The organism is Luteibacter mycovicinus (assembly GCF_000745235.1).
Lineage (GTDB): Bacteria > Pseudomonadota > Gammaproteobacteria > Xanthomonadales > Rhodanobacteraceae > Luteibacter > Luteibacter mycovicinus.
This window is the reverse complement of the sequence record NZ_JQNL01000001.1, coordinates 1,362,937-1,822,367: the sequence shown is the minus strand read 5'-3', so window position 1 is coordinate 1,822,367 and position 459,431 is coordinate 1,362,937. Positions and strand designations below refer to the sequence as shown.

The 459,431-nt window shown below is 65.2% G+C and carries 400 protein-coding genes, 3 tRNA genes, 1 other RNA gene, 2 pseudogenes and 3 riboswitches (1 of these 409 running past the window's edge); of the genes and pseudogenes, 242 read left to right on the top strand and 164 right to left on the bottom strand.

Going from position 1 to position 459,431, the window contains the following annotated elements; genetic code table 11:
- Positions 1–337 precede the first annotated feature (337 nt).
- A complete protein-coding gene (locus tag FA85_RS08215) occupies positions 338–622 on the top strand; it encodes a hypothetical protein (protein WP_036109827.1) in 285 nt (94 codons plus the stop codon).
- Positions 623–806: 184 nt separating this feature from the next.
- Entirely contained in the window at positions 807–1,403 is a 597-nt protein-coding gene (locus FA85_RS08210; RefSeq protein ID WP_156108673.1) for a hypothetical protein, read from the top strand.
- A gap of 136 nt (positions 1,404–1,539) precedes the next feature.
- Here FA85_RS08210 and FA85_RS08205 read toward each other — a convergent pair whose 3' ends face one another.
- Both FA85_RS08205 and FA85_RS08200 read right to left on the bottom strand, forming a co-directional pair.
- The gene (locus FA85_RS08205; protein ID WP_036109835.1) at positions 1,540–4,653 is read right to left on the bottom strand and encodes a TonB-dependent receptor; all 3,114 of its coding nucleotides are present in this window, start codon (positions 4,651–4,653) and stop codon (positions 1,540–1,542) included.
- 510 nt (positions 4,654–5,163) lie between these two features.
- Positions 5,164–8,220, bottom strand: a complete 3,057-nt coding sequence (locus FA85_RS08200) for a TonB-dependent receptor (protein ID WP_036109836.1) — start codon at positions 8,218–8,220, stop codon at positions 5,164–5,166.
- A 539-nt stretch (positions 8,221–8,759) separates the two neighbouring features.
- On the opposite strand from FA85_RS08200, the gene FA85_RS08195 reads away from it, so the two are divergent.
- Positions 8,760–10,418, top strand: coding sequence for a Na+/H+ antiporter (locus tag FA85_RS08195; RefSeq protein WP_036109839.1), 1,659 nt, complete (start codon positions 8,760–8,762; stop codon positions 10,416–10,418).
- A gap of 19 nt (positions 10,419–10,437) precedes the next feature.
- Here the strand turns inward: FA85_RS08195 and FA85_RS08190 are convergent, their stop codons facing one another.
- Complete coding sequence (locus FA85_RS08190; protein WP_036109840.1) at positions 10,438–11,223, bottom strand: TatD family hydrolase; 786 nt, start codon at positions 11,221–11,223, stop codon at positions 10,438–10,440.
- Positions 11,224–11,558: 335 nt separating this feature from the next.
- Here FA85_RS08190 and FA85_RS08185 point away from each other — a divergent pair, with 335 nt between their 5' ends.
- The 20 genes from FA85_RS08185 to FA85_RS08090 all read left to right on the top strand — a co-directional run bounded on the left by FA85_RS08185 (position 11,559) and on the right by FA85_RS08090 (position 40,866).
- Positions 11,559–13,523: a S8 family serine peptidase gene (locus FA85_RS08185; RefSeq protein WP_036109842.1), complete on the top strand. Its 1,965-nt coding sequence runs from the start codon at positions 11,559–11,561 to the stop codon at positions 13,521–13,523.
- 149 nt (positions 13,524–13,672) lie between these two features.
- Positions 13,673–14,116: a post-PEP-CTERM-1 domain-containing protein gene (locus FA85_RS20850; protein WP_051943233.1), complete on the top strand. Its 444-nt coding sequence runs from the start codon at positions 13,673–13,675 to the stop codon at positions 14,114–14,116.
- Positions 14,113–16,092: a PA domain-containing protein gene (locus FA85_RS08175; RefSeq protein WP_051943235.1), complete on the top strand. Its 1,980-nt coding sequence runs from the start codon at positions 14,113–14,115 to the stop codon at positions 16,090–16,092. The genes FA85_RS20850 and FA85_RS08175 overlap by 4 nt, the downstream gene beginning before the upstream one ends.
- Positions 16,093–16,289: 197 nt before the next feature.
- Complete coding sequence (locus FA85_RS08170) at positions 16,290–23,222, top strand: ESPR-type extended signal peptide-containing protein (RefSeq protein ID WP_036117020.1); 6,933 nt, start codon at positions 16,290–16,292, stop codon at positions 23,220–23,222.
- 207 nt (positions 23,223–23,429) lie between these two features.
- A complete protein-coding gene (gene gspE / locus FA85_RS08165) occupies positions 23,430–25,145 on the top strand; it encodes a type II secretion system ATPase GspE (protein WP_239709181.1) in 1,716 nt (571 codons plus the stop codon).
- 10 nt (positions 25,146–25,155) lie between these two features.
- Entirely contained in the window at positions 25,156–26,373 is a 1,218-nt protein-coding gene (gspF, locus tag FA85_RS08160; protein WP_036109846.1) for a type II secretion system inner membrane protein GspF, read from the top strand.
- 27 nt (positions 26,374–26,400) lie between these two features.
- Positions 26,401–26,826 (top strand): type II secretion system major pseudopilin GspG, encoded by a 426-nt coding sequence (gene gspG / locus FA85_RS08155; protein WP_081907331.1) that lies wholly within the window; start codon positions 26,401–26,403, stop codon positions 26,824–26,826.
- A gap of 26 nt (positions 26,827–26,852) precedes the next feature.
- Entirely contained in the window at positions 26,853–27,293 is a 441-nt protein-coding gene (locus FA85_RS08150) for a GspH/FimT family pseudopilin (RefSeq protein ID WP_036109849.1), read from the top strand.
- Positions 27,290–27,712, top strand: a complete 423-nt coding sequence (locus FA85_RS08145; RefSeq protein ID WP_036109851.1) for a prepilin-type N-terminal cleavage/methylation domain-containing protein — start codon at positions 27,290–27,292, stop codon at positions 27,710–27,712. Before FA85_RS08150 ends, FA85_RS08145 begins: the two co-directional genes overlap by 4 nt.
- Positions 27,709–28,374 carry a type II secretion system protein GspJ gene (locus tag FA85_RS08140; protein WP_036109853.1) on the top strand — a complete coding sequence of 222 codons (666 nt, stop codon included), beginning with the start codon at positions 27,709–27,711 and terminating at the stop codon, positions 28,372–28,374. Before FA85_RS08145 ends, FA85_RS08140 begins: the two co-directional genes overlap by 4 nt.
- The gene (locus FA85_RS08135; RefSeq protein WP_139382828.1) at positions 28,371–29,225 is read left to right on the top strand and encodes a type II secretion system minor pseudopilin; all 855 of its coding nucleotides are present in this window, start codon (positions 28,371–28,373) and stop codon (positions 29,223–29,225) included. Before FA85_RS08140 ends, FA85_RS08135 begins: the two co-directional genes overlap by 4 nt.
- Entirely contained in the window at positions 29,222–30,466 is a 1,245-nt protein-coding gene (locus FA85_RS08130; protein WP_051943240.1) for a PilN domain-containing protein, read from the top strand. The genes FA85_RS08135 and FA85_RS08130 overlap by 4 nt, the downstream gene beginning before the upstream one ends.
- Positions 30,453–31,049, top strand: a complete 597-nt coding sequence (gene gspM, locus FA85_RS08125) for a type II secretion system protein GspM (protein WP_036117026.1) — start codon at positions 30,453–30,455, stop codon at positions 31,047–31,049. Before FA85_RS08130 ends, gspM begins: the two co-directional genes overlap by 14 nt.
- A complete protein-coding gene (locus tag FA85_RS20845) occupies positions 31,046–31,816 on the top strand; it encodes a hypothetical protein (protein WP_051943241.1) in 771 nt (256 codons plus the stop codon). The genes gspM and FA85_RS20845 overlap by 4 nt, the downstream gene beginning before the upstream one ends.
- A gap of 39 nt (positions 31,817–31,855) precedes the next feature.
- Positions 31,856–34,027, top strand: a complete 2,172-nt coding sequence (gene gspD / locus FA85_RS08115; RefSeq protein WP_051943243.1) for a type II secretion system secretin GspD — start codon at positions 31,856–31,858, stop codon at positions 34,025–34,027.
- Between the two features lie 44 nt (positions 34,028–34,071).
- A complete protein-coding gene (gene hrpB / locus FA85_RS08110) occupies positions 34,072–36,582 on the top strand; it encodes an ATP-dependent helicase HrpB (RefSeq protein WP_036109857.1) in 2,511 nt (836 codons plus the stop codon).
- Between the two features lie 111 nt (positions 36,583–36,693).
- Positions 36,694–38,001, top strand: coding sequence for a hypothetical protein (locus FA85_RS08105; protein WP_036109859.1), 1,308 nt, complete (start codon positions 36,694–36,696; stop codon positions 37,999–38,001).
- Positions 37,998–38,792: a hypothetical protein gene (locus FA85_RS08100; protein ID WP_036109861.1), complete on the top strand. Its 795-nt coding sequence runs from the start codon at positions 37,998–38,000 to the stop codon at positions 38,790–38,792. Before FA85_RS08105 ends, FA85_RS08100 begins: the two co-directional genes overlap by 4 nt.
- A complete protein-coding gene (locus FA85_RS08095) occupies positions 38,789–40,018 on the top strand; it encodes a hypothetical protein (RefSeq protein ID WP_156108675.1) in 1,230 nt (409 codons plus the stop codon). Before FA85_RS08100 ends, FA85_RS08095 begins: the two co-directional genes overlap by 4 nt.
- Complete coding sequence (locus tag FA85_RS08090; RefSeq protein ID WP_156108676.1) at positions 40,015–40,866, top strand: hypothetical protein; 852 nt, start codon at positions 40,015–40,017, stop codon at positions 40,864–40,866. Before FA85_RS08095 ends, FA85_RS08090 begins: the two co-directional genes overlap by 4 nt.
- A gap of 8 nt (positions 40,867–40,874) precedes the next feature.
- Here FA85_RS08090 and dbpA read toward each other — a convergent pair whose 3' ends face one another.
- The 5 genes from dbpA to FA85_RS08065 all read right to left on the bottom strand — a co-directional run bounded on the left by dbpA (position 40,875) and on the right by FA85_RS08065 (position 45,112).
- Positions 40,875–42,251, bottom strand: coding sequence for an ATP-dependent RNA helicase DbpA (dbpA, locus tag FA85_RS08085; RefSeq protein ID WP_036117031.1), 1,377 nt, complete (start codon positions 42,249–42,251; stop codon positions 40,875–40,877).
- A 40-nt stretch (positions 42,252–42,291) separates the two neighbouring features.
- Positions 42,292–42,573 carry a hypothetical protein gene (locus tag FA85_RS08080; RefSeq protein WP_036109870.1) on the bottom strand — a complete coding sequence of 94 codons (282 nt, stop codon included), beginning with the start codon at positions 42,571–42,573 and terminating at the stop codon, positions 42,292–42,294.
- A 112-nt stretch (positions 42,574–42,685) separates the two neighbouring features.
- A complete protein-coding gene (locus FA85_RS08075; protein ID WP_036109873.1) occupies positions 42,686–43,405 on the bottom strand; it encodes a pseudouridine synthase in 720 nt (239 codons plus the stop codon).
- Positions 43,406–43,409: 4 nt separating this feature from the next.
- Entirely contained in the window at positions 43,410–44,183 is a 774-nt protein-coding gene (locus tag FA85_RS08070; protein WP_036109874.1) for an ABC transporter permease, read from the bottom strand.
- Positions 44,180–45,112: an ABC transporter ATP-binding protein gene (locus tag FA85_RS08065; RefSeq protein ID WP_036109875.1), complete on the bottom strand. Its 933-nt coding sequence runs from the start codon at positions 45,110–45,112 to the stop codon at positions 44,180–44,182. The genes FA85_RS08070 and FA85_RS08065 overlap by 4 nt, the downstream gene beginning before the upstream one ends.
- A gap of 82 nt (positions 45,113–45,194) precedes the next feature.
- Here FA85_RS08065 and FA85_RS08060 point away from each other — a divergent pair, with 82 nt between their 5' ends.
- Together FA85_RS08060 and FA85_RS08055 are read left to right on the top strand one after the other, a co-directional pair.
- The gene (locus tag FA85_RS08060; protein WP_036109877.1) at positions 45,195–45,941 is read left to right on the top strand and encodes an FAD-binding oxidoreductase; all 747 of its coding nucleotides are present in this window, start codon (positions 45,195–45,197) and stop codon (positions 45,939–45,941) included.
- Positions 45,942–46,006: 65 nt separating this feature from the next.
- Positions 46,007–47,233 carry a peptidase MATCAP family protein gene (locus FA85_RS08055; protein WP_239709117.1) on the top strand — a complete coding sequence of 409 codons (1,227 nt, stop codon included), beginning with the start codon at positions 46,007–46,009 and terminating at the stop codon, positions 47,231–47,233.
- A 10-nt stretch (positions 47,234–47,243) separates the two neighbouring features.
- Here FA85_RS08055 and FA85_RS08050 read toward each other — a convergent pair whose 3' ends face one another.
- Together FA85_RS08050 and FA85_RS08045 are read right to left on the bottom strand one after the other, a co-directional pair.
- Positions 47,244–49,340, bottom strand: coding sequence for a reprolysin-like metallopeptidase (locus FA85_RS08050; protein WP_036109883.1), 2,097 nt, complete (start codon positions 49,338–49,340; stop codon positions 47,244–47,246).
- 123 nt (positions 49,341–49,463) lie between these two features.
- Positions 49,464–51,350, bottom strand: coding sequence for a reprolysin-like metallopeptidase (locus FA85_RS08045; RefSeq protein WP_036109886.1), 1,887 nt, complete (start codon positions 51,348–51,350; stop codon positions 49,464–49,466).
- Positions 51,351–51,546: 196 nt separating this feature from the next.
- Between FA85_RS08045 and FA85_RS08040 the strand changes: the two genes are divergently transcribed.
- The 3 genes from FA85_RS08040 (at position 51,547) to FA85_RS08030 (ending at position 57,144) form a co-directional block, all read left to right on the top strand.
- Positions 51,547–53,847 (top strand): NADP-dependent malic enzyme, encoded by a 2,301-nt coding sequence (locus FA85_RS08040; RefSeq protein WP_036109889.1) that lies wholly within the window; start codon positions 51,547–51,549, stop codon positions 53,845–53,847.
- 136 nt (positions 53,848–53,983) lie between these two features.
- Positions 53,984–56,677 (top strand): pyruvate dehydrogenase (acetyl-transferring), homodimeric type, encoded by a 2,694-nt coding sequence (gene aceE / locus FA85_RS08035; protein WP_036109892.1) that lies wholly within the window; start codon positions 53,984–53,986, stop codon positions 56,675–56,677.
- A gap of 122 nt (positions 56,678–56,799) precedes the next feature.
- On the top strand, positions 56,800–57,144 hold the full coding sequence (locus FA85_RS08030; protein WP_051943245.1) for a DUF4377 domain-containing protein: 345 nt from the start codon (positions 56,800–56,802) through the stop codon (positions 57,142–57,144).
- 96 nt (positions 57,145–57,240) lie between these two features.
- Here FA85_RS08030 and FA85_RS08025 read toward each other — a convergent pair whose 3' ends face one another.
- Both FA85_RS08025 and FA85_RS08020 read right to left on the bottom strand, forming a co-directional pair.
- Positions 57,241–57,564: a hypothetical protein gene (locus tag FA85_RS08025; protein ID WP_036109896.1), complete on the bottom strand. Its 324-nt coding sequence runs from the start codon at positions 57,562–57,564 to the stop codon at positions 57,241–57,243.
- Between the two features lie 95 nt (positions 57,565–57,659).
- Positions 57,660–58,343, bottom strand: coding sequence for a glutathione S-transferase (locus FA85_RS08020; RefSeq protein WP_036109899.1), 684 nt, complete (start codon positions 58,341–58,343; stop codon positions 57,660–57,662).
- A 107-nt stretch (positions 58,344–58,450) separates the two neighbouring features.
- Between FA85_RS08020 and FA85_RS08015 the strand changes: the two genes are divergently transcribed.
- Positions 58,451–58,759, top strand: a complete 309-nt coding sequence (locus FA85_RS08015) for a DUF3247 family protein (RefSeq protein ID WP_036109904.1) — start codon at positions 58,451–58,453, stop codon at positions 58,757–58,759.
- A gap of 58 nt (positions 58,760–58,817) precedes the next feature.
- Here the strand turns inward: FA85_RS08015 and FA85_RS08010 are convergent, their stop codons facing one another.
- Entirely contained in the window at positions 58,818–60,122 is a 1,305-nt protein-coding gene (locus FA85_RS08010; protein WP_036109907.1) for a thioredoxin fold domain-containing protein, read from the bottom strand.
- Positions 60,123–60,184: 62 nt separating this feature from the next.
- Entirely contained in the window at positions 60,185–61,444 is a 1,260-nt protein-coding gene (locus FA85_RS08005; protein ID WP_036109910.1) for an MFS transporter, read from the bottom strand.
- Between the two features lie 100 nt (positions 61,445–61,544).
- Between FA85_RS08005 and FA85_RS08000 the strand changes: the two genes are divergently transcribed.
- Entirely contained in the window at positions 61,545–62,252 is a 708-nt protein-coding gene (locus tag FA85_RS08000; RefSeq protein WP_036109912.1) for a hypothetical protein, read from the top strand.
- Here the strand turns inward: FA85_RS08000 and FA85_RS07995 are convergent, their stop codons facing one another.
- Positions 62,253–63,074, bottom strand: a complete 822-nt coding sequence (locus FA85_RS07995; protein ID WP_036109915.1) for a ferritin-like domain-containing protein — start codon at positions 63,072–63,074, stop codon at positions 62,253–62,255.
- Between the two features lie 71 nt (positions 63,075–63,145).
- Entirely contained in the window at positions 63,146–63,559 is a 414-nt protein-coding gene (locus tag FA85_RS07990; protein WP_036109918.1) for a universal stress protein, read from the bottom strand.
- A 199-nt stretch (positions 63,560–63,758) separates the two neighbouring features.
- On the opposite strand from FA85_RS07990, the gene FA85_RS07985 reads away from it, so the two are divergent.
- From FA85_RS07985 to FA85_RS07965, 5 genes are all read left to right on the top strand, one after another.
- Entirely contained in the window at positions 63,759–64,220 is a 462-nt protein-coding gene (locus FA85_RS07985) for a hypothetical protein (RefSeq protein WP_036109922.1), read from the top strand.
- Positions 64,221–64,353: 133 nt separating this feature from the next.
- Positions 64,354–64,878, top strand: a complete 525-nt coding sequence (locus tag FA85_RS07980) for a peroxiredoxin (protein ID WP_036109926.1) — start codon at positions 64,354–64,356, stop codon at positions 64,876–64,878.
- A gap of 2 nt (positions 64,879–64,880) precedes the next feature.
- Positions 64,881–65,411 carry a hypothetical protein gene (locus FA85_RS07975; RefSeq protein WP_036109929.1) on the top strand — a complete coding sequence of 177 codons (531 nt, stop codon included), beginning with the start codon at positions 64,881–64,883 and terminating at the stop codon, positions 65,409–65,411.
- A 61-nt stretch (positions 65,412–65,472) separates the two neighbouring features.
- Positions 65,473–66,225, top strand: coding sequence for a DUF2884 family protein (locus tag FA85_RS07970; RefSeq protein WP_036109932.1), 753 nt, complete (start codon positions 65,473–65,475; stop codon positions 66,223–66,225).
- Positions 66,226–66,291: 66 nt separating this feature from the next.
- A complete protein-coding gene (locus FA85_RS07965; RefSeq protein ID WP_036109934.1) occupies positions 66,292–66,726 on the top strand; it encodes a PA2169 family four-helix-bundle protein in 435 nt (144 codons plus the stop codon).
- Positions 66,727–66,729: 3 nt separating this feature from the next.
- Here the strand turns inward: FA85_RS07965 and FA85_RS07960 are convergent, their stop codons facing one another.
- The gene (locus tag FA85_RS07960) at positions 66,730–66,951 is read right to left on the bottom strand and encodes a hypothetical protein (RefSeq protein WP_036109937.1); all 222 of its coding nucleotides are present in this window, start codon (positions 66,949–66,951) and stop codon (positions 66,730–66,732) included.
- Positions 66,952–67,059: 108 nt separating this feature from the next.
- Positions 67,060–69,951, bottom strand: coding sequence for an ATP-binding protein (locus tag FA85_RS07955; RefSeq protein ID WP_081907335.1), 2,892 nt, complete (start codon positions 69,949–69,951; stop codon positions 67,060–67,062).
- Between the two features lie 107 nt (positions 69,952–70,058).
- Here FA85_RS07955 and FA85_RS07950 point away from each other — a divergent pair, with 107 nt between their 5' ends.
- Both FA85_RS07950 and FA85_RS07945 read left to right on the top strand, forming a co-directional pair.
- Positions 70,059–70,697: a response regulator gene (locus FA85_RS07950; RefSeq protein WP_036109944.1), complete on the top strand. Its 639-nt coding sequence runs from the start codon at positions 70,059–70,061 to the stop codon at positions 70,695–70,697.
- Positions 70,698–70,813: 116 nt separating this feature from the next.
- The gene (locus FA85_RS07945) at positions 70,814–71,650 is read left to right on the top strand and encodes a DUF2884 family protein (protein WP_036109947.1); all 837 of its coding nucleotides are present in this window, start codon (positions 70,814–70,816) and stop codon (positions 71,648–71,650) included.
- A 7-nt stretch (positions 71,651–71,657) separates the two neighbouring features.
- Here the strand turns inward: FA85_RS07945 and FA85_RS07940 are convergent, their stop codons facing one another.
- Complete coding sequence (locus FA85_RS07940; protein ID WP_197056504.1) at positions 71,658–72,602, bottom strand: D-2-hydroxyacid dehydrogenase family protein; 945 nt, start codon at positions 72,600–72,602, stop codon at positions 71,658–71,660.
- Between the two features lie 12 nt (positions 72,603–72,614).
- Positions 72,615–73,004, bottom strand: coding sequence for a VOC family protein (locus tag FA85_RS07935; RefSeq protein ID WP_036109952.1), 390 nt, complete (start codon positions 73,002–73,004; stop codon positions 72,615–72,617).
- A gap of 147 nt (positions 73,005–73,151) precedes the next feature.
- On the opposite strand from FA85_RS07935, the gene FA85_RS07930 reads away from it, so the two are divergent.
- Both FA85_RS07930 and FA85_RS07925 read left to right on the top strand, forming a co-directional pair.
- Positions 73,152–73,613 carry a MarR family winged helix-turn-helix transcriptional regulator gene (locus FA85_RS07930; RefSeq protein WP_036109955.1) on the top strand — a complete coding sequence of 154 codons (462 nt, stop codon included), beginning with the start codon at positions 73,152–73,154 and terminating at the stop codon, positions 73,611–73,613.
- 115 nt (positions 73,614–73,728) lie between these two features.
- Positions 73,729–74,280 carry an isochorismatase family protein gene (locus FA85_RS07925; RefSeq protein WP_036109958.1) on the top strand — a complete coding sequence of 184 codons (552 nt, stop codon included), beginning with the start codon at positions 73,729–73,731 and terminating at the stop codon, positions 74,278–74,280.
- 3 nt (positions 74,281–74,283) lie between these two features.
- On the opposite strand, the gene FA85_RS07920 is transcribed toward FA85_RS07925, so the two are convergent.
- The 4 genes from FA85_RS07920 to FA85_RS21415 all read right to left on the bottom strand — a co-directional run bounded on the left by FA85_RS07920 (position 74,284) and on the right by FA85_RS21415 (position 78,003).
- On the bottom strand, positions 74,284–74,814 hold the full coding sequence (locus FA85_RS07920) for a cupin (protein ID WP_051943247.1): 531 nt from the start codon (positions 74,812–74,814) through the stop codon (positions 74,284–74,286).
- Between the two features lie 17 nt (positions 74,815–74,831).
- Positions 74,832–75,539, bottom strand: a complete 708-nt coding sequence (locus FA85_RS07915) for a hypothetical protein (RefSeq protein ID WP_036109961.1) — start codon at positions 75,537–75,539, stop codon at positions 74,832–74,834.
- A 488-nt stretch (positions 75,540–76,027) separates the two neighbouring features.
- The gene (locus FA85_RS07910) at positions 76,028–77,092 is read right to left on the bottom strand and encodes a DUF262 domain-containing protein (RefSeq protein WP_036109963.1); all 1,065 of its coding nucleotides are present in this window, start codon (positions 77,090–77,092) and stop codon (positions 76,028–76,030) included.
- Positions 77,093–77,094: 2 nt separating this feature from the next.
- Complete coding sequence (locus FA85_RS21415) at positions 77,095–78,003, bottom strand: FRG domain-containing protein (RefSeq protein ID WP_081907339.1); 909 nt, start codon at positions 78,001–78,003, stop codon at positions 77,095–77,097.
- A gap of 276 nt (positions 78,004–78,279) precedes the next feature.
- Between FA85_RS21415 and FA85_RS07905 the strand changes: the two genes are divergently transcribed.
- From FA85_RS07905 to FA85_RS07890, 4 genes are read left to right on the top strand one after another with little or no spacing between them, the layout of a single operon-like run.
- Entirely contained in the window at positions 78,280–78,876 is a 597-nt protein-coding gene (locus tag FA85_RS07905) for an anthranilate synthase component II (protein WP_036109965.1), read from the top strand.
- A 23-nt stretch (positions 78,877–78,899) separates the two neighbouring features.
- Complete coding sequence (gene trpD / locus FA85_RS07900; protein WP_036109968.1) at positions 78,900–79,931, top strand: anthranilate phosphoribosyltransferase; 1,032 nt, start codon at positions 78,900–78,902, stop codon at positions 79,929–79,931.
- Between the two features lie 48 nt (positions 79,932–79,979).
- The gene (gene trpC, locus FA85_RS07895; RefSeq protein ID WP_036109972.1) at positions 79,980–80,819 is read left to right on the top strand and encodes an indole-3-glycerol phosphate synthase TrpC; all 840 of its coding nucleotides are present in this window, start codon (positions 79,980–79,982) and stop codon (positions 80,817–80,819) included.
- Positions 80,820–80,826: 7 nt separating this feature from the next.
- Positions 80,827–81,537, top strand: coding sequence for a haloacid dehalogenase-like hydrolase (locus tag FA85_RS07890; RefSeq protein ID WP_081907341.1), 711 nt, complete (start codon positions 80,827–80,829; stop codon positions 81,535–81,537).
- A 9-nt stretch (positions 81,538–81,546) separates the two neighbouring features.
- Here the strand turns inward: FA85_RS07890 and FA85_RS07885 are convergent, their stop codons facing one another.
- Entirely contained in the window at positions 81,547–82,293 is a 747-nt protein-coding gene (locus tag FA85_RS07885) for a sulfite exporter TauE/SafE family protein (protein WP_036109979.1), read from the bottom strand.
- 135 nt (positions 82,294–82,428) lie between these two features.
- Between FA85_RS07885 and FA85_RS07880 the strand changes: the two genes are divergently transcribed.
- On the top strand, positions 82,429–83,376 hold the full coding sequence (locus tag FA85_RS07880) for a bifunctional helix-turn-helix transcriptional regulator/GNAT family N-acetyltransferase (RefSeq protein ID WP_036109983.1): 948 nt from the start codon (positions 82,429–82,431) through the stop codon (positions 83,374–83,376).
- Between the two features lie 45 nt (positions 83,377–83,421).
- On the opposite strand, the gene crp is transcribed toward FA85_RS07880, so the two are convergent.
- A complete protein-coding gene (crp, locus tag FA85_RS07875) occupies positions 83,422–84,117 on the bottom strand; it encodes a cAMP-activated global transcriptional regulator CRP (protein ID WP_036109985.1) in 696 nt (231 codons plus the stop codon).
- A 336-nt stretch (positions 84,118–84,453) separates the two neighbouring features.
- Here crp and speD point away from each other — a divergent pair, with 336 nt between their 5' ends.
- Positions 84,454–85,239 (top strand): adenosylmethionine decarboxylase, encoded by a 786-nt coding sequence (gene speD / locus FA85_RS07870; protein ID WP_036109987.1) that lies wholly within the window; start codon positions 84,454–84,456, stop codon positions 85,237–85,239.
- A 40-nt stretch (positions 85,240–85,279) separates the two neighbouring features.
- Here speD and FA85_RS07865 read toward each other — a convergent pair whose 3' ends face one another.
- Entirely contained in the window at positions 85,280–86,164 is an 885-nt protein-coding gene (locus tag FA85_RS07865; protein ID WP_197056647.1) for a LysR family transcriptional regulator, read from the bottom strand.
- A 141-nt stretch (positions 86,165–86,305) separates the two neighbouring features.
- Between FA85_RS07865 and FA85_RS07860 the strand changes: the two genes are divergently transcribed.
- Positions 86,306–87,178 (top strand): aldo/keto reductase family oxidoreductase, encoded by an 873-nt coding sequence (locus FA85_RS07860; RefSeq protein ID WP_036109990.1) that lies wholly within the window; start codon positions 86,306–86,308, stop codon positions 87,176–87,178.
- Positions 87,179–87,256: 78 nt separating this feature from the next.
- Here the strand turns inward: FA85_RS07860 and coq7 are convergent, their stop codons facing one another.
- On the bottom strand, positions 87,257–87,898 hold the full coding sequence (gene coq7, locus FA85_RS07855; RefSeq protein WP_036109993.1) for a 2-polyprenyl-3-methyl-6-methoxy-1,4-benzoquinone monooxygenase: 642 nt from the start codon (positions 87,896–87,898) through the stop codon (positions 87,257–87,259).
- 269 nt (positions 87,899–88,167) lie between these two features.
- Here coq7 and rplM point away from each other — a divergent pair, with 269 nt between their 5' ends.
- The 4 genes from rplM to FA85_RS07835 all read left to right on the top strand — a co-directional run bounded on the left by rplM (position 88,168) and on the right by FA85_RS07835 (position 90,617).
- The gene (gene rplM / locus FA85_RS07850; RefSeq protein ID WP_036109995.1) at positions 88,168–88,596 is read left to right on the top strand and encodes a 50S ribosomal protein L13; all 429 of its coding nucleotides are present in this window, start codon (positions 88,168–88,170) and stop codon (positions 88,594–88,596) included.
- Between the two features lie 9 nt (positions 88,597–88,605).
- Positions 88,606–88,998 carry a 30S ribosomal protein S9 gene (gene rpsI, locus FA85_RS07845; protein ID WP_036109997.1) on the top strand — a complete coding sequence of 131 codons (393 nt, stop codon included), beginning with the start codon at positions 88,606–88,608 and terminating at the stop codon, positions 88,996–88,998.
- A 60-nt stretch (positions 88,999–89,058) separates the two neighbouring features.
- Positions 89,059–89,132, top strand: a tRNA-Gln gene (locus tag FA85_RS07840).
- Between the two features lie 84 nt (positions 89,133–89,216).
- A complete protein-coding gene (locus FA85_RS07835; RefSeq protein WP_036110000.1) occupies positions 89,217–90,617 on the top strand; it encodes a site-specific integrase in 1,401 nt (466 codons plus the stop codon).
- A gap of 624 nt (positions 90,618–91,241) precedes the next feature.
- On the opposite strand, the gene FA85_RS07830 is transcribed toward FA85_RS07835, so the two are convergent.
- Complete coding sequence (locus FA85_RS07830; protein ID WP_036110002.1) at positions 91,242–91,502, bottom strand: hypothetical protein; 261 nt, start codon at positions 91,500–91,502, stop codon at positions 91,242–91,244.
- 456 nt (positions 91,503–91,958) lie between these two features.
- Between FA85_RS07830 and FA85_RS07825 the strand changes: the two genes are divergently transcribed.
- The 3 genes from FA85_RS07825 (at position 91,959) to FA85_RS07815 (ending at position 96,025) form a co-directional block, all read left to right on the top strand.
- Positions 91,959–93,611 (top strand): MobA/MobL family protein, encoded by a 1,653-nt coding sequence (locus tag FA85_RS07825; protein WP_036110005.1) that lies wholly within the window; start codon positions 91,959–91,961, stop codon positions 93,609–93,611.
- A gap of 101 nt (positions 93,612–93,712) precedes the next feature.
- Positions 93,713–95,044, top strand: a complete 1,332-nt coding sequence (locus tag FA85_RS20840) for a hypothetical protein (RefSeq protein WP_051943250.1) — start codon at positions 93,713–93,715, stop codon at positions 95,042–95,044.
- 99 nt (positions 95,045–95,143) lie between these two features.
- The gene (locus FA85_RS07815) at positions 95,144–96,025 is read left to right on the top strand and encodes a hypothetical protein (protein ID WP_197056503.1); all 882 of its coding nucleotides are present in this window, start codon (positions 95,144–95,146) and stop codon (positions 96,023–96,025) included.
- 452 nt (positions 96,026–96,477) lie between these two features.
- Here FA85_RS07815 and FA85_RS07810 read toward each other — a convergent pair whose 3' ends face one another.
- Together FA85_RS07810 and istA are read right to left on the bottom strand one after the other, a co-directional pair.
- Positions 96,478–97,221 carry an ATP-binding protein gene (locus FA85_RS07810; RefSeq protein WP_036110008.1) on the bottom strand — a complete coding sequence of 248 codons (744 nt, stop codon included), beginning with the start codon at positions 97,219–97,221 and terminating at the stop codon, positions 96,478–96,480.
- Positions 97,215–98,717 carry an IS21 family transposase gene (gene istA / locus FA85_RS07805; RefSeq protein WP_051943255.1) on the bottom strand — a complete coding sequence of 501 codons (1,503 nt, stop codon included), beginning with the start codon at positions 98,715–98,717 and terminating at the stop codon, positions 97,215–97,217. Before istA ends, FA85_RS07810 begins: the two co-directional genes overlap by 7 nt.
- A 783-nt stretch (positions 98,718–99,500) precedes the next feature.
- On the opposite strand from istA, the gene FA85_RS21830 reads away from it, so the two are divergent.
- From FA85_RS21830 to FA85_RS20835, 3 genes are read left to right on the top strand one after another with little or no spacing between them, the layout of a single operon-like run.
- A complete protein-coding gene (locus FA85_RS21830; protein ID WP_156110288.1) occupies positions 99,501–99,641 on the top strand; it encodes a hypothetical protein in 141 nt (46 codons plus the stop codon).
- A complete protein-coding gene (locus FA85_RS07800; RefSeq protein ID WP_239739758.1) occupies positions 99,641–100,036 on the top strand; it encodes a helix-turn-helix domain-containing protein in 396 nt (131 codons plus the stop codon). Before FA85_RS21830 ends, FA85_RS07800 begins: the two co-directional genes overlap by 1 nt.
- Positions 99,972–100,934, top strand: a complete 963-nt coding sequence (locus tag FA85_RS20835; RefSeq protein ID WP_081907345.1) for a reverse transcriptase family protein — start codon at positions 99,972–99,974, stop codon at positions 100,932–100,934. The genes FA85_RS07800 and FA85_RS20835 overlap by 65 nt, the downstream gene beginning before the upstream one ends.
- 27 nt (positions 100,935–100,961) lie before the next feature.
- Here the strand turns inward: FA85_RS20835 and FA85_RS07790 are convergent, their stop codons facing one another.
- The 3 genes from FA85_RS07790 to FA85_RS07785 all read right to left on the bottom strand — a co-directional run bounded on the left by FA85_RS07790 (position 100,962) and on the right by FA85_RS07785 (position 102,883).
- Entirely contained in the window at positions 100,962–102,041 is a 1,080-nt protein-coding gene (locus FA85_RS07790) for a hypothetical protein (RefSeq protein ID WP_051943259.1), read from the bottom strand.
- A gap of 61 nt (positions 102,042–102,102) precedes the next feature.
- Positions 102,103–102,270, bottom strand: coding sequence for a DUF2256 domain-containing protein (locus FA85_RS21410; protein WP_197056502.1), 168 nt, complete (start codon positions 102,268–102,270; stop codon positions 102,103–102,105).
- 379 nt (positions 102,271–102,649) lie between these two features.
- Positions 102,650–102,883 carry a hypothetical protein gene (locus FA85_RS07785; protein WP_156108677.1) on the bottom strand — a complete coding sequence of 78 codons (234 nt, stop codon included), beginning with the start codon at positions 102,881–102,883 and terminating at the stop codon, positions 102,650–102,652.
- 469 nt (positions 102,884–103,352) lie between these two features.
- Between FA85_RS07785 and FA85_RS20830 the strand changes: the two genes are divergently transcribed.
- Both FA85_RS20830 and FA85_RS07775 read left to right on the top strand, forming a co-directional pair.
- Positions 103,353–104,270: an RHS repeat-associated core domain-containing protein gene (locus FA85_RS20830; RefSeq protein ID WP_051943263.1), complete on the top strand. Its 918-nt coding sequence runs from the start codon at positions 103,353–103,355 to the stop codon at positions 104,268–104,270.
- Positions 104,267–104,614: a hypothetical protein gene (locus FA85_RS07775; RefSeq protein WP_036110016.1), complete on the top strand. Its 348-nt coding sequence runs from the start codon at positions 104,267–104,269 to the stop codon at positions 104,612–104,614. The genes FA85_RS20830 and FA85_RS07775 overlap by 4 nt, the downstream gene beginning before the upstream one ends.
- Before the next feature lie 110 nt (positions 104,615–104,724).
- Here the strand turns inward: FA85_RS07775 and FA85_RS07770 are convergent, their stop codons facing one another.
- Genes FA85_RS07770 through FA85_RS07760 form a run of 3 tightly spaced genes read right to left on the bottom strand, consistent with a single transcriptional unit; the run spans position 104,725 to position 106,465 of the window.
- A complete protein-coding gene (locus FA85_RS07770; RefSeq protein WP_036110018.1) occupies positions 104,725–105,465 on the bottom strand; it encodes a hypothetical protein in 741 nt (246 codons plus the stop codon).
- A 25-nt stretch (positions 105,466–105,490) separates the two neighbouring features.
- Positions 105,491–106,039 carry a hypothetical protein gene (locus tag FA85_RS07765; protein WP_036110020.1) on the bottom strand — a complete coding sequence of 183 codons (549 nt, stop codon included), beginning with the start codon at positions 106,037–106,039 and terminating at the stop codon, positions 105,491–105,493.
- 27 nt (positions 106,040–106,066) lie between these two features.
- Positions 106,067–106,465: a hypothetical protein gene (locus FA85_RS07760; RefSeq protein ID WP_036110021.1), complete on the bottom strand. Its 399-nt coding sequence runs from the start codon at positions 106,463–106,465 to the stop codon at positions 106,067–106,069.
- Positions 106,466–106,595: 130 nt separating this feature from the next.
- Between FA85_RS07760 and FA85_RS07755 the strand changes: the two genes are divergently transcribed.
- The 5 genes from FA85_RS07755 (at position 106,596) to FA85_RS07735 (ending at position 109,822) form a co-directional block, all read left to right on the top strand.
- Entirely contained in the window at positions 106,596–106,895 is a 300-nt protein-coding gene (locus tag FA85_RS07755) for a helix-turn-helix domain-containing protein (RefSeq protein WP_036110023.1), read from the top strand.
- A 148-nt stretch (positions 106,896–107,043) separates the two neighbouring features.
- Positions 107,044–107,757 carry a CC0125/CC1285 family lipoprotein gene (locus FA85_RS20825; RefSeq protein WP_051943265.1) on the top strand — a complete coding sequence of 238 codons (714 nt, stop codon included), beginning with the start codon at positions 107,044–107,046 and terminating at the stop codon, positions 107,755–107,757.
- 71 nt (positions 107,758–107,828) lie between these two features.
- On the top strand, positions 107,829–108,674 hold the full coding sequence (locus FA85_RS07745) for a hypothetical protein (protein ID WP_051943267.1): 846 nt from the start codon (positions 107,829–107,831) through the stop codon (positions 108,672–108,674).
- A 99-nt stretch (positions 108,675–108,773) separates the two neighbouring features.
- Positions 108,774–108,980: a hypothetical protein gene (locus tag FA85_RS07740; protein WP_036110026.1), complete on the top strand. Its 207-nt coding sequence runs from the start codon at positions 108,774–108,776 to the stop codon at positions 108,978–108,980.
- Between the two features lie 392 nt (positions 108,981–109,372).
- On the top strand, positions 109,373–109,822 hold the full coding sequence (locus FA85_RS07735) for a hypothetical protein (RefSeq protein WP_036110029.1): 450 nt from the start codon (positions 109,373–109,375) through the stop codon (positions 109,820–109,822).
- A 49-nt stretch (positions 109,823–109,871) separates the two neighbouring features.
- On the opposite strand, the gene FA85_RS07730 is transcribed toward FA85_RS07735, so the two are convergent.
- Positions 109,872–110,825, bottom strand: a complete 954-nt coding sequence (locus FA85_RS07730; protein ID WP_036110032.1) for an MASE1 domain-containing protein — start codon at positions 110,823–110,825, stop codon at positions 109,872–109,874.
- Between the two features lie 182 nt (positions 110,826–111,007).
- Between FA85_RS07730 and FA85_RS07725 the strand changes: the two genes are divergently transcribed.
- The 3 genes from FA85_RS07725 (at position 111,008) to pnuC (ending at position 115,067) form a co-directional block, all read left to right on the top strand.
- Positions 111,008–112,141 (top strand): phosphotransferase enzyme family protein, encoded by a 1,134-nt coding sequence (locus FA85_RS07725; protein WP_036110033.1) that lies wholly within the window; start codon positions 111,008–111,010, stop codon positions 112,139–112,141.
- 21 nt (positions 112,142–112,162) lie between these two features.
- A riboswitch (TPP riboswitch) is annotated at positions 112,163–112,259 on the top strand.
- 56 nt (positions 112,260–112,315) lie between these two features.
- Complete coding sequence (locus FA85_RS07720; RefSeq protein WP_036110036.1) at positions 112,316–114,496, top strand: TonB-dependent siderophore receptor; 2,181 nt, start codon at positions 112,316–112,318, stop codon at positions 114,494–114,496.
- Positions 114,486–115,067: a nicotinamide riboside transporter PnuC gene (gene pnuC, locus FA85_RS07715; protein ID WP_428977039.1), complete on the top strand. Its 582-nt coding sequence runs from the start codon at positions 114,486–114,488 to the stop codon at positions 115,065–115,067. Before FA85_RS07720 ends, pnuC begins: the two co-directional genes overlap by 11 nt.
- A 21-nt stretch (positions 115,068–115,088) precedes the next feature.
- Here pnuC and pssA read toward each other — a convergent pair whose 3' ends face one another.
- The 7 genes from pssA to FA85_RS07680 all read right to left on the bottom strand — a co-directional run bounded on the left by pssA (position 115,089) and on the right by FA85_RS07680 (position 121,124).
- Positions 115,089–115,709, bottom strand: a complete 621-nt coding sequence (gene pssA, locus FA85_RS07710) for a CDP-diacylglycerol--serine O-phosphatidyltransferase (protein ID WP_036110038.1) — start codon at positions 115,707–115,709, stop codon at positions 115,089–115,091.
- A 239-nt stretch (positions 115,710–115,948) separates the two neighbouring features.
- Positions 115,949–116,869 (bottom strand): hypothetical protein, encoded by a 921-nt coding sequence (locus tag FA85_RS07705; protein WP_036110041.1) that lies wholly within the window; start codon positions 116,867–116,869, stop codon positions 115,949–115,951.
- Between the two features lie 65 nt (positions 116,870–116,934).
- Positions 116,935–118,017: a DNA topoisomerase IB gene (locus FA85_RS07700; protein ID WP_051943269.1), complete on the bottom strand. Its 1,083-nt coding sequence runs from the start codon at positions 118,015–118,017 to the stop codon at positions 116,935–116,937.
- A gap of 48 nt (positions 118,018–118,065) precedes the next feature.
- A complete protein-coding gene (locus tag FA85_RS07695) occupies positions 118,066–119,235 on the bottom strand; it encodes a class I SAM-dependent rRNA methyltransferase (protein ID WP_036110044.1) in 1,170 nt (389 codons plus the stop codon).
- 19 nt (positions 119,236–119,254) lie between these two features.
- Complete coding sequence (locus FA85_RS07690; RefSeq protein ID WP_036110047.1) at positions 119,255–119,698, bottom strand: hypothetical protein; 444 nt, start codon at positions 119,696–119,698, stop codon at positions 119,255–119,257.
- A gap of 32 nt (positions 119,699–119,730) precedes the next feature.
- A complete protein-coding gene (locus tag FA85_RS07685; RefSeq protein ID WP_036110050.1) occupies positions 119,731–120,675 on the bottom strand; it encodes a serine/threonine protein kinase in 945 nt (314 codons plus the stop codon).
- Positions 120,672–121,124 carry a hotdog fold thioesterase gene (locus FA85_RS07680; protein WP_036110052.1) on the bottom strand — a complete coding sequence of 151 codons (453 nt, stop codon included), beginning with the start codon at positions 121,122–121,124 and terminating at the stop codon, positions 120,672–120,674. The genes FA85_RS07685 and FA85_RS07680 overlap by 4 nt, the downstream gene beginning before the upstream one ends.
- A gap of 15 nt (positions 121,125–121,139) precedes the next feature.
- Here FA85_RS07680 and FA85_RS07675 point away from each other — a divergent pair, with 15 nt between their 5' ends.
- Entirely contained in the window at positions 121,140–122,228 is a 1,089-nt protein-coding gene (locus tag FA85_RS07675) for a 2Fe-2S iron-sulfur cluster-binding protein (protein WP_036110056.1), read from the top strand.
- An 88-nt stretch (positions 122,229–122,316) separates the two neighbouring features.
- Here the strand turns inward: FA85_RS07675 and FA85_RS07670 are convergent, their stop codons facing one another.
- The 3 genes from FA85_RS07670 to FA85_RS07660 are packed head-to-tail and all read right to left on the bottom strand — an operon-like array spanning position 122,317 to position 123,718.
- A complete protein-coding gene (locus tag FA85_RS07670; RefSeq protein ID WP_036110059.1) occupies positions 122,317–122,763 on the bottom strand; it encodes a rhodanese-like domain-containing protein in 447 nt (148 codons plus the stop codon).
- A gap of 47 nt (positions 122,764–122,810) precedes the next feature.
- Positions 122,811–123,224 carry a hypothetical protein gene (locus FA85_RS07665; RefSeq protein WP_036110062.1) on the bottom strand — a complete coding sequence of 138 codons (414 nt, stop codon included), beginning with the start codon at positions 123,222–123,224 and terminating at the stop codon, positions 122,811–122,813.
- A gap of 29 nt (positions 123,225–123,253) precedes the next feature.
- A complete protein-coding gene (locus FA85_RS07660; RefSeq protein ID WP_036110065.1) occupies positions 123,254–123,718 on the bottom strand; it encodes a YiiD C-terminal domain-containing protein in 465 nt (154 codons plus the stop codon).
- A 121-nt stretch (positions 123,719–123,839) separates the two neighbouring features.
- Here FA85_RS07660 and FA85_RS07655 point away from each other — a divergent pair, with 121 nt between their 5' ends.
- The 3 genes from FA85_RS07655 to FA85_RS07645 are packed head-to-tail and all read left to right on the top strand — an operon-like array spanning position 123,840 to position 127,079.
- Positions 123,840–124,610, top strand: a complete 771-nt coding sequence (locus FA85_RS07655; protein ID WP_036110068.1) for a uroporphyrinogen-III synthase — start codon at positions 123,840–123,842, stop codon at positions 124,608–124,610.
- A gap of 46 nt (positions 124,611–124,656) precedes the next feature.
- The gene (locus FA85_RS07650; protein ID WP_081907635.1) at positions 124,657–125,829 is read left to right on the top strand and encodes a uroporphyrinogen-III C-methyltransferase; all 1,173 of its coding nucleotides are present in this window, start codon (positions 124,657–124,659) and stop codon (positions 125,827–125,829) included.
- The gene (locus tag FA85_RS07645; RefSeq protein ID WP_036110071.1) at positions 125,826–127,079 is read left to right on the top strand and encodes a heme biosynthesis HemY N-terminal domain-containing protein; all 1,254 of its coding nucleotides are present in this window, start codon (positions 125,826–125,828) and stop codon (positions 127,077–127,079) included. The genes FA85_RS07650 and FA85_RS07645 overlap by 4 nt, the downstream gene beginning before the upstream one ends.
- Here FA85_RS07645 and FA85_RS07640 read toward each other — a convergent pair whose 3' ends face one another.
- From FA85_RS07640 to polA, 6 genes are all read right to left on the bottom strand, one after another.
- Entirely contained in the window at positions 127,080–128,225 is a 1,146-nt protein-coding gene (locus FA85_RS07640) for a hypothetical protein (protein ID WP_036110074.1), read from the bottom strand. It lies immediately after the preceding gene.
- The gene (locus tag FA85_RS07635; RefSeq protein WP_036110078.1) at positions 128,222–129,139 is read right to left on the bottom strand and encodes a J domain-containing protein; all 918 of its coding nucleotides are present in this window, start codon (positions 129,137–129,139) and stop codon (positions 128,222–128,224) included. Before FA85_RS07635 ends, FA85_RS07640 begins: the two co-directional genes overlap by 4 nt.
- A 5-nt stretch (positions 129,140–129,144) precedes the next feature.
- Positions 129,145–130,860, bottom strand: coding sequence for a molecular chaperone HscC (locus tag FA85_RS07630; protein ID WP_036110080.1), 1,716 nt, complete (start codon positions 130,858–130,860; stop codon positions 129,145–129,147).
- Between the two features lie 66 nt (positions 130,861–130,926).
- Positions 130,927–133,134 (bottom strand): DNA helicase II, encoded by a 2,208-nt coding sequence (gene uvrD / locus FA85_RS07625; RefSeq protein ID WP_036110082.1) that lies wholly within the window; start codon positions 133,132–133,134, stop codon positions 130,927–130,929.
- Positions 133,135–133,180: 46 nt separating this feature from the next.
- Positions 133,181–133,399 (bottom strand): hypothetical protein, encoded by a 219-nt coding sequence (locus FA85_RS07620; RefSeq protein ID WP_036110084.1) that lies wholly within the window; start codon positions 133,397–133,399, stop codon positions 133,181–133,183.
- A 400-nt stretch (positions 133,400–133,799) separates the two neighbouring features.
- Positions 133,800–136,550, bottom strand: coding sequence for a DNA polymerase I (gene polA / locus FA85_RS07615; RefSeq protein ID WP_036110086.1), 2,751 nt, complete (start codon positions 136,548–136,550; stop codon positions 133,800–133,802).
- Positions 136,551–136,659: 109 nt separating this feature from the next.
- On the opposite strand from polA, the gene FA85_RS07610 reads away from it, so the two are divergent.
- Complete coding sequence (locus FA85_RS07610; RefSeq protein WP_036110089.1) at positions 136,660–137,193, top strand: DUF2782 domain-containing protein; 534 nt, start codon at positions 136,660–136,662, stop codon at positions 137,191–137,193.
- A gap of 47 nt (positions 137,194–137,240) precedes the next feature.
- Here the strand turns inward: FA85_RS07610 and FA85_RS07605 are convergent, their stop codons facing one another.
- Entirely contained in the window at positions 137,241–137,939 is a 699-nt protein-coding gene (locus FA85_RS07605; protein WP_036110093.1) for a glutathione S-transferase, read from the bottom strand.
- Between the two features lie 45 nt (positions 137,940–137,984).
- Positions 137,985–138,875 carry a LysR family transcriptional regulator gene (locus FA85_RS07600; protein WP_036110094.1) on the bottom strand — a complete coding sequence of 297 codons (891 nt, stop codon included), beginning with the start codon at positions 138,873–138,875 and terminating at the stop codon, positions 137,985–137,987.
- 96 nt (positions 138,876–138,971) lie between these two features.
- On the opposite strand from FA85_RS07600, the gene FA85_RS07595 reads away from it, so the two are divergent.
- Positions 138,972–139,961, top strand: coding sequence for a bile acid:sodium symporter family protein (locus FA85_RS07595; RefSeq protein ID WP_036110096.1), 990 nt, complete (start codon positions 138,972–138,974; stop codon positions 139,959–139,961).
- A 45-nt stretch (positions 139,962–140,006) separates the two neighbouring features.
- Here FA85_RS07595 and purH read toward each other — a convergent pair whose 3' ends face one another.
- From purH to FA85_RS07580, 3 genes are all read right to left on the bottom strand, one after another.
- Positions 140,007–141,596 (bottom strand): bifunctional phosphoribosylaminoimidazolecarboxamide formyltransferase/IMP cyclohydrolase, encoded by a 1,590-nt coding sequence (gene purH / locus FA85_RS07590; protein WP_036110097.1) that lies wholly within the window; start codon positions 141,594–141,596, stop codon positions 140,007–140,009.
- Between the two features lie 71 nt (positions 141,597–141,667).
- Positions 141,668–141,901: a helix-turn-helix domain-containing protein gene (locus tag FA85_RS07585; RefSeq protein WP_051943271.1), complete on the bottom strand. Its 234-nt coding sequence runs from the start codon at positions 141,899–141,901 to the stop codon at positions 141,668–141,670.
- Between the two features lie 223 nt (positions 141,902–142,124).
- Positions 142,125–142,931: a zinc-ribbon and DUF3426 domain-containing protein gene (locus FA85_RS07580; RefSeq protein WP_036110101.1), complete on the bottom strand. Its 807-nt coding sequence runs from the start codon at positions 142,929–142,931 to the stop codon at positions 142,125–142,127.
- Positions 142,932–142,993: 62 nt separating this feature from the next.
- Here FA85_RS07580 and prmA point away from each other — a divergent pair, with 62 nt between their 5' ends.
- Entirely contained in the window at positions 142,994–143,893 is a 900-nt protein-coding gene (gene prmA, locus FA85_RS07575) for a 50S ribosomal protein L11 methyltransferase (RefSeq protein ID WP_036110103.1), read from the top strand.
- Between the two features lie 95 nt (positions 143,894–143,988).
- Here the strand turns inward: prmA and accC are convergent, their stop codons facing one another.
- From accC to FA85_RS07545, 6 genes are all read right to left on the bottom strand, one after another.
- Positions 143,989–145,353, bottom strand: a complete 1,365-nt coding sequence (accC, locus tag FA85_RS07570) for an acetyl-CoA carboxylase biotin carboxylase subunit (RefSeq protein ID WP_036110106.1) — start codon at positions 145,351–145,353, stop codon at positions 143,989–143,991.
- Between the two features lie 10 nt (positions 145,354–145,363).
- Positions 145,364–145,834, bottom strand: coding sequence for an acetyl-CoA carboxylase biotin carboxyl carrier protein (gene accB / locus FA85_RS07565; protein ID WP_036110111.1), 471 nt, complete (start codon positions 145,832–145,834; stop codon positions 145,364–145,366).
- A gap of 61 nt (positions 145,835–145,895) precedes the next feature.
- Positions 145,896–146,345: a type II 3-dehydroquinate dehydratase gene (gene aroQ / locus FA85_RS07560; RefSeq protein ID WP_036110114.1), complete on the bottom strand. Its 450-nt coding sequence runs from the start codon at positions 146,343–146,345 to the stop codon at positions 145,896–145,898.
- A 137-nt stretch (positions 146,346–146,482) separates the two neighbouring features.
- On the bottom strand, positions 146,483–147,037 hold the full coding sequence (locus tag FA85_RS07555; protein WP_036110117.1) for a DUF1415 domain-containing protein: 555 nt from the start codon (positions 147,035–147,037) through the stop codon (positions 146,483–146,485).
- Between the two features lie 20 nt (positions 147,038–147,057).
- Positions 147,058–147,591 (bottom strand): TlpA family protein disulfide reductase, encoded by a 534-nt coding sequence (locus tag FA85_RS07550; protein WP_036110120.1) that lies wholly within the window; start codon positions 147,589–147,591, stop codon positions 147,058–147,060.
- Complete coding sequence (locus FA85_RS07545; protein WP_036110123.1) at positions 147,588–149,825, bottom strand: protein-disulfide reductase DsbD family protein; 2,238 nt, start codon at positions 149,823–149,825, stop codon at positions 147,588–147,590. Before FA85_RS07545 ends, FA85_RS07550 begins: the two co-directional genes overlap by 4 nt.
- 242 nt (positions 149,826–150,067) lie before the next feature.
- Here FA85_RS07545 and FA85_RS07540 point away from each other — a divergent pair, with 242 nt between their 5' ends.
- Entirely contained in the window at positions 150,068–150,361 is a 294-nt protein-coding gene (locus FA85_RS07540; protein ID WP_036110126.1) for a co-chaperone GroES, read from the top strand.
- 60 nt (positions 150,362–150,421) lie between these two features.
- Positions 150,422–152,065, top strand: coding sequence for a chaperonin GroEL (groL, locus tag FA85_RS07535; RefSeq protein ID WP_036110129.1), 1,644 nt, complete (start codon positions 150,422–150,424; stop codon positions 152,063–152,065).
- A gap of 88 nt (positions 152,066–152,153) precedes the next feature.
- Here the strand turns inward: groL and FA85_RS22370 are convergent, their stop codons facing one another.
- Both FA85_RS22370 and FA85_RS07525 read right to left on the bottom strand, forming a co-directional pair.
- The gene (locus tag FA85_RS22370; RefSeq protein WP_036110132.1) at positions 152,154–153,161 is read right to left on the bottom strand and encodes a hypothetical protein; all 1,008 of its coding nucleotides are present in this window, start codon (positions 153,159–153,161) and stop codon (positions 152,154–152,156) included.
- A gap of 201 nt (positions 153,162–153,362) precedes the next feature.
- Positions 153,363–155,255 carry an LTA synthase family protein gene (locus tag FA85_RS07525; RefSeq protein ID WP_051943272.1) on the bottom strand — a complete coding sequence of 631 codons (1,893 nt, stop codon included), beginning with the start codon at positions 155,253–155,255 and terminating at the stop codon, positions 153,363–153,365.
- A gap of 178 nt (positions 155,256–155,433) precedes the next feature.
- On the opposite strand from FA85_RS07525, the gene glnE reads away from it, so the two are divergent.
- The 4 genes from glnE (at position 155,434) to FA85_RS07505 (ending at position 161,197) form a co-directional block, all read left to right on the top strand.
- Entirely contained in the window at positions 155,434–158,319 is a 2,886-nt protein-coding gene (gene glnE / locus FA85_RS07520; protein WP_036110135.1) for a bifunctional [glutamate--ammonia ligase]-adenylyl-L-tyrosine phosphorylase/[glutamate--ammonia-ligase] adenylyltransferase, read from the top strand.
- Positions 158,320–158,368: 49 nt separating this feature from the next.
- Complete coding sequence (locus tag FA85_RS07515) at positions 158,369–159,301, top strand: nucleoside hydrolase (protein ID WP_036110139.1); 933 nt, start codon at positions 158,369–158,371, stop codon at positions 159,299–159,301.
- 88 nt (positions 159,302–159,389) lie between these two features.
- Complete coding sequence (locus FA85_RS07510) at positions 159,390–159,635, top strand: type B 50S ribosomal protein L31 (RefSeq protein WP_036110142.1); 246 nt, start codon at positions 159,390–159,392, stop codon at positions 159,633–159,635.
- A 266-nt stretch (positions 159,636–159,901) separates the two neighbouring features.
- On the top strand, positions 159,902–161,197 hold the full coding sequence (locus FA85_RS07505; protein ID WP_036110144.1) for a citrate synthase: 1,296 nt from the start codon (positions 159,902–159,904) through the stop codon (positions 161,195–161,197).
- 129 nt (positions 161,198–161,326) lie between these two features.
- Here the strand turns inward: FA85_RS07505 and FA85_RS07500 are convergent, their stop codons facing one another.
- Positions 161,327–161,983, bottom strand: a complete 657-nt coding sequence (locus FA85_RS07500) for a hypothetical protein (protein WP_036110146.1) — start codon at positions 161,981–161,983, stop codon at positions 161,327–161,329.
- Positions 161,984–162,017: 34 nt separating this feature from the next.
- The gene (locus FA85_RS07495; protein WP_036110149.1) at positions 162,018–164,594 is read right to left on the bottom strand and encodes a penicillin-binding protein 1A; all 2,577 of its coding nucleotides are present in this window, start codon (positions 164,592–164,594) and stop codon (positions 162,018–162,020) included.
- 236 nt (positions 164,595–164,830) lie between these two features.
- On the opposite strand from FA85_RS07495, the gene FA85_RS07490 reads away from it, so the two are divergent.
- The 11 genes from FA85_RS07490 to FA85_RS07440 all read left to right on the top strand — a co-directional run bounded on the left by FA85_RS07490 (position 164,831) and on the right by FA85_RS07440 (position 177,238).
- A complete protein-coding gene (locus FA85_RS07490) occupies positions 164,831–165,889 on the top strand; it encodes a pilus assembly protein PilM (protein ID WP_036110152.1) in 1,059 nt (352 codons plus the stop codon).
- On the top strand, positions 165,889–166,635 hold the full coding sequence (locus tag FA85_RS07485; RefSeq protein ID WP_036110156.1) for a PilN domain-containing protein: 747 nt from the start codon (positions 165,889–165,891) through the stop codon (positions 166,633–166,635). The genes FA85_RS07490 and FA85_RS07485 overlap by 1 nt, the downstream gene beginning before the upstream one ends.
- Positions 166,632–167,282, top strand: coding sequence for a type IV pilus inner membrane component PilO (locus FA85_RS07480; RefSeq protein WP_036110159.1), 651 nt, complete (start codon positions 166,632–166,634; stop codon positions 167,280–167,282). Before FA85_RS07485 ends, FA85_RS07480 begins: the two co-directional genes overlap by 4 nt.
- Complete coding sequence (locus FA85_RS07475) at positions 167,282–167,809, top strand: pilus assembly protein PilP (RefSeq protein WP_036110163.1); 528 nt, start codon at positions 167,282–167,284, stop codon at positions 167,807–167,809. Before FA85_RS07480 ends, FA85_RS07475 begins: the two co-directional genes overlap by 1 nt.
- 19 nt (positions 167,810–167,828) lie before the next feature.
- Positions 167,829–170,108, top strand: a complete 2,280-nt coding sequence (locus tag FA85_RS07470; protein WP_051944171.1) for a type IV pilus secretin PilQ — start codon at positions 167,829–167,831, stop codon at positions 170,106–170,108.
- A 137-nt stretch (positions 170,109–170,245) separates the two neighbouring features.
- Entirely contained in the window at positions 170,246–171,238 is a 993-nt protein-coding gene (locus FA85_RS07465) for an AAA family ATPase (protein ID WP_036110165.1), read from the top strand.
- On the top strand, positions 171,235–172,155 hold the full coding sequence (locus FA85_RS07460) for a DUF58 domain-containing protein (RefSeq protein WP_036110168.1): 921 nt from the start codon (positions 171,235–171,237) through the stop codon (positions 172,153–172,155). Before FA85_RS07465 ends, FA85_RS07460 begins: the two co-directional genes overlap by 4 nt.
- Before the next feature lie 20 nt (positions 172,156–172,175).
- Positions 172,176–172,664, top strand: coding sequence for a DUF4381 domain-containing protein (locus FA85_RS20815; RefSeq protein WP_197056501.1), 489 nt, complete (start codon positions 172,176–172,178; stop codon positions 172,662–172,664).
- Positions 172,657–173,637 carry a VWA domain-containing protein gene (locus FA85_RS07450; RefSeq protein ID WP_036117063.1) on the top strand — a complete coding sequence of 327 codons (981 nt, stop codon included), beginning with the start codon at positions 172,657–172,659 and terminating at the stop codon, positions 173,635–173,637. The genes FA85_RS20815 and FA85_RS07450 overlap by 8 nt, the downstream gene beginning before the upstream one ends.
- The gene (locus FA85_RS07445; protein WP_036110172.1) at positions 173,634–175,556 is read left to right on the top strand and encodes a tetratricopeptide repeat protein; all 1,923 of its coding nucleotides are present in this window, start codon (positions 173,634–173,636) and stop codon (positions 175,554–175,556) included. Before FA85_RS07450 ends, FA85_RS07445 begins: the two co-directional genes overlap by 4 nt.
- Positions 175,553–177,238 (top strand): BatD family protein, encoded by a 1,686-nt coding sequence (locus tag FA85_RS07440; RefSeq protein WP_036110175.1) that lies wholly within the window; start codon positions 175,553–175,555, stop codon positions 177,236–177,238. The genes FA85_RS07445 and FA85_RS07440 overlap by 4 nt, the downstream gene beginning before the upstream one ends.
- Here FA85_RS07440 and FA85_RS07435 read toward each other — a convergent pair.
- Positions 177,235–177,747: an O-acetyl-ADP-ribose deacetylase gene (locus tag FA85_RS07435; RefSeq protein WP_036110177.1), complete on the bottom strand. Its 513-nt coding sequence runs from the start codon at positions 177,745–177,747 to the stop codon at positions 177,235–177,237. The genes FA85_RS07440 and FA85_RS07435 overlap by 4 nt on opposite strands.
- Before the next feature lie 77 nt (positions 177,748–177,824).
- Here FA85_RS07435 and FA85_RS07430 point away from each other — a divergent pair, with 77 nt between their 5' ends.
- The 3 genes from FA85_RS07430 (at position 177,825) to FA85_RS07420 (ending at position 182,634) form a co-directional block, all read left to right on the top strand.
- On the top strand, positions 177,825–178,286 hold the full coding sequence (locus FA85_RS07430; RefSeq protein ID WP_036110181.1) for a MarR family winged helix-turn-helix transcriptional regulator: 462 nt from the start codon (positions 177,825–177,827) through the stop codon (positions 178,284–178,286).
- Between the two features lie 122 nt (positions 178,287–178,408).
- The gene (locus FA85_RS07425; protein ID WP_036110183.1) at positions 178,409–179,536 is read left to right on the top strand and encodes an efflux RND transporter periplasmic adaptor subunit; all 1,128 of its coding nucleotides are present in this window, start codon (positions 178,409–178,411) and stop codon (positions 179,534–179,536) included.
- On the top strand, positions 179,533–182,634 hold the full coding sequence (locus FA85_RS07420) for an efflux RND transporter permease subunit (RefSeq protein ID WP_036110185.1): 3,102 nt from the start codon (positions 179,533–179,535) through the stop codon (positions 182,632–182,634). Before FA85_RS07425 ends, FA85_RS07420 begins: the two co-directional genes overlap by 4 nt.
- Positions 182,635–182,667: 33 nt before the next feature.
- On the opposite strand, the gene FA85_RS07415 is transcribed toward FA85_RS07420, so the two are convergent.
- The 3 genes from FA85_RS07415 to FA85_RS07405 all read right to left on the bottom strand — a co-directional run bounded on the left by FA85_RS07415 (position 182,668) and on the right by FA85_RS07405 (position 186,346).
- Entirely contained in the window at positions 182,668–184,110 is a 1,443-nt protein-coding gene (locus FA85_RS07415; protein WP_036110187.1) for a M20/M25/M40 family metallo-hydrolase, read from the bottom strand.
- Between the two features lie 107 nt (positions 184,111–184,217).
- Positions 184,218–185,636, bottom strand: a complete 1,419-nt coding sequence (locus tag FA85_RS07410) for an ATP-binding protein (RefSeq protein WP_036110190.1) — start codon at positions 185,634–185,636, stop codon at positions 184,218–184,220.
- Positions 185,633–186,346 carry a response regulator gene (locus FA85_RS07405; protein ID WP_036117065.1) on the bottom strand — a complete coding sequence of 238 codons (714 nt, stop codon included), beginning with the start codon at positions 186,344–186,346 and terminating at the stop codon, positions 185,633–185,635. The genes FA85_RS07410 and FA85_RS07405 overlap by 4 nt, the downstream gene beginning before the upstream one ends.
- A gap of 146 nt (positions 186,347–186,492) precedes the next feature.
- Between FA85_RS07405 and FA85_RS07400 the strand changes: the two genes are divergently transcribed.
- The 3 genes from FA85_RS07400 to FA85_RS07390 all read left to right on the top strand — a co-directional run bounded on the left by FA85_RS07400 (position 186,493) and on the right by FA85_RS07390 (position 190,986).
- A complete protein-coding gene (locus tag FA85_RS07400) occupies positions 186,493–186,792 on the top strand; it encodes a hypothetical protein (protein WP_051943277.1) in 300 nt (99 codons plus the stop codon).
- Between the two features lie 23 nt (positions 186,793–186,815).
- Complete coding sequence (locus tag FA85_RS07395) at positions 186,816–187,802, top strand: helix-turn-helix domain-containing protein (RefSeq protein ID WP_036110192.1); 987 nt, start codon at positions 186,816–186,818, stop codon at positions 187,800–187,802.
- Between the two features lie 187 nt (positions 187,803–187,989).
- On the top strand, positions 187,990–190,986 hold the full coding sequence (locus FA85_RS07390; RefSeq protein ID WP_036110196.1) for an outer membrane beta-barrel protein: 2,997 nt from the start codon (positions 187,990–187,992) through the stop codon (positions 190,984–190,986).
- A gap of 186 nt (positions 190,987–191,172) precedes the next feature.
- On the opposite strand, the gene mscL is transcribed toward FA85_RS07390, so the two are convergent.
- Entirely contained in the window at positions 191,173–191,583 is a 411-nt protein-coding gene (gene mscL, locus FA85_RS07385; protein ID WP_036110199.1) for a large-conductance mechanosensitive channel protein MscL, read from the bottom strand.
- A gap of 73 nt (positions 191,584–191,656) precedes the next feature.
- Positions 191,657–192,343 (bottom strand): fumarylacetoacetate hydrolase family protein, encoded by a 687-nt coding sequence (locus FA85_RS07380; RefSeq protein WP_036110202.1) that lies wholly within the window; start codon positions 192,341–192,343, stop codon positions 191,657–191,659.
- Positions 192,344–192,465: 122 nt separating this feature from the next.
- Between FA85_RS07380 and FA85_RS07375 the strand changes: the two genes are divergently transcribed.
- Genes FA85_RS07375 through FA85_RS07360 form a run of 4 tightly spaced genes read left to right on the top strand, consistent with a single transcriptional unit; the run spans position 192,466 to position 196,944 of the window.
- The gene (locus tag FA85_RS07375) at positions 192,466–193,722 is read left to right on the top strand and encodes an efflux RND transporter periplasmic adaptor subunit (RefSeq protein ID WP_036110205.1); all 1,257 of its coding nucleotides are present in this window, start codon (positions 192,466–192,468) and stop codon (positions 193,720–193,722) included.
- A gap of 20 nt (positions 193,723–193,742) precedes the next feature.
- A complete protein-coding gene (locus tag FA85_RS07370; RefSeq protein ID WP_036110207.1) occupies positions 193,743–194,429 on the top strand; it encodes an ABC transporter ATP-binding protein in 687 nt (228 codons plus the stop codon).
- A 14-nt stretch (positions 194,430–194,443) separates the two neighbouring features.
- Positions 194,444–195,610, top strand: coding sequence for an ABC transporter permease (locus tag FA85_RS07365; protein ID WP_036110210.1), 1,167 nt, complete (start codon positions 194,444–194,446; stop codon positions 195,608–195,610).
- Positions 195,611–195,621: 11 nt separating this feature from the next.
- The gene (locus FA85_RS07360) at positions 195,622–196,944 is read left to right on the top strand and encodes an ABC transporter permease (protein ID WP_197056500.1); all 1,323 of its coding nucleotides are present in this window, start codon (positions 195,622–195,624) and stop codon (positions 196,942–196,944) included.
- Positions 196,945–196,948: 4 nt separating this feature from the next.
- On the opposite strand, the gene FA85_RS07355 is transcribed toward FA85_RS07360, so the two are convergent.
- The 4 genes from FA85_RS07355 to FA85_RS07340 form a co-directional block, all read right to left on the bottom strand.
- Positions 196,949–197,218 (bottom strand): hypothetical protein, encoded by a 270-nt coding sequence (locus tag FA85_RS07355; protein WP_143025862.1) that lies wholly within the window; start codon positions 197,216–197,218, stop codon positions 196,949–196,951.
- 122 nt (positions 197,219–197,340) lie between these two features.
- Positions 197,341–198,255: a drug/metabolite exporter YedA gene (gene yedA, locus FA85_RS07350; RefSeq protein ID WP_036110218.1), complete on the bottom strand. Its 915-nt coding sequence runs from the start codon at positions 198,253–198,255 to the stop codon at positions 197,341–197,343.
- A 93-nt stretch (positions 198,256–198,348) separates the two neighbouring features.
- A complete protein-coding gene (locus tag FA85_RS07345) occupies positions 198,349–199,227 on the bottom strand; it encodes a methylated-DNA--[protein]-cysteine S-methyltransferase (protein ID WP_036110221.1) in 879 nt (292 codons plus the stop codon).
- Between the two features lie 73 nt (positions 199,228–199,300).
- On the bottom strand, positions 199,301–199,588 hold the full coding sequence (locus tag FA85_RS07340; RefSeq protein ID WP_036110224.1) for a hypothetical protein: 288 nt from the start codon (positions 199,586–199,588) through the stop codon (positions 199,301–199,303).
- Between the two features lie 79 nt (positions 199,589–199,667).
- Between FA85_RS07340 and FA85_RS07335 the strand changes: the two genes are divergently transcribed.
- Positions 199,668–200,009 (top strand): Rieske (2Fe-2S) protein, encoded by a 342-nt coding sequence (locus FA85_RS07335; protein ID WP_036110227.1) that lies wholly within the window; start codon positions 199,668–199,670, stop codon positions 200,007–200,009.
- Positions 200,010–200,035: 26 nt separating this feature from the next.
- Here the strand turns inward: FA85_RS07335 and FA85_RS07330 are convergent, their stop codons facing one another.
- The 6 genes from FA85_RS07330 to FA85_RS07305 form a co-directional block, all read right to left on the bottom strand.
- Positions 200,036–201,853, bottom strand: coding sequence for an SLC13 family permease (locus FA85_RS07330; RefSeq protein WP_036110230.1), 1,818 nt, complete (start codon positions 201,851–201,853; stop codon positions 200,036–200,038).
- 196 nt (positions 201,854–202,049) lie between these two features.
- Positions 202,050–203,783 carry a ubiquinone-dependent pyruvate dehydrogenase gene (gene poxB / locus FA85_RS07325; protein WP_081907356.1) on the bottom strand — a complete coding sequence of 578 codons (1,734 nt, stop codon included), beginning with the start codon at positions 203,781–203,783 and terminating at the stop codon, positions 202,050–202,052.
- Positions 203,784–203,843: 60 nt separating this feature from the next.
- Entirely contained in the window at positions 203,844–204,560 is a 717-nt protein-coding gene (gene trmB, locus FA85_RS07320) for a tRNA (guanosine(46)-N7)-methyltransferase TrmB (RefSeq protein WP_036110232.1), read from the bottom strand.
- A gap of 2 nt (positions 204,561–204,562) precedes the next feature.
- A complete protein-coding gene (locus FA85_RS07315) occupies positions 204,563–205,363 on the bottom strand; it encodes a thiazole synthase (protein WP_036110236.1) in 801 nt (266 codons plus the stop codon).
- Between the two features lie 27 nt (positions 205,364–205,390).
- The gene (thiS, locus tag FA85_RS07310) at positions 205,391–205,591 is read right to left on the bottom strand and encodes a sulfur carrier protein ThiS (protein ID WP_036110239.1); all 201 of its coding nucleotides are present in this window, start codon (positions 205,589–205,591) and stop codon (positions 205,391–205,393) included.
- 19 nt (positions 205,592–205,610) lie between these two features.
- Complete coding sequence (locus FA85_RS07305) at positions 205,611–206,306, bottom strand: hypothetical protein (protein WP_036110242.1); 696 nt, start codon at positions 206,304–206,306, stop codon at positions 205,611–205,613.
- 135 nt (positions 206,307–206,441) lie between these two features.
- Between FA85_RS07305 and FA85_RS07300 the strand changes: the two genes are divergently transcribed.
- From FA85_RS07300 to FA85_RS07290, 3 genes and pseudogenes are all read left to right on the top strand, one after another.
- Positions 206,442–206,515: transfer RNA gene (locus FA85_RS07300), tRNA-Gly, on the top strand.
- A 1,064-nt stretch (positions 206,516–207,579) separates the two neighbouring features.
- Positions 207,580–207,636 (top strand): annotated as a pseudogene (locus FA85_RS22695) (hypothetical protein); the annotation flags it as partial.
- A complete protein-coding gene (locus FA85_RS07290; RefSeq protein ID WP_036117074.1) occupies positions 207,629–208,069 on the top strand; it encodes a DUF4265 domain-containing protein in 441 nt (146 codons plus the stop codon). The pseudogene FA85_RS22695 and the gene FA85_RS07290, both read left to right, overlap by 8 nt.
- 70 nt (positions 208,070–208,139) lie before the next feature.
- On the opposite strand, the gene FA85_RS07285 is transcribed toward FA85_RS07290, so the two are convergent.
- Complete coding sequence (locus tag FA85_RS07285) at positions 208,140–208,370, bottom strand: AMP-binding enzyme (RefSeq protein WP_036110247.1); 231 nt, start codon at positions 208,368–208,370, stop codon at positions 208,140–208,142.
- A gap of 98 nt (positions 208,371–208,468) precedes the next feature.
- Between FA85_RS07285 and FA85_RS07280 the strand changes: the two genes are divergently transcribed.
- The 10 genes from FA85_RS07280 (at position 208,469) to FA85_RS07235 (ending at position 221,213) form a co-directional block, all read left to right on the top strand.
- Positions 208,469–208,672, top strand: coding sequence for a hypothetical protein (locus tag FA85_RS07280; RefSeq protein WP_156108678.1), 204 nt, complete (start codon positions 208,469–208,471; stop codon positions 208,670–208,672).
- A gap of 221 nt (positions 208,673–208,893) precedes the next feature.
- A complete protein-coding gene (locus tag FA85_RS07275; RefSeq protein WP_036110253.1) occupies positions 208,894–209,559 on the top strand; it encodes a response regulator in 666 nt (221 codons plus the stop codon).
- Positions 209,556–210,968: an ATP-binding protein gene (locus FA85_RS07270; RefSeq protein WP_036110256.1), complete on the top strand. Its 1,413-nt coding sequence runs from the start codon at positions 209,556–209,558 to the stop codon at positions 210,966–210,968. The genes FA85_RS07275 and FA85_RS07270 overlap by 4 nt, the downstream gene beginning before the upstream one ends.
- Positions 210,969–211,156: 188 nt before the next feature.
- Positions 211,157–214,396, top strand: coding sequence for an efflux RND transporter permease subunit (locus FA85_RS07265; protein WP_036110259.1), 3,240 nt, complete (start codon positions 211,157–211,159; stop codon positions 214,394–214,396).
- Entirely contained in the window at positions 214,386–215,573 is a 1,188-nt protein-coding gene (locus FA85_RS07260; RefSeq protein WP_036110262.1) for an efflux RND transporter periplasmic adaptor subunit, read from the top strand. The genes FA85_RS07265 and FA85_RS07260 overlap by 11 nt, the downstream gene beginning before the upstream one ends.
- A gap of 34 nt (positions 215,574–215,607) precedes the next feature.
- On the top strand, positions 215,608–217,020 hold the full coding sequence (locus FA85_RS07255; RefSeq protein ID WP_239709180.1) for an efflux transporter outer membrane subunit: 1,413 nt from the start codon (positions 215,608–215,610) through the stop codon (positions 217,018–217,020).
- 77 nt (positions 217,021–217,097) lie between these two features.
- Positions 217,098–217,607 (top strand): hypothetical protein, encoded by a 510-nt coding sequence (locus FA85_RS07250; RefSeq protein ID WP_156108679.1) that lies wholly within the window; start codon positions 217,098–217,100, stop codon positions 217,605–217,607.
- Between the two features lie 227 nt (positions 217,608–217,834).
- Positions 217,835–219,280, top strand: coding sequence for a beta/gamma crystallin-related protein (locus tag FA85_RS20810; protein WP_051943283.1), 1,446 nt, complete (start codon positions 217,835–217,837; stop codon positions 219,278–219,280).
- 314 nt (positions 219,281–219,594) lie between these two features.
- Positions 219,595–220,797, top strand: a complete 1,203-nt coding sequence (locus tag FA85_RS07240; protein ID WP_051943285.1) for a zinc-dependent alcohol dehydrogenase — start codon at positions 219,595–219,597, stop codon at positions 220,795–220,797.
- The gene (locus tag FA85_RS07235) at positions 220,794–221,213 is read left to right on the top strand and encodes a hypothetical protein (RefSeq protein WP_036110272.1); all 420 of its coding nucleotides are present in this window, start codon (positions 220,794–220,796) and stop codon (positions 221,211–221,213) included. The genes FA85_RS07240 and FA85_RS07235 overlap by 4 nt, the downstream gene beginning before the upstream one ends.
- A gap of 80 nt (positions 221,214–221,293) precedes the next feature.
- Here the strand turns inward: FA85_RS07235 and FA85_RS07230 are convergent, their stop codons facing one another.
- The 9 genes from FA85_RS07230 to FA85_RS07195 form a co-directional block, all read right to left on the bottom strand.
- Positions 221,294–223,366, bottom strand: coding sequence for a peptidase domain-containing ABC transporter (locus FA85_RS07230; protein WP_197056499.1), 2,073 nt, complete (start codon positions 223,364–223,366; stop codon positions 221,294–221,296).
- A gap of 17 nt (positions 223,367–223,383) precedes the next feature.
- Positions 223,384–224,499, bottom strand: a complete 1,116-nt coding sequence (locus tag FA85_RS07225; RefSeq protein ID WP_036110275.1) for a hypothetical protein — start codon at positions 224,497–224,499, stop codon at positions 223,384–223,386.
- A gap of 5 nt (positions 224,500–224,504) precedes the next feature.
- Positions 224,505–225,695 (bottom strand): ABC transporter permease, encoded by a 1,191-nt coding sequence (locus FA85_RS07220; RefSeq protein WP_197056498.1) that lies wholly within the window; start codon positions 225,693–225,695, stop codon positions 224,505–224,507.
- A 14-nt stretch (positions 225,696–225,709) separates the two neighbouring features.
- The gene (locus FA85_RS07215; protein ID WP_051943290.1) at positions 225,710–226,963 is read right to left on the bottom strand and encodes an ABC transporter permease; all 1,254 of its coding nucleotides are present in this window, start codon (positions 226,961–226,963) and stop codon (positions 225,710–225,712) included.
- Between the two features lie 134 nt (positions 226,964–227,097).
- On the bottom strand, positions 227,098–227,262 hold the full coding sequence (locus FA85_RS21820; protein ID WP_156108680.1) for a hypothetical protein: 165 nt from the start codon (positions 227,260–227,262) through the stop codon (positions 227,098–227,100).
- A 9-nt stretch (positions 227,263–227,271) separates the two neighbouring features.
- Positions 227,272–227,454: a hypothetical protein gene (locus FA85_RS07210; RefSeq protein WP_036110281.1), complete on the bottom strand. Its 183-nt coding sequence runs from the start codon at positions 227,452–227,454 to the stop codon at positions 227,272–227,274.
- 78 nt (positions 227,455–227,532) lie between these two features.
- Positions 227,533–228,594, bottom strand: a complete 1,062-nt coding sequence (locus FA85_RS07205; protein WP_051943291.1) for a radical SAM protein — start codon at positions 228,592–228,594, stop codon at positions 227,533–227,535.
- A 498-nt stretch (positions 228,595–229,092) separates the two neighbouring features.
- Positions 229,093–230,214, bottom strand: coding sequence for a fatty acid desaturase family protein (locus tag FA85_RS07200; RefSeq protein WP_036110286.1), 1,122 nt, complete (start codon positions 230,212–230,214; stop codon positions 229,093–229,095).
- Between the two features lie 9 nt (positions 230,215–230,223).
- Positions 230,224–231,294 (bottom strand): ferredoxin reductase, encoded by a 1,071-nt coding sequence (locus FA85_RS07195; RefSeq protein ID WP_036110289.1) that lies wholly within the window; start codon positions 231,292–231,294, stop codon positions 230,224–230,226.
- A 93-nt stretch (positions 231,295–231,387) separates the two neighbouring features.
- Between FA85_RS07195 and fabR the strand changes: the two genes are divergently transcribed.
- The 5 genes from fabR to FA85_RS07170 all read left to right on the top strand — a co-directional run bounded on the left by fabR (position 231,388) and on the right by FA85_RS07170 (position 235,541).
- Positions 231,388–232,041, top strand: a complete 654-nt coding sequence (gene fabR, locus FA85_RS07190; RefSeq protein WP_036110292.1) for an HTH-type transcriptional repressor FabR — start codon at positions 231,388–231,390, stop codon at positions 232,039–232,041.
- Between the two features lie 39 nt (positions 232,042–232,080).
- A complete protein-coding gene (locus FA85_RS21815; RefSeq protein WP_156108681.1) occupies positions 232,081–232,887 on the top strand; it encodes a hypothetical protein in 807 nt (268 codons plus the stop codon).
- A 46-nt stretch (positions 232,888–232,933) separates the two neighbouring features.
- Positions 232,934–233,389 carry a hemerythrin domain-containing protein gene (locus FA85_RS07180; protein WP_036110294.1) on the top strand — a complete coding sequence of 152 codons (456 nt, stop codon included), beginning with the start codon at positions 232,934–232,936 and terminating at the stop codon, positions 233,387–233,389.
- 111 nt (positions 233,390–233,500) lie between these two features.
- Positions 233,501–234,697 carry a Na+/H+ antiporter NhaA gene (gene nhaA / locus FA85_RS07175; RefSeq protein ID WP_239709110.1) on the top strand — a complete coding sequence of 399 codons (1,197 nt, stop codon included), beginning with the start codon at positions 233,501–233,503 and terminating at the stop codon, positions 234,695–234,697.
- Between the two features lie 67 nt (positions 234,698–234,764).
- Positions 234,765–235,541, top strand: a complete 777-nt coding sequence (locus FA85_RS07170) for an HAD-IIA family hydrolase (RefSeq protein ID WP_036110295.1) — start codon at positions 234,765–234,767, stop codon at positions 235,539–235,541.
- A 5-nt stretch (positions 235,542–235,546) separates the two neighbouring features.
- Here the strand turns inward: FA85_RS07170 and FA85_RS07165 are convergent, their stop codons facing one another.
- A complete protein-coding gene (locus FA85_RS07165) occupies positions 235,547–236,671 on the bottom strand; it encodes a Gfo/Idh/MocA family protein (RefSeq protein WP_036110297.1) in 1,125 nt (374 codons plus the stop codon).
- Positions 236,672–236,833: 162 nt separating this feature from the next.
- Here FA85_RS07165 and FA85_RS07160 point away from each other — a divergent pair, with 162 nt between their 5' ends.
- The 5 genes and pseudogenes from FA85_RS07160 to FA85_RS07140 all read left to right on the top strand — a co-directional run bounded on the left by FA85_RS07160 (position 236,834) and on the right by FA85_RS07140 (position 240,266).
- A complete protein-coding gene (locus tag FA85_RS07160) occupies positions 236,834–238,012 on the top strand; it encodes a sensor histidine kinase (RefSeq protein WP_051943293.1) in 1,179 nt (392 codons plus the stop codon).
- Positions 238,013–238,126: 114 nt separating this feature from the next.
- Positions 238,127–238,330: pseudogene (locus FA85_RS07155) on the top strand (PhnA domain-containing protein); the annotation flags it as partial.
- 96 nt (positions 238,331–238,426) lie between these two features.
- Complete coding sequence (locus FA85_RS20805; RefSeq protein ID WP_051943295.1) at positions 238,427–239,209, top strand: CPBP family intramembrane glutamic endopeptidase; 783 nt, start codon at positions 238,427–238,429, stop codon at positions 239,207–239,209.
- Positions 239,210–239,385: 176 nt separating this feature from the next.
- Positions 239,386–239,667, top strand: a complete 282-nt coding sequence (locus tag FA85_RS07145) for a hypothetical protein (RefSeq protein WP_139382627.1) — start codon at positions 239,386–239,388, stop codon at positions 239,665–239,667.
- Positions 239,664–240,266: a hypothetical protein gene (locus tag FA85_RS07140; protein ID WP_036110307.1), complete on the top strand. Its 603-nt coding sequence runs from the start codon at positions 239,664–239,666 to the stop codon at positions 240,264–240,266. Before FA85_RS07145 ends, FA85_RS07140 begins: the two co-directional genes overlap by 4 nt.
- Before the next feature lie 21 nt (positions 240,267–240,287).
- Here the strand turns inward: FA85_RS07140 and FA85_RS07135 are convergent, their stop codons facing one another.
- Positions 240,288–242,156 (bottom strand): DUF1302 domain-containing protein, encoded by a 1,869-nt coding sequence (locus FA85_RS07135; protein ID WP_036110309.1) that lies wholly within the window; start codon positions 242,154–242,156, stop codon positions 240,288–240,290.
- Between the two features lie 134 nt (positions 242,157–242,290).
- On the opposite strand from FA85_RS07135, the gene FA85_RS07130 reads away from it, so the two are divergent.
- From FA85_RS07130 to FA85_RS07095, 8 genes are all read left to right on the top strand, one after another.
- Positions 242,291–243,598 carry an MFS transporter gene (locus FA85_RS07130; RefSeq protein ID WP_036110311.1) on the top strand — a complete coding sequence of 436 codons (1,308 nt, stop codon included), beginning with the start codon at positions 242,291–242,293 and terminating at the stop codon, positions 243,596–243,598.
- A gap of 186 nt (positions 243,599–243,784) precedes the next feature.
- Positions 243,785–244,234 carry an ATP-dependent zinc protease family protein gene (locus tag FA85_RS07125; RefSeq protein ID WP_036110314.1) on the top strand — a complete coding sequence of 150 codons (450 nt, stop codon included), beginning with the start codon at positions 243,785–243,787 and terminating at the stop codon, positions 244,232–244,234.
- Positions 244,231–245,166, top strand: a complete 936-nt coding sequence (rimK, locus tag FA85_RS07120) for a 30S ribosomal protein S6--L-glutamate ligase (RefSeq protein ID WP_051943297.1) — start codon at positions 244,231–244,233, stop codon at positions 245,164–245,166. The genes FA85_RS07125 and rimK overlap by 4 nt, the downstream gene beginning before the upstream one ends.
- 195 nt (positions 245,167–245,361) lie before the next feature.
- Complete coding sequence (locus FA85_RS07115; protein ID WP_036110317.1) at positions 245,362–246,048, top strand: response regulator transcription factor; 687 nt, start codon at positions 245,362–245,364, stop codon at positions 246,046–246,048.
- Complete coding sequence (locus FA85_RS07110; RefSeq protein ID WP_036110319.1) at positions 246,032–247,315, top strand: sensor histidine kinase; 1,284 nt, start codon at positions 246,032–246,034, stop codon at positions 247,313–247,315. Before FA85_RS07115 ends, FA85_RS07110 begins: the two co-directional genes overlap by 17 nt.
- Before the next feature lie 233 nt (positions 247,316–247,548).
- Positions 247,549–249,861, top strand: coding sequence for a TonB-dependent receptor (locus tag FA85_RS07105; protein ID WP_051944180.1), 2,313 nt, complete (start codon positions 247,549–247,551; stop codon positions 249,859–249,861).
- Complete coding sequence (locus FA85_RS07100; RefSeq protein ID WP_156108682.1) at positions 249,861–251,381, top strand: esterase-like activity of phytase family protein; 1,521 nt, start codon at positions 249,861–249,863, stop codon at positions 251,379–251,381. The genes FA85_RS07105 and FA85_RS07100 overlap by 1 nt, the downstream gene beginning before the upstream one ends.
- Before the next feature lie 11 nt (positions 251,382–251,392).
- The gene (locus FA85_RS07095; protein ID WP_036110324.1) at positions 251,393–252,268 is read left to right on the top strand and encodes a hypothetical protein; all 876 of its coding nucleotides are present in this window, start codon (positions 251,393–251,395) and stop codon (positions 252,266–252,268) included.
- 60 nt (positions 252,269–252,328) lie between these two features.
- Here the strand turns inward: FA85_RS07095 and FA85_RS07090 are convergent, their stop codons facing one another.
- Positions 252,329–253,246 (bottom strand): branched-chain amino acid transaminase, encoded by a 918-nt coding sequence (locus FA85_RS07090; protein ID WP_036110328.1) that lies wholly within the window; start codon positions 253,244–253,246, stop codon positions 252,329–252,331.
- Between the two features lie 85 nt (positions 253,247–253,331).
- Positions 253,332–253,859, bottom strand: coding sequence for a DUF4124 domain-containing protein (locus FA85_RS22120; RefSeq protein ID WP_197056497.1), 528 nt, complete (start codon positions 253,857–253,859; stop codon positions 253,332–253,334).
- Positions 253,860–253,982: 123 nt separating this feature from the next.
- On the opposite strand from FA85_RS22120, the gene FA85_RS07080 reads away from it, so the two are divergent.
- Entirely contained in the window at positions 253,983–254,771 is a 789-nt protein-coding gene (locus FA85_RS07080) for a glycosyltransferase family 2 protein (RefSeq protein ID WP_156108683.1), read from the top strand.
- Between the two features lie 3 nt (positions 254,772–254,774).
- Here the strand turns inward: FA85_RS07080 and FA85_RS07075 are convergent, their stop codons facing one another.
- Both FA85_RS07075 and metF read right to left on the bottom strand, forming a co-directional pair.
- A complete protein-coding gene (locus tag FA85_RS07075; protein WP_036110331.1) occupies positions 254,775–255,812 on the bottom strand; it encodes a CDP-glycerol glycerophosphotransferase family protein in 1,038 nt (345 codons plus the stop codon).
- A gap of 59 nt (positions 255,813–255,871) precedes the next feature.
- On the bottom strand, positions 255,872–256,693 hold the full coding sequence (gene metF, locus FA85_RS07070; protein ID WP_036110335.1) for a methylenetetrahydrofolate reductase [NAD(P)H]: 822 nt from the start codon (positions 256,691–256,693) through the stop codon (positions 255,872–255,874).
- A gap of 129 nt (positions 256,694–256,822) precedes the next feature.
- On the opposite strand from metF, the gene FA85_RS07065 reads away from it, so the two are divergent.
- On the top strand, positions 256,823–257,314 hold the full coding sequence (locus FA85_RS07065; protein ID WP_051943301.1) for a DUF4232 domain-containing protein: 492 nt from the start codon (positions 256,823–256,825) through the stop codon (positions 257,312–257,314).
- A 50-nt stretch (positions 257,315–257,364) separates the two neighbouring features.
- On the opposite strand, the gene ahcY is transcribed toward FA85_RS07065, so the two are convergent.
- Positions 257,365–258,795 carry an adenosylhomocysteinase gene (ahcY, locus tag FA85_RS07060; RefSeq protein WP_036110338.1) on the bottom strand — a complete coding sequence of 477 codons (1,431 nt, stop codon included), beginning with the start codon at positions 258,793–258,795 and terminating at the stop codon, positions 257,365–257,367.
- A 19-nt stretch (positions 258,796–258,814) separates the two neighbouring features.
- Positions 258,815–258,896, bottom strand: a riboswitch (S-adenosyl-L-homocysteine riboswitch).
- 95 nt (positions 258,897–258,991) lie between these two features.
- Here ahcY and ppc point away from each other — a divergent pair.
- Positions 258,992–261,697: a phosphoenolpyruvate carboxylase gene (gene ppc / locus FA85_RS07055; RefSeq protein WP_036110341.1), complete on the top strand. Its 2,706-nt coding sequence runs from the start codon at positions 258,992–258,994 to the stop codon at positions 261,695–261,697.
- 63 nt (positions 261,698–261,760) lie between these two features.
- Here ppc and FA85_RS07050 read toward each other — a convergent pair whose 3' ends face one another.
- The 3 genes from FA85_RS07050 to FA85_RS07040 are packed head-to-tail and all read right to left on the bottom strand — an operon-like array spanning position 261,761 to position 265,923.
- The gene (locus FA85_RS07050; protein ID WP_036110344.1) at positions 261,761–263,641 is read right to left on the bottom strand and encodes an ATP-binding cassette domain-containing protein; all 1,881 of its coding nucleotides are present in this window, start codon (positions 263,639–263,641) and stop codon (positions 261,761–261,763) included.
- Between the two features lie 35 nt (positions 263,642–263,676).
- Positions 263,677–264,720: an aldose epimerase family protein gene (locus FA85_RS07045; RefSeq protein ID WP_036110346.1), complete on the bottom strand. Its 1,044-nt coding sequence runs from the start codon at positions 264,718–264,720 to the stop codon at positions 263,677–263,679.
- Positions 264,721–264,747: 27 nt separating this feature from the next.
- Positions 264,748–265,923: a XylR family transcriptional regulator gene (locus tag FA85_RS07040; RefSeq protein ID WP_036110347.1), complete on the bottom strand. Its 1,176-nt coding sequence runs from the start codon at positions 265,921–265,923 to the stop codon at positions 264,748–264,750.
- A gap of 153 nt (positions 265,924–266,076) precedes the next feature.
- On the opposite strand from FA85_RS07040, the gene xylA reads away from it, so the two are divergent.
- From xylA to FA85_RS07010, 6 genes are read left to right on the top strand one after another with little or no spacing between them, the layout of a single operon-like run.
- Entirely contained in the window at positions 266,077–267,393 is a 1,317-nt protein-coding gene (xylA, locus tag FA85_RS07035; RefSeq protein WP_036110348.1) for a xylose isomerase, read from the top strand.
- A 16-nt stretch (positions 267,394–267,409) separates the two neighbouring features.
- On the top strand, positions 267,410–268,891 hold the full coding sequence (xylB, locus tag FA85_RS07030; protein ID WP_343122849.1) for a xylulokinase: 1,482 nt from the start codon (positions 267,410–267,412) through the stop codon (positions 268,889–268,891).
- A 52-nt stretch (positions 268,892–268,943) separates the two neighbouring features.
- Entirely contained in the window at positions 268,944–269,957 is a 1,014-nt protein-coding gene (xylF, locus tag FA85_RS07025) for a D-xylose ABC transporter substrate-binding protein (RefSeq protein WP_239739759.1), read from the top strand.
- A 51-nt stretch (positions 269,958–270,008) separates the two neighbouring features.
- Complete coding sequence (locus FA85_RS07020) at positions 270,009–271,556, top strand: xylose ABC transporter ATP-binding protein (RefSeq protein ID WP_036110353.1); 1,548 nt, start codon at positions 270,009–270,011, stop codon at positions 271,554–271,556.
- 40 nt (positions 271,557–271,596) lie between these two features.
- Positions 271,597–272,742: a sugar ABC transporter permease gene (locus FA85_RS07015; RefSeq protein WP_051943303.1), complete on the top strand. Its 1,146-nt coding sequence runs from the start codon at positions 271,597–271,599 to the stop codon at positions 272,740–272,742.
- An 11-nt stretch (positions 272,743–272,753) separates the two neighbouring features.
- Positions 272,754–273,128 (top strand): TIGR03067 domain-containing protein, encoded by a 375-nt coding sequence (locus FA85_RS07010; RefSeq protein ID WP_036110356.1) that lies wholly within the window; start codon positions 272,754–272,756, stop codon positions 273,126–273,128.
- 94 nt (positions 273,129–273,222) lie between these two features.
- Here the strand turns inward: FA85_RS07010 and FA85_RS07005 are convergent, their stop codons facing one another.
- From FA85_RS07005 to metE, 3 genes are all read right to left on the bottom strand, one after another.
- On the bottom strand, positions 273,223–273,765 hold the full coding sequence (locus FA85_RS07005; RefSeq protein WP_051943305.1) for a DUF4142 domain-containing protein: 543 nt from the start codon (positions 273,763–273,765) through the stop codon (positions 273,223–273,225).
- A gap of 165 nt (positions 273,766–273,930) precedes the next feature.
- Entirely contained in the window at positions 273,931–275,151 is a 1,221-nt protein-coding gene (gene metK, locus FA85_RS07000; protein WP_036110358.1) for a methionine adenosyltransferase, read from the bottom strand.
- A gap of 274 nt (positions 275,152–275,425) precedes the next feature.
- On the bottom strand, positions 275,426–277,717 hold the full coding sequence (gene metE / locus FA85_RS06995) for a 5-methyltetrahydropteroyltriglutamate--homocysteine S-methyltransferase (protein ID WP_036110361.1): 2,292 nt from the start codon (positions 277,715–277,717) through the stop codon (positions 275,426–275,428).
- Between the two features lie 195 nt (positions 277,718–277,912).
- Positions 277,913–278,129: riboswitch (cobalamin riboswitch) on the bottom strand.
- A gap of 90 nt (positions 278,130–278,219) precedes the next feature.
- Here metE and FA85_RS06990 point away from each other — a divergent pair.
- The gene (locus tag FA85_RS06990) at positions 278,220–279,521 is read left to right on the top strand and encodes a glycosyltransferase (RefSeq protein ID WP_081907360.1); all 1,302 of its coding nucleotides are present in this window, start codon (positions 278,220–278,222) and stop codon (positions 279,519–279,521) included.
- Positions 279,522–279,542: 21 nt separating this feature from the next.
- On the opposite strand, the gene FA85_RS06985 is transcribed toward FA85_RS06990, so the two are convergent.
- A complete protein-coding gene (locus tag FA85_RS06985; protein WP_036110367.1) occupies positions 279,543–280,523 on the bottom strand; it encodes an aldo/keto reductase in 981 nt (326 codons plus the stop codon).
- A gap of 137 nt (positions 280,524–280,660) precedes the next feature.
- Between FA85_RS06985 and FA85_RS06980 the strand changes: the two genes are divergently transcribed.
- The 5 genes from FA85_RS06980 to FA85_RS06960 all read left to right on the top strand — a co-directional run bounded on the left by FA85_RS06980 (position 280,661) and on the right by FA85_RS06960 (position 287,885).
- The gene (locus FA85_RS06980; protein ID WP_036110370.1) at positions 280,661–283,048 is read left to right on the top strand and encodes a membrane-bound PQQ-dependent dehydrogenase, glucose/quinate/shikimate family; all 2,388 of its coding nucleotides are present in this window, start codon (positions 280,661–280,663) and stop codon (positions 283,046–283,048) included.
- A gap of 544 nt (positions 283,049–283,592) precedes the next feature.
- Positions 283,593–285,668 carry an elongation factor G gene (gene fusA, locus FA85_RS06975; RefSeq protein WP_036110372.1) on the top strand — a complete coding sequence of 692 codons (2,076 nt, stop codon included), beginning with the start codon at positions 283,593–283,595 and terminating at the stop codon, positions 285,666–285,668.
- Between the two features lie 155 nt (positions 285,669–285,823).
- On the top strand, positions 285,824–287,020 hold the full coding sequence (locus tag FA85_RS06970) for a molybdopterin molybdotransferase MoeA (RefSeq protein WP_051943309.1): 1,197 nt from the start codon (positions 285,824–285,826) through the stop codon (positions 287,018–287,020).
- Entirely contained in the window at positions 287,017–287,550 is a 534-nt protein-coding gene (mobA, locus tag FA85_RS06965) for a molybdenum cofactor guanylyltransferase (protein ID WP_036110376.1), read from the top strand. Before FA85_RS06970 ends, mobA begins: the two co-directional genes overlap by 4 nt.
- Positions 287,547–287,885, top strand: coding sequence for a hypothetical protein (locus FA85_RS06960; RefSeq protein WP_139382633.1), 339 nt, complete (start codon positions 287,547–287,549; stop codon positions 287,883–287,885). The genes mobA and FA85_RS06960 overlap by 4 nt, the downstream gene beginning before the upstream one ends.
- A gap of 28 nt (positions 287,886–287,913) precedes the next feature.
- Here the strand turns inward: FA85_RS06960 and fdhD are convergent, their stop codons facing one another.
- Entirely contained in the window at positions 287,914–288,678 is a 765-nt protein-coding gene (gene fdhD, locus FA85_RS06955; RefSeq protein WP_343122850.1) for a formate dehydrogenase accessory sulfurtransferase FdhD, read from the bottom strand.
- 34 nt (positions 288,679–288,712) lie between these two features.
- Positions 288,713–291,052, bottom strand: coding sequence for an FdhF/YdeP family oxidoreductase (locus FA85_RS06950; protein ID WP_051943311.1), 2,340 nt, complete (start codon positions 291,050–291,052; stop codon positions 288,713–288,715).
- 159 nt (positions 291,053–291,211) lie between these two features.
- On the opposite strand from FA85_RS06950, the gene FA85_RS06945 reads away from it, so the two are divergent.
- The 8 genes from FA85_RS06945 (at position 291,212) to FA85_RS06910 (ending at position 299,545) form a co-directional block, all read left to right on the top strand.
- Complete coding sequence (locus FA85_RS06945) at positions 291,212–292,216, top strand: glycoside hydrolase family 15 protein (protein WP_156108684.1); 1,005 nt, start codon at positions 291,212–291,214, stop codon at positions 292,214–292,216.
- A 165-nt stretch (positions 292,217–292,381) separates the two neighbouring features.
- Positions 292,382–293,734, top strand: coding sequence for a carbohydrate porin (locus FA85_RS06940; RefSeq protein WP_036110383.1), 1,353 nt, complete (start codon positions 292,382–292,384; stop codon positions 293,732–293,734).
- Positions 293,735–293,780: 46 nt separating this feature from the next.
- Positions 293,781–294,707, top strand: coding sequence for a LysR substrate-binding domain-containing protein (locus FA85_RS06935; protein ID WP_197056496.1), 927 nt, complete (start codon positions 293,781–293,783; stop codon positions 294,705–294,707).
- A gap of 137 nt (positions 294,708–294,844) precedes the next feature.
- On the top strand, positions 294,845–295,927 hold the full coding sequence (locus FA85_RS06930) for a 4-oxalomesaconate tautomerase (RefSeq protein WP_036110386.1): 1,083 nt from the start codon (positions 294,845–294,847) through the stop codon (positions 295,925–295,927).
- A 21-nt stretch (positions 295,928–295,948) separates the two neighbouring features.
- Positions 295,949–296,671 (top strand): PIG-L deacetylase family protein, encoded by a 723-nt coding sequence (locus tag FA85_RS06925; RefSeq protein ID WP_275451268.1) that lies wholly within the window; start codon positions 295,949–295,951, stop codon positions 296,669–296,671.
- The gene (locus FA85_RS06920) at positions 296,668–297,360 is read left to right on the top strand and encodes a 4-carboxy-4-hydroxy-2-oxoadipate aldolase/oxaloacetate decarboxylase (protein ID WP_036110391.1); all 693 of its coding nucleotides are present in this window, start codon (positions 296,668–296,670) and stop codon (positions 297,358–297,360) included. Before FA85_RS06925 ends, FA85_RS06920 begins: the two co-directional genes overlap by 4 nt.
- Positions 297,353–298,234 carry an amidohydrolase family protein gene (locus tag FA85_RS06915; protein WP_197056495.1) on the top strand — a complete coding sequence of 294 codons (882 nt, stop codon included), beginning with the start codon at positions 297,353–297,355 and terminating at the stop codon, positions 298,232–298,234. Before FA85_RS06920 ends, FA85_RS06915 begins: the two co-directional genes overlap by 8 nt.
- Positions 298,235–298,252: 18 nt before the next feature.
- A complete protein-coding gene (locus FA85_RS06910; RefSeq protein WP_051943313.1) occupies positions 298,253–299,545 on the top strand; it encodes a dicarboxylate/amino acid:cation symporter in 1,293 nt (430 codons plus the stop codon).
- Between the two features lie 94 nt (positions 299,546–299,639).
- On the opposite strand, the gene dusB is transcribed toward FA85_RS06910, so the two are convergent.
- Positions 299,640–300,626, bottom strand: coding sequence for a tRNA dihydrouridine synthase DusB (gene dusB, locus FA85_RS06905; protein ID WP_036110392.1), 987 nt, complete (start codon positions 300,624–300,626; stop codon positions 299,640–299,642).
- A gap of 151 nt (positions 300,627–300,777) precedes the next feature.
- Here dusB and FA85_RS06900 point away from each other — a divergent pair, with 151 nt between their 5' ends.
- Positions 300,778–300,978 carry a hypothetical protein gene (locus FA85_RS06900; RefSeq protein ID WP_036110401.1) on the top strand — a complete coding sequence of 67 codons (201 nt, stop codon included), beginning with the start codon at positions 300,778–300,780 and terminating at the stop codon, positions 300,976–300,978.
- Positions 300,979–301,096: 118 nt separating this feature from the next.
- A complete protein-coding gene (locus FA85_RS20800) occupies positions 301,097–302,323 on the top strand; it encodes a GGDEF domain-containing protein (RefSeq protein WP_051974345.1) in 1,227 nt (408 codons plus the stop codon).
- Positions 302,324–302,330: 7 nt separating this feature from the next.
- On the opposite strand, the gene FA85_RS06890 is transcribed toward FA85_RS20800, so the two are convergent.
- The gene (locus FA85_RS06890; RefSeq protein ID WP_036110404.1) at positions 302,331–302,585 is read right to left on the bottom strand and encodes a CsbD family protein; all 255 of its coding nucleotides are present in this window, start codon (positions 302,583–302,585) and stop codon (positions 302,331–302,333) included.
- Between the two features lie 155 nt (positions 302,586–302,740).
- Here FA85_RS06890 and FA85_RS06885 point away from each other — a divergent pair, with 155 nt between their 5' ends.
- Genes FA85_RS06885 through FA85_RS06865 form a run of 5 tightly spaced genes read left to right on the top strand, consistent with a single transcriptional unit; the run spans position 302,741 to position 309,055 of the window.
- On the top strand, positions 302,741–305,344 hold the full coding sequence (locus FA85_RS06885; RefSeq protein WP_051943317.1) for a glycoside hydrolase family 31 protein: 2,604 nt from the start codon (positions 302,741–302,743) through the stop codon (positions 305,342–305,344).
- Between the two features lie 3 nt (positions 305,345–305,347).
- Entirely contained in the window at positions 305,348–306,259 is a 912-nt protein-coding gene (locus tag FA85_RS06880; protein ID WP_036110407.1) for a glycine betaine ABC transporter substrate-binding protein, read from the top strand.
- Positions 306,256–307,419 carry an ABC transporter permease gene (locus tag FA85_RS06875; protein ID WP_036110410.1) on the top strand — a complete coding sequence of 388 codons (1,164 nt, stop codon included), beginning with the start codon at positions 306,256–306,258 and terminating at the stop codon, positions 307,417–307,419. The genes FA85_RS06880 and FA85_RS06875 overlap by 4 nt, the downstream gene beginning before the upstream one ends.
- On the top strand, positions 307,416–308,345 hold the full coding sequence (locus FA85_RS06870; RefSeq protein ID WP_036110412.1) for an ABC transporter ATP-binding protein: 930 nt from the start codon (positions 307,416–307,418) through the stop codon (positions 308,343–308,345). The genes FA85_RS06875 and FA85_RS06870 overlap by 4 nt, the downstream gene beginning before the upstream one ends.
- Positions 308,342–309,055 (top strand): ABC transporter permease, encoded by a 714-nt coding sequence (locus FA85_RS06865; RefSeq protein WP_036110421.1) that lies wholly within the window; start codon positions 308,342–308,344, stop codon positions 309,053–309,055. The genes FA85_RS06870 and FA85_RS06865 overlap by 4 nt, the downstream gene beginning before the upstream one ends.
- A gap of 23 nt (positions 309,056–309,078) precedes the next feature.
- Here the strand turns inward: FA85_RS06865 and FA85_RS06860 are convergent, their stop codons facing one another.
- Positions 309,079–311,130, bottom strand: a complete 2,052-nt coding sequence (locus FA85_RS06860; protein WP_036110423.1) for a M13 family metallopeptidase — start codon at positions 311,128–311,130, stop codon at positions 309,079–309,081.
- A 180-nt stretch (positions 311,131–311,310) separates the two neighbouring features.
- Here FA85_RS06860 and FA85_RS06855 point away from each other — a divergent pair, with 180 nt between their 5' ends.
- From FA85_RS06855 to FA85_RS06845, 3 genes are all read left to right on the top strand, one after another.
- On the top strand, positions 311,311–312,087 hold the full coding sequence (locus tag FA85_RS06855) for an iron-containing redox enzyme family protein (RefSeq protein WP_036110428.1): 777 nt from the start codon (positions 311,311–311,313) through the stop codon (positions 312,085–312,087).
- Positions 312,088–312,145: 58 nt separating this feature from the next.
- Positions 312,146–314,887 carry a putative bifunctional diguanylate cyclase/phosphodiesterase gene (locus tag FA85_RS06850; protein ID WP_036110432.1) on the top strand — a complete coding sequence of 914 codons (2,742 nt, stop codon included), beginning with the start codon at positions 312,146–312,148 and terminating at the stop codon, positions 314,885–314,887.
- Between the two features lie 118 nt (positions 314,888–315,005).
- Positions 315,006–315,680 carry an HAD family hydrolase gene (locus FA85_RS06845; protein WP_036110435.1) on the top strand — a complete coding sequence of 225 codons (675 nt, stop codon included), beginning with the start codon at positions 315,006–315,008 and terminating at the stop codon, positions 315,678–315,680.
- A gap of 22 nt (positions 315,681–315,702) precedes the next feature.
- Here the strand turns inward: FA85_RS06845 and FA85_RS06840 are convergent, their stop codons facing one another.
- The 3 genes from FA85_RS06840 to rsmI form a co-directional block, all read right to left on the bottom strand.
- Positions 315,703–316,071 (bottom strand): YraN family protein, encoded by a 369-nt coding sequence (locus tag FA85_RS06840; RefSeq protein WP_036110437.1) that lies wholly within the window; start codon positions 316,069–316,071, stop codon positions 315,703–315,705.
- Between the two features lie 29 nt (positions 316,072–316,100).
- On the bottom strand, positions 316,101–317,903 hold the full coding sequence (locus FA85_RS06835) for a penicillin-binding protein activator (RefSeq protein WP_036110440.1): 1,803 nt from the start codon (positions 317,901–317,903) through the stop codon (positions 316,101–316,103).
- Between the two features lie 98 nt (positions 317,904–318,001).
- Positions 318,002–318,829, bottom strand: coding sequence for a 16S rRNA (cytidine(1402)-2'-O)-methyltransferase (rsmI, locus tag FA85_RS06830; RefSeq protein ID WP_036110443.1), 828 nt, complete (start codon positions 318,827–318,829; stop codon positions 318,002–318,004).
- Positions 318,830–318,891: 62 nt separating this feature from the next.
- Between rsmI and rnpB the strand changes: the two genes are divergently transcribed.
- The 16 genes from rnpB (at position 318,892) to lpxC (ending at position 336,274) form a co-directional block, all read left to right on the top strand.
- Positions 318,892–319,258, top strand: an RNA gene (rnpB, locus tag FA85_RS21265) — RNase P RNA component class A.
- A 326-nt stretch (positions 319,259–319,584) separates the two neighbouring features.
- A complete protein-coding gene (gene mraZ, locus FA85_RS06825) occupies positions 319,585–320,031 on the top strand; it encodes a division/cell wall cluster transcriptional repressor MraZ (protein WP_036110446.1) in 447 nt (148 codons plus the stop codon).
- A gap of 47 nt (positions 320,032–320,078) precedes the next feature.
- On the top strand, positions 320,079–321,002 hold the full coding sequence (rsmH, locus tag FA85_RS06820) for a 16S rRNA (cytosine(1402)-N(4))-methyltransferase RsmH (protein ID WP_036110448.1): 924 nt from the start codon (positions 320,079–320,081) through the stop codon (positions 321,000–321,002).
- Positions 320,999–321,271, top strand: a complete 273-nt coding sequence (gene ftsL, locus FA85_RS06815) for a cell division protein FtsL (RefSeq protein ID WP_036110449.1) — start codon at positions 320,999–321,001, stop codon at positions 321,269–321,271. Before rsmH ends, ftsL begins: the two co-directional genes overlap by 4 nt.
- The gene (locus FA85_RS06810) at positions 321,268–323,076 is read left to right on the top strand and encodes a peptidoglycan D,D-transpeptidase FtsI family protein (RefSeq protein WP_036110451.1); all 1,809 of its coding nucleotides are present in this window, start codon (positions 321,268–321,270) and stop codon (positions 323,074–323,076) included. The genes ftsL and FA85_RS06810 overlap by 4 nt, the downstream gene beginning before the upstream one ends.
- The gene (locus FA85_RS06805; protein WP_036110455.1) at positions 323,073–324,566 is read left to right on the top strand and encodes a UDP-N-acetylmuramoyl-L-alanyl-D-glutamate--2,6-diaminopimelate ligase; all 1,494 of its coding nucleotides are present in this window, start codon (positions 323,073–323,075) and stop codon (positions 324,564–324,566) included. The genes FA85_RS06810 and FA85_RS06805 overlap by 4 nt, the downstream gene beginning before the upstream one ends.
- Positions 324,563–325,927, top strand: coding sequence for a UDP-N-acetylmuramoyl-tripeptide--D-alanyl-D-alanine ligase (locus tag FA85_RS06800; protein WP_036110457.1), 1,365 nt, complete (start codon positions 324,563–324,565; stop codon positions 325,925–325,927). The genes FA85_RS06805 and FA85_RS06800 overlap by 4 nt, the downstream gene beginning before the upstream one ends.
- The gene (gene mraY / locus FA85_RS06795) at positions 325,917–326,999 is read left to right on the top strand and encodes a phospho-N-acetylmuramoyl-pentapeptide-transferase (RefSeq protein WP_036110460.1); all 1,083 of its coding nucleotides are present in this window, start codon (positions 325,917–325,919) and stop codon (positions 326,997–326,999) included. Before FA85_RS06800 ends, mraY begins: the two co-directional genes overlap by 11 nt.
- A gap of 6 nt (positions 327,000–327,005) precedes the next feature.
- Positions 327,006–328,226 carry a putative lipid II flippase FtsW gene (gene ftsW / locus FA85_RS06790; protein WP_036110462.1) on the top strand — a complete coding sequence of 407 codons (1,221 nt, stop codon included), beginning with the start codon at positions 327,006–327,008 and terminating at the stop codon, positions 328,224–328,226.
- Positions 328,223–329,317 carry an undecaprenyldiphospho-muramoylpentapeptide beta-N-acetylglucosaminyltransferase gene (gene murG / locus FA85_RS06785; RefSeq protein WP_036110464.1) on the top strand — a complete coding sequence of 365 codons (1,095 nt, stop codon included), beginning with the start codon at positions 328,223–328,225 and terminating at the stop codon, positions 329,315–329,317. Before ftsW ends, murG begins: the two co-directional genes overlap by 4 nt.
- Positions 329,314–330,753, top strand: a complete 1,440-nt coding sequence (murC, locus tag FA85_RS06780) for a UDP-N-acetylmuramate--L-alanine ligase (RefSeq protein ID WP_036110466.1) — start codon at positions 329,314–329,316, stop codon at positions 330,751–330,753. Before murG ends, murC begins: the two co-directional genes overlap by 4 nt.
- A complete protein-coding gene (locus FA85_RS06775) occupies positions 330,753–331,727 on the top strand; it encodes a D-alanine--D-alanine ligase (protein WP_036110468.1) in 975 nt (324 codons plus the stop codon). The genes murC and FA85_RS06775 overlap by 1 nt, the downstream gene beginning before the upstream one ends.
- Positions 331,724–332,464: a cell division protein FtsQ/DivIB gene (locus FA85_RS06770; RefSeq protein WP_036110469.1), complete on the top strand. Its 741-nt coding sequence runs from the start codon at positions 331,724–331,726 to the stop codon at positions 332,462–332,464. The genes FA85_RS06775 and FA85_RS06770 overlap by 4 nt, the downstream gene beginning before the upstream one ends.
- A gap of 8 nt (positions 332,465–332,472) precedes the next feature.
- Entirely contained in the window at positions 332,473–333,708 is a 1,236-nt protein-coding gene (gene ftsA / locus FA85_RS06765; RefSeq protein WP_036110472.1) for a cell division protein FtsA, read from the top strand.
- Between the two features lie 136 nt (positions 333,709–333,844).
- Complete coding sequence (gene ftsZ / locus FA85_RS06760; protein ID WP_036110474.1) at positions 333,845–335,035, top strand: cell division protein FtsZ; 1,191 nt, start codon at positions 333,845–333,847, stop codon at positions 335,033–335,035.
- A gap of 327 nt (positions 335,036–335,362) precedes the next feature.
- Positions 335,363–336,274, top strand: a complete 912-nt coding sequence (gene lpxC / locus FA85_RS06755; protein ID WP_036110475.1) for a UDP-3-O-acyl-N-acetylglucosamine deacetylase — start codon at positions 335,363–335,365, stop codon at positions 336,272–336,274.
- 1,205 nt (positions 336,275–337,479) lie between these two features.
- On the opposite strand, the gene FA85_RS06750 is transcribed toward lpxC, so the two are convergent.
- Positions 337,480–337,938, bottom strand: a complete 459-nt coding sequence (locus FA85_RS06750; protein WP_051943319.1) for a DciA family protein — start codon at positions 337,936–337,938, stop codon at positions 337,480–337,482.
- A 30-nt stretch (positions 337,939–337,968) separates the two neighbouring features.
- Here FA85_RS06750 and FA85_RS06745 point away from each other — a divergent pair, with 30 nt between their 5' ends.
- Together FA85_RS06745 and secA are read left to right on the top strand one after the other, a co-directional pair.
- Positions 337,969–338,907 (top strand): M23 family metallopeptidase, encoded by a 939-nt coding sequence (locus tag FA85_RS06745; RefSeq protein ID WP_036110481.1) that lies wholly within the window; start codon positions 337,969–337,971, stop codon positions 338,905–338,907.
- Positions 338,908–339,038: 131 nt separating this feature from the next.
- Entirely contained in the window at positions 339,039–341,756 is a 2,718-nt protein-coding gene (gene secA, locus FA85_RS06740; RefSeq protein WP_036110484.1) for a preprotein translocase subunit SecA, read from the top strand.
- A gap of 102 nt (positions 341,757–341,858) precedes the next feature.
- Here the strand turns inward: secA and FA85_RS06735 are convergent, their stop codons facing one another.
- The 7 genes from FA85_RS06735 to FA85_RS06705 form a co-directional block, all read right to left on the bottom strand.
- The gene (locus tag FA85_RS06735; protein WP_036110488.1) at positions 341,859–342,710 is read right to left on the bottom strand and encodes a symmetrical bis(5'-nucleosyl)-tetraphosphatase; all 852 of its coding nucleotides are present in this window, start codon (positions 342,708–342,710) and stop codon (positions 341,859–341,861) included.
- A gap of 56 nt (positions 342,711–342,766) precedes the next feature.
- Positions 342,767–343,150, bottom strand: coding sequence for a Co2+/Mg2+ efflux protein ApaG (gene apaG / locus FA85_RS06730; protein ID WP_036110491.1), 384 nt, complete (start codon positions 343,148–343,150; stop codon positions 342,767–342,769).
- A gap of 52 nt (positions 343,151–343,202) precedes the next feature.
- Entirely contained in the window at positions 343,203–343,982 is a 780-nt protein-coding gene (rsmA, locus tag FA85_RS06725) for a 16S rRNA (adenine(1518)-N(6)/adenine(1519)-N(6))-dimethyltransferase RsmA (protein WP_036110494.1), read from the bottom strand.
- Positions 343,979–344,974, bottom strand: a complete 996-nt coding sequence (gene pdxA / locus FA85_RS06720; protein WP_036110496.1) for a 4-hydroxythreonine-4-phosphate dehydrogenase PdxA — start codon at positions 344,972–344,974, stop codon at positions 343,979–343,981. The genes rsmA and pdxA overlap by 4 nt, the downstream gene beginning before the upstream one ends.
- A 7-nt stretch (positions 344,975–344,981) precedes the next feature.
- Positions 344,982–346,355: a peptidylprolyl isomerase gene (locus FA85_RS06715; RefSeq protein WP_036110498.1), complete on the bottom strand. Its 1,374-nt coding sequence runs from the start codon at positions 346,353–346,355 to the stop codon at positions 344,982–344,984.
- Positions 346,356–346,385: 30 nt separating this feature from the next.
- Positions 346,386–348,929: an LPS-assembly protein LptD gene (locus FA85_RS06710; protein WP_081907364.1), complete on the bottom strand. Its 2,544-nt coding sequence runs from the start codon at positions 348,927–348,929 to the stop codon at positions 346,386–346,388.
- 160 nt (positions 348,930–349,089) lie between these two features.
- A complete protein-coding gene (locus tag FA85_RS06705) occupies positions 349,090–349,650 on the bottom strand; it encodes a cob(I)yrinic acid a,c-diamide adenosyltransferase (RefSeq protein ID WP_036110500.1) in 561 nt (186 codons plus the stop codon).
- A gap of 85 nt (positions 349,651–349,735) precedes the next feature.
- On the opposite strand from FA85_RS06705, the gene ubiH reads away from it, so the two are divergent.
- The 3 genes from ubiH to FA85_RS06690 all read left to right on the top strand — a co-directional run bounded on the left by ubiH (position 349,736) and on the right by FA85_RS06690 (position 353,015).
- Positions 349,736–350,947: a 2-octaprenyl-6-methoxyphenyl hydroxylase gene (ubiH, locus tag FA85_RS06700; protein ID WP_239739760.1), complete on the top strand. Its 1,212-nt coding sequence runs from the start codon at positions 349,736–349,738 to the stop codon at positions 350,945–350,947.
- A complete protein-coding gene (locus tag FA85_RS06695) occupies positions 350,944–352,155 on the top strand; it encodes a UbiH/UbiF/VisC/COQ6 family ubiquinone biosynthesis hydroxylase (RefSeq protein WP_036110503.1) in 1,212 nt (403 codons plus the stop codon). The genes ubiH and FA85_RS06695 overlap by 4 nt, the downstream gene beginning before the upstream one ends.
- Positions 352,156–352,217: 62 nt before the next feature.
- Positions 352,218–353,015, top strand: a complete 798-nt coding sequence (locus FA85_RS06690; protein ID WP_036110504.1) for a dienelactone hydrolase family protein — start codon at positions 352,218–352,220, stop codon at positions 353,013–353,015.
- Between the two features lie 4 nt (positions 353,016–353,019).
- Here the strand turns inward: FA85_RS06690 and FA85_RS06685 are convergent, their stop codons facing one another.
- Positions 353,020–354,018, bottom strand: a complete 999-nt coding sequence (locus FA85_RS06685; protein WP_036110505.1) for a polyprenyl synthetase family protein — start codon at positions 354,016–354,018, stop codon at positions 353,020–353,022.
- 130 nt (positions 354,019–354,148) lie between these two features.
- Here FA85_RS06685 and FA85_RS06680 point away from each other — a divergent pair, with 130 nt between their 5' ends.
- From FA85_RS06680 to FA85_RS06650, 7 genes are all read left to right on the top strand, one after another.
- Positions 354,149–355,345 (top strand): MFS transporter, encoded by a 1,197-nt coding sequence (locus FA85_RS06680; protein ID WP_036110506.1) that lies wholly within the window; start codon positions 354,149–354,151, stop codon positions 355,343–355,345.
- Between the two features lie 206 nt (positions 355,346–355,551).
- Positions 355,552–356,106, top strand: coding sequence for a fimbrial protein (locus FA85_RS06675; protein ID WP_036110507.1), 555 nt, complete (start codon positions 355,552–355,554; stop codon positions 356,104–356,106).
- Between the two features lie 74 nt (positions 356,107–356,180).
- Positions 356,181–356,918, top strand: coding sequence for a fimbria/pilus periplasmic chaperone (locus tag FA85_RS06670; protein WP_051943321.1), 738 nt, complete (start codon positions 356,181–356,183; stop codon positions 356,916–356,918).
- Between the two features lie 105 nt (positions 356,919–357,023).
- Complete coding sequence (locus FA85_RS06665; protein WP_197056494.1) at positions 357,024–359,381, top strand: fimbria/pilus outer membrane usher protein; 2,358 nt, start codon at positions 357,024–357,026, stop codon at positions 359,379–359,381.
- Positions 359,378–359,893: a fimbrial protein gene (locus FA85_RS06660; protein WP_036110511.1), complete on the top strand. Its 516-nt coding sequence runs from the start codon at positions 359,378–359,380 to the stop codon at positions 359,891–359,893. Before FA85_RS06665 ends, FA85_RS06660 begins: the two co-directional genes overlap by 4 nt.
- 184 nt (positions 359,894–360,077) lie before the next feature.
- Positions 360,078–360,692 carry a single-stranded DNA-binding protein gene (gene ssb / locus FA85_RS06655; protein ID WP_036110513.1) on the top strand — a complete coding sequence of 205 codons (615 nt, stop codon included), beginning with the start codon at positions 360,078–360,080 and terminating at the stop codon, positions 360,690–360,692.
- Positions 360,693–360,764: 72 nt separating this feature from the next.
- Positions 360,765–361,181, top strand: coding sequence for an Sbal_3080 family lipoprotein (locus FA85_RS06650; protein ID WP_036110516.1), 417 nt, complete (start codon positions 360,765–360,767; stop codon positions 361,179–361,181).
- A 5-nt stretch (positions 361,182–361,186) separates the two neighbouring features.
- On the opposite strand, the gene FA85_RS06645 is transcribed toward FA85_RS06650, so the two are convergent.
- Positions 361,187–362,320: an aminotransferase class I/II-fold pyridoxal phosphate-dependent enzyme gene (locus tag FA85_RS06645; protein ID WP_036110518.1), complete on the bottom strand. Its 1,134-nt coding sequence runs from the start codon at positions 362,318–362,320 to the stop codon at positions 361,187–361,189.
- A gap of 145 nt (positions 362,321–362,465) precedes the next feature.
- Here FA85_RS06645 and FA85_RS06640 point away from each other — a divergent pair, with 145 nt between their 5' ends.
- Positions 362,466–363,344, top strand: coding sequence for an EamA family transporter (locus FA85_RS06640; protein WP_081907638.1), 879 nt, complete (start codon positions 362,466–362,468; stop codon positions 363,342–363,344).
- A 55-nt stretch (positions 363,345–363,399) separates the two neighbouring features.
- Here FA85_RS06640 and FA85_RS06635 read toward each other — a convergent pair whose 3' ends face one another.
- The gene (locus FA85_RS06635; protein WP_036110521.1) at positions 363,400–366,387 is read right to left on the bottom strand and encodes an autotransporter family protein; all 2,988 of its coding nucleotides are present in this window, start codon (positions 366,385–366,387) and stop codon (positions 363,400–363,402) included.
- A 314-nt stretch (positions 366,388–366,701) separates the two neighbouring features.
- On the opposite strand from FA85_RS06635, the gene FA85_RS21395 reads away from it, so the two are divergent.
- From FA85_RS21395 to ligD, 4 genes are all read left to right on the top strand, one after another.
- Positions 366,702–366,935, top strand: coding sequence for a hypothetical protein (locus FA85_RS21395; protein WP_036110522.1), 234 nt, complete (start codon positions 366,702–366,704; stop codon positions 366,933–366,935).
- Between the two features lie 205 nt (positions 366,936–367,140).
- Positions 367,141–369,024: a CocE/NonD family hydrolase gene (locus FA85_RS06625; RefSeq protein ID WP_428977060.1), complete on the top strand. Its 1,884-nt coding sequence runs from the start codon at positions 367,141–367,143 to the stop codon at positions 369,022–369,024.
- Positions 369,025–369,108: 84 nt separating this feature from the next.
- The gene (gene ku / locus FA85_RS06620) at positions 369,109–370,062 is read left to right on the top strand and encodes a non-homologous end joining protein Ku (protein WP_036110526.1); all 954 of its coding nucleotides are present in this window, start codon (positions 369,109–369,111) and stop codon (positions 370,060–370,062) included.
- A gap of 4 nt (positions 370,063–370,066) precedes the next feature.
- Complete coding sequence (ligD, locus tag FA85_RS06615) at positions 370,067–370,948, top strand: non-homologous end-joining DNA ligase (RefSeq protein WP_036110529.1); 882 nt, start codon at positions 370,067–370,069, stop codon at positions 370,946–370,948.
- A 50-nt stretch (positions 370,949–370,998) separates the two neighbouring features.
- On the opposite strand, the gene FA85_RS06610 is transcribed toward ligD, so the two are convergent.
- From FA85_RS06610 to FA85_RS06595, 4 genes are all read right to left on the bottom strand, one after another.
- Positions 370,999–372,216 carry an AGE family epimerase/isomerase gene (locus FA85_RS06610; RefSeq protein ID WP_036110532.1) on the bottom strand — a complete coding sequence of 406 codons (1,218 nt, stop codon included), beginning with the start codon at positions 372,214–372,216 and terminating at the stop codon, positions 370,999–371,001.
- Positions 372,213–373,193, bottom strand: coding sequence for a carbohydrate kinase family protein (locus FA85_RS06605; RefSeq protein ID WP_036110536.1), 981 nt, complete (start codon positions 373,191–373,193; stop codon positions 372,213–372,215). Before FA85_RS06605 ends, FA85_RS06610 begins: the two co-directional genes overlap by 4 nt.
- A gap of 75 nt (positions 373,194–373,268) precedes the next feature.
- The gene (gene fucP, locus FA85_RS06600; protein WP_428977059.1) at positions 373,269–374,579 is read right to left on the bottom strand and encodes an L-fucose:H+ symporter permease; all 1,311 of its coding nucleotides are present in this window, start codon (positions 374,577–374,579) and stop codon (positions 373,269–373,271) included.
- Between the two features lie 41 nt (positions 374,580–374,620).
- The gene (locus FA85_RS06595; RefSeq protein WP_036110551.1) at positions 374,621–375,670 is read right to left on the bottom strand and encodes a LacI family DNA-binding transcriptional regulator; all 1,050 of its coding nucleotides are present in this window, start codon (positions 375,668–375,670) and stop codon (positions 374,621–374,623) included.
- Between the two features lie 145 nt (positions 375,671–375,815).
- On the opposite strand from FA85_RS06595, the gene FA85_RS06590 reads away from it, so the two are divergent.
- The 4 genes from FA85_RS06590 (at position 375,816) to FA85_RS06575 (ending at position 382,229) form a co-directional block, all read left to right on the top strand.
- Entirely contained in the window at positions 375,816–378,164 is a 2,349-nt protein-coding gene (locus FA85_RS06590; RefSeq protein WP_036110553.1) for a GH92 family glycosyl hydrolase, read from the top strand.
- Positions 378,165–378,399: 235 nt separating this feature from the next.
- The gene (locus tag FA85_RS06585) at positions 378,400–380,196 is read left to right on the top strand and encodes an ATP-binding protein (RefSeq protein WP_036110556.1); all 1,797 of its coding nucleotides are present in this window, start codon (positions 378,400–378,402) and stop codon (positions 380,194–380,196) included.
- Positions 380,193–380,639 (top strand): response regulator, encoded by a 447-nt coding sequence (locus FA85_RS06580; protein WP_036110558.1) that lies wholly within the window; start codon positions 380,193–380,195, stop codon positions 380,637–380,639. The genes FA85_RS06585 and FA85_RS06580 overlap by 4 nt, the downstream gene beginning before the upstream one ends.
- Positions 380,640–380,666: 27 nt before the next feature.
- A complete protein-coding gene (locus FA85_RS06575; protein ID WP_036110560.1) occupies positions 380,667–382,229 on the top strand; it encodes an ATP-binding response regulator in 1,563 nt (520 codons plus the stop codon).
- Positions 382,230–382,720: 491 nt separating this feature from the next.
- On the opposite strand, the gene FA85_RS06565 is transcribed toward FA85_RS06575, so the two are convergent.
- Positions 382,721–384,127 carry a sigma-54-dependent transcriptional regulator gene (locus FA85_RS06565; protein WP_036110564.1) on the bottom strand — a complete coding sequence of 469 codons (1,407 nt, stop codon included), beginning with the start codon at positions 384,125–384,127 and terminating at the stop codon, positions 382,721–382,723.
- 67 nt (positions 384,128–384,194) lie between these two features.
- Positions 384,195–385,838: a sensor histidine kinase gene (locus tag FA85_RS06560; protein WP_036110567.1), complete on the bottom strand. Its 1,644-nt coding sequence runs from the start codon at positions 385,836–385,838 to the stop codon at positions 384,195–384,197.
- Between the two features lie 273 nt (positions 385,839–386,111).
- Between FA85_RS06560 and sucC the strand changes: the two genes are divergently transcribed.
- Positions 386,112–387,272 (top strand): ADP-forming succinate--CoA ligase subunit beta, encoded by a 1,161-nt coding sequence (gene sucC / locus FA85_RS06555; RefSeq protein WP_036110570.1) that lies wholly within the window; start codon positions 386,112–386,114, stop codon positions 387,270–387,272.
- 13 nt (positions 387,273–387,285) lie between these two features.
- A complete protein-coding gene (sucD, locus tag FA85_RS06550) occupies positions 387,286–388,158 on the top strand; it encodes a succinate--CoA ligase subunit alpha (RefSeq protein ID WP_036110573.1) in 873 nt (290 codons plus the stop codon).
- A gap of 177 nt (positions 388,159–388,335) precedes the next feature.
- Here the strand turns inward: sucD and FA85_RS20795 are convergent, their stop codons facing one another.
- From FA85_RS20795 to FA85_RS06525, 5 genes are all read right to left on the bottom strand, one after another.
- A complete protein-coding gene (locus FA85_RS20795; RefSeq protein ID WP_051943323.1) occupies positions 388,336–389,034 on the bottom strand; it encodes a zinc metalloprotease in 699 nt (232 codons plus the stop codon).
- Positions 389,035–389,411: 377 nt separating this feature from the next.
- The gene (locus tag FA85_RS06540) at positions 389,412–390,167 is read right to left on the bottom strand and encodes a L,D-transpeptidase family protein (RefSeq protein ID WP_036117129.1); all 756 of its coding nucleotides are present in this window, start codon (positions 390,165–390,167) and stop codon (positions 389,412–389,414) included.
- Positions 390,168–390,179: 12 nt separating this feature from the next.
- Positions 390,180–391,271 (bottom strand): dipeptide epimerase, encoded by a 1,092-nt coding sequence (locus FA85_RS06535; RefSeq protein WP_036110576.1) that lies wholly within the window; start codon positions 391,269–391,271, stop codon positions 390,180–390,182.
- 9 nt (positions 391,272–391,280) lie between these two features.
- A complete protein-coding gene (locus FA85_RS06530) occupies positions 391,281–392,675 on the bottom strand; it encodes an SH3 domain-containing protein (protein WP_036110579.1) in 1,395 nt (464 codons plus the stop codon).
- Between the two features lie 13 nt (positions 392,676–392,688).
- Positions 392,689–393,837: a DUF819 family protein gene (locus tag FA85_RS06525; RefSeq protein WP_036110581.1), complete on the bottom strand. Its 1,149-nt coding sequence runs from the start codon at positions 393,835–393,837 to the stop codon at positions 392,689–392,691.
- 69 nt (positions 393,838–393,906) lie between these two features.
- On the opposite strand from FA85_RS06525, the gene FA85_RS06520 reads away from it, so the two are divergent.
- Both FA85_RS06520 and FA85_RS06515 read left to right on the top strand, forming a co-directional pair.
- On the top strand, positions 393,907–394,620 hold the full coding sequence (locus tag FA85_RS06520; RefSeq protein ID WP_036110586.1) for a M15 family metallopeptidase: 714 nt from the start codon (positions 393,907–393,909) through the stop codon (positions 394,618–394,620).
- A 60-nt stretch (positions 394,621–394,680) separates the two neighbouring features.
- Positions 394,681–396,297: an NAD+ synthase gene (locus FA85_RS06515; protein WP_036110598.1), complete on the top strand. Its 1,617-nt coding sequence runs from the start codon at positions 394,681–394,683 to the stop codon at positions 396,295–396,297.
- 1,017 nt (positions 396,298–397,314) lie between these two features.
- On the opposite strand, the gene FA85_RS06510 is transcribed toward FA85_RS06515, so the two are convergent.
- Positions 397,315–398,142 (bottom strand): outer membrane protein assembly factor BamD, encoded by an 828-nt coding sequence (locus FA85_RS06510; protein WP_036110601.1) that lies wholly within the window; start codon positions 398,140–398,142, stop codon positions 397,315–397,317.
- A 69-nt stretch (positions 398,143–398,211) separates the two neighbouring features.
- Between FA85_RS06510 and rluD the strand changes: the two genes are divergently transcribed.
- Positions 398,212–399,186: a 23S rRNA pseudouridine(1911/1915/1917) synthase RluD gene (rluD, locus tag FA85_RS06505; protein WP_036110604.1), complete on the top strand. Its 975-nt coding sequence runs from the start codon at positions 398,212–398,214 to the stop codon at positions 399,184–399,186.
- A 2-nt stretch (positions 399,187–399,188) separates the two neighbouring features.
- Complete coding sequence (pgeF, locus tag FA85_RS06500; RefSeq protein WP_036110607.1) at positions 399,189–399,923, top strand: peptidoglycan editing factor PgeF; 735 nt, start codon at positions 399,189–399,191, stop codon at positions 399,921–399,923.
- A 10-nt stretch (positions 399,924–399,933) separates the two neighbouring features.
- Here the strand turns inward: pgeF and otsA are convergent, their stop codons facing one another.
- Both otsA and otsB read right to left on the bottom strand, forming a co-directional pair.
- Positions 399,934–401,349: an alpha,alpha-trehalose-phosphate synthase (UDP-forming) gene (gene otsA, locus FA85_RS06495; protein ID WP_051943325.1), complete on the bottom strand. Its 1,416-nt coding sequence runs from the start codon at positions 401,347–401,349 to the stop codon at positions 399,934–399,936.
- Positions 401,346–402,131, bottom strand: a complete 786-nt coding sequence (gene otsB, locus FA85_RS06490; RefSeq protein WP_051943327.1) for a trehalose-phosphatase — start codon at positions 402,129–402,131, stop codon at positions 401,346–401,348. The genes otsA and otsB overlap by 4 nt, the downstream gene beginning before the upstream one ends.
- A 165-nt stretch (positions 402,132–402,296) precedes the next feature.
- On the opposite strand from otsB, the gene clpB reads away from it, so the two are divergent.
- Complete coding sequence (gene clpB, locus FA85_RS06485) at positions 402,297–404,879, top strand: ATP-dependent chaperone ClpB (protein ID WP_197056493.1); 2,583 nt, start codon at positions 402,297–402,299, stop codon at positions 404,877–404,879.
- A 77-nt stretch (positions 404,880–404,956) separates the two neighbouring features.
- Here clpB and FA85_RS06480 read toward each other — a convergent pair whose 3' ends face one another.
- Positions 404,957–407,383 (bottom strand): TonB-dependent receptor plug domain-containing protein, encoded by a 2,427-nt coding sequence (locus tag FA85_RS06480; protein ID WP_081907639.1) that lies wholly within the window; start codon positions 407,381–407,383, stop codon positions 404,957–404,959.
- A gap of 380 nt (positions 407,384–407,763) precedes the next feature.
- On the opposite strand from FA85_RS06480, the gene FA85_RS06475 reads away from it, so the two are divergent.
- From FA85_RS06475 to queC, 18 genes are all read left to right on the top strand, one after another.
- Positions 407,764–408,075, top strand: a complete 312-nt coding sequence (locus tag FA85_RS06475) for an FmdB family zinc ribbon protein (RefSeq protein WP_036110620.1) — start codon at positions 407,764–407,766, stop codon at positions 408,073–408,075.
- Between the two features lie 99 nt (positions 408,076–408,174).
- Positions 408,175–408,735, top strand: a complete 561-nt coding sequence (locus FA85_RS06470; protein WP_051943329.1) for a DUF3011 domain-containing protein — start codon at positions 408,175–408,177, stop codon at positions 408,733–408,735.
- 73 nt (positions 408,736–408,808) lie between these two features.
- Positions 408,809–410,581: an aspartate--tRNA ligase gene (gene aspS / locus FA85_RS06465; RefSeq protein WP_036110622.1), complete on the top strand. Its 1,773-nt coding sequence runs from the start codon at positions 408,809–408,811 to the stop codon at positions 410,579–410,581.
- Between the two features lie 20 nt (positions 410,582–410,601).
- On the top strand, positions 410,602–411,246 hold the full coding sequence (locus tag FA85_RS06460; protein ID WP_036110624.1) for an esterase/lipase family protein: 645 nt from the start codon (positions 410,602–410,604) through the stop codon (positions 411,244–411,246).
- A gap of 50 nt (positions 411,247–411,296) precedes the next feature.
- On the top strand, positions 411,297–412,046 hold the full coding sequence (locus tag FA85_RS06455) for a YebC/PmpR family DNA-binding transcriptional regulator (protein WP_036110626.1): 750 nt from the start codon (positions 411,297–411,299) through the stop codon (positions 412,044–412,046).
- 41 nt (positions 412,047–412,087) lie between these two features.
- Positions 412,088–412,609: a crossover junction endodeoxyribonuclease RuvC gene (gene ruvC / locus FA85_RS06450; protein ID WP_036110629.1), complete on the top strand. Its 522-nt coding sequence runs from the start codon at positions 412,088–412,090 to the stop codon at positions 412,607–412,609.
- Entirely contained in the window at positions 412,606–413,205 is a 600-nt protein-coding gene (gene ruvA / locus FA85_RS06445) for a Holliday junction branch migration protein RuvA (protein WP_036110633.1), read from the top strand. Before ruvC ends, ruvA begins: the two co-directional genes overlap by 4 nt.
- A gap of 3 nt (positions 413,206–413,208) precedes the next feature.
- On the top strand, positions 413,209–415,110 hold the full coding sequence (locus FA85_RS06440; RefSeq protein ID WP_036110636.1) for a potassium transporter Kup: 1,902 nt from the start codon (positions 413,209–413,211) through the stop codon (positions 415,108–415,110).
- A 22-nt stretch (positions 415,111–415,132) separates the two neighbouring features.
- A complete protein-coding gene (gene ruvB / locus FA85_RS06435; RefSeq protein ID WP_036110638.1) occupies positions 415,133–416,173 on the top strand; it encodes a Holliday junction branch migration DNA helicase RuvB in 1,041 nt (346 codons plus the stop codon).
- Positions 416,170–416,574, top strand: coding sequence for a tol-pal system-associated acyl-CoA thioesterase (gene ybgC / locus FA85_RS06430; RefSeq protein ID WP_036110640.1), 405 nt, complete (start codon positions 416,170–416,172; stop codon positions 416,572–416,574). The genes ruvB and ybgC overlap by 4 nt, the downstream gene beginning before the upstream one ends.
- 32 nt (positions 416,575–416,606) lie before the next feature.
- Positions 416,607–417,290 (top strand): protein TolQ, encoded by a 684-nt coding sequence (gene tolQ / locus FA85_RS06425; protein WP_036110643.1) that lies wholly within the window; start codon positions 416,607–416,609, stop codon positions 417,288–417,290.
- Between the two features lie 12 nt (positions 417,291–417,302).
- Positions 417,303–417,755, top strand: a complete 453-nt coding sequence (tolR, locus tag FA85_RS06420; protein ID WP_036110646.1) for a protein TolR — start codon at positions 417,303–417,305, stop codon at positions 417,753–417,755.
- A complete protein-coding gene (locus FA85_RS06415; protein WP_036110649.1) occupies positions 417,742–418,683 on the top strand; it encodes a cell envelope integrity TolA family protein in 942 nt (313 codons plus the stop codon). The genes tolR and FA85_RS06415 overlap by 14 nt, the downstream gene beginning before the upstream one ends.
- A 122-nt stretch (positions 418,684–418,805) precedes the next feature.
- A complete protein-coding gene (gene tolB / locus FA85_RS06410) occupies positions 418,806–420,122 on the top strand; it encodes a Tol-Pal system beta propeller repeat protein TolB (protein ID WP_036110652.1) in 1,317 nt (438 codons plus the stop codon).
- Between the two features lie 245 nt (positions 420,123–420,367).
- The gene (gene pal, locus FA85_RS06405) at positions 420,368–420,877 is read left to right on the top strand and encodes a peptidoglycan-associated lipoprotein Pal (protein WP_036110655.1); all 510 of its coding nucleotides are present in this window, start codon (positions 420,368–420,370) and stop codon (positions 420,875–420,877) included.
- Positions 420,878–420,880: 3 nt separating this feature from the next.
- Positions 420,881–421,738 (top strand): tol-pal system protein YbgF, encoded by an 858-nt coding sequence (gene ybgF / locus FA85_RS06400; RefSeq protein ID WP_197056492.1) that lies wholly within the window; start codon positions 420,881–420,883, stop codon positions 421,736–421,738.
- 4 nt (positions 421,739–421,742) lie between these two features.
- Complete coding sequence (queE, locus tag FA85_RS06395; protein WP_036110660.1) at positions 421,743–422,435, top strand: 7-carboxy-7-deazaguanine synthase QueE; 693 nt, start codon at positions 421,743–421,745, stop codon at positions 422,433–422,435.
- A gap of 23 nt (positions 422,436–422,458) precedes the next feature.
- The gene (queC, locus tag FA85_RS06390) at positions 422,459–423,142 is read left to right on the top strand and encodes a 7-cyano-7-deazaguanine synthase QueC (RefSeq protein WP_036110663.1); all 684 of its coding nucleotides are present in this window, start codon (positions 422,459–422,461) and stop codon (positions 423,140–423,142) included.
- A 21-nt stretch (positions 423,143–423,163) separates the two neighbouring features.
- Here queC and FA85_RS06385 read toward each other — a convergent pair.
- The 9 genes from FA85_RS06385 to FA85_RS06345 all read right to left on the bottom strand — a co-directional run bounded on the left by FA85_RS06385 (position 423,164) and on the right by FA85_RS06345 (position 432,746).
- A tRNA-Lys gene (locus FA85_RS06385) sits at positions 423,164–423,239 on the bottom strand.
- A gap of 66 nt (positions 423,240–423,305) precedes the next feature.
- Entirely contained in the window at positions 423,306–424,250 is a 945-nt protein-coding gene (locus tag FA85_RS06380; protein WP_197056491.1) for a DedA family protein/thiosulfate sulfurtransferase GlpE, read from the bottom strand.
- A gap of 77 nt (positions 424,251–424,327) precedes the next feature.
- Positions 424,328–425,716: a sensor histidine kinase gene (locus FA85_RS20790; protein ID WP_051943330.1), complete on the bottom strand. Its 1,389-nt coding sequence runs from the start codon at positions 425,714–425,716 to the stop codon at positions 424,328–424,330.
- Positions 425,717–425,820: 104 nt separating this feature from the next.
- A complete protein-coding gene (phnD, locus tag FA85_RS06370; RefSeq protein WP_051943332.1) occupies positions 425,821–426,810 on the bottom strand; it encodes a phosphate/phosphite/phosphonate ABC transporter substrate-binding protein in 990 nt (329 codons plus the stop codon).
- A 116-nt stretch (positions 426,811–426,926) separates the two neighbouring features.
- Positions 426,927–427,691 carry a LuxR C-terminal-related transcriptional regulator gene (locus tag FA85_RS06365; protein ID WP_036110667.1) on the bottom strand — a complete coding sequence of 255 codons (765 nt, stop codon included), beginning with the start codon at positions 427,689–427,691 and terminating at the stop codon, positions 426,927–426,929.
- An 87-nt stretch (positions 427,692–427,778) separates the two neighbouring features.
- A complete protein-coding gene (locus tag FA85_RS06360; RefSeq protein ID WP_036110672.1) occupies positions 427,779–429,689 on the bottom strand; it encodes an ATP-binding response regulator in 1,911 nt (636 codons plus the stop codon).
- A 63-nt stretch (positions 429,690–429,752) separates the two neighbouring features.
- A complete protein-coding gene (locus FA85_RS06355) occupies positions 429,753–430,445 on the bottom strand; it encodes a TVP38/TMEM64 family protein (RefSeq protein WP_036110675.1) in 693 nt (230 codons plus the stop codon).
- A 16-nt stretch (positions 430,446–430,461) separates the two neighbouring features.
- Complete coding sequence (locus tag FA85_RS06350) at positions 430,462–431,019, bottom strand: nucleoside deaminase (protein ID WP_036117141.1); 558 nt, start codon at positions 431,017–431,019, stop codon at positions 430,462–430,464.
- Positions 431,019–432,746: a glutamine--tRNA ligase/YqeY domain fusion protein gene (locus tag FA85_RS06345; RefSeq protein ID WP_036110679.1), complete on the bottom strand. Its 1,728-nt coding sequence runs from the start codon at positions 432,744–432,746 to the stop codon at positions 431,019–431,021. The genes FA85_RS06350 and FA85_RS06345 overlap by 1 nt, the downstream gene beginning before the upstream one ends.
- Positions 432,747–432,846: 100 nt before the next feature.
- Here FA85_RS06345 and FA85_RS06340 point away from each other — a divergent pair, with 100 nt between their 5' ends.
- Together FA85_RS06340 and FA85_RS06335 are read left to right on the top strand one after the other, a co-directional pair.
- Positions 432,847–433,122: a putative signal transducing protein gene (locus FA85_RS06340; protein WP_036110680.1), complete on the top strand. Its 276-nt coding sequence runs from the start codon at positions 432,847–432,849 to the stop codon at positions 433,120–433,122.
- A gap of 30 nt (positions 433,123–433,152) precedes the next feature.
- Positions 433,153–433,671: an adenine phosphoribosyltransferase gene (locus FA85_RS06335; RefSeq protein ID WP_036110682.1), complete on the top strand. Its 519-nt coding sequence runs from the start codon at positions 433,153–433,155 to the stop codon at positions 433,669–433,671.
- A 9-nt stretch (positions 433,672–433,680) separates the two neighbouring features.
- Here FA85_RS06335 and FA85_RS06330 read toward each other — a convergent pair whose 3' ends face one another.
- Positions 433,681–434,286: a hypothetical protein gene (locus tag FA85_RS06330; RefSeq protein WP_036110684.1), complete on the bottom strand. Its 606-nt coding sequence runs from the start codon at positions 434,284–434,286 to the stop codon at positions 433,681–433,683.
- A gap of 12 nt (positions 434,287–434,298) precedes the next feature.
- Positions 434,299–435,258 (bottom strand): DNA-binding transcriptional regulator OxyR, encoded by a 960-nt coding sequence (gene oxyR / locus FA85_RS06325; RefSeq protein WP_036110687.1) that lies wholly within the window; start codon positions 435,256–435,258, stop codon positions 434,299–434,301.
- Between the two features lie 153 nt (positions 435,259–435,411).
- On the opposite strand from oxyR, the gene FA85_RS06320 reads away from it, so the two are divergent.
- The 3 genes from FA85_RS06320 (at position 435,412) to FA85_RS06310 (ending at position 439,627) form a co-directional block, all read left to right on the top strand.
- Positions 435,412–435,960 (top strand): peroxiredoxin, encoded by a 549-nt coding sequence (locus FA85_RS06320; protein ID WP_036110690.1) that lies wholly within the window; start codon positions 435,412–435,414, stop codon positions 435,958–435,960.
- Positions 435,961–436,220: 260 nt separating this feature from the next.
- Complete coding sequence (locus FA85_RS06315) at positions 436,221–436,763, top strand: carboxymuconolactone decarboxylase family protein (RefSeq protein WP_036110693.1); 543 nt, start codon at positions 436,221–436,223, stop codon at positions 436,761–436,763.
- 179 nt (positions 436,764–436,942) lie between these two features.
- Positions 436,943–439,627, top strand: coding sequence for a M1 family metallopeptidase (locus tag FA85_RS06310; RefSeq protein ID WP_036110696.1), 2,685 nt, complete (start codon positions 436,943–436,945; stop codon positions 439,625–439,627).
- 70 nt (positions 439,628–439,697) lie between these two features.
- Here the strand turns inward: FA85_RS06310 and FA85_RS21390 are convergent, their stop codons facing one another.
- Entirely contained in the window at positions 439,698–440,123 is a 426-nt protein-coding gene (locus FA85_RS21390) for a DUF4879 domain-containing protein (protein WP_079522636.1), read from the bottom strand.
- Between the two features lie 175 nt (positions 440,124–440,298).
- On the opposite strand from FA85_RS21390, the gene FA85_RS06300 reads away from it, so the two are divergent.
- Together FA85_RS06300 and FA85_RS06295 are read left to right on the top strand one after the other, a co-directional pair.
- Positions 440,299–440,778: a hypothetical protein gene (locus tag FA85_RS06300; protein WP_156108686.1), complete on the top strand. Its 480-nt coding sequence runs from the start codon at positions 440,299–440,301 to the stop codon at positions 440,776–440,778.
- Positions 440,779–440,821: 43 nt separating this feature from the next.
- The gene (locus tag FA85_RS06295) at positions 440,822–441,853 is read left to right on the top strand and encodes a LacI family DNA-binding transcriptional regulator (RefSeq protein WP_197056490.1); all 1,032 of its coding nucleotides are present in this window, start codon (positions 440,822–440,824) and stop codon (positions 441,851–441,853) included.
- A 35-nt stretch (positions 441,854–441,888) separates the two neighbouring features.
- Here the strand turns inward: FA85_RS06295 and FA85_RS06290 are convergent, their stop codons facing one another.
- Positions 441,889–443,007, bottom strand: coding sequence for a Gfo/Idh/MocA family protein (locus FA85_RS06290; RefSeq protein ID WP_036110704.1), 1,119 nt, complete (start codon positions 443,005–443,007; stop codon positions 441,889–441,891).
- Between the two features lie 141 nt (positions 443,008–443,148).
- Between FA85_RS06290 and FA85_RS06285 the strand changes: the two genes are divergently transcribed.
- Complete coding sequence (locus tag FA85_RS06285) at positions 443,149–444,051, top strand: phytanoyl-CoA dioxygenase family protein (RefSeq protein ID WP_051943334.1); 903 nt, start codon at positions 443,149–443,151, stop codon at positions 444,049–444,051.
- A gap of 65 nt (positions 444,052–444,116) precedes the next feature.
- Here the strand turns inward: FA85_RS06285 and FA85_RS06280 are convergent, their stop codons facing one another.
- Positions 444,117–445,013, bottom strand: coding sequence for an alpha/beta hydrolase (locus FA85_RS06280; protein ID WP_051943335.1), 897 nt, complete (start codon positions 445,011–445,013; stop codon positions 444,117–444,119).
- Between the two features lie 142 nt (positions 445,014–445,155).
- Entirely contained in the window at positions 445,156–446,013 is an 858-nt protein-coding gene (locus FA85_RS06275) for an alpha/beta hydrolase (protein ID WP_036117148.1), read from the bottom strand.
- A gap of 66 nt (positions 446,014–446,079) precedes the next feature.
- Between FA85_RS06275 and prmC the strand changes: the two genes are divergently transcribed.
- Both prmC and FA85_RS22115 read left to right on the top strand, forming a co-directional pair.
- Positions 446,080–446,904, top strand: coding sequence for a peptide chain release factor N(5)-glutamine methyltransferase (prmC, locus tag FA85_RS06270; RefSeq protein ID WP_036110707.1), 825 nt, complete (start codon positions 446,080–446,082; stop codon positions 446,902–446,904).
- Entirely contained in the window at positions 446,901–448,037 is a 1,137-nt protein-coding gene (locus FA85_RS22115) for a DUF6984 family protein (protein ID WP_036110710.1), read from the top strand. Before prmC ends, FA85_RS22115 begins: the two co-directional genes overlap by 4 nt.
- A gap of 26 nt (positions 448,038–448,063) precedes the next feature.
- Here the strand turns inward: FA85_RS22115 and dxs are convergent, their stop codons facing one another.
- Both dxs and FA85_RS06255 read right to left on the bottom strand, forming a co-directional pair.
- Entirely contained in the window at positions 448,064–449,959 is a 1,896-nt protein-coding gene (dxs, locus tag FA85_RS06260; RefSeq protein ID WP_036110713.1) for a 1-deoxy-D-xylulose-5-phosphate synthase, read from the bottom strand.
- A 76-nt stretch (positions 449,960–450,035) separates the two neighbouring features.
- Complete coding sequence (locus tag FA85_RS06255; protein WP_139382817.1) at positions 450,036–450,638, bottom strand: HNH endonuclease; 603 nt, start codon at positions 450,636–450,638, stop codon at positions 450,036–450,038.
- 269 nt (positions 450,639–450,907) lie between these two features.
- On the opposite strand from FA85_RS06255, the gene FA85_RS06250 reads away from it, so the two are divergent.
- Positions 450,908–451,666: a SapC family protein gene (locus tag FA85_RS06250; RefSeq protein ID WP_036110718.1), complete on the top strand. Its 759-nt coding sequence runs from the start codon at positions 450,908–450,910 to the stop codon at positions 451,664–451,666.
- 63 nt (positions 451,667–451,729) lie between these two features.
- Here the strand turns inward: FA85_RS06250 and FA85_RS06245 are convergent, their stop codons facing one another.
- The 3 genes from FA85_RS06245 to FA85_RS06235 all read right to left on the bottom strand — a co-directional run bounded on the left by FA85_RS06245 (position 451,730) and on the right by FA85_RS06235 (position 454,613).
- Positions 451,730–452,206 (bottom strand): GNAT family N-acetyltransferase, encoded by a 477-nt coding sequence (locus FA85_RS06245; RefSeq protein WP_036110721.1) that lies wholly within the window; start codon positions 452,204–452,206, stop codon positions 451,730–451,732.
- 91 nt (positions 452,207–452,297) lie between these two features.
- The gene (locus FA85_RS06240) at positions 452,298–454,073 is read right to left on the bottom strand and encodes an acyl-CoA dehydrogenase C-terminal domain-containing protein (protein ID WP_036110724.1); all 1,776 of its coding nucleotides are present in this window, start codon (positions 454,071–454,073) and stop codon (positions 452,298–452,300) included.
- Positions 454,074–454,112: 39 nt separating this feature from the next.
- Positions 454,113–454,613 carry a hypothetical protein gene (locus FA85_RS06235; RefSeq protein ID WP_051943337.1) on the bottom strand — a complete coding sequence of 167 codons (501 nt, stop codon included), beginning with the start codon at positions 454,611–454,613 and terminating at the stop codon, positions 454,113–454,115.
- Between the two features lie 152 nt (positions 454,614–454,765).
- Here FA85_RS06235 and FA85_RS06230 point away from each other — a divergent pair, with 152 nt between their 5' ends.
- Positions 454,766–455,245 (top strand): SET domain-containing protein, encoded by a 480-nt coding sequence (locus FA85_RS06230; protein ID WP_036110728.1) that lies wholly within the window; start codon positions 454,766–454,768, stop codon positions 455,243–455,245.
- Between the two features lie 104 nt (positions 455,246–455,349).
- On the top strand, positions 455,350–455,895 hold the full coding sequence (locus tag FA85_RS06225) for a type 1 glutamine amidotransferase domain-containing protein (RefSeq protein WP_036110731.1): 546 nt from the start codon (positions 455,350–455,352) through the stop codon (positions 455,893–455,895).
- A 94-nt stretch (positions 455,896–455,989) separates the two neighbouring features.
- Here FA85_RS06225 and fusA (FA85_RS06220) read toward each other — a convergent pair whose 3' ends face one another.
- Positions 455,990–458,029, bottom strand: a complete 2,040-nt coding sequence (gene fusA, locus FA85_RS06220) for an elongation factor G (RefSeq protein WP_036117152.1) — start codon at positions 458,027–458,029, stop codon at positions 455,990–455,992.
- A gap of 183 nt (positions 458,030–458,212) precedes the next feature.
- Here fusA (FA85_RS06220) and FA85_RS06215 point away from each other — a divergent pair, with 183 nt between their 5' ends.
- Both FA85_RS06215 and FA85_RS06210 read left to right on the top strand, forming a co-directional pair.
- The gene (locus FA85_RS06215) at positions 458,213–459,217 is read left to right on the top strand and encodes a hypothetical protein (protein ID WP_051943340.1); all 1,005 of its coding nucleotides are present in this window, start codon (positions 458,213–458,215) and stop codon (positions 459,215–459,217) included.
- A 58-nt stretch (positions 459,218–459,275) separates the two neighbouring features.
- Positions 459,276–459,431 carry the 5' end (the start) of a hypothetical protein gene (locus FA85_RS06210; RefSeq protein ID WP_036110733.1) on the top strand. 1,857 nt of this gene lie beyond the right edge of the window, so the window shows 156 of its 2,013 coding nt (coding positions 1–156); it begins with the start codon at positions 459,276–459,278; the stop codon falls past the right edge of the window.

Sequence of the window (459,431 nt, the reverse complement as noted above, 5' to 3'; positions counted from 1 at the left end):
CATTCTCACGCGTGCCGCTTCCCGGCGGCACTCCCCTCAACGGTTACCGGGCCGTCTGCCGATCTCGCAGACACGGTTGAAGAACCGCGGCGCCTGCCGTTGTCAGTTGAGTTTTTTCTTGCCGTAGCTATCCGGCGCGTTGCCGTGTGGCCGCAAGACAGCGACTGGCGTTGCGAACCACTTCTTGAACACACCCCCCGGCGTCCGGTCACGGACAGGCCGATGAGGCTCATCGTGCGAGCGATGGTGGCACGCCTTTGCGTTTTGGCGTGCCACAACTCAGGGCGGAGTGAATCGCCAGCAGGGCTGGCTCCTACCAGAGCGATGTCACCGCAATATGCGGCAGATTAAGGAGGTATCGATAGAAAAGTACCGAGCGGTTGGTGAGGGGAGTTTTCGCGTTGACCCCGAGGCGAGTGTCAACGCGCTGTTGAACGATGCTACCGAGTTGTTGCAGTACGCGCGGGCCATTACCGATTTGCTTGTGGAGTCGTTACAGGAGGACGAGATTCCTGAGCGGCGGCGCACGTTGCTTGCGCTCGGTGGCGTCGGTACGTTGATTACGACGGGTGCGCAGTGCGCATCGCGGGCGCACGCGAAGATTGAGTGGGACAGAGTCTGAGCAGGAACACATGGAGGTTCGAGTTACGGAGCGTGCCTCGCGATCTTTAGAAGAGGAGAAATCAATGGCTTGGATGCGAACTGCCTAATACACGTATAAACAGATCAAATATTTCATTTGGCAGAGCAAGAGAATGGATTTGCTCAGACGATAATGCGGTCGCAGGGGATCAATGGAGATGATCATGAATGATTTAAGCAAACTCGCTGATTTCACGATTGCCAATAGGCTAATTGTTGGTCGTCCCCTATCGATGAGCAGTAAAGAGCTAACTGTCTATCTAGAGAGCGTTGCTCGAGAGTTGGTTGGGCAGCCCGTAGATGCGCGGATTGACAGCGTAAGTTTTGAGGAGGACGAATATGAGGATGTGATAAAAGAATGCCAGGAGACGCTTCCTTCGATGTACGCGAGCCTTCGAAGTGACGGATCAATCATGCCTCCATACTGGCCAGCGGTTGAGCTCGCCTGCGGAGGAGTCGAGCGGATTGGTGGTATGAAACCTGCTGAACGCTTGGAGGAAATTGCGCGGCTTGTTCTTTACTACGCAGTGAGTGCTCGCGTCTTTCTCACTGACGCGAATGCCGTGCTACTGGTCGCCGAAGCCTTGCCGAAAACCTACCAAGATGTCCCGGACTATGCGGGTGGCCGGTCTAAAATTGATGTTCCCACCGTTGCAGCCAAGAGTGCTTCAAAGTTGCGTGAACAGGTTGACCATGTGAATGAATTCATCGATAGCTATTTTTCTGGAACAACACTGATGGAACAGCGTTTGGAACACTGATCTAAGAGCATTCGCCAACAGGGTTGGCTCCCGCTAGAGAAAAAAAGCCGCCCGTGGGAGCAGGCGGCGATTCCGGGGAGATTTGCAAGGCGGCGCGTCCGGGAGGAACGCGCGCCCTGTCTTCTTGTGGTGGAGCTTAAAGCGAGAAGTCGTACTCGGCCGACAGCTGCACGTAACGCGGCTGCTGGAAGCTGGTCGGGATCTTGTACGTGGTGTCGGACAGCGAATTGCCGTTGTTGTCCTCACCCACTTCGTTGATCGAGGTGGTGTGCTGCTTGTTGAAGATGTTGAACACGTTGGCCGAGATCGTCACGCCCTTCGCCCATTCCGGCTTATAGGTCGCGTTGAGGTCGATGTTCCAGTACGTCGGCGTGCGACCCACCGAGCCACGCTTCACGACCATGCCGCTGCAGTAGAGATAAGCGCCGCCACCGTAGCCACCGATGGTGCCGTCGATCGGGTTCAGGCCGTAGCAGTTTTCCGGACGACCGGTCTGCAGGATGCCGTTCGCGCCGACGAGCCACTGGTTGTTGATCTGCCAGGCGCCATAGATCTTGAAGGTGTGCTTGCGATCGTTCGGGAGGTAACCGTTCGAGCCGGCCATGATCTCCGGATAGTCGAACAGCTCGGTCGTGCCGGTGTCGGCCTGGCCGTTGGACGAGTCGACGCCACCTTCCGAGTTGCCACGGGTGTGCGACCACACGTACGACGCCTTCATGTACCAGGTGTTGTCGAAGTTGCGCTCGGCGGTCAGCTGCATCGCCATGTAAGAGCGCTTGTAGCTCGGCTCGCCCACGGCCGAGCCCGGCAGGTGGATGTCGTACAGCGTACCGGTCGCATCGACCGGCGTGCGCAGGGTCACCGAGCTGCCCGGGTTGAAGATGTAGCAACCCGGTACGTTCGCCGCCGCCGGCGACAGGCTGGTGGTGTCGAGGTTCAGGCCGTACTGCGCATTGGCGGCCGCGGCGATCGGACGGAAGTCGCAGGAGTCGTCGATACCCGTGAGGATCTTCCGGTAGATCGCCTTGGCGCCGAACGTCCAGTCGGCCACCTGCTGTTCGGCACCGAGGATGAACTCGCGCTGCTTGAACGGCTTCAGGTCCTTGGTGGCGACGGCGCCCGGGTTCGGCACGACACCGGCTTCGCCGTTGGCGTACTGGGTCACGGCACGTGCCGGGTTGGCGGCCGCGTAGGCGTCGGAGACCGGACCCAGGCCCGTCGGCGCGCCGGTGACCGGATCGATACCCGTGTAGCTGAAGTAGCGGATCTGGTACAGCGAGGCGGCCGCGCCGCGCAGGGCCACGTTGCCGTCCAGCGGCAGCGAGTAGTCGCCGGCGCTGCCGTAGACCTTCAGCGTTGAGTCGCCGTGGACGTCCCACGAGAAACCGAGTCGCGGCTGCCAGCTGTGCACCTGGCTGACATAGGTCTGGCCGAGGCTGTTGGTGTTGTTGAAGCCGTCGTTACGCACACCGATACGTGCGACGAAGTTGTCCGTGATGTGCCAGTTGTCCTGCAGGTAGTAGGACTTCTGCGTGATGCCGACCTTCGCGCCCGTGGCGAACACCGCCTGCTTGACCACGTTGTCCGCCGGGTCGATGCCCGGGGTATGACCCAGGATGTCTTCGGGGATCGGCTGGTACGTGTAGATCGAGCCGCCCTCGTACGCCGTACCCGTGTCGGTTGTGAAATGGTCGCGTGCCCAGCCGGCCTTCAGCTCGTGATCGCCGATGTGATATTCGAAGTCGATGCGACCGGCATTGCGCTTGTCTTCGCCATTCGGCGTGGTGAGTTCGCCCGCAGAGGTGAACGAGCAATGCGGCGCGGCAGGCACCGAGCCGGCCACGACCGGCGAGCGCTGGTCGACGATCGTCGGGCAGCCCGGCGAGTTGACGGCGTTATAGATGTCGCCATCGTACTCTTCGACCGTGCCATCGGCGGTGGTGGCGCGCTCGACGCGCTTGTTGGTGCTCTTGCCATACTGCGCAGAGATCGTGAAGTCATCCGTGATGTAGCTGGTGTACTTCAGGATGTTGTTCATGCCGCCGGTCTTGTCGTACTGCTGACCGAGGTAGTCGCCACGATGCGGCTGGCCGTTTTCGTCGTAGTTGTAGCCGTAGATGCTCTGCTGCGTGGTGCTCGTGTCGCTGAAGCCGGTGTATTCGAGGATGTTGCTCTCGTTGATGTTCCAGTCGAGCTTGACCAGGTAGCGCGGGTCCTTGATCGTGGTCTTGTTGAAGCTGCCGCCACCGGTGGCGTCGCCATAATGCTCGTCCGCCGTGCGCGTACCGCCGACGAGGGCGAACATGAACAGCTTGTCCTTGATCAGCGGGCCGCCGAGCCAGGCGTTCCAGCGCTGGCCGAAGTCGGTCGCGTTGCCGCTGCCGTTGTTACCGATCACGTAGTTGCTGTTGTGGCGGTTGTTCTGGTTGAGCGCGCCGTTCTGCAGGTAGATATTCGGCTGGTTGGCCTGCAGCTGGTACGGGTTCCAGGTGAAGTCGATACCGCCCTTCCACTCGTTGGTACCGCGCTTGGTGTTGACCGAGATCACGCCGCCGGTGGAGTTGCCGTACTCGGCGCCGTAACCGCCGTCCTGGATCTCTTCCTGGTCGATGGCCTCGAACGGCACCTGCGCGTAGGTCAGGCTCTGGAAGAAGTTGGTGACGTTGAAACCGTTGACGTAATAGCTGTTCTCGGCAACCGAAGCGCCGCCGAACGAGGCCAGGTTGCCGAAGGCGCTGTCGCCCTTGGTCGCGCCCGGCGCGAGAAGCGCCACGGCCGTCTGGTTACGAGCCAGCGGCAGCTGCTTGATCTGTTCGGCCGTCATCACCGTGTTGGTCTGACTGGACGTGATGTCGATCGGCGGCAGCGCGTTGGCCGTCACCGAGACAGTGGTCAGGTCCTGTGCGCCAGCGGTGGCAGCGGGTGCGGCGAGGTTGAGGTTGAAGCCCTGGCCCGCGACGATGGTGATCGTGCGCGTCGTGCTCTGACCGCCGGTGGTCGAGGTGATCTTGTAATCGCCCGGCGGCAGCGACGAAATGTTGAAGCGGCCGTCGCTACCGACGGTGGCGCTGCGGCTGAGGCCGCTGCCGTTGTTGACGGCGGTGACCTGGGCACCGGCGTCCGCCGTGCCGTAGACACCGCCGACGGTGCTCTGTGCGAACGACGCGGCGCTGACGATGCCGAGCCCGACCGCGATGGCGAGCGAAAGCGAACGCCGCCGTGAGCGGTCCGATGAATGACGCAGCTGCATGTAGATCTCCCCGGCCACTGGCCAAATGCTTCAAGCCGCGCCGCCGTCGGCAGAGGGCGGTCGCGGAGTCGTGACTCAATCGAAATGGCCGTCCGGGCCCCTTGGTGGTGTCGACATCCTCCGCATCGAAACACCGCATGTGCGACTTAACGAAACCGCAACAAGCACGGCGAAGCTAAGGCGCAGCGAGGGATGCACTCAAGGGGAGTTGCATGAACGAAATACCTTGCCCCGCTTGTGCGCGGTCGAATCGCAAGGGTCTTGCGCGTGCGCAAAAACATGCATCCGCGTCCGGGCGGGCGTTCGTCCGTGTACGCACGTAAGAACACGTCGACGACGTTATCGCGTGGATGAAACAAGTTTCATCAAAGCAGAATTCTGCGTAAGCCTTGCGAGGCGTTTTCAGCTTTCAACCGGCTTTCAGTCGGCTTCCATATAAAAAAAGGCCGCTCGGTAAGAGCGGCCAATATCCGGGGAAACTGCTTCTTTTGTTGTTATGTCGTTATCGGATCAGAGCGTGAAGTCGTAACGCGCGCCGAGGCGGACGTAACGCGGGTCCTGGAAGGAGCGTGCGCGCTTGTACTGCGGGTTGGGGAGACCGGATGCCGTCTCGCCCGTCTCGTACACCTGCGTCACTTCCTGCTTGCCGAGCAGGTTGAATACGTCGACGGTGAAGGACAGCTTGTGTTCGGCGAATGCCGGCTTCCAGGCTGCGCTCACGTCCATCGTGTACGTCCACGGCGTACGGCCCCTGGATCCGCGCGGCGAAGGTTCGCCATTGCACCAGAAGTAGTTGGCACCATAGCCGTACGGATCGCCACCCACGGAAAGGGGACGGGTCCCCAGGCAGCTGATCGGTGCGCCCGAACTCACGCGGGTAACGGTCGAGAACTGCCAATCGTCAGAGAGTACGTAGGTGCCGTACACACGGAGCTGATGCTTGTGATCGTTCGGCAGATCGCCGTTGGTGTTTTCCATGATCGCCGGGAAGTCCCAGCTTTCCGTGGTGGACACGTCGGCCTGCACGATGTTCGAGTCCAGCTGGCCCTCGGAGTTACCGTAGCTGCGCGAGTACGTGTAGTCGATCTTGCCGTACCACTTGTCGGCGAACTGATGCTCCGCGTACAGGTCGAGCATGTAATAGGAGCGCTTCGGCTTCGGCTCGCCGATGTCCTTGGCGGATAGCGGAATGTCGAGATACTGACCGTCGGACGGCGAAACCACGAAGGTATTCGCGCGGCCCGGGTTGTACAGCCAGCAGCCCGTGCTGCGGGCGATACCGGCAGCCACCTGATCGCCGAGTCCGTTGGCATCGCCCCAGGCCTGAAGTGGTGCGGAATCGCAGGTGTCGTCGATCAGGCTGCGCAGTTTGCGGTACATGGCCTTTGCGCCGACGACCCACGTGTCCCCGAGCTGCTTGTCGAAGCCTGCGATGTACTCGTCCTGGTAGTACGAATGCAGCTGGCGGGACGATACCGTTTTGGCATCGGGCGGCGTGCCATTCGCGCCATTCAGGTAATAGGTGCCGGAATAGGCGCCTGTGCCGAGACCGGTCGGTATGCCCGTTGTCGGGTCGATACCCGTGAAGCTGTAGATGTTGGATGGGTACGTCGAGGGGCCGGCGCCACGAACCGCCACCGACGTCGGCAGCCCGAGATGGTAGCGACCGGCATTGGCGTACACCTTCAGTGAACTGTCACCGTACACGTCCCATGAAACGCCCAGGCGGGGATCGAGCTGATGACGAGAGCGCGCGTAGGCCTGGCCGAGGCCGTTGTAGTTCGAGAACTGCTCATTGCGCAGGCCGACGTACGAGTGCCAGCGGTCGGTGATCTGCCAGTTGTCCTCGACGAATTGCGAGCGTTGATTGGTCCGCGCCGAAGCGCCCGTCGAAAGGGCGGTGGATTCGACGTAGTAGCCGTTGGGGAAGTTCGCCGGGTTGTACAGGCTCGGGTCGAGGCCCAGATTGATGAGCCGCTGCTGGATGGAGCTTCCATCACCGACATCGTTGTAGGTGTAGGAAGTGCCGCCCACCGGCACGGCGCCCCACGTCGCGCGAAGCACGTAGTTGTCGACGCCGGCGCGCAGATCGTGGTCTCCGACCCGCCATTCGATGTTCGCACTCCAGCCCTTCGTGCTGTCCTTCGAACCCGGATAGAGAATCGTGCTCGAGCCTACGGTGCAACCCGTCTGCTTGTTGCTGGCGAACTCCACTCGCGCGTCGGTGATGGAGGGACATGCGATGCCGGAAGCGCCATTGATATCCTGCTCATGATCGGAATGCGCTCTGCCGTACATGCCGTTGATCGTGAGATCGTCAGTAAGGTAGCCGGTGTAGTGAGCGATGTAGGTATCGCCGCCTGGCGTGCCGTTCGTCTGCGTTCCGTTGTAGTTCTTGGTGTACTGGTGACCGAGATACGCGCCCTGGCCGGTCTGGTAGCTGTAGCCGAAGATCGATGCATCCGTCGTTTCGCTGTCGCCGATGCCGGTCAGCTCGAGGATGTTGTTGTCGGTGATGTTCCAGTCCAGCTTGGTCAGCCAACGCGTGGTTTTGGCCGTGTCGCGTTCCTGGTCGCTGACCGTGTTCGGGCCGGTGTAGTCGCCCGTCTGCTTGATCCAGTCCGCCGCGGCGAAGATGAAGAGCTTGTCCTTGACCAGTGCGCCGCCGATGGACCCGGAATACTGCAGGTTGTCCTGATTGCGCTGGACATAGGGGTTGCCCTTCTGGAACAGCGTGCCATCCGTCTGGTAAATGCTGCGCGGCGTCTGTTGCAGGCTGGAGGGCGACCACAGGACCTGGATGTCGCCCTTCCACTCGTTCGTGCCGCGCTTCGATACGACGTTGATCACGCCACCGGTCGAGCGGCCGTACTCCGCACCGTAACCACCGATCAGCACCTGCTCCTGATCGATCGCGTCGTAGGGCAGCTGGCGCGAGCTGACGCCGGTCAGCGGATTGGTGACCTGAAAACCGTTGATGTAGTAAGCGTTCTCGGAAGCGGACGAGCCGCCGAACGAGAGCGCGTTGCCGTAGCCGCGTGCCGCGGGCGTGGTGCCCGGTGCGAGCAGAGCGACCGAGCTGATCGACGTGCGCGCGATGGGCAGCTTGGACAGCTGATCGGCGGTGAGCACCGTGCGCGAGTCGACCGAGCTGACGTCGATGCTCGGCAGCGCGTTGGCGGTGACCTGCACGCCGCCGAGGCTGGTCGCATCGCTGCCCGCCGGCGCGGCTGAGAATGAAACGTCGGTACCCTGGCTGATCTGGGTCTGTACGCCCTTGTGCGAATCGACGGTCGTGCCAGCGTGTATCAGGGTGACGTCGTAAGTGCCGATCGGCAGCGAGTTGGCGCGATAGCGACCGCCCGAATCGACGGTGATATCGCGGCGCAGGCCGGTGTCCTTGCTTTCGATATGGACGACATCGCCCGGTGTGGCGGAACCGAAAATCGAGCCGGTGGCGTTGCTCTGTGCGAGCGCGCCACCGGCGGCGCCGGCGGTGACCGCGAAGGCGACGGCAAGGGCGAGCTTGCGGCGTGCCGGGGCGGTGGAACGGGTGTGGTGCTGCATGAAAACGACCCTCCTGATGTAACGCATGACGAAAACCGGGACAAGAAACCCCATACCCACGCGGCACGTGGGCAGGCCGCCTTTTCGAGGCGGTGGAATCACCGGAATGGAAAGAATGGTTGTTCGGCCGTACGCCTCTTAGCGGGCGCGCGGCGTCACGTCGTCAATCGAAAAGGGGTGCGAGCGAGCGCGTGTGGTGCATGTCGGTTCTCCCCAAAGAACTGCAAATGTCGTCCCTTACCGCAAATCGCCGCCGCCCGTTACGTCCCCACGAGTCGGCCGGTCGATGGCCCTGATCCCAGTGCGTGAAAATAACGTAAACCCCTAATAACTATGGGAACAATAGGAATAAATCCTAAGCAGGTATTTGCGGGATTAGGCGTTTTTTTGCGCCTTTCTGCGGTCTTTCTTCGGCCTTTCCGGCGTCTTTCGACGGCCGCTGTTCAAGCGGGCGGAAAAGGCTCGGAGAAGGCCTTCCGTTCATGGTCCGTCAGACGATGACGCTTGCCTGAAATCCGCACCATCGCTAGCTTTCCCTGATGTCTTTAGTCATCACCATCCTCATCCTCCTTCTCGTCATCGCGCTCTCCGGCGCGATCGTTCGTGTCCTTCCGATCCGCTTGCCGCTACCGCTGATCCAGATCGCGTTAGGGGCGCTGCTTGCACGTCCTTTCGGCCTGCATGTGGAGTTCGACCACGAGCTGTTCTTCCTGCTGTTCATTCCGCCGCTTCTGTTCGCCGACGGGTGGCGCATTCCGAAACGCGAACTGTTCCTCCTGCGCGGCCCGATCCTCGCCCTGGCGATCGGTCTGGTCTTCTTCACCATCGTCGGGGTCGGCTACTTCGTCCACTGGATGATTCCGACGGTGCCTCTGGCGGTAGCGTTCGCGCTGGCCGCCGTGCTGTCGCCTACCGATGCCGTGGCCGTGTCCTCGATCAGCGGTGAGTCGCCGATTCCGCCGCGCCTGATGCATATCCTCTCCGGCGAAGCCCTGCTCAACGATGCATCCGGTCTGGTGGCGCTGCAGTTCGCTATCGCCGCCGAGATGACCGGCAAGTTTTCGCTGATTTCCGCCACGGGCGACTTCGTGGTGATGGCCCTGGGTGGCCTCGCGGCGGGCGTGCTCGTGGGCCTCGGCTTCGGTCTGTTCCGTCGCCGGCTGGTGCGCTGGAGTGGCGAAGTGGATCCGGCGGCCCAGGTGGCTTTGCTGCTTTTGCTGCCATTCGCGGCTTATCTGCTCGCCGAGCATTTCGGTGTCTCCGGCATCCTCGCCGCCGTGGCGGCGGGCATGAGCATGAACTACACCGACGTGATGAAGGGTGGCTACGTCGCCACGCGCATGCAGAGCCGGGCTGTCTGGGAGATGGTGGAGTTCACCTTCAACGGCATCATCTTCCTGCTGCTGGGATTGCAGCTTCCCGCCATCGTCGACGGGGCGAAGGTCGATATCGCGCAGGCGGGCGGTGGTCCGCTGTGGCATCTCGCCGCCTATGTCGTGGCGATCACCCTGGCGCTGGTGTTGCTTCGTTTCATCTGGGTGTGGGTGTCGTTGCGCTTCGTGTTCATGCGCGCGCTGCACCGTGGCGAGAAGCGCCCCCCGGTGGGCACGCGGCTGGTATGGACGACGGCGCTGGCCGGCGTGCGTGGCGCCATCACACTGGCGGGTGTGCTCTCCCTCCCACTGATGAAGAGCGAAAACATCCCGTTCCCGACGCGCGACCTGATGATCTTTCTCGCCTCGGGCGTGATTCTCTGCACGCTGGTGTTCGGCGCGATCGGGCTACCGCTCTCGGTCAAGGGTCTGAAACTGCCTGGCGAGGATCCGCGCGTGCGGGAAGAGCGCAAGGCGCGTGCCCTGGCGGCGGAGGCGGCGATTCGCAGCATCGAGAAGGAGCAGCAGCGTGTGCAGGAGAGTGGTGACGAGAACGCCATCGCGCTGGCCTCACGCATCGCGGCACGCGTCATGGGCGATTACCAGCAGCGCCTCGAAGCGGCGGGCGAGGAAGGCGACGTCCCGGAGAAGGCCCGTGCGGAGGCGGGTACCGAGCGGGTGATGCGTCTCGCCGCACTGCGTGCCGAACGGCGCGAGCTCCACGAGCTGCGCCGCAACCACACGATCAACGACGAAACGCTGCGCAATCTGGTCCGCGAGGTGGACCTGGCCGAGGCGTCGCTCACCGGGCTGCATTCCGGTTGAGCGGACGCCGGCTCGCGTTTCAGAGGCCGAAGAACAGCTCGCTGGTCCTGACGCTGGATGCGGTCAGAGCCTCCTTCGACTCGCCCCGGTCTTTCGCTACCTCGTCGCGGATATGCGCAAGGTACATCGGTTCGTTACGGCGGTCCTTCGGCATGGGGCGGATGGTCCGCGGCAGCAGGTAGGGCGAGTCGGTCTCGAGCATGAGCCGGTCCGCCGGAATCAGCTTGACCAGCTCGCGCAGGTGCGCGCCGCGGCGTTCATCGCAGATCCATCCCGTGATGCCGATATGGCAGTCGAGTTCGAGGTAGTCGCGCAGCGCGTCGCCGGTGTCGGTGAAGCAATGGACGACGGCGGCCGGGACCCGGTCTCGGTAGCGCTTCAGGATGGCGAGGAAGTCGTGGTGGGCATCGCGCTGGTGCAGGAAGAGCGGCTTGCCGACCTCCACGGCGATGGCGAGCTGCCGCTCGAATACCTCGCGCTGGACCTCGCGCGGTGAATAGTTGCGGTTGTAGTCGAGCCCCGTCTCGCCGACCGCCCGAACTTCCGGCTCGCGTGCCCATTGGCGAAGGAGGGCGTCGGTCGCGTCGTCATAGTCGATGGCGTGATGCGGGTGCACGCCGGCGGTGGCGAAAAGTCGGCCGCCGCTGGCCTTCGCCATGGCCAGGGCGTGCTCGCTTCCCTCGCGTGACGCTCCCGTTACCACCATCCGGCCGACCCCATGGGCGCTGGCACGGGCAAGCATGTCATCGAAATCCTGCCGGAACGATTCGTGGGTGAGGTTGGCGCCGATGTCGATCAAGTCCATGAATTGGTTCGCTTTGGTGCATGTGTTTGAATACGGCGCGCGCGTGTTATTCCCGCGCAAGGCCATGAATTGACAAGCATATGGACGTCCGATCCTGGCTATCCCGGGGTTTCCCGCCTAGGCCGTTCGGATGATGTCCGTCATCGCGTCAAATTATTGACGTTCGTATTTTCCTACTGCTAGGTTCCCCAGACGGTCCTCATGAAGAGGGCGCAGAGGGAGTTCAGAAGGATCTCAAAAAAACCTTTTTTCAGGGGACGTCCCGGAGACGTCAAAAAGGAAGGGGACCGGCAAGCGGTCGCCTGCAGCAATACCACGGGCAGAGGGTAGTGCAGATGGTAAATCGGATCGCCGCGGGGACGTTCGTCGCCTCGCTCCTCCTGGGCATCGCGCCCGGGATCTTCGCAACCGGGGCGGATGCGCCCAGCGCGACTTTCGACGTCAGCAGCCTGCGTGCGCCAGGCGGCTACGACCGTTTCATCGTCACCTATCGCGACGGCACCACCGAACGCGTCAGCGCTTCCGCGGCGGCACAGTCCGTCGGTGCGGCACTCTCGCGTACCGCAGGGACATCCAGTCAGCTGCGTGCCGGCAAGGTCGCCGCGATCCAGGCCGTCTACGGACGCAAACTGGCCACCGGTTCCGACCTGATACGCACGTCGCGCAAGCTGACGCGCACCGAGGCGGACACGCTGATCCGGCAGATCGCCGCCGACCCGGCGGTGAAGCACGTCGAGCCGGACGCGATGATGCAGAAGATCGATGACATTCGTGCGACGGATGTCACCCCGGTCGTCGTCAACGACCCGTACTACGCCGGCTACCAGTGGCATTTCCGGCCGCCGACCGGCACCGCCGAGAAGATCGGTTCCGACGCCACCAGCTACGCCAATCGCGGCGGCAGCAACGTGGCCAATGCGTGGAACCTCGCGGATGGCACCGGCGTGACCGTCGCCGTGCTGGACACCGGCATCACGCAGCATCCCGACATCGACCTGTCGCTCGCCGACGCGGGTTACGACTTCATCTCCGACGGCTTCGTCTCCGGACGCAGCACGGATGCGCGTGCGCCCGGTGGCTGGGACACCGGCGACTGGACCACCGAGGACAAGTACCTGCTGGCCAACGGCGGGTGCATCGATCCGTCGGCGGGCGACGAGCAGGAGGATTCCAGCTGGCACGGCACGCACGTGTCCGGAACGATCGCCGAACTCAGCAACAACGCCACCGGCATGGCCGGCATCGCGTACAAGGCGAAAGTCCTGCCGGTCCGCGTGCTCGGCCACTGCGGCGGATACACCTCCGACATCGCCGATGCGATCGTCTGGGCGTCGGGCGGCCACGTCGACGGCGTGCCGGACAATACGCATCCCGCGCAGGTCATCAACATGAGCCTGGGCGGCGGTGGTTCCTGCGCGGACGACGCGGTGACCTCGGATGCCATCGCCTCGGCGATCTCGCGTGGTACGACCGTGGTGGTCGCGGCGGGTAACTCGGGTGCGGACGCGACGAACTACTCGCCCGCCAGCTGCCCCGGTGCGCTCACCGTGGCTTCCAACGGCATCGCGGGCAAGCGCGCCTACTACTCGAACTACGGCAGCAAGGTCGCCCTGTCGGCACCGGGTGGTGGCATCTACGCCAACGACGGCACGACGGGTTCGCCGGTACAGGCCGGTTTCATCTGGTCGGCGATCAACAACGGCACGCATGAGCCGACCACCGCCGCTTACGGCGGCATGGCTGGCACGTCGCAGGCCACCCCGCACGTCGCGGGCTCCGTCGCGCTGATCCTGTCGGCGACCAGGGCCGCCGGTGTGGCGACGCCGACGCCGGTCGAGATCCGCACGCTGCTGACCTCGACCGCGACGCCATTCCCGGTTACGCCGGACAAGGCGATCGGTGCCGGCATCCTCGATGCCTACGCCGCCGTCAACAAGGCGCTGGGCAATGACGCGCCTGGCGAGCCGGGCGACGGCGATGCCACCGCGCTCAGCAACGGCGTCGCGCTGACCGGTCAGACCGGCCGTGCGAACGGCACGCTGGTCTATCGCATCGATGTGCCGGCGGGTGCGCGGTCGCTGGCGCTGCGCAGCTTCGGCGGCAGCGGCGATGTGTCGCTCTACGTGAAAAACGGCGAAGCCGCTTCGTCGACCGCGTACGACTACCGGTCGGTGAAGCCGTCCACGAACAACGAAGCGGTGACGGTCGCCCGTCCCGCGGCGGGTACCTGGTACGTGACCGTGGTGGGGGTGAAGGATTTCGCCAACGTCACGGTGCAAGCGAGTTTCACCGCGCCATGAGTAACGACCCACCGACGCGCGATGCGTCGGTGGGTCCGGATTGGCGTTGAGGGGAACGTCGAATCCTGAGGTGTTTACGCCGGCGAGGGGGTCTTCGCCGGTGGGCGTGCAGGGAGGGGTCCCGGCGCCGCACTAGGGAGGTATCGGTAATGAATTCACGAACACTGGCACAGGCTCTGGGCCTGGTGCTGACGGGCATCTTCACCGTGGCGACAGCGGCGCAGGCCGCTGAAACGCCGCAGGTCACCGCGCCGCAGACCGTCATGGTCCAGGGCGTGCAGGTGGCCATCGATCCTTCGACCGGCCGCCTCCGCGAGCCCACCGCCGCCGAGCGCGCGGCGTTGTCGAAGGCCTTCCAGGTCAACGCGGGCAAGTCGGCATCGCTCAGCGCGCGACCGCGCACCGCCGCCGATGCGAAGTCGACGTTCCGTACGGTCAGCCTCGGTAATGGCGTTCACGCCAGGGCCGTGCGCGTTCCGCAGGAGCTGATGAGCAGCGTCGTCGCCGAGCGCCAGCCCGACGGCAGCGTATCGATCCACCATGACGACCACGGCGTACAGGCTGCGCCGAAGGCACCGGAGGTCACACGATGATTCGCCGCAGCCTTCTCTTCACCGCGCTCGCCGCCGCCGGACTGTTCACCGCCGTGAGCACCCAGGCCGCCGAGATCAAGATCGTCAATCAGGACGTCGGCACCGGCAAGGGTCTCGACGATCCGACCCCGGCCACACCGGTCGGCGGTAACCCCGGCACCACGGTCGGCAAGCAGGCGCTGAACGTCTACCAGTTCGCCGCGGATATCTGGGGCGCCGTACTGCAGAGCGACGTCACCATCTCCAACGGCGCGACGTTCGAGCCGCTCTCGTGCGATGCCACCTCGGGCGTGCTCGGATCGTCCGGCACGACGTACATCTTCTACTTCGACAACACCAGCACCTTGCCCGCGGGCGCGGTGCGCAACACGTGGTATCACTCCGCGCTGTTCGACGCGCTGACCCATGAAGACGGTGCGCCGGGCGAAGACGATATCCAGAGCCAGTTCAACGGTGCGCTGGGTTCCACGGGATGCCTCGAAGGATCGAAGTGGTACTTCGGTCTGGACGGCAAGACGCCCGCCGGTTCGATCAACTTCCTCAACGTCGTGCTGCACGAAATGGCGCACGGTCTCGGTTTCTCGGGCTTCAACAGCCTGACCACGGGGTCGCCGTATGTCGGTGACGATGGCGTGGCTCGTCCCGACATCTACTCCACCTTCGTCTACAACGACACGCAGCAGAAGAAGTGGTACGACCTCACCGCCGCGCAGCGCGTCACGGCCGCGCTGGACGACGGCAAGCTCGTCTTCACGGGGCCGACGGTGAAGGCCGAAGCACCGCTGGCGCTCGGTACGCCGGACGTCTTCCACGTCACCGCGCCGGCCGCCGCCGTGGGTGATTACACCTTCTCGCAGGCTTCGTTCGGTCCGCTGGCGACGGCCTCCAACTTCACGGGCAGCGTCGTCCAGGCAAGCCCCGCGGACGGCTGCACAGCCATCACCAACGGCTCGGCACTCGCCGGCAAGATCGCCCTGATCGACCGTGGCACCTGCGATTTCACCGTAAAAACGCTGAACGCACAGAGCGCGGGCGCCAAGGCGGTGCTCATCGCCAACAACCAGGCGGGCGCGATCACGCCGGGAGGCACACCCGCCTCGCCGGTCACCATTCCGGTGATCGCGATCAGCCAGGCGGACGGCAGTAAGCTCAAGGCGAACCTGACCGGTCTCACCGGCGCGGTCGGCAAGGGCACGGGTCTGGCCGGTGCGGATGCGCAGGGTAACGTGCAGTTGTATGCACCGACGGTCCTCGCTCAGGGCTCGTCGTTCTCGCATTACGACACGCGCCTGACGCCGAACGCGATCATGGAATACGCGATCAACCAGGACCTCGTCGGACAGATCGACGTCGACCTCACGCCCGCGCTGTTCCAGGACATCGGCTGGGGTCTCAACCGCACCTCGCAGAAGCTGCTCACGTGCGACACAGGCATTCCGACCCTCGTCCCGGGCGGCGTGATCATCGGTGCGAACGTGATCTCCAACGCGAAGATCCTCGCCGGTGCGGCTGCCACGGTCGGCGACTATCGCTCCGCGGTGCACGCGTATGCGACGCAGCTGGCGACCGACGGCCTGGTCACGGCGGCGCAGGCGTCGAGCCTCAACGCCTGCCTGTCCGATACGCAGACGCAGGCGCAGTACGACGCCTGGGGTCCGCCGGCCGCGCCGCCCGCGATCGTGCTCGCCAACAACACCGCCCTGAACGGCCAGAAGGGCGCAGCCGGTGCCACGACCGCGTACCAGCTGACGGTGCCGGCCAACGCGAAGACGCTGACCCTGCGCACCTACGGTGGCTCGGGCGACGTGTCGATCTCGGTGACCGATCCGAAGGGTGTGGTCAAGGCGCAGCCGAACCGTCCGGGCAACAGCGAGCCGTTCACGGCCGCCAAGCCTGCGGCCGGTGTGTGGACGCTGACGGTGAAGGGGGAAGCGGCGTATTCGGGCGTGAGTGTCCTGGGTGCGTACACGCTGTGACGCGACGGAACAGATCCCGGTATGCCGGGATCTGTTTCCAGGGGATTGACGAATAGACGTATGGATGGCCGGACGACGACGCGTCGTCCGGCCTTATGGACACTTTGTCCGCCGCGGTCGCGACGGACAGGCGACGGGCAGCGCAAAGCGCGCCCGCGCATCGATCGCTCATGGCGGACATCTGGGAGGAAGGTTACATGAACACCATCTACAGCAAGGTCTGGAACAAATCGCTTGGCATTCTGGTCGTGGCATCGGAGCTGGCTCGGGCAAACGGCAAGGGCGGCGCCTCCCGACGCCTTCGCGCCGCCATGGCGGCACTGCCGCTGGCGGCCGGTGTGATGCTGGCGCTGGCCAGTGCGCCTGTACAGGCGAAAGACAACGGCACGGTATGCGGTGGCTTCCTCTTCGGTCTGCAGGGCAAGGCACCGAGCGCGAAGGGCGACGACGCCTTTGCGTGCGGTCAGGCGGCGAAGGCCATGGGCGATTTCAGCATCGCCATCGGCACTGACGCGAAGGCGAGTGGCCATTCCAGCTCGGCGGTAGGACAGGACGCGCAGGCGACCGGTGATTTTTCATCGGCGATCGGTCAGGGGACGCGCGCGACGGGTGCGGACAGTACGGCGATCGGACAGGGCGCGAATGCCGCCTCCGTATCGAGCACGGCGATCGGCCGCGGCGCACGCGCCATCGCGAAGAACGCGGTTGCGATCGGCAGCGACTCCATTGCCAACCGCGCCGATACCGTCTCGGTCGGCCGCGCCGGCGCCGAACGCCAAGTGGTCAATGTCGCGGCGGGCACGCAGGCGACGGACGCGGTGAACAAGGGTCAGCTCGACCAGGTGTCGACGACCGTGACCGGTGTATCGAAGCGCGTGGACACGTTGTCGAAGCGCGTCGATGGCGTGCAGGGCGATGTGACCGCGCTCGCCGACAGCGTCAGCGACGCGGCGCACTACTACAAGGCCAACGGCGCCGGTGACGGCAGCGACGACGCGCAGGCGACGGGCGATTACGCGACGGCGTCGGGCTCCGGCGCCTTCGCTAACGGCACCGGTGCGAGCGCGACCGGTGCGGGCGCCGTCGCCAACGGACAGTTCGCGACGGCAACGGGCTACGGCTCGGTCGCCGCGGGACAGAACAGTTCCGCTTACGGGTCGGGTGCGCAGGCATCGGCCAACAGCGCCACGGCCATCGGCGGCCAGGCGCTCGACGCCGACGGCAAACCGCTGATCACCTATAACGCGACCGGTGAGGCGGTGGGTCCGGCAACGGCCTCGGGTCTCGCTTCCACGGCCATCGGTGCAAGTGCACAGGCGGAAGGTGAATTCGCCACCGCGCTGGGTACGGCCGCGTTCGCTCAGGGCGAGCAGTCGACGGCGAGCGGTTTCCTCGCCCAGGCGTCCGGCGCCGGTTCGACTGCGACCGGTTCGCAGGCCTTCGCCGATGGCGACCTCTCGGTCGCGACCGGCTACGGTTCGGCCGCATACAGCGCGGGCGCGACGGCCGTCGGCGGCGGTGCCAGCGCCTCCGGTGCGGGAAGCGTCGCGATCGGTCAGTACGCCGAAACGGGTTTTGGCCTGTTCGGTCTCGAAGCCGAGAATGCGGTAGCACTCGGTACCAACAGCTGGGCACTCGGCAACAACGCGACAGCGCTGGGTGCCAACGCGTGGGCACTGGGCGAAAATTCCGTGGCGCTGGGCGCCGGTTCGACAGCGGATCGCGATAACACCGTCTCCGTCGGCGATGTCGGCAGCGAGCGCCAGATCACCAACGTCGCGGCCGGTACCGAGGGTACCGACGCGGTGAACAAGGCACAGCTCGACACGTCCGTGAGCGACGCGACGCGCTACTTCAAGGCGACTGGCAATGGTGACGGGTCGGACGACGCGCTCGCCACCGGAAACTACGCGACCGCTTCCGGTGCCGGTGCGTTTGCCGGTGCTGACGGTGCCAGCGCGTTCGGTAGCGGAGCTGTAGCCACGGGTTCGAATGCCACGGCGACAGGCTATGGCAGCGTGGCGACGGGACAGAATAGCGCGGCCTACGGTGCCGGTTCGCAGGCGAATGGCCCGGGCAGTGTCGCCGTGGGTGGTGTGGCCGTGGACGAAGACGGCAATCCGTTGATCACCAACGCGGGTCTGCCGGTCGATACGGGTGCGACCAGCGCCGGTGTCGGTGGCACCGCGGTCGGTGCCAGTGCCCAGGCAAGTGGCTTCGCGGCCTCGTCGTTTGGCGTGGGTGCGTATGCCAGTGGCGCGCAGGGTCTCGCCCTCGGCGCCGTGGCCAACGCCACCGGCGACTATTCCACGGCGGTCGGCACGCAGAGCGCGGCGACGGGCGCGAGCAGCGTCGCGGTGGGTGAAAGTGCGCAGGCCACGGGCGACGAGAGTGTCGCGGTCGGTGGCAGTACCTTCTTCGGCTTCATCCCGGCACAGGCGACGGGCACGGGCGCGGCGGCCTTCGGTGCCGGTGCCTGGGCGACGGCGGATTACGCGACGGCGCTGGGCTGGAACACGTACGCCGCCGCCGAAAGCAGCACGGCGGTCGGTGAAAGCGCGAGTGCGCAGGATCTCGGTTCCAGCGCACTCGGTGCGCAGTCGCTGGCCAGTGGTGTGCAGTCCACGGCGGTCGGTGCGGTGGCGACGACGACGGGCGACTTCGCATCCGCGATCGGTAGCGGAAGCTACGCGGCGGCGAACAACGCCACAGCCGTCGGTGGTCTCGCGTCGGCGACGGGCGAGAATTCGACCGCTACGGGCGCCAATGCGGAAGCATCCGGGACGGGTTCCACCGCGACCGGCGAGAGCAGCGCGGCGTTCGGCGATGAATCGCTTGCACACGGCCATGGAGCGATTGCCGACGGCACGGGTGCGTCGAGCGTCGGCTCGGGTAGTTTCGCCAGCGGCGACTACACGACGGCGGTCGGTCAGGGCGCGATCGCGCAGGGTATCGGATCGTCGGCCATCGGCAGCGGGGCGAGCACCAACGCGTCGTTCGCCACCGCCGGCGGCTATGGATCCGTTGCATCGGGTCAGAACAGCTCGGCCTACGGTTCCGGCGCGCAGGCCTCGGCGAACGGCGCGACAGCGATCGGTGCGCAAGCCCTCGATGCCGACGGCAATCCGTTGATTACCTACAACGCGACCGGCGAAGCCGTCGGTCCGGCAACGGCCTCCGGTCTCGCCGCCACCGCCGTTGGCGCCAGCGCGCAGGCCGAAGGTGCTTACGCGACGGCACTGGGCACCGCGGCATTCGCGCAGGGTGAGCAATCCACGGCCAGCGGCTTCCTCGCTCAGGCCTCTGGCGCAGGCTCGACCGCCACCGGTTCGCAGTCCTTTGCCGATGGCAGTCTCTCTGTAGCGAACGGTTATGGTTCGTCGGCGTACAGCGCCGGTGCGACGGCCGTCGGTGGCGGTGCCAGCGCATCGGGTGTCGGCAGTGTCGCGATCGGTCAGTACGCGGAAACCGGTTTCGGGCTGTTCGGGCTCGAGGCTGAGAATGCGATCGCGCTCGGCACGAATAGCTGGGCACTCGGCAACAACGCAACGGCCCTCGGCGCCAATGCATGGGCGTTGGGCGAGAACTCCATCGCACTGGGCGCAGGCTCAACGGCCGATCGCGATAATTCCGTGTCGGTGGGTGACGTCGGCAGCGAACGGCAGATCACGAACGTCGCGGCCGGTACCGAGGCGACGGACGCGGTGAACAAGGGACAGCTGGACGCGGTATCCAGTGCGACCAGCGATGCGAGCCATTACTTCAAGGCTAACGGCATCGGCGACGGATCGGATGATGCCCTGGCTTCGGGTAACTACGCGACCGCCGCAGGTTCCGGTGCATTCGCCGCGGCCGACGGTGCCAGTGCGTTCGGCAGCGGTGCGGTGGCGACGGGTACAAATGCGACGGCAACGGGCTACGGCAGCGTCGCCACCGGCCAGAACAGTGCGGCTTACGGCGCGGGCTCGCAGGCGAATGGTCCCGGAAGCGTCGCCGTCGGCGGCGTGGCGGTCGATGCCGATGGCAATCCGCTGATCACCAGCGGCGGTGTGCCTGTCGACACGGGCGCCACGAGCGCGGATGTCGGTGGAACGGCGGTCGGCGCCAGCGCGCAGGCCAGCGGCTTTGCGGCTTCGTCGCTGGGTGTCGGTGCGTACGCGAGCGGTGCACAGGCCACGGCGCTTGGCGCGGTGGCCAACGCGACAGGCGATCTCTCCACAGCCGTCGGCACGCAAAGCGCGGCGAGTGGTGCCAGCAGCATCGCCGTCGGTGAAAGTGCGCAGGCCACGGGTGACGAGAGCGTCGCCGTCGGCGGAAGCACCTTCTTCGGCTTCATTCCGGCACAGGCCGCGGGCACGGGTGCCTCCGCCTTCGGTGCGGGCGCCTGGGCGACGGCGGACTACGCGACCGCGCTGGGCTGGAACAGCTGGGCGGATGGCGTGAGCAGCACGGCGATCGGCGAATCCGCCATCGCCGGTGCGGCGAATTCGGTCGCACTCGGTGCGAGCTCGTATTCCGACCGCGCGAATACCGTCTCGGTGGGCGATGTCGGCAGCGAGCGGCAGATCACCAACGTCGCCGCGGGTACCGAAGCGACGGACGCGGTGAACAAGGGTCAGCTGGATGCCGTGTCGAGCGCGACCAGCGATGCGAGCCATTACTTCCGCGCCAATGGTGCGGGCGATGGCAGCGACGATGCGCAGGCGGTCGGTGACTACGCCAGCGCGTCCGGCTCGGGCGCCTTCGCGGCCGGTACGGGAGCGACGGCGACCGGTGCGGGTGCGGTTGCCGCGAACGACTTCGCTACGGCCAACGGGTATGGGAGCGTCGCCAGTGGCAAGAACGCCGCGGCGTTCGGTGCCGGCGCGCAGGCAACCGGCGCGGGAAGCGTCGCGGTGGGTGGCAATGCCATCGATGAAGACGGCAACGCGCTGATCTCCGATGCCAACGGCAATCCGGTCGATACCGGTGCGACGAGTGCCGGCGTCGGCGGTACCGCGGTAGGTGCGAGCTCGCAGGCGAGCGGTTTCGCCGCGACATCGGCCGGTGTCGGCGCTTACGCCAGCGGCGCGCAGTCGACGGCACTGGGTGCGGTCGCCAATGCCACCGGCGACTACTCGACGGCGGTCGGTACGTCGACCACGGCGTCTGGCGCGGGCTCGGTCGCCGTGGGTGGCCCGAGCAACCTGGCGGGCTTCGGCCTCATCTACACCGGTGCCACGGGTGACAGCGCGGCCGCCTTCGGTGCGGGGGCGCAGGCGACGGCGGATTATGCGACGGCCCTCGGTGGTGTCGCGGCGGCGGAAGGCGTCGGGAGCACGGCACTCGGCTACTTCGCGTATGCGCCGGGCGACAACGCGACGGCACTGGGCATCAACAGCTGGGCCTCGGGTGCGAGCAGCGTTTCCGTGGGCGACTTCTCCACGGCGCGCGGCGCAGGCAGTGTCGCCCTCGGCGCCAACAGTCTCGTCACGACGCCGGCCACCAACGCCGTCGCCATTGGCAACGGCTCGACGGCCACGACGGCCAACAGCGTGGCGCTCGGTTCCAACGCCAATGCCGACCGCGCCAACACGGTGTCCGTGGGCGCGCGCGGCAGCGAGCGTCAGGTCACCAACGTCGCCGCGGGCACGCAGGGCACGGACGCGGCGAACGTCCAGCAGCTGACGGACCTTGCGGACAGCGTGAGCTCCGCGGCGCACTACGTGTCCGCCACGGGTGCCGGCGATGGCTCCGACGACGCCAGTGCGACGGGCGCCTATGCCACGGCCACCGGTGCGGGAAGCAGCGCCAGCGGCGATCTGTCGACGGCGCAGGGTGCGTTCGCCACGGCCAGCAAGACCTCGGCGACGGCGATCGGTGCTTCCGCCAACGCCGGTGCGGCCAGCGCCACGGCGATCGGTGACAGCGCTCGCGCCCTCGGGGTGAATTCCGTCGCCCTCGGTGCGGGATCGGTGGCGACCCGCGCGAACACCGTGTCGGTGGGCAGCGCGTCGGGCAACCGGCAGATCACCAACGTGGCGGCGGGTACGCAGACCACCGATGCGGTGAACCTGGGGCAGCTGAACACGGCACTCTCGAGCGCCTTCTCGGGCACCTCGAACGCGGCGGGTAACGCCGTGGCGATGGCGCTCGGCGGCGGCGCGACGATGGGCGCGAGCGGATTCGTCGGCCCGGTCTACCGGGTGCAGGGAAGCTCGTACGGGACGGTCGGCGATGCGGTCGGTGCGCTGGACGGGGCGTTGTCGTCCCTCGATACGCGGGTCGGTCAGCTCGAGTCGAAGTCGGGTGGATCCACGATTCCGGGCGGGACGCCCGTGCGGCGCAATTCGGTGATATCGCCGACGGTGGTCGGCGCGTCCGCACCGGTCACGGCCGATGCCGTGGTTGCCGCGCCGGTGGCCGCCGCGCCGGTAGTTGCCGCCGCGCCCGCGGTCGCCGCCGCCGTCGTCGACGGCACCGGTAACGGCACCGCCATCGGCGCGGGTAGCTACGCCAAGGATCCTACCGATCTCGCGGTGGGTACCAATGCCAGCGTCGGCGCCGAGAACGGCACCGCCGTGGGTACGGGAGCCACCGTGACGGCGGCCGCGACGAACAGCGTGGCGCTGGGTGCGAATTCGGTCGCCGATCAGGCCAATACCGTATCGGTCGGCAGCGCGGGCGCGGAGCGTCGCGTGACGAACGTCGCGACTGGAACGGCACCCACCGACGCCGCCAATCTCGGCCAGGTCGATCAGGCCGTTGCCACCGCCAAGTCGTACGCCGATCAGGGCGACGCGACGACGCTGAGCAGCGCCAAGGCCTACACCGACCAGAAGTTCGGCGATGTGGTCAGCGGCGGCGCCTTCGATGACTACAAGCGTACGGTGGACCGTCGCTTCAGCAACCTCAACGACCGCCTGAACAAGGTGGGCGCGATGGGCGCGGCGATGTCGCAGATGGCCTTCAGCACGCAGGGGGTCAGCGGTGACAACCGCATGGGTGTGGGCGTCGGCGGCTACAAGGGGCAGGGAGCCCTGTCAGTCGGCTACTCGCGCGCCCTGTCGCCCCGTGCCAGCCTGACCTTCGGCGCATCGATCAGCGGAGGCGAGTCGTCGGGTGGCGTGGGTGTAGGCGTGGGCTGGTAATTACGCCCGGCGGCGCCTACACGGCGCCGCCAAGTCCTTGAAAGCCGGCGGCAACGCCGGCTTTCGCTTGTTGAGCCCTGTCGCGAATCGGAGGTTTCCCGGTCGCCCCCGACACACGGTCTGTGCTACCAATAGCGGCCCGCGCGGTCAGGAACGACCGCCTGGCAAGACGTAACCTACGGACCGTGTGGAGTTGGCATGTCTGCGATGACCGAATATAAGGACATGCTCACCGGGGAACCCGGCGAAGCCCAGGTTTGCGCGCATCTGGTCGCGCACGGCCGCCTGAAGGACACCGATCTCGCGCGGGCGCGCCGCCTGCACGATGAGACCCCGGATGGCACGCTGACCTCGCTCATGGCGCGGCTTGGCCTGGTCTCCGAGCGCGATCTTGCCGACGCCTGGGCCGATCTGCTGCGGCTGGACCTGCTCGCCGCCAAGGATGCTCCCGAGCTGCCGCCGGCCGACGTCGAACTCTCCGTAAGATTTCTCAAGCAATATCATGTCGTGCCGGTGCGCGAGGGCGACGAAGGCCTCGGCCTGCTCGTGGCCGACCCCGCCGATCCTTACCCGCTGCAGGCGGTGCGCCTGGCGACGGGCCGTGAGGTCCGGTTGCGCGTGGGCCTGCGCTCGGAAATCGACGATCTGATCGAGCGTTATTACGGCCAGGGTCGTTCCGCCATGGGCAGCATCGTCGAAAGCCTCGACGGCACCGCGGCGGTCGAAGACGATGTCGAGCACCTGCGCGATCTCGCTTCCGAAGCGCCGGTCATCCGCCTGGTCAACCTGATTCTTCAGCGTGCGGTCGAGCAGCGCGCATCGGACGTGCACATCGAGCCGTTCGAGAACCGCCTGAAGGTGCGCTATCGCATCGATGGCGTGCTGCACGAGGTCGAAGCGCCGCCGTCCAGTTCGACGGCGGCTGTCATATCCCGTGTAAAGATCATGGCGCGGCTCAACATCGCCGAGCGTCGCCTGCCGCAGGATGGTCGTATTCAGCTCCGCGTGCAGGGCAAGGAGCTCGACCTTCGCGTCTCCACGGTGCCGACCAGCTTTGGCGAGTCGGTGGTCATGCGTATTCTCGACCGCGAATCGGTCGTGTTCGATTTTGAATCGCTGGGCTTCACGGGGCATTTCCGCGACCGCTTCGTGGAGGTGCTCGACCGGCCGCATGGCATCCTGCTCGTCACCGGACCTACCGGTTCGGGCAAGACGACCACGCTGTACACCGCGCTGTCGCAGATCAATACGCCCGACGTGAAGATCATCACCGTCGAGGACCCGGTCGAATACCAGATCGAGGGCATCAACCAGATTCAGGTGAAACCGCAGATCGGACTGGACTTCACCGGTGCGCTGCGCTCGATCGTCCGTCAGGATCCGGACGTCATCATGATCGGCGAAATGCGCGATCTGGAAACCTGCCGGATCGCGATCCAGTCGGCGCTCACGGGCCATCTGGTGTTGTCGACGCTGCATACCAACAGCGCATCGGGTGGCATCACCCGCATGCTCGACATGGGCGTGGAGGATTACCTCCTGGGCTCCACCGTCAACGGCATCCTGGCCCAGCGTCTGGTTCGCCGGCTCGATCCCGAGACGGCCGTCCCGTACGAGGCCCTGCCCGAAGTCATCGAGCAGTTCGAGCTGCACAAATACACCGACGAGCGCCCCATCCGTCTGTGGAAGCCCGGCACCAGCACGGCCAATCCGACGGGCTATCGCGGACGTCGGGCGATCATGGAGTTCCTCATCATGAGCGATCCGCTGCGCCGCCTGGTCATGCAGCGCGCCGATGCCGGTGAGATCGAACGGCTGGCACGCGCCGAGGGCATGCGCACGATGTACGAGGACGGTCTCGCGAAGGCGGTGGCTGGGATCACCACGATCGAGGAAGTCCTGCGCGTGACGCAGGAATCCTAGGCCCACACCCATGAGCATGTTCCGTTACCGCGCGATCAGTGCCGCAGGCGAAGCCCTTACCGGTCGGATGGAGGCTTCTTCCGTCGCGGACGTGGTGGCGCGCCTCCAGGACCAGGGCCATACGCCGCTGGAGGCCGCGCCCGCGGACGGTGCCGCATCGGGCGGCGGGATCGCCGCGCTGTTTCGCAAGGGACCTTTCACGGGCGATCAGCTCGCGCAGTTCACGCATCAGCTCGCGACCTTGCTGGGCGCCGGACAGCCGCTGGACCGCGCGCTGGGTATCCTGCTTGACCTCCCCGAGGGCGATCGCGCGAAGAATCTGGTCGAGCGCGTGCGCGATCGCGTGCGCGGCGGAACGACCCTGTCCACGGCACTGGATGAAGAGAACGGTGTCTTTCCGCGTCTCTACGTGAGCCTGGTGCGTGCGGGCGAAGCCGGTGGCTCGCTCGACGAAACGCTGCGGCGCCTGGCCGATTACCTCGAGCGTGCGCAGGCCTTGCGCGGCAGCATCATCAATGCCCTGATCTATCCGGCTTTCCTGATGGTCGGCGTGCTCGGCTCGCTGGTGCTGCTGCTCGCCTACGTGGTGCCGCAGTTCGTGCCGATCTTCGCCGACATGCAGGTCCCGATCCCGCTGATCACGCAGGTCGTGCTGGCGCTCGGCACGGTGATCAGCGACTGGTGGTGGGCCATCGTTCTGGTCATGGTCGTGCTCGGCGCCTTCCTGCGTCTGCGTTTGCGCGACCCCGATACGAAGCTCGCTTTCCACGGCCGTCTGTTGACCATGCGTGTCGCCGGCCCCTTGCTTCTGAAGGTCGAGACGGCACGCATCGCCCGTACGCTGGGTACCCTGCTCAAGAACGGCGTGCCCTTGTTGTCGTCGCTGGCGATCGCCCGTCAGGTCACCGGCAACCGCGCGCTCGACCAGGCACTCGAACAGGCCGCCGAGCGGGTCAAGGGTGGTGCGGGACTCGGCACTTCCCTCGCCCAGACCGAGCGCTTCCCACGGCTGGCGTTGCAGATGATCCAGGTCGGCGAGGAAGCCGGCGCGCTCGACACCATGCTGCTCAAGGTCGCCGACACCTTCGACGTCGAGGCCAAGCGCGCCATCGACCGCCTGCTGGCGGCGCTGGTGCCGGCACTGACCATCGTCATGACCGTGATGGTCGCTTTCATCATGGCGGCAATCCTGCTGCCGTTGCTCAGTCTTACCAGCAACATCAACTGATCGAACCCGTTTCAAGGAGCTTGTCCCATGCGCGTGAACCGTACCCTCCGTCACAGCCACGCCCGCGGCTTCACGCTGCTGGAAATGCTCGCCGTGATCGTGCTGATCGGCATCATCGGTGCCATCGTGGTGACCCAGGTCGGCAAGAACGTCGATAAGGGCAAGTACGGTGCCGGCAAGGCCCAGGTGACCACGCTGGGCCAGAAGATCGAAAACTACGCCCTCGACAACGGCAGCCCGCCGCACAGTCTCGACGACCTCACCACCAAGCCGGCCGATGCACAAAACTGGCAAGGACCGTATGCCAAGGAATCCGATCTGAAGGATCCCTGGGGTCATCCGTTCGGCTATCGCTACCCGGGTGAGCACGGCAGCTTCGACCTCGTGTTCTATGGGCAGGACGGCAAGGCGGGCGGCGACGGCTACTCGGCCGACTACGGCAACTGGCAGTAATCCGGCAGGACGGACGGATAACGGCCATGCGCACGCGCGGATTCACGCTGTTCGAGATGCTGGCCGTAATCCTCCTGATCGGGATCGCGGCGGCGGCCGTCTCAATCCCGGTGACCCAGGGGCTTGCCAGCGCTCGCGTCAACGCGGCCAGCGGTGAACTCGCGGCGGCGCTGCGCTGGACGCGGGCGCAGTCGATCGTGAAAGGCGAAAGCCTGGCGCTCGAAGTCGACACCTCGGCGGCCACCTATCGTGCGCCTGGCAAAGGCGACGTGCGGCTACCCTGGGACATGCGCGTGTCGATCACCAGCGCCCGCGAAGACCAGGCCAACGCGACCACCGGGCGTATCCGCTTCTTTCCCGACGGCAGTTCCACCGGAGGTCGCATCACGCTCAAGCGTGGCGCACGCGAGTGGCACGTCAACGTCGCGTGGCTGACCGGCGCCATCCAGGTCGTGGACACGCGATGAAGCGCATAGACCGACAGAATGGTTTCAGTCTGCTCGAAGTCATCGCCGCCATCGCCGTGCTTGCCATCGCCTTCGCGGCGCTGATGCAGGTGGCGGGCAGTTCGATGAGCCTGACGGCACGCGCCAACGAGCGAACCCAGGCCGCGCTGCGTGCCCGTTCGCTGCTCGACGGCGCGTTCGTCATGGACCCGATACGCGAGGGTGACAGCGAGGGCCGCATCGACGACACCTATCGCTGGCGGATGAACGTCAGCCGTTATCAGGTCCCCGGTGCCCGTCCGGTGCCGGATGGCGCCATGGCCGCGGCCGTGATCTATCGCATCGACCTCGACGTCATGTGGGGGCCGGAGGGCAGTGAGCGGCACGCGCGGTTCTCCACGCTGCGCATGGGCGGCTCGGGGCAGGAGGGACAGCCATGACGCGGCAGCGTGGCTTCAGCCTCATGGAAGTACTGGCGGCGCTCGCGCTGCTGACCATCGTCCTGCTCGGTGTGTATTCGGGCATCAGTACGGCGTCGCGCATCGTCCGCAGCGGTAGCGAAGCCATCCAGCGCATGGACGAGATCCGTTCCGCCCAGGGCTACCTGCGCACCGAGATCGCCCAGGCGCTGATCGTTCCCTTTGCTGAAACCGACGACGGCGATCCGATCGTTTTTTCCGGCGACGCGACGACGCTGCGCTTCGTCGCACCCATGCCGGGATACCTTTCACGACTCGGACCGCAACTGCAGGCCGTGTCGCTGGTGCGCGACGGCAACGATGGCTATCGTCTCGAAGTCGCGCTTTCGCTCCTGCCGCCCAACGGCGGTGAGCCCAGGCCGATCGGCGAACCCGAGGTGTTGCTTCGCGGCATTCGCAAAGGCGCCTTCAGTTACCGCGGCATGGACGACAAGAACCAGCCAGGTGACTGGCAGGAGAGCTGGGACGATACCCGGCGTACGCCTTCCCTTGTCCGTCTGGCGCTCGACGTCGGCGGCAACGTCGCCTTTCCCACACTGGTCGCGCCCATCCGTCTCGATCCGACGGCATCGCGCAACGGCTTTTCCCTGACGCGCGGAACGCGCGGGCCGGTGATCCGATGATGGACGTAAGGCAACGCGGCGTCGCGCTGCTCATCGTGCTGTGGGGCTGCACGCTCCTGGCCATCATGCTTGGCGGCTTCGCGGCGCTGGCCCGTACCGAGGGCCTGCAGGCCCGCTATCAATTCGCTCAGACGCGCGCGCACTACGCGGCGGAGGCCGGTGTGATCCGGGCCATTCAGGCGCTGCAGTCCACGGACATCGATTCGCGGTGGGTGGCGGACGGTCGTCCTTACCTCTTCGAATTCGACGACGCGAAGGTCACCCTCACCATCGTCGACGAAGATGGGAAGGTCGATCTCAACGCGGCTTCCGATGACGTCCTGACAGGGCTGTTCAAAGCGGCGGGTGCGAACGACGACAAGGCGAGCCACCTCTCGGCGGCCATCCAGGACTGGCGCCGCGCGGGCGATGCGGCGCTGCCCAACGGCGCGAAGCAACCACAGTATGAAGCGGCGGGCCTGGGCTACGGCCCTCGCAACGGGCCCTTCGCGACGGTGGAAGAGGGGCGCATGGTGCTCGGTATGGATGCGCAGCTCTGGGCGCAGGTCGCCCCGGTTCTGACCATCTGGTCGGGTCGCGAACGGCCCAACACCGAACACGCGCAGCCACTCGCTCTGGCGGCGATCCCCGGTCTCGGCAGCGCCGGCGCGACGGCGATCCTCTCGGCGCGAGGGCAGGCCACGGGTGCGGCCGCGGCGGGTGGCAACGGTGTCACGCACACGATACGTGCGCAGGCGATCCTTGACGACGGAACCAGGAGTTCCCTTACATCGACGATCCGACTGCGTGGGATAAGATCAGGAAATCAGCCCTACGCCGTACTGCGTTGGCGCGAAGGAGACGAGGAATGACCGCTTTGCAGGACGCCTCCCAGTTGCAGATCGAGCGACTTCGCCGCGCCTGGCGAGGCAGCGCGCTGCCAGGGTTCCTGCGCTGGTGGGGTGGCGAGCTGTCGGCGCTGATGCCCGCGCGCTGGCGCGATACCTTCGCCGGTGGCGAACGCTGGTATGCGGTCGAACGACACGATGACAGCTGGTCGTTGCGTCGCGCCGGCGAGGGTTTCGCCGTGGCCGAGGCGGCCGACATGGATACGACCGAGCATCGGACCGCCCTCCTGGCGAAGGCGCTGGCCGAAGCCGATCCCGCCGACCGGCGCGTCGCCCTCGTTTTGCCCGCGGCGCAGGTCCTGCGTCGCCGCCTCGTCCTGCCGATCGCGGCGCGCGACAACCTGCGTCAGGTGGTCGGTTTCGATCTCGACAGGCAGACCCCTTTCCGGGCGGAGGAGATCCATTTCGGTGTGCGCGATCTCGGCGCGGCCGGCGCGGAGGGCCGCTTCGTGGCCGAGCTCGCCGCCACGCCTCGCAGCGCGCTGGATCCCCTGCTGGACGAACTCGCCGTGCTCGGCATCGCGCCGGACCGCGTCGATGTCGCGGACGGATACGATCTGGCCGGTGTCGATCTTCTCCCACCGGCACGCGCTCCGCGCCGCGTCGATCGCCGAGGCCGTCTCAATCTCTTTCTCGTCGCGGCCATCGCTCTGCTGACGCTCGGCGTCATGGCGATGTGGCTGCACAACCGTCATCTCTCGCTCGAGGCGATGCGTGCCGAAGTCGAAGGAATGGAAAGCGATGCGCGGCGGGTGAAGGCCTTGCGCCAGAAACTCACGGACAGCGCGGGTGCCTCGGGTTTCCTGGCCCGTCGCAAGACGGAGACGGCCGCGGTGCTTCCCGTGCTCGAGGAGCTCACCCAGCGCCTGCCGGATGACACCTGGCTCGAACGCTTTACGCTCAATGCCAGCGGTCAGCTGGGCTTCCAGGGTCAGAGTCCTCAGGCGGCACGGCTCATCGATGCCCTCAAGGGCGCGCGCAGCATCGGCGACCCGAGTTTCCAGGGAACCATCCAGGCCGACCCCACCTCCGGCAAGGAGCGCTTCTACATGCAGGCGAAGGCACTGATTCCGAAACCGGAAACAGTCCCCGCCGTGGCTCACCCCGCGCGTGCAGGCAGCGCATCCGCGCCGGCCGGCGGCACAACCGTCGCAGCGGCTTCGACCAGCGCGAAGGAGGCACCCCGTGCGCATGAAGCCCGCTGAATCCCGCGTCGCCGCCATCCTTCTCGCGATCGTGGTCCTGGCGATCGCGTATTTCCTTTTCATCCATTGGTGGTTCGTGGCGCCGCAGTCCGCCATGGCCGACGAAATGGACGACCTTCGTGACACGCAGAGGCGTTACGCGGCGGCCATCGCCGAGCGCCCGCAGCTCGAAAAGCGTCTGGCCTCGCTCGAGCAGGGACAGACGCACAGCGATGCCTTCCTGCCGGGCGACGACACCAACGCCGCCGCCGCCGGGTTGATGCAGCGCATCGTCGACGTCGCCGCGGCGCACAAGGAAGACGGTGCCTGCGACGTGGTCCAGAAAATGCCGGTTCCGAGTCAGGAAAAAGCGAGCGACCCCTACCGCAAGGTCACCGTGAACATCAGCCTTCGCTGCCAGATGCAGCCCATGACGGCCGTGATCCACGACATCGAAAACGCCACGCCGTATCTCTTCATCGAGGACTTCAGCATCTACCGGAACCCGGTCGCGGCACGCGCCGGCGGCGCGGCGCCCATGGAAGTTCAGTTCACCGTATCCGGTTACATCCATGCCGCCCGCACGGCAAAGGCGGCGACATGAATGCGGCCGGCCAGCGTCGTCTGACACCCGTGCTGGGTGGTGTCGTCATCGTCCTCGTGGGCGTACTTTGTGTCCTCGCGGCAGGCGTGGGTCGTGGCGTTCGCTGGGACGATCCCGCCGGCCCGCAGCCGCTGCCCGCGACCCGCCCTGTGGCGATGCCCACGCCCGTGCCGCTCGTACGGTTTGCCGAGGTCTGGCAGCGTCCTTTGTTCATGGCCGATCGCAAGCCGGTCGCGGCCGCGGGTGACGACGACAACGCCAGCAACATCGGCGACCTCGAACTCACGGGCATCATCGTGACGCCCGGCTTGCGCATGGCGCTGCTGCGCGACAAGGGCAAGGATGTCACCGTCCGCGTAAAAGAGGGCTCACCGCTGGCCGAAGGCCACTGGACGCTCGCGTCGCTCACGCCGCGCAGCGCCATATTCGACAACGGTGGCGAGCACCGCGAACTCACGCTCAAAGTGAGCGCGCCCGATGCGCTCGCCAAGGACGCCAGGCGACCCGGAAACGGCCCCGGTCAGCCGCCGCAGGCGACGCCGGTTCAGCCCTTGCCACCGGGGGCGATGCGTGTGGAACCATCCCAGTCGTCGGGCATGACCGGTCCGGCGCTTCCGCACCCGGTCGATGCCGGTGCACGACAGTCGCCGCCGCGACAGGATGACGACGCCTTGCAGCGTGCACGCATCGAAGCACTGAAGCAGGCGGTGCAGAAGCGCCGCATGGAACAGCAACAACAGCGCCAGCAGGCACAGGACTCGCAGTAGCGGGCGCACCACGCGCCCCCAAGGAAGGAGCAGCAGCACATGAAACCATCCACACTCGGCGCGGCCACCTTATCGGCCCTGCTGATGGTCGGCTGCGCCTCGCATTCATCGCGCATGGCTTCGGTCGCGCTTGAACGCGAAGCGATGGCGGGAACCGACAAGCCGGTGCCCGCGCCGTTGCCACTCGACGACGCCAACCAGACGGATGGCACCGTCGGCACCGCGGCGTCGACGGAAATCCACGCGGGCAGCGGTCGCTTCGTTCACCCGCAGGCGCTGCGCTCGCCACGCGCGGCGGCGAAGGGCAGCGGTGCGGTGACGTTCAATTTCGAGGATCAACCCGTCGAGGCCGTGGTCAAGGCGATTCTCGGCGATCTGCTCGAGGCGAACTACGCGGTGCTCCCTGGCGTAAGAGGCACGATCTCCTTCTCCACCGCGCAACCGGTCGCGCGTGACGAAGCCCTGCCCATTCTCGAAACCCTCCTGTCCTGGACGGGGAATGCCCTCGTTCATGAGCATGGACGCTACAACGTTCTTCCGGCGGGGCAGGCGGTGGCGGGGCATCTGGTGCCCCATCTGAAAGCGGGTGCGCCCGCTGCGGGCATGTCCGCCCGCCTGTATGCCCTGCGTTATGTCTCCGCTCCCGAAATGGCCAAGCTGCTTGCGCCGTTCGTGCTGCCGGAGGCCGTCCTGCTTGCCGACCCGGCACGCAATGTCCTCGTCCTGTCGGGCACGCCGGACGAACTCGCCAACTATCAGGCGACCATAGACACCTTCGACGTCGACTGGGTCGGCGGCATGTCGGTCGGCGTGTTCAGCCTGAAGAACGCGTCGGTCAACGAGCTGCTGCCTGCACTCGAATCCGTGTTCGGCGCCAGCAGCGGCGCCCCCGTGGCCGGGCTCATCCGCTTCATTCCCGTCGCGCGCACGGGTAGTCTCGTCGTGATCGGTACGCGCGAGGAACACGTGGCCCGCGTGGGCGAATGGATTGCGCGCATCGACGGCGGTGGTGGCAACGAGCCGCGTCTGTTCGTCTACGATCTTCGCAACCTGCCCGCGTCCGATGTCGCCCGGTACATTGCCGGTGTCTTCGGTGCCGCGGTCGACGGCGATGCGGGAGGGCGGGTCGCTCCGGGTCTGGGTACGGGTGCATTGGGCGACGACAGCGGCGATACGTCGGATGCGTTCGGCGGAACGGGCGCCGACGACAAGGACTTCTACCAGCCGCCTTCGGTACCTTCGCCATCCTCGGCGGGTCCCGCGGCGAACGGCATACGCGTGACCGCGATCGACGCGAACAACCAGCTGATGGTCCGCGCCCGTCCCTCGGAATGGGCCGATGTGCGCAAGGCGATCGAGCGCCTCGATGCGGTCCCGCTTCAGGTGCAGATCGAGACGCGAATCCTCGAAGTGGCGTTGAGTGACGAGTTCCGTTTCGGCGTCCAGTGGTACCTCGAAGGGCTGGCGGGCGGAAACGGTGCCGTAACCCAACCGGGCAACAAGCAGCAATGGGCGCTGGGTGGCGCGCTCGACGCCATGCAGGCGCGACCGGATGCGCTCTTCTATTCGTTCGTCAACAACGAACTGAGCGTGAAGCTCCGGGCCATGGAGCAGTCCGGCAAGACCAAGATCCTGTCCGCTCCCTCGCTGGTCGTCGTCAACAATCGCAAGGCGCGCATCCAGGTGGGCGACCAGCTGCCGGTCACGCAGACCTACGTCAATACCGCCGCCGGCAGCGGCAACATGGTCGGCCAGGTGGAATACAAGGACACGGGCGTGATTCTCGACGTGCGGCCCCGGATCAATCCCGGTGGTCTGGTGTACATGGACGTGCAACAGGAGGTCAGCCGCGCGGACCGCACGGCAACCGGTCCCAATCTTCCCATCATGAAGCGCAAACTGACCACACAGGTCGCCGTGCAGAGCGGACAGACCGTCCTCCTAGGTGGCCTCATTCGGGAGCTGGACACGCAGTCGACCGTGGGCGTGCCGGGCCTGTCACGCATCCCCCTGCTGGGTGCACTGTTTCGCAACAAGGAAACCACCGGTCGGCGGACGGAACTGGTCGTGCTGATCACCCCCCGGGTGATCGCGAACGGCATGGAAGCCAGGCGGGTGCTCGACGATTACCGGCGGTCGTTCCGCGCGTTGCGGCCATTGGAAGCCTCCGCCATCGCGCCTGCGGGAACGCGTACCGTGGAAGGCGGCTGACGAAACGCACGATCCGGCGCCGGCTTGCGTACCATAGCCGGCGCATGACTTCCTCGTTTCCCATTTCGCCGCTGCTGCCCGAGATCGTCGCCTCGCTCGATCGGCGGCCCCGGCTCGTGCTCGAGGCGCCTCCCGGCGCCGGTAAGACCACGCAGGTGCCCCTTGCGCTGCTGCACGCGCCATGGCTGGCGGGGCAGCGCATCATCATGCTCGAGCCGCGCCGTATCGCGGCGCGCGCGGCGGCATCGTTCATGGCGGCCCAGCTGGGCGAAGACGTGGGCGGTACCGTCGGATACCGGATCCGCTTCGAGTCCCGTACCGGCCCCCGGACGCGGATCGAAGTAGTGACCGAGGGCATCCTCAGTCGCATGATTCAGGACGATCCCTCGCTCGACGGCATCGGCGCCATTCTGTTCGACGAATTCCACGAGCGTCATCTGGCGGGCGACCTCGGCGCGGCGCTCGCCCTGGATGTGCAGGCCGGTCTTCGTCCGGATCTGCGCCTGATGGTGATGTCGGCCACGCTGGACGGCGAGCGGATCGCGCAATGGTTCGATGCGCCGAGGATCAGCAGCCCGGGCCGGAGTTTTCCTGTCCGTATCGAGCACGTCGCCGCACGCGTGCAGGAGACGACGGAGCAGCACCTCGCACGCGCCGTGGTGCAGGCGCTCGCGGAGAATGATGGCGACGTGCTCGCGTTTCTCCCGGGCCGTCGCGAGATCGAGCGAGCCCGGGGCCTGATCGAGCGGCGCGACGAACACGTCGAAGTGGTCGCCCTGCATGGTGAGCTTTCGCTCGCGGAGCAGCAGCTGGCCCTGACGCCTGCGGATCCCGGCACACGCCGGGTCGTGCTGGCGACGAACGTCGCCGAATCGAGCGTCACGCTGCCGGGTATCCGCGCGGTCGTGGATGCCGGTCTCGCGCGTGAGCCCCGCTTCGATCCGAACTCCGGCTTCGCCCGCCTGGAGACGGTCAACATTTCGCAGGCATCGGCCGACCAGCGCGCGGGTCGCGCCGGTCGTGTAGCCGAAGGCACAGCTTACCGGCTATGGCCGCAGAGTCGCCGCCTCGAGCCCTCACGCTCGGCCGAGATCGACCATACGGAGTTGTCCGGCCTGGCGCTGGAGCTTGCCGGATGGGGCAGCGACGCCTTGCCGTGGCTGGATGCGCCGCCGGTGGGGACCATGAGTCAGGCCCGCGACCTTCTTCGGCGGCTTGGCGCGCTCGATGACGCGTCGGCGATGACGCGGCTTGGGCGCGACATGCTGGCCCTTGGAGCCACGCCCCGGCTCGCCGCGGCGGCCTTGCGCGCGCCCACGGCGTTGCGGTCGCTGGTGGCCGATCTGCTCGCCCTGGTGGAAGCGCGCTCGCCGTTGCGCGGCGAGCAGGCTCGCAGCGACGATTTCCGTCACCGTGTCGCGGCCCTGCACCTGTGGCGCGATGCGGGCGCGCGGGGTGCGCGCGCCGGCTCGGCGGATATCGGTGCGCTGGCAGCGATCGAGAAGGCGGCCTCGGGTTGGCGCCGACGGCTCGACGTGCGTACCGCGGCCAGTGGTGTGCCCGACACGCATACGGTCGGCGATCTGCTCGTGCATGCCTTTCCCGACCGGGTCGCCCGGAGAGAGGAGTCGCAGGCGTCACGCTACCTCCTTGCCAACGGGCGCGGCGCACGACTGCACGAGAACAGTGCGCTGCACGGCGAACCATGGATCGTCGTCCTCGACCTGCGGCTCGAAGCGCGTGACAGCCTGATCTACGCAGGCGCGCCGTTCGACCCCGACGTTCTCGAGCGCGACCATGCCGGACGCTTCGTCACCGAGCGTGTGCTGCGCTGGGACGATACGCGGCAGATCGCCGAAGCGTTCGAGGAGCGCCGCTTCGACGCATTGCCGATATCGCGAAAGCCCCTGCCGATGCGTGCCGACGATGCCATCCCCGCGCTGCTCGCCGCGATACGCTCGCGAGGTATCTCCTCGCTGCCGTGGAGCGATGCAGCGCGCCGCCTTCGGGCACGTATCGGCGCCTTGCGCGTATGGCGACCCGAGCTGGGGCTGCCCGACGTCGACGATGACGCCTTGCTCACCTCGATGGATGGGTGGCTGTCACCGTACCTCTCCGGCAAGCGCCGTCTGGATGCGCTCCAGGCGGCGGAACTGTCCGAGGCGCTCGGCGCGATGCTCGACTACGAACAGCGCCGCGCGCTTGACGCGCATGCACCGGAAGAACTGAAAGTCCCCAGCGGCATGACACGGCGACTGGAATACGGTGAACGCGATGATGAGCCTGGCGCTCCGCCCGTGCTCGCGGTCAAGCTGCAGGAGCTGTTCGGCCTTGCCGACACGCCGCGCGTTGGCGATGGGCGTATCGCCGTGATGCTTCATCTGCTTTCGCCAGCAGGCCGACCTATCCAGGTGACGCAGGATCTGGCGGGCTTCTGGAATCGTACGTATCCGGAAGTGAAGAAAGAACTGAAGGGCCGGTATCCCCGCCATCCGTGGCCGGATGATCCGTGGACGGCCACGGCGACGCATCGGGCGAAGCCGCGGGGTACGTAGTTCCCAACCTCGTTGGTTGCACCGTCGTGCCTACACTTCTCCGCGGGCTCGCCCGATGGTCCGTTCGCACGAAAATCGATGGAATGACCGCCTCTACCAAGGAGGTCATTTATGCGCTCGACCATGAAGGTCGTCACAGCGGCGAAAGCCTGCGTACCTCTGCTTGCGCTGTTGGCGGCGTCCGTCGCGGATGCCCGAAGTCAGGGGCTCATCCACGAGGAATTCATCCGCGGCGATCATCACGCCCGGTGGACCCTGCTTTCATTGAAACGCGCGGGGCAGGGCGGTCCGACAACGAGATCTCCGTTTCACTCCGATGAAGTCTGGCGTAGTGAATACCTCGAGACGCCCGACTCGATCTACAGCGACCTCGCCGCTCCCGTCGCTCTGGCGGCGAACGAGTACATCCCTCGGACAGGAAACCCGCGCGAGGGGTTGGCTTATAGCGAAGGTACGGGCTTGCATCCAACCCTTGTCTGGCCCCGGAGTCCCCGGGTGCAGAGTGATGAGTCTGGATCCTTCCCGATCGACGCCGGTGTCAATCGAATGATCGCCTGGAATCTCGGGCTGTATAAGGCGCTTCCCACCGATATGCGCAAGGTCACCTCGCAGCCGTTTGGCTGGTATCACGTCGAACCGTTTGACGATAACGCGCGCTTCAACCTGTTCAAGGCGGATATCGGGCCGGACATACTCGAAAAGGCGATGGCTTTGAGTGGCGCCGAACTGTCGACGCTCGGCGCACAGCTGGCGCTCTCCATCGCAACGCTCAGCCGATGGTCGGACTCGATGGATGATCCGGAGCGGTACGGCATTCGCCGGGCCACGCTCGCGCACTTCTGGTCCGCGACCACGCTGGCCGATCTCACCGAACAAGACCTTTCCTACCTGGCAGACATCCTGCGAATGGAACTCACAGTGGCCCAACTGGGCGTTCCCCCGGGTGACATCAATGGCGCCATCGCCATTCCGACGCCACTACGCGTGGCGCGAACCGCGGCAGCCTGGCATGGCAGCCGACCCGGTTATTCCGCATGCCATACCGACGGTAGCCATGATCCGGGGCAAGCGGGCCTCACACCGGAACGACTTGATCGGCCCATCTGCTTTCTGGATGCAACAGATCGTGCCGTGTACCGCTGGTATCGGGCAAGGCGTGCCACCGAGCTTGCGGCGTCTCCCGACGACTTTGCCCATTTCGACCAGGCTGCGCGATTGATCGCCCACTTCGCCGATGTTCGTCCTGTCTGGGCCGGCGCCTATGCCGACGAGGCGGCTGACTGGGCGGTCCACGCCGAAATCATCGAGGCGCAACTGGTCGCGACTCAGACGCTTGGCTCAATGGCGTCCGATGAGGCCGGTTTTCTGCGCATGACAACCCGCGCCAATCAGCGCATCTGCCGGAGTCGTGAGCCATGACCTTTCGTCGACGAAAACTCGCCATCGGCGGCTTGTTTGTTGCTTTGGTTTCCCTGGCTGATTCGTCCGGAGCGGCGGAAGTGATCAAAGAGCCGCTCAAGGATGACTTTCTCAGGTCAGGTGTCATGGCCAGGCTCCTGGCGTCTTTCGACGCGCACGCCGATGCGGCCCGGAAATGGTACGTCGATGCCTTTCATGGGCGACCCGTGGCTCGCGAAACGTTCGATCGCTTTGGCCAGTCGCTGGAGACCGATCGCATCGTCAGTTTTACCTACGAATACAACCGGGACGGAAAGGCCATGACGCACGTCTACCATGGTCGTTCCGGCGCCAATAACCCGTGGCGTGCCCTGCCTTCTTCACGACGCGCCGCGCCCTACGCGTCGTACTTTTCCCGTGTGTCCGCAGACACGGTAGTGTGGAACCGCGAGAGGCTTCCTGCGGGCCGCGATGCCGAGCGTAAGATCGCCCGCCAGATCGAGCGCGATATTCGTGACGGTCTGGTGTCTTCGGGCGGAACATTGCGCGGATTCAGCAGCGCAGCCCCTTGCGGGGCCTGCGAAAGCGCCTTGCGCACGCTCTCGGACAGATGGGGGATATCGGTCAGAGTCACTCATTACGTCGAGGGTGGTTCCGCTCATCGACGCTTTCAGAACTTTCGCAAGCAGTATATCGAGTCGATTTATGCAGCGCTGAATGGCACTTCGTTGAACCGCCCGTATGCTGCTTCTTCCGGGGCGTTGCCAGTGCCGACGTGTATGCGAACGTCGCAGGTGGAGGTCGCCGAATGAAACGACACCTCAAAGCATCGCGGCGTGTTCATCGTTACCGCGGGAGGACGATCGTCTTTTTGCTGCTGGCGTCCGCCCATGCCGTCGCTACGCCAACGGCGGAGCGATTCCACTCGCCCCCGTCACTCGGTGACGCGTTTCAGGCGTGGACGTTTCATTCACTCGCCAGGATGGACGCGCAGAGCCTCGGCGACTTTCATCCTCTCCAGGCGGATGTCGCCTGGCGTAGCGAGTATCTGAAGGACCCGGGCTCCATATACAGCGACCTGCATCCGCATCTCTTCTCCAGGATCGCCGGCGAGCCGCCACGCCCCGATGTCTTCCCCGCCGATGTTTCCAGCGGACGAAAGATCGCATGGGACCTGGGCTTCGATAAGGCGCTCATCGGATATCAGGTCCTTCCTGGGTATCCGCAACGACTTCCGATCACCGCACATCATCCCCTGGTTTCCGCCAGCCTGGAAAAAGCGGGTGTGCGGCGGCGTTACTTCGATCTTGCATACAAGCTCAGCGGCACGGAGCTCTCCATGATCACGGCGGAGATGGCCGTGGCTTTGGAAGTGCTCCGGCATTGGGTCGACACCACACCGGTCGACGACCACGGCATGTTGGGCGTCAACGCGCATGCGCTTGGACGGTTCGAGGCTGCCGATAATCTCGCGGATATTCCGGACGCCGATCTCGCCTACCTCGCGGATGTCCTGCGTCTGGAACTGTCGCTATGGAATGCGGGCCGGGCAAATGCCGAAGGCTCGAATGCGGTACCTCAGCGGGAACTGCCGACTCCCCTGCGCATCGCCCGGGTGGCGGCCGCCTATCGCGCGTCGCAACCGCCCCTCTATACGGCGTGTCTGGCCGACGGGCAGCGAGATCCGACGACATCGGGCGACAATCCCGAGGACTTGTCGCGCCCCATCTGCTTTACCGACGCAACCGACCGGGCCGTCTATCGATGGTATCGCGCCGCTCGCGCACACCAGTTGGCGCAGGCGCCCGAAGCATTCTCCCGCTTCGACGTCGCGGCGCGCCTGATCGACACCTTTGCCGATGTCCGTCCCGCCTGGGCGGGCGCGTACACGAACCAGGCGCTGGACTGGTCGAACCATGTCGAGGTCGTCGAGGCACAGATGGCGCTCGCTGGGGACGCCTCGGGCAGTCACGACATCACCTTCTACCGTCTCGTCGAACGAGCCAACCTGCTCATCTGCCGGAGGTCCCTGCCATGAAACATCGTTACGGGCGTTTTGGGGCTTATCTTCTTGCCATTGGCTTGCTGTTCGCGTCGGCCTGGTCCGTAGCGGGACCCGTATTGAAACGTCGCGTAGACGCGGTAGGTACGGGCAGCGTCAACGCACGAATCCTCGCATCGTTCCAGACCCACATACGACCCGCTCAGGAATGGTATGTAACGGTGCTCGACGGCGGCACACCCAGCACCGCTCAGTTCGCGGCATTCTCGCGGCAGTTCGCGACGGCCACCTTCGTCAGTTTCACGTACGAGTACACAGTCAACGGCCGGTCGATGCAGCGCGTGTATCACGCACGCTCGGGCCATAACGAGCCGAACACGGGAATGGCCGGCGTTCGTGCGCCCAGGTCCTACCGGAGTTTCTTCACGCATCAGGGCGCCGACATCGTCGCCTGGCACGATGCACGCCCCAACACGAGTACGGTGACCGTGTCTCCCGTTCCCGGCGACAACTTTCCGCAGCAGCGTAAGCGCGACGCGGAGCTGAAGGTCGCCCAGCGCATCGAGCGCGACATTCTGGCGGGTCGCGTTCCGGCGGGAGGTCAGCTCTATGGGTTCTCGAGTCAGGAGCCTTGTGCGTCTTGCGAAGCGGCACTACAGGCACTGTCGGACCGCCGTAACATCACCGTGAGGGTCTCGTTTCTCGGTTTTGGCAGCGCGGCATATACGGCGTTCGACCGTCTCCGGCACCAGCATCTGACGTCCATTGAGGTGGCGGTCAATGGGGGGCAGCTGAACCTGTTGAACCAGTCGGCCGAGTCGCCGGATGCCCGGGTTGGAGTCGCATGCATCGACACGCCGGGGGATGGCGAGGTGGCCGACTGAGCGAGCCGTCAACCCAGGGGGCGTACGCGAAACGTGCGCCCCTTGATCTTCCCGGCGCGCAAGCGCTCGAGCGCCCGGTTGGCAAGATCCCGTCGGATCGCCACGTATGCGCGCGTCGCAAACACGTCGATCTTGCCGATGTCCTTGCCGTCCAGGCCCGCGTCGCCGGTCAGCGCACCGAGGATGTCACCGGGCCGCATCTTGTCTTTGCGGCCACCGTCGATGACCAGGGTCTTCATCGGTGCGAGGTTGAGGACTTTCTTCCCTTCGGGTTGCGCGCGGGCCGGATGCCGCGGGATCGTGCCGCCGAGACGCTCTTCGATCGCCTTGATCTTCGGCAACTCGCGGGAGCTCGCCAGCGAAATGGCCATGCCGTTGGCGCCGGCACGTCCCGTGCGCCCGATGCGATGCGTGTGCGTGTCCACGTCGTGTGCGATGTCGTAGCTCACCACGAGGGGCAGGGCGGCGATGTCGAGTCCGCGCGCGGCGACGTCGGTCGCCACGAGGATCGAGCAGCTGTGATTGGCGAAGCGCACCAGCACCTCGTCACGATCGCGTTGTTCGAGGTCGCCATGCAGGGCAAGCGCCGTGAAGCCGCGCCGGTCGAGCTCAGCGGCCAGACTCTCGGTGTCCTTGCGCATGTTGCAGAAGACCAGGGTGGCATCGGGTTTTTCGTGCGACAGGATGCGCGCAAGCACGTCGGCTTTCTGCGCGGGCTCGACCTCGACCACGCGTTGCTCGATGGTCGGGACGTCGTGCGGCTCGTCAGCGGTGACCGTGACGGGGTCGCGCTGGACGCGTCCGCTCATCGTGCGGATGTCATCCGGATACGTGGCGGAGAACAGCAGGGTCTGGTGGTGCTTCGAAATGCGCTTGACGATGTCGTCGATGGCTTCCTCGAAGCCCATGTCGAGCATCCGGTCCGCCTCGTCCAGCACCAGCATCTTGATGCCGCCACCGTGCAGGCTCTCGCGTTTGAGGTGCTCCTGCACCCGGCCGGGCGTGCCGACGACGATGTGCGGATCGTGTTCCAGCGACGCCAGCTGCGGGCCGAGCGGCATGCCACCGCAGAGTGTCAGCAGCTTCACGTTCGGGATGTTCACGGCCAGCCGTCGCAGCGCCTTGCTGACCTGGTCGGCCAGCTCACGGGTGGGGCACAGCACGAGTGCCTGCAGGCGGATTTCGTCGGGGTCGAGCTGCTGTAGCAGCCCCAGCCCGAACGCCGCTGTCTTGCCACTACCGGTGCGGGCCTGGGCGATGACGTCGCGGCCCTCCAGAATCGGCGGCAGGCTGTCCCGCTGGATCGGCGTCATCGACGTGTAGCCGAGGCCGTCGATGGCGGAGAGCAGGGCGGGCTTTAGGGGCAGGGAAGCAAAGGTATCCATGGCGGCATGATCGCACATCGTCCCCCGGTAGCCCTCCCTGTCAGCATCCGGGCGCGGCGGACGGTTCCGCAGAGACGGTGTTGTCTTCCGTGGACGAACCCTCCGAGACCCGGGGCAGGCGCGGTGGACCCAGGCGAAACGACCGCCGCCGCCACGAAAAGCCCTTGAACGTCCGGTCGAGAGCGCGCGGACTCAGGTCGCGGCGAATCTGGGCGGCGCGCGCGCTGTCCAACACGTCACGGGCCAGTAGCGGCTCACCCGTGGAGCCGAACATGTGGCTGACCCTGACCTCGATGCCGTATTCGTCCGACAGTTTGCGCATGGCATCCTCACAGGAGCCGCACGTAGCGCCGCCGATTTCACCGCGTATGCGTCCACCACGAGGGATCACACCTGCACGGATGTCATTGCTGATGCGTCGTAGGCGAAACTACCTACCATTGGGTCCGCGAGGGCAGGAGGCCCTTCAGTTCGGCCTCGGTCAGGTTCCGCCACTGGCCGGGCTTCAGGTGCCCCAGCTTCACGTTGACGACGCGCACGCGCCGCAGCTGGGTCACCCGGTAGCCGAACTCGGCGGCCATCAGGCGGATCTGCCGGTTCAGACCCTGCGTGAGGATGATGGCGAAACCGAACTTCGCGATCTTCCTCACCTTGCACGGCCGGGTCATCTGCCCATGGATGCGCACGCCCCTGGCCATGCCGCGCAGAAACTCATCGGTCACCGACTTGTTCACCGCCACGAGGTATTCCTTCTCGTGGTTGTTCTCCGCACGCAGGATCTCGTTGACGATGTCCCCGTTGCTGGTCATCAGGATGAGGCCTTCGGAGTCCTTGTCCAGCCGACCGATCGGAAAGATGCGCTGCGGATGGTCGACGAAGTCGACGATGTTGCCGTCGACGGTCTGGTCCGTCGTGCAGGTGATACCGACCGGCTTGTTCAGTGCGATGTACACGCCGCGGCTTCTGGACGGGCTTGCGATCAGCGTGCGCGCGACCACCACCTCGCCATCGACCTTGACCACGTCGCCGTCGAGCGCCTTGGCGCCCGTGCTCACGACTTCGTCGTTGATCGTAACGCGGCCGGCGATGAGCAGCTCGTCGGCCTCGCGTCGCGAGCAGAGTCCCGCCTCGCTGATGTACTTGTTGACGCGCATCGGCTTACGAACGCATTCCGACGCCGCGGCTGAGCAGGCGCAGTGCCACGGCCGACAGGCCGACCACGAAGACGATCATCACGATGAACGCCGTGACGATGGGCACGTCGCTGACGCCGAGCACGCCGAAGCGGAACGCGTTGACCATGTACAGGATCGGGTTGACCAGCGAGATCGAGCGCCACGGCTGGCCGAGCAGGTCGACCGAGTAGAACACGCCGCCCAGGTAGGTCAGCGGGGTGAGCACGAAGGTCGGGACCAGCGCGATGTCGTCGAACTTCTTCGCGAATACGGCATTGACGAAGCCGGCCAGCGAAAACACCGTGGCACCCAGTACGACCGACAGGAAGGTGATGATCGGATGGGACACGTGCAGGTCGGTGAAGAACAGCGCGATCAGCAGCACCAGTGCGCCGACGACCACGCCACGCACGACGGCGCCGATGACGTAGCCGAGCAGGATCACCCAGTTGGGCATCGGCGACACCAGCATCTCTTCCACGTATCGGCCGAACTTGGCGCCGAAGAAGGATGACGAGATGTTGCCGTAGCTGTTGGTGATGATGCTCATCATGACCAGACCCGGCACGATGTACTGCATGTACGTGAAACCATGCATTTCACCGATGCGGCTGCCGATCAGCTTGCCGAAGATGACGAAGTACAGCGTCATCGTGATGGCCGGCGGGATCAGCGTCTGCGTCCAGATACGCATGATGCGCATGATCTCGCGACGGACGAGAGTGCCCAGCGCGACGAGGTTGGTGGAGGCGCTCATGCCGCGTTCTCCCGGCCGTGCTCGACCAGTCGGACGAAGAGTTCCTCCAGCCGGTTGGACTTGTTGCGCATCGAGGTCACGGTGACGCCGTGGCCGGAAAGCGTGGCGAACAGGGAGTTGAGGTCGTGCGAGCGGGACATCTCGGCTTCGATGGTGTGGTCGTCCAGCGCGCGCAGCACCACGCCGGCCGGGGTCGGCAGGCTGGCCGGCACGCTGGCCACGTCGAGCACGAAGGTCTCGACGTCGAGGGTGGCGAGGAGGCTCTTCATCGATGTGTTCTGGACGATGCGGCCCTGGTCGATGATGGCGATGTTGCGGCAGAGCTGTTCCGCTTCCTCGAGGTAATGCGTGGTGAGGATCACCGTCGTGCCGGCCTCGTTGATGCCCGAGACGAACTGCCACATCGAGCGCCGGATCTCGATATCGACGCCGGCCGTCGGTTCGTCGAGGATCAGCAGCTTGGGCTCGTTCATCATCGCGCGGGCGATCATGAGGCGGCGCTTCATGCCGCCGGACAGGGTACGCGCCTGCAGGTGCGCCTTGTCCCACAGGCGCAGCTCCTTCAGGTACTTCTCGGCGCGGACCCGGGCTTCCGCCCGGCCGACGCCATAGAAACCGGCCTGATTCACGCAGATGTCGAAGGGCTTCTCGAACTGGTTGAAGTTGATCTCCTGGGGAACCAGGCCGATCAGGCGCATCGCGTCGCTGCGGTGCTTGTGGATCGATACCCCGAAGATCTCGGCGTCGCCCGAGGTCGAGTTGACCAGGGAAGACAGGATGCCGATGAGGGTGGATTTGCCGGCGCCGTTGGGGCCGAGCAGGGCGAAGAAATCCCCCGGCTGGACGGTCAGGGAGATGCCCTTGAGGGCCTCCACGCCGTTGCCGTAGGTTTTCCGGAGATTCGTGACGTGCAGAGCGGGGATGGTCATGGGCTGCGCCGGGATGACAAGCCGCCTATTATACCGGGCTTTGCCGGGTCCCCTCGTTCCCTGGCGTCAACAGAGACTTTCCATGGCCGAACAATTCGAGCTCCGTCTGACCGACAGCTTCATGCTTGCCCCCTCGGTCCGGCACCTGTCGTTCGAGCGGGTGGACGGTCAGCCGCTGGCCTTTGTCCCGGGCCAGTTCCTGCAGGTCCACTTCCACTACGACGACGGCAAGGCGACCAAGCGCAGCTACTCGGTCGGCAGCGTGGGTGACGGCAGCAGCCCGGTCCAGCGGATCGAGATCGCCGTGAGCTATGTCGAGGGCGGGGCGGCGACGAAGCTGCTGGGCGACCTGGAACACGGCCAGACCGTGGACGCCAGCGGCCCTTACGGCCGCTTCTGCCTGATGGACGGCGACCGGAACGCGCGTTATATCCTGATCGCCACGGGCACCGGCGTGACCCCGTACCGGGCCATGCTGCCGCAGATCGAGGCCCTGATCGCCAGTCGCGGCTGCCGTTTCGTGCTGCTTTACGGCGCCCGCAACGAGGGTGAACTGCTCTACGGCGAGGAGTTCGAGGCCTTCGCGCGCAAACATGAGGGCTTCACCTTTCACGCCTGCCTGTCCCGCGGCGCCCGTCCCAGCCCGCGTCCGCACGACCGCCTGGGTTACGTTCAGGACATGCTGGCGGAGCTGGAGCCCAGCGCCGAGGGGGATATCGCCTACCTCTGCGGCAATCCCAACATGGTCGATGCCGCGTTTTCGGCACTGAAAGACCATGGTCTGCCCGTCCAGCATATTCGCCGGGAGAAATACATCTCCTCGCGCTAAACTCGCCCCCCATGCACGCCTACGCCGCCCCGTCTGACCTCTCTGCCGAGATGCGGCGGTACGCGATGCTCGACCAGCGCCTGCTCGCTGCCGTCCGCGCCATCCGTATCCTGCCCACGGTCTCCTGGCCCGCCTCGGTCGAAGAACGCCTGATCGCGGAGTTTGGCGCCGGACGGCTCTCGATCCCGACCATCGCCTACCACCCGCCGCGACTGGGCGACACGCGCGCCGAGCTGGAGGCGATCGAGGCCGAAGCGTCCGAGGATCATCCGATCGCCGACTACCTGCGGCGCACGGCCGAGTCGTGGCGGATCGCCACGCAGATGCTCGAGTCCGCCGGCACCGACGGCGTCACGCAGGCATCCGTCGCGCTTTACGGTCGCCCCGGCGATGCCATACCGGGCAGTAACCGCAGCAACCTGGATGCCGCCCGCTATTTCGTGGACCTGGCGGACGAACTGGGCGCGGACCTTGAAACCGAAGACGCCACCGGCAACATCCCCGCGGAAGAGCTGCGCCGCGACATGGCCTCCCAGCTGGACGCGTTCTTCTCGCCAGGCACCATCTCCGTCGAGGTGGATCCGGAGCTGACCGCGAAGGCGGCGGCCGGCGCGACCCGCATCCGTCTGCGCGGTGGTATCCGTTTTACCGAATACGATCGTCACCAGTTGCTGGCCCATGAGGCCTTCGTCCATTCGCTCACCGCGTTGAATGGTCGCGAGCAGCCGGTCCTGGCATCGCTGGCGCGCACGTCGCCACGTGTCACCGCGACGCAGGAGGGCCTGGCGGTGTTCGCCGAGCTGATGTCCGGCGCCATCGATATCTCGCGGCTGAAGCGAATCAGCCTGCGCATCCTGGCGATCGACATGGCCCTGAACGGTGCCGATTTCGTCGAGGTGTTCCGGTACTTCCGTGAGTGCGGGCAGAACGTCGCCGACAGTTTCCACTCGGCGCAGCGAGTCTTTCGTGGCGTGCCGCTCAGCGGCGGCTCGGCGTTTGCGAAGGACAACGTCTACCTGACCGGGCTGCTCGCGGTGCACACCTTTTTTCGCTGGGCGTTGCGGCAGCGCCGTCTCGACCTGCTGCGCAACCTCTTCGCCGGCAAACTGGCACTGCACGACGTCATGAGCCTCGAAGCGCACTTCGCGAGCGGCGATATCGCGGCCCCGCGCTATCTCCCGCCGTGGATGCAGCACGTGCATGGGCTGGCGGGGAAGCTGGCGTTCTCGCTGTTCGTGAATCACATCCACATGGCGGGCGTCGAGGCCGAGGAAATTTCGCTCGGCCTCTGAACGGCGTCGATCAACGGATACGGAAGTCGCCGGGCGACAGGGCGAAGAAGGGCGTGCTCGTGTCGCTACAGGCAACCGACAGTCGACCGCGCATCGTTGGCGCGACGGTCCCGGGGATGGTGAAGCGCGCCGTTCCGTTGTTCCTCACACGGGTGAGCAGGTTCTCTTCGAGCCAGCTTTCGCCGCCGTCCACGGATAGCCTGACGTCCACACTCGTGCAGGAAAGCGGGGGCTTGTCGGTGCCGGCGACGCGCCATTTCACGGCGATCGCCTTGCCGCGGCTGAGCGTTGCGCTTTTCCGGGGAGCGACGACCTCGAATGCGGCGCCCGTGTCGACGACGTCGACCGTGATATCGCGGCTGACGACGTGCGCCAGCTGGTCGAGGTTGTCGCGTGCGGTGAGCCGGAAGTTCAGCGTGCGATCGCGCATGGGGAAGGTGTCGCCGCGACCGATCGGCTCCTTGCCAAGCAGCACCCCGGTCGCCGGGAAGGTCTGGCTTCCGCTGGCAGTGGGGCGTCGCGACCGGAACAGCGGTCCGTTGCCGGTATCCGTGAGTTCGGCCGTGGTCTGAGCGCGGCCGCGGTCGATCTGCTCGAACGTGTACGTAGGTGTGGCACCAGCATGCACGTAGCTCAGTGCCCCCGCCAGTTCGAACGGTGTCCGCGCGGGGACCGCCACATAGGACGGGTAGCTGGTGTCGACCATCGGGGTGCGGATCGGGTTGACGCGGGTGGCGGCGCACGATCCGCCTTCGGAATCCAGCCACGCGCGGATCTCTCCGATGCTGCGGCCGTGGAAGTAATCGTCCGAGCGCGTCTGCAGGTTGGCGGACGTGATGCCGGCGTAGCCCATGATCGTGGAGCCGCCGCCGGGCTCTACCGCTGCATCGGGCTCGCGCTGATCCGACCCGGAGTCGGCGATGTTGAAGGTGTGTTGTCCGCCGAACTGGTGGCCCAGTTCATGGGCGACGTAATCCACATGGAACGTGTCACCGAAGGGATCGGCGCTGCCCGTCATGCCTGCCGCCTTATCCGCGCCACCGTCTTCGTAGTCCTGATCGGTGACTTTCGTTCCCGGCCGTATGTCGATCGTGCGTGTTGCGTTAAGACATGTGTTGCCGATGCGTCCCGCCAGTCCCGCGGTGCCGGAAGCGACAGCATGCACGAGATGGCCGACGTCATAGTTCTCGCGGCCCAGTGTCTGCGCGGCGACGGCGGCGTTGCGCAGGACGAGCTGGTCGTCGTCCCCGAGACCTTTGAAAGGGTCCGTGTCCTTATCCGCGAAGATGAGTCGGTCGTTGTTCTCCGCCAGCTGGAAATGCACGCCCAGGTCGTTCTCGTAGATCGCGTTCAGCCGGTTGACGACCTTCGCCACGCCGGCCAGGCCATCCTCGACAGTGCCGCCCATCTTCGCGACGTAGTCGCTGCTGGCGCTCATGGCGATGCGAAACGTTCGCAGGAGCTGGCCGCTGCCGGTGCGTGCCTTGCCTGCCCGCGTTCCCGGCGCGGCGGTGGGAAGGCCGCCGCCGTGCGGCGTTGTCTCGCGCAAAGCGGGACCTGCGGGTGCATCCGCTCGCCGGAATACGACGTGGATGGCCGGGGAATGTCGCGAGCGAGCCCCGGGGGCGCGTTTTACCGGCGTTTCGGGCTGAACGATCCAGTCGCCGGCGCGATCGGTCACACGAGCATGCACCGCGCCGGCCGCATCGATGTCGATACGCGCGGTGCGCCCTTCGGCATCGCGACCGATCATGCTGCGCAGCCCGGGAAAGCGCGCGGCCAGTCCGGGGGGCAGTACGCCCGAGTCCTCGAGGGTGAAGCGAGTGGCGCCGCTAACGGGCAAAGGAAGCTCGATGGTCTGCGCGGTCTGGCTGCTGCGCCCGACCGCCCGCGCTTGCCCGAAGGCGGCCAGACCGTCGGCGCGCAGTGCGACACGTCGCTGATGAACGGGAGAGCTGGTCGTCGCCGCTGACCGGGCACTTGCGCCAGCACGCGTCACGTCCGACCAGAGCGCCTGAGGAGTGGCATAGGCGACCGGGAGGCCGGATAGCAGCGCAGTGACGGCCGTGAAGAGTACGAGGCGTCGGGGAGGGGAGTACAGGGACATGGAATTCCTTTTCGCGTGGGGACGCGTCGAGATGCGATGTGGGTGGATGCTCCATGACGCCACACGTGCGTGGTCAACATCTGTAAGGGAATCCCGATAGACCGCTAAGCGATGGCCTTCGCGTCACGGCGCGCGGATCACAAAAGGGCCTGGCGATACCGCGAAAAAAGGTCGCCAGTCGCAACGAAGACGAAGACGGGCGACATCGCTCGTCACTTCCGTGGGAAGCCGCACTGTCGCCGAGCCGTTATTCGGCACGTCCGTGGCCAGCGGCGTTTCAAGCCAGTGCGAGCCGGCATCCACCGAGAGGTCGACATGCAGGAAGTGACAGGAAATCGGCTTGTCCGTGGTGCCCGCCACGTCCCAGCGGATGTCGAGCGCGCCACCGGCGACGGCAACGATCCCGGCGGCCGGTGCCGCCATCGCAAAAGCGCGCCCCGTGTCCACGACCCGCACCCGCCTGTCCGCGCTGGCGAGCGTGGCCGTCGCGCCGGCGTTGTCACGCACCGTCAGGCGGAAATGCAGGTCGCGCGATGTGGTTGGCAAGGTTTCTCCCGGACTCGCCCGCTCGTCACCGAGCAGCACCGGAAGACGAGGGAAGGTGCGTTGCGGCGTCGATGACGGGGCGAAGGAGCGAAACAAGGGCCCCTTCCCGTCGTCGACGAGCGGCCCCCGCTGCCCTGTCCCCGCATCCATCTGCTCCCAGGTATAGGTCAGGCGATCGCCGGGGGATGCCGCTTCCACGGCGGCGTCGAGGGTAAACGGCGTACGCGCCGGAATCACGGTGGTTTCGGCCAGCGGCACGGGATCGATCCAGGGTGCGACGGCGGATGTCAGGCGTCGCCCGGCGCAACGCCCGCCGCGCGATCCGAGCCACGCCTGGATCTGCTCGATGCTTCGTGCGTGAAAGTACAGGCCCGGGCGCGGCTGGAGCCAGTGGTCTTCCGTGCCGCAGCCCGACGTGGCGTAGCCCATGATCGTGCTGCCGCCACCCGGTTCCACGGCGCTGTCGTCGAGTGTGGCGCGTCGGCACGCATCGGCGGTCGGCCATGCGCCGAGCTGGCGTCCGAGGACGTGCATGAAATAACCGAAGGCATGCGATGACCCGGCCGGGTCCGCATGCCCGCTCCACGCGGCGGCCTTGTGCGTGGCGAAGAAGTCCGCATCGCGTGCGTCGCTGCACGATGTGCCGACATGACTGTCGCCGCCCTCGAACGTGCTGAAGGCATGGCCGATGTCGTAGTGACGCGACCCGATTTCCCGGTCGATCAACGTGACGGCCGCCGGGCCGGGTTCATGCGTTTCGAACAGGTCGCCACGCGCGTTTGCGACGACGATGCGATGGTTGCGATCCACCAGGGTGAGATGAACACCCAGGTCGGTTTCGAGCACTTCGTTGGCGCGGTTGACCAGATGGACGATCTCCGCGAGCGCGCTGGCGACGGTACCGCCGTTCCTGGCGACGTAACGGCTGCTCGCGGCGACGGCGAGCCGGAAGTCGTAGCGCACGATGCCTCCCTGGCGCGCGCTCCGCCGACGTTTCAGGGGCGTGACCGCCTCGGTGGGTGCCTGCCGCGTCTGGGCGGCGCCACCCGTTTTGGTGACTGGCGTACTCGCGTTGCCGAGGGCAAGGAAGTCTTCCGGCTCCCTCTTCCACGTGTCGCCGGGGCGGATGAGCCACTCCGTACTGCCCGACCGGACGCTCGCCCGGATACCGCGCGGGGAGAGGTCGAGACGAAGCGTGCGGCCTTCGTCATCCTCGCCACGGAAGCTGCGAAGGCCGGGAAATCGCTTCACCAGCCCGCGCGGCAACGTGCCGGAATCGCGGACATGAAAGACGCGCGCGCGACCGTCCGCCAGTGGGAAGACGACATCGGTGCCGGGGCGCGGTGCCAGCGGGAGCCGAAGAAGCCGCTGACGGAGGGCCGTTTCGTCGACGGTGACCGTGGCAGCGAAGGCCCAGCCCGGGGCGAGAAGAAGCGCGAGAACCGAGGGAGCGATAAAACGCATGAGGACGGCCGGGAGACGGGAAGGGCCGACCACGTTAGGCAGCGGGGCGCCCCGGTTCTGCCGGATTCCGCAAGGCAGAAATGTAGGTTTTTCATATCACTGGATGTCGCAATGCAACACACCGCGGCGCGGGAGAACCGCGGTCGCGGTGCTAACATCGCGGGCTACTTTCCCACCTAAGCTCCCACAGGACTCCATGGCCATCTCCGAGGAACTGAGGCAAGCCGCTCTCGAATATCACCGTCTTCCGCGCCCCGGCAAGATCAAGGTCACGCCGACGACGTCACTGCTCACGCAGCGAGATCTCTCGCTCGCGTACTCCCCGGGTGTCGCCGCCGCCTGCGATGAAATCGTCGCGAATCCGACCTCCGCCGCCGAGCTCACCGCGCGCTCCAACCTGGTGGCGGTGATCACCAACGGCACGGCGGTGCTCGGTCTGGGCAATATCGGTGCGCTGGCCAGCAAGCCGGTGATGGAAGGCAAGGGCGTGCTGTTCCAGAAGTTCGCCGGGATCGACGTGTTCGACATCGAGATCGACGAGACCGATCCGGACAAGCTGGTCGATATCATCGCCAGTCTCGAGCCGACGTTCGGTGGCATCAACCTCGAGGACATCAAGGCACCGGAGTGCTTCATCGTCGAGCGCAAGCTGCGCGAGCGGATGAAGATTCCCGTGTTCCACGACGACCAGCACGGCACCGCGATCATCGTCGGCGCGGCGGTCATCAATGCGCTGCTGGTCACGGGCAAGAAGATCGAAGACGTGAAGCTCGCCACCACCGGCATGGGCGCCGCGGGCATTTCCTGCGTCGACATGCTGGTGACGCTGGGCCTCAAGCGCGAAAACATCCTCGCCTTCGATCGCGACGGGGTGCTGCACAGCGGTCGCACCGATCTGGATCCGGACAAGCAGCGTTACGCGCGTGACACGGACAAGCGCACGCTGGCCGAGATCGTCGAAGGCGCGGATATTTTTCTGGGTCTTTCCGCCGGCGGTATTCTCAAGCCGGAAATGGTCGCCACGATGGCCGACCGCCCCATCATCTTCGCGCTGGCCAATCCGAATCCGGAAATCCTGCCGGAAGACGCCAAGGCCGTGCGTCCCGACTGCATCATGGCGACGGGCCGCTCGGATTATCCGAACCAGGTCAACAACGCGCTGTGCTTCCCCTACCTGTTCCGCGGCGCGCTCGACGTCGGTGCCTCCGTCATCAACGAGCCGATGAAGGTGGCCTGCGTCAAGGCCATCGCTGAGCTCGCACGTCGCGAAGCGTCCGATGTGAGTGCACGCGCTTACGGTGGCAAGCCGCCGAGTTTCGGTCCCGAATACCTGATTCCGCAGCCGTTCGATCCGCGCCTGCTGATTCAGCTGCCGCCGGCGATCGCCAGGGCGGCGATGGATTCCGGCGTGGCCGAGCGTCCCATCGAAGACTTCCCGGCGTACATCGAAACGCTGACCAGCTTCGTCTTCCGTACCGGCCTGCTGATGAAGCCGGTGTTCGAGCGGGCGAAGGCCGATCCCAAGCGCGTCGTCTACGCTGAAGGCGAAGAAGAAACGACGCTGCGCGCCGTGCAGACGGTGGTGGACGAAGGCCTGGCCAAGCCGATCCTGGTCGGTCGCCCCGACGTCATCGAAAAGCGTATCGCGCGCGCGGGCCTGCGTCTGAAACCCGGCATCGACTTCGAGATGTGCAACATCCATTCGGATCCGCGTTTCGAAGACTACTGGCGTCTGTACCACTCGATCATGGAGCGCCGCGGGGTCACTCCCGCGTCGGCCAAGGCGGTGGTGCGTTCCCGTCCGACGGTCATCGCGGCGCTGATGGTCGAGCGTGGCGAGGCCGACGCGATGATCTGCGGTCTGGTCGGCACCTACCAGAGCAAGCTCGAATACATCGCCGACATCATCGGCCTGGACGAGGGCGTCTCGGAGGCCTCGGCCATGGCCGCGGTGGCGACGGAGAAAGGCACGTTCTTCTTCCTCGACACCTACGTGCAGGAAGATCCCAGTGCCGAGCAGATCGCCGAGGCCACGCTGCAGGCCTCCATCCGTCTGAAGCTGTTCGGTATCCAGCCCAAGATCGCCCTGCTGTCCAGTTCCAACTTCGGGAGCCGCGAGACCCGCAACTCGCGCAAGATGCGCGAGGCGCTCAGCCTGATCCGCAAGAGCGTCCCCAAGCTGGAAGTCGAGGGTGAGATGCAGGCGGACGTGGCGCTCAACCCCGAACTGCGCGAGCGGATCTTCCCGAACTCGCGGCTCGAAGGTAAGGCCAACGTCTTCGTCTTCCCGAACCTGGATGCCGCCAACACGGCCTACAACATGGTCCGCACCCTGTGCGACGGCGTCGTCATCGGCCCGATTCTCATGGGCGTGGCCAAGCCGGCGCACATCCTGACGCCCCAGGCGACGGTCCGCCGTGTGGTCAACATGACCTCCGTGGCCTGCGTCGAGGCGCAGATCCGTGCGGGTAAGCCCAGGACGGTCGTAAACGACTGATTGCCGGGTTTATCACGAGGCAAATCCCCATACCGCCGCGTATGCGAATACGTTGCGGTATCATGTGAAGGTTTTCCCGCCACCCGCGGGCTTCTTCAGACCCCATGAGCGCGCGGCCAGCGCGAGCGGAGCATCCATGGACCAGATCGACGATATCCTGAACCAGGACCTCGACCCTACCGAAACCCGGGAATGGGTCGAGTCGCTCAACGCCGTCATCAATCATGACGGTACCGAGCGCGCGCATTACCTGCTGGAGCGCATGGTCGATTCGACCCGTCGCGCGGGCGGCTACCTGCCGTTCGATCCGACGACGGAGTACGTGAACACCATCCCGCCGCACATGGAAGCGCGCAGCCCGGGCGACGCCGCCATCGAGTGGCGCATCCGCTCGCTGGTCCGCTGGAACGCCCTCGCCACCGTCGTTCGCGCCAACCGCAAGCCGGGCGACCTCGGCGGCCACATCTCCAGCTTCGCCTCCTCGGCGACCCTGTACGACGTCGGCTTCAATCACTTCTGGCGCGCCCCCAGCGCGGACCACCCGGGCGACCTGGTGTTCCATCAGGGCCATTCGGCGCCGGGTGTCTACGCCCGCTCGTTCCTCGAAGGCCGCATCGGCGAAGAACAGCTCGACCTGTTCCGCATGGAAGTGGAAGGCAAGGGCCGTGGCCTGTCCTCCTACCCGCATCCCTGGCTCATGCCCGACTACTGGCAGGTGCCGACCGTCTCGATGGGTCTCGGCCCGATCCAGGCGATCTATCAGGCGCAGTTCTGGAAATACCTCGAACACCGCGGCCTCATTCCGAAGTCCGATCGCAAGATCTGGTGCTTCATGGGTGACGGCGAGTCGGACGAGCCGGAGTCGCTGGGTGCGATCTCGCTGGCCGGCCGCGAGGGCCTCGACAACCTGATCTTCGTCATCAACTGCAACCTGCAGCGCCTCGACGGCCCGGTTCGCGGCAACGGCAAGATCATCCAGGAACTGGAAGGCGTGTTCCGTGGCGCCGGCTGGAACGCCATCAAGGTCGCCTGGGGCAGCTACTGGGATCCGCTTCTCGCCCGCGACACCTCGGGCAAGCTGCGTCAGCTGATGATGGAAACCGTCGACGGCGAGTACCAGGCCTGCAAGGCCTTCGGTGGCGCCTACACGCGCGAGAAATTCTTCGGCAAGTACCCGGAAACCGCCGCGCTGGTCGCCAACATGTCCGACGACGACATCTGGCGCCTGAACCGCGGTGGCCACGATCCGCACAAGGTCTATGCGGCCTACCACGCGGCCGTGAACACCAGGGGCATGCCGACCGTCGTCCTCGCCAAGACGGTGAAGGGCTACGGCATGGGCGCCGCGGGTGAGTCGCAGAATCCGGCGCACAACCAGAAGAAGATGGACACCGACGCGATCCGCGCCTTCCGCGACCGCTTCAACATTCCCATTCCCGACGACAAGCTCGACGAAGTGCCGTACTACCATCCGGGCAAGGACTCGGAAGAAGTGCAGTACATGCTCGAGCGCCGTCGCGCGCTCGGCGGTTCGCTGCCGCAGCGCCGCCGCAAGTCCGACCAGTCGTTCAAGGCACCGACGATCGAGTCGTTCGAGCAGATCACCAAGGGCACCGGCGATCGCGAGATCTCCACCACCATGGCCCTCGTGCGTGGCATGAACCTCATGCTGCGTGACAAGGAGCTGGGCCCGCGCATCGTCCCTATCGTGGCCGACGAAGCCCGCACCTTCGGTATGGAAGGCATGTTCCGCCAGATCGGTATCTATGCGCCGTTCGGTCAGAAGTACCGGCCGCAGGATGCCGACCAGCTGCTGTATTACCGCGAGGACCAGAAGGGTCAGGTGCTGCAGGAAGGCATCAGTGAGGCCGGCGGCATGAGCGCCTGGCTGGCCGCGGCCACCAGCTACAGCATCAGCAACGTGCCGATGCTGCCGTTCTTCATCTACTACTCGATGTTCGGTTTCCAGCGCATCGGCGACCTCTGCTGGGCCGCCGGCGACATGCGCGCGCGCGGCTTCCTCATCGGCGGTACCTCGGGCCGCACCACGCTCAATGGCGAAGGCCTGCAGCACGAAGACGGTCACTCGCACCTGCTCTCCGGCGCGATCCCGAACGTGGTGTCGTACGACCCGACCTTCTCCTACGAGCTGGCCGTCATCATGCAGGACGGTACGCGCCGCATGATGCAGGAGCAGGAAGACGTCTACTACTACATCACCGTGATGAACGAGAACTACGCCCACCCCGATCTGCCGAAGGGCAGCGAGGAAGGTATCGTCAAGGGCATGTACCTGTTCAAGGACGGCGGCAAGGCGAAGAAGAACGAGCCGCGCGTACAGCTGATGGGTTCGGGCACGATCCTGCGCGAAGTCATCGCGGCCGCCGAACTGCTCGAGAAGGACTTCGGTGTCTCGTCCGACATCTGGTCGGTGCCGAGCTTCTCGGAAGTCCGTCGCGAAGGTTTCGACGCCGAGCGCTGGAACCGTCTGCATCCGGAATCGCCGCAGCGCGTGCCGTACATCACCGGTCTGCTCGCCGACCGTCAGGGTCCGGCGATCGCCGCGACCGACTACGTGCGTGAGTTCGCCGATCAGGTCCGCGCCTTCATGCCGGACGGCATGCGTTACACGGTGCTCGGCACGGACGGCTACGGCCGCAGCGATACGCGTGCGCACCTGCGCAGCCACTTCGAGGTCGATCGCTACTGGATCGCCCAGGCCGCCCTGGCTGCGCTGGCGAAGGAAGGCAAGGTCAACGCCAAGGACGTCAGCCGCGCGATCAAGGAATACAAGCTCGACATGGATAAGCCGAACCCGATGACGGTCTGACAGTCGTCATGTGCGACGCGTAAAAAGGGCCGGAGCGATCCGGCCCTTCCTTTTTTTGGCATCACGTCATGTCGATGGCGGGGCTGTTATCCATGAACGCAACCGACTGCGGAATTCCTGCCATGCGCCTTCCTTTGCTCACTGTCGCCGTCGTCATGCTCGCTGCGTGCGCTACCTCGCCCCAGCAGGGCTCGGCATCGCGGCTGCTGTATATCGCCGGCAGCAAGGTGCCATGCACCACCGGCGTCATGAAGACCGAATGTCTTCAGTACCGCGAGGAGCCGAGCAAACCGTGGCAGGTGACATACGTGCCGGTCGAGGGCCTCGACTGGAAGCCAGGTAACGAGTACCTGCTGAAGATCACCGAAGTTCATTCGAAGAACGCGCCGATGGATGCGTCGCGCGTTACCTGGCACGTCGACAAGATTGTCGAACAGCACGCCGAGTCGATGCCGCCGACACCTTGATCGATGGCTGAAACCGATCTTTGAGATAGTAAAAACGTCGGGTAACAAAAAAGGCCGGAAGCGATTCCGGCCTTTCGTCGGGCAGTTCGACGTCGATCAGTCGTCGTCGCGCAGCGCGTGGCGGATCAGCAGGAAGGTGCCGATAGCGGCCGCGGCGATGCCGATAGTGACGCCCGGGTTGCGACGGACCTGCTTGCGCAGCTTGCGATACTGATAGGTCGCCTCGTCCGCGAAATCCTCAGCCAGGTAGCGCGCACGACGACCGGTGCTGCGGCTGGCGAACTTGTTGGTGACGCGACGGGTGCGATCGAGCAGATCGTTGCCCGAGCTCTGGGCCTCATCGGCGTAGTGACGGACGCGCCCCGATACACCGTTGACGGCGCTCTCGACCTGACGCGCGAATTCACGATTTCTGCTCATGGTGACTCCCTCTCAAGTGATGCGGACGGGGATCGACTTTGCGATCCCCGCCGTGAGCACGGTGTAAACAGCCGAGGGTGCGATTGAGCGGCGATTCAGCGGGGCGGCTTCGGCGCCAGGTCGTAATCGCCGCCACGTTTCAGGGCCGCCTGATAGGCCGGACGTGCGTGGATCCTTTCCAGGAAAGCGGTCAGGCGAGGGCGTGACGCGTCCAGTCCGCCCCGGCTTGCGGCGGCTTCCAGCGGGAAACTCATCTGGATGTCGGCGGCCGTGAACTCGTCACCGGCGAACCAGCCCGACTGGCCGATTTCGCCTTCCAGGTAGTCCAGATGCAGCTTGAGCTGCGGATCGATGAACGTTTTCTGCCCGCCCTTCGCCATCATTCGTGCCACCGGTTTCGCGAAGAACGGCACCGGGGCGCTCTCCATGCGGACGAACACCAGTTTGAGCAGGAGCGGTGGCATGGCCGAGCCTTCCGCGTAGTGCAGAAAATAGGTGTAACGCCGCGCATCGGCGGTATCCGCGGGTGGTTTCAGTCGTCCGTTGCCGTAGCGACCGACCAGGTATTCGATGATGGCGCCCGACTCCGCCACGGTGATGTCGCCGTCGACCAATACCGGCGATTTACCCAGCGGGTGGATGGCGCGAAGCGACCTGGGCGCCAGCATCGTCTTCGGGTCGCGCTCGTAGCGGACGATCTCGTACGGCAGGCCGAGTTCCTCCAGCAGCCACAGGACGCGCTGTGAGCGCGAGTTGTTCAGGTGATGGACCGTGATCATGGCTGACTCGCGCGTGGAGGGAGGCGCAGGTTAGCAGCGTGCCACGTAGACATTCCATCGACGGGCGGAGAGTAGCGTCTGGGATCTTGTTCACGAGGAGCGATGCCATGAGCCGCGAAGCCGAGACGATTCACACTGGCCCCGGATCCATCGAGCGCCTTCAGGCGCTCATCGGGGATCTGAGGGATAACGCCAAGGTCGTGCTGCATCTGCGGGACGGCTCGCGGATGGAGGGCGTCGTGGCGGTGGTGCCGACGGTGCAGAATTTTGTGGACCCAGCCGGCACCGAAGGCGTCAACGGCGTGGTCAAGCTGATCGACCCCGCCCGCCCCGAATGGTCGGCGACGGTCTCGCTCGACACGATTGCGAAGGTGGAGCACCTGGATTCGGTGGTCTACGGGACGTCACAGAGCTGAGTGACGATGTGGAGCCGGGGTCCGCCAGCGGCTCGCCCCGGTGTCCGGCGGCCCCGTCTCAGCCGGCAGCGGCCAACGACTCCTGCAGCTTCTTGCTCTGCTCCGGAAACGCCTTGCCTTCCGCCGCGATAGTCTCCGCCACCACCTTTTTCGCCTCGCCATCGCGATGGAGTGCACGAAGTGCCTTTACCCGGAACGTCGCCACCGTAAAGCGATTCGCGCCATAGGCCTTCGTGGCCGCCGCGTCCAGATACGGGAGCCCGCCGGCCGCATCGCCCTTCTCCACGAGGCGGCGTCCATAGCGATAGCTGTACACATAATCGTCCGGATACGCCGCGATGAGCTGCTTTTCCAGCGTGTCGAGTTCATCGCCCGTCTTCGCCCGCACGAGGTAGACGCGCAGGTTGTCGGCGAGATTGCGATCGCTCCTGAGGTCGCCGTGCAGCTTCTCGCGGCTGAGATCGATCGCCTTGCGCAGGACGGCCTGCTCACCCTCGTGATCGCCAAGCGCCGCATCGAGATCGGCAGCCGTCAGCACGGCGCTTCGCTGATCGGCACATGCGGGAGTCGCGGTGAAGACCTGCGTCGCGATGAACTGCTCGTACGGTGCCTTCTGCGGGCTCAGTGCGGCCGTGCGTGAGTCGGGATGCCGCGTTTCGGTGGCACCGATCAGATCGTCCAGCACGTAAGGACGATCGCAGCCGATATTGCCGTCGAGAATCTTCGTCGCCGCGGCGGCGATCGCGGCGTCGTCCTTCTTTTCCTTCGCTTGCAGGAGAAGCAGGCGCTGCTTGGCAAGCGCGACGCGTTTGTCCTTGTCGGACACGTTGCGGACCATCGGTGGCAGCGTGTCGAACCACGCCATACCTTCGGTGCCCTGATAGCGCAGCTGGTAGGTATCGAGTACGTCGGCCACCGAGGCGAGCGAGCCCTTCGCGGCATCCGCCTTCTGCTTCGACAGGCGTGCATCGCCGGAAAGCAGTCCGCCGACCTCTTTATAGAACGTGTCGCGGGGACGTTCGGCGAGGATGCGGCCGAGTTCCTCGCCGTCCGGGCCGATGGCCACATAGGTGGGCAGGAAGTGCACGTTCCACTTCGTCATCCAGGCCTTGTCGGCCGGTTGGTCGGCGTCGGCCTCGTAGAAAATCACCTTAGTGTTGAGATCCGTCCACTCCTTGCCGTTGAGCACGTGACTGGCCATGAAGTAGCACGAATAACACCATACCGCCTGAAAATCGACGAGCACCGGCTTGTGCTCGCGCTTGCCCTGGGCGAGGGCGGCATCGAGACTGGCTGGGCCCTCATGGGCGGCGAAAGCCGGCGCGGCGAGGGCGACAAGGGTGGCGGCGAGCAGGCGCTTCATGGTGGACGTCCCCTTTTTGGCGGTATAGACGTCCACCCTAATAGCACGTTTCAACGGGTGTGTCAGATCGTGTCGCTGGCGCCTTCGACGGGATCCGGCTCGGATACCAGCCCCTGGCGGTGCCGCAGGGACGGGAACCACCACATCCAGAGCCCGACCACGACCAGCGTGCCGATGCCGCCGATAAGGGTCGCATTGACCGCGCCAAGTGCCGCGGCGAGTATTCCCGACTCGAATTCGCCCAGCTGGTTGGAGGTGTTGATGAAGATGGCATTGACGGCGCTGACGCGGCCGCGCATGTCGTCGGGTGTCTCCAGCTGTACCAGCGCGCCGCGGATCACCATGCTGACCATGTCGAACGCGCCCAGCGCGAACAGCGCGACGATGGACAGCCAGAGCGAGGTGGACAAAGCGAAGACCAGCGTTGCGATGCCGAATCCGGCCACCGAGGCGAACATGATCGGCCCGACCCGGCGCTCGAGCGTGTGTCGTGACAGCCAGATCGACATCAGCAGCGCGCCCACCGCCGGAGCGCCACGCAGCATGCCCAGGCCCCAGGGGCCGGTGTGCAGGATGTCCTTGGCAAAGATGGGGAGCAACGCGGTAGCGCCACCCAGCAGCACCGCGAACAGATCCAGCGATATCACGCCGAACACCGCCGGCCGACGACGGATGAAGTGCACGCCCGCGAACAGCGTTTTCAGGGTCGCCGGCTCACGGCGGGGCGGCGCGTGGTCGTACGACAGCCGCGACATCAGCGTGAACGCGACGAGGTAGAGCACGGCGGACACACCGTAGACCGCGGCGGGGCCCGCGATATACAACAGGCCGCCAAGCGCCGGGCCGGCGATCATCGCGGCCTGTCCCGCGGCGGAGGTGGACGCCATCGCCCGTGGAAGCACGTGGGCGGGAACGATGGCCGGCAGCATCGCCGACAATGCCGGGAACTCGAACGCCTTGCCGACGCCGATCACGAAGACCAGCGCGAGAATGCCCGCTTCGTTCAGGTGGCCGGTGAAGCTGAAGACCGCCAGCGCCGCGATGGCGAGCCATTCGATCGCCTGGCAGAGCGTAACGATCCGCCGCCGGTCGAACTGGTCCGCGACATGCCCTGCCGGCAGCGCCAGCAGTACCGAGGGCACGAACTGCACGAGGCCGATAAGGCCGAGATCCAGGGCGCGCCCGGTGATCTCGTAGATCTGCCAGCCCACCGCGACCGACATCATCTGGAAGCCGAAGCTCGACGCGTTCCTGGCAAACCAGAACTGCAGGAAAGCGCGATGGCGCAGCAGGAAAACGGGCGCCGGGGGCATGGACGACATGAGGACTTCCTTGGGAGCGTGCGCGCATTTTACGCGTCGCCTTGCCAATCGCGCCGTCGAAGGGCGAAGCTACGGCTTTCCATGCCGGAATCGCAAGATCATGCGCAGACTCGCCACGCTCATCGCCGTTACCGCGCTCACCGCCGCCTGTTCGTCACCGCAGGATCAGCCGGCCGCGCAGGCGCCCGTCGCCAACAATCAGGCCGACGAAGCGGCGAAGAAGCTCGAGACCTACCAGCAGTTGCTGAAGCTGCACAACGATGGCCCGGCCGTGCAGCTGGGACATGAGATCGTCGACAAATATCCGGACACGCCAGCCGCCGCCGAGGTGAAAAAGACGCTCGCCGACCTGGAAACCAACTTCAAGGCCGCCAGCGAGAAGGCGCGCCTGTCCGCGTTGTGGCTCTACCAGACCTCACCCATGCAGGGCGGCACGCAGAGTACGGCCACGATCCAGACCACGCGCCCCACGGGCGAAGAGACGGTGCGCCTGATCCTGCGGCGGCATACCGCCTGGGGCCAGAGCGTGTTTCTCTACGCGACCGGCGGCAAGGGCTTCGTCTGCAAGGGCGACTGCGACCTCAAGGCCACTTTCGACGGCAAGCCGAAAACCATCAAGGCCTTCCGCCCGCCGACGGGAGAACCCGCACTGCTGTTCCGCAACGATGCCGCCTTTCTCAAGGATCTTGCGAAGACGAAGCGGCTCACGATCGATGTCGTGACGATCACCCGTGGTGAAACCACTCTTACCTTCGAAACCGGCGGCTTCGACAACGACAAGTGGACGCCGTTGCCGAAGAAAAAATGATCAGTGCAGGAACAGCTTCTCGGTGATCCGCGTCAGCGGCCATTCGAGCATGGCGTTCATCTTCGCGGGAAGGTCCAGCGGGCGGAGCAGCATTTTTACGGTCATTTCCGCGGGAATATGCCGTTTGAGGAGGCCTTCCGCCTTGCTGGTGACACGCCGGAATTCCGCGTCGTCGTGCGCTTTCTCCGGATAGCGCACATTGAAGACGTGGCGCAGCGCGATGTCGCTGTCCTCGTTCTTGATCTCGCTCAGGCGCTTGACCAGCACGCGCAGCGTGCTGAAACGACCGATACCGTCGCGCTTTCGATAGATCCGGAAGTGCTGGTAGAAGTGTTTGTAATGACGGACTTCGTCGCTCTTGATGTGGTTGGTCAGTTCGCGCAGCACCGGCTCATCGGTGACGTCGTTGAGCGCGCGATAGAGGCTGGCGGTGCCTGTTTCGACGACGCAGCGCGCCGCCAGTTCGAGGCCGCGGTTAGGCTCGAGTTCTTCGGCGGTGCAGACGGAACCGTAGTGCGCGAAGAAGTTCCTGAACCCTTCGTCCCAGTCGAACTCGGGCCACACATGGCGAACGTAGGCGGCCAGCGCGCGGCCATGCTGCATTTCCTCGTGCTCCCAGTGATCGCGAAGCCAGGCCTGCAGCTCGTCGTCACCGGCAAAATGATCGACGAGGTTATGCGTGTACAGGTCGGAACCGCTTTCGACGAACGACGAGCTGCACAGCAGGAGGAACAGGTCTTCGTTGTGCCTGACCTTCTCGATGTCGATGCGCGAGAGGTCCAGTTGTTCGAGCGTCCATGGCAAGGTGGCGGCGTAGCTCACTTAAGGTGTTCCTCGATCGCTTGACGTGTTGCCCCCCCGGGGCGTTGCCGAATTGTGACAAAGCCGGGCGATTAGCGCACCACGGTCACGGGAACATGCGCCTTGGCCAGCACGTCGGTCGAGGTCGAACCGACCAGCCAGCGGGCCAGGGCACCCCGATCGGTGTGCCCGATGACGATATGGTCGACCCCATGCTGAGCCACGTACGAGAGCAGGGCGTCGCCCGGGCTGCCGTGAACCATGCCCACCTCCACCTGGATACCCGGCGCGGACTGGAGCGCGGCGATTTCGGCCCGCAGGGCATCGAGGCGATCCTTACCGTTGTCGCTCATCATGAGAGCCGACGTGTCGGCGCCGTTGTCCAGCTGCCAGACGGAGACCACGTGCACGCTGGCCTGGGCGCAGGCGGCCAGTTCGATGGCGAACAGGTAGGCGCGGCGGGCGGTTTCCGAGCCGTCGTAGCCGACGAGAATGTTCTTGGGCATGGCAGCTCTCTTTATCTCTTATGACGACCGCATTCGATAGTAGAGCGACCGTGTCGACGCGGCGAGAGGGGTTCACCAGCCGTCCACGTAGCCTGCAGCTTCCTGAACGGCCACGGCGGGACTCCGTGTTTCTTCACATTCGTGAGTGGAGAATCCGCCCACACACAGTCCCTGCCACTCACTCTTACGGAGAATCAACATGATCAAGCGCATCGCGGGTATGGCCATTATCGCAGTGGCCGCGGCAGGTGCTTTCACGGTGCAGCCGGCGAAGGCCGAGTCGACCGCCGCAACGAAGTGCCACATGACCTTCAGCACCACCGGCTGGGCCGCCATCTACAAGAAGGCTGACGGCCGCGGCCACGTCCGTTGCGACAACGGCCAGAGCGCCGACGTGCTCATCCACGTCCGTGGCGGCGGTCTGACGGCTGGCAAGTTCAGCATCGAAGGCGGCAAGGGCGAGTTCACCAACGTCAAGGGCATCAGCGAAATCTACGGCGAATACGCTTCGGGCGGCGCCAACGCGGGTGTCGTGAAGAGCGCCGAGAGCGCCGCCATGACCAAGGGCGAAGTCTCGCTTGCCGTCACCGGCACCGGCCGTGGCTTCAACCTCGGCGTGGATCTGAGCAAGTTCGAAATCGAGCGTCTCGGCAGCAAGTAATCGCGACCGCGGTGAGTTTCGAGGGGCGCCCGATCGGGCGCCCTTTTTTTTTATGGCCGGCAGAGTGGGGTGAGGCCACCCCGGGAGGCCGGCGAGTACACTCACGCTATTCCATCCCTTCGAGGTTTCCCCCATGCGCCGCCTCCTCAGCGTCATCGCCCTGTCCCTAGTTACCGCCGCCGCCTGGGCCGCCACCCCGGTCGCCGGCGAGAAGGCCCCGGATTTCCGCCTGCAGGATCAGAAGGGTGACTGGCACACCCTCGACACCCATAAGGGCAAGTGGCTGGTGATGTACTTCTATCCGAAGGACTTCACGGCCGGTTGCACCACCGAGGTCTGCACCTTCCGCGACGACATCGCCAAGCTGCACAAGGCCGGCGCGGACGTGGTCGGCATCAGCCTCGACGACGTCAAGTCGCACGCCGAGTTCGCCGAGAAGTATCACGTGCCGTTCCCGCTCCTGTCGGACGCCGATGGCGCCACGGCCGTGAAGTACGACGTGCTCAACAACAAGCTCGGCATGAAGTACGCCCGCCGCGAAACCTTCCTGATCGACCCGGCCGGCAAGATCGTCAAGGTTTACAAGGACGTCGACCCGGAGAAGAACTCCGGTCAGGTGTTGTCCGATCTCGACCAGTTCAAGAAGGCGGGTGCCTGAGCGTGCTCCAGGCATCCCGCAATGCGCGCCCCTTCGCGCCGTGGCGCATCGTCGTATGGCTGGTGATGCTGCTCGCCGCGGCGGGTTTCGTCATCAATGCCTATGCGTCCGTGGTCGTCGCGCATGCGGCCGGGGCGCTGACGGAGGAAGCCGTTGCCGGCGGCCCCAGTCCCCGTATCGCCCTGGCCTGGTCGGTGGGTTACACGCTGGCCGCCTTCGGCATCATGGTCGTCGCGCTGTCCACACTGCGCTGGCGGGCATGGGCTCGGGATGCGATGCGCCTCGTCGCCCTGTTGCTTATGGTCTGGGCGGCTTACACGGCTTGGTTCGCCTACGGTCAGTGGCAACAGATCGGCGTCGTGCTCGGTCAGCCGGGCCTGCCGCCGGATCTGGTGACGGTCGCAAGCAGGCAGCACACCATCATGCTGGTGAGCGTCATTCTCAAGGCCGCGTCGGTGCCTCTGCTGGGCTGGCTGGCGTGGGCGCTCGGCAGCGTGCGGGTCCGCCAGCAGTTTCTGGCATCCGGTCTGTGAGAACGGTTCAGCGAGGATTAGTCCGGCGAAAGGTATCGAGTCACTTTCGCCGGGATCCTTCATGACCGCTCGCCTGACCGCATTCGTACTGGCCCTCTGCTTCGCGGGCGGTGCCGCAGCCCAGGGTCTCGACCACAGCTGCCGCATCGCAAGCAGCTACGATCTGACCGTACGGCCTGACGCGCTGCTGTTCGAGCGGCCGGAGGTCGCACCGCGCACCGTGCGAATGCACGACGGATCGCTGTCCACGGACGGTCGTGACGTCAGCCTCAGGCCCGACGAGCAGGACCGCGTCGCGTTGTTCGAACGAAGCGTCCGTGCGTTGTTACCCAAAGCGAAGGCCCTGGCGAGCGATGGGGTCGACATCGCTGCCCAGGCGGTACGCGACGAGGCGGCGACGGCTGCTCCGGGTGCGGCGGCGAGCGGCGATCTCGATCGCGCCCTGAACGCTCGGGTGGCCGACATCAAGCGACGTATTGCCGCCAGCCAGAGCACCCGCGACTGGCAGGAAGACGCGATGCGCGCCTACGCGCAGGAAATCGTGTCCGATATCACGCCCATCCTGACCGAGGACGTGGGAGGCGAAGCGATGCAGCTTGCGATGAACGGCGATCTTCAGGGTGCGGCCGCGCTGCGTGACCGGGTCGCGTCGGTGTCCAGCGGCGGGCAGGCGCGTGTCATGACCCGCGTGGAAAACGCACTGAGGCCCCGTGTACAGGCCTTGTGCCCGTCCATCCGCCAGTTGCTCGACCTCCAGTCAGGGCTGCGCGATGCGAGCGGGCACCCGATGCTTCTGCTCGAGAGCGGCGAATGACCGCTGGCTGACCAGGACAGGCCGCATTTAGGGGGCGCTAAGTCCCGGGGGTCTAACGTCCGCCCCATGGAACGTACTTCGATCCGTGTCGTGAATGGGCTGATCCGCCGCGTCATCGCGGATCGGGATCTCTATCGTCAGGCGGCCCGTAGCGTCCGCGAGCCAGGGCTCCGCGCGATCCTTGAAGAGTCCGCCGACTCCCTGACCGCCATTGCAGGCGATCTGCAGGGTCAGGTGAGCGCCACCGGTGGTAAGCCTGCGCTGGTCGGTGGCGCCATGAGTGGCGTTCGTCGGACGATGATGGAAGCCACGGTAAAGCTGTCTCACGATCCCGACGTGACCTGGATACGCACTCTCGAACAGATGGAACATCGCCTGCTTGAGGCGTTTCTTCGTCTCGAGGCGTCATCCGGTGACCGTGCGGCGGTGGGGCGGCACATCGCGCGGCTGCGCCTGTTGCACCTGGACATGACCAACCTCGGCGGCGCGACCGGGCGCTGACCCTCAGGCGGCTCTGCGCAGGTCGCGCAGCGTCCGATGTAGCACCTTGTCAGCCGATACGTGCACACGGTGTCGGCCCATGAGCGTCTCGCGATCGGCGAAGAAGTTGGCGAAAGCGATGGCGTCCGCCGCATCGGTGCGGACAGCGATCTGCATGCCATCGCGGAAAATGCCCCAGGCATCCCCTACGTCGGCGATGTGGTACTCGATGATGTGCCCGCTCATGCTTGCCTCCGTCCCCGCGCGATCGCGTTCCCTGACAGGATGGACTTGAGACACTGGGACAAAGAATCAGACGATTCTGAAAAATCGACTTTTCTTTTGAGAAAGTCCTCAAGTTAGAGGCCCGTGCTGCACCGCCTCCCGCAACCGGGCCACGAAGCGATTCAGTAAAGGTGGCATGTCGGCTAGCCGTGCCATGGCGTCCTCCGCTCCTGCACCTGATACGAGTGCGCGCTGGAGTGCTTCGACGCTGATCGCCTCCGGCGACACGCCGAAAATGCGCATGCCCCCGAGTATCCGATGCAGCCGTTCGCCTGCGGCGCCGGGCGTTGCCGCGGCACGCAGTTCGTCGACGTCGTGGCGAAGGCCCGCGGCGAAGCGATCGACCATCGCAGGAAGTGCCGTCAGATCCCCGAAGGTTTCGCGCCACAGGTCGAAGTCCCATGAATCGCTGGTCGTCCGCGGCTCGCCTGCCAGCGGTACGATCGCGTCGCGCAGGGTCGCCAGTCGCAGCGGCTTGGTGACGAACGCATCCACGCCATCGGCCAGGCACCGATCTCGTTCCGTCGCCATGACGTCCGCCGTCATGGCGACGATGCGCATCGTTTCGCCGCGCTCGCGAAGTGCGCGTATGAGTTCATGTCCGTCCATGACGGGCATGTGGATGTCGGTGAGCAGCACGTCGACACGCCATTGCCCGGCAATGGCCAGCGCTTCAGCGCCGTCGTTGGCGATTCGGTAGGGGTGACCGAGGCGTTCGAGCTGCGCCGCGACGAGCTCGCGGTTGATCGCGTGATCCTCGGCGACCAGCACATGGCACATACGCGCCACGGTGCCGGTTGGCCCGGGCACCGTGTCGGGCGGACTCGTCGCCTCGCAGACGGGAAGGCTGAGATCCACGGTGACCCGCGTGCCCACGCCTGGCGAGCCGCTCATGGCGATCTGCCCATGCAGGAGATCCACGAGGCTGCGACTGATGGTCAGGCCGAGTCCACTACCGCCGAAACGTCGTGCCGTCGACGCTTCGGCCTGGCTGAAGGGAGAAAACAGCCGGTCGATATCCTCGGTCGCGACGCCTATCCCCGTGTCGCCGACGCAGAAGCGCACCGCCTGGACTTCAGGTGTGTCTTCGATGACGTCGACCGTCAGCTCGACGCCGCCTTCCTCCGTGAATTTCACCGCGTTGCTTACCAGGTTCAGCAGAATCTGGCGCAGGCGGCTGCTGTCCACAAGAAGGCATGCCGCGAGGCGGGGGTCGATGCGAGTGCCCAGTCGCAGGCCCTTCTTGCCCGCCTGCCAGCGATGAAGGTCGATGACTCCGGATACCAGCGAGCGGATGTCCACGGGTGAGGGATCGATCAGGACGCGGCCCGCCTCGATCCGCGAAAAATCCAGCACATCGTCCAGGATTTGCAGCAGTGCCTCGGCCGAGCTCTCCGCCGTGGTCAGCAGTCGCCGTTGTGCCTCGTCCAGTTCGGTTTCACCCAGTATCTCGAGCGTACCGAGCACGCCATGCATCGGCGTGCGGATTTCGTGGCTCATAGTGGCCAGAAATCGGCTCTTTGCCTGAGTGGCGGCTTCGGCTGCGAGCTTTGCCGAGGCCAGCTGGCTCGACTGCCGGTGGCGTTCCGACACGTCGATCCAGTAGCCGGTGAATTCGACGGCGTCGCCGACGCGCCGTGGCAAGGCGTGGGACGCCACCCAGCGTTCCGGTGCGACGTCCCTGACACGAAGCTCCGCATGCAGGGGCTGCAACGTCGCGGCACTCTGCGCCATCGCAGCCAGGAGCGATGACTGGTCGCGTTCGTCCACCCGTTCGAAGGCGCGACGTTCGTCGCGAAGGATCGTTTCCGCGTCGATGCCGAACATGGGCTCCGGGTTGCCGCCGACGTAGATGAAGGTGATGGGACCATCGGTCCGGTACATGAAGCGATAGACGACGGCCGGCATATGGCGTGTGACATCGGCCAGCTGCGCTTCGCTGCGCACGCGCCTTCGCGTTTCCCTGCGTAGCTGGAGGTAGGCGTACGACACGGCCATCAGCAACAGCAGTGCGAGCACGCCCGCTGGCCCGACCTTGCGTGCGATCTCCGTCCAGGACCCACCCCACGTGTAGTGCGAACGCAGCCACGTATTGCGGATCGACTGCGAGCGGCGTTCCGGCAAGCGGGCCAGAGCCCGGTCGATCAACGGGACCAGAGGGGCGTAGCGAGCCGACACGGCGACGGTGAGTTCAGCGCGCTCGTTCGTCGGGGCGGCCAGCTTGAGTTTCGCCGGATAATCGCGCCGGATCAGCGCCTCCGCGGTGGCGATGTCACCGACGTAAGCCTCCGCCGTGCCCGTGGCCACGGCCTGCAATCCATCCGCTGTGGTCCGGACATCGATGACGCCGACGCCAGGTATCGCCTTGACCGCTGCGGCCACGGCGCCCTGGGACAGGTTGGCCGCGACATGCCGTCCCGCGAGGTCGTGACTGTCGCCGATGGTGGCGAAATCCTCCCGGGTGACGATCATCACCGGAAATTCGGCGTAGGGCGCCGAAAAGATGAAATGCCTGCCGAGTTCCGCGTTACGCGCCGACGCGGCCGGGAGTACATCGATGTCGCCGGCTGACGCGGCGCGTACCGCCTCATGCCAGTCCGATGTCGGTACCGTCCGCGTCCTGAGGCCGAGTGCGTGCAGCGCGGCCTCCAGATAATCGATCGACAGACCCTCGGCTTCGCCATCCCGGCCGATCATCGATAGCGGTGCGGCTGTCGGATCGATGCCGATGCGCAATACCGGAAGCGTCGCGAGCCAGCGTCGTTCGTCCTCGCTCAGCGGGACATCGGCTTCCGACGATGATGGTAACGCCCACGCGTAATCGTCCGTCGTGCGCCCATCGCTCTGCCAGAGCGATGCCGATGCAAACGGTGGGCGATCACCCGCGTAGGCCGTGTCGAGGGCCGCGCCCCAAGCGATGGCGAGACATCCCAATTTGACCAATTTTCTCAATAGCTTCATGGCGTTCCTTCGACCACGAACGGAGCTTTACTGTAATCTCCGCGATGCGAACAGAAGTAACATATTGCATGGAAAGCGGCTGCGCATTTCCGCCGCTGAGGGAAAACATGGTTCTGCGAACGATCATTGCCGACGATCATCCGGTAGTCCTGATGGGTACGCGCGCCGCGCTCGAGGCTACCGGTGACATCGAAGTGGTCGGCGAGGCAGCCAACGGCGATCGCTTGCTCGACGTACTCGCCGCGTGTCCGTGCGATGTCGTGGTCACCGACTTTTCGATGCCGGGCGGCCGTCACGGCGACGGGCTCGGTCTGATCGATCTCATCCGTCGTCGTTATCCCAGGTTGCCCGTCGTCGTGCTTACGATGGTCAACAATGCCGCCGTACTGCAAGCCATGAGAGCGCGCGGCGCGCTCGGACTATGCGACAAGCGCGCACCCCTCAGGGAAGTGGCTGTCGCCGTCAGGCAGGCCGCCAATGGCCGTCCGTTTCTCAGCGATACGATCCGCCGGCAGTTCGACGAGGCGGGCGTACAGGCGCCCAGCGACGCGTCGCGTCTGTCGGCGCGGGAGATGGAGGTCGTGCGGCTCTATGTCGGCGGGATGTCGATCTCGCAGATCGCGGAGCGACTCAGTCGCAGTGTCAAGACGGTGAGCCGGCAAAAGCGCGACGCGATGCGAAAGCTGGGGCTCGACCACGACAGTCGTCTGTCCGAGTACGCCCGGGAACGCGGCATCGCTTCCTGACCGTGCCGAACGTCATCCCGTGACCTGCAGCCCATGCGTCGTTCATCGCAACGGTTTAAACCATGAGCGAGCCGGCCGCATCTGAGTCGGCGTCATCCATCTCAGGGAGCAGGGCCATGCGCCGTTCAACGATCACCGGCACGCTCGCCGCCGTAGCGGTGCTTACCGCCAGCGCCGTCGGCGCGCGGACGATCAACTTCAGCACCGACACCTGCAAGAGCGATTACTCCACGCCTTACGATGTCGACGTCACGAGTTCAGGCCTGTCTTTCCATCGCAAGAACGGCGTGCCGGCTCAGATCTTTCTTCATGACGGTACGGTGCGCGTGGATGGTAAGCAGATTGCCGTCTCCCAGGTCGATGCCGAGGCGCTGCGCCGTTACGAGGATGGCGTCCGCAAGCTGGTGCCCCAGGTCGCGACGATCGCCCGTGAGGGTATTCAGCTTGGTTTTGCGGCGATGACCACGGTGACACTGTCGTTCGCCGACGGCGACCAGCGGGCCGCCATGCTGGAGAAGCTGAAGCGTAAGCAGGCCCAGGCCTTGCGTGAGATCGACGAAGGTCTGGGCGCCGGCCACTGGTCCGGCGACCGGATGGAGGAGACGATCGGCGGTTCGATTTCCGACAGCGTTGGCGAACTGGTCGGGTCGGTCACGTCCAGCGCCGTGACGGCAGCCCTGTCCGGCGACTCCAGCAAGGTAGCCGCTTTGCAGGCGCGTGCGGAATCGCTGGAAAAATCCCTCGACGGCGAGATGAACAAGCGCTCGAAGGCACTGGAGAAGCGTACCGACCTGATCTGCCCACAGCTCAACGATCTCGCCGAGCTGCAGCATGGCTGGTCGGTACGCCAGCCCGATGGCAAGCCTCTGGAACTGATGACGGTCAAGCCCAAGGGCAGCGACGATCACGAAGGCGAGGCCGCGAAGGGCGGCAGGAAAGTCGCGTCCTTCTGAGTTCTTTTCAGGTCCTCCTGCCCAGCCACTCCACGATGTTTCTGACCGAGTCGCCGTAGAACGTCCGGTACATTTCCTCCGTGACATAGCCGATGTGTGGCGTGGCCAGCACGTTGGGCAGGTCGCGGAACGGGTGGTCCGCAGGCAGGGGTTCGGTCTCGTACACGTCGACCGCGGCCCCGGCGATGCGTCCGCTGATCAACGCGTCGACCAGGGCTGCTTCGTCGACGATCGGGCCGCGGGAGCTGTTGATCAGGCGCGCGCCCGGCTTCATCGTGGCAAGTTCGGGAGCGCCGATGATGCCGCGCGTGCGCTCGCTGAGACGCGTGTGAATCGTGAGAAAGTCGGACTGTGAGAGCAGCGCCTGCTTGCTGACCCGGCGTACACCCAGTGCACTGGCCGTTTCCTCCTGCAGGTTCTCGCTCCAGGCGATCACCTGCATGCCGAAGACCTGCCCGATCCGCGCCACCTTCGACCCGATCCGACCCAGCCCGAGGATGCCCAGCGTCTTGCCGCCCAGCTCGGTGCCCAGGCCGGTCTGCCATCCTCCCGAGCGGACGGACGCGGCTTCACCCGCAATGTCGCGTGCCAGACCCAGGATCGCCGACCACGTGAACTCGATGGTGGGTGTCGACGAGTAGTCCGTGTTGACCACCTCGACGCCGTGCTCCGCGGCGGCTTTCAGGTCGATCGACGCATTGGCCAGCCCCGTGGAGGCGATGAGACGCAGACGGGGCAGGGCGGCGATCAGATCCGCCGTGAGCGCGGTGCGTTCGCGCATGACGCAGAGCACGTCGAACGGGGCCAGCCGCCGGACGAGGGCGTCGTGATCGTGGAGGTGGTCGTGGAAGATCGTGAGTTCCGCCCGTGCTTCCACGGGCGACCAGTCCGCCATGGTGCGGGCGACCTGCTGATAATCGTCGAGTACCGCGACGCGAATGCGATCGTTCATGGTCATTTCCGGTCAGAGGGTGGGCTGAATGAGATCCCAGGCGTTGCCGTAGAGATCTTCGAATACCACGACCGTCCCGTAGGGCTCATGCCGCGGCTCCTCGCGAAAACGCACACCATGCCGGGTCATACGCGCATGGTCGGACGCAAAATCGTCGGTCTGCAGGAAGAGGAAGACGCGGCCTCCGCCTTGCTTGCCCACGTGCGCACGTTGCTCGTCCGTGACCGCGCGAGCCAGCAGGAGCTTCGTCCCCTCGGCGCCGCGTGGCGCGACCGTGACCCAGCGTTTGTCGGGACCCTGAGGCGTATCCTCGATCAGCGCGAAGCCCAGCGCGCCGGTGAAAAACGCGATGGCCTCGTCGTAGTCGCGGACGAGATAGGCGATGGCGCCGAGGGACTGCATGACGTTGTTCCTTGGGGATGCGGACGACCAAGCATCCAAGCTGATCGCGTTCGCCGCAAGCCCACCGTGGCACGACCGCAAGAATTTTCGAAGGCAAACTTGCAAGTTAGGCTTGCAAGTTTGCCTTGCGGACCCTAGCCTGTCCGCATGCCGACGAAACGCCCTGCGAAGCCACCATCCGCCGAAGCGGCCGCCGCCGATCTGCTCACCGCCTGCGGCCAGCTGATCCGCCGCCTGCGCGCGGAATCCAACAACCTCGAGCTGACCTGGTCGCAGATCGCGGCACTATCGCGACTCGAGGGTGGAGCCATGTCCACGGCGGAGTTGGCACGCGCCGAAGCGGTCAAGCCGCAATCGATGGGTGCGACGCTCGGCGTGCTCGAGGAAGAGGGGCTGGTGGAGCGCACCCCTCACCCGAGTGATGGGCGTCAGTTCCTCGTTCGCCTGACGCGAGAGGGTATCGAAGCACGCCAGCGTACACGCGACGCGAAGCAGGCCTGGCTCACGAGCGCCGTCGCGCGGCTGACTTCGGACGAGCAGGCGGACCTTATCGCCGCGGCCGCTGTGATGCGGCGCCTTGCGGACATGAGTCAACGGGACGCTTCGTGAAGCAGGTCGCCGATGCCCTGATCGCGATCGCACCGGTGTCCGCCTCGCGCGAGTCTCCGATCGCACGCTCCCGGTTGTGACGTCTTCTCCCACCCTCCCATCCTGAGGCTTTACCATGCCGCTGAGCCAACTCGAAAAGAACGCCGCCCTCGTCGTCATAGACCTGCAGCACGGCATTGTCGCGCTGCCGACGGTTCATCCGTCCGCCGATATCGTTGCAAAGTGCGCGGCGCTTGCCCGTGCCTTCCGTGCGAAAAATCACCCGGTGGTGCTCGTCAATGTGGTCGAGGCGGCACCGGGTCGTACCGACGCGCCGAAACATCCTTTCCCCACGGATCCCAGATTCGCCGAACTCGTGCCGGAGCTTGAAGCGGCGCCGAGCGACATGCGCGTGAGCAAGCAGCGCTGGGGGGCCTTCCAGACGACGGATCTCGATGCGCAGCTGCGTGCGAAGGGCATCACGCAGATCGTGCTTGTCGGTATCGCTACGAGCATCGGTATCGAGTCGACGGCGCGCTACGCCAGCGAACTGGGTTACGACGTCGTGCTGGTCACCGATGCGATGACCGACCTCGTTGCGTCGGCGCATGAGAACAGCATCAACACGATCTTCCCGCGCATCGGCGAAACGACGTCGACCGAAGAGCTGCTGAAGGCGGTCGGCTGACGATCAGCGTTCGCCCTGGGCGTTCCGATGCCAATGTGCGGTCAGCGGCGGCGTGCCGCCGTTGACTGGATCCGCTGACGGAAAGGGAAGGGTGCGGATGCGCTCGATCATCTCTGTGGTCGGCGCTTCACGACAGATGTCCCATGACTGTCCCTTGGGATAGGCACCGACGACAAGGAAGTCGTCACTCGCATCGAGCCGGCAGTGGCCGGTACCCGCAGGTAGCAAAATCACGTCGCCCTCGTTTGCGGTCACCTCGTGACCGCCGGGGCCGCCCAGCAGCAGTCGCGCGGAACCTGCGGCGAAGCCCAGCACCTCGTGCGCGGTCGAGTGATAGTGGTGGTATTTGAAGACACCATCGCGCCAGTCCGCCGGCCACGTATTGCTCCCGAACAGGTTTTCCATGACCGGTGCGAGGTCATGTCCGCGAACCACGTTGCGGTAGATCAGGACGGGCAGGGTCTCGTTGTTCGGTACCCAGTCGTTTCGGGTGAGTTGCAGAGCCTCGGGATGAATGCCGGGTTGCGTCGCCATGCGGTGTCTCCTGTCAGTCAGCCGTGGTGCTCATGGGTGTCGTCGGCCGCGAGTCCGCCGCCGAGGCCGAGTCCCGCGCCGGCCGCCATGCCGCCGCCCATTCCGCCACCGCCACTGCCACCGCCTTTGCCGCCCCCGGCGCCGCCTCCTTCGGATTTGGCCCCGCCGTCACCCTTGCCCTTCGCGGCCACGACGCGGGCAGGGCCCTGTCTGGGGATGGCGATCTTGCCGGACACGGGCTCGAGGTCGAGCACCTTCCTGATAAACGTGCGGAGCGAGACCACCAGTTCATGCATGTGGACGGGACGGCCCTCGACCATCTCCGTGGCGGCACGTGCCGCCAGCGCCACCTGTTCCTCCGTGCCGAGAAGGATGATGTCCGATAGCGCGGCTTCCACCGCGTCACGTACACGACGCGCGCGATCCGAGCCGCTGGACATGTCGGTCGGGCCGCTCTCGGCAGCCGCGGCGGCCGCACGCAGACGCAGGTCGCGCATGTGGCTCGGATCGACCGCCAGGTTGCCGGTGAAGGATCCGCCCAGCGTCTTGTAGGCAGCGATAAGCGTGCGCAGGCGTTCGTTGATCTGCCGGTTCTCACGCTCGCGTCGCTGCTGCACGGTCTGTTGCGCGAGGAGGCGGATACCCACGCCGATCAGGGTGATGACCGCCAGCCCGAAGAGGGTGGAGAAGAGGCCTTGCCAGGAGCTGAAATCGAGATTGCGCATGGGATGAGCGTGTGGCTGGCTACGCGAAGGCCGCGTGAGCAGTAGCGCCTAATATAAGGCGGGAATGCGCAAGCGGGTGGGCATTTCACAACGATCAGGAATGAGCCATCGATGCTCATCGATTCGATTACTTCGGCACTGGCAGATATCTGAGTCTGCGGATCAATCCGGCGCAACACAGCCGCTATTCAACTATTGGCAGAATGCGCTATTCCGCTCCGGATAGCCCGAAGCGGAGCTCGAGCATTGTCGATGTCCGTGAGGGCGAACTCGACTCCGCGGATGTGCGACGTTTCATCGCTATCGCGTGGCTTTGCGTTGTCACTGATAATTCCTGACGCACATAGGCGTCAAGTCTCGACGAAAACATCCGATTTCAAGGCAGATGGTGGATGTCTATCGTCGTGATGCGCAAATCGTTAGCGCCGAGCCAGTAAGGGGCCGAATTGTATCTGGGGTTCGGGCGGCTCGGCGCAAGGAAGATGTCGCTAGACTCGAATTGAAAGCCACTTATCAAAGCTCGCCCGCAGAACCTTGTATCGCAACTCGTGGCTTGTCTTGTCGTTTACCGACCGACTCGCTGCTTTGTATGCTGTCCATGATTCCAGAGAAACGAGCGATCCTCGCTTTCTCGAATGTGGAGCTTTGATGATTTCCTGAAACTCGTCCAAAAAGTCCCGGATGTACGGAATCTCATCCTCGGACGCGTTTCGAGTGAGCCAGTAGTAGACCGGGACCGGTCCTTCCGATTGGAGGATGTGATCGCGGAATTGAAACGTCTCGGCCATGAGCTCCAGCGTCTCGAATACTATCGGAACCGCCGCCTCGACACTCGACGACTGCCCTTCGTGTTGCTGCACGAATCGGTCAAGATTAACCTTTTTCGTTTCTTGCAAGCCCGAGACTTCGAACATCAAAAGTTTAGCGGCTGAATTTAGGTTTTGTCCCTTGTTTGTGTCGAAGCGAACAGCTGTAGAGAAGAACGGATGATTTCCTATGCGGCGAATCATCTCAGAAATTGGGCTGGAAATGGCGTTTCGAAGTTCTGCGCCGCTCAATGGCTTTCCGCGGTTAAGTCGAACAAATAGCTCCTCAATGTACTTAATATCGTCGCTGATCACGCCCACGACATCAGGGTTGAAGTTGTCGAATTCTTCGGCGACGTCAGGATGATCTTGCTTTAAGTCTGAATATGTCTTTCCGCGCAGTTCAGTCTTTGGGTTTGACAGAAGGGTGAACGACGAGGAGAGTGTGAATTTATCGTCGAAGAAATCAAAGATGGCTTCCAGCCTCTGCTTCCCGTCGATCACTGCATAGGATTTTCTCTTCTCGTTTAATGGCGACGGCGCGTACGTAAAGTCAGCCATGTAGAACTTCGGCACGTCGAAGCCGTTTAATATCGAATCTACGAGATATTGCTTGTCGCTGTTAGACCAGCGACGACCCTTGCGTTGATAAGATGGCTCGAAGTCGATCTTGTCACGCCGAGCTCTCCACCATGTAAGCGTTTTTTGGTCAAGTCGGTGGATTTTGAAGAGAGAGTGATCAGTCATGGTCAGAATCCAAGTGTACGCTTCAGTTCAGCCGCGAGTCCTTCGAGGTCTGGATAAATCGTTGACTCCGAGATGCCCAGAGAAAAAATTTCGTCCCGAATCTTTGTGACACTGCGTCGCGGCACCACGAATTTTCGAAGAGCATCATCAGGGAAAACACGTTTCCCTGATTTTATCCACTTAAATGCCGTTTCCATCGACTCGACCTGGGGTCCGAACACCGTGAAAAAACCTTGTTGAGCTACGATTCTTGCGCTGTTGTGTACGCCTCGCATAGCCATTGGAGGTAGCGTGCTAGTCGATGTGTAGACTTCAGAAGGGCTGTAACGTTTCAGCCAAGTGTCTTTGGCTGATAGAACCCCTCCGGGGAACCCAGTGTCGGCGTATGCGGCGTTATTCCAACGCTCTGGATCCAAGACCCAAACTGCTGCGTCAGTGAGGGCAGTCCCATCCTTGTCTAGTTGGGCTGACGTTACTGCAAAGTGCATCGAAATAAGCGGGCTGCCCGACCAATCTAGCAGTCGCGTCGGGACCCTGTAGTGCTGCATGAAGAATAGGCGCTCCCACTCGTTCTCCGACCAGTCACGCGACTCAGCGTAAGGCAGGCTGCGCATTTCGAATGTGTCGTTGAGATTTAGCTCGAGTTCCTTCAATGCAGATTGTGTCGTTGCTATCGGATGCCTAAACAACGAAGGGATGAGCGTGTGTTCCGCATTACCAATGCCCCGATACCACAATCTTGTGGACACGTATTTCAACTTGTCTAGTTCGGCAATGAACTGAGCAACCGATGTAACCGGCGTTGGCTTAGGTAATGGCACCTGCTCCGGTGTCGCCAGCCTGGTTCCGACCTTGCGCGGCGATTTCGCTGTGACTGGTTGCATCTTGGCCTTGGCATCTCTTCCTGCCATGTCTCTCTCCCCCTATTTGAATTGGAAGGACCGCTTCTGAGCCCGCTGTGCGTGCGGAACTTGCGAAGATCCCTGACCTTGAGCAGTTTATATTCGGCCGAGCCGACATGATCAACTCGCGGGTGGCTTGGCCGTGTCGTTGCATTATTTTTGCGGAGCCAGAGTGACGCACTTCTTTCAAAGGGACATAATTCATTCGATGAGCGCGTCCCAGCTGAGACATGTCACTTGCCATGTCCATAAAAACATCATATCTATCAGTAAGGTACATCTTCCGTGCTGTTAATGATCGACAACTACGACAGCTTCACCTTCAACCTCGTCCAGTACCTCGGCGAGCTGGGGCAGGAGGTCAAGGTCGTGCGCAACGACGCGCTCACCGTCGCCGATATCCGTGCGCTGGCGCCATCGCGCATCATGATTTCGCCCGGCCCCGGTACGCCGGACGACTCCGGCGTGTCGATCGACATCCTGCGTGAGATGGCCGGCGAGCTGCCGATCTTCGGGGTCTGCCTCGGTCATCAGGCCATCGGCCAGGTGTTCGGCGGCAAGGTCATCCGGGCGCGCGAGATCATGCACGGCAAGACGTCGCCGGTGAAGCACAAGGGCCTCGGCGTTTTCGCCGGCCTGCCGAATCCCTTCGAGGCCACGCGGTATCACTCGCTGGTGGTCGAGAAGCATTCGATTCCCGATTGCCTCGAGGTGACCGCCTGGACGGAGCGCGAGGACGGTTCGCTCGACGAAATCATGGGCCTGCGTCACCGCACCCTCGACATCGAAGGCGTGCAGTTCCACCCGGAGTCGATCCTCACCCAGCACGGCCACGACCTGCTGCGCAATTTCCTCGGCATGCCGTTGCCGCTCGCTGCCTGACGAAGAACAAGGATTCACGCTCCATGCCGATGACTCCCTCCGAGGCGCTCCAGCGCACGATCGAGCACCGCGAGATCTTCCACGACGAGATGATCGAGCTGATGCACCAGATCATGCGCGGCGACGTCAGCCCGCTGATGACGGCCGCGATTCTCATCGGGCTGCGCGTGAAGAAGGAGACGGTCGGTGAGATCACCGGCGCGGCGACGGTCATGCGCGACCTCTCCGCCAAGGTCGACGCCGGCACGCATCCGCATTTCATCGACATCGTGGGAACCGGCGGCGACGGCGCATCGACGTTCAACATCTCCACGGCGTCGATGTTCGTTGCCGCCGCCGCGGGCGCCCGTGTGGCCAAGCATGGTGGCCGCAGTGTGTCGTCCAAATCCGGCAGTGCCGATGTGCTCGAAGCGCTCGGCGCGCGGATCGACCTGCTGCCGGCCCAGGTGGCGGTGTGCATGAGCGAGGTCGATATCGGCTTCATGTTCGCCCCGAATCATCACCCCGCGATGAAGGTGGTCTCCCCGGTCCGTCGCGAGATGGGCGTGCGCACGATCTTCAACATCCTCGGGCCGCTGACCAATCCGGCGGGCGCGCCGAACATCCTGATGGGCGTGTTCCATCCCGACCTCGTCGGCATCCAGGTGCGTGCCCTGCAGGCGCTGGGCGCGAAGCACGCGATGGTGGTCTGGGGGCGCGACGGTATGGACGAGATCTCGCTGGGCGCCGCCACCCTGGTGGGCGAACTGCGCGACGGTGTGGTGCGTGAATACGAGATCGAGCCGGAGGACTTCGGTCTGTCGATGGCGTCGAGCCGTAACCTCCGCGTGGAAGACGCGACGGAGTCGAAGGCCATGCTGATCGACGCCATTTCCGGCGTGGCCGGCGTGCCCCACGACATCGTCTGCCTGAACGCGGGCGCGGCCCTTTACACGGCCGACGTGGCGCCGACGATCCAGGACGGCATCGATCTGGCACGCAAGACCATCGCAAGCGGCGCCGCACGTGCAAAAATGGACGCGTTCGTGGCCGCGACCCAGCGGCTCGGCGCCTGAGATCGCCGGGGTTCCCCCTTGCCCGGCCTTACCCTAGGAACCGCTTAGATGCCCGACATTCTCCATCGCATTCTCGACCGCAAGGCGGAAGAAGTGGCCGAGCGTAAGCGCAAGCGGTCGCTCGACGACCTCGCGGCGCGCATCGCCGGACTTGAGCCGACCCGCGGCTTCGTCGCCGCCATCGATGCCAAGCTGCACGACGGCCACCCGGCGGTCATCGCGGAAATCAAGAAAGCCAGTCCCAGCAAGGGGCTGATCCGCGCCGACTTCAACCCGGCCGAGATCGCGCGCAGCTACGAGAACGGCGGCGCCGCCTGCCTCTCCGTGCTGACCGACGCGGATTTTTTCCAGGGACATGAGGACTTCGTGCGCGAAGCGCGCGACGCCTGCTCGCTGCCGATCCTGCGCAAGGACTTCATCGTCGACGAATACCAGGTCTACGAAGCGCGCGTCATCGGTGCCGACTGCATCCTGCTGATCGTCGCCGCCTTTGCCAGCAAGGAAAACGGGGACGTCATCTACGACGACAAAGCCCTGCTCGAACTGTCCATGCTGGCCGCCGAGCTCGATCTCGATGTCCTCGTCGAGGTCCACAACGAGGACGAGCTCGAGATCGCGCTCGACCTCCCGGTGCCGCTCATCGGTGTGAACAACCGCAACCTGCGGACGTTCGAGACCTCGCTCGGCACGTCGCTCCGGCTGAAGGATCGTGTCGGAGACGGCACGCTGGTCGCCGAGTCCGGCATCCACACGCCGGAAGACGTGAAGATCCTGCGCGACAAGGGCATCGATTGTTTCCTCGTCGGCGAGGCATTCATGCGCGCGGCGGATCCGGGTGCGGAACTGCGTAAGCTCTTCGGTACGGCCAGCCAGACGCACAAGCAGTAGAGCCGATATGAATCAGGGGCATGAGGCGGCGGTGTCCGGGGACACCACCGCCGTCGACGCACGTCGCATCGTGCTGTTCGACTTCGACGGTGTGATCGTCCGTCACCAGACGCTCGAACTGTTCTTCCGGGAGCGTCTGTCCGGAATGGGGCGCTGGCGGTTGTTACTCGCCCTTCCCGTGGTCCCTTTCGTGCCACTGCTGCTGCCCACGGTAGCCGGTAGCCGATTCCTGGGCAGGACCTTCCTCCGCGTGGTGACCTTCGGCCGTCGCGAAGCGGCCTATCGTCGGCAGGTCGGCGCGTTTGCGCGTGCCTACGCGCGGCGTCCGGGCGTCTTCCTCCGCGACGCCGTCGCCACGCTGCGGCGGCACGTGGATGCCGGCGACCGGGTGGTCATCGTCAGCGGCAACGACCTGACCGTCGTCGAAGCGATTCTCGATGAGGTCAACCTGACCGGCTACGAGCTGATCGGTTCGACGACGCGTGGCGGTCCGATCGGCGTGCATTTCACCGTCCACAACGTCGAGGGCATGAAGGTCCGAACGCTCGACAAGGCGGGCGTCGCGCGCCCCTGGGCCATTGCATATAGCGATTCCCTGTCCGATCTCGCCCTGCTGCGCGCCGCTGACCGGGCCGTTCTGGTCAATCCGTCGCCGAAGGTCGAGAAGAGGGCGCGTCGCGCTTTGGCCGACAAGCTCGAGGTCGTGCACTGGTTCTGACGGCACGAGTCAGCGAAGGAACCGCGCTCCCAGCTGGAAAAGGCTGATCCCCACGACCAGGCAGCCTACGGCACCCATGACGTAGCGTGGCGGGAGATGCTTTACCAGCCACGCTGCAACCGGCGCGGCGATGACGCCGCCCGTCAGCAGGCCGAGCACGATAGGCCAGTGCTGGATGCCCATGTGGAAGATCAGCGTCGTCGAGATCGCTATCGTGACCACGAACTCGGCGGCATTCACCGTGCCGATCGTTTGCCTGACGGCGCCGCCGCGTGCCAGCAACGTGGAGGTGGCGATCGGGCCCCAGCCGCCACCGCCAATGGCGTCGAGGAGGCCGGCGCAGAAACCAAGCGCTCCCTTGTGGCGAACCCGATGGTGAGACACCCCGCGCCCGGCGGCGCGCAGAAGCACGACCGTGCCCAGGACAAGCAGATAGACGTAGACGAAGGGCTTCAGCATCTCGCCGTCCACACTGGCGAGAAACCAGGCGCCAAGGATGCCGCCGGCCATGCCCGGGATGGCCAGGCGCCGGAACATCTTCCAGTCGACATTGCCGAAGAAGGCGTGCGCACCGCCCGACACGCCGGTGGTGAAGACCTCGGCCGTATGCACGGTCGCACTGGCGACCGCCGGGGGCAGGCCGAGCGCGAGCAGCACGGCATTGGACACCAGCCCATAAGCCATGCCGAGCGCGCCGTCGACCAGCTGTGCCAACAGCCCGACGCCTGCGAATAGAAGGAACTGGCTCCAGTCCATGCCGGTCCGTATCGTGAATGATGGTCTCACCATAACGAATCGGGGCGCCTACCCGACATGAAGAGGGGGTATCGCTTGCGTGCGGCATCCCGCCGCCGCTAGCCTCGCTTCTCGTCCCCACGACATGGATCCCCGATGTACCTCTCGTCCCTGCGCGAACTCGCGCTTGGCAGTCGCCTGAAAGCGCTCAGCGATCACTTCTATCAGGCCGTGGATGAGGTCTACCGGGCCTGCGGTGCCGGCATCGAGTCGCGCTGGTTTCCGGTCCTTCGCTTTCTTCGCGACGTCGGCCCGACCACGGTCACCGACGTCGCCCTGGCGATCGGCCAGACGCACTCCGCCGTCAGTCAGCTCGCCGACCGCCTCGTCGATGCCGGTATGGTGGTCCGTCAGCGCGATCCTCAGGACGGGCGCCGCAGTGTGCTGGCACTCACGGACGCGGGCGAGCGCGCGCTGGGGGCTCTTGGCCCGGTATGGCTGGCGATCCGCCGGGGCATGGCGGAGTCGATGGGTCCGCGCGGACTGGCACTGCTCGACGCCATCGACGGTTGCGAGCAGGCGCTGGCGAGCCGTCCCCTCGTCGCGGCGATCCTCGATCAGCGGGCGGCACTGACCCGCGAAGCCGTCGAGGTGGTGCCCTTCGAGCCCGCCCTGAGCGAGCACTTCCGTCGCCTCAACCAGCAATGGCTGGAGCGTTACTTCCGAATCGAGGACGTCGACCGCGCACTGTTTGCCGATCCCGAGGGGATGGTGCTGGCGCAGGGTGGCGCGATCTTCTTCGCGTTGTACGCGGGCGAAGTCGTCGGTACGTGCGCGCTCATCCACGAGGGGGAGGGCGTCTACGAGTTATCGAAGATGGGTGTGGACGAGAATTATCGGGGTCTGGGCGCCGGCCGGGCATTGCTGGACGCGGCGATCGCCGACTATCGCGCCCGCGGGGGCACGGAGTTGTTCCTGGAATCGAACAGCAAACTGACCAAGGCGCTGGGCATGTACCAGCGCGCGGGATTCGTCCTGCAGCCCGCGCTTCGTCCGGGCTCGCACTACGAGCGCGCGGATGTCTACATGGTGTACCAGGGCTAGCCGGGACGGCGGGACGGCCCAAGGCCGGTCCCGCGTACATCGTGGTCAGCGGGTGCCGCGCACCACGATGGTCTTGCCGGCCACGTCGATCATCCGCTCTTCTTCGAGCTGCTTGAGCACGCGGCCGACCATCTCACGGGAGCAACCGACGATGCGGCTGACTTCCTGGCGGGAGATGCGGATCTGCGTCCCGTCGGGATGGGTCATGGCATCCGGCTCCTGGCAGAGATCGAGCAGGGTCCGCGAGACCCGGTTCGTCACGTCCATGAAGGCCATGCGGCTGACCTGGCGCGAGGTGCGCAGCAGCCGGTGGGTCAGCTGGGAGCCGATGGCGAAGAGCAGCTTTGGGCATTCGGCGGACAGCGGTCCCTCGAGCAACTGGAACAGGCGTTCGTAGCTGATCTCGGCCATTTCGACGGCGGTGCGGGTGCGAACGAGGGATTCCCGCTGCGCCTGCTCCACGAAGAGGCCCATCTCGCCGATGAACTGGCCCCGGTTGATGTAGGCCAGGATCAGCTCGCGACCCTCCTCATCCTCGGTGCAGACCGCCAGCGAACCTTCCACCACGTAATAGAGCGTGTTGGCCGGGTCACCGGGACGGATGATCGCGGTCTTGCCCGGATACCGGCGGCGGTGGCAGGCGTCGAGGAAGCGGCCCATGGCGGCAGGGTCCGGCGCGAAGCTGGTCGGAGCCTGCGAGCGCTCGAAAGCCTGTTGGAGCAGATATTTGAGTTGAGCCACAGCTGATTCCGTTGAGCCTCAATGGCATGGCGTCCCCCAATTTCGTCACGCCGCCGCCGGGATTCCGTCGGGCGACGTCGACTTGCCATGTCCCCGGGGCGATTATTGCAGACAACCGGGTGTCAAAATCCACAAATTAAATCGATCCAGCCCCTGCTGGTTCAAATCCGGGCCATCTTGCCCCATAATTTCACCCCCTCGGCGTCGGGACCCCTTGTCTCACGCCGTACACAAGCGCCGGGCACACTGTCGGCCTGTCGCTTACATCGCTGCGGGGACCCTAGCTGCTAACCCGCGTCTGCTGCTGGCCGTTATTCCCGGCCTCGGAGAGTCGCTGTGGTCAAACCGCTTCCCCGCCTTCGCCTGCAAGGTTTCAACAACCTTACCAAGGCGTTGAGCTTCAATATTTACGACATCTGCTATGCCGTTTCGGAACAGCAGCGTCAGAACTACATCGAGTACATCGATGAGCAGTACGACGCCGACCGCCTGACCCAGATCCTGACGGATGTGGCCGAGATCATCGGCGCCAACATCCTGAATATCGCCCGGCAGGATTACGATCCCCAGGGCGCCTCCGTCACGATCCTCATCTCGGAGGAGCCGGTCGTCGAGAAGCTCGGCCGCGACACCATCTCCGGTGCCGTCGTCGCGCACATGGACAAGAGCCACATCACGGTCCACACCTATCCGGAAACGCATCCGCACAACGGCATCGCGACCTTCCGCGCGGACATCGACGTGGCCACCTGCGGCGTCATCTCGCCGCTGAAGGCGCTGAACTACCTGATCGACAGCTTCGAGTCGGACATCGTCATCGCCGACTACCGCGTCCGCGGCTTCACGCGCGACGTGAAGGGCAAGAAGCACTTCATCGATCACAAGATCAATTCGGTGCAGGATTACCTGGCCAAGCACATCCGTCAGAAGTACGAGATGTTCGACGTCAACGTCTACCAGGAAAACATCTTCCACACGAAGATGCACATCAAGGACTTCGACCTCGACACCTATCTGTTCGAGGCCCAGGCCGACGATCTCTCCTTCAAGGAGCGTCAGCGCATCGAGTCGCTGCTCCGTCGCGAGATCGAGGAACTGTTCCACGGCCGCAACCTGATGTGACCCCGAAGCCCCGCGAAAGCGGGGCTTCCGCTATCCGGCCCTACGCGGTCGCGGCGCTTCTGATGAAGTCGATGAAAGCGCGCAGCGGTGCCGGTACCAGACGCCTGCCGGGGTAGTAGAGGAAGGGGCCCGGAAAGGCCAGCCACCAGTCCTCGAGGACGGGTTCCAGGGCTCCGCTGTCCAGCTGCGGGCGAATCCAGTCCTCGAACAGAAACACGATGCCGGTGCCGGCCACGGCCGCCTCCACGGCGAGGTCGGAGGCGCCGCCCGCGCGGACGATCAGCGGCCCCGTGGGCTCGACCATCACGGTCTCCCCGTCCTTTTCGAATTCCCAGGCGGGCATGTTGCCGCTGGCGAAGCGACCGCGCAGGCAGGCGTGGTCGAGCAGGTCGCGGGGATGGGACGGGCGGCCGTGGCGCGCAAGGTAGGCCGGTGAGGCCGCCGCAGCGTAGCGCTGGACCCGGGGTCCGATCGGCACGGCGATCATGTCCTGCTCGAGCCGTTCGTCATAGCGAATACCCGCATCGCAGCCTTCGGCAAGAACGTCGACGAAGTTTTCGTCGGTCAGGACCTCGAGACGAATGTCGGGATACGCGGCCAGGAAGGGCGGCACGATCGCGGGCAGCGCCAGCCGCGAGGCGCTCATCGGTACGTTGAGACGCAGCGTGCCCGCCGGGCGATCCCGGAAGTGATTGACGACATCCAGCGCGTCGTCGACCTCGGCCAGGGCAGGGGCGAGACGGTCCAGCAGGCCCTTACCCGCGTCGGTGGGAGAGACGCTGCGCGTCGTGCGGTTGAGCAGGCGGACACCGAGCTGAGCCTCCAGCCTGCGGACCGCTTCGCTCAGGGCCGAGGCGCTGCCGCCGCTGAGGCGGGCTCCCTCGCGGAAGCCGCCGGCCGAGGCGACCGTCACAAAGGCGTTCAGATCGGCGAGGTCGGCTTTCACGGGCATATTCCCTGGTCGGGCGCATTGTGCGGATTGCGGTACAAGCCGTCCCGATTGTGCCCGCTTATCGCCTTATCCGGCAGCCCCTACCTTTGTAGCTCACCTTCCAGGAGCTCTCCCATGTCCCCGATCCAGAAGTCCGGCACGTTTCATCTCGGCGATCGTCCCGTCCATCGGCTGGGTTACGGCGCGATGCAGCTCGCGGGCCCGGGTGTGTTCGGTCCCCCGAAGGACCGCGACGCGGCACTGGCGGTGCTGCGCGCCGCGGTGGAAAGCGGCGTCGACCACATCGACACCAGCGATTTCTACGGACCGCACGTCACCAATCAGCTGATTCGTGAGGCGCTTCATCCGTACCGCGACGACCTCGTCATCGTGACCAAGATCGGTGCGCGCCGCGACGACAAGGGCGGCTGGCTGTCGGCGTTCTCCGCCGAGGAGCTGACCGGCGCGGTGCACGACAACCTGCGCAACCTCGGTCTCGACGTGCTCGACGTGGTCAATCTGCGTGTGATGTTCGATACGCACGGCCCGGCCGAGGGATCGATCGCCGGCATGGTCGAGGCGGTCGCCGAACTGCAGCGGAAAGGGCTCGTGCGGCACATCGGCCTCAGCAACGTGACGCCGGCGCAGGTAGCCGAGGGTCGTGGCATCTGCGACATCGTCTGCGTGCAGAACATGTACAACCTCGCGAAGCGGGACGACGACGCGTTCGTCGACGCACTGGCGAAGGATGGCATCGCCTATGTGCCGTTCTTCCCGCTGGGTGGTTTCAGTCCGCTGCAGTCGGGCACGCTCAACGAGATCGCGACACGCCTCGACGCGACACCGATGCAGGTCGCGCTCGCGTGGTTGCTGCACCGCTCGCCCAACATCCTGCTGATCCCGGGTACGTCGTCCGTAGCCCACCTTCGTGAGAACCTCGCCGCCGGCGATCTCGTCCTTAGCGATGAGGTGTTGGGTGAACTCGACAGCGTGGGCAAGGCGGCCTGACGCGCCAGCACCCGTCCGAAAATAGGAAGGCCCGCACATGCGGGCCTTCTCGTAGGGATCGTCGAACCGCTCTCGCCTTCAGAAGCGATAAGCGACCGTCTTCATCACCGCGGATGCCGCGTGCATGAGGCCGGGAACCGGCCAGGGCAGGTCGATGCCGCCGCGTGCCTGCGCCGCATCCGCGTGACGAATTTCATCGGCCTGCATCTGCGTGAGGATGGCGCGCGAACGATCGTCCTGCGCGGGCAGTCGCTCGAGATGCTCGGCCAGATGCGCTTCCACCTGGCGCTCCGTCTCGACCACGAAGCCGAGACTGATCGGATCGCCGATGGCGGCCGCGGCGACGCCGATGGCGTAGCTTCCCGCATACCACAGCGGATTGAGAAGGCTGGGGCGGCTGTCGAGCTGCTTCAGTCGCTCGGCGCACCAGGCGAGATGGTCGGTCTCTTCCTGCGCGGCATGCATCAGGTGCGCTCGCGTTTCCTCGGTGCGGGCCAGGGCGGCCTGGCCGACATAGAGCGCCTGCGCGCAGACTTCGCCGACGTGATTGATCCGCATGAGTCCCGCGGCGTGGCGGCGTTCCGCGTCGGTCATCGGCGCGTCCGCTATCGCATCGCCGGGCGATCGCCGGACGGCCTCCGGCGAGCCCGCGACGGCTTCCATGGCGCGCTCCACGCCGGCCAGCAAACGGTCGAAAGGACTGAGGGTGCGAACGGACATGGAAGAAACTCCTGACGAACGGGGATGACACACGTTACAATGCTCGGCTCCCGGAGAAAGGTGAAGTCGCTGCGGCTGCTTGTCGCGCACGTCGGCCTCGTCATCCGGGAGGCTTGTGAAACGGCCCGGTCATCATGTTATGATTGTCGGCCCGAAGCTCACCTGCACGGTGGGCTTGCGCGATGAGGGAAAAGTCAGCTATTCTCTCGCGCCTTTGCTTTCACCGATTCCGTGTTCCGCCCTGCAAGGCGGCAAACCAGGTATTTGAAATGAAAACGTTCACCGCCAAGCCGGAAAGCGTCAAGCGTGATTGGTTCGTGGTTGATGCCACGAACAAGACGCTCGGTCGTCTGTCGACCGAGATCGCGCGTCGCCTCCGCGGCAAGCACAAGCCCGAGTTCACCCCCCACGTCGATACCGGCGATTACATCGTCGTGATCAACGCCGAGAAGGTGGCTGTGACCGGTGCCAAGCTGGACGACAAGATGTACCACCGCTTCACCGGCTACGTCGGCAACCTGAAGACCACGAGTCTCAAGGATCTGCTCGCCACGCATCCGGAGCGAGTCATCGAAATCGCCGTCAAGGGCATGCTTCCGAAGAACCCGCTGGGTCGCGCTATGTACCGTAAGCTCAAGGTATACGGCGGCGCCGAGCATCCGCATACCGCTCAGCTGCCCCAGGCGCTGGAAATCTAAGGAACTATGATGGCTATCCAGCAGAATTACGGTACCGGCCGCCGCAAGACCTCCGCCGCCCGCGTGTTCCTTCGCAAGGGCACCGGTGGCATCGTGGTCAACGGCAAGCCGCTCGACCAGTTCTTCGGCCGCGAGACCTCGCGCATGATCGTGCGTCAGCCGCTCGAACTGACCGAAAATGTCGAAAAGTTTGATATCATGGTCACCGTCGCTGGTGGCGGCATCACGGGTCAGGCCGGCGCCATCCGCCTCGGCATCGCCCGCGCCCTCGTCGAATACGACGAAGCGCTGAAGTCGCCGCTGCGTAAGGCTGGTTTCATGACCCGCGACGCTCGTGAAGTCGAGCGTAAGAAGGTCGGTCTCCACAAGGCCCGCCGCGCAACGCAGTTCTCGAAGCGCTAATCGGTTTAGTGCTTCAAAGTTCGACGCTTCAAGGTCAGAGCGCGTCGAAACCCGGTTTATTGGGAGATCGTCTAACGGTAGGACCGCAGCCTCTGACGCTGCTTATCTAGGTTCGAATCCTAGTCTCCCAGCCATGCCCACAAAGGCCTCCGCGAAAGCGGGGGCTTTTGTCTTTTCAGGGCCTGCGCGCGGTTGGACAGTCGGTTGGACACCACCGTATGCGCTTACCCCACCATCTCGTTCGGCACCCGTCAGGTGTCTACCATTTTCGCCTGCTCGTTCCTGCCGACCTAAGGACTGCCTTCGGGCTCAAGGTCATCAAGCAGAGTTTGCGGACCCGCAGCCTGGCGGTGGCCCAAGGCTGGTCGTATGTGTTGAGCGCGCGGTATGCTCAAGCCTTCGCCGATAGCAGGGAGCAATGGGGAGCGATGGGGAACCACAGGGACGATCTGCGGATGGCCAAGTTTGAGATCCGGCGAGGGGCTGACGGCGCGTTTGCCATGTCCACCAATGGCACGCCCGAGGACAACACCGCCGCCCTGGCGGCATTGGGCCTGATGGTCGCCCACACTGCGCCGATGGCTGGTGCGACTGGGCTCAGGTCGGGACCCTCAAAAGCCCCTACCTTAGGCATGGCCATCCGATCCTATGCCCAGATCGAGGCACCCAACCTCAAGCCGAACACGTGGGAACAGCGCAGGCGTAACTTTGAGTTGTTCCTGAAGGCTGTGGGCGGCGGTCGGACCGTGGACAGCATCACGCGGCCCATGGCTGCGGCTTGGGCCGATGATCTCCAGCGGTCGGGCTTGAGTAAGCGTTACGTCGCCAACTGCGTGTCACACGTGGCGCAACTTTTCGAAGTTCAGATTCGCGCGGGCCATATCCCCAAGGGGGAAAATCCGGTGAAAGGCTTGGTGGTCCTCAAGGCCAAGGAAAAACGCGATCTGCGCGCGAAGGGCCAAGCGTGGGAAGCCTTCGATGAAACCACCCTCAAGCGGATCTTCCATCCGGAAACCTACGTCAGCATGCGTGGCGATCACCTTCGCTGGGCACCCCTCATTGGTCTTTACACCGGTGCCCGCGTCTCGGAGATTGCCCAACTTCACTTGCGAGACTTCGAAGAAGTGGATGGCATCAAGTGCGCGCTGATCCGCGCGGACAGCGATGGACAGAGCCTGAAGACGGCGGCGAGTGAGCGCCTGGTCCCCATTCACCCCGATCTCTTGGCCCTAGGCCTCTGGGACCGCGTGCTCCGGTTGCGAGAGGAAGGACATATGCGCCTCTTCCCGGACATGCGCATTGACAGCCGTGCCGGTGCTGGCAACGCGGTCACCAAGGGCTTCTCCTACTACCTTGGAAAGATCCAAGTGAGCGCCCGGCGCGAGGCTGGGATCGTGGGGTTCCATAGCCTTCGCAAGACCGTGATCCAGACCCTCCAGCCCACAACGCTAAGTTCCGAACGGAGGCGTGCCCTGGTGGGACACGAGCCGGGCGAAGACGTCCACTCCGGCGACTACATGCGCCCGTGGACGGCGACCGAACTTGCCGCCTTCTTTCCCGAACTCAAGTGGTCAGTCTGGCTCGATATTCCCTCAATGCGCGCGGCGCTTGGACGTTGAGCGCGCATAAATGGATGGATAGGCGAGACAGATGCGTAGCCAAATACAACGAAAGGAGATCGAAATGAGAGAGACAGTGGTGAGTTCGCTTCCAGGCCCCTATCAAGTTGCGGAAGTGTTTGAGTCACGCGGCGAAGGCGCCGATGCTAAGGACGTTTCCGTTGGGTTCGTAGTGTTGCTTTCGGGTTTTGGACGTCTAACCGCAATCTTGTCGAGCCACGTAATGGCTCTAGGCGTTGCTGAAAATTTTAATAATGATTTTGCGGAATTTCTGACTTTGGGACGACCCGTCAACGTATGCCCTCTGCCTGGCTCATATTTGCCTTGGACGGATGAGCAGAGACGAGATTTTAGAGACATAGTCGAAGAAGTAACTTCGTCAATGGAGCTATCGCGGGAGACTGAGGGGTCAACGGAGTCAGTAAAGATCTCGCGCGAGGAAGACGATCCCCTAGACTCATTGGATCTTTCGCAAGGGACCAAGAAGTCTACGGATTTGATGAAACTATCTCGCAAGGAAGACGAGTCCGTTACGTCACCGGAGCCCGCGCGTGTTGAACAGGAACCCAATTTGCCAGCCGTCACTCTGCCGGCTTCCGCAATCGTAAGTCGGCGTCGACGTGGCTACAGGTGACCCGTGCCAGTGGTGGCACCCGGTCCTTTGAGGTTTAGTTGGAGCGAGGTGCCGATCGGCAGGTTGTGCGAGTAGACATAGGTCTTAACTGGTCGCGGAGTTGACCAGCGTTGATGACTGATTTCCAAAGCCTCATCAGCCTCCTTCGCCGCTTGTGCCGGTGGCAGGCGCGTCAGCAGCGCGGTGAAGGCGGCGAGCCAAACTTGCTTAATGGTCGGTTCCGCTGGATGGTCGTTGATAACGGTCGGCATGGGCGTTCCTGTCTGGGGGAGGGGACTACTCCAACCTAGCGGAGGGCGGGAAGTCGTCAAGGCGTTGGGGCTGGCCCACGCGCCCGAGCAGCAAGCGCAACATCTACGGCAAAGATCAAAATACACGGCAAGGGCTCGCCTTAGTGTCCTACGGACACGACGAGACCCCAAAGCCAAAGCGGAGCCAAGGCCCAGAGCAAAAGTGGCATCTACCTCAACATTTAAATGCTGGCCGCAAAACTGGGCGGCTCGGGATCACTTTGAAAAAGAGTGTGACATTCATCACACTTCCCGAAATCTTTCGAGCGCCGCGTCTCAACGGCAATTGACATTCAGTGGGATCAGGCTTGGATCAATACATCCCAGTCGGTTGTTGCTTTAAGCCATCCATATCTGGCGCTGACCGCAGCCACCGTTTCCCCCACCCCCTTCTTAATGTCAGTCCAAGGAAGTCCTGTGCCTGTCCATTCCCGTCCCCACCTCACCACCCACAACCGCTCCCAAGGCCATTCGGCCGTAGCCGCTGCGGCGTATCGGCTCGGTCTCCGCCTGCTCGACCGCCGCACCGGCACCTGGCACGACTACACCGCCCGTAAGGCCGGAGAGGAAATCGTGGCCGCCATGACGGTCGCCCCCGATGGATCACCCGACTGGGTTGAAGACCCGGATGAACTCTGGAACCGCGTGGAGGAGTCGGAGCGTCGCAAAGACGCGCAAGTGGCCCGAGATTATGTGGTCCCCGTTCCCTTGGGTCTCGATGACGCACGCGCTACCGAGTTGGCCCGGCGGCTGGCGCGTTACATCTGCGAGCAACTTCACACCCCGGTCTCGATCGGGATCCATCGCGATGCCGACGTGGATCTGATGGGAAACCCCAAACCACCGCACCAACAGGGCTACCACGCACACCTCCTCTTTCCGACCCGGCGCATCCTTCGGGAAGGCGACAGCGGAACCGATGACGCGGGCAAGCAGGGCTTTGGCGCAAAACTTTCCGTGCTGTCGAACCGCCGCACATCGGCGGGCATCGTTGAAGCCATGAACCGGGAGTGGTCGGTCCTTGCCAACGAACTGACCGCAGAGGCCGGCCTGAAGGCCGACTACGATTGGCGCAGTTACGAGCGCTTGGGCATCGACCGTGTGCCTCAGCCGCGGCTGACCCGTGCCCAGGTCGCCTTGGAGAAGAAGGGATTTTTTACGCGGCAGGGCGATCTGCTCCGCGACATCGTGGTGATGTCCGAGGTCTACAAGCAGGCGCACGACGAGGTGCTGCTCGCGCAGCAGGAGCAAGCCCGGGTCGATGTGCGGCGGGAGTGCCAACCGACAGGCTCGGCGGTCCCTGTCGAATCGGCTGCCGATGTCGCGCCAGAGGGGGAGGTCGTCAACACGTCACTGGAGGTGGAGTTGGCAGCGGCCCGCGCGCGGGGTTGCCGAGCGGATGCGCCTTTAGCCGATCGGTTTGTGGCGCACAGCCCGACGCCGACCGATGACGACGGCCGGCAAACGTTGTTCGCACTATCGGCGTTGGTCTGGTCGATCCAGCGCGCGTTGCGCACCCTTGGCGCCCTGATGGCTCAACTGGTCGGACATCGCGAGCAGATCAGTCGAACGTCGGCTGCGGACCTTGAAGATGCGTATCAATTGGATGAAGCGCGTCGGCATCGGGGACGGGCCGACGTCCGCATCGAAACGTATGCGAAAGAGCACAAGTGGACATTGCTGGCAGCTCGAAAAATCGGGCGCGGTGAGCGGGCGATGCCGAGGCGGCTGATCGAACTTCAACATGAGCGGGATGTTCAGGGCAGGGCGGTGGAGGATCTGAAGCGGGTCCGAAAACTCAACGCGGAAACGTTGGCCGGCTTGCGTGCGGAAGAGCACGAATTGGTCGAGCGTGAGGAGCGAGCCCAGGCCAAACTGGCATCAGCGGTGTGGGAGTTCCGGCAGCGCGACGAGCGGGCCTTGCCGGTGCTGCTGGAAGTGCTGCCCTCAGAGCAGCGGCAGCGGATGGCGGTGCTGGTGGCGGCGGACCGGGTTGAACCGAAGCCGGTGGCGGTGCCGATTCAACGGCCGAGGCTGGCGTTCGATGTGCCGCGGCCGAGGCCTGGCTGATTCGGCGGTCCTTGCCGAAGATGCATGGAGTCCACCGAAGTCGTCTTGCGGTGGGCTCCCCCCCTTAGCCTACAATCCGGCCATAGGAACAGGGGAAGATCATGGACAGTAATGTTGAAGCCGCTTGCGCGGCGTTGGATGAGTTCGCGAGGGGAACGCAGGCAAACTTTTCCGCGATGGGTAACGCGACGCTTATTCAGAATATCGGCTGGTATGCGCCCGCGCTCACTCCTTGGGAACTAGCACAGGTTCCTGCTCGTTTGGCCCGCCGGCTGCGTGAGGCGGATTCGTCGTTCGATGAGGAGATTGCCGACGAGCACCATCAAGCTAATTTGGTTATTTCCATACCCGGCCGTTTGGCTTCGATGGCGCCTGGCGTCTCCAATCTCGGGAACGGAAACATTACGCAAGGTGGCTGGGCCTTCTTTGAGACCTTCGCGCAGTGGGAGCGAATACTCTTTCCCGGCGACAAGTGGAGAGAACCGGACGAAGATACACTGCCCGGCAGGCTACGAAAGCAGCTGAAGCTGACCAAGAAGTCCCTCGAAAGCATCATCGTCGACAGGGACACGATCAATGAGCAACTGGCTGCCATCAAGGACGGTGCCGATTTAATCGGGGACCTTCCCGTTGACTCCGAGATGATCGCTAACGCGCGCAAAGATGTCGCCGCCGCTCTCCTATCGGCGACCGAGGCGGCCGGAAAATCCAAGCAAGCCGCACAGGATGCGATCGAAGCAATGGCCCGCTTGACCGCGTTGAAGGGCGACGCGGAAAAAGTGTTGTCCGGGATTGAAGATGTCTATCGGTCCACCACGAGTCACGCACTGGCGGAGGCATTTAACAGCCGAGCAGCCGGGCTTCGAACATCCGTCCGATGGTGGGTGGGCTTGCTGATCGGCGCATTGACTGCTGGCGCAGTTCTCGGATATCTCCGTGTTCAAGCGATTTCCGAACTAACAAAAGAACCGAACATTCAGCGCGGGATCGCGTTGATCTGGGTCCAAGTGGCGCTAGGCATCGTGTCCCTTGCTGCCCCGTTGTGGGTGGCATGGTTAGCAACTCGCCAAATATCTCAACGGTTCCGCCTGGCCGAGGATTACTCCTTCAAAGCCTCGCTTGCGACGGCGTATGAGGGATACCGGCGTGAGGCGGCGCGCATCGATGAGCAGTTCGAAAAAGATTTGTTCGGATCGGCGCTGCGTCATCTTGACCAGGAGCCGCTGAGGTTCATGGCAGATGCGGACCATTCGAGCCCCTATGCCGAACTGCTGTCGTCCCCGGTGTTGAAGGACGCCATGGCCAAGATTCCCGGCTTCGCGGGTGAACTGACCGCCTTCATATCAGACGCGGTGACACGGTCTGAGAAGCCATCAAGGGTTAAGCCTGGCAAGCCACCACGGTCAGCCGGGGGTCCTGATGACGAATCTTGAAGTGAAATCAACGCATGTAATCACCATGAAGGTCACATTCTTTGTGAGCGTTGGACTGGAAAGATCTATCACTGACCACGCACGCTGGAGCGCTAACGGATGACGAAAGACAAGGAAGCCCCTATCTGTGGTGTCGTGATGCCCATTTCCGCCATCGACGGGTGTGATGAAGGGCATTGGTCCGACGTGCTCGATATCCTCACCGAGGCAATCGAAGGCGCAGGCTTCTTCCCGAATCTCGTAAGCAATGCGGATGAGGTCGGAATCATCCATAAGCGGATCATCCAAAACCTTTACGACAATCCCGTCGTCGTATGCGACGTAAGTGGCAAAAACCCCAATGTCATGTTTGAACTGGGGATGCGGTTGGCGTTCGATAAGCCGACCATCATCATCAAGGACGACAAGACTCCTTATTCCTTCGATACCTCTGCTATTGAGCATCTAGAATATCCGCGGGATCTTCGATTTTCGAAGATCGTAGAGTTCAAGCAGAAGTTGACCGATAAGATCACGGCGACCCACCAGCGTGCCGAGAAGGACAGTGGCTACACCACGTTCCTCAAGCACTTCGGTGAGTTCACCGTGGCGAAGATCGACAAAAAAGAGGTCACGAGTCAGGAGTTCATTCTCGAAGAACTTCGGAGCATGCGTAGGGCTTTTCAGCGCATGGAGCAGAGCCCCGCGGTCGCTAACAGATTTCGGCACATCGATGATCGTTTTGGAATTCTTCTGATTCGAATCGAAGATATCGACGCGGACGAACTAATGGACGTTGTGGATATAGTGGCAAGGTTCCCCGGCGTCCATTCGGTGAAGGTAACAAAGCGCGGTCCTGAGGAGAGTGTCCTACGGGTCTCATCAGAACCGGATGAGAAAATAAGCCTGGAGGATTTGCGAGCGGCCATTGGTCGACCAGTTCGTTTTGCGAGGCTCGGCAGATCAGCGTTGCCAATCGGGAACGACGGACGTGATGCGTAATAGCATCGTTGTCATTGGTCGATTGATCTAATCAGACGAGATCGTGGCGCTATCCCAGACCGGATCGAGAAGGGTTCAATAGCCAACAGGTGTAAGGTCTGGTCATCTCTCGACACGAGTCTGATGTAGACCACGAATGAGATCTGGGATGGCGGCTCGACCGGCTGCCACGGGCCCTTCGCCCCGGCAGATTTATTTGAGGTGGGAGGGGTTGACAGGTCCCCGCGGTCCGCTAGGTTGATGGCTACCAGGCACTGGGTCGCTTTTTCGCCACCGCACGGGTGGCTTAGAAAAAACCTAAGCGAGCGAGCATACGACGTCATGTCGATGATCTCACCAGCGCCTGGATACCGCCCCGCAAGGGGCGGTTTTTTGTGCGCGACAGGCGGCCACAAAGAAAGCCCCGGAACGAGCCGGGGCTGAAAAGCGGGTTTGGCGTGGAGAGGGAGGGGTCAGTCTCCGCTCGCCAGCGCGGTGGTCTTGCCCGCGCTCCTCCGCTTGAGGGTGACCTCGTGGGCGTTGTGCGTGAGGCGGCCATGGATGCCGTCGGCCGCCGCCGGGTTGTCGAAAAACTGCCCCCACTCGTCGGGGTCGGCAATCGAGGTCACGATCACAGCCCCCTTGCGTGCTGCCCGTCGTTCCAGGAGCCGTCGGATCCATGAGGTCTGGTCGGCCGTCGCCACGTCGGTGGCCAGGTCATCGAGCACGAGCACGGCGGGCCGCGACAGCCGTTCCACCAGCGTGGCGTTGGCCTTCGCATCGGCATTGGACGCCAGCTGGGCCAGGAGTTCGGGCACGCGTTGGACGTGAACGGTATGGCCGGCGGCATACGCCTCCAGGGCCAGCCCCACGGCCAGATGGGTCTTGCCCGCCTGGCTGGGACCGGTGAGGACCACGTTCTGCCCTGCGTCCAGCCAGGCAAGTCCCGCCAGGTGACGGAACCGCTGCGACGAAAGCCCGCGGCCGTTGCTGGGCTCGAATGCCGCCAGGGTCATCTGGGGTGGCACGCGGAACCGCACATGAAAGCCTTCCGTCCGACGGTGCTGGCTCATTTCGCGCTGCGTGTTGACCAGGTGATGGACGCAATCGAGCGCGGACCGCTCCGCATTTGTGGGATTTTCCACCCATCGCTGGAGCGCTACCGCCATGCCCGGTAAGCGCATAGCCCGCAGGTCGTGGGTCAGGTCATTCAGCATGACGCACCCCCGTTCGCACGGCTGTTGCGCGTGGTCAGTGGGCGCTTGGGAACAACCCGCTCGGCCTTGGCGGCAACGACACGGCGGATCGAAGTGGGATCAACCTTCCCACGCTGATACGCCAGCGCAATGGCTGCGTCGACCTCGGCCGCTCCATGTTTGTGCGCGAGGGAACGCACGGCTTCGACCGCAGGGACGCCGCGGATCGTGCGGCCCTGATCCAACTTCTCGCGCACAAACTTCAAGATGTGGGGGCCCGCCTCTTCGGCCCACTCGCGCAGCATGTCCGGGGCACGTTCGGCCTGGGCCCGGTGACCTTCCGGCATGTGTTCCGTCTTCGAAGTGGATTGACCCGTGCCTTCCAACCGCGCATGGGCGGCAACAACTTTGCGATCCTTGAAGATCGTTACTTCATGCTGGCGCAGTCGAACTTCCACCCGCTCGCCGACCAAGTGATGCGGCACGCTGTAAAAGTTCAGGAGCACCGGCACGTGGTAGTCCGCCGGCACCTTGCTGATCGTTACCCACTCCGCGAATGAGTAAGCCTGTTCGGGTAATGGGAGCAGCCGATGGCGCTCGTAGGTTTCGAACCGTTCGCGTCGGCTCGGCTGGTTGTTCTTCATGGGACGGTTGTTGATGCGTTCCACCACTGCGGCCAGCGCGTCGTTAATGTCATCCAGAGAAGTGAAGGGCCGGCGGTAGGCCGCGACCTTCAGCATCCGCTGGACCAGCTTCACGCTCGCCTCGGCCTTGGGCTTGTCCTTCGGCCGGCGCGGACGGGCCGGCATCACCATCACGTCGTAGTGCGCGGCAAAATCCGCATAGGACCGTTGAATCACCGGCGTTGATCCCGGATGACTGACCGCCGACGCCAGGTTGTCGGGCACGACAGCGTCGGTGCGGCCACCGAAATAATCGAACATCCTGATGTGGGCTTCCAGAAAGTCGGGCACGCGCTGCGTAGCCGTAGCCGTCGCGAAGATCAGGGAGGATGCGTTGAGCGCACCGACGAAGACCTCCACGTTCACCCGCTCTCCGGTGATCGCATCCATGTAGTGCGGACGGTCACCGCAGTAGTCGACCGACACCTTTTCGCCCGGGGTGTGGACCTGGCGCATCGAGCGGTAGGCCTTGCCCCGATGACGTTTAAGCAGCGCGGCCAGATGGGTATACGACAGGAAACCCGACGGCTCCTCCAGTGCCGCCATGTGGTCTTCATACCAATGCTGGAGGGTCATGCCCGATGCCGAAAGTTCGGCATCAATCGCAGCCAGGTCCGGCGTCCGTTTAGCGACGCGGCCGCGCTTGGGTCGGTTGAAGGCCAGGTAGAAACCCTGGTCATCCAGACCGGAAAGGTCGGCCCAGGTCAAAGCCTTCTCCTGGATGATCCGGCGGTAGCGACGGACCGTGGCCTCCGATACGCCACATGCAGAGGCCAACTGGCAGTTGTTGAACGAGGTGCTGAAGATGCCGCGGACGGCGTCGTAGATAGGCATGAAAGGCTTCCGGGGTAGGATTTTTGGACAATAGTTGCCCGTCAGCCCCGGCGGGAGCCGGGGTCGCTTGACAAGGGGGGACCTTGGCCCTAGAACAGCGTCCGCACCGGCTCGTAATCGTTGCGCTGTGTTCTAAAGATTCAAAGTTGGTAAGCCGAGGGGTCTCCCCTCGGCTTTTTTGTGCGCGAGGCATCGCGTTGGGGGAGTAATTGACTGGGCGGGTGATCCTCCGGGACTAGGGGCGTGCTGCGGCCAGACGAGGACTCCGGCTGGCTGGGCGACCTGTGTTGTAGCGGAACGATCCGCGCCGTCAAGAGGGGCGGCAGGAATCCTAAGCGACTGATCTGTAAGCAAGAATGAGATCAACGCTAAGTGGTTGAACCTAATTGTTTTTCCGGCATGTCGGGCAATTCCTGGCCGAAAATGAGCATGATCGTAAGCGAGGAAATTTCGCCTATTGCGAAGTTTGTTCGCTCCGATGTAAACTGGCCCTAGGCAGTGAAGGGTCGCGACATGCTCCCCTCGCTACAACTGGGACCGGCTGGCACAGAGGTCCGTGGAGGCAAACGCCTCTATCCCCCCGGGAGCACGGCTGCGACCGGGACGGCGATGAGACAGGCTCGACGGCACGCGGTTAGGTGACGACGAGCGAGGGCCTCGTCGTCACCATGGACAGAAGGGCGAAGCAGGTGGTCTGACCCGTTCTCCGGGTTACGAGGGTCTACCAGGACTGATTGGGGGTCGTCCCCACGCAGGGCACTGGAGGAAACCAGGAGAACAACGATGATTAAAACTGCCCGACTTCGTGCTTGGCGTAAGCGTTTGGTGCGTTACATCAAGGTGGGGCTCCAGAGCCCGCGGGTCTTTCGCTGGGCGATGTTCGCCTTGCGGGTGATCGCCGAACTCCGCCGCTGGTGGCACTGATGGCTGCGCAACGCTCTTCTTCTCCAAGTTCTTGGAGAATGGCGATGTTGAATAGAGCACTGCGAGTAACCCGCGAGTTTCACAAGATGACCCAGGCCACGTTGGCCAACCGGCTGGGGATTTCGGGCTCCTACCTGTCCGAGATCGAAAACGGCAAGAAGCGCCCCTCGCTCGACATCCTCGAAGGCTACGCGAAGGTGTTTGGTGTGCCGGCGTCCACCTTTTTGATTTTCGAAGAGCGATCAAACCCGGCGGCGGACGACAAGATGGCTGCGAAGGCCAACAAACTTCTGAAGTTCCTGGATTGGGTCATGGATCAGGGCAACGACGATGAAGATGCCGGTGCGAAAGAAAAAGCAGCGCCTCGAAAAACCCAGGAAGCAATACCGCATTGACCAATGCGCCCTCTATGGGCTCAAAGGTGTTGGCCAGTTGATGCGTGCGCTTCGATGGACCGGAACGCGCGCAGCACTGGAAGGCTTCGATCAAGCCAAGGGCAGTTACAAGGCCTGGGCGAACGAAACAGGGCGCGAAATCCAAGCCGCAGGTGCGGATATGCGCAAACTTCAAGCGCGCATTGCGGTCTTACTGCGTCGGGTCATGCCGCCCGATTACCGGCAATCGGGTGTGCGCGATCGGTCGTTCCTCACCAACGCTAAGTTACATCGAGCCGACGAACCTTCGATCAAACTCGACATTAAGAGTTTTTACCCGAGCACGACCTTTGCTCACGTTCGGCGTTTCTTCCATCAGGAGATGAAGTGCGCGGGTGACGTGGCCTTTCTCCTGGCTAAACTGTGTTGCTATCACCGCCGTCATTTACCGACCGGTGGCGTCCATAGCGAGGTGTTGGCCTTCTATTGCCACCGTCGGGCCTTTGAACAACTGTATCGGCGCGCCAAGGGTCGCGGTGGCGAGATGACCGTCTACGTGGACGACATCATGATGACCATGCCCGGAGCGTCCCTCACGGATCTGGAGTGGGCGCGTCGGCTCTTTGCGAAGCAGGGCGTCAAGATCCATCCTGGAAAGTCCACGGTGCTCACCAAGGATAGGCCGAAGACCATCACGGGCGTGACCATCCATCGGGGAAAACTCCAGGCTCCCAAGGCCCAACACCATTTGATCCGCCAGAAGTTCGAAGATCTAGCAAAGGCGGAGGACCCCGCTGCGGCGACGGCCGCCGCCCGCAGCCTGATAGGGCATTTGGATCATGTGGCCCAAATCGAACCGCATTTGCGGGACCGTGCCAACGGGACGCGGGCATTGCTTCGGCGAACATTGGCCCCTTAGGCAATCCCTCTAATGACGATGCGACCATCACGGGGAAAACTGTTCGAAACCAGGCACCTTCTCAGGCTCAGGCGGAATCACGGGTGACTTGATGGCCGAATAAACGCGGCGGTGGCTTTGGAAAACGACATTTCGATTGAAAGATCCCAAGACGACAAGATCGTTGTGCCGATGGTGAAAATGGATCTGCTTCGAAGGACGTTTGAATCCTTCGAGGAGGTGTTGAGGCGCATGAGGGACCATCGCGTCAACTTTCCCGAAGATATAACGGACGAACGCCCGAGAGCATACGTTGAAATCAAATCCCTCTACACCGTGTTGGGAGATGTTTGTGGTCACCGCACGGTCCGAGACAAGGCAAATCGGATCGTCGTAGGTGGCCACCATAACTCCCACGATACTTTTTTCGTCTTGGAAGAGTCCTCTAACCATGCTGGTTAAAAAATCTGTTCCCTCGGCATCAACCTCGACAAAAAGCATGAAAATCGCCTTTAGCCATGTGATGTAGTCTTGCTCCGACACCCCAAGTTCTTGGCAGAGCCATCTTTGGTGTGGACGCTGGCCTTCGATGATTCGCTCAAAATATGAAAGGTGCTTCGGACTGGTCGGGTAATATGTGGCCAGGCCCCCGAAAGTATTTAGCGCTTTCGTTATGGAGTGCGGGTTGCGCGCGAAGTTAAGGATCTTGAAAGTGAAAAGATCGACGATGTCACCGTAAAACGGCGACTCAGATACGATGATTACGGTTTCCCTTAGCGTGCTGAAATCTGCTCGGATGTTTTGATAAAGCCGCTGCGATATCTCGTAGATGCGGCGCTCGTAGCGCTCAAACAGTGCCTCAAAGTTCAGCCGCGATGTGTCGTTCGATGCCACATCGAAGCTAAATAGGTCCTGGAAGGCTAAGGTCGATGAGATTGGGCGACCGTTGGGATTCTCCAGCCGCAGGGACAAGCGTTCGCGATCGGTCACCTCGAATGAGTAGATTCGCTGGCGTTTTATCGACGCGTCGGGGTTTGCTGCGTTGAGCCGCTGCTCAACCTGTGGCAGGTAGTGCTGATTTCTCGTGGTATTAGATAGGTCCATCGCGGTCTCAAAGCAGGAATTCATTGCGCAGGTTCGGTTTGGCCCACTGCCCAATCTACGGGCTGAAACAGCCGATTCGAATAGGTCAGACGGTCAGCAACTCATTGCCGCGTGTGGCAATCTTCTTGGTGCGGCGGCAGCGCTCCGAGCAATGCGTCACCTGCTCCCAGTCCTTGGCCCACTTTCGCCGCCATGCGAACGGACGTCCACAGGTTGCGCAAACTTTGCGGGGTAAGTCCGCTTTCTTTCTCATGCGCGGCATACTGGCCCTCCAGTCTCATCTCCACCAAGCATGCGATCAACGTCAGATGTCAGTGACGGCCCCGCATTCACCGAACTGGCCACGGTCGCCCCGTCGACGGTCTAGTTGTCCCATGCTATTCGCTAAGAGAGGCGAGGTGTCACTGAATCGCACCCACGGGTCTACGCGTCCTGATGGCTCGGCGCGAGCCAGTGAGAGGTTGACAGATATTCGTCTTGCGTTAGGTTGGCTTCAGCAGCGGCTTGTCAGTTACTGCGTCGGCGGTTCCCGGTGTGAGCGCACCGGGTCCGTCATTAAGTAGGCGGCCCTAGTTAAGTAGGCGTGCTTCCTTATGTCGAGCACGGTCATCCACGCCAGCCCTGATTGGGGATCACCCATTGATCAGGGTCGTGAGTCGGGCTTGCCATGCTGCGGCGTCGTCAAAGTTCTGGTTACCGCGGAAGGCATCGTTGTAGCGGCGAAACCGCACCGTTACCGTAGGGACATCGAGCTGCCGGAGCCGAAACACCAACTCGTTGCGAATCCGGGACCGTTTTCCCCAACTGTTCGAGGTGTCCACCCAGACGTGCTGCCAGGCGGCGATCTGATCCAGATCCACGATCATCGTCCGGCCTTTCGCATCTCTCAGCCACAAACGTTGGCCCGGGACGTCCAGTGCCAGGTCCTCGCCCGCATACGTCGGCCGCAAAGGCGGTTCTCCTGCGGCAGTGTCTACGTGTTCCTGCATAAAATCTACTAAGACCCTGTCACGCCTACCGTATTTCTCCCGGGCACTCTTTCCAAATTCCCGGATACTGTCTCGGCACATGGCGGCCTGTCGCTCGTAAGGCGGTGCCCCTCAGCGTCACCTCCGCCCATCTCCGTGTCCCACCCAAGTCTGGTGCATGTCAGCCCCGTCCGTTCGAATCCGTCCGCTCGGGCAAGCCTCAGACGGGCTACCGAGCCAATTCGCCTGGTCTTGCTCGAACCGATCACGTTTCCCTATCATCGGGCCCAGGGGTGCTCCGGGGTGGGCACTGGGGGCACGGCGCACGCGGTCGTGCACAGCATCGCTTCGCAAGGAGACCGCGGTCATGATGACCCGTCGAGCGCGTCCGTGGGCATCGCTGGTGCTGGCATTGGGCATGGGCCCTGTGGCGGCTGAAGAAACGGTGACTTATTACTACACCAGTCCGCAAGGATCGGTGCTTGCCACGGCCGATGCCTCTGGGCATCTTCTCAACACCGTGGACTATCGCCCGTATGGCGGCCAAGCCTTGGGCTCGCCCGCCGATGGCCCCGGTTACGCCGGCCATGTCCAGGATGTGGATACGGCCCTGGTGTATATGCAGGCCCGGTATTATGACCCTCAGACCGGACGCTTTTTGAGCGTAGACCCCGCACCGGGCAAGGCGGCCGACCTGTTCGTTTTCAACCGATATGCGTATGGCAACAGCAATCCCGTGCGCAACATTGACCCGGATGGGCGCGCGACCTTTGCCATCGGCGGCACGCTGAATGCTTCGGCCCTGGCCGGGGGCACCGTGACCGGCCAACTGACCTTCAGTGCGACGTCTTGGAGCCCGAGCACCTGGCGTGTCGGCGGCTATGGCTCCGCCGGCGGCGTGGCCAGCACGGATGTGGGCACCGGTGGCGGCTTGGTGCTGAGTTACTCGCCCGCGGACTCGGCGGAAGAAATGGCAGCAGCCAGCAGCAATGGTGCGGCCGGAGGGGCCGTCAATTTTTTTGGCGCCTCGTTGGGTTACGAACGAAGCCTGTGCACGGATTGTAAGGCGGTCCAGTCGGTGACGTTCGGGACCCGCGTGACCGTGGCCCCTGTCGAAATCCATACCTCGGTGACGCAGTCGGGGGGCATGACTTGGCTGGGCTCCAACCCGGTCCAGCCGACGGTCACGGTCGGTCCGGCGACCACCGCGCCGCCGCCGATGCCGCTGCCACCGAATCCGCGGCCGAACGACCCTAGGCCCAACCAACGGGAATCCCTGCAGTGAGTGCCAGCGAAGTGGGTTTTTTCTTAGGCATCGCGCCTGGCGTGGGCTACGCGCTTTGGAACTTGGCGCGGGGGCAGCAAGCCTTTCGGGCGGCGCAACGCACCGCTCAGGCGCGCGGTGAATGGCTGGACCTGGCGGCGACTCCCTCGCTGCGGTTTGATTTTGTGTTCCGACCCCAGCGCCTCATTCGCCCTGGCGATGGTGAGGGGGTTCGGCAAGCCAAGGCGCAACTCTTGGCGATGCGAAAACCCTTCCTCCGTCGCCATGCGCTCGGCGCGCTGTTGGCCGTTGTGGGCGCCTTTATGGGCATGGCTTTGGCGCTCTTGCTGGCACCTGGGTCCTGATTCTGGGTCGGACGTTCCCGAGGCGATAGGGGAACGCCTGACGCAAACGTGTTGATGATCATCAGGGCCACGTCGCTGGAGAGCGCCGGTGGCCCCTTGTGATCGACTTGCTAGGGCAACGTCGGCACGTGCCGGAAGATTTCGGCCGCCACCGATCTCGCCTGAGCCTCGGTCAGCCCGCCTGCCAAGGTGCTTGAACGCCCGTCGTGATCCAGATCTACTCGAAACGCGATGCGCGCCACCTTCGCAGCAGCATGAGCCGACCCGATCGAACCCGCCGCCGCGATCGTCGAGTTGGTGACCATGAGCCCGATATGCTGATCCACACCATTCCGAAGGGTCAACGCATAAACACGGCTCGCCGGAACCACGGCGCCCGAAGGCAAGCGCACCGCGTCAGCCGACACCGCGAATGCGGCGGGCTGGAGCCCCCGGCGCCGGTTCTGGACGCTGTGAGACCAGATTTCCAGCAGACCAGCGGATACCCCGCCAGCAATGAGCACGGGCAGCAGCATGCCGGCGAGGCTGTGCCAGGGGCCGACGTTGGCGACGATGAGCGCCACCATGAGGCCAAAGATGACCGGGAGCGCCGTGAACAGGCCGGGGAGGGGAGGCGGGCACGCATCGATCTCGGTCCAGCCATTCGCCAGGGGCGTGACCGTCAGAGGTGCCTTGCCACGTGGCGCGTTGGACGGTGTGGGTTGGCCGGGTCGCATCATCCTGCGGACGCCGGCAGCCAATCCGGCCGGAACCAGCGCAGCAAGCGCGCCGAAGATCAGGGGCGCGCCCATGACGCTGAAATAGGCCACGCCTAGCGCCCAAACGATCACAAAAACGATCTTTACCGACATGGTCAAACTCCTTGAGAAATGAGGTTCAGCGCAGGGGGGTATAGGCATGCGGGGAGCACGACACCGATGCCAATCGGTAACCGGGGGCGGGATACGTCGCTCGGCACCACCAGCCGGGAATGGCCTGGCCATTGGCACCAACGGAGGTGGCGGAAGTCGCCACAGCGTTCGCGGCTTGGCCGGCCACAACGCCACCGACGCCGGGCACCATCCCGGCCACGGTCCCGACCGCTTGCGATCGGAGGCGCGAGAAAAAGCCCGAACTGACGGCCTGGGCGACCTGGCCTGAGGGAGTGATCGGTGCCGGGACGGAGTAGCCCTGAGCCGGCACCCAGAAAATCGCCGACGTGATCTGATTCGCGCCGTCGGCATCCAGGCTTACGGGGCTGCCGAGGCCGGCGCTCATCGCGGCAAAGTCCGACCGCCCGATGGGGTAACCAGAGAGATCCGGCAGCCCGCCCGGGCCATAGGCATAGGTGCCAGCGGTCGCGGGAAGGGCGACCAGGATGTTCATGGCAGCAAACAGAACGGCACCAGATCGCCATCCGGCGAGGCGGAGGAAGTGCATCAGCATACGAAGGTCCTCATGGGAGGCAGGCGGTCAGGCAGCGGGTGAGGCGAGGGCAGCACGTCGCGCCATCCCCAAGTGGATCTTTGGACTGCGGCACAGGTCCCAGTCCGTGATGGTCAAGACGGGGCTGGGCGCCGCATACGTCACGCGCAGGTCCACCGAGCAGAGGTCATCCGGGTAGGTCGCGGTGGTATGCGCGCTCTGCCCGCCGGCAAGGGAGCCGGACATATCCAACTGACGGAAGTCGCCGCTACCGTGCGGGGCGATCTCCACACGCAAGGTGGTCAGCGCATCGTCGTTGTAGACGATCAGGTAGTGGGCCCGCTGCGCGGCCGCGACCCCCGGCACAGCAAAGATTCCAAGCGCGGCAAGCACGGGCAAAAACCTACCCAGCAGCCCCCGAAGGAGGCCGTCGCGAAGTGTCAGCATGTCCCTGTTCCTTTCCTTGATAGCGCCGTTAGCGACGCGTCACAGAGGTTACACCCGTTTTTCGGGTGCATGCCTGAAAATAGTGTAAACACGCCGATTCCGTAGCGTGCGGTGTCCCGTCGAGGTCCGCATGCCCAAGGTTCCCAAACTCAAGTCCGTTCACAGCACCGAGCAAACGGTGCTGTGCGGCCTATTGCGAGAGTTGCGGCTGGCTACGGGCCTGCGGCAAGACGAGGTCGCCACCCAACTCGGCACCAGCCAAACGACGGTGTCTGAGATCGAACTGGGCCAACGCGGTGTTGATCTCCTGGTATGCCGACGCCTAGTCGGCGTCTATGGCGCCGACTGGGAGGCTTTCATCGGAGAGTTGGAGCGACGCCTCCAGATCTTGCCTCGACCCGCGCGTGAACTGGTCAAAAAGCCCAAATAGACTGTCCGAACCAAGATCCCGCTAGGTCCAGCCCGCCCTCAAATCGCCGCGGCTGTATCCTAAAGTGCGCCTTGGCCGGGCCGTTATAGGTCTAGCCTAAGAGCCAGCCCAGAGGGCGGTTCGCTGAACTCTCTATTTGGGGACCACCATGAAGAAGGAACTGCTACTCGCCCTCGCGCTGCTGCCGCTGGGTGGGTGCTACACCAGTTACGCGCCCAAGTCGTTTTGGAACGGCGGCGGGTTCAGCGAGACCATGATGGCACCCGACGTTGCCGTGATCAGCTTTAAGGGCAATGGCTACACCGGGGATGAGCGCGCCGGAGACATGGTCCTGCTGCGCGCGGCCGACCTCGCCTTGGAGCGGGGCTTTCCCTACGTCGCCGTGGATGGCGTTCGCATGAGCGACACCGCTTCAACCGTGTTCACCCCGGGCTACTACCAGGCGCATGTCGTTGGAAACAGCGTCTATGCGTCGGGAGTGCCGTCCATGCCGATCACGGTCCATGCGCCTAGCAGCCGGGTGACCGCACACTTCTTCCACGACCAGCAGCCGGGCGTGCTCGATGCGCGGTTTCTGGCCAGTTCGATTCGGACCAAATACGGGATCAAGCCGGTTGCCGGAGCGCCTACGCAGGCGCCGGTCGGCGCTCCGCCGACCGTGGTCAGCCCTGCGGCCCAGCCCGTCCCCCGGTTCGACCCGGCAGCGACCGTGCTCGCCGCTCAGAAAATGTCCGGCTCGCTGGGGTGCGGCGACGTCCAGAGCGGGCCGGGCGCGGGCGAGTTTGAGGCGCAGTGCTCGGATCATAAGGTCATCATTTCGTGCGCTGGAACCGAATGCCGACCGGTCAGGGCGGTCCGGTAGCCTCGCAGACGTTGACTTTGCTTCACGGTCCGCTCAACTGAGGTTTTAGCCGACAACACCTCCGGAAACGCATGAAGTTCGTAATCACCCAGGCGCATGACGATCTGAAAGCGCGGAAGGAGCTCGAAGACCGCATTGATCGGCTAAGCCAGCCGATTATTCAGATGACCCCATTCGAGCGCTCCGTCCATTTTCTGAGGGGTGTTAATGCGCGGGCCACCTTTGCCTCTGCCGCGTTCCATTCCTTCGTTGCGGCAGGATCGGCGGATGGGGGCACGCCCATTGTTCCCGGGCATCCCGGCGTTGTCTTCCGTCATTATCTGAAGCACACCGCATTCGCTTCGCTGACCCTCGACTGCCGAAAGGTTTTCGACGAGAAAAAATCGGGTTTGAGCGGGGCGTTCTTCGCCAGTGTGTCCGACCAAGTCCTACTTGAGCATGCCGACTTTTGGGCCGACCAATCGAAAGAGTCGCGAGGGGATGCTTTAGCGGCACTCACGTTCCTCAGGCATCTGTTCCGTCGCCTATCGAGGCCTCGGGCTGACCTCATCAAAAAAAGTTCGTTGCTTGAGAAGCGGATCGGCTTCATCAAGTTCCATGCGGACCGATCGGCGGCTCACCTCTCTTTGGACGACTATGCGGTCCATATTCTGGACCTCTCTCACATGGTGGCTGCGCTTGTCTTTATTGGCGAGATCATCAGCCCCTTTGACTCCCCGTGGGAGTCTCCAGGGCGGTTCAACCCCCTGGATGCTTCCGCGGTCGCGGCCGCGCGCACTCTGTTCCCTGATGGATATGTGCTGGCTATGTTTGCCCATATGGACGTGGCGCACCATGCGCGGAAGTGCTGGCAGGAGCCCGCCTGGGGGCTCGAATACCTGCTTAATGGTCTGCCGGCGGCGACGGGCTGGGCCTGACCCGGACGGCAGTTGCGTGGGGATGGAATCAGCGGGATTCTAGGGTGGGCTGGCGCGCGACGCAGGGTCACGAGCAGATGCCCTTTTGGGGAGTTCGCCATGACGAAGAAGACGCCAACAAACTCCGGAAAGGCCTGGACCTCGGCCGAAGTCCAGAACCTTAAGACCCTAGCCGCGGAGAATACGCCGACCCGGGTGATGGGGCTGAAACTGGGACGCACGGCAGGCGCCGTGGCCAGCAAGGCCAGCAGCGAGAAGATTTCGTTGAAGCCGACCAATCAGTCCCCCTACGGCCGTCGGAAGTAGATCCACATCCGAACGCGGACCTGATAGCCTTCGCCGACTTGGACAACTATCGAGGACATGCCTCCCGATATCGTCCGACCGCGCAGAGGCATATGTGGGCGGGTCTAGGCGTTACATCGATGGAATCCTAGTCTCCCAGCCACCACTGAAAAGCCCCCGAGAAATCGGGGGCTTTTCTTTTTCTGCGCGCGTGATCCTCACGATGGTGAACCGCGGGCGTGCCGGGGCGCCTGACGACGGTACAGCTGTGAGCGTAATCGGCAGCCGCCCGCCAGGGTCCTCTGGCGATGGGCGAAAGTGGATAAATCGGTCATGGAACAGCCCTGACCGAGTCGCAGGATCTGACGCGCACAGCGTCCAGACTTGCTCCACACAGCCCAGGAGGATCCACCATGCGTAGCTTTGCCCGCTCCACGCTCGCCTGCCTCGTCGTCGCTTCGCTCGGACTCGGCGCCGCTCACGCCCAGACCGCTCTGTCGGGGCTGGGTCAATCCTGGCCGAACGCGACCGACGTCAGCGCCAGCCCGAACTACCACGTCTACGTGTTCCAGCGCGGAACGACCCGGTATATCCAGGTCAACGACGCGAGCGGAAAGGTGCGCGGTGCGGTCGCCCGCACGCCTTACGCGCTCGTGGGTACGCCGGTCGGTTCCGACGCGGCCGGCGTCTCCACGCCGGATGAACCGCTGGACACCCCGGCCGGCGGTACGTCGGAGACGGTCTATAACGACGGCACGGTCCAGGTGAAGGCGGCCACGCAGGCGGATGGGACCGTGCGCATTACGGCTCTCCTTGCCGGCGAATGCCCCACGGTACGCGACTGCAATGGCCACGGTCCGTGATCGAGGAAGATGGAAAGACCGGGGCGTCGTTCCGCCCAGGACCTTTCGGTCAGCGCTGACTGGGTTCCCGGCAGGCGCCTTTCAGTACCACCGGGTGGTTCGCCGCGATGCGGCGAGCCACTCGTACACCGAACAGCAGGGACGTGAAGATCACCAGCGACAGCACGACCTGCGCCTGGATCATCAGCGGCTCCGTCAGGAACGACGATGTCGATGCGAGAGCGATGCTGGCGAGCATGCCGGCCACCGCGCTGCCGTGCCAGCCGTGCCGCCAGGTCAGCAGGATGACGGGAACCGCCATCGCCATGCGTACGCTCTGCAGCGCGGCGGTGCCCTCGACGACCTGTGACGCGAGGAAGATCAGGATCGCGAGCGAGGGTACGACGATCAGCAGCGTATCGCGCGCCAGCGGGCTGGACCGCACGGCGTGCCAGGTGACGATGCCACCGGGCAGGGCAGCCATGCGCTCGCGCATCGCCATGATGGTCGGCGTGAGCGTAAGGGCGCCCAGGTACTGACCGAGGAAATAAATCAGAAAGTCCTGTACTTCGACCACGGGATTGGGCGAGCCATCGCCCATCTGCACGATCGACAGCGTAAAGGTGCTGGCACCGCCGCCAATGAGGGCGCAGGCAAGCGTCGCCACCATGATCATGTTCATGTTGATCTGGCCGTCGGCGCGACGCAGGTCCGCATGACGCCGGATCCATATCACCCCCGGCATGCACAGGCCGATCGTCGGGATCGAGACGAGGCAGGCCCAGAGCACGCCGAAAGCATGCGCATGCAGCGCGGCCATTTCAGCGACGGGAAGGGATTCGCCGACAGCGAGCGCGGGCCAGAAGCGACGGGGAACAAGCAGCAGGCAGGCCAGGCGCAGGCCGGCAGGGAGCATCCAGTGCGAAAATGAAAAGTTGCGCGTGAGCTCGTAGCAGGCGGCATACGCGCCCGCGACGGCGACATAGCGCCCCCAGACTAACGGATCCTTGTTCAGTGCACGCACATTCGACCCCTTCTGCCTTCCGGGTGGCCGATCGGAGCAGTCGGTAGCGACGCTTTCCGCGATCGGCATGCCTAGTTTGAAGGGTTATCGGCCCGCTCGCCATCGAATAAACGGCGAATTGGTAAATTTGCCGTTTCCGCGCGCGGGTGAGGCGGGCATGGCGGGTCCGATACACTGGCGGAATGAGCGACGAAGTCCACCTTTCTCACGGCCTCGCGGGCGACCAGCAGGCACCGGACTGGCCGCCGCTGACGGAAGACGAGGTGGCATCGCTGCTCGACGGCTACCCTTCGTTGAAGGGGCCGTACGCCATTGTCTGGCACAGTCCCCGCCCGCTGTCGGCGGCGGCACGTGTCAGCACCTCGGCCGGCGAGGTCTTCGTCAAACGGCACCACATGAGTCTGCGCGACGAGCGGACGCTGGCCGAAGAACATCGTTTCGCGACGCACTTGCGCGCGCGTGGGATCCCCGTGCCACTTGTCCTCGGTGACGCGACCGGCTGCTCCTCGGTGTCCAGGGGCGACTGGGTTTACGAAGTGCATCGGTCCGCGACCGGGAACGATGTCTACCGCGACGCGTTTTCGTGGTCGCCCGCGGGCGGCGCCGCGCACGCGCACGCCGCGGGTGCGATGCTCGCGCGGCTGCACCTTGCGGCCGAAGGCTACGATGCCCCGCAGCGGGGGACCCATCTGCTGGTCGCCCGTGCCGAGATTCTCTCGGCATCCGATCCGGTGTCGGTGCTGGCCGGACAGATGGCCGGACGCCCCGCGCTCGTCGCCTATCTGAGCGAGCGCGACTGGCGCGACGAGGTGGGTGCGGTTCTCGGCCGGTGGACGCGGGCTGCGGCCCTGGCCGTAGCGCGACAAGCGCCTTTGTGGACCCACGGCGACTGGCACGTCTCCAACCTCTGCTGGAGCGACGCGAGCGATGCGGGGCGAATCACCGACGTGCTGGACTTCGGTCTGTCCGCGCGCACGTTCGCGTTGTTCGACCTGGCTACGGCGATCGAGCGGAACGCCATCGCGTGGCTCGACATCGAACGGGGCGGGATTGCCCGTATCGATCTGGCTCTCGGCCTGCTCGATGGCTATCGGTCCGTCCGGCCGCTTGCTCCGGCGGACCTGGCCGCGCTTGCCGATGTCCTGCCCGTCGTCCACGTGGATTTTGCGCTTTCCGAAGTGGAGTACTTCGAAGGCATCACGCGGCGCCGCGATCACGCCGACGTGGCCTATCGGACCTTCCTGCTGGGCCATGCCCGCTGGTTCGCCGGGATCGAAGGGCAGGGACTGCTCGACGCCCTCCGTCACGCTCGCTGACATTTCGTGCTTCAATAGGCGTTCTAGAAGCGGGGGTGCCCGGCATACGCCGGGCTGAGAGAGTCCCTTGGAACCTGACCCGGTTAGTACCGGCGTAGGGAGCTTGCAGAACCACAAACGCCCTGTCGGGCGGCGTGGTTCGCCGTCGCTTCGTCCGTGAACCCGAAGACGACGATGACTCTTGCCCGTACCCCATTCGCCCTGGCCCTGCTCGCCCTTGCTCCGCTGGCCCAGGCCTCGGACGACCGTGCCGCTCCGCAGCAGGCCCGCACCCTGCCGACCATCGACGTGCACGCGTCGGCGACCGACGGCTACCACGCCGCGGACTCGCAGCTGGACACCTTCGGCAGCTTCGGCAGCGCGGCGCTGCACGACACTCCGGCCGCCATAACTGTGATCACCCGCGCACAGATCGACGATCGCCAGCCGCGCACGCTCAGCGAGCTGGTGCGCGGAGACGCGGCGATCAACGACAACTACGCGCCGGCGGGTTACTACCAGGATGTATCCATCCGCGGTTTTCCGCTGGATCTCGCGACAGGCTTTCGCTTCAACGGCATGATGATGTCCGCGGAGCAGCTGCAGGCCCTGGAGGGTAAGGAGCGCGTCGAAGTACTGAAGGGCCTCGGCGGTCTCGAGGCGGGCGTGGTCGAGCCGGGTGGGCTGGTCAATTACGTCAGCAAGCGCCCAGCCGAGGTGCACAACGTCACCCTCGGCACCGACTCGCACGGCTCCAGCTACGAAGCGCTCGACGTTGGCACATGGTTTACCCCGTCGTTCGGCGTGCGGGTGAATGCCGCCAACGAAAAGACGCACGGTGCCATTGAACACACCGATGGGCGTCGCAGCTTCCTGTCGATCGGCGCCGACTGGAAAATCAACGAACAGGCGACCTTGCTCCTCGACACCGACTATCAGACCAGCGGTGGCAATTCCGCATCGGGTTATCAGCTGCTCGGTGGAACGTCGATTCCGGCGCACCCGAGTCGCACCCGACTGCTCGGCTACCAGCCCTGGCAACGACCGGTAGGTATCCATTCGAGCAACACGTCGCTGCGCTTCAACTACCGCTTCAGCGACACCTGGAACGCCCAGGTGTCGGCGGGTCACAGCCATACGGTCATCGACGACAACGTCGCGTTTGCCTACGGGTGTTTCTATGCCGAAGCGTGTGCGTCGGGGGCCACACCGGGCTACTTCTTCGCGCCCAATGGCGACTACGACGTATACGACTACCGCAGTCCCGACGACACGCGCCAGAACGACGAGGTGAGGGGCGTGGTCACGGGCAGCTTCGCCACCGGTGTACTGGATCACGAGGTCAATGTCGGTGCCAGCGCGTTCCGTCGCACGGTCGACCAGCGTCCTTACGTGTACGACTACGTCGGTACGGCGAACATCGACGATCGCGTCGTTCCGGTGTTCGATCCGTCGCCGAACCAGCCCGGCGCGTCCGTGCGTCGCCTGACCAGCTGGCAGCGCACGTTGTTCGCGATCGATCGCATCCACATGGGTGAGCAGTGGCAGGTTCTGGCCGGCGCGCGTCTGGTCAAGCTGGACGAGCGCGCCTACGACGACACCGGCGCACTCGAGCGCGATACGCGTGAGACGAAGACGCTGCCGCAGGCAGCTGTGTTGTGGCAGCCGACGACGCCGCTGACGACGTACCTGAGTTACGGCGAAGGCATCTCGCTCGGTCGCGAAGCGCCTTACTGGACTTCCAACGGTGGCACGACGCTCGCGCCGCTGCATTCGCGTCAGGTCGAGGCGGGCGTGAAATATGCCGTGAGCGATGTGCTCGACCTGCAGGCCGCCTTGTATCGCATCCGTCAGTCGTATCAGTTCGCTCGTCCGGACGATACGGCCGAAGGCTTCACCTTTGTCCAGCAGGGACAGGAGGTGCATACGAGCATCGAGTTGAATCTGGCCGGGCAGGTTACCGACCGGCTGCGCATTACGGCGAGTGCCAATGCGATCCGCGCGCGTGCGGAAAATACCGGCGCGCCGTCTTATGAAGATCATCAGGTGGTCAACGTGCCACGCTGGCGCACCGCCGTGTACGCCGACTACAGCTTGCCCTTCGTTCAGGGGCTTGCCGTGCTGGGCGGCTGGCGTTACGCGAGCAGCAACGTGGCGACGCCGGACGGCGCCACGCGCGTGCCCGGCTACCATGTGTTCGATGCCGGGCTTCGTTACGCGACCACCGTGAGCGGCCATGCGATGACGTGGCGTCTGAATGTCGATAACGTCTTCAATCGCTTCTACTGGCGCGACACGGGCACCTCGGGCGGCGACGCCTACCTATTCCCCGGCATGCCGCGCCTGGCCCGTCTCTCGGTGACCTATGAACTTTGAGCTGTCGTGGTTCGAACTGGCGGCCGCGCTGGTGAGCGCGGCCGCCGTGTGGCTCACGGCGCGACGCAGTCCGTGGTGCTGGCCGGTGGGGCTGGTTTCCGTCATCGCCTACGCGTGGATCTTCGTCGACGCCAGGCTCTATTCCGACACGCTGCTACAGATCGCTTTCGCCCTGTTGATCCTCTACGGCTGGCATCGCTGGCGACGCAATCTGGATGGGAGCGGTCACGTCCGCGTCGCCGATCTGGATGGTCGGAGTGCGTTTACCCACCTCGCGGTCGGCGCGGCGGCGGCACTGGCCCTCGGTTACGCGATGCATCGCTGGACCGACGCCTCCCTGCCGTGGCTCGATGCCGGGCTCACCGCGTTCAGCCTCGTCGCGCAATGGTGGCAGGCAAGACGACACGTCGCCGCGTGGTGGCTCTGGATCGTCGTCGACGTGCTCTACGTCGGTGAATACATCTACAAGGCACTGCCGGTCACGGCCGTGTTGTACGCGGGATTCGTGGTGCTGGCGGTGATCGGCCTGCGCGCGTGGCGCCGTCAACCGGCGCGGCCGGTCACGGCCTGAGCAAGGTCGGCGCCTGCCCGCTCAAAGCTTCGGAATGCGGATGCGGCTGACCATCAGCGCGCCGGAGACCGCGAACATCAGGGCCAGCGGATGCAGGCCCAGCGTGGCGATCTGGACGCTGCCGAGCCACATCCGTTCGTGCAGGGCGCCGGTGGCCGCCGCGGCGCAGAGCACCGCGACTAGGACGATCGAGGTCGGAATGGGCGTGCCCTCGAAGTGCGTCACCTTGCCTTCCTCGTTCGCGTGGGCTTCGGCGGTGACGTTGTAGCGGGCCAGGCGGGACACGCCGCAACAGACGAACATCAGCAGGATGGCGCGGTCCAGTCCGCCCTGCATACCGCAGCCGTAGCCGATGACGGCGGGGGCGACGCCGAACGAGATGACGTCCGCCAGCGAGTCCAGTTCGCGACCCATGAGCGACGCGCGCTGGCGCCAGCGCGCGATCCGTCCGTCCAGCACGTCGAAAATCAGTGCCAGCAACACCAGCCCCGATGCCATGTAGAGGTGCCAGACGCCACCTTCCTGCAGGTAGGTCATGGTCGAGAACAGGGCGCCCACGCCGCTGGCAGCGTTGCCCAGCGTGAACCAGTCGGCCAGCGCGAAGTCGCGGATCATGGAAAACGGTCGCGGTTTCGTGGTCATCGGCTCGCTCGGCGGGGTGAAGACGACAGTTTACAAGGCGCGACAGTCGGGGCGACGTGGAGAGACGGTCGCTCACGATCCGCGCGATTTTTCAGAATTCTTCTATATGCCAAAGCGGCAACGACCGTCATGCTGTCTGTGTCGCCGCCGGTGGCGGGTCGGCTCAAGGATTTGACAACGATTCGCCACGGTGACCGACAGCGGCCGGGCGTGGGACGCGTCCCGGCCGCTTCTTCCGATCAGTGCCGCGGCGCGGCACCCCAGTCCTCGGGCCCGAAGCGTAAGTGCAGCACCGCACGCATACTGTCGTCGCCCGGCGGCTTGTAATTGAGCGACGTGCAGCCCGTGGCGAGTTGCCGACGCGCGGCAACCGCCATCGCCCTGGTCATCTGCGTGGCGTAGGTGGCACCACCCGCTTTCGACATGCTGATGGCGATACCGAAACCGTCCGGGCTCACGCTGTCGGTGAAATCCGCCGGGGCGGTCTGACCGCTCGGCAGCGCCATGATGTCCATCTTCTTCCCGCAGCCGCCCACACTGACGATATCGACGCCATCGAGCAGGCTGCCGATGAACCGGTCGGCGCGCTCCGCCAGGGAGTCGACCGCGTCCACGGTCGTACTCAGGCGAATCTTCACGAAGTACAGCTTGCGATAGAACAGGTACGCGCGCGAAGTCAGCATGTCCTGCTGCGCGTCGAATACGATCGGCAGAAACCTGCCTTCGAGTTTCTTGCCGCCCGCCAGCGAAGCGGTATACGGCGCTTCGTCTCCCCACCACACGTTGCGGTAGATCTGCTGGCGCTCGGCGAAGTCGACCGATTCGCGGAAGTCGTCCGCGGCCTGTTTCAGCATCTTCGACGCATCGCCTTCGCCGGCGGGGTAGATGAACACGTCGGCGATGATCCAGTCCGCGCCATCGATGTGATAGCGCAGCGAGACGCCGGCGGCGATGTCACCTTCATCCGCGTAATTCTTGACCGCCGCGAGCGTCGCGCCTGGTAGTCGTTTCGGCGCGACGATCCACGTGTCGTCGACGACGCCACGGTGGCTCTGCGCATCGGGGAGAGCGAAAGGGGGCGCGGCGGGCGCCTCCTGGGCCAGCGCACCGGACACGGTCGCCAGACCGAACATGACGGGAAACACCTTCCACCGCGACATCGTCAAACCAACCTCTGGAAAATGGAACGCGAACCCCGTGTGCGCACTATAGCCATCCGCATGCGTCAGCGGGAGCGGGCGGACGCACGAAGGCGCCGTCGCAGAAAAGCCAGGGTCAGCGCTTCCAACTTGCGCGGTGCATGGAGGCCGGTAGGTGGCACATGCCGATGAAGTTCGCCGACGAGCCACCCCTCGAACACCTCGGGGTGAATGTAAGACGCGCGGCAGACCGCAGGCGTATTGCCGAGCACGGAGGCTACCTGTTTCACGGCGCCCGCCAGCGTCGCGCGCAGGGCTGCCTGACCGCCCTTGTCCGGTAGCGGCGTTGCCGCCAGCGTGGCGACGGCATGCACGGTACCGCCCCAGGTACGGAAGTCCTTGGCGGTGAATTCCCCGCCCGTCACCCTGCGCAGGTAGTCGTTGACCATGCCGGAATCCACCGGCTGCCGGTTGCCCTCGTCGTCGAGGTACTGAAAGACGCGCTGGCCGGGCAGCTCCTGCACGCGGCGCACGATCTTCACCAGCCGACGGTCGTCCAGCTCCACGTCGCGCCACTGGCCGCTCTTGCCGCGGAAGTGGAACTCGATGCGCCCCTTATGGACGGCTACATGCCGCGAGCGAAGGGTGGTCAGGCCGAACGAGTTGTTCTGTTTCGCGTAGATATCGTTGCCCACGCGGATCATCGTTTCCTCGAGCAGGCTGACGATCAGGGCCAGCACCTTGTCGCGTGGCAACCCCGGCAGGGCCAGGTCCTTGCTAAGGCGACGTCGCAGGGCGGGCAGCACCTTGCCGAACTCGAGGACACGTTCGAACTTGCCGCGATCGCGGACGTTGCGCCACTTCGCGTGATAACGGTACTGCTTGCGTGCGCGAGCGTCGCGTCCCGTGGCCTGCAGGTGGCCGCGTTCGTTCGGGCAGATCCAGACGCGGGTGTACGCCGGGGGGATGGCCAGGGAACGGATCCTGGCAAGCACATCCTCGTCGGTGATCCGCTTGCCTTCGGCGTCGAGGTAGGAAAACGCCCGCCCGCGCTTGCATCGGGTGATGCCCGCGTCGGTGTCGCAGACATACACCAGGCCCGCGGCTTTCGCGTGGGCCTGTTCGGCGGTGACGACCACGAGGGCGTCGGTGGGCGGCTTCCTGGACATGGCCCGGAGTGTGGGCCAGCGGGCGATCAAGGCCCGGTGAACGCCTCGTCAGCCCACGCGGCAGAACACCGCCTTGAGGTAGCGGTTCTCGGGGACGTTGCTGGCCACGGGATGATCCGCGCCGGCACCGTCGACGTGAAGGACCTGCAGTTCGCGGCCCGCGTTGAGGGCGACACGGCGGATCATCTCGAGGAAGTCGTCCTCGCCGACCAGACCCGTGCACGAGCAGGTCAGCAGGATGCCGCCCGGTGCGAGCACGTCGAGCGCCGTGCGGTTCATCGCGAAGTACTTCTTCAGCGCGTTGATGACCTGGTTGCGGTCGCGGGTGAGCTTGGGCGGATCGAGCACGATCGCGTCCCAGGTGTCGCCACGGTCGATCGCGGCGCGCAACCATTCGAAGACGTCGCCCTGCTCGAACGTGGCCTCGACGCCGTTCATGCGCGCATTCTCACGGGCGACCTCCAGGATGGCGGCGTCCGCGTCCACGCCGATGGCCTCGCGGGCGCCGGCCTTCATTGCGTGCACGGCGAAGCCGCCGGCGTTGCAGCACAGATCGAGCACGCGGCGGCCACGCGCCAGCTGCGCGAAGCGGCGACGGTTGTCGCGCTGATCGGCGAAGAAGCCGGTCTTGTGACCCAGGCCCGGCGCCGCATGGAAGGACAGGCCGTGCTCGTGCACATCGACCGCGGCCGGCGCGTCGTTGGAGCGGACGTCGAAGGACTCCTGGCGCTGCACGTGCTGCTCGGCGAACCAGTACAGCGAGGCGCCCGGGAAGTGCTTCTGCAGTTCGGCGTGGATGGCGTCGCGGAAGCGCCACATGCCGGCGGCGAAATATTCGACCACCAGGTGATTGGCGTAACGGTCGACGACGAGGCCGGAGAGGCCGTCGCCTTCGCTGTGCACGACACGCCAGGCGTCGCTGACCTCGTCCAGACGGAGCAGCTCGCGGCGCAGTTCGACGGCGCGCGCGATGCGGGCGGCAATCCAGCCCTCGTCGATCGACTGGTCCGCGTCGGTGGTGAGCAGGCGCAGGGCCACGCGGGCGTGGCCATTCCAGAAACCCCGCCCAATAAAGCGACCCCGGGCATCGTGTACCTCGACGACGGTGCCGGGGGGCAGGCGGTCGTCGGGTTTGACGATCTGGGCCGACCAGACCCACGGATGGCCGGGGACGCGGTCGTTTTTGAGGCGGATGACGGGCAGGGCTGGCGTATTCATCCGCCCATGATACCGGGGCTCAGCGGCCGAAGCGCAGCACCAGCCAGGAAACGAGGGCCAGCAGGTTGATTCCCAGATGCGCGGCAGACGGGCCGCCGAGGGCGAGCAGCCAGCCATGCTCCGCGATCGCCCAGTCGAAACCCAGGTGCGGCGAGCGCTGCAGGGTGACCGAGAGATTGGCGAAGGCGCCGCTGGACAGCGCATAGCTGAACATCGGGGTGGCGATCAGCGGGGCCTGGAGGAACTGGGCCCAGATCGACATCTGCGTGCCGCGACCGTCGTTACTCGCCAGCAGAACGCCGGCGACGAGGATGAAGCCGAAAAGCAGCACGCCCAGTACGGCGACGATGGCATCGACACCGCTGAAGCGTCCGTTGAGCAGACGCTCGAACTGATGGACCAGACCGAACAGGCCGCCGGCGATTTCGAACACGGCGATGATGCGGGTGAAGAAGGAATTCAAAGCGGTCTCCACGAGAAAACAGGAAGGTGTGATTAAAGGTCGTCGGCGATGTCGTGCAGGTCGGCGATGTGCTGTTCCCACCAGCGAGGCTCGGCCGCGAAGGGAAACGCGGCGGGGAAGGCCGGGTCGTGCCAGCGCTCGGCGATCCAGCCGGCGTAATGCACCTGACGCATCGCGCGCAGCGCGGGCACCAGCGCCAGTTCCGTCGGGTCGAAGTCGCGAAACTGGCCGTAGCCTTCGAGCAAGGCATCCATCATGGCGTCGTCGCCCGCGAGCATCCATAGATCCTGCACGGCCGGTCCCATGCGCGCGTCGTCCAGGTCGACGAAGTGCGGGCCGGCGTCGGTCCACAGGACGTTGCCCGGATGGCAGTCGCCGTGCAGGCGGATGCGGTGAACCGGTCCGACCGCTTCGATGCGGTTCGCCACGGCGTTGTCCACGCGCGACGCGGCGTTGCGATACGCATCGAAAAGATGCGCGGGCAGCAGGTCGGAACCCAGCGCGGCGCGCGTCGGCATGTCGATCATCGTCGCCCGGTCGAGCGTGGTACGGGCACGAAACGGCTGGCGCGCACCGATCGCATGCATGCGACCGAGCAACCGTCCCAGCCATTCGAGCTGGTCCGCCGATTCGAGCGATGGCGCGCGGCCACCCCGGCGCGGATACACGGCGTAGCGATAACCCTCATGGCGCAGCATCGTCCGGCCATCGAACGCCAGCGGCGCGACCATCGGCAATTCCGCCGCGGCGAGTTCGAGCGCGAACGCATGCTCTTCCTCGATAGCCGCGTCGGTCCAGCGGCCCGGGCGATAGAACTTGGCCACCACGAAACCACCGTCGTCTAGGCCGACCTGAAACACGCGGTTCTCGTAGCTGTTGAGCGTCAACAGGCGGCCATCGCTCCAGGTGCCGGTGGCGTCCACGGCGGCCAGCACGACATCCGGCGAGAGGGCGGCGTACGGCGCGCTTTCGCTCACGAGCGCAGGTTTCCCGGCGCGCCACCCGGCGATGGAATCACCGCCATGGTCAGGCGCGAGAGGCAGACCAGCTTGCCCTGTTCCTCTTCGATGCGGATTTCCCAGACCTGCGTGGTGCGACCCAGATGCAGGGCTTTGGCCGTGCCCGTGACGATGCCGCCGCGCACGCCGCGGATATGGTTGGCATTGATGTCGAGGCCGACGGCGACTTCTTTCTCGACGTCCAGCGTCAGCAGGGCGGCGGAGCTTCCGAGCGTCTCGGCCAGCACGACGGAAGCACCGCCGTGCAGGAGACCGAACGGTTGCTGCGTGCGGTGATCGACAGGCATGGTGCCGCGCAGCCAGTCGTCGCCGAAGTCGGTGAAGCGGATGTCGAGGGTCTCCATCATCGTGCCCCGGCTCCAGCCGTTGACGCGAGCGAGGTCGATGGGGTTTTTCCAGATGGCCATACGTGGGGTCGTCCCATGAGCAAGCCATCATTGTCCTACAATGCGCAGGTGCCCACCGTAACCCTGACATCGTCCGGCAAGCGATTCGACGCCGAGACCGACGAAACCGTACTCGAAGCCGCCCAGCGGGCGGGTATCGCGCTGCCGTACTCCTGCCGTGGCGGTGTGTGCGGCAGCTGCAAGGCCACCCTGGTCGAAGGCGACTGCGCCTACCCGCGCAATCCGCCCATGGCGTTGTCGGCGTCGGAGAGCGAGCACCACGCGATCCTGCTCTGCCAGGCCGTGCCGCAAGGCGACATCGCCATTCGCGCGCGCGAGATCGCCTCCGTCGAGGACATTCCGCATCGTCGTGTCGAGACGGAGGTGGTCGAGCGTCGCCTCCTCGCACCCGATGTCGTAGGCATCTGGCTGCGTCCTTTACAGGGCGACCGGCTGAACTGGCTGCCAGGTCAGTACCTGGATGTGATCCTCGAGGACGGCAAGCATCGCCCGTTCTCGATCGCCAGTGGCCCCCGCCGCGACGGGCTCATCGAACTGCACGTGCGTCACGTCCCCGGCGGCGGCTTCACGTCGTGGGTGTACGAGTCGCTGAAAGTCGGCGATCGCCTCGCGATCGAAGCGCCCCTGGGCACCTTCGTGCCGCGCGAGGATTCCGAGCGTCCCATGCTGTTCATGGCCGGCGGTACGGGCTTCGCGCCGGTGAAGGCCATCGTCGAACACTTCATCGCGCTGGGTACGCGTCGTCCCATGCATATCTACTGGGGCGCGCGGATCGCCGCGGATCTTTACCTGCTCGACCTTGCGCGCTCATGGGCCAGCAAGGTGCCGAACATCACCTTCACGCCGGTGCTGTCCGATCCGGACGAAGCGCAGGCCGGTGGGTTGCGCGAGGGGCTGGTCCACAACGCGTTGCTGGCGGACCATCCGGACCTGACGGGCGTGGAGCTCTACATGAGCGGGCCGCCGGCCATGATCGCGGCGGGCCGGGACTTCTTTGTCGAGGCCGGCCTTCCGGAGGACCGGCTGTATTTCGACTCGTTCGATCTGGCGCCGGATGTGCTCGATGCGATCCTGCGCGGGCGCGCGGGGATTCACGGGCTCTAGCGGTCCCCGGGGGCTCTGGCGGTCCAGGGGGGGGGCTCCAGGGGCTTCCGGCGCTTTCGCAGGTCTGGATCGCGCGCGGGGCGCGCTCCTACCGTTTGCCTTTCGCTGTCGGCAACTGGGCCGCCTGCCAGCCGTAGGTGCCGCCTTCCAGCACGAACACCCTGGCGAAGCCCGCCTTGATCAGGCGGTTGGCCGCCTTGCCGACGCCACGCCCGTCCTTGTCGACCAGCACGACCGGAAGCTCCTTCGCCTTGCTCAGGTCCTTCTGGGTTTCAGGGTCGAACTGGCTCATCGCCACGTTCTTTGCGCCCGGAATGTGGGCCTTCTCGAAGTCGGCGCTGGCCGACAGGTCGACGATGAGCGGGGTGTCGCGGTTGATCAGCTGGGTGAGCCCGGCCGGCGTCAGGCTCTTCCACTTGCGGAACAGCACGCTGACTTCGCCCGCGATCAGGGCGATCAGGATGACCACGAAAAGCGCGACCAGCGCGCCATGGTTGCTCACGAACTGGGGCAACTTCTGCAAAACGTCGTTCATCGGGTCTTCCGCGTGCCAATAGGGCTAAACGCTCGATTATAGCGGCTTCACTGCGGTGTGAAGTTCGGCAGGCCCGTCATCAGGCGCCACTTCTTCTTTTCGCGGTCGTAGTGCCAGCGCTGGCGGTCGAGGACGGTCCGCTCCGCCTGCGTGTTGATGTTGACCACGCTGATCTGGACCAACTGGACGACATCGTCCGGGCCATCGGGCCGCGGGCCGCCGCCCTCGTCGTAGCCGGTCACCCGCAGCTGGGCCAGCCGGCTCATTTCGACCTGGCTGACCGGGTGCTCCTCGGCATAATCCGGATCGATATAGATCTGCGCGCCGGTGAAATCGCCCCAGCGGATCGAGCCCGCGTAGTTCATCAGGGTGCTGTTGAGCGCCTGGTTACGAATGTCCGTGGCGCAGCCGGAGAGGGTCGCGAGCACGAGCACGAGGGAGGGCAGGGCGAGTCGGCGCATGGCAGGATCCGTAGAGGCGTCGGCGGGCATTATGCCCGGCGTTTAGCCACGAAGCGCGCGTCCATGCTGGCAAGCGGTTTGCCGTTGCCGCCGGGGACGACGCAGGTGAAGTCGGCGCGGGCCCTGCCGCGCCCGTCCAGCGTCGCGAAAAAGGAGCTCCAGCGCGCGCCGGGCGCCAGACTGGCCTCCGCGCGCAGGTCGGTCCAGACCGGATCCAGGTAGCGCACCGTCGAGTCCGCCACGAAGACATCGCAGTCGCTGCCACGACGGCGCAGCATGGCCTCGACCAGGCTCCAGCAGGCCAGGGTCATCAGGGTGACCAGGCTGCCGCCGAACGCGCAGGCCTTGTCGTTGATGTTGGGGGCGAGCGGGGCGGTCATGACGAGGCGTTCGCCATCGAACTCGGCGAGGTGCACCCGCATGGCCTGCGCGAGGGGGATGCCGTCGAGGATGAAGCGCTCGAGGCTGGCGAGATCGTCGGGTATCGAAGTCATAAGCGGTCAAGTCTACGAGGCGAGGTAAACCGTTCGCATCCGTATGGCGCCCCAACCTTCGGCATTGGTGACGCGGCCCGCATCTTTCTATGCTGGCGTATCACTCGCAGGATGCTTTCACGTGAGCCGTACCCACCCGCTTCGCAACGTCACGGTCGTGATTACCCGGCCCGCAGGCACGGCTGGCCCGATGAGCCGTCGTGTACGCAAGCTCGGCGGCATTCCGGTGAGCGTACCCGGGCTCTCGTTGCGCGCCACGGAGGATGCGAGTGCCGTCGACGCCGATCTGCGTCGTGCACTCGAGGGCGATATCCTGATTTTCACCAGCCCTGCCGCCGTGCGTTTCGCCGCCGACGTGCTGCCGCTGGCCACGCGCGCCGTGGTGATCGCCGTCGGGCGCGGCACGGCGCGTGCCCTGCGTACCGCGAACCTGCCCGATGCGCGCTTCCCAGAAACGTCTCAGAACAGCGAGGGTGTGCTCGATCTTCCCGAACTGGCGGACATCCGTGGCCGCCGTGTGGCCCTGATCGGCGCCGCAGGGGGGCGCGGGCTGCTCCGTGAGCAACTCGTGGCACGGGGTGCCCTCCTGGCGGAGATCCACGTTTATCACCGGGTGGCGCCCCGGCTGGATCGTCGGCACATCGACCCGCTCCTCAAGCTCACGCGCCGCTCCGCCGTCCTGCTTTCCAGCGCCGAGGCGCTCGATCATCTGCACCGCGCCCTGATCGCTCCCGCGTGGCGCCGCCTGATCCAGGCGGTGGCCGTCGTCAGCAGTGAGCGGCTGCGCGATATCGCCGTGCAGGTCGGTTTCGAACGCGTGGTGGTGGCTGCCTCGGCGCTACCGGGCGACCTCCTCGCGGCCGCAAGCCAGGTGTCGTTCACGCGCCGTTGAGGGATGTGTTCCATGCGTTGGCGTACGGCCTGCTAGCATGCGGCCCATGACGACCGAGACCCCACCGACCGATTCCGTCCCGGCGCAGCCGGCCCCGGCCGCCGCGCCTCCGACCGCCCGTGCGCAACGGTCGCGCGACCCCGCTCCACGCCGTGGGGGTGGCGCGCTTGCCGTTGCCATCCTGCTCTCGCTGGCCGCGCTCGGCGCGGCGGGCTACACCGGCTGGACCGTCTGGAACATGCGCCAGGATCTGGGCGCGGCGAATGGTCTGCGCGGGCAGGTGGACACGCTGCAGGCCGCCGTCGACGGTCTGCGCGACGACAACGCCAATCTTCGTCGCCGGGTCGGTGACGCCGATGGCGTGAATCGTTCCGCACGCGAAGAGATGCTCGGCGTGTCCGAGCGTACGAAGAACCTCGAGGATGCGGTAGCCAACCTGTCCGAGCGCAGCCTGAGCGGTCATGACGCGATGCTGCTCGACGAAGCCGAATCCCTGCTGCGCATGGCGAAGGAGCGCTTCGCCCTGTTCGGTGATGCCAATGGTGCGTTGTCGGCCTACGACCTGGCCGATAAGACGCTGGCCGCCGTCAACGACAGCGCTTTCTCCGCCGTGCGCCAGAACCTGGCGGCTGAGCGCGAAGCGTTGAACGGTATCGCTCCGCCTGCGCGCGCCAGCGACCTCGCGGCGCTCGCCGAACTGCGTGCGCAGATCCCGACGCTGCCGCTGACGAGTACCGACGCGAAGAACGACACCACCCAGGATCGCGACTTCTGGCAGCGTGCCGGCGACGCGCTGGGGAGCATCGTCAAGGTCAGTCACGACGACGGCACCCCGCTGGGTCTGGCCGACGATCGCATCGCACGCGAACTGGCTGCGCTGGATGTCGCCCACGCGGAATCCGCCGTGCTTGCCTATGACGACGTGGGCCGCCATGCCGCGTTGAAGCGCGTGGATGCCACGCTGGCCGCTCGCTTCGATCCGGCTTCGCCCGCCGTGCAGGCTGCGCGTTCGCGCATCGCCGCGCTGCTGGCCAGTCAGGCGAAGGGGCAGGAGCCTAAGCTCGGCGCCGCCCTCGCGGAACTGCGCAACCTGCGTTCCGTGCATGCGCTGAAAGGTGGCGACACCAATGGTGGTCCCGCCCATGCGGCCAGCGCGTCCGCGCCTGCGGCACCGGCCGTTCCGTCGAGCGCCGCTCCGGCGCCGAAGGCCACGCCATGAAGCTCTGGCGCTGGATCGTCGGTCTCATTCTCGTCGCGGTGATCGCCGCCTTCGCGTGGCACTGGGTCGCCGAGGGCCCCGGCTACGTGCTGATCCACCTGCGTGGCACCAACGTGCAGATGACGGTGGTGACCGCCGTCGTGATCCTGTTGCTGGCATGGGCGGCGATCACCGCGCTCGTGGCGCTGATCCGCTGGCCGTTCGGGGCGATGACGCGTCGTCACCGCAACCTCAGCCGTCGCCGTCTCTCCGATGGCCTCGTCTCGCTGATCGAAGGGCGGCACGGCGAAGCCGAGCGCGACCTCAACCGCGCGGCGCGTTACCCCTCCGTTCGCGGTCCCGCCCTGCTCGCCGCCGCCGAAGCCGCCGAGCGTCACGGCGAGTCGACCCGAGCGCTGGAAACACTCGACCAGGCCGCGCAGGAAACGCCGCGTGCCGCCCGCGTGTTGCGTGCCCGCCTGTTGCGTCGTGCCGGCAAACCGGCCGACGCCGCCACCCTGCTGGCGCCCGAGGCTAACAGCGGTGCGCTCACGCCCGCGGGCTGGATCGAATTTGCCGAAGCCTCGCTCGCCTCGGGTGACGCACGCGGCGCGGTCCGCGCGATCGAACCCTTGCAGAAGAGCGGCGAGTTCGGCTCGCGTGCCTTTACCGAACTGGAATCGCGCATCGTCGCGGCGTATATCGCCAGCGCGCCGGATGGCGCGGCACTGGCCGCGTTGTGGTCGCAGCTGCCGAAGGGGCAGCGTCGCCTGCCCGCGGCCGTGGACGCGTATGCGCGCCAGGCGGCGCGTCATGGTCAGATCATGGCGGCGATGGACGAGATCGAGACGTCACTGCGTCGCGAATGGTCGCCGACACTGATCGCCACCTATGGCGGCATGGGTGCGGAAGACATCGACCAGCGCCTGCGCAAGGCGGAGGCCTGGATCGACACGCATCCGAACGATGCGGCACTGCTTACGGCAGTCGGCCGTATGTGCGTTCGCGTGCGCCTGTGGGGCAAGGCGAAGCCGCTGCTGGAGCGCGCGCTGGCCATCGAGCCCAGCGTCGCCGCCTGGGAAGCGCTTGGCGACGTCTACGTCGGCGAAGAGAATCCCGCCATTGCCCAGCGTTGCTATCGCAACGCGCTGGCACTGGCGCGCGGCGAGGTCACCGAGGCACTGCCCGAGATCCGTACGGGACGTATCGATACGCGTGTCACCGCGGTGGAAGAGCGTGATCAGCACGGGGTGCCGCGTTTGTCGCCGTGATCAGCGACCGGGCACTGGCGGATGCCAGTGCCCGGCCCTGGCGCAGCGGTCCGCACGTGTCTTGAGGCGTTCCGCCTCCACAGGTGCGCGTCCGGCCAACGCGTCAGGCGCATCGAGTTCCAGATAGAGATCGGCACACTGGCGTGGCGTATCCGCCGGTAATGGCGTCGGGTCGTACGGCACGGAAGGTTTGTCTGCGAACCCGTTAAAGACCAGATGTCCGATGCCCACGCACATCGACATGACCAGCACCGCCAGCCACGAGGACGACCTGCCTCGTGCGCGTTCGCGGGCACGGGCGACCCCGACCGGGAGAAAAGCCGAATCGGGCAACGCCATGCGCCGGTACATGTCCTGGGAGGATGGCGATTGCGCGTCGAACATGGATTGCCACGCTCGCAGCGTGTCACGGGAAAGGTGCAGGCCGAGCCACGCCGGATAGCTCTCGCGGAGCCTTGCCACCTCAGGCCAGTGTCGCAGCAGCGATGTGTCCAGCGACGTCTCGGCACGGGCGAAGACCGCGAGCCATCCATGGCGCTGGTCGGTACCCAGCTCGTTCCACGCATCGCGTTCGGACAGCACCTTCTCGACCCACTGGCCCCGTTTGCCCAGCGCGGCAAGATGGCCCACCTCGTGCCAGTGGAACTGCTCTTCCGCCGCCGCGAAGACGTCCACCCGGTGGCCGATACGCTGCAGCGCGACCAGATCGATCAGGTGTTCCTCGTACAGTCCCGGCGCATCGATGTATTGCTTGCGCACCTCCGCCAGCGATGCAGCCAGAAGAGCAGTCACCTGCCCGGCGCCGTGGGTACCGACCTCGGCGGCGAAATCCATGGCCAGCGCCAGTGTGTTGTCCGTCACGGGGGGATGGTCGGGGGATGCGCCGGCGGTCACTTCTTCCGGCTCAAGGGCGTCGTCCCGGAGCGCCCCGACGTCCGTCGACACGGCGAGGGGCGGCTCGCTTGCTCCCGCCTCGCACCAGGCCCGGGCCGCTTCGTACGCTTCGCGCAGCCTGCCGAAACCGGCGGGATCCGTTTCGGGATCGATCTGACGGAGCGCTGCGGCGTACGCGCGACGGACGGCGACCGGGTCCGCATACCCCGGCAACCCGAGCACCTGCAGATGCCACGGGGTTCCCGCGGTCACTTCATCCATCCGAGCTGGCGAAAGACGGCGACGGCGATGCGGACCGCCATGCCGAAGTAGAAGAGCCAGGCAAGTCCGCCGGTGAAACGCTCCCTGATCCAGCTCCACCACGCCGCCGGTGCCGCACCGCGCTCCGCCTTGCGTTCGAGCTTGCGACGACGCGCCGGCGGCAAGGCCGCAAACGCCTCGCGCCAGGCCTCGAGCACCTCGTTCGTGACGCGAAGTGACAGGTAGGTTCGATACGTACCGAGATATCGGGCGATCAGGGGCCATGCGGCGACCACGTGGGGCGCCCGCACGTCGTCCTCGCGTGTGGCGGCGCGAATCGCGTGGAAAACCCGCTCCTGCACGCGTTCCGGCAGTGCCTTCCATCCGGTCTCCTGGACGAGCACGTGTTCGACCCAGCGCCCGTGATCGCCCAGCTCGGCGAGACGGCCGACCTCGTTCCAGTGGAATTCCTGCGTCGCCGCGGCGAAGACCTCATCGCGCCTGGTCAAATCCTGCCCGGCGATCGCGGCGATCAGCAGCACTTCGAACCAGGCCGGCGCATCGACGTGGCCGCGTACGGTCTGCGTCACGCGATACAGAAGCACACGCGCGCCGGTGCCGGGCTCCGCGACAAGGCTGCCCGCAAAGGACGACAAGGCAGCGCTCGCTTCGTCCCGGGGGTCGAGGCTGGCTGTCGCGGGTGTCGGCGGAACATCGTCCGTCACCGCGTGCTGGCGCGGAACGTCGGCGCCCGCGCCGTCGCGATACCGCGCTTGAGCCTGTTCATACGCCTCGCGCAGCGTCGCAAAGGCCGCTGGGTCCCTTGCCGGATCGATGGCCTTCAGGCGTGAGGCATACGCGCGCCGGATGGCACGCTCATCGGCGTCGGGGTCGATGCCCAGAACGGCGAAGAAGGATGATTCCATGGCGGTCAGACCGCCGGATCCGGCACGAGGTAATGGTCACGTTCGACGCTGTCGATCGCCTCGCGGAAGGCCGCCGCGTCGCGTGCGATCAGTCGCGGATCCTGCGTGGCGAGCGTCTGTTCGAAGCGGAGAATGACGTCGCCGAGACGATCGCGCAGATCGCCCAGCGATTGCTCGTACATGCGTTCCGCCCGCGCGAGCAGCGTCCTGTTTTCCAGGGTGTCGCGGGGATGGATCTTCAGCTCGGAAAGCGCGGCAAGGCGACGGGCGACTTCGGCGGGTTGCATGTGCGTATCGCCGCTCTCGATCACGAGCTGCTCGACCTTGCCCGTCGCGACGACGGTGACCTCCACCTCGAGCAGGCCGTTGACGTCGTAGGTGAAGCGAACATCCACACCGTCGGCGTGTCCGGGGCCCGGCTCCAGCGGCAAGGTCAGTTCACCCAGTGAGATGTTATCGCGCACCATGCGCGACTCGCCCTGATACACACCGATCCGGATCTGTTTCTGCTGCGGTGTCAGCGGGACGAAACGCTGTACACGACTCACCGGCACCACCGTGTTGCGCTCGATCACCGGCGCATAGAAGCCGGCGGCCTGGGCGCCGTTCTCGATCCGTCGCGACACTTCCGTACCGAGCGTGTACGGGCATACATCGGTCATTACCGTCTCGTCGAGCGCCTTGTCCTTCATTTTCAGGCCCGCCTGCACGGCGGCGCCGAGCACGACCACCTCGTCGGGAGGGTGACCGACCGCGGGGAAACGCCCGAACATGCGTGTCGCCAGCGCACGAATCATCGGCATACGTGTGGCACCGCCGGCCAGCACCACGTTGTCCAGGTCCGCGGCGCGAATGCGCGCGTCACGCAACGCGCGCTCGATCGGCCGCCACAGGCGGTTCAGAAGGGGCTGGGCGAGCTTCTCGAACGCGTCCCCGTCGAGCGCCACGGCAACGGTCTGGTCACGCCAGGCGATCTCGAAGCGCGCCTTTCCCTGCGTACTCAGCTCACGCTTGGCGATTTCCGCCCGTGCCGCGAGGCGCTGCATGAACCTTGCATCGTCGCGTGCGGCTTGCGGAATACCCTCGACAAAAGCGAGATCGGCAATCAGTGTGGCGAAATCCTCGCCACCCAGCATGTTGTCACCCGCGCTGGCGCGCACTTCCATGACACCTTCGAACATCTCCAGAATCGACACGTCGAAGGTGCCGCCGCCCAGGTCGAAGACCAGAAACTGGGTCTCGCCGCCGGCGTCATGCAAGCCATAAGCCAGTGCCGCCGCCGTAGGCTCGTTGAGCAACCGCTCGACCTTCAGCCCGGCGAGTTCACCGGCGACACGCGTGGCTTTGCGCTGCGCATCGGAGAAATACGCCGGTACGGTGACGATGGCCTCGGTGACGGGCTGGCCAAGGAATGCTTCGGCATCCGCTTTCAGTGAACGCAGGACAAGGGCGGAAAGTTCTTCCGGGCGATAGTCGCGATCGGCCAGACGTACGGTCCGGGCACTGCCCATGTACCGCTTGAACAGGGATGCCGTGCGCTGCGGATGGGTCTGCAGGCGCTCGCGTGCCGCCGCGCCGACGAGGACGCTGCCGTCGTCATCGATGCCGACGCACGAAGGCGTCAGCACGCCGCCCAGCGCATTCGGAATGAGGCGCGGCGCGCCATCGATCCACGCGGCGACGAGACTGTTCGTGGTTCCCAGGTCGATCCCGACGATCATGCCTTTCTTCCCTTGCTTGCATGAGCCGCGTAGTCGTCCATGCCAGGCGATCGGCGTTGGAGCCCCTTACAACGCGGTCAGATTGGCATAAGCGTAAACCAACCACTTGCTCCCGGCATCCTCGAAATTCACCTGGACGCGCATGTGCGCACCGGCGCCCTCGGCACTGACGATGGTGCCCTCGCCGAACTTGGGGTGGCTGACCCGCTGTCCCAGGCGAATCGGCGAGGCTTCTTCGAGCGATGGACTGCCGGCGTAACGGTCCGCATACGCCGGGCGGGACACCTGCACCCGCGGGCGCAGCTCATCGATCAGCTCGGGCGGGATCTCGCCAAGGAAGCGCGACGGTCGGGCGAGCATCTCGGTGCCGTGCATGCGGCGCGATTCCGCATGCGACAGGAACAGGCGCTCGCGGGCGCGCGTGATGCCCACATACGCCAGACGTCGTTCTTCCTCGAGGCGGTTCTCTTCCTCCGTGGAGCGCTGGCTCGGGAACAGGCCTTCCTCCATGCCGACGAGGAACACCACCGGGAATTCGAGGCCCTTGGCCGAATGCAGGGTCATCAGCTGGACGCAGTCGTCCCAGGCTTCGCCCTGACCTTCGCCCGCCTCCAGCGCGGCGTGCGACAGGAAGGCGGACAGTTCGTTGAGCCCGGCATCCACATCTTCCGGCGTCATCTCGAAGCGGCTGGCCACGTTGACCAGCTCGTCCAGGTTCTCGACCCGGGCCTCCCCGTTGCCGCGCTTGTCGTTTTCGTAGAAGTCGCGCAGACCGGTATGCAGGATGGCGTGTTCGATCTGCTCGGCGAGGTCGAGCGCGGTGGGGGTGTCGTCGCCGCTGACATTGTCGTGACCGCCGAAGGTACGAGCCAGGTTATCGATGAGCCCGATGAAGGCCTTCAGTGCGTTCTTCGCCCGGCCCGCCAGCGAACCGATCGAGGCTTCGGTGAGTGTGGATTCCCACATCGAGCTGCCATCGCTGCGCGCGCGGCGGCGCAGTTCGTCGAGCGTGCGGTCGCCGATGCCGCGAGGCGGCGTGTTCACCGCGCGCTCGAAGGCGGCGTCGTCATGACGGTTGGAGGCGAGGCGCAGATAGGCCAGCGCGTCCTTGATTTCGGCGCGCTCGAAGAAGCGCAGGCCGCCATACACGCGGTAAGGCGTATCGCGCTGGATGAGCTGTTCTTCGAAGTTGCGCGACTGTGCGTTGGAGCGGTAGAGAATGGCGCAGTCGCGGGCATTGCCATGCTCCGCGATGTGCTCGCGGATGCGTTCGACCACGAAGCGTGCTTCGTCCTGCTCGTTGTACGCCGCATACAGCGCGATGCGCTCGCCTTCACCGCCGTCGGTCCACAACTGCTTGCCCAGGCGTCCGCCATTACGAGCGATCACCGCGTTGGCGGCGTTGAGGATGGTCGAGGTGGAACGGTAATTCTGCTCGAGGCGGATGGTCCTGGCGCCCTGAAAATCGCGCAGGAACTGCTGCACGTTTTCCACCTTTGCGCCGCGCCAGCCGTAGATCGCCTGATCGTCGTCGCCGACCACGAAGACCTGCCCCGTGTTGCCGGCGAGCACGCGGATCCACGCGTACTGCAGCGTGTTGGTGTCCTGGAACTCGTCGATCAGCAGGTAGCGCCAGCGATCCTGGTAGTGCTTGAGTACCTGTGGATCCTTCAGCCAGAGCTCGTGCGCGCGCAGCAGCAACTCGGCGAAGTCGACCAGGCCGGCGCGCTGGCACTGCTGCTCGTACGCCTTGTAGACCTCGACGAACGTGCGCGTGACCGGATGGTCGCGGTGCTCGATGCTGTCCGGGCGCTTGCCCTCGTCTTTCCAGTTGTTGATCTGCCAGGCGGCCTGACGCGGCGGGAAACGCGCCTCGTCCAGCCCCATGCCGGCAATCACCCGCTTGATCAGCCGTTGCTGGTCGTCGGAGTCGAGGATCTGAAACCCCTCGACCAGTCCGGCCTCGCGCCAGTGACGGCGGAGCAGGCGGTGGGCGATGCCGTGGAAGGTGCCGACGGTAAGCCCCTGCGTACCGCCAGGGATGATCCCGTCCAGGCGCGAGCGCATTTCGCCCGCCGCCTTATTGGTAAAGGTGACCGCCAGGATCGCCCAGGGCGGCACGCGTTCGACTTGGGTCAGCCAGCCGATGCGGTTGATCAGGACGCGGGTCTTGCCGGAGCCGGCCCCCGCGAGAATCAGGTAATGGCCGGGTGGGGCACTGACAGCCTCACGCTGGGCGTCGTTCAGATCGTCGAGAAGGTGGGAGACATCCATCCGCCCATTGTAGCGGCTGGGCTCCCACCTTGGCCCGACGGGGCGATCAGCGCTTCTGCGCGATGCCCGCGACGGCGACGATGCCGCCGATCACGATCCCGGCGATGCCCACCCACTGCGGGATGGACTTGTTATGGGTCGCTTCGATCTTGGCCGGTCCCAGCGACGCGACGGTGTCGGTCTTCTGATAGCTGCCGCCGCCGACGGTGATCCAGATACCTGCCGCGACAAGGATGACGCCAACGACAATCAGGCCTGCACGCATGTTTGATTCCTCCCGGTTCGATGTGGGCGGGAGGATGCGTTGACGGATGTGAGGGCAACGTGGGGAGAGCCGGTTTCTGCAAAAAAAACCCCGGAGGCCAGGGGAGCCTCCGGGGCGGGGTGGATGACCGGGCCCAGGGGAAGACCGGGTCGTCCTGAGGTGATCCCAGGGAGGTGGGATCCACCGATGGGACGCCGTTGCGTGCGTCCGAAGATATAGACGCGCTAACGAGGAGAAAGTTGCAACGGATCGCAAAAAAAAGTCAGCCCGTATTCATGGGCTGACTTATCAACGAGTTGCCGTCATTCAATATGAACGACAAAACGGAAATCTTACGTTTGGACTTCCCCGTGGTTCCGAAAACGACCATGAACGCCGCGGTACGACGCTTGGTACGCCCTCAGTGCGCCTCGTCCCAGTTGGCTCCGACGCCGATGTCGACCTGTAACGGCACGCTGAGCGATGCCGCACCGGTCATATGCTTCTCGATGCCGGCGCGGATCTCGTCAACGGCGTCCTCGCGAACCTCGAAGACCAGTTCATCGTGCACCTGCATCAGCAGGCGGACATCGTCGCGGCCTTCGATCCAGCCCGATACCGCGATCATCGCGCGCTTGATGATGTCGGCGGCGGTTCCCTGCATCGGCGCGTTGATGGCGGCGCGCTCGGCACCGGCGCGAAACGCCTGATTGCGCGAGTTCAGATTGTCCAGATACAGGCGGCGGCCGAACAACGTCTGCACGTAGCCGTCGCGATGCGCCTGCTCACGGGTCGTGTCCATGAACGTGCGGACGCCGGGATAGCGCGAGAAGTAGCGACCCATGTAATCGGATGCTTCGCCTCGATCGACGCCGAGCTGCTTCGCGAGCCCGAAAGCGCTCATGCCGTACATGAGGCCGAAGTTGATCGCCTTCGCCGCGCGGCGCTGGTTGGTGGTGACCTCATCGGCCGGTACGCCGAAGACTTCCGCCGCGGTGGCACGGTGGACGTCGCCTCCCTCCCGGAATGCGCGAACCAGACCCTCGTCGCTGGACAGGTGCGCCATGATGCGCAGCTCGATCTGGGAGTAGTCGGCCGCGACGATGCGCCATCCCGGCGGCGCGACGAAGGCCTGGCGGATGCGCCGGCCTTCCTCGGTGCGCACCGGAATGTTCTGCAGATTGGGGTCCGACGAGCTGATGCGGCCCGTGGCGACCGCGCCCTGGTGGTAGCTGGTGTGTACGCGGCCCGTACGCGGGTTGACGATGCCGGCGAGCTTGTCGGTGTACGTCGAGCGCAGCTTGGCGAGGCCACGGTACTCGAGGATGATGCGCGGCAGTTCGTGCGTTTCGGCGATCGCTTCGAGCGCTTCCTCGTTGGTCGAGGGCTGGCCGGTCGGCGTCTTTACCTTCGCCGCGAGACCGAGCTCGTCGAACAGCACGGCCTGCAGCTGCTTCGGTGAGTCGAGGTTGAACTCGTGACCGGCCGATGCGTGCGCGACGCTCTGCAATTCCAGCATGCGCTTGCCGAGCTGCTGGCTCTGCAGACGCAGGACGTGCGCATCGATCAGCACGCCGGTGCGCTCCATCTTCGCAAGGACGGGTACGAGTGGCACCTCGATGTCCTGATAGACGTCACGCAGCGACGGCTCGGCTTCGAGCTTCGGCCACAGCGCATGGTGCAGGCGCAGCGTGATGTCGGCGTCTTCCGCGGCGTAGCGGCAGGCCGTGTCGCAGTCCACCTGCGAAAACGGAATCTGCTTCGCGCCCTTGCCGGCGACCTGTTCGTACTTGATCGTCGTGTAGCCGAGGTAGCGCTGGGCCAGCGAGTCCATGTCATGGCGCGTGGCGGTGGCGTTGAAGATGTACGATTCCAGCATGGTGTCGTGCGCGAGGCCCTGCACGTCGATACCGTAGTGCGACAGGACATTGATGTCGTACTTGCCGTGTTGACCGACCTTGCGGCGCTTCGGATCTTCGAGGACCGGTTTCAGCGCGCTGAGCACATGATCCCTCGGCAGCTGCGTCGGCGCGCCGGGATAATCGTGGGCCAGCGGGATATACGCGGCTTTGCCGGGTTCCACGGCAAGCGACACGCCGACGATCTCCGCCATCATCGCGTCGATACTGGTGGTTTCGGTATCGAAGGCGATGAGCGTCGCGGTTTCGAGCTTCTCCAGCCACGCGGCGAGGCGGTCTTCGGTGAGGACCAGTTCGTATTCGCCGGGGTGGGACAGCGAGACATCCGGTGCGGCGACCACGGGAGCGGCCGATGTCGCCGGCGCGGCGGAACCCGCCGCGGACACGGAAGCCCTAGCCGGTGCGTCGGTGCCTGCCTCGAGGTCTTTCAGCGCGGCCTTGAAGTCATAGCGCGCATAAAGCTCTCGCAGTGCGTCGACATCGCGATCGCGCATCGACAGGTCGACCGGCGCGAATTCCAGCGGCACATCGGTACGGATCGTCACCAGCTCGCGGGATAGCGGCAGGCGCGGGATGGCCGCGCGCAGGTTCTCGCCGATCTTGCCGCCGATCTTGTCGGCATTGGCAAGCAACGTATCGAGGTTGCCGTACTCGCCCAGCCATTTCGCCGCCGTCTTCGGCCCGCACTTTTCCACGCCCGGGACGTTGTCGATGCTGTCTCCCATGAGGGTGAGGTAATCGACGATCTGCTCGGGACGAACACCGAACTTGGCGAAGACGCCGTCGGCATCCATGGTGGTGTTGGTCATCGTGTTGATCAGCAGCGTGTGCTTGCCGACCATCTGCGCGAAATCCTTGTCGCCGGTGGAGATGATCGTATCGATGCCCTGCTCGGCCGCCTGGCGGGCGAGGGTGCCGATCACGTCGTCGGCTTCGACGCCGGCCACGCAAAGGATGGGAAAGCCCAGTGCGCCGACGATTTTCATCATCGGTTCGACCTGCGCGCGCAGGTCGTCCGGCATCGACGGGCGGTTGGCCTTGTACTCCGGGTACAGATCGTCGCGGAAGGTACGTCCCGGCGCGTCGCAGACGAAGGCGACGTAGTCGGAACCGGCCTTCATGGTCGTGCGCAGCATGTTGACGATACCGAACAGCGCGCCCGTGGGTTCGCCGAAAGCATTGGTCAGGGGAGGCAGCGCGTGGAACGCGCGATACAGGTACGAGGACCCGTCGATGAGCGTGAGTGTAGGCATCCCCGGATTCTCTCACGGCCGGTCGCGCAGGGTTCGTCATGGCCGATCGTTCACGTGGAAACAGGGTGGCGCCTTGCTATCCTCGTTCCCCCGCCTGGAGAGATTCCCCATGAACCGCTCGTCTGTCCTCGTCGCCGCGCTCGCCCTCGTCCTGGCGCTGCCCGCCGCCGCGCAAACCGCCACGGATCCGAAGTTCGCCCCCCTCCCGCCGCCACCGGGGCTGAACGATCCGGGCGTCAAGCCGGGTGAAGCCGACCGCTCGGGGCAGAAGCCCGTAGACCGGCCGGTGACCTATGATGAGGCCCAGGACGGCAAGTCGACGCCGGCCACCTCGGACGCCCAGGGCGTTCGCTCGCCGGTCGACCTGCCGACCATGCAGGACAGGGGCGCCGTCGACGCCCGCGGCCAGCAGGCACCTCAGGTGACCGTGCGCAATCAGGACAATGGCGACCGCGTTGAGGAATACCGTACGGGTGGCAAGCTGTTCATGGTCGTCGTGACGCCCAAGAACGGCGTGCCGCAGACGTATATGGCCGACCCGGACGGCAAGCTGCACAACGACCCCAAGAACGGCCCCGTGAACCCGGTTTACTACAAGGTCTACGAGTGGGGCGCCGCGCCGAAGCCCGCCGGTTCGAACTGACGGGTTGAATGGGTGCCCGCCGTGGCAGGCGGGCTCCTGCCCGAAGCTCAGTCATCCAGTTCGGGGTAATGCCGGAAGATGCCGTTGGTGTTGAACGGCACACGGCGTTCCGACGCCAGATAGGCGGCGATATTCGGCCGGTCGGCTACGCGTTTCGCCAGGTCCCTCAGCAACGGTACTTTCTGCTTCGCCAGCGCTTTCGGAAAGGCATACTCCAGTCCCGCCATGATCTGGAACAGCGACAGGTCCACGTACGAGTGCTCGCGTAGCGGAAACCTGCCGCCGCCGCGTTCGATCGACTTCTCGAAGTAACCCAGGAATTTCGGGATGCGGTGCTCGCGGAAATCCTTCGCACGCTTCTTCGCCTCGTCGCGCTGGTCTTCGTAGTACAGCTCGTTGGAAACCGGGTGATGCGTATCGTGGACTTCGGCCACGAAGTCGGTGATGGTCAGTTCCAGCTGATGCGCATGCAGCCGCTTCGACTCGTCTTCCGGCACCAGCCCATGGCGCGGCCCGAGGTACTGCAGAATGTTGGCGACCTGCGCGATCACGAGGCGACCCGACTTCAGGAAGGGTGGGGCGAACGGCATGGCGCCCTCCCGATCGCCGTTGAGAAACGGCATGATCGCATCGTCGCCCTCGATCCGCGCGACGTCGGCGTATTCGGCGCCCGCATCCTCGAGACACAGACGAACGAACTCGCCGCGCCCCTGCAGTCCCGTCCAGTAATAAAGCTGATAGCTCATCGACCGACCTCCTGCCACAAAGCGCGAAGGGTGCGCCCGCCGCGTTCAAGCCAGCGTGAGCGCGATGTCGCGGAACGTTTCCCAGACCGTCTGCGCAGGCGGCGACAACGATCGCGCCCGGCGGCGGACCAGCGTGACTTCACGGCTCAGCTCCGGCGTCAGGCGTCTCGCCACCAGGCCCGGCCGCAACGCATCCAGCGACAGCCGTGGTGTGACCGTCACACCGAGACCCGCTTCGACCATACGGAACGCGGTATGCGGGTGCCCCACTTCGAGTGTCACGTGCATCGGGATGTCGCGTGACGTGAACGCGGCATCGATGATGCGCCGGCTGCCGGAGGCATGGTCGAGCAGGATCAGCGGCTGATTCGCGAGGGCGTCCCAGGGCACGATCGGCATCGAGGCCATCGGATGATCGCTGAGACACACGACGTCGAAAGGATCGCGAAGAATCGTCTCCGCGTCGAACTCTTCCACGGTCGCCGGTTCCACCGTCAGGCCAAAGTCGATCTCGCCGCCCCGCACCGCGTCCAGCACCTGGGTCTGGTTCTGGTCGCGCAGAACGATTTCCAGCGACGGGTGCCCGATCGCGCAGCGGGCGATGCATAAGGGCACCAGGCCGGCCGACAGCGTCGGTACCGCCGCGATTCGTACGCGCCCGCGCAGAGGATCCGCCTGGGTGCGGGCATGGGCGAGGACCCCGTCGAGCTCATCGAGGACGCGCGCCAGGGCCTGCTCGAGGTAGCGGCCGGCTTCGGTCGGCACGACCTCGCGCGTGCTCCGGTCGAAGAGGCGGACGTCGAGCTCGCCCTCGAGGTCGGCCACGAGGCGGCTGACGGCCGGCTGCGTGAGATGCAGGGTCTCCGCTGCGCGTCGGAAATGCCGGTGGCTGGCGACGGCCAGGAACGCCCGGAGCTGTCGCAGGGAAACATTCATGCGATTAATGTATCACTGAATCAGATAAAACGAATTGCCTTATCAACCGGTTGAAGCTGCAATAGGTGCCATTCACGCTGCCCCTGTGTCGCCGCCATGCGCCGCTTTCTCCCCGATGGTTTCACCCTTTCGCTGATCGCCACCGTCCTGCTGGCCAGCCTGCTGCCTTGCAGGGGCGAGGCCGCCGCCGTCTTCGAGGTGGTCACCGACCTCGCCATCGCCCTGTTGTTCTTCCTGCACGGCGCGAAGCTGTCGCGTGAGGCCGTGGTCGCCGGGATGACCAACTGGCGGCTGCACCTCACGGTGCTGGCCAGCACCTTCCTGCTGTTCCCGCTGCTTGGCCTCGTATTGAAGCCGCTACTGTCGCCGCTGGTCTCACCCGATCTGTACCTGGGCATTCTGTTTCTGTGCACCCTTCCCTCGACGGTGCAGTCGTCCATCGCATTCACGTCGATCGCGCGCGGCAATGTGCCGGCCGCGATCGTGTCGGCGTCGGCATCGAGCCTGCTGGGTATCTTCATCACGCCGTTGCTGGTCGGCCTGATGATCGCGGGCACCGGGCAGGGCGGCCTGTCGTGGCACTCGGTGGGCGCCATCGTCATGCAACTGTTCGTGCCCTTCGTCGCCGGCCAGATCGCGCAGCGCTGGATCGGCGGCTGGGTACGCAAACACGCGAAGCTGCTGACTTACGTCGACCGCGGATCGATCCTGCTCGTGGTGTATACGGCTTTCAGTGCCGCCGTGTTGCAGGGGCTCTGGCATCAGTTGCCGGTGCCGGTGCTCGCCGGCCTGATCGTGGTGAACATCGTGCTGCTGGCCTGCGCGCTGCTGGTCACGCGTTACGGTGCGCGAGCATTGGGCTTTGCGACGGAGGATGAGATCACGATCGTGTTCTGCGGCTCAAAGAAGAGCCTGGCCTCGGGCGTGCCGATGGCGAAGGTGTTGTTCGCCGGGCATCCGCTGGGACTGATCGTATTGCCCATCATGCTGTTTCATCAGATCCAGCTGATGACGTGTGCGGTGCTGGCGCGACGTTATGCGATGCGGCGGGTTGAATCGCCGGCAGGGCTGGCTCCTACAAGGTAACGGGTTCCCTGCAGGAGCCAGCGCTGCTGGCGAAAGCACGCGACCTCAGTGCCTGAAGTGGCGAACGCCGGTAAACACCATCGCCATATCGTGCTCATCCGCCGCGGCGATCACTTCGTTATCGCGCATCGATCCGCCCGGCTGGATCACCGCACGAATACCGGCGGCGGCCGCCGCGTCGATGCCGTCGCGGAACGGGAAGAACGCATCCGACGCCATTGCGCTGCCCGGCACGACGAGGCCTGCTTCTTCGGCCTTGAGTCCTGCGATCTTCGCGCTCACCACGCGGCTCATCTGGCCCGCGCCGATGCCGACCGTGCGGTTGTCCTTCGCGTAGACGATCGCGTTCGACTTGACCATCTTGGCGACGCGCCAGGCGAACAGGAGGTCGTCGAGTTCGGCGGCGCTGGGCTGGCGTTTGCTGACGACCTTGAGTTCGTCGCGCTGCACCTGCCGATGGTCCGCCGTCTGCACCAGCAGGCCGGAGCCCACGCGCTTGATGTCGTGCGTATTGCGACCGTCACCGGGCGGAATTTCCAGCACGCGCACGTTGGCTTTCTTCGTGGCTTCTTCCACCGCGCCCGCATCCACGGACGGTGCGATCAGCACTTCGACGAACTGGCGCTTGAGGATGACCTTCGCGGTCTCCGCGTCGAGCGGGCGGTTGAAGGCGATGATGCCGCCGAACGCCGAGGTCGGGTCGGTCGCGTAGGCGAGTTCGTAGGCGGCGAGCGGGTCCGTCGCGACGGCGACGCCGCAGGGATTGGCATGCTTGACGATGACGCAGGCGGGGGCGTCGAACTGGCGCACGCATTCCCACGCCGCATCGGCGTCGGCGATGTTGTTGAACGAGAGTTCCTTGCCCTGCAACTGGCGGAACGTCGCGAGCGTGCCCGCTGCCGGATACAGGTCGCGATAGAACGCGCCGGCCTGATGGGGATTCTCGCCGTAGCGAAGATCCATCACCTTCACGAAGCGTCCGTTGGACTGCTCCGGAAATTCCGCGCGCGAGGAGACCGCGGTGTGCGTGCCGTCAAGCGAAACGCCTGAGAGGTAGTCGCTGATCGCCGCGTCGTAGTTCGATACGCGATTGAACGCGGCGACGGACAGCTTGAATCGTGTGGCGCGCGACAGGCCACCCTTGCCTTCGATTTCCGCGAGCGCGTCGTCGTACTGCGCCGGATCGGTCAGTACGCCGACGTCGTTCCAGTTCTTCGCGGCGGCGCGAAGCATGGCCGGTCCGCCGATATCGATATTTTCGATCGCATCGTCCAGCGAGCACGCGGGATCGGCCACGGTGCGCTCGAACGGGTACAGGTTGAGCACGAGAAGATCGATCGGCAGGATGCCATGCTCGGCCATGACGGCGTCGTCGGTACCGCGACGTCCCAGCAGGCCGCCATGCACACGCGGGTGCAGCGTCTTCACGCGGCCGGCCATGATTTCGGGGAAGCCGGTGAGGTCGCCGACGTCCCGCACGGGGATGCCCGCGTCGCGCAGCGCCTTCGCCGAGCCGCCGGTGGAAAGGATTTCGATGTTCGCGGCCGCGAGGCGGCGGGCGAGTTCCGTCAGGCCCTGCTTGTCGGAAACGCTGACGAGCGCGCGGCGGACGGGAACGAGGTCGGGCGTGGACATGGGCACTTCCGGGGCGGAAAGCGCTCCATTATAGCCGCCCGGACGTCCGTGCGGCCCCGGGACGGATTGCCTCAGGAAATGCCGTGGGCGGCCAGCTTCTTGCGCAGGGTGGCACGGTTGATGCCGAGAGCGACCGCGGCACGGCTCTGGTTGCCATCGTGGAAGGCGAGCACTTCGCGCAGGAGGGGGCCTTCGACTTCGCGGATGACCAGGGCGTGGAGGCCTTCGCCGCCTTCGGTGTCACCGATGTCGGCGAGATAGCGACGAACCGTACGGCTGACACATTCGCTGAGGGCACTCTGCATGGAGGTCTCGTTGGCGGCCTCACCAGCAGCAAGTCTCACAGCGTTCAAGGCATTCCCCTCTCACAGGCCGGGACGCAGGGCCCCGGTCGGTTCTTATTCGGTATGGTCGCTTGGAATGCGACTTGGACACGCCGTGAACGGGGTCTGGAGTCGCGAAGGGAACCGAGTGTACTCGTCCCGGACCGGGAAGTGCAGGCTTGCAAAAAGAAATTTTTTCGCACGCTCATTCGAACGAGAAGGCGAAAGCGACCGCCCGCTGGCCCGGGTCTTGCACCTCGAAGACCATGGCGGTGGTCGCGCCGCCCGGCAGGCCCCGCTCGCGCACGCCCGTGTCGCCGACATAGTCCTCGGGCTGGAAACGCCGCATCGCCAGGCGCTGCCCGTCAGCGTCGGACAGTACGATGGTGACCACGGGGTAGGGCTGCGCGAACGACGCATCGTTGCGCACGCTGGCGGTGATCAGGAGGCCGTCGCGTACGGAGGGATGCTGCTCCACATCGCGCGCCATCAGGCGCAGCTGTGACGGCGCCGGGACCAGCGGCAGGTGACAGCCGACCATGGCGCAGCCGGCGGCAAGCACCGGGCCTACGGTGGGATCGGCGATCAGGGAGTCGCGCTTCGCCCAGGCCAGCTGCGCGCCCAGGCCGAGCAGCAAGGCTACGCACACCACGGTCCACGCCGCCGTGTGCCAGGACCGCCGGCGCTTCCTCGCAAACCGGGGGGTGAAGGTGAGCTTCGAAAAATCTTCGGCGGCCCCGGAGTCATCGCCGACGGGCGCGTCGTCTTCCACAGGAGGTTCGTCGATAACCGGACGCGGACGGAAGACCGCCACCTCGGCCAGCGGCGGCGTCTGGTCGAGCGCGTGCTCCGCAAGGCGGGTGAACGGCTCGGGCGGGAGTTGCGCGGCGAGGGTACCCAGCGCGTTGAAAACCGTGTCGCAGTGGCTGCAACGCACGCAGCCGCACGCCGGGACGAGCGTCTCGGCTTCCAGCTTGTAGACAGTCAGGCACTCGGGACACTGCGTATACATCGTTCGATCATAACGTGCGCGCCCGGTAGAATCGTCCTCCCGACCAACGATCTGGCCCTCCGATGCCCTGGCTCGAACTCTCCCTGACGATCCGCGCCGCCGAACAGCCGCGTGTCGAAGCCGCGCTCGAAGACCTCGGCGCGCTGTCGATCACCCTGCAGGACGCCGATGCCGAAACCCCCGACGAAGAAGCGATCTTCGAGCCGGGCGTCGGTGAGCTTCCGCTGTGGAACCAGATCGTGCTCAACGCGCTGTTCGACGCGGAAGCCGATCGGCGCGGTCTCACCGCCGCCATTGCCGACGACCTCCCCTTCATCGAACCCGCGCAGATCGTGTGGCGCGACGTGGGCGATCAGGACTGGACGCGTGTCTGGATGGATGACTTCAAGCCGATGCCGTTCGGCCGCCGCCTGTGGGTCTATCCGTCGAACATCGATCCGCCCGCCGACGGCGACATCGTGGTCGTTCGCCTCGATCCCGGCCTCGCCTTCGGCACAGGTACGCATCCGACGACGGCGATGTGTCTGGAGTGGCTGGACGGCCAGCAGATGGCCGGCAAGCTGGTGCTCGACTATGGCTGCGGCTCGGGCATTCTCGCCATTGCCGCGCTGAAGCTTGGCGCGGCGCGCGCGGTCGGTATCGACAACGACCCGCAGGCGATCGTGTCGTCGCACGACAACGCGGAGCGCAACGAGGTGCGCGACGATCTGGCCGTCTATCTCCCGGGTGAGGCGCCTGCCGAACTCGCCGATGTGTTGGTGGCGAATATCCTCGCCGGTCCGCTGGGCGAGCTGGCGCCGGTCTTTGCCGCCGCCGTGAAGCCGGGTGCGCCGTTCGCGCTGTCGGGCATCCTGATCGGGCAGCACGAGGAACTGCTCACGCGTTACGCGGAGTGGTTCGACGATCTCGACGTGCGCACGCTGGAGGACTGGGTACGGATCAGTGGGCGACGCAAGGCGTAAGCGCCGGAACGCCGCTTTGTGAGATCGGACCGCTGGTCTGAGCGGGGCGCGATGCCTCATTAAAAAGAACCCCGCTCGAGGCGGGGTTCTTTTTTTTACGCGGCTGGCGGCGTTTCTTTCTGTTCCGCCATGCGTTTTTCCAGGTAGTGGATGTTCTGTCCGCCCTGCTGGAAGCCGATGTCGGCCATGATCCGCTGCTGCAGCGGGATGTTGCACTTCACACCCTCGATCACTGTCTCGTTCAGCGCCATGCGCATACGTGCGATGGCGGTGGCACGGTCCGGACCGTGCACGATGATCTTGCCGATCATCGAGTCGTAGTTCGGCGGGATGCGGTAGCCGTCGTACAGGTGAGTGTCCACGCGCACGCCGGGGCCACCCGGGGCCTCGAAACGCTTCACCGTGCCGGGGCTCGGCATGAAGGTGTCGGGATCTTCCGCGTTCACACGGCACTCGATGGCGTGGCCGGTGAGCACGATGTCTTCCTGACGGATCGAGAGCTTCTCACCGCCGGCGATCAGCAACTGTTCGCGGACCAGGTCGATGCCGGTCACCAGTTCGGTCACCGGATGCTCCACCTGGATACGGGTGTTCATCTCGATGAAGTAGAAGCGGCCGTTCTCGAACAGGAACTCGAACGTACCCGCGCCGCGGTAACCGATGCGAAGGCAGGCGTCGACGCAGACCTTGCCGATCTCGGCGCGCATCTCCGGCGTGATGCCCGGTGCCGGCGCCTCTTCCACGACCTTCTGGTGACGGCGCTGCATGGAGCAGTCGCGTTCGCCGAGGTGGATGGCGTTGCCCTGGCCATCGGCGAGTACCTGGATTTCCACGTGGCGCGGATTTTCCAGGAACTTCTCCATGTAGACCTGATCGTTGCTGAAAGCCGCCTTGGCTTCCTGCTTGGTCATCACGATGGAGCTGGCAAGGTGCGGTTCGGTGCGCACGACGCGCATGCCGCGACCGCCGCCGCCGCCTGCCGCCTTGATGATGACGGGATAGCCGATCTCACGGGCGATGCGGATGTTCTCTTCGACATCGTCGCCCAGCGGGCCGCCCGAACCGGGCACGCACGGCACGCCGGCGGCTTTCATGGCACGGATCGCCTCGACCTTGTCACCCATCAGGCGGATGACGTCGGCCGTGGGGCCGATGAAGACGAAGCCGGACTCCTCGACCTGCTCGGCGAAATTCGCGTTCTCCGAGAGGAAGCCGTAACCCGGGTGGATCGCGGCGGCGTCGGTGATCTCGGCCGCGGCGATGATGCGCGGGATGTTGAGGTAGCTGTCGACCGAGGGACCCGGGCCGATGCACACCGATTCGTCGGCCAGGCCGACGTGCTTCAGATTGCGGTCCACGGTGGAGTGCACCGCGACCGTCTTGATGCCGAGCGCGTGGCATGCGCGCAGCACGCGCAGCGCGATTTCGCCGCGGTTAGCGATGACGACCTTCTCGAGCATGGGTCTGGCCTCAGGCGATGACGAACATCGGTTCGTCGAATTCGACCGGCTGACCGTTCTCGATCAGCACGGCGACGACGGTACCGGCCACATCGGCCTCGATCTGGTTGAACATCTTCATGGCTTCGATGATGCCGAGCGTCTCACCGGCCTTGACCTGCTGGCCGACGACGGCGAACGCCGGTGCGCCCGGGGTCGAAGCGGAGTAGAACGTGCCGACCATCGGCGCCTTCACCACGTGACCGGCCGGAAGGCCGGACTCGGCGGGTGCCGCCGCGGGTGCCGAGGCAGCCGCGGCCGGTGCCGCTGCCGCGGGAGCGGCGGCCGCCGGAGCCGGCGCCGCATACATCGGCTGGGCGACGGCGGTGCCCTTCGGCACGCGGGACAGACGGACGACTTCTTCGCCTTCCTTGATTTCCAGCTCGGCGAGGTTGGATTCCTCGAGCAGGTCGATGAGCTTCTTGATCTTGCGCAGGTCCATGGGGCAACCCTTAGTCGGTGGTGGAGGTGCGGGCGCCGTCTGGCGCGCCGCGAAGGGGAATTCAGGCGGCGGGTACGGCCAGCCGGAGAAGTGCGGCTTCGAGCGCCAGGCGGTAGCTGTCGCCGCCGAAACCGCAGATCACGCCCGCGGCGATATCGGACACATAGGAGTGGTGCCGGAACGCTTCACGCGCGTGCGGATTGGACAGGTGGATCTCGATGAACGGGATCGCCACGCCGGCCAGCGCGTCGCGCAGGGCGATCGAGGTATGCGTGAAGGCGGCGGGGTTGATCAGGATCCAGGCCACGCCTTCGTCGCGGGCCTGATGCACCCGGGCGATCAGCTCATGCTCGGCATTGGACTGGAACCAGCTCAGGTCGTGCCCGGCCGCCTGTGCGCGGCCCTGTAGCGAGCTGTTGATGTCGGCGAGCGTCTCGCGCCCGTAGACCGACGGCTCGCGAACGCCGAGGAGATTGAGGTTGGGTCCATGAAGGACAAGGATCCTGGCCACGCTTCACCTGTGCCGTAGGTCCGGAAATCCGGAACGCCGCGCAGTGTGCGCCTGTCCCCCGGACTTGTCCAGTTCGGTGAAGATCGACGCAGTTCGCTGGAGATCGCGACTTTCCACACGCTCCCGTATGGTCTTGGCTAGGGCTCGGGGAACAATGTCCGCCATCCGTCGTGCCCGAGCTTGTCCAGCGTGGCCATGTTGGCCTCGAAAATACTGGCCGCCTCCGGAAACGCGGCGACCGCCCGGTCGATGCTGGCTTCGCGCAGCAGGTGCAGGGTTGGGAACGGCGACCGGTTGGTGTAATTGGTGATGTCGTCCGGTGCGGTACCTTCGAACTGAAAGTCCGGATGAAAGCTGGCTACCTGGATCTCGCCGTCCAGCGAGAGCTCGGCCACCGTTTCGTCGGCGATCTCCAGGAATTCGTTGAAGTCCATGAAGTCGCCGAGGACGCGCGGGTGAATCAGCAGCGTGGTGTCGATCGTCTCCGGATCGCTGTCCCGCAGGCGTTTGAGTTCCCGCACCAGATCGTCATGCAGTTGCAGGGGCTGCTCCGCCTCGCTGACGACGAAGCGGATCTGGCCCTTCCTGTGCACGGCCTTGGCGAACGGGCACAGATTGAGGCCGATGACGGCACGTTCGAGCCAGCGACGGGTCGCATCGATCGCCTGGTCGTCTGAAAGCGGGGCATCCATGGTGGAGTTCTCCGGGAGATCTAAGGCGCGAGCCATTCGTCGATCTCGGCCGCGCTGAAGCCGCCGAGTTTGCGCCGCAGGATACGCCCGTCGTCGCCGATGAGGATGCTGTAGGGCAGAACCCGCCGCGTATTGCCGAAGGAGAGCGAGCTGCCGGGGGCGTCGCTGTCGACCAGCAGCACGGGGTAGTTCACCGGGCGCTCGGCGAGATAGCGTGCCGCATCGGCGGCGGTGTCCTCGGCCACGCCCAGGATGGCGACCTTGCGACCATGGTCGCGGTCCGAGGCGGCGCTCAGGAGTGGCATCTCACGCCGGCAAGGGGCGCACCACGAAGCCCAGAAGTTGATCAGCACGCGTCTGCCTCGCCATTCGGACAGGCGATGAGGCGTGCCGTCGATAGCGACGTAGGTGACGTCGGGCGCCACATCGCCCACCTCGGCCACCGTCATCCCGTCCGGGGGCGACGGATTGGCGCGGCGGTGCTCGACATACAGGCCGACCGTTGCCCCGGCGATCGCCAGGGCCACGATCCAGAAGGTCGGGCCGCGTGTCACGAGCCTGACGCGGTATCGAGCGCCTTCGCCACGCCGTCGTAAGTCAGGACGGTGGACAGCTTCCTGCCGTCGCCGCCACCCTTCGGATAGACGACGTACAACGGCACGCCTACCGAGTGGAACTGCTCCAGATACGCGGCGATGGGCGCATTGACGTCGGTCCAGTCACCCTTCATGTAGACGGTGCCCGTGCGCTTGAGCAGGTCCCTGAACGCGTCGGTGTCCAGCACGGCCTTTTCGTTGGCCTTGCAGGTGATGCACCAGTCGGCGGTCATGTCGACCAGTACCGGCGTGCCCGCGGCACGAAGTTCCGCGAGCTTGTCGGCCGAGTAAGGCACCGAGCCGTCGCTGGCCGTGGCGGTGGTCGTCGCTGCGGGAAGGCCATGCACCGTCCACAGCGCGGCCATGGCGCCGACAGCCAGCACGGCGGTGAAGACCCATGAGAGCGCGCTACGACGGCTGCGGCCGTACCACCACAACGCCATCGCCAGCAGTACGCCGCCTGCCAGCACCAGCGCCGTCGCGTCGGCACCACGCTGCTTGGTCAGTACCCACAACAGCCACACCGCGGTGAGGTACATCGGGAAGGCCAGTGCCTGCTTCAGCGTTTCCATCCAGCGGCCGGGGCGCGGCAGCAGGCGGGCGACGGCCGGCACGAAGCCGATGAGCAGGAAGGGCAGGGCGAGGCCCAGGCCGAGTGCCAGGAAGATCAGGAAGGCGATCGCCACGGGTGCCGCGAAGGCGAAGGCGATCGCCGAACCCATGAACGGCGCGGTGCACGGGCTGGCGACCACCACGGCCAGCACGCCCGTGAAGAAATCGCCCGAGGCGCCGGAGCGCGAGGCGAGGCCGCTGCCGATGTTGCCCAGCGAACCGCCGATCTCGAACACGCCCGACATCGACAGGCCCACGGCGAGCATGACGTAGACCAGCAGGCCGATGGCGACCGGCTGCTGGAACTGGGCGCCCCACTGGATCCCGTGGCCGGCGGCGCGGATGCCGACGATGATCACGCCGAGCGCGGCGAAGGCGACGAGCACGCCGGCGGTGTACCAGAGCGCGTGCTTGCGCGCGGCAGCGGGGCTTTCGCCACTCTCCAGCACCGTGATCGCCTTCAGCGACAGCACGGGCAGGACGCAGGGCATGAGGTTGAGCACCAGGCCGCCCAGCAGGGCGAGTCCGATCGCGGCGATGAAGCCGACCGGCGCATCGGAGGCGGCGGGCGTCAGGCCGGCTGGCGGCGGGGTGGGCGCCACCTCGGCCGGGGCGCTGGCCGGAGGCGCCTCGGTGGCGCCGCCGATCGTGGCCGCGTGGGTGGCGAGATCGACGCTGACCCGGCGGGTCATTACCGGGTAGCAGATGCCGTTCTCGAGGCAGCCCTGATAGGCCACGTCGACATCGACCTTGCCGCTCTTGCCCGCGCCGGTAAGCGGCACCGGCACTTCGACCTGGTCGAAATAGACGATGGTGTCGCCGAAGTGCTCATCGTGATGGGCGGTGCCACTCGGCCAGTCGGGCTCGCCCGCGCTGACGCCGGCAGGCGAGACCACCTTGATTTCGGTCTTGTCGCGGTAGAGGTAATAGTCCTTCGGCATCGTCCAGCGCAGCAGCAGGCTGTCGCCGCCCTTGACCAGCGCCTCGAAACGGAAGGCCTGATCGGCGGGCAGTGCCTGGGCTTCGGTACCCGGCAGCGAAGCCTGTGCGCCCAGCAGCGAAGCGCCGCCGGCAGCGGCTGGCGGCGCGCTGGCGGGTGCCGCGGCCGGGATGGTCGACGGGCCACCGATCGTGAGCGTCAGGTGCTCGGTGTTCGGCGGGTAGCAGATCTTCGGCTCGACCTCGTGGCAGCCCTGGTACTGGACGTCGAGCGCGAGCGTCTTCGTCGCGGCGTCGGCGAGCGTATAGGGCACGGTCGCCTCGATCTCGCCGTGGTAGATCTCCACGTCGCCGAGGTATTCGTCGTGCTTTTTGAGACCGTCCGGGAGGGTCGGCTGGCCCAGCGTGGCGCCGGCGTCCGCCGCCTTGATCCTGATCCGGCCGCGGTAGAGGTAATAGTCGGGCGCGATGGTCCAGTGCAGCCTGACCGAACCGGGCTGGCTCGCGTCGGAGGTGAGATGGAAGGCCTGGGTGACCGGCAGCAGGTCGTCTTCGGGATCCTGCGCGAAGGCCGGGGAAACGGCGAGCAACAGGCCGAGGGAGGCGACGAGGTTCCGCGCGAGGCGGGATAGCGGCGACATGGGGCTCTCCAGTAAGGCGTTGGTCATTATGACCGGGCAAACTCCAGCTGGCTTGCATCGGCGCCGGATGCTTTTTTGCACCGCGGCCCTTGAACGGTCCGCCGCCGCCGCCATCTGTCGACCATCCAGATAGTTCTTCCGATCCCGGGGCTGTTCTGGCTAAAATTCTGGCACTCACCCTGGGCAAGTGCTAACAGGGTGGCCTAAATTCCTTTCCCGTCAAACACATGTTTGGAGAAGTCATGAGCAAACTGCGCCCGCTGCACGATCGCGTCATCGTCAAGCGTCTCGAAGAAGAGCGCGTCTCGGCCGGTGGCATCGTCATCCCCGACAGCGCCACCGAGAAGCCCACCCGCGGCAAGGTCATCGCCGCCGGTACCGGCCTGCTGCTCGCCAGCGGCCAGCTCCGCCCCATGGGCGTGAAGGAAGGCGACGTGGTCCTGTTCGGCAAGTACGCCGGTCAGGAAATCAAGGTCGACGGCGAAGAGCTGGTCTTCCTGAAGGAAGACGACATCGTGGCGGTTCTGGAAGGCTGAGCCCCGGCTCGCCCCGTTCTCCCGACTCCCTCTACCTAACTATTCAAGGATTCAACGATCATGGCATCTAAAGAAGTCCGCTTCGGCGAAGACGTCCGCGCCCGCATGCTGAAGGGTGTCAACACCCTCGCCAACGCGGTGAAGGTCACCCTGGGCCCGAAGGGCCGCAACGTCGTGCTCGAGAAGAGCTTCGGCGTCCCGACCGTCACCAAGGACGGCGTCTCGGTCGCCAAGGAAATCGAGCTCGCCGACAAGTACGAGAACATCGGCGCGCAGATCGTGAAGGAAGCCGCCTCGAAGACCTCCGACGTGGCCGGTGACGGCACCACGACCGCGACCGTCCTCGCCCAGGCGTTCATCCAGGAAGGCCTCAAGGCCGTTGCCGCCGGCATCAACCCGATGGACCTCAAGCGCGGTATCGACCAGGCCGTCTCGGCCGCCGTCGGCGAGCTGAAGAAGCTGTCCAACCCGACCGCCGACGACAAGGCGATCGCCCAGGTCGGTACGATCTCGGCCAACTCCGATGCCAACATCGGCGACATCATCGCCACGGCGATGGGCAAGGTCGGCAAGGAAGGCGTGATCACGGTCGAAGAAGGTTCGGGCCTCGAGAACGAACTCGACGTCGTCGAAGGCATGCAGTTCGATCGCGGCTACCTGTCGCCGTACTTCATCAACAACCAGCAGTCGCAGCAGGTTGAGCTGGACGACCCGTTCATCCTCATCCACGACAAGAAGATCTCGAACGTCCGTGAGCTGCTCCCGGTGCTCGAGGCTGTCGCCAAGGCCGCCAAGCCGCTGCTGATCGTCGCCGAGGAAGTCGAGGGCGAAGCCCTGGCCACGCTCGTCGTCAACACGATCCGTGGCATCGTCAAGGTCGCCGCCGTCAAGGCGCCGGGCTTCGGCGATCGTCGCAAGGCCATCCTGGAAGACATCGCCCAGCTGACGGGCGGCACGGTCATCTCCGAGGAAGTGGGTCTGGCTCTGGACAAGGCCACCATCAACGATCTGGGTCGCGCCAAGCGCGTCGTGATCACGAAGGAAAACACCACGATCATCGACGGTGCCGGCGATGCCGAAGGCATCCAGTCGCGCATCAAGCAGATCAAGGCGCAGATCGAAGAGACCTCGTCGGACTACGACCGTGAGAAGCTGCAGGAGCGCGTCGCCAAGCTTGCCGGCGGTGTTGCCGTCATCAAGGTCGGCGCCGCGACGGAAGTCGAGATGAAGGAAAAGAAGGCCCGCGTCGAAGACGCCCTGCACGCCACGCGCGCAGCCGTCGAAGAAGGCGTGGTCCCGGGCGGCGGCGTCGCCCTGATCCGTGCACTCAAGGCGCTCGAAGGCCTCAAGGGCAAGAACACGGACCAGGATCTCGGCATCGCGATCACCCGTCGCACGCTCGAGGCTCCGCTGCGCGCCATCGTCACCAACGCCGGTGAAGAAGCGTCGGTCATCGTCAACCAGGTCAAGGCCGGTGAAGGTAACTTCGGTTACAACGCCGCCACCGGTGAGTTCGGTGACATGATCGCCTTCGGCATCCTGGACCCGACCAAGGTCACGCGTTCGGCCCTGCAGTTCGCGGCCTCGGTCGCCGGCTCGATCATCACGACCGAAGCGGCCGTGACCGAAGTGCCGAAGAAGGACGACGGCGCCGGCCACGGTGCCCCGGGTGGCATGGGCGGCATGGGTGGCATGGACTTCTAAGTCCTCGCCTTCCGGCTCGCTGTACGAAAGAGGCCCCGCTTGCGGGGCCTCTTTTTTTGCTTCGATGTGACTCAGCGCCGTTCGCGGTTCAGTACGCGATGGTCGCCGATGTCGGCGTCGTGCTCAGTCCGTAATTGCACTGCGGGTCGATGCCCGACGTATCGCTACCCTGCCACGGCGGTGACGCCACGCGCTGGTTGTTGCGGTCGTAGACCTCGATGTCATGGAAGGTGATCGGTCCTCCGGGATACTGCCCGCACGTCGCGACGCTGTACACCTCGAGCACACCACCGAAGACCCAGGTCAGATCCGCATACGGATTGGTCGTCAGCGAGCTGGTCTGGCCCGTGGTCGTGTTGCGCGAATCGATCTTCCACGTCGAACAGGCTTCGCCCGCGGCGCATGTGGAGTACGTATCGCCCACGACGTTGTCACCCGCGCTTGCCGGTATCGGATCGCTGTGGAACGTCGTGCCGTCGACACAGCAGTTCCAGCTCGCCAGCGTCCACGCCTTGTCGCCGTAACCGTTCCAGCCAAGCACGGGCTGAAGGATGGACTGCACGTTGGGCAACTGTTCCAGGCCGGGGAAGAAATAGATCACCTGGTCGCTCTGCGTCGTCGGCGCACTGGGCACCGTCCACGTGGCCACGATACGACCGATCGGAGTGCTGCTCGCATAGTTCGCCGACTGCACCCAGCCGCTCTGCGCCGGCGGCGGCGTCGCCGCGGACCGTAGCGTATGGCGGCCGTCCGCTTCGACGCGCTCGCCCTGTAACGTGAAATTGGCCTTGCCGCAGGTAGCGGCTTTCTCCGTCGTGCCCGAGGCACGTTTAATCAGACCGTTTTTCTGAAGCTGATCGCCTGCATGCACGGTGGCGACGCAGTCGGGTGAGAAATAACCATTGGGTGTGACGACGTAATCGTCCGGAACGCCCGCGGGCTTCGCGGTGGCCGGCATGGCGCCGACGCGGGTGAGTTGAAGCGCGGGCGCTGCCTGCGACGTATCCGCCGCGCTGGCGCTCAGCGTTACGGAGAACATGGCCGCGATGATGCCCGCGCGCGCCACAACCCTGCCGATTGAAGCGAACCTCTTCATGCGTACGACTCCTGCGTTGGAAGGATATCGTCCATGTGCCGACGACCGGATGATCGACGTGCGTCCCCCAGGCTCCTTTGCACTACGACGAGTGCAGAGCCACGCTAACAGTGCGGTGACAGGTATTTTGTGACGCAGGCGCTATTTGAATGACAAATAGCTACGTATGCCATTTTTGCGCACGAAACCTTTGACCGCGGCCTACTGTCCCGCACCGGACGCCGCGGCTTCTTCGGCTTCACCGGGCTGACGAGCGACCAGGTTCGGATCGGGCTGCGCGTATTTCGCCACCAGTGGATCGAGTTTCCGCTTCATGCGCAGCATCGCGACGTTGCGCATCGAGGTGTCGGTGAATTTCAGGCCGGCGTCTTCAGGCGCTTCCCTCGCATCGGGTGCGTGTGTCAGGGCCGCCAGTTGTCCACCGACGACCTGCGTCAGCGCAAAGTAGGCATCGTCATGCACGCCCGCCTGTTCCAGCAGTTTCCCCGGCAGCATCCACGATGCCAGATCGGTCTTTACCGGAGCGGGGCCGTCCTCGTGTGCGTCGATCAGGATGTACGGCACGGTCTGGGTCAGCATGTCGCTACCGTTGGTGAAGCCAGCCTTGGCGTACGTCTCGGTCAATGCGGGCAGGTGGTCGCCGTAAAACAGCAGGAGCGTCGGACGCTCGCGCTGCTTGAGGAGCTCGGCGAGGCGTCCGAGCTCGGCGTCCGCGTGACGCATGTGATAGATGTAATTGCGCAGCTGCAGCTTGGCATCATCGCTGATGCCATCCGGCACGGGAATGGCGTCGCGCTCCTTCGTGTCGATGTTCACCGATTTGTCGTAGGGCCCATGCGCCTCCATGCTGATGGCGAAGACGAACCGGGGCGGCCCGTCATTCTTCAGCTGGCTCATGATTTCGTCGGTCATGGCGCTGTCGGCCATGTATTCGCCGTCTTTGCGGAAGCCCTTCGGGAAATCGGGCTGCGAAACGAAGCGATCGAAACCCAGCGATCTGAAGGCGGCCGTGCGGTTCCAGAAGCCGGCGTCGTTGCCATGCACGGCGATGGTTTCGTAGCCGTGCGAGCGCAATACGCGGACCATGCCCGGCATGACACCGGCCTGCATCTGCAGATACGGGAATTGCATCGTCGGGAAGTAGCGCAGCGACAAGCCGGTCAGAACTTCGAATTCGGTGCGGATGGTTCCGCCGCCAAAGGTCGGTACGTGCAGCTGGCCCGTGCTGGCATGCTCGGCCAGGCGATGCAGGTTGGGCGCGAAGTCCTCCTGCTCGATGCCCCTGATGACGCTGGGGTCGAAGAAGGACTCGCTCTGCACGATCACGATATCAGGCGTTTGTCGGCCATTGGTGGCGGCCTCCGCCATGTGCTGGCGCAGGTCGCCGCCGGTCGCGGCGATGAATTGCTCGGCCTCGGCGGGATCCGCTTTCTCCTTCTTGCCTGCGTTTTGCAGGCGGAACTGCATGATCGTGGTCACGACGCCGTTGTAGCCCGCGTTGGACGCGGCCGACCACGGCTGCATGCCAAGCCGGTCCTTGTTGTACATCTTCGACCACGCGGGAACGCCCGCGAGTAGCGTGCCGATCAATGCGAAAAGGGTAAGCCCGGTGATCAGTCGACGCCCGTGCGTGCGGCGCGCGAACAGCGCCGGCTCGAACCGGGCGACGATCGCGATGAGGCCGATGGTGCCGAGGATCGCGAGATACGGCAGGGGGCTCGAGGGCAGGTAGCCGCCTAGCAGGTGCAGGCCACCATTCTTCAGCTGACCCACCATGCGGAAATCCGCAGGTAACAATGGCGAGCCGAGATTCTTCATCTTGATGGCGCTCACCGCGAGCACGGCGCCCTGCACCATGAACGCGACGCCGAACGACAGCCATGCCCGTCGGGTCAGCACCAGAAGCAGAAAGGCGAGCATGAGCCCCGGCAAGGCGTTGGCGAACAGGTGCCACGGGCGGTCGGCCCAGGCACTGCTGGCGACGCCGGGATTCCCATCGAGGAACCCGGTATAGAGAACGAACGCGACCGCGAGCAGGAGCGGCAAGGCGACCCGTCCGGCGATGTCACGCCAACGCGTTGAATTGACAGTCATAACGTCCTCTTGTCACGCCCCTGTCAGCGAGGGGGTAGGGACTGTAACGCAACGGACATGAACCGGTTGTCAGGCGGATGCGCCATGTCGCGACGAAAAAAGGTCATGATTCGTAAGAAAAATCTGAATCCTCTCACCCGGCCGCCACAGGCCTCGTCTCGGGCACAATGACCGCCTCATGAACGCTTCCACGCCAACACCGCGCGAAAGTCCCGAGCTCCGCGCGCTGATCGACCACCGTTACGCCGACGTGATGGCGGCGTGTCGCGCCGCACGCATCCCCCTGCACGATGACGCGGGCGTCGCCGAGCGTATCCGCCGCACGCTTCTCGCCTCGGACTTCGCTTTCGATGTCCTGCGACGTCAGCCCGAGTTGCTTGCGCCAGCGGGACTGGAGCGACTGCGCGGCAATGCCGATGCGAGCACGCGCGCCACCTCGCTCGATCTGCCCGCCGACGAAGATCGCTGTATGGCGATGCTGCGCCGTTTCCGGCACGCGGAGGCGCTGCGTATCGTGTTTCGCGACGTCAACGGGCTCGACGATGTCGATGACACTTTGTCGTCGACGAGCGCGCTGTATGAAACGCTGCTTTCGGCCGCCCTGCGCTGGTCGGAGCACTCGTTGCACGCGCGCTTCGGCCGCCCACGCGATGCGGCCGGTGTCGAACAGCGCATGGTCGTGATCGGCTTCGGCAAGCTGGGCGGCAACGAACTCAATTTCTCCTCGGATATCGACCTCGTGCTCGCCTACGCGTCCGGAGGTGAGACCGACGGCTCGCGTCCACTCGACAATGGCGAGTATTTCATTCGGGAAACGCGACAGCTCGTACGGTTGCTGGCCGAGCCGACGGTCGACGGCATCTGTGCCCGTGTCGACCTGCGATTGCGTCCGTTCGGCAACGCCGGCCGGCTGGCGTTGCCTTTCGCCGCCATGGAGCAGTACTACCAGCGCGAAGGCCGTGACTGGGAACGCTACGCGTGGATCAAGGCGCGACCGGTGGCGGGCGATCGCACGGCCGGTCGCGAATTGCAGGACATGCTGCGGCCGTTCGTTTACCGGCGCTATCTCGATTACACGGCGTTCGCCGGGCTGCGCGAGATGAAGTCGCTGATCGATGCGGAGGTGGCGCGGAAAGACCTTGCCGGCAACCTGAAGCTGGGTCCCGGTGGTATTCGCGAAATCGAATTCGTGGTGCAGCTCACCCAGATGATTCGCGGCGGTCGCGACCCGGCCCTTCGCGTGCGGGGACTGCTTCCCGCCCTGCGGGCGTGCGAGGCAAAGGGCTATATCCCCAAGGCGCGCGCGAAGCTGCTGCGGGAGGCTTATCTCTTCCTGCGCCTTCTGGAGAATCGTGTGCAGATGTTGCGCGACGCGCAGACGCACGATATTCCGGACGACGAGCTGTCGCGCGAGCGCCTGGCGCTGGGTCTGAACTACCCCTCGTGGGATGCGCTGGCCGAAGTCCTGACGCGTCACCGCGACGCGGTCTCGGCGGAATTCGCCGCGGTGCTGGTGCCGCAGGCAGGCGGAAAAGCCGTCGCGCCCGCCGCCGACGTGGAGTTGTGGGAGGCCGCGCGGGACGAATCGCTGGTGGCGGCGACGATGGAAGCCTCCGGTTTCCGGCCCGGACAGGACGTGGCGTCGGAGCTGATCAAGTTGCCTCGTGCGGCATCGGTGCGGTCGATGTCGGCACGTTCGTCCGAGCGCCTGCAGCGGCTCATGCCGCAGCTGATCGGTGCCGCCCGCAGCAGTGCGTCGCCGGCATCGAGTCTGTTGCGCATGCTGCGCCTGGTGCAGGCCGTTGCGCGCCGTTCGTCGTATCTCGCGCTGCTCGACGAGCAGCCCAGTGCGCGCCGTCGTGTCGCCACGGTCTTTGCGGACAGCGCGTTCCTTGCCGAGCGGGTGATTGCGCAGCCGCTGTTGCTCGACGACGTGCTCGATCCGCGCATCGATCAGCTGCCGCTGAAGCGCGCGGACATCGCGGTGGAGATGGCCCGCTCGCTGGGCACGCTCGACGAGCGCGACGCCGAGCACGAACTCGAGCGCATCAATGAATTCCGGTCCAGTATCGCCTTCCGGCTGGGTCTCGCTTTCAACGACGGTCGTGCCGACGCGACCGCCACGGCGCGTCGTCTCGCCGGACTGGCCGAGGCGGTGGTCGCCGCGGTGCTGGCGCTCGCCACGCGCGAACTGACCGCTCAGCACGGGCGCCTTCCCGGGGAGGGCAGCGGCTTCGCCGTGCTCGGCTACGGCAGCCTGGGCGGTGAAGAGCTGGGCTTCGCCTCCGATCTCGATCTTGTCTTCGTCTATGACGGCAAGCGCGCCAATGCGATGAGCGATGGCCCGCGTCCGGTCGATGGCACCCGGTGGTATCAGCGTCTCGCCCAGCGTGTCATGCACTGGCTGAGCGCGCAGACGCATGCCGGCAAGCTCTACGATGTCGACACGCGTCTTCGGCCGGACGGTTCGAAGGGGTTGCTGGTCGCCAGCGTGGATGCCTTCGAGGCCTATCAGCGCGATCGCGCCTGGACCTGGGAGCATCAGGCGCTCCTGCGGGCTCGTCCGGTTGCCGGCGACGCGCGCGTGGGTGGCCAGCTGGCGGAGATCCGTCGGGAGATTCTTGCGACGCAGCGGGACGGTGCCCGGGTGTTCGCTGAAGTCAGCGCCATGCGGACTCGCTGGCGCGGCGAGCGCGACCGGTCGGATGCCGAACAGGTGGACCTGAAGCAGGGCGTGGGTGCGCTGATCGACATCGAGTTCATCCTGCAGGGCATGGTGCTTGCGCACGCCGCCAGCTGTCCGCCTATTCTGGATACGCCGGCCAGCAGCAGCCTGATCGACGTGCTGCGCGAGCAGGGGCTGCTGACCCAGTCGCAGGCGGATACGCTGCACCTGGCCCATGCGGATCTGCTCCAGGCGGGACTTACCTGCACGCTCGATCTCCGTTCGCGCATCGCGACCCGTACCCCGTCGCTCAGACGGGTGCTCGCTGGCGTGAGCCAGGTCGCGTCGGAGCTCGGCTTCGAGTTCGGTACGGCCGAGATCGCGTCGCAGGCTGTCTGAAGGGCCCGGCCGGCGGTATGCTGTCCGGCCGTCCACGGACCGATAACCGATGACCCGACTTCCGTTGCTGATCGACACCGACCCCGGCGTGGATGACGCGCTGGCGATCCTCATGGCGCACGCGCATACCGATGTCGCCGCCTTGACGGTTGCCGCGGGCAACGTAGGCCTCGGTCATACGGTGCGTAACGCCCGTACGCTGGTCGAACTGATCGGAGCGACGACGCCTGTGTTCGGCGGATGCCCGTCCCCGCTGGTGCGTGCGCCCGATGAGGACGCCGCGTTCGTCCACGGCGCGGATGGCTTTGGCGATGTCGGCTTTCCAGAGCCCCAGCATGTCGCGGAGGCCGAGCACGCCGCGCTCGCCCTGATCCGCCTGACCCGGGAACGTCCGGACGAGCTCACGCTCGTCGCACTGGGTCCCCTGACGAACCTGGCTCTGGCCGTGCGTCTGGACCCGACGCTGCCTGCGCGCGTGAAGCGCCTGGTCATCATGGGCGGCGCCGTCACCGGTCACGGCAACACGGGGAAGATTCCCGCCGAGTTCAATATCGGATTCGATCCCGAGGCGGCGCACGTCGTCTTCGAGGCATTCGAGCACTTCGATCTGGTGGACTGGGAGGCGACCGTCCGTCACGCCTTCCCCGACGAGGTCTACGAGCGCTGGGTCGCCTCCGGCGATAAGCGCGCCTCGTTCTTCGAGAAGATTTTCGCGACGGCCCGCCGCTTCAACGCCGAGCACGAGCGTACCGGGTTCATCGCGGCCGACGCGCTGGCCATGGCCGTGGCACTGGATCCCGCCATGATCGTGCGCGCCGAAACCCGCCACGTCGCCATCGAGCTCGACGGGCGCCTCACGCGTGGCGCTACCGTGGTCGACTGGCATGGCCGTCTCGGCGGCAAGCCGAACGCCCGCATCGTGCTCGAGGTCGACCATGCCCGCTTCGGCGAGCTGATCGCGGGCGCACTGGGCGCCGTGTGAGATCCCGCCCGGGGTCCCGGCTTGCACGACCCCGGACCCCGGGCTACAATGCCGCTCTTTTCACCCCGCTATTTCTCAGGTTCAAGCCATGAAAGAGAACATTCATCCGAAGTACCAGTCGGTGGTCTTCCAGGACCTTTCGTCCGATTTCGCGTTCCTGACGCGGTCGACGATGTCCTCCAAGGAGACCGTCAAGTGGGAAGACGGTAACGAGTACCCGGTCATCAAGCTCGATATCTCGAGCCACTCGCACCCGTTCTATACCGGTAAGCAGAAGACGCTGGACATCGGCGGTCGCGTCGACAAGTTCCGTCAGCGCTACGGTCAGAAGTAAGACCGCACCATCCGCGCGCCGCCTGCGGGGTGGCGTGTCGCGAGGATAGAGGACACGGGGCGAGCCCATGGCTTGCCCCGTGTCTTTTTGCGTGTGCGATTTACACGCGGGCCTAACGGACGTTTGAATCGTCGCTGTGTGATAATGGGGAACTTCGGTCGCGGGTTGCGGCCGGTACGGGACCTTCCCCAGGGTGCCGTTATTCCAACCATTGCTACGTCGTTCCATTGCGTGGAGCGGCGGGAACAAGCACAGAGGAGCTCGCCGTGTCCGACGCCAAAACCGTCAAATTGGTCGATGAATCCAACAAGCCCGTGAGCGAACTGCCGGTCATCGGCGGCACGCTCGGCGCCGAGTGCGTCGACATCGGCACGCTGTACAAGGACACCGGTTACTTCACGTACGATCCGGGTTACGGCAGCACCGCCAGCACCAAGAGCGCCATTACGTACATCGACGGCGACAAGGGTGTCCTGTTGTACCGCGGCTACCCGATCGAACAGCTGGCCGAGAAGTCCACCTTCCTTGAGACCTCGTACCTGCTGCTCAACGGCGAACTGCCGACGAAGCCGGAGTTCGAGAAGTTCTCCGGTGAGGTCACGCATCATTCGATGATGCACGAGAACCTTAAGGACTTCCTCAAGGGTTTCCATCACAACGCGCATCCGATGGCCATGCTGGCCGCGTCGATCGCGTCGCTGTCGGCGTTCTATCACGACAAGCTCGATGTCGATAACCCGGAAGACCGCAAGCTCGCCGCCATCCGTCTGATCGCCAAGATGCCGACCATTTCGGCCGCTATCTACCGTCATTCGATCGGCTGGCCGACGCGCTACCCGCGCAACAACCTCGAGTATGTCACCCGCTTCCTGCACACCATGTTCGAAGTGCCGAGCGAGCCGCTCGAACTGAACCCGGTGGTCGCCAAGGCGCTCGACCTGCTCTTCATCCTGCACGCCGATCACGAGCAGAACGCGTCGACTTCGACGGTCCGTCTGGTCGGTTCGACCGGTGCCAACCCGTACGCGTCCGTTGCCGCCGGCATCACCGCGCTCTGGGGTCCGGCGCACGGTGGCGCCAACGAAGCCGTGCTCAAGCAGCTCGAGGAAATCGGTACCGCCGACAAGGTCGAGACCGCGGTCAAGCGCGCGAAGGACAAGAACGACTCCTTCCGTCTGATGGGCTTCGGTCACCGCGTCTACAAGAACTTCGATCCGCGCGCCAAGATCATCCGCGAGATGTGCCACAAGGTGCTCGAAGAGCTCGGTGTCAACGATCCGCTGCTCGACGTCGCCATGAAGCTGGAAGAAGCCGCGCTGAAGGACGACTACTTCGTGGAGCGCAAGCTCTATCCGAACGTCGACTTCTACTCGGGCATCATCTACAAGGCGCTGGGCATCCCGACCGAGATGTTCACCGTGATGTTCGCCATTGCGCGTACGTCGGGCTGGATCTCCCACTGGATCGAGCAGCACGAAACCCCGGGGGCCCGCATCGGCCGCCCGCGTCAGATCTACACCGGTGCCGACGTTCGCGATTACATCCCGAACGACAAGCGCTAAAAAGAAACCCCGCGAAAGCGGGGTTTTTTTTAGCGCGGTAGGAGCGCGCCCCGCGCGCGAAAAGCCAACGGAGCGATGAAGCGGTACCCCGTCACCGCCCTGTTGGCTTTTCGCGCGCGGGGCGCGCTCCTACATGGCCGCGTTGTAAGCGGCTACGTCCTCTTCCGTCAGCAGGTTCTGCACCATCGACGCGGTGGCGCGGCGCATCGGGCGTTCGTCGACACGGTCCAGCGGCGCCTGGCGCAGCGCGTCCAGTGGCAGCACGGTCAGGTCGAACGGGATACCGTCCGCACCGAACAGCAGTACCGGATGTTCGCTCTGTTCGTTGTTGGACCAGCGCAGCCGGCGGGTCTGGGTCTCCAGCGGAATGCCCTGTTCCTGCAGGAACAAGACGGGCGCTTCAGGGTCATCGCTGAACAGGTGCAGGCAGACGGCCGAGTGCTCGTCCGCCGTGCCTTCGAGCACCGCGCCGACCAGTCGTGCGTCGAACCCGCGCAGAAACCGCATCGCCTCGATGGCTGCCTCGCGACGTGCCCGCAAGGCCTGTGGCTGCGTATCGGCCTGGAAGATGCGCTGGTGTTCGCGCAACGCGTCTTCGATCTCGTTGTTGCGCGGAAGGGCCTGGGTGTCGACGATACCGAGCCGCTCCGCCGCCTTCAGCTTCGCGTGGTGGAAGTCACGAATGCCATGCTCGCTCATCAGGCGCGCCGCCTCCTGGGCGACGAGGACGCGATGCCGCTGCGTCCGGTCCTGCGCATGGATCTTGTGGTGCTCGCCTCGTGCCATGACTCACCCCCGTGTGGTGTGTAATGTGGACGTATCAGAAGATGTCGTAGGCGTGTTCCTGCTGATCCTCCTGCTGTTTCTGCGCCGCCTGTTCGCGAAGACGATCGACATCCTCGACCTTCATGATTTCGTTCATGCCGCCCGGTGAGGGCAGGCCGGAGCCCGGATCGATCTGCACCGTGGCGATGCCCGGAGGCATGGCCAGCGTATGCGACGGCTTGTCCTTGAGTACGGCGCCCATGTAGTCCATCCAGATCGGCAAGGCCGCCTTGGCGCCGAACTCGCCGCGACCCAGGGAGCCGAAGTCGTCGAAGCCGACCCAGACGGCGGTGGAGACATCGCCGTTGAAGCCGACGAACCACGCGTCGCGGTGATCGTTGGTCGAGCCCGTCTTGCCGGCGATATCGTCGCGACCGAGCGCGCGCGCCGCCGAGCCCGTGCCGCGCTTGACCACGTCCTGCATCAGCGAGGTCACCAGGTAATCGTTGCGCACGTCGATCACGTGCGGCGCCAGCTTGGGCGCCTGCGCGGTATTGTCGTGGGCGTCGGCAGGCAACACCGCATCGCCGGTACCGCTACCGGCGGCCGTGCTCGCGGCGGCCGGCTTGGCCGGGATCAGCGCCGTCGATGGCTGCGTCGGCGGGCCGGCGGGCGTCGGATTGAGCAGGCGCTCCTGGCAATCCGAGCACGCGCGCTCGGGGTTCGCCACGTAAACCGGCTTGCCGTCGCGATCGTCGATGCGCGAGATGAAATAGGGCGTGATGAGGTACCCGCCGTTGGCGAACACCGCATAGCCGCGCGCCATGCTCATCGGCGAGACCGAGGCGGTACCCAGCGCCAGCGAGAGGTTCTGGGGCAGGGCGTCCGGCGTGAAGCCGAAGCGCGTCATGTAATCGCGGGCGAAGCGCAGGCCGATCGCGTCCAGCAAGCGGACGGAGACCAGATTCTTCGACTGCACGAGCGCCTCGCGAAGGCGCATGGGGCCGGCGAACTTTCCGTCGTCGTTCGCGGGTGTCCACATGCCGTCGGGGCGCGACGGGTCGGGGAAGGCTACCGGGGCGTCGTTGACGATGGATGCAGGTGTGAACCCACGCTCGAACGCGGCCGAGTAGAGATAGGGCTTGAAGCTCGAACCCGGCTGCCGTGCGGCCATGACCGCGCGGTTGAACTTGGACCGTACGAAGCTGAAACCGCCGACCAGTGCGCGGACCGCGCCGTCTTCCGGGTCCAGCGACACGAGGGCGGCCTGCACGGCCGGAATCTGGGTCAGGCGCCACGGCCCCCTGGCCGGCTCGGGATGGGACTCGGTGCTGACCTTGGCGGTGTCGGCGGCGCTGGCGTTTTCGGACAGGTCGTCCTTCTCGCTGCGGATCAGGCGGACGATGTCGCCACGCTTGAGCACCGTGTCGACGCGTGTCGGAGCGGCTCCCGCGCGACCTTCGTTGACGTAGGGCCGGGCCCAGGCGATCGACTCGAGGCTGATGGTGGCGGTTTCCTTGGCGGACAGGTACACCGTGGCCTCCTTCGCGCCGGTCGCGGTCACGATGCCGGGCATCATGCCGGCCACGCTCGTGTAGCCCGCGAGAACGCGGTCGTAGTCCTCGGGGCCAGCCTGCGCGGGCAGTTCCTCGTGACCCTCGGGGCCACGATAGCCATGGCGGCGGTCATAGGCGGACAGGCGTCCGCGCAGCGCGTCGTTGGCGGCGGCCTGACTGTCGCTCGGCACGGTGGTGCGCACGACATAACCTTCGGTCAGGGCGTCGTTGCCCAGCTTCTCCAGCACCTGCTGGCGGACCATCTCGGCGAGGTACGGCGCATCGACTTCGATCTGCTGCTCGTGCGGGAAGGCGTCGTTGGGCTCCTTCACGGCCTCGTCGTATTCGGCCTTGGTGATGAACCGGTTCGACAGCATCTGGCCCAGCACCCAGTTGCGCCGGGTGACCAGTCGCGCCTGGTTGTTCAGCGGATTGACCACCGATGGCAACTGGAACGTGGACGCGAGCGACGCGCATTCGGCCACCGTCAGCTGGTCGAGGGTCTTGCCGTAGTAATACGAGGCCGCGGCGGCCAGTCCGTAGGACCGGTGGCCCAGGAACATCTTGTTGATATAGAGCTCGAGGATCTGGTCCTTGGTCAGCTCGTTCTCCATGCGCAGCGCGATGAAGACTTCCGTCAGCTTGCGCGAATAGAGCTTCTCGGGGCTGAGGAAGAAGTTGCGCGCCACCTGCTGGGTGATGGTCGAGCCGCCGGGTCCCTTGTCACCGCCGGAAACGATCACGTGGATGCCCGCGCGGGCGATGCCGTGCCAGTCGACACCCGGGTGGCTATAGAAATCCCCGTCCTCGGCCGATAAGACAGCATTCTTGAGGCGTGCCGGAACGTCGGCGATGTGGACGGGGACGCGGCGGGTTTCACCGAAGGAGGCGATCAGGCGTCCATCCGAGCTCAGGACTCGTAAGGGAACCTGCATGTGATAGTCGCGCAGGACCGCCACGGAAGGCAGGCGTGGCGCCAGGAGCCAGTAGGCGACGCCGATGGCGCCCGCCACGAAAAGGATGCCGGCCAGGGCGAGATACAGCGCGATGCGCAGCAGACGCTTGAGAATTCGCATGGAAGAGAGGGGGTCACCGGCGGATGGGTCGTCGCGGAGTATAGAACCTCGCCGGGGGGGTGGGGCGGGTGACCCGGGTTCGACGGGGTGTGAGAGGGTTTCGCTAACCCAGTGACAGGATTTGTGAATTAGTGCCGGTAAGGGCTGAAACGGCCCGTTGCCAATCCGTTAAGTTTTAGATCTAATGCCTTCGCGCCGAAGACCAATTCCGACAAGGCGCGGGGAAGGGGGACAACGTGGGGCTCTTTACACCCAAAGCGGCGCCGCTCATCGGCGTCGATATCAGTTCGACCGCAGTAAAGCTGCTGCAGCTCAGTCAGGCAGGTGGACGCTACCGCGTCGAGCACTACGCCGTTGAGCCGTTGCCGCCAAATGCCGTCGTTGAAAAGAACATCGTCGAGGTCGAGGCGGTAGGCGAAGCCATTCGCCGCGCCCTGGCCCGGTCCGGATCCAAGCTCAAGCACGCGGCGGCAGCCGTGGCGGGTTCGGCCGTGATCACCCGCATCATTCCCATGTCCGCCGATCTCTCCGAGGACGACCTCGAGGGGCAGATCCAGGTCGAAGCGAACCAGTACATCCCCTACCCGATCGAGGAAGTCAGCCTCGATTTCGAAGTCATGGGGCCGGTTCGCGACAACCCGGAAATGAATAACGTGCTTCTGGCGGCCTCGCGCACCGAAAACGTGGACATGCGCATCGCCGCGCTCGACCTGGGCGGTCTGACCGCCCGGGTGGTCGACGTCGAGGCCTTCGCCATGGAGAACGCCTTCGGGATGGTCGCCGACCAGCTCGCGGTGTCGCGCGACGCCCTGGTGGCGGTGGTCGACATCGGCGCGACCATGACCACGCTGGCGGTACTGAAGAACCAGCGGACCATCTACTCGCGCGAACAGGTCTTCGGCGGCAAGCAGCTGACCGACGAAATCATGCGTCGCTACGGCCTTTCCTATGAGGAAGCCGGTCGTGCCAAGCGCAAGGGCGGCCTGCCCGAGTCGTACGAGATGGAGGCACTGGAGCCGTTCAAGGAGTCGCTGGTCCAGCAGGTCAGCCGCCTGCTCCAGTTCTTCTTCGCCGGTAGCGAATACAGCCGCGTCGACCAGGTGGTTCTCGCCGGCGGTTGCGCCGCGATCGACGGCATCACCGAGTTGCTCGAGCAGCAGCTGGGTGTGCCGTGCGTCGTCGCCAACCCCCTGGCGCGCATGTCGCTGTCCAGCCGCGTGCAGGCACAGACCCTGGCCCAGGACGCCCCCGCGCTGATGATTGCCGTCGGCCTCGCCATGAGGAGCTTCGACTGATGGCACGGATCAACCTACTTCCCTGGCGTGCCGAGCGCCGTAAACAGCGCGAGCGGGAGTTCTACATCCAGCTCGGCCTGGCCTTTGGCGCCGCCCTCGTGGTGCTCATCGGCTGGTCGCTGTGGATGGACGCCCGGATCGACAACCAGAACGAGCGAAACGACTACCTGACCACCGAGATCAAGCAGCTCGACGATCGCATCGCGAAGATCAAGGATCTGGAGAAGGTCAGGGCCGATCTGCTCCAGCGTAAGCAGATCATCGAACAGCTGCAGGCCAACCGGTCGCAGATGGTCCACCTGTTCGACGAACTGGTGAAGACGATCCCGGCATCGGCTCGCCTGGCCGGCATGAAGCAGTCGGGTGATTCGATGTCGCTGGACGGCGTCGCCCAGTCGAACTCCAGCGTGGCCGAGTACATGCGCAACGTCGAGGCGTCGCCCTGGATGGGCCATGCCGACCTGCGCAAGACCGAGAACACGCATGACGCCTCGCGCATGCCTTATGCCTTCGGTCTCGACGTCCACCTGAAGAGCCCGGGCGACAATCCGCAGGACGGAGCCCCCGCCGGTGCCTCCACGGTGGCCCCGCCGGCCGCCGCGGTACCCGCGCCGCTGGTTAACGCCGCCAATGCCGTCACGGCCAGCCCGGGTGCTCCCGCACCCGCGGCGGCACCGGCTGCGCCTGCCACTCCGCCGGCGGCCACGCCTGCGGCTGCCGCCGCCCCGGCAGGAGTCAAACAATGAAATTCTTTGACGATCTGCGCAATCTCGATCGGCACAACGTCGGTGGCTGGCCGAAGCCCATCAAGATGTTTTTCACCGGCCTGGTCTTCGTGATCGTGGTGCTGGCTGGCTGGTACTTCCAGATCAGCAGCCAGCAGGACGACCTGGCCAGCGCCGAGTCCAAGGAAACCAGTCTCAAGTCCGAGTTCTCGCAGAAGCAGGCCAAGTCCGCCAATCTCGAGGCCCTGGAGCAGCAGCTGTCCGACATGCAGGACATGTTGCGGACCCTGCTGCGTCAGCTGCCGAGCAAGACGGAAATGCCCGAGCTGCTGATCGACATCTCGCAGACGGCACTGGCCGCGGGCATCGAGACCGAGCTGTTCCAGCCCGGTCCGGAAACGCCGAAGGACTTCTACGCCGAGAAGCCGATCACCCTGCGCATGGTCGGTACTTACCACCAGTTCGGCACCTTCATCAGTGGCGTGGCCTCGTTGCCCCGCGTCGTGATTCTGACGCTGCACGACGTCTCGCTGAGCCCGAAGAGCACCGACAAGAAGGCGGCCGGCAACGGCCAGCTGGTTCTCCAGGGCACCGTGAAGACCTATCGCTACCTCGAGGACGACGAGACGCCGCAGGCGAAGAGCAAGCTGCAGAAGGGGAATAAGTGATGAATCGCCATTACTCCCTCGCCCGCCCGCTGGCCGTCGCGCTGTTCGGTGTCATTTCGCTCGCCGGTTGCACCAAGGGCACTTCCGACCTGCGCGAGTGGGTCGATGCCGAAAAACACAAGAAAGGCGAGCCGATCCCGCCGTTGCCGGTGATCCGCACGTTCGAGACGTTCGCTTACCAGGACCAGGGCGCGCGCGATCCCTTCAGCCCGAGCACGGCTGAAATGGACAGCAACGTCGCCAGTGGTCCCCGTCCGGACGAAAACCGTCCGAAGGAACCCCTGGAAATGTTCGGCCTCGACGCTCTCAAGATGGTTGGCACGGTTGGTGCTGGTGCAAACCTGGAGGCGCTTGTGAAGGATCCCGGTGGGGTGATCCATCGTGTCCATCGCAATGAGTACATGGGGCAGGCCTACGGACGCATCACGGCCGTTGGCGAGGATCGGATCGATCTGGTCGAACTGGTGCCGAATGGCTCGGGCGGCTGGATGGAGCGTCCGGCAAGCATCGCGGTCGGCGAAAAATAAGAACTCGGGGATGACGCACATGACGACCAAACTGAATCATCTGCCGGGTAGCGCGCGTCTTCGCACGCGCCGCTGGATCCTCGGCACCGCGCTGGCCTTCGCCGGCGGTTTCGCCAGTGCCGCGTCGGCGGAGAACACGTTGCAGAACGTGAGCTACGACGCGCAGCCCGGCGGCCGCATCGAACTCCGGCTGGCTTTCTCGGAAAAGGCACCGGATCCGAAGGTCTTCACGACCAACAATCCGCCGCGTATCGCGATCGACCTTCCGGACACCACCAACAGCTACAGCACCCGCCATCTCGATATCGGCAAGGGTTCGACATCGGGCGTGTCGGTGGTCTCCGCCGGTGGCAAGACCCGCGTCACGGTCGAGCTTTTCCGTGAGTCGGCATACCGCACGCGCGTCGATGGCAAGAACCTCGTCGTCACCGTGAACAACGGTCCGACGGGTGCCACGACGACGACGGCGACCGTTTCCGATCCGACCAAGGCGTTGCCTTCGTCAGCCGGCACGCCGGTATCGAACATCGACTTCCGTCGCGGGCCGAACGGCGAAGGCCGCGTGCTGGTCACGCTGGGCAGCTCGGCGACGACGCCGGAAATGCACCGCGAAGGCGACCACGTGATCGTCAGCCTGTCGGGCTCGTCGCTGCCGCCCAAGCTCGCTCAGCGTCTCGACGTGCTCGACTTCGCCACGCCGGTGCAGTCGATCGAATCGAAGTCGGCTCCCGGCGGTGCCCGCCTGGATGTCCGCACCAAGGGCGATGTCGAAGTCTCGGCCTATCAGAGCGGCAGCGATTATGTCGTCGAGGTGGCGCCGAAGAAGGCCGCCGCACCGACGGGCAAGGCCGCGAAGGGTCAGGATCCGACGTATTCGGGTTCGCGTCTGACCTTCAATTTCCAGGATATCCCGGTGCGTTCGGCCCTCCAGCTGATCGCGGACGAAGCCAAGCTCAATCTGGTCGCCTCCGACAGCGTCGGCGGCAGCGTCACCCTGCGACTGGTCAACACGCCGTGGGATCAGGCGCTGGACGTGATCCTGCGGGCCAAGGGTCTGGACAAGCGTCGCAGCGGCAACGTCGTCTGGATCGCTCCGCAGGCCGAGCTTGCCAGCTACGAGCAGAGCCTCGCCGACGCTCGTCAGAAGGCCCAGGATTCCGCGGAGCTGGTGTCCGATTACATCCCGATCAGCTACGGCAAGGCGGAAGACATCGCCAAGCTGCTGACCCAGGGCAGCATGCAGGGCGGCGGTGGCAGCAGCGGCTCCAATACGACGCGTGGCTTCCTGTCCCCGCGTGGCAGCGTCTCGTTCGACGACCGCACCAACACGCTGCTGATCAACGACACGCCGGACAAGATCCGTGACCTGCGCGAGCTGATCGGTACCCTCGATCGTCCGGTGCAGCAGGTGCTGATCGAGTCGCGCATCGTGGTGGCGACCGATACCTTCACGCGCGAGCTGGGTGTGCGCTGGGGCGTCCAGGGATACAACCACAACAACGCCAACCAGGTCGTCGGTACGTCGCCGGATCTGAGCAGCGGCTCCACCGGTACCACGGCCGGCGGCACGGGCGGTCTGGTTACCAGCGTCCACAACAGCGATGTCGGCTATACCAACGCGGTGAACCAGTACAACGCCAACGGCGGCACGGGGACGATCCCGACGCCTGCCGCGGTCACCCTGCCGGGTGGCTACAACGTCAACCTGCCGGTCGCGAACCCCTCGGGCAGCATCGGCCTGGCGATCCTGGGTGCGAACTATCTGGTCGACCTCGAGCTTTCGGCGGCGCAGACCGAGGGTCGCAGCGAGCTGATCTCGAGCCCGCGTGTGATCACGGCCAACCAGCAGGAAGCGGTCATCAAGCAGGGTCAGCAGATCGGTTATGTGACCTACCAGGCCTCGAGCTCCGGCGGCGGCGCGCAGAACGCCACGGTCCAGTTCAAGGATGCCGTGCTCGAGCTGCGTGTGACGCCGACGATTACCGCCGACAGCCGCGTGTACCTGAAGATCAACGTGAAGAAGGACGCGCTGGCCCAGTTCGTCGCCAGCCCGGGCGGCGGTTCGGTCCCGCAGATCGACACCCGCGAAATCAATACCTCGGTGCTCGTCGACAACGGTCAGACCGTCGTCCTCGGTGGCATCTACGAGATCACCAAGACGAACACGACCAAAAAGGTCCCGGGTCTTGGCGATATCCCCGGTCTGGGCGTGTTGTTCCGCAATACTTCGCGGACCAACGACAAGGCCGAGCTGCTGATCTTCGTCACGCCGCGGATCCTGTCCGACGCGCTGCAGTAAGGGCGTCATCAGGACAACGAAAAAGGCGGCCCTCGTGGCCGCCTTTTTCGTTTCGTGACCCGGGAACGACATCCGGGCCTAAACTTCCCGGCCTCGCTGTGGTCTCATCGGGGACTTCCACCGACACGAGAACCGCGATGTCCGAGACGCCAGCCGCCACGACCCCGCTCCAGGAGGCCTTCGTCCGCCTGCGCGAGGAACTGACCCGGGGCATCATCGGGCAACCTCACCTGGTCGAATGCCTGCTCATCGCCCTGCTGGCCGACGGGCACCTGCTGGTCGAAGGCGCGCCCGGTCTGGCCAAGACGACGGCCATCAAGGCGCTGGCGACGCGCGTGGAAGCCGACTTCCACCGCATCCAGTTCACGCCCGACCTGTTGCCCGCCGACCTGACCGGCACCGATATCTTCCGGTCGCAGACCGGCACGTTCGAATTCGAGCGCGGGCCGCTGTTCCATAACATCGTGCTTGCCGACGAGATCAATCGCGCACCGGCGAAAGTCCAGTCCGCGCTGCTCGAGGCGATGGCCGAACGGCAGATCACCATCGGCCGCCGCACCTGGCCGCTGCCTGACCTCTTCATGGTGATGGCCACCCAGAACCCGATCGAGCAGGAAGGGACGTTCGCACTGCCCGAAGCCCAGCTCGACCGTTTCCTGATGCACGTGACCATAGGCTACCCGGACGCCGAGGCGGAACTCGCCATTCTCCGTCTCGCGCGTCAGCAGGCCCGCGAGGTCATGCACCCGGCGCCGCCACCGGCACACATGCTGCGCCCGGCGGACGTCTTCGCCGCGCGCGACGCGGTGCTCTCGGTACACATGGCGGCGCCGCTGGAGCTCTATATCACGCAGCTGGTCGTCGCCACGCGCGAGGCCGGCAAATACGGTGCGGAGCTGGCGCGCTGGATCGCCTGGGGTGCCAGCCCGCGTGCCACCATCGCGCTGGACCGCTGTGCGCGCGCGCACGCGTGGCTCGCCGGTCGCGATTATGTCCTCCCGGAGGATATTCACGCGATCGCCCACGAGGTGCTTCGCCATCGCGTGTTGCCGAGCTACGAGGCCGAAGCGGAAGGCGTGCGCGTGGATACGGTGATCGATCGCCTGCTGGATCTCGTGCCGCTGCCGTGAATGCCGCTGTCACCGACGTCGAAGGGCGCGTCCACGTCTCGCTCCCGGAACTGATCGCCCTGCGCTCCCGCGTCGCGCGTGCACCTGCTCCCCAGGTCGTATCGCGCGCTCCGCGACATGGCCAGCGCCCGGCGCGGCTGCATGGCCGCGGCATGGACTACGCCGAATCCCGCGTCTACCAGGCCGGTGACGATGTACGCCGCATGGACTGGCGCCTGACGGCGCGCAGCGGTGTCGCGCATACCAAACTCTTTCAGGAAGAGCGCGAGGGACGCCTGCTCATTCTGCTGGACATGAACGCAAGCATGCGTTTTGGAACGCGCACGCGCTTCAAGTCCGTGCAGGCCGCGCGCGCGGCGGCGACAGCCGCCTGGTACGCACTGCGCGGCACGGAGCGCGTGGGCGTGCTTGCCTTTGGCGGACAACGCCAGGTCGTCAGGCCTCAGGGCGGAGCGCGTGGCGCGCTGACGGTGCTCGGTGCGATCGCCGCATGGGATGCGCTCCCCGCGGATGGCGATGAGACGCTGTCTTCCGCGCTGCAGCGGGCGGGACGATTGATGCACGGTGCGTCGCGCGTGCTGTTGATCAGCGACGGATTCGCCGTGGACGAGGCCGCACGTGGCCGCATGCTCGGGCTGGTCGGCAAGGCTGAAGTCTCGGTGCTGGGCGTCGCCGATTCGCTAGAGCTCAGCGAACCGCCCGCCGGTCGCTACCCCTTTGCTTATCGCGGTACGCATTACGACATCGCGCTTCAGGGCGATCGACAGCGCGAAGCGTTCGCCCGCGGCCTCGGCGAAGGGCAGCGCAGACTGACCGCGCTGGCGGGCGGTCTTGGCCTGCGCGTGCGCACGATCGACACCACCGACGATCCGCTCGACGCGGTCACCGCGTTGCTGGGTACGAGGAGGACGCGCTGATGCCGGATCAGGGACCCCGCTTGCGCGATGTTCACGTGCCGCACGTCTCCGCATGGTGGCCATTGGCACCGGGCTGGTGGGTGCTGGCCGCGCTGCTGCTGATCGTTGCCGCGGTGCTGATCCTGGCCTGGCGCAGACGTGCCGCGTGGCATCGGTACGTCGACGGCACGTTGCAGGAACTGCGTGACGCATCGCGGCGCCATGCGCAGGACGGCGACGCCGCGGCGTTCGCGACGACGGTCAGTCAGCTGATCAGGCGCGTGGCGCGCACGCGCGATCCACGAAGCGTGACCCTGCGCGGCGCCGCGTGGCGTGATGCGCTGGCGTCGATGGCGCCCCGGCAGGATGTCACGCGCATCGCCGAGCTCGATGTCGCCTTGTACCGCCCCGCGGTATCGCTCGACGCATCCGCCGTGGCTCGCGACGCCGAGGCCTGGGTCCGTCAGGCGATGCGTCGCGACGCGCAACGCCCACGTGCGGGGAGGGCGAAGACGCATGTCGGTGCCTGATTTCGCGTGGCCCTGGGTGTTCTTCGCGCTGCCACTGCCGTGGCTTCTGCGTCGCGTCCTGCGACCGGTGAAGCCAGCGCAGGCAATGAATCTTCCACAGCCCGGCCTGACGTTGATGCAGGCCGCCCGGATGCGTGCGCCATTCGCATCGACGTTGTTGCTGGCGCTGGCGTGGCTCTGTATCGTCACCGCGGCGGCACGGCCGCAACGACTCGGCCCGCCGGAGCCGCAGCAGCGCAGCGGGCGTGCGACGATGCTCGCCGTCGATCTCTCGGGCAGCATGGCGCTCGACGACATGCGCCTGGCAGGACGCACGGTGACGCGTTTCGCCGCGGTCGAAGCGATCGCGGGCGATTTCATCGACCGGCGTGCCGGCGATGAGCTGGGGCTCATCCTGTTCGGATCGCAGGCGTACCTGGTGACGCCGCTGACGTACGATCTCGACGCGGTGCGCGCGCAGTTGCATGGCGCCGTCGTCGGCCTGCCGGGACGGGAAACCGCCATCGGCGATGCGCTGGCTGTCGCCGTAAAGCGTCTCGCCGACATGCCCGAGCAGGCGCGCGTCGTCGTCCTGCTGACCGATGGCGTGAACAACGCGGGGTCGATCGCGCCGCGCGAAGCGGCACGCGCGGCGAAGGCCGCAGGCGTTCGTGTCTATACGATCGGCATCGGTGCCACAGCGATGCGCGTGCCCGACTTTTTCGGTAGCCGCACGGTCAATCCGTCGGCCGATCTGGACGTAGGCATGCTGACCGACATCGCCAACCAGACCGGTGGGCGGTTCTTCCGCGCGACGGATACGGATGAACTGGCGAACGCCTATCGTGCCATCGACGCGCTCGAGCCGGTGCCGCAGCAGGGCGCCGCCCTGCGCCCGCATGTCGAACTGTTTCGCTGGCCTCTCGTCGTCGCGCTGGGTTTGCTCGCGTTGGCCGCGCTGCCTCGTTATCTGGGTGGGAGAGTGCGCGCATGAGCACCTGGATCGCCGACTTTCATTTCCTCGAGCCACGCTGGCTGTGGTTGCTGATCCTCGTGCCCGTCATCGGGTGGATCGTGGGGGGTCGATCGGGAGAGTCCCGCGCTTTGTCCCGGATCGCGGACCCCGCCTTGCTTCCGTATCTGCTCGACGGCAAGCCCGCGGCATCGCGCGCGCCGGTCGCGGCGGTGGTCGCGGCATCGTCGCTCGCCGTGCTCGCGCTGGCGGGGCCCACATGGGATCGCCAGTCGCAGCCGCTGTTCGCCGAGCGAGCCGGGCAGGTCGTCGTGGTATCGATGTCACCGGACATGCTCGCGAAGGATATCGTTCCGGATCGCCTCAGCCGCGTGCGTTACAAGATCCGCGAACTGTATGCCGCGAACAAGGACGGCATGAACGCGCTGATCGCGTACACGGGCGAGGCATTCATCGTGGCGCCGCTGACCACGGATGCGCACAGCGTGGACGATCTGCTCACGGCGTTGTCGCCCGACACCATGCCGGTGACCGGCGATGATCCGGGCAAGGCGATCGACATGGCGGCGGACCTCATCCGTCACGCGGATCTGCGTGGCGGGTCGATCGTTCTCGTCACGGATCGCGCCGATGCATCCGCCGCGTCGGCAGCGCGCCGCGCGCGCGCGGCCGGCGCAACCGTGTCGGTGCTCGGCGTCGGTACGACGCGTGGCGGTCCCATGCCGACCGGGGACGGGGGTTTCCTGAAGGACGATCGCGGCGATATCGCGCTGGCTGCCCGTGACGACGCGTCCCTGTCCGCCGTGGCATCCGCCGGCGGCGGCCGCTTTGTTCCCGTGGCGGATGGCGGCTCCGACGTCGCGGCGCTCCGGGCTTTCCTCAGCGGCGACGGTGACGGGAAGGCCGTTTCCGGCGCGAAGGCAGGTGAGTGGCAGGATCGCGGACCGTGGCTGCTCCTGCCCGTGCTTCTGCTGGTGGCGCTGGCGTTCCGTCGTGGCTGGTTGCTCGTTCTGGCGATGGCCTGTCTGCCATGGTCGCCGCCCGCTCATGCGGATGGCGTCGCCGATGCCTTCCGCACGCGCGATCAGCAGGCGGCGCAGGCCCTGCGCGAAGGCGATGCAAAGCGCGCCCAGGCGCTTGCACGCGATCCTGCCCTGCGTGGTGTGGCGGCGTATAAGGCCGGGGACTTCGCGGCGGCGGAGGCGGCGCTCAAGTCAGGCAAGGACGGCGATTCGCAGTACAACCTCGGCAACGCGCTGGCGAAACAGCAGCGCTACGAGGATGCGATTGCCGCCTACGACCGTGCGCTGCGCATCGATCCGCATGACGAGGACGCGATCGCCAATCGCAAGGCGGTCGCGGATTACCTGAAGCAGCAGAAAGACGGTTCGAAGCAGCAGCAGGACAAGGGCGGCAAGCAGGACGCGAAGGACGGGGACAAGGATCAGCACGGCCAGTCGGGGCAGCAGGACAAGGGCCAGTCGTCCGGGCAGCAGGACGGCAAAGATAAACAGGACGGCCAGAGCGGGCAGCCGTCGGGCGCCGATGGAAAAGGCGAGGATGCGTCCGACAAGGGCACGCAGAACAAGGCCGGCGAAGGCGAGGGCGGCGACAAGGCGAAGGACGACGGCAAGGGGCAGGCGCCGCAGGGCGACGCCACAGCCAAGTCCGCCGCCGAGCAGGCGCAGGCCGATCGCGCCCAGGCGGCGCTCAAGGAAAAGATGGATCAGGCGCTCGCCGGTAAGGCGGGGCAGCCGGATGCGAAGGACGACGGCAAGGGGCACGATCTGGGCGCATTGTCCGCCAGCGATGCCGCGTCGAAATTGCCGCCCGACGTGCAGCGCGCGCTGCTTCGCGTGCCGGACGATCCGGGCGGTTTGTTGCGGAGAAAGTTCATGCTCGAGTATCAGCGTCGTCATGGGACGGAGCCGGAGGAATGACGATGCGTCGCGTGATCCTTGCCTTCCTTCTGATGTGCGTGCCCGTCGTCGTCCTGGCACAAGCCAGCGGGCCAACGGCCTCGCTCGACCGCACGACGATCGGCGCGGGCGAAACCGTCACCCTGAACATCGAAGTCGCCGACGACGCCGACCCGTCGCCGGACCTCGCGCCACTGATGCAGGACTTCGTGGTTCTCGGCACATCCACCAGCCATAACCTCAGCATCATCAACGGGCGCCGTGAGGCGCATACCGTGCTCGGCGTCGCGTTGCGACCGCGTCGCGAAGGTCGTCTGACCGTCCCGTCGCTGGTCATCGGGGGGCAGCGGACACAGCCCCTTTCGGTGGAGGTCAGCGCCTCGGCCGATACCGGCGCGGCATCGGCGGAGAAGTCCGTCGTTCTCGAGGGCAAGGCGGATCCCGCACAGGTGTATGTCGGTCAGCAGATCGATTACACGCTGCGCCTGTACTTCGCCGTCAATCTGGCGGATGGACAGCTCGGCGATCCGTCGGCGGAAGGGGCTGAGGTCCGCCGTGTGGGGCAGGACGCGAACTTCCAGACCGTTCGCGGGGGCCGGCGGTTCAACGTGGTCGAGCGTCACTACGCCATTTTTCCCCAGCGCGCCGGGGCGCTGTCCATCCAGCCGCCAGCCTTTCAGGGCACGGCAGTGGATCCCACGGACGCCAATGCGTTCTTCGGCGCGGGTTCGCCCGTCAATGCCGTGGCCGAGCCCAGCGGCATCCAGGTGCGCGCGCGTCCGACCGCTGCGGCCAGCGGTGCGTGGATACCCGCCCGCGAACTCAAACTCGCCCTCGACGGTGTGCCACCCGATGGCAAGGCCCGCGTCGGGCAACCGCTGACGCTGACCATGCGGCTCGATGCGACGGGCATGCCGTTCGAGGCGCTGCCGGCGCTGTCCCTGCCGACGCTCGACGGCGCGGACGTCTATCCCGACAAGGCGGTTACCGGTGGCGGCGTCAGCGGGCCGTGGATCACGGGCCACCGGCAGCAGGGCTTCGCCGTGGTGCCAACGCGACCGGGAACCCTGCATATCCCGGAGACGACGCTGCACTGGTGGAACGTGGTGACCGACAAGGCCGAAGTGGCGACCTTGCCGGCACGCGACATCGAGGTCGCACCCGCCAGCGGCGCGGCGGTGGCCGCCGCCGGAACCACGCCGGTCGCGCAAACGGTCCGGCCGGACGCTTCGTCAGCGGCGGGCTCTACGGTTGTCGAAGCCGGCTTGCCGTGGCGATGGCTGTTCTTCGGTGCGCTCGCCTTGTGGTTGGTCACCGTCGGTATCTGGGTGATCCTGCGCCGACGCGGAGGGGTCGCCGCGGCCGTGAGGCCGAACGAGGCGACGCTATCGACGACCCGCGAACGTCCGGCGCGTGAGGTTTTTCTCAAGAGTGTCGACGCCGACGAGCCTGCCGCCATCGAGCGCAACCTGCTTATCTGGGCGCGCGCGGTGCAGCCATCGATACGCTCACTGGGTGCGCTGTCGACCGCTCTGGCCCCGGGCTCACAACCGGTCGCGATCGCCGGTCTGCAGCGCGCACGCTTCGCTGGCGGCACGCTCGACCGGAGCGCCTTGCGGACGGCGTTCGCCAAGGGTTTCGTCTGGAAATCCGTCGGTGTCACCGGTGACACGCCGGGCCTGCCGCCGCTCTACCCTCGCTAGGGGTTGAGCGCCGTCTCGTACGCGCGCGTCATCGCGGCACCGAACGTGCAGAAGATCACGTGCGCCGGCCTCCACGGCGCGCCGCGCAGGGTGTCGACGGCGACCCGGGCGGCCGCCTCGGGCGGGTAACCGTAGACCCCCGCGCTGATGGCGGGGAAGGCGATGGAGTCGATGCCGTGCTCCTTCGCCAGGGCCAGGCTGGCGCGGTAGCAGGCCGCCAGCAGCCCGGCTTCGCCGCGTGTGCCGCCGTACCAGACCGGTCCCACGGTATGAATCACGAAGCGCGTGGGCAGGTCGAACCCCGGCGTGATCCGCGCCTCGCCGGTGGGGCAGCGAACGCCTCGCGGGCTTTCGGGGAGCGCACGGCAGGCCGCCAGCAACCGCGGCCCCGCGCCACGGTGGATCGCGCCGTCCACGCCCCCTCCGCCCAGGAGGGATTCGTTCGCCGCGTTGACGATGGCGTCGACGGCCAGCGTCGTGATGTCGCCTTCGCGAATCGTGAAGCTCATGGCTCAACTCCTTGTGACGGCACGCCCGCAATTGGCTACGATGGCGCCTTGTCAGTTCTGTATTGTTTCAGAAGGTTATGGCCGACTCGCTCAAAGTTGAAGACATCTCGTTCGCCTATCTCATCAACGACGTGACCTTGCTCTTCCGCAAGCACTTCGACCGGCGGGCCGTGCGCTTTGGGCTGACGCGCGCGCAGTGGCGTGCCCTGAAGGCGCTTCATCGCCGGCCAGGCATGCGCCAGAACGAACTGGCTGAGCAGCTCGATATGGAGCCGATCGCCGTGGGCAGGGTCATCGACCGCCTTCAGGCCGCCGGTTTCGTGGAGCGTCGCGCCGACCCCAAGGATCGCCGCGCCTGGCGCCTGCACGATACGGAGCAGGCCCGCGGGGTGATCGACGACATGGAAGACATCGCACGCGGCCTGCGCCGGGATGCGACGCAGGGCATCTCGCCCGACGACCTCCAGGTCATGCTGGCCGTCATGGACCGCATGAAGGAAAACCTCCAGGGCCTCGATGGTCCCGGCGAGGAACTCTGAGCGCCGGGTCAACCTCGGTGCCGGATATGCGTTAGCTTTTACGGATAGCCCACCCGAAAAAAAACCATGTCCGCGTCATCGAGCGCGGCGACCGGAGCCTGAGGGTTCCGGCCGGAGTCCTCATGCAGCGATCCCCAGGGAAGAAACTCGTTCTCATCATCGGCCTGGTGGCCCTCGCCGCGGCCGGTGTGGGCGTATGGCGTCACGAGACGGGCGGCAAGGAGGCCCCGAAATCGCTCAACGGCAAGCAGGCATCGGCGGGCACGCCGGTCACGACAGCCGTCGCGCAGCGCGGTGAGATCGATCTGTCGCTCAAGATCATCGGAAGGGCTGAGGCGTATTCGACGGTCAACGTGCGTTCCCGCGTCAGCGGTCAGCTCGATACGCTGGCTTTCACGCCAGGCACCCACGTGAAAAAGGGCGATCTCCTTGCCCGGGTCGATCCGCGTCCGCTCAAGGCCGCGCTCGACGAGGCCCAGGGCAAGGTGGCCAGCGACGAGGCTCAGCTGGCCAAGGCCGAGGCGGACCTCGGGCGTTACCAGAACATGCTCGGCAAAGGCTTCGTCAGTCGCGCCGATTTCGATCTGTACAAGGCCAACCTCGGCGTGGCCCGCGCCGCCCTCGTCAGCGATCGTGCCGCGGCGCGTGCCGCGCAGACGCAGCTCGACTTCACCACGATCTCCGCGCCCTTCGATGGTGTCACCGGTGCGCCTCTGGCCTATCCGGGGGCGACGCTTACCGCCGACACGACCGATATCGTGGTGCTCAATCAGGTCGATCCCATCCGTATCGCCTTCGCGATTCCCGAGGACAGTCTGGCCGCGGTGCGCAACAGCGCGCGTCGCGGCGCGCTTCCCGTCCAGGCGAAAATCCCCGGCGACACCGGTGGACCGCTGAAGGGCGAACTGGAGTTCATCGACAACGCCGTCGATGTCACGACCGGCACGATCGTCCTGAAAGCGCGTTTCGCGAATGCGGACGGCCGCCTCACCGCGGGCCAGTTCGCTGAAGTGACCCTGCCGACGACGCGGCTGACCGATGCCGTCAGCATCCCGGTGATCGCGTTGCAGAGTTCATCCGCAGGCACCTTCGTTTTCGTGGTCAAGGCCGACAAGACCGTGGAACAGAGGCCCATCACGACGGGTGCGGCGACCGCCGACCGGGTCGTCGTGGACAAGGGCCTGCAGGCGGGCGAACGCGTCGTCACCGAAGGTCAGCTGTTGCTCGTCGACGGTGCGCGCGTGCGATGAACCTGCCGGAGCTCTGTATCCGTCGTCCCGTCATGACCACGCTGCTGATGGCGGCGCTGGTGATCTTCGGCATCGTCGCGTACCCGAAGCTGCCGGTGAACGAACTGCCGAACGTCGACTTCCCGACGATCAACATCAGTGCGAGCCTGCCGGGTGCGTCGCCCGAGACGATGGCCTCGTCCGTCGCGACACCGCTGGAGGCGCAGCTGTCCACGGTCGCCGGCATCGACTCGATGAGCTCGTCCAGTTCGCTGGGCTCGACCACGATCACCGTGACCTTCGCCCTCGATCGCAGCATCGACGGCGCGGCTCAGGACGTGCAGGCGGCGATCTCCGCGGCGCAGCGCCAGTTGCCGCAGGACATGCCGACGCCACCCACCTACCGCAAGGTGAATCCGGCCGACGCGCCCATTCTGTTCCTCACCATGCAGTCGTCGACCTTGCCGCTGTCGACGGTGGACGACTATGCGGAGACCGAACTCGCGCAGCGCCTGTCGATGGTCGACGGCGTGGCCCAGGTCAACGTTTACGGTTCGCAGAAGTACGCGGTGCGCATCGCCGTCGATCCCGATCGTCTGGCGGCCACCGGTATCGGCGTCGATCAGATGTCCACCGCCATCGCCGCGGCCAACGTCAACAAGGCCACCGGCTCGCTCAACGGAAGTCGCCAGTTGCTGTCCATTCGTTCGGACGGCCAGTTGATGCGTGCCGCCGACTACGGGCAGATCGTGGTCGCTTACCGCAATGGCGCGCCCGTACGGCTTTCCGATATCGCCGTGCCACGCGACAGCGTGCAGGACGACCAGAAGGCCAGCTGGTTCAACGGCGTCCGTGCGATCACGCTGGCGATCCAGCGGCAACCGGGCGCGAATACCGTCGAAACGGTCGACCGGATTCTCGCGCTGCTGCCCGGTTTCTCCGAGACGCTGCCGCCGTCGGTCAAGCTCGACGTGATGTACGACCGCTCGGTGTCGATCCGCGACTCCGTGCACGACGTTCAGTTCACGCTGGTGCTGGCGGGTATTCTCGTGGTGCTGGTGATCTACCTGTTCCTCGGCAATGCGTCGGCGACCCTGATTCCGGCGGTCGCGCTGCCCATTTCCGTGCTGGGCACGTTCGGCGCGATGTTCGCGCTGGGCTACAGTCTCGACAATCTCTCGTTGCTGGCGCTGACGCTGGCCGTCGGCTTCGTCGTCGATGACGCCATCGTGATGCTCGAAAACATCATGCGTCACATCGAACTCGGCGAGACGCCCTACGAAGCGGCGATCAAAGGCGCGACCGAAATCGGCTTCACCATTTTCTCGATGACGCTGTCGCTGGTGGCGGTCTTCATCCCGGTGATGTTCATGGGCGGCATCGTGGGGCGTCTTTTCCACGAGTTCGCCGTGGTCATCAGCGTATCGATCCTGATTTCCGGATTCGTCTCGATCACGCTGACGCCCATGCTGTGCAGCCGTTTCGTCAAGGCGCACGACCACGACAAGCGCAGTGTCATCGTGGTCTGGTTCGACAAGGGCTTCAGCGCCGTGACCGATGGCTACACGCGCACGCTCGCCTGGTGCATGCGCCATCCGCGCACGGTGCTGGCGGTCTTCGCGCTCAGCCTCGTCGCCACCGGCGTCCTGTTCGTCGTCACGCCGAAGGACTTCATTCCGGCAGGCGACAGCGGTCAGTTACGTGTCACCACGGAGGGGCCAACGGATATTTCGTTCGCGGCGATGTCCGCGCGACAGAAAGTGCTGGCGCAGCTTGCGCAGGACGATCCGAATATCCAGGGTGTGATGTCGAGCGTCGGCGCCGGCGGTGCGCGCGCCACGGTGAACTCCGGCTCGCTGCTTCTGCGACTGAAGGATCCCGGCGACCGCGGGCATACGACGCCGGACGAAATCATTCAGGCGCTTCGGCACAAGTTCGCCGACGTGCCGGGTATCCGTACCTACATCCAGAATCCCCCGGCGATCCAGGTCGGTGGGCGCCAGTCCAAGGCACAGTACCAGTACACCGTGCAGTCGACCGATCTGAACGCCCTTTACGCGTGGTCCGGAAAGCTGGTCTCGGCGTTTCAGAAGCTGCCTGGTTTCCAGGATGTCACCACCGATCTGGACCTCAATAGTCCGTCGATGGTGGTGACCGTCAATCGCGACAAGCTGGGTCCGCTCGGCCTGACGATGGATCAGGTGCAGTCCGCCCTGGGCGATGCATTCGGTGAGAACCAGATCTCCACCATTTACGGCACGGCCACGCAGTACTGGGTGATCCTGCAGGTGGAGCGACGCATGCAGGACGACCCGGCGGTACTGTCGAAGCTTTACGTCACCTCGGACACCGGCAAGCTCGTGCCGCTGAATACCGTCGCGCAATTCGTGCGCAAGCCGCAGGTGCTGACCGTGAACCACCAGGGCCAGCTGCCCGCGGTCACGGTGTCGTTCAATCTCGCACCGGGTGTGTCGCTGAGCGACGCGGTGCAGAGCATTCAGCGCGCGACGACTCAGATGAATCTTCCCGGCACGCTCAGTGGCAGTATCCAGGGCACGGCGCAGGCCTTCCAGGATTCGGTCAAGGGCATGGGATTGCTCCTGCTGCTGGCGGTGTTCGTGATCTATCTCGTGCTGGGCATCCTGTATGAGAGTTTCATCCATCCGCTGACGATTCTCTCGGGTCTTCCCGCCGCCGCGGTCGGCGCGTTGCTCACGCTGGTGCTTTTCGGCGCGTCACTGGATTTGTTCGCCTTCGTGGGCATCGTGATGCTGGTGGGCATCGTGAAGAAAAACGCGATCATGATGATCGACTTCGCGCTCGAACGTCAGCGCGAGGGAGGCGTGGCTCCGCATGAAGCGATCTTCGAGGCCTGCCGCGTGCGTTTTCGTCCCATCATGATGACCACGATGGCGGCATTCGCGGGAACGCTGCCGATCGCGCTGGGGATCGGTGCGGGCGCGGAGACGCGCCGCCCACTCGGACTGGCCGTCGTCGGTGGCCTCGTGGTATCGCAGATCCTGACGTTGTATCTCACGCCGGTGATCTATCTGTACATGAACCGGTTGCAGGATCGGCTGGCGTCGCGGAAGCCGGCGCGACAAGCGCCGGCTGTGTAGGAGCGCGCCTGGCGCGCTCCTACATGGTCCTATTTAGTCGTGCGCGCCGTCTTTTGCGAACGCACCGGCCGCCGAACCGAAATTTCCATCCGCCTGCGCAGCCAGATACGCAAAGGTCGCGTACACCGCCACGTTCTGCGCGAGCGCCTTCGGATCGATCTTGTCCAGCGTGTCGTTGGCGTTGTGGTGGTAATCGAAGTAGTCGGTGCCGTCCTGCGTCAGCGAGAGCGCGGCCATGCCCTTGGCATGCATCTGCGACAGGTCGGATCCACCACCGCCGGGCCGGGCCGCGTCGTACGTCACGCCGATCGGCTCGATCACCCTGGCGATCTGCTCGATCGCGCCGCGCGCTTCGGGCTTCACGCTGGCGCTCATGCGCCAGATGCGGCCGGCGCCGAAATCGGATTCGGTACCCAGCTGAAACTTCGCCACGTCTTTCGCATGCGCTTCGGCATAGGCGCGTCCACCCCACAGACCCATTTCCTCGTTGGCGAAGGCGATGACGCGGATCGTGCGATCAGGGCGCTGCGGCATGTCCTTGATCAGCTTCGCCGCGGCGGCGGCGATCGCCACACCCGCGCCGTCATCGATGGCGCCGGTGCCCAGGTCCCACGAATCCAGATGTCCGCCGATGGCGACGACCTGATCCGGGTGCTTGCGACCGGTGACTTCAGCGATGACGTTGGAGCCTTCGTACGTACCCGCAAAGCCGACATCGAGGTCGAGCTTCAGCGTGACCGGCTTGCCTTCCTTCAGAATGCGCTCGAGCTGATCGGCGTCGGGCAGGGAAAGCGCGGCAGCCGGGATCGCGTCCTTCGGATCCTTGAAGCCGGTGACGCCCGTGTGCGGCGTACGGCTGTGCGGATCGGTGCCCGCCGAGCGCAGCAGGAACGCGGCGGCGCCCATCTTCGCGGCCAGGACAGGGCCGCCCGTGCGCGTGGCTGAGCCCTTGCCGTAGTCGTGGCCGTCCTTCTGCTGCTGCATGTGCGTCGAGACGTAGACGATCTTGCCCTTCACGCTGGCCGGGTCGGCGTTCCTGAACGCATCGAGGTCGTCGAAGCCGACGACTTCGGCCGTGAGGCCACCCTGCGGGGTGCCGGCGGAATAGCCCAGCGCGGTCAGAGCGAGCGGCTGCGGAAAGGGCGACACGACCGCTGCGTGCTCGCTGCGGCGCTGCCAGAGCGGGTAGCTGACTTTCTCGGTGTAGACCTTGTCGAAACCCATGGCCTTGAACTTCGCCACGGTCCAGGCGACGGCGCGCGCGTCGGCGGCGCTGCCGGCCACGCGGGGACCCACTTCCGTGGTCAGGCCGGTCACGAATTCGTAGCCGGTGTCGTCGCTCATCGCGCGATCGCGCAGGGCGTTGGCGGCGGCGATCGCCTTGTCCGGAATGGTCGTCGCCTTGTCGGCGGCATGGGCGGTGAAAGCGAGCGCAAGGCACGCGGCCAGCGTGTGCAGGCGGAAGATATGACGCATGGTGACCCCCGGGACGGTAAAGGTCGATTATGACCATGGCGCGGGGTGCGGCCGCGTAGGTCGAAAGTCATGGTCCAGCCGTCCGGACGGCTGGACGGCTCCCGAAGCTACGGTTGTGGCAGGCTCACCACCACGCGCAGACCGCCTTCCTTGCGGTTGCGCAGCACGATGCTGCCGCCGTGATCGAGCACGATGGCGCGGACAGTGGCGAGGCCGAGGCCGATGCCGCCGGTGTCGCGGTTTCGCGAGGATTCCAGGCGGAAGAACGGCGCGAAGACCTGTTGCTGCATGGCCTCGGGAATGCCCGGGCCGTCGTCATCGATTTCGAGCAGGCATTCGCCACGGACGGTGCGCAGGCGCATGCGCACCCTTTGCCCGTACTTGATCCCGTTTTCGACGAGGTTGACGACAGCGCGGCGCAGCGCCACCGGATCGCCATCGAGCGTCACGGGCGGCCCGGAAAACACCGCCACGTCATGCCCCACGTCGACCAGGTCGTCGCTCACGCTCTCGACCAGCAGCCGGAAATCCAGCGGCTGGCGTTGCGTGCCCAGCGAGCGGTCGCGCATGAAATCGAGCGCGGCGGAGATCATCGTCTTCATCTCCTGGAGGTCGCCGTCCACCTTGGCGCCGAGCGGGCCGGGCAGGCCGTCGAGCCGGAACGACAGGCGCGTCAGCGGCGTGCGCAGGTCGTGCGCGATCGCGGCGATCATGTGCGTGCGCTCGTGGAGCAGACGATTCACGCGCCCCTGCATGCCGTTGAAGGCATCGACCGCACGACGCATCTCGGGCGGTCCCTCACGCGGCACCGGCGGCGCGCTGGTGTCCGCACCCAGACGCTGTGCCGCCTCGGCGAAACGATGGATCGGTGCCGACAGCGCCCGGGCGAACCACCAGGCGAAGGGCAGCAGCACCAGCACGCTCACGCCGAACAGCAGGAACAGCTCCTGCTGAAGCATGGAAGGAAAGGGCTCCACGGGCACCGAGGCGACCCGCCATCGGCCATCCGCCTGTCGCCACCCGACCAGCGACCCCGCGCCCATGCTGACGCGCATCGCGCCGGGGTGGCGGTCCATGCCGCTGTCCACCGCATAGACGCGAAGGTCATCCTGGGCGACGCGCAGAAGGCCCGCCAGCCGCGGAAGGAGGTGTGCCGACAGGCGACTGTCGGAACCGTCCGGGGGCGTGGGCGCGTCGGCCTGGGTGCGCACATCGAGGTCGGCGGGGTTGGGCGGCATGAAGTCCATGCCGGGCGGGCCGCGGCGGTCGTCGCCGGGCAGCATGGCGGTGGCCTGGCCGTCGCGTGGCGCGGAGCCGGGCGGCCTCCGGTCGTCGAAGTCGCGCTGGCTGAACGGCGCTCCGTCGTTCCGCAGGGCGGCCGCCACGTCGAAGAGGCTCGCCATGGGCGGCAGCGTCGGCGGACGGAGGACGAGTACGCCCACCCCGATGCCGGAGGCGATCAGCAGCGCGCACACCATCAGCAGAAAGCTGCGGGCGAAGATCGACAGGCCGGAACGTCGCGTCACAGGCGGGTGACCTTCGGCAGGAGCATGTAGCCCTCGTTGCGCACGGTACGGATCATTTCGTCCTGCGCGCGGTCATTCAGTTTGCGCCGCAGCCGGCTGATCTGCGTGTCGATGGCGCGGTCGAACACGTCCGCGCGGCCCCGGTGAACGAGGTCGAGCAGCTGATCGCGGCTCAGGATGCGTTGCGGGTGTTCGACGAAGGCGCGGAGCAGGGCGAACTCGCCATCGGAAAGATTGATGAAGATGCCGGTCGGATCGCGCAGGTCGCGCCGCGTCAGATCGAGGCGCCAGCCGGCAAAACCGTAAGGACGGATTTCCTCGGCGGGTGAAGGCGCGTCCTGGCTGCTGCGCCGCAGGACGGCACGCACGCGGGCCAGCAGCTCGCGTGGGTTGCAGGGCTTGGCTAGGTAGTCGTCGGCACCGACTTCCAGCCCGATGATCCGGTCGGTATCGCTGCCGAGCGCACTCAGGATGATGACCGGGGGACCCTTCTCGGCGGCGAGGCGCCGCGCCGCGCTCAGGCCGTCCTCGCCCGGCATCATCACGTCGAGCACGATGAGGTCCGGTCGCTCACGTTCGATGGAAAGCGACATCTGGGCGACGTTTTCGGCTGCATGCACACGGTATCCGTGACCGCCGAGGAAATCGGTGATCAGCCCGCGCAGTTCGGGATCGTCATCCACGACGAGGATGAGTGACTGAAGGTCCATGGTCATGCTGCTTTAAATACCAGACCAGTCTACGAGGCGTTTGTCCCCGCGGCAAAACAGCCGACACAAAGCGGACACAAAAGGACATTCCCTCGTGACGGAAGCCACTTAGCGTGTGCAGACACCGCACACCACTAAGGATGGCCATGAAACCGTTCAACGCGCTGCCTTCGCTGCTCTTCTCCTTCGGGATCGCCCTGGCCGCCGCGGCGGTCGCCCAGGATCGGCCGCCCGGTCCCCCGGACGGTCGCCAGGCGCACCGCGACCCGAAGGTCGAGGCGGCGCTGGACGATTGCTGGAACGAACTCGGTGGCGAAGAGGACGACCCCGTGCCGCCGGACCTCATGGCTCAGTGCATGGATGAGAAGGGATTCAAGCGGCCTGTCGGGCCGCCCCCCGGCCCGGACGGCGCACCTCCGCCGCCTCCGCCTCCCCCCGCCTCATAACCGGAATGACCGCCTTGTCGTCCATGTCGTATGCATTTCCTCCGTTGTCGCGCTCCGATGACGGTATCGAAAACAACCGGCTGCTTGCCCGGCGTTTCTGGCAGGCCTTTGTCGAGCGGGCACCCAGCCGCTTCGAAACCAGCACGCTCGTGGACGGCTACGCTGGCGATCGCCTGCGCCTGGGCGCGTTCCGGCACACGCCGCACGTGCTGACCGAGGCGGCGCTTCCGCGCGAGCATCGTCAGGCGGTGCTGCTGACCTTGCAGCTCGACGGACGGGCGCGTGTCGAGCAGCACGGGCGGCACAGCGATCTGGCCGGCGGCGATTTCTGCCTGATCGACCTGTCCCAGCCCTTCCGGCTGGAACTGGGGCGTTGCAGCGTCCAGTCGATCCATCTTCCGCTGTCGGTCCTGCGCGACGCCATCCCACGCCTGGACGATGTGGCGGCGGTCGGCCTGCCCGGGCACCTGGGTCCCGTGGGCTACCTGCGTGTCCTCTTCCAGGAAATGTTCGCGCATCCGGCGGGCCTGTCCGAACCGGTAGCCGACCGGCTGGCCGATGCGATTCCCCATATGCTTGCCGCCGCGCTGGAATCCGTGGACGCGAGTGAATCGTCCCCCTCGCGCCTGCGGCAGTACCACAAGCGTCAGGTGCGTCAGTTCGCCCGCGAGCACCTCGCCGATCCCGAGCTGTGCATCGACATGATCGCGAAGGGTGTCGGTCTCTCGGCCAGTCATCTGTTCGAACTGTTTTCCGACGAAGACCTGACCCTCATGCGCTGGGTTCGACTCGAGCGCCTCGCACGTTGCCAGCGCGAACTGTCCGATCCCCGCCTTCGTCATCGCGGCATCGCGCAGATCGCCCACGCCTGGGGCTTCGGCGACATGACCAATTTCAGTCGCTGCTTCCGCGACCATGTCGGTACGTCACCGCGTCGTTTCCGTCAGGCCGCAATGGTTGGGGCGTTGCCGCCGGTAGACCGTTCGGACGTCCAAACGTCCGACGAATGACCGAATGATGCGGCAGTTTCCGCCGTATGGATGCAGGTTCTTAACACTAAATTGAAGTCGTGGCCCCGTCGGCCACGCATCGACGAAGTCATAAAACGAATCACACGTCACGGGCAGTTGGGGAAGGCGCCTTGCCAGGGTGCCGGCCTCGTGGCGTCGCGCATCCTAAATTTCGGGGAGTTTCCTAGTGAAGAATTCGACATCCATCCGCCTGAGCCGGATCAGCCTCGCGCTGGCCCTGGCGCTGGGCAGCACCGTGGCCATCGCGCAGTCGACCACCGGCAGCATCTTCGGTCAGGCGCCCGTCGCCGAGGGCGAGTCGGTCCAGGTCAAGAGCACCTCGGGTGTGACGCGTGAAGTCGCCGTGGGCAGCGACGGCCGTTACACGGTGGGTTCGCTGCCGCTCGGCAGCTATACCGTATCGCTCATGCAGGGCGGCAAGGTCGTCGACACGCGCAGCGACGTCGGCCTTCGTGTCGGTTCCGGTACGGAAGTGTCCTTTGCCGCGGCGTCCGGCGATGCGACGAGCCTGAGCTCGGTCACCGTGTCGGCCAACGCGCTCCCAGTCATCGACGTGTCCAGCGTCGACGCACGCACCGTCATCACCTCCCAGCAGCTGGCGAAGCTGCCGCTGGCGCGCAGCGCCGAAGCGATCGCGCTGCTCGCGCCAGGCGTCGTTCCGGGTTACAGCGGCTTCAAGAGCGGTACCACGGGTGGCTCGCTCGTTTCGTTCGCCGGCTCGTCGGTCACCGAGAACGCCTATTACCTCAACGGCTTCAACACCACCGACCCGCTCAGCGGCTTCGGCGGCATCAGCCTGCCCTATGGCGCGATCGATCAGCAGGAAATCCTCAGCGGCGGCTACGGTGCGGCTTACGGTCGCTCGGACGGCGGCGTGATCAGTCAGAGCGGCAAGCGCGGTACCAACGAATGGCACTTCGGTGCGCAGGTTCAGTGGACACCGGCGTTCGCGCAGGGCGTGAGCCCGAGCTCGTATTACGTGACCGGTGCCAACGCGGGCAATCTCTACCGTCGTTATTCCGACAACAAGTCCTGGGAAACCACCGAGAGCGCGTATGTCGGCGGCCCGCTGATCAAGGACAAGCTGTTCTTCTTCGCGGCGGTCGAAGGCGACAAGAAAGCCGGTAACAGTGTCGGTCCCGCGACGTCGTCGTACAACACCGATTACGAGTACAACAATCCGAAGTGGTACACCAAGCTCGACTGGAACATCAACGACAACAATATCCTCGAGCTGACCGGCGCGTCGACGAAGACGTCGTACAAGGGTAACGAGTACGACTACGACTACGCGACGAACCAGACGGGCGATCTGAACAGCTTCGACACCTCGACCAAGAACAGCGCCCGGGTCTCGATCGCCAAGTACACGAGCTACATCACCGACGATCTCACGCTGACCGCCATGTACGGCAAGCAGAAGATGACGTACTTCAGCCAGACCCCGGGTTACGACCCGTCGCTGGAGTACATCAGTGGTTCCGAGTTCGAGAACCCGGCGATCACCGGCGGCAATTCCATCGTCAACTCTCAGACGGTGCTGACCGCGAACGATCCGAACCACCGCGCCACCAGCAGCAACCTGCGCGTCGATCTGGCCTGGAAGATCGGCGATCACACGATCACCGGTGGTATCGACAACCTCAACTCGCACGACGTCGACGATGGCGAGACCGGCTCGGCCTGGATCTACGGTTACGGCGATCCGGCGACCAACATCAGCGACAGTCCGTACGTCGCCGCGCCGAGCACGGGTGCGGGCGGTCAGGACGGCTACTACGTATCGAAGTACCTCTACAGCACCTCGGCGTCGGTGCGCGTGAAGCAGCGCGCCCAGTACATCGAAGACAGCTGGCAGGTGGACGATCGCTGGCTGGTGAAGATCGGCCTGCGCAACGACCAGTTCACCAACTACAACCCGAGCGGTGAAGCCTTCCTGCGCATGACCAAGCCGCAGTGGGCGCCGCGCCTGGGCTTCAGCTGGGACGTGAACGGCGACTCGTCGCTGAAGGTCTATGCGAACGCCGGTCGTTACTACCTCGCCATGCCGGCGTCCGTCGCGCTGCGCGCCGCCGCCGGTTCGCTGTACACCAACGAGTACTACACCTACACGGGCATCGACGCTAACGGCAATCCCACCGGCCTGACCCAGCTGGCCTCGTCCACGGGTGGCGCGGTGTCGGCCAATAACGAGTACGGCACACCGCCGGACGCGAAGACCGTGGCCTCCAGCAACATCAAGTCCGAGTACCAGGATGAATACATGCTGGGCTTCACCCAGCAGATCAACGCGGACTACGTCTGGGGCATGAAGGGTCAGGTGCGCAAGCTGCGTAACATCCTGGACGACATCTGCGACACCACCACGATCGCGAGCAAGGCGCAGTCGCTCGGCTACGACGTCGACGCCTCCACGCTCAACGGTTGCTACCTGTCCAATCCGGGCCGCAGCAACACATACCGCATCGTCAACCCGGCCGGCGGTTACTACAGCGTCTCGGTCTCCGCGGCCGACTTCGGCATGCCGAGCGCCAAGCGTAGCTACTACGGTCTGGAGACCTTCCTCGAGCATCCGTTCGATGGCAAGTGGCAGGCCAAGATCGACTACGTCTACTCGAAGAGCTACGGCAACACGGAAGGCCAGGTCCGTTCGGACATCGGTCAGACCGACGTATCGGCGACGGTCGACTGGGACTTCGGCAAGCTGATGGAAAACTCCAACGGTCTGCTCTCCAACGACCGCACGCACCAGCTGAAGATCTACGGTTCCTGGCAGGCGGCACCGGAGTGGATGCTCTCGGGCAACATCGCGCTGATGTCGGGCACACCCAAGACCTGTATCGGTTACTACGGCGCGGATGAGAGCAACCCGGTCGGCTACGGCAGCTACTACCACTACTGCGGTGGCGTCGCCTCGGCACCGGGCGACGCGGGTCGCCAGCCGTGGCAGCACATCATCTCGGTCTCGGCGGAATATCGCCCGATGTGGGCCGACCAGAAACTTGGCTTCAATGTCATGGTCTATAACCTGCTGAACGAGTCGGTGCCGACGTCGACGTATGCGATCTATGGCAGCAGCAAGGCGCTGAACACCAACTACGACCGCATCAACTACTTCAGCACGCCGCGCTACGTCCGCTTCGGTATCAACTACGACTTCTGATCGACCGATCCAAAACCATTCCAACAATAAGCGCCGCGAGTCTCCCGACTCATCTCCCGCGGCGCAACGTTCTCCCCGGATCAGGCCGCCGAGCTCCCACTCGGCGGCCTCTTTTTTTTCCAGACAGCAAAAAGGGACGAGGCAAGCCGGACATGCCGGTCACCTCGTCCCTCCGAAAGCGCGGAATCAGACGCGCGGCGGCTGCTGCCTGAGCAGGTCGCGGATTTCCGTCAGCAGCACCACGTCGGCGGCCGGTGCGGCCGGCTTGGCCTCTTCGCGATGCGTCAGGCGGTTGATCGCTTTGACCACCATGAAGATGGCGAACGCGATGATGACGAACTGGATCAGTACGTTGATGAACACGCCGTACTGGATCGCCACTTCGGCGGTCTTGGTCGCGGCGTCGGCGGGTTTGAGCACCCACTTCCAGTCTGAAAAGTCGATGCCGCCGATCAGCCAGCCGATGGGGGGCATGATGATGTTGTCCACCAGCGAGGTGACGATCTTGCTGAACGCCGCACCGACCACAACACCGACCGCGAGGTCGATGACGTTGCCGCGTAGTGCGAACTTCTTGAATTCCGCGACGATGCTCATCGTGGGTTTCTCCTTCTGGGTCTGGGCGTCGAACGTAAAAAACTAACGTTCCGGATGTCAGGACTTTGCGAAGTCAGACCACGCGACCTTCGAGCGTGGCGACGCCTTCGAGGGTCGCACGGAAACGATCGCCGCGCAGCAATGCCGATACACCGGCCGGTGTACCGGTGTAGACGATGTCGCCCGCCTTGAGCTCGAACAGCTTCGACAGCGCCGAGAGGATCGCCGGGACATCGAGCAGCATGTCGCCGAGGGTGGCCGCCTGCCGGGTCTCCCCGTTGATCTCCAGCGAGATCCGCGTCGCGGCGGTCGGCGTGACCTCGGAGGCGGGAACCAGGGCGGAGACCGGTGCCGAATGGTCGAAGGCCTTGGCGACGTCCCACGGCGAGCCCTTGGCCTTGGCCTGGGCCTGCAGGTCGCGGCGGGTCAGGTCCAGGCCCACGCCGTAGCCCCAGACCGTGGCGGCGGCCTGCTCGAGGGTCAGGTCCGTACCGCCCGATCCCAGCGCCACGACCATCTCCACTTCGTGGTGCAGATCGTGGGTGACGGACGGGTAGGGCACGTCGGCCCCGTCGGTGACGAGGGCATCGGCGGGCTTGGTGAAGAACATCGGATTGGCCGTGTCGACCGACGCGCCCATCTCTTTGGCGTGGTCGGCGTAGTTACGGCCGATGCAGAAGACGCGACGGACCGGGAAACGCTCGCTGCGCCCGGCGACGGGGATGCTCGGCTGGGCCGGCGAAGGGATGACGGTATTCATGGGCGCCAAGACTATCAGGTGACACCTGTCACGGCAGATGACTGATGGGCGGAAGTGGTGCACGGTCCGCCCGGATCGCATGATCTTGCCGACGATCCGTATCGCCAGGGGACCACGGGGACATGAACTCGAACGCCGAGCTGCTGCGGCAGCTGAAGATCGACAAGTCGCACAGGGAATCCCCAGGGGGTGGGAACGGCGGCGCCACGAAGATCGCGCTGATCGTGCTGGCCGTTCTCATCGGCCTGCTCGCCCTGGGCGGAGCGGCCTGGGCGTGGCTCGCGCAGCGGCCTGTCGAGGTGACGGTGGCGACCGCGATCGCGCCGGCCGGCGCCGCGGAAGCCGGGGCGGTGCTGCAGGCGACGGGCTATGTCACCGCGCGGCGCCAGGCCACGGTCTCCGCGCAGATTACCGGCACGCTCACGGAGGTGCTGATCGAGGAAGGCGACCGGGTGAAGAAAGGCCAGGTGCTGGCGCGCCTGGAAGACAACGCCCTGCGCGCCGGCCTCGACGCCAACCGGGCGAACGCGGCGGCGGCGCGCGCCAGCGTGGTGCAAAGCCAGACCCAGCTCGAGCAGGCACTGCGCGACGCCGATCGGCAGGAGGCGCTGGTCGGCCGGGGGCTGGTCTCCAGACAGATCGCCGAGCAGGGACGTACGCAGGCCAACACCTATCGCGCCCAGCTCAACACGGCGCGTCGCCAGGCCGACGCCGCGGATGCTCAGGTCAGTGTCGGCCAGGTCAACCTCGACTACACGGTGATCCGTGCGCCGTTCGACGGCGTGATCACCGACAAGGCCGCGCAGGTCGGCGAGATCGTGTCGCCGCTTTCGGCGGGCGGCGGTTTCACCCGTACCGGTGTCGGCACCATCGTCGACATGGACTCGCTGGAGATCGACGTCGACGTCAACGAGGCCTATATCGGCCGGGTCAAAGCCGAGATGCCCGCCGAGGCGGTGCTCGACGCCTACCCGGACTGGAAGATCGGCGCGCATGTCATCGCCATCGTGCCCGCGGCGGATCGCGGTAAGGCCACGGTGAAGGTACGCGTGGCCCTGGAATCGAAGGACGCGCGGATCGTTCCCGACATGGGCGTGCGCGTGTCGTTCCTCGAGCGCCGGGCGGAGCCGGTGGCCGACGCACCCAAAGGCGTGCTCGTCCCGGCCGGCGCGCTGGCGCGTCGCGACAACCGCGACGTCGTCTTCGTCGTTGCGAGCGACAAGGCGATGCGTCACGACGTCACGCTCGCCGCACGCAACGACGGCGAGCAGCGTCTGGTGACGCAGGGCCTCGCCCCGGGTGACAGCGTCATCGTGACTCCGCCCGATTCGCTCACCGATGGTGCCGCCGTCCGCGTCGCCACCCGCCCTTCGCCCTGATACGCAAGGAGACACGTCCCATGGCTACCCTGATCGACATCCAGGATCTTTCCAAGGTCTATGAGCGCGGCCGGCAGAAGGTCGAGGTGCTGCATGGCGTGAACCTGAAGATCGAGGAAGGCGACTTCCTCGCGCTGATGGGACCGTCGGGCTCCGGCAAAACCACGTTGCTCAATCTCATCGGCGGTCTCGACACACCGTCGGGTGGCAGCATCGCGGTGGCCGGGGACCGCATCGACCGGCTGGGTGCCGGTGCGCTGGCTCGCTGGCGCGCGGCGCACGTGGGCTTCGTTTTCCAGTTCTACAACCTGATGCCGATGCTGACCGCGCAGCGCAATGTGGAACTGCCGCTGCTGCTGACCCGACTTTCCGCCGCGCAGCGCAGGCAGAACGCGTCGATCGCGCTGCAGCTGGTCGGCCTGGCGGATCGTTCGTCACACAAGCCGTCCGAACTCTCCGGCGGTCAGCAACAGCGCGTCGCGATCGCACGCGCGATCGTTTCCGATCCCACGCTGCTGGTCTGCGACGAGCCGACCGGCGATCTGGATCGCCAGTCGGCCGAGGAGATCCTCGGTCTTCTGCGCGAACTCAATCGCGAGCACGGCAAAACGATCGTGATGGTGACGCACGATCCGAAGGCGGCCGAGTACGCCAACCATACCCTGCATCTCGACAAGGGCAGCCTTGTCGGACAAGCCGTGGCCTGACCGAGGACGCCCGCATGAAATACATGCATCTGATCTGGGCCGCGTTGTTCCGGCGCAAGACGCGTACCTTCTTCACCCTGGTGTCGATCCTGGCGACATTCCTGTTGTTCGGCATGCTGGACGCGACACGTGCCGCGTTCGCCTCGGGCGACAGCGTCGTCGGCGTGGATCGCCTCATCACCACGTCGAAGTATTCGATCATCCAGTCGCTGCCGGCGAGCCTTTCCACACGCATACAGGCGATTCCCGGGGTGAAGGCCGTGGCCGCCGCCAACTGGTTCGGCGGCATCTATCAGGATCCGAAGAACTTCGTGCTGAGCTTTGCCGTCAGCGAGAATTACCTCGACATCTATCGTGAGATCGAACTGCCCGCGGACCAGCGCAAGGTCTACGAAAACACCCGTACCGGCGCGGTGGTCGGTGAAGCGCTGGCGAAACGCTTCGGCTGGAAGATCGGCGACAAGGTGCCGCTGCAGTCGACGATCTTCCCGCAGCGCAACGGCGACAAGACCTGGCCTTTCGATATCGTCGGCATCTACAAGCCGGCCAAGGGCGCGGCGAACGGTACGGACCAGCAGTTCTTCTTCCATCACAAGTATTTCGAAGACGCCAACGCATTTCAGAGCGTCGGTACGACGGCAGGCTGGTACGCGGTGCAGCTGACCTCGGCGGACAAGGCGGACAGCGTCGCCAGGGCCATCGACGCGCTCTCCGCCAACTCCGACCACGAGACCAAGACGCAGACCGAGCAGGCGTTCAACGCATCGTTCGCCAAACAGCTCGGCGATATCGGGCTGATCGTGTCGGCGATCATGGGCGCGGTGTTCTTTACGCTGATCCTGCTTACCGGCAACACGATGGCGCAGGCCGTGCGTGAGCGAACCCATGAGCTGGCCGTGCTGAAGACCATCGGCTTCTCCAGCCACAGCGTCCTCGGCATGGTGCTGGCGGAAGGCATCCTGTTGCTGGTGCTCGGCGGCGTGCTGGGCCTGGCGCTGGCCGGCATCGTGGTGCCGATCGTGGCGAAGGGCAGCGGCGGCATGCTCAATCTGCCACCCATCGGTACCCAGACCTGGATTCTCGGCCTCGTGCTGATGGTGGTGATCGGCGCCCTCGTCGGTGCCTTGCCCGCCCTCCGTGCCATGCGCCTCAACATCGTCGACGCGCTCGCCGGGCGCTGAAGGAACTCACCATGAAACGCATGAAGAAGTTCGGGTTCGGCCTGCTGACCCTGCTGATCGTCGCCGCGTTCCTCGTCGTCTGGATCGCGTTGCCCTGGCAGGGCATCGTCGCCATCGCCGTCGTGTTCGCGCTGTGGATGGCGCTGACCCGTCGCGGACGACAGACCTGGCAGGTGACTCGCGTGGGACTCGCCACGGTGGTTCAGCGGCTCGGCTCGTCATCGGTGGTGGTGGTGGGCATCGCGGGCGTGGTGGGCGTACTCGTCGCCATGCTGGCGATGAGCGATGGTTTCGCCGAAACCCTGCGCTCCACGGGTAACGACCGGACGGCCATCGTCTTGCGCGGCGGCTCGCAGGCGGAGCTCAATTCCATCCTCGATCGCGACAGCGCCAACGTGGTGATGCAGGCGCCCGGTGTGAAGAAAGATGCCCAGGGCCGGCCGATCGCCTCGGGCGAACTCGTCGTCGTCGCCAACCTGCCACGCAAGAGCGATCCCGGCAGCGATTCCAATGTGCCCATCCGTGGCGTCAGCGCTGACGTGTGGTCGCTGCGCGATCAGGTGAAGATCGTCGAGGGGCGCAAGTTCACTCCGGGGCTGCGTGAGCTCATCGTCGGCAAGGGCGCGCGGGGGCAGTTCGCGGGCCTCGATGTCGGCAGGAGCATCCGCCTCGCGGGACAGACCTGGACCGTGGTGGGTGAGTTCGTGTCGAACGACGTGCTGGAATCGGAACTGTGGGGCGATACGCAGAGCGTCGCCTCGGCCTACCGGCGTGGCAGCAGCGTGCAGTCGGTGACGGTCATGCTGGATTCGCCCGCGGCATTCGACACCTTCAAGGCGTCGCTGGCTGGCGATCCGCGCCTGAAGGTCGACGTCAGTACGACGCAGGAATACTTCAGCAAGCAGTCCGAAGGCCTGACCAGGGTGCTGCGTGCGGTCGGTATCACGGTGGGCATCATCATGGCGATCGGTGCCGTGTTCGGCGCGCTCAATACGATGTTCGCCGCGATCCAGGCCCGGGCTCGCGAGATCGCCACATTACGTGCGATCGGCTTTCGCGGGATACCGGTCGTGGTGTCGGTGATGCTGGAGACGATGTTGCTGGCGTTGCTCGGCGGCGTGATCGGTGCGGGCATCGTGTGGATCGTCTTCAATGGCTACACGGCGTCGACGCTCGGGGCGAACTTCAGCCAGGTGGTGTTCCGGTTCCACGTGAGCGCCGCGCTCCTGTGGACGGGGATCAAATGGGCGTTGGCGATCGGTTTTATCGGCGGCCTGTTCCCCGCCTTGCGTGCCGCCCGGGTGCCCGTGACCACCGCGTTGCGCGAGCTCTGATTTCTCACGGCGCATCCGGTGGAAGCGCGTCGTCGGTCAGTTGCGGGTGGTCCGCCAGGACGACGTCGATCGCGCAGCGAGCGCGGTCGACGTCCCAGCGGCCGCCCCGTTCCTCGCAGGTGTCGAGATCGGCGTACATCGATTCGGTGTCGGCCCGGAAGCGCTGGCATGACGCGATGGCGGCCACGCCGATGCCCAGTACCGTCGCGCCGCGCGCCATGCATAGCCGCCGCCGATGGGTTCGTTGTGTCGGATTGGTCAGACTGCCCGTCATACCGCGCTCCCACCTAAGAGAAAAGCAGCCTAGGTGGGCTTGAGATTCGCGGACATCGAATAATTCTCAAAAATCGGCGCGCAGGCCCGGGACGAGACCTGCGTCACACTTGCCGGGGCGTCTCAGGCCTTGCGGGTCCGCATCATGGTGATGATGCCGACACCGACGAGGATGATCGCCATGCCCGCCAGGTCGAACGTGCCCACGTGCTCACCGGCGATGGCGACGCCGAACAGCACCGCCACGGGCGGGTTCACGTAGGCATAGCTGGTGGCCAGGGCAGGGCGAACGGTCTTCAGTACGTAGAGATACGCGCTGAACGCGATGATCGAGCCGAACACGATCAGATAACCAAGCGCGAGGGTGGCGCCCAGCTGCGGGTGCGCGGGGAAGCGCTCGCCATGCAGCATCGCGAGGATCGCCAGCGAGACGCTGGCACAGAGCATCTGCGCGGCGGTGTTCATGGGGCCGGCCGGCATGTCCTGACGCTTGGACCACACCGAGCCGAAGGCCCAGGCCATGGCGGCGCAGATCAACGCGATCGCGCCGATCGGCGAGCCCGACAACCCGGCGCCCAGGTTGAGCACGACCACGCCGATGAAGCCCAGCAGCAGACCGACGGTTTCGCCGCGCGTGGGCCATTCACGATAGAGGCCGCCGAAGACCGCGGCGAACAGCGGCATGCTGGCCACCGCGACGGCGGCGATGCCCGAGCTGACCGACTGTTCGGCGAAACAGACCAGCCCGTTACCGCCGGCGAGCAACAGCGTGCCGACGATGGCGGCGTTCCGCCACTGTCGCGGGGTCGGCAAGGCGACACCGCGCACGCGCAGGACGGTGAACATCAGCACGCCGGCGATGGCGAAACGGATCGCCGCCATCAGGAAGGGCGGATAGCTGACCAGCGCATAGCGGATGCCCAGATAGGTGGAACCCCAGATCAGGTACATCGACATCAGCGATAGCGGCACCAGCCAGCGCGCGGCGGCCAGCGTGGTGGCGGGGATTTTTTTTGCGGTACACACGGCGTCGGACATGGGGAACCCGGGGCAGGCACGCGTCGCAAGATGCGGCGCGAATCACGAAAGATATCGCCGCCGTCCTGGCCTTGGTAGCGAAACCTTCGAGGGTCAGCCTTGAGCGGCGCTCATGGCACGTTCGGTGGCGAGCAACTGCTGCTTGATCTCCATTCCCCAGCGCCACCCGCCGAGGCTGCCGTCTTCGCGGATGATGCGATGGCAGGGCACCAGCAGCGCCAGCTTGTTGCTGCCGCAGGCGCGTCCGATCGCACGTGCCGCCTTCGGCACGCCAAGTCTGGCGGCGAGCTCGCCGTAGCTGAGGGTCTCGCCGAGCGGTATCCGGGTCAGCGCTTCCCAGACGCGCCACTGAAAGGCGGTCGCGGCGATATCGAGTGGCGGCATGTCGGGGGCGGCGCCCCTTTCCCAGCCCAGCTCGCGGGTGACCCGGCCGATCACGGCGTCCAGCCATTCGTCGCGTCCCTCGTCGACGCGTTCCCGGTCGGCGAGCGGGAATTCGACGGCCAGTCGCGTTTCCAGCGCCTCATCGTCGGCACCGAGCGTCACGGCACAGATGCCCTTCGCCGTGGTGGCGACGAGCAGCCGGCCGAGCGGGGTACCCGTCGTGGTGTAGCGAATGGAGGCGCCCGCACCGCCGGCCCGGTAGCTCGCCGGGGTCATGCCCAGCCGGCGGTCGCTTTCCTCGTAGACGCGGCTGCCCGAGCCGAAACCGGCCTGGTAGACCGCATCGGTCACGGCCGATCCTTCGCGAAGCGCATCGCGGAGCTGGCCGAAACGGCGGGCGCGGGCGTACTCGGCCGGGCTGACGCCAAACCGGCGCCGGAAGGCGCGTTGCAGATGCGTGGGGCTGAGCCCGGCGATCGTCGCCAGGCTGGCCAGATCGCTGGGCGCGTCATCTCGCTCCAGCGCGGCACGGACGCGGTCGAGCGGATCGTCGGCGGCGGGGCGGATGGTCTGAACCAGGGCTTTCATCGGGGCCTCCTGTCATTGAAGGCCAGCGTAGGCGGACGCGACGACCGTCACCATCCGTTTCTTGCGCAGTGGCTCAGTGGTGAACCGGATCGCCCTGACGGATCACGACGAACTCGCCTTCGAGCACGTTCGGATCGTGCGTGGCGCGCGCCGCGGCCGGACGCGGCGCCGGGCGAACGCCGCCACGGGCCAGCTTCCACTGGCGGACCGCCAGGAACACCAGGCCGCCGGCCAGCAGCACGCCGAGGACGACCACACCGAACACGAGCAGCACCCCGAGCACGGCCAGACCGGCCACGACGGACAGGGCGCGGACCAGCGGGTTGCGAGAGCGGCGGATGGGCGGAAGGACGAAGCGCATTGGTTAAAAATCCGTGTGGCACAATGACATGCGTGGTTCCCCTTTACCTTGGGGCAACCCATCCCCACAGACAAGTGCCATGACTCCTACCGCCGACACCGCTCCCCTCTGCCTGCTGGCGGACATTCCCGATGGCAACGCCGTCGAAACCGAGGCCGTCATCCAGGGCGAGGTCGAGTCCCTGCTGATCTACCGCTCGGGGGAGGAGGCCCGCGCCTACCTCAACGTCTGTCCTCATGCGGGTCGGCGGCTGGACTATGCGCCGGGCAAGTTCCTGGTGCGCAATGGCACGATCATCTGCGCGGCGCATGGGGCGACGTTTACGGCGGAGAGTGGTGACTGCACCAACGGGCCATGCCGGGGAGATCGCCTGCGTGCGGTGCCGGTGTCGGTCGTCGACGGGGAAGTCCGACTGGCCTGAGAAATGCCGTAATCGCGGTGCGTCGCTCAGCGATACATCAGGTTGACGACCACCAGCGTAATCGCCAGAACCAGGAACGTCAGCGGCAGCCCGACCCGCAAAAAGTCCTTTGAACGATAACCGCCCGGCCCCGCGACCATCATCAACGCCGGATGCCCCGAAGGCAGCAGGAACGTATTGGACGACGACACGGCGACGATCAACGCGTAAGCGGAAGGGTTTCCCCCCGTACTCACCGCCACGCTGATCGCCAGCGGCACCATCATCACGGTGGCGCCCACGTTCGACATGACCTGAGAGAACATCAGCGTCAGGACCGCGATGCACAGCTGCAGCGTCCATTGCGGCGCACCGCCCATGATCGCCAGGACTTCCTGCGCCAGCCACGACGCGGTGCCCGTGGAATCCATCGACCAGCCGAGGGGAATCAGGCAGGCGGTAACGAAGATCGTCTTCCAGTTGATGGCCTTGTAGGCCTCGTCCATGTTCAGCACGCCGGTGAGCAGCATGCCGACCGCGCCGGTCATCATCGCCACCGACAGGTCGAGGTGGGTGAACAGGGCCAGGCACTTGGCCAGCACGAAGAAACCCACCGCCTGCCAGATCTTGCCGGGGCGCTGCTCTTCCTTGGGGATGTCGGTGACCACGACGAAGTCGCGGTCTTCCTCGGCCAGCATCAGGTCGCGCCACTTGCTGTGCAGCACGAGGGTGTCACCGGCGCGCAGGCTGACCGCGCGCACGTCCTCGCGGTACACCTCGTCGCCACGGTTGACCGCCAGCACGGAGATGCCGAAGCGCTTGCGCAGGCGCAGATCGCCCACGGTCTGCTTGATGAAGCGGGAGCCGGGCGGCACGACGGCTTCGGAAATACCCGCGCGTGTGGTGTTGAACTGCTCACCCAGCTGGCGCATGCGCATGGAGACGCGACACAGCTGGTTATTGGCGAATGCCTGGATGGCGTCCTTTGGCGCGAGCACGCCGAGCACCGTACCGACCCAGATCATCTGGTCCGATGGCGGGGCGACGCGGCTCTCGTTGCCGTTCTTGATCGCCAGGATCAGCGGGGCACCGTGCAGCTGCTCCGCCTCACCGATGCTCATACCGACCAGCGGGCTCTCCGCCGTGACCGTAAGCTCGGCGGTCTCGCCGGCGATGCCGTAGGTGTCGGCGAAGTAGCTCTCGGTGCGGCCGGGGGTGACTTTCAGGCGCTCGTCTTCGCGCTCGGGCAGCAGCTTGCGGGTGAAGAAATAGAAGAACAGTACGCCAACCAGGGCCAGCACGAGGCCCACGGGGGTGACGCTGAACAGGCCGAATCGGGGGATCGTGTGCGCGCCGGGCGGCAGGTTGCTGTTGGCGCTGGCGATCAGGTCGTTCAGCACGATCAGCGGCGAGTTGGCGATCAGCGTGGTGTTGGTGGCCGTCAGGATGCAGAAGGCCATCGGCAGCAGCAGACGCGACATCGGCACGCCGGTACGCGCGGAGAGGCGGCTGGTCACGGGAATCATCAGGGCGGCCAGGGCCTGGCTGGGGATCACGGCGCTGAACAGGCTGGTGACGCTGTTGATCACGACGCCGAGGCGGGACTCGACACCGCGCGCCATGCGCATGACGAAGGCCGCGGTGAGGTTGAGCACGCCGGCGCGGTCGAGGCCGGCGCCCATGATCATGATCGCGATGATGGCGATCACCGCGTTACCGGCAAAGCCGTTGAAGACCTGGTCGCCGGGGATCAGGCCGGTGAGGCCGATCGTGACCACGACGAGCAGGGCGACCATGTCGGCCCGGATCCACTCCAGAACGAGCATGAGCATGGTGAAGCCCACCAGGCCCAGCACGAGGATCATTTCAGGAGTGAGGGTCAGTGCCACTGGCCGGCGGTTCCGATCCGGTCGTTGGAGACGTGCGGTGGCATGCTCTTGCCAGGCGGCTATCGTTGCCGCAGGAGTATACGCGCTGGGGGTGGCTCCCGGCTGAAGAAAAGCGCACGAATGGGTTGCGCCAGCGCACGCTCCCGTGCGGAGCGTGCGCTGACGGGTCCGATCAGCGGCTGAGGTTGCTCAGCGCGAGGTCGACGATCGAGTCGCCGCGCCCGCTCATCACCGCCTTCAGCGCGTACAGGCTGAAGCCCTTGACCTGCTCGCCGCTGATCTTCGGCGGCATCGACAGCTCGAGCCGGTTGCTGACCACATCGAGCAATGCGGGGCCATCGTGCGACAGCACCTCCGCGATGGCCGAGGGCAGGTCGCTGGCGCGGGCGACGCGTCGTCCATGAATGCCCATCGCGTTGGCCATGGCTGCGAAGTCCGGATTTTTCAGCTCGACGCCCGTTTCGAGCAGCCCCGCCGCCTTCATCTCCAGCTCGACGAAGCCCAGGGTGCCGTTGTTGAGCACGATGACCTTCACCGGCAGGCCCTGCTGGGCCAGCGTGATGAAGTCGCCCATCAGCATCGTGAAGCCGCCGTCGCCCGACAGCGAGATCACCTGCCGTCCCGGGTGGGAGGCCTGCGCGCCGATCGCCTGCGGCATGGCATTGGCCATGGAGCCATGGACGAAGGAGCCGAGCAGGCGGCGCTTGCCGTTCATCGTCAGGTAGCGCGCGGCCCAGACCGTGGGCGTGCCGACGTCGCAGGTAAAGATCGCATCGTCCTCGGCCAGCTCACTGACCAGGCGGGTGACCTGCTGCGGATGGATGAGGTCGTGACCGGGTTCGATGCGGGCGAGCTGGTCGAGGTCGTCGCGGGCCCGCGCATAGTGGGCGAGGCAGCGGTCGAGGTGGCCGCGCAGCCGCTTGGGCTCGATCCGTGGCAACAGGGCGCGGATGGTTTCGCCCACATCGCCGACCACACCGAGTTCGACACGGCAGCGACGGCCGATGTTGCCGGGGCGGATGTCGACCTGCGCGATCTTCGCGTCCTCGGGGTAGAACTGACGGTACGGAAAATCGGTGCCCAGCATCAGCAGCGTGTCGCAGTCCTCCATCGCGTAGTAGCCGGAGCTGAAGCCGATCAGGCCGGTCATGCCCACGTCGAAGGGGTTGTCGTATTCCACATACTCCTTGCCACCCAGCGCATGCACGATCGGCGACTGCAGCGCATCGGCCAGGGCGATCAGGTCGTCATGGGCGCCGGCCGTGCCGCGGCCGCACAGCAGGGTGACGCGCTTGCCCGCGTTGAGCAGCTCAGCCAGGGCATCCAGCTCACGCTCGGCAGGGATGACCTTCGGCGAAGGCGGCAGCAGCCCGGCCGCGGGCGTCACCTTCTTCACCGGCGACTTGCGCATGGCCACGTCGCCGGGAATCACCACCACGGCCACGCCGCGTTGGCCCACGGCCGCGCGGATGGCCGAATCCAGCACGTGGGGCATCTGCGACGCATCGGAAACCATCTCGCAGTACACGCTGCACTCGCGAAACAGCTCGGTCGGATGCGTTTCCTGAAAATAACCGCTGCCGATTTCGGCGCTGGGAATATGCGCGGCGATCGCCAGCACGGGCGTGCGCGAGCGGTTGCAGTCGAACAGGCCGTTGATCAGATGCAGGTTGCCGGGTCCGCAGCTTCCCGCGCAGACGGCGAGCGCACCGGTGAGCTGCGCTTCCGCGCCGGCGGCAAACGCGCCGGCTTCTTCGTTACGGACATGGACCCAGTCGATGCGCTGGCGCTCGCGCAGCGAATCGGTGATCGCATTGAGGCTGTCGCCCACCAGACCGTAGATCCGGCGAACGCCGGCTTCTTCGAGGGTTTCGGCGATCAGGTCGGCAAGGCTGGCGATGGACATGGGCAACTCCGTGAACACGAATCCCCACGTTATGCGCCGCCCACGGTCAACGGATTGTCGTTATCGACCCTGCCACTCGTACAGGTAATCCCAGACACCGTGGCCAAGACGCGTGCCGCGGCGTTCGAAGTGGGTCTCGATGCGCCACGCGGGACGCTCCGCCGACTCGCCCGGACCGACACGGTTACGCCAGCCTCCGGCGGCTTCCATCGTCTCGCGCATGTGCTCGGCGTAGGCTTCCCAGTCGGTGGCCAGATGCAGCAAGCCGCCCGGCGCCATGCGCGACGCCAGCAATTCGACGAACGCCGGCTGCACGATACGACGCTTGTTATGGCGCTTCTTGTGCCACGGATCGGGGAACCAGATGCGTACTTCGGACAGGCTGGCCGGGGGGATCTCGTTTTCCAGTACTTCGACGGCGTCGTGCTTGTAGAGGCGAACGTTCCGCGCATCGCGTGCGGCCAGCGCGTTCATCAGGCGGCCGACACCCGGGCTATGCACTTCGACGCCGATGTAATCGCGCGCCTGATCGTGCTCGCTGGCCCAGGCCAGTGCTTCACCGTTGCCGAAGCCGATCTCCAGCACGCGCGGCGCGCGATGGCCGAAGGTGGCGTCGAGGTCGCGCCCGGTACCGTGGTAATCGAGGCCGAAGCGAGACCAGTGATTGTCGAACGCACGTTGCTGCGCGGGCGTCATCCGGCCTTCGCGCAGCACGAAGCTGCGGATGCGGCGGTGGAACGGAGCGTCGCCGGCGTTGTTGTCGTCATCGGTGGTCATGCTCAGCCCACCAGTCCGTCGACCGGGCTCGAGGCCGATGCGAAGCGCTTGCGCGGAATACGACCGGCGCGGAACGCCGCGCGGCCCGCTTCGACCGCGAGCTTCATCGCATGCGCCATCAGGACCGGATCCTTCGCGCCGGCGATCGCGGTGTTCATCAGCACGCCATCGCAGCCGAGCTCCATCGCGATGGCGGCATCGGAGGCGGTGCCGACACCGGCATCGACGATCACCGGGACCTTCGCGTTCTCGACGATCTCGAGCAGGTTGTAGCGATTCTGGATGCCCAGACCCGAGCCGATCGGCGCGGCCAGCGGCATGATCGCGGCGCAGCCGATCTCTTCGAGCCGACGCGCCAGGATCGGGTCGTCCGACGTGTAGACCATGACGTCGAAGCCATCGGCCACGAGCTTCTCGGCGGCGACCAGCGTCTGCACGACATCCGGGTAGAGCGTGCGCTCGTCGCCGAGCACTTCGAGCTTCACGAGGTTGTGGCCGTCGAGCAGTTCGCGCGCGAGGCGACAGGTGCGCACGGCATCGTCGGCCGTGTAGCAACCCGCCGTATTCGGCAGCAGGGTGAAGCGATCCGGCGGCAGCGCGTCGAGCAGGTTGGGCTGGCTCGCGTCCTGGCCGATGTTCACCCGGCGAATGGCGAGGGTGACGATCTGCGCGCCGGCGGCTTCGGTGGCGCGACGCGTTTCGTCGAAATCCTTGTACTTGCCGGTGCCCGTGAGCAGCCGCGAGTGAAAGGTGCGGCCCGCGACGGTCAGGACGTCATCGGCGGCAGGGGAGAAGTGGTTCATGCGGGCGATTTCCTGGAGGGGTGCGGCTCAGCCGCCACCGATGGCATGGACGATCTCGACGCGGTCGCCCTCGGCGAGCACATGCGTCGCGTGCGCGCTGCGCGGCACGATCTCGAGGTTGACCTCGACCGCCACGCGCTTGCCGCCGTAACCGGCAGCGTCGAGCAGCGCAAGAACCGAGGTGCCGGGCGCGCAATCGCGCGCGTCGCCGTTTAGAGTGATCTGCATCCGCCCATTGTAACGGGGCTCAGCGGCCGTTCCACCCATTGCCGCCGCGGACCGGTGTGCCGATGCCGGGCTGGGTCACGCGGTTGGTCACGCCAGACCGGGGTTGCGTGGGGGTGCGGCTGCCGAAGCCATCGTTCCAGCCATTCTCACCGCGGTTGTTGCCGCTGTCGCGTGGGCCACGCGGGCCGTTGCGGTCCGGGGCGAGGTTCATGGCCGGGCCTGTGGCGCCGGTATGGGCCGAGCCGGGGGACTGGGCGACGGTGGTCGAGTTGCCGGGTGGGCGTCGGTCGTGGTCGCGACTGCCGTTGCCGGGCTGGCCGTGATCGTGATCCCGGCCGCCGCGACCGTAGCCATAGCCGTCATCCCGGCCGTAACCGTTGCCATAGCCGTTGCCGTAACCGCCGCCGTAACCGCCGCCGTAGTAACCGCCGTTGTTATAGCTGCCGTTGTCCGGGGGGTAGTTGCCGCTGTCATACCCGTCCTGCCTGGACGAGGCGCCCGTGCCGCCCTGACCGCCCGCGTACAGCCGTGCCGGCTGGGGCAGGGTGCCCGTACTCACGGTTTCCTTGCGGACCGGGGTCGAGGGGCCGGCGATATAGCTGACTCCCGGCTTCGGCATATTGGCCGTGGATACCGTGCGCGACTGCGCCAGCGTAGCGCCGGTTGCGCATAGCGCGAGCCCGGTAAAGATGGAAAGCGAAAGCGCACGACGCATGTTCCGGCCCTCGTAGGGATGCCCCGGCAAGATTATGCGCCTGCGACTGACCCGCCGTGCGGTGGACGGCCGGTGCGTTCAGCCAGCCGCCACCTTTCGCCGGTGGGCGATCTCGTATTACCATCCGGGGCCGATGCGGGTGTAGCTCAATGGTAGAGCTGTAGCTTCCCAAGCTACTGACGAGGGTTCGATTCCCTTCACCCGCTCCACTCAGTGCCATCATTGCGCTAAGTGCCTTTTCTGCAACGGTTTTATCGGCTTCGTCAGCGGGCCCGAGCGACCTCCCCCGAGGTATCGTCTGAGGTATCGTTTTGTGCCCAAGCCTTTGCTGTTGTCCCGACGCAGCGGTTTCTATGTCCGCTTTCTGGTCCCCGAGTCGCTTCGCCCGGCTATCGGTTCGCGGTTCTTGGTGCGGCCATTGCATGGGATGACCAAAGAGGCGGTCCGGCTGGCTGCGGCGGTCTTAGATGTGGCTCTCTAGCAAGCGTGTTTCAGACCAGCCATTACGCGTCGCGGCTTTCGTCGGCAGGGCTCGATGTCGGGCACGTGGAGAGTGTCGTAGGAAAAGAAGTCAGTGCGACACTGAGGAGTGCCTCTGAAGGTACTACGGTTGGCCCCCTTCAGCGGCAGATTAAACGTGAACGAAGTACCCCTCGAATTCCGTGCATTTCCACTTCAGGACGGAAAGGTAAATGTCGGAACAATCTTTCCATTGCAGTAGGCGCCAAGATGCGAAAATTGACGCAGTCCGAATCGTCTGTAGTCCGAACGCTCGGAAATCTGATTGCAGATGACGTGCTTCGGAGTCAGTTCCTACTAGATATCAATGAAGTTGAGGTCACGGACGAATCGCCAGACGGATCTCGGTTGCTCTTTCACCTGCCCGATGTGCAGCTCCCACCTTATCGAGGTCAAGATAGCTTCCGCGGTCGCGACGGATTTCCCGTCGAAGGAAAATTGTTGGATGCAGATGGCGAGTTCATTGACGTCTATTTTTACCATGTGAATGGACGGATGTTCGAACTCGAACTTCTGCGGCCAGATGGTCAATCTATTTTGAATCCCAATTGGACATCGTTCACCGCGAAGTAAAGAGCGTGTTGCATCGAGATATCATTGGGCGGCCAATCAGGCCGTCCTCCGTGTTCATTGCGAGACTATATTCAATACCGGGCGTCGCAAAGAGTGAACGCGGCGTTACTCCGCCCGGAAATGAGGTTAATGTGGACCACGTTATCCCAAGGTCCAGGGCGGAGACGGATCGTTAAACAATGGTCAACCTGCCTGCCGAAACTGTAACCTCGATAAGAGCGACAAAATCAATGCCTGAATTGGTGAAGGTATTCTTTTCTATCCAACCGGACGAGGACGGCTATCCAGACGTTGGCAGTGAGTCGGTCTGGGCAAGACCAGCAGGATCGCCAGATACCTACACCATCGATAACATCCCGTTCTTTGCGCGCCAGGCCGGCCTCGGCGATACCGTCCGCGCACCTCTTCAGGATGGCGTTCGATGGTTCGACCGAGTGCTGGTGGAATCGCCGAACTCTTTATTTCGCGTGGTCTGCTTCGATGAGAACATTGTCGATGCCGTTGCCGATGCGCTCCGGTCCTTGGGCTGTGTGACGGAATACTTTAAAGCGCGCAACCTGTTGGCGGTCAGCGTGCCTGGCGGCGATGTGCTGGAGGCGGCAGAGGCATATCTCAACCGGCAGGAAGGCGCGGGAGTGCTCGACTTTGAGGGTGCGATTTATCGCGAATAAAGCGCCTCGTTCGGAATGCTAGGGCTGGCCGTGAGCGCGTTGACCAAGCTGCCGGTTGGGAGTGTCGGTATCACGTGGATATGGGCAGGGACATATACCCTTGAAAAGGCGTCGTACGCATATTGCCGTAGGGCGCCGACTTCAATCGTATGGCCCCTCGGGCGACAACAAATGCCACAGGTACCTCGCCCAGGTCGGTGTCGTCGATTCCGACCACGCAGCATTCTTTGACGGCGCGATGTCTCTCAAGGTAGCTCTCGATCAGGCCGGGTGAGAGGTCTTCGCCACGGCGGATGATCACATCCTCGATCCCTACACCAACACCTATGCGACCGACCCGCTCTACACCACCTCGATGCGGCGCGGCCTCGTCGAACAGAACGGGGCGGAATGGCCCTCATGAATATTCTCCACCATGCGCGCAATGCGCTGGAGCGGGAGGGCGATGTCGGGGTCCGCGGGCACCCGATAGACCAGGTCCCCAACTCGCACTGGAGGGCGGCGATGGCGATCGAGCGCAGCCAAGGGTCGTCATTGCGCGCAACAGCCTCGATGGCGTGGTTCAGGGCGGTGAGCAAGGCGGGCAGGGGGTTGGTCATGTGAATCCGAAGCGGTCGATCGATGGAGAGCCCAATCGGCCGGTCAGGGCGGGGCAAGCGTGGCCCGGGGGGCTGCGGTCCAGACGGAGTTCGGGCTCCTGCAAGAGCCGGTTGAGACCAGACATCGCGTCACTGCCCTGGCGTAGACTGGATGCCAGGGCACAAAAGGTTGGCAAAAGACTCTCCGGCGATCATGGTCGCTTTCGTTCCTCGAGCCCGTACCGCATGCACATCTTGCTACTTGAAGACGACATCGAGTTGGGCGAGGCCATCAAGCATGCGCTTGAGCACCAGTCTTACGCGGTAACGTGGCTGACCGACGGCAGGCAAGGCGCGGCGTCGTTGTCTGACACGGGCATCGACTTGATCTTGCTCGACCTGGGCCTGCCTGGGAAAGACGGCTTGGAAGTGCTGCTTGAAGCACGCCGCGCGGGGGTGAAAACGCCCATCCTGGTAATGACCGCGCGGGATGCGACAGAGTCGCGCATCAAGGGCTTGGACCTGGGCGCAGACGATTACCTGGTCAAGCCGTTTGACCTGGGGGAACTGGCGGCACGTATTCGCTCGCTGACCCGCCGCGCGCAGGGCCTGGTGGACAATCGAGTGGAGGTGGGCAGTCTGGTGCTGGACCTGGCTACGAATGGCGTTACCTTTCGAGGTGAAATGGTAACCTTGACCCGGCGGGAGTTCTCGGTGCTGCGCATCCTGACCGAGCGCGCCGGCCGCATCGTTCGCCGCGAAACGCTCGAAGGGTCGGTCTACGGATATGACACAGTGGTGGATCGCAACGCCATCGAAGTGCATGTGCACTGGCTGCGCCGGAAGTTGAGTCCCGAGGTCATCCACACGGTGCGCGGCATTGGCTACATGATGCCCCGGGAACCCAAGTGACCTCCAGCAGCCTGCGCGCGCGACTCACCTGGCTCATCATCCTTGTCCAGGTGGCCGTGCTCATTCCGCTGGGGACCATCAGCTACCAGCGCGAACTTCACGAGATGAATCAGTTGCTCGATGGGCGTTTGGCCCAGGCCGGGCGAACGCTGGGCACCTTGATTGCCTACGGGCATGGCAACTACGGAGTACAGGATCCGGCGAAGACGCTGCAGCTCGCGACCGAGGCGCAAAAGGGTACCGTCGTCGTATCGGTCCATCCACGCAACTACGAGCCCGAAGTCGGCTTTCAGGCGTATGACCCCCAGCGCAAACTGGTCGCGGCAACCGCCAATCTGGCGGACCTGCCCCCACCGGCTCCGGGGGAACGCGGGTTTCATGAAGCCGAATATAACGGGGTCAAATGGCGACTGTTCACCCTCACCAACCGCTTCGACCTGACGGTGCGGATTGGGGAGCGGGCAGATAACCGGTCGGACATCACCCGCGGTCTCATCCTTGAGCACGCGTTGCCGCTCATCATCGGGCTGCCTCTGCTCGCCGTGTTGGCAGGACTCGCGGTCAAACAGGGACTCAAGCCTCTGGGTGTGCTGACTGCAGTGCTCGCGCAGCGCGAACCGGGCAGTCGCAAGCTCATCTCCATCGACCGCTCTCCCGACGAGATCAAGCCACTGATCGAGACGCTCAATCAGCAACTCGAGCGGTTGGAAGATGCGGTCGAACGAGAGCACCGATTTGCTGGCGATGTGGCGCATGAGCTGCGCACACCGCTGGCAGCCACTATGATTCACATGGAAAGCGCGCTCATTGCCGACGACCCGGCCGAGGTTCAATACACCGTCGGCAACGCGCGGCGAAGCCTGGTCCGCCTGGGACGCCGCATCGAGCAAATTCTTGCGGTCGCGCGTTTGGAAGCCGGGGCCGCCTCACAACACCGCGTCCCTCTGGACCTGGTCATGGTGGCCACCGAGGTCATCGAAGAGTTGGCCCCCGTCATCGCGGAGAAAGACATCTCCCTGAGCCTCAACCACGAAGAGCCCGAATTGTGGGTGTCGGGCCATGAGGTCGCACTCACGGCGATGTTTCGCAACCTGATTGAAAACGCACTCCGTTACACCCCGGAGCGTGGCCAGGTCGATGTGGCTGTGTGCCGCCTGGACGGCAAGATCCTGATTGCGGTCTCCGACGACGGGCCCGGCATTCCCAAGGACCGCAGGGAGGCTGCCTTTCAACGTGGCTACCGTGGTGCGGACATGAAAGAGCCGGGCTACGGCCTTGGGCTCAGCATCGTCCAGCGCGCGGTAGAGCTGCACGACGGGTCCATCGCGCTTCTGGAGGCCCCGTCGGGCAATGGACTTCTGGTGCACATCCTGATGGATCCGCTGACCGACGCCGCGAGTAAACGCTGAGCGCCGAGCGACAGATTCGGAGCACAAAAGATTTCCACAAGAATCGGTTCGGATAATGACCCAGGGCACTTCTGCCCGGGTCAGATCCGAGCGATACCGCCGATGAAACCTTCCGCGCCACTGCGCCATGCGCAGCGACCCGTCCGCGTCATGACGCCGCCATCTCTATTGGCTCACGGGCTCGCCGCATGCTAGCCCTCGTTCGCATCGCCCTCTCGCGTCCATACACCTTCATCGTGCTGGCGCTGTTGATCCTCATCGCCGGTCCGCTGGCCGCCTTGCGCACGCCAACAGACATCTTTCCGAACATCGGTATCCCGGTCATCAGCGTCGTGTGGACCTATAACGGCCTGCCGCCGGACCAGATGTCGGGCCGCGTGATCTATTACTACGAACGCCAGTTGACCACCTCGGTCAACGACATCGAGCACATCGAGTCGCAGTCGTTGCCGGGCGTTGGCATTGTCAAGATTTTCTTCCAGCCGAGCGTGGACATTCGCACAGCCACGGCTCAGGTGACCTCCATCTCGCAAACGGTGGTCAAGCAGATGCCGCCAGGCATCACACCGCCGCTCATCCTCAATTACAACGCCTCGACGGTGCCGGTGCTGCAGATGGCCCTGTCGAGCCCGGTCTTGTCGGAAGCCACCATTCGCGACATCGCGCAGAACTTCATGCGGCCGACGCTGATTTCCGTGCCCGGCGTAGCCATACCGACGCCGTACGGCGGCAAACAAAAGCAAGTAACGCTGGACTTGAATCCGCGCTCGCTGGCGGCCAAAGGCCTTTCGGCGCAGGACGTGGGCAACGCGTTGGCCGCACAGAACCAGATTATCCCCGTGGGCACGGCCAAGATTGGGACTTACGAGTATCACATCCAACTCAATAACAGCCCAACGGCCATCGATGAGCTAAACAACCTGCCCATCAAGACCGTCAACGGCGCGACGATCACCATCGGCGATGTGGCCCATGTGCGCGACGGTGCGCCGCCGCAAAACAATGTGGTCCGCGTGGACGGCAAACGCGCCGTGCTGATGCCCGCGTTGAAGAACGGCAACGCGTCGACCCTGGACGTGGTGGCCGGCATCAAGAAGCTGTTGCCGCTCATTGCCGAGACCCAACCCAAGTCGCTGCAGATGCATCTGCTGAGCGATCAGTCCATCTTTGTCAAAGCCGCCGTGGCCTCGGTGGCTCGCGAGGGCGTCATCGCAGCTCTTCTGACTTCCGTGATGATTCTGCTGTTCCTCGGCAGCTGGCGCTCGACGGTCATCATCGCGTTGTCCATCCCGCTGTCCATCCTGTCGGCCATTGCCTTGCTGTCGCTGTTCGGACAGACCTTGAATGTGATGACCCTGGGCGGCCTGGCGTTGGCGGTGGGCATTCTGGTCGACGACGCCACGGTGACCATCGAGAACATCAACTGGCATCTGGAGCAAGGCAAGGGCGTGATGGACGCCATCATGGACGGCGCCAGGCAGATCGTGACGCCGGCCTTCGTGTCGCTGCTGTGCATCTGCATCGTCTTCGTGCCGATGTTCATGCTCGACGGTATCGCCGGCTTCCTGTTCCGCCCGATGGCTTTGGCGGTGATCTTCGCCATGGTGTCCTCCTTCATGCTGTCCCGCACGCTGGTGCCGACGCTCGCGATGTTCTTGCTCAAGCCTCACCATGTGGAAGGCGGCGAGGGTGCGCATCCCGAGGACGCCTATCTCAATCATCACGAGGGCGACCAGCACGGTCGCAAGCGCCGCAGTGCCGTAGTGCGCGGGCTGCTGCGGTTTCAGATGGGCTTTGAGCAGCGCTTCACGCATGTCCGCGACGGCTACTACGGCTTGCTGGCGGTGGCTCTCGACAGCCGGAAGCGCTTTGTCGTCGGCTTCCTCGGGTTCGTCGTGGTGTCCTTTGCGCTGATTCCTGCATTGGGTCGGGATTTCTTCCCGACCGTGGATTCGGAATCGATCTCGATGCATGTGCGCGCGCCCATGGGCACCCGGGTCGAAGAGACGGCGGCCGAGTTCGATCACATCGAACGCGCCATCCGCGCCGTCATTCCGCCCGATCAGCTCGACACCATCATCGACAACATCGGCCTTCCGCTGAGCGGCGTGAACCTGGTTTACAGCAGCAGCGGTACCATCGGCTCGCAGGACGGCGATATCCAGATCGCCTTGAAGGAAGGCCATCGGCCGGCGGCCGATTTCATGAAGCAATTGCGCGAAAAGCTTCCGCGCGAATTCCCCGGCACCCAGTTCGCGTTCCTGCCGGCCGACATGACCAGTCAGATCCTTAACTTTGGTTCGCCCTCGCCGCTGGATGTCTCCATCGCCGGACGTGATCGCGTGGCCAACGAAGCCTACTCAGAAAGAATTATGAAGGAGCTGCGCAAGGTGGATGGCATCGTCGATGTCCGCTTGCAGCAAAGCTCGAGCTACCCGCAGTTGAACGTCAAAGTGGACCGGGTACGGGCGGATGGGTTGGGCATCACCGAGCGGGATGTCACCAATAGCATGGTGGCGTCTCTGGCAGGCAGCTCGCAGGTCGCCCCGGCCTTCTGGCTCAATCCGAAAAACGGCGTGTCCTACGCCATCGTAGCCTCGACGCCGCAATACCTCATGGATTCCATGTCCGATCTGAAGGCGCTGCCGGTGACCTCCTCGGTCAACGGTGCCACGCAAATTCTGGGTGGTCTGGCTAGCTTCACCCGCGGGCCCAGCGATGCGGTGGTCTCTCACTACAACATCATGCCGTCGTACGACATCTATGCCTCGATTCAAGGCCGGGATTTGGGGGGCGTGGCCAGTGATGTGGAAAAGGTTCTGGCGCAGTTTGCAAGTCAACGGCCAAAGGGCACCCTGGTCAGCCTGCACGGGCAGGTCGGCACGATGAACGAAGCCTTCAGCGGTCTGTTGTTCGGTCTGGTCGGGGCTGTGGTCCTCATCTACCTGCTCATCGTGGTCAATTTCCAATCGTGGATGGACCCGTTCGTCATCATCACCGCCCTCCCGGCAGCGCTTGCCGGCATCGTCTGGATGCTGTTTCTCACGCACACCAGTTTGTCCGTGCCCGCGCTCACCGGGGCCATCATGTGCATGGGCGTGGCCACTGCGAACGCGATCCTGGTGGTGACCTTCTGCCGCGAGCGGCTGGCCGAGCATGGGGACCCGGTCAAGGCGGCGCTCGAGGCCGGTTTTACCCGCTTCCGTCCGGTGTGCATGACGGCGCTGGCGATGATCATCGGCATGCTGCCCATGGCGCTCAGCCAGGAACAGAACTCCCCGCTGGGTCGCGCGGTCATCGGCGGCCTCATGTTCGCCACGCTTGCCACCTTGCTGTTTGTGCCGGTCATCTTCGCGATCGTCCACGGCCGGCCTGCTCCCGCCCCTTCCAAACAGCCGCTTATCGGAGATCACTCCCATGTCGCATGAAGCCACCGCCGCGATACCCGGGCGGCCTCCCCGTGTCCGTTTGATTCTGGCCATCGGCTTAGGCCTGGCCTCCGTTGGGGTGATTGCGGGTCTGTCTCTGCGGTCCGTGGAGTCCCACGAGCTGACGACGTGGACCCAGGCGCAACTTACGCCGAGCGTGCAGGTCATTTCTGCCTCTGCGCTCAGCGCCAACCAGGGTCTGACGCTGCCGGGTCACCTCGATGCATGGATTGCCACCCCCATCCACGCACGGGTCGGAGGGTATCTGAAGCAGTGGAATGTCGACATCGGCGAAAAAGTCAAAGCCGGCCAGGTTCTGGCGCTCATCGACACGCCGGAACTGGATCAGCAGTTCGAACAGGCCAAAGCCGAACTGGTGCGCGCCCAGGCCAATGTGCGCCTGGCCGACACCACCGCCAGGCGCTGGCAGAACCTGCTCGCGTCGCATTCGGTGTCCAAGCAGGAGTCGGATGAAAAGTCGAGCGAAGCGGAGACGGCGCGCGCCAATCAGCTGGGCGCCCAGGCCGATGTAGACCGCCTGGCCGCGTTGGAATCATTCAAACGCATCGTCGCGCCGTTCGACGGGACGGTGACGGCGCGTAACACGGACATCGGCGACCTTATCACGGCGAACACCAGCGGGGGCGAGCCGCTCTTTTCCATTGCCGATACCAGCAAAATGCGCCTGTACACGCAGGTGCCGCAAAGTTACGCGTCCTCCATCGTCCCCGGAATGAAGGTGAAGTTGCTCGTGCTGGGCCATGGCGGCGAGACGGTCGACGGCACGCTCATCGGGACGTCCAGGGCCATCAACCGGGCCTCCGGCACGTTGCTGGCGCAGTTCAAGGTCGACAATCCGCGCCAGGATCTGTTGCCGGGCGACTTTGCCGAGGTGCAGCTCTCCACACACGCCGACGCCCACACGGTGACCGTTCCGGCCACGACCCTCCTGTTTCGCGCGCAGGGGCCGCAGATCGCGGTGCTCGGCAAGGACCACCATGTGGTGCTGCGCGATGTACACATCGCGATGGACCTGGGCGACAAGCTGGAGATCGACCAGGGCCTTCAGCCGGACGACCGCATCATCGATCATCCTACCGATTCGCTGAGCCAAGGCGATCTGGTCCAGTTGGCCCCCGCTGCCACCGACGAGAGCCACCATGCCAAGAAAGCATGATCTTGCCATCCGTAGCGGAGCATTGGTCTTGTTCATGGCGCTGGGCGGCTGCTCGCTGGCGCCGGACTACGTGAAGCCCAACGCCGGTGCCCTGCCGGAGGCCTTTAAGGGCGCCGCTAATCCCGAAGGTTGGACGCAGGCCGATCCCAAAGATGCTGTCGCGCGCGGTCCGTGGTGGAAAGTCTACGGCGATCCCACTCTCGATGGCCTCGAATCCAAACTGGACGCCAACAACCCCGACATCGGCGTAGCTCTGGCTCGTCTGGATGCATCGCGGGCCTATCTCCAGGAGCTTGGGGCGCAACAGTCGCCCCAAGCAGGCATCGACGCCTCACCGACCAACGCGCGGCAGTCCGATAACCGGCCGCTTCGGGGCTCCAACCAGCCCAACGAATACGACACGCGGACGGTCGCCTTCAGCGCCAGCTACGAGCTGGATCTATGGGGCCGGATTCGCAATGAGGTGGCCGAAGGCAAGGCGCGTAGCGTTGCGGCGGAGGCGGACCTGGCCTCCGCCCGCCTGAGCCTCCAGGGGCGCCTTGCGGACTTGTACATCGCATTGCGGGGGGATGATGTGGAGCTGCGCATCGTCCAGGACTCGTTGGCCGCGTTCGGCAAGGGCCAGTCGATCACGCAAAAGCGCATGGATGGGGGTGTTTCGTCGGGGCTGGATCTTGCCCGCGCGAACGCGCAATACGCCGATGCCCAGGCCCAGGAAACGGAGCTGCGTGTGCAGCGGGCACTCACCGAGCACGCCATCGCGGCGTTGGTCGGCGAATCCCCGTCGACCTTTTTCCTGCCCGCCCAGACCACGGCTCTGACCCTGCCTGGCATTCCGCTGGGTGTGCCTTCGACCTTGTTGGAGCGCCGGCCGGATATTGCTGCCGCCGAACGCCGTGCGTTCGCCGCCAACGCCGGCATTGGGGTCGCGCGCGCGGCGTTCTACCCGACCATCAGCCTGGGCGCGGCATTGGGCTGGCAGGACGTGGGGCACGGCAATCTCCTGGCGGCCAGCAACCAGTTCTGGAGCCTTGGGCCGTTGGCCTCTCTCAATCTATTGGACGGCGGCGCGCGGCGCGGCCGCGAGGCGGAAGCCAAAGCGGAGTTTGCTGCGGCCTCAGCGCAGTACCGCGGCCTGGTGCTGCACGCGTTCCAGCAAGTCGAAGACAACCTGTCCTTGCTTCAGGAGTTAGGCCGGGAAGGTCAGCAGGAGATGGCAGCGGCCGACGCCGCCAAGCAGTCCGAGACCTTGGCGACCAACCGGTACAACGAGGGCGTCGTCAGCTATCTGGAGGTAGTCACGGCGCAGACCGCGGCGCTCAAGGCCGAACGCACAGCCGAGCTGGTACGCACGCGGCAGCTCCAGGCAAGCGTGGATCTCATCCGCGCCCTGGGTGGCGGATGGCATACCGCTGCTCAAGACCAGCCTCAGGTGAGCTCACGCTGATCCGAGGCTTTTCCACCACCGTAGAGCGTGAGCTCGCGAGAAACTCATGCGTAGCCCGTAAGAGGGAGATATACCCCGTGCGATTCAAACTAACGACCAGGCGAACCGCTATCACGCTGTTCCTTGCGACGAGTGGCTTGACCGGCTGTGCCGCAGTCACCGAAACGGGCACCGTCAAGGCGAATGACACCTACGATTTGTGGGACAAACGGATGGATCATATTCCGTTCGTTATTCACGACGCCAACGGTAATGCAGCCGCGTTTGACAGTCGAGGCGATGTTTTCAACGAGCCCGTAGCCGATGTCGAAGCGGAACGCGGGCGCCGCGTGGAGATCTGGGTCGGTCACTTCAGCGGACCAGTGAAGACCTTGTGTGCGGGCGCCCCTGCTTCGGTGCCGAACGACAAGGGCCCGACAGTTGTGTCCGCGCTGTGCGATCGCGATCGCTCCGTCGTGTCATTCAGCGATCGAGCGCGGGAGCGTGTGATTGCCGCGCGTCCGGGTTACATCGCCCGTACGCGAAAACTGCTGCTCGATGGCATTTGGGAAAGCGTTGCGCAAGAGCCAGATCCGCTGCCCTACTGACGCGGACGCCGCAGGCCACGTCCCCCCAGACCGGCGTAGCGCGCCGGTTTCGCGGTCAAGCGCCCCACGAGAAGGATATTGGGTGGCAAGAGACCTTCTCGAATAACGGATCTTCCGCCTCATTTGGTGATGCGCAGCACATATCTCGCGCGCTTCTACACCCGTACGGGGGAGGCGATGTCGTGGCTGGGGATGAAGAATCGCACTCATCAACCGGAGAGACCGACATGTACAGAACGCTTTCCCGCCTGGGCGCGGCTATGCCACTTCTTCTTGCCTCCATGACCGCTTCGGCGACGGGCGGCCTCTGCTTCTATGCCGACTACAACTATCAGGGGGCGGAGTGGTGCCCGACGACGCTCGAGGGTAATGTCACCGGCGCCGTGGTTGACAAGATCTCAGCCGTACGCGTCCCGGACGGGTCGAAGGTAACGCTTTACCAGCACCCCGACTTCACCGGGAAGGTGCTGGAAGTTACGGCGGATACGCCCAACCTGAGCAACGTCGCTTTCAACAACCTCGCGTCGTCCTTTCGGGTCGATGGCGCGACAGCGGCACCCGCTCCCACGACATCCGGCACGTGTTTCTACGAGAACTACCAGTACCAGGGCGCGTCGTTCTGCACCGATGCCGCCACCGGCGACATCGTGTCAGGCCCGGTCGTCGACAAGATTTCGTCTGTGCGCATCCCGGCAGGTTCGCGAGTGATGCTCTATCAGCACCCGGGACGTGGCGGCCTCGCGCTGGAAATCACGGCCGATGCACCGAACCTCACGGACCTGCAGTTCAACAACCTCACCTCGTCGTTCGACGTGCTCCCGCTGGTGACGCCCCCGACGCCGACGCCGGCCCGCAACGTGCTCTTCGTAGGCAACAGCTTTACGCACGGCGAGTTCGAGCCGGCCTACCACTTCAACGCGGCTAACGTGACCGACCTCAACGGTTCCGGCATGGGCGGTGTCCCCGGTATCTTCAAGCAGATGACCGTCGACGCTGGCCTGTCCTATGACGTGAGCATCGAGGCGGTGAGCGGTCAGACCCTTGCGTACCATTACCAGAACAGGCTGCCGCTCATCGGCTCGAAAGCGTGGGACGTGGTGGTGCTGCAGGAGTACAGCACGCTCAATCCATCGGCGCCGCTCAACCCCGCGAGTTTCCTGAAGTACTCGGCGCTGCTGGAAGGCTACGTGCATGCCGTCGGCCCCCATCCGAACCCCGCGGCGTCGGTCTACGTGCTGGAAAACTGGGCGCGTGCCGACCAGCTCTACGCCGCGGGTGGCGTCTGGAAGGGCAAGACCCTCGAGCAGGCAGTCGCCTTGCTGCATGACAACTACCAGATGGCACTGGATACGAACGCCGGGCTCGCCGGCATGCTGCCCGTCGGTGATGGGTTCGTCGCCGCGGTTTCCCAGGGCGTCGCCGACCGTAATCCATACGATGGTATCGACGAGGGCAAGGTCGATCCGTGGAATGTCGATGGTTACCACGCCAGCGCTTTCAGCAGCACCATGGAGGCCTTCATCGCCTTCGGTCGGATCACCGGACGCGATCCGCGCAGCCTTGGCTCGAACGACGCCGCGGCGGCGGGCATGGGACTCACCCCTGCGCAGGCCACGGCCGCGGAGTCCCTTGCCTGGCAGGTGCTTGCACAGAACCCGGTGAAGTCCCTGTAACTTCCTGCGCCGGCTGGTCCGGCCACAGGCGAGGCCAAACGCACCGTGCCGCAAGGTACGGTGCGTTTTTTGTCTATGGACGTCTGGGTGTCCAAGCGCGCAGGCGGCGTCGGCCTCGCACTGCCAGCCCGTTGCTTCCGCTCGGTGCCGCCATACCCCTGCCTTCGGGCTCTGTACGCCCGTGCGGCCGGCGGCTGCCTCGAAGCTCCGCTTACACGCGCTCAGGTGGCGTGAGCAAGGACCATGCAATTTTTCCCGCTTTGGTCACGAACCGAGGGACACGCTGGAGCATTAACCCCCCCCCGGAGTCTCCCATGCTCGCGACCACCTATCGCCGCCCTTACCGTGTGGCCGCGCGGCAAGTTCCCGATCCTGTGATCGAACACCCGTTCGACGCCATCGTCCGCGTCACACGGACCTGCATCTGCGGGTCGGACCTGCACCTCTACCATGGCCTCGTCCCGGATACGCGCGTGGGTTCGGTATTCGGGCACGAGTTCACGGGTGAGGTCGTCGAGGTGGGAAATGGCGTCGAACGACTGAAGGTCGGTGACCGCGTACTCGTCCCGTTCAACATCTTTTGCGGTACGTGCTACTTCTGCCAGCGGGAGCTCTACAGCAACTGTCACAACGTGAACCCGTCGGCGACCGCAGTGGGTGGAATCTACGGTTATTCACATACCACGGGTGGCTACGCCGGCGGGCAGGCCGAATATGTGCGCGTGCCCTTCGCCGACATCGGGCCAACCGTCATTCCCGACGATATCGACATCGAAGACGCCGTGCTGCTTACCGACGTGGTGCCCACGGGCTACCAGGCCGCCGAGATGGGCGACATCAAGGAAAACGACACCGTTGTCGTCTTCGGTGCCGGTCCGGTTGGCATCATGGCCGCCCGGTCCGCGTGGCTGATGGGGGCGGGGCGGGTCATCGTCGTGGACCACGTCGACTACCGGCTCGACTTCGTCCGTGCGTATGGCCCGGCCGAGACCGTTGATTTTCGGGAAGTGGGCGACATGGCCATCCATATCAAGAAAATGACCGACGGGCTCGGTGCGGATGTGTGCATCGATGCGGTGGGATGCGAGGCGGCAGGCAGCGCTCTTCAACAGCTGACCGGTGTCACGATGAAGCTCCAGGCGGGAGCGGCCACGGTGCTGCACTGGGCCATCAACTCGGTGCGAAAGGGCGGCAACGTGTCCATTGTCGGCGTGTACGGTCCGACGTTCAACGCCGTGCCCATCGGCAATGCGGTCAACAAGGGGCTGACCTTGCGAATGAATCAGGCAAGCGTCAAGCGTCATCTTCCGCGCCTCATCGAGCACGTCCGCGCTGGCCGGCTCAACCCCAAGGCCATCATTACCCATCGCGTTCCGCTCGAAGAGGTCAGTGATGCGTACGAGATGTTCTCAGGCAAGAAAGACGGCTGCATCAAGGCCGTATTGATCCCGCCGACGGCAACGGGGTCGTCCGTCAAGACTCCGAACCCTTCCATCGTCCCCGGAGAGCCGGCATGAACCAGCCCATTGACCGCAGCACCATCCCCGGTTGGGGCGCCGACCTTGACCGTGCGAACCGTCCGGCGGTGCCGATGGAGCGCACGCCGCCACGGCTGGAAGGCGTGCACTGGACGCCGCCGCCTGCGCAGGAGAGCGCGGTCGAAATATTGCAATCGACTGAGCACTTCGTTCGGCCGCCGGTGTTCGGCACGACTGTTCCGCCGCGCGGAATCAGCGGGTGGATACGCCGCAGGGCTTTCCGCCACAGTGAGAACGACCTCCGCCACTGGCTGATGCTGCTTGCGGCCGATCGGGTCGACGCTGCCGAGGGGATGGTTGCGGACGTCGCGATCAAGCCAGGAGTGCGCGCCGTAGCTCTCGGGAGCGGTGCAGCTCTGCTTGCGGTATGGCTGATTCGCAGAAACAGCCGATAGCCCGCCCGGTCAGGTCATGCGTAGTCCGGTCGGCGACGCGGCCAATGTCGACATCCGCGACCAAAACCCGGGACTGACGTTCATCGGGAGGCCGTTGCCGCTACCGAAGGCTTTCCGTTTTCGTGCGGATAATGGAGATGGATGACCCGATCAGCCGAGTCTATGGTTTCCGGGCGGTGCGCCACCATGAGCCTGGTCATCGGCAAGCCAGCGATGTGTCGTCCGATCAGCCGCTCGTTGACGACGTCCAGGTGGCTGGTTGCCTCATCGAGCAGCAGCAGCTGTGGATTCCGGTAGATGGCGCGCGCGAGCAGAATGCGCTGCTCCTGACCTGCGGATAAGGCCGAGCCCATATCGCCAACCAGTGTCTTATAGCCCATCGGGAAGCTCATGACTTCCCCATCCACGGCTGCGAGATGCGCCGCGCGCGACACCCTGGCGCTATCCATGGCGGGGTCGAAAAAGCAGATGTTTTCCTCGATCGACCCTGAGAAGAGGCGGTCGCTCTGCAGGACCGTACCGCAGATTGCGCGGAAAGCGGCGCGCCCGATCATCGTGACATCGACGCCGTCATAGAGGATGCGACCCTCGGTAGGCTCGAGGAAGCCAAGAATGAGCTTGATTAGCGTTGTCTTTCCGACCCCCGAAGGGCCGGCCAGCGCTACCGACTCACCGGGCAGGATCGTCTCGTCGAAGTGCCGAATTATCCACGGCTCATCCGACGCGTAACGGAATCCGATATTTTCGAAGCGAAGGGTGCCGATGGATGCAGGCAGCGCACCCGCGCCGAGCTCCTCCTGGGGCTGATCCGTGATGTCGCGGAGTCGGTCGACATGCAGATCGAGCAAGCGCAGTTCGATGATGTTATCGACGAGGGCGGCGCCCTTTAGAAGAAACATTTCGACGTAGGCGATGGCGGCGACAAAAGCTCCAACGGTGAAATGACCATCCAGTACCTGCCTTGCGCCAAGAGTGACGATGCCGATACGGCAGAGCCCCATGATGGAGTCGTTCGCGGATCTCGCTATCGAACTGAGGTACTTCACGCGGATCAGCTTGTTGAGCGTAAGGGTGAACAGCGAGGTGAAGCGGTTCGTTCGACCTTCGTGGTCGTTGAACAGCTTGACCGTGGCGATGCCCCTCACGGATTCGATCATGAGACTTTCCTGCCGCGCGCTGGCATTGAGCTGATCCTGATTGGCGAGCATCAGCGGTGTGTAGACGTAGAGCCTGATCGCCCCGTAGAAAGCCAGGGTCACCAGCGCGATCAGCGCGAACTTCAACGAATAGCCCGCGATCAACACCAGGGCGATGAGGGAAGTCCCACCATCGATGAGCGAAGACACGATATTGGTCGAAAGGATCGACTGGATGGACTGGATCGAGAGGTATCTCGACAGCACGTCTCCTATGTTCCGCTTTTCGAAGTAGGCCAGCGGAAGCCGGAGAAGATGCCGGAAAACGTCCGCTCCCCATCGGCGAACGAACGCTGCACTCACCGAGGCGATCGACCAGTCACGGGCCAGGCTAAGCACGGACCGGATCAGGATGGCGAACGAAAACAGACCCGCTAGCAGATAGAGAAGATCGACATCCCGTCTTCCTATGGCACGCTCGATGACCCACTGAAGCAGTAATGGACCAACGAGCCCCAGTAGCTCGAGGCAAACCGCCAAACAGAGCAGTAGCAGGCCCGCTCCCACCAGGGAGCGCATGATGGTTCGGACCTGCGCGTTGAATCGTGGTTTTCGCGCGGGCACAATCGGCGTGAAATCCTGCCCTGGTTGGGCGTCGATCGCGTAGCCGGTGAAAAGACGCGCGAACTCCGTTTCGTTCAGCACGCATCGACCCTTCGCGGGGTCATGGATGACGTAACGGCCATCCTTGGCTGAGATGAACACCACGAAGTGATTGCTCCCCCAGTAGAGGATGGTCGGGCGGCCAAGGCGGGCGAGAATGCTCATCGGGCACTTGATCACGCGCGGATGCAAGCCGATCTCCGCCACGATCTCGGCGGTGCGGCGCAAGGACATGCCCGATAGTGAGGACGCGTAACGGGAACGCATCCAGCCCAGATCGATGCCATGCCCGTGGTAATGGGCAATCATGGCGACGCACGCGAGGCCGCACTCGGTCAGCTCGGCCTGGAGCACGATCGGAACACGCCGCTTCATGCTTCCACCGACGCGTAAGTGCGCAGCGGAACATTGCGGCGAATGGTATGCACAAGCTCCTTCAGCTTATCGATGCGCGTAGCGATGCCTTGGTCCTGCCGACCTTCCGCGAATGACGGCACGCCGCGGAAAGACCGGTAGCCGCTCCGTGCAGCGGCTACTTTCCAGGCGCTCGCTTCTCCGAGTGTTTCAAGACGGGCGCCCGCGCGAGCCACATACTCCGCATCGGACAGTCGCGTGGCGTAGTGGCGGGTTCGCTCAAGCAATGCGACGCCACGCTCTCGGTCCCCGCGTTGGAGGGCCAGCAGGCCACCGCGATACACAAGGCGAAGCACCACATGGTCGAGCATTCGTTCGGCGGCCTTGGGGGATGACTGCCGAAGCAGTTCCACAGCCAGACGGTCGACCGGTTCCGGCACGCCCTGACGCCACGACCACGCGGCGCGGTAGAACATGCCGGCCAGGCGGGTTCGCGCGTCCATGAACCAGGCTCGGTTGGACAATCCCGCGTTGACCATGTCGAAGTCGCCCGTGAGGGTGCCGGCGACGACCTGTTGCTCGGCGAGGAGTGGATGTTCCTTGCGGCCCAACTGGCGCTCTACGCGCCGGAAATGAGTGGCGAGTGCATCGCTCTGTGCCAGCGCGGCATAGAAATTTTCGCTGGCGTATACGCTTGCGGCGAACCGCCTGTCGGCGCCGTCGGAACCAAAGCGAGTCCCCGCCAGTGTGACGCGGCCGCACTCGGCGAGACGTCGCACGGCGGATAGTTTCCGTGCCGCGGCCCTCGCCTTACCGTCGATGCGGTCGAGTCGCGCGAGGTTCACCCAGGGCTGCATGGCCTCACCGGGAAACCCCTCCTGGACAGCATGTTCAATCTGTGCGGCGCATTCGTTCCGAGCCGCCTCCGTGCCGTCGATCAGCATGGTGATGAGCGAAAAATTGTTCTGGATCGAGGAGAATTCACCGAGGGAGCGCGTGCGATTTCGTGGCAATTGCTCGGTCTTGTAAATCAGTTCATCGAGCCATGCCGCGACAGGCTTGCGGGCGGTCCGCCCCGTATCCACCAGCGAATCGGTGGTGATGAGCTCCCTGAACATATCGTCCGGCGACATGGTGCTTATCCGAAAAGCGTCATGGGGGTGCGACGTACCGCGCGTCCGGCAGTAAGCGCCACGGCAGACAGGCTGACGGCCATCATTCCAAGCGCGGTCACCAGAACCAGTGCTGACGTGGGCGCCGCCAGACCGTAACGTTCCGAGAGATGGACGTGAAGGGAAATCGCCATGACGATGCCGAGGATCGCGCCACTACCTGAAACGATCAGGTTTTCGCAGGCGAAGAAGAAGACGATATCCCGCTTCATGGCACCGACGGCGCGCATCACTCCAATCTGCCTCTGACGCTTATTCACAAGGAAATGCGTGAGGCCAGCCAGTCCGCAGGCAAGCATGACGATAAGGACGATAATCACGGTCAGGAGCATGCGCGACACGGCCATATCGGAGGCGAAGTATTCCAGGCGCTTCCCCGTGAGCGTGAAGACATCGGCCTGGACGTGGCCGGTATTATGCTGCTCCATAAGGGCAGCCGCGGCGGGTAGTGCCCGTCCGAGCGAGCCGTTCTTCGCGCGGATGGTGAATGCGCCACCGACATTTTCATTCTCGATACGAATCTCGCTGACGACACCCATGTCGTCGTTGTCGGCGCCGGTAAGCTGGGATCGAAGATATCGGACGATACCGATCACCCGCATGGGATTGCCATTGGTGTAGACGACCTTTCCGAGAGCATCCGAGTCGGGAAACAATCTTTGCGATAACTCCCGCGTGATGAGAACGGGAAGAACGCTGTTGTCGTCCAGTGTGCCGGCAGGTGGCGGATCATCCGAGGTGAACGTACGCCCGGCCACCACGTCGAGTCCGAGTGTGGCCGTGAGCCCCTGGCTCCCCTGAAAGAGGTATGCACGGGTGGTAGCCGACCGAGCGCCGGCATCACGGCGGACATCGATCGTGGAGGTGTTCATCAATGGCGGTGCGCCGTATGCCGCGGACCGAACGTCGGGGATCTCACGGAGGAGCTGGAGGTTCTGTGCCGCCGTTGACGGGTTAGCCGCGCCGACGACGCCTATGCTTCGGATGACACCGATGTTGGCTTCGTCGACGCCGGTCGGTGTCTGCCATCGCTGCTGCGTGGCGGCAACGACTGCCAGAGCGTTGACGATCAACGCGGTGAGTACCGCGATCTCCGCAAGCAGCATGAGATGTATGAACTTTTGCCGCCGCAGCATGGCCAGCACGGTCGGGACCATGATGAGAAATCGATTCATGCGGTTTTTATCAGTTGTGCCGGAGCGATGCGGGATGAGCGAACTGCCGGATACAAGCCCACGGCAAACATCACGACAATCGCCACCATGACCGATTGGGAAAGCGCCGCGAAGTCGATATGAATTCCTTCGACCAGCGATGGCGTCTGTTTCTGAATCATGCGGAAGCCGAGCCATGTCAGCGGCAACGACAGCACACCGCCAGCCAGCCCTGCGATGCCGGCTTCGAGGAAGCACTGCATGAAGATGTCGTGTCGCGTGGCGCCCAGCGCGCGGCGTATCGCAAGCTCGGAGCCGTAGCGCGAGAACTTGGCTACGAGAAGGCCGACGGCGCTCATCATGCAGACGACGAAGATGCCTGTTCCGATGACCGCTTGCATGCGCACGGCGGGCGGAACGACATTATTGATGGCTACCCAGTTGCGTACGTTCGATACGCGCGGACGAACGTCGAGCTGGAACCTTCCGGCATCGCGCTGTGTCCTGACGTACGCGCGCAGGGTATCGCTGAAGCGTGCAACCGCGTCCGCACTGGCCAGGTTGACCCAGTATTGCACCCACGTGCAGTTCGGAGCGGTCGGCTTCTCGCCAGTCTGGCCTGCCGAGGACCAGCATTTTACGGGTCCGAATCCATAGTCCTGAGGAAGGTCGAGCCACGTGGCGAACGGCATGTACAGGTCTTCGGCGTTGGCGAACGCGCCCGTGCCCAAATCGTAAAAGTGCGGTTTCGGATTCCAGTCGTCGACGACACCGATGACGCGGAAGCTGCGGGTGGCGATCTGCATCTCCCTGCCGACGCTGTTCTCACCTCCGAACATCCGATCGTTGGCCCGGCGTGACAGCACGACGACAGGCGTTCGCGACTGGTCCTCGGCCTCTGTCCAGCCGCGTCCCACGATGAAGTGAAGACCGAACAGCTCGAAAAAGCGCCAGGTGGTCGCACGCGTAGGCGTCATTCGAAGGGGGGACGCGTCGTCCCCGCGCTTCGAAGGCAGGCGATTCGTGCTCATGATCGCGCCAGGTGGCGCAGACGATAACCGGTAGAGCGCGTTCGCATCCTGCAGCGTCAGATCTGCCGGCATGGCTTTATCGCCTGCCACGATATCGGCTGGGCGCGGTTCTATCTGCGGATGAAACACCGATGTGCTGTAGCCGGGAAGCGGGTCGCCCCCCAGGCTCTCCACGAGCGCAACGGCGGAGAACGGAGCGCTGATGCCGATCGCGACTGCAAGCATCATGAAGACGGACATGAGTGGGTGCCTGCGGGTTCCGTGCCATGCGGACTCCACGTAATAACCTAACATGCTGCGCTCCTAATCTGGCTGCGCGAACGGTGCCGCCGAAGCGGCACCGGGAATTCAAGGGCACGTGGCCCCCGCCCTTGTCAGGAGCACGAATCCTTGTTGTGGCAGAAGACACCGGAGACCGCCTCGGTGCTGAGTCCGATGGACGACTGGATGCCGCCACTCAGGTGTTCCGCCTTGGTGGAGTCCACGATATCGAAGAGCCCATCTTCGTCATAAACGAACAGCTTGTTCTCAGTGCTCATGTCGTTTCCTTACTTACAGTTCTTGTCATTGGTGCATGCAAATCCAGACACGACGAGGCCTTCGCCGACGTTTGCCATGGATCCCTGGATGCCGCCCGTCAGATCGAACGGGGCCGCGTCGCCCTGGATGTCGAAGAGGCCATCTTCGTCGTAGACGAACACGATGTCGTGTCCGGTGGTTCCGTTACTCATGGTCCATTCTCCAGTTGTACTCAACGAGGTAGGCGCGGGTCCTGGCGCCTGAGTTTTCATCCGTGAAAAGCGGCGGCTTCATCCGTACGAATGCGCGGGACAGCCCAGTTCGTCTGCGTTTCGGCTCAGGTGTCCGCGCAGCCAGAAATTCATACGCTCGTCGTCGATCTGAACGCGGCCATCGTCCAGGAGTCGGCCGACCACGTTGCCCTGACTATTGAGAGCGACGGTGCATTTCCCGAGTCTTCCATCGGCCCTGATCATGAGGTGGTTGGGCTTCGCGGCGTAGCAGATGTAGCCGAACTCGTGGTCGTCCGCACCCGAAGGTGATGCATCTCCAGCGACTGGCAGGTCGGATTTGCGCTTGATATCGGTGACCTTGATCGCGCTCTCGAACAGGTTACCTACGCCGTTGGATACCTTGAAGCCCGCCCTGACGAGACGTTCCTCGATGACCAGCGAGATGCGGTGTGCCTCGTCCATGGAAATGGTCTGCATTTCCTTCTGATTCTCGTTCGTTCCGCCGAGATCCGAGATGTGGCGGACGTAGATACTGAACCTGGGGTCTCCGCCGAGTTCGACGGCGATCTTTTCGGTCAGTCGAAGCAGGCCCTGTTCGTTTCCCGGCATGATATGCAGGCGTACGATGATTTCGAAGTCGAGGTCGGACGTGTGTGCCGCGGTTAGATTCGCCCAGATCTCTTTGAAGGTGCCCGAGCCGTTCGCATACTGACGGGATCGGTTATGGGCTTCCTCATCGCCATCGAGGGATATCTGAAAGTTGCGTTGGCGACGCGATACCAGCAGTTGCAGCGTGGCGGGGTCGAGGAGAAACGCATTGGTCGTCAGGCCGCCTTCGAACTCCTCGAGTTCACCGCGTTCGTAGAAACCGTGTGCGTACGCGGCAATATCGTGGACGATATCTTTGGCCACGAGAGGTTCTCCGCCGAACCACTCGAACTGCAGTGATCGAAGACCACCCTGCTCGACGCGTCGTCTGATCAGGCTCTTGATCGCATCGACTACCGGCGGTTTCATCTTGCCGATTGCAAAATCTTCATAGCAATACGTACAGCGAAAATTGCAGCGCTCGGTCGGAAGAATGGTGAGGTGAAGGTGCCTATTTCCGTCGTGACGCATGACATCCCCTTGTCGTTCAGTTCAACCTTTGAAATACGCGTACGCCACCGTCAGGCATGTGGCGATTGAGATGGCGCAGACGAGCACGATCCACCCTGCCGAAGGCGGGGGAGTCACGTCATTTGCGTCGTTAACGGAGCCCGCGTTGGGCCATTTCATGGCGATGCCATGCGGAGAGTGCGTGTTCGGTGCATCCGTGCCATCCGGTCCCCCGATCAGTCGAAGTAGTCCCTTGGCCTTGGATACCTGTAACGGCGTTCAGTGTCAAGCCAGTTATAGCGGGTGAAATGATGGACACGGCATGAATTTGATTGTCATGAGCCAGACAGGCGCATCCACCGCCGAAAATGAGCGGTGGCGATGTGTGCATCGGGTCGCGTTTGCTGGCCGGTCAGCGGCTTATGTTGCCGAAATCGTGCAGTGCCTGAAACGACGCCTTCGTGGATGTCGTTGCGGAGGACGCGCTGTCGGAAGGCGCGGGGTCTCCCATCGCGAGCATCAGCCCCGCTGGAGGGCGGCCGATGGCAGGGTTGCCGTACGCACGCGGCTGGGAAAGGCGTGACGCACGATCCGCCAGATGACCTGACCGAACTGCTTAGGCAACGAGCCCGTGTTGTAGTGCTGGCCGTAACGGGCGCAGATCTGCTTCACCTCGACCGCCATCGCCGCGTAGCGGTTGGCCGGCAGGTCCGGGTAGAAGTGATGCTCGATCTGATGGCTCAGGTTGCCCGACAGCACGTTGAGCAGCTTGCCGCCGGCGATGTTGGACGAACCGCGCAGCTGGCGCAGGTACCAGTGGCCGCGCGTTTCGTCGCGAATGGTTTCCTTGGGGAACACTTCGGCATCGGCGGTGAAGTGGCCGCAGAAGATGATGACGAAGGTCCAGATGTTGCGCATGCCGTTGGCGACGAGGTTGCCCAGCAGCACCGGCAGGAAGAACGGGCCGGCCAGCAGCGGGAACACGATGTAATCCTTGATCAGCTGACGCGCCATCTTGCGACCGACCGGACGGAAGTTGCGACGCAGTTCCGCTGTCTTCATCTTGCCCGCGAACCAGCGGCCGATGCGCAGATCCTGGATAGCCACACCCCACTGGAACAGCAGCATGAAGAACACCGCGATGACGGGCTGCATCAGATAGAACGGACGCCAGCGCTGCTCGGGGAAGATGCGCAGCAGGCCGTAGCCGATGTCGTCGTCCATGCCGCGCACGTTGGTGTACGTGTGGTGCTGGAAATTATGCGTTTTGCGCCAGGCATCGCCGGTGGCGACGATATCCCATTCGTAGGTCTGGCCATGCAGCTTGGGGTCGCCCATCCAGTCGTACTGGCCGTGCATGACGTTGTGGCCGAGCTCCATGTTGTCGAGGATCTTCGACAGGGCCAGGCAGATCGTGCCGACGATCCAGGCGGGGACGAGCACGCTGTGCACGAAGGCGCCGAAGAAGAGGAGTGCGCGCCCGGTCACGCCGGTCCAGCGCACGGCGGCGACGATGCGACGGATATAGCGGGCGTCGCGTGCGCCGACGTCGGCAGCGACGCGGGCACGCAGGGCGTCGAGCTCGTCGCCGAAGGACTGCAGCTCGGCGGCGGAAAGAATGCGGTTCTTGATGCGGGCCATGTGAATTCCTTAGAGGTCCAGGACCAGCTCGGTGCTCGGCGCACTGACGCACAGTCGTACCGGGGTCGACGGCTCGCTGTCGCGGTCGCCGGTCAGCGTGTGACGTACGGTGCCCGAGGCGCGGCCGCAGGCGCAGGTGTTGCAGATGCCCATGCGGCAGCCATGACGCGGGCGAAGGCCCTGGGCTTCGAGACCTTCCAGCAACGAGGTGCCGCGGGCGAGGGTCAGCGTGCGCCCGCTGCGAGCGAGGTGTACCTGTACCTCGCCGGCTTCGCCCTCGACGGTGGCCGGCGTGCTGAAGGCTTCCGCGTCGAAGTGCGCGACGTAGCCCTGAAGGCGCCCGCGTGCCGCCTCGACGAATCCGCCCGGGCCGCAGGCGAGCACACGGCGTGCCTGCAGGTCCTCGATCGACTCCAGCGACACGTCGTCGACGCGACGCTCGGGCTCGACCCCGGCACGTGTGAGCAAGGTGCGCACACGCAGCCGCGGGTGGGTAGCGGCCAGCTGGTTGAGTTCGTCCACGAAGCAAAGGTCGGCGCGATCGCGCGCCCAGTACAACAGGTCGACCTTGACCGGCATGCCGCGTGCGGCGAGCGAGCGCACCAGGGCACGCATCGGCGTGATGCCGCTGCCGGCGGCCAGCAGGAGCAGGTCGTCGGTGTCGGAAGGCAGGGTCATCTCGCCGAAGGCCTGACCGAGGGTTACCACGTCGCCTATCCGGGCGGCTTTCGCCAGATGACCGCTGACCACGCCGCCGGGCATCGCCTTGACGGTGATCGCCAGCGTGCCGTCGTCCAGTGGCGTCGGGCTGTAGCTGCGCACCAGCCGGCGACCCTCGATTTCCACGCCGATATTGACGTGCTGGCCGGGGAGCATGCCCTGCCAATGCCGGTTGGGGCGGAGCACGAGGGTCACGGCGTCGCGGCTCGCCGCCGTGCGCGAGACCAGGCGCGCCAACGGCTGCTCGAGGGTCCACAACGGGTTGAGGCGGGTCGCCCAGAAGTCGAACAACGCCGGTGAGACGGCGCGGCGCACGGCGCGCTGGCGCCAGGAGGTTTTCGGAACGGGAATGGCGTTCATAGAGTCACTATACGCGCATCCGCACAGCTGTGTATACAGTTGTGCATTCATGACTGGGGGTATGATTCGGGCCTAGTCCGTTATCAGCGCCTCATGACCTCGATCATTCTCACCCCGTCCCCGGATTTCCCGACGCCTCCGCGCAAGGCGGGGATCGCCCGTGAGGACCTGCTGGCCGCCGCGCTCAAGCTGATCGGTCCCAACCGCAGCCTGTCCACGGTAAGCCTGCGCGAGGTGGCGCGCGAAGCCGGCATCGCGCCCAACAGCTTCTATCGTCAGTTCCGCGACATGGACGAGCTGGCCATCGCCCTGATCGACCTGGCGGGGCGCTCGCTGCGCATCATCATCGGCTCGGCGCGGGAGCGTGCTACCTCGACCGATCGCAGCGTGATCCGTGTTTCGGTCGAGACCTTCATGGAGCAGCTGCGCGCGGACGACAAACTCCTGCATGTGCTGCTGCGCGAAGGCGCGGTAGGGTCGGACGCTTTCAAGCAGGCGGTCGAGCGCGAGCTGATGTACTTCGAGGACGAGCTCCGCGTCGACCTGATCCGCCTCGCCGCCGCCGAGCGCGCGACGCTGCACGAACCGGCGCTGGTCTCCAAGGCGATCACCCGCCTCGTTTTCGCGATGGGCGCCAGCGCCATGGATCAGCCGCCTGAGCGCGACCCCGAGGTGATCGAGCAGATCTCGACGATGTTGCGGATGATCATCACCGGATCCCGCGTGCTGGAGCAGTCCAAAGGCTGACTCCGGGCGCTATAGTTCGCTCCTCACCGGGGGAGTGACATGGTCGATGACGGGATGGGCTTTGCAAGATCCGGCGGGTGGCGCGTCGTTCGTTTCGCTGTCCTGACGTTCGTACTCACCATCGTCGCCCACGCGGTGGCCTACCTGGCCCATGAATACAGCCACTCGATGGCCGCGTGGGCGTTTGGCTGGATGAAGTCGCCTTTCGACATCGATTACGGCTCGGCTACCCCCGGCAACATCCTCCTGCTGGGCGACGTTTCCGACAACGTGGAATACGCGCCGATCATCGCGAGTGGCGCCGGGTGGCAGGCCTCTCTCATCGCACTGGCCGGCCCGTTCGTCGGCAACGGCGTGCTCTTTTTCATCCTGGACGCCGTGTCGCGCATGGACGCGGTGCGGTCGCGGCGGGGGCTGCAGTCCTTCGTGTACTGGCTGTGCCTGATGTGCGCGGGCAACGTGTGGAGCTATGTGCCCATCAGGGCACTCTCCACGCATGCGGATATCGCGCTGTCCGCCCAGGGCTTCGGCATCCCGGTGTGGCTGCAGTTCCCGTTTCTGATGGCGGTGTCGGGCTATATCGCCTGGCACTTCTTCAGGAAGACGTTTCCGGGTGTCTGTCAGAACGTGACCCACGGTGACCCGGCCCGATGGCTGCTGATGGCGGTAGTGACCGCTTGCTGGTTCTTCCTGTTCTTCGGTGCGGGCGGGATGTCCGGTTCGTACGGCACGATCGCGTGGATATTCTCGGTCGTCTCCTGCTTCCTGTTGTTCCCGCTGTGTGCGGTCTGGCTATGGAGCACCTGTGGCCTGGCAGACGCTTCGTCGACATCCGCATCGGGATGATCGTGGCACCCGCCCACCCGGGCCGTCCCATGACAGAGCCGACGCCATGTCCGAAACCATCTTCGAAGCCCTCCGCGAAAGCCACGCCACGCAGCGCTCACTCGTCCGCAAGCTGCAGCGCTCGGAGCCGGGTCCTCACCGGGTCGAGTTGTTCACCGCGTTACGGATCGAACTCGCGGCGCATGAGGCGGCCGAGGAGCGTTACCTCTACGTGCCGATGCTGATGGACGATCGCGGCTTGCACTCCTCGCGCGATGCGCTGGCCGACCATCACAAGATGGATGACCTGATCGAGGAAATGCAGACGCGGAACCACGCGGGTCGCAGCTGGACGGCGAACCTCGCCAAGCTTTCCGAAGAGCTGCACGATCATCTGCGCGAGGAGGAGAAAATCTTCTTTCAGCTGGCCGGCAAGATCCTGACGGCGCCCCAGAAGACAGGGCTGGCAAAGAAATATCGGAAGGACTTCGCCGCGCACGAGAAAAGGCTGCGCGCGGAGTGACGCCGTAATGCCGTGATGGGCGCGTCGTTCCGGCCATGCGTCTTTCGCCCCGTTTGCCCTCGGCGACGGGTGGTGTGACCATCACGGACTTACCAGGGACAGGAGAGTCCGTTGCTCAAGACACTGATATGGCGTCCGCTCCAGCGGCTGGCCGACTTCGCCGCCGGATCGGCCGTGGGCGGCCTCGTGCTGATGGGTGCCGCGGCGCTCGCGATGATCGTGGCCAATTCGCCGCTCGCCTCCGTGTATTTCGACGCGCTGCAGGCGCACGTCGGCCCGCTGAGCGTGCTGCACTGGATCAACGACGGTCTCATGGCGGTGTTCTTTCTGCTGGTGGGCCTCGAGATCAAGCGCGAGTTCATCGACGGGGAGCTGGCCTCCAACCGTCTGCGAGTCCTGCCGGGTCTGGCGGCGCTGGGCGGCATGGTCGTGCCGGCGGCCATCTTCCTGCTGGTCAACCGGGGCAACGCGGAATCGATGCGTGGCTGGGCCATTCCCTCGGCGACCGATATCGCCTTCGCGCTCGGTGTGGCGGCCTTGCTCGGCAGCCGGGTGCCCACGTCCCTCAAGGCGTTTCTCGCGGCCCTGGCGATCATCGACGACCTCGGTGCGGTCATCATCATCGCGCTGTTCTACACCCCCGATCTGTCGCTTGCCTATCTCGGTCTGGCACTGCTTGCCGTTGCCACGATGGCCCTGATGAACCGCTTCGGCGTCAGCCGCCTGTGGCCTTATCTGCTCATCGGTGTCGTTCTCTGGGTGCTGGTGCTGAAGTCCGGCGTCCATGCGACCCTCGCGGGCGTGGCGACCGCGTTGTGCATCCCCCTTAGCGACAGTGAAGGGCGCCTGCCGTCCGACGGCGACTGCACCCATTCGCCTCTGCTGAGGCTCGAGCACGCGCTCCATCGACTGGTCCCCATCACGGTGCTGCCCCTGTTCGGCTTCGCCAACGCCGGCATCTCGTTCGCCGGTGTGGGCCTGGCGCAATGGCTCGCCGCGACCACGGTCGGCGTGGGCCTCGGCCTGCTCGTGGGCAAACTCATCGGTGTGTTCGGTGCCGCATGGCTCGCCATCCGCTTCGGCTGGGCGGAGATGCCGCGCGGCGCCTCGCGCGGGCAGCTGTTCGGCACGGCGCTGCTGTGCGGCATCGGTTTCACGATGAGCCTGTTCATCGGGATGCTCGCCTTCCCGGATCATCCCGAGCTACGCGACGAGGTGAAGCTGGGCATCCTTGCAGGCTCCGTCCTTGCGGGTCTCGCCGGCTGGGCCGTCCTTCGTGTGACCGCACGCACGCCGGCGACGCCCTGAGCCAATCCTTGCCTGCGCGGCGCGCTATCCTCGTCGACGATCCCGCTTCCCCTCCGAAGGACACCCTGTGGCTGACCGTAAAGACATCGAGTGCTGGCTGACCGACATGGACGGTGTGCTCGTCCACGAGAACAAAGCCCTGCCGGGCGCGCCCGAGCTGATCCGCCAGTGGCGTGACCAGGGCAAGCCCTTCCTCGTGCTTACCAATAATTCGATCTTCACGCCGCGCGACCTGAGTGCGCGCCTGCGGACGTCGGGTATCGACGTGCCCGAAGAGCAGCTGTGGACATCGGCGCTGGCGACCGCGGCGTTCCTCAAGGACCAGTCGCCCGGCGGCTCGGCGTTCGTCATCGGCGAGGCGGGCCTGACCACTGCCCTGCACGAGGCGGGCTTCATCATGACCGACACCGCGCCCGACTACGTCGTGCTCGGCGAGACCCGTACCTACTCGTTCGAAGCCATCACCAAGGCGATCCGTCTGATCGGCGCGGGCGCGCGATTCATCGCCACCAATCCGGACGTCACCAGCCCCAGTGCGGAGGGTCCGCTGCCGGCGACAGGCGCCGTGGCCGCGCTCATCACCAAGGCCACCGGGCGTCAGGCTTATATGGTCGGCAAGCCCAACCCGATGATGTTTCGCTCGGCGATGAACAAGCTCGGCGCGCATTCGCACAACACCGGCATGATCGGCGACCGCATGGATACCGACGTCGTCGCCGGTATCGAAGCGGGTCTGCATACGGTGCTTGTGCTCAGCGGTATCGCCGACCGCGCGGAGGTGGATCGCTACCCGTTCCGCCCGGCGGAAATCCTTTCCTCCGTGGCGGATCTGCTCGACGACTGACCGGATTACTTCGAGGGTTTGGCGGCGTCGACCGGTTCCGGCGCTTCCACCTTGGGCAGATTCATTTTCTGTCGTGTCGTATCGATCCGGCGCTTGCGCTCGGGCAGGTCCAGCTTCTGCGGCTTGCCCGAGGCCAGCGCCTCCATGATGCCTTCGACGATCAGCACGTCGATCAGGCCTTCCTGGCCATCCGGCTCCGGATCTTCGTTGTCGAGCAGGCATGCGGAGAAATATTTCAGCTCACCGCCGAACTGGTCGGTCGCCGGGGCGGAAATCTTCCGCTCCTTGTCGCCCACGGTGATGGTCTGTTCGAAGGGCGTGCCGTAGGTGAAGCACGGGCGCATGTGCACACTGCCCTTGGTCCCCGCTACATAGAACGCATCGACGGCGTTGCCGTAGTAGGACACGGTGAACAGGGCCACGCGGTTTCCGGGAAAGCGCAGGGTCACGGCCACGGTGTGGTCGAAATCGTCGCCAAGTCCCGACTCCGGATGGCGCAGGCCCACAGCCGACACCACCTCGATCGGGTCGGCATCGAAGACGTAACGTGCCGCGTTGATCGGGTAGGGCGCCATGTCGAAGACCGGTCCGGCCTTGGCACCGTTGGTCGCCCGGTGGTTCTTCGGGTCGACCATCTGCGCGAACGTCGCGCTGAAGGTATGCACCTGGCCCAGCTCGCCGGCGCGAATGCGATCGATGAGGGACAGCGTGGCGGGCTCGAAATGAAGCCGGTAAGCCACCATCAGCTTCGCCGTCGACGCGGCGGCCGTCGCAAGGATCTCGCGACTGGCGGCGTGGGTGATCTCGAGCGGTTTCTCCACCAGCACATGGATCCCGGCCTTCAGGGCGGGGATCACGAACTCGGCGTGGCGCCAGTTCGGCGTCGCAATATAAAGCGCATCGATGCCGCCGGAGGCCAGCAGCTCGTCGAACTGGTCGTAGCTGTAGACGCTGCCGATGCCGTAGCGCTCGGCCACCTTGGCCGCCTTGTCCGTATCGCTGCTGACCAGGGCGGTGACGACCGAGTTTCCGGTGTGCGCGACCCCGGGCAGCATGGCTTCCTGGGTGATGTCACCGAGGGCGACAAAGCCGTAGCGGATCTTGCGCGAGGTGTTGGTCGAGTCGGACATCGGATACTCCTTCAGGCAGAACCCCGAGTCTGGGCACCGACGTGTTCATGAGGCGTCGTAAGCAGGCGAACGAAATCGTGACGACGCCTGCCTGAAGGCGAGCATGGACTGACATTGCGTCCACGCGCCGACCTGCCAGAATGCGTCGTCCCGGAGAACCCGATGCCCCACGCGCCCGCCCCCAAACTGCCTGCCGTTTCCGAGGCTCGCCGCCTTGCGGCGCTGTCGTCGTTCGATATTCTGGACACGGAGAAGGAAAGCGCATACGAAGACATCGTGCGGATCGCCTCGTATGTCTGCCGTGCCCCTATCTCAGTGGTCAACCTGATCGACGCCGACCGGCAGTGGTTCAAGGCGGAAGTCGGCCTGGGTGTGCGGGAAACGCCGCTCGACACCTCCATCTGCGCGCACGCGATTCTCGAACACGACCTGCTGGTCATACCCGATACCACCCAGGACCCCCGTTTTGCCGCCAATCCGCTGGTGACCGGTGAACCCGGCCTGCGTTTTTATGCGGGCGCGCTGCTGAAAACCGCCGATGGCTTGCCGTTGGGCACGGTCTGCGTGCTCGACACCCAGCCGCGGACGCTGGATGACGACCAGATCGACACCCTGCGCCGCCTGGCGCGCCAGGTCATGGCGCAGATGGAACTCCGCCGTATGCTGCGCCAGTCGCAGCGCCGCGGCGATCACCTCTCGCGGCTGCTCGCGACTGCGGGGCACGACCTGAAGGCGCCGCTGCGCTCGGCGCTGTACGCCATGTCGAAGGTGCGCAGCGGCGTGTCCGGCGAGCACGCCGCGCGTCTGGACGACGCGAGGACCGATCTTCTCAGCGCCGACCAGCAGCTCAGCCGGCTGCTCGCTTCGACGCATGCCGACATCGCCGGCGGCGATGCCGAGCTCGGCCCCGTCGTTCTGCATGAGGTGTTCGACGCTCTGTCGTCGACCTGGACGAGGGCGGCGCAGCGCAAGCGCGTCGCACTGACCATCGGGCGCACCGACGCCATCGTGCGAGGGCATCCGTTGCTTCTGGAAACCGTGCTCGGCAACGCGCTTTCGAACGCCGTGAAATATACGCCCGGCGGTGGTGCGGTCACCATGCTGGCGCGATCCGGCGATGGAAAGATAACGATCGACATCCAGGATAACGGTTGCGGTATTCCTGCGGAAAAAGTCGAGGAATTGTTCAGCGCGTTTCGCCAGGCCGATCCGCAGGCCGAAGGGCTTGGTCTTGGCCTGTGGCTGATCCGGCAGAGCGCCGCCGCGATGCATGCGGAGGTGGAAATACATCCCGGCGCCACTGGCGGAACGATCTTCCGGCTGAGCCTCGACGCCGCCTGACCACGCCCCGGCTGGTCGGCCGTCCTGGCTGAGCCGTAATGGCGCACCCGCCTGACGGATGGGTGACCGGTGGTAATCTGTCGCCCCCGAAATCAGGTGTGAGCACTCATGGCGGTACGCGATTCCAACGGCAACGAGCTGGTCGAGGGCGATGCCGTCACGGTCATCAAGGACCTCAAGGTCAAGGGTTCGTCGATCACCCTCAAGCGCGGCAAGCAGTTCAAGAGCATCCACCTCACCGATGACGAAGACGCCATCGAGGTCCGTGAGGGCAAGAGCGTGCTCGTGCTGAAAACGGAGTTTCTCAAGAAGGCGTGATGTGAGTCGCGGTCGTGGCGTTGACTTGGACCGTCCGCCTCCCGATGCTTGTCTGGCCATCGGCCACAGGGGTCATGGCATCCGCAGGAGACTAGGATGGTCGTGCACACCGGCGACATTTCGAGAGATCGTTCGAAGCCCGGGCCTTCGCTCCAGGGTGCCCCGTTCGTAAAGCCGAGGCGCATTGCATCGTTATGGCACCTCGCCGGTTACGTACTCATCGTCCTTTCGATCACGGCGTGGGGTATTTTCTCGTCGTTCGGCCACGCAGCCGCCGGGCCCGTCGCCGAGGGGGCACAGGCGCTGCGAGCGTCACCCTGGCCTTTTTACACGTTGTCCGTGCTGGGCAACGTCGGTGTTCTTTACTACTGCTGGGTCGGCGTCCATCGCGAAGGCGGCACGCTGGCAACGCTCACGGGCGGCCGCTGGACGTCGCTGCGTGGGGTGGTCAGGGACGTCGCCATCGCGGCGGTCTTCTGGCTGGTCTGGGAAGGCGTCGCCTGGGCCGCCTGGCAACTCGTGCCAGCGGTGGCCGGGGAGGGGGTTCCTTCGATGTTGCCGCAGACGCCCGTCGAAGCGGCTGGCTGGATGATCGTCTCCGTCGTCGCAGGTTTCGCGGAGGAGATTCAGAGCCGCGGCTACTTCCAGCAGCAGCTGTTCTGGCTGACCGAGAGCACCGCCCTGGCCGTCATCGGTCAGGCGGTTTTCTTCGGTATGGCGCATAGCTATCAGGGCTGGAACCACGCCCTCGTCATCGCGATCCTCGGCGTGCTCTACGGCGCCCTCGCTGTCTGGCGCCGCAACCTGCGAGCGAACATGCTGGCGCATGGCTGGTCGGACATCTGGGAAGGCTGGCTGAAGTTTGTCGTCTTTCGCTGACTCGCAGATCCCACAGCATGCCAGGCCTTCTCCTTACGTGCCTCGCGTGCGCCCGCCGACCGCGTCGCCTTGCTCGGCGCACTAGCGTGTCGAAGGCGATGACGGGGCCTTAAAACGACCTTGATCATACGAAACCTTTCGTATACTCTGGGGCGTGTGCAGTGGGATACAAGGACGTGAAACGGCAGGTGTTGCTTGCGTTGATCGAGGGCCGATATCGCATCGCCCATCGTGCCTCCCTTGACTCGAAAAATGTCTTCTATACGGGCGAGCTCGATCTCGAAGACCTGCTTCTGATCCTCATGGGGTCCCGGGGCACCGAGCATCGGGTGACACCGCACCATCGGCAACCCGACATCGACGTGCACGTGATCGTCAGCGGCGGTTGGTACATCAAGTTCTATTTCTTCGAAGGAGCAGTCGATCTGCTCAGTGTGCACAGGACGGAGAAGTCATGAAAATTCTTCATCAGGGCGATACCGAGCCGGCCCTCTGTGATCTCGATGGCCGAGTGACGGTGACCTACCGTTACCGGGATGTTCCTTTTTCCGATGGCTCAGGCATGGCTCGTAACGTGCTGGCGGGAATCTGCGACGTTTGCAGCGAAGTCCTGTTGGTTCCGCCGCAATCGGTTCCCGCTATAGCGGCATCACGCCGTCGCTCGACGGGGCCGCTCGAAGCAAGTCTTCCCGCATCCTATGTGGACACGCTCGACGCCGCCGTATCCCTCGTCGATACCGAGGCAAGCAAGGAATTCCGCAAGCGACTGCTCATGTACTACCTTCACCGCTACGCGCGGGGAGATGAAGCCATGGCTGAACTGGTCGGGCTGGCGGGAGGCGCCGAGCAGTCTGCGTCCGGTCCGAACCGGCGACTCTCGTTCAAGCTCTCCGAGCAAGCGAACGCAAAGGTCGACTACGTCATGAACGAAACAGGCTTGTCGAAGACCCAGCTGGTCAAGGCGCTCATCGGCAAGATCGCCGCGGACCTCGTCCGTCGGACGAAAGCGCGTCGCCTCCAGGAGCTGATCGCGCTTTGCGAAGTCATGAAGGCCTGATAGTCCGATGGATCGCGCCGCTCAGAAATTCGCTCCGATCGACAACGTGGCGAAGTCATGGTCGGCCAGCGTGTCGTACGTGGGATGTCCCAGGTAGTTCGTATACGTCAGGTTGGCGAACCAGGTCTTGTCGAGCGTGGCGCCCAGGCCGAGCGTCGCCTGCTTGCGTCCACCGACCAGCTGCCCGTCGACCGAGTAGCCATGCACGTCCTGACCGATGCCCAGGCTTGGCGACAGCACCCAGCCATGCGCGACCGGATAGGTGAGCGCGCCCTTGACGCGATAACCCCATGCGGACCGCGTGTAATACCCGCCGTTATGGCACCCCGCGGGGTTCACGATGGCCGTGCAGGTGTTGACGAAGCCTTCGCTGGAGAAGCCCCAGTGGAAGCCACGCCCGTAGCGCACATCGGTCAGGCTCGGCAGGTCGGTATGGCTATAGGCAAGCTCGGCCGCGAGGGTGGCGCCGCTCGCGCCCAGCACGCCGGTAAACGCGCGCGTCGTGTTCAACAGCAGCTGCGTGCGGTCGTAGCGGTCGTAGCCGAGCAGCGTCCCGCCCGGAGGAATCAGCGTGTTGCGCACACCGATCGGTCCGCCGCTGCGGGTCAGTGCCGCGAACATGTCCGCGGTATTGATCTGTACGGGCAGGTCCTTCGTGTAGCTGGCCTCACCGGCCACCTTCCACTTCCCGAGCATGGTGCTGCCGGAAAGGCCCCAGAGACGGATGTCGTCCGGGTATTCCCACAACACATGAATCGAGGACAGGCGTGCGGACAACTGCGCGTCGGCGAGCGGTGCGCCCGCGGCGACCAGTAGCGGAATCACCCCGTTGTTCTGTTGCGAGGCGTCGATGGTGGTCGCATCGAGAATGGGGTTGCGTGAGTTGTAACGCAGGTAATACGCGGCGATGTTCGTCGCCGGACGATCGAAGGTGTAGCGCAGCGTGGCACCGTACTGACCGTGGTCGCGACCGTCGAGCGTACTGGCACGGGGCAGCACGCCGCCGACGGAATTCTGGTAGCCGTCGCTGAGCCACTGGCCAGCACCGGGGCTATACGCATTGAGCGGGTAATACGCGTTGCTCTCGATGCCGCCGCAGCCCGGATCGATGCCGAGGTCGGTGCCCGAGAAGAAGGTGCCGCAGGGATCGAGTTCGGAGGGGCGCCACTTCCATTGGTAGAAGCCTTCGACACTCCAGTGCGGATCGATCGTGAGCTTGCCCCAGAGCATTTCGACCGGAAGCTGCGCTTCGGTGGCGGGATCCGTCCCCGGGCGGTGCAGCGTCGTGTAGTCGGTCGGATTGATCTGGTTGACGCCCTGCATGAACAGGCCCTCGCCCCACTTGACCGTCTGCTTGCCGAGGCGCAGGTCCAGTGCGCTCTCGTCGTCCAGTGCGAAGTGGCCGTAGACATACGCGTTGAGCCACATGAAGCCGGAGAAGCGGTTGGACTTCGACAGTGCATGATCGTCCAGCGGCCGATCGGCGGCGAACGCGCTGGCGCCGCTGCCCTGGGGTACGTCGTGGTTTTCCTGTGTGTTGTCGTACCATGCCCGGGCGCTGGCGACGATACCGACGTTCTTGTATTTCAGGTCCAGTGCGCTGGTAACCTTGAACAGGCTCGAGTAGATATCGCCCTTGCCGTAGTTGAGGTTGCCGTCGTCAGCCGTGTCCGCACCATCGCCGCCCTTCGGCTTACCGTCGGAGCGGAAGCCTTTGCCGACGAGATGCTTCGACGGGTCATTCAGGCGCTCGCCGGCGCCGGCGACCACCCGCGTTTTGAGTGTCCCCTGGACCTCCCCATCGGCGAGTCGGAAATCGGTCGCGTGCAGTGCGGAGGCGGAGAGGGCCGTGAGCGACGCCACGGCGAAGATCCATCGACGTGGATGCATCGGCTATTCCGTTAAAAACTTGACGGCATTCTAGACATGGCAGCTATATTGCACGCAAGACGTCTGGACGTCCGTCGTGTGCGACTTTCGTCGCACATCGCCTTTTTCTTCCGCGGGACGATCGAAAACCACTCATGAGCGCAACACTTTCAGATGAAACCATCGACCGCCGACCACTCGACCGCGGCGATGCCAAGACGCTGATTCTCTCCGCGCTCGGTGGCGCGCTCGAGTTCTACGACTTCGTGATCTTCGTGTACTTCGCGAAGACCATCGGGCATCTTTTCTTCCCGCCGGGCGGCTCCGACTGGCTGGCGCAGCTTCAGGCCTTCAGCCTGTTTGCCGTCGCCTATCTCGCACGCCCGCTCGGCGGCATCGTGATGGCTCACTTCGGTGACCGTATCGGCCGCAAACGGATGTTCACGCTCAGCGTGTTTCTGATGGCGGTACCGACCCTGCTCATCGGTGCGCTGCCGACCTACGCCAGCATCGGCGTCATCGCCCCGGTGTTGCTGACCCTGCTGCGTGTCGTCCAGGGCATCGCGATCGGTGGCGAAGTGCCGGGTGCCTGGGTGTTCGTGTCCGAGCACGTGCCCGCGCATCGCAAGGGTCTTGCGGTGGCGAGCCTGTCGGCCGGCCTGACCTTCGGCATTCTCATCGGCTCGTTGCTCGCGGCCTACCTCAACGCCCACATGACGCCCGAAGCGCTGATGGACCACGGGTGGCGCATCGCCTTCGTGCTGGGTGGCGTGTTCGGCTTTGTCGCCGTCTACCTCCGCCGCTGGCTCAGCGAAACACCGGTCTTCGCGCGGATGCGCGAGCGCAAGCAGCTGTCGGAAGAACTGCCGGCATGGGTGGTCGTACGCGACCATCTGCCGGGCGTGCTGCTGTCGATGGCGGTTACCTGGGTGCTCACCGCCGCCATCGTGGTCGTCATCCTGCTGACCCCGACCCTGATGCAGACGGCCTTCCATATCGATCCGGCGCGCGCCTTCACCGGCGGCAGCATCGGTGCGTTCACGCTCTGCGTCGGGTGCATCGGCGGCGGTCTGCTAGTCGACTGGCTTGGCCGTGGTACAGCCATGCTGATCGCCTCGCTGGGTCTCATGCTGAGCACCTATGCGCTGTATTTCGATCTCCAGGCGGGCGGCGCGCATCTCTATCCGCTCTACGCCATTGCCGGTGCCTTCGCCGGTGTCGCCGGCATCGTGCCCGCGGTCCTCGTGGCGTCGTTCCCCGCGCCGATCCGCTTCTCGGGCATTTCGGTGTCCTACAACGTCGCCTACGCCATTGCCGGCGCCGCCACGCCCGTGCTGGTCGGCTATCTGGCCAAAGGTGTCGGCGGCATCGGGCCCGCGCATTACGTCGCCATCGTGTCGCTGGTCGGTGTAGCGGCGTCGATCTACATGATCGCCGGACAGCGCGGCGTCCGCGCCGACTGACGACGGCGCGGCCGGAAGCCTTCACGTCGATTTCATGGCGGTGACGGCGGCGTCTCTCCACGGAGGCGCCGTCACAGTTGCGCGCGGGTTCGGGGTTCGGCATGCTTTCGCTATCGCGACATGTCGTCGCGGCAGTCCGGATCGTTCCCCCGGTCCCGTCGTCCCCCATACCGTCGCTCCAGACCCATGACTGATGTCATCACCCTTGGCTGGCGCGAACGGCTCGCACTTCCGTCGCTCGGCGTCTCCGTCCTCAAGGCCAAACTCGACACGGGCGCGCGTACCTCGTCGCTGCACGTGGAGTGGCTTGAGGAAGAGGAGCGCGCGGACGGTTCGTGGCTGCGTTTTCAGGTCCGTACCACCCGCCGCGGCGGTTTGTCGGAGCCTTGCGAGGCCAAAGCCACCGGGCGGCGTACGGTCACCGACTCCGGCGGTCATCGGACCACGCGCTGGTTCATCGAGGCCGAGATCGAACTGGCCGGCCAGCGCTTCGTCGCGGAGGTCAATCTGACCGACCGCCGACACATGCTGTTTCCTCTTCTGCTCGGCCGGACCGCGCTCTTCGGGCGCTTTCTGGTCGATCCCGCGCTTTCCTATTCGCAGACGCCGCGCCGCGTCGTCCGGGACCATCCATGAAGCTCACCATCCTGTCGCGCAACGCGCGGCTGTACTCGACGCAGCGGCTCGTGGAGGCCGCGCGCAAACGCCGCCATACGGTGCGCGTGATCGATCCCCTGCGCTGCTACATGAGCATTTCGCCGGGGTCGTTCGCCATTCACTTCAAGGGCAAGCCACTGGGGCCCGTGGACTGCGTGATCCCGCGAATCGGCGCTTCCAGCACCTTCTACGGTACGGCGGTGCTGCGCCAGCTTGAGCTCATGGGCGTGTACTCGCCGAACCCGTCGGACGCCGTGCTGCGCGCGCGCGACAAGTTGCGCAGCCTGCAGCTGCTGGCCTCCCGCGGCATCGACATGCCGCTGACCGCCTTCGGCGACAACCCGGACGATACCTCCGACCTGCTGGCGATGCTGGGTGACCCCCCGCACATCATCAAGCTCAACGAAGGCACGCAGGGCGCCGGCGTGGTGCTCGCCGAGAAGCGCTCGGCCTCGCAGAGCGTGATCGAGGCCTTCCGTGGCCTCTACGCCAACTTCCTGGTCCAGGAGTTCATCCGCGAGGCCAACGGCAGCGACCTGCGCTGCTTCGTCGTCGGTAACGAAGTGGTGGCGTCGATGCAGCGCTCCTCGGCACCGGGTGAGTTCCGGGCCAATCTGCACCGGGGCGGCTCGGCCGCCCAGGTCGAGCTGTCCGACGATGAGCGACGGGTGGCGATCGAGGCGGCGTCGGCCCTGGGCCTGGAGGTGGCGGGCGTCGATCTGCTGCGCTCGTCCCGTGGTCCGCTCCTGCTGGAGGTCAACGCTTCGCCCGGCCTCGAAGGCATCGAGGGCAGCACCGGCGTGGACGTGGCCGGTGCGATCATCGCCCACTGCGAGCAGCGCCTGGCCTCGCGTCCGGTCACGCCCAAAGCTCGCAAGCCCAAGGCGCCCAAGGGATTAACAGCGATTTAAACGCCGGTCCCCTATAAAGGTCCCACTGTGATTCCGCGACGCGGGGTGACGGTATCGGGGCAGTAGTTCTTTCGGCCCGGGCGGTTTTTCCGCCCGGGCCTCTCTTTTAGTGCTGTCCGCTTCACGGAATCCCCGTTAAGCTTGCTGTCGCAATAATCATAAGATTCCAAAAGCGACCGCCCAACGGAGTGCCGCATGCGCGTCCTGGTCATCGAAGACAACACCGACATCGCGACGAACATCGGGGATTACCTCGAAGACCGCGGCCATGTGGTCGATTTCGCCGGCGACGGCGTGACCGGCCTGCATCTCGCCGTGGTCCACGACTTCGACGTCATCGTGCTGGATCTCACCCTGCCGGGCATGGATGGCCTGGATGTCGCCAAGAAATTGCGCCACGAGGCGCACAAGCAGACCCCGGTCCTGATGCTGACCGCACGCGACTCGCTGGAGCACAAGCTCACCGGCTTCGAGTCCGGCGCGGACGACTACATGACCAAGCCGTTCGCCTTGCAGGAACTGGCGGCACGCCTTGAGGTCCTGGCCCGTCGCGGCAAGGGTCCGCAGAGTCGCGTCCTCAAGGTCGGCGGCCTGACGTACAACCTCGACACCCTCACGGTCAGTCGTGAAGGCAAGTCGATCCAGCTCAACCCGATCGGCCTCAAGCTTTTGCAGGCGTTGATGGAGGCCAGCCCGTCCGTGGTGACGCGCCAGGATCTCGAACAGCGCGTGTGGGGCGAAGAACTCCCCGATTCCGATTCCCTGCGTGTGCACATCCATGGCCTGCGTGCGGCGATCGACAAACCCTTCGAAAAACCGTTGATCCACACGCGTCACGGTATTGGCTATCGCATGGTCGATCCGGATGCGGTCCAGACGTAAGCTTCGTTTCCGCCTGGTAGTCACCTTCACGCTGTTCGGTCTCGGGCTGAGCGCTCTTTTCGCGTACGCGGCGATCAACATCCGTACGCGCGTCGAAGAGCAGCTGATCAACTCCGCCTTGCAGGACGAGGTCGATTCGCTCAATGCCAAGGTGCGAGCGAATCCGGACAAGCGTCCCGAGATCGAAATCGTCAAGGCCGCCACGTACAGCGATCGGACGATCTACAAGGCACCTCTGACTTGGCAGCCTCTGGAAACCGGCGTGCACGATCTCTATGAGACCGGCCCTGACGGTAAGCCGCGGCATTACAAGGTGGGCGTCCGTCACGAGCAGGGCATCATCAGCTTCGTGCAGTTCGACGTGTCGCGTGACGAGCTGGGCAAGCGGCAGCTCGTGATCAGCGTGATCGCCGCGGTGTTTCTGTTCGGCCTGTTCTCGCTGGTGCTCGGCGTGTGGTTGTCCTCGCGCGTGTTGCGCCCCGTGACCGATCTGGCGAAGCGTTTGCGTGATTTCCGTCGTGTCGGCAAAGCCGAGGCGCTGGCGCCGCATTTCGCCGACGACGAAGTCGGTGAGCTGGCCGTAGCACTCGATGAATACGCCATGCGTCTGACCTCGGTGGTCGAGCGCGATCGTGAGTTCAACTCCGACGTCAGTCATGAGCTGCGCACGCCGCTTGCCGTGATTGCCAGCACCACCGAGCTGCTGCAGGGCTCGCCGGACATGACCGACAAGTTGCGCGAGCGGCTCAAGCGCATCGAGCGCGCGTCGCGTCAGGCGACGGAACTGATCGAGGCCCTGTTGCTCCTGTCCCGCGCAGAGCGCCGGGGCCCGACGCGTGGCGAGACCACCGACGTGGCCAGGGTCGCATCCGATGTGATCGAGAGCCAGCGCCCGCAGATGGGCGGCAAGCCGATCGAGATCGAGCTGGTGTCCGACGGCAGCGTCACGGTGAATGCGCCGGCCTCGGTTCTCTCGGTCGCACTCACCAACCTGATCGGCAACGCGATCAAGTACACGATGGAAGGCAAGGTCACGGTGCGCGTGCTCGACGGCCGCGTCGATGTGATCGATACGGGCCCGGGCATCAAGCCGGAGGATGCCGAGAAGCTGTTCCAGCGCGGTATCCGCGGCGAGAGCGCGACGGGCGGCGGTGCGGGCCTTGGCCTGGCCATCGTGCGTCGCCTGTGTGAACTCTACGGCTGGGACGTCTCGTTGCGTCCGCGCCCCGACATGGCGGGCGCCATCTCGACGATCGATTTCCGTTGATCCGGATCGTCTGAGACATTACTCAGCCGGCGATGGGCCTGCCGTCACGGTTTGGACATCCAGACGTCGCTGTAACCAAAGCTGTCACTAAGCTTTCATTTTTCTGTCCGAGTATCCAGGGCTTCACGGCACGTGATGGGCGGCCCTCAGGGGAGGTGCTTGCCGCAGCGTGCCCGCGCAAGTAAGGATGCCGTCCCTTGTTCAAGCACACCGTTCTGGCCGTCGCCCTCGGCATGGCCTTCGCTTCCGCTGCTTACGCGTCGGATACCGATACCACGTCATCGACCGATACGACTGGCACCGCCAGCAAACGTGAGAAGGTACAGGACCTCGATACCGTCTCCGTCATCGGTACCGGTGAGACACGCCAGGTGCAGCGCTTGCGTACGGCCGATCAGAAGGCGCTGCCGCCTGGCACCAGCCTGCAGAAGGTGCTGAACACGCTGCCAGGCGTGAATGCGCAGTCGGCCGATGCCCTGGGTACGAACGAGCAGTCGATGACGCTGAGTCTGCGAGGCTTCAGCGGCACGCGCCTCGGCTACACGCTGGATGGCCTGCCCCTCGGCGACAGTGCCTACAACAACTACAACGGTCTTTCGATCAACCGCGCGCTGATCTCCGAGAACTTCGCCGGTGCCGAACTCTCCGAAGGTATCGGCAACCTCGGCACGCCGTCGACGAGCAACCTGGGCGGTACCATCGCTTACAGCTCGAACGATCCGCTGAAGACGATGGGCGGCCGCGTGTCGCAGACTTTCGGCAGTGACGCCAACCGCCGTACGTACGCGCGCTTCGACACGGGCGAATACAACGGTTTCTCGATGTACCTCTCGGGCGCGCGCACCACGTCGGACCTCTGGAACAACCAGAGCGCGTACAACGGGTCGACGACGAAGCAGTTCAACGGCAAGGCCGTGTGGGACTTCGACTGGGCACGCCTCACCGGCTTCGCCGATACGTCGCGCACCTCGCAGGCGGACTACTTCTACCTGTCGAAGAGCGAGCTGGCGCGTGGCCTCGGCTACGACTGGGGCGGTTCGGCCCCGAACTGGCAGCGCGCGCTCGGCAAGGCCTACTGCAACGCCGCCACGTTCAACGCGAGCCGTTGCGACCGCAGCGGCGCGGATACGGATGCGGACGGTGCATTCACGGCGGGCCAGATCCTGCGTAGCGACGACCTCTATTACCTCGCCGGCGATTTCTTTCCCAGCGACTCCGTGACCATCCATGCGCAGGTCTACCACCACGAGGATGCGGGTGAGGGGCATAACTGGAACAGCGGTACGTACTCGTATCCGGGCACAGCACGGCAGTTGCCGATCATCTTCCGCAACACGCTGTACACCATCAACCGCTCGGGGGCGATTCTTTCCGCCGCGTGGGACTTCGCCAACCATCACCTCGAAGGCGGTGTCTGGTACGAGCACAACGTCTCCAGCGCGTCGCGCTACAGCAGCTACGTGACGGGTCCGCGCGACCTCAGCGCACCTGTCGATACACAGCCCGACCTGGGGGTGTTCGATCAGCGGACCGTGTGGAATACGCGTCAGGCCTTCCTGCAGGACACGATGCGCTTCCTCGACGATGCTCTGACCGTAGACGTCGGCGTAAAGAGCCCTCACGTCACGTCGGACGCGCACGCGCTTCCGGGCGAGGCGAAAACGCCGATCAACCCGGCGTCGAACAACCAGTTCGCCACGGGCAAGCTCAGTGCGAGCAAGGCGTTGTTGCCGCAGTTCGGTGCGCGCTACAAGCTGGCCGAGGGCCAGGAAGTGTTCGCCAGCTTCTCGAAGAACATCGCCATGTTCCAGGGTGGCTTCAAGCTGGGCCCGCAGGCGGTCAGTCAGTCGATCTGGAACAGTCAGGGCGATCTGAAGCCCGAGAAGTCGCGCAGCCTGGAGGCGGGCTACCGCCTGGAGCGCGACGATTTCGCCGCGTCGCTGGCGGCGTACAACGTGCGTTTCGACAATCGTCTCCTTCAGTACAATCCATGCGACTCGCGTCAGCCGGTCGGTCCCACCTGCGGTAACCGCTTCTACAACGTGGGCGGGGTGAACAGCCGCGGTGTCGAAGCCACCTTTGTCTGGCAGCCGACCAGCGACCTGCGCTGGTACAACTCCGCGTCGTATAACCGCTCGACCTACGCCGGCGACTACACCCAGGCGGGCGTCGTGCAACACACCCGCGGCAAGATCCAGACCGATACGCCGACCAAGCTCTTCGCGACGCAGATCGACTGGAACCAGGGCCCCTGGTTTGCCTCGCTGCGTGGCAAGTACACCGGCGAGCGCTTCTACACCTACACCAACGATCAGGGCTTCGGTGGCTTCACCACGTGGGACGTGTCGGCCGGTTACGACTTTGGCGCGTTCTCGGTGGCGAAAGGCATTCGCCTGACGCTCAACGTGACCAACCTGACCGACAAGCGCTACGCGAGCAACCTGGATTCGAGCGCCTTCGTGTCCAGCGACCCGGCCGGTACGGCCTACGTGTTCCACGCTTCGGCGCCCCGCCAGCTCTTCGCGACGCTGGACGTGCGCTTCTGATGCGTCGTCTGATCGCCGGAATCGTTGCCACGGCTCTGTACGGCGGGGCGCTGGCACAAACCCTCGAAGTGCGTGTGCCCGACCTGGCCTCGACGCCGCTGCCTCGCAGCGTCGACGTCGGCGGCATGACCTACGTCGATCAGGGGCTGGTCGCCGCCGGGTCGCTTCCGGCGGGGACGATCGATTTCCTGGGCGACACGCTGGGGTCGTTCTCGTCGCTCTCGATCGAGCCAGGCACATGGAAGCGGGAAGGCGATACGTACACCGGCGTGCTGTGGACCTTGCCCGACCGGGGGCGTAACGACCCCGAGCACAACGTCTTCTTCGATTATCGCGGGCGCCTGCATCGGTTCCGCTTCACGATGACGCTCCCGTCGGCCGACGGAGCCGACCCCGGGAAGGGCACGGTCTCCTTCGCCGTCGATGGCGGTCGCGAGTTGCGCGATTTCACCGGCAAGCCGTTCACGGGTGCCGAGCCTGCCGGGGGCCTGCGCAAGGAGCACGGCATCGTGTTGCCGTCGCCGGAGAAAGGGATCGGCGCCGGGAAAATCTCGCTCGATGCGGAATCGTTGCAGTTCACCCGCGACGGCGGCTTCTACATCGGCGACGAATACGCGGCCAACGTCTACCGCTTCGACAGGCAGGGCAAGCTGACGGGGATCCTCGTGCCGCCGAAGGCGGTGCGTCCGCTCGATGCGCAGGGTCGGCCCGACTTTACGTCGCTGATGCCGCCGGCCTCGGGGCGGCGCAACAATCAGGGTGTCGAGGGCATGGCACTGTCACCGGATGGCACGCGCCTCTTCGTCGTCTTGCAGAGTGCCCTCGTGCAGGACAGCGCGCCCGGCGATGCGTCCGGGCGCACGCTGACCCGCGTACTCGTTTATGACGTCAGCCACTCGGCGGTACCGAAATCGCCCATCGGCCACTACGTCGTTCGCCTGCCTTCCTACGACGACACCGGGCATGGAGGGGCTCCCAACCGGACGGCCGCGCAGAGCGAGATCCGTGTGCTGGACGATCACCGCTTCCTGATGCTCGCGCGCGACGGCAGTGGGTACGGTGCGGACGGCGGCAAGCCCATCGTCTTCAAGAGCGTGCTGCTGGTCGACACGACGGATGCCAGTAACCTCGCCGGCACCCTCTACGAGACGGGCACGGCCTCCGTGCTGGGCGAGGGCGGTGTGTTGCGTGCCGACATTCGCGCGGTCACGTGGAAGTCATTCATCAACCTGATCGATCCGGCGGATCTCGCGCGCTTCGGTCTGGGCATCCATGCCGGCGAGTCGGGCAAGGCGCAGATCTCGGAGAAGTGGGAAGCGATGGACCTCGTTCCCGCGCTCGACGCGTCGCATCCGGACGACTGGTTCCTGCTGGTCGGCAACGATAACGACTTCATCGCGAAGCACTGCGTCATGGATGGCCAGCGCTGCGATTCCGACATCGATAACGACAATCGCATCCTCGTGTACCGGCTGACGTTGCCGGGCATGCGTTCCAACACCGCTCCTCACCACAAGTAAGGGTCACGCGCATGATGAAACGTACGGTTCTCTCGCTGCTCTCGGCGAGCCTCCTGCTGGGCTCCGTCGCCAGCCACGCCAATACCCCGGCCTACGTCGACAGCAAGGAGTACAAGGTGCTGATCGACCCCTCGCGCTTCGCGAGCAATCCATCGACGGCTGCGGCGACGCTGCTGCAGAACCTCTCGACGCGTCTCAGTGCGCTCGGCTTCGATAAGACCGTCACCGGAAACTTCAGCGCCGGCGACCGCGATACGCTGGCCTATTACGACACGGCGAAAAGCTGTTCGCTGATGAAGGCCGGCTACTCGGTCCGCACGCGTGCCGGCGACCACTCGGACATCCAGTTCAAGTTCCGTCACCCGGACGAAGAGCTCTCGTACTGGACCGACGTCTCCGGCGCGGGCAAGAACACGTCGACGAAGCTGGAAACCGATGTGACGCCCGGTAGTCTGGTGCTCGCGCATTCGACCAAGCAGGACGCGACGACGACGCCGGCTACGGTGGCGGATCTCATCAAGCAGTTCCCTGGTGCCTCGGCGCTGTCGTCGCTTTCGTCGTCGACACTGTCGAAGGTGGCCGGCGTGACGGTGACGCAGCAGGAATACGACGGTCCGGAATCGGATCTCGGACAGTCGAAGGCGGAGTTCGCACTGACCCTGTGGTACATCGACGGTGCGGCGACGCCCGCACTGGCCGAGCTGTCGTTCCGCGTCGAAGCGGACGAGGACAAGTACTTCACCACGCCGGTGTTGCAGCGCTCGCAGGTGCTGAACACCGCACTGGGTTCGATCGGCAACAACTGGAACATCGCCAACGACGGCGGCAAGACGAGCTGGCTGTACGCCTATCGCTCGTCCGCGTTCCCGAACGGCTTCTGCAACTGAAGAAAATCGCGCGCAAGGCGCGCTCCTACAAGGGTAGGAGCGCGCCTTGCGCGCGACGCATCAAAGCTTCTCGAGCCAGCCCCAGCGATCGGCCGTCTTGCCGCTGAAGAGGCCGAAGAAGAGCTCCTGCAGACGACGCGTGACCGGGCCGGCCTTGCCGGTGCCGATCTTCTTGCCGTCGACCGAGCGGATCGGCGTGACTTCGGCGGCGGTACCGCACATGAGGATCTCGTCGGCGAGGTACAGGTACTCGCGCGGCAGGTCCCGTTCGATCACGTCGATGCCTTCCTCGCGTGCGAGGGTCATCAGCGTGTGGCGGGTGATACCGGTGAGGATGGAGGCACTGGCGGGCGTCGTATGCAGCGCACCGTCGAACACCAGGAACAGGTTCTCACCGGCGCCTTCGCTGAGCAGGCCCGACGAGGCGAGCGCGATGCCTTCGCCGAAGCCGAGGCGACGCGCTTCACGCGCGATCAGCTGACCCGACAGATAGTTGCCGCCGGCTTTGGCACCTGCCGGAATCGTGTTGGGTGCAAAACGCTGCCAGCTGGAAACGCAGGCGTCGATGCCGTTTTCGAGCGCCTCGGGTCCGAGGTAGGGGCCCATCGGCCAGGTCGCCACGGCGACGTCGGTCGGGCAGTCGGCAGACAGCCCGAAACCACCCAGGCCGCGGAAGGCCACCGGACGGAGGTAGGCGGCGCGAAGATCGTTCTTCTTGACGACGTCGCGGCAGGCGGCGGCCAGTTCGTCGATCGGGTACGGAATCTCGATATCGTAGATTTTCGCCGAGAGATACAGGCGCTTGAGATGATCCGTAAGGCGGAAGATGGCCGCGCCATCCGGCGTCTCATAGCTGCGGATACCCTCGAACACCGAGGATCCGTAGTGCAGCGCGTGGGCCATGACATGGACAGTGGCATCGCGCCAGGGCTTGATCTGCCCGTTCTGCCAGATCCATTCGGGGTAGTTCTGCGACATGTGAGCGCTCCGGAGGGGACCGCTCATGATAGCGGGTGGCGGCCCTGGTCACATGGCGCGTTGCGTCAGTACGCGTCCGGAGGGCTCAGGCGGGTGGCCGCAGCCACAGGCAACCCGCGTCGCGCACCACGTCGAAATGTGCCCGGCGGGTGGATGCGTCGGCCCCGGGCGATGAGGTCACGGCGTCGATGCCGCTGGCTTCGTTGCCCTCGAGTGCGACCAGCGGTTGCCGGATCAGCGACTCGATTCCGCGGATGCCATCGACGGCGCCCTGGCTCGAACCATTCCAGAGAATCAGGCCGCCGATGCGGTTGGCATTGCGGGTCGCAAACGCCTGGCTTATCCCCTGGCGCAGGTCGGCCAGGTTTTTCGCGCAGAGCAGCCCGGCCGACGGGCCGGACGGACCGGCCGCCGAATCGCCCGTGGTCGAGGCGAAGGCAGGGGCACTGGCAGGCGGCAGCACGGATGTCGCGCCGATGCTCGCGCAGGGCTGGTCACTGAACGCGGGACGCCCGTCGGCGCCGACGCAACGGTGAATCTCCGTCTGCGCCGAAGCGGGGAGGGCGAGCAGAAGCAGGGCCAGCAGAAGGAGGGCGCGGATCACGGCAGGCACGCATGGTCGGGGTGCGCCATCATCGGTGACGGCGACTCCACGGAGGGTGACGGCGAGCACGCTATCGGGAGCCGCGGCCCCGGTTTGGTAGAGTAGGCGCTTCTCAAGCCCCCCACCGAGTCCATGGCCCAGCGCTCCCCCGACGCCACGCGTCTGCCGATTTCCGTCTGCGTCATCGCGCAGAATGAAGCCGATCGCATCGTCGCCTGCCTGACCTCGGCGTCGTTCTGCGACGATCTGGTCGTGGTGGATGGCGGCTCGACCGACGACACGGTGGCCCTCGCGGAGTCCGCGGGTGCCCGGGTGATTCATCGCCCCTTCGACGGGTTTCGCACGCAGAAGGACTTTGCCGTCGCTGCCGCCCGGCACGAATGGGTCCTGTGCCTGGATGCCGACGAGTGCGTCGACCCTGGCCTGCGTGCGGCCCTGGAAAAACGTTTTGCCGAGGGCTTCGGCGATACGGCCGCCTTTCGCATCGTTCGCCGCAACCGCTTCCTCGGCAAGGTGATGAAGTACGGCAATGCGGGCTCGGATCGTGTCGTGCGTCTTTTCGACCGCCGCAAGGCCGGCTGGCACGGCGCGCGGGAGATTCACGAATCCGTCGTCGTCAGGGGCGAGACGCGCGCCATCGACGGTTGGCTGGATCACGATCCATACCGCTCGCTGTCGGCGATGCTTGCCAAGCAGGAACGCTACGCGCACCTGATGGCGGAAGAAGCCTTCGCGAAAAACAAGCGCACCGGGCTCGCGCAGATCGTGTTGAGTCCGATGTTCCGTTTCCTCAAGGGCTACGTCTTCCGCGGCGGCTTTCTCGACGGGTGGCGCGGTCTTGTCTATGCGCTGCTTCGTGTCGAGTACGTGCGCCGCAAATATCTCAAGCAGTATCTGCTGCAGAAAGGTTTCAAGCCCTGAGGATCAGGCCGGGAACAGCGACGCGCGGTCGCGCCACGCCTTGTAGCGTCTGACCAGATTGAGCGGCTTGCGGTGCAGTTTCGCCTTGCCGGCGGCGATCATCGCATCCGTCGCGTCGAGCACGCGTTCGCTGGAGCGGCCATCGCGGTAGGGATGGATGTCGTCACCATGGGCCTGGATCGCCGCCATCAGTGACGGCGGCTTCGAAAGCGCGAGATCGATGGCCGCGTCCACGTCGCCGGGCGTGGCAACGTCAAGCATGAAAGGCTCGGGCCGACGGTTGGCGATGGTGACGACGGGTTTGTTCTGTACCGCGAATTCGTGGATCACCGACGACGTGTCGCACACGAGCATGTCGGCGGCGCGCTCCATATCGACCAGGCGTTCCGAGTCCATGAAGCGCGCATTGGAGGCCTCGAGCGCCTGGTAGGCGCGGATCAGCCCGGGATCCGATTTAGGGTGAAGCGTCAGCAACCACTGGCGGTCGTTACGCGCGATGAGTGTGCGCAGCGTGTCGAGCATCGCCGGTGCGCAGCTCAGTCGGTGGCTGAACGTCGAAGCGAACATGATGAGTGGCCGTGCGTCGCGCTCGATCGGATGGGCGACGTTCCCGGCGAACAAGGGATCGAGTTTGGGCCAGCCGGTTTCGACCACTGCGAAATGGCCGTGTTCTCTGGCGAGCGCTTCGAACGGAAGCGTGGTCGCCGGGCCTTGCGTCGTGTACAGGTCGAAAAACCCACGAATGGCGAAATGCCCGCGGTCGGGCTCACGCTTGTTGGCGTTGAAACCGTGGAATACCTGGACCTTGAGACCGGGGACACCGGGGGGCGCCCAGTTCGCCGCGCAGAATGTCGCGTCCGGCGAAAAGGCGCGTATGTCGGCCATGTTGCGCAGGCGCTGCTCGTCGACGGTCAGTCGCTGCGCCACCGCGTCGGTCACCAGCCAGCGAACCTGGACGCCGCGCGCCACCGCCGCCGCAGCCAGTGGCCTCAGGATCGGCAAGGCATAGGTTTCGGTGGCGAACATGACGCATGCGCGCATGCGGGATTCCTGATGAGCTCGAAGGCTTCGAGTATAGAAGACCCGCCGCTCGCCGGGCTCTACAGGCGATCGAGTACCGACGTCGTCGCGCGCGCGCGGTTGATCGTGTAGAAGTGCAGACCCGGCGCGCCGCCCTCGAGCAGTCGACGGCAAAGCTCCGCGACCACATCGGCGCCGAGCTCGCGCACCGCGGCGGCATCGTCGCCATGCGCCTGCATGCGCTTGACGATCCAGCGGGGAATCTCCGCGCCGCACTGCTCCGAGAACCGACGCAGCTGGCTGAAGTTCGCGATCGGCATGATGCCCGGAACGACCGGCACCTTGACGCCGAGGCGGGTCACGTCGTCGACGAAACGAAAGTACGCGTCGGCATTGAAGAAGTACTGCGTGATGGCGCCGTCCGCGCCTGCGTCCACCTTGGTCTTGAAATGGCGAAGATCGGCCAGGGCATTCTCGGCCTGGGGATGGGTTTCGGGGTAGGCGGCGACTTCGATGTGGAAATGATCGCCGCTGTGTTCGCGGATGAAGCCGACCAGTTCCGCCGCGTAGCGAAAGTCGCCGGGCGTCGCCATGCCTGAGGGCAGGTCGCCGCGCAGCGCAACGATGCGTCGGCAGCCTGATGCCTTGTACGTGTCCAGCAGCGCGCCGATTTCCGCCTTCGTCCCGCCCATGCAGGAGAGGTGAGGGGCCACCGAGAGCCCGTGATCCGCACGCAGCCGCTTCACCGTGTCGTCGGTGTAGCTGAGTGTCGAGCCGCCCGCGCCGAACGTCACGGACACGTAGTCCGGCCCGCGTCCCTTGAGACGGCTGACCGCGGCGTCGAGCTGATCGCGCTGTTCGTCGGTCTTGGGCGGGAAGAACTCGAAGCTGATGGCCGGCATGGACGCGGATCCCTGAAAGGTGCTCCGAGTATATATCTTTCCATCCAGATGGAAAGATGGCTAAATCGCCGTTGCAGCCGCGTTCAAGCGTTTCCTCCTACAAGGGAGCCTCCCCCAAGGAGGCAACCCATGCTCGCATTGCTCGCGATGACCGCCCTCGCCGCCGCTCCCGCAACCGTCCCTGCGTCACCCTGCCGCGCGGAATCGCTGGCGCTGAGAACGGACGGCGAGAACGGCAACTTCAACGGCATGTCGCACGGCGGCACCCGTCTGATCGTGCGCAATACGGGCTCCTCCGACTGCCTGCTGCCGGGACTGCCGACGGTGATCTTCCTGGACGCCGACGGGAAGACCCTCGCCACGGAGCGTAAGGCGCCGGCTGGGATGCATCCCGGTCCGGTGGTGCTGCCGGTACGGCTGGCGCCCGGCGCGGAAGCCTCGACGCCGTTGCGTTGGGTCAGTGGCGAGGTTTACGACGACAGTCGTTGTGTGTCGATCGCCCGGGTGCGAGTGCGCTACGGTGCGAAGGCGCTCGTGGAGGGCCTGGCGAGTGGTCGCATCTGTTCGCCGGGGGACGCGCCGGCGGCGGTCGAGCAGCCGCCCCTGTCGGTGAAAAAATAAAAAAGGCGCCCCTCGCGGGGCGCCTTCGTCGTTTGCGATAACGCAGCCGATCAGTAGCGGTAGTGATCCGGCTTGTACGGACCTTCGACCGGTACACCGATGTAGTCGGCCTGGTCCTGAGTCAGCACGGTCAGCTTCACGCCGATCTGCGCGAGGTGCAGGCGGGCGACTTCCTCGTCGAGCTTCTTGGGCAGGCGATACACCGTCTTCTCGTAGGTGTCCTTGTTCTTCCACAGGTCGATCTGCGCCAGCGTCTGGTTGGAGAAGCTGTTCGACATGACGAAGCTCGGGTGGCCGTGGGCGCAACCGAGGTTGACCAGGCGGCCTTCGGCCAGCATGTAGATGCTGTTGCCCTTGGCGAAGGTGTAGCGGTCGACCTGCGGCTTGATCGTCTCGCGGGTGACGTCCTTCGCGCCGTTCAGGCGATCCATCTGGATCTCGTTGTCGAAGTGGCCGATGTTGCAGACCAGGGCGTTGTTCTTCATCGCCGCCATGTGCTCGAGCGTGATGATGTCCTTGTTGCCGGTGGTGGTGACATAGATGTCGCCGAGGCCGAGGGTGTCTTCGATCGTGGTGACCTGAAAACCTTCCATCGCGGCCTGGAGGGCGTTGATCGGATCGATTTCGGTCACGATGACGCGGGCGCCGAAGCCCTTCAGCGAGTGCGCGCAGCCCTTGCCCACGTCACCGTAGCCGCAGACGACCGCGACCTTGCCGGCGACCATCAGGTCGGTGGCGCGCTTGATGCCATCGGCCAGCGACTCGCGGCAACCGTAGAGGTTGTCGAACTTGCTTTTGGTGACCGAGTCGTTGACGTTGATGGCCGGGACCAGCAGCTTGCCGGCTTCGGCCAGCTGGTACAGGCGATGCACGCCGGTGGTGGTCTCTTCGGAGACACCGCGCCACTCGGCGGCGACCTTCTTGAACCAGCCCGGACGCGCGGCGGCGGTCTTCTTGACCAGGTCCTTGATGACCTGCTCTTCGTGGTTGCCGCTCGGGGTGTTGACCCAGTCGCTGCCGTCTTCGAGCTCGACACCTTTATGGATGAAGAGCGTGGCGTCGCCACCGTCGTCGACGATCAGCTGCGGGCCGAGCTCACCCGGGTGGGTCAGCATGTCGAGAGTGCACTCCCAGTACTCTTCCAGCGACTCGCCCTTCCAGGCGAACACCGGCAGGCCACCGTCGGCAAGGGCCGCGGCGACGTCGTCCTGGGTCGAGAAGATGTTGCAGGAGGCCCAGCGCACCGAGGCGCCGAGCTCGCGCAGGGTCTCGGCAAGGACGGCGGTTTCCTTGGTGACATGCAGCGAGCCCGAAAGGCGGACGCCCTTGAGCGGCTTCTCGCTGGCGTAGCGGGCGCGGATCTGCATCAGGCCCGGCATTTCCTCTTCGGCCATGCGGATGCGACGGCGGCCGAGGGCGGCCTGCGAGATATCGCGGACCTTGAAGTCGTCGGCATCGTTGATCTTGGTAACGGCGTTCATCTGGCGTAGCTCCGGAAGTTTCACGGGGGCGCCGTTTGGTGGGACGCCGCGCCGAGCCTGGCCTATGGGTCGGACCCATGGTCGCAGCGCCCCTCGGCGGGCAAAACGGTTTTCCGATTATATCGCGGAATCCGAATGCAGGGATGAACACATTTTTTTAGGTACTCTCAGGGTTTCGACCCCACGTGAGACTCCGATGGAAGCTGCGCGCGATCCGGAATTCCTGCCCCACGACGACCCCCTCCGCGAGGACGTGCGCCGACTGGGCGCCCTCGTCGGTCAGATGCTGGCGGAACAGGGCGGCCAGCCCTTCTTCGACCGCGTCGAGCATGTGCGCACCACCGCGATCCACCGCCGCCGCAGCGGCGCCGCGGTAGACGCCCTGGCCGACCCGTTGACGGGCCTCGACCCGGCCGACGCCGAATCCCTGGCGCGTGCCTTCGCCACCTACTTCCAGGCGGTCAATACCGCCGAGCGCGTGCACCGTATCCGCCGCCGCCGCGACTATCAGCGCGAAGGCGGTGCGCCCCAGCCTGAATCGCTTGCCGCCGTGCTGGCGCGCCTGAAAGGGGATGGCGTGAGTCGCGACGAACTGCGTGCCTTGCTCGACCGTCTCGATGTCGAGCCGGTGTTCACCGCCCACCCGACGGAAGCGGTGCGCCGTTCGCTGCTCGAGAAGGAGCAGGAGATCGTCCGTGCGCTGGTCGACGAGTTCGATCCCACGCGTACCCCGCAGGAACGACGCGATGACGATGCGCGCATCCTGATGGCGTTGTCGTCGGGCTGGCAGACGGCGGAAGCGTCGCCGGTCCGCCCCAGCGTGCAGGACGAGTTCGATCATGTCGGCTTCTACATCGCGCGGCCGATCTACCGCGTGCTGCCGGCCCTGTACGAATCGCTCCAGCAGGCGATCGACGAGACCTACGGCGAAGGTTTGACCCTTCCGCGGGTGCTCCGCTTCGCCACCTGGGTGGGCGGCGACATGGACGGCAATCCCAACGTCAACGCCGAGACCATCGCCGCGACGCTGTCCGCGCAGCGCGCGCTGGTCCTCGAGCGCTATCTGGAGGACGTGGCGGCGCTCGGCCGCCTGCTCAGCCAGACCGACGATCGCGTGACGCTGGACGACACGCTGGTGCGTCGGCTGGAGACGTATCGCGAGGACCTGCCCGAGGCCGCGGCGAGGATCCGTCCCCGTCACGCGGACATGCCGTATCGCACCTTTCTCGCCTTCGTCGCGGCGCGACTCGAAGCGACGCTGCATGAGCAGGCGCAGTCGTACCCCGATGCGGACGCCTTCATCGACGATATCGCCCTGATCGAAAAGAGCCTGGTTCAGCACGACGGCAGGCACGCGGGTGCGTATGCCGTCGGCCGCCTGCTCTGGCGTGCGCGGACGTTCGGTTTCCATCTCGCGCGTCTGGATGTGCGTCAGGACGCGCGCGTGCATGACGAAGCCCTGTCGGCTCTGCTCGACGATGCGGACTGGTCGGGCCGCGATACCGATGCGCGGGTGAAAGCCCTGCGTCCGTACGCGGCGGGTGAGCGCAGCTTCGTCGCCGGCGAGGACCATGAAGCCGCGGGCATGCTGCGTGACGTGTTTGCGACGCTGGCCGATTCGCGCACGCGCTACGGTACCGAAGCGACCGGCCTGTACATCATCAGCATGGCCGAAACCGCGGCGGACGTACTTGCCGTACTCGCGCTGGCACGCCGTGGTGGCCTGCTCGAAGACGGTCGCGTGCCGCTCGACGTCGCGCCCCTGTTCGAGACCATCGACGACCTCGCCGGTGGCGCGAGCACGTTGCAGGCACTGCTGGACGATCCCGTCTATCGTGCCCATCTGAAGGCACGCGGCGATCGCCAGTGGGTGATGCTCGGTTACTCCGACAGCGGCAAGGACGGCGGTACGGTCGCCTCCAAGTGGAGCCTGCAGCGTGCGCAGGTCGAACTGCTCGACGTCGCCGCGAAGGCGGGTATCCGGATCGGCTTTTTCCACGGCCGTGGAGGTTCCGCGAGCCGGGGTGGGTCGCGCATCACGCCCGCTCTGATGGCGTCCCCGCGCGGCTCGGTCGGTGGCGTGTTGCGCGTTACCGAGCAGGGCGAGGTCATCCACCGCAAGTACGGCATTCGCGCACTCGCGGTGCGCAATCTCGAGCAGACACTCGGTGCGGTGATGCGTGCCTCGCTGCGGCCGCGTGAGACCGAAGCGCGCGAGGCCGGCTGGAAGGACGTCATGGCCCGCCTGTCGGACGAGAGCCGCAAGGCGTACCGTGCCTTCGTGGACACGGAGGGCTTCGTCGATTACTTCCGCGGTGCCACGCCCATCGACGTCATCGAGCGCATGACGCTCGGGTCGCGTCCGGCGCGTCGTCGCAGCATGAAGGGCGTGGAAGATCTGCGCGCCATTCCCTGGGTCTTTTCGTGGACGCAGTGCCGTGCGGTGCTCACCGGCTGGTATGGCCTCGGTGGCGCGCTCGATGTGGTGGCGAAGGAGTGCGGCGAAGAGGCGCTGGTCCACATGGCCCGCGAGTGGCCGTTTTTCTCGACCATGCTGGACGACGTCGAGATGGTGCTGGCCAAGGCCGACATCGACATCGCCGAAGCGTTCTCGCAGCTGGCCGGGCCGCTCCACGAACGGTTCTTCCCCATGATCCGCGCCGAGTTCGAGCGTACCGCGGCCTGGGTGCTGAAGCTCAAGGGCGCCTCGGAGTTGCTGGCCGGCGATCCCCGTCTGGCGACCTCGATCCGTCTGCGCAACCCGTACGTGGACCCCATGAGCCTCCTGCAGGTCGACCTGCTGCGACGCTGGCGTGCCACCGAAGGCAAGGACGATGCGTTGCTCAACGCACTCGTGGCCTGCGTCAACGGCGTGTCGCAGGGTCTGCAGAACACGGGTTGATTCACAGCGCCGGTAGCTGACCGGTCGAGAACCGGCAGCTATCCGGCGGGAGCCGGGCTCTGCTCAGCCTTCGAGTTCTTCCCAGCGCGCGAAGGCCGCATCCAGCTCGGCCTGCACCTTCGCCAGTTCGTCGTTCGCCCGCGTGATCGCGGCCGCATCCTGCTGGTAATACTTCGGGTCGTTCATCGCCTCGGTGCGCTTCGCGATCTCCGTCTCGAGTTCTTCGAGCTTCGCCGGCAGCAGGTCCAGCTCGCGCTGTTCCTTGAAGGACAGCTTTTTCTTCGGTGCGGCGACGGGAGCGGCTGCCGGTGCCGCGGCGGGTGCCGCTGGCTTCGCGCTGGCGGCATGGGCGGCCTTCGCCGCCTCGATCGCGGGCTTCTGTCGCAGCCAGTCGCTGTAACCGCCGATGTACTCGCCGACGTCGCCGCCGTCTTCGAGCACGAGCGTGCTGGTCACGACGTTGTCGATGAAGTCACGATCGTGAGACACGAGCAGCAGGGTGCCGGTGTATTCGTTGAGCAGTTCTTCGAGCAGTTCCAGCGTCTCGACATCGAGGTCGTTGGTCGGTTCATCCATCACCAGCAGGTTGGACGGCTGCGCGAACAGCTTGGCCAGCAGCAGGCGGTTGCGCTCGCCGCCGGACAGGCGGGTGATCGGCGCGCGTGCACGCTCCGGCGAGAACAGGAAGTCCTGCAGGTAGCCGATGATGTGCTTGCGCTGCCCATTGAGCTCGATGTATTCACGGCCTTCGGCCACGTTGTCCAGCGCGTTCATGCTGTCGTTCAGCGTGGAGCGGTGCTGGTCGAAGTAGGCGATCTGCAGGCTGGTGCCGAGCGTGGATTCGCCCGTCTGCGGTTTGAGTTCGCCCAGCAGGATCTTCAGCAGCGTGGATTTGCCCGCGCCGTTGGGACCCATGATGCCGACACGGTCGCCGCGCATGATCGTGGTGGAAAGGTCTTTCAGCAGCGTACGCCCGCCGTAGCCGTGGGTGACGTGCTTGACGTCGACCACCTTGCGCCCGGACGACTGCGCATTGCCCAGCGTGATCTTGGCGGTGCCGGTCTGCTCGCGACGTTCGCCACGTTCGCGACGCAGTGCCTTGAGGGCGCGAACGCGCCCTTCGTTACGCGTGCGGCGTGCCTTGATGCCCTGCCGAATCCAGACTTCTTCCTGGGCCAGCTTGCGGTCGAAGTGCGCGGTGGCCTGGGCTTCGGCGTGCAGGCGCTCTTCGCGGCGGCGCAGGTAGTTGTCGTAGTCGCCCGGCCAGCTGGTGACGCTGCCGCGGTCGATCTCGACGATGCGGGTCGCCAGCGCGCGCAGGAAGCTGCGGTCATGGGTGATGAAGACGATGCTGCCGGTGAAGCTCTTGAGGAAACCTTCGAGCCACGCGATCGCCTCGATATCGAGGTGGTTGGTCGGCTCGTCGAGCAGCAGGAGGTTCGGGTCGCGAACCAGGGCCTGGCCCAGGAGCACACGACGCTTCATGCCGCCGGAGAGGTCGGCGAAGTCGGTGCCCGCGGGAAGCTCGAGGCGCTCGATCACCTGCTGGACGCGCGAGTCCAGGTCCCAGGCGTTATGGGCCTCGATCTGCGTCTGCACGTCGCCGAGGGCATCCATGTCGCCCTCTTCGAGCAGATGGTGATAGCGCGCGAGCAGATGACCGAGCTCCCCAAGGCCGTCGGCCACCACGTCGAACACGCTGCCAGTGGTGTCCTGCGGGACCTCCTGCGTCAGCCGCGCGATGCGCGTACCGCCCTGCAGGCGGATCTCACCGTCTTCGGCGTGAATCTCGCCGGCGATGAGCTTGAGCAGGGTGGACTTGCCCGCGCCGTTGCGCCCGACGACGCAGACGCGTTCGCCGGCGTCGAGGGAGAGATTCACCTGTTCGAGCAGGAGCGGGCCGCCGACGCTGTAGTCGACATTGAGGAGTTGGATAAGAGACATCCCCCATTGTACCCGGCGGGAGCCAGCGCTGCCCTTCAGTCCGTATCGACGGTGTACCGGGTGTGCTGGCGCCAGGTGACGCCGGGCCGGAGGATCGCACCCTCGGCCTCGCTGCCGTTGACCTGGTCCGGAAAGGCCTGGGCCTCGAGCGCGAAGCCGGCAAACGGGCCGTAGGCGTCCCCGTGACGGCCCGGCTGGCCGGCCAGTTTCTGGCCGCTGTAGAACTGCAGCCCCGGCCGGTCGGTCCTCACCGTGAGGCGGCGTCCGCTGGACGGCTCGCTGACCACGGCGACGACGCGGCCCGCCTCGCCCGGACGGGCGTGCGGGATATAGCAGTGATCGAAGCCCCCTACCAGCTGTAGCTGGGGGTCCGGCCAGTGCAGCCGCGATCCGATCGGCGCCGGTTCGCGGAAGTCGAAGGCCGTGCCGGCGACATGCTGGCGGCCGACCGGGATCGCGCCCGCGTCGATGGCCAGGAACTCATCCGCGTCGATACGGATGACGTGGTCGCGGATATCCGGGCGCCGGTCGTTGAGGTTGAAGTACGGGTGCGCCGTGAGGCTGAGCGGCGTGGGGGCATCGCTTTCCGCCTCATAGCGGAGGTCGAGGCTGCCGTCGTCCTCCAGCTGCACGCGCAGGGTCACCCGCACTTCGCCCGGAAAGCCGCCATCCCCCTCGGGTGAGACGAGGCGTAGCAGCAAGGCGTCGCCGTCCGGTTCGACATCCCAGCGCTGCAGGTGAAAACCGTCGTGGCCGCCGTGCAGGTGGTTGCCGCCGTCATTGCGGTCCACCCGGTAGTCGATGCCGTCGACGCTGAAGCGTCCCCCGCGTATGCGGTTGGCCCAGCGTCCGACGATGGCGCCCATATACGCCGTGGAGGCGAGGTACTGCTGCGCGTCGGCGTGACCGAGCAGAATGTCGCCGACGCGTCCCTGGCGGTCCGGCGCCTGCCACGAGAGCAGGGTGCCGCCGAGGTCGGTGATGTCGATCTGCGCGTCGCGGGCGTTGCGCAGGGTCCAGCGGTGGAGCGGGCGGCCGTCGGGGAGATGGCCCCAGGCGGTGGCATTCGATACGGGCATGGGTAGAGCGTTCCCTGCGGACGGCGATCAGGTCGTCGTCTTGCGATGGAGGTCGAGGTACTGGCGCGGCGTGCAGTCGTACTCACGACGGAATACCGCATACATGTATTGCAGCGACGTGAAGCCGCAACGCAGCGCGATGTCCGCGAGCGGCACGTCGGAGTTGGCGATGAGGTCGCAGGCCGTGTCGAGCTTGTGCTTCAGGATCACCTGGTGGACCGTCTGCTTGAGCTCGCGCTTGAAATGCTCCTCGAGCACGGTCCGCGATACGCCCACGTAGTCGGCGACCTGTTCGGTCTTGATGCCGAGGCAGCCGTACTGACGGATATAGTGGCTGGCGCGCATGACGTGCGGGCTGCGCATCGGCTGGAAGCGGCTCGAGACCTGCACGTTGATGCCTACCGGTGGCACGAGAATGCGCGAGCTCGAGCAATCCACGCCCCGCAGCATCTGGTGCAGCAGGTGCGCCGCGGTGCGCCCCATCTCCTCGGCACCCTGAATCACCGAGGTCAGCGGGATGCGTGTGAGCAGCTGGGCCATCGGGTCGTTGTCGATACCGACGATCGCGATCTGCTCCGGTACCGCGAAGCCGCCCATGACGCAGGCCTGCAGGAGCTGGCGCGCACGGGCGTCGGTCACGGCGATGATGCCGATGGGCTTGGGCAGCTCGGCCAGCCACGTGATCAGTTCCTCCACCGCGTGGCCCCAGCCACCTGCACTGGTGGGGGAGCCTTCGTAGACGACGCCGTCGATGGATTCCTCGCGAACGATGGCCTCGAAGGCGCGTTCGCGCTCCTGCGCCCAGCGGCTGCCCGGGCTCGGGGGGATGCCATAGAAGGCGAAGCGCGTGAGGCCCTGTTCGATCAGGTGGTCATAGGCCAGCCGCACGAGGCGCGCATTGTCGGTGGCGATATAGGGAACGCCCGCCGGATAGGCGGAAGCGTCGTGGTAAGAGCCGCCGACGGCCACCACGGGGATGTGCAGGTCGCGCAACGCATCCGGGGCGTCGGGGTCGTCGAAGTCGGCGATGACGCCGTCGCCCTGGAAATCGTGGATGTCGCGCATCCGGCTGCGGAAGTCCTCTTCCATGAAGAGGTCCCACTCTACCCGCGTGCTGTTGAGGTAATGCCCAATCCCGGCGATGACCTGACGGTCATACACCTTGTTGGCATTGAAAAGCAGGGCGATGCGGTGCGGTGCCATGGCGGCGAAAACTAGCAGGAATCCGCGCTCCCGGCCATGACGCACCGCGGCAAAGAAAAGTACCGGGGTGGCGACTGAAATCGCAATTGCGCGGTATGCCCCCGGATCGTCAGCATCGACGGAATTCGCCCCCCTGTTTGTCAAGGATTTGTTATGTCGTACTTTTCGCACATTCCGAAGATCGCCTACGAAGGTCCGCAGTCGGACAATCCGCTCGCCTTCCATCACTACGATGCGAAGAAGCAGATCCTTGGCAAGAGCATGGCCGAGCACCTGCGTCTCGCCGTCTGCTACTGGCACACCTTCGTGTGGCCGGGCTCGGACGTCTTCGGTGCCGGCACGTTCGAGCGTCCCTGGCAGACCGCGGGCGACCCGCTGGAGAAGGCGCGTGAGAAAGCCGACGCCGCCTTCGACTTCTTTTCCCGCCTCGGCACGCCGTTCTACACCTTCCACGACACCGACGTGGCACCGGAAGGCGCGAACCTCGCCGAATACCGGAACAACTTCGCCGCGATGGTCGACGTGCTCGAGAAGAAGCAGGCCGAAACCGGCGTGAAGCTGCTCTGGGGCACGGCCAACGTGTTCAGCAACCCGCGCTACGCCGCCGGCGCCGCGACCAATCCGCAGCCGGAAGTGTTCGCCTACGCCGCGACGCAGGTCCGTCATGCCATGGAAGCTACGCATCGCCTCGGCGGTGAGAACTACGTGCTTTGGGGTGGCCGCGAAGGTTACGAGACCCTGCTCAACACCGACCTCAAGCGCGAGCGCGCGCAGCTGGGCCGGTTCTTCCAGATGGTCGTCGAACACAAGCACAAGCTCGGCTTCAAGGGCACGATCCTGATCGAGCCGAAGCCGCAGGAGCCCACCAAGCACCAGTACGACTACGACAGCGCCACGGTGTACGGCTTCCTCAAGGACTTCGGTCTGGAAAACGAGGTCAAGACCAACCTCGAAGCCAACCACGCCACGCTGGCCGGCCATTCGTTTCAGCACGAGGTCGCCACGTCCATCGCGCTGGGTCTGTTCGGCTCGATCGACGCCAACCGCGGCGATCCGCAGAACGGCTGGGACACCGACCAGTTCCCGAACAGTGTCGAAGAGCTCACCCTGGTGACCTATGAGATCCTCAAGGCCGGCGGCTTCACCACGGGCGGTTACAACTTCGACACCAAGGTGCGTCGCCAGAGCAGCGCGGCGGAGGATCTCTTCCACGGTCACATCGGTGGTATCGACGCGCTGGCGCTGAGCCTCGAGCGCGCGGCGAAACTGATCGAGCGCGACGCCCTCGCCGACTTCAAGGCGAAGCGCTACGCTGGCTGGGATGCCGAGCTGGGTGCGAAGATCCTCAACGGTGGTTTCACGCTCGCTTCCCTGTCGGACGAGGCGATCGCACGCGACATCCACCCGAAGCACGTCTCCGGCGGTCAGGAATTGCTCGAAAATATTGTCAACCGTTATATCTACGGCTGATAGGGAGTTCGTTTTGATGGAAGCACAGGCACGCATGTACCTCGGTATCGACCTCGGCACCTCGTCGGTGAAGGCGGTGCTGATCGACGACACGGGGGCGGTGCGGGCCAGTGCGTCCAGCCCGCTCGAGGTGTCCCATCCCAGGCCGCGCTGGTCCGAGCAGGGTCCCGCGGCCTGGTGGGCGGCCACCGAGGCGGCGGTCACGGATGTCCTCAAGGGTGCCGATGCCCGCCGCGTGGCGGCCATCGGTCTCTCGGGCCAGATGCATGGCGCGACCCTTCTCGATAAGTCAGACAATATCCTGCGGCCCGCGATTCTCTGGAACGACACCCGGTCCGATATCGAGGGTGCCGAACTGGAAAAGGTGCCGGGCTTCCGCTCGATCACCGGCAACGTCGCTTTTCCGGGCTTCACGGCGCCCAAGCTCGCCTGGGTCCGCAAGCACGAGCCCGAGATCTTCGCGCAGGTCGCCAGGGTGCTGCTGCCCAAGGACTACCTGCGGCTGAAGCTCACCGGTGAGTACATGACCGATGCCTCCGACGCGGCCGGCACGCTCTGGCTCGATGTCGAGAAGCGTCAGTGGAGCGATGCGATGCTCGCCGCGACCGGCCTGGATCGCTCGCACATGCCCGAGGTCTTCGAAGGCAGCCAGCCGGCAGGACGGCTGAGCCGGGAGCTGGCGGATCGATGGGGCATGGATACCGTGCCCGTCGCCGCCGGTGGTGGCGACAACGCGGCGGGTGCCGTCGGCGTGGGTATCGTCCGCAGCGGCCAGGCGATGCTCTCGCTGGGCACCTCGGGCGTGTACTTCGCGGTGTCCGATGGTTTCCGTGCCAGCCCCGAGCAGGCCGTGCACAGCTTCTGCCATGCCTTGCCGGACACCTGGCACCTGATGTCGGTGATGCTCAACGCGGCCAGCTGCCTGGACTTCACCGCCCGCCTCACGGGCTTCAAGGATGTCCCGGCACTGCTGGCGGAGGCCGAAGCCGCCGGCCTGAAACCCGACGGCCCGGTGTTCCTGCCTTACCTCACGGGTGAGCGCACGCCGCACAACGATGCTCATGCACGCGGCTCATTCACCAACCTGGGTCCGGGCACGCTGCGCGCGGATCTCGCCAACGCCACGCTCGAGGGCGTCGGCCTGGGTCTGCTCGACGGCTTGCTGGCGGTCGAGTCGACCGGCCTGGTGGCCGACGAGATCACGGTCATCGGCGGCGGCTCGCGTAGTGCCTACTGGACTCAGATGCTGGCCGACATTCTGGGCAAGAAGCTGGTGTTGCGCGCCGGTGGCGAAGTCGGCCCGGCGCTCGGCGCGGCCCGTCTCGCACGCCTGGCGGTAGACCCGCAAGCCACGCTGGATGAGGTCTGTCCGATGCCGGAGGTTACCGCCGTCCGCGAGCCCGATGCAGCGCGTCATGCATATTTTCTTCAAACACGTCACCCTCTGTTCCGCCGCTCGTACGAGCGTTTGAAGCCGCTGTATTCCGACGCCGCCTGAGGCGACGAATTTCCGCCCTGAAGAGGGTGAACCCAGAAGCATGGAGATGAGCATGAAGCACAAGGCCCTATACACGTTGCTCGCCGTATCGATGGCCAGCGCCGGCATTTTCGCGGCGCCGCAGGCCCACGCCAGCAAGGAAAAGCCGGTTATCGGCTTCTCCATCGACGACCTGCGCGTCGAGCGCTGGACCAAGGACCGCGATTATTTCAAGGCTGCCGCTGAAGCCAAGGGCGCCACGGTCTCGGTGCAGTCCGCCGATGCCAACGAGCAGAAGCAGATCCAGCAGATCGAGAACCTGATCTCGCGCAAGGTCGACGTCATCGTCATCGTGCCGTTCAACGCCAAGACTCTGACGACCGTCGTGGCCGAAGCGAAGAAGGCTGGCATCAAGGTCATCTCCTACGACCGCCTGATCCTCAACGCCGACGTCGACGCCTACATCTCGTTCGACAACGACAAGGTCGGTCAGATGCAGGCCCAGGGCGTGGTCAATGCCGCACCCAAGGGCAACTACTTCCTGCTCGGCGGCGCGCCCACCGACAACAACGCCAAGATCCTCCGCGAAGGCCAGATGAAGGTGCTCAAGCCGCTGGTCGACAAGGGCGACATCAAGATCGTCGGTCAGCAGTGGACCAACGAGTGGCTGGCCTCCAACGCGCAGTCGATCATCGAAAACGCGCTGACCGCCAACAAGAACAACATCCAGGGCATCGTCGCTTCGAACGACGGCACCGCGGGTGGTGCCATCGCCGCGCTGAACGGCCAGAAGCTCGCCGGCAAGGTCGCCGTGTCGGGTCAGGATGCCGATCTCGCCGCGATCAAGCGGATCAAGGCCGGTACGCAGACCATGACGGTCTACAAGCCGATCAAGACCATCGCCACGGATGCCGCCAACCTGGCGGTCGACCTCGCCCAGGGCAAGGCGCCGAACTTCACCTCCAAGATGAACAACGGCAAGGGCGACATCAACACCATCCTGCTGACCCCGACCCTGCTGACGAAGCAGAACGTCGATCTCGTGGTCAAGGACGGCTTCTATACCCAGGCCCAGGTGGGTCAGTAAGATCGGGGGCGCCCCGCTTCGTGCGGGGCGCCACCTTGAGTGAGGAAGACCGTGAGCGAATACCTGTTCGAGATGCGCCAGATCGTCAAGGAATTCTCCGGCGTGCGTGCGCTCAATGGCATCGACCTGGCCGTGCGGCCCGGTGAATGCGTGGGCCTGTGCGGAGAAAACGGCGCAGGTAAGTCCACCCTGATGAAAGTCCTCTCCGGCGTGTACCCCTATGGCACGTGGGAAGGCGAGATCCTGTTCGACGGCAAGCCGCTGCGGGCGCACTCGGTGCGTGACAGCGAAGCGGCCGGCATCGTCATCATCCACCAGGAGCTGATGCTGGTACCGCAGCTCTCCGTCGCCGAGAACATCTTCCTCGGCAACGAGATCCGCAAATTCGGCGGTGTGATGGATTACGACGCCATGTATGCGAAGGCCGAGGCGCTGCTCGCCCGGCTCAAGCTCAAGGACGTCAACGTAGCGGCCCCTGTAATGAACTACGGCGGCGGCTACCAGCAGTTGTTCGAGATCGCCAAGGCGCTGGCGAAAAACGCGCGCCTGCTGATCCTCGACGAGCCCTCGTCGTCGCTGACCTCCTCCGAGACCGACACGCTGTTGTCGATCATCGAGGACCTCAAGCGCGACGGTGTGGCCTGCGTTTACATCTCGCACAAGCTCGACGAAGTGGCACGCGTGTGCGACACGGTCACGGTCATCCGCGACGGCAAGCACATCGTCACGAAGCCGATGAGCGAGATGACCACGCACACGATCATCACCGCGATGGTCGGGCGCGAGATCGAAAACCTGTTCCCGAAGATGGACCACGACATCGGCGAGGTGATCTTCGAGGCGAAGCACGTCACCTGCTGGGACGTGGCCAACCCGAACCGCAAGCGCGTCGACGACATCTCGTTCGAAGTGCGTCGCGGCGAGATCGTCGGTATCGCCGGGCTCGTGGGCGCGGGTCGTACCGAACTGGTCTCGGCGATCTTCGGCGCCTACCCCGGCCGCTACGAGGCCGAGCTGGTGCTCGAGGGCAAGTCGATCAAGATCCGTTCGCCCGAGCAGGCGATCAAGGCCGGTCTGTCGCTGGTGCCGGAAGACCGTAAACGCCAGGGTATCGTGCCGCTGCTGGGTGTGGGCGACAACATCACGCTCGCCACGCTGGCGCATTATGCGCACGCCGGGCAGATCGACCGTCAGGCCGAGCTGCAGGTGGTCGACACCGAGATCAAGCGGCTGCGCGTCAAGACGGCCAGTCCCGAACTGGCGATCGTCGGGTTGTCCGGCGGCAACCAGCAGAAGGCGGTCCTGACCAAGATGCTGTTGCCGGGCCCCAAGGTGCTTATCCTCGACGAGCCGACCCGCGGCGTCGACGTCGGCTCCAAGTACGACATCTACAAGCTGATGTTCGAACTGGCCGCCAAGGGCGTCGCCATCATCATGGTCTCCTCGGAGATGCCCGAGGTGCTCGGCGTGAGCGATCGCGTTCTCGTCGTCGGCGAGGGCAAGCTTCGCGGCGACTTCAAGAACGTCGGTCTGACGCAGGAGCAGGTGCTCGCCGCCGCGATTTCACACGCCGCCGAGGGGCCCGCACACGCGGCCTGATCCTTCGAACCCATCCACGCGCCACCACGGAAGCTCCTCCATGCAGGCCCAGCAAATCCAGCAACTGTTCGTCCGCTACAAGATCCTCGCGCTGCTTATCGCCGTCGCGCTGATCTGGGTGTTTTTTCACGTAAAGACCGACCAGGCCTTCATCACGCCCGGCAACCTGTCCAACCTGTTCCGGCAGATGGCCATCACCGGCATGCTTGCCTGCGGCATGGTGTTCGTCATCATCGCGGGCGAGATCGATCTGTCGATCGGCTCGCAGCTCGGCCTGCTGGGTGGTGTGGTCGCCATCCTTACGGTCAACCAGGGCTGGGGCACGTGGACGTCCATCGGCGCCGTGCTGGTGCTCGGCTTGCTTATCGGTGCGTTCAACGGCTTCGTGGTCACCAAGATGCGCGTGCCGTCGTTCATCGTCGGTCTCGGCGGCATGCTGGCTTTCCGCGGCATCGTGCTTTACATCACCGGCAGCTCCACCATCGCGCCAGCGCCGGATGACCTCATCCAGCTCGGCCAGGGCTTCGTCCCGGTGGCGATGTCGCGCTGGATCGGCGGCATCATCTTCCTTGCCATGGTCGCGCTGACCGTCCGCCGGCGCATGCGTCGGGGCAAGCTCGGTCTGCAGCAGGGCGCGGTCTGGGTCGATGCGGTCAAGCTGGTCGCCATCGGCGCGGTCATCTTCGGCTTCGTGCGCACGCTCAACGACGCCAACGGCATTCCCATTCCGGTGATGATCCTGCTCGGCCTGCTGGCCGTGTTCACCTACGTTTCGACCCAGACCGTGTTCGGTCGCCATATCTACGCGGTCGGCGGCAACATGGAAGCGACGCGCCTCTCGGGCGTCAACGTCGCCCGGGTCAAGCTGGTCGTGTTCGCGCTGATGGGCCTGATGTGCGCCTTCGCCGGCATCATCACCGTGGCCCGCACCGGTTCGGGTTCGCCCTCCGCCGGTACCGGCGGCGAGCTGGACGCCATCTCCGCCTGTTTCATCGGCGGCACGTCGATGCGCGGCGGTTCCGGCACGGTCTACGGCGCGCTGATCGGCGCCCTCGTCATGGCCAGCCTCGACAGCGGCATGCAGCTGATGGACGTCGACAACTCCTGGCAGATGATCATCAAGGGCGCGATCCTTGTGCTCGCGGTGTGGGTGGACGTGCTGTCGGGTTCGAACCGTAACGGCTGAGCATAAAAATCATGGACGATTTCGACACCCTCCAGGGTCAGTGGCGCCAGGTTCGGCTCGAAGCGAACGGCATCATCGACCCTCCGGATGACCACAGCGGGCATGGCGCGATCACCATCATCGAGGGCGATACCTTCTCGGTACGTCGGGAAGGCGGCGAGGTGCTGCTCGCCGGACACTTCGTGCTTGATACGACCACGCAGCCGAAGTCGATCACCTGGATCGACAGCATGGGCGACGACGCGGGTAAGCGCCTGCCCGCCAGTTACGTATTGGACGACGACCAGTTCCTCTTCATCGCGGCCGATGAAGGTATGGCCCAGCCGACGGCATTCGTCACGTCCCCGGGCCTGACGTTGCGCGGCTTCGTCCGGCATCGCCCCTAAAAATGTAGGAGCGCGCCTGCGCGCGATGCTCTTGCGCTGACCGTCGTGCGTCAGGCGTTAAGAGCATCGCGCGCGAGGCGCGCTCCTACAGGTCTTACTTTCCGCTGTTCAGCGCCCGAGCCATCTTCAGATGTTGCTTCAGCGTCGGCAGGGTCTTCTTAGCGAAGGCTTGCAGTTCCTTGTTCGAGCCCTTCTCGGCCTCGACCTCGAAGATGGCGATGGCCTTCTCGTGATCGGCGACAGCTACCTTCGCGTATTCCTTGTCGAACGCCGCGCCATTGAGGCGCTTCAGCGCGTCGATGTCTTTCTGGTTCGCGGGCGGCGGGCTCTCGGCGGTGGCATAGCCGCGGTCTCCGCTCGCAAGATTCTTCAGCTCCTCGCCCGACTTGGTGTGGTCGTCGACCATGTGCTGGCCGAACGACTTCACCCTGGCCGATCCGCCGTTGGTCACGGCGATCTTGCCCAGCTCCACTTCGGCCAGGCCTGCGCCGCTGGCGTTGGTGACGAAGCCGGCATCGGTCGGGGTACCGCCCTTGGAATCGGTCTGCTTGGCGTCGTCCTGCGCATGGGCGGCGAAAGGAACGGCGGCCACGAGTAGCGCGGTCGCGATGAGGCGGGGCAGGGTGCGTGACATCATGGATTCTCCGGTAGCACGGTAACGGCTGTCAGATGTCTCATTCCAGCCATGAAAGCATTGTGACCCCGGCGGCAACTTTCTGAAGTTCCTGAACGAAAACGGGCGCCTGAAGGCGCCCGTTTCCTATCGCATGTCGCACAAAACTTATCGCATGTCGCACAAAACTTACTTGCGGCGAGCAACCGTCGCGCCGAGGCCGGCGGCGTCGCGCAGGACGTCAGCCTTGTCGGTCTTCTCCCAGGAGAACGCCGTGAACGTGTTGCCGTTCTTGTCGGTGACGTCGTACGGCTTGCGGCCGAAGTGACCGTTGGAGGCGGTCGGCTGGTACATCGGGTGGACCAGATCGAGCATCTGGATGATGCCGTACGGGCGCAGGTCGAAATGCTTGCGGATCAGCTTCTCGATCTTCTCGTCGGGAATCTTGCCGGTGCCGAAGGTCGTCACCGAGATCGAGGTCGGCTCGGCGACGCCGATGGCGTAGCTGACCTGGATTTCGCAACGGTCGGCGAGGCCGGCCGCGACGATGTTCTTGGCGACGTAGCGCGCGGCATAGGCAGCCGAACGGTCGACCTTGGACGGATCCTTGCCCGAGAACGCGCCACCACCGTGACGGGCCCAGCCGCCGTAGGTGTCGACGATGATCTTACGGCCGGTCAGGCCGCAGTCGCCCACCGGTCCGCCGATGACGAACTTGCCAGTCGGGTTGATGTGGAACTTGGTGCCCTTGTGCAGGAGCTTCGCCGGCAGCACGGGCTTGAGGATCAGCTCGCGCACGCCTTCGATGAGGTCCTTCTGCTTGACGTCCGGATCGTGCTGGGTCGAGAGCACGACGGCGTCGATGGCGACGGCTTCGCCGTTCTCGTAGCGCAGGGTGACCTGGCTCTTGGCGTCCGGGCGAAGCCACGGCAGCGGCGAGTTCTTCTTCTTGCGGACCTTGGTCTGCTGCTCGACGAGACGATGCGCGTAGTGGATCGCCGCCGGCATGTACTCGGTGGTTTCGTTGGTCGCATAGCCGAACATCAGGCCCTGGTCGCCAGCGCCCTGTTCTTCCGGCTTCTTGCGGTCCACGCCCTGGTTGATGTCGGGCGACTGCTTGCCGATCAGGTTGAGAACGCCGCAGGTCTCGCCGTCGAACCCGACTTCCGAGGAGTCGTAGCCGATGTCGAGGATGACCTTACGGGTCAGCGCTTCCAGATCGATCCAGGCGCTGGTGGTGATCTCACCCGCGACGATGGCGACACCGGTCTTCACCAGCGTCTCGCAGGCCACGCGCGCACGCGGGTCCTGGGCCAGGATGGCGTCCAGAACGGCGTCGGAGATCTGGTCGGCGATTTTGTCCGGATGGCCTTCGGAGACCGACTCGGAGGTGAAGAGGAAATTGCTCATCGAGGGTATATATCCTTCTTTACGGATAAAGAGATAAATGGGGCGCGCCATGATACACGCCCCGTCGCCGGTTTGCAGCGGCAAGGGTACCCCCGGCGGGTGACGATTGCATGGATGTTCAGCGCGGGAAGGGGTATGAGGGGGTTGGGAGGGGGGTGCCGCCCGCTCTGTTGGCTTTTCGCGCGCGGGGCGCGCTCCTACGACAGCCGCCGTGTAGGAGCGCGCCCCGCGCGCGAAAGGCCAACAGCGCGGGGACACGGTGCCCCTTTTTCCGTCAGGCCACCTCCGCCAGCCGTTCGCGGGCCGCCCGGGCCACGGCCACCATCCCGGTCAGGGCCTCAGCTACCTCGGGCCAGCCGCGGGTCTTCAGGCCGCAATCGGGATTGACCCAGAGCTGGTCCGGACGAAGCACCTGGAGCGCCCGGGACAGCAGATCGGCCATTTCCTCCTTGCCGGGCACCCGCGGGGAGTGAATGTCGTAGACGCCGGGTCCGATCCCGTTCGGGTAGCGGAACCGTGTGAAGGCGTCCAGCAGCTCCATCCGCGAGCGGCTGGTCTCGATCGAGATCACGTCCGCGTCCATCGCGGCGACCGCCTCGATGATGTCGTTGAACTCCGAGTAGCACATGTGGGTATGGATCTGGGTCGAGTCGCTGACGCCACCCGCGGTAATCCGGAACGCGTCGACCGCCCAGTCCAGATAGGTGGCCCAGTCACCCCGGCGGAGGGGAAGGCCTTCGCGCAGCGCCGGCTCGTCGATCTGCACGATGCCGATGCCGGCTTTTTCGAGATCGTGGACCTCGTCACGCAAGGCCAGGGCGATCTGTCGGCACACCTCGGCACGCGGGAGATCGTCACGTACGAACGACCACTGCAGCATCGTCACCGGACCGGTGAGCATGCCCTTCATCGGCCTGGCGGTCAGGGACTGGGCGTATGCGGACCAGGCGACGGTCATCGCGGCGGGACGCGCCACGTCACCGAAGACGATCGGCGGCTTGACGCAGCGCGAGCCGTAACTCTGCACCCAGCCCAGAGACGTGAACGCGTAGCCTTGCAGCTGTTCGCCGAAGTACTCGACCATGTCGTTGCGCTCGGGCTCGCCGTGCACGAGGACATCGAGGCCGGCTTCTTCCTGAAACGTCACGGCGCGCCGCACCTCCTCGCGAAGCACGGCCGTATAAGCCTCGTCGTCAAGCTTGCCCGAGCGATGCGCGGCACGCGCAAGGCGTAGTTCCGTGGTCTGCGGAAACGAGCCGATGGTGGTGGTCGGCAGGTTGGGCAGGCCGAAGCGCTGCTTCTGCACATTCGCGCGAAACGCGTAGGCCGAGCGGCGCTGTCCGAACTGGGGCGTCAGTCCACGCACGCGCGCCCGCACGTCGGCGCGCAGCACGTCGGGAGAAAGCAGACGCGCCGCCACCGTCGCTTGCTGACGCGCGAGCGCGAGCTGCGCCGTCTCGTCGCCGACGGCGGCATCGGCGTAGCGTCGCAGTTCGGCGATCTTCTGCCGCGCGAACGACAGCCAGTCGCCGATCGAACCCGGCAGGTGCCTTTCTTCCGACGCATCGATGGGCACGTGCAGCAGCGAGCACGACGTCGACAGCCACAAACGCTCGTCGCGGAGGCGCTCGCGTGCGCGGGCGATGCGCGGCGCGATGGCGGACGGGTCGCTCAGCCAGATGTTGCGGCCGTCGAGCACGCCGGCGGACAGCACACGACCGGCGGGAAGCGCGTCGAGCACGGCATCCAGTTGCCCGGGCGCGCGCGCTAGATCGACATGCAGGCCGGCGACGGGCAACGACGCCGCCAGTTCGAGGTTGCCGCCGAGCTCGCCGAAGTAGGTCGCGAGCAGGATGCGGCCACGCGACCGTTCACCGATGGCGGCATAAGCGCCGCGATAGGCCGCCTGCCAGTCCGGCTCGAGATCGAGCACGAGGGCCGGTTCGTCGACCTGGATCCAGTCGGCACCCGCGTCCGCGAGCGCATCGAGCAAACCGCTCCACGCCGGCAGCAACGCGTCGAGCAGCGCGAGGGGATCGCTGCCGTCGACGGTCTTGGCCAGACGGAGGAAGGTCAGCGGACCGAGGAGTACGGGGCGCGCCGCATGGCCGAGTGCGATGGCTTCACGATATTCCGCGACGACCTTGTCGGCGCGCGTGGCAAACGACTGGCCCGCCTGCAGCTCGGGGACGATGTAGTGGTAGTTGGTGTCGAACCACTTGGTCATCTCCAGCGCGTGCAGGTCGACTTCGCCGTCCTGACGGCCGCGTGCCATGGCGAAATAGCCGGCAAGCGGATCGCGCTGATGGAGTCCACGGTAGCGCGGGGGAATGGCGTCGACCGCGACGGCGGCATCGAGCATATGGTCGTAAAGCGAGAAGTCGTTGACGGGAACGCTGTCGGCTCCCGCGTCGCGCGCGAGGCGCCAGTGGCGTTCGCGGAGCTGACGGGCGACGGTGAGCAGGTCGTCGGCGCTGGTTTCACCCCTCCAGTGACTTTCCAGCGCTCGCTTCAGTTCGCGGCGTCGGCCGATGCGGGGAAAACCGGGGTAGGTAACGTGTGGCATGTGGATGATTCCTCTTCGTGGCAAAGAGGAGGGAAGGGCGGTTCGTCGCGGACGCACGTGCACTGCCACACGGAAGGTGCGGCAGCGTGAAGGCGTCATGCGGCTTGCCGTCGACCTTCGCCCCCGCGGGCGAACCGGACCCTCGCGCGAACGCGACGGCCCAGGTCGGGCAGGGCACACGCACCCATGACGGCACGCGCGCCCAGGCCGGCGGCAGGTCTTCGGGCTCGTGGATGTGGCACCTGGGTGCCGCCTTGCGTGTCGCTTCCCGGATCGCCATCGATCCAGTGCTGATGACGCGCTCGTCTCCACATACCGCTGCGGGGCAGCGCCGGATTCTCACCGGCTTCCCTCTTCGCTTTTATCCTTCTATTCGAATAGAGAGATAAAGACCGCTGGCGGCCCAGAGGTTAGCCCTACGGACGGGGCAGGTCAACGAGCCAGGCATGCATCGCGTCGACATGTCGCCCGCGACGATGCGCCAGGGCATCGGGAGTAAGGCATGGCGGCAAGGCACATCGTGATGGCGACGGTGGGATCGCAGGGTGACCTGTTTCCGTTCCTGTCCGTGGGGCGGGAGCTGGTGGCGCGGGGCCATCGGGTCACCATCGGTGCCCATGCGATTCATCGCGAGGCGGTGGCGGAGGCCGGGCTGAGGTTCGTCCTTGCCAGCGGGATCGCGGAGCCCGAGGACAAGGCCGCCTTCGCTGCCCGGGCGTTCCATCCGCTGCGCGGTCCGCGCTTCGTCGTACGTGACCTGGCTGCGGAGGATGTCGCGGCGAGCTACCGCGCGCTGGCGCCGGTATGTCTGGAGGCCGATGCGATCGTCACCTCGACGCTCGCCTTCGCCGGCCAGATTCTGGGCGAGACGACACGCGTGGCGTGGTTGTCCGCCGTCCTGTCGCCCGCGGTGTTCCTTTCCGCTTTCGATCCGCCGGCGACGGGCATGGCGCGACTCGACCGTTTCTTACGTGCGTCGCCGCGTCGTGGCGCCTGGGTGCGCCGGATCGGCGAGCGGGTGACCGCACCGTGGACACGTGCCGTGCGCAGCTTCCGGCAGTCGCTGGGTCTGGCGCCGGTGTCGGTGTGGGGCGATCCGTTTCATCGCGGACAGCACGCGCGCGATGGTGTGCTGGCGATGTATTCGCCGTTGCTGGGTCACGCGCCGCAGGATGCCCCGGCGCACAGCGTGGTCACTGGCTATTGCCGTTACTCGCCCTTCAACGAAACCCTTCCCCCGGAGCTGTCGGCGTTTCTCGACGCGGGTGACGCGCCGATCGTGTTTACGCTGGGATCGGCGGCGGTGCACGCGGGCGAGGCCTTCCTTCGCGAGAGCATGGCGGCGGCAGGCGCGCTCGGACGTCGTGCCGTCTTGCTCACCGGCTCGCCCGAGATGCGCGCGCGCTTGCCCGACACGTTGCCAGCCGGGGTGATGGCTGTGGAATACGCGTCACACGGTGCGCTGTTCCCGCGCGCTTCCGCGGTGGTACACCACGGGGGTGTCGGCACGACGCAGGAGAGTTTGCGCGCGGGGTGTCCGGCGCTCGTGGTGCCGCATGGCTTCGATCAGCCTGACAATGCGGCGCGTGTGCTTCGGCTGGGTGTGGGCGATGTATTGCCCGCTTCGCGTTACCGCGCTGACCGGGCGGCGGGGAAGCTGCGCGTGCTTCTGACCGACGAGGGAGTGGCCTTGCGTGCCCAGCGCGCGGCTGAAGTCATCCGGGCCGAGCGAGGCGCGTCGCCGGCCGCGGATGTGATCGAACAGGCGATGGCGCGGCGAGACCGCCGTATGGCAACAACATAGCCGAACTGCCGCAAGCAACGCTTACGCGAACCCTGCGATCGCCCGCGGCGTATAAGCCTCCTCCAAAGCTGCCGTCTCTTCCTCGGTCAGCTCCAGATCGATCGCCGCCACCGCATCATCGAGATGCTGCGGCTTCGACGCCCCGACGATCGGCGCAGTCACGCCGTCACGATGCGCCACCCACGACAATGCCACCTGCGCACGAGGCACGCCACGCGCATCGGCCACCTTCTTCACCGCCGCGACGATGGCGCGATCCGAGTCTTCCGTGGCGTTGTAAAGCGTGCCGCCGAAGACATCGCTCTTCTGCCGGTCGCTGCCCTCGTCCCAGTCGCGCGTCAGCCGTCCGCGTGCCAGCGGGCTCCATGGCAACACCGCGATGTGCTCATCGATGCAGAACGGAATCATCTCGCGCTCTTCCTCACGCTGCAGCAGGTTGTAGTGATCCTGCATGCTGATGAACTCGGTCCAGCCATGCATCCTCGAGGTGTAAACCATCTGCGCGAACTGCCACGCATACATCGACGAGGCGCCGAGGTAGCGGACCTTGCCGGCCTTCACCACGTCATGCAGCGCCTCGAGCGTTTCTTCGATGGGCGTGGTCTGGTCGTAGCGATGGATCTGCAACAGGTCGATGTAGTCGGTGCCGAGGCGGGCCAGTGAGTCGTCCACCGAATGGAAGATCGCCTTGCGCGACAGGCCGCCGCCGTTCGGTCCCTTGCGCCAGTGGAAGAAGGTCTTGGTGGCGATCACCACCTCGTCGCGTTTCGCAAAATCTTTCAGGGCACGTCCGACGATCTCTTCGGACGTGCCGTCGGAGTATGCGTTCGCCGTGTCGAAGAAGTTGATGCCCAGGTCCAGCGCCTTGCGAATGAAGGGCCGGCTCTGTTCTTCATCGAGCGTCCAGGCGTGGTTTCCGCGGTCGGGAACGCCATAAGTCATGCAACCGAGCACCAGCGGCGAGATATCCAGGCCGGTACGGCCGAGCTTGATGTAGCGCATGCGAATACTCCATCGGGGGATGCCCCATTGTGACCGGCCGGATGTAGACGCTGCATATACCTGCCATGGCTATGATTTGCGCGAACCGCGGCTTCGACGCGACGCGCCCCTGCCGCGTCACCCACCGGAGTCATAAAATGCCGTCCACTCTTTATTCACGCAGGCCGCCCCGTATCACCGGCGTGGTCATAGCGCTTCTCGGTCTCTTTCTCGTGGGAGGCGGAGCGTGGCTCGCGGCTCTCGGAGGCTCGTTCTACTACCTCATCGCTGGCGCCGCGGTCGTAGCGACCGGCATCCTGCTCGCGCGCGGTTCGGCCAGCGCACTCTGGCTCTATGCCGTGGTGCTGCTCGGGACGGCCATCTGGGCGTTCACCGAGGTCGGGCTCGTGGGCTGGCAGCTGGAACCGCGACTGCTGGTTCCGGTGGTGCTCGGTATTTATCTCGTCATGCCCTGGGTACGTCGCAAGCTCACTCCCTCGGGCGGTGGCGCCTTCGCGGTGATCGTGGCCGTTATCGTCAGCGTCGGTCTCGGCGTGGCGGGTTTCATGCAGCCCGTCGGCACGCAGGGCGAAGCGGTCATCCGAAACATGGCGGATGGCCACGACGCCTCGGTGCCGGACAGCGACTGGCAGTTCTACGGCCGCACACCCAGGGGCGATCGCTTCTCGCCGCTGGACCAGATCAACGCGACCAACGTCAGAGACCTCAAGGTCGCCTGGACGGCACGGACGGGCGACACCATGCGTCCGGGTGAGGATCAGGGCGGTACCGACGCGGGTCACGAGTTCAACTTCGAAAACACCCCGATCAAGATCGGCGACACGCTTTACGTGTGTACGGGCCATAGCTGGGTGGTCGCCTTCGACGCCGCCACGGGTGCGAAGAAGTGGAGCTTCGATCCCAAAGCCAATACCGATGCGGACGTCTATCTGGCCTGTCGCGGCGTGGCGTATTACGAAGCGCCGCAGGGCACGCAGACCGATTGTCCGCGTCGCATCATCGCGCCGGTACTCGATGCCCGCGTGCTCGCGCTCAACGCCGATACCGGCAAGCCCTGCGAGGATTTCGGCGAGCACGGCTTCGTTTCGCTGACGCAGTATCTCGGCCATGTGCCGGCCGGCTTCCACTTCGTGACGTCGCCGCCGATGGTGCTGAAGGATCGCGTGATCCTCGGTGGCTGGGTCTACGACAATCAGGCGGAAGGCGAGCCGTCGGGTGCCGTGCGCGCGTTCGATCCGCTCTCCGGCAAGCTGGTCTGGGCGTGGGACGTCGGGCACGATCCGCAGAACTGGACGCCGGGTCCGAACGATCAGCTGACACGCGGCACGCCTAACGCGTGGGGCGTGTACACCGCCGATCCGGATCTGGGCATGGTCTACCTGCCGATGGGTAACGCCACGCCGGATTACTTCGGCGGCCATCGTCGTCCGTTCGACGAGAAGGTGTCGAGTTCGACGGTCGCGCTGGATATCGAAACCGGCGAGCCGAAGTGGACCTACCAGAACACGCATCACGACCTGTGGGACATGGACGTACCGACGGGTCCGTCGCTGGTCGACTTGCCCGGTCCCGATGGCGGCACGATTCCCGCCCTGGTACAGACGACCAAGCGCGGCGAGTTCTTCGTACTCGATCGCCGCACCGGCAAGCCGGTGACCGAAGTCGCCGAGAAGAAGGTGCCGACCGATACGGTCCCGGGTGACTTCGCGTCGCCCACCCAGCCGTACTCGGTGGGCATGCCGTCGCTGACACCGAAGGATCTCACCGAGCAATCGCTGTGGGGCGCGACGCCGTTCGATCAGCTGATGTGCCGCATCGAGTTCCGCAAGGCGGCGTACGAAGGTCAGTTCACGCCGCCGCAGCTGAAGGACACGATCGTCTATCCGGCCTTCGATGGCGTGATCGACTGGCACGGCGCCTCGATCGATCCGTATAACAAGCTGATCATCGCCAACGCGAACTACATCCCCTTCATTATCAGCCTCGCGCCGCGCCAGCCGGCGGAACAGAAGGGCTACGTGAAGCCGTGGGACGGCACCGGTGACGAGCCGAAGGTCGGCGGCGGTCTGGCACCGCAGTACGGCACGCCTTATGTCGGCAAGGTGCATCCGTGGCTGAACCCGCTCGGCGTGCCGTGCAATCCGCCGCCGTGGGGCACGCTCGCCGCGATCGATCTGGTCACCCACAAGCTGGTCTGGGAGCATCCGCTCGGCACGACGCGCGACACCGGTCCGTTCGGCACGCATACGAACGCGCCGCTGCCCACCGGCATCTTCAATATCGGTGGCAACATGACCACCAAGGGCGGCCTGGTGTTCATCGGCGCCACGGCGGATAACTACATCCGTGCGATGGACGAGCGGACGGGCAAGGTGCTCTGGCAGGCGCGTCTGCCAGCGGGTGGACAGGCGAATCCGATGTCGTACTCGGTCGGCGGAAAGCAGTACGTGGTGATCGCCGCCGGCGGGCACAGCGGGCTGGGGACCAAGTCGGGTGATTACGTGGTGGCTTACGCGTTGCCTTGAAGAGCGTCGCCGGCAGGGCCGGCTCCTACCTCTCCGCGGAACCCGCCCGGGTCACCGCAGACAGGTAGGAGCCGGCCCTGCCGGCGATTCCCGCGCAAGGCGATTCCCGCGCAGCAAGGCCTTGAAACCTCACCAACCATCCCTACCTAGTGCGCAGAACGCCGACGAGGCGTAAGATCCGCACCTCACCACGAGAGCCACACCATGTTCCGCTGCAAGCACGATTTGATGCTCGACCTACCGATCGCCCCTGGGGCGCGTCGCGGGTGCGCGCGCTCCGTGCAAGGTGGACCGCTGTCGTAAGACGGCGCCCGGCCTCGAAGATTCGAAAGCACCCGCAAGGGTGCTTTTTTTTGCCTCGCATTCGGCCAAACCCGCCTTTTTTCCAGGCCTTTACCGGAGTCTCCGTGTCATGAAGAACAGCCGCGACCCCCGATCCTGACCCGTCCTGCTCTGCCAGGGGCGGCGGTCGTCGGATCGGGGAGTGCCTCGCTCGGAACCTCTTCTTCGAGCCCCTGGCGATCCCATCAGGACATCGTTAGCCATGAGTACCACCACTCGCGAAACCACCATTCCCGTCGGCCGCTGGCGCAACCTCGGCATCATCGCGCACGTCGACGCGGGCAAGACCACGCTCACCGAGCGGCTTCTCTACAAGACCGGCACGATCCATCGCACCGGTGAGGTGCACGACGGCGCGACCACCACCGACCATATGGAGCTCGAGCGCGAGCGTGGCATCACGATCGGCGCCGCGGCCGTGCGCGCGAACTGGACTCCGCAAGGTGACCAGCCGCATCGGCTGACCCTCATCGATACGCCCGGGCACATCGACTTCGCGATCGAGGTCGAACGTTCGCTGCGCGTGCTCGACGGTGCGGTGACCGTGTTCTCGGGCGTCGCCGGCGTGCAGCCGCAATCGGAAACCGTATGGCGCCAGGCGCGCCGGCATGGCGTACCGTTGATGGCCTTCGTCAACAAGATGGACCGCCCGGGCGCGGATTTCGATGCGGTGGTCGCACAGATGCGCGACAAACTCGGTGCCAATCCGTGGGTCGTCGCGCGTCCGGTGATCGAGGGCGAGCACATGACCGGTCTCGTCGATCTCGTCGGCGAACGCACATGGCGTTTCGATGACGACGGCACGCCGAGCGTGCACGGCTGGGACGGGACGGAACGTGCCGCCCATGCCGACGCACGCGCCGAACTCGTGGCCGCCGTGGCGGACCGTGACGAAACGCTTGCCGAACTCTGGCTGGCGGAACAGCCGATCGATGCCGACGTCCTCACGGCGGCGCTGCGTCGTGGCACGCTGGCGGGCCTCGGCTCCCCGGTATTGCCGGGGTCGGCGTTCCGCAATGTCGGTATCGAGCCATTGCTCGATGCGTTCGTCGCGTATCTGCCGTCGCCCGTGGATCGCCCGTCCGTCGTCGCGCACACCGATAACGGCGACGTCTCGCTGGCCCCTGACGCGAACGCGCCGCTGGCTGCGCTCGTCTTCAAGGTAGTCAACCAGGCGCATGGTCCGCTGGCCTTCGTGCGCGTGTATTCGGGTCGCCTGCACGTCGGCGATGCCGTGTGGCGCAGCGGCACCGATCGCGTGCAGCGGGTCGGCCGCCTGGCGGTCGTGCGTGCGGAAGATACCGAAGCGGTGGAGGCCGCCGAGGCGGGCGACATCGTCGCGATTGCCGGCTGGAAAGACGTCGCGACAGGCGAAACCTTGTCGGACTCGCATCGCCACGTGCGGCTGGAAACGATCCAGGCGCAGCCGGCGGTACTGTCCTGGCGACTGTCGCCCGAACGCTCGGCCGATCTGCTCAAGCTCGGGAATGGCCTGGCGCGCCTCGCGCAGGAGGATCCTTCCTTCCGCGTGAGCACCGATCCTGAAACCGGCGAGACGCTGGTCTGGGGTATGGGCGAGCTGCACCTCGAAGTGATGGTCGAGCGGCTGCGTCGCGAGTGGGGTGTGCAGGTGCGCACCGGTTCTCCACGCGTGGCGTACCAGGAAACCCCCGCGAAGGCCTCGGGCCCGGTCGAGGGCAAACTGGCCAAGCAGACGGGCGGCAGCGGTCAGTACGCACGCGTGGTGCTGTCTCTGGCACCGACCGGCGAGGATGTCAACCGGTTTGTCGACAAGACGACCGGCGGCGTCATTCCGAAGCAGTTCCAGTCGGCGGTGGAGAAGGGTGCGCATTCGGCACTGCTCGAAGGTCCGCGTGGTTACCCGGTGGTCGGTGCGGAAGTGATCGTGCTCGACGGTCAGGCCCATGCGGTGGACTCGAACGAGGCCGCGTTCCATCGAGCGGCCCAGATCGCGGTGAAGTCGGCGCTGGAAGCGACCGGTACGGTGCTGCTGGAGCCGGTGATGCGCGTGTCGGTGTCGACGCCGGGCGCGGCGGTCGGTGACGTACTGGGCGACCTGCAGCGTCGCGGTGGGCAGATCGTCCACCTCGCCGATACGCAGGAGCGAACCGAGATCGAAGCCGACGTGCCGCTGGCGCAGCTCGATGGCTACAGCACCGCGTTGCGTTCGCTGAGCCAGGGGCGTGCGTCGGCAACGGTGGCTTTCGAGGCGTATCGCCCGGCGACGGTGCAGGAGGCGTCGCGCCGTTCGGCGTAAATGGCGGGCGGGCCTGCTGGCGGAGCATCGCCAGCAGGCTGGCTCCCAACGGATTTGGGATCGACCGAGGCACGCTCCCCCAGATCGCCCGCCTTCTGGTGGGAGCCAGCCCTGTCACCGATGCTCTCCGTCCCACGAAGGGTTACCCTTCTCCCATGATTTCCTACCCCGACGCACTCGCCCTCCTTCTTGCCGAATCCCGCCAGCTGGAGAGCGAGCGCGTCACGGTCGACACGGCGGCAGGACGCATTCTCGCCGCCGACATCGTCAGCCCGATGTCCCTCCCGGGCTTCGATAACGCCGCCATGGACGGATACGCACTACGCGCACCGGGTGAGACGATCGCCGCGGGTGCGACTTATACGATCGCGGCGATGCACGCGGCAGGCGACGGCGCCGAAGGCTATCCGGATGCCCAGTGCTGCGAAATCGCCACCGGCGCACGGATGCCCGCCGGGTTCGACACCGTCGTCCCTGTCGAGCGGTGTGAGCGCAGCGGAGGTATCGTTCGCTTCACCATCGACGAACGCCGCGGGCAGAACGTGCGTGCGGCCGGTAGCGACATCGAGGCAGGTAGCCTCGCGTTGGGTATCGGGCGGCGCATCGATGCGGCGGCCATCATGTTGCTGGCGGCACTGGGTGTCGAAACGATCGACGTCGCCCGTCGGCCACGTGTGGCGATCATCACCACCGGCAGCGAACTGCATCCCGTCGGTCCGTTGCCGCCCGGTGGCATCCACGATTCCAACGGTCCGTTTCTCGCGGCAAGCCTCGTTCGCTGGGGCGCCGAGCTCCTGTTCCGTCGTCGCGTCCCGGATATCGGCGACGCATTCCACGAGGCGGTGCGCAACGCTCTCCAGGCCGGGGCGGATCTCATCGTCACGACGGGAGCCGTGTCCGCGGGACGCTTCGATTTCGTTCCCTCGGCGCTGGCTTCGCTGGGCGCAACGACGCTTTTTCACAAAGTGGCCATGCGCCCAGGTAAGCCGTTGCTTGCCGCGCGCTTCGATCACGGGCCCATGGTGGTCAGCTTGCCCGGCAATCCGATCGCGGTGGCCGTCGGCTATCGTTTCTTCGTCGCTCCGGTACTTCGTGCCATGGCGGGTCTCGGCGCCGAGCGGTCGCAGCGGGTTCGCGTGAGCGAGAGCGTCGGTATGCGCGAGGGCATGCATCATTTTGCCCTTGGCCAATGCGTCAGCGATGTCGATGGCCTCGAAGCGATTCGCCTGATGCGGGCACAAGCGGCCTATCGCATCGTGCCATTTACACAGGCGGATGTGTGGTTGAGCGCCGCCGACGCATTCGGCGATACGGCTGACGCCTGGCCGCTCGATCCGGCGGATGCGCCGTGATCGTCGGCCTCATCCTGGCGGGTGGCTTGTCCTCGCGCATGGGGGCCGACAAGGCGTCGCTGATCATCGAAGGGCGCACGTTATTGCAACGGACTGCCACGGCGTTACGCGCCGTCGGTGCGACGATCGTGGCGGTGAGCGGCGACCGGCCCGGCGGCATACCTGACCGGTGGCCGCGCAGCGGACCCGTCGGCGGCATCGCCAGCGCGGTGGAATACCTGCCGGATGGCGAGCTGCTGGTCGTTCCCGTGGATATGCCCCGGCTGAATCAATCCGTGCTGGAGCCGCTGATTGCCGCCCGCTCAGAGCGCACGACGGTGTGGCACGGCTACCCGTTGCCTATGCGCATGACGCTCGACGGCGCCTCGCGCACGGCGCTGGCCGAACTCATGACGCAGCCCGGAAGGACCTGCTCCGTATCGGCCCTGCAATCCCGTCTGGGTGCGGCGCGACTCGCGATCGACACACTGGACACGCGCCTGCTGGTCAACTGCAACACCCCCGACGAATGGCGTGAGGCGAACGCATGAGAGTGCAACTGGAGAACGACACGATCCGCGTGCGCATCGACGAGGACGAACTGAGCGAACTGTTGCAGGACGTCGCGTTGCTCGGTTCGACAGCCTTCGGCACGGTATTCACCATGCGCTACGCCGTCGATGCGACCGACGCCGTGGTGTGTGGGCTGTCGGGCAATGCACACGAGTGGCGGATGGAAGTACCGCGGCTGGCGCTTGAAGACTTGCAGTCGCGTCTGCCCAGCAAGGACGGTCTGGTCTTCGATATCCCTGGATACGATACGGTCGCGACGACGGTGCGTTTCGATGTGGACGTGAAAGACAGCCTGCGTCGACGCCGGGGCTGATCCATCGCGCGTCACGCGTCGGTGCTGATTACACGATGCGCTGGGGGCGTGTGTAGACGTTGAAACGTCCCGGTCGTGCGAAGCCCACCAGGGTGACGCCGCAATCCGCGGCGAGGTGGACCGCCAGCGCGGTGGGCGCGGAGATAGCGACCACCACGGTGATGCCCGCGACCGCCGCCTTGGTCACCATTTCGTAACTGGCCCGGCTGGTGATCGCGACGAAACCCTCGTTTGTATCCACGCGGGACGTCAGCAGGACGCCGATGAGTTTGTCGAGCGCATTGTGCCGGCCGACGTCCTCGCGAACGTGGATCAGCGTGCCGTCGGGGAGGGCCCAGGCAGCGGCGTGAACGGAGCCGGTGAAGGCGTTGATGGGTTGCGACGCGCGGAGTAGTTCGAGAGCGTGTTCGATGGCGGCGGGGGTAATCGTGGGGCCTGAACCGACGGGGCCCGGGTGGCGGACCACGTCCTCGAGCTCGCGGCTGCCGCAGATGCCGCAGCCGCTGCGCCCGGGGAGTTCACCGCGGCGCGTATCGCCGGAACGGGTGTTTCCCACCGTCCGCACATCCACCGTGATCCCCTCGAGCACCTCACTCACCTCTACGGACACGATGTCGTCGATCGAAGCGACCTTGCCTTCCGTCAACGCGAACCCGCGCGCGAAATCCTCCAGATCGCACGGCGTCGCCATCATCACCGCGAACGGCCGCCCGTCGAAATGCATGGCGACCGGCACCTCTTCGGCAAGCCGGTCGTCATCTTCCGTCGCCTGGCCGCGCTCGTAACGGAGCACGGGCCGCGTCGCGCATCCCGCAGGCGGCGGGCGATCAGGCGACGGCATGCGATGCCTTGCGTTTGTCGCGAGGATCCGCCGGCAGGGTGGAAGCCACGATACGCACCGGTACCGACTTGTACGCCGGTGTGCCCGAGCGGCGATCGTGACTCTCGAGCGCGATCAGTGCATTTCCTTCGGGGTAATACATCGCCACCGAACCCTCGGCGATGTCGAAGGCCACGGCCGTGAAGCCGCGTACGGCGCGCTCCTTACCATCGGCCACGTTGACCCCTGTGGCGAAGACATCGATGCGATCGCCCTGCCTGAGCCCGCGCGCGGCGAGATCTTTCTCGTGCATGAAGATGACGTCGCGTCGGCCGGTCACGCCGCGGTAGCGGTCGTTGAGGCCGTAGATCGTCGTGTTGTACTGGTCGTGCGAGCGGATCGTCGTGAGCATCAGGTCGTCGTCGCCCAGCGGCTCGTCTTCGTCCAGACCGCGCGCGATCAGGAACTGCGCACGCTTGTCCGGTGTATCCCAGGCGCGCTCGCTGGCGGCGACGCGAAGACGAAAGCCGCCCGGCACGTTCACGCGCTTGTTGAAGTCGTAGAAGATCGGAAAGACCTTCTCGATGTCATCGCGGATGAGGTTGTAATCGCCGACGAGGCGGTCCCAATCGACCTTCGTATCGGGCAGTGTCGCTTTGGCGATACCACGCACGATCCAGGGCTCGGAGCGCAGATGCTCCGAGGCGGGCGTGAGCGTTCCCGCCGACGCATGCACCATGGACATCGAATCTTCCACGGTGACCGCCTGCGGCCCCGTGGCCTGCTCGTCGAGTTCCGTACGGCCGAGGCAGGGCAGGATCAGCGACTCCTTCGCAATGATCAGGTGCGATCGATTGAGCTTGGTCGCGATATGCACGGCGAGGTCGAGGCCGCGCATCGCGGCGAAGGTTTCTTCCGTGTCAGGCATGGCGACGGCCAGGTTGCCGCCGAGTGCGACCAGCGCCTTCGAACGCCCTTCGCGGATAGCGATGACGGCCGCGACCGCATCGTGGCCGTGTTCGACCGGCGGTTCGAAACCGTAGGTCTTACGGATGCCCTCATTGAGGGCCGCGTTAGGCTTCTCGGTGATGCCCACCGTGCGATCGCCCTGTACGTTGCTATGCCCACGCAGCGGGCAGATGCCCGCACCTTCCCGGCCGATGTTGCCGCGCATGAGCAGCAGGTTGGCGATCTGCTGGACATTCTCGGTGCCGTGGGCATGCTGCGTGATGCCCATGCCGTAGCAGACGATGACCTTGCTGGCCCTGGCGTAGATCCCGGCGGCGTGTTCGATCTCCGCGCGGGTCAGGCCCGACTTGCGTTCGATCGCATGCCATTCGGTGGCTTCCACATCGGCGACCAGCGCGTCGAAACCGCCGGTGTTCGCCTCGATGAAGTCGCGATCGATGACGCCAGGCATGCCTTCCGCCAGCGCCTTCGCGTCCTCGACCAGGAGGTACTTCATCATGCCCTTGAGCACGGCCACATCGCCGCCGATCTTCAGCTTGTAATAGGTCGAGGCGATGCGCACCGAACGGTTGGTGATCATCTCGACCGGATGCTGCGGTGAGGTGAATCGCTCCAGGCCGCGCTCGGGTAGGGGATTGAGCACGACGATGGGCACACCGCGTAGCGACGCCTCGCGCAGCGTGGACAGCATGCGCGGATGGTTGGTGCCCGGGTTGTGGCCGATGCAGAAGATGGCGTCACAGTGTTCGAAGTCGTCGAGCGTCACCGTGCCCTTGCCCGACCCCAGCGACTGCGGCAGGCCCACGCTGGTGGCTTCGTGGCACATGTTCGAGCAGTCGGGGAAATTGTTGGTGCCGAACTCACGGACGAACAGCTGGTACAGAAATGCCGCTTCGTTGGACGCGCGCCCGGAGGTGTAGAACTCGGCCATATCCGGGTCGGGCAGCGCACGCAGCGCCGCGCCGATGCGCTCGAACGCGGCGTCCCACCCGATCGGCTGGTAGGTATCGCTGGCGTGGTCGTAAACGAGGGGATGGGTCAGCCGACCCAGCCCCTCGAGGGTGTAGTCGGTGAGATTCCACAGATCGGCGACCTTGTTCGTCGCAAAGAATTCCGGCTTCACGCGCTTGGCCGTCGCTTCCCACGACACGGCCTTGGCGCCGTTCTCGCAGAACTCGAACGACGAGGTTTCCTTCGGATCGGGCCATGCGCAGCCCGGACAATCGAAACCCTGGGGCTGGTTGACCTTGTGCAAGGCGATGGATTCGCGCGCGATCGCCATCTGGCCGCTTAGGGCGCGGGCTACGGCACCCAGGGCGCCCCATCCGCCTGCCGGGCCGTCGTAGGGCTCGAAACCCGGAACGTCTTTGTCACTCATGCCTGTCACCTGTTGGGTACCCACGCCTTTTCTCATTCTACGCCCCGCTGCGTCCGGCGAAATTGAACGAAGGTACGGCGTGTTCACGTCGCCTTGCCGGTCGCTGGCCCAACCTCCGCGCCGCTCGGCGTCCCTCCCCAGGCGCCAGGAAGAACCGACGTGCAAGCACAACAGCCGGCCACCATGCTGCATGAGGGCCTGACACCCTCGGGCGGCCTCCCCATCGGCGACTTGCGTGGGTTCGGGCGCGTGCGCGCCGACGCCGCCCTGGCGTGCCTGTCGCTCGATCGCTCGAAGCCCGCGCTGGCGTCGTCACGGGTCGATCGGTCCCTGCTGCTGCTCGACGTGGACGGCGACGTCGTCTGGGACCAGGCGTACGTGCCGGGTACCAACGTCATCGAGTCCACGGGGCGCATTGGCGCCGCCGAGCTTCGCGTCGTCGACTTCATGGCGCTGGCCGAAGGGCGGCCGGGGCAGGGAGACGCCGTCGCCGCGGGCCGTTTCGTCCGTATCGTGACCTGCACCGAGGGCGAGGTGACGTTCCGCCTCACGTGCGGGCTCGCCGTGGATGCCGCTCCGGGTCTCGAAGGACGCACCGTCGACGGCGCCTACGTGGCGTGCTCGCACCTGCTGGATTTCAGCGACGAGTGCGCTTCGGCGTCCGTGCACGTCCGCGCGGGGCAGAGTGCGGCGCTGGTCATCGCCGCCGCGCCGCTGGACGGCGGTCCGGCGCTGATCGCGGACACGCTGCACGGTCTAGGTGACACCATTCATTACTGGACCTGGTGGAGCGACCGTTGCCGCTACAAGGGTGAGGATTTCGACGAACGTCTCCGGGACGTCCTCGAGCTGAAGCTCGCGTGCGCGACGGGCGCCGGAATGATCTGCGAGCGGCCCGGTACGCACGGCTACGCGCCGGCCCCGCTGGGCGAGTGCTCCCGCGCCGCCGCGCGTTTCCTCGCGCTGGGCTACCGGCAGGAATGTGTCGACCTCCTGAGCCACGTCCACGTGCAGTCGGTGGAGGTGGATGCCGCTTCATGGGGAGCCGACGAGGCCTTCGTTTCGACGCTCGCGCGCTACACCGAGCGATACGGTGATGCCGGATTGCCGCCGGCGCTTCGTCATGCGGCACTGCCGCAGACCGACCCTTTGCGCGCGGTGTGACCGCAGAATTGGGTTGATGCGTTGCATCAAAGTCATGGCGTCACGCAAGGCATGAGTTTTACGCATAGCTGATAGGCGCGCCCGGGCGTTGTTTGCCTGCCGCCGCACCGCCAGCATCGCTCCCGCCCAGCCGGTGTCCCGGCTGTCTGAAGGGGGTCTGCGCTCATGACGTTCCACCGCATCGCCACCGTCCTGCTCGCTATCGTTGCCACGGGCGTCGTGGACGCGCAGGCGACAACCGGTAGACCGGAGCCGGGGCAGACGGCGCCGGCAACGGCGAAGGACACCCGAGGTCCCGTCGACAAACTTCGCGACCAGGGTGTCTCGCTGCGTTTTGTCTGGGACAACGACTGGTTGGCCAGCGTGCGCGGTGGCGAGCGGCTCGGCGCAACCAACGGCGGCGGCGTGGTGGGCGGTGCCGATCTCGACATGGCCAGGCTGGCGGGGATCGCAGGCGCCAAAGTGCATGTCACCTTCACCCGTTACTACGGGCACAGCCTTGCCGCCGAGGATATCGGCGTGATTCAGAAGGTTCAGGGCTACTGGTATCCGAAGCGCCAATGGCAGCTGGCAACCCTGACATGGGAGCAACAGTTCGCAGGCAGCCACCTCAACGTGCTCGCCGGACGGATGAACGCGACCTGGCAGTTCGCGCGGTCGACGTATGGCTGTCGCTTCGTCTCGGCACCGGACTGCCCGTTCCAGCTGACCAATACGTCGGGTGGTTTCAGCGGTTTCCCGTACGTGAACTGGGGCGCCCGCGTTAAGTACCAGCCGGATGCGCGATATGTGTCGATCGGCGCGTTCGAGATCAACCCGGAGCGCAGGAACAACAACGGCCTCAACCTCGGCCTGAATGACTCCACCGGTGTGATGATCCCGGTCGAAACAGGCTACGAGACCAGCTTCGCCAACGATCCCTACCCGAGGCATCTGAAAATCGGCGGCTGGTACAACTCGGCGGACTTCACCGATCCGGAGCTGAATACCCAGGGGCAGCATCGCGCACTGTCGGGTGGCACGGCGCGAACCTACGACGGTGGCCGCTACGGACTTTACGTGCTCGCGGACAAAGTGATCTGGAAGCCCGACCCGACGACCGATACTCGCCATCTCGCGATCTTCGGCTCACTGACCGGTCCGCTGGACAATGCGGAAAACTACACGCTGCAGTCGACATTCGGCGCGCTGTGGACTGGCCTTGCGGCCGGCCGTCCCAACGACTCGCTGGGATTCCAGGCGACGCTCTTCCGGTTCAGTCGCAAAGCGGTGGCCTACGAAGACGACCTCATCCACAGAAACAGCGGTACCGACGCGCGGTTCGATCGTAACGAATGGATGACCGAACTCAACTACAGCTACAAGCTCCTCCCGGTGGTGAGTCTGGTTCCCAATCTGCAGTACATCGTGCATCCGGACATTCTCGGCAACACCGCAGGCGTCAGGCGCGTTCCGGCGAATGCCATCGTTGTCGGACTTCGCGTGATGGTCAACCTGGGCGGCATCGGCAGCCCGTGAGGCAGCCTGCACGCATCTGCGCACATAATCGGGTCCTGATCACGACATGGCGCGCGAACCGACCGTGGACCTGAAACACCTGCAGAGCTTCATCCGCATCGTCGAATTCGGCAGCCTCACGCGTGCGGCCGCCACGCTCGACGTTTCACAGTCCCTGCTCAGTCGACAGGTCCGTCAGCTCGAGATCGAGCTGGGCACGCACCTGCTCGAGCGCAACGGACGCGGCGTCGTGGCCACCGATGCGGGGCGCGAACTGGTAGAACACGGTCGCGGCATCCTCCGTCAGGTGGAGGTCGCGCGCATGCAGCTCGGACAGGCTCGCGGCGTGTTCGGCGGCAAGATCGCCATCGGTCTGCCGCCCAGTGTGGGCAGCCTGCTCACCGTGGATCTGGTGATGCGTTTTCGTGAACGCTATCCCGCCGCGCAGATCAGCGTGGTGGAGGCACTGAGCGCCAGCCTGCTGGAATGGCTGCAGCTCGGCCGCCTCGATTGCGCCTTGCTGTACAACCCGTCGGTCAATGCGAACATGCGTTTCCGACATGTGCATTCCGAAGAGCTCTACCTGATCGGCAGCCGGAAAGACGGGCATTCGATGCCCGAGAATGTCCCCCTTGCCACGCTGGGTCAGTACCCGCTGATCATCCCTTCGCCGCTGCATTCCGTCCGTCAGCTGATCGAGGCGGACGCGGCGCGTTACGGCGTATCGCTGGACGTAAGGCTGGAAATCGACTCGGTGCGCTCGCTGCTCGATCTGGTCGAACGCGGGGTGGGCTACGGTGTGCTTTCGCGTAATGCGGTGCTTTCGCGGCGTGGGCCACATGACCTGCATGCCGTGCCGATCGTGATGCCCAATATCGTGACCCGGCTGGTGGTCGCGACACCCACGCAGCGACCGATGAGTCCGATCACGGAACGCGCGCTGCTGCTGGTCGACGAGCTGATAGCCGAAGGCAAGCTCGATCCTCCGACCTGATGCTGCAATGCACAATACGCAAGACTTGAGCGGTGATATGCGAATAACGCATATCAGATACGCAGGGCATCGCGTTGTTCACGGGGTCTCGCGGGACGACCATCGTCGCTGTTATTCCCGAACGGCGTCCTGCATCGATGGCTCACGAGATTCCCTGCTGGTACCTGCGCGGCGGCACGTCCAAGGGTCCGTTCTTCCTGGCCCGCGACCTCCCCGACAATAAGGCCACACGCGATACGGTCATTCTTGCGGTCATGGGCTCGCCCGATGAGCGCCAGATCGACGGTCTGGGCGGCGCCAGGACGCTGACCAGCAAGGCCGGCATTCTTTCGATTCCGGCCGACGGCGCCGCCGACCTCGACTTCCTGTTCGGTCAGGTCGGCATCGCCGACGCGCGCGTCGACACCACGCCCAACTGCGGCAACATGCTGGCAGCCGCATTGCCGGCCGCTATCGAAGCCGGGCTGATCGCTGCCGACGCGGGGACGACGACGCGCCGCGTGCGCACGGTGAACACCGGCGTCATCGCCGAAATCACCATCGTCACGCCCGACGGCGTCCCGATGTACGACGGTGACGCTCGTATCGATGGCGTGCCGCGCCCGGCCGCGCCGGTGACCTGTCGCTTCCTCGATACGGAAGGCTCGCTCACCGGCAGCCTGCTGCCCACCGGCAACGTACGCGACACGGTGGACGGCATCGAGATGACCCTGATCGACAACGGCATGCCCGTCATGATCGTCGCGGCGGCCGATCTGGGCGTGCGCGGTGACGAGACTCCCGCCGAGCTCGACGCCAACGACGCGCTGAAGGCACGCATCGAGGCGCTGCGCCTGCAGGCCGCGCCGCTGATGAACCTCGGTGACGTCAGCTCGAAGCCGGTGCCCAAGATCACTCTCGTTTCGGTGCCTCGCGCCGGTGGAACGCTCGGCACGCGCACCTTCATCCCGCACGACTGCCACACGTCGATCGGCGTGCTGGGCGCGGTCACCGTCGCCACGGCCGCGGTGCTGCCGGGCTCGGTCGCGTTCGACCTGGCGACGCAGAGCGAAGGCGACACACGCACGCTCTCCATCGAACACCCCACCGGCGAATTCAGCGTCGAGGTCGGCCTCGAAGGTCACCGCGTCGTACGCGCCGCGCTACTTCGTACGGCCCGCCTGCTCATGCGCGGCACCGTTCCCGTCTCACCTTCGATCTGGCGCGGACCTGCCGCCTGATCCTTCCCCCTGGAGTCCATGATGTCCGACCAGAAGACCGCTCTCATCGTCAGTGCCCACTCCGCCGACTTCGTCTGGCGCGCCGGCGGCGCCATCGCGCTGCACGCCGCACAGGGGTGGAAAGTGCATATCGTCTGCCTGTCCTTCGGCGAGCGCGGCGAGTCCGCCAAGCTGTGGCGGCAGGCCGGTATGACGATGGAGAAGGTAAAGACCGACCGTCGCGCGGAAGCACAGGAAGCGGCCGATATACTCGGTGCCAGCGTCGAGTTCATGGACATCGGCGACTACCCGATGCGCGCCGATCTCGACGTCGTGTTCCATCTGGCCAAGGTTTACCGCGAACTGCGTCCGTCCTTCGTGCTCAGCCACTCGCTGAAAGATCCGTATAACTTTGACCACCCGCTGGCAACCCACATGGCGCAGGAGGCGCGCGTCGTCGCGCAGGCCCACGGCCATGAGCCGCAGGTGCCGGTGATCGGCGCGCCGCCCGTGTTTCTCTTCGAGCCGCATCAGCCGGAACAGTGCGAGTGGAAGCCCGAGCTGTTCCTGGACATCACCCCGGTGTGGGAAAAGAAAAAGGCCGCGTTCGAAACGATGCGCGCGCAAGAGCATCTGTGGGAGTACTACACCCGCGTCGGTCTGCAGCGCGGTGCCCAGGCGTCGCGTAATTCGGAGTTCAAGATCACCTACGCCGAAGCGTTCCAGCGCGTATTCCCGCACGTCACGCAAGGGACCCTGGCATGATCGGTATCGTCGTCCGCAATCGCCCGTCGATCACGAAGGAGCAGGCCGAATCGCTCGCTTCGATGGGCGTGGCCACCGTGCACGAAGCGCAGGGTCGTATCGGTCTGTTTCAGCCACCCATCGCGCCGATCCAGCGCGACGCGTCCATCGCCGGCTCCGCGGTCACCGTGCTCGCACAGCCTGGCGACAACTGGATGCTGCACGTGGCGGTGGAGCAGTGTCGCCCTGGCGACATCCTCGTCGTCGCCTGCACGACCGGGAACACCGATGGCATGTTCGGCGACCTGCTCGCCACGTCGCTGCAGGCGCGTGGGGTCGCCGGCCTGGTCATCGACGCCGGTGTGCGCGACAGTGCCGAGCTGCGTCGCATGGGTTTCCCCGTCTGGGCGCGCGCCGTGCATGCGCGCGGCACGGTCAAGGCCACGCTCGGCTCGGTCAACGTGCCGGTGGTCATCGGCGGTCAGCTGGTCAGCCCCGGTGACGCGATCGTCGCCGACGACGATGGTGTCGTCGTCGTCACCCATGCGACGGTGGAGAAAGCCATCGCGGCCTCGCGCAAGCGCGTGATGAACGAAGCATCGAAGCGCGAGCGTCTCGCCGCCGGCGAACTCGGGCTGGACATCTATGACATGCGACCGAAACTGGCCGAAGCCGGTCTGCGCTATGTGGACGATCTCCCGAATGAATGATCCCCTGAAATCCTGCCTTCCCCCCGATCCGAACCCGACCCGACCTGCGCAGGCGCTCCCTGCGGGGTCCTGCGACGCGCACTGCCACGTCTTCGGTCCGGCGAATCGTTTTCCGTACGCCGCGGACCGCAGCTACACCCCACCCGACGCACCGTACGAACACCTGGTCGCACTGCATGACTTTCTCGGTTTCGACCGTGGCGTCATCGTCCAGGCCAGCTGCCACGGCACCGACAATACCGCGATGCTCGACGCCATCGCGCGCGGCGAGGGTCGTTATCGTGGCGTCGCCATCGTCGATGACGGCATCGACGAGAAGGGTCTGGTGGCGCTTAACGACGGCGGCGTGCGCGGCGTGCGCTTCAACTTCGTCCAGCATCTCGGCGGCCGCCCGGACATGAAGGTGTTCTGGCGGGTCCTCGACCGCGTCGCGGAGATGGGCTGGCACGTGGTGCTGCACCTGGACGCGAACGACATCGTCGAGCTCCAGGACACCCTGTCGAAGATCCGTATTCCATTCGTCATCGACCACATGGGCCGCGTGCAGGCCGCCAGAGGCGTTGAGCAGGAACCGTTCCGCCTGCTGGTCGAGCTGATGCGCGACAATCCGCTGGCGTGGGTGAAGGTCTGCGGTGCCGAGCGCGTCTCCGTCGGCAAAAAGCCGTTCGACGACGCCATCCCGTTCGCCAGCACGCTGATCGAAACGGCACCGGACCGCGTGCTGTGGGGTACGGACTTCCCGCATCCGAACATCTCCAAAGACATGCCCAATGATGGCGGTCTGGTCGACCTGATGTTCCGTTTCTGCCCGGATGAAGACCTGCGCAAGCGGTTGCTCATCGACAATCCTGCGCGCCTGTACGACTTCGCCTGATCGAACGCCGAGAACTCCATGTCCGAGAGCACCGCAACGACCCTCCCGCCACCGAAGCCGCGCAAGCCTTTCTACCGGCAGCTGTACATACAGGTCCTCATCGCGGTCGTGATCGGCGTGGCGCTCGGTTACCTTTCCCCGGAGTACGCGCAGAAGATGAAGCCGCTGGGCGACGGCTTCATCGCCCTGATCAAGATGGTGATCGGTCCGATCATCTTCTGCACGGTGGTCACGGGCATCGCCGGCATGCGCGACATGCGCAAGGTGGGTCGTGTCGGCGGCAAGGCGTTGCTCTATTTCGAGATGATCTCGACGGTCGCCCTGTTTTTCGGCCTCGTCGCGGGCCATGTGTTTCATCCCGGCAGCAGCTTCAACGTCGATCCCTCCACGCTGAAGGCTTCAGAGGTCGGCAACTACGTCGCGCAGGGTCACAACATCGAGTCGGTCGACTTTCTGCTGTCGATCATTCCGACGACCTTCGTCAACGCGTTCGCGAAGGGCGATGTGCTCTCGATCCTGTTGATCTCGGTGCTGTTCGGCTGCGCGCTGGCGGCGATCGGTGAGCGCGGCAAGCCGGTGTACGACGTGATCGAGGCGGGTGCGCAGGTGTTCTTCAAGATCGTGCATTACATCACCGCGGTGTCGTCGATCGGTGCGTTCGGCGCGATGGCTTTCACCATCGGCAAGTACGGCGTCGTCTCGCTGGTCCCACTCATGGAGCTGATCGGAAGCTTCTATCTGGTCTGCGTGATCTTCGTCGTGCTGGTGCTGGGGCTCGTCGCGCGGATCGCGGGCTTCAGCATCATTCGTTTCTGCGCGTACATCCGCGACGAGCTGCTCATCGTTCTGGGCACGAGCTCGTCGGAAGTGGTGCTGGCGCCGCTGATGCGCAAGATGGAAGACCTCGGCTGCCCGAAGGAAACCGTGGGTCTGGTCGTGCCGACGGGCTATTCGTTCAACCTCGACGGCACCAACATCTACCTGACGATGGCGATCCTGTTCATCGCGCAGGCACTGAACATCGAGCTCACCATCCAGCAACAGATCACGGTGGCGATCGTGGGCATGCTGACGTCGAAGGGCGCGAGCGGCGTCGCAGGAGCCGCGCTGGTGATGCTGGCATCCACGCTGAGCGTCGTGCCGGTCGTGCCGGTTGCTGGCATGGTGTTGATCCTTGGCATTCACCGGTTCCTCGGCACGGGGCTGGCGATGACCAACCTCGTCGGCAATGGGGTGGCTGCGATTGTCGTGTGTGCGTGGGAGAAGGAGCTCGACCGGTCGAAGCTGCAGGCGGTGCTGAAGGCGGCGTAATCGGGTAGCCGCTTCGCGACACGTGGTCTGGCGGCATCCGCCGCCTCCGTCGTGTTGCTCGGCTGAGGCCGTGGGCAGGTTGGAACCCTGGACCTCAGGCGGCGAGCGAAACCCCAGCCGCCAGCGTATCGAAATACTCGCGTGTAAGGCGGAGCTGCGTGGCGGCGTCTTCGGCCTGATTGACGACGTGGCGGAAGGCCGCATTTTCCGGCCGGTCCTTCGCATACCAGCCCAGGTGCTTGCGCGCGATACGCACGCCCATCTTCTCGCCGTAGAAGGCGTACAGCTGTTCGAGATGCCCGGAGAGGATGTCGCGCACCTCGGTGGGCGTCGGCTCCGCGAGGAAGCCGCCGGTTTCGAGGTGGTGAGCGATCTCGCGGAAGATCCACGGGCGGCCCTGCGCGCCGCGTCCTACCATGATCGCGTCGGCGCCCGTGGCCGCGAGTACGTCGCGTGCCTTTTCCGGCGTCACCACATCGCCGTTGGCCATCACCGGAATGCGCACGCTCGCCTTCACGGCGGCGATAGTGGCGTACTCGGCGTCGCCTTCGTACTTGTCCGCGCGGGTGCGCCCGTGCACCGCGAGCGCCGCGATGCCCGCGTCTTCGGCGATCCTCGCGATGGTCAGCGCGTTGCGGTGCTCACGGTCCCAGCCGGTGCGGATCTTCAGCGTGACCGGGACGTCCACGGCCTTCACGACGGCCTGGAGGATGCGCGCGACGAGCGGTTCGTCCTGGAGCAGGGCGGAGCCGGCCCAGACGTTGCAGACCTTCTTCGCCGGACAGCCCATATTGATATCGACGATCTGGGCGCCGTTGTCGGCGTTGTACTTCGCGGCCTCGGCGAGCATGCCCGGGTCGTAGCCCGCGATCTGAACACTGACCGGCTCGGGTTCGCCGTCGTGGTCCATGCGGCGGAGCGACTTGGTGGTGTTCCAGAGGCGCGGGTCGGAGGCGGTCATCTCGGACACGGCGAGGCCGGCCCCCATGCGCTTGCACAGGAGACGGAACGGTTTGTCGGTCACGCCGGCCATGGGCGCGAGCACCACGCCGGGCGCGATGGAGTAGGGGCCGATGCGCATGCCGGCGATTTTAGCAAACCGTCGCGTCCTGCGGTTTTCACGCCCGCGGGCCATCTGGGCATCTTCGGCAAGGATCGCCCGGCGACCGTTCGGACTATTGTTCCGTCGCGCCAGACGGCCTAACGTCGGAGGTGACGACGGGGGAGCAGTCATGCGAATCAAGACGAGTGCGATCGCCATCGGCGCGGGGTTTCTGCTCGCCGTGGCCTGTGGCTGCGCCGGCGGTGCGGGACGCCCCTCGTTCGACAGCCTCGCGGCGCATCGTGCCGGCGACCCCGCCAGCACCGACCCCTGCGGTCCACGCCGGCCGATCGTGGGTATCTGCCGGATGCTGCGCCCCGTCCGGGGCTGAGCGGTCGGAGCAGGGCCGTCGGAGCCGGACCGTCAAGAAAGGCGGTCACCGGCCGTTATGCTTCCCATGACCGGCGCCGTTTCGCCGGTACGATGCCAACAGGGGCGTAAGCCAGACCATGGGGACCGGGGTGGAGCAGGACATCTGGGAGCGCAAATACCATCTCGCGCTGGAGCGGATGGAGCGCGACGAGCGCGATTTCCGCGATCTCGAAGAAGGCCTGCGCCGGCTCGCCGTCCGTCTGACCGCGCTGGCGCGGGGGCAGGGCACGGATGTCGACCGTCTGCTCGACCGGCTCAACGAGGCTCTGCGCGACTCACCGAATCCGGCCGTGCTGGACGCCTTGCTGGACTCGCTGACCGAAGCGGTGGCCGGCTTGGATCGCCTGCCGCCCGCCGTCAACGATGACGCCCCGGTGGCGACGCTCGTCGCTACGGAAGCATTGGCGGATGCGCCCGTTGCCGACGACATGGTCGAGTCGCTGCGCGCGGACATCGCCCGCCTGCAGGACCTGCTTGCCGCGGTGAGCGCGCGCCTGGGTGACATGACGCGATATCTTGCGGCGGAGCTCGACCACGGCGACGCCACCGACGGCAGCCGGCAGCTGGATGCCACCGTGCGCGAGGAGATGAAGGCGCTCGGCGAAAGCACGCTCGCCGCCACCGATCTGGGCACCTTGCAGGCGGAGGTCAACTCCCGCCTGTCCCTGATCGACAGCCACTTCAGGGAATACCGGGAGCGGGAGGACGCCCGCACGGCCGCCTATCGTGACCGTGCCGAGCGCATGCGCGACCGCGTGGCCGAACTGGAGACACAGACCACCTCGCTGCAGGATTCTCTCCGACGCGAGCACGTGCTGGCCGTCACCGACCCACTCACGGGCCTGCCCAACCGGCTGGCTTACGAGCGGCACATGGAAGGCATCGAGCAGGATGTGCGGAACACGGCTCGCGCCGTATGCGTGGCCGCCTTCGACATCGACCACTTCAAGACGATCAACGACAGCTTCGGCCACGCGGCAGGCGATGCCGTCCTGCGTATCGTCGGTCAGACATTTACGCGTGAGTTACCGGACGACGCTTTCGTCGCGCGCTACGGCGGGGAAGAGTTCGTCGTCGTGTTCGGCGGCGCGTCGCCGGAGCAGGCGAGACTGAAAGCCGAGGGCCTGTGCGCCATGGTGGCGCGGCTGGCGTTCCATGCGAGCGGCAAGCCCGTGACGGTCACCATGTCGGGCGGCATCACGCAATTCGGCCCGGAAGATACCCCTGCAAGGGCATTCGACCGGGCCGATCGCGCGCTTTATGCAGCGAAACGTCTGGGACGCAATCGCTGCGAAGTGGCGTGAAGCCGACTCAGTCGCGACGAGCCAGCAGCATGCCGACGAGGATACCGACGCCGAAGCCACTCAGGATCGCACCGAGCGGACGATGGGCGACCACGTCGCGGACGCTGTCGACGGCATCGCCGGCGGCTGCCTGCACGCGTCCGGCGGTCTCGCGGATCGCGCCTTCGCCTTCGAGCGAGTGATCGCCGACGAGGGCACCGGCGGCGCGCTGCACGCGTCCACCGACGGTATTGGCGGCGCCGCGGATCTGGTCTTCATTCATGGTTGTTTCCTCCCGTTGAGTTCGATGAGCCCAGAAGGTGCCTTGGCGTAAGTGCACGAAGCGGCAAGGCGCCGTCAATCGCATGCTTTCACCGGTTCCATGCCGCGACGCGTCATAATGGTCCACCTCCGGTTCGACAAGGGGTGCACCCACCCATGGAAGCGAAGTCAGACAGCCGACCCGAGGGCGGCGCCGCGGCGCGTCCCGAGGCCATCATCGAGCGTGGCGAGGTCCGCTTTACGGTCCTCACGCCGCGCCTGATCCGTATGGAATGGAGTGCCGACCGCCGGTTTCGCGATGGACGGACCCAGGTGGTCGTCCACCGCGCGCTCGACGCGCCGCCGTTCCAGATCGTCGAAGACGACGTGGCCATCCAGATCGAAACGGACCGGCTGCAGCTGCATTACGAGAAAGACAGCGGCCGCTTCGTCCCCGGCAACCTCCGGATCCGCGTCCGGCGTAAACCGGGCGACGAGGTCGAATGGCGTCCCGGCGATGTCCAGCAGGCCAACCTCGGCGGAACCTTCCGTACACTCGACCGCTACGACGGCGACACCTGGCAGGACGGCAGCAAGCTGCCGCTGGAAGAAGGGCTGATCGCGCGCGACGGCTGGCATGTGGTCGACGATACCGACGGTTTCGGCATCGATGACGAGGGCTGGGTGACCGGGCGTCCGTGCGGCGACCGCCAGGACCTCTACTTCTTCGGCTACGGGCACGACTACCCGGCGGCCCTGGCCGATTTTGCCGCCATCGCCGGGCCGCAACCGATTCCACCGCGGTTCGTCTTCGGCTACTGGTGGTCGCGCTACTGGAATTATTCCGATCAGGAACTGCGCATTCTCGGCGCCCGCTTCGTGAAGGAGCGCATCCCGCTCGACGTGCTCGTGCTAGACATGGACTGGCATACGACCCCGGGGCTGTCACTGCGTCCCGGTCACGAACACAAGGACGTTTTCGGTGAGCCGTCGGGCTGGACCGGCTATACCTTCAATCGCAGTCTGTTTCCCGATCCGGCGGCTTTCATGCGCTGGGCGCGTGGACAGAAGCTCCGCATAACGCTCAACCTGCATCCGGCTTCGGGCGTGCTGCCGCACGAAGAAAAATACGAGGCGATGGCCAAGGCTCTGTCCTGGGATACCTCGACCCGGGCGCCCATCCCGTTCGAGGGCACCTCCCGCACCTACATGCGCGCCTTGTTCGATACCGTGCTGGGCCCGCTGGAGCGCGAGGGCGTCGACTTCTGGTGGCTCGACTGGCAGCAGTGGCCGGAGTCGAAGGCGCATCCGGGTCTGTCGAACACGTGGTGGCTCAACCATGCGTTCTTCACCGAGATGCAGCGTCAGGGCGATCGTCGCGGCCTGATCTATCACCGCTGGGGCGGGCTCGGTAACCATCGCTATCCGATCGGTTTTTCCGGCGACAGCGTGATCTCGTGGACGTCGCTGGCCTACCAGCCGCACTTCACCGCGATGGCGTCCAACGTGTTGTATGGCTACTGGAGCCACGACATCGGCGGGCATACCTTCCACAAACACATCCCGCGACCGGAGCGGCATCTGGAGCCGGAGTTGTACGCGCGCTGGATGCAGCTGGGCGTCTTCAGCCCTGTGTTGCGGACGCACTCCGCAAAGGAAGCCAGTCTGCACAAGGAGCCCTGGCATTTCGGGCCACCTTACGGGGACGCGATCTTCGCGGCGATCCGCCTGCGTTATCAGCTCGCGCCGTATATCTACGCTGCCGCGCGACACGCTTACGATACGGGCCTGTCCATCGTGCGGCCGATGTACTACCACTGGCCCGAATGCGACGAAGCCTACGCGTATCCGTCGCAGTACATGTTCGGTAACGATCTTCTGGTCGCCCCGGTGACCGTGCCGGTCGGTGCGGACGGTACGGCGTCGTTCCCGGTCTGGCTGCCGCCCGGTCTGTGGTACAGCCGCGATGGCGCCGAGTCGTTCGAAGGAGGGCGGGTGCTGGAACGCTCTTACACGCTCGAGGAGATACCCATCTTCGTGCGCCCGGGCAGCGTGGTCCCGCTTTATCCGGAAGGCATGCGGGATCTGGCCAACGTCCCCGACGAACTCATTCTTCAGGTCTTTCCGGGCGACGAAGGCTCGACGGAACTCTACGACGACGACGGCGAGAGCCAGGGCTATCAGCGAGGTGAATGCTCCCGCATCCGCGTGCGCAGCCGACGGGGCGACCGTGCCCATCGAGTGCACATCGACCGCAGTGAGGGAACCTTCGATGGCAAGCACGCGATGCGCTCCTACATCGTCCAGTTCCTCGACGCCGGAATTCCTGAGAGCGTCGAGGTCAACGGCGAGGCACTGCCTTATAGCGCGGAGCCGAAGCCCGGTACATGGTTGTTCGATACCGCATGGCTGTGCATTCGCGTCGATCTCGGTCCGGTGAGCATGGACGAGGCTCACGATATCGTCGCGCGTTTCCTGCCCGAGCACACGCCGCCACCAGGACTGCTGCATCGCATGCGGCGCGCGGAAGAGGCCGTGCTTTATCTCAAGCAGGTCTGGGGCGATATCTCCGCGCTTCCCGACGAGGTCGACCTCGCGGGGCAGGCGGCGCGCGTACTCGCCTACGCCGTCGATCAGGGGGGCGACGCAGGCCGGGGCGACCGTTTCATGGACGGCGTGCGCGCCTTCGAGGCACGATTCATCGCGCTCCCTGAAAGCGTCAACGCCACGCCCATCGACGAAGCGCTGAAGCGCGGCTTCGTTGACGTGCTCGGGCGCTGACGCTTGCGTCGCCGTCTCGGCCTCCTGCTCGTCGTCCTCGCCGCTTTTGCCTTTGCGGTGCAGGCGCAGGACGCGGTGCGCGTGGGCTCCAAGGCGGACAATGAGGGCGCCCTGCTGGGCCAGATCGTGCTGCAGGTGCTGAAGCACGCGGGCATCCCCGTCGTCGATCGCACGCAGCTGGGTCCGACGTCCATCGTGCGCAGGGCGCTCATGAACGGCGATCTGGACGTCTATCCGGAATACACGGGTAACGCCGCCTTTTTCTTCCACAGGGAAAGCGATCCGGCGTTTCGCGATGCGGACAAGGCATGGGCGCTGGCCGCCTCGCTCGATGGAGCGGCCAACCATCTGGTCTGGTTGCGTCCCGCCCCCGCGGACAACCACTGGGCGATAGGCGTCCGTCCCGATGTCGCCCGGCGGCACCGACTGCGTACGCTGGACGATTTTTCACGCTGGGTGCGTGCGGGTGGCGACGTCTACCTGGCAGGCTCGGCCGAGTTCGTCGAGAGCGACGCGGCGCTGCCCGCGTTTCAGTCCGCTTACGGATTCGCGCTGCGCGGCGATCAGCTGCTGGTGCTTGCGGGCGGCGATACGTCGGCGACGATCAAGGCCGCGGCCGAGGGCACCTCCGGCGTCAACGCCACCATGGTGTATTCGACCGACGGCGCGCTCGCGGTGACGGGCCTGGTGGTGCTCGACGACCCGAAGCACGTCGAGATGGTTTACCAGCCGGCCGCCGTGGTGCGCGACGCCGTGCTGCGTCGTTATCCGGGCATGCGCGGGTCGCTCGAAGCGGCGTTCAGGCCGCTCACCGTGGACGTACTTCGCCAGCTCAACGCACGCACGCAGATCGATGGGGAGGACGCTTCCGTCGTCGCCGCGGATTACCTTCGCAAGCAGGGGATGCTGCCTTGAGCCAAGGTGGACTTCCGAAGGACGCACGGCGTGTCGCCGACGACTCCCCGCTTCCGGTGATCGTCCTGACCGCTTTCGGTCTTCTCGCGACGCTCTTCGGCGCTTTCCTGCGCATCGCGCCGAATCGGCTTCTCAGCGGCCACGCGTACAGTCCGCATGCATGGGTGCTGGCGGCGATCTGGGGCATCGCGCTGGTCGGCGCGATCGTACGGTGGCCGGGCCGGCGGATCGTAGTCGGCCTACTCGCCTGGCTGGCGATGACGGGGCTTCCGCTGTTAGCGGGCATCGATGCCCACGCGTGGCTGATGCGCGCCGCGGCGAGCACACGCGTCCAGCTCGGTGCCGGCTTCTGGTTGGCGTGGCTGGCGGCCGCGCTGCTACTGCTGGATCGGTTGCGGCCGGCGCGTCGCGTGGTACAGGTCGTCGCGTGGTTCGCTGCGCTGGTCGCCATCGCGATCATGGCGGCCGCCGGTGCACTCGACGGTCTCGCGCTTGTCCGTGAGTACGCTGCGCAACGCGCCCCGTTCGCCGATGCCTTGCTTACCCATGTCGCGATCGCCGTCGTCACGCTGGCCGTCGCCTTGCTGATCGGTGCGCCGCTCGGAGGATGGGCCTGGCGCGCGAAGCGCGGAGGCGGCGCACTGGTCGGGCTGCTGACCTTCCTGCAGACCGTGCCTTCGCTGGCGCCGTTCGCGTTGTTGATCGGTCCCTTCGCGTGGCTGGCGAACGCATGGCCGGCGCTGGGTGCGATCGGCTTCGGCGGTACGGGCGCGGCGCCCGCCGTCTTCGCTCTCGTTCTGTATGCGCTGCTTCCCGTGGTCCGCTACACGGTCGCCGGACTCGACGCGGTGGCACCAGAGGCGCTGGAGGCCGCGCATGGCCTTGGCATGAGCCGCTGGCAGGTGCTGGCGCGCGTGCAGTTGCCGCTGGGCTGGCCCGTACTGCTCGCCGGCCTGCGCATCGTCGCGGTGCAGACGATCGGGCTGGCGGCCGTCGCCGCGCTCATCGGCGCGGGCGGCCTGGGCCGTTTCGTCTTCCTCGGCATCGGCCAGGGTGCCACGGACATGGTGTTGCTCGGTACGCTCGCGATCATCGGTCTTGCACTGGCGGCCGATGTTCTTTTTCAGGGTCTGCTCGCGTTGACGGAGACTCCCGCATGATCGAGTTCGATCGCGTCCACAAACGTTACGGCGAGCACGTCGTCATCGATGACCTCTCCCTGCGCATCGAGGATGGCGAATTCTTCGTCTTGGTCGGCCCGTCGGGATCGGGCAAATCCACGCTGCTGCGCACGGTCAACCGGCTCGAACCGGTCGATCGCGGCACCGTGCACGTCGACGGTGAAGACGTGGCGACGCGCGACGTCGAGGCCCTGCGTCGGGGGATCGGCTACGCGATTCAGTCGGTCGGTCTGTTTCCACATCGTACGGTGGCCGAGAATATCGCCACGGTGCCGCGTCTCCTCGGATGGGCCGACGCGGCGATCCGTGCGCGCGTGGCCGAGCTGATCGAACTGCTGCGACTCGACGAGCCCGGAATCGCGGATCGCTATCCGGCCACGTTATCCGGCGGACAGCAGCAGCGTGTCGGTGTGGCGCGCGCGTTGGCGGCGCGGCCGCGCATCGTGCTGATGGACGAACCGTTCGGCGCACTCGATCCGCTGACGCGCGAGTCGCTGCAGCAAAGTCTCAAGACCATTCAGCGCGACAGCGGTACGACGATCCTGTTCGTCACCCACGATATGGACGAGGCCTTCAGCCTTGGCGATCGCGTGGCGCTGATGCTCGACGGCAAGATCGCGCAGGTCGGCACACCGCTCCAGCTCATCCGCGAGCCCGCCGACCAACGCGTGCACGAATTCGTGGGCGGTACGCGCACCCGCCTGCGCGAACTGGCCGTGCGTTCGGTGCGCGAAAGCGCGCGTCCCGGCGAGCAGGCCGACGGTGATGCACTCGATATCGCCGCCTCGTTGCAGGACGCACTGGCGTCGATGCTCGCGCAGGGGCGCGACCGCTTACCGGTGGAAGAGCATGGGCGGCCCTTCGGCGTCATTCGCCTCGTCGATCTGGTGGCGCCGCGGCCGTGAGAGCGATCCTTCCCGCCGTGGCGCTGCTGGCCTTACTGCTGGTGCTGCCGTTTTCCGCGCCCGTTTTCCATGCCGGGTGGCCGGTGCTGAGCCACCCCCTGTACACGCGCACCTCGTTCCTCACGTTGACGGCCGCACATCTTTCGCTGGTGTTCGTCGCTACCCTGGTGGCGGTCGCCGTGGGCCTGTCACTCGGAGTGCTGGCGACACGTCCCGGCGGGCGCTCACTGTTGCCGACGGTGCGCGCGGTAGCCGTGATCGGGCAGACGTTTCCACCCGTGGCCGTGCTGGCCATCGCCGTCCCCTTGCTCGGCTTCGGCGCCGCGCCGACCCTGCTTGCGCTGGCGCTGTACGGGGTCCTTCCGGTGCTGGGCCAGACGATCGCGGGGCTCGACAACGTGCCGGCCGCGGCGCTGCATGCGGCGGACGGCATGGGCTACGGACGCTGGCGCCGCTTGTGGGAAGTGGAGTTGCCGCTCGCCGCGGGCCCGATCATGGGTGGCGTGCGTCTATCGGCCATTGTCGGTGTGGGCACGGCGACGATCGGGTCGGCGGTCGGTGCGACGACGCTGGGTTCGCCTGTGGTGGAGGGGCTTGTGGGCAACAACACCGCGTATGTGATCCAGGGCGCGCTGCTGGTGGGGGCACTCGCGTTGACGATCGACGGAGCGCTGGGTGCCCTGGAGCGCCGGATCCGTCGGTTGCCTTGACGGATCCGGCGAGCCTTATCGCCTTACCAGATCTTCACCCGCTGCTTCGGGTCCAGATACAGCTTCTGCCCCGGTTTCGGCTGGAACGCGTCGTACCAGGGGTCGAGGTTACGCACCGTCTGCGCACGGAACTCACCCGGCGCATGACCGTCACCGATCACCTGGGCACGAAGCGCCGCGTCACGGGTCTTGGTCCGCCACGACTGCGCGAAGGCCAGGAAGAATCGCTGATCGCCGCTGAGGCCGTCGATGACCGGTGCGGGTTTACCACCCAGGCTTTCCTTGTATGCCGCATAGGCAATGGTCAGGCCTGAAAGGTCGGCGATGTTCTCACCCAGCGTCTGCTGGCCGTTGATATGCAGGCCCGGCAGCGGTTCGTACTGGTTGAACTGCTCGACGAGCCGCTGACCGGCATCCTTGAAATGCTTCTGGTCGGCATCGGTCCACCAGTTGGCCAGGCGTCCCTGTGCGTCGAACTCGGCGCCCGTGTTGTCGAAACTGTGGCTGATCTCGTGACCGATCACGGCGCCGATCGAACCGTAATTGGACGCGGGGTCGGCCTTCGGATCGAAGAACGGGGCTTCGAGAATGGCGGCGGGGAAGTTCAGCGAGTTCTGCAACGGCAGGTTGACCGCGTTGACCGTCTGCGGGGTCATCCACCACTCGGCACGATCCACCGGCTGGTGCAGCTTGGCGACCTGATGGCGGTACTCCGCCAGCGTGGCGCGCTGATGGTTGCCCAGCGCGTCGTCGGGACGAATCTCCAGCTTCGAATAATCGCGCCAGGTATCGGGGTAGCCGACGCCGACCTTGATCGTCGCGATCTTGGCCTTGGCCTTCTGTCGTGTGGCCGGCGACATCCATTCCAGCGTATCCACGCGGGCATCGAACGCCTTCAGGATGTTCTTCACCATGTCCTCGACCTCGGCACGCGAGGAAGCGGGGAAATAGCGTTTGACGTAGATCTGACCCACGGCATCGCCGAGATCGACATTGACCCGGCCCACGCCCCGCTTCCAGCGGTCCCGCTGTTTCGGTGTGCCGGTCAGCACCTTGCCGTAGAAGCCGAAGGCGAGGTCGTCATAGGCTTTCGGCAACAGGCCGGAGGCATTTTCGTTGATGGTGTGAAAGCGCAGCCAGGCCTTCCACGTGTCCAGCGGTTCACTGGCGACCAACGCCGCGAACTTCGTCACGGTGGCCGGCTGCCAGACGATGAAGGTCGGCTGGTCGTCGAGGCCTGCCGCCTTGAAATAGGCGTCCCAGTCGATACCTGGCGCCCGGGACGCGAACGCGCTGCGCGGCCAGGGATTGTTCGCCTTGTGGATGTCCTCGCTGTCGACGATGGATTCCTGGGCCTGTGCGATCTTCGTTTCCAGTGCGACGATGGCTTTCGCCTTGCCGGCGGCATCGGGCGTGCCGGCCTGCCGCAGCAGCGCTTCGACGTACGCGGCGTACTTCGCGCGGGCGTCCACCATGTCCTTGTCATTCTTCAGGTAGTAATCGCGGTTGGGCATGCCCAGTCCGCCCTGCAGCAGGTACGGCATGTTCTTCGAAGGATCCTCGAGGCCCTGCGCGACGAACAGGCCGAGCAGGTGGCCGGTGTCGAGGTTTGTCGCGTTGATCGGGTCGACGTCCGCACGCAACTGCGCTCCCAGCGCCGTCGACAGGGCGGCTTTATCCCCGATGGCGTCGATCGCACCGAGCGCGGGCTGCAACGGCGCCAGGCCGGCTTTCTCGATCGCCGCCTCGTCCATGTAGGCCTTGTAGTAGTCGGCGATCAGCCGCTGGTTGCTGCCGGCGGCAGGGCTGCCTTCGCCCGCGGCCTTGATCAGTTCCGCGTTGCGCTTCTCGGCCTTCTGGAAAACTTCGAGGAACACACCCGTGCTGGCGCGGTCGGCGGGAATGACCGCGGTTTTCTTCCATGCGCCGCTGGCATATCCGTCGAAGTCGTCACCGGGCTGTACCGCGTGGTCGATGCCTTTCAGGTCGATGCCCGACGGATCGGCCGCCAGGGCCGCCGAGGAGGCGAGTCCGCAGGAAATCGCGGTCGCAAGAATCCGGTGAATCGTAGCCATGGGGCGCGTCCATTGAAGAGGGGAGGCCACGATAGCCCATCGGTCATGGCCCCACGAAGGCTGCCGGGGGATATGCCCTAATGACTGTCCGGCCCCGCAACGGGGTCGGCATGGGTGGGCCGCGGGTCGCCCGGGCTCGCCCGGACCTTCAATTGGCAGCAGATCTTTAGGGAGATCTATATGAACGCACGTTTCGAACTCACCGGCTCGCAGACCAACATCGCCAGCTATCCGCTCTGGGCACAGGACATGGTGTCGTCCTGTGAGGATGCGCGGCGGCAGATCGTCAGCCATCCCATGTGGGATGCGATGAAGACGGCCACGCTCGACCCGGTGACCACGCGCAACTTCATGGTCGGTGTGTGGCCGGTCATCGAGCGGTTCCCGGGGTACATGTCGCACAGCCTGCTGAAGACCCGCTACGGCCGCAGCCCGGGCGACGACCTCGCCCGTCGCTGGCTGGTGCGGAACATCCGCGTGGAACAGAACCACGCCGAGTACTGGCTGAACTGGGCGGAGTCGGCGGGCGTGTCCCGCGAGGACGTCCTGACGGCGGAACCCCCGAAGGGCAGTCAGGCGCTGGCCAACTGGTGCGAGGAGGTCAGCCGCGACGACTCCCTGGCCGCCAGCATCGCCGCGACCAACTATGCGGTGGAGGGGGCGACCGGCGATTGGTCGCAGATTATCTATGACAGCCAGGCCTATGCGGAAAGCCTGCCGATTTCGGGCCGCAAAGCCGGCCTGCGTTGGCTTCAGCTTCACGCCGCGTATGACGATACCCATCCGTGGGAGGCGCTCGAAATCGTCTGCACCATCCTGGGCACCAATCCACCGGTGGATCAGATCGAGCACATCAAGGAATGTGTCCGTCGCAGCTATATCGGCATGAGCATCACGCTCGACCGGTGCATGGATGCCCCGGCTCTCGTCCGCACGTTGAACGAGGTTGCCGCGTAACTCGCATGTTGGGCATCTTCTGGCGCAATATCACGTAAGTACGAGATCCGAGGAAGCGATGCGTCGCGTTGAGACCATTCACCCACAACCGTTGTCGAGACGCCTCAGGCCGCTGGCCTATGCGCTCGTCGCTGTCGTGGGCCTCGTTCTCGCATTGACGTGGGTTGCCCTGCAGACCCAGGTGACTCTCGCCGGTTTTCTCAACGGCGAGAGTCTTTGGGCAAAGGCTCAGAAACAGGCCGTGATCGACCTCGACGAGTACGCGGCGCACGGCCGCCCCGGCGATCTTGCCGCTTACCGGCGCAATTTCGCCGTCCTGATGGCCGACCGCAGTTCCCGCGACGCCATCGCCAGCGGTCGCTACGAACAGGCGGCCGTCGAAGACGGATTTGCCCGCGGCGGGGTCATCCCCGAGGCCATTTCCGGCATGGTCTTCATCTTTCGTTACTTCGACGGCATGCCCTACGTCCGCGAAGCGATCGCCGAGTGGCGTTCGGTGGACGCCAGTCTTGCCGAAATCGACGAGATCGCCGGTCGCCTCGAGCATGCCTACGCGTCGGGCACACCGTCCCCGTCCCTGCTCGACGACGAGCGCGGCCGTATCGCTGCGCTCAACACTTACGTCGAGCCGCGCACCAAGGCGTTCTCCCTCTATATCGCCAACGGCGCCTCCTGGCTTGGCAAGGTGTTGTTCTTCACCGTGCTGGGCGTGGCCGCGCTGGCTTCGCTTCTCTGGTTGCGCATGGCTCAGCGCATCCTCGTCGGCATCCGCGGCACCGAGGAGCGTTACAGCCTCCTGTTCGACAGCGCCGCCGACGCCATTTTCATGGTGGACGAGGAAACCGGCAGGATCCTCGACGCCAACCACCGCGCCGCCGCGTGGGTGGGATGTCCGTCGGGCGAACTGATCGGCATCCAGCTGGCCAGCCTGTTCGTCGATGGCTCACCCCATGCCGGCGCCGGTATGCTGCGCAACGGCGACGGCAGCGTGCGTCCCGTGGAGACCCAGAGCAGCCTCGTGGTCTGGGGCTCACGCCAGGTTTCTCAGGCCATCGTGCGTGATATCTCCGATCGCGTAGCGATGGAGCAGGAGCGCAGAATCGCTTCCGAAGCGCTGGCCAGCATCGCCGAGGGCGTCATCATCGCCGACGCGGACCGCCGCGTGACCTCGGCGAACGCCGCGCACACCAAGCTCACCGGCATGCCCGTGCAGACGCTGCGACGCACGCGCTTCGACGCCACCCGCACGTTGCCCGACGGCCGTCCGTTGCCGCAGACCCTGTGGGACGATATCGCCGCCGGCGACAACTGGCTGGGCGAGGTGGAGAGCCGCCGTGCGGATGGCACGACGTATCCCGAGCTGATGAGCATCAGCACCATCCGCGACAGCGAAGGCCGGCCGCAGCACTACGTGGCCGTGGTCTCCGACATCACGGCACGCAAAGCCGACCGGCAGCGTCTGCAGCACATGGCGACCCACGATCCGCTGACCGGCCTGGTCACCCGCTCCGAGTTCGAGCGCCGCTGCGCGGAGGCCATCACCCGCGCGGCCCACGAACGCGGTGCGGTCGCGGTACTGTTCGTCGACCTCGATGCCTTCAAGGTCATCAACGACAGCTACAGCCATGCGACCGGCGACGCGCTGCTGATGCGCGTGGCCGAGCGCATTCGCGCCCAGCTGGCGCCGCACGACGTGGCAGGCCGCATCGGCGGCGACGAATTCACGGTGCTGATCGCCGACCTGCGTTCGCGCGAGGAGGCGCTCGCCGTCGCCGAGGCCGTCCTGGCGGCGTTGGCCAAGCCCTTCGACCTGGGCGATTACGAGCTGTTCGTCAGCGCGAGTATCGGCATCGCCGGTTACCCGCTGGACGGCAACGACGCGGTCACCCTGATCGCCAACGCTGACGCCGCGATGTACGTGGCCAAGACCGAAGAGCGCAATGCCTTGCGGCTCTACACGCCCAAGATGCACGCGGACGCGCGGCGCCGGCTCAAACTGGCTTCCGAGCTGCGCCAGGCATTGGTCCGCAAGGAGTTTACGCTGGCCTACCAGCCCAGTGTCGAGATGAAGACCGGCCGCATCGTGGCCGTCGAAGCGCTGATCCGCTGGCGCCATCCGGAACGCGGCAACGTGCCGCCGGATGAGTTCATCCCGATCGCCGAGAACCTCGGCCTGATCCGTCAGATCGATCAATGGGTGCTGGAAACCGCGTGCGCGCAGCTGAAACACTGGGATGACGCGAAACTGCCGCCGCTGCGCATGGCGGTGAATGTGTCGGCAAGTTCCTTCGGCCATCCGGACTTCCTGCCCGGTGTGAGCCAAGCGCTCCTCGATACGGGAATCGCGCCCCAGCGCCTGCTCATCGAACTGACCGAGAGCGCGATTCTGCGGCTGGGCGAAGACACCGAGCGCTCCATGCAGTCGTTGCACAGCCTTGGCGTCGGCGTGGCGATCGACGATTTCGGCACGGGGTATTCGTCGCTGGCCTACCTCAAGCTGCCGGCGGTCGCCTATCTGAAGATCGACCGCTCCTTCGTGACCGGCCTGCCGGCCAACGGCAACGATGTGGCGATTACGGAAGCCATGGTGGCGATCGCGCGCAGCCTCGACCTGCACACGATCGCCGAGGGCATCGAGACCGAAGCCCAGCACGAGTTCCTGTTGCGAGCGGGTTGCCAGGAAGGGCAGGGCTTCCTCTACTCACGCCCGCTGCCGCCTGACGAGATCGAGCGTTTGCTGGCACCGCACAAAGCCTCGGGAGCGAAGAGGCTTTCGCTGGTGCCGCCGCGTCGGGCCTGAGGGCCCGGCTTGCGCCATCGCGCTCACAAAAGCACACCAGGCCAATCGCACCGGCCGGCCTTCGAATCACAATGACCGTCCCCATATAGCGGACAACGTACCCGTGCAAGGATCTACCGTGTCCACCCACGATTCCCTCGTATTTCTCTTCGACGTCGACAACACCCTGATCGACAACGACCGTTTCGGCGCGGATCTCGCCGCGCGCCTCGAAGAACGTCTCGGGGCCGAAGGCCGCGATCGGTACAACGCGATCGACAAGGAGATCCGCAAGCAGGTCGGTTATGCGGACTACCTCGGTGCGCTGCAGCGCCTGCGCGGACAGGACAGCGACATGGCCTATATGGATCTGTCGTTCTTCCTGCTCGACTACCCCTTCGAGGCACGTCGTTTTCCCGGCGTGCTCGAAGCGATCGATCACCTGCGCACGATCGGTCGCCCGGTGATCATGTCCGACGGCGACACCGTGTTTCAGCCGCGCAAGATCCGCCGCGCGGGATTGTGGGAGGCGTTCCGCGAGGACGTGCTGATCTACATCCATAAAGAAGAGATGCTCGACGACATGCAGCGGCGCTATCCGGCCGATCACTACGTGATGGTGGACGACAAGCCGCGCATCCTTGTGGCGCTCAAGAAGCTGCTGGGCGACAAGGTCACCACGGTATTCGTCAGGCAGGGGCATTACGCGGCCGCGGCCGGCGCGGATCTCGAGGAGACGCCGCCGGATATGACGATCGACTCGGTGGCGGAGCTGGCGACGATGGGGCGTGAGGCGTTTCTCGCGACGGCCTGAGGCCGGTCCGGTCCACGATGCATCAGAGCTCGAAGGCGTTCGGAATCCACTCGATCCCGTCGCCCTCGAACGCCAGCACGTCGAACCGGCATGGCCTGCGCGCATCGTGCGGATGCCAGGCCAGCCAGAGATGCGCGGCGCTGATCAGCTTGCGTCGCTTGGCGGCCGTGACCGAGCCGACGGCGCCGCCGAACGCGGCGCTGCGCCGATAGCGTACCTCGACGAAAACGAGGGTCTCGCCGTCGCGCATGACGAGGTCGATCTCGCCGTGACGGCAGAGAAAGTTGGAGCGGACCAGCCGTAGTCCGCGCTCCCGCAGAAACGACAACGCCGCGCCTTCGAAACGGTCTCCGGTGGCGCGGCGCTCGGTGGTCTTCTTCGTCGTGGTCACGCGAACCTCCCTGTTCGCGCCGGTGGGAATCAGCCCCCGCCGCTTTCGACGTTCGGGGCCGTGGCCGGCGCTTCGAGTTCGAGGCTACCCGCGACCGGGCGGGCGACGCCGTCGGCGAAGCGCGCCCAGATGAGTACGCGACGGACGCGACCGAACTCATCCGCGACCAGCTGGCCGGTCGCGCCGGGCAGGTAGCTGCCCGGATGACCACGCATCCAGTCGATATAGGGCACCAGTCCCCAGGCATCCATGCCGAAGGCGAACAGGCGGGCGGTGACGCCGCGCGTCGCGGGCACGGCCGCATTCAGTTCGCTGCGACGGGCGAGGCCCGGCTGGGCGTCGAACAGCCACGGCGCGTCGCAGAACTCCACGCCTTCCAGGTCACGATCGGCGGCGGGGTCGTCGCTGCCGCCGTACACGTGCGAGGTCGCGAAGACGGGCAGGTTGTTCTTCGCCAGACGCAGCTGCGGGATCAGCAGACGCGCCTGCTGCGGTTTCATGCTGATGAAGACGCCGCTGGTGGCCGGATCCTGGCCAACCGGTTCGGACAACTGCGACGCGAAATCGATGCTGCCGGAGTCCAGCGTGATCTGGCCGGCCAGGGTGCCGCCACGCGCCTGCCACTCGGCGCGGAAGGCGTTGCCGGCGCGGCGTGCGAAATCGTCGGTGGAGACGATCGACGTAGCGGTCTTCATGCCGCGGTCGGCCATGTGGTCGGCTACCTGCGCGCCCTCGGTTTCAGGCAGCAGGCCGAACTCGTTGGCACCCGACGGCGGCAGGTTCTTGTTGTCGCTCGGGTAGTTCAGCGTGAGCATCGGTGCGGGCAGGGCGCCCTTGGCGAAGATGGCCGACACGCCTTCGCGATTGAGCGGGCCGACGACGAAGCGAGCGCCCTCGGCGACCGCCTTGTCGTAGGCGGCGACGGCATGCGCCGCATCGTTGCCCGAATCGTAGACCGCGACGTCCGGACGCGTCGCACCCGTGCGGCTCGCATCGACGTAATTGGTAAAGAAGCCGTCGCGGATGGCGGCGCCCGCACCGGCGAGCGGGCCACTGAGGGGCAGCAGCAGCGCGACCTTGGTCGGCACCTTATAGCCTTCGCGTACGCCCTTCTCGCCACTGACCGTACCGACGGCCTGATCGAGCACCGCCGGTGAGCGGTCGACGCTGCCGAGCTGGGACTGTGCTTCCGACACCCAGGGTTTCATCGGATCGTTCGCCGGCAATGCCGCGGCACGCTCGGCGAGGGGCTGGGTACCGAGGCCGGTGAGCAGGGTGAGGATCTGCTGGCGGTTCTGTTCCCGGTCGATGCCGTGCAGCTGGCCGTCGAGCTCGACACGGGTCTGCGCGGCGCTCCACGGATCGTTCGACGCGGCCTGAGCCCGTGCGCGCAATTCGGCCAGGCGTTGCGAGACCTGGGGCGAGACGTGCGACGACGGCTTGCCGGTCAGCGACAGGGCGGTCGTCGGGTCGTTGTTCTTCAGTGCGATCTCCGCGCGTAACGCATCGAAGCGCAGGGAGTCTTCGCCCTCGAGGCGCGAGCGGCGGATGTCCGTGACGACCGGTGCGGCGCGATCGAGGGCGCCTTCCTGGCGGTACGACTCGGCGGCCAGCAGCTTGTAATAGTCGCGGTGATCGCTGTCCTGCGCAGCCAGCGCAAGGTAAGCCTGAGCCGCCTGATCGAACTGTCCCTTGATGTAAAGGGCCTGCGCCGCCTGCGTCGCCTCGCCGGTGGGCGCGGTCGTACGTTGCTGGACGCCGCCCTGGGTCACGCAGCCGGCGAGGCCGGCGCAGAGCAGGAGGCCAAGGGTCGAGGCACGGATCGGTCGCATCGCAAATAATTCCTTGATAGGCACGTCGGCGCCCTCCGGCGCTGAAACGCTCGGATCATAGCCCATCGTTTCGCGAGGCCGGCGTGAGGCGCGTCCGGTCAGGCGCCGTAGAGGGCCTTGCGCGGGGCGCCGGTGATCGCGGCCGCCAGCTTCGCCGCCCTGGCCGGAGGCAGTTCGTCCTTGAGGATCGCAAACACGCGAAGTCCCTCGCTGAGGCGTTCGTCCTCGCCGGCTTCCCGCCCGGCGACCATCACCACGAACTCGCCCTTCTGCTGGTTGGGATCGGCTGACACGCGCTCGACCAGCGCCGAGAGCGGGTCACCCAGCACGGTCTCGAACATCTTGGTCAGCTCCCGGGCCACCACGGCCTCGCGATCCGCGCCGAACGCTTCGCGCATGTCTTCGAGCGACTCGACGATGCGGTGCGACGACTCATAGAAGATCAGCGTGCGCGATTCGCCGGCCAGTTCCGCCAGGCGCGAGCGGCGGGCGCCCGCTTTCGCGGAGAGAAATCCCTCGAAGACGAAGCGGTCGCTGGGCAGGCCGGCGACCGACAAGGCGGCGATGACCGCGCTGGGGCCCGGGACCGGACTGACCCGGAGGCCGGCGATGCGGGCGGCACGCACAAGACGGAACCCCGGATCGCTGATCAGCGGCGTCCCGGCATCCGAGACCAGGGCGACATCGTCGCCGCCGCGCATGCGCTCCACCAGGCCATCCACTGCCGTGCGCTCATTGTGGTCGTGCAGCGCGACCAGTGGCGTATCGATATTGAGGTGCTGCAGCAGCGGCCGGGTGTGGCGGGTGTCCTCGGCGGCGATGACCCTTGCCCGGCGCAGCGTTTCGATGGCGCGCGCGCTGATGTCGTCGCGATGACCGATCGGGGTGGCGACGACATGAAGCGTACCGGGACGGGGCGGGGACATCGGTGCATCCGGTGAGCAGGGCCGGACATTGTAACCGTCCCGTTCCGGCTATAATCGGAAGTGGAGTCGGCCGGACAGTCGCGTCGCGCCTTCGGGCGTATCGAGGAAAGTCCGGGCTCCATAGGGCAGGGTGCCAGGTAACCCCTGGGCAGCGTGAGCTGACGGCCAGTGCAACAGAGAGCAGACCGCCGATGGCCCCGCAAGGGGATCAGGTAAGGGTGAAAGGGTGCGGTAAGAGCGCACCGCGTGCGGGGACAACGTCGCATGGCACGGTAAACCCCACCCGGAGCAAGACCAAATAAGGGGACTATGACGTTGCCCGCGTCGTCCCCGGGTAGGTTGCTGGAGCCTGGCGGTGACGCCAGGCCGAGAAGAATGACTGTCACGTCGCAAGACGCACAGAACCCGGCTTACAGGCCGACTCCTTCTCTTCTTGAGCGGTGTGGGAGCGACGAATGTCGCTCCCACCTGTCTTTGCGGCCTCGTCACGGACGTCGACGGCGAGTTCGGTGAACGTGAGTTCAGCCCCACCCCTGATTTCACATTTCGCAGACGTCTGAAATCCCGGACTCATTCGCAAAAAACCTCAACGATTCAACCACCTCCCGCCCCTTCCTCAGAAACGGCTGGAATTGGTGATGAACGTGAGCTTTCTCCTTGATTCACAAGAAAAATTTCCTTGACAGTCTCAGGACCCGAGACTATCGTGGGCCCCAGTGTGAAATCGTGGGATTCGGTGGGGCGGACTGCAGACAATGTTCCAAGGTGAGACAGCCATCACGATCGACGACAAGGGTCGTCTGACGATCCCGACCTCGTATCGGGATCTGGTGGCCGACGCCTGCGCGAACCGTCTGGTGATCGCTTACAACCCTTTCGATACCGGTTGCCTCTGGATCTTTCCGTACGCGGAGTGGGAGAAGGTGCGCGACCAGGTCAATGCGCTCCCCAGCGTCAAGGCCGTCCATCGCGCATTGCAGATGAAACTGGTGGGTGCCGCGGCCATCGTCGAACCCGACGGAGCGGCCCGCATCCTCCTTCCATCGAGCCAACGCGCGGCGGCCGGACTGGAGAAAAAAGCCATCCTGCTGGGGATGGGCAACAAGTTCGAGCTTTGGAGCGAACAGGCCCACCTCGCGAAGATCCGCCAGACCATCGGCGAGGACGACATCAGCGACGACATGGCGGAACTGCAGTTGTGACGACGAACTAATTCGAGGTGCTGGTGAAACGGGAGCGGGATGTGGCGATGGCGGGGGTCGATGTACACATCCCGGTGATGCTCGACGAAGCGGTGGAGGGCCTCGCCTTGCGCGAGAACGGGCGCTATCTGGATGGGACGTTCGGTCGTGGGGGTCATGCCTCGGCGATCCTTGCCCGTCTCTCGGATGAAGGCCGCCTGTTCCTCATGGATCGCGATCCCTCGGCCATCGCCGTCGCCGAAGCCGGTCTCGCCACCGACCCGCGTGTCACCCTGCGCCACGACAACTTCGCCACGATGGGTGAGTGGCCCGCGCTCGAAGGCGGCCTCGACGGTATCCTGCTCGATCTCGGCGTGTCCTCGCCGCAGCTGGACGATCGCAGCCGCGGCTTCAGTTTCATGGCCGACGCGCCGCTCGACATGCGCATGGACACCACGCGCGGTATCAGTGCCGCCGAGTTCCTGGCCGACGCCGACGAAGCCGAGATCGCCGACGTGCTCTGGCGCTTCGGCGAAGAGCGCTTCAGCCGCCGCATCGCCAGGACCATCGTCGAGCGCCGCGCGACCGCGCCGATCACCCGCACCGCGGAGCTGGCCGACCTCGTCGCCGGTTGCGTCGGTCGCCGCGAGCCAGGCAAGAACCCCGCCACGCGCACGTTTCAGGCGCTGCGCATCCGCGTGAACGCGGAACTCGAATCCGTCGAGCGTGGCCTGGACGCCGCGCTCGACCTGCTCAACGTGGGCGGCCGCCTCGCCGTGATCAGCTTCCATTCGCTGGAAGATCGCACGGTGAAGCAGTTCATTCGTGCCCACGAAGGTCGCGTGCAGGGCAGTCGTCGCGGACCGCCCGCGGCGGCGAAGCTGGCCCGCCTCAAGCCGGTGGGCAAGGCGATTTTTCCGTCCGACGCCGAGGTCGCCGCGAACCCGCGTTCGCGCTCCGCCGTGCTGCGCGTCGCGGAGAAGCTCGCATGAAGGTCTTCGGCGCGATCTGCCTCTCGATCCTGCTGCTGGCGGTCATCGCCAGCGCGATCGGGGTGGTGTGGACGCGCCACGAGAGCCGCGTGCTCTTTGTCGAACTGTCCCATCTGCAGAGCCAGAAGGACGACCTTGGCGTGGAATACGGTCGCCTCGAACTCGAGCAGGCCACCTACGCCGAACCCAGCCGCATCGATGCGGACGCCCGCGGCAAGCTCGGCATGTTCACGCCGAAGCCGCAGGACATCCAGCTGGTGCGCCGATGAAGGCGCGCTACGGCAAGCCCGTCGTGCCCAGCCGCCGTCGCGGTCAGGGCCCGAGCCCGCGCAAGCGTATGACCGTCGTCGTGGCGCTGCTCTGTGTCGCCGCGTCGGGTCTGGTCGTGCGCGCGTTCGATCTGCAGGTCGTGCGTAAGCAGTTCTATCAGGACCAGGGTGACGCGCGCTTCCTGCGCGAAATGCCCATCGCCGTGTCCCGCGGCACGATTTTCGATCGCAACGGCGAGCCGCTGGCCGTGTCGACCCCGGTCGCCTCGATCTGGGCCAACCCGCCCGAAGTACTCGAGAACGCCGACCGCATCCCTGAGCTGGCCAAGGCCCTGCACGTCGACGCCGACGATCTGAAGCAGAAGATCGAGCAGCGCGCGGACAAGGAATTCATGTACATCGCTCGTCAGCTGCGTCCGGAAGACGCACAGGCGATCGTCGATCTGAAGATCCCGGGTATCTCGTCGCAGCGCGAATACCGCCGCTATTACCCGTCGGGTGCGGTCAACAGCCACATCCTCGGCTTCACCAACATCGATGACCACGGCCAGGAAGGTCTGGAGCTGGCGTTCGATGAATGGCTGTCCGGCAAACCGGGCGCCAAGCGCGTGATCCGCGACCGCATGGGCCATGTGGTGGAAGACGTCGAGCTGGTGCGTGAGCCGCAGCCGGGTCGCGACATCACGCTGTCGATCGACCGCCGCATCCAGTACCTCGCCTATAGCGCGCTGAAAGACGCTCTGGAAAAGAACAAGGCCGACTCGGGCTCGATCGTGGTGATGGATGTCCACACCGGCGAAGTGCTCGGCATGGCCAACCTGCCGTCGTTCAATCCGAACGCCGTGCGCGGCAGCACGCCCAACGATCGCCGCAACCGCGCCGTCACCGACGTGGTCGAGCCGGGCTCGACCATGAAGGCGTTCACCATGGCCGCGGCGCTGACCAGTGGCAAGTACACGCCGACCTCGCCGCTGATCGAGACCTCGCCGGGCACCTGGATGATGGGCGGCCACCCGGTACGCGATACCCATAACTGGGGCACGCTGACCCCGACCGGTGTGATCACCAAGTCGTCGAACGTCGGTGCCGCGAAGATCGCGATGACGCTCGATACCGACTTCCTCTATTCGATGTGGAAGTCGTTCGGTATCGGCAACAGCACCGGTAGCGGGTTCCCGGGCGAAGCCGCGGGCTATCTGCCGGTGAGCCGCACCTGGAAGCCGATCGAAAAATCGCGCATGGCCTATGGTTACAACCTCAGCGTGACCCCGCTGCAGCTGGCCACGGGTTACGCCGGTATCGCCAACGGCGGTGCGCTGCGCGCGCCGAGCTTCATCAAGGGTGCGGACAATCCCCCGACCCAGGTGATCACGCCGGAGATCGCCCACGAGCTCGTGCGCATGCTCGAGACGGTGTTGCAGCCGGGCGGTACGGGCTACGGGTTCGCCTCGGTCGCCAATTACAGCGTGGCCGGCAAGACCGGTACCTCGCACAAGTTCTCCGTCGGCGGCTACTTCGCCAAGAACTACATCTCGCTCTTCGTCGGCATGATTCCGGCGAGCAACCCGCGCCTGGTCACCGTCGTGGTCATCAACGACCCGCAGGGTGGTCATTACTACGGTGGCTCCGTCGCCGGCCCCGCCTTCGCCCAGGTGATGGAAGGCGCGGTGCGCCTGCTCGACATTCCGCCCGACAACGTCGGTCGCTGGTATGTCGGCGGCCCGAGCCAGGGTGGCCTGATCGGCACGGCCAACGCGCCACCGCCGCAAGCGGACGACAGCGCGGCGGAAGAGGTGGTCCCGTGACCCTGACCCTCGCCGAACTGCTCGACGGTTTCGCCGACGCCTCCGGTGCCGGCGAAATCGTCGTCTCCGGCCTTTCACTCGACTCGCGCGAGATCGACGAAGGCCAGGCCTTCGTCGCGCTGCGTGGCACGAAGGGTCACGGCATCGACTTCGCGGCAAAGGCCGTCGAGCAGGGCGCCGTCGTCATTCTGGCCGAGACGCCGTTCGACGCGGTCGACGCAGGCATACCGGTGGTCGCGGTCGACAAGCTGCGCGACAAGGCCGGCCCGATCGCCGCGCGGTTTCACGGCAATGCATCCGCCGCGCTCGAGGTCATCGGTGTGACCGGCACCAACGGCAAGACCTCGACCGTACAGCTGATCGCACAGGCGCTGACGTTCCTTGGCCGTAAGGCCGCGACCGTCGGCACCCTCGGCGCGGGCTTGCACGGTGCGATCGCGGAAGGCGAACGCACCACGCCCGATGCCATCAGCATGCAGGCGCTGCTCGGCGAATTCCGTGACGCCGGCGCGACGCACGTGGCGATGGAAGTCTCCTCGCACGCCCTGGAGCAGGGCCGGGTCAATGCGATCGCGTTCGACATCGCCGTATTCACCAATCTCACCCGCGATCACCTCGATTACCACGGCACGATGGAAGCGTACGGCGCGGCGAAAGCCCGTCTGTTCGCCTTCGACGGTCTCGGCGCCGCGGTGATCAACGTGGACGACCCGTTCGGCGCGAAGCTGGCGAAGGGCCTGCCCGAGTCCGTGACGAAGCTGCGCACCTCGATGGCGACCGACAGCACCGCGAAAGACGCCGAAGTCCGCGCGGATATCGTGGTGACCTCGGCCCGGGGACTGTCGTTCAACCTCAATACGCCGTGGGGCATGCGTACCGTGCGCAGCGCGCTGCTGGGTCGCTTCAATGTGGCCAACCTGCTCGCCGTCGCGGCGGTGCTGGGCGCGCTGGGCGAACCGTTCGAGCGCATCCACGCCGCACTGGAATCCCTGCAACCGGTCAACGGCCGCATGAGCCGCCTCGGTGGCGACGGCCGCAAGCCGCTGGTGGTGGTCGACTACTCGCACACGCCGGATGCGCTGAAGCAGGCGTTGCTGGCGCTGCGCTCGCATACCAAGGGCAAGCTGATCTGCGTCTTCGGCGCCGGTGGCGACCGCGATCAGGGCAAGCGCCCGATCATGGCCGGTATCGCCGAGCGTCTGGCCGACGTGGTCATCGTGACCGACGACAATCCCCGCAGCGAGGACGGCGACGTCATCGTCGCGCAGATCGTCGCCGGCCTCATTCACCCCGAGACCGTGATGGTCGAGCGCGACCGCGCGCAGGCTATCGCGCTGGCGCTCGCCGACGCGAAGGCCGACGACGTCGTGCTGATCGCCGGCAAGGGTCACGAAACCTATCAGGAAGGTCCGGACGGCAAACGCCCGTTCGACGATCTCGCCGTCGCCCGCGAGGCGATGGATTCCGGCAAGAAAGGAGCCCGCGCATGATGCGCCTGTCCGCCGTCGCCCTCTGGACCCGCGGCCGCCTGCATGGCGCCGATGTCGAGGTGACGGGTTTTTCCATCGATACGCGCACCCTCAAGGCCGGCGACCTGTTCGTGGCGCTGCCGGGCGAGCGCGTCGATGCGCATGATTTCGTCGCTGCGGCCGCGGCGAAAGGTGCGGTCGCCGCGCTGGTGACGCGTCCGGTCGACGCGCCGATTCCGCAGGTCATCGTCGACGATACGCAGGCCGCCCTCGGCGACCTCGCCAGCGCCGCTCGCGCACGCGGCAATGTGCGTGTCGTCGGTATCACCGGGTCCAATGGCAAGACGACGGTGAAGACGCTGACCGCGTCCATCCTGTCGCGTCACGGTCGTACCCACGTCAATGCCGGTAACTTCAATAACGAGATCGGCATGCCGCTCACGCTGCTGGCGATGCCGGAAGACACTGAGTACGCCGTGCTCGAGATGGGTGCGGGCAAGCCGGGCGACATCGATTACCTCGCTGCCATCGCACGGCCCGATATCGGTCTCGTGAATTCCATCGCGCCCGCGCATCTTGAGCGCATGGGCACGATCGAAGGCGTCGCCGAAACCAAGGGCGCGCTGTACCGGTCGCTTCCGGCCGATGGCGTCGCCATCATCAACGCGGATGACGAGCGCTTCGCCGGCTTCTTCACGAACCTGGCCGGCAGCCGCAGCGTGCTGCGCTACGCGCTCGACCATCGTGCGGACATCGGTGCCGACATCGTCGAAGAGCGCATTGACGGCACTCATTTCGTCCTGTCCACGCCGCATGGCGACGGCGACGTGCACCTGCCGTTGCCGGGCCGTCACAACGTGGCCAACGCGCTGGCCGCCGCCGCGATCGCGACGGCGCTCAACGTTCCCGTCGAAAAGATCGTCGAAGGTCTGGAGCAGGTGCCGCCTGTCGCCGGCCGTCTGAATCTCGAACCGATGCCGGGTGGCTGGACACTGATCGACGACAGCTACAACGCGAACCCGGGCTCGGCCGCCGCGGCGATCGACACGCTGGCCCTCGCCCTGGGCGAGCGCTGGCTGGTGCTGGGCGATATGGCCGAACTCGGGCCCGAGGCCGTGAAGCTGCATGCCGGTATCGGCGAGCTCGCCCACCGCCGCGGTATCGAGCGGCTGCTGGCCACGGGGGCGAAAAGCGCCGCCGCGGTCGAGGCGTTCGGTCCGGGTGCACAACATTTCGCCACGCAGGAAGCGCTTATCGAGGCAGCCTGCACGCAAATCCATGAGGGCGTCACGTGCCTCGTGAAGGGGTCACGTTCCTCCGGCATGGACCGGGTCGTGGCGGCTTTGAAGAAATACGCTGAAGGAGCCTCCGATGCTGCTTGAACTGGCGGAATGGATGGCTCGGCACTTCGCTTCCGTGCATCTTTTCCAGTACATCACGTTCCGCGCGATCATGGCGGCGCTCACCGCGCTGGCCGTGTCGCTGCTGCTCGGCCCGTTGCTGATCCGCAAGCTTGCCGCGCTGAAGGCGGGGCAGGTGGTGCGCAGCGACGGCCCGCAGACGCACCTTGCGAAGGCCGGTACGCCGACGATGGGCGGTCTGCTGATCCTGTTCGCCGTGGGGATCGCCACGGTGCTTTGGGCGGACCTGTCCAACCGCTACGTATGGGTCGTGCTGGCGGTGATGGTCCTGTTCGGCGTCATCGGGTTCTACGACGACTACCGCAAGCTGGTCCTGAAGGACAGCCGTGGCCTCGCCAGCCGCTGGAAGTATTTCTGGCAGTCTGTGTTCGGTCTCGGCGCCGCCGTGTTCCTTTACCGCACGCACCAGCTGCCCGCGGAGATCGCGCTCTACGTGCCGCTGTTCAAACAGGTGGCGATCCCGCTCGGCATTTTCTTCGTCGTGGTCGGCTACTTCATCATCGTCGGCTTCTCCAACGCGGTGAACCTCACCGACGGTCTGGACGGCCTGGCGATCATGCCGAGCGTCCTGGTCTCCGGCGCGCTGGGCATTTTTGCCTACCTCGCCGGTAATAAGCTGTTTTCCGAATACCTCGGAATCCCGGCGATTCCTGGCGCCGGTGAGCTTGCGGTCTTCTGCAGCGCGCTGGCGGGCGCGGGGCTCGGCTTCCTCTGGTTCAACACCTACCCGGCCCAGGTCTTCATGGGTGACGTGGGCGCGCTGGCCATCGGTGCCGCCCTCGGTTGCGTCGCGCTGATCGTCCGTCAGGAAATCGTGTTGCTGGTGATGGGCGGCGTCTTCGTGATGGAGACCGCCTCGGTGATGTTGCAGGTGGGCAGCTTCAAGCTGCGCGGCAAGCGCATCTTCCGTATGGCGCCCATCCATCACCATTTTGAACTGAAGGGCTGGCCCGAGCCGCGGGTCATCGTCCGTTTCTGGATCATCAGCGTCGTGCTGGTGCTCATCGGTCTCGCTACGTTGAAGGTGCGCTAAGCCATCATGTTCGGCTTCGGAAACAAGCAGGCCAAACGCCGCCAGGGTCCCCGCGGGAGCTTCGATCTCCCGTTGCTCCTGGCTGCGCTCGCGCTCGCGACGCTGGGCGTGATCATGGTCACGTCCAGTTCGATCGCCGTGGCCGACGGCTCGCATCAGGGCGCCTTCTACTATCTCAAGCGCCATCTCGTGTTTCTCGTGCTCGGTGGCTGCCTGGCCGCCGCCGCGATGCGCACGGAACTGAAGACGCTCGAGAAGCACAGCTTCCTGCTGCTGCTGGTCGGCATCATCATGCTGTTGATGGTGTTCCTGCCGGTCTTCGGCATGCGCATCAACGGCGCACGTCGCTGGGTCAACCTGCTGGTCACCAGCTTCCAGCCGGTCGAGGCGGTGAAGCTGATCCTCGTCGGCTACCTGTCGAGCTACCTGGTCCGTCACCGCGAAGGCGTCGAGTACGACCTGTTCGGCGTGGTCAAGCCGGTCGCCGTGGCCGGTCTCATCGTGCTGTTGCTGCTGGCACAGCCCGACTTCGGTTCGGCGGCTCTGGTGGTCGCGACCACGGTCGGTATGGTCTGGCTGGCGGGTGCGCGCATGCGCAACCTTCTCGTGCTGGCGACGCCCCTGGTTCCCGCCCTGATTTACGCGGCGACCGCCGAGGATTACCGCATCAAGCGCCTCACCTCGTTCCTCGATCCGTGGAAGGATCCGTTCAACGACGGCTTCCAGCTGACCCAGGCGCTGATCGCCGTGGGTCGCGGTGAGTGGACGGGTGTGGGTCTGGGTTCCAGCGTGCAGAAACTGTTCTACCTGCCCGAAGCGCATACGGACTTCATCCTTGCGGTGCTCGCCGAGGAGCTCGGCCTGGCTGGCATCGTCACGGTCATCTTCCTTTACATCGTGCTGGTCGGCCGGGGTCTCTACATGGGACTGAAGGGCGTCGAGCTCGGTCAGCGCTTCTCCGGTTACGTCGCCTATGGCATCTCGCTGATGCTCGGCTTTCAGGCGATGGTATCCATCGGCGTGAATCTCGGCGTGCTGCCGACCAAGGGCCTGACCCTGCCGCTGATCAGCTCGGGCGGTTCGTCCGTGCTGATGACCTGCGCGATGGTCGGTGTGCTGCTGCGCGCCACGTTCGAAATCAACCGCGCCGAAGACGCGCGACAGACCGCCGTGCGCCTGCCGGCCAATGCCGTGCCGGATTCGGCGGCCTATGGCGGTGCCGCATGAGCCGCCCCGTGCTGATCATGGCCGGCGGTACCGGTGGCCACATCTTCCCCGGCCTTGCCGTGGCCGACGAACTGCGCTCGCGCGGCGTCCCCGTCGCGTGGCTCGGTGCAGAAGGCGGCATGGAGACCCGCGTGGTTCCCGCGCATGGCCTCGACCTGCACACGGTGGCCGTCGGTGGCCTGCGCGGCAAAGGCATGAAGACGCGCGTGATGGCGCCGGTGATGCTGGCGCGTGCGCTGCTTGCCTCGCTCAGACTGCTGCGCCGCCTGCGTCCGGCCTGTGTGCTTTCGATGGGTGGCTACGTGGCGGGCCCCGCCGGCGTGGCGGCGCGTATCGCGGGCATTCCGCTGGTCGTGCATGAACAGAACGCGGTCGCCGGCTTCACCAACCGCAAGCTCGCCGGCTTCGCGAAAAAGGTGCTCACCGGCTTTCCGAACGTGCTGCCGAACGGCGAGTGGGTCGGCAATCCGGTGCGTGCGCGCATCGCCGCGCTGCCGCTACCGGCGCAGCGCATGGACGGTCGTGCCGGTCGCCCCCGCCTGCTCGTTCTCGGCGGCAGCCTTGGCGCACGCACCCTGAATCTGGCCGTGCCGAAGGCGCTGGCGTTCATGCGTGCTGACGCGCATCTCTCGGCCTGCGAGCCTGAAGTCGTCCACCAGACCGGCGAGCGCGGCCTCGACGAAGCGCGCACGGCCTATGTCGACGCCGGCGTCGCGGCCAACGTCGTCCCCTTTATCGAAGACATGGCCGGTGCGTACGAGTGGGCGGACGTGGTGGTGTGCCGCGCCGGTGCGCTGACCGTGGCCGAACTCTGCGCCGCGGGCCTCGAAGCGCTGCTCGTACCGTTCCCGCATGCGGTGGACGACCACCAGACGGTGAACGCGCGCGCGATGGTCGATGCCGGTGGCGCTCACCTCATCGCCGACAAGGCGCTGAATCAGGCCGGCTCTCCCGAAGCGCTGGCCCGTCTGCTCTACGACATGCTGCTGGACCGCCAGCAGATCCTTTCCGCGGCCAATGCGTCCCGTACGCTGGCCAAGCCCGACGCCGCATCCACGATTGCCCGTCATTGCATGGAGGTTTCCGCATGACGCCCGGTCGTTTGCGCGCCCACGACGATTTCATGACCTCGTTCCGCCGTGTCCACTTCATCGGCGTGGGCGGCGTCGGGATGAGCGGTATCGCCGAAGTACTGGCCAACCTCGGCTACAGCGTGTCCGGCTCCGACCGCGCGCACTCGACGACCACGGAGCGTCTGGCCAAGCTCGGGGTCGAAGTGCAGGTGGGTCACGAGGCGTCGAACATCGACGGCGCGGACGTGATCGTCACGTCCAGTGCGATCCGTCAGGACAATCCCGAGCTGGTCGCCGCACGTGCCGCACGCATTCCCGTGGTGCCGCGTGCCGAGATGCTCGGCGAGCTGATGCGTTTCCGTCGTGGCATCGCGATCGCGGGAACGCACGGTAAGACGACCACCACCAGCCTCGTCGCGAGCGTGCTGGCGGAAGCCGACTACGACCCGACCTTCGTGATCGGCGGCCAGCTCAACGCCGCCGGTGCGAATGCCCGTCTGGGCACCGGCCAGTATCTGGTCGCCGAGGCCGACGAGTCGGACGGTTCGTTCCTGATGCTGTCGCCGGTCATGGCCGTCGTCACCAATATCGACGCCGATCACCTCGAGAACTACCAGGGCGACTTCGCGCTGGTGAAGAAGGCCTTCAGCGACTTCCTGCATCGGCTGCCGTTCTACGGCATGGCGGTGCTCTGCATCGACGACGAAGAGACGGCGAAGCTCGCGGAAGACACCTCGCGTCGCCTGCTCACTTACGGCATCGACAATGCCGCCGCGGACGTGACGGCCACCAACGTCCGCCAGCTCGGCTTCGAAATGCATTTCGACCTGCATCTGCCGGGCAGGGTCGACGCGCTGCCGGTGACGCTGAATCTGCCAGGCCGACACAACGTGCAGAACGCGCTCGCCGCGGCGGCCGTGGGCTGGCAGCTGGGCGTCGAAGCGGAGGCCATCGCGCGTGCGCTGGCACGTTTCGAAGGCGTGGGTCGTCGTTTTCATCGTCGCGGTGAGATCGCACTCGACAGCGGCAGCGCGCTGCTCGTCGACGACTACGGTCATCACCCGCGCGAACTGGCCGCCGTCTTCGCCGCCGCGCGCGGCGGCTGGTCGGACCGCCGTCTGGTCGTGGCCTTCCAGCCGCACCGCTACAGCCGTACGCGCGACCTGCTCGATGACTTCGCCAAGGTTCTGGCCGAGGTCGATGTGCTGGTGCTGACCGAGGTCTATCCCGCAGGCGAATCGCCGATCGCGGGCGCCGATGGCAAGGCCCTCGCGCGCGCTATCCGTGCCCGTGGCAAGACCGACCCGGTGCTCGTCGACCATCCGCGCGACCTTCGCGCCACGCTGTCCGCGCTGGCGCGCGACGGCGACCTGATCATGCTGCTGGGCGCCGGCGATATCGGCGCGGCGGCCATCGAGCTGGCCAGCGCCGGCAACCTGAGGACAAGCAAGTGATGAGCACGACCCGTTTCCCCCGCATCGTCACCGACGCCGCCGATTTCGGCCGCGTGGCCGTCGTGCTGGGTGGTAACTCCGCCGAGCGCGAGGTGTCGCTCGACTCCGGTCGCGGCGTGCTCGAAGCGCTGCGTTCGCTGGGCGTCGACGCGCATCCGATCGACGGTATCCCGGCCTTGCTCGACGCGGTGCGCGCGGGTCACTTCGCACGCGTGTTCAACATCCTGCACGGCGCGGGTGGTGAGAACGGCGAGTTGCAGGGCGCGTTGCAGTCGCTCGGCGTGCCGTATACCGGCTCCGGCGTGCTCGGTTCGGCGCTGTCGCTGGACAAGGTCCGCGCCAAGCAGGTGTGGATCGCACTCGGCCTGCCGACCCCGAAGTTCAAGGCGCTGCCGCGCGGTGCGGACGTGCACGCCGCCGCTCGTGACGTCGGCTTTCCGCTGATCGTGAAGCCGGCATGGGAAGGGTCCAGCGTCGGCGTGACGCGTGTGTTCGATGAAGCCGGTCTCGATGCCGCCGTCGAACTGGCGCGCCGCTATCCCGGCGACATGCTGATGGAAACCCTGATCGAGGGCGATGCGAGCGAGGGCGGCGAATACACCGTCGGCATCCTGGGTCGCGAAGTGCTGCCCACCATCAAGATCGTGCCCAAGGGCGAGTACTACGATTACAACGCCAAGTACGTGGCGGAAGACACCCAGTACATCGTGCCTGGCCTGTCGGGCGAAGCCGAGGACACCATGCGCGCGCTCGCGCTGCAGGCCTTCGACGCGCTCGACTGCTTCGGCTGGGGCCGCGTCGACGTCATGCGCGATCGCCATGGGAAGAACTGGCTGCTCGAAGTGAACACCGCGCCCGGCATGACCTCGCATTCGCTGGTCCCCAAGGCTGCGGCCGTCGCGGGCCTCGACTATGCGGGCCTGTGCTGGCGCGTGCTGGAAACCTCGATGGAACGGGAGGCCGCCCGCGCATGAAGGGTTCCGCCGCCACGCGTCTGGTCGCCTGGGGAATCGCCATCACACTGGTGGTTTTGCCCGTGGTCGGCGTGATGCAGGGTTGGTTCGCCGTCGGCCGCTGGCCGGTGACGCAGCTCAAGGTCGAAGCGGAGTTCGCGCACGTCAGCGCCGAACAGATCCGCAGCGCCGTGCTGCCGAGCCTCGGCAAGGGCTTCTTCGCGACGGATCTGGAAACCGTGCGTCATTCGATCGGTGCGCTGCCGTGGGTCGAGTCGGTGGAAGTGCGCAAGCGCTGGCCCGACACGCTGCTGGTACGCATCTACGAGCGCCAGCCGTTCGCGCGCTGGAACGAGGACCGTCTGATCAGCCGCCAGGGGCTCGTCTTCGACGCGCCGGGCGCCGACCAGATGGGCGACCTGCCGCGGCTGCGTGGGCCCGACTCGCGTCTGGCCGAGGTGGTGAGCTTCTACGCACAGGCACAGAAATCGTTCGAGGGCAGGACAGGCCTGTCGATCGTCGGCGTCAGCCTCAGCGAGCGCGGCAGCTGGAGCGTCACGACCGAGAGCGGCGCCGAAATCGTTATCGGCGATCGCGAGCAGGCCGATCGCCGTCTGGCCCGCTTCCTCGATGTCTACCCACAACTCGTCGCCGGTCGGCACAGCGGTTTCGCCTACGCCGACCTTCGTTACACCAACGGATTCGCCATCCGGTGGCCGCAACCGGAAACCACGGCCACACCCAAGGTCGGAAGCTGAGCAGGATCATGAGAAACAAGAACGACAAACAGCTCGTCGTCGGCCTCGACATCGGAACGTCGAAGGTCGTCGCCATCGTCGGCGAATACGAGCCGGGTGAGGCCATCGAAATCATCGGTATCGGCACGCACGTCTCGCGCGGCATGAAGCGTGGCTCGGTGGTCGACATCGAATCGACGGTCCACTCGATCCAGCGCGCGGTCGAAGAGGCCGAGCTGATGGCCGGCTGCGATATCCGTTCGGTGTACGCCTCGATCTCCGGCAGCCATCTGGAAACGCGTAACTCGCACGGCACCGCGGCCATCCGCGACCGCGAGGTGATGTCGGCCGATCTGGAGCAGGTACTCGAAGCGGCCAGCGCCGTGGCGATCCCGGCCGATCGCAAGGTGCTTTATAAGGAGTCGCAGGAATACCGTATCGACGGTCAGGACGGTATCCGTCATCCGGTCGGCATGAGCGGCGTGCGTCTGGAGGCCAGCGTGCATCTGGTCACGGGCGCGGCGAGCGCGGTGCAGAACATCTCCAAGTGCATTCAGCGCTGCGGTCTGTCGGTCGATGAACTCGTGCCCGCCGCTGTCGCCAGCGCTAAGGCCGTGTTGACCGAGGACGAGCTCGAGCTCGGCGTGTGCCTCGTCGATATCGGTGCCGGTACGACGGATATCGCCATCTATACGCAGGGCGCGATCCGCTACACCAAGTCGCTGCCCGTCGGTGGCGATCAGGTGACGAACGACATCGCGTATGGCGTGCACACACCAACCGCTCACGCGGAAGAGATCAAAATCAAATACGCGTGTGCGCTCGCCCAGCTTGCCCATGCGGAAGAAACGATCCAGGTGCCGAGCGTGGGCGATCGGCCGCCGCGTCGTCTCGCGCGTCAGGCGCTCGCGCAGTCGGTGCAGGCCCGCTACGAGGAAATCTTCGAGATGGTGCAGGACGAACTGCGTCGCTCGGGTTACGAGAGCCTCGTCGCCGCCGGCATCGTACTGACCGGAGGCGCCTCGCGTATGGAAGGCGCGCTCGAACTGGCGGAGGAAATCTTCCACAAGATGGTTCGCATCGGCGTGCCCCAGCACGTGTCGGGCCTGGGCGATGTCGTTTCCAGCGAGTTGCATTCGACCGGCGTGGGCCTGCTTCTGCACGGCTCGCGGTCGACCGGCGGCGCGCGCCACACGAGTTCCGCCGCCGGCAATGTCGGCAGCATGGTCGAGAAGTTCCGTAGCTGGTTCACCAAGAATTTCTAAGCAGTAGTCACCGGATTGTCGGTGCCCGATGGAAGGGGGGCGCCGGGGCACAAGGGATGGCCCGCAACCCATGGCCGACAGGAGTCGGACAAGGGACATAAACCAAAAAAACTAAAAGTTCTGCGGAGGACGGGAAATGTTTGAACTCATCGAAAAGCTGGCACCGAATGCGGTCATCAAGGTCATTGGCGTGGGTGGCGGCGGCGGCAACGCCGTGGCGCACATGGTCAATTCCAATATCGAAGGCGTCGAGTTCGTCGTCGCCAATACCGACGCCCAGGCGATGAAGAGCTGCGCCTCGCGCACGCATCTTCAGCTGGGCGGCAATGTCACCAAGGGTCTCGGCGCCGGCGCCAACCCGGAAGTCGGCCGCCAGGCCGCGCTGGAAGACCGCGAGCGCATCGAGGAAATGCTCGAAGGCGCGGACATGGTCTTCATCACCGCCGGCATGGGCGGTGGTACCGGTACGGGTGCGGCTCCGGTCGTGGCGCAGCTGGCGAAAGAGAAGGGCATCCTGACCGTCGCGGTCGTGACCAAGCCGTTCCCGTTCGAGGGCCGTCGCCGCATGCAGGTCGCCCTGAAGGGTATTGAAGACCTGTCGCAGCATGTCGACTCGCTGATCACCGTTCCCAACGAGAAGCTTCTCTCGGTGCTCGGTCGTGAGGTCACGCTCCTCAACGCGTTCAAGGCGGCCAACGACGTGCTGCAGGGCGCGGTCCAGGGCATCGCCGACCTGATCACGGCCCCCGGCCTGATCAACGTCGACTTTGCCGACGTCCGCACCGTCATGAGCGAAATGGGTATGGCGATGATGGGCTCGGGCACCGCCCGCGGCGACGATCGCGCACAGGCCGCCGCGGAAGCCGCGATCAACAATCCGCTGCTGGAAGATGTGAATCTGGCCGGCGCCTGCGGCATCCTGGTCAACGTCACGGCGGGTCCCAACCTGACCATGCGCGAGTTCGACGAGATCGGCCGCGTCATCCACGACTTCGCCTCGGAAGATGCGACCGTCGTGATCGGCACCTCGCTGGACCCGGAAATGCAGGACGACGTCCGCGTGACGGTCGTTGCCACCGGCCTCAACCGTGGCGGTGCCGCGGCCTCGTCCAAGCAGCCGGCTCGCCAGCCGGTGCAGCAGCAGGTCGAGATGCGTCAGCGTCCCCGCCCGGTCGTCCTGCGCACAGGCACCGGCAACGAAGTGGTCGATTACGCGCAGGCCGACTCCGTTCCGTCGGTCCGGTCGGAACCGGCACCGTCGAAGAACGCCGAGCCGGCGATCGATTACCTCGATATCCCGGCGTTCCTGCGTCGTCAGGCTGACTGAGCGGTACTTGCAGATCCAGGCACGTTAAGGAAAACGTGAGGACGGCCCGACACGACGTCGGACCGCCCGACGCTCCGCCGCCATCCCGTCCGGGTGGCGGAGCGTCGCCGCTTCGCCTCAGGAAAACCTGCAAGTGATATCAGTTACTTGCAAGTGATTGAACGGACGAACGTTTCAGTCGCAGGCCAGATGAGAATGGATCGCAGCTGATGCTGAAGGAACGGTGAAGCAACACTGGACTGTACCGTCCGGTTTGTTTATCCCGAGGTTAAGACTGTGTTAGCATGATCGCTACTTTAGGCTGCTGCCAACAAGGTTCGACCCAACATGATCAAGCAGCGCACGCTCAAGAACATCATTCGCGCCACCGGCGTCGGCCTCCATACCGGCGACAAGGTGTACATGACGCTTCGTCCGGCCGCGCCGAACACGGGTATCGTGTTCCGCCGCACCGACCTCAATCCCCCGGTCGAGCTCAAGTCCCGCCCGGAGAATGTCGGTGATACGCGTCTTTCGACGACCCTGATCCAGGGCGACGTCCGCGTGTCCACGGTGGAGCATCTGCTCTCGGCCATGGCCGGCCTCGGCATCGACAACGCATATGTCGATCTTTCGGCGCCGGAAGTGCCGATCATGGACGGCAGCGCGGGTCCGTTCGTCTTCCTCATCCAGTCCGCTGGCATCGAGGAGCAGGACGCGGCCAAGCGTTTCATCCGCATCAAGAAGCCGGTGATCGTGAAAGACGGCGACAAGTGGGCCAGGCTGGAGCCGTTCGACGGCTTCAAGGTCGGCTTCTCCGTCGAGTTCGATCACCCGCTGTTCAACAAGCGCAATTCGCAGGCCGAGATGGATTTTTCGACGACGTCGTTCGTCAAGGAAGTCAGCCGCGCCCGCACCTTCGGCTTCATGCGTGACATCGAAATGCTTCGCGAGCGTAACCTCACGCTCGGCGGCTCGATGGACAACGCCGTCGTGCTCGACGACTACCGCGTGCTGAACGAAGACGGCCTCCGTTACGATAACGAGTTCGTCAAGCACAAGATCCTCGACGCCATCGGCGACATCTACATGCTGGGCCACAGCCTGATCGGCGCTTACTCCGCGCACAAGTCGGGTCACGAGCTCAACAACAAGCTTCTCCGTAGCCTGATGGCCGACGCCGCGGCGTGGGAAGAAGTCAGCTTCAAGGATCCGGCCAAGGCGCCGATCTCCTACGCCCATCCCGCCCAGGCGGTGTAAGGCGACGCCTCACCGGGGCGTAGCGAAACGAGAGAAGCCGCGAGCGATCGCGGCTTTTTTTATGGGCGCGTGAGATTGACGTTTTACGGCTCGGCTTCGCCCTCGCGTTTGGCTTTGTCGCGAGCGTTCGGTGTCGCGGTAAGAGCCGACGGGTGTGACCCTCGAGGCCACGCCTGCGGCGACCCCTCAATGAAAGGCCGCTACCGCGGCCGTGTATCAATGGCCTTCGGCCGGGTCGGGCTCCGCCTGGGGGTTTTCGAGTCGGCTGTCCCTGCCTCCCCGAAAACGGCCGGTCATCCCTGACCGGCCCCCTGCGGGCCTTGTCCAGTCGAAGCCCTCGCCTGCGGCTACCGGCCTCGAGGGTCACCCCCGCCGTCTCTTCCGTGCCCTGAGGTGGGGTGGTGGTCGAGCGGGTTTCGGCCTCACCGCTCCGTCGGCAATTGCCAGCAGGCTGGCCCGCATCAAAGCCACCGCCGCCAGCATGGCCCCTGCACGCTGCACGCCTCATACCGCACGCCGCATGCTCTGCCTGCCTGCCTGCCTGCCTGCCTGCCTGCCTGCCTGCCTGCGTGCCTGCCCGCACGCCCGCACTCGCCGCGCCGGGTAGGAGCGAACCCCGTTCGCGAACCCTCAGCCCCACTAAGGCGAACGAGGCCATGCGCCCCAGGCAAGCGAGCGGTCCCAGCCAACGAAGCGAATCCGCGCTCGACCCCACGCCGCCTCACCGTCCGAAAGAGCCGGCGGGTGCCACCCTCGCGTCCGGTAGCCGCAGGCGAGGGCTGCGACTGGAAGAGGCCCGCAAGGGGGCCGGTCAAGGATGACCGGCCGTTTTCGGGGAGGCAGGGACAGCCGACTCGAAAACCCCCAGTCGGAGCCCGACCCGGCCGAAGGCCATTGAAATACGGCCGCGGTAGCGGCCTTTCCCTGAGGGGTCGCCGCAGGCGTGGACGCGAGGGTGGCACCCGCCGGCTCTTACAAGCGACACCGCACGCCGCGACAAGGCCAACGCGATGGCGAAGCCGAGCCCTTCAAAGCCAAGCCCCAAGGCGGCAAAACCAAGAAAAAACCACGTGTGACAGCCCCCTCACCCCGTGAACTTTATGTGCAATTTAGGTGTTCGCCTGGTAGAGGCGTGCTATAAAGTTCGCCACCTCGCTGGATGCGGTGGTGCTTACGGACCCGCATCCCGGGTCGTAAGTGACGGATTAATCTTCGTTTTCGGCCTGGAGTGCCAGATACAGAAAAAGATCCCGCAGCGTGGGATCGGAGAGTGATGCCGCGGCGGACCGCAGATGGCGGGCTGCTTCGGTGGAAAGCGGTTTATGCCGGTCGGGGATGACTTCCACGGGCGGCAGCGGGGCCACTTTCACGGCAACCGAGTGGGCCTTCGCGCCGATGGCGCGGGCGGCTTCGAGGATCTGCGTCTGGTACAGGCGCACTCGCGAAGCCCAGGCCGACGAGGGCGCAAGGAAGACGAGCCGGCCATCGCGCAGGTCCGCAAAACGGATCTGGTCGCGCATCGGTGCAGGCAGTGTCGCGCGCAACTGACGTTCCAGCTGGTCGAGTTCGCGCGCCCGGGAGGCGAGCGAGACGACAGGTCCCACTTCCACGATGGACTTGAGTCCACGCGTGGCATGACGGGACGGTTTGGGCGGCGGTGGCATGGACCGGCTTAACTATTCGATGTGGAACGTATGCAGATCATACTCGTGTCACGTGGCCAGAAAGGGCCGAAAACGCTCGACCTCTCCTGCAGGCGCCTGCGCTGCAAAATGGCCGCGATGGTGCTCGCTGGCATCGTTGGCATCGCCGGTGTCGGCGCCGGCATCGCACTTACCGTCGCCAGCCCTCGCGATCGCGCCATGGGCGACATCCATGGCTTGCAGCGCGAGGTGGGCGACCAGAACGCACAGGTCGCTCAGATCAAGCGTGACGCCCAGCGGGACCTCGACGCACTCGCCGTCAAGCTTGGGCAGCTCCAGGCACAATCGGTCCGGTTGAACGCCTTGGGCGAGCGGCTGACCCAGGTCGGCAAACTGGACGACGGCGAGTTCAATTTCGACGAGGAGCCCGGCCAGGGCGGTCCTGAAGTAACCACCGGCGCTGAGCCGGATGCCTACACTTTGCCGGAGTCCCTGAACAAGAGCATCGACCAGCTCTCCGGGCAGTTCGACACCCAGCAGGCGCAGCTCGAAGCCCTGCGCGACATGCTGATGGATCGCAGTATCGAGTCCAGCCTGCGGCCCACGGGTATGCCAGTGAACGGGTACATCTCGTCGTATTTTGGCGGCCGCCCGGACCCGTTCAGTGGTCACAGCGCCCGGCATACCGGGATCGATATCGCCACGCCTACGGGTACGCCCGTGACGGCGGTCGCGGAGGGGATGGTCACCTTCGCGGGTCAGCGGAGCGGCTATGGCGACGTCATCGAAATCGACCATGGCAATGGGTACATGACCCGTTATGCGCACAACAGCGCCCTGGTCGCCAGGCCGGGACAGCGGGTCCGCGTCGGCGATGTGATCGCGAAGGCCGGCTCCACGGGCCGTTCGACGGGATCCCACGTCCATTTCGAGGTCTGGTACCACGATAAGGTCGTGAATCCGCTGGCTTTCGTCCGCAGCCACCGCTGACAGCCTTGAATCCGGCACGGCTCGCCGCCACCCCGAGGAAAGCCGGGGGCGGGCGTAGTATGATCGTCCCTTCGTGCCGGTCGGCTTTGCGCCGTCCGGCAGCCTTTTTTCGTTTCAGATCCGGATGATCGATGTTCAATCGTGCCCTGACGAGTATTTTCGGCAGCCGTAACGAGCGTGTGCTGCGCGACCTGTCCAAGACGGTCAAGCGCATCAACGCCCTGGAGCCCGAATTCGAAAAACTTTCCGACGATGAGCTGCGCGGGAAGACCGAGGAGTTCCGCGGCAGGATCACTGCCGGCGAGACCCTCGACAAGCTGTTGCCAGAGGCGTTCGCGGTCACCCGTGAGGCGGCCAGGCGTGTGCTCGGCATGCGCCACTACGACGTCCAGATGATCGGCGGCATGGTGCTGCATTCCGGCCGGATCGCCGAGATGCGCACGGGTGAGGGCAAGACCCTCGTCGGTACGCTGCCGGTATACCTGAACGCCCTGGAGGGTAAGGGCGTCCATGTCGTCACGGTCAACGACTACCTGGCGCGTCGTGACTCGGCGCAGATGGGCAAGCTTTACAACTTCCTCGGCCTCTCGGTCGGCGTGGTGTATCCGGGTATGGACCACGCGGACAAGCGTGCGGCCTATCAGTCCGACATCACCTACGGCACCAACAACGAATTCGGCTTCGACTACCTGCGCGACAACATGGCGCTCAGCAAGGAACAGCGCAATCAGCGCGGCCTGCACTACGCCATCGTCGACGAAGTCGACTCGATCCTGATCGACGAAGCCCGTACCCCGCTGATCATCTCCGGCCCGGCCGAAGACTCCCCGCAGCTCTACATCGCGGTGAACAAGATCGTGCCGCGCCTCAACCGTCAGGAAAAAGAAGACGGCGCCGGCGATTACATGGTCGACGAAAAACAGAAGCAGGTGCACATGTCCGAAGAGGGCATGGAGCACGCGGAGCAGCTGTTGCGCGAGGCGGGTGTCATCGAGGCCGACAGTGGCCTCTACGACTCCAAGAACCTGGCGGTGGTGCATCACCTCAATGCCGCGCTGCGTGCCAACGGCATCTATCAGCGTGACGTCGATTACATCGTGCGCGACGGCGAAGTCATCATCGTCGACGAATTCACAGGCCGTACGCTGGCGGGTCGTCGCTGGTCCGACGGCCTGCACCAGGCGGTCGAAGCGAAGGAAGGCGTGCCCATTCAGCGCGAGAACCAGACGCTGGCGACGGTGACGTTCCAGAACCTGTTCCGCATGTACAAGAAGCTGGCCGGCATGACCGGTACGGCGGACACGGAAGCCTACGAATTCCAGACCGTCTACGGGCTGGAAGTCGTCGTGATTCCGACGCACAAGCCGATGGTCCGTGTGGACAATCCGGATTCCGTGTTCCTCGGTCCGGATGCGAAGTACAAAGCGGTCATCGCGGACATCAAGGCCTGCCACGAGCGCGGTCAGCCCGTCCTCGTCGGCACGGCGTCCATCGACGTGTCCGAGTTGGTCTCGGGCTTGCTTAAGCAGGAGCGCATCCCACACGAGGTTCTCAACGCCAAGCAGCATGAGCGCGAAGCGCACATCGTCGCGCAGGCCGGTGCGCCGGGTTCGGTCACCATCGCCACCAACATGGCGGGTCGCGGTACCGATATCGTGCTCGGTGGCAGCCTCGAGGCCGCCCTGGCCACGTTGTCGGAGGATGCGTCCGACGTCGAAAAGCAGAAGGTCCGGGCGGACTGGAAGAAGCGTCACGAGCAAGTGCTCGCCTCCGGCGGTCTGCATATCATCGGCACCGAGCGTCACGAGTCGCGTCGTATCGACAACCAGCTGCGCGGCCGTTCGGGCCGTCAGGGCGATCCCGGTTCCTCGCGCTTCTACCTGTCGCTTCAGGACAACCTGATGCGCATCTTCGGCGGCGAGCGTATCGGTCGCTGGATGCAGATGTTCGGCATGAAGGAAGACGAGGCCCTCGAGGACCGTCTGATCACGCGGCAGATCGAAAAGGTCCAGCGCAAGGTCGAGCAGCACAACTTCGATATCCGCAAGAACCTCCTCGATTTCGACGATGTCGCCAACGACCAGCGCAAGGTGATCTACGCGCAGCGTGACGAGCTCCTCGAGATCGACGACATTTCCGACATGATCGGTGACATCCGCCAGGACGTCGTCGTCGCGCTCGTGCGTCGGTTCGTGCCTGCCGACAGCATCGACGACCAGTGGGACCTCGCCGGCCTGGATCGCGAGCTCGCCAGTGAACTCAACCTCCGGCTCGACCTCCCACAGTGGGTCGAAGCTCAGAAGGAAGTCGACGCTGAAGGCATCCTCGACCATGTGCGCGAAGCGGTCGATGCGCTGTTCGTCGAGAAGGAAGCGCAGATCGGTGCCGAAACCATGCGCTCGCTCGAGAAGCACGTGATGCTCTCGGTCGTGGACAACGCCTGGAAGGAACATCTCGCCAGCATGGATTACCTGCGTCAGGGCATCTATCTGCGTGGTTACGCGCAGAAGCAGCCGAAGCAGGAATTCAAGCGCGAGTCGTTCGAGCTGTTCTCCGAGATGCTCGACCGGATCAAGGGCGAAGTGGTGCAGATGCTTGCGCGTATCCGCATCCGCAGCGAGGACGAAGTCCTGGCGATGGAAGCCGAGCAGCAGCGTTCCGCTGAAGCCCAGCGTCTGCAGTACCAGCACGCCGATGCACAGGCGGCGGGCCTTCCCGCCGGCAGCGACGTCGGCGCCGAGCCGGTCGTGCAGTCCGTCGTCAACGATGGTCCCAAGGTCGGTCGTAACGATCCTTGCCCCTGTGGTTCGGGCAAGAAGTACAAGCACTGTCACGGCCAGCTGACCTGACCCAAAAAAAACCCCGCCAATCGGCGGGGTTTTTTTGTCGGGCAAAATGTAGGAGCGCGCCCTGCGCGCGAAAAGCCTACGAAGCACTAAATCCGCACCCGCTCAATCTCCGCCACCCTTAGGCTTATGCCGGTGCGGCTCGGCATTCACCGTGATGTATTCCGGCTCTTCCGTGTCCAGCCGCAGCGCGGTCAGCTGGCCGCCCCAGACGCATCCGGTATCGATGGCGTAAACGCCCAGACCGGCGAAGCGACCCAGAGCCGACCAGTGACCGCAGACGATCTTCGTCTCGCGGCGACGCATGCCCGGTACTTCGAACCACGGATACATGCCGGGCTTCTGCGTGCCCGGCGTGCCCTTGCCCTCGAAGTCGATGCGTCCGTTGACATCGCAATAGCGCATGCGGGTCAGCGTATTGATCGTGGCGCGGTGGCGCTCCACACCTTGCAGGCGGTTGTTCCAGCCCGGAGGGCGGTTGCCGAACAGGTTTTTCAGCAGGCGTTGGTGGCGTGGGCCACCCAGTTCGCGCTCGACGTCGAGCGCGGCGCGCTGTGCCTGTCGCAGCGTCCACATCGGCGCCATACCGGCGTGGATCATCGTCCAGCCTAGTGTTTCGTCGTGGTGCAGCAGCTTCTGCATGCGCAGCCACTCGAGCAGCACTGGCGCATCCTCGGCGAAGAGCACCTCGCGCAACTCGGGATTGACCCGTTGCTGCGCGTCCTCGCGTCGCTGGCCGATGGCCAGCAGCGAGAGGTCGTGGTTGCCCAGGGTGATGATGGTGCTGTCGCGCAGCGAGTGAATCAGTCGCAGCGTGGCCAGCGACTCACCGCCGCGATTGACGAGGTCGCCACAGAACCACAGTTTGTCGTTCGACGGGTCGAAACGGATCTTCTCCAGCATTCGCTGAAGTTCGGGGTAGCAACCCTGGACGTCGCCGATCGCGTAGACGGCCATCAGTCCAGTCGCTCCATCGCGCCGTTGCCGGCATGCACGCTTTCCATGGTTCGATCCTAGTGGAGCGTGCGCGGGATCGAAAGCACGAAGGGTGCGATAGGCGCATCGAATTGCGTGCCGTCATCCGCGACCATGCGATAGCTGCCTTCCATCGTGCCGACCGATGTCTCCAGTACGGCGCCCGAGGTGTACTCGAACGACTCGCCCGGACGCATCCACGGTTGCTCACCGACGACGCCGTCGCCGCGCACTTCCTCGACCTTGCCGTTCGCATCGGTTATCACCCAGTGACGAGTGAGCAACTGCGCACCGGAATCGCCCGCATTGCGGAGCGTGATCGTGTACGCGAAGACGTAGCGATTGTCCTTCGGCTGCGACTGGTCGGGAACGAAGCGGGTTTCGACCTCCACGTCGATCGTGTAGGGGTGTTTAGAGTTCATGGAGGGATTGTCGAGCACGCGGAGGGGGTGGGCAAGTATGCCCTGAACGCGGTTAGTCCGCGTTTGCGAGCTTCACGAAGTCTCCGGGCGCCAGCGTCTCGGCGCGCGCCTGCGGGTCGATCCCGAGTTCACGCATCGTTGACGCATCCACCAGCCCCTTGAGCGTGTTCGATAACGTCTTGCGGCGCATGGCGAAGGCCGCCTTCACCACGGCGTGAATTCTGGCCGGATCGCCCTTGGGCAACTGCTCGGGAGGTAGCGGCACGAGGCGAACGACAGCCGAATCGACCTTCGGTGGCGGGCGGAACGCGCCCGGTGGAACGGTGAACAGTGGCGTCACCTTGCAAGCCAGCTGCAGCATGACGCTGAGCCGCCCGTACACCTTGCTGCCGGGCTCGGCGGCCATGCGGTCGACAACTTCCTTCTGCAGCATGAAGTGCATGTCCTGGATCGCGGACGCATGCTCGACGCAGTGAAAGAGGATCGGGCTGGAAATGTAGTAAGGCAGATTACCGGCGATGCGCAGCCGCTCGGCACCCAGTTCGGCGGCAAGCGTGGTGAAATCCACCTTCAGCACGTCGGAATGCACGATGCGCAGCTCGCCGATGGCGTCGGCCCGCGCCTGCAAGCCGGGAATGAGATCGGTGTCGAGCTCGATGGCCGTCATTCGCCTGGCCACGGCGAGCAGCGGCAAGGTCATCGCACCTTCGCCCGGGCCGATCTCGACGACGGTATCGCCGTCCTTCGGCGCGATGGAAGAGACGATCCGGTCGATGTAGCGCTTGTCGTGCAGGAAGTGCTGTCCGAAGCTCTTTTTGGGGCGTGCGTTCATGGTGTGACCCGGTGGCGGGCGAGATCGATGGCGAGACGGGTCGCGGCGAACAGGCTTGCGGGATCCGCGCGGCCGGTGCCGGCGAGATCCAGCGCGGTGCCGTGGTCGACCGAGGTGCGGATGTAGGGCAGGCCGAGCGTGACGTTCACCGTGCGATCGAACGCTTCGCTCTTGAGCACCGGCAATGCCTGATCGTGATACATCGCCAGTACGGCATCGTAGCGGTGACGCATGGCTGGGACGAAGGCGGTATCGGCCGGCAGGGGGCCCAGGAGCTCCATGCCTTCGTCGCGCAGGCGATCGAGCAGGGGGATGATCGTGTCCAGCTCCTCGCGCCCCATATGACCGCCTTCGCCCGCGTGCGGGTTGAGGCCCAGCACGGCGATGCGGGGTCGGGCGATGCCGAAATCCCGCAGTAGCGAACGTGCGACGATGCGCAGCGTGCGCTCCAGGAGCTCGGGCGTGACAGCGGAAGGTACGGCGGAGAGGGGGAGATGGGTCGTGGCCAGAGTGACGCGAAGCTCGGGGCTTGCGAGCATCATGACCACATCGGCAGCCGCACGCTCGGCGAAGAACTCGGTGTGGCCGCTGAAAGGCACGCCGCCTTCGTTGATGCTGGATTTCTGCACCGGACCGGTCACCACGGCGTCGAATTCGCCGCTGACGCAGCCATCGGCCGCGAGGGCGAGCATGTCGAGAACATGCCGCGCGTTGCGTGGATCGGGGTGGCCCCAGGCTTCCGGCGCGCCCAGCGGGACGTGACGTACCCGGATGCTGCCCGGTGTCCGGGTGGCGATGCGGTGGCCATCATCGTCGATGATCTGGAGGGCGACACCCGTCGCCGCGGCGGCGCGAGCGAGGAGGGCGCGATCGGTGATCGCGATCAGGTCCGCCGGAAAGTCGCTGGCCGCCAGGCGGGCGACCAGTTCCGGTCCCACCCCGGCAGGCTCACCGGCGGTCACGGCGAGCCTTGGCAGGGTGGTCGCGGTCATGACGGGCTTACGGCGTGGAGGCCGACGCCTGCTTGTCGTCCGGGTCCTTCAGTTCGGGGACGCGGATGTCGACGAACGACGTGGAGCGCAGCTCGCGCAGGTAGTTCTCGTAGGCCTCGTCGGCCTTGCGGTTGCCGATGGCCTGGCGGGCCTGATCACGCTGCAGCTGATCGGTGAGATCGCTCTGGCGGGTGCCCAGGCGCTGCAGGACGATCCAGCCTGCATCGGTCTGGATGGGGTGCGAGACCTCGTTGTCCTTCAGCTGTTCGATCTGGGTGGCGATGGCCTGACCCCAGGCGTCCTTGGCGAACCAGCCCATGTCGCCGCCGTTGTTCGCCGTGGTGTTGTCCTTGGACTCATCCTTGGCGAGCTTGGAGAAGTCTTCTTTCTTGTCGACGATGCGGGTGTAGAGGTCCTGCGCCTTTTTCTCCGCCTGCTCCGGGGTCACGATTTCGGAGGGCTTGATGAGGATCTGGCGGGCGTGGTACTCGGTGACGATCTGTCGGCCCGGAGCGCGCGTGTCGACCAGCTTCAGGATGTGGAAGCCGGTGGGGCCGCGAAGTGCGCCGGTGGTCTCACCCGGCTTGAGGCCGCCGACCGCATCGGCGAAAGCCGGCGGCACTTCGTCGAGCCGGCGCCAGCCGAGGTCGCCGCCGTCGAGTGCATCGGGGGCGTCGGAGAAGCGGATGGCGGCGGCGTTGAAGTCCATGCCGCCCTTGATCGCCTTCATGGCCTCGTCGGCCTTCGCCTGCGCCGCGGCGATATCGCTGGCGCCGCCGTTGGCCGGCGTGCTGATCGCGATGTGGGCGAGGTGGACTTCACCCGCCTTGTAGCTCGGGCTCGCCAGGAGGTTGTTGACCTCGGCGTCGGTCACCGTGACCTGGTCGCGAACGACGCTTTCGTGGAGCTTCTGGGCGATGATCTGGTCGGACAGCTGCTGGCGGAACGCCGCATAGCTGTAGCCGTCCTGCTCCACCGCGCCACGCAGCTGGTCGAGGCTCATCTTGTTCTGCTGGGCGACGTTGCCGGCGGCCTGATCGATGTCCTGGTCGGACACATGGATGTTCTGGTCGTTGGCGCGCTGGACCTGGAGCTTCATCAGCACGAGGCGGTCGAGCACCTGGCGGGCGAGGACGTCCTTCGGCGGCAACTGGCCCGGATTCGACGCGTACTGGCGGACGATGGCGTTGATCGCCTCGTCCAGCTCGCTCTGCAGGATGACGTCTTCCTCCACGACGGCGACGATGCGGTCGAGGGAACCGTTGCCGGCGGTCGCGCCCGCGACGGTCGGCTGGGCCGACGGCATCAACTGGGCATGGGCCGAGGGCATCGCCGCCAGAAGGGAGGCAGCGAGCAGGGAGTACGAAAGGATCTGCTTCATCGAATAGGGAGCCCGGGGCGCTTGCCCCACTTATTGATAGCCAAGGATAGCACGGCGCAGGTAGGCGCCCGATTGCGGGTTGAGCGAGCCCAAGCCCTTGAATTCCACCTCAAACATGACCGCGTTGTCCGTCTCACGGAGGTAGTCGTGTACGTAGTGGCGGCCGAGCACGCGGAAGGCGACGCAGCAGCTGTCGTACTCGACGCCCACCGCGGCTTCGAGGGTGCGGTGGGAGTACGTGAACGTGGTAAAGCTTGCACCGTTATCCAGCGTGACCGGCAGGACGTCGCGGCGGGCGAAGACCCAGCGGGCCAGGGCCCGCCAACGTTCGGACACAGGAAAGACCGCGGATGTGTCGAATTGTTCCATCACGCCACGGCGGTAGCGGTACGAGAAGTTGACGATGCCGTCGCCGGCGATGCGGCGCTGGATACCGATGGTGGCGAGGTCGGTATTACGTCCCGAATCGTAGATGGCGCCCTGGTCGTTGAGGTAGGTGCTCGGCTGCTTGTTCGGGTTCCACTGGTACGAGCTGTTCAGGCGCCACTTGTCGTTGAACTGGATCGCGAGCTGGGCGACGTAATCCGAACGACTGAAGTCGGTCGGAGCGACGTTCGGCATCTGCACTTTCTGACCATTGAAGTACTTGATCTGGCCGAGACTGGCCGACAGGCGCTCGACGCCTGTCTCGTCGAGAAGGCGCGTCGTGAGCGCTGCGGTCAGATTGTTCGCATCCATCTGGCGGTCGGCGCCGGAAAACCGGTTCGTGGTGAACAGCTGCCAGAAGTCGAACGACATGGCGTTCGTGTCGAAGGTCGGCAGGTTGTTCTGGTTCCGGTACGGCACGTACAGATAGTAAAGGCGCGGCTCGAGCGTCTGGGTGTAGCTGCTGCCGAACAGATTCGTCTGGCGGTCGAAGATCAGGCCGGCGTCGACGCTGGAGATCGGTACCGAGCGGGACGGGTCCTGTTTGGCGTAGTGGTAGTACGAGTAGTCCGAATCCAGCCGGTAATCGGTATAGCGGTATTCCACGCGGGGGCGGACGAACCAGGATGCGCCCGAGAAATCGGCCGCCAGGTAAGGTGCGAGATCCAGGCGATTGCCGTCGACCTGACCGAGCTGAGCGGCATTGTTCGGGTCGAAGGGCGAGCGGTCGGGCTTCCGGAACGCCACCGCTTCCGTGTCGACGCCCGCGTCGAGCCAGTTGTTGATCGGCGCCTGCATGTTGAACGTCGCGCGCGGCCAGCGGCGATAGGGCACCACGTAGTTGGGCAGCCCGGCGTCCACGTTCTGGTAGTCGTCCGCGCCGATGGACGCGCTCCAGTATTTGCCGCCCTTGGATACATAGGCGCTCGAACTCAGGATGCCGACCGCCGACTGGTACAGGTCATTGCTGAAGTCGCGGAAATACTGGTTATCCGACGCACGGTTGATGTTGACGCCCAGATTGAACCCGTCGCCCAGATTGGTCGAGTTCACGATCTTGACGAGGTAGCGCTGCTTCGAACCGTCGCGGTCGCTGGTGCCGCTCTCGTCCTGATCCGGACCCTTGTCGTGGGCCATGTACTGGATGTCGAACGTGCCATTCGAGCGCGGGAGCAGATAGCGGAACTCGGTGCCCAGCATGAAGCCGCGGTCGCTGTAGTAGCCCGGCGTGATCGTCGCATCGTAGTTCGGTGCGATGTTCCAGTAGTAGGGCGTGTTCAGGAACAGGCCCGAGCGGCTCGACGAACCGAACGTCGGGTAAAGGAAGCCGCTCTTCCGGCGGTCGTCCAGCGGGAAGGTGAAGTACGGCAGGTACATGAACGGCACGTTCTTGAAGCGCATGGTCGCGCTGCGTGCCTCGCCGACGCCGGTTTCCTTGTTGAGATTGATCGTCTTGGCGCGGAACTCCCACATGCGGGCGCCCACGTCGCAGGTGGAATAGGACGCCATGTGGAAGCGGCCGTGCTGCGGGTCGAGAATCTTTGCGTGATCGGCCACGCCGTTGCCGCGCGACTGCAGCAGCTGGTAACGGACGTTGTACGCGTCGCCGTCGTTCGGCGTGGTGGTGCCCGTCATGCGGTCGGCGGAGACCAGCATGCCAGCCTCCTGGTACTTCACGTTGCCCTTGGCATCGTAGGCCGTCGAGTCGGCGTTGTACGTGACGTCGTTGGCGCGCAGCACCTGATCGGCGCGCTCGAGGCGCACGCCGCCGGTCATGTGGTACTGGTCCGGTTCCGGGCTCTCGACCTTGACGCCGCTGGTGTTGCCGTCGTCGATGCCCGAATGGACGTCGGTCACGGCGGTGTCGCGCAGCGAGCTGTCCTTCGTTATGCCGGGCTCGTAGAAATCGAGCATCGCGTTCGGCCGGCACAGCGCGTAGCTGATGGGACGCGGCGGGCAGATGAAGGAACCGAGCGGACAGGTTTCCGCCGGGACGGGCGCGGCGGTAGCGGCCGTGGTGACCGGCGCGACGACGGCCCGGGTTTCACCCTGGACCGGCGCACTCTGCGCCTGCGCTTGCCAGGCGGGGGCCGAGACGATCAGGGCGACAGCGGTCGCCAGCAGGCGGCGTTTAGGCAGGATGCTCATGCGTGACGTCACGGGCTCGGTCTTATCCGGTTTGCGAAAGGCCGCCAACTTAGCAGAATCCCCAACCCCGCGGCACGATGGCACGTCACCCATGAGCATGAACCCCTCGGGAGGCGCGACGTGGATCGCCGCACCGGCACCGCGAGCTTACACCGCGGACTCAGCCGCGCGGGCGGCGTTCGTGCTGCCAGAGTACTTCGCCGTGCCCGCTGCGCCTCGCCAGGACACGTGCCAGCACGAAGAGCAGGTCGGACAGGCGGTTCAGGTAACGCTGTGCCTCGGGACGGATGGCTTCTTCGCGGGCGAGGGCGACCACCTCGCGCTCGGCACGCCGGCAGACGGTCCGGGCCACGTGGCAGGTCGCCGCCGCCATCCCTCCGCCGGGCAGGATGAAGTCCTTCAGCGCCGGCAGGTCGGCGTTGAAGCCGTCCAGCACGGCCTCGAGCCGGTCGATGTCCGTGGCCTGGATCATGGCCATGCCGGGGATGCACAGCTCACCGCCCAGGTCGAAGAGCTCGTGCTGGATCTGGACCAGTGCCTCGCGAACGTCATCATCGACGCTCTCGGATGCCAGCGTGACGCCCAGTGCGCTGTTGAGTTCGTCCACGGTGCCGTAGGCGGCTACCCGCAGTGAGTCCTTGCCGGTACGGCTGCCATCGCCGAGGCCGGTGCTGCCGTCGTCGCCGGTGCGGGTGTAGATCTTGGAAAGTCGATTGCCCATCCGGGCATTCTAGCGAGGGCTGTCGTCACTGTGGCAGGCGGCCGCAACGGCGGCGCATTCACGTGGCGGCGTTATGATTCCGCCCATGAGTCCCTCTCCCGAACCTATCGTGATCGTCGGCGGCGGCCTGGTCGGCGCCAGTCTTGCCATTGCCCTTGATGCCGCCGGGCTGCCCGCCGTCCTCATCGAGGCGGCCGCACCGACGGTCGGGCAGCAGCCGAGTTACGACGAGCGCAATCTTGCCCTGGCCAGAGCCACCGTCAACGGCCTCCGGGCGATCGGCGTGTGGGATTTTGCCGAGGACCGGGCCACCCCCATCACGCATATTCATACGAGCCGCGCCGGCGACTTCGGCAGTGTCCGCATGAACGCGTCCGAGGAAGGCGTGGACGCGCTGGGCTGGACGCTTCCGGCCCGTGAACTGGGCGCGGCGCTCCTGCGTCGCCTGGATCGATGCCAGCACCTTACCCGCCTGGCGCCCGCGCGGGTCGAGGGCATCCACGCGGATGACCGGGGCTGGGCGGTCGACGTGGTCACGGACGCTGGCATGCGATCGCTGCACACGTCGCTGCTGGTCGGCGCCGACGGCACGCACTCGGGAGTCCGGCGCCAGCTCGGCATCGGAACCCGCGAGCACGACTACGCGCAGGCGCTCTTCGTGACCACCATGACGCCGGAGCGCGATCCGCGTGGCCGCGCCTTCGAGCGCTTTACCGACGATGGTCCCGTCGCGGTGCTGCCGCTGACGGACCGCCGGGTCGGCGTCGTGCTGACCGTTGCCGCGGACCGGGTCGACGAAGTGGCCGCCATGGACGATCAGGCGTTTGCAGCCCTGGCGCAGGAGCGCTTCGGCTGGCGGCTTGGCCGGTTGACCCGACCGGGTAAACGTTCGCCGTATCCGATTCGCCGCGTCGCGGCCGAAGCGCTCACCTCGAACCGCGCCGTGCTGGTGGGCAATGCCGCCCAGACGGTGCATCCGATCGGCGCGCAGGGCTTCAACCTTGGTTTACGCGATGCGCTGACGCTTGCCGAGCTCGCAACGGGCGCTACCGATCCTGGCGCTCCGTCGCTGCTCGCCGAATACGCCGCGCGGCGCGCCACCGACCGTGAGGGAACGATGGCGATGAGCCACGGCCTCGTCCGCCTCGCGTGCCTCGACCAGCCGTTTCTCGGCCCGTTGCGCTCACTGGCGATGCTGGCGCTCGACCGCGTGCCGCCCCTCCGCCACGCCCTCAGCCGCCGAGGCATGGGTTTTCGCGCCAACGCACCGTTCGCGGTCCGGGAGAAAACCCCGTGAGCGATAGCTGGAGCGCAACCTCCTCCCGTCGTCGCGGCGGTCCGCTGGACGTCGCCGTGGTCGGCGGCGGCATGGTGGGTGCCGCCGCCGCATTGAGTCTGGCGAAGGCGGGCTTCTCGGTGGCCCTCGTCGACGCACGGGAGCCCGCCGCCTGGAACGCATCGGACGAAGTCGACCTGCGCGTTGTCGGTCTTGCGCCGTCTTCGGTCGTCCTGCTGGACCGCCTCGGGGTGTGGGGCGCCATCCGCGACGCACGCGCCTGCGGCTACGAGCGCATGCTGGTCTGGGACGCAGAGAACGGTGCCACGGTGGATTTCGACGCCGCCGACGAAGGTCGCGATGTACTCGGTTACATCGTCGAAAACAATCTCGTGCAAGCCATGCTCTGGGATGCGCTGGACGACGCGGGTGTTCGTCGCATCGTTCCCGCGCAGGTCGTGGGTTATGGCGAACGCGACGATCGCGCCCAGCTGGAACTCGCCGACGGTCAGTTCATCTCGGCGCGCGTCGTCGTGGCCGCCGACGGTGCGGATTCCCCGTTGCGTGCCATGGTTGGCATCGGTACGCATGGTCGCGACTACGCGCAGCGCGGCGTCGTGGCGCATGTCCAGACCGCGCGCCCGCACGAAAGTACGGCCTGGCAGCGTTTCCTCCCGTCCGGGCCGTTGGCGTTCCTGCCGCTGGCCGATGGCCGCTGTTCGATCGTATGGACCCTGCCCGAACCGGAAGCCGCGCGCATCATGGCGCTGGACGACGACGCTTTCCGGGATGCGCTCGGCGTGGCCAGCGACTTCCGTCTCGGACCCGTGCTTTCCGTCAGCCGTCGCGCCGCATTTCCCTTGCGGCTGAAGCTGGCCGATCGTTACGCGTCCGGGCGGCTGGTGTTGCTGGGCGATGCGGCCCATGCGGTTCATCCCCTGGCCGGGCAGGGCGTGAACCTGGGCTTGCGCGATGTGGCCGAGTTGCGCGACACGCTGGTCGCCGCACGGGACGCGGGCCGCGATATCGCGGCTCCGCATGTGCTTCGCCGCTACGCAAGACGACGCAACAGCGCCGACGGGCTGGACGCGTGGTCGTTCGACGCGCTCGGGCGTATCTATGCGTGGCAGGCGGGGCCGCTGGTCGCGGCGCGCGGCCTGGGCGTCCGGCTCGTGAACGGACTGGTGCCGCTCAAACGTAAACTCGCCAGGCACGCCGCGGGACTTTGACCGGTCTGGCGGCGCGCCCGTCGCGAGGCCTATCCTTGGGCACTTTCCAGGGAGTCACGCCGATGCGCCGTTCACTGCTTGCCTTGTCCTTGCTGATCCTCGGTCACGTGGGAGCCGCCTCCGCGGCGATGGTGGCAAAACCGGTCCAGTGGACCGACCAGGGTGTGACCTATAAAAGCTTTCTGGTCTACGACGATGCGGTGACCGCCAGACGGCCGGGCCTGGTCATGGTGCCGAACTGGTATGGCGTCAACGATATGGCGGTGGCCAAGGCTAAGGACATCGCCGGCAAGGACTACGTCATCCTGCTCACCGACATGTACGGTGGCGACACGCGTCCAAAGTCCGAAGCGGAAGCCGGCGCGGCGGTGAAGCCGCTTTACGCCGATCGCAAGATCATGCGGCAGCGCGTGGTGCGCGCACTGGACGAACTGAAGGCGCAGGAGAAGAACGCGCCCATCGATCCGTCACGGCTGGCCGCCATCGGCTTCTGTTTCGGTGGATCGGCCGTGCTCGACCTGGCTCGCACGGGCGCCGATGTCGCCGCTGTCGTGAGCTTCCACGGCCTGCTGTCCACAGACGATCCGAAGCTCGGCGCGCAGATCCATGCTCACGTGCTGGCTCTCAATGGCGCGGATGACGCCAACGTGCCTCCGGAGCAGCGCGCGGCGTTCGAGGCCGAAATGCGCGATGGCAAGGTCGACTGGGCCTCCACGGATTTCGGTGGCGCCGTGCACTGCTTCACCGAGAAGGAAGCCACCACGCCGACCGGCAATTGCCGGTATGACGACAAGGTGGCCAAGCGCGCCTACGCCGCCATGCGGGCGTGGCTCAGCGAGTCGTTCGCGGCGAAGAAGTAACGCCTCAGAAGCGGCGTTCGACCGAGTAATCGGCGAGCGCCGCGAGGGCGTCACGGTACGGCGAAGCGGGAAGTGCCGACAGCGCGTCGCGTGCTGCCGTCGCGTGCCCCACGGCTTTCTCATGCGTGCGCTCGATCGCTCCGGAGTCGCGAATCGCCGCGATGATCAGGTCGAGCGAATCCAGTCCGCCATGCTCGATGACATGCCGCAGGGATTTCAGCTGGTCTTCGTCGGCCACCTGCATCGCGTAGATCAGCGGGAGGGTGGGCTTGCCTTCGGCAAGATCGTCGCCGATGTTTTTACCCAGCGTCTCCGCATCGGACACGTAGTCGAGCAGGTCATCGGCGATCTGGAAGGCATAACCCAGCTCCATACCGTAGCGACGGAGCGCCGCGACCTGCGTATCTGGCAACCCGCCCAGCACGCCACCCAGTTCGGTCGCCGCGGCGAAAAGAACGGCCGTCTTGCGCTCGATCACGGCGAGATAGGCGGCTTCATCCACGTCCGCATTGCCGATGTTGAGCAGTTGCAGCACTTCGCCTTCGGCAATCGTGTTGGTCGTGTCGGCGAGGATGCGCATGATCCGCATATCGTCGAGCTCGACCATCAGCTGAAAGGAGCGCGAGTAGAGAAAATCGCCCACCAGTACGCTGGCCGCGTTGCCCCATAGTGCGTTGGCCGTCTTGCGGCCGCGACGCATGTCGGACTCGTCCACCACATCGTCGTGCAGCAGTGTCGACGTATGGATGAACTCCACGATGGCCGCCAGCTTGGCGTGATCCTGTCCGTCATAACCGGCCGCGCGAGCCGCGAGCACGTGCAGCATCGGACGAAGCCGCTTGCCGCCACCCGCGATGATGTGATCGGCGATCGCATTGATCAGCACGACATCCGACGAGAGCCGGTGCCGGATCAGCGAATCGACTTCTTTCATGTCGGCGGCGGCGAGCGTACGGACGCCAGCGAAGTCGAGGGAGGTCGGGCGGGCGGCTATGGAGTCCATCTCTACAGGTCGTGTGCGGCAAAACAGCCCACAGTATAGGGGCTCACCCGTGGTTACGCCGTGGATTTGGCCGGTGTCCGTATAATCCGCTTCCGATGACATCGATCGGCCTCGCGCCCGGAAACCCTTGGTGAGCAAACTCAGTTCCCTGGAACGGCGCACCGCGCTGACCCTGGCAGCGGTGATCAGCCTGCGTCTGTTCGGGCTGTTCCTCATCCTTCCCGTATTTTCCGTCTACGCGCGAGCCATGCCGGATGCCACGCCCTGGCTGATCGGCCTGGCCCTGGGTGTCTACGGGATCGGCCAGATGTGCTTGCAGATTCCCCTGGGACTGCTGTCCGACCGGATCGGTCGCAAGCCGGTCATCACGCTGGGGTTGCTCGTCTTCGCCCTGGGCGGAGTGGTCGCCGCGTTTTCCCACACCCTGACCGGCATCGTCGCCGGACGTGCGTTGCAGGGTATGGGTGCCGTTGCTGGCGCTGGCACCGCGCTGGCCGCGGATCTGACGAGCGAGGCCCATCGAAGCAAGGTCATGGGCATCATCGGCGTATCGATCGGGGTTTCGTTTCTTCTGGCGCTCATTCTGGGGCCGCCGCTCGAAGCCGTGGCGGGTCTTCCCGGCCTGTTCGGTTTCACCTCCCTGCTTGCGGTCGCGGCTATCGCCATGCTCTGGTGGCGCGTGCCCACGCCGACCCATCATGGCGCCCCGGCCGCCGCGTCGTGGCGCGAGCTGGCCTCGATGTTTCTCGACCGTCGCATGCTCGTGCTGAATGGGTCGGTGTTTTTTCTGCACGCGTTGCTGACCGCCTCATTCGTCGGCCTGCCCATTCTTCTTACCGACGTCATGCGTATTCCTGTGGCGCACCACTGGATGCTGTATCTGCCGGTGATGACGATCGCCGCGCTCGGCATGGGCGCAATGCTACCCCGGATGAAGGACATGCGGCGCGCGTCGCACGTCGTGGTCGGATGTGTCTGCGTGCTCGGGCTGGCGCTGGCGGGCATGGCGCTCGCCGAAACGCACGTCATCGTGCTCGGTGCGGCCGCCACCGTGTTCTTCGCCGCCTTCAACCTGCTTGAGGCCGCTTTGCCGAGTCTCGTCTCCCGTCTTGCGCCAGCCGACCTCCGCGGCGCGGCGATGGGGGCTTATTCCAGCTCGCAATTCTTCGGCGCCTTTGTCGGTGGTGCCGTCGGCGGGCTCGCGCTGGGCCACCTCGGCCTTCGCGGTGTATTTGGCTGCGCGGCCGCCATGACCCTGCTGTGGCTGCCGCTGGTCGTTCGCGGGACGCGGCGTATGGCTGCCGGCGGCGTCGCCTCGGCGGCTTGAATGCGGCGGGGTTGAAGGACTCGCCGACACGGATGTCGGCGTAGCGCGTCGCTCGCGTCATGGGTGCCTGCATGTATCGCGGCATCTGTAGTCGTCATTTCAGAATTTGCGTATCGATCGCCTCCGGGTCCTCGACCAGACTTCGTGTGCGCGCCGTCCCGCACGTTTTCCGGTGCGCGTCCTTTCCCACTGAAGAGGCCGTCGCCATGTATAAGAAAGTTCTCTCCCCGGTGTTCATCGCGTCGGCTCTCGCCGTCTCGTCGTCCGCTGCACTCGCGGCAAACGACGGTTCCATCGAGATCACCGGTCGTATCGTCGCCACCACATGCAACGTCGAAGGACAGGCGCCGGGTGGCGGGGCCGTCAAGAAATCCGTCGGACTTGACGGCATCTCCGTGGCAAAACTGGCGGCACCGGGAGACGTGGCGGGCGACAAGGGCTTCCTGATCGTCGTGGGCGGCAACGACGATTGCGCCGACGGACTGAAAGCGAAGATCCGTTTCGATCCATCGAGCCCCGCGATGGATCGCACGGCGGGTCGACTGAACATCGATGCCGCCGCCGATGCCGCGAAGAACGTTCAGATCGAAATCGCCAACGGTGACGGAACGCCGATTCACTTGTTTACGGGCGAGTCCAGGCCGGTGGTCATCGAGGGACACCGCGCAACGATCGAATTGCTTGCGCGCTACTACAGCCTTGGCGGTGCGACGCAGGGCACGGCGAATTCTCGTGTCGGGTTTCAGGTCGTCTACGACTGACCTGCATCCCGCGTGGCGAATCACGACGACCGGCCCCTCTGTCCGGTCGTATCTCTCATGCAAAAGGAACGAGCATGCTGAAGAAAATGGCGTGGACCGCGGGCGTCGTCATGGCTTTGATGACGAGCCCGGCCAAACCGGCAATCGTCATCGGCGCTACGCGTGTCGTCTTTCCCGCCGCGCACCGGGACGTCGCTGTCCGCCTGCAGAATAAAGGGGACGAGCCAGCGCTGGTGCAGGTGTGGATCGACGACGGCGATGAAGCTTCGTCGCCGCAGACCGCGCGCGGCCCCTTTGTCATCACGCCGCCGGTCTTCCGGATCGACCCGGGTCACGGGCATGCCGTGCGTATCGTTCATGTGGGCGATGTGAAGCCTGTCGACAAAGAAAAACTCTATTGGTTGAACGTCCTCGAGATTCCTCCGAAAGCGGACAAGGCCGAGGGTTCCAACGTTCTCCAATTCGCTTTTCGACATCGACTCAAGCTGTTCCATCGACCGGAACGGCTGTCGTCGACGGTAGATCAGGCGCCCGCGAAGCTCGTCTGGTCGCTGGTTCGTAGCGACGGCGCCGCGTCGCTGCGCGTTGCCAATCCTTCGCCTTATGTCGTGTCGTTCAACGCTATCGGACTGAGTCCGTCGGATGCACCGACCGCGCCGACCGTGCCTCTCGGGGGTGGCATGGTCATGCTGGGTGGATCGTTGACCATCCCTGTCTCATCGGCCACGGGTCCTGAGCTCACGCGCGTCTCCTATGCCGTCATCAACGACTATGGCGCCGTCGTCCCCGGGACGGCGAAGCTGGCCCCATGATCCGGGGGAGGATTCATGGACGGATCCAGCGCGATCAGGCTCCGGTATGGCGCTCTCCCCGCTCGGTGGGTGAGCGCGTGCATGGTGGGCGTGGCCGGGATATTCATGAGTTGCATGGTCTGTGCGCAGGACGCACGATCCGTTCAGTTCGACGCGGGCTTTCTTCCGGATGGTCTCGCCATGGGACTTGACCTCTCCCGTTATGCCCATGGAAATCCCGTCCTGCCCGGCGTCTACGACGTCGACATCTGGATGAACGACGAGTGGCAGGTACGCCGCACCGTACGCTTTGTCGAGCGTTACACGGACAACGATGCTTCGCCATGCCTGAGTCGGGCAGAGCTCGAAAGTTTTGGCCTCGTCAGGAAAGAGTCGTCGTCCGCAGAGGACGATTGCGCGCCTATCAGCGAGCGCATCCCGCAAAGCACGGCGCGGCTCGACGTCGCCGAGCAGCGCCTCGACATTGAAGTTCCGCAAGCGTGGCTGGTACGTCGTCCCCGCGGCGTCGCGCCTCGCGAGCAATGGAAGGACGGCGTGACAGCCGCGCTGCTGGCGTGGCGCGCCAATTTTCACCAAAGCGCGTTACGGCATCGGTCCTCGCGCTCCCTGTTCCTCACCGGCGATGCGGGGTTGAATCTGGGCCGCTACCGGTTTCGTCACGCCAGATCATGGTCGCAGGGCCAATACCGACAGGGACACACGTTCGCCGAACGAGCTGTCGACCGGCTCCAGGCACGCTGGAGAGCGGGAGACGTCATCATGGGGGACGATCTGCTGGAGCCGGTCCTCGTTCGCGGCGTGAGGCTTGCCAGTGACGTGCGTATGCGTCCCGACGCGGGTGATGGCTATGCGCCTCAAGTACGCGGCGTCGCGGCGACCCATGCGAGGGTGACGGTCAGTCAGGGCGGTCGCTTGCTCAGGGAGCTGTCCGTTCCACCGGGTGCCTTCGTCATCGACGATCTGGGCGTGGCGGGACGGGGAGGGGATCTCTCCGTTGAGATCGTCGAAGCCGACGGTCGCCGTATTCGTTACAGGGTGCCTTACTTTTCGTTGCCGCTTTTGATGCGTGAAGGCGCTACCCGCTACTCGATGGGCATGGGCCGATGGCGTGGAGGTTCGTCTCGCCAGCCGTGGCTGCTCGAAGCCGCCTGGCGTCGCGGTGTGCGCCACGGCTGGACCGTACAGGCAGCACAGCGTGTGATCGGAAGCGGCACGTGGCTGGTGGGTGGCGCGGCGGTCGACACGCTGGTCGGCGCGTTCTCGGCCGATGTGACGCACGCGCTGGCCCGGCGTGCGGGACCGGTCGGAACGCTCTGGCGGCTGCGTTACGGACATCGGTCGGATCGTGGGGGCGTGATCTCAGCCACCGTGTCAGGCGGGGCGCAGCGAATGGCAGCGGGAGCGATGAACGCCGATCGCTCACCCGCGCGACAGCGAAGAGCGGATATCTCATATCAACACATGTTCGACGAAGCCGGCGGCTCATTCGGCCTCGCGTTCGGCTACACGCACCTGCCGGACAGCGGAGGCGGGGAGTGGGATCAGGCCTTGTCATGGAGCCACGTCAAGGGCGCGGCCGTTGTGGACGTTTCTTTACGTCGTTCGTTAAGAACGGCGTCGCGTTCGTCTGGCCGCGCCTCGGAAAACACCGCACAGGTATCGGTCTCCCTTCCCCTGGACGGTGAGCGTTCGCGCGTGGCGTCGCAGGCCGCGTTGCGCATGGGGCCGGACGGCAAGCAACTGCGGGCCGGTCTGCTCGGGAGCGCTGGTAGCGAGGGTGCGTGGGGGTATGCCGCATCGGCTGCGACACATGCCGGTGGTCCACGGCTGGACGCATCGGTTTCCCGTGCGTCCGGTGGCGGCGATCTCAGCGTCGCCGTCGAGCGGTCCCGTGTGAGCAGAGCGGCTTCGCTGTCCGCTTCGGGCGGTATCGTGGCTCATGCGGGTGGGATCACCCTCGCACCCTTCCTGGGTAACGCCTCCGGACTGGTGCAGGCGCGTCATGCGCGGGGCGCGCGCCTGGCGTCGGCCTCATCCGTTCACGTCGACAGGCGCGGATACGCCATCGTGCCGAGCCTCGCCCCTTACCGGTGGAACAGTGTGGACATCGATCCCACGGGTCTGCCGCTCGGGGTCTCACTGGCGTCGACTCATGCGCGTGTGGTCCCCACGGCAGGCGCGGTGGTCCTTGTCCCATTCGAGACGGACGAACATGCGACGATTCTCCTCACCGGGCGTCGCAGCGATGGGGCACCGTTGCCGTTCGGTGCGGAGGTGGTCGACGACCAGGGCCGCTCGATCGGGGTGATCGGGCAGGGCGGTCGGTCGTTCCTTCGCTCGGACGGCGGCACGCCCGCCCTGAGGGTGCGCTGGTCGGATCAGGCGGGAGGCGGCTGCGATCTGCGGCCGACGCTGGCAGGCGAACGGGCCGGACTGAAACATTACGAAGGAGTATGCAGATGACGATCAGGATCGCCTCCCTCACAAAGGGCGGTATGGCCGCGTTACTCATGGCCGTGACCCCGGAAGGGACGCGGGCGGACGACCGTCTCGATTTCGAGGTCACTGGAGCCGTGGTCGCTTCTTGCGGGCTCGCGGATCAACGGATCCGGATCGACCTCGGAAGCGTCGCCTACGGCGACCTGGGACGGGTTGGTGCGGCTAGCCCATGGCGTCGCGCAGCATTTTCCGGCGTCGACTGCGTCGGTGCGACGCGCGCTGCCGTGACACTGCGCGCTCGTCCGTATCCGCCCGATCCCCGGCTGCTCCAGCCTGAGGGTACGGCGCGTGGTGTCGCGATCGAGATGCGGACCGGAGCGGGGGAGTCGATCGTTCCCGATGGAAAGACGCCTGTCGGCTTCTCCTGGCCGGGTGGCTCCCCGCAGCTCGCCTTCGAGGCAAGGTACGTGAGGACAGGCGATCTTGGCGCCGGAGATGCGACGGCCACCGCGGTGATCGAGATCACCTGGGAATGAGACTGGGACGACAGCGCGCTCCGGCGGCGGCCTGCGCATCGGGGTTTGCGGTGATGGCGGCCATCGCCCAAACTACACGGTCCGACCCCGCCAGCCCGCGCTTGCCGCAGGCTCGCTATGATGGGCGGGAGTGACGACGATCCGCCGGATCGGGCGTCCAATGACACGAATACGAGGGAAATCCATGGCACGCGGTATCAACAAGGTCATCATTGTCGGCAACCTCGGCGCGGATCCCGAGACCCGTTACACCGGTAGCGGTACGGCCATCACCAGTCTGCGTCTAGCCACGTCGGAAGCCTGGACCGACAAGCAGTCGGGCGAAAAGCAGGAGCGCACCGAATGGCACCGTGTGAAGTTGTTCGGCAAGCTGGCCGAAATCGCCGGTGAGTATCTGAAGAAGGGGCGTCAGGTATATATCGAGGGTTCTCTTCGCACCGACAAGTACACCGATAAGGACGGCATCGAGCGCTACTCCACGGACATCATTGCCAACGAGATGCAGATGCTCGGCGGCCAGGGTGGCGGTGAAGGCGGTGGCGGTTTCGGCGGCGGCCAGGGCGGTGGCGCACGTCAGCAGGCGCCTCGCAGCGGCGGTGCCGGCCAGAGCGGCGGTGGCAACTGGGGTGGCGGTAGCGGTGGTGGCGGTCAGCAGCGTGGCGGCGGCAACTACGGTGGCGGTCAATCGCAGCGTGGTGGCGGCGACGACTACGGCCAGCCCCGTGGTGGCAACGCGCCTCCGCAGCGTTCCGCACCGCCGGTCAACGAAGGCTTCGACGACGACGACATCCCGTTCTGATCCTGATCGGCAGGGAATGATCGATAAACGGGCGCCCTTGGGCGCCCGTTCTCAATTAACCGGGGACCATTCATGCGTTATCTGCCACTGACTTTAGTGCCGCTCCTTGCGGCTGGCTGCACATCCGTTCAGGTGAGGCCGCTCGATCCGGCATTGCACGTCGATCACGTGTGCATTCGTGAGAATCCGGACGTCATCGTCAAGGACTTCCTGCCAGTTTTACGCGAAGGCTTCAAACGTCACGGGATCGCCACGGACGTCTACTCGACGATCGGGGCAGACAACTGCCCGTACGTGCTCACATACACGGCGCTTCAGTCCTGGGACTTTGCTCTTTACTTGTCTCACGCCGAGTTGCGCCTGGAACGCGACGGCCGCCAGGTGGCTTTTGCGGAATATCATCTCAAGGGTAAGGGCGGGCTTTCCGTCGCCAAGTGGCAGAGCGTCAAGTCCAAGATGGATCCAGTCATCGACCAGCTCCTGAAATAGACCTGTCAGCTCGTGCGCCGGAGGTATTCGGATAGCTCGGTCAGGGCATCACCTGTTTCGTTGCGACCAAATCCGATGCGGAAACGGTCGTCAGGCGTCGCGGTCAGCGTGGACTGGTAGTTGGAGGCGGGAAGCAACAGGATTCCCGCTTCTTCGACCAGGCGCTTCGCGAAGACTTCGACGCCTTCCGGACCGAGGTAGCGCGGAAAGGCGATGCAACCTCCGTCCGGGCGGCGCCATTCGAATCGCTCGCTCCACTCGCGGAAGAAGGCGTCGACGCGTTCGAGATTACGGTCGAGAAGCAGTCGCTGCCGATCGAGGATGGCGTCGCGGGCTTTCAGGGCGATCAGCGCAAGCTGTTCCGAAGGCCCCGAGTTGCAGATCGATGTGTAGTGTTTGTATCGCTCCATGCGTTGCAGGAGTTCGTGGTCGGCACAGGCGATCCAGCCAATGCGCAGCCCTGGCAGTCCGTATGCCTTGGACATGACGCCGATCGATATCCCGCGCTCGTAGACATCGGTGGCCTGCGGCAAGTGCACGGTGCCTGTCGCTCCGAGAGGCCGGTTGACTTCGTCGCTGAGCAGCCAGATGCCGTGCTTGCGGCAGAGCGCGATCAGTGCGTCAAAACGATCCTGCTCGAGAATTTTTCCGGTGGGGTTGTGCGGAAAATTGATGGCGATCAGCCGGGTGTTCGGTCGTACGGCCGCTCTTATCTCGTCGATGTCGAGCGACCAGTGATCGCCGGGACGGAGCGCGACGCCGGTGACGTCGCAGATCGCCGCAGGGATGGTTTCCGCCGACTGGTAATTGGGCGTGACCACGATGGCGTGATCGGTGGGCTCGAGCAGTACGCGCATGGCGATGTAGAGCGCTTCCTCACCTCCGGCGAAGCAGAGAATGTCGGCTGCCTGCCTGCCCTCGTAGGTCGACGCGATCGCTTCACGAAGTTCAGGGGCGCCGTACGTCTGCGTGTAGCTCAGCGGCAGAGATCCGAACGCGGCACGATCACGGTCGTCCGCCAGGTCGAGCAGTGCCGATACGGTGAGGCTTTGCGCATCGGAAGCCGCGAGGTTGTAGCGCACCGAGAACTCCCAGCGGGAAAAGTAGGTCTCCAGCTGGAAATCGGGAAGGGTGGTCATCAGTCGGTCCTGGAAGCGTGGCGGATACGAGCGGGTCTGAGTGGACTATATGTCCATACGAGATTATCAGTCTAGTGTCCGCCTGTTCATCGCCGTCCGGACGGCGCCCATGGAATGCTCGCCAATGCCTCGCTACAGTGGCGCCATGACTCCCCGCCAAACCTCTCTCTGGCTGCCGGCCCTGGCCGTGCTCGGCTCGGTGACCTCGTTGTGCATCGGCACGTCGTTCGCGAAACGATTGTTTCCTCTCATCGGCGCGGAGGGCACGTCGGCGCTCCGCGTGGGTTTTTCCGCGATCGTTCTCGTGCTGTTCTGGCGGCCCTGGCGCTGGCCGCTCAGTCGGCGTGACGCCGGCTTCGTGATCCGCTACGGGTTGACGCTGGGCGTCATGAATCTGCTTTTCTATCTGGCGCTACGAACCATTCCGTTCGGTATCGCCGTTGCCATCGAGTTCAGCGGGCCCCTGGCCGTGGCGATGCTCGCTTCGCGAAGGGCGATCGACTTCGTCTGGCTCGCCTTCGCCGTCATTGGGCTGGGCATGCTGTTACCGCTGGCCGGTCAGCATACGGTCGATCCCACGGGCGTAGCGCTCGCGCTCGGTGCGGCCGTTTGCTGGGCGCTCTATATCGTTTTCGGTAAGCAGGCCGGCCATTTGCATGCGGGTCATTCGGTCTCGCTGGGTCTGGTGGCGGCCAGTCTGGTCGTGGTGCCTTACGGTGTCGCCCACGCGGGGTCCACCCTGCCGCACCCCGCGATTCTGCTGGCGGGACTGGGTGTGGCCATCGTATCGAGCGCGATCCCGATGTCGCTGGAGATGATGGCTCTGAAGCGCCTGCCGAGTGAAACGTTCGGCATCATGGTCAGCCTTGAGCCAGCGGTAGCTTCGCTATGGGCCATGTTGCTGCTCGGCGAACTGCTTACCGTTTCGCAGTGGAGCGCGATCGGCTTTATCGTCGTGGCCTCCATAGGAAGCACGGTAACGGCAAAGCGCGGCGTTGTTTCATCGCCTGAGGTAGTCGGCTGACAGCGGACGCCGCATCGGTCATCCCGGGTCGCCGACGGCGACCCGGGACCCGCGTTTACCAGGCGCGACGAATGCCCAGACTGCCGGTGACACGGCGATACCCATGCGTGCCGAAGCGCGTTTCGACGTCGGACCACGCGCGCCACCCGTTGGCACGTAGCAAGGTCAGACCCAGCTTCAGCGCGTAGGCATTGCGCGGCACGCCTGCGTTGAAGGTATCCGTCCCGATTTGCGTCGCATCCAGGCGGCCGAGGCGACGCAGCCAGCTGGCCGAGAAGTAGGGCGATGCCGTGTGGCCTCCGGGCGTGTGCCAGCGTGCCGCGCCGCGCAGGCCGAGGCGCCCCGTGGCACCACTCGCATGCAGCGGCGTGACGCGTGTCCCATTGGCTTCGGTGAGCGAGCCACCACGAAGCCTTGTCGCGAGGACCTGCGCCTGCGGTTCGAGATAGACGTCCGTGTCGCGATTGAGCGCCAGGCGCCAGCGACGGCCGGCCTCGAGGCTGGCGCTCAGGGCGCCGCTCCCGTAGCGCTCATCCGCCAGGGCATCGCCTTCCAGGCGCTGGTTGAAATGAGCGTACTGGGCCCACCCGCGCACGTACGTGCCATCGTCCAGACGTACGCCGCCGTAAAGACCGGTGGCCGTCCCGCGCACGCGCCCCTTCGCCGAGTAGTGTGTCAGCGCCGACGTGGCACGCGTGTCCGCGCTCCCGGCCGCGGCCATGACGCCCAGATAGCCTTCGGACGAGGAATCGCTGCGAAGCAGATCGGCACCGAGGGTCAGCTCGCTGGTCGACGCGGTCGTCGTGAGTTCGTCGCCGATGTTGAAAGCGGTATGGCGCCGGTCGAATCGTGCCCACACGCTTTGCCTCACGCCTTCGCGCTCGTCGTCCTCGCCGCCGCCGGGTCCGCCCTGGAACATTTCGAGCGCCGCCGTCTGGTTGGCGCGGTAGGTGCCGACCTCGGGGCGCAACACCGGGGGTGGCGGGCGCGGCGGATCGACAACGGCCGGGACGTCCGGATTCTCGGTCACGGGATCGGTGTCCGGATCGCCCGGCACGATAACCGGGTCGACGACGGGGTCGGTGATCGACGATCGCAGATACCAACCGCCGTCGGATGGATTCTTCAACGAGCCCTTGTGGAGAAAATATTCGTAAGGACCGGCCACCGCACGGCCAAGTAACGCGAAGACGCCGTCCGAGCGACCGTCGACGCGGACGAGCTGGATACCTTCTTGCGTCACATCGCCCTGGCTGCCCAGGGTGTCGACGGCAATGCCGCTGGTGCCGGATGTGTTGCCCAGCACATGGATGCGATCGGCGGGCGACGAATCATCGCCGAGGCGCGCGCGCATACGAAAGACGCCGTCCTTTCCGTCATAGTCTCCCGAAATGGTCAGTGTGGCGAATGCATCGGGACGCTCAGGCGCGAAGGTCACGACGCCCGCATGGTTGCTCAGGTGGTCGACCCGGCTGTCGGCGGTCACGTTCCAGGTGCCCCCGGATTGGAGGGAGAGATCGCGAACGATGGAGGTCGCACCCGTCCAGCGAGCGCCGGAGGTGATGTCCAGCGACAGCTTCGTATTGTCGGGAACGGCGTCACCGTCCGCAGGGATGCGGCGGATAATGCCGTCCGCGGTTGCCGCGTTCTGAAGCGTGACGGTGATGGGCTGCTCCGATTCGGGAGTCAGGTCGACGAACACGCCGTTGCCACCCCTGATGACCGTGCCGTCGAAACGAAGACGCCCGGAGTCGCTCAGACTGAGCGCCGAGGCCTTGTCACTGATGAGCGAGCCTCCCTTCATGTCGAGTGCGCCCCCACGCACGACCCGGGCACCGAAGGCACCTGCGCCCTGAGTGACGATGTTCGTATTGCGGGCCCGTACGTCCGCATCGTTAACGACGAGGCCGTGGGCGTCGTCTCCTTCCGTTTCGATGGATGAGCCGGTGAAGTCGATACGGCCATCCCCTCGGGCGACCGCACCATGCGCCTTCGTTCCCGTCGTAAGGATCTTCGTATCTGCGGCATCGAGGCCTGGCGAAGCGTTGAAGTCACCACCCTGGACGTTGAGGCCGAATGCGGACTCGCCTGCCGTCGTGATGGAAACGCTGTCGAGGCCCACGGACGATGCGCGGTTATCGATGCCGATCGCGTTTTTCCCGGTGGTCGTCACGTTCGTCCGCGCCGCTACGATACGCTGGCCGTCGAGAACGTAGAGGCCATCTGCCTCGTCACCCCGGGTATGCCACTCGCCGCCCTGGATCGTAATCTGGCCATGCAGTGTGTTTGCATCGAGCGCATGCGCCGACTCGCCGCCCGTGCTGATGTTTACGTCGGTCAACGAGGCCGTCGCGCCCAGCATCACGTGCACGCCCGTGCTGTCGTCTCCGTCGGTGCGTACCGTCGTTTCAGTCGCCTGGAGCGCGGATGCCGTCGCTCTGTCGGGCGTGGAGCCGTCTACATACAGGGCATGAGCGGTCTTGCCCCGGGTCGTGATGGTCGTCCCTTTGACCGACACGTTGCCTCCTTCGATGCCGCGGATGCCGATCGCCGTGTCACCGCCGGTCGTGATGCTGCCTCCGGTCAGGACGCCGCCGGCGTTTCCCTCGAAGGCCGCGCCCAGGGCGCCGGCTCCCTCGGTGATGATCGTCGTGCCGGTCAGCGTGACGTTCGCGGCTATGCCGGTATCCCTGGCACGGATGCCGTATGCCAGGTTTTCCCGTGTATGCAGGGTGCCTCCTTCGATCGTCAGTTCGCTCCGGTTATCGGTGATGAAGACGGCGTGCGACTGAAAGCCAAACGTGTCGAACGTGGCATGGCCGACATGGGCGGCGCCCTTTTTTTCCACCTGAAGGACGTAGGAAGAGGCGGCGCGCGTTTCATACGTGCCGTCGGGGACGTCCAGGTTCTTGTCGGCCCCGGCAAGAAACAGCGGCGTTTCGGCGCCCGCCACGGGAGGCAGGAAGGCGGCTACGAGGGCGGTGAGGTAGCGGCGTCGCATGGGGGAGCGACGGCGCGGGTGGGGGATGTGGGGGGTACTCATGAAGCGTCTCTCCTTGTCTGGCCGTCGGCAGGGCGCCGACGGCAACTTCCGAATGACAGAGTAGGGACTGGCTTCCGAGGGGGGAACGCGATTATTCTGAAAATGTCTGCGAGCACGTCTAGCGCTGCGCCGCCGGACATCCACGCTTCACTATGGTCGTTGCATCCTAGGCGAGCCTATCTTCGGACCGGTTCGTCGAGGACGCGAGTGTTATCCGCCTGCTGGTGCGGCAAAATCCGTGGGGTACTGCCTATTCAGGGCGGAATTCCATCGTCGTATCCGCCTATGTATTACAAAATGAGGAGCAAAGAATCATGAAGGTCATTTCCCTTACCGCCCTGGCGTTTGTCGCCGTCGCCGCCCTGTCGGGCTGCAACAAGTCGGAAGACGCCACTCCGGCTGCCACCCCGGCTGCCGCTTCGACGGCTCCGGCTGCTGCCCCGGCTCCGGCTGCTCCGGCCGCCGCTTCGACGGCTCCGACCGCTGCTCCGGCTGCTGCTTCGACGGCTCCGGCCGCTCCGGCTGCCGCTTCGACTGCTGCCAAGTAAGTCGCTTCGGGTTCCTTCGGGACTCCTGTGCGAAGAAAGTGCCGTCCCTTTGGGGGCGGCATTTTTTTGCCCGCACGGAGCGTGCCACGCGGGCGGGAGCTGAGAAAGGTCGTAGCCCTTCCATTCAGGATGCGGCACGCTAGGGCGGCTCCTCCGTCCCACAGCCACAGGAATCCCGATGACGTCCCGTTCCGTTCTGCTTCCCATGCTGGCGCTTTCCTTCGCCGTCGCCTCGTCCCTCGCCGCGGCGCAGACCGCGCCCATGACGCCGGATATCCCGGCGAAGTTCGAGAGCCCCCTGGCGGCCAACGACTACATCAAGCGTGTCGTCGAGATCCCGATGCGCGACGGCGTGAAGCTTCACACCGTCATCGTGATTCCCAGGAACGCGAAGCACGCGCCGATCCTGCTGACCCGTACCCCCTACAACGCCGACGGGCGCGCCCAGCGCACGGACGCCCATACGATGCGCGACCTGCTGCCCGAGGGCGACGAGGTCTTCGTCGACGCCGGCTATATCCGTGTTTTCCAGGACATCCGTGGCAAGTATGGCTCCGAGGGCGACTACGTCATGACGCGTCCCCTTCGTGGGCCGCTCAATTCGTCCGAGGTCGATCACTCGACCGACGCCTACGACACGATCGACTGGCTGACGAAAAATTTGCCCGAGTCCAACGGCAAGGTCGGCATGATCGGTTCGTCGTACGAGGGCTTTACGGTGGTCATGGCGCTGGTCAATCCGCATCCGGCACTCAAGGTGGCCGCGCCTGAAAGCCCCATGGTGGATGGCTGGATGGGCGACGACTGGTTCCACTACGGTGCCTTCCGCCAGACCAATTTCGACTACATCGCCGGCCAGAATTCGAAACGCGGCAAGGGCGACGCCGTGACGCATGCGGGCTACGACGACTACTCGAATTTCCTCACGGCGGGCTCGGCAGGTGATTACGCCCGGGCCGCCGGCCTCGATCAGCTGCCCTATTGGCGCAAGCTGAGCGAGCACCCCGCCTACGACGCCTATTGGCAGGACCAGGCGCTGGATAAGGAAATGGCCCGTCAGCCGCTCAAGGTACCCGTCATGTGGCTGCAGGGCCTGTGGGACCAGGAAGACATGTGGGGCGCCATCCATAGTTACGAAGCCGTTGAGCCGAAGGACAAGGGCAACGACAAGAACTTCCTGGTCATGGGTCCGTGGCGGCACAGTCAGGTGAACTACAACGCCTCGTCGCTGGGTGCGCTCAACTGGGACGGCGACACCGCGCTGCAGTTCCGCCGCGACGTGCTCCTGCCGTTCTTCAACCAGTACCTGGTCGACGGCGCGCCCAGGGCGAAGACGCCTCCGGTGCTGATCTACAACACCGGCGAAAACCACTGGGACCGCTTCCCGTCGTGGCCGCAGGGTAAAACGACCCGTCCCCTGTATCTCAGTGCCAATGGAAAGTTGTCGTTTACGGCCCCCGTGGACGGCGCGCCGAAGTATGACGAGTACGTTTCCGATCCCGCCAAGCCGGTGCCCTACGTACCGCGCCCGGTGCATTTTGCCGATCGCCAGTCATGGACGACGTGGCTGGTCCAGGATCAGCGGTTTGCCGATGGACGCCCGGATGTCGTGACCTACATGACCGAGCCGCTGACGGCTCCCCTGCGCGTTGCCGGCGCTCCGCAGGTGAATCTCTACGCCTCGACGAGCGGCACGGACAGCGACTGGGTGGTCAAGCTGATCGACGTCTATCCCGAAACGAACGCGTCGACGCCCGCCATGGGGGGCTACGAGCTCTCGGTGTCGATGGACATCCTGCGCGGGCGGTATCGCGAGGGGTTCAGCGAGGCGAAGCCGCTGACGCCTGACACGCCGCTCGAATACCGCTTCGGACTGCCGACGGTGAACCACACATTCCTGCCGGGGCACCGCGTCATGGTTCAGGTGCAGTCCTCCTGGTTCCCGCTGTACGACCGCAACCCGCAGACCTTCGTGCCGAACATCTTCTTTGCCAGGCCGTCCGACTACCGGAAGGCCACGCAGCAGATCTGGCACGCGCCGGGTACGGCCAGTGCGATCGAGCTGCCGGTGATCGACGCCGGCAAGTAAAAGCAGTGTGCAGGGACGCCTTTGGCGTTCCCTGCACGTCGTCGGCGCGATGCTCGGGCCTCCCGCTGCCCGAGGATCGCCCGTATGGCCCGCCCCATCTGGACCGGTACATTGTCGTTCGGTCTGCTCAACGTGCCGATCCGCCTGATGTCGGGCGAGCGCCGCAACGACATTCACTTCCGTATGCTCGACCAGCGGAGCAACACACCGGTTCGCTACGAGCGCGTCAACGCCGATACCGGCGAAGAGGTGCCCTGGAAGGACATCGTCAAGGCGTTCGAATATCAGAAGGGCAGTTATGTCGTCCTGGAAGAGGACGACATCAAGAATGCGGCCAGCGACGCGCATGAGACGGTGGAAATCGACGCGTTTGTCGACGCCGCCTCCATCGCGCCTTCGTACTTCGAAAAGCCGTACATCCTGCTTCCGGCCAAGAAGGCTGAGAAGGGTTATGTCCTGCTCCGCGAAACCCTGAAGAAGACCGGCAAGATCGGTATCGCGCGTGTCGTCATCCGCACGAAGGAGTACCTCGCGGCGGTGATGCCGCAGGGCGATGGTCTGGTTCTCAACATCCTCCGTTATCAGTCCGAAATCGTCGATATGAACGATTACGAGCTGCCCGACAAGGGCGCGTCGTCATACCGCATATCGCCACGCGAAATCGAGATGGCCTCGGACCTGATCGAGTCGATGTCCGCCGAATGGTCGCCCGGTGACTACCGGGACGAGTTCCGCGACAAGTTGCGCAAGACGATCGAGAAGCGTCTTAAGACCAAGGGCGTCACGACCACGGTGGACGATGAAGACGACCGGACACCGGAGAACGCCACCACCAACGTCGTCGACTTCATGGCCCTGCTGAAGAAAAGCCTGGGCGCAAAGACGCGAACGCCTGCGAAGAAGGATGCGGTCGGCGCGGCTCCCGTGAAAAAAACAGCCACGAAGAAAACCGCCGCGAAAAAAACGGCGGCAAAAAAGGCGCCCGTGAAGAAGACGGCGGCGCGCAAGACACCTGCCAAGCGCCGCCGGGCGGGCTGACGCCATGGATCCGCTTATCGTCGACGGCGTCGCCATCACGCACCCCGACCGCGAGGTGTTCGGTGAAGGCGGGCCGACCAAGGGTGATGTGGCCGCTTACTACGAAGCGGTGGCGTCACACATGCTGCCGGAGTTGCATGGACGCCCGTTGTCGGTCGTGCGGTGTCCCCGCGGAACGACGGGCGCGTGCTTCTTTCAGAAGCACCACGCGGATGCGCTGGGCAAGCATGTCAAAGCGGTAAAGCTGAAAGAGAAGGACGGAGGTACCGCGGAATACCTGTACGTCGAGGATGTCGAAGGCGTTCTCGAACTCATACAGATGAACACGCTGGAGTTTCATCCGTGGGGTGCACGGGTCGAGGATCCGGATCGGCCCGATCGTCTCATCTTCGATATCGATCCCGCTGCGGGCGTCGAGTGGAAGGCTGTGGTCGCATGTGCCCGGGCCATCCGCGAGCGACTGGCCGCCGCCGGCCTCGAATCGTTTGTGCGCACATCGGGAGGCAAGGGTCTGCACGTGGTCGCGCCGTTCGACCGCGGACCGTCGTGGGAGGTGTTGAAGTCCTTCTGCGAAGGCGTTGCGCGCGACATGGTGGATGCTGCCCCGACACGGTATATCGCGGAAGCGAGCAAGGCGAAGCGTGAAGGGCTGATCTTTATCGACTGGCTACGCAACACGAGGGGTGCGACCAGCGTCACGGGATGGTCGCTGCGTGCACGCGCGGGGGCGCCGGTCGCCATGCCGGTACGCTGGGAGGAGATAGCGCGGCTCAAGACAGGCGCTGCATTCGACCTGTCAAAAGCGTTGAAACGGGCGAGGTCACTGACGGCGGACCCGTGGGATGGGATGGCGACGCTGAAGCAGTCGCTGCCATCGAAGCGTTGAAGGGATGCGGGCGGGAATGAATCGCCCGCATACCTTCAATGCAGGCCCTGTCACCTCTGCATACGGCGCAGGGAGGCCATGATTTCGTAGCACGCGCCCATGGTGTGGTAGTCGGTCTTGCCGGCGGGGCTCTTTTCGTCGTCGTACTTCTCGTTGTTGCGCTTGAGAATGCGATACCACGCGCCATACGTGTGATCGACGAAGTGCTCCCAGCTGTAAGCCCAGATCTTCTCGTAAGCCTCGTCGTACTTCTTCTCACCCGTGGTCTCGAACAGGAGCTGCGCGGCACCGAGCGATTCGGCCTGCACCCAGAAATACTTGTCGTCGTCGCAGACGTCGCCCTCGGGCGAGAATCCGTATGCGATGCCGCCATACTGGCCGTCCCAGGCCTTGGCCAGCGCCTCGTCGAACAGATGCTTCGCGGTTGGCACCAGCCACGGCTTATGTTTCGGCGTGCCCCTGGTGTAACGCTCGAGCATGAGCAGCAGCTTGGCCCATTCGGTCTGGTGGCCTGGCTGGAAACCCCAGGGACGGAACAGATGCTTGGGATTGTCGAGGTTGTATTCCCAGTCGATCGTCCAGTCGCTGTGGTAGTGCTCCCACACCAGCTTCTGGGGCGTGAGGCCTGCCTGACGCTGGGTCATGTTCTCGGCCAGCAGCAGCGCACGGTCGAGGTAGCGGTCGTCCTTCGTGGCTTCCCACGCGGCGATCATGGCCTCGGTCATGTGCATGTTCGCGTTCTGGCCGCGGTAACCGGTGAAGTTCCAGTCCTTGTCGGCTTCGTCGCGGTACAGACCGTACGTCGGCTCGAAGTAACGCTTTTCGAGCAGATCCCAGATCTCGCCCTGCCATGCCTTCGCTTCGTCGAAACCGACTTTGACGCCGCAGGAATAGGCCAGCAGCATGAAGGCCAGGCCGTAGCAGTGATTCATCTGGTCGTCGCGCTTACCGTCGGCGATGGTCCAGGCGTAACCGCCGGTTTCCGGGTTCAGATGCACCTCGCGCAGGTACTTCAACCCGTGCATGGTGAGTTCCTTGTCCTCGGGCTTCCTGAACTCGAGGTAGGCCATGGCGTGGTTGAACACGAAGCGCGTGCTGGAGACGAGGTGGCGATGAGTCTTGTCGTAGACCGAGCCATCGTCCTTGAAGTACTGGAAGAAGCCGCCCGCGGGGTCGACTTCGTTCGGCTTATAGAACGCCATGGTCTTTGCGACATGGTCGCGGAGGACATCGACGTTGTGAAAATCGGGGAGGGGGACAGTCGTCATGCGTGCTTCTCCATGAAGGCCTTCACTTCGGCCTGGTCGGGAATGGCGGTGAACGAGCCCTTGCGGGTGGCGGTAATCGCGCCGCAGGCGGCGGCGAAACGGACGAGGTCGACCAGGCGTGCTTCGTCCGCGATCAGTGCGTCGAAGCTGGCCGGTGTGACCTTTTCATGGTCGAGACGCGCGAGGAGGCCGCCGACAAACGCATCGCCGGCGGCGGTCGTGTCCACGGCTTCGACCGCATAGCCCTTCAGTTCGCCCTTTGCCTCACGGGTGAACCAGCGCATCGGTTCGCCGCCGTCGGTGACGAGCAGCAGGCGCGCCTTGCCGCGCCAGAGGCGCTCGAGCACGGCATCGTCGGAGCCGGCGCCCGCGTGGATAAACGCGAACTCCTCGGCGCTGAGCTTGATCACGTCGGCTTCGTTCAGCGTTTCCCAGAGGCGCGGCAGCGGCGCTTCATCCTTCGGCCACAAGGCGGGTCGCAGATTCATGTCGAAGCTGACCAGCGCGCCGGCGGTCCGGGCGCGACGCATGCCTTCGACCGTGGTCGCAGCGATCGCGGCTTCGGTCAGGGAATTCGAACAGACGTGAAAGATCGACACATCGTCGAAGGCCCCGGCACGGAAGTGCTCGGGACGGAACAGCAGGTCCGCGGCGGGCGGACGGTAGAAACTGAAGCTACGATCGCCCTTGTCGTCATGCGCGACGAAAGCGAGTGCGGTGCGCGCCTCGTCGGTGCGGGCCACATCGTCCGTGCCGACACCGAGATCCTTGAGACTCTTGAGCAGGAAGTCGCCGAACATGTCGCGCGCGAGCATGCCGGCAAAGCGTGCCGTGGCACCAAGGAGGGCGGCGGCGACAGCGACGTTGGCGGGCGCACCGCCAGCAAAAGGAACGAAGGCGGGAGGCTGACCGGCGCCGCCCTGGGGCTGTGCGTGGAAATCGATCAGCGCCTCGCCGAAGCAGAGGATGGAAGACATGCGTACGGCCTGTCCTTTTCGGGCGAGGGATTGGAAAGACGACGGCCGGCATCGCGCCGGCCGTCGTCAGGAGCGTCAACCGGCCTTGGCGGCGACCGGGACGTTGCGGATCTTCGAGCCACTGAGGCCGTAGAACACGATGTACGCGTAGCAGATCAGCGGGACGAAGAAGGCGTGCTGCAGACCGATGTGATCGGCGATCGCGCCCTGGATGACCGGGATCAGCGCGCCACCGACGATGGCCATGATCAGCAGGCTCGACGCCTTGCTGGTGAGCGGACCCATGCGCTCGATACCCAGCGAGAAGATCGTCGGGAACATGATCGAGTTGAACAGACCGATGGCGACGATGCTGTACACGGCCACGGTGCCCGTGGTCACCATCGTGGTGATGACGAGCAGGACGTTGATCGCGGCGAACACGGCCAGCAGGACGCGCGGCGAGAACTTCGCGAGCAGGGCGGAACCGATGAAGCGGCCGACCATCGCGCCGCCCCAGTAGAACGCCACGTGCGAGGCGGCGACTTCACCCGTCATGTTGCCGATTTCCGGCAGCTGCAGGTAGTTGATCATGAAGCTGCCGATCGACACTTCGCCGCCGACGTAGAAGAAGATGCCGAGCACGCCGAAGAACACGTGCGGGGTCTTCAGGGCGTCCATCAGCGAGTGGTGGCTTTCGTCGGCCTTCTCGGTGGTTTCTTCCAGCTTGGGCAGGTTGAACAGGTAGACGCCGATGGCGATCACCACCAGGACCACGGCCAGGCCGATGTACGGAACCTGCACGGCGCTGGCTTCGGTCGCGCGGTAGCTCACCTGCTCGGCGGCGCTGAGCTTGGCGATGTCGTCGCTGCTCTTCACGGCGTTGGACAGGATCAGCACACCGCCGAAGAACGGCGCGAGGAAGGTGCCGAACGAGTTCAGCGCCTGGGCGAGCGTAAGGCGGCTGGAGGCCGTCTTCTCGGGACCGAGCAGTGCGACGTAGGGGTTGGCGGCAACCTGCAGCACGGTGATGCCGGTGGCCAGGATGAACAGCGCGCCGAGGAAGATCGGATACACGCGCATGCCGGCGGCCGGCCAGAACAGCGCCGCGCCGATGCCGGCGATGATCAGGCCGGCGACGATACCCTTCTTGTAACCGAGGGCCGCCACCAGCTTGCCCGCGGGCAGGCCCATGATGAAGTACGCACCGAAGAACGTGAACTGGATGAGCATCGCCTGGAAGTAGTTCAGCTCGAACACACCCTTAAGGTGCGGGATCAGGATGTCGTTCAGGCAGGTCAGGAAGCCCCACATGAAGAAGATCGTGGTCATCACGCCGAGAGCGAGCGGGAAATAGGTGTAGCGGGTGTCGCCCGAATTCGCCGACGAGGGCGAAGAGGTGGGCAATGGCGTGGATCCGGTGGCCATGGGGCGCTCCAGTTGGTGGGTCAGGGAGAAGACGGCGGGCAGCTGCTTTCGCGTACGACCAGCCGTACTGGCGCGATCGTATAAGCGGTGTCCGTCTCGGGGTTGGTAAGTCTTTCAAGAATGAGCTCGGCGCTGCGTCGGCCCAGGCCACGCGGATCGACCGCGATGGTGGTCAGGGGCGGCACGCATACCGAGGCCTCGGCGACGTCATCGAAACCGGTCAGAGCGAAGTCCTCGCCCGGGCGCCGGCCGCGTTTGGTCAGGCCAAGGATAAGCCCGAGCGCGACGGCGTCGTTGTAGCAAACCGCCGCCGTAGGCGCGGGATCGCGTGCGAACAGGGCGCCGGTCTGCCGGGCGGCTTCGAGGCGAGTGGGCGCGCTCTCCACCAGCCAGCTGGGATCGACCTTGAGTCCCGCGTCCTGCATGGCGCCCGCGTAGCCGCGGCGGCGCTGGGCGACCGAGCTGGAATCGCGGTGGCCGCCGAAGAAAGCGATGCGCTCGTGGCCGAGCGCGATGAGGTGTTCGGTCGCCAGTCGGGCGCCGTGCTCGTTGTCCATCTCGAGCGTGTCCCAGCGATGGGCGCCCTCGTCGTCCGGAAGTTCGCGGTTGAACACCAGCAGGGGCGTGTGCATGCCGACCGCGGCCAGCACCTGTTCGCCCTCGCTGCCTTCGGCGGGCGAGAGGATGATGCCTGCCGGACCGTGTTCCACCAGCGAGTTGAGCACCGCCTGCTGGCGATCGGGGGACTCCCCCGTGTTGCCGAGCAGGGTGACGTAACCCGCGCTGGCGAGGGCCTCATCGGCGCCGGCAGCGAATTCGGCGAAGAACGGGTTGCCCAGATCGTTGATGACCAGGCCGATACTGGAGGACGTCCGGCGACGCAGATTGGCGGCGGCGCGGTTATAAACGTAGCCCTGGCGCTTGAGCTCCGCCTCGACGCGCGCACGGGTGGCGGAGTTCACCAGGGGGCTGCCGCGCAGCACCAGGGACACCGTCGCTCGCGACACGTCGCAGCCCAGCGCGATATCGGCGAGCGTGACCTTGCGGCGTTGCGGGGTGATCCTGGGCATTGTGGCTCCTTCAAACGATCTAAACCGGGCGATCATCGCGCGGTAGGGTTCGGGATGCATCACGCACTGCAACATGCGCAGCCGCGCTATCTTTGCTACGTTCGACCTGTTTGTCACGATCCAAACGATCTGAGGGGAACCATCGATGCCGAGCTCCACCTGTCTGCGCCGCGGCCTGCTGTCCGCCGCCCTCGCCCTGGCCCTGCCGGCCCTCGCCTTCGCGGCCACCGCGGACAAACCGTCCGGTGCCTTCGAGGCCGTCGACCCCACGATCGGCACGGGTGGCGATGGTCATACGTTCCCCGGTGCGACCGTGCCTTTCGGCATGATCCAGCTCTCGCCGGACACGGCGATGCCCGATTTCAAGCACGCCTACAAATGGGCGGCCGGCTATCAGTACGGCGACTCGAGCATTCTGGGTTTTTCCCATACGCACTTCTCCGGCAGCGGCCATTCCGATCTGGGCGACGTGCTCGTCATGCCCATCGCCGGCGACGTCAAGCTGGATCCCGGTTCCCCCGACCAGCCCGGCAGCGGCTATCGCTCGCGTTTCGACCACAAGAGCGAGAAAGCCGAGGCAGGTTACTACGCCGTCACGCTGGCCGACTATGGCGTTCGTGCCGAGCTGACCGCCGGCTCACGGGTGGGCTGGCATCGGTACACGTTCCCTAAGGGCAAGCCGGCCCATCTGCTGCTCGACCTGCGTCCCAGCATCTACGACTACGACGGCAAGGTGCTGTGGTCGTCGGTTCGCGTGCGTAAGGACGGCACCGTCACCGGCGGCCGGACCACGCGGGGCTGGGCTCCCGGTCGTCAGCTGTATTTCGCGATGCGTTTCAACCAGCCGATGACGTCGCGCAGCCTGAAGAACCGCGAAGAGAACGTGCCGTACCGGGGCTTCGGTGGTCCGGGTAACCGGGCGGAAGACGCGGACGCCATGACCGGACGTGCGCTCGAGGGCGTGTTCGACTTCGGCGACCTCGGCAAGCCGCTGATCGTCAAGGTGGCCGTTTCCTCCGTCAGCGAAGACAACGCCGTGGCCAACCTCGATAAGGACGGTGAAGGCTTCGACTTCGATGCCCGCCGCGTGGAGGCCCGCCAGTCGTGGGAGAAGGTGCTGTCCACGGTGGACGTCAAGGCGCCGGCCGAGAGTCGCAGGATGTTCTATACCGCGCTGTACCACTCGATGATCTCGCCAAGCCTGTCGATGGACGTCAACGGCGAGTACCGCGGCCCGGACAACCAGGTTCACACGGCCAGGGGCTTCGATTTCTACTCGACCTGGTCGCTATGGGACGTCTATCGCGCCCAGCAGCCGCTGATCACGCTTCTGCGCCCCGACATGAGCAGCCAGTTCGTCAGTTCACTGATCGCCTCGCGCGAGTCCAGCCCCTTCGGCATCCTGCCCATCTGGGCCTACCAGGGCATGGAAACCTGGTGCATGGTCGGCTATCACGCCGTACCGGTCATTGCCGATGCGTATATGAAGGGCATCCGTGGCTACGACCCGGATAAGGCGCTCGAGGCCATGGTGGCCAGCGCCACGTACGGGCCGTATGGCGGCATCGACGACTACATGAAGCTCGGTTACGTGCCCATCGATCGGCAACCGGAGGCGGCGTCCAAGACGGTCGAATACGCGTTTGACGACTGGTCGCTGGCACGGATGGCCAAGGCCATGGGTAAGGACGATGTCGCCGCGACCTTCATGAAGCGTGCCGGCAACTGGAAGAACAGCTTCGATACGAAGACCGGCTTCCTTCGCGCCCGCAAGAGCGACGGCGGTTTCCGCGAGCCGTTCGACCCGTCGTCGGCCGCCTATGGCAGCGATTACACCGAAGGCAACGCGTGGCAGTACTCGTGGTACGTGCCGCAGGACGTCAAGGGCCTGATCGACGCGCTGGGCGGCAAGGACGCCTTCGTCAGGAAGCTGGACTCGGTATTCGACGCCAAGGTCGATCCCAAGTCGTTTGCGCACGTGGAAGACATCACCGGCCTGATCGGCTGGTACGCTCACGGCAACGAGCCGAGCCATCAGGTCGCTTACCTCTACGACTACGCGGGTCAGCCCTGGAAAACCCAGGAGCGCCTCGTCCAGATCATGAAGACCCAGTACTCACCGACGCCGACCGGCCTGGTCGGCAACGACGACCTGGGGCAGATGTCGGCCTGGTACATCTTCAGCTCGCTGGGGTTCTATCCGGTGGCGCCAGGCAGCAACCAGTACGTCATCGGTCGGCCGTTCGTCGAGAAGGCCACGCTGAATCTGCCGGGTGGCAAGCACTTCACGGTCTCGGCCGACCACCTGGATGCGAAGCATCCGTACGTGGGCAAGGTCACGCTGGACGGCAAGCCGCTGGACCGGACGTTCATCCGCCACGAAGAGATCGTCGCCGGTGGCGAGCTGCACTTCAGCATGCAGGCCGAGCCGGCGAAGGATTGGGGGCAGGGTCCGGCCTCGGCGCCTTATTCCATGAGCGATGCGTCACCCTGAGACTGTAACGAGTGCGCTCACGATGTCTTCACGGCTTTTTGGGCAAAAAGCAGACCTCCATAAGGACGGGTGCGCCATTCCTCATCTCTCCTGCCGGTTCCGGCAGGCAGTGAGGAATGGCGCGCCCGTCCTCGTGTTTCAGGGGTCGTGCCGTGTTCCGTCAGCGAATCAAGACATCCCGCGTCTATAATCGTGCCCTTAACAGGGCAGGTATCGTTGTGGGGATGACGGCAACATGATGGTAAGGATCGGAGCGCGCTGGCGGATCGCGGGCTTGCTCGCGGCCGTGCTGGTCATCGTCGCGCTGCCCTACGTCGTCAACCGGTCGAGTTCGGATGCCGCGCTGACCACGCGTGACTGGGTCACCCATACCGCTGAGATCAAGGCCAACGTCTACCGCGCCGATGCGATCCTGCGCGGTAGCGAAGCGGCGGCTTACAGCCTCGTCGCCGGGGCGCCGCCCGATCAGGCGCTGGAAGAACGCGTTTTGGCCACCCGCAAGCTGGTGCCCGGCCTCATCGCCGAACTGCGTACGATGATGGCCGACAATCCCGAGCAGCTCATGCGCCTGGGTGGCCTCGAGGCGACCGCGAATAGTCGCGCCTCGCTCAGTGAAAAGGCCTTGCAGCAGCTGAAGGCGGGCGACCGCGATGGCGCCTTCAGGACGATGGAAGACCTCAGGATCCTCTTCCCCATCCGGCAGACGGTGATCGATCTGCTTTCGGAGGAGTCGGCCCTGCTGGAGCAGCGTCGAGGCCAGGCGGTCGATTCGGCCACGGACAACCGCACGGTGCTGCTGATCGCGTCGCTGGCGCAGATCGCCCTGCTGGCGATCGTCGTGGTCGTCTCCGAGCGCCAGATCGCGATCCGTCTGAAAGCGGAATCCAAGGCCTCGGGCGCCGTGCATCGCTCGCAGCTGATCGTCCAGGCGGTACGCGAGCCGATCGCCATGCTGGACGCGTCGCTTCGTACGCTGCTGGTAAACAACGCGTTTGCCGAGCTGTACGGCTTCGATACCGAGAGCGACAAGAATCCGCCCCTCAACGAGATCGGTGAAGGCGCGTGGAGCGACACGTCTCTGCTGCAGCGCCTGAACGACGTGGTGGCGCGCGATCGGGAACTCTGGGATTACGAGCTGACCCAGCGCACGGTCGACGGCATCGATCGCTTCGTCGTCATCAATGCACGCCGCATCGAAGAGTCCGATGGCGACGCTCCGGCGGTGCTTCTGACCGTCAGCGACATCACGGCGCGCGCGCTGGTCGAGCAGAAGGTGAGCGAGCTCAATCGCCAGCTCGAAGGCAAGGTCGAGCAGGTCTCCGACGTCAACCGCGAACTGGAGGCCTTCAGCTACTCGGTATCGCACGATCTGCGCGCGCCTTTGCGTCATATCGCCGGCTTCGCGGGCAAGCTCGAAGCGCACCTCGCCGACCGGTCGGACGACCGCGTCAAGCATTACATCGACGTGATCAGCAGTTCGTCACGGCGCATGGCACAGTTGATCGACGACCTGCTGGTGTTCTCCCGCCTCGGCCGTGGCGCGTTGCGCCTGCAACCGGTCGACATGCAGTCGCTGGTGGAGGAGGCGCGCGCACTGGTCGAAACCGAAGCGCGCGACCGTCAGATCGAATGGCGCATCGCGCCGATGCCGATCGTCGTCGGTGACGAGAATATGCTGCGCACGGTCTGGCAGAACCTGCTGGGCAACGCCGTCAAATACACGGGTAACCGCGAGCGCGCGATCATCGAGGTCACGCTGGAGCGTACGTCCGCGGGCGATTACGAATTCACCGTGCGCGACAACGGCGCCGGTTTCGACATGCAGTATGCGACCAAGTTGTTCGGCGTTTTCCAGCGCCTGCATCGTGCCTCGGAGTTCCCGGGCAACGGTATCGGCCTGGCCAATGTGCGACGCATCATCGCGCGCCATGGTGGGCGGACGTGGGCCGAGGGGGAAACCGATCGCGGCGCCACTTTCCATTTTTCATTGCCGGTATCCGACGTTCCGGGTGCCCAGACAGGTGACTCATGAATCAGCGCGACCTGCGCACGATCCTCATCGTCGAAGACTCGATGGCCGATGCCGAGATGGCCATCGATGCGCTGCGTGAGGCCAAGCTCGCCAATCCCGTGGTGCACGTCGAGGATGGCGTCGACTGCCTCGACTGGCTGCACCGCCGCGGTCCGTACGCGAATCGCCCGGAGGGCGATCCGTCGGTGATCCTGCTCGACATCAAGATGCCGCGCAAAGATGGGCTCGAAGTGTTGAAGGAGCTCCGTGCCGAGGAAAAGTGGAAGCGTCTGCCGGTGGTGATCCTCTCGTCGTCGCGCGAAGAGAGCGATCTTGCCCGCAGCTGGGATCTCGGCGTCAACGCCTACGTGCTCAAGCCCGTGGACGTACAGCAGTTCTTCACGGCCGTGCAGACCCTCGGCCACTTCTGGGCGGTGCTGAACCAGCGCCCGGAAGGCGAGTGATTCCCACCAACGAGCCGAGCGACTGACATGGGCGGGCAGGGCAAGAACAACAAGGTGCGCATCCTTCAGGTCGAGGACAATGAGTTCGATGCCGAGCTCATCCTGTCCGAACTGGAGCAGGACGGACTCGATTACGAGGTGCTCCTTGTCGACGAGGAGGCCACGTTCATCGCCGGGCTGGATGACTTCCATCCGGACATCGTCCTTTCCGACCTGAGCCTGCCCGTTTTCAGCGGCGAGCGTGCGCTACAGCTGTTGCGCGAGCGCGACGTCGCGACTCCCTTCATCTTCATCTCGGCGACGCTGGGTGAAGAGGCGGCTATCGAGGCGCTGCGCAACGGCGCGACCGACTACATCCTCAAACACAATACGGCGCGCCTCGCGTCGGCGGTGCGCCGCGCGCTGCGCGAGGGTGAAGAGAAGCGTGCCCGTGCACGTGCCGAACAGGAACTGATTCGCGCCCAGCGCTTCGAGAGCCTCGCGTTGCTGGCGGGTGGCCTGAGTCACGATCTTCGCAATCTTCTGCAGCCGCTGTTGCTTGCGGGTGACACGCTTGAGGATTACGCCGACGATCCGCGCCTCGCGCGTCTGGGTACGCTGGTTCGCGATTGCGGCCGGCGCGGGCTCGAGATGGTGTCGTCGATGTTGTCGTTCGCGCGTGGCGCGCGTCGTGCGGAGCAGGTTCGCCTGGGCGCCTTGCTCGATGCGCTGAAGCTGCTGCTCCAGGGTAGCGTGCCGCGCACGGTGCAGATGAGCGTGGAGGTCTTCGATCCGGATGTGACCTTCGAGGGCAACCATACCGAGTTGCAGCAGTGCCTGCTCAATCTCAGCCTCAACGCCTTCCAGGCGATGCCCGCCGGCGGCACGCTGCGCATCGAGACGGCGCAAGCCAACCTCGCGGATGACTTCTTCCTCGAGGGTGAACAGCCGCTTCCAGGTCGTTACCTGCGCCTGTCGGTGATCGACACCGGTCTGGGCATGCCGCCGGAAGTGCTCGCGCGCCTGTTCGAGCCGTTCTTCACCACGAAGGAAAGCGGAACGGGTCTGGGCCTGCTTTCATGCAAGCGCATCGTCGCCAGTCACGGTGGCCTCATGCGTGTTCGCAGTGTTCTGGGTGAGGGCACACAGTTTCATCTTTACCTGCCGTTGAGCAGCGACGAGGAAGATTCGGCGCCGGCATCGATCATGGATGCGTCGCTCCAGGGCGAAGCCGAGCGTGTGCTGGTCGTCGTCGAAGAGGCGGTGCAGTTGTCACTGCTGGTCGATACGCTGGACGCTTATGGCTACCAGGCCGGCGCGAGCCAGAGTGGTACGGCGGCATTGCAGTGGATCGAAGCGCACGGTGTTCCCGACCTGGTCGTCATGGACGCGGACATGAACCTGTTCACCGGCGTGCGCACGCTGGCCGCCTTGCTCGAGCACGGTTACAGTCGCGCGGTACTGCTGCTCGCGCGCCCGGATTCACCGCCGAACCTGGACGAACTGCCCCAGCTGGATCATCTGTACGTGCTGGATAAGCCGATCCAGTCCAGGGCGTTGCTGCGCAAGGTGCGCGAGGCGCTTGAGGCGAGCGAAGCGAAATCAGGCTGATTTTTCAGAATCCTTCCATATCGCGGGCTTCTGTCGCTAAGTAACGTGGGCACCCATTAATTCTCCGGGGTGCCTGATGTACTGGGACACACACAAGAAAGCGAGAGCCATTCAGCGGAGGATGGCTTGTCGCACGCGTATCGCATGGTTCACCGCGGGGTCCCTGCTGCACCTGGTGCTCGCGGTGCTGGTGCTTCTCTGGCAAACGTCGTGTGACTCTCCCCGGTGTGTCGAAGGAATCCACTTCGACATCGTGCGGGGAGTGATGGGCGTCCCGCTCTTTATCACTCCATGGCTTGGACTTCCGTCGCCGGAGCTCGAGTTCCGTAGAGCCTGGCCACTTTTCGGATGGCTCGTACTCAATGCCTTGATGGCGGTGGTGTTCTATTGGGGGCTGACGCTTGCCTGCCGCCGCGGCTACGTCGCCTGGCAGGCGTGGCTCCGAACGCGCAAGAGGCCGGGACGCGCTTCGCGTCCCGGCTGATCGCCGGTCAGTCGATCCCGAGCTTCTTGAGCTTGTAGCGCAGCGCGCGGAAGGTAATGCCGAGCTTCTTTGCCGTCGCGGTCTTGTTGTAGCGCGACTCTTCGAGTGCCTTGATGATGGTGTCGCGCTCGATGTTCGAGATGAAGTCTTCGAGCGATCCGTCTGCACCGCTTGCCGCTCTTGGCGCCACGACGGCGGCCGCGCCGTTGGCTGGAACGGCCGGATCGGCGGTAGCAGGCGCTGGCACCGCCACACGCTGCGGCAACATCAGATCATCCGCTTCGATGATATCGCCTTCGCACATCGCCATCGCGCGCTCGAGGATGTTCTCCAGTTCGCGGACGTTACCGGGAAACTGGTACGCCTCCAGCGCGGCAAGCGCATCGGGCTGCAGGCGGCCCGGGGCGCCGCCGCCGGATTCTACGGCGAGCTGCTTCAACACGAACTCGGCCAGCTTCGGCACGTCGCCGCGACGCTCGCGCAGAGGCGGCACGCGCAGTTCGATGACGTTGATGCGATAGAACAGATCCTGTCGGAACAGGCCCTGCTCGACCAGCCCCGCCAGGTTCTTGTGCGTGGCGGACAGAATGCGCACGTCGACCGGGATCTCGTCGCGTCCGCCGATGGGGCGTACCGCTTTTTCCTGGATGGCGCGCAGCAGCTTCACCTGCATGTGCAGGGGCAGCTCGGCGACTTCGTCGAGGAACAGCGTGCCGCCCTGGGCGGCCTGGAACAGGCCTTCCTTGTCGGCGTGAGCGCCCGTGAAACTGCCCTTGCGGTGACCGAAAAACTCGCTTTCCATCAGTTCGGAAGGAATGGCGCCGCAGTTCACCGGCACGAAGGCGCCGGCGGCACGCGGACCCAGTTCGTGGATCAGGCGCGCGACCAGTTCCTTGCCGACGCCCGATTCGCCACCAATGTAGACCGGTGCCTGATTGCGGGCCAGCTTGGCGATCTTGCCGCGGACTTCGACCATCACCGGCGAATCGCCGATCAGACGATCGGCACCGGGCACGCCCCTGGCACCGGCTTCCGACTTGCGCTCCTCGGAAAGACGCAGCGCGGTTCGCACCAGACGACGCAGCAGATGGATGTCGACCGGCTTGGAGACGAAATCGAACGCGCCCGCCTTCAGCGCGTTCACCGCCGCGTCGACGTTGCCGTAGGCGGTGATCATCGCCACCGGCATGTCCGGGTGGCTGGCGGCGATCAGTTCGATGATCTCCTGGCCGCTGCCGTCGGGCAGGCGCATGTCCGTGAAGCAGAGGTCGTAGCGACGGGAGGCCAGCGCATTCCGCGCTTCGGTGACGCTGCCCACAGCGTCCACGTCGAGTTCCATTCGACCAAGGGTGATGGTCAGCAACTCGCGGATATCCCGCTCGTCGTCGATGACCAGTACGGACTGCTTGCTCATTGGATCCGAAAGGTTCGGTAATGGGGACAAATGTAACCGCCCGGGCGGCCTGCGCAAAGCGCGGCGTTCACGCGCGGGCCGCCAGGGGGACCGAGGCGGCGGTACGCGCCGGCGGCGTCAGGCTGATCCGGAAGCAGCTGCCACCCCCTGCGACCCGCACATATTCCAGCGCGGCCTGGTTGGCTTCGGTCATCTGGCGGGCCAGGTACAAACCAAGCCCGGTGCCGTATTCGTGGGTGGTGAAGAACGGCTCGAAGATCTGGGCCGCCACCTTCGGCGGGATGCCCGGGCCGCGATCGATCACCTCGAGGATGGGAATTCCGGCTTCGGAATGGCGCGCCACCAGCATCACGCGCGCCGGTTCGCCGGGCAGGCGGCCGTAGCGCAGCGCGTTCTGGACCAGATTCCAGATGACCTGCTGGAGGTGCTGGGGGTCCGCGACGGCGGCGACCGGCTCACTGCCGGACACCGCGCGCAGGATGTCCGCACCCAGATCGTTGCCCTGGCGGTACTCGGTCACGAAGTGATGCACCCACTGGCTCAGGTCGAGAGTTTCCGGCCGGGAGCGCTCGCGCCGGGACAGCTGGAGGATGTTCTCAATGATCTCGTTGAGGCGCGAGCAGTGGTTGTTGATGATCTCCACCATACGCAGGTCGGTGTCGTTCATGTCCGTGGATTCGGCCAGCAGCTGCGCCGAATAGTGGATCGCCGCCAACGGGTTACGGATCTCATGGGCGATCGAGGCCGACAGCCGGCCAAGCGAGCTGAGGGTGAGTTCCTCGGCGCGGCGCGACACCAGCGACGTATCGTCGAGGAAAATCAGGACGTGGGAGTCGTCGTTGGGCGCCAGGCGGGAAAAGCGCGGAATCACCTCGGGGGTGCCATCGGCCAGCATGGTCGCGCTCTCGTCCAGCTTGCCGGACGTGCGCCAGTGGTACAGGCGCCGCGACAGCTCGGGCGCCAGACTCCCCAGGTCGCGCTGCTCCGCCGAAGGATTGCCCATCAGCATCCATGCCGACTCGTTGAGCTGATGGATCCGGTTGCCTTCGTCGACCAGCAGCACGCCCGTCTTCATGCGACGGATGATCAGTTCGTTGACCTGGGACAGGTTGGCCAGATCGATGCCACGCTGTTCGGCCAGGGCTTCCGACGCGCGGATGTTGCGCCCCAGGACGTAGCACAGCGATGCGCAGGCGAAATAGGCGGCACCGAACAGCGCGTACTCCACCAGCTCGCGGTCCGAGCTGGCGGCGGCTTCCAGGTCGAACAGGGAATGGCCGAGCATGCCCAGGGTGGCCAGCGCGGCGAAGAACATCGACAGCCGGAAGGGCAGCAGCAGCGCGCCCGTCGCGATGTTGACGGCCAGCATCATCGCCACGCCCATGCGGACATCGTGCATCAGCACCAGGGCGAGCAAGGCGGCTGCGATGTCCAGGGTCAGACCGATCGAGACGATGAGGATGGGGCGATGCAACGTGCCCCGGGTCCGGGAAACCATGACCAGGGCGGCGAAGAGGTAGGCCAGCGCAAGCACCCGGGCGAATACGGGTTCCGGCAGCGCCGGCCAGTTCATGTGCTCCGGACGGAACGCCAGGGCGGTGTAGACCGCCGCCTGGCCCAGCCGGAAGTAGTTGAAAAAGAACAGTTCGTGGCGTGCGGTGGTCTGCACCGCACGGGAGCGGGCGGCCAAGGTCGGCGCGGGCGTGGACACGTGGGTGGTTCTCCGCCGGTGGCCCCCCAGGGCCTCGATGACCGCCAGTATAGGCGGCGGCGACCCCGGGGCAACACGCAGTTCCAGCAGCGAAAAAGGGCGAAAAGCGACGAAATGTCGCGGCGCCTCTTTCCATCCGGGGCGCCTTCCGGGAAAATACGCGGCCGTATTGCGTCATTTTGGCGCAATCGATCGATTCATCCCCCACTCCCGTGCAGGCCGCTCCCGGCCCGCATGCATTCACACGCTTCTCCCGTTCGCTCGAGGTATCGAATGAATTTCCACGAGTACCAGGCTAAAGAACTGTTCGCCAAGTACGGCATCGCCGTGCCGCCGGGCAAGGTTGCCAACTCTCCCGATGCCGCTGTCGACGCCGCCAAGCACCTTGGTGGTTCGCAGTGGATGGTCAAGGCCCAGATCCATGCCGGCGGTCGCGGCAAGGCCGGTGGCGTCAAGTTCTGCCGCAGTCTCGACGACGTGCGCGCCGCTGCCAAGGGCATGCTCGGCACGAACATGGAAACCTACCAGTCCGCCGGCCGTGCGCTGCCGGTGAACCTGGTCCTGGTCACCGACGCGACCGACATCGCGAAGGAACTGTACCTCTCGATCCTCACCGATCGTGACACCAAGTCGATCTCCTTCATCGCCTCCAAGCACGGCGGCGTGGACATCGAGCAGGTGGCCGCCGAAACCCCGGAAGACATCCACACCTTCCAGGTCGATTTCGTCGAAGGCCTGCAGCCGTACCAGTGCCGCGATCTCGGGTTCAAGATGGACCTGAATCCGAAGCAGGTCGGTCAGCTCGTCAAGATCATGCTTGGCCTGTACAAGCTGTTCAACGAGAAGGACCTGGCCCTGGTCGAGCTGAACCCGCTCGCCATTCTCGAAGACGGCAACCTCGCCGCCCTCGACGGCAAGGTCAACTCGGACGACAACGCCGAGTTCCGTCACGCCGACCTGGCCGCCATGCGCGACCTCACGCAGGAAGACGCCGCCGAAGCGGCCGCCGTCCAGCACAACCTCAACTACGTGACGATGGACGGCACGATCGGCTGCATGGTCAACGGCGCCGGTCTGGCCATGGCCACGATGGACGTGATCAAGCTGGCAGGCGGCGAGCCGGCCAACTTCCTCGACGTCGGCGGCGGCGCCACGAAGGAGCGCGTCTCCGAAGCGTTCAAGCTGATCCTGTCCTCCGACAAGGTGAAGGCCATCCTGGTCAACATCTTCGGCGGCATCGTCCGTTGCGACCTGATCGCCGAAGGCATCATCGCCGCGGTGAAGGAAGTGGGTCTGCAGATCCCGGTGATCGTGCGCCTGCAGGGCACGAACGTCGAAAAGGGTCGCGAACTCCTGGCCAACTCGGGTCTGGCGATCACGCCGGCCGACGATCTCAACGATGCGGCCCGCAAGGCCGTGGCCGCAGCGGCCTGAGGAGCGAATTCTAATGAGCGTCCTGATCAACAAGAACACCAAGGTCCTGGTCCAGGGTTTCACCGGACAGCAGGGTACCTTCCACGCCGAACAGGCGATCGACTACGGCACCAAGGTCGTCGGCGGTGTCACGCCGGGCAAGGGTGGCTCGGAGCACATCGGTCTGCCGGTCTTCAACACCGTGCGTGACGCGGTCGACCAGACCGGTGCCGACGCCTCGGTCATCTTCGTGCCGCCCCCGTTCGCGGCCGACTCGATCCTCGAAGCCATCGACGGCGGCATCAAGATCATCGTCACGATCACGGAAGGCATTCCGGTGCTCGACATGATGCGCGTGAAGAACGTGCTCAAGTCGCACCCGGACGTCGTGCTCGTCGGTCCGAACTGCCCGGGCGTCATCACCCCGGGTGAGTGCAAGATCGGCATCATGCCGGGCCACATCCACAAGCCGGGCAAGGTCGGTATCGTCTCGCGTTCGGGCACCCTCACGTACGAAGCGGTGTTCCAGACCACGAACGAAGGCCTCGGCCAGTCCACCTGCATCGGCATCGGTGGCGACCCGATCAACGGTCTGAACTTCATCGACTGCCTGAAGCTGTTCCAGGACGATCCGCAGACCGAAGGCATCATCATGGTCGGCGAAATCGGTGGCAGCGCCGAAGAAGACGCGGCTGAGTTCATCAGCCAGTACGTCAAGAAGCCGGTCGTCTCGTTCATCGCGGGCGCCTCGGCACCTCCGGGCAAGCGCATGGGCCACGCCGGTGCGATCATCTCGGGCGGCAAGGGCACGGCGGAAGCCAAGTTCGCCGCGCTCGAGAAGGCAGGCGTGACCACGGTCAAGTCGCCGGCCGACCTCGGCAAGACCCTCGCGGGTCTGATGAAGTAATACCCCGTTCGCTTCGTCGAGCCTAAAGAGCCGCGGCTTTCGGGTCGCGGTTTTTTTATGCGCGCATTTCATCCACAGCCTGTGTGGATACCGCCTGCATAACGCTGTGCATAAGTCGGGGATGCCCAACGTGGGCAAGTGGTTAGCTCATGTTGGTCATTTCCTGATCAGCGGGCGTCAGTCGGCGACCAGCGGGCCTCGTCGGCTCCCGACGTCCGCCCCGGGGTTCTCGATGATGTACTTCCGCATGCGCCGTTGGTTCTCCGGCGTATAGGTGTAGCAGTTGCCGCGCAGGCTCAGGGATGAGGCATACATGTTGCTCTCGCACCACCAGCCTCCCGTGTAGTTGACCGCACCATGCTCGTGGTCTGCGCCGAACAGGTGGCCCAGCTCGTGAGCCACCACCCGGTAACGCCCGTTGATCGATGCCATCGCCGTGCTGCCACCCTGCCACGCAATGCCTGACGCGCCTGGCTGCGGTACCTGGGGGGTGATCAGGAGGAACTTGCGCGTATGGGTGGGCGTCATCCCCTCGCGGTCGGCCCAGGCCATGACGGTGTGGGTCCAGTCGCCCAGCGCGGCGTCGTGCATGTAAGGAATGTCGGTAACGCCGTTGACCGGCGGCAGGTAACGCACCTGGATGCGCGCGAACGGCACGACCTTGCTCATGTCGGCAAGCCACCACGCGACATAACCGGCGTGTATCCGTTCGTGCGACATGTAGTGCCGGACGTCATCGTGTACGAAGAGATGGATGTCGAGCCGAGGCGGTATCGGCGCGCTGGCGTCGCCTTCGGCAGCGAGCGCCGGCAGGGACATGGTCAGCAGGAGGGCGAAGGCCATGTTCGGGCAGGTGAGGCGGCGCGTATCAGTCATCACGATTCCGTGTGCTGGAGAGACAGGCCAGGCAGCTTAGCCTTTCGTTACGGGCTCTTCTGTCGGCGAAGCACGCCGCTGGCAAAGTGCTCACATGGATCGCTTCATTCGCTGACAGCGAGAGTCGGGGGCGATGGCGATTCATCCACAGCCTGTGTGGACAGTCGCTGCATAAGCATGTGCATAACTCCGGAAACCCGTCGCGTGACAGTCGGTTGCGTTGCGCTGCTTATTTTTTGCCCACCGCCCCGGCGAATAGAGCGCGCTTATCCACAGCGAATGTGGATACGATCTGCATAAGGGTGTGGATAACTGACGATTCGTCTTTCCCACCATCGACTTGCGTTTCGCTGGTCAATGAGTGACCACCTGGCGCCCTAGAGCGCCGGCAGATTCCAGGCGCCACGAAGCCTCGCGTATTCGCCTCGCGGCAGCAGCACGAACACGGGTTTCTTCTTCGGGTCGAGCCACGCGAGCAGTCCTTCCATGGCTTCGTCGGTCATCGCCGTGCATCCGGCGGTCGGCGATGTCGGTGACTTCCACAGGTGCGCGAAGATACAACTGCCCGCGCCCTTGCGTCCCCCGGCGTTGTGTTCGATGACGAAACCGATGCGATAGGCGTGGTCGCCGTTGAAGTGCAGGTCGCGCCGCATCGCCTCCGTGGCCCCTTCCACCGCGCGGTGCCCTACCTTGTTTTCGTCGACCAGCTGGTTGTAGTAGGGCGAGCCGTCGACATCGACGCAGTAATCGGACGCCGTGAGCCCCCGGTAGGGGAGCGCCGTGCCGTTTCGTTCCGCGTAACCGAAAGCTTCGCCGATCCGGAATATCCCCGCCGGGCTGCGCCCGTCGCCTTCGACCTTCGGCGGGCCGTCGGTCTGCGGCGGATGCAGTCCCATGCCCCATGCGCTGCCACCTTTGCCGATCGTGACCGGTACCGGCGACCCGACCGCCCGCCAGCCACTTTCTTCGCGTTCGAAACGGCGAAGCATTCCCTGCGTGGCGTCCCAGTTCTCCGTGGTGACCACGATCATCTGCCGCGATACCGACCAGGCCACGGGCGCCTCGAAGGCGATGGCGAGCCCCATGATCGAAAGAAGAAGCGATACAAGCAGAAAGCGAGGGAGGCGACGCATGCGGATCACCATTCAGAGAGGCTCGAGGCCGCGAACCGAGCGAATGCCCAGGCCCGGAAGGGGCGGTATGGAAAGGTGCGACTCATCGAAGTCGACGCCGCCGTCCACCGGATTGAACGTGCACAGCGAGGGTCCATCCAGGTCGATCTTCGTGATGACGTTGGATCTTGCAACGGCCACATGAACGGCCGCCGCCACGCTGATGCTGCTTTCGAGCATGCAGCCGATCATGCATTCCATACCGTGCATGGCGGCGATATCCGCCATTCGCAGTGCACCGGAGATGCCGCCCGTCTTCATCAGCTTGATGTTGACGATGTCCGCGGCGCGCAGGCGGATGAGTTCGAGCAGATCCTTCGGGCCGAAGGCACTTTCATCCGCCATGATCGGCGTATCGACGTGGCGCGTGACGTGTCGCAGGCCTTCCAGATCATGCGCATTCACCGGTTGCTCCACGAGTTCCATGCGCACGCCAGCGTCTTCAAGCTGGCGAATCGCGCGCACCGCTTCCGCGGCGGTCCAGCCCTGGTTGGCGTCGAGACGCAAGAGCGCCGATTCGCCGACGGCGGTATGAATGGCCCGCACCCGGACGATATCGTCGTCGATCTTCTTGCCGATCTTGATCTTGAGCGAGGTGTAGCCACGGGCGATGGCGTTCAGTGCATCGGCGACCATCGTGTCGACGTCGTTCACGCTGATGGTCAGGTCGGTGGATAGCCGTGGATGACCGCCACCGAGCAGCTGGTAAAGCGGTGCGCCGTGGTATTGCGCCCAGAGATCGTAAATGGCGATCTCCGCGGCTGCCTTGGCGCTCGTATTTTTCTCCAATGCGCTTTGAATGAGGCCGACGACGCGGTTGAGATCGGCGATGTCCTCGCCGATGAGACGCGGCGCGATATGCCGACGTACGGCTGCGATGATCGACGCATACGTCTCGCCGGTGATCGCCGCCGTCGGAGGCGCCTCGCCGTAGCCGACATGGCCATCATCGGTGTGGACTGTCACGACGATGTCCTCCACGCTGTCCACCTCACGAAGCGCCGTACGGAACGGTGTGCGTAGCGAAACGCGAAGCATGGACAGACGGATCTCAACGATCTTCATGGCACGGCCTCACCGGATGCGGACGATGCTGGTCATGCGATCGACGAAGCTGGTGTCCTTGCCGAACATCAGTGGCAGTAGCGGGGTGACGGAAACTTCGTTGAGTTTGATGCGATGCAGGGTGGTGTTTCCCTCACGGAGGCTGATACCACCGACGTCGTGAATCACGTACGGCTGGCCGTCCACCTTACCGATCACCATCATTACGTGGCCCGGAATGTAGACGAGGTCACCGACCTCAAGCGCCATCGCCGCGGCGACGCGGGCATCGTGACCGTCCTTCGACGTGTATGCCGTGTGCGAAAGACCCGGGCTCGACGCCTGGTCGCCCGTGTTGCGCGGCATCTGCACCCCCATACTGCGATAAACGTCGGAGACGAATCCGCTGCAGTCGCGGCCGTTGAAATCATGCCCCCAGCCGTAGCGCTCGCCGAGAAATCGAAACGCCTGGCGAATCACGTTGGCGCGGGTGAGCGGAAGATAGTCGGCCTCGGAGGGCTGATTGCGCTGGAGCAGCGCGGGCCGGAAGGACAGAGCGCCTTGTGCGTCGCGCACCGGCAAACTGAGCACCCATGAGGTATACGGATGCTGTCCGTTGACCGGTTGGCCTGGCGACAGCGACGTGTCCAGCGGGATGCGCGTGCCCATGTCCAGCTGCAGCTCCGAGAGCGCGGGTGCCTCGGGCGTGAACACGGTGTGCGGTGCGGCGCCGGTGATGACGCGGAAGGGGGTGGCGTCGGCATGGGCAAATACCTGCGCCGCCGTCCCATAGGCGATCGCCTCGGCCGGTGTCCATGCCGCGTAGCGTGCGCTGACCGCGAACACCCAGCGACCATCGGCACTGCTGTGCACGACGACGACCGGGTCGCCGGGGAAAAGCGCGCTTTCCTGGAATCGATCGATGTCGGTATCGACGGGCTGCGTGAACACGCGCGCATCGGTGGCATGGCTGCGTAGCGGTGCGCGACGCACGGCCATGCCATAGCGTGGTGTCACTTCTGAAGGAATGGCGTTCGTCGCATCGTTGGCGAGTATCGAATCGATGGCGCTCGCCGGCAGTGACTGGCCTTTCGCGTCGAACAACGCACGGGCCGGGCGCTGAGAGACCCTGTCGATCCAGACCATGACCTGGTCGCGCGTCAGCGACGATGGCAGATGGCGGATGTCGTGCATCGAGGGATCGAGGCGCCGCAGCTTATCGTTCAGCGCCGCGATGGCTGGCGCGTCGAGGACGACGCGATCCGCGTCCGGCAGCCGTGCGACCCACCAGTCAGGCGAGAGCTGGGCATCCGTCACGCCGGGGATGCCCGTATCGACGATCGGCGGTGGGCTCGCCAGCGACGCCATCCCCGGAAATCCGGCGAGGAGGGCGGCGAAGAGCAGGCGATGGCGAAACAGGGGCATGCGGGGATCCCGGTCAGAAAGCGAGTCTGGACAGCACGGCCGCGACGACGAGGCCGAAGCCGGTACCAAGGATATAACCCAGCAGCGCCAGCAGGATGCCGACCGGTACCAGCGAGCGCGAATATGTGGCCGCCAGAACCGGTGTGGCCGCCACGCCGCCGATATGTGCCAGTGAGGAGATGCCGCAAAGGTACAGGTCGAAGTGGAACACGCGCGCCGCCGCGCACAGGAGCACGGCATGCAACGCGATCACCGTGACCCCGCACAACAGGTAGATCGGCGCGGCGGCGATACCGGCGAAGCTGCTTTGCGAGGCGAGCACGGCGACGACGGAAATCAGCAGGGCGCTCGACACGGCTTGTGCGCCGGGCACGCGTGCCAGTGGCGTATGCGCGACGATCAGACCGGCGACCGTCGCGACGAGAATGGTCCATGTGGTCGCGGAGACCATGCTGCCCACGGGGAGTAGCGCGGCCACGCCCGGGGCCAGTGCCGCCACCAGCAGCGCGAAGCCCAGCCAAAGCAGCACGCCGTCCATGGTCGCCGGCGCGCGCGGTGCGGTTTCGGTCACGATGAGGTCGGCACTGGAGGTCGCACGTGTCCAGCGGTTAAACGCCGGTGCCAGGCGTGCAACGGAGAACAGCACCACCACCCACATCGAATAGCAGAGCGCATCGGTGAGCAGCGCGGTCGCCAGTGAGGTGTCCGACATGCCGATGGCCTGCTTCACCGCGATGAGGTTGGCCGTTCCGCCCACCCAGCTGCCCGAAAGAGACGCCAGCGGTTTCCAGCCATCGCCCGGCAGCCAGTGACGGAACAGCAGGAAGGCCACGATAAAGGCGATAAACAGGCTGATCGAGGTGCAGACGAACACGCCGAGCACCCGCGGACCCAGGCGGAAGATCGCGCGCAGATCGCAGCCGATCATCAGAAGAAAGAGCAGGGCGGGAACCAGGTGCCCCACGATGACCGACTGGGCGGCGTGGATGCCGGGCGATGCTGACCAGAGTCCGGCGACCGACAGGGCGGTGACGCTGAGGTAGGTCAGCACGATGGGCGGGAGGACCTCGAACACCTTCCAGCCGAACCGTCGCTCGATCGCCGGCCAGAAGCCCGCGACGAGCAGCATGACGGCCAGATAGGGCCAAACCGATTCGATCATGCGTTTCTCCGCAGGCGACGGGGCATGATGTCAGCAAATGCGACTCGATGGGCATGGCAAGATGGGCACATGACGATCCGGCCCTGGCCCCTCCTGCTGCTGTCGCTGGTGCTCACCTGCGGTCGCTCCGTCGCGACCGACACGCCGCACCTGTCCGCGGCGCGTACGCCCGCCGACGCGGGGCTGACGAATATCCGCACGATGGCGCCGGATATCGCGGAAGACATGAAGTACGCGGCCCCGGACAATTTCACCGGCGCCACGGTGCCGGGCTATCTCGCGCCGGCCTGCCTGCTGCGCACCGGCGCAGCGCGGGCCCTTGCTCAGGTGGAGAGCGATCTGCGCCCGCAGGGCTACCGGCTGCGTCTGTGGGACTGCTATCGCCCGGCGCGCGCCGTGGCGGCCTTCGTCCGCTGGGCGGGCGATCTGTCCGATACCCGCACGAGGGCATCGCATTATCCCGCCCTGCGCAAGGACCAGCTGTTGGGCGAGTACATCGCTCCGGTGTCAGGTCATAGCAAGGGCGCGACGGTCGACCTCACCCTGATGCGGTGCGAGGGCTTCCATTGCACGCCGCTCGACATGGGCACGGACTTCGACTTCTTCGATCCGCTGGCGCATACGGACGATCCGCGCGTCACACCGCTTCAGCACGAGAACCGCCAGCGCCTGCTGAAGGCCATGGCGGCGCGCGGGTTCGTCAATTACCCGCAGGAGTGGTGGCATTTCACCCTCTCCGGCGCGGCCGATGGCGACACGATCTACGACGTACCGGTGCAATGAGCCCGCGTCGGCGCAACGGTGGCTTATCATAGGCAGTCCCCGCGACCGCACGGATTCCCGATGTCCACCTTTCGCTTCGCCCTGGCCCAGTTCGATTTCCCCGTCGGTGCCACAGCCGACAACGCGCGACGGGTCAAGGCGCTGGCCGATGAAGCGCGCGATCGCCTCGGCGCGTCGCTGATCGCCTTCCCCGAGCTGACGCTGTCCGGCTACCCGCCCGAGGACCTGCTGCAGCGTCCCAGTTTCCTCGAAGCCTGCCATCGCGAACTGCATGCCCTGCTGCCGGCCATCACGGGTATTTCGGCGGTCGTCGGCTACCCGGATGCGCAGGGCGAGGTTTACAACGCGGCGTCGCTCATTCGCGAAGGCACCCTGGAGTGGACGTACCACAAGCAGGCGCTGCCCAATTACACCGTGTTCGACGAGAAGCGCTATTTCCAGCATGGCGACGCTACGCGGGTGTTCGCGATCGAGGGTGTGCAGGTCGGCATGCTGATCTGCGAGGACATCTGGGAATCGGACCCCGCCAGCCGCCTCGCCGGCGCTGGCGCGGAGCTGATCCTCGTGATCAACGCGTCGCCGTGGGACAAGCGCCAGGCCGCGACCCGGGAGGCACTGCTGCGCGACCGCGCCCGCGAGACCGGGCTGCCGATCGCCTACGTAAACCTCGTCGGTGGTCAGGACGACCTGCTGTTCGACGGCCATTCGCTGCTGGTGCAGGCCGATGGCGAGATTGCGGCGCGCGCTCCCTCCTTCGAGGAAATGCTGCTGACGGTGGAGTTAGATACCGCCACGCGTCGCCTCACGGCCGTGGACTGGCCGGCGCCGGATACCCGCTCGCCGGAGGCGCTGATGTATGACGGTATCGTCCGCGGTATCCGCGACTATATCGGCAAGAACCATTTTTCCGGTGTGTTGCTGGGTCTGTCGGGCGGTATCGATTCCGCCCTGACGCTCGCGATGGCGGTCGATGCGCTGGGCAAGGACAAGGTCACGGCCATCATGATGCCGACGGAATACACCTCGGACCTGTCCCTGCGGGAAGCCAAGGCCCAGGCCGAGCACATGGGCGTCGAGTACCACGTGCTACCCATCGAAGGCATCTACGAGGCCTTTACCGGCGCTCTGGCGCCGGTGTTCGAGGGTCGCAAACCCGACATCACGGAAGAAAACCTGCAATCGCGAACCCGCGGCGTGCTGCTGATGGCGATGTCGAACAAGACCGGCAAGCTCCTGCTGTCCACGGGCAACAAGAGCGAGATGGCGGTGGGCTACGCCACGCTGTACGGCGACATGTGCGGCGCCTACGCGCCCCTGAAGGACGTCTACAAGACCGTGGTCTACGCGCTTTCGCGGTGGCGCTCGGCGATCGACGGAGCCATTCCGGCGGCTGTGATCGAGCGTCCGCCGTCGGCGGAACTGCGCCATGAGCAGACCGATCAGGATTCCCTGCCGCCGTATGATGAACTCGATGCGATTCTCGAGCACTTCATCGAGGGCGAGGCCTCGGCGGAAGACATCATCGCCGCCGGCCACGACGACGCCACGGTGCGTCGCGTGATCCGCATGGTCTTCATCAACGAGTTCAAGCGCCGTCAGGCGGCTCCGGGGCCGCGCGTCACGACCAAGGCTTTCGGACGCGAGCGGCGGTATCCGATTACTTCGGGGTGGCGGTGAGCCACTTAGAGCTAAGAACTAAGAGCTAAGAGCTGAATGCTCGGCTGGCGCCATCGCGTTTGGCTTTGTCGCGAGCGTGTTGTGTCGCGTTGGAGAGTCGGCGGGGGTGACCCTCGAGGCCACGCCTGCGGCGACCCCTCAGGGAAAGGCGGCTACCGCCGCCGTGTATCAATGGCCTTCGGCCGGGTCGGGCTTCGCCTGGGGGTTTTCGAGTCGGCTGTCCCTGCCTCCCCGAAAACGGCCGGTCATCCCTGACCGGCCCCGCCTGCGCGGCCTTGTCCAGTCGAAGCCCTCGCCTGCGGCTACCGGCCTCGAGGGTCACCCCCGCCGTCTCTTGCCTGCACTGAGGTGGGTGGTGGTCGAGCGGGTTTCGGCTTCACCGCTCCGTCGGCAATTGCCAGCAGGCTGGCCCGCATCAAAGCCACCGCCGCCAGCATGGCCCCTGCACGCTGCACGCCTCATACCGCACGCCGCATGCTCTGCCTGCCTGCCTGCCTGCCTGCCTGCCCGCACGCTCGCACTCGCCGCGCCGGGTAGGAGCGAACCCTGTTCGCGAACCCTCAGCCAGGCTAAGGCGAACGAGGCCATACACCCCAGGCAAGCGAGCGGTCCCATCCAACGGAGCGAACCGCCGCTCGACCCACCCGCAACCTCAGTCCCCCAAAGAGCCGGTGGGTGCCACCCTCGCGTCCGGTAGCCGCAGGCGAGGGCTCCGACTGGAAGAGGCCCGCAGGGGGCCGGTCAGGGATGACCGGCCGTTTTCGGGGAGGCAGGGACAGCCGACTCGAAAACCCCCAGTTGGAGCCCGACCCGGCCGAAGGCCATTGATACACGGCCGCGGAGCGGCCTTTCCCTGAGGGGTCGCCGCAGGCGTGGACGCGAGGGTGGCACCCGCCGGCTCTTCAACGCGACACCACACGCTGCGTCAAAACAAAGCCGATGGTGCAGCCGAGCCCCTACAGAGCATTACCAACCAAAAAAAACCGGCTTTCGCCGGTTTTCTTCGTCATCCAGGGATCAATGGTGCCCCGAGAACGGGATCGCCTTGCGCCAGATCGACGGATGGTGCGGCCAGTTCGGGTCCGTGAGATACGGGTGGTCCGGATAGTTCAGGGCCAGCACCTTGCGGCTCTGGTCCGCCAGCGGCTGACGGTCGAGACCGAGGTAGCTGCGGGTCAGGATGGCCAGGGCGTCGCCCGTTTCCGGCGACTGCTGGTAGTGCTCGATCACGTACTGGGCGCGATCCGCCGAAGCGATATAGGCCTTGGTGCGCAGGTAGTACTCGGCCACGTTGATCTCGAAGCGGGCCAGCTGATTGCGCAGGAAGATCATGCGCTGGCGGGCGTCGGTGGCGTAGGCGCTGTTCGGATAACGACGCGTCAGCTGGCTGAAATCGTCGAATGCGGTCAGGTTGAAACCCTGGTCGCGACGGGTCGAACCCGAGTTGTCACGCTGCAGGTAGCGCTCGATGATGCCGCCCGTGCGATCGAAATTGATCAGACCGCGCAGGTAATAGGCATAATCTGCATGCTTGTGGGTCGGAAACGTCTTGATGAAGCGGTTGATCGTCGAGTAAGCGTCATCCGGCTTGTTGTCTTTGTACTGCGCGTACGCCAGTTCGATTTGCGACTGTTCATTGATGTCACCCGACGGGAAGCGAGCGATCAGTCGCTGGTACGCTTTCTCGGCCGCGGCGTAATCGGAATGCTCCAACGAGTTGTGAGCATTGGCATACAGCCGGTCGACCGGCATCGTGTCGATCGTCTCCTTCTTACTGCGGAACATCGAGCAGGCGCTCATCGACAGGGCGAGGACGAGCAGAATGGTGATCTTGGTTGCACGCATTGAGAGAGTTCGGATGCTTAAGCGAATGGGCATGATAGCCGAAACCGGCCTTCGGCCGGGCGGGTCGGTATGACGACGGTCCGGCATGAAGCCACGGTACCGGTGACGGCCGCTGGACGGCGTTTCGACCAGTCCGTGGCCGAGATGTTCCCCGATTACTCCCGATCCCGCCTGACGGGCTGGATCAAGGACGGGAAACTGTTGCTGGACGGGGCCCGGGTGGCTCCGCGGCATCTCGTCCGGGGTGGGGAGCACGTGGTGCTGGAAGCGGAGCTGGAGGCGGAAGTCCACGCCCTGCCCGAGGATATCGCTCTGGACATCCGCTATGAGGACGACGACCTCCTGGTGCTGGACAAGCCTATGGGGCTGGTCGTCCATCCCGGGGCGGGCAATCCGGCGGGCACCCTGCTGAACGCGTTGCTGCATCACGCGCCGTCGCTCGCCGAGTTGCCACGCGGCGGTATCGTGCATCGCCTCGACAAGGACACGGCGGGTCTCATGGTGGTCGCCAAGTCCCTGGCGGCGCACACGGGCCTGGTCGCCATGCTTTCGCGCCACGACGTCCACCGGCAGTACGAAGCGGTGGTCCTCGGCACCATGGTCGCCGGCGGTACGGTGGATCAGCCGATCGGCCGTCACCAGCACGATCGCCTGAAGCAGGGGGTCCGCGACGTGGTGGACGGCGGCAAGGAAGCGATCACCCATTACCGGGTGCGCGAGCGGTTCCGCTCGCACAGCGTCCTCCAGTGCAACCTGGAGACGGGGCGTACCCATCAGATTCGCGTGCATATGGCGCATATCGGCCATCCGCTGGTCGGCGATCAGCTCTATGGCAACGGGCTGCGCCTGCCGCGCGGCGCCAGCCAGGAGCTGATCGACGCCCTGCGCGGCTTCCGTCGGCAGGCTCTGCATGCCGAGAAGCTGGCCTTCGACCACCCGATCAGCGGTGAGCGTCTCGAGTTCGATTCGCCGCGGCCTGCGGATCAGGACGCCCTGATCGCGACGCTGCGGCTCGACACCGAGCTGCATCCGATCGAGGACTGAGCATGACCGAGGCCTGGATCGTTCCGGACTGGGTGGCGCCCGCGGGCGTCGGCGCCGTCGTTGCCACCCGGAACGGCCCCGGCGTATCGGTCGGTCCGTACGGACGGTTCAATCTGGGCCTGCGCTCGGGCGATGCGCCGGAGGCGGTGGCCGCCAACCGTGCGGCCCTCCTGCCGGCCCTCGGGCTTCCCGAGGCGCCGCTGTGGCTGCGCCAGGTCCACGGTGTCGACGTGGCCGACGCACCGGGCGCCCACGGTGAGGAGCCCGTGGCCGATGCCGCGATCGCACGCGGGCCGGGCCGTGTCCTGGCCATCCTGACGGCGGACTGCCTGCCGGTGCTTTTTTCTTCAACGGACGGCGAGACCATCGGCGCCGCTCACGCCGGCTGGCGCGGACTGGCGGCCGGTGTTCTGGAGCGCACCGTGGCCCGGATGGATGCCGATAGTGTTCAGGCCTGGCTGGGGCCCGCGATCGGTGCAGCGTCTTACGAAGTGGGCGAGGAGGTCCGTGCGGCCTTCGTCGACACGGATCCGGGCGCCGAAGCGGCTTTTACGCCGACGCGGCCCGGACACTGGCACTGCGATCTGTATGGGCTGGCGCAGCGCAAGTTGTCCCGTGCGGGAGTGACGAACGTGTCCGGTGGCGGCTTCGACACCTTCCGCGACGACCGGCTCTACTCCTATCGTCGCGACGGTGCGGCCAGCGGCCGCTTCGCCAGCCTCATCTGGACCCGCTGAGGCGACGGCCTCAGGGGGCCGTCATGGGCCGCTGCACGTAGATTTCCGGCTTCACCCTGGGCGGTTCCATCAGCGCATGCAGGAACGCGTTGCGCCACGTCGTGATGTCGTTCCGCTCGAGCACGTCCATCATCGACTGCCAGCGCATGCGCCGCTCCTTCAGCGGCATCTCGAGGGCTCGCTTGAGCGCTTCCGATACCTCGTCCAGATCGGACGGGTTCACCAGCAGGGCGGCGTCCAGTTCCTGGGCCGCACCGGCAAAGCGCGACAGCACCAGCACGCCCGGATCCTGCGGGTCCTGGCAGGCCACGTATTCCTTGGCGACGAGGTTCATGCCGTCGCGCAGGGGCGTGACCAGGCCGACCTTGGCCACACGGAAGTACCCGGCGAGCACCTTGTGCCCGAAGGATTTGTTGACGTAGCGAATGGGCACCCAGTCGGGCTCGGCGTACTGGCCGTTGATGTGACCGGCGCTGCGCTCGAGTTCGCGGCGCAGCGAGCGATATTCCGGAACGTCCGAGCGCGAAGGCGGGGCGATCTGCAGCAGCGAGACCCGGCCGCGCATGTCCTTGTGGTCGCGCAACAGCCGCGCAAAGCCCTCGAAGCGCTCCGGAAGGCCCTTGGAGTAGTCGAGGCGGTCGACGCCGATGATCAGCTGGCGATCGTCGATGCTGGCCCGGAGCTTGGCGACCGCACCACTGTCTTCGGCGCGATGGGCCAGCTCGACCGCTTCGGCCGTATCGATGCTGATCGGGAAGACACCGGCGCGGAAGATGCGGCCGTTGGCGGCGCGGATCCGGCCACCCGTGCGCATCGCAGCGCCCAGTTCGTGCAGGAAATAGTCTTCCAGCGCACGCAGGTCGCGCTGCGTATGCAGGCCCACCAGATCATAGGACGCCAGCGGCTCGAGCAGTTCGCGGTGGCGGGGCAGTGTGATCAGCAGACCGGCGGCGGGCAGGGGCGTATGCAGGAAGAAGCCGATCCGGTTCTCGACGCCCAGCTCGCGCAGCATGGAAGCCAACGGAATCAGGTGGTAGTCGTGTACCCAGATGATGTCGTCTTTTTTGAGCAGCTTCGCCACGCGCTTGGCAAACGCGCGGTTCACCCGGAAATAGCCTTCGAGGTGGTCGCGCCGGTAGTCGACCAGATCGCCCCGATAATGGAACAGGGGCCACAGCGCCCGGTTGGCGAAGCCGCTGTAGTAATCGTCATGGTCCGCCTTGGACATGTCGATCGTGGCGTATTCGATGTGTCCGTCGCTGACCTCGTGCAGCTCCTTGCCGGTCTCAGCGGCGATGTTGCCGCTCCAGCCGAACCAGAGGCCGCCCATTTCCTGCAGCGCCGCGTTCATCGCGGAGGCAAGGCCACCGGTCTGCGTCTGCTTAGGCAGCGCCACGCGGTTCGATATGACGACTAGTCGGCTCATTGTGCGCGTACGGCTCCTTGCGTCAACGTGGCTTTCACGGAATCCAGCCAATTCTGAACGTCGCTCGGGCTAGACAATGTGAAAGCGGCTTGCGACGGGGTCCGCGTGCCGATCCGGATGGACGCGCCGCCTCGTTCGTTGACGACGGCGAAGGCGTGTTCATCGGTCAGGTCGTCACCCAGATAGACCGGGCGTCTGCCCGCGAAGGGCGCTTCTGCCAGAAAGGCGGCGACCGCCACCCCTTTGTCCATGCCGCGCGGCTTGAACTCGAACACGTAGCTTCCCGGCTGGAGTTCGAAGCCGGGAAACGCCGCCGCGATCTCTGGCGTGCGTCTGGCCAGTTCGGCTTCGTAGCGGGGGTGTTCCCTGCAGTGCAGCGCCACCGACCAGCTCTTGTCTTCCACCCGAACCCCCGGCAGTTCCGCCGCGACGGCGTGCACCGTCGCACGCAGCCGGGCCAGGGCTTCCTCGTCGACCGGCACCGTCACCAGTTGGCCCTTGTCGTCCCGGCGCTCCAGGCCGTGCTGCCCGGCAGCCGCCCAGTCCGGACGATGGAAGATCGCGTCGAGCCCGGCGATGGCCCGTCCGCTGACCAGTGCCACGGCGCCACCGAGTTCCCTGCGCAGGGCATCCAGCGTATCCATCAGGCCGTCCGCGGGCGCGACGGCGGCGGGGTCGTCGGCGAATGCCAGGAGCGTGCCATCGGCGTCGAGGAAGAGAGCGGTCCGGCTGTCGATCAGATCCACAGGTGGACGGGGCAAGGTGTCGCGGTCGGCTGTCACGGCGTTTCCATCGGGCGGCTATCCCCCGAGGATGCCGGCGCTCGCGTGAAAAAAGTGCTCGCTTTTGACCGTTGAAGGACTAATGTTCGAGCCGCATCTCTTGCGCCAGAGGCGGTCGCGGGGAGGTCCCGGGTCGCGCCATCACCTTTTGGGAGACACCTTACGATGCGAATGGACAGACTTACGTCGCGTTTCCAGCAGGCCCTGGCGGACGCACAGTCGCTGGCCGTGGGCCGCGACAACAACATGCTCGAGCCGGCCCACGTCCTGGTCGCGCTGCTCGACCAGCAAGGCGGTTCGACGGGTCCATTGCTCACCCAGGCCGGGGTGAACGTACCCGCGCTGCGTCAGCGTGTGGGCGAGATCCTCGACCGCCTGCCGCGCGTCAGCGGCCAGGAGGGCAACATCAACCTCGGCAACGACCTCAACCGCCTGTTGAACCTCACTGACAAGCTGGCCCAGCAGCGTGGCGACCAGTTCATCGCCAGTGAGCTGTTCCTCCTGGCGACGCTGGAGGATCGTGGCGAAGTGGGTGGTGCGCTCAAGGCCGCGGGCGCGACGAAGGAGCGCCTCGAGGCCGCGATCGAGAAGTTGCGCGGTGGTGAGAAGGTGCAGTCCGAGAACGCGGAAGAGCAGCGGCAGGCGCTCGAGAAGTACACCATCGACCTGACCGAACGGGCCGAGAACGGCAAGCTCGATCCGGTGATCGGCCGTGACGAGGAAATCCGACGCACGATCCAGGTGCTTCAGCGCCGCACGAAGAACAATCCGGTGCTGATCGGTGAGCCCGGCGTGGGCAAAACGGCCATCGTCGAAGGCCTGGCGCAGCGCATCGTCAATGGCGAAGTGCCGGAAGGCCTGCGCGACAAACGCGTCCTTTCGCTCGACATGGGCGCGCTGATCGCGGGCGCGAAATTCCGTGGCGAATTCGAGGAGCGCCTCAAGGCCGTGCTCAACGACCTGTCCAGACAGGAAGGTCGGGTCATCCTGTTCATCGACGAGCTGCATACCATGGTCGGTGCGGGCAAGGCCGACGGCGCGATGGACGCGGGCAACATGCTCAAGCCGGCGCTTGCGCGTGGCGAACTGCATTGCATCGGTGCCACGACCCTCGACGAATACCGCAAGTATGTGGAAAAGGATGCCGCGCTCGAGCGTCGCTTCCAGAAGGTGTACGTGGGTGAGCCGAGCGTGGAAGACACGATCGCCATCCTGCGCGGCCTGAAGGAGCGCTATGCCGTCCATCATGGCGTTGAGATCACCGATCCGGCCATCGTGGCGGCCGCCACGCTTTCGGCGCGCTACATCCCCGATCGTCAGCTGCCCGACAAGGCCATCGACCTGATGGACGAAGCGGCATCGCGTATCCGCATGGAGATCGACTCCAAACCGGAAGAACTCGACCGCCTCGAACGCCGGCTGATCCAGCTGAAAATCCAGCGCGAGATGCTGAAGAAGGAGCCGGACGACGAGTCGAAGCAGCGCCTCGCCAACCTCGAGTCGGATATCGAAACCCTCGATCGCGAATTCTCGGACCTCAACGAGGTATGGAAGTCCGAAAAGGCGATGTTGCAGGGCGCGACGAAGATCAAGGAGCAGATCGAACAGGCTCGCCTCGAACTCGAAGCCGCACAGCGTCGCCAGGATTACGGCGCGATGAGCGAGATCCAGTACGGCCGTTTGCCCGCTCTGGAAGCGCAGCTGGCGGCCGCGCAACAGGCCGAGAAGCAGGACTTCACACTGCTGCAGGACCGCGTGACGGCCGAGGAGATCGCGGAGGTCGTCGCTCGCTGGACGGGTATTCCGGTCAACAAGATGCTCGAAGGCGAGCGCGAAAAACTCCTGCACATGGAGAGTGCGCTGCACGCCCGTGTCGTCGGGCAGGAAGAGGCGGTGCGCGCGGTGTCGGATGCGATTCGTCGCGCGCGTGCCGGCTTGTCGGATCCGAACCGTCCTTATGGCTCGTTCCTTTTCCTCGGCCCCACGGGCGTCGGCAAGACGGAACTGTGCAAGGCGCTGGCGGACTTTCTGTTCGATACACAGGACGCGATGGTCCGCATCGACATGAGTGAGTTCATGGAGAAGCACTCCGTGAGCCGCCTAGTCGGCGCGCCTCCAGGTTACGTCGGTTACGAAGAGGGTGGGTACCTGACCGAAGCGGTGCGTCGTCGTCCGTACAGCGTGATCCTGCTCGATGAGGTCGAGAAGGCGCATCCGGATGTGTTCAACATCCTGCTGCAGGTGCTGGACGACGGTCGCCTCACCGACGGTCAGGGTCGCACGGTCGATTTCCGCAACACCGTGATCGTCATGACCTCGAACCTGGGCTCCAACCTGATCCAGGAGCAGGCGGGCGACAGCGAGGCCGACTACATGCAGATGAAGGCATCCGTGCTGGGTGTCGTGCAGGCGCACTTCCGTCCGGAGTTCATCAATCGTCTGGACGACCTGGTGGTGTTCCGCCCGCTCGACAAGAAGCAGATCCGGTCGATCGCCCGCATCCAGCTGGATTACCTGGCAAAGCGTCTGGCCGATCGTCAGCTGTCGCTGGAACTGAGTGACAAGGCGCTCGATCTGCTGGGCAGTGCGGGCTTCGATCCGGTCTACGGTGCGCGCCCGCTCAAGCGGGCTATCCAGCAGCAGCTGGAGAATCCGCTGGCGCAGCGGATCCTGCAGGGTGCGTTTTCGGCCGGGCAGACGATCCGGGTCGATTCGGATGGGAATCACCTGATCTTCGAGGCGGCATAAAAGCCCGTGTAGGAGCGCTCCTCGCGCGCGATTCTTCACGATCGCGTGCAAGGCGCGCTCCTACACGTTTCGGTTCTTCAGAACCGGAACCCCACCTTCGCGTAGTAATACCGCCCGTTGAAGCCGAACGGCGACAGCGCGGAGTACTGCAGGCCGCTGAAGTAGTCCTCGCCGCTGTTGGTCGGCTTCACGCGCTGCGGGTACTGGTTGGTGACGTTATCCACGCCGACGCCGAAGTTCCACTGGCCGATGGTGTAACCGCCGGACAGATTGAGCAGCCAGCGCGCCGGAAACTTCTGGTCGGTGCTCGGATCGGTGTTCACGCGGATCACCGAGCCGTAGCGAGTCAGGTCCGCATGGGCGTTGAACCCACCGAGTGTCCAGTCGGCACCGAGCAGGAACTTCGTTCGCGGTGTCGCGCTGGTCAGGATGCCCTGGCTGGATCGGCCGAAGAGTTCGATCGGGCCTGACGAGTTCTCCTGCAACACGGCTGGTGTCGCCCCGACCGAGAGCACCTTCACCTTGTTGTAGTTTCCGCTTGCCAGCAGGTTGAACTGGCCGAAGCTCGTCGTCGGCACACGATAGTTCAGGACCAGATCGGCACCGCGCGTGCGTGTGGCGGCCGAGTTGGCGAAGTACTGAATCGCCGTTACCTGCTGGCCGGGTACCACGCTGTTGAAATACGCCGCCAGCAACGGGTCGGTGAGGCTGATGGTGTCGGAGTAGAGAATCTGGTGCCAGATACGGATCTGGTACAGATCGAGCGTGGCGCTGAAATCCGCGGTCGGTTCCCACACCGCGCCGATGCTGTAGTTCGCGGATTTCTCCGGCTTCAGCGGTTTGGCGCCGAGGGCGACGGCCGCGGGATCGGAGGTGCGGTACGTGCCGGTCTGCGCAAGCTGGCCGGTCGTGGGGTCGATGATGGTCACGACCGACTGATAGTTCTGCTGGGCCAGCGACGGTGCGCGGAAGCCGTTCGAGATGGTGCCGCGCAGAGCGAACTCAGGCACGAACTGGTAGCGCGCGGAAAGCTTGCCCGATCGTGTCGAGCCGGAGTCGCTGTAGTGCTCGTAGCGGCCGGCGACCCCGGCGGAGAACTTGTCGGTGAGGTCGGTTTCGAGATCGACGTACGCCGCCTCGCTGTGTCGCGTGAAGCTTCCGGCAGCGGTCGGGTTGAGGCCCGGAAACACCTGCGCACCGCCCGCATACGGCGTGTCCGTGCCCGGAATCAGCGTGTTCTGATTGAAGTAGTACGACTCCGGATCGCCCGCATCGATCTGGTACTTCTCCTTGCGGTACTCGGCGCCGAAAGCGAGCGTCAGGGGATTGGGCAGCCAGCCGACACTGAAATCCTTGCCGATGTCGATATTGGCCAGCGCCTGCGAGTTCTTGAAGGTGCCCGCGTTGAAGTACGTCGGCGACGCGCCGGTCGAGTAGTACAGATTGGTATTGATGCTGTTCTGTACGTCGAACACCAGGCTGTTGATGCCGTAGTTGCCGGAGGCGTCCCAGCGCCATCCGCCGTCGGTCACGCCTTTGACACCGAGTACGCCGGTGGAGTCGTTGGTATGGTTGACGATCTGCGGAAGGAACCCGTCGGGGTAGATGTCGGGTACGTTGCGCGCGTTGGTGGCGCCGCGGTAATAGCCGTTGGAGACGACGTCGCGACGGCTGAGGCTGAGGAAGCCATAGACGTCGACGTTATGCGCGACCGCGTACTGAAAGTTGGTCAGTACCTGATAGGTCTTTACCGCCGGGTCGCCATAACGCTGGTGGGCGACGTTGCCGTCGGCGGCCTCTTCCGGGGTGAACAGGCTCACCGGCGAGGCGCGGTTGGTGTTCATCGAATTCTGGTAGTTGAACGCGATACGCGCCCAGCCCTTCGCATCGGCTCCCTTGCCGCCGAGGTCGATGCCGAGCGACCCGTCGATACCGTTGGTTTCTCCGTCGCCCTTGTCCATGATGCCGTAGTTGGCATTGATCGAGTTCTTGCCTTCGCCGGCGCCGTGTTTGAGCACGACGTTGATCACGCCGGCGATCGCATCCGATCCGTACTGCGCCGCGGCGCCGTCACGCAGCACCTCGATGTGGTCGATCGCGGAGATCGGAATCGAGTTGAGGTCGGCCGGTGCGGCGCCGCGTCCCACCGAGTTGTTGTAATTGACCAGTGCCGAAGTGTGATAGCGCTTGCCGTCGACGAGGACCAGCGTGGCGTCGGGGGACAGGCCGCGCAGGCTGGCCGGGCGGATCGCGTCGTTACCGTCGTTGATCGCGGGACGCGGAAAGTCCAGGGAGGGCAGCAGGCGTCCGAGCGCCGTGGCGAGGTCGGTACTGCCGGTTGAGGTAAGATCCTTGGGCGAAAGTACGTCGATGGGGGAAAGCGAATTCGCTTCCGTCCGCGTCGTGCTGCGTGTACCCGTGACCACCACCTGATCGAGCTGGCGTGCCTCCTTCGTATCGGGGGGCGGTGTGGTGTCCTGTGCATAGCCGGGCGTCACGATCATGAGGCCAAGCGCGGGTAGCCAGAAGCTGGCCGACGGTTTGCGTCGTAGGGTCTTGCCTGTCGTCATTGATGGGTCCCCAGGGCGAGCTACGGTACGCGAGGCGGGACACCCCGCGGACGCGGGCGAAAGTGCCGCGTTGGATTCACGCTATGCACGCACCTTGCGGTGCGTCAACACGCTCGTAACAAATGCGCCATAATGGTGAAACGAAGGCATGAAGAGCCCCTTTTTTAAGGGTTTGGCACGAAACTGGCTCGTAAGACCATGTTGGTGCAATGCAAAATCCTGTGCCCGGTTCCGCGTTCGTGCCGCCGGGCGGATCATTGAAAATCCCCGCGCCGGCCAGATAATGCCGGGCTGAATCCCAAGGCTCCCGCGTCATGCCCATCTACGAATTCCAGTGCAAGGCCTGTGGTCATCGTTTCGAGCGGCTGCAGAAGATGTCCGACGCCGATCCGTCGGTGTGCCCCAGCTGCGGCGAACCGCAGGTCGGCCGGATGCTGAGCGCGCCGCAGTTCCGCCTTGCCGGCGGTGGCTGGTATGAGACGGATTTCAAGAAGGACGGCGACAAAAAGCGAAATCTTGCGGAAGGCTCGTCCGGCGCGCCCGCGCCGGCCGCTGCGCCGGCTCCGTCCCCGGCGCCCGCTCCAGCTCCCGCTCCCGCAGCGGGCTCGAAGTCCACGGGCGACTGACGGACTGCTCTTCGCGGCAACGTTTTCCTGCGATCCGTTCAAACAGCGTTGCGGATCCTTCCGATAGTTTTTGCGCCACACACATCGGAGGTCAGGGGTATGAAACGCATTCTTGGGTTGGTCGGCATGCTGGCGCTGGGCGCGGGCCTGTTCGCTACGCCGCACGTCGCCCATGCCCAGCGCGGCGGCGACACGGTCAACTGCTTCAGTGACAACGGCCGGCGTTCCTATTGCCGCGTGCCTTGGCGTGACGCCCGCCTGATCCGCCAGGATTCGAAGACCGCCTGCATACGGGGTCGCACCTGGGACATGGACCGCAACGGCCTGTGGGTCGACGACGGTTGCCGCGGCATCTTCCAGGAGGCCGGCGGCTGGGGCGGCGGCCGTCCGGGCTGGGGCGATGGCGGTCGGCCGGGCTGGGGTGACGATGGTCGTCCCGGTGGCGGTCGTCCGGGGTATGGCGGCAACAGCGGCCAGATCGTCTCCTGCGACAGCGAAGACAACAAGCGCGTGTTCTGCCGCTGGCCGCTCGGCCGCGGTGCTCGCCTGGTCGAACAGAACTCCAATGCCTCCTGTCGCGAGGGCTACAGCTACGGCTTCACCCGGGACGGCATCTGGGCCGATCACGGTTGCCGCGCGAAGTTCGATATCGGCCGCTGAGCGGCTCCCGTCGGCGCCTGGGGACCCCGGTCGTGTTACGATCCGGGGTCTTTTCCCACGAAGCTTCAAGCGCATGCGCACTCATTTTTGCGGACTCATCGACGAGTCGCTGATCGGTCAGGAAGTCACCCTGTGCGGCTGGGTCAACACCCTTCGCCTGCAGAGCCACGTGGCCTTCGTCGACCTTCGTGACCACGAGGGCATCGCCCAGGTCGTGATCGAGCGCGAGAATGCCGTCGCCTTCGCCGTCGCTGGCGATCTGGGAAACGAGTTCGTCATCCGCGTCACGGGCCAGATTCGCCAGCGTCTGTCGCCTAACGACAAGCTCAGGACCGGCACCGTCGAGCTCCTGGCGGATTCCGTCGAGATCCTCAACGAAGCCCGCGACCTGCCGTTCGCGCAGCACGAGACGCCGAACGAGGACATGCGGATGACCTACCGCTACCTCGACCTGCGCCGTCCCGAGATGCAGCAGATGATGCGCACGCGTACCGCACTGGTCCGCGAGTTGCGTCGTTATCTCGATACCGCCGGTTTCCAGGACATCGAAACCCCGATCCTGACCAAGGCCACGCCGGAAGGCGCGCGCGACTATCTGGTCCCGAGCCGCGTGCACCCGGGCCAGTTCTATGCGCTGCCGCAGTCGCCGCAGCTGTTCAAACAGATCCTGATGATGGCCGGCTTCGATCGCTACTATCAGATCGCCCGCTGCTTCCGCGACGAAGACCTCCGCGCCGACCGCCAGCCGGAATTCACCCAGCTCGACCTGGAGTTCGCCTTCGTCGAAGAGCGTGACGTCCAGGACTTCGTCGAGAACCTCATCCGCCACGTCTTCCGCGAAGTGCGCAAGGTCGAGCTCGATGCGTCGTTCCCGCGTATGACCTATGCCGAGGCCATGCGCCGCTTCGGGTCCGACAAGCCCGACCTGCGCATCGCGCTCGAGCTGACGGACATCGCCGAGGCCGTGAAGCACGTCGAGTTCAAGGTTTTCTCCGGTCCCGCCAACGACCCGGCCGGTCGCGTGGCGGCCCTGCGCGTGCCTGGCGCGGCGGATCTGTCGCGTAAGGACATCGACGGTCTGACCGAATACGCGGGTCGCTACGGCGCGAAGGGCCTTGCCTGGCTGAAGGTCGACGACCTCGCCAAGGGTCGCGAAGGCATCAACTCGCCGGTGGCCAAGTTCCTCGACGACGCCGCGCTCGAACAGGTGCTGTCGCTCACGGGCGCCGGCAACGGCGACATCGTGTTCTTCGGTGCAGGCGCATGGAAGACGGTTACCGACTTCATGGGCGCCCTGCGCATCCGTGTCGGTCGCGATCGCGGTCTGGTCGAAAACAGCTGGAAACCGCTGTGGGTCACCGACTTTCCGATGTTCGAGTACGACGACGAAGAAAAACGCTTCGTCGCGCTCCATCACCCGTTCACCGCTCCGAAGGTCGACGACATCGCCGATCTTCGCGCCCATGCCGCTGACGCCGTGAGCCGCGGCTACGACATGGTCCTCAACGGCAACGAGATCGGTGGAGGCTCCATCCGTATCCACCGTCCCGAGATGCAGAGCACCGTATTCGACCTGCTCGGCATCGGCGCGGACGAGGCGGAGGCCAAGTTCGGCTTCCTCCTCAAGGCGCTGCGCATGGGCGCGCCGCCCCATGGCGGCCTGGCCTTCGGCATCGACCGCATCGCCGCGCTCATGGCGGGTACGGAATCCATCCGTGACGTCATCGCCTTCCCGAAGACCACCAGCGCCCAGGATCTTATGACCGATGCGCCGTCGCCGGTCTCCGAGCCGCAGCTGAAAGAACTGCACGTCCGCGTCGCCGCCGCGGAGGCGCTGAAAGCCTGACCCCTCGGAGCCCCGCGTCCATGAGTGACTCGCCTGCCGATGTCCTGCTCCTCCATGGCTTGTGGATGCGGGGCTTCGCCATGGCGATGCTCAGCCGGCGGCTGCGCGAGGAAGGTTTCCGGGTTCACCAGTTCGAATACATGAGCGTGGCCGCGCCGCCGGAGCAGGCGATCGCGCGGCTGCGCAAGCGCATCCGCCATCTGGGGCCAGGGCCCGTCCACGTCGTAGGGCACAGCCTGGGCGGCATCCTTGCTTTGCTGGCCTGCCGCGACGAGGACCTGCCCGAGGGTCGCATCGTATGCCTCGGTTCGCCGCTCAATGGCAGTGGCGCGGCCCGTGGGCTGACCCACCGCTGGGGCGGCGACATGCTGCTGGGGCGCGCCCGGGGTCTGCTCGAGCACGGTCTGGACCGCTGGGACGGTTCCCGCGAGGTCGGCATGATCGCCGGCCGCATGCCGGTCGGTCTGGGGGCTTTCGTCGGCGAACTCGGCGCCGAGCACGATGGCTCCGTCGGCGTGGAAGAAACCCGCCTGCCGGGGCTTTGCGCGCACTGCGTTCTGGAGACCAGCCACACCGGCATGCTGGTGTCGGCGGACGTCGCCAGGCAGGTCGGTGTCTTTCTGAGGGAGGGGCGTTTCGATACCCCCCTTAGCCCCCCGACGTGATTGCGGATAGAATCGCGCCCTCGTCCGTCCGGTAAGTCCAGGAATCGAACATGGGTAGAGGCCCTTCCATCGAAGGTCGCAAGAATGCCGAAGACGCCAAGCGCGCCAAGGTGTTCACCAAGCTGATCCGCGAAATCACCATCGCCACCCGTGGCGGCGTGCCCGATCCCAACGGCAATCCGCGCCTGCGCGCGGCTGTCGACAAGGCGCTGGGCGCCAACATGACCAAGGACACCATCGATCGCGCGATCAAGCGCGGTTCGGGTGCCGAGGGCGGGGCGGACATGCACGAGGTTCGCTACGAGGGCTACGGCCCGGCGGGCACCGCGCTGATCATCGACTGCGTCACCGACAACCAGACCCGCACGGTCGCCGACGTCCGCGCGTCGCTGACCAAGCTCGGCGGCAACCTCGGGACGACCAACTCGGTCGCGTTCCAGTTCACCCGTGTGGGTCAGGTGCTGATCCATACCGGCGGCGACGCGGACATCGAGGGCAAGCTCGAAGAGGCCGCGATCGAAAACAACGCGGAAGACATCGTCATCGAAAACGGCGTCGGTACGGTGCTGCTCGCCGCCGACCCGATCGCCGTGGAGGCCATGCGCAAGGCGCTGGTGGCGGCGGGCTTCGAGGTCGAAGGCTCCGACGTGGTCATGCGGCCCAACGGCCCCCTGGTCACGCCGACGGGCGAGGCGCTGGAGCATTTCGAGAAGCTTCTCGACCGGCTCAATGCGCTGGACGATGTCGACGAGGTCTACCACAACGCCGTTCTCCCGACGCAGGATGCGGACGAGGCGTGACGCCTCCGGCCCCTTATCGTCTTGCGTATTAATTCGCTGTCATGACCCGCATCCTCGGCATCGATCCGGGTAGCCAGCGTACGGGCGTCGGTCTCATCGACGTCGCCGACAATGGCGCGCTCACCCATGTCTGGCATGGCGCGCTCGTTGTCGGCGGGGAAGCGACCTTTCCCCTCCGGCTGAAACGCATCTTTGACGAACTCTGCGCCATCATCGGTACGCATGCTCCCGCGGAAGCCGCGATCGAGCGTGTGTTCATGGCGCGCAACGCCGACTCGGCCCTGAAGCTGGGTCAGGCGCGTGGCGCGGCCGTGTGTGCCGTTGTCAGCCAGGGAATCGTCGTGCATGAGTACGCGGCGACCGAGGTCAAACAGGCGGTGGTCGGTACCGGCCGCGCCGACAAGACCCAGGTCCAGCACATGATCGGGATGATCCTCGGTATCAAGGGTCCGCTCCAGGCGGACGCCGCCGACGCGTTGGCGATCGCGATCGCCCACGCGCATACCCGTTCCAGCATTGAACGCGTGGGTATCCCGCGCACGGCATGGAGACGTCGCCGATGATCGGCCGCCTGCGAGGCACTCTTATCAGCAAGCAGCCGCCCTCCCTCCTCATCGAGGTGGGTGGCGTGGGTTACGAGGTCGACGCTCCCATGTCGACCATTTACGACCTTCCGGCGACCGGCAAGGAGGTCATCCTTCTCACGCATTACGCGGTGAAAGAGGATGGCGTGTCGCTTTACGGCTTCATGCACGAAGCCGAGCGGGCGATGTTCCGCAACCTGCTCAAGGTGAGCGGTATCGGCGCGAAGATCGCGCTGGCCGTGCTTTCGGGCGTGTCGACCGATGAGCTGTCGCGCCTGGTTCATGCGGGCGACGTCGTGGCCCTGACCAAGATTCCGGGCATCGGCAAGAAGACCGCCGAGCGGATGGTCGTGGAACTCCGTGACCGCGTCGACGCGGTGGGCGTGCGCCTGCCGGCGGCGATGGGGGCGGGCGTGTCCGCGCCGGTCGATCCCGTAAGTGAAGCCACGGTGGCCCTTCAGCAGCTGGGCTACAAGCCGGTCGAAGCGTCGCGTCTGGTCCAGAAGGCCGCCGCCGACGGCGACACCGCCGAAGCCATCATCCGCAAGGCGCTCCGCGCCGCCCTGGGGGGCTGAGCCATGGGCCATCACAATCCCGCCGAAGAACTTCAGAACGCGCGCGGCAAGAAACTGGCCGCGCTGGCTCTGGGCGCCATCGGTATCGTCTTCGGCGACATCGGCACCAGCCCGCTGTACACGATGAAGGAAACGCTCGGCACGCACGGCATGACGCCGCAGCCTGCCGCGGTGCTCGGCGTGCTCTCGCTGATCTTCTGGTCGTTGCTGATGGTGATCTCGCTCAAATACGTCACCTTCGTGATGCGCGCCGACAACAAGGGCGAGGGCGGCATCATGGCGCTCATGGCGCTCGCGCAGCGCAGCGTCAGCGGTTCGCCAAGGGCGCGCTGGGTTCTGGCCGCGATCGGCATCTTCGGCGCCTCGCTGTTCTATGGCGATGGCGTGATCACGCCGGCGATGTCCGTGCTTTCGGCGGTGGAGGGCCTGGAGGTCGCCGCGCCATCGCTGGACACCTACGTGGTGCCGATCTGCCTGGTCATCCTGGTGGTGCTCTTCGCGATCCAGCGGCACGGCACCGAGATCGTCGGCAAGGCGTTCGCGCCGGTCATGACGCTGTGGTTCCTGGTGCTAGCGTGGCTGGGGCTGCGCCAGCTGATCCAGCATCCGCAGGTGCTCTGGGCCTTGAATCCGTACTACGCCGTGAAGTTCTTCACGGAGCACGGCCGCTCCGCCTTCATCGCGCTTGGTGGTGTCGTGCTGGCACTCACCGGTGGTGAGGCGCTGTATGCCGACATGGGTCACTTCGGCAAGAAGCCGATTCGCCTGGCCTGGTTCTTCTTCGTCCTGCCGGCGCTGCTGATCAACTATTTCGGGCAGGGCGCGCTGCTGCTGCACGATCAGACCGCCATCGAGAACCCGTTCTACAAGATGGTGCCGGAGAACCTCCTGTATCCGATGATCGCGCTGGCGACGGCGTCCGCCGTGATCGCCTCGCAGGCGGTGATCTCCGGCGCGTTCTCGATGACCCGCGAGGCCATGTCGCTGGGCTACTCGCCGCGCATGGCCGTTGTGCACACCTCGCACGAGATGTCCGGCCAGATCTTCGTGCCCTGGGTGAATCGCCTGCTGATGGTGCTGGTGTTCCTCGCCGTCATCGGCTTCCGCTCGTCGAACAATCTGGGCGCGGCCTACGGCATCGCCGTGACCGGTACGATGACGATGACGACGCTGCTCGCCCTGGTGGTCGCGCGCCGTCGCTGGAACTGGCACTGGTCGGCGGTCATCACCGTCGGCGTCATCTTCCTCATCACCGATCTCGCGTTCTTCGGTGCCAACGCGCTCAAGATCGCTCATGGAGGCTGGTTCCCGCTGGTGCTCGGTGTGGTGATCTTCACCATGATGACGACGTGGCGGCGGGGCAGGGAGCTGGTGGTCCGCGAGATCAAGCAGTCCGGCCTGGCCCTCGAACCCTTCGTCGCGAATATCGCCGATCACCCGCCGCTGATCGTGCCGGGGACGGCCGTGTTCCTCACGGCCAACCAGAACGCCGTGCCGCACGCCATGCTGCATAACCTTAAGCACAACAAGGTGCTGCACGAGCGCAACGTGCTCCTTACCGTCGAAATGCTGGAGACGCCGGTGGCGGACTTCGACGAGCGGATGGAAGTCATCGAGTACGGTGGCGGCTTCTTCGGGCTGCAGCTGCGCTATGGCTTCGCTGAGGATCCGAATATTCCGCTGTCGCTGTCCCGCGCCAGCTCGCGGGGGCTCGACTTCGACATGATGGACACGACGTTCTTCCTGTCCCGCGAAACGATCGTCGCGGATGCCCGGCGTCCGGGTATGGCGTTGTGGCGCGACAAGCTGTTCGCCTTCCTGGCGCGTAACGCGATGCCGGCCACGGCGTTCTTTCAGATTCCGGGCAACCGGTTGATCGAGCTGGGCGCGCAGGTCGAGATCTGAGGCGGCATGCCATAATGCGGGCATGTCCGAGCACCGCATTATTTCCGCCACCGCCGCCATGGATGACGACGCCCTGGAGGCGAGCATCCGGCCGAAGCGCCTGGCCGAATACCTCGGCCAGGAGACGGTGCGCGAGCAGATGTCGATCTACATCGAAGCGGCGCGTCGTCGTCAGGGTGCGCTCGATCACGTCCTGATCTTCGGGCCCCCGGGGCTGGGCAAGACCACGCTGTCCCACGTCATCGCCAATGAGCTGGGCGTCAACGTGCGCTCCACCTCGGGTCCCGTTCTCGAGCGCGCCGGCGATCTCGCCGCGCTGCTGACCAACCTCGAAGCCAATGACGTCCTCTTCGTGGACGAGATCCACCGGCTGTCGCCCGTGGTCGAGGAGGTCCTGTATCCGGCGATGGAAGACTTCCAGATCGACATCATGATCGGCGAGGGCCCTGCCGCCCGGTCGATCAAGCTGGATCTGCCTCCCTTCACCCTGATCGGCGCCACCACGCGCGCGGGCCTGCTCACCGGCCCCCTGCGCGATCGCTTCGGCATCATCCAGCGGCTGGAGTTCTACAGCGTGGACGAGCTGACCGCGATCGTCCGGCGTGCCGCGAAAATTTTCGGCATCGACTGCGATATGGATGGCGCGATCGAGATCGCCCGGCGCTCGCGCGGTACCCCGCGTATCGCCAACCGGCTGCTGCGCCGGGTGCGCGATTACGCCGAAGTGCGCGGCGACGGCAAGATCACCCATGCCCTGGCCCGGGCCGCGACGGATATGCTCAAGGTCGACGCGGAAGGTTTCGACGACCTCGATCGCCGCCTGCTGCGTACCATTATCGAGAACTTCGAGGGCGGCCCGGTCGGTGTCGAGTCGCTCGCGGCGGCCCTGAGTGAAGATCGCGGCACTTTGGAGGACGTGGTCGAGCCCTACCTGATCCAGCAGGGTTACCTGATCCGCAGCGCGCGCGGCCGCATGGCGTCGGCCAAGGCCTGGCGCCACCTCGGGCTCAATCCGCCCCCGCGTCAGACGGCCATGCCCGACCTTTTTTCGGACGACGCATGAGCGATTTCAGCTTTCCTGTCCGCATCTACTGGGAAGATACCGACGCCGGTGGTGTCGTGTATCACGCCAACTACGTGCGCTTCATGGAGCGGGCCCGTACCGAATGGCTGCGCGCCCAGGGCATCGACCAGCTGGCCCTGAGGGAATCCACCTCGCTCGGCTTCGTCGTCCGCGAGATGCACCTGGACTTCCTGCGTCCGGCCCGTCTGGATGATGAACTCCAGGTCACGGTCGCCGTCAAAGAGAGGCGTTCAGCCAGTATGCTGTTCGGTCAGGAGATCGTGTGTGGGGGCACGACGTTGTTGCGAGCCACGGTGCGAGCAGCCTGCGTCAACCTCGACACCATGCGTCCGGCCCAGATTCCGGCCGGGCTGTTCCCCCAGACCTTCCCTATTACCTAAGCCCCAGATACCCGGCGGAGAGCCTTCAAGCGATGAACGGTGGACTGAACATTTTCAAGCTGGTCGCGGAAGCGAGCCTGCCGGTGCAGCTGGTGATGCTGCTTCTGCTCGTCTTCTCGTTCCTGTCGTGGGTCATCATCATCCGCAAGTACAGCCAGCTGAAGACCGCCCACGACAACGCCGAGACCTTCGAGGACCGTTTCTGGTCCGGCGCCGACCTGGCCGCCCTGTTCCGCGAGGTGGGCAACCGCGAGGGGCAGCACGGCATCGAGAACGTCTTCGAGGCGGGTTTCCGCGAATTCGCTCGCCAGCGCCAGCGCCGCGTGACCGATGCCGACCGCATCATGGAAGGCTCCGAGCGCGCCATGCGCGTGGCCGGCACCCGCGAGATCGGCAAGCTCGAACAGAACCTCGAATTCCTCGCCAACGTCGGTTCGATCAGCCCCTACATCGGCCTGTTCGGTACCGTCTGGGGCATCATGGGTGCCTTCCAGGGTCTGGGTGAGATGAAGGACGTGACCATCTCGGTCGTCGCCCCGCACATCTCCGAGGCCCTGATCGCCACGGCCATGGGCCTGTTCGCCGCCATCCCGGCGGTCTGGGCCTACAACCGCTTCGCCACCAAGGTGGAGCGCGTCGCGTCGCGTTACGAGGTCTTCCAGGAAGAATTCTCCTCGGTGCTGCAGCGCCAGATCCACGCCGACGACGTCGCCTGAGCCCGCCGCCCCATGGCCACGCGTAACGCACATCGCCGTCACAAGCGCAAGCTGAAGTCCGAGATCAACGTCGTGCCGTACATCGACGTCATGCTCGTGCTGCTGATCATCTTCATGGTCACCACACCGATGATGAACCTCGGCGTCGACATCCAGTTGCCGCAGACCAACGCCAAGTCCCTGCAGGACAAGAAAGACCCGATCGTCGTTTCGGTGGACGAGGGTGGGCAGATCTACCTCACCGCGAACGGCACCAAGCGCGAGCCGGTCAGCGCCGATGAGTTCAAGAGCAAGATCACGGCGTTCCACGATGCCAATCCCGAGCTTCAGGTGCTCGTCGCCGGCGATCAGCGCGTGGGCTACGGCAAGGTTTACCAGATCCTCCCGATCCTCCAGGAAGCGGGCGTCTCCAAGATCGGCCTGATGAGCCAGCCGGAGTCGGGCGCGCAGAATGGAAAACCGTAACGGTACGCCGCGCGCGGTCGTCCTCGCCGCGCTCCTGCACATCGGTATCGTGGCCTTCCTGGGTCTCGCGATCATCCCGTGCTCGGACTACGAAAAGTGGGCCGACGCCATCGGCTTGCCCGCCGACTGGAATCCGCTGAAGTGTCCGGCGCCCATCCAGTTGCCGGGTCAGATCATCGAAGCGACCCTGATCGGTCCGACGGGCGCGCCGCCTCCCAAGCACACGCAGAAGCCGGTGCCCAACACCGTGCCGCCACCGCCCGCGCAGCCCACGCCGACGCCGCCGCAGCCGGAGAAGCCCAAGGTCGAGACGTTGCCGCCGCCGCCCAAGACGCCGGCCCTGAAGGATCAGGAGAAGGTGGTCGACGACGCCGTGCAGAAGGCCGAGGACGCGAAGCGTCTGCAGGAAGAGCAACAGCGTCAGCGTCAGGCCGAGCTGGATGCGCAGCAGGAAGAGAAGAAGAAAGAAAAACAGAAGCAGATCGACGAGATCTTCAAGCAGCTCGATGCCGCCAAGTCGCAGACCAAGCAGGCCGACAGCAAGAAGAAGCAAGCCGAGCAGCAGCTGAAGGATCTGGCCAACGCCAAGGACGACGGCCGGGAGAATCTTCCCCCTGCCGACAAGGTTCAGACTGGCCAGAACGGCAAGGACAACAGCAAGCAGGCTCTGTACATCGCCGCCATCCAGAACGCGGTGACGCCGAACTGGTTGCGCCCGGACAATATGCCGGACGCGCCTTGCGCGGTGCATATCACCCAGATTCCGGGTGGGCAGGTGCTCAGCGCGAAGGCCGATGCCAGCTGTCCTTATGACGCGGCGGGCAAGGCCTCGATCGAGAACGCGGTGCTGCGCGCCCAGCCGTTGCCCTATCAGGGCTTCGAGGACGTCTTCCAGCGCAACCTCACCTTCACGTTCAGGCCGCAATGATGTGTCGCGCCCCGATCCGGCTGCGCCGGGCGGGGCGGTTCATAATCGGGTCACGCTGGCCGCTTCCAGCGCGCTAACATGCCGTCGCCGTCCCCCAACCCCAGGTCGCAATGAATCCGCCCATGCGCAGAATGCTTTCCCGCCTCGCCATCCTCCTGGTTGCCCTGACCGCCTTCGTGGCCGGTCCGGCCGCTGCCCAGTCCCTCAATGTGGACATCGTCGGCGGCCTGAAGACGGCCACCCCGATTGCCGTGGTGCCGTTTGCCCAGGCTGGCGGTGCGCCGCTTCCGACCGACGTCGCCGACGTCATTCGCGCGGATTTCAACCGCTCCGGCAAGTTCCGCTCGCTGGACAAGGCCGACATCGTCGAGACGCCGTCTCAGGGCTCGGACATCAAGTTCGCCACCTGGCGTCTGCTCAAGCAGGATTTCCTCACGATCGGCCGCATCAGCGACGCCGGCGGCGGCAACCTGAAGATCGATTACGAGCTGTGGGACGTGAACAAGCAGCAGAGCCTGCTGGCCCAGTCTTTCACCGCGCCGGCGGGTGACCTGCGTGGCGTCGCCCACCAGATCGCCGACCAGATCTATGAAAAGATCACCGGCGTCCGCGGCGCCTTCTGGACTCGCATCGCCTACATCACCGCCGTGGGCGTGGGTAACAACGCGACCTACTCGCTGATCGTGGCCGACTCGGACGGTTTCAATCCGCAGGTCGTCGCCCGTTCGCGTGAGTCGCTGCTCTCGCCGGCCTGGTCGCCGGACGGGAGCAAGATCGCCTACGTCTCCTTCGAGAGTGGCAACTCGGCGGTCTATATCCAGAACATCAATACGGGCTCGCGCAGCCTGATCGCCTCGCACCCGCGCGGCATCAACAGCGCTCCCGCCTGGTCACCCGATGGCAGCAAGCTGGCGGTGAGCCTGTCCTACGTGGGTAACCCCGAGATCTTCGTCATCGACGTGGCCAGCCGCACCGAAACGCGGGTGACCAACAACTTCGCGATCGACACTGAGCCGACCTTCACCCCGGACGGCCAGAGCATCCTCTTCACCTCGGATCGCTCGGGTAAGCCCCAGATCTACCAGATGTCCGCCGCCGGCGGCGCGGCCACCCGCGTGACCTTCCAGGGTGGCTTCAACGCCAGCGCTTCCGTCAGCTATGACGGTAAGCAGATTGCGATGGTGCAGGGCAACGGGAACGTGTATCGTATCGCCATCATGGACCGCAGTCTGGGCGGGCAGGTGCGCTTCGTATCCCCGGGTAATGTGGACGATTCGCCCAGCTTCGCGCCCAACGCCAGCATGCTGCTTTACGCCGCATCGCAGGGTACGCGCGGCGTCCTGTATGCGGTTTCGGCAGATGGTGCCGTGCGTCAGCGCCTCGTCCTCTCGGACGGCGACGTGCGCGAACCGTCGTGGGGACCCTATCGACAGCGCTGATGCGGCGACCCTTCGGGGGCGCGGCTTCGGCAACGTCCAGGGAGGGGCGCGGATATTCCGCGCCTTTTCTGCGGACGACAATTAACCGGTAGCCGCTTCGCGGCGGTTATCGGAACGAAGACGCAGGGTGCGGGACAGCGCCCCGTCGGCGTAGATGTAAGTAGAAAAACAGCCGGACAACCGGCGGTGCCTGTCCCGAAACCGAAAACCGACTGTCGGAACTCAACTGTTTGAAGGAACGTCCCATGAATAAGACTGTTACCGTCACCCTGGCTGCCCTGCTCTGCGTGGGCGCGGCCGCTTGCTCCAAGAAGCAGGTCAAGCCGGTCGCTCCGACCGAATCGCAGCCGGTCACGCAGACCCAGGCTCCGACCAACGACGGCAAGTACCAGCCGTCCGACCTCGACACCGACGCTTGCCTGCGTCAGCGCGTTGTGTACTTCGACTTCGACAAGAACGACGTCAAGCCGGAGTTCCAGCAGATCATCGCTTGCCACGCCAAGTACCTGCAGGATCGTCCGCAGTCGGCCATGACCCTCGAGGGTAACACCGACGAGCGCGGTACCCGCGAGTACAACCTCGGCCTCGGCGAGCGTCGCGGCAATGCCGTCTCCAGCGCTCTCCAGGCGGCTGGTGGTTCGGCTGGTCAGGTCAACGTCACGAGCTACGGCAAAGAGAAGCCGACCTGCCGTGAGCACAACGATGACTGCTGGGCCAAGAACCGTCGCGTTGAGATCGTCTACACCGCGAAGTAAGTAATGAAGAAGACTCTGGCTACCAGCTTTACGGCCAGGCTTGGCATGGCGGGCGCTCTTGCGTCCGCCATGCTTTTTGGTCTGCCCGCCACCGCGCAGGACACGCGCCTCAGTCTCGCCGATCGCGTCGCGCGGCTCGAGCAGCAGTCGCAGGCCCAGGCCGGTTCGACCACACTGGTCAATCAGGTCAACGATCTCCAGCAGCAGGTGGCCCAGCTGCAGGGTCAGATCGAAGAACTGCAGCACCAGAACCAGCAACTACAGGATTCCCAGAAGGCGCAGTACGCGGATGTCGATTCGCGTCTGGGCCGTATCGAAAAGGGTGGCGCCGCGCCTCAGGGCCAGCAGCCCGCCGCACCCGCCGCACCGCAGGCCTCCGCCGCGCCGCCTGCCGCCTCGCAGCAGAGTCCGGCCGCCCAGGCCGCTGCCGCGGCTCCGACGGCAGCAGGCGCCGCTTCCGCTCCCGCCAGCGGCGACCAGCAAGCCGCGTACGACGCGGCGTTCAAGTCGCTTCGTGGCGGCGATTACGTCACCGCATCGCGTGGTTTTCGCGACTTCCTGATCAAGTACCCGGACAGCCCGCTCGCGCCCAACGCCTACTACTGGCTGGGTGAGTCGTACTACGTCACGATGAACTACCCGGTGGCGATCGAGGCGTTCCAGCGGCTGGTCAAGCAGTACCCGCAGAGCGACAAGGTCTCCGACGGCCTGCTCAAGGTCGGCTATTGCCAGATCGAGCTGAAGCAGCAGGACGCCGCCATCGCCACGCTCAAGCAGGTCACGGCGAAGTATCCCGGTTCCAAGGCTGCCGGCCTCGCACAGGAACGCCTGCGTCGTCTGCAGCGCCAGACGGCCAACTGATCCCATGAACGGCAGCACCGCAATCCCGGCGGACGTCTCGCCGGTCGCGCCCGTCGCGGAGCGGCTGCGGATCACTGAGATCTTCCACTCCGTTCAGGGCGAAGCCGATGCGATTGGCTGGCCCACGGTATTCGTGCGCCTGACCGGCTGCCCCTTGCGCTGCGTCTGGTGCGATACCGAGTATTCGTTCCACGGCGGCCAGTGGCACGACATCGATGCCATCGTCGCCGAAGTCGCCAGCTACGGGACCCGCCACGTCTGCGTGACCGGGGGCGAGCCGCTGGCGCAGAAGCGCTGCCAAATCCTCTTGCGCAAGCTCTGCGACGCCGGGCACGACGTGTCGCTTGAGACCTCCGGTGCGCTCGATGTCTCCGCGGTCGATCCGCGCGTCCGTAAAGTCATGGACCTGAAGGCCCCTGACTCGGGCGAGAGCGCACGCAATCTCTGGTCCAACCTCGATCACCTGTTGCCCCACGACCAGGTCAAATTCGTGATCGCCAGCCGCGGCGACTTCGAGTGGTCGCGTGACGCGGTCCGGGAACACCGCCTCGATAGCCGGGCGATGTGCCTGTTCTCGCCGGTGTGGGGCAAGGTGGAGCCGCGCGAGCTGGCCGAGTGGATCATCGCCGAACGCCTGCCGGTGCGTTTCCAGCTGCAGTTGCACAAGCTGCTATGGAACGATGCGGCCGGCCACTGAAACGTCTTTAGAAAGGTACCGCCATGAATACGCCGAACCCCTCCCGCAAAGCCGTGATCCTCGTCTCCGGCGGCATGGACTCCGCGGTGACCATCGCGATGGCCCGCGAGCAGGGATTCGACGTGTATGCGCTCAGCGTCGCCTATGGTCAGCGTCATAGCTCCGAGCTGGAGGCGTCGGAGCGGGTCTCGAAGATGCTCGGCGCGGTTACGCACAAGACGGTCCACGTGGACTTGCGCAGCATCGGCGGGTCGGCGCTGACCGCCGATATCGATGTGCCCGAAGATGGCGGTGAAGGTATCCCGGTCACCTATGTGCCCGCCCGCAACACCATCATGCTGTCGATCGCGCTGGGCTGGGCCGAAGTACTCGGCTCGACCGACATTTTCTGCGGCGTCAACGCCGTCGACTATTCCGGTTATCCGGACTGCCGCCCGGCGTTCATCGAGTCGTTCGAGGCACTGGCGAACGTCGCGACCAAGGCTGGCGTCGAAGGGGCGGGCATCCGCATCCATGCGCCGCTGATGCAGATGGGCAAGGGTGACATCGTCCGCGAAGGCATGCGTCTGGGTGTGGATTTCTCGGCCACGGTCAGCTGCTATCAGGCCGACGCCGAGGGCAGGGCGTGTGGTCACTGCGATGCATGCCGGCTTCGTGCCGAAGGCTTCGCCAAGGCTGGCGTGCCGGATCCTACGCACTACGCCTGAGTGCGGGGTTTTCGCCGCGAATGGTGGGTCGTGCCGGATTCGAACCGGCGACCTACGGATTAAAAGTCCGCTGCTCTACCAACTGAGCTAACGACCCATACGCGCGAAGCCGCCTAGTTTAGTCGGCGGGCAGGGCAGCGCACAACCCGCCTCGTGGGCTGATTCAGGTCGTGGCGACGATCGCTTCCACGTCGCGGCCCGCGTCACGCCATGCGCCCAGGCCGCCGGTCAGTGGCCGGACGTTGCGGAAGCCGAGCTTGCTGAGCCGTTCGGCCACCTTCGCGGCGGAGACCTCGTTGGGGCACGAGCAGTAAATGACGACCGCACTGTGTCGCGGCAGGGTGGCGATATCCGCGTCCGCGGTCGCGAAATCGAACAGGCGGGAGCCCGGGATCACGAACGGGTCGTCGCGTCGGCTGATGGCCGAGCGCACGTCGACGATCAGGGCGCCGGGTTCGCTGGCCAGCAGCAGCGACAGTTCGTCGACCGAAATCCGGGACTTGCGCAGCTGTTGCAGCAACAGGGAGCGTCGCGCGTAGCGAAAGCCGATCCACAAGACGATACCGATCGCGGCAACGGCCGCCATGCCCAGTCCGAACTCGCGGAGGAGTGCCAGAACGGCGTCGATCTGCCGGTAGAAAAGCATGCCTGCCGAGAGGCCGACGGCGATCCACAGGGAGGCGCCGAGCAGGTCGTAGAGCGTGAAGCGCACGAACCGGGTATCGCCCGCACCCGCGATAGGAATCGCCACGAGCGACAGCCCCGGGATGAACCGGGCGACCAGCAGCAGCTTGACGCCCCGCTTTTCGAAGAATCCGCTAGCGCGCCGCACGCAGGTGTCGGGCGAGAGAGAAATGCGGCAGAGGCCATCGAGCACGCGGTAGCCGAACCGGCGTCCGGTCAGAAACCACGCCGCGTCACCCAGGAAGGCACCGGCCAGCGCGGCGGCGAACGTCGCCATGATGAGCAGCGGATCGCGCGAGGCCACGAGGGTGCTGCCGACGACGATGAGCGTCGGCATCGCTGGTACGGGCAGCCCGATGGCGCCCGCGAATACGCCGAGAAAAGCGACCGTTGGCGCTGTGTCCGACCAGTTGATGCTCGCCACGCCCGCCACCCTCGAAAAAGGTCCTGATGCTCACGCAACGATACGCCGGTCGGGCGTCCGCGGACAGGTAGCGTGTCTCAGGACGCGGCGTGACGGATCAGGGCGGACACGACACCGCGAGGTGCGGGTCCGATGGCTGCGCGGTCCAGCTGCACCCAGAACAAGGTGCCGCGTCCCGGCCTGGATCGCACGCCGATGTGGCCGCCGAGGCTATCGGCGATGCGGCGCGCCACGGCGAGGGCGAGTCCATAGCCAGGCTGGCCGGGGAGGCGCGTGAACTCCTCGAACAGGCGCGCCTGTTCCGCCGGCTCGACGCCCATGCCGTTATCCCGTACCTCCAGACGAATGGCGTCACCACGACGTCGTATCGCCACCAGTACGCGACCATGCGGTGTGCTGAGTACCGCGCACGACACCAGGCGGTTGAGCAGCTCGACCAGCAGGGCGCCGTCGGCATGGAAAGGCAGCCGTCCGCCACGCCAGCGCACGTCGACGCCAAGTCGCATGGCGTCCGCTTCGACATGGGAGCGGACCCGGACGAAGAGGTCGGCTGCCAGCACCACCGTCGGCGTCGGCTCGACGGCGCCGGCGTCGAAGCGCGCCATCTCTAGCAGCCCGTCGAGCAGTTCGGTGAGGCGCGTCAGGCTGGTGCGCATCTGGCCGAGCACCGCACGCTGGCGCAGGTCCTCCCCCGGTTGCATGCCCGCGACAAACAGGGAAAGTGCCTGTAGCGGCTGCCGGAAGTGGTCACCGACCTGCTCAACGAAACGGGTGTGCCGGGCTATGTCCTGCAACCGCTGGCGAAGCGCGTCCGCCATGGCGGCATCGTGCCGCGCGCGAAGTTCGACAAGCTCGTCCAGCAAGGCATCAATGGCCCGCAAGGGGGCGTCCGGTGTGCCGGCGTGGGTGCCGCGCGGATGAAGCGCGTGTTCCAGGCGTGCGCGCAGCCGCTCGATCGGCTGCGCGACATCGCGTTCCACAGCGCGTTGCGTCAGGAAGAACACGCCGCAGACACCTGCGCCGAGCAGGAGACACATCAGGGTCGCGGCGGTGCGCCTTTCGCGTAGTGCGGACGCATCGGACACCGTTTCCAGCTCCCCTGCGGCGGTGCTGAGGCGAACGTGGAGCCCATGACGATCCGGCGCATCGCGCCCGCTGGTGACGATCAGGTCGGGTGCATCATCGCGATAAAGGGTCGCGCGCTGCGTCGGCGCGCTGCGCGACAGCGCTCGGGTAAGCGCGTCGCGAAGGGCGTCGTCGCCCGTGACGCCGTTGACGGCGCCGGCGACCCTGACCGCCTGGATACGCGCTACGGCGTGCGCCTCCGATCCCAGCGCGCGAAGTTGCATCACCGCGAGGGTGGCCGTCATGGCCAGGGCGACGACCGTCATCGGCAGCAGCCCTTTGAGGACGAGCTGGCGGCGCAACGACACGATCCTTCCTGGCAGGTGCAGCGACGCGTTCATGGGTTGCCTTGTGGCACCGGACTCCATGACGAATCTATGAAACGCGTGTTCGTGACGCGATAGACAAGGGGGCTTAGTCCTTGCGGCTTAGGTCTTACGGTCTATCACTTGCCGCGCAGCCGGGCGACGAGCGCGTGGTGATCGGATTCGATCTTATGAAAACGCGTCTCGCGCGCGCCCTCGCTTACCCACTGCGCGCTGGTGGCCCGGCGTTTCTCCAGCGCGTATTCGATGTCGGCGAAAGGTACGAGGTCAGCGTTGCTCGCCGGTGCGAAGCCGCTGATGTCGTGGATCAGCTTCAGGTTGGCTTCCTCACGGGTGCCGTCTTTCCCCTTTCCGTAACCCGTAATGAAACTCGCCACACGGTCGCGCAGCGATGCCGGCAGATCGTTGCGAATGACGATCACGGCATGCGGTATCAGCGAGGATTTCCAGATGACGCGCAGCCGGGCGTACTGATCGGGAAAATGTTGCTGGAAACGTTCGAGATCGGCCGTGTTGTTGGTCGCGACGTCGGCTTCGCCGTTGGCCACGGCCAGCGCGTTGTTCTGATGGTTGTCGATATGCACGCTGGCGAAGAACGTGTCGGAATCGACGCCCTGGGCGGCGAAGAGCTGGGTTTCCGGGACGAGGTAACCCGACGTCGACAGCGCCTCACCGCGCGCGAACCGCCACTTGCCCGGTCGTGAGAACAGCTGCTCCAGATTGCCGATGCGCGAATCGGATGCCACGATCAGTTCGGCGTAATAGCCCTTCGATCCGTCACCGCGGGTGAGCCGGCCGATCACCTGCATGTTCTGCTGGGTCACCGCGTCCAGGGCCAGCCGCCCCGACAGGAAGGCGATGTCCACGCGCTGCTCGCTGATGGCCTGGGCGATGCCTTCGTAGGTCGTTACGGAGACGGCGCGGATAGGCCGTGCCAGAGCTTTATGAAGATCGTCGAGCAGAGGCCGCCAGGCTTCCAGCGACTCGACGGGGCCGCCGATGGGCAGGATGCCGAAGGTCAGCGGCGCATCGGGGTCGATGTCGTTCCTGTCGCGGGGTGACGCTGGTGAAGGGGCGATCCACAGGGCGCACAGAAACCACGCGGTCAACCACCCGCGCGCCCAACGTCCTGCCGCGTTCCTCACGCCTGCCTGCATCGCGCCCGCCCCGCGTCACACCCTGGACCCGAGCTTACGCCGGATCCCGGTCGAGAATGTGCCGGCCGTCAGTCGCCCAGATGCTGGGCGGCCACGAGGGCCTCCAGCCGGTTGCGCACGTGCAATGCACGGAAGATAGCGGCCAGATGGATTTTTACCGTGCCCTCACTGATGCCCAGTTCGCGTGCGATCAGCTTGTTCGGCCGTCCCTTCGCGAGCAGCTTGAGGACGTCGATCTGGCGGTCCGTGAGGACCGCAGCCAGGCGCTCCTTGGTGGTCAGCCCGTCGCTACCGTTGCCCTGAAACGCAAAGGCGGGCACAGGCGTCGAAGCAGCCGCTTTCATCGCCTCGGGCGGTATGTAGATGCCGCCTCCCACGACGAGTCGGACCGCGCTGAGGATCACGTCGGGCGGTGAAGATTTGAGGATGTAACCCTGTACGCCCAGATCCAGCACATGTCGGATCGCGGCGGAATCTTCCGTGCCGGACAGCACGATCACGGCGCGCTTCTGCGCGGTGTGGGCGCCGATCAGGTCCGCGGCATGCCGTCGTTCGTCTTCCGTGAGGTCGCTGCTCGCCCTGTCGCCGGCGGTGACCCGGTCCTCCGCATCGGCAAGCGTGTCGAGCGCCTCCTTGATGTGCTCGACGCCATTGGCGCCGGGCATGGCCATATCGATCAAGGCGAGGTCGGGCAGCGGTTCGCGAGCGAGTTGCGCCCGGAGCTGCGCCACGCTTTCGGCCTCGACGAATTCGACGTGGTCACCCAGCTCGCGAAGCTTCAGCTTCACCCCTTCAATGATCAGACGATGATCATCCGCGATCAAGACACGCATGCCACTCCTCCGCCCGCACTGCCACAGGCATCCCCGTTCCCCGGACCATAGCCCTCCTGCCGGTCGTCGGCAAGCAGGCCATCCGGCTCAGACGGGTGCATGATGGACAGCCCACGCGGAAACCATTACTTCGTGGAGGCGTTCGGGCGAAACCGGTTTGAACAGTACCTGCGTGGTGCTCGCATCGACGTTGCGCAGAAAGTCGCCGCGTGTCTCGCCAGTGATCAGCACGCGCGCGAAGGGAGGCGCGTCGCCGGGGCGTCGTCGGTAATAACGGTCGAGCAGGGCGATGACGTCCAGCCCGGTACCCTCGCGCAGCCGCAGATCCGAGATGACGATGTCCGGCGGCTGTATCCACTGGTGCACCGCTTCCATGGCCTGCTGAGCGTCCTCCGCCGTCATGACCTCGCAGCCCCAGCTGCCGAGCAGATAGCTGATGCCGGCGAGGATGCTGGGCTCGTCGTCGATCACGAGGACCCGCATGCCGGCGACGTCACGCGTGGCGGCGGGCGCCTGCGAGGGCGTCTGGCGCGGCTCCAGGGTACCGGCCTGGGTCTCGGGCAAGGTGATCGAGAACACGCTGCCCTTGCCTGGCCGGGAACGCACGGACGCTTCACTGCCAAGCAGGCCGGCCAGGCGCTGCACGGTCGAGAGGCCCAGTCCGAGGCCTCGTCGCGTTCCTTCCGGCCGGCCGGTTTCGGGGCCGCTTTCCACACGATAGAACTCGTCGAAGATGTGCCGCAGATGTTCGTCGCCGATGCCGAGTCCCGTATCCCAGACGTCGATCCTCACCCGGCCGTCCAGCCGCTTGCGGGCGCCGACCAGCACTCCGCCACAGCGGGTATAGCGCAAGGCGTTACTGACGAGGTTGTTGAGGATGCGCGCCAGCATCGTGCGGTCGCATCGCACCCACAGGCCCGTCGTGCGGACGACCAGTCGCAGATCGTGCTGCTCGGCGACCATGCGGAAATTCACGCTGACCTCTTCGAACACGTCATCGAGCGCGACGTCGCGGATCACCGCCGGCATGGCGCCGGTCTCGAGGCGGGACAGGTCCAGCAGTTCGCTGAACAGATGATCCAGCGCATCCACGCACTCCTGGATGTGCGCGATACGGTTGAGTCTCAGCGGATCGTATTCATCCACCGCAAGGCCCGAGGAGAACAGGGTGAGGGCATACAGGGGCTGGCGAAGGTCGTGGGAGGCGGCGGCCAGAAACCGGGCCTTGGCCACACTGGCAGCTTCCAGTGCCGCATTTTTCCGGGCCAGCTCTTCGGTGGCGGCGGCGATTTCCCGTTCCATACCGATCTGGGCATGCAATAGCTTCGACGCGGCGCCATTGAAGCCGCGCTGGAGATCGCCGATTTCGGTGTCGTCGGTGACCGGCACGACGACGGTACGGTCGCCCAGGCCGAGCTGTCGCACGGCGATCGCCAGATTGCGCAGCGGCGCGCTCAGCCAGCGCGCGGTCGACCAGCCGATCATGACGGCGATGAACAGGCTGAGCGCCAGCCAGAGCAACGCGTTGTGCATGCTGGCGCGCTGCGCGGCGATGGCGTCCTCGACGCTGACGTCTACCGTTACCGACCCGACCACCCGGTGGGTCAGGGGATCGAGCACCTCGCGCGCCACGGTCAGGCTGTCGTCATCGCCGATCGTGCCGTTGACGCGGTCGGCGAGGATTTCGCCGTCACGGTCGCTGATCCTTACGCGCGATACCTGAGGGAGCTGAACGATGGACTGAGCGATACGGGCGATTTCGCGGCGCTCACCGGTGCGCAGGGCATCTCCGGATACCGTTGCGGACTGCTGTGCGATGGCGTCCGCCGTCGAGCGGCCCATCTCGTGCAGAGTATCCATCTGATGCCGGGTCAGCAGCGTCACCAGCAGCAGGGCGCTGATCGCCGTGGGCACGAGCGCGACGCACGTCAGGCGCTGCACGAGCGACGTGCGACGCCACACCTTTTCCAGCCATGACGAAGTCGACACGTCGCGCATGAACTCCCCCGGCGGGCCTCTCCCAGACGCCGCGAGGCTACAGCCTAGCGCAGTTCCGCCGGCTCAGTCGCGGCGAAGGCGTGTCCGGACGGAGCGAGCCGCCAGCGGCAGCAGGCTGACGACCAGAAAGGCGCACAGCGGCAGCAGGATGCGGGGGTCGATCAGACTGAAAGGCGCATCCCCGCCCAGCGTGGAGGCCAGGCCGGCACCGATCGCGCTCTCGATCACGAGCGACACGGTGCCGCCCAGCCAGGTGGCGGCGATGAACAGCCACAGGGGGCAGCGGAGCCAGGCCAGCACGACGGTCATGGCGCCCAGTGGCACGACGGGAACGAAGCGCAGGGCGAACGTGTAACTGACCGGTCGCCGCGCATAGCCCTCGCGAACGCGCCGTGCCAGATCGGGCGGCTGGCGCCCTCCGTGACCGAAGGCATGCCGGCTGGCGGCATAGAGAAGCAGGGAGCCGGCCACCAGGGCCAGCGAAGACAGGGCACTGCCCTCGGCGATGCCGAAGAGCAGTCCGCCGGCCAGAACGATGACGATCGTACCGGGCACGCCGGTCGCGATGGCCAGCGTCAGCAGCACGGCATACGACACACGGGAGAGCACGGGATGGACGGCGATGCTCGCGCGCAGCGTGCCTTCCTCCGCCAGCAGGTGACTGGGGTGAAGGCGGTCCAGTGCGCCACTGGCGAGCGCGATGACGCCGGCCAGCACCATCAGGGCGAGAGGCAGGGCGGCGCGCCAGCGTTTCACCGGGTGAGCATCCGGATCAGTAGGCGACGCCGGATTCGCCATAACGGCGCAGGACGTCGCGAGCGTCGTCGCGGCGGATGTCCCGGCGCACGGCGATGCCGCGACGCTCGAGTTCACCGATCCAGTCGGCGGGCAGGGGACCTTCGTCGAACGGCGTGAGTTCCTCGACGTCCGCCGATCGGGCACCGATCAGCAACTCGTCGACGCCCGCCCACACGGTGGCGCCGTAGCACTGGCAGCAGGGCTGCGAACTGGTGGCGAGCACGAAGCGTGAGCCGTCCTCGTTGAGGCGGAAACGCTGCATGCGCTGCTGGGCCGTCATGTACGCCATCATTTCCGCGTGCGCGACGGAGCAGCTATGCGGCACGACCCGGTTGACGCCGACGGAGACGATCCGGTCGTTGGCATCGAACACCGCGGCACCGAACGGGCCGCCCGTGGCGAGATCGACGTTACGCGACGACAGCTCGATGGCGAGGCCGACCTTGGCCTCGTCACCGGCGTACGTCACCGACGTGTCGACCGCTTCGTGGACCCAGGCGGGCAGCGTGAGATGGACCTGTGCGTACAGCATCAGGCCTGCTTCGCCCACGAATCGCGCAGGGTGACGATCCGGTTGAATACCGGCGCGTCGTGCGTGTGGTCGTGCATATCGGCCACGAAGAAACCCAGCCGTTCGAACTGCACGCGGTCCTCCCGCGCGGCAGCGGCGGCCGCGGGTTCGACGTAGGCATGCACGATCCGACGCGAGTTCGGGTTGATGTGGTCCTTGTACGTCTTGCCGTCGCTGTCGTCGTCCGGATCGGTGACATCGAACAGGCGGTCGTACAGGCGCACGACGGCCGGGACGGCATCGCGCGCGCTCACCCAGTGGATCGTGCCCTTGACCTTGCGATCCGCACCCGGCATGCCGGTGCGCGACTCGAGATCGAGCGTGCAGCGCAGTTCGGTGATGGTGCCGTCCGCGTCCTTGATCATTTCGTCGCAACGGACGATACCGACGCCACGCAGGCGCACTTCGCCGTCGGGCTTCAGACGATGGAATCCCTTGGGCGGGACTTCAGCGAAATCCTCGCGCTCGATCCACAGCTCGCGCGAAAACGGCACGCTGCGGCTGCCGAACGATTCGTCCTTCGGATGATTCGGGAAGGTGAGCGATTCCGCATGCGCGGCATCGAGGTTGGTGATGACGAGCTTGACCGGATCGATCACGGCCAGGCGACGCGCCGCGGTCACGTCGAGGTCTTCACGCACGGCGCCTTCAAGCACGCTCATGTCGATCGTGCTGTTCTGCTTGCTCACGCCGATGCGTTCCCAGAACAGGCGGATACCGGCAGGCGTAAAGCCGCGGCGACGCACGCCCGCGATGGTCGGCAGGCGTGGATCGTCCCAGCCGTCCACCAGATTCTCGGTCACCAGCGTGATCAGCTTGCGCTTGCTCATCACCGTGTAATTCAGATTGCCACGGGAGAACTCGATCTGGCGCGGCTTGCTCGGGCTCGTCGGCAGACCGGCGTCGACCAGCGGCTGCCAGAGCGCCGCATCGTTGGCCAGATCGACGTGGTCGACGCACCAGTCGTACAGCGGACGATGGTCTTCGAATTCCAGCGTGCACAGCGAATGCGTGATGCCTTCGAGCGCGTCCGACAACGAATGCGCGAAGTCGTACATCGGGTAGATCGGCCACGCGTCACCGGTATTCTGGTGGTGCACCTTGCGCACGCGGTAGAGCGCCGGGTCGCGCAGGTTGATGTTGCCCGAGGCCATGTCGATCTTCGCGCGCAGCGTCTTGCTGCCGTCGGCGAATTCACCGGCGCGCATGCGCTGGAACAGATCGAGGTTTTCCTCGATGGAGCGGTCGCGGAACGGCGAGTTGCGCCCGGGCTCGGTGAGGGTGCCGCGGTATTCGCGCACTTCGTCCGCGGAAAGGTCATCGACGTAGGCGACTCCCTTGCGAATCAGCTTCAGCGCCGAACGGTAGAACACCTCGAAGTAGTCCGAGGCGTGACGCAGTTCGGCCCACTCGAAACCGAGCCACCTGACGTCGCGCTGGATGGCCTCGACGTACTCGACGTCCTCCTTGGAGGGGTTGGTGTCGTCGAAGCGCAGGTTGCAGACGCCCGTGTAGTCGGTGGCGAGGCCGAAGTTCAGGCAGATCGACTTCGCGTGACCCAGGTGCAGATAGCCATTGGGCTCCGGCGGGAAGCGCGTGCGGATAGCCGCGTGCTTGCCGGATGCCAGGTCGTCGCGGACGATCTGGCGGATGAAGTTCTGCTGCAGGACGGGCGTTTCGGTCGACATCGCTTAGGCTCGGAAAGAAGGGCGCGGCAAACGTCCGAGTTTACCTTTGTTGGGCCCGCGACGCTTGCCGTCGAGGCACGGCGCGGGGTAGCTTGGGCCCATGCGCATCGCTTACCACGCCGAGACCCTGATCGACGCCCACCTCGTGAAGGACGCGCTCGAGCACGCGGGTATACCGGCGTTCATCGCGGGCGAGTTCCTCACCGGGGCGGTGGGTCAGCTCCCGGCGCGCGATTTCGTCGCCGTCATGGTGCCCGACGCGGCGACCGAGGCCGCCGGGAGCATCGTTCGCGCGATCGACAGGCAGCTCGTGGAAGCTCGCGCCAGCGTGGCCGCCGACGACGATCTCGACGACAGCGTTATCCTGCCGGCCTGAGCCGCCGCCCCCCTTCTTCAGGAAAGCTCCATGTCGTTCATTTCCCACCTCGTCCGGGACGTCCCGGATTTTCCGCGTCCCGGCATCATGTTCAAGGACATCACGCCGCTGCTGGCCGACGCCACCGCCTTCGCCGCGTGCATCGACGCGCTCTGTGAACCCTGGCGTGGCCAGGGCATCGGCGCTGTCTGCGGCATCGAATCGCGCGGCTTCATTTTCGGCGCCGCCATGGCCCGCGCACTGGATGCCGGCTTCGTCCCCATCCGCAAGGCCGGCAAGCTGCCGCCGCCGGTGGTGGGTCTCGACTACGGCCTCGAATACGGACTGGATCGCCTGGAAATCGGTACGCAGGCCTTATCGCCGGGCGAGAAGGTCATCGTGGTGGACGACGTGCTGGCGACGGGTGGCACCCTGGAGGCCGCGCGTCGGCTGGTCGAGCGGCTTGGCGCCGAAGTGCGGGGCGCCAGCGTCGTCATCGAACTGGCAGGCCTGAACGGTCGGGCCAGATGGGTAAGCGACGCCCCTTTGCATGCCCTGATCGGGTCCTGACGGCCGCGATCAGCGGCTCGCCGGCTTCTCTTCGCGCAGGTCTTCGACGAGCACGATTTCGCAACCACCCGCGCCGGTGTCCTCGCGGGTCAGTGAGGTATTCCAGTGCCACCCGTCGTCGCGATCGATGTCGACGAGGAAGCCTTCGAAGTGGACCACCTCGCCGGGGCGTACATCGCGCAACTCCCGGGCGGCATTGTCGTTAGCCGGGATCATGTGCATGTTGGCGCTGGAATCCTCGATCTCGCGGCGCGGGATCGGGAAGTGGTCGGTGTACCAGAAGTAGAACCGGTTGGACTGCGAGATGCGGATCTTGTCCAGTACGGCATTGTCCGACATGCGCCCCCAGCCCAGGGCGAGGTCCGTAGGCGCGATGGGCGCGAGATCGTCCAGCTGGTAATCCTCGCGCGACAGGACGCGCCCGCTCATCGAGAATTTCGCGCGCGGCGTGAGCGTGAAGCGTCCGCGCTTGAGCAGGGTGCCCGAGCCCAGCGCTTCCTGATCGGGTATGTCGCCCGCGACGATGCCAGGGGCGTCATGCACGGGACGATGCCGCCACCAGGCATAGCCGCCCCAGCCACAGATGATCAGCAGAAGGACGAGCCAGACACGCATGCGACGAAACCGTCAGAGAGATGGAGAGGCAACGGCCGGGTGGCCGTCCGGTTGACGCGCCCCCGTCCCTCGCGGATGAAAGAGGTCGGCGGGCAGGTCGCGGACGATCCCCGCCAGCGCTTCGAAGAACGGCGTCATGGCCGAACTCTTGCGCCACAGCATGGCGATCCGGCGGCTCGGCGCGGGCGCCTCGAAGGCGATCAGGTCGACGTTCGGCGACTGGGCGACCGGCGCCTGCACGGCAAGCGCCGGGAGCAACGTGATGCCGACGTTGGCGGACACCATCTGGCGAAGCGTTTCCAGACTGGTCGCGCGGAAGCCGGTTTTCTCGCCCGCGCCCGCGAGGTGGCATACCTCCAGCGCCTGATCGCGCAGGCAATGCCCGTCCTCCAGCAGCAGCAGGTTCTGATCGGAGAGATCGTCCATGCGCAGGGCGCCGCGCCCGGCCAGCGCATGCCCGCTGGGCACGGCAAGCACGAAGGGTTCCTCGAAGAGGAACTCGACGTGCAGGGAGTCGTCGTGAACGGGCAGGGCGAGGATCCCGGCGTCGAGGGTGCCCTCGCGCAGCATGTGCAGCACCTGCTCGGTCTTTTCCTCACGCAGGAGAAGTTCGAGTCGCGGGAAACGCGCCCGTAGCTGCGGAATCACGTGCGGAAGCAGATAAGGGCCGAGAGTCGGGAAGATGCCCAGGCGGATCGTGCCCGACTCCGGGTCGCGGGTTCGCTGGGCGATGGACTTGATCTCATCGATCTGCGACAGCACGCCGCGCGCGCGGCGGGCGATTTCACCGCCGGTCTCCGTAAGCAGCACTTTTCGGGGGGTGCGCTCGACCAGCGCCACGCCCAGCTCGTCTTCCAGCTTGCGGATCTGGGTGGACAGCGTGGGCTGGCTGACGAAGCTAGCCTCCGCCGCCCGGCCAAAATGGCGGTACTCGGCGAGGGCGACGAGATATTGAAGGTCTCGCAGGTTCATGGCGACGGGCTCTGGACGTTCGCAATAGTCACAGCCTATCACATTGATGCCTACAATCGATTTGAGATATCTGTCCGGCCCCGCTAACCTTAGCTTTCAGTCGCGTCACCAAGCGCGCAATGAGTTCAACACCCCTCAACGGAGAGTCGTAACATGCTGACCATTGGCGATAAGTTCCCCGAGTTCAACCTGCTGGCTGTCGACGGCGGCCCGCTTGCCAACAAGATCGAAGACGCGTTCACGACCATCTCGGACAAGTCGTACGAGGGCAAGTGGAAGCTCGTGTTCTTCTACCCGAAGGACTTCACCTTCGTCTGCCCGACCGAAATCAAGGGTTTCAGCGACCTCAACGAGAAGTTCGCCGACCGTGACTGCCAGATCCTGGCCGTGTCGACCGACTCCGAGTTCGTCCACCGCGCCTGGCGCATGGACCACGCCGATCTTAAGGACCTGACGTTCCCGATGCTGGCGGACATCAAGAAGGACCTGACCTCGGCCCTCGGCATCCTGACCTCGGACGGCGTCGCCCAGCGCGCCACGTTCCTCGTCGATCCGAACAACGAGATCCAGTTCGCCTACGTCACCGCCGGCTCGGTCGGTCGTAACCCGGACGAAGTGCTGCGCGTCCTCGACGCCCTGCAGACCGACGAACTGTGCGCCTGCAACTGGAAGTCCGGCGACGAGACCCTCAAGGTCGCCTGAAGTACCAAGCGTTGAAAGTCCCGCGCCGCTTCCCTCCCTCCCCCGCGCGGCGCGGGCACCCTGTGTAGGAGCGGACCTTGTGCGATGCGTGCTCGCGATGACCTCGGGTCGCGCGCAGGGCGCGCTCCTACACGCTCTTTTCGTTACTTCCCGAATTCTTTGCGGCGTGCCTTCGGCGCGCCCCGCGTGAACCGGTGCCCGCGCTCCGAGCCATTCCGCGACCTATCCGCACGTCTTTCATTACGATCAGGAGCACACCGATGAGCATTGCCGATCTTCGCAGCCAGCTTCCCGAGTACGCCAAGGACCTCAAGCTCAATCTCGACTCCGTGTTGAGCGAAGCGGGCGCCCCGGGCCTCAGTCTCGCCCAGATCTCCATGGTCGCCCTCGGCGCCGCGTTCTCGACGCGCTACAAGCCGCTGACCGAAGCCGTCGCGTCGTTCGCCGCCGAGCACGCGTCGGCCGAGCAGCTGACCGCCGCCAAGGGTTCGGCCGCGATCATGGGCATGAACAACATCTATTACCGCTTCCAGCATCTGGTCAGCCACCCGGAATACGCGACCATCCCGGCGAAGCTGCGCATGAACGTCATCGGTGCGTACAAGGGCGATGCGAAGAACGACTTCGAGCTCGTCTCGCTGGCGGTGTCGGCCGTCAACGGCTGCGGCATGTGCATCGATTCGCACGACAAGGTGCTGCGCGACGGTGGCGTTTCCGTTCAGGCGATTCAGAGCGCGGTGCGTATCGCGTCGGTGATTCACGCCGTGGGCGTGGTGCTCGAGCAGGCGGAAGCCGCCGGCTGATCCGAGGCGGACGACTGTGACCCCGAAAGGCCGCTTAACGCGGCCTTTTCTTTTCGCCACGAGGGCCCGGCGCCGGTTTCTGACGCGCCGCAGCGAGCGGGGGGTGCCTTCTGGCACTGTGTCGAAGGTCACCCCTGTTCCCAGGATGGGGGATTACCCACAGGGGAGTCCCACCCACCATGCGTCGTCTCGTCCGTCCTCTCGTTCTCACCGCGCTCGCCGCCTGCTGTGGCGCCGCGCTCGCCGCCGGCACGGACGCCGCGCCGCCCACCGGCCATCTTCCCACCTGGGCCCAGCCTGAAAGCTACAAGCTCTCCTTCAAGGTCGACCCCAGGCAGGAAGACTATGCCGGTTCGTCGACCATCAGGATCAAGCTGACGCAGCCGTCGGACTTCGTCTGGCTGCACGGCAAAGAGCTGAAGGTCTCCAGGGTCACCGTCACCGACGCCGCCGGCAAGAAGCACACGGGCAAATACACCGTGGCCGCGGAGAAGGAAGGTGTCGCCCGTGTGGATCTCGGTGCGAAGCTCGAAGGCGAGATCACCCTCGCCATCGAATTCACCGCGCCGCTCAACAAGCAGCTGCAGGGCCTGTACAAGGTCTCGCACGAAGGTGTGCCGTACGCGATGACGCAGATGGAGCCGGTCTCCGCGCGCTACGCGTTCCCCGGTTTCGACGAGCCCTCGTTCAAGGTGCCGTTCGACATCAGCCTGACCATCCCCTCCGACGAACAGGGCGTCGCCAATACCGCCCAGATCAAGGAAGAAAAAGCCGGCGCCGGCTGGAAGACGCTGACCTTCTCCACCACCAAGCCGCTGCCGACGTACCTCGTCGCGTTCGCCGTCGGTCCGTGGGATGTGGTCAAGGGCCCGGACATCTCGCCGACCCAGTACCGCACCACCGCCACCCCGCTGCGCGGCATCGCCGCCAAGGGCGAGGGCCACCGCATGGAGCACGTGCTGGGCGAGACCAGCTCGATCATCCACACGCTCGAGGATTACTACGGTTTCGGCTACCCGTACGACAAGCTCGACCTGCTGGCCGCACCGGACTTCAGTGCGGGCGCGATGGAGAACGCCGGGCTGGTCACGTTCCGCGACTGGCTGCTGCTGATCGATCCGGATTCCGCCGCTCAGTACGTACGCGGTTCGTTCAACGTCAACGCGCACGAGCTGGCCCATCAGTGGACCGGCGACACCGTGACCATGGCCTGGTGGGACGACCTCTGGCTCAACGAGGCCTTCGCCACGTGGATGCAGCAGAAGGTCACGACCAAGGTGCACCCGGAATACCGCGCCGACCTCGATCGCGTGCGTGGTGCCGAGGGCGCGATGAACAACGACAGCCTGGTCAGCGCGCGAAAGATCCGTCAGCCGATCACCGGCAATGGCGACATCGAGACCGCGTTCGACGGTATCACCTACCAGAAGGGTGCGGCCGTACTCGGCATGTTCGAAGGTTATGTCACCGACCCGGTCTTCCAGAAGGGCATGCGTGCCTATATCCAGAAGCACAAGTTCGCCAACGCCACGGCCGACGATCTGATCGATGCCATCGCCGAGGCGGCCGGTCAGGGCGATGCGTTCAAGAAGGCCTTCCGTAGCTTCCTCGACCAGTCCGGCGTGCCGTATGTCACGACGGAAGTGAAGGTCGAAGGCGGCAAGACCGTGTTGCATCTGGCGCAGAGCCGTTACCTGCCGCTCGGCAGCACCGGCGACGCGAGCCGCGTCTGGGGCGTGCCGATGTGCGTCCGTTACGGCACCACGGGTGGTGCGAACAAGGTCAAGTGCGAACTGCTCGACCAGGCCACCGGCACGATGGTGCTCGATGGCGCGACGAAGAACACGTGGGTGCTGCCCAATGCCGACGGTCGCGGCTATTACCGCTTTGCCCAGAGCAAGGCCGATCTCGCCGCGCTGACCAAGGTAGTCGGTACGCTGAGCGACGCCGAGCAGCTGGCCTATGCGGATGCCGTCCGTGCGGCGTTCCAGCACGGCGATCTCGATGCCGGCGACGTCCTTGCCGCCATGAAGCCGCTGACCGCGTCGAAGACTCGCGAGGTGTTCACCGCACCGCTGATGACGTTCAGCTGGATATTCAACAACGAAGCGTCGACGGACGCGCAGCGTGCGCATCTGCGCAAGTGGGCGATCGACGCCTACCTGCCGAAGGTGCAGAGCCTCGGCTTCCGCAAGAAGCCCGGCGAGCCCGACAACGACACGCTCACCCGTTCCGCGTTGGTCGGCTTCCTGGGCGACGACGACATCGCCGAGAAGTCGGTGCGTGCCGAACTGCTCAAGCAGGGCGATGCGGCTCTGAAGAGCAAGGACGGTCATCTCGATCTCGAAGCGGCTGACCCCGACCTGCTGGCCGATGCCCTCGGCGTGGCGGTGCAGGAGCGTGGCGCTCCCGCGATCGACGCGCTGATCGCCGAGATCCCGAAGACGTCGGACCCGGCCAAGCGCAATGCGATGCTGTCCGCGCTCGCGTCGACCAAGGATCCCGTGCTGGCCAACAAGGCACGTGACTTCTCGCTCGGCAAGGACGTCAAGGTCGGTGAGATGGCGTCCATCCTTCGTGGCGGTCGCGCCACGGAAGCGACCCGTAACGATCTGTGGAAGTGGTTCACCGCGAACTACGACAAGATCGTCGCCCGCACGGGCAGCTTCGCCGGCGGCAGGCTGCCGGAGATGGCAGCCGGTGGCAGCTGCTCGAAGGAGGAAGCCGACCGTCTGGACGTGTTCTTCAAGCCGCGTCTGGGTCAGGTCAGCGGCGCGGAGCGTGGTCTGGCGCAGACCAGCGAGCAGACGCTGCTCTGCGCGGCGTTGAAGGCCAAGCAGGACCCGAAGACGATCACGCGCTGATCGATCTTTGTGGGTGATGTACGAAAGCCGGGCGAGCGATCGCCCGGCTTTTTTTGTTGTCCGGGATGCCTCAGCGAATCTGGAAGCTCACGCGCACAGGTGCGCCGACGCCGTTCGGTATCACCATGTACTCGAAGTTCCCACCTTCCCGGCCACTTGCCTCCCAGGTACGGCGGTAGCCAATGACGGTGCCACGGCCGTTGCAGGGCGCCGTTCGTCCGTTGACCTTGCACAACGCATGCGTCTGAACCTCACGCAAGGGACTGCCCAGCAATCGCGCTTGAGCGTGTTTCCCGTAACCTATGTCATCCGTTCTGATGAGCATCGACGTTCCTCCGTGATCACGGGTGGTCGACGATCTTCCCGACGTGTCTTCGAAGCCTCCCTTACTCGAGGTGACGGATGATACGAAAGCGCGGGAGAGATTGTTTCCTTGTGCGAAGGCTTGCGTCGATAACATAAAAAAGGCTGCTGCAGCGAGCACGTCTGCTTTCATCGAGGATCTCCACGAATACAAGTTTCAGGGTCCTCATCGTTATGAAAGACGCCGCGCATCACACATCAGGGGCTAAGGATTCTTTCGTAGGGTGAGTCTCGATCGTCTTCGTCTTTTCCTGTTTTCGTCTTCCTCGTAAGCGAACAGATCGATCGTGCGAAAGATTTCGTCTCGCATGGCTGTTGATGGCTGGCGGCATACCCGCGGTTTTGCTTTGCTTGGTCCTCTCTCAAAAGAGGACATCGGCATGCACGTCTCAGCGCCATTAGCGAATTCGTATCTTTCGGCCACCCAGTCCATAGCGGTGCCCGCAAGATGTTCACCTCGGACCGTTGAGTCGCCATCGGCGCCCGGCAACGTCGCGCGCATCGATTTCTCACGCATCACGCCGCGGCAGCTTCAGGCCTACCTCGACGAAAACCTCAAAAATGGCACGATCGATATTGGCGATGCCTCCACACTGGGAAGTTCGATCCCAGGGGAGTGGTATACCGAGCGGGCCGATTCGCCCATCGATCTTAAAGGGACGATCGAAGGCATCGCCAGCTTCGACCGTCGTAACGGCTACGATACGGCTGCGGTGTTCTACGAAGGGCTCGCAGCCCGCATGAGCCTCATGGAACAAGCTTCGGCGCGCATCTCCGTGACGGTGTGATCTACCTCGGCGTGTTGGCCGCGTCATGCGCTAATCTTGCACCATGTCACAGCGGACCATCCCATCGCCACGTCCCATCTCGGCCACCGCTCGCGATGTCGCCGAAGCCGCCGGCGTGTCGATTTCCGCCGTCTCCCGGACGTTCACCCCAGGTGCCAGTGTCTCCGCCAGGACGCGCGAACGTGTGACCGAGGCGGCGACGCGCCTGGGCTATCGCCCCAATCATTTAGCGCGCAGCCTCATGACCGGCCGCACCGAGCTGATCGGGCTGGTCTCGAATCATTTCGCCAACCCGACCTTCATGGAGGTCTTCGACCTGTTCACCCGTGAGCTGCAGGCGAGGGGCCTTCGCCCGCTGCTGGCGAACCTCGGTGAGGACGAAGATGGCAGGGCAGCCATCGACATGGTGCGCCAGTACAACGTGGATGCCGTGCTGATTGCGACCTCCGCGCCGCCAGCGGGCTTCGCCGCTTCGTGTCGCGAGGCGGGGCTGCCCGTGCTGCATGTCTTCGGCCGGCCAGGGCGTTCGTCGCCCGTTCCGGTGGTGACGGTGGACAACGAGGCGGGCGGGCGGATGGTAGCGGAGACGATGCGCGAACGCGGCCTGGTCCGGCTGGCGTTTATCGGCGGCTCCGCGCACGATGCGTCGACGCTGGATCGCGGTAACGGTTTCGCGTCCGCGGCGGGAGGTCTTCTGCTGGAGACCATCCATGCGGGCGACTACACCCACGAGCACGGCCGCAAGGCGATGCATGCGTTGCTCGATGGAGGTGCGGCCATCGATGGGGTTTTCTGTGCGGACGACGTGCTGGCGCTTGGTGCTATCGACGCGTGTCGTGAGCGTGGCTTGAGCGTGCCGGAGGACATCAGCGTCGTCGGGTTCGACGACATGCCGCTGGCGGCGTGGGCGTCCTATTCGTTGACCACGGTTCGTCAGCCCATTCGCGACATGGTGCTGCACGCCATCGAACGCATCGTCGCCTGGATGGAAAACCCCGAGACGATCCCGCGCAGCAAACTATTCACTTGCGAGCTCGTCCAACGGAACAGCCTCCGTAAGGCCGCCAAGCTGTAGGAGCGCGCCTGCGCGCGACCCCTGCAGCCGAGAACTCACCCCACATCGACCCACCGCCTCTCACGGTTCGACACCAGCGCCGCCGCGATCACCTTATCCACCTCATACCCATCGCGAAACGTCGGCCACACGGCATCGCCCGTCGCCACCGCCCGCAGAAAATCCCGTGCCTCGATCACGATCTGTTCGTTGTATCCGGTGCCGTGACCGACGCCCTGATTGAATGCCAGGTAATCCGGGTGCGCCGGTCCCATCAGCAGCTTCTGAAAGCCTCGGCGAGCCGGGTCACGCGAGGCGTCATACAGCCACAACGCGTTCTGGTCTTCCTGATCGAAGGCGATCGCACCGCGGGTACCGGTGATGCGATACGTGTAGCCCATCTTTCGTCCCGCGGCCATGCGACTGAAGCTGATGCTGCCGGTGGCTCCGTTGGCGAAGCGCAACAGCATCTGGCCAAGGTCGTCGTTCTCCACGGCTTCGGGACCATGTGCTCCGGCCCGGGTCGGCTGGACGATGCGTGTGTCCGCCACCAGGCTGGCGATCGGACCGACGAGGCGCAGGCAGGCGTTGACGATATGCGTGGCGACATCGCCCAGGGCGCCGGCTTCGGTTCCCGTGGCGATGCGCGTGCGCCATGAGGCGGGCAGCGAGGGATCGTGCAGATAGTCCTCGACATGCTCGGCGCTGATCTGGATGACATCGCCGATCTCGCCCGAGGCGACGATCTGCCGGGCAAGCTGACTGGCCGGCGTGCGGATGTAGTTGAAACCGACCATGTTCGCCAGGCCGGCCTTCTCGACCGCTTCGGTCATGGCGAGGGATTCCTCGGCACTGGCACCGAGTGGTTTCTCGCAGAAGATCGGTTTTCCCGCCGCGACACAGGCCATCACCATGTCGAGATGGGTGCGCGGTGGCGTGGCGATCACTACGGCATCCACCGCCGGATCGTCGACGAGTTCCCGCCAGTCGCCGGTGGATCGCCTCCACCCCCAGCGGGCGGCGTGTTCGGCGGCCCCCGCGGCGGTCGAGGTCGCCAGCATCTCGCAGATCGGTCGCAGCGTCGGTTCGAAAGTCGCCGCCACGCTGTGGAACGCCAGGGTGTGCGCTTTACCCATGTAACCGGCGCCGATCAATCCGATCCTCAGCTCGCTCATGGCATGGTCTTCCGGGGTTGGGAGAGGCCGACTCTACGGATGCTGCAATGCAGTTTGCAAGCGCTTGCAAATCGGCCTAGCGTAGTGACCGAGCCGGTACCTCGCCGGTCCTCCCACAACGCGCACCGCGCAGGAGTCCGCATGAATGCCTCCTTCCAGACCGATCGCCGACCATCCATCGTTCCGCGCGTCTTCACCGAAGACACGCTGGATACGGGCCTCATCGTCAACGAACTGCTCGACGGCATCGGCGCGGTGACCTTGCGGGGGCTGTTCAGCGCTGACGAAATCGCCGAGGCCCGCGCTATCGTCATGCGCGAATCGAACGCGGATGATCGTGGCGGAAAGGTCACGCATTTTCAGGGCGATGCCGAGCGGGCGGGGCGGATCAATCTGCAGCGTCGCGTATGGAATCTGCTCGCGAAGGGCGAGATTTTCTCGCGGATGGCGGCGCATCCGGCGATCATGAAGGTCATGCGCGCCTTCATCGGCAGCGAGTTCATCATGGGCTCGATCGCGGCCAATCGCATTCTTCCCGGCGGCCCCGGGCAGGAGCCCCATATCGATTATCCGTACTGGGATTACCACTCGCCGCAGACGCATCCCGTGCGTCTCAACTCGACGTTCCCGCTGAACGCGCAGGCGACGATCATGCTCGATCCGTTCACCGAGGAGACCGGAGCGACCGCCTATGTACCGGGTTCGCAGCGTCAGCTGCATTACCCGGATGAGAGCGATCGTTTCTTCGACCGGTGCGAACGCATGCTCGGCGAGCCGGGCGATACGGTGATCTTCTTCGGCGCGGTGTGGCATTGCGCGATGCCCAACCGGAGCACTATCGACCGTACGGCGATCATCACGCAGTACCTGCCGAAGTTCATCAAGCCGATGGAGGACATCCCGGCAGCCCTGCCGGCCGAGTTCGTGAAGAACGCGAGCGCGGACATCAGGCAGCTACTGGGACTGAATTATCCGTACCCGGAAGTGCTCGACGCGGCGCGCGGTGGAAATGCCGAAGGGCGGGATGTGATGAAGGCGCGCTGATAGCGGCGTCGATGCGGCCTGTATCGCCGCCGGGGTGGTTCCCATCCGAGCCACTCCGATCGACGTTACTTCGCGTCCCGCGGCGTCCGCACGTTGACGGCAACCGGCGTCGCTGGCGACGGGCTCCCGACGAAATGCACGACATCGTCCAGCACCGGCGGGGCTTTCTTCCCGCCGCGCAGCGCGAACAGAATCCCCATGTGCCCCATGTCGGGGTAGAGCTTCACCACTACCGATTCACCCTGGGCCTCGTAACGCCGCTGCAGGGAAAGCGCATTTGAAGGCCGCACGGTCGAATCGTCCTGACCTTGCAAAAGCAAAGCGGGGGGCTCGTCGCCATCGACGAAATTCACCGGTTGCGAGCGCGCCTGTTCGGCCGGTGTATGGCCGAACATGTCGATGAAGTCGTCGTCTTTCAGCGGCAGGAAGTCGTACGGCCCGGCCAGCCCGATAAAGCCGGACAGATCCCGCGGCTTCATGCCGACCGCGCCAAGCCAGCGCGCATCCGTGGCCAGCAGCGCGGCGATGTGCCCGCCTGCGGAATGGCCCATCACGAAGACGCGCCCGGTGTCGCCGCCATAGGTGCCGACGCGATCGTGCGTCCAGCGGACGGCCTTTGCCGCATCACCGACGAAGCCATCCAGTTTCACCTTCGGCCACAGACGGTAATCGGGCACGACGGTGACGATGCCCCGCGACGCCAGCGCCTCGCCCACCCAGCGGTACCACTGCCGCTTGCCGCTCTTCCAGCTGCCGCCGTAGAGGAACACCACGACGGGCGCGTTCTTCGCATCGACGGGGCCGTACACATCCAGCGCCAGCCCGTCCGACGGGTCGTAGACGATGTCGTGGTGGGCAACGACGCCGGTGGACGACTGGCGTGCATTGATCACACCGAACAGAGCGGACTGGCAGCCGGAGAGGAGCAGAGCGCCGAGGGAAACGAGGAAGAGTCGGGTCATGTAAGCACTCTACGGACCGCCCGTGAAAACGGATGCAGCGCCACGTCCGCCGTGCTTCCACACCGCTGTGATTCAGAACCCCGGTGATTCCATACCCCAGTGATTCCATACCCGGTGGGAGCCAACCCTGTTGGCGATGCTCTCAGCGAGCCGCCGGATGCCGCCGGATAAAGTCCACGGTGTCATCCAGCATCGGAGCCGACCGCTGCCGGGGCCCGAGTGCAAGCAAGAGCCCCTCATGGCCCACGGCGGGATAGAGCTTCAGTTCGACGGGCTCCCCCTGCTGCCGGTAACGCCCCTCGAACGCGACGGCCTCCGCCGGCGAGACGATCGTGTCCTTCTCCCCCTGCAGCAGAAGCGCGGGCGGCTCGTCGCCATCCACGAAGTTGATCGGCTGCGAACGCGCCTGCTCGGCAGGCGTGTGTCCGAAGATGTCCGCGAACTCGGGTTCGTCGAAGGGAATGAAGTCGTAAGTTCCGGCCACGCCGATGAACCCGGCCAGATCGCGCGGACGCATGTCGACGGCGGCAAGCCACTGCTTGTCGACGGCAAGCATGGCGGCTATCTGGCCGCCCGACGAGTGGCCCATGACGAACTCATCGCGCGGATCGCCCCCGAATTCCCCGGCGTGGTCGTGTGCCCAGCGCACGGCTTCCGCACCATCATGCAGAAAGCCATCCTGTCGCGCGGCCGGCCAGAGCCGGACGTCGGCAATGATTGTCACGATGCCGCGAGCGGCCAGTGCCTCGCCCACCCAGCGGAACCACTGGCGCTTCCCGCTCATCCAGCTGCCGCCGTAGAAGTAAACGACGACGGGCGCGTGGGTCGCCTGCGCCGGAGCGTAGACGTCCAGTGCGATATTCAGTGCGCGGTCGTAAACGAGATCGCGATGTGCCACGACGCCATCGGTGGACTGGCGAGCATTCATCGCGCCGAAGAACGCCGACTTGCAGCCGCCGAGGAGCACAACGAACAGAAGGATGAAGGCGCGAAGGGACATGAGCGGGATTGTAGCCGTGGGCGCCTTGCATAGGCCTTCCTGCGGTCCAGCGGCTAGAATCCGGACATGACCGATGTCCGCACGATCCTGCGCCAGGCCGCCGAGGCCCTTGGCGACCGACTCGAGGCCGAGCTGCTGCTGGCCCATGTGCTGGGGGTGAATCGCGCGTGGTTCTTTGCGCATGCCGATGACGAACTCGGCGCCGACGCCACGGCGGCGTTCGGAGGCCTGGTGCGCCGGCGTGCGGAAGGCGAGCCGGTCGCTTACATCACGGGCACGCGGGACTTCTGGTCGATGACCCTGGAGGTGGGACCCGCCACGTTGATACCGAGGCCGGAAACCGAGCTTCTGGTGGAGCTCGTTCTGGAGCGACTGCCTGCGGGAGGACGCGTGCTCGACCTCGGAACGGGTAGCGGGGCGATCGCCCTCGCCGTGGCGAAGGAGCGGCCCGATGCCTCGGTCACGGCCGTCGACTTCAGCGAGCCGGCGCTGGTTGTCGCACGGCGAAATGCGGAGCGCCACGGTCTGCAGCGCGTACGCTTCGCTGCCAGCGACTGGTATTCCGCGGTGGGTGACGAGCGTTTCGACGTCATCGTCAGCAATCCTCCGTATATCGAGTCAAGCGACGCGCATCTCGGACAGGGCGACCTGCGTTTCGAGCCGGCAAGCGCGCTCGCTTCAGGGGAGGACGGTCTCGGCGACATCCGGCGCATCGCCTCCGGCGCATCCGCGCATCTCGCCGACGGTGGCTGGCTGCTCATGGAGCACGGCTGGAACCAGGGTCAGGCTGCTCGTTCCATTATCGAGCGCACGGGTCTCATGGACGTTTTCACCGCACAGGATCTTGAGGCGCGGGATCGCGTGAGCGGAGCGAGGTTGGCAGTCCGATGAGCCTGACGAGCGAAAACCTGCCCACGGTCTTTGCTCTTTATCACGTGCACTCGATCGGCCCAGGTGCCGGCGACGTCAAAGATCTGGGCATGCATGCGTCGCGTGCGAACGCCGAATCGTCCGTCGCGGCTTACCTCGATTTGCCCGGTTTCAGGCGAACCCCCGATGGATTTCGCGTGATCGCTTACGCCATCGACGTGCTGCTCTGGCCCATGGGATTCGCCGTCGCGGACGGCTTGCCCGGGCTGCTCGCCCGCCACTCTCCGGAGGGTGCGGCGACGGAGCTGGCCGAGGTTCACGTGGTCTGGCATGAGTTCGAAGAGCCCGCGGAAATCGACCATGAGCGCGTGGTCGGCGTCTTCTCGACGCGCGCGCTTGCCGAAGAGGCGGTAGCCGCCAGCAGGCGACTCCCGGGTTTTGCCGACTATCCCGATGGCTTCATGACCGGAGCCGTTACGCTTGGAGAGCGTGGCTGGACCGAAGGATTCGCCACCGTCGACGGACGCGAACCTCCATCGCTTTCTTCATTGCTCGCCGGGTGCTCAGGTCGCATCACGCGGCATGGTGATCTCGCGCTTCTCGACGTGGCCGCCCTGTCCGACGTGCTTGTGGCGATGGGTGATATCGGTGTTCGTCCCCTTGGTATTAACGGATTCGTGTCCGGTGGACATGGGATCAATCCCGATCCTGATCAGACACTCGATCTTTCCGGATGCGCGACGGTTCGCTGTTCGCTTGATGAAGCGCAGCGGTTCGTCGGGACGAGCGCGCGGGCCGATCGGCTTTATGAGCTGGTGACAGCGGATGCCGGGCGTCCACTACTTGTGCCCGAACGCGCGTTGCTCGTGCACGTGATCGGCAAGGCAGGCATGGCTGAACCCGAGGCCGCGTGGCTTGATGCGCTTCGTGTAACCGATCTCGCGAATGGTGGCCTGGGCGGGTTTCGTGTCGTGTTCCCGGAGCCGGGTGACTACACGCGAGCAGTAAGCGACTTTGCCTTCGACGATAGCGACGGCGTACAGGTGCAAGGGCGGTTGAACGTCGACGATGACGGCATGCCGTACGAGGTCGAGATGTCGCGAGTCGACTTGCTGCCTCTACAGTCACTTCCCAAGGACTGGGCCGACGGCTGAGTTGCCGACGGCCCACGTGCGATGACTCAGCCCGCGCTGGCCACTTCCGTCGCCACGAACTGCGGAAACCGCGCAACGATCGCGCTGCGGATCTGTGGGAGGTCGAGCCCGGCCATCGTGAGGACTTCCTCGCGGCTCCCGTGCTCGAGATAAGCGTCCGGCAGACCCAGATGCAGGATCGGCAACGTCACGCCATTGGCGGCCAGCAATTCGGCCACGCCCGCACCGGCACCGCCGGCGATGGCATTGTCCTCGATGGTGACGAATGCTTTGTGCGTCCGCGCCATCTCGAGGATGAGTTCCTCGTCCAGTGGTTTCACGAAGCGCATGTTCACCAACGTGGCATCAGTCTCCGCGGCGATAACAGCGGCAGGTGCCAGCATCGTGCCGAAAGAAAGAATCGCCAGACCGTGGTGCCCGCGACGGCGCACTTCGGCCTTGCCGATCGGATACGTCTCCAGCGCCTCGACCATCTTCGCGCCCGGGCCGGTACCGCGCGGATAGCGAATGGCGGCCGGGCCGTGGTACTGATAGCCCGTGCTCAGCATGATGCGGCATTCGTTCTCGTCGGCTGGCGCCATGATCACCATGTTCGGCAGGCAGCGCATGAACGACAGATCGAAACTGCCCGCGTGCGTGGCGCCGTCCGGACCGACCACACCCGCGCGGTCGACCGCGAAGGTGACATCGAGGTTCTGCAGGGCGACGTCGTGGATGGCCTGGTCGTAGGCGCGCTGCAGGAACGAGGAATAGATCGCCACGACGGGCTTCGCACCCTCGACCGCCATGCCCGCAGCAAGCGTGACCGCATGCTGCTCGGCGATGGCCACGTCGAAATAACGCTGCGGGTATTCCTTCGAGAAACGCACCAGGCCGGAGCCTTCGCGCATCGCCGGGGTGATGCCGAGCAAGCGCTCGTCGGCGGCCGCCATGTCGCACAGCCAGTCGCCGAAGATATCGGTATAAGTCGGTTTGGCGGGCGCGCTCTTCTTGACGAGGCCGGCCACCGGGTCGAACGGACCTACGGCGTGGTATTCGATCGGACCTTTTTCGGCAGGCTCGTAGCCCTTGCCCTTGGTCGTCATCACGTGGACGAGCTGCGGGCCGGGGAGGTCCTTGGCGGTCTCCAGGGCCTGTACCAGCTGCGCCATGTTGTGCCCGTCGATGGGACCCGTGTAGTGGAAGCCCAGTTCCTCGAACAGGGTGGACGGCACGAACATGCCCTTGGCGTGTTCTTCCCAGCGCTTGAAGAAACGGCCGAAGAACGACTCCCTCGGCATGGCCTTCTTGGCCCGCTCCCGCCAGGCGTTGAGCGTGCGGCTGGACATGGCGCGGGCCATCATCTTGGTCATCGCGCCGACGTTTTCGCTGATCGACATGCCGTTGTCGTTGAGGATCACCAGCATGTTCGGCTCGACGTCGCCGCCGTGGTTGAGGGCCTCGAAGGCCATGCCGGCGGTCATCGCGCCGTCGCCGATGACGGCGACGACCTTGCGGTGGTCGCCACGGCGCTGCAGAGCGATGGCCATACCCAGTGCGGCCGAAATGGACGTGGACGAATGCCCGACGCCGAAGGTGTCGTACTCGCTTTCCTCGCGGCGGGGGAAGGGAGCCAGGCCGTCCTTCTTCTTGATCGTGGTGATGCGGTCGCGGCGGCCGGTCAGGATCTTGTGCGGGTAGCACTGGTGACCCACATCCCAGACGAGGCGGTCTCGCGGGGTATCGAGCACGTGGTGCAGGGCGACCGTGAGCTCGACGACGCCCAGTCCCGCGCCGAAGTGACCGCCCGACGAGGCGACGGCCTCGATCAGGTACCGGCGCAGTTCGTCGGCGATCGCCGGAAGTTCGTCTTCCGGGAAACGCCGGAGATCCTCCGGCGAGTCGATCTGCGCCAGATAAGGGTAGCGGGAGAGGTCGTTCATCCGCCTATTGTTCGCCTACGGAGGGGCGGGGGCAAGGGACGACGTGTGAAACCTTGCGGGCAAAGGCGGGCGGGATTCAGGCGGGGCGCCGATCCCGTGGCAGATGGCTGACCAGAAATTCCATCTGATCGGCCAGGATATTGCGGTTGGAAAGGATCAGGTGCTCCACCCAGCTGGGCCGGTAGGGCACGGCCAGAAGCGGCATGCGGGCCTGCTGCGGGGTACGGTTGCTCTTGCGCAGATTGCAGGCCAGGCAGGCGCTGACCACGTTCTCCCACTCGTCCGCGCCCTTCTTGGACAAGGGCAGCACGTGGTCGCGGGTGAGTTCGTGGCGGGTGTAGTGGTGACCGCAGTAGAGACAGATGTGCCGGTCGCGGGCGAAGAGGGCCGTGTTGGTCAGCGCCGGCGCCGGATCGACGGCGTGTTCTCGGCAGTGGCCGGTGCTGGCCACGATGGGGTGAAGCTCGAGGCTGCTCTGCATGCCGAGCGCCCGGTTCATCCCGCCGTGGACGGTCAGGCAGGCGTCGCCCAGTGTCCAGGCCACCACGCCGCGGACATACAGGCAGACGGCGTCCTGCCAGCTGATCCAGTCCAGGATGCGGCCCGCCGCGTCGAGCGACAGCACGCGCGTCGTATGCAGCGCGCTTACCCTCGGCAGGTCCTCTTGGAGCACTTCCATCGTCATCGGGTCTCGTCCTTCACTAAAGCGAAAGAGCGTTCCAGCAAGCCGAACTCCGTGCGGATCGGGGGGCCGATCCCGCCTCCTGGGAGGCGTTCGCCCGAGCATAGCCCATTATTGCGACGGAATCGCGCACGCCCGGTACGGTTCTTGCGGGGCTGTAGCGGTCATGAAGCGCTGATATAGTGGGGGTTCGTTAACGCCTGCGCGGGTTTGGAAGGGGGGCCGGGGTGGCTTCCCAGGTCCGGCGGGTCCATGAGGGTTTCTCAGTGGCAGAAGTGCTTTTCTACGAGCGTCCGGTTCCCCTGAATCGCACGGCGCATCGCGATCTCCGTCTCAAGGCGGTGAACAACATCCGTTTCGCGGCCACGGCGCACTCCGTGCCCCTGACCGGCGTCGAGTTCGCGCCCGCCGCGCGTGACTTCCCGATCCTCTTCGCTGGCAACAGCATGGAAGAGGCCGGCCCGATGGCCCTCCTCGGCCTGCGTCAGGGCGAGAACCTGCTGGTCGGTGAGAACGGCTTCTGGGAACAGGGCATGTACATCCCGGCGTTCGTCCGCCGCTATCCGTTCGTGCTGGCCGAGAAGCCGGCCGGTGCCGAAGGCGACGACTTCACCGTTTTCCTCGACGAGGCCTACGAAGGCTTCAACGAAACCGAAGGTGAGCGTCTGTTCAACGAAGACGGCACCGACGCGCCGGCGCTGACCAATGCCGTGAATTTCCTCGGCGAGTTCCAGGACCACGTCGCCCGTACGCAGTGGTTCATGGGCAAGCTCCGCGAGCACGACCTGCTCGAGCCGCGCACCATCACCCTGCAGAAGGAAGGCAAGGGCATCAACCTCAACGGCCTGTTCGTCATCAACGAAGAGAAGCTGCGCGCTCTCGACGAGAAGGTCGCCGGTGAATTCCTCCGCGAAGGCGCCTTCGGCTGGATCTACGCGCACCTGGTGTCGCTGGCCAACATCGACCGCATGGCCGCGCGTCTCGACACGCGCGAGCAGAAAGAAGTCACGACCCCCACGGTCTGATTGTCTGGCTCCATCAAAAAAAGGCCACCCGCGAGGGTGGCCTTTTTCGTTCCACCGCCTCGATCAGCGAACCGGCTTCGCCAGCCGTATCAGGTCCGTATCGAAGCCATGCTTCACATACATGTCGCGGGCCCGCTCGTTGCCGGGGAACACGGCCAGCGTTACAAACTGGCAGCGATGGTCCTTGGCCCAGGCGTAGGCGTGGTCGAGCAGGAAGGTACCGACGCCTTCGCCCTCGTGTTCTTTCGCCACCGCGATATCGGAGATATGGCAGTTGTCGCGATGCGTGAAGAAGTCCTTGGTTTTCTGAAGATGCACGAAGCCCACAGGGTCACCGTCTTCGTTCTCGGCGACGAAGATGTAGCTGTTGGACGGTTGTTCGTCGAGGTGTCTGACCAGGTCCGACTCGATGCCCTTGAGGCAATCGGTCTTGCTGCGCCCGTTGGGCAGCGGGAAGTCGACGAAACGGTGGAGCAGGCCAAGGATGAACTCGTCATCGTCGCTCTCGGCGAGACGGATCAGAAACGGAGAGTCGCTCATCGGGTCGGGCACCGTCGCGGTGGGAAGGCTGGCCAGAGCCTTTTCTACACCTTCGGGGGTGGCGGGGAAACCCCCGCCACCCTCCAGCGGGTTACAGCAGTTCCGGCAACGTCGCCACGCCTGCCTCGATCGCCGCCTTGTGGACGTGGATACGCGGCAGGATGCGGCTGAAATAGAACGTGGCCGTGTCGCGCTTGGCCTGCTTCGCATCGGCGGGGAGGTGTGAGCCCTCGGCGGCGAGCACGCTGCGTGCCCAGCAGTAAGCCAGGGTCACATAGCCCGACAGATAGAGATAATCCACCGCGGCCGCGCCCAGCTCCTCCGGGTTGGCCTGTGCGCTCTGGGCGATCGCCTGGGTCAGATCGCCCCAGGTCTTGGTCGCCACGGCGAGAGGCCCGATGAAAGCCTTGACGCTTTCCGTGGTCTGGTGCGCCTGGCAGAACGCCGAAATCTCACCGAGGAAATGCTTCAGACCGGCGCCCTGCAGCTGCATGACCTTGCGGCCGAGCAGGTCCAGCGCCTGGATCTGCGTGGTGCCTTCGTACAAGGTGATGATGCGCGCATCGCGGACGAACTGCTCCATGCCGTGCTCGGCGATATAGCCGTGACCGCCGAAGATCTGCAGGGCTTCCTTGGTGCATTCCTGCGCGGCTTCGGTGAGCAGGCCCTTGGCGATCGGAATCAGGAAGGACAGCAGTTCACCGGCTTCCTTGCGCGCCTGCGGATCCGCATCGCGCGACTCGATGTCGCTCTGCAGCGCGGCGTAGGCGGCGAGCACGCGGCCACCTTCGACGAAGGCACGCTGGGTCAGCAGCATGCGGCGCACGTCGGGATGCACGGTGAGCGGATCGGCCGGCTTGTCGGGCAGTTTCGCACCGGACAGCGCACGCATCTGCAGGCGCTCACGGGCGTAGTTGAGGCTGTTCTGCAGGGCGCGCTCGGACACTGCAAGACCCTGGATGCCGACGGCGAGCCGCGCGGCATTCATCATGGTGAACATCGCCACCAGACCCTTGTGGGCGGGACCGATCAGCCAGCCTTCGGCCTCGTCGAAGTTCATCACGCAGGTGGCCGAGCCCCTGATGCCCATCTTGTGTTCGATGGCGCCGGCGGCGACGGCGTTGCGCTCGCCGAGGCTGCCGTCTTTGCCTACCTTGAACTTCGGCACGACCAGCATCGAGATGCCCCGGCTGCCGGCCGGCGCGTCGGGAAGCCGCGCGAGCACGAGGTGGATGATGTTCTCGGCGAAATCGTGTTCGCCCGCGCTGATGAAGATCTTGGTGCCGGTAACGCGGTAGCTGCCGTCCTCGTTCGGCTCGGCGCGGGTCTTCAGCAGGCCCAGATCCGACCCGGCCTGCGGCTCGGTGAGACACATGGTGCCGGTCCAGCGACCTTCGACCAGCGGCTTCAGGAAGGTTTCCTGCTGCCATGCGTCGCCGTGGTGCTCGAGGGCGTCGGTGGCGCCGTGCGAGAGCAGGGGGTAGATGCCCCAGGCCAGGTTGGCCGAGTCGATCATTTCCTTGGTCATCGCGCCCAGCACGGCGGGCAGGCCCTGGCCGCCGAACTTCTCGTGCGCGGTGAGACCGGCCCAGCCGCCTTCCGCGTACTGGCGGTAGGCTTCCTTGAAGCCTTTGGGCGTGGTGACCGACGCGGTGGCCTTGTCGTAATGGCAGCCTTCCTGGTCGCCGCTCGCGTTCAGGGGTGCGAGCACCTGCTCGTTGAAGCGGGCGGCCTCGTCGAGCACGGCATCGAGCAAGTCGCGCGTGTGGCCCTCGCCGCCTTCCAGCCGGGCGAGCACGGCTTCGGCGCCGAGTACGTCGTAAAGCGCGAAGCGCATGTCGTCGAGGGGGGCTTTGTAGATCGTCATGGCGAATCCTGGCGTCGCGGCGGGCGCGGCTGGGTGAGGTCAGGGAGAGCGATAGGTATCGGGGATGCCGGGTACCGGCGACAGCCAGTTGCGTCCGTGCACCTCGAAGGTGCGGGGCTTCTTTTCCTGCTCCGGGAGGGCGGTGATCGTTCCTTCGATGGCATAGGGCAACGAGCCGGAGCTGCCTTTGGCGGCCAGTTCGGCCAGCGCTTTCGACATGTCCGGTGTCGGCAAAAGATCGATTTTCGCCACGTCGGCGGCGAACGACGGGATGTCCTGATCGACCTTCGCATCGAGCAACACCCCGGCGAGATTGCCCACCTGCAGGGTGCCCTGGAACGTCTCGAACGACATGCCGCCGTAACTGTTGTTACGGACGCGCAGGGTCAGGTGCCAGACGCCTCCCGGCCTGGCAGTGACTTCCTGCAAGGTCACCGACGGCGGAAAAACACTCTTTTTCGCGGGGCCGCAGGCGGCGAGCGTGGCCACGCCGAGAAGCAGCGCGATGCGTGCGAACGAGTTGCGGACGGTCGAGATCATTCCCTGGGCTTCCGGCATGGGTGCGTCGAACAGGTGTCGGATGGTAGCGCCGGGCATGCATGCGCGCGAGACGTGCGTTTGAAACGCGGTTCCCAAGCGGGGAGCGAGCAGGCATCATCAGCGATCATCATCCAAGACCATCGATTCTCCCTATGACCCGACGCATCGCCGCACGACGTTCGCCCATCCACGGAAACGGCGTCTTCGCCACCGCGCCCATCAAGGCCGGCGACGAGATCGTCGAATACAAGGGCGACATCATCACCCACGCCCAGGCCGACAAGAAGTACGGCGACGGTGGCGAGACAGGACACACCTTCCTCTTCACGCTGAACGAGAAGTTCATCGTGGACGGCAACAGCAACGGCAATACGGCGCGCTGGATCAACCATGGCTGCGATCCCAACTGCCAGGCCGTGGTTGAGGAAGCCGTGGAAGGCAAGCCGTCGAAGAAGGACCGCGTGCTGATCGAAGCCATCCGCGATATCGCGCCCGGCGAAGAGCTGACCTACGACTACGGCATCACGCTGGACATGCCGCATACGGCGCGCCTGAAGAAGATCTGGGCCTGCCTGTGCGGCTCGCCGAACTGCATCGGTACGATGCTCAAGCCGAAGCGCAAGGCCGCCTGATCCTTCTCTTCACGTTTGCTCACGGGGCGCCGACGCCTGCGCGACGCCCCGGTCATGCTCCGCCATTGATCCTCGGAATACACCCTTTCCGAGGAATCATCATCATGGCAAGCCAATCTCTCGACGGTCGTCGCATCGCCGTGATCGCCACCGACGGCTTCGAACAGTCCGAGCTGACCGAGCCGAAGCGCCTTCTCGAAGCCGCCGGCGCGACGGTGGACGTCATCTCTCCCGGCGATGCCACGCAGATCAAAGGCTGGGACAAGAAGGACTGGGGCAAGAGCGTCGATGTCGACGTACGGCTCGACGACGCCGACGCCGGTAAGTACGACGCACTGGTGCTTCCAGGTGGCGTGATCAATCCGGACAACCTGCGCACGGACGAGAAGGTGCTGGCCCTGGTCAAGGCGATCGCTGGCGCGGGCAAGCCTGTCGCCGCGATTTGTCATGGGCCGTGGACGCTGATCAACGCCGGGCTGGTAAAGGGCAAGAAGCTGACTTCATGGCCTTCGCTGAAGCAGGATCTGGTCAATGCGGGTGCGAACTGGGAAGACAGTCAGGTCGTGCAGGACGGCAACCTGATCACCAGCCGCAAGCCGGATGACATCCCGGCGTTTACGGATGCCTTGATCAAGGCTGTGGCGGCCTGATCCGGGAGCACTGCCAGGGCCGGCTTCCAAAGCCTGCCCTGGCGGGAGCCGGCTCCGCTGGCGATCGACCCGCCTCGGCCTGAGGTCCCCGGGATCAGTCCTCGTCCACCCGCGGCCTCCACTGCTCCGCCAGCTTTCGCTGAATGGCCAATGGTGCCGTGTCGTAATGACTGAACGCCACGGCGAACCGCCCAAGTCCCCCGGTCGTCGACTTCAACTGTGTGGGATAGTCGGTGAGTTCCGCCAGGGGCACGCGCGCACGAATGAGCGTCTCGCCGCCCCGTAGCGCGTCGCTACCCATGATCTGTCCACGCTTGCCGGCTAGCCCACCCGTCACGTCGCCGACATAGCGGTCCGGGATCGACACCTCCAGATCCATCACCGGCTCCAGGACCTGTGGCCGTGCTCGTGAGGCGGCATCGAGAAAAGCCTTGCGCCCCGCGCTGATGAAGGCGACTTCCTTCGAGTCCACCGGGTGATGCTTGCCGTCATAAACCGTCACACGCAGGTCCTGCATCGGGTAGCCCGCCACCGCTCCGATTTCCAGCGCCTGACGCACACCTTTCTCGATCGCGGGGATGAACTGGTTCGGGATGACGCCGCCCCTGGTCTCATCCGCGAAGATAAAACCCATGCCGCGCTCCAGCGGCTCCACGCGCAGAAATACTTCGCCGAACTGTCCCGCGCCGCCGGTCTGCTTTTTGTGCCGATGATGGCCCTCGGCACGCACGCCGATGGTCTCGCGGTAGGCGATGCGCGGCGGGTGCGTAACGACGTCGATGTCATATCGCGACTTCATCCGTTCGATCATGAGTTTCAGGTGCAGGTCTGACAGACCTCGCACCACGGTCTCATTCAGCTCCTTGTGATGTTCGACGCGGAAGCAGGGGTCTTCTTCCGCGAGCCTCGCCAGTGCCTGCGACAGTTTCTGTTCCTGCCCCTTATGTGCCGGTTCGATCGCCAGTCCGAACATGGGTGACGGGAACGGCGCCGCATCGAGATGGATGCCCGCTTCGTCCGCGGCATCATGCAACACGGCGTCGAAGTGGATGTCCTCGACCTTCGCCACCGCGGCAATGTCACCGGGCAGGGCTTCGTCCACTTCGACATGTTCACGCCCCTTCAGGCGGAACAGATGCGCCACCTTGAACGGCTTGCGTCCGTCGTCGACGAGCAGTTGCGAATCCCGGCGCACCGTTCCCTGCCAGACGCGAAAAACGCCGAGCTTGCCGACGAAGGGATCGTTGATGATCTTGAACACGTCGGCGACCACATGGCCTCCGGCATCGGCGGCCACCTCGAAACGCGTGCCGGCGTCGTCATGGAAGGGGGGAGGATTCGTTTCACCGGGACAGGGCAGAATACGCTCCACGATCTCCAGCAGTTCACTCACGCCGATACCGTCGCGCGCACCGGTGAATACGATGGGCACCAGATGACCGTCGCGGAGACAGTGCTCGAACGCGCCACGCATTTCCGTCGCGCTCAACGCCGACTCGCCCGCGTCGAGATAGTGCGCCATCACGTCGTCGTCGATCTCGACCACCTGATCGATGATGCGCTGGTGTGCCTCCCCGGGTGACGAGAAATCCGTATCTCCCGTCGTCTGGAAAAAGGCGTCGCGCACGATATGTCCCTGCGATGCGGGAAGGTTGAGGGGAAGGCATTCGTTCCCGAATTCGTTACGCAGATCGTCCACCAGCAGAGCGAGGTCCGCGCCCTCGGCGTCGATGCGATTGACCACGATGATGCGTGCGAGCCGACGCTCCTTCGCGTAATTCATCATGGCCCGGGTGCCGTGTTCGATGCCGTTGGCCGCGTTGACGACGATCGCTACCGTGTCGGCGGCGGCGAGCGCCGCGAGTGCCGGGCCTCGAAAGTCGGCGTAGCCGGGGGTGTCCAGCAGATGGATGCGATAGCCGTTACGCTCGATGGAGGCGATCGAGGCATCGATCGAATGCCCGCGCGCTTTCTCCATCGGATCGGTGTCGGAAACGGTACTGCCTCGCTCCACGCTGCCCATGGCGGTCAATGCGCCGCCGGCGTGGAGCATGGCTTCGAACAGGGTGGTCTTGCCGGCGCCGGCGTGTCCGGCGAGGGCGAGGCTGCGGATGCGTTCCGTGGATTGGGACACGATGCGACCCTCCTTCAGTGACACGAAGGATCCCCCCAGACCGCTAGCCTTCTCCTCCCGGGATGAAGAATCAAGGGGAATCTTCCGGGCGCCGCGCGGTCTGAAGCCCGGGCTTACGTTGCACTCAGCAGTACCCCGCTAACATTTGCGACTTTTCATCGAGCCCAAGGGATATTTCCCCGCGTGCAATACCCCGGCAAGGCGCCACCGCCGTTCGTCGACACCCACCGGCTGGAGCCGGAGGCGTCGTCGCGCCTGCATGGGCTGGTGCCGCTGGACCCGGAGACGCTCGCCGTCCTCAGGGCTATGCGACGGCAGCCGCCGCCGCGGAACCGGGTGCGTTTCATCCTGGCGCTTGCCGCGGTCCTGGTCTTCCACGTCCTGCTGATTCTGGTCATCCGCTACGAGATGGAACCGCGGGTCCAGGTCGGCTTCTTCGTCCCCCAGGACAAGGCTGACGTACTCGAGGTGCGCTTCATCGAGCCGACCGCGCCGGCGCCCGCGGTGGAGGCACCTCCGCCGCCGCCGGTAAACGAACCGCCGCCGAAAGTCCGCTCTCCGGAGGCTACCCGTCCCGAGCCGCCGCCGAAAAAGAAGCCGGAGGCACCGCCGTCAGCCGACACTGCGCCCGCCGCGACGCCTTCCGATGCGCGGCCCGCGCCCAACCTGTTCGGCACCGACGGCTCGATTGCCCTGCCGAAGACCGGTGCGAACCCGGCGGGCTCGGACTACACGCCCCCCCGGCCGACGGATAACACAAGCGTGATGTCGCACAAGACCACGGTCACCTACACGCAGACCCGCTTCGAGAAGGACTGGGCACCGCGCGACGAGAACGTGGTCAGTCAGGGCATGCGCCGCGTCATCGAGAAGACCACGGTGAAGAAGACCATCGACCTCGGTCACGGTACGCGGGTGAACTGCTCCACGGTCTTGTTCGTGCTGCCGGTGGGCTGCGGTGGCGAGGACCCCTCGAAGGCCGCGCATAAGGACGGCGACACACGCCTGAACATGGCTAATGCACCGCTGGTAAAGGATCTGCCGGGCGCGCCGCCTCAGCGCACGGAAGCCGAATGCATCGCCGCGTACCGTGCCGACGAGCGGGTCAAGGAGGGCTGCCCGACCGACACGCCGCTGAAGGCGATGGATCAGGAAAACGCCGAGCGCGCACGCCGCACGGGTAACTGACGCCTGCGACGCACGCCACGATTGTGCGGCGCGGCGTCAGCGTGGACACTAGCGCCCGATGCCGAACACTCTGCCCCCGGACAGCGAGCGACCCGACGCCGCCACATCGCTGCCCGTCTCGCCGCGCGAGGCGGCGATGCACGCGCTTGTCTACCGTCGTCTGCTGCGTGAGAAGCCGCGGGCGAGCGGCCGCCGGATCGCAGGCTGGGTCGGC

What these genes read in the sequence shown, in the direction of transcription:
- FA85_RS08170 (WP_036117020.1), top strand. Translation starts at nt 16,290, where the DNA reads ATGAACACCATCTACAGCAAGGTCTGGAACAAATCGCTTGGCATTCTG.
- FA85_RS07330 (WP_036110230.1), bottom strand. Translation starts at nt 201,853, where the DNA reads ATGATCCTCGTGCTGGGCCTGGTGGGCTTCACCATGCTCATGCTCGTT.
- FA85_RS07800 (WP_239739758.1), top strand. Translation starts at nt 99,641, where the DNA reads ATGGCTGCGCAACGCTCTTCTTCTCCAAGTTCTTGGAGAATGGCGATG.
- FA85_RS07700 (WP_051943269.1), bottom strand. Translation starts at nt 118,017, where the DNA reads ATGTCCAGGAAGCCGCCCACCGACGCCCTCGTGGTCGTCACCGCCGAA.
- FA85_RS07720 (WP_036110036.1), top strand. Translation starts at nt 112,316, where the DNA reads ATGACTCTTGCCCGTACCCCATTCGCCCTGGCCCTGCTCGCCCTTGCT.
- ubiH (WP_239739760.1), top strand. Translation starts at nt 349,736, where the DNA reads ATGAGTCCCTCTCCCGAACCTATCGTGATCGTCGGCGGCGGCCTGGTC.
- FA85_RS07465 (WP_036110165.1), top strand. Translation starts at nt 170,246, where the DNA reads ATGTCCGAGACGCCAGCCGCCACGACCCCGCTCCAGGAGGCCTTCGTC.
- FA85_RS21820 (WP_156108680.1), bottom strand. Translation starts at nt 227,262, where the DNA reads ATGAGCACTGAGAACAAGCTGTTCGTTTATGACGAAGATGGGCTCTTC.
- queE (WP_036110660.1), top strand. Translation starts at nt 421,743, where the DNA reads ATGAACGGCAGCACCGCAATCCCGGCGGACGTCTCGCCGGTCGCGCCC.
- FA85_RS07365 (WP_036110210.1), top strand. Translation starts at nt 194,444, where the DNA reads ATGAAATACATGCATCTGATCTGGGCCGCGTTGTTCCGGCGCAAGACG.
- FA85_RS06650 (WP_036110516.1), top strand. Translation starts at nt 360,765, where the DNA reads ATGCGTTATCTGCCACTGACTTTAGTGCCGCTCCTTGCGGCTGGCTGC.
- FA85_RS06540 (WP_036117129.1), bottom strand. Translation starts at nt 390,167, where the DNA reads ATGCGTCGCCTCCCTCGCTTTCTGCTTGTATCGCTTCTTCTTTCGATC.
- FA85_RS07675 (WP_036110056.1), top strand. Translation starts at nt 121,140, where the DNA reads ATGAGCAAGCCATCATTGTCCTACAATGCGCAGGTGCCCACCGTAACC.
- FA85_RS07195 (WP_036110289.1), bottom strand. Translation starts at nt 231,294, where the DNA reads ATGAACGCCATTCCCGTTCCGAAAACCTCCTGGCGCCAGCGCGCCGTG.
- FA85_RS06940 (WP_036110383.1), top strand. Translation starts at nt 292,382, where the DNA reads ATGACGTTCCACCGCATCGCCACCGTCCTGCTCGCTATCGTTGCCACG.
- FA85_RS07260 (WP_036110262.1), top strand. Translation starts at nt 214,386, where the DNA reads ATGTCGCATGAAGCCACCGCCGCGATACCCGGGCGGCCTCCCCGTGTC.
- sucC (WP_036110570.1), top strand. Translation starts at nt 386,112, where the DNA reads ATGAATTTCCACGAGTACCAGGCTAAAGAACTGTTCGCCAAGTACGGC.
- FA85_RS06230 (WP_036110728.1), top strand. Translation starts at nt 454,766, where the DNA reads ATGACCCGACGCATCGCCGCACGACGTTCGCCCATCCACGGAAACGGC.
- metK (WP_036110358.1), bottom strand. Translation starts at nt 275,151, where the DNA reads ATGAGCAATTTCCTCTTCACCTCCGAGTCGGTCTCCGAAGGCCATCCG.
- FA85_RS08095 (WP_156108675.1), top strand. Translation starts at nt 38,789, where the DNA reads ATGAAACGACACCTCAAAGCATCGCGGCGTGTTCATCGTTACCGCGGG.
- FA85_RS07605 (WP_036110093.1), bottom strand. Translation starts at nt 137,939, where the DNA reads ATGAGCTATCAGCTTTATTACTGGACGGGACTGCAGGGGCGCGGCGAG.
- FA85_RS08150 (WP_036109849.1), top strand. Translation starts at nt 26,853, where the DNA reads ATGCGCACGCGCGGATTCACGCTGTTCGAGATGCTGGCCGTAATCCTC.
- FA85_RS07935 (WP_036109952.1), bottom strand. Translation starts at nt 73,004, where the DNA reads ATGCAGTCCCTCGGCGCCATCGCCTATCTCGTCCGCGACTACGACGAG.
- rsmH (WP_036110448.1), top strand. Translation starts at nt 320,079, where the DNA reads ATGGCGGGGGTCGATGTACACATCCCGGTGATGCTCGACGAAGCGGTG.
- FA85_RS21415 (WP_081907339.1), bottom strand. Translation starts at nt 78,003, where the DNA reads ATGGCAGGAAGAGATGCCAAGGCCAAGATGCAACCAGTCACAGCGAAA.
- pssA (WP_036110038.1), bottom strand. Translation starts at nt 115,709, where the DNA reads ATGACCACGAAACCGCGACCGTTTTCCATGATCCGCGACTTCGCGCTG.
- FA85_RS07645 (WP_036110071.1), top strand. Translation starts at nt 125,826, where the DNA reads ATGAAGCTCTGGCGCTGGATCGTCGGTCTCATTCTCGTCGCGGTGATC.
- mraY (WP_036110460.1), top strand. Translation starts at nt 325,917, where the DNA reads ATGCTGCTTGAACTGGCGGAATGGATGGCTCGGCACTTCGCTTCCGTG.
- FA85_RS06310 (WP_036110696.1), top strand. Translation starts at nt 436,943, where the DNA reads ATGCGTCGTCTCGTCCGTCCTCTCGTTCTCACCGCGCTCGCCGCCTGC.
- istA (WP_051943255.1), bottom strand. Translation starts at nt 98,717, where the DNA reads ATGCCTATCTACGACGCCGTCCGCGGCATCTTCAGCACCTCGTTCAAC.
- FA85_RS06515 (WP_036110598.1), top strand. Translation starts at nt 394,681, where the DNA reads ATGTCCACCTTTCGCTTCGCCCTGGCCCAGTTCGATTTCCCCGTCGGT.
- FA85_RS07010 (WP_036110356.1), top strand. Translation starts at nt 272,754, where the DNA reads ATGGACGATTTCGACACCCTCCAGGGTCAGTGGCGCCAGGTTCGGCTC.
- FA85_RS07635 (WP_036110078.1), bottom strand. Translation starts at nt 129,139, where the DNA reads ATGGAATCATCCTTCTTCGCCGTTCTGGGCATCGACCCCGACGCCGAT.
- FA85_RS07650 (WP_081907635.1), top strand. Translation starts at nt 124,657, where the DNA reads ATGACGACCGAGACCCCACCGACCGATTCCGTCCCGGCGCAGCCGGCC.
- FA85_RS06285 (WP_051943334.1), top strand. Translation starts at nt 443,149, where the DNA reads ATGAATGCCTCCTTCCAGACCGATCGCCGACCATCCATCGTTCCGCGC.
- FA85_RS08080 (WP_036109870.1), bottom strand. Translation starts at nt 42,573, where the DNA reads ATGCGCAAACTGTCGGACGAATACGGCATCGAGGTCAGGGTCAGCCAC.
- FA85_RS06585 (WP_036110556.1), top strand. Translation starts at nt 378,400, where the DNA reads ATGATGGTAAGGATCGGAGCGCGCTGGCGGATCGCGGGCTTGCTCGCG.
- ku (WP_036110526.1), top strand. Translation starts at nt 369,109, where the DNA reads ATGGCCCGCCCCATCTGGACCGGTACATTGTCGTTCGGTCTGCTCAAC.
- FA85_RS06835 (WP_036110440.1), bottom strand. Translation starts at nt 317,903, where the DNA reads ATGCGACCGATCCGTGCCTCGACCCTTGGCCTCCTGCTCTGCGCCGGC.
- FA85_RS06335 (WP_036110682.1), top strand. Translation starts at nt 433,153, where the DNA reads ATGTCGTTCATTTCCCACCTCGTCCGGGACGTCCCGGATTTTCCGCGT.
- ppc (WP_036110341.1), top strand. Translation starts at nt 258,992, where the DNA reads ATGGAAGCTGCGCGCGATCCGGAATTCCTGCCCCACGACGACCCCCTC.
- FA85_RS20795 (WP_051943323.1), bottom strand. Translation starts at nt 389,034, where the DNA reads ATGACTGATACGCGCCGCCTCACCTGCCCGAACATGGCCTTCGCCCTC.
- FA85_RS06625 (WP_428977060.1), top strand. Translation starts at nt 367,141, where the DNA reads ATGCTGGCGCTTTCCTTCGCCGTCGCCTCGTCCCTCGCCGCGGCGCAG.
- FA85_RS08025 (WP_036109896.1), bottom strand. Translation starts at nt 57,564, where the DNA reads ATGAGCAGAAATCGTGAATTCGCGCGTCAGGTCGAGAGCGCCGTCAAC.
- FA85_RS06295 (WP_197056490.1), top strand. Translation starts at nt 440,822, where the DNA reads ATGTCACAGCGGACCATCCCATCGCCACGTCCCATCTCGGCCACCGCT.
- FA85_RS08105 (WP_036109859.1), top strand. Translation starts at nt 36,694, where the DNA reads ATGCGCTCGACCATGAAGGTCGTCACAGCGGCGAAAGCCTGCGTACCT.
- FA85_RS07435 (WP_036110177.1), bottom strand. Translation starts at nt 177,747, where the DNA reads ATGAGCTTCACGATTCGCGAAGGCGACATCACGACGCTGGCCGTCGAC.
- FA85_RS07210 (WP_036110281.1), bottom strand. Translation starts at nt 227,454, where the DNA reads ATGAGTAACGGAACCACCGGACACGACATCGTGTTCGTCTACGACGAA.
- FA85_RS07080 (WP_156108683.1), top strand. Translation starts at nt 253,983, where the DNA reads ATGGCCCAGCGCTCCCCCGACGCCACGCGTCTGCCGATTTCCGTCTGC.
- FA85_RS07500 (WP_036110146.1), bottom strand. Translation starts at nt 161,983, where the DNA reads ATGGCACGAGGCGAGCACCACAAGATCCATGCGCAGGACCGGACGCAG.
- gspE (WP_239709181.1), top strand. Translation starts at nt 23,430, where the DNA reads ATGACCGAATATAAGGACATGCTCACCGGGGAACCCGGCGAAGCCCAG.
- FA85_RS07480 (WP_036110159.1), top strand. Translation starts at nt 166,632, where the DNA reads ATGAAATTCTTTGACGATCTGCGCAATCTCGATCGGCACAACGTCGGT.
- FA85_RS06640 (WP_081907638.1), top strand. Translation starts at nt 362,466, where the DNA reads ATGACTCCCCGCCAAACCTCTCTCTGGCTGCCGGCCCTGGCCGTGCTC.
- FA85_RS07985 (WP_036109922.1), top strand. Translation starts at nt 63,759, where the DNA reads ATGATCAAGCGCATCGCGGGTATGGCCATTATCGCAGTGGCCGCGGCA.
- FA85_RS07970 (WP_036109932.1), top strand. Translation starts at nt 65,473, where the DNA reads ATGACCGCTCGCCTGACCGCATTCGTACTGGCCCTCTGCTTCGCGGGC.
- FA85_RS06950 (WP_051943311.1), bottom strand. Translation starts at nt 291,052, where the DNA reads ATGAGTGACAAAGACGTTCCGGGTTTCGAGCCCTACGACGGCCCGGCA.
- FA85_RS07745 (WP_051943267.1), top strand. Translation starts at nt 107,829, where the DNA reads ATGAAGTTCGTAATCACCCAGGCGCATGACGATCTGAAAGCGCGGAAG.
- FA85_RS20800 (WP_051974345.1), top strand. Translation starts at nt 301,097, where the DNA reads ATGGGGACCGGGGTGGAGCAGGACATCTGGGAGCGCAAATACCATCTC.
- FA85_RS06255 (WP_139382817.1), bottom strand. Translation starts at nt 450,638, where the DNA reads ATGGAAGTGCTCCAAGAGGACCTGCCGAGGGTAAGCGCGCTGCATACG.
- rpsI (WP_036109997.1), top strand. Translation starts at nt 88,606, where the DNA reads ATGGCTATCCAGCAGAATTACGGTACCGGCCGCCGCAAGACCTCCGCC.
- FA85_RS08030 (WP_051943245.1), top strand. Translation starts at nt 56,800, where the DNA reads ATGCGCCTTCCTTTGCTCACTGTCGCCGTCGTCATGCTCGCTGCGTGC.
- FA85_RS07215 (WP_051943290.1), bottom strand. Translation starts at nt 226,963, where the DNA reads ATGTCCGTCTTCATGATGCTTGCAGTCGCGATCGGCATCAGCGCTCCG.
- FA85_RS07275 (WP_036110253.1), top strand. Translation starts at nt 208,894, where the DNA reads ATGCACATCTTGCTACTTGAAGACGACATCGAGTTGGGCGAGGCCATC.
- FA85_RS06235 (WP_051943337.1), bottom strand. Translation starts at nt 454,613, where the DNA reads ATGATCTCGACCGTCCGCAACTCGTTCGCACGCATCGCGCTGCTTCTC.
- FA85_RS20790 (WP_051943330.1), bottom strand. Translation starts at nt 425,716, where the DNA reads ATGAACGCGTCGCTGCACCTGCCAGGAAGGATCGTGTCGTTGCGCCGC.
- secA (WP_036110484.1), top strand. Translation starts at nt 339,039, where the DNA reads ATGTTCAATCGTGCCCTGACGAGTATTTTCGGCAGCCGTAACGAGCGT.
- rluD (WP_036110604.1), top strand. Translation starts at nt 398,212, where the DNA reads ATGACGACGGTCCGGCATGAAGCCACGGTACCGGTGACGGCCGCTGGA.
- FA85_RS07005 (WP_051943305.1), bottom strand. Translation starts at nt 273,765, where the DNA reads ATGATGTCACGCACCCTGCCCCGCCTCATCGCGACCGCGCTACTCGTG.
- FA85_RS06525 (WP_036110581.1), bottom strand. Translation starts at nt 393,837, where the DNA reads ATGATCGAATCGGTTTGGCCCTATCTGGCCGTCATGCTGCTCGTCGCG.
- FA85_RS06300 (WP_156108686.1), top strand. Translation starts at nt 440,299, where the DNA reads ATGGCTGTTGATGGCTGGCGGCATACCCGCGGTTTTGCTTTGCTTGGT.
- FA85_RS07485 (WP_036110156.1), top strand. Translation starts at nt 165,889, where the DNA reads ATGGCACGGATCAACCTACTTCCCTGGCGTGCCGAGCGCCGTAAACAG.
- FA85_RS08060 (WP_036109877.1), top strand. Translation starts at nt 45,195, where the DNA reads ATGGCCGAACAATTCGAGCTCCGTCTGACCGACAGCTTCATGCTTGCC.
- FA85_RS07790 (WP_051943259.1), bottom strand. Translation starts at nt 102,041, where the DNA reads ATGAATTCCTGCTTTGAGACCGCGATGGACCTATCTAATACCACGAGA.
- FA85_RS20830 (WP_051943263.1), top strand. Translation starts at nt 103,353, where the DNA reads ATGATGACCCGTCGAGCGCGTCCGTGGGCATCGCTGGTGCTGGCATTG.
- FA85_RS07425 (WP_036110183.1), top strand. Translation starts at nt 178,409, where the DNA reads ATGCAGCGATCCCCAGGGAAGAAACTCGTTCTCATCATCGGCCTGGTG.
- FA85_RS08040 (WP_036109889.1), top strand. Translation starts at nt 51,547, where the DNA reads ATGGCCATCTCCGAGGAACTGAGGCAAGCCGCTCTCGAATATCACCGT.
- FA85_RS06460 (WP_036110624.1), top strand. Translation starts at nt 410,602, where the DNA reads ATGAGTGACTCGCCTGCCGATGTCCTGCTCCTCCATGGCTTGTGGATG.
- FA85_RS07115 (WP_036110317.1), top strand. Translation starts at nt 245,362, where the DNA reads ATGCGCGTCCTGGTCATCGAAGACAACACCGACATCGCGACGAACATC.
- FA85_RS07130 (WP_036110311.1), top strand. Translation starts at nt 242,291, where the DNA reads ATGAGCGCAACACTTTCAGATGAAACCATCGACCGCCGACCACTCGAC.
- FA85_RS06275 (WP_036117148.1), bottom strand. Translation starts at nt 446,013, where the DNA reads ATGTCCCTTCGCGCCTTCATCCTTCTGTTCGTTGTGCTCCTCGGCGGC.
- FA85_RS06850 (WP_036110432.1), top strand. Translation starts at nt 312,146, where the DNA reads ATGCGTCGCGTTGAGACCATTCACCCACAACCGTTGTCGAGACGCCTC.
- FA85_RS07770 (WP_036110018.1), bottom strand. Translation starts at nt 105,465, where the DNA reads ATGTCGGTAAAGATCGTTTTTGTGATCGTTTGGGCGCTAGGCGTGGCC.
- FA85_RS06890 (WP_036110404.1), bottom strand. Translation starts at nt 302,585, where the DNA reads ATGAATGAAGACCAGATCCGCGGCGCCGCCAATACCGTCGGTGGACGC.
- FA85_RS07475 (WP_036110163.1), top strand. Translation starts at nt 167,282, where the DNA reads ATGAATCGCCATTACTCCCTCGCCCGCCCGCTGGCCGTCGCGCTGTTC.
- fabR (WP_036110292.1), top strand. Translation starts at nt 231,388, where the DNA reads ATGACCTCGATCATTCTCACCCCGTCCCCGGATTTCCCGACGCCTCCG.
- FA85_RS07125 (WP_036110314.1), top strand. Translation starts at nt 243,785, where the DNA reads ATGACTGATGTCATCACCCTTGGCTGGCGCGAACGGCTCGCACTTCCG.
- FA85_RS07140 (WP_036110307.1), top strand. Translation starts at nt 239,664, where the DNA reads ATGAAAATTCTTCATCAGGGCGATACCGAGCCGGCCCTCTGTGATCTC.
- FA85_RS06670 (WP_051943321.1), top strand. Translation starts at nt 356,181, where the DNA reads ATGCTGAAGAAAATGGCGTGGACCGCGGGCGTCGTCATGGCTTTGATG.
- sucD (WP_036110573.1), top strand. Translation starts at nt 387,286, where the DNA reads ATGAGCGTCCTGATCAACAAGAACACCAAGGTCCTGGTCCAGGGTTTC.
- FA85_RS06510 (WP_036110601.1), bottom strand. Translation starts at nt 398,142, where the DNA reads ATGCGTGCAACCAAGATCACCATTCTGCTCGTCCTCGCCCTGTCGATG.
- gspM (WP_036117026.1), top strand. Translation starts at nt 30,453, where the DNA reads ATGAAGCCCGCTGAATCCCGCGTCGCCGCCATCCTTCTCGCGATCGTG.
- purH (WP_036110097.1), bottom strand. Translation starts at nt 141,596, where the DNA reads ATGTCCACGCCCGACCTCGTTCCCGTCCGCCGCGCGCTCGTCAGCGTT.
- FA85_RS06645 (WP_036110518.1), bottom strand. Translation starts at nt 362,320, where the DNA reads ATGACCACCCTTCCCGATTTCCAGCTGGAGACCTACTTTTCCCGCTGG.
- FA85_RS06535 (WP_036110576.1), bottom strand. Translation starts at nt 391,271, where the DNA reads ATGAAGATCGTTGAGATCCGTCTGTCCATGCTTCGCGTTTCGCTACGC.
- FA85_RS08215 (WP_036109827.1), top strand. Translation starts at nt 338, where the DNA reads ATGCGGCAGATTAAGGAGGTATCGATAGAAAAGTACCGAGCGGTTGGT.
- FA85_RS07415 (WP_036110187.1), bottom strand. Translation starts at nt 184,110, where the DNA reads ATGCGTCATATCTTCCGCCTGCACACGCTGGCCGCGTGCCTTGCGCTC.
- FA85_RS08100 (WP_036109861.1), top strand. Translation starts at nt 37,998, where the DNA reads ATGACCTTTCGTCGACGAAAACTCGCCATCGGCGGCTTGTTTGTTGCT.
- FA85_RS06605 (WP_036110536.1), bottom strand. Translation starts at nt 373,193, where the DNA reads ATGTCTTCCATCCTCTGCTTCGGCGAGGCGCTGATCGATTTCCACGCA.
- FA85_RS06590 (WP_036110553.1), top strand. Translation starts at nt 375,816, where the DNA reads ATGCCGAGCTCCACCTGTCTGCGCCGCGGCCTGCTGTCCGCCGCCCTC.
- FA85_RS20845 (WP_051943241.1), top strand. Translation starts at nt 31,046, where the DNA reads ATGAATGCGGCCGGCCAGCGTCGTCTGACACCCGTGCTGGGTGGTGTC.
- FA85_RS07345 (WP_036110221.1), bottom strand. Translation starts at nt 199,227, where the DNA reads ATGAAAGCCCTGGTTCAGACCATCCGCCCCGCCGCCGACGATCCGCTC.
- FA85_RS06315 (WP_036110693.1), top strand. Translation starts at nt 436,221, where the DNA reads ATGAGCATTGCCGATCTTCGCAGCCAGCTTCCCGAGTACGCCAAGGAC.
- pnuC (WP_428977039.1), top strand. Translation starts at nt 114,486, where the DNA reads ATGAACTTTGAGCTGTCGTGGTTCGAACTGGCGGCCGCGCTGGTGAGC.
- polA (WP_036110086.1), bottom strand. Translation starts at nt 136,550, where the DNA reads ATGCCTACACTCACGCTCATCGACGGGTCCTCGTACCTGTATCGCGCG.
- FA85_RS06930 (WP_036110386.1), top strand. Translation starts at nt 294,845, where the DNA reads ATGGCTCACGAGATTCCCTGCTGGTACCTGCGCGGCGGCACGTCCAAG.
- FA85_RS06885 (WP_051943317.1), top strand. Translation starts at nt 302,741, where the DNA reads ATGGAAGCGAAGTCAGACAGCCGACCCGAGGGCGGCGCCGCGGCGCGT.
- mraZ (WP_036110446.1), top strand. Translation starts at nt 319,585, where the DNA reads ATGTTCCAAGGTGAGACAGCCATCACGATCGACGACAAGGGTCGTCTG.
- FA85_RS07040 (WP_036110347.1), bottom strand. Translation starts at nt 265,923, where the DNA reads ATGGCACCGCACCGCATCGCCCTGCTTTTCAATGCCAACAAGGTGTAT.
- rimK (WP_051943297.1), top strand. Translation starts at nt 244,231, where the DNA reads ATGAAGCTCACCATCCTGTCGCGCAACGCGCGGCTGTACTCGACGCAG.
- FA85_RS08140 (WP_036109853.1), top strand. Translation starts at nt 27,709, where the DNA reads ATGACGCGGCAGCGTGGCTTCAGCCTCATGGAAGTACTGGCGGCGCTC.
- hrpB (WP_036109857.1), top strand. Translation starts at nt 34,072, where the DNA reads ATGACTTCCTCGTTTCCCATTTCGCCGCTGCTGCCCGAGATCGTCGCC.
- FA85_RS06710 (WP_081907364.1), bottom strand. Translation starts at nt 348,929, where the DNA reads ATGAGCATCCTGCCTAAACGCCGCCTGCTGGCGACCGCTGTCGCCCTG.
- FA85_RS07050 (WP_036110344.1), bottom strand. Translation starts at nt 263,641, where the DNA reads ATGTCTCTTATCCAACTCCTCAATGTCGACTACAGCGTCGGCGGCCCG.
- FA85_RS07510 (WP_036110142.1), top strand. Translation starts at nt 159,390, where the DNA reads ATGAAAGAGAACATTCATCCGAAGTACCAGTCGGTGGTCTTCCAGGAC.
- FA85_RS06345 (WP_036110679.1), bottom strand. Translation starts at nt 432,746, where the DNA reads ATGTCGACCGAAACGCCCGTCCTGCAGCAGAACTTCATCCGCCAGATC.
- FA85_RS07105 (WP_051944180.1), top strand. Translation starts at nt 247,549, where the DNA reads ATGGCCTTCGCTTCCGCTGCTTACGCGTCGGATACCGATACCACGTCA.
- FA85_RS06970 (WP_051943309.1), top strand. Translation starts at nt 285,824, where the DNA reads ATGATTTCCTACCCCGACGCACTCGCCCTCCTTCTTGCCGAATCCCGC.
- FA85_RS07280 (WP_156108678.1), top strand. Translation starts at nt 208,469, where the DNA reads ATGAATATTCTCCACCATGCGCGCAATGCGCTGGAGCGGGAGGGCGAT.
- FA85_RS06915 (WP_197056495.1), top strand. Translation starts at nt 297,353, where the DNA reads ATGAATGATCCCCTGAAATCCTGCCTTCCCCCCGATCCGAACCCGACC.
- FA85_RS07755 (WP_036110023.1), top strand. Translation starts at nt 106,596, where the DNA reads ATGCCCAAGGTTCCCAAACTCAAGTCCGTTCACAGCACCGAGCAAACG.
- FA85_RS08090 (WP_156108676.1), top strand. Translation starts at nt 40,015, where the DNA reads ATGAAACATCGTTACGGGCGTTTTGGGGCTTATCTTCTTGCCATTGGC.
- rsmA (WP_036110494.1), bottom strand. Translation starts at nt 343,982, where the DNA reads ATGAACGCACGCCCCAAAAAGAGCTTCGGACAGCACTTCCTGCACGAC.
- FA85_RS07420 (WP_036110185.1), top strand. Translation starts at nt 179,533, where the DNA reads ATGAACCTGCCGGAGCTCTGTATCCGTCGTCCCGTCATGACCACGCTG.
- gspG (WP_081907331.1), top strand. Translation starts at nt 26,401, where the DNA reads ATGCGCGTGAACCGTACCCTCCGTCACAGCCACGCCCGCGGCTTCACG.
- FA85_RS07440 (WP_036110175.1), top strand. Translation starts at nt 175,553, where the DNA reads ATGACGATGCGTCGCGTGATCCTTGCCTTCCTTCTGATGTGCGTGCCC.
- trpC (WP_036109972.1), top strand. Translation starts at nt 79,980, where the DNA reads ATGCCCGACATTCTCCATCGCATTCTCGACCGCAAGGCGGAAGAAGTG.
- FA85_RS07680 (WP_036110052.1), bottom strand. Translation starts at nt 121,124, where the DNA reads ATGGCCATCTGGAAAAACCCCATCGACCTCGCTCGCGTCAACGGCTGG.
- FA85_RS07665 (WP_036110062.1), bottom strand. Translation starts at nt 123,224, where the DNA reads ATGCGCCGACTCGCCCTGCCCTCCCTCGTGCTCGTGCTCGCGACCCTC.
- FA85_RS06365 (WP_036110667.1), bottom strand. Translation starts at nt 427,691, where the DNA reads ATGCGTGTCTTGATCGCGGATGATCATCGTCTGATCATTGAAGGGGTG.
- FA85_RS07945 (WP_036109947.1), top strand. Translation starts at nt 70,814, where the DNA reads ATGCGCCGTTCAACGATCACCGGCACGCTCGCCGCCGTAGCGGTGCTT.
- FA85_RS07200 (WP_036110286.1), bottom strand. Translation starts at nt 230,214, where the DNA reads ATGGCCCGCATCAAGAACCGCATTCTTTCCGCCGCCGAGCTGCAGTCC.
- FA85_RS07315 (WP_036110236.1), bottom strand. Translation starts at nt 205,363, where the DNA reads ATGAACCACTTCTCCCCTGCCGCCGATGACGTCCTGACCGTCGCGGGC.
- FA85_RS06870 (WP_036110412.1), top strand. Translation starts at nt 307,416, where the DNA reads ATGATCGAGTTCGATCGCGTCCACAAACGTTACGGCGAGCACGTCGTC.
- FA85_RS07620 (WP_036110084.1), bottom strand. Translation starts at nt 133,399, where the DNA reads ATGCGTGCAGGCCTGATTGTCGTTGGCGTCATCCTTGTCGCGGCAGGT.
- FA85_RS07445 (WP_036110172.1), top strand. Translation starts at nt 173,634, where the DNA reads ATGAGCACCTGGATCGCCGACTTTCATTTCCTCGAGCCACGCTGGCTG.
- metE (WP_036110361.1), bottom strand. Translation starts at nt 277,717, where the DNA reads ATGCCACACGTTACCTACCCCGGTTTTCCCCGCATCGGCCGACGCCGC.
- FA85_RS07695 (WP_036110044.1), bottom strand. Translation starts at nt 119,235, where the DNA reads ATGAATACGCCAGCCCTGCCCGTCATCCGCCTCAAAAACGACCGCGTC.
- FA85_RS06980 (WP_036110370.1), top strand. Translation starts at nt 280,661, where the DNA reads ATGCCGTCCACTCTTTATTCACGCAGGCCGCCCCGTATCACCGGCGTG.
- FA85_RS08070 (WP_036109874.1), bottom strand. Translation starts at nt 44,183, where the DNA reads ATGAGCGCCTCCACCAACCTCGTCGCGCTGGGCACTCTCGTCCGTCGC.
- aceE (WP_036109892.1), top strand. Translation starts at nt 53,984, where the DNA reads ATGGACCAGATCGACGATATCCTGAACCAGGACCTCGACCCTACCGAA.
- FA85_RS08055 (WP_239709117.1), top strand. Translation starts at nt 46,007, where the DNA reads ATGCTCGACCAGCGCCTGCTCGCTGCCGTCCGCGCCATCCGTATCCTG.
- FA85_RS07735 (WP_036110029.1), top strand. Translation starts at nt 109,373, where the DNA reads ATGCGTAGCTTTGCCCGCTCCACGCTCGCCTGCCTCGTCGTCGCTTCG.
- FA85_RS07705 (WP_036110041.1), bottom strand. Translation starts at nt 116,869, where the DNA reads ATGTCGCGGTGGAAGGTGTTTCCCGTCATGTTCGGTCTGGCGACCGTG.
- pgeF (WP_036110607.1), top strand. Translation starts at nt 399,189, where the DNA reads ATGACCGAGGCCTGGATCGTTCCGGACTGGGTGGCGCCCGCGGGCGTC.
- FA85_RS06800 (WP_036110457.1), top strand. Translation starts at nt 324,563, where the DNA reads ATGATGCGCCTGTCCGCCGTCGCCCTCTGGACCCGCGGCCGCCTGCAT.
- FA85_RS06960 (WP_139382633.1), top strand. Translation starts at nt 287,547, where the DNA reads ATGAGAGTGCAACTGGAGAACGACACGATCCGCGTGCGCATCGACGAG.
- FA85_RS07515 (WP_036110139.1), top strand. Translation starts at nt 158,369, where the DNA reads ATGACCCGACTTCCGTTGCTGATCGACACCGACCCCGGCGTGGATGAC.
- gspD (WP_051943243.1), top strand. Translation starts at nt 31,856, where the DNA reads ATGAAACCATCCACACTCGGCGCGGCCACCTTATCGGCCCTGCTGATG.
- FA85_RS07585 (WP_051943271.1), bottom strand. Translation starts at nt 141,901, where the DNA reads ATGCAGAGTGCCCTCAGCGAATGTGTCAGCCGTACGGTTCGTCGCTAT.
- pdxA (WP_036110496.1), bottom strand. Translation starts at nt 344,974, where the DNA reads ATGACCGCGACCACCCTGCCAAGGCTCGCCGTGACCGCCGGTGAGCCT.
- FA85_RS20850 (WP_051943233.1), top strand. Translation starts at nt 13,673, where the DNA reads ATGAATTCACGAACACTGGCACAGGCTCTGGGCCTGGTGCTGACGGGC.
- FA85_RS06990 (WP_081907360.1), top strand. Translation starts at nt 278,220, where the DNA reads ATGGCGGCAAGGCACATCGTGATGGCGACGGTGGGATCGCAGGGTGAC.
- FA85_RS08050 (WP_036109883.1), bottom strand. Translation starts at nt 49,340, where the DNA reads ATGTCCCTGTACTCCCCTCCCCGACGCCTCGTACTCTTCACGGCCGTC.
- FA85_RS06290 (WP_036110704.1), bottom strand. Translation starts at nt 443,007, where the DNA reads ATGAGCGAGCTGAGGATCGGATTGATCGGCGCCGGTTACATGGGTAAA.
- rsmI (WP_036110443.1), bottom strand. Translation starts at nt 318,829, where the DNA reads ATGTCCCCGCCCCGTCCCGGTACGCTTCATGTCGTCGCCACCCCGATC.
- FA85_RS06985 (WP_036110367.1), bottom strand. Translation starts at nt 280,523, where the DNA reads ATGCGCTACATCAAGCTCGGCCGTACCGGCCTGGATATCTCGCCGCTG.
- FA85_RS06240 (WP_036110724.1), bottom strand. Translation starts at nt 454,073, where the DNA reads ATGACGATCTACAAAGCCCCCCTCGACGACATGCGCTTCGCGCTTTAC.
- pal (WP_036110655.1), top strand. Translation starts at nt 420,368, where the DNA reads ATGAATAAGACTGTTACCGTCACCCTGGCTGCCCTGCTCTGCGTGGGC.
- FA85_RS06775 (WP_036110468.1), top strand. Translation starts at nt 330,753, where the DNA reads ATGAGCACGACCCGTTTCCCCCGCATCGTCACCGACGCCGCCGATTTC.
- FA85_RS08145 (WP_036109851.1), top strand. Translation starts at nt 27,290, where the DNA reads ATGAAGCGCATAGACCGACAGAATGGTTTCAGTCTGCTCGAAGTCATC.
- FA85_RS07950 (WP_036109944.1), top strand. Translation starts at nt 70,059, where the DNA reads ATGGTTCTGCGAACGATCATTGCCGACGATCATCCGGTAGTCCTGATG.
- FA85_RS06320 (WP_036110690.1), top strand. Translation starts at nt 435,412, where the DNA reads ATGCTGACCATTGGCGATAAGTTCCCCGAGTTCAACCTGCTGGCTGTC.
- FA85_RS07595 (WP_036110096.1), top strand. Translation starts at nt 138,972, where the DNA reads ATGCGCCGCTTTCTCCCCGATGGTTTCACCCTTTCGCTGATCGCCACC.
- FA85_RS07430 (WP_036110181.1), top strand. Translation starts at nt 177,825, where the DNA reads ATGGCCGACTCGCTCAAAGTTGAAGACATCTCGTTCGCCTATCTCATC.
- FA85_RS06660 (WP_036110511.1), top strand. Translation starts at nt 359,378, where the DNA reads ATGACGATCAGGATCGCCTCCCTCACAAAGGGCGGTATGGCCGCGTTA.
- FA85_RS07885 (WP_036109979.1), bottom strand. Translation starts at nt 82,293, where the DNA reads ATGGACTGGAGCCAGTTCCTTCTATTCGCAGGCGTCGGGCTGTTGGCA.
- FA85_RS07360 (WP_197056500.1), top strand. Translation starts at nt 195,622, where the DNA reads ATGAAACGCATGAAGAAGTTCGGGTTCGGCCTGCTGACCCTGCTGATC.
- FA85_RS07555 (WP_036110117.1), bottom strand. Translation starts at nt 147,037, where the DNA reads ATGGATGCCCCGCTTTCAGACGACCAGGCGATCGATGCGACCCGTCGC.
- FA85_RS06440 (WP_036110636.1), top strand. Translation starts at nt 413,209, where the DNA reads ATGGGCCATCACAATCCCGCCGAAGAACTTCAGAACGCGCGCGGCAAG.
- FA85_RS06455 (WP_036110626.1), top strand. Translation starts at nt 411,297, where the DNA reads ATGGGTAGAGGCCCTTCCATCGAAGGTCGCAAGAATGCCGAAGACGCC.
- FA85_RS07930 (WP_036109955.1), top strand. Translation starts at nt 73,152, where the DNA reads ATGCCGACGAAACGCCCTGCGAAGCCACCATCCGCCGAAGCGGCCGCC.
- thiS (WP_036110239.1), bottom strand. Translation starts at nt 205,591, where the DNA reads ATGCAGATCACTCTAAACGGCGACGCGCGCGATTGCGCGCCCGGCACC.
- FA85_RS08205 (WP_036109835.1), bottom strand. Translation starts at nt 4,653, where the DNA reads ATGCAGCTGCGTCATTCATCGGACCGCTCACGGCGGCGTTCGCTTTCG.
- dxs (WP_036110713.1), bottom strand. Translation starts at nt 449,959, where the DNA reads ATGAACGACCTCTCCCGCTACCCTTATCTGGCGCAGATCGACTCGCCG.
- FA85_RS08175 (WP_051943235.1), top strand. Translation starts at nt 14,113, where the DNA reads ATGATTCGCCGCAGCCTTCTCTTCACCGCGCTCGCCGCCGCCGGACTG.
- FA85_RS07220 (WP_197056498.1), bottom strand. Translation starts at nt 225,695, where the DNA reads ATGGTCCCGACCGTGCTGGCCATGCTGCGGCGGCAAAAGTTCATACAT.
- FA85_RS08045 (WP_036109886.1), bottom strand. Translation starts at nt 51,350, where the DNA reads ATGCGTTTTATCGCTCCCTCGGTTCTCGCGCTTCTTCTCGCCCCGGGC.
- FA85_RS07240 (WP_051943285.1), top strand. Translation starts at nt 219,595, where the DNA reads ATGCTCGCGACCACCTATCGCCGCCCTTACCGTGTGGCCGCGCGGCAA.
- FA85_RS07815 (WP_197056503.1), top strand. Translation starts at nt 95,144, where the DNA reads ATGACGAAAGACAAGGAAGCCCCTATCTGTGGTGTCGTGATGCCCATT.
- aspS (WP_036110622.1), top strand. Translation starts at nt 408,809, where the DNA reads ATGCGCACTCATTTTTGCGGACTCATCGACGAGTCGCTGATCGGTCAG.
- FA85_RS06415 (WP_036110649.1), top strand. Translation starts at nt 417,742, where the DNA reads ATGGAAAACCGTAACGGTACGCCGCGCGCGGTCGTCCTCGCCGCGCTC.
- FA85_RS07915 (WP_036109961.1), bottom strand. Translation starts at nt 75,539, where the DNA reads ATGCGCAATCTCGATTTCAGCTCCTGGCAAGGCCTCTTCTCCACCCTC.
- FA85_RS07045 (WP_036110346.1), bottom strand. Translation starts at nt 264,720, where the DNA reads ATGCCCGTATCGAATGCCACCGCCTGGGGCCATCTCCCCGACGGCCGC.
- FA85_RS07400 (WP_051943277.1), top strand. Translation starts at nt 186,493, where the DNA reads ATGAAACCGTTCAACGCGCTGCCTTCGCTGCTCTTCTCCTTCGGGATC.
- FA85_RS07290 (WP_036117074.1), top strand. Translation starts at nt 207,629, where the DNA reads ATGCCTGAATTGGTGAAGGTATTCTTTTCTATCCAACCGGACGAGGAC.
- tolB (WP_036110652.1), top strand. Translation starts at nt 418,806, where the DNA reads ATGCGCAGAATGCTTTCCCGCCTCGCCATCCTCCTGGTTGCCCTGACC.
- FA85_RS07610 (WP_036110089.1), top strand. Translation starts at nt 136,660, where the DNA reads ATGAACCGCTCGTCTGTCCTCGTCGCCGCGCTCGCCCTCGTCCTGGCG.
- FA85_RS07540 (WP_036110126.1), top strand. Translation starts at nt 150,068, where the DNA reads ATGAGCAAACTGCGCCCGCTGCACGATCGCGTCATCGTCAAGCGTCTC.
- FA85_RS06530 (WP_036110579.1), bottom strand. Translation starts at nt 392,675, where the DNA reads ATGCCCCTGTTTCGCCATCGCCTGCTCTTCGCCGCCCTCCTCGCCGGA.
- FA85_RS06330 (WP_036110684.1), bottom strand. Translation starts at nt 434,286, where the DNA reads ATGCGTGTCTGGCTCGTCCTTCTGCTGATCATCTGTGGCTGGGGCGGC.
- FA85_RS07180 (WP_036110294.1), top strand. Translation starts at nt 232,934, where the DNA reads ATGTCCGAAACCATCTTCGAAGCCCTCCGCGAAAGCCACGCCACGCAG.
- FA85_RS06920 (WP_036110391.1), top strand. Translation starts at nt 296,668, where the DNA reads ATGATCGGTATCGTCGTCCGCAATCGCCCGTCGATCACGAAGGAGCAG.
- FA85_RS06665 (WP_197056494.1), top strand. Translation starts at nt 357,024, where the DNA reads ATGAGTTGCATGGTCTGTGCGCAGGACGCACGATCCGTTCAGTTCGAC.
- FA85_RS20840 (WP_051943250.1), top strand. Translation starts at nt 93,713, where the DNA reads ATGGACAGTAATGTTGAAGCCGCTTGCGCGGCGTTGGATGAGTTCGCG.
- FA85_RS07545 (WP_036110123.1), bottom strand. Translation starts at nt 149,825, where the DNA reads ATGTCGCCGCTATCCCGCCTCGCGCGGAACCTCGTCGCCTCCCTCGGC.
- ftsA (WP_036110472.1), top strand. Translation starts at nt 332,473, where the DNA reads ATGAGAAACAAGAACGACAAACAGCTCGTCGTCGGCCTCGACATCGGA.
- FA85_RS07335 (WP_036110227.1), top strand. Translation starts at nt 199,668, where the DNA reads ATGACTCCTACCGCCGACACCGCTCCCCTCTGCCTGCTGGCGGACATT.
- FA85_RS08210 (WP_156108673.1), top strand. Translation starts at nt 807, where the DNA reads ATGAATGATTTAAGCAAACTCGCTGATTTCACGATTGCCAATAGGCTA.
- gspF (WP_036109846.1), top strand. Translation starts at nt 25,156, where the DNA reads ATGAGCATGTTCCGTTACCGCGCGATCAGTGCCGCAGGCGAAGCCCTT.
- FA85_RS07925 (WP_036109958.1), top strand. Translation starts at nt 73,729, where the DNA reads ATGCCGCTGAGCCAACTCGAAAAGAACGCCGCCCTCGTCGTCATAGAC.
- FA85_RS06685 (WP_036110505.1), bottom strand. Translation starts at nt 354,018, where the DNA reads ATGGACTCCATAGCCGCCCGCCCGACCTCCCTCGACTTCGCTGGCGTC.
- FA85_RS07740 (WP_036110026.1), top strand. Translation starts at nt 108,774, where the DNA reads ATGACGAAGAAGACGCCAACAAACTCCGGAAAGGCCTGGACCTCGGCC.
- FA85_RS07065 (WP_051943301.1), top strand. Translation starts at nt 256,823, where the DNA reads ATGCTCGCATTGCTCGCGATGACCGCCCTCGCCGCCGCTCCCGCAACC.
- FA85_RS07075 (WP_036110331.1), bottom strand. Translation starts at nt 255,812, where the DNA reads ATGCGCGCATGCGTCATGTTCGCCACCGAAACCTATGCCTTGCCGATC.
- FA85_RS06900 (WP_036110401.1), top strand. Translation starts at nt 300,778, where the DNA reads ATGCGAATCAAGACGAGTGCGATCGCCATCGGCGCGGGGTTTCTGCTC.
- FA85_RS06910 (WP_051943313.1), top strand. Translation starts at nt 298,253, where the DNA reads ATGTCCGAGAGCACCGCAACGACCCTCCCGCCACCGAAGCCGCGCAAG.
- prmC (WP_036110707.1), top strand. Translation starts at nt 446,080, where the DNA reads ATGACCGATGTCCGCACGATCCTGCGCCAGGCCGCCGAGGCCCTTGGC.
- FA85_RS06280 (WP_051943335.1), bottom strand. Translation starts at nt 445,013, where the DNA reads ATGACCCGACTCTTCCTCGTTTCCCTCGGCGCTCTGCTCCTCTCCGGC.
- FA85_RS07375 (WP_036110205.1), top strand. Translation starts at nt 192,466, where the DNA reads ATGAACTCGAACGCCGAGCTGCTGCGGCAGCTGAAGATCGACAAGTCG.
- FA85_RS08130 (WP_051943240.1), top strand. Translation starts at nt 29,222, where the DNA reads ATGACCGCTTTGCAGGACGCCTCCCAGTTGCAGATCGAGCGACTTCGC.
- metF (WP_036110335.1), bottom strand. Translation starts at nt 256,693, where the DNA reads ATGCCGGCCATCAGCTTCGAGTTCTTCCCGCCCAAGACCGACGAACAG.
- FA85_RS20805 (WP_051943295.1), top strand. Translation starts at nt 238,427, where the DNA reads ATGGTCGTGCACACCGGCGACATTTCGAGAGATCGTTCGAAGCCCGGG.
- FA85_RS07100 (WP_156108682.1), top strand. Translation starts at nt 249,861, where the DNA reads ATGCGTCGTCTGATCGCCGGAATCGTTGCCACGGCTCTGTACGGCGGG.
- ligD (WP_036110529.1), top strand. Translation starts at nt 370,067, where the DNA reads ATGGATCCGCTTATCGTCGACGGCGTCGCCATCACGCACCCCGACCGC.
- FA85_RS21830 (WP_156110288.1), top strand. Translation starts at nt 99,501, where the DNA reads ATGATTAAAACTGCCCGACTTCGTGCTTGGCGTAAGCGTTTGGTGCGT.
- FA85_RS07860 (WP_036109990.1), top strand. Translation starts at nt 86,306, where the DNA reads ATGTCCCCGATCCAGAAGTCCGGCACGTTTCATCTCGGCGATCGTCCC.
- FA85_RS06610 (WP_036110532.1), bottom strand. Translation starts at nt 372,216, where the DNA reads ATGACGACTGTCCCCCTCCCCGATTTTCACAACGTCGATGTCCTCCGC.
- groL (WP_036110129.1), top strand. Translation starts at nt 150,422, where the DNA reads ATGGCATCTAAAGAAGTCCGCTTCGGCGAAGACGTCCGCGCCCGCATG.
- ruvB (WP_036110638.1), top strand. Translation starts at nt 415,133, where the DNA reads ATGTCCGAGCACCGCATTATTTCCGCCACCGCCGCCATGGATGACGAC.
- FA85_RS08190 (WP_036109840.1), bottom strand. Translation starts at nt 11,223, where the DNA reads ATGGACTTGATCGACATCGGCGCCAACCTCACCCACGAATCGTTCCGG.
- FA85_RS07960 (WP_036109937.1), bottom strand. Translation starts at nt 66,951, where the DNA reads ATGAGCGGGCACATCATCGAGTACCACATCGCCGACGTAGGGGATGCC.
- FA85_RS07370 (WP_036110207.1), top strand. Translation starts at nt 193,743, where the DNA reads ATGGCTACCCTGATCGACATCCAGGATCTTTCCAAGGTCTATGAGCGC.
- FA85_RS06225 (WP_036110731.1), top strand. Translation starts at nt 455,350, where the DNA reads ATGGCAAGCCAATCTCTCGACGGTCGTCGCATCGCCGTGATCGCCACC.
- FA85_RS06745 (WP_036110481.1), top strand. Translation starts at nt 337,969, where the DNA reads ATGCAGATCATACTCGTGTCACGTGGCCAGAAAGGGCCGAAAACGCTC.
- FA85_RS07835 (WP_036110000.1), top strand. Translation starts at nt 89,217, where the DNA reads ATGCGCTTACCCCACCATCTCGTTCGGCACCCGTCAGGTGTCTACCAT.
- FA85_RS07265 (WP_036110259.1), top strand. Translation starts at nt 211,157, where the DNA reads ATGCTAGCCCTCGTTCGCATCGCCCTCTCGCGTCCATACACCTTCATC.
- FA85_RS21395 (WP_036110522.1), top strand. Translation starts at nt 366,702, where the DNA reads ATGAAGGTCATTTCCCTTACCGCCCTGGCGTTTGTCGCCGTCGCCGCC.
- FA85_RS07830 (WP_036110002.1), bottom strand. Translation starts at nt 91,502, where the DNA reads ATGCCGACCGTTATCAACGACCATCCAGCGGAACCGACCATTAAGCAA.
- FA85_RS22370 (WP_036110132.1), bottom strand. Translation starts at nt 153,161, where the DNA reads ATGAAGAGGTTCGCTTCAATCGGCAGGGTTGTGGCGCGCGCGGGCATC.
- FA85_RS07110 (WP_036110319.1), top strand. Translation starts at nt 246,032, where the DNA reads ATGCGGTCCAGACGTAAGCTTCGTTTCCGCCTGGTAGTCACCTTCACG.
- FA85_RS06470 (WP_051943329.1), top strand. Translation starts at nt 408,175, where the DNA reads ATGAAACGCATTCTTGGGTTGGTCGGCATGCTGGCGCTGGGCGCGGGC.
- FA85_RS06675 (WP_036110507.1), top strand. Translation starts at nt 355,552, where the DNA reads ATGTATAAGAAAGTTCTCTCCCCGGTGTTCATCGCGTCGGCTCTCGCC.
- FA85_RS06350 (WP_036117141.1), bottom strand. Translation starts at nt 431,019, where the DNA reads ATGCTGTACGCACAGGTCCATCTCACGCTGCCCGCCTGGGTCCACGAA.
- FA85_RS07015 (WP_051943303.1), top strand. Translation starts at nt 271,597, where the DNA reads ATGCAGGCCCAGCAAATCCAGCAACTGTTCGTCCGCTACAAGATCCTC.
- FA85_RS06935 (WP_197056496.1), top strand. Translation starts at nt 293,781, where the DNA reads ATGGCGCGCGAACCGACCGTGGACCTGAAACACCTGCAGAGCTTCATC.
- FA85_RS06360 (WP_036110672.1), bottom strand. Translation starts at nt 429,689, where the DNA reads ATGCGCGACGTGTCGACTTCGTCATGGCTGGAAAAGGTGTGGCGTCGC.
- tolR (WP_036110646.1), top strand. Translation starts at nt 417,303, where the DNA reads ATGGCCACGCGTAACGCACATCGCCGTCACAAGCGCAAGCTGAAGTCC.
- FA85_RS07405 (WP_036117065.1), bottom strand. Translation starts at nt 186,346, where the DNA reads ATGGACCTTCAGTCACTCATCCTCGTCGTGGATGACGATCCCGAACTG.
- ssb (WP_036110513.1), top strand. Translation starts at nt 360,078, where the DNA reads ATGGCACGCGGTATCAACAAGGTCATCATTGTCGGCAACCTCGGCGCG.
- FA85_RS06245 (WP_036110721.1), bottom strand. Translation starts at nt 452,206, where the DNA reads ATGAGCGACTCTCCGTTTCTGATCCGTCTCGCCGAGAGCGACGATGAC.
- FA85_RS06855 (WP_036110428.1), top strand. Translation starts at nt 311,311, where the DNA reads ATGAACGCACGTTTCGAACTCACCGGCTCGCAGACCAACATCGCCAGC.
- FA85_RS08075 (WP_036109873.1), bottom strand. Translation starts at nt 43,405, where the DNA reads ATGCGCGTCAACAAGTACATCAGCGAGGCGGGACTCTGCTCGCGACGC.
- FA85_RS07990 (WP_036109918.1), bottom strand. Translation starts at nt 63,559, where the DNA reads ATGCCCAAGAACATTCTCGTCGGCTACGACGGCTCGGAAACCGCCCGC.
- xylA (WP_036110348.1), top strand. Translation starts at nt 266,077, where the DNA reads ATGTCGTACTTTTCGCACATTCCGAAGATCGCCTACGAAGGTCCGCAG.
- FA85_RS06715 (WP_036110498.1), bottom strand. Translation starts at nt 346,355, where the DNA reads ATGAAGCAGATCCTTTCGTACTCCCTGCTCGCTGCCTCCCTTCTGGCG.
- ahcY (WP_036110338.1), bottom strand. Translation starts at nt 258,795, where the DNA reads ATGAACGCCGTTACCAAGATCAACGATGCCGACGACTTCAAGGTCCGC.
- prmA (WP_036110103.1), top strand. Translation starts at nt 142,994, where the DNA reads ATGCCCTGGCTCGAACTCTCCCTGACGATCCGCGCCGCCGAACAGCCG.
- FA85_RS06735 (WP_036110488.1), bottom strand. Translation starts at nt 342,710, where the DNA reads ATGGCCGTCTACGCGATCGGCGACGTCCAGGGTTGCTACCCCGAACTT.
- trmB (WP_036110232.1), bottom strand. Translation starts at nt 204,560, where the DNA reads ATGACCACCGATGACGACAACAACGCCGGCGACGCTCCGTTCCACCGC.
- FA85_RS06860 (WP_036110423.1), bottom strand. Translation starts at nt 311,130, where the DNA reads ATGGCTACGATTCACCGGATTCTTGCGACCGCGATTTCCTGCGGACTC.
- FA85_RS20835 (WP_081907345.1), top strand. Translation starts at nt 99,972, where the DNA reads ATGAAGATGCCGGTGCGAAAGAAAAAGCAGCGCCTCGAAAAACCCAGG.
- FA85_RS06690 (WP_036110504.1), top strand. Translation starts at nt 352,218, where the DNA reads ATGCGCCGTTCACTGCTTGCCTTGTCCTTGCTGATCCTCGGTCACGTG.
- dusB (WP_036110392.1), bottom strand. Translation starts at nt 300,626, where the DNA reads ATGCGCATCGGCCCCTACTCCATCGCGCCCGGCGTGGTGCTCGCGCCC.
- FA85_RS07980 (WP_036109926.1), top strand. Translation starts at nt 64,354, where the DNA reads ATGCGCCGCCTCCTCAGCGTCATCGCCCTGTCCCTAGTTACCGCCGCC.
- glnE (WP_036110135.1), top strand. Translation starts at nt 155,434, where the DNA reads ATGAACGCTTCCACGCCAACACCGCGCGAAAGTCCCGAGCTCCGCGCG.
- FA85_RS07380 (WP_036110202.1), bottom strand. Translation starts at nt 192,343, where the DNA reads ATGAATACCGTCATCCCTTCGCCGGCCCAGCCGAGCATCCCCGTCGCC.
- FA85_RS07470 (WP_051944171.1), top strand. Translation starts at nt 167,829, where the DNA reads ATGACGACCAAACTGAATCATCTGCCGGGTAGCGCGCGTCTTCGCACG.
- FA85_RS07235 (WP_036110272.1), top strand. Translation starts at nt 220,794, where the DNA reads ATGAACCAGCCCATTGACCGCAGCACCATCCCCGGTTGGGGCGCCGAC.
- FA85_RS21390 (WP_079522636.1), bottom strand. Translation starts at nt 440,123, where the DNA reads ATGAAAGCAGACGTGCTCGCTGCAGCAGCCTTTTTTATGTTATCGACG.
- FA85_RS07910 (WP_036109963.1), bottom strand. Translation starts at nt 77,092, where the DNA reads ATGACTGATCACTCTCTCTTCAAAATCCACCGACTTGACCAAAAAACG.
- FA85_RS07810 (WP_036110008.1), bottom strand. Translation starts at nt 97,221, where the DNA reads ATGCTGAATGACCTGACCCACGACCTGCGGGCTATGCGCTTACCGGGC.
- FA85_RS06925 (WP_275451268.1), top strand. Translation starts at nt 295,949, where the DNA reads ATGTCCGACCAGAAGACCGCTCTCATCGTCAGTGCCCACTCCGCCGAC.
- ftsZ (WP_036110474.1), top strand. Translation starts at nt 333,845, where the DNA reads ATGTTTGAACTCATCGAAAAGCTGGCACCGAATGCGGTCATCAAGGTC.
- FA85_RS07340 (WP_036110224.1), bottom strand. Translation starts at nt 199,588, where the DNA reads ATGCGCTTCGTCCTTCCGCCCATCCGCCGCTCTCGCAACCCGCTGGTC.
- FA85_RS21410 (WP_197056502.1), bottom strand. Translation starts at nt 102,270, where the DNA reads ATGAGAAAGAAAGCGGACTTACCCCGCAAAGTTTGCGCAACCTGTGGA.
- apaG (WP_036110491.1), bottom strand. Translation starts at nt 343,150, where the DNA reads ATGAACTCTAAACACCCCTACACGATCGACGTGGAGGTCGAAACCCGC.
- FA85_RS07940 (WP_197056504.1), bottom strand. Translation starts at nt 72,602, where the DNA reads ATGAACGATCGCATTCGCGTCGCGGTACTCGACGATTATCAGCAGGTC.
- poxB (WP_081907356.1), bottom strand. Translation starts at nt 203,783, where the DNA reads ATGTCCATCGCCAGCCTTGCCGACCTGATCGCCGAAACCCTCGAAGAA.
- FA85_RS07165 (WP_036110297.1), bottom strand. Translation starts at nt 236,671, where the DNA reads ATGTCCGACTCGACCAACACCTCGCGCAAGATCCGCTACGGCTTTGTC.
- uvrD (WP_036110082.1), bottom strand. Translation starts at nt 133,134, where the DNA reads ATGGATGTCTCCCACCTTCTCGACGATCTGAACGACGCCCAGCGTGAG.
- FA85_RS08020 (WP_036109899.1), bottom strand. Translation starts at nt 58,343, where the DNA reads ATGATCACGGTCCATCACCTGAACAACTCGCGCTCACAGCGCGTCCTG.
- FA85_RS21815 (WP_156108681.1), top strand. Translation starts at nt 232,081, where the DNA reads ATGGTCGATGACGGGATGGGCTTTGCAAGATCCGGCGGGTGGCGCGTC.
- FA85_RS07525 (WP_051943272.1), bottom strand. Translation starts at nt 155,255, where the DNA reads ATGACTGTCAATTCAACGCGTTGGCGTGACATCGCCGGACGGGTCGCC.
- otsA (WP_051943325.1), bottom strand. Translation starts at nt 401,349, where the DNA reads ATGAGCCGACTAGTCGTCATATCGAACCGCGTGGCGCTGCCTAAGCAG.
- accC (WP_036110106.1), bottom strand. Translation starts at nt 145,353, where the DNA reads ATGCTCGAGAAGGTCGTCATCGCTAACCGCGGCGAAATCGCGCTGCGC.
- FA85_RS08015 (WP_036109904.1), top strand. Translation starts at nt 58,451, where the DNA reads ATGAGCCGCGAAGCCGAGACGATTCACACTGGCCCCGGATCCATCGAG.
- FA85_RS07205 (WP_051943291.1), bottom strand. Translation starts at nt 228,594, where the DNA reads ATGCGTCACGACGGAAATAGGCACCTTCACCTCACCATTCTTCCGACC.
- FA85_RS07580 (WP_036110101.1), bottom strand. Translation starts at nt 142,931, where the DNA reads ATGTATACGCAGTGTCCCGAGTGCCTGACTGTCTACAAGCTGGAAGCC.
- yedA (WP_036110218.1), bottom strand. Translation starts at nt 198,255, where the DNA reads ATGTCCGACGCCGTGTGTACCGCAAAAAAAATCCCCGCCACCACGCTG.
- murG (WP_036110464.1), top strand. Translation starts at nt 328,223, where the DNA reads ATGAGCCGCCCCGTGCTGATCATGGCCGGCGGTACCGGTGGCCACATC.
- ruvA (WP_036110633.1), top strand. Translation starts at nt 412,606, where the DNA reads ATGATCGGCCGCCTGCGAGGCACTCTTATCAGCAAGCAGCCGCCCTCC.
- FA85_RS06750 (WP_051943319.1), bottom strand. Translation starts at nt 337,938, where the DNA reads ATGCCACCGCCGCCCAAACCGTCCCGTCATGCCACGCGTGGACTCAAG.
- FA85_RS07495 (WP_036110149.1), bottom strand. Translation starts at nt 164,594, where the DNA reads ATGCGAATTCTCAAGCGTCTGCTGCGCATCGCGCTGTATCTCGCCCTG.
- FA85_RS07765 (WP_036110020.1), bottom strand. Translation starts at nt 106,039, where the DNA reads ATGCTGATGCACTTCCTCCGCCTCGCCGGATGGCGATCTGGTGCCGTT.
- FA85_RS06340 (WP_036110680.1), top strand. Translation starts at nt 432,847, where the DNA reads ATGCGCATCGCTTACCACGCCGAGACCCTGATCGACGCCCACCTCGTG.
- FA85_RS06520 (WP_036110586.1), top strand. Translation starts at nt 393,907, where the DNA reads ATGACGATCCGGCCCTGGCCCCTCCTGCTGCTGTCGCTGGTGCTCACC.
- FA85_RS06565 (WP_036110564.1), bottom strand. Translation starts at nt 384,127, where the DNA reads ATGAGCAAGCAGTCCGTACTGGTCATCGACGACGAGCGGGATATCCGC.
- xylF (WP_239739759.1), top strand. Translation starts at nt 268,944, where the DNA reads ATGAAGCACAAGGCCCTATACACGTTGCTCGCCGTATCGATGGCCAGC.
- FA85_RS07760 (WP_036110021.1), bottom strand. Translation starts at nt 106,465, where the DNA reads ATGCTGACACTTCGCGACGGCCTCCTTCGGGGGCTGCTGGGTAGGTTT.
- FA85_RS06705 (WP_036110500.1), bottom strand. Translation starts at nt 349,650, where the DNA reads ATGGGCAATCGACTTTCCAAGATCTACACCCGCACCGGCGACGACGGC.
- FA85_RS08000 (WP_036109912.1), top strand. Translation starts at nt 61,545, where the DNA reads ATGCGCAGACTCGCCACGCTCATCGCCGTTACCGCGCTCACCGCCGCC.
- FA85_RS07355 (WP_143025862.1), bottom strand. Translation starts at nt 197,218, where the DNA reads ATGACGGGCAGTCTGACCAATCCGACACAACGAACCCATCGGCGGCGG.
- FA85_RS07225 (WP_036110275.1), bottom strand. Translation starts at nt 224,499, where the DNA reads ATGTCGCCGGACGATATGTTCAGGGAGCTCATCACCACCGATTCGCTG.
- FA85_RS06595 (WP_036110551.1), bottom strand. Translation starts at nt 375,670, where the DNA reads ATGCCCAGGATCACCCCGCAACGCCGCAAGGTCACGCTCGCCGATATC.
- FA85_RS07095 (WP_036110324.1), top strand. Translation starts at nt 251,393, where the DNA reads ATGATGAAACGTACGGTTCTCTCGCTGCTCTCGGCGAGCCTCCTGCTG.
- FA85_RS07135 (WP_036110309.1), bottom strand. Translation starts at nt 242,156, where the DNA reads ATGCATCCACGTCGATGGATCTTCGCCGTGGCGTCGCTCACGGCCCTC.
- FA85_RS07880 (WP_036109983.1), top strand. Translation starts at nt 82,429, where the DNA reads ATGTACCTCTCGTCCCTGCGCGAACTCGCGCTTGGCAGTCGCCTGAAA.
- FA85_RS08135 (WP_139382828.1), top strand. Translation starts at nt 28,371, where the DNA reads ATGATGGACGTAAGGCAACGCGGCGTCGCGCTGCTCATCGTGCTGTGG.
- FA85_RS07255 (WP_239709180.1), top strand. Translation starts at nt 215,608, where the DNA reads ATGGCGCTGGGCGGCTGCTCGCTGGCGCCGGACTACGTGAAGCCCAAC.
- ftsW (WP_036110462.1), top strand. Translation starts at nt 327,006, where the DNA reads ATGTTCGGCTTCGGAAACAAGCAGGCCAAACGCCGCCAGGGTCCCCGC.
- rplM (WP_036109995.1), top strand. Translation starts at nt 88,168, where the DNA reads ATGAAAACGTTCACCGCCAAGCCGGAAAGCGTCAAGCGTGATTGGTTC.
- murC (WP_036110466.1), top strand. Translation starts at nt 329,314, where the DNA reads ATGACGCCCGGTCGTTTGCGCGCCCACGACGATTTCATGACCTCGTTC.
- FA85_RS07725 (WP_036110033.1), top strand. Translation starts at nt 111,008, where the DNA reads ATGAGCGACGAAGTCCACCTTTCTCACGGCCTCGCGGGCGACCAGCAG.
- FA85_RS07785 (WP_156108677.1), bottom strand. Translation starts at nt 102,883, where the DNA reads ATGATCGTGGATCTGGATCAGATCGCCGCCTGGCAGCACGTCTGGGTG.
- tolQ (WP_036110643.1), top strand. Translation starts at nt 416,607, where the DNA reads ATGAACGGTGGACTGAACATTTTCAAGCTGGTCGCGGAAGCGAGCCTG.
- FA85_RS06575 (WP_036110560.1), top strand. Translation starts at nt 380,667, where the DNA reads ATGGGCGGGCAGGGCAAGAACAACAAGGTGCGCATCCTTCAGGTCGAG.
- FA85_RS08185 (WP_036109842.1), top strand. Translation starts at nt 11,559, where the DNA reads ATGGTAAATCGGATCGCCGCGGGGACGTTCGTCGCCTCGCTCCTCCTG.
- clpB (WP_197056493.1), top strand. Translation starts at nt 402,297, where the DNA reads ATGCGAATGGACAGACTTACGTCGCGTTTCCAGCAGGCCCTGGCGGAC.
- coq7 (WP_036109993.1), bottom strand. Translation starts at nt 87,898, where the DNA reads ATGTCCGTTCGCACCCTCAGTCCTTTCGACCGTTTGCTGGCCGGCGTG.
- lpxC (WP_036110475.1), top strand. Translation starts at nt 335,363, where the DNA reads ATGATCAAGCAGCGCACGCTCAAGAACATCATTCGCGCCACCGGCGTC.
- FA85_RS07630 (WP_036110080.1), bottom strand. Translation starts at nt 130,860, where the DNA reads ATGATCGTCGGGATCGACCTGGGAACCACGAACAGTCTCGTCGCCGCG.
- FA85_RS07090 (WP_036110328.1), bottom strand. Translation starts at nt 253,246, where the DNA reads ATGTCGCAGAACTACCCCGAATGGATCTGGCAGAACGGGCAGATCAAG.
- FA85_RS06770 (WP_036110469.1), top strand. Translation starts at nt 331,724, where the DNA reads ATGAAGGGTTCCGCCGCCACGCGTCTGGTCGCCTGGGGAATCGCCATC.
- FA85_RS06635 (WP_036110521.1), bottom strand. Translation starts at nt 366,387, where the DNA reads ATGAGTACCCCCCACATCCCCCACCCGCGCCGTCGCTCCCCCATGCGA.
- FA85_RS07395 (WP_036110192.1), top strand. Translation starts at nt 186,816, where the DNA reads ATGTCGTATGCATTTCCTCCGTTGTCGCGCTCCGATGACGGTATCGAA.
- ybgF (WP_197056492.1), top strand. Translation starts at nt 420,881, where the DNA reads ATGAAGAAGACTCTGGCTACCAGCTTTACGGCCAGGCTTGGCATGGCG.
- FA85_RS07955 (WP_081907335.1), bottom strand. Translation starts at nt 69,951, where the DNA reads ATGAAGCTATTGAGAAAATTGGTCAAATTGGGATGTCTCGCCATCGCT.
- FA85_RS07920 (WP_051943247.1), bottom strand. Translation starts at nt 74,814, where the DNA reads ATGGCGACGCAACCCGGCATTCATCCCGAGGCTCTGCAACTCACCCGA.
- FA85_RS06580 (WP_036110558.1), top strand. Translation starts at nt 380,193, where the DNA reads ATGAATCAGCGCGACCTGCGCACGATCCTCATCGTCGAAGACTCGATG.
- ybgC (WP_036110640.1), top strand. Translation starts at nt 416,170, where the DNA reads ATGAGCGATTTCAGCTTTCCTGTCCGCATCTACTGGGAAGATACCGAC.
- FA85_RS08195 (WP_036109839.1), top strand. Translation starts at nt 8,760, where the DNA reads ATGTCTTTAGTCATCACCATCCTCATCCTCCTTCTCGTCATCGCGCTC.
- FA85_RS07965 (WP_036109934.1), top strand. Translation starts at nt 66,292, where the DNA reads ATGGAACGTACTTCGATCCGTGTCGTGAATGGGCTGATCCGCCGCGTC.
- FA85_RS22115 (WP_036110710.1), top strand. Translation starts at nt 446,901, where the DNA reads ATGAGCCTGACGAGCGAAAACCTGCCCACGGTCTTTGCTCTTTATCAC.
- fusA (WP_036110372.1), top strand. Translation starts at nt 283,593, where the DNA reads ATGAGTACCACCACTCGCGAAACCACCATTCCCGTCGGCCGCTGGCGC.
- FA85_RS07660 (WP_036110065.1), bottom strand. Translation starts at nt 123,718, where the DNA reads ATGACTTCGATACCCGACGATCTCGCCAGCCTCGAGCGCTTCATCCTC.
- FA85_RS08010 (WP_036109907.1), bottom strand. Translation starts at nt 60,122, where the DNA reads ATGAAGCGCCTGCTCGCCGCCACCCTTGTCGCCCTCGCCGCGCCGGCT.
- FA85_RS06480 (WP_081907639.1), bottom strand. Translation starts at nt 407,383, where the DNA reads ATGATCGTGACGCCCGGCTATGCACAGGACACCACACCGCCCCCCGAT.
- ruvC (WP_036110629.1), top strand. Translation starts at nt 412,088, where the DNA reads ATGACCCGCATCCTCGGCATCGATCCGGGTAGCCAGCGTACGGGCGTC.
- FA85_RS07670 (WP_036110059.1), bottom strand. Translation starts at nt 122,763, where the DNA reads ATGAACGACGTTTTGCAGAAGTTGCCCCAGTTCGTGAGCAACCATGGC.
- accB (WP_036110111.1), bottom strand. Translation starts at nt 145,834, where the DNA reads ATGGACCTGCGCAAGATCAAGAAGCTCATCGACCTGCTCGAGGAATCC.
- dbpA (WP_036117031.1), bottom strand. Translation starts at nt 42,251, where the DNA reads ATGGATACCTTTGCTTCCCTGCCCCTAAAGCCCGCCCTGCTCTCCGCC.
- FA85_RS07305 (WP_036110242.1), bottom strand. Translation starts at nt 206,306, where the DNA reads ATGCGTCGTGCGCTTTCGCTTTCCATCTTTACCGGGCTCGCGCTATGC.
- FA85_RS08200 (WP_036109836.1), bottom strand. Translation starts at nt 8,220, where the DNA reads ATGCAGCACCACACCCGTTCCACCGCCCCGGCACGCCGCAAGCTCGCC.
- ftsL (WP_036110449.1), top strand. Translation starts at nt 320,999, where the DNA reads ATGAAGGTCTTCGGCGCGATCTGCCTCTCGATCCTGCTGCTGGCGGTC.
- xylB (WP_343122849.1), top strand. Translation starts at nt 267,410, where the DNA reads ATGGAAGCACAGGCACGCATGTACCTCGGTATCGACCTCGGCACCTCG.
- queC (WP_036110663.1), top strand. Translation starts at nt 422,459, where the DNA reads ATGAATACGCCGAACCCCTCCCGCAAAGCCGTGATCCTCGTCTCCGGC.
- FA85_RS07890 (WP_081907341.1), top strand. Translation starts at nt 80,827, where the DNA reads ATGAATCAGGGGCATGAGGCGGCGGTGTCCGGGGACACCACCGCCGTC.
- FA85_RS06475 (WP_036110620.1), top strand. Translation starts at nt 407,764, where the DNA reads ATGCCCATCTACGAATTCCAGTGCAAGGCCTGTGGTCATCGTTTCGAG.
- FA85_RS07160 (WP_051943293.1), top strand. Translation starts at nt 236,834, where the DNA reads ATGCCCCACGCGCCCGCCCCCAAACTGCCTGCCGTTTCCGAGGCTCGC.
- FA85_RS20810 (WP_051943283.1), top strand. Translation starts at nt 217,835, where the DNA reads ATGTACAGAACGCTTTCCCGCCTGGGCGCGGCTATGCCACTTCTTCTT.
- mscL (WP_036110199.1), bottom strand. Translation starts at nt 191,583, where the DNA reads ATGAGCATCGTCGCGGAATTCAAGAAGTTCGCACTACGCGGCAACGTC.
- FA85_RS08005 (WP_036109910.1), bottom strand. Translation starts at nt 61,444, where the DNA reads ATGTCGTCCATGCCCCCGGCGCCCGTTTTCCTGCTGCGCCATCGCGCT.
- trpD (WP_036109968.1), top strand. Translation starts at nt 78,900, where the DNA reads ATGCCGATGACTCCCTCCGAGGCGCTCCAGCGCACGATCGAGCACCGC.
- FA85_RS20825 (WP_051943265.1), top strand. Translation starts at nt 107,044, where the DNA reads ATGAAGAAGGAACTGCTACTCGCCCTCGCGCTGCTGCCGCTGGGTGGG.
- FA85_RS06810 (WP_036110451.1), top strand. Translation starts at nt 321,268, where the DNA reads ATGAAGGCGCGCTACGGCAAGCCCGTCGTGCCCAGCCGCCGTCGCGGT.
- oxyR (WP_036110687.1), bottom strand. Translation starts at nt 435,258, where the DNA reads ATGAACCTGCGAGACCTTCAATATCTCGTCGCCCTCGCCGAGTACCGC.
- FA85_RS07600 (WP_036110094.1), bottom strand. Translation starts at nt 138,875, where the DNA reads ATGAATGTTTCCCTGCGACAGCTCCGGGCGTTCCTGGCCGTCGCCAGC.
- FA85_RS08065 (WP_036109875.1), bottom strand. Translation starts at nt 45,112, where the DNA reads ATGACCATCCCCGCTCTGCACGTCACGAATCTCCGGAAAACCTACGGC.